This window comes from Kitasatospora brasiliensis, from assembly GCF_032654805.1.
GTDB lineage: Bacteria > Actinomycetota > Actinomycetes > Streptomycetales > Streptomycetaceae > Kitasatospora > Kitasatospora brasiliensis.
In genome coordinates this window covers 281,704-704,007 of record NZ_JAUOOW010000006.1, presented here as the reverse complement: position 1 = coordinate 704,007, position 422,304 = coordinate 281,704, and the positions used below count along the sequence as shown (strand labels likewise).

350 protein-coding genes, 2 tRNA genes, 3 rRNA genes, 2 pseudogenes and 1 riboswitch (1 of these 358 only partly in view) are annotated in these 422,304 nt (G+C 72.9%); of the genes and pseudogenes, 197 read left to right on the top strand and 160 right to left on the bottom strand.

The genetic code is table 11. The features are described 5' to 3' along the window. Positions 1 to 51 precede the first annotated feature (51 nt). Positions 52 to 897 (top strand): phosphatase PAP2 family protein, encoded by an 846-nt coding sequence (locus QWJ13_RS25875; protein ID WP_316527365.1) that lies wholly within the window; start codon positions 52 to 54, stop codon positions 895 to 897. Between the two features lie 17 nt (positions 898 to 914). On the opposite strand, the gene QWJ13_RS25870 is transcribed toward QWJ13_RS25875, so the two are convergent. Both QWJ13_RS25870 and QWJ13_RS25865 read right to left on the bottom strand, forming a co-directional pair. Continuing rightward, the gene (locus QWJ13_RS25870) at positions 915 to 1,478 is read right to left on the bottom strand and encodes a GPR1/FUN34/YaaH family transporter (protein ID WP_316527364.1); all 564 of its coding nucleotides are present in this window, start codon (positions 1,476 to 1,478) and stop codon (positions 915 to 917) included. Between the two features lie 326 nt (positions 1,479 to 1,804). Continuing rightward, a complete protein-coding gene (locus tag QWJ13_RS25865) occupies positions 1,805 to 4,366 on the bottom strand; it encodes a SpoIIE family protein phosphatase (RefSeq protein WP_316527363.1) in 2,562 nt (853 codons plus the stop codon). Positions 4,367 to 4,941: 575 nt separating this feature from the next. Here QWJ13_RS25865 and QWJ13_RS25860 point away from each other — a divergent pair. From QWJ13_RS25860 to QWJ13_RS25820, 9 genes are all read left to right on the top strand, one after another. Then, positions 4,942 to 9,453 (top strand): HAMP domain-containing protein, encoded by a 4,512-nt coding sequence (locus QWJ13_RS25860; protein WP_432277607.1) that lies wholly within the window; start codon positions 4,942 to 4,944, stop codon positions 9,451 to 9,453. Positions 9,454 to 9,747: 294 nt separating this feature from the next. Beyond that, positions 9,748 to 10,386 (top strand): response regulator, encoded by a 639-nt coding sequence (locus tag QWJ13_RS25855; RefSeq protein ID WP_316527419.1) that lies wholly within the window; start codon positions 9,748 to 9,750, stop codon positions 10,384 to 10,386. A 144-nt stretch (positions 10,387 to 10,530) separates the two neighbouring features. After that, positions 10,531 to 13,206 (top strand): FtsK/SpoIIIE family DNA translocase, encoded by a 2,676-nt coding sequence (locus QWJ13_RS25850; RefSeq protein ID WP_316527361.1) that lies wholly within the window; start codon positions 10,531 to 10,533, stop codon positions 13,204 to 13,206. 282 nt (positions 13,207 to 13,488) lie between these two features. Next, positions 13,489 to 14,352, top strand: a complete 864-nt coding sequence (locus tag QWJ13_RS25845; RefSeq protein ID WP_316527360.1) for a helix-turn-helix domain-containing protein — start codon at positions 13,489 to 13,491, stop codon at positions 14,350 to 14,352. A 96-nt stretch (positions 14,353 to 14,448) separates the two neighbouring features. After that, a complete protein-coding gene (gene rimO / locus QWJ13_RS25840; protein WP_316527359.1) occupies positions 14,449 to 15,954 on the top strand; it encodes a 30S ribosomal protein S12 methylthiotransferase RimO in 1,506 nt (501 codons plus the stop codon). Then, positions 15,951 to 16,589 (top strand): CDP-diacylglycerol--glycerol-3-phosphate 3-phosphatidyltransferase, encoded by a 639-nt coding sequence (gene pgsA, locus QWJ13_RS25835; protein ID WP_316527358.1) that lies wholly within the window; start codon positions 15,951 to 15,953, stop codon positions 16,587 to 16,589. Before rimO ends, pgsA begins: the two co-directional genes overlap by 4 nt. A gap of 16 nt (positions 16,590 to 16,605) precedes the next feature. Next, on the top strand, positions 16,606 to 17,088 hold the full coding sequence (locus QWJ13_RS25830) for a CinA family protein (RefSeq protein WP_432277601.1): 483 nt from the start codon (positions 16,606 to 16,608) through the stop codon (positions 17,086 to 17,088). Positions 17,089 to 17,427: 339 nt separating this feature from the next. Beyond that, the gene (locus QWJ13_RS25825; RefSeq protein ID WP_316527357.1) at positions 17,428 to 17,796 is read left to right on the top strand and encodes a helix-turn-helix domain-containing protein; all 369 of its coding nucleotides are present in this window, start codon (positions 17,428 to 17,430) and stop codon (positions 17,794 to 17,796) included. A 55-nt stretch (positions 17,797 to 17,851) separates the two neighbouring features. Continuing rightward, positions 17,852 to 18,151 carry a hypothetical protein gene (locus tag QWJ13_RS25820; RefSeq protein WP_316527356.1) on the top strand — a complete coding sequence of 100 codons (300 nt, stop codon included), beginning with the start codon at positions 17,852 to 17,854 and terminating at the stop codon, positions 18,149 to 18,151. 71 nt (positions 18,152 to 18,222) lie between these two features. Here QWJ13_RS25820 and QWJ13_RS25815 read toward each other — a convergent pair whose 3' ends face one another. Continuing rightward, positions 18,223 to 22,908, bottom strand: coding sequence for an ATP-dependent helicase (locus QWJ13_RS25815; RefSeq protein WP_316527355.1), 4,686 nt, complete (start codon positions 22,906 to 22,908; stop codon positions 18,223 to 18,225). 185 nt (positions 22,909 to 23,093) lie between these two features. Between QWJ13_RS25815 and QWJ13_RS25810 the strand changes: the two genes are divergently transcribed. The 6 genes from QWJ13_RS25810 (at position 23,094) to rny (ending at position 30,182) form a co-directional block, all read left to right on the top strand. After that, complete coding sequence (locus QWJ13_RS25810; protein ID WP_316527354.1) at positions 23,094 to 24,650, top strand: S8 family serine peptidase; 1,557 nt, start codon at positions 23,094 to 23,096, stop codon at positions 24,648 to 24,650. Between the two features lie 39 nt (positions 24,651 to 24,689). Continuing rightward, a complete protein-coding gene (locus QWJ13_RS25805; RefSeq protein WP_316527353.1) occupies positions 24,690 to 24,884 on the top strand; it encodes a DUF3046 domain-containing protein in 195 nt (64 codons plus the stop codon). Between the two features lie 29 nt (positions 24,885 to 24,913). After that, positions 24,914 to 26,137, top strand: a complete 1,224-nt coding sequence (locus tag QWJ13_RS25800; RefSeq protein WP_432277600.1) for an AI-2E family transporter — start codon at positions 24,914 to 24,916, stop codon at positions 26,135 to 26,137. A 273-nt stretch (positions 26,138 to 26,410) separates the two neighbouring features. Continuing rightward, positions 26,411 to 27,523, top strand: a complete 1,113-nt coding sequence (gene recA, locus QWJ13_RS25795; RefSeq protein WP_316527351.1) for a recombinase RecA — start codon at positions 26,411 to 26,413, stop codon at positions 27,521 to 27,523. A 4-nt stretch (positions 27,524 to 27,527) separates the two neighbouring features. Further along, positions 27,528 to 28,568: a regulatory protein RecX gene (locus QWJ13_RS25790; protein ID WP_432277599.1), complete on the top strand. Its 1,041-nt coding sequence runs from the start codon at positions 27,528 to 27,530 to the stop codon at positions 28,566 to 28,568. A 135-nt stretch (positions 28,569 to 28,703) separates the two neighbouring features. Beyond that, a complete protein-coding gene (gene rny / locus QWJ13_RS25785; RefSeq protein ID WP_316527350.1) occupies positions 28,704 to 30,182 on the top strand; it encodes a ribonuclease Y in 1,479 nt (492 codons plus the stop codon). Positions 30,183 to 30,189: 7 nt separating this feature from the next. Here rny and QWJ13_RS25780 read toward each other — a convergent pair whose 3' ends face one another. The 5 genes from QWJ13_RS25780 to QWJ13_RS25760 all read right to left on the bottom strand — a co-directional run bounded on the left by QWJ13_RS25780 (position 30,190) and on the right by QWJ13_RS25760 (position 35,462). Then, complete coding sequence (locus QWJ13_RS25780) at positions 30,190 to 31,890, bottom strand: FAD-dependent monooxygenase (protein ID WP_316527349.1); 1,701 nt, start codon at positions 31,888 to 31,890, stop codon at positions 30,190 to 30,192. Between the two features lie 122 nt (positions 31,891 to 32,012). Further along, positions 32,013 to 32,861 (bottom strand): amino acid ABC transporter permease, encoded by an 849-nt coding sequence (locus QWJ13_RS25775; RefSeq protein WP_316527348.1) that lies wholly within the window; start codon positions 32,859 to 32,861, stop codon positions 32,013 to 32,015. 73 nt (positions 32,862 to 32,934) lie between these two features. Next, a complete protein-coding gene (locus QWJ13_RS25770; protein ID WP_316527346.1) occupies positions 32,935 to 33,585 on the bottom strand; it encodes an amino acid ABC transporter permease in 651 nt (216 codons plus the stop codon). 76 nt (positions 33,586 to 33,661) lie between these two features. Beyond that, entirely contained in the window at positions 33,662 to 34,570 is a 909-nt protein-coding gene (locus QWJ13_RS25765; RefSeq protein WP_316527345.1) for a glutamate ABC transporter substrate-binding protein, read from the bottom strand. Positions 34,571 to 34,688: 118 nt separating this feature from the next. Continuing rightward, the gene (locus tag QWJ13_RS25760; protein ID WP_316527343.1) at positions 34,689 to 35,462 is read right to left on the bottom strand and encodes an amino acid ABC transporter ATP-binding protein; all 774 of its coding nucleotides are present in this window, start codon (positions 35,460 to 35,462) and stop codon (positions 34,689 to 34,691) included. Positions 35,463 to 35,854: 392 nt separating this feature from the next. Between QWJ13_RS25760 and QWJ13_RS25755 the strand changes: the two genes are divergently transcribed. After that, positions 35,855 to 36,586 carry a response regulator transcription factor gene (locus QWJ13_RS25755; protein WP_316527341.1) on the top strand — a complete coding sequence of 244 codons (732 nt, stop codon included), beginning with the start codon at positions 35,855 to 35,857 and terminating at the stop codon, positions 36,584 to 36,586. A gap of 6 nt (positions 36,587 to 36,592) precedes the next feature. Next, positions 36,593 to 38,017, top strand: a complete 1,425-nt coding sequence (locus QWJ13_RS25750) for a sensor histidine kinase (protein ID WP_316527339.1) — start codon at positions 36,593 to 36,595, stop codon at positions 38,015 to 38,017. Positions 38,018 to 38,068: 51 nt separating this feature from the next. Here QWJ13_RS25750 and QWJ13_RS25745 read toward each other — a convergent pair whose 3' ends face one another. Further along, positions 38,069 to 39,088, bottom strand: coding sequence for a TAXI family TRAP transporter solute-binding subunit (locus tag QWJ13_RS25745; RefSeq protein ID WP_316527338.1), 1,020 nt, complete (start codon positions 39,086 to 39,088; stop codon positions 38,069 to 38,071). Between the two features lie 118 nt (positions 39,089 to 39,206). Here QWJ13_RS25745 and miaB point away from each other — a divergent pair, with 118 nt between their 5' ends. After that, positions 39,207 to 40,709 carry a tRNA (N6-isopentenyl adenosine(37)-C2)-methylthiotransferase MiaB gene (gene miaB / locus QWJ13_RS25740; protein WP_316527336.1) on the top strand — a complete coding sequence of 501 codons (1,503 nt, stop codon included), beginning with the start codon at positions 39,207 to 39,209 and terminating at the stop codon, positions 40,707 to 40,709. Between the two features lie 74 nt (positions 40,710 to 40,783). Further along, positions 40,784 to 41,482, top strand: coding sequence for a class III extradiol ring-cleavage dioxygenase family protein (locus QWJ13_RS25735; RefSeq protein WP_316527335.1), 699 nt, complete (start codon positions 40,784 to 40,786; stop codon positions 41,480 to 41,482). Positions 41,483 to 41,523: 41 nt separating this feature from the next. Here the strand turns inward: QWJ13_RS25735 and QWJ13_RS25730 are convergent, their stop codons facing one another. Next, entirely contained in the window at positions 41,524 to 41,778 is a 255-nt protein-coding gene (locus QWJ13_RS25730; protein WP_316527334.1) for an antitoxin, read from the bottom strand. Between the two features lie 195 nt (positions 41,779 to 41,973). Between QWJ13_RS25730 and miaA the strand changes: the two genes are divergently transcribed. The 5 genes from miaA to hflX all read left to right on the top strand — a co-directional run bounded on the left by miaA (position 41,974) and on the right by hflX (position 48,767). Continuing rightward, entirely contained in the window at positions 41,974 to 42,918 is a 945-nt protein-coding gene (gene miaA, locus QWJ13_RS25725) for a tRNA (adenosine(37)-N6)-dimethylallyltransferase MiaA (protein ID WP_316527333.1), read from the top strand. A 228-nt stretch (positions 42,919 to 43,146) separates the two neighbouring features. Then, the gene (locus QWJ13_RS25720; RefSeq protein WP_316527332.1) at positions 43,147 to 43,659 is read left to right on the top strand and encodes a hypothetical protein; all 513 of its coding nucleotides are present in this window, start codon (positions 43,147 to 43,149) and stop codon (positions 43,657 to 43,659) included. 99 nt (positions 43,660 to 43,758) lie between these two features. Next, positions 43,759 to 44,664 carry a diaminopimelate epimerase gene (gene dapF, locus QWJ13_RS25715; RefSeq protein WP_316527331.1) on the top strand — a complete coding sequence of 302 codons (906 nt, stop codon included), beginning with the start codon at positions 43,759 to 43,761 and terminating at the stop codon, positions 44,662 to 44,664. A 183-nt stretch (positions 44,665 to 44,847) separates the two neighbouring features. Further along, on the top strand, positions 44,848 to 47,028 hold the full coding sequence (locus QWJ13_RS25710; RefSeq protein WP_316527330.1) for a RelA/SpoT family protein: 2,181 nt from the start codon (positions 44,848 to 44,850) through the stop codon (positions 47,026 to 47,028). Between the two features lie 236 nt (positions 47,029 to 47,264). Next, positions 47,265 to 48,767: a GTPase HflX gene (gene hflX / locus QWJ13_RS25705; protein ID WP_316527329.1), complete on the top strand. Its 1,503-nt coding sequence runs from the start codon at positions 47,265 to 47,267 to the stop codon at positions 48,765 to 48,767. A gap of 83 nt (positions 48,768 to 48,850) precedes the next feature. Here the strand turns inward: hflX and QWJ13_RS25700 are convergent, their stop codons facing one another. Together QWJ13_RS25700 and QWJ13_RS25695 are read right to left on the bottom strand one after the other, a co-directional pair. After that, positions 48,851 to 49,972, bottom strand: coding sequence for a trypsin-like serine peptidase (locus QWJ13_RS25700; protein WP_316527327.1), 1,122 nt, complete (start codon positions 49,970 to 49,972; stop codon positions 48,851 to 48,853). Between the two features lie 55 nt (positions 49,973 to 50,027). Further along, positions 50,028 to 51,227, bottom strand: coding sequence for a trypsin-like serine peptidase (locus QWJ13_RS25695; RefSeq protein ID WP_316527326.1), 1,200 nt, complete (start codon positions 51,225 to 51,227; stop codon positions 50,028 to 50,030). A 334-nt stretch (positions 51,228 to 51,561) separates the two neighbouring features. Between QWJ13_RS25695 and QWJ13_RS25690 the strand changes: the two genes are divergently transcribed. From QWJ13_RS25690 to QWJ13_RS25670, 5 genes are read left to right on the top strand one after another with little or no spacing between them, the layout of a single operon-like run. Further along, positions 51,562 to 53,361 (top strand): IucA/IucC family protein, encoded by a 1,800-nt coding sequence (locus QWJ13_RS25690; RefSeq protein WP_316527325.1) that lies wholly within the window; start codon positions 51,562 to 51,564, stop codon positions 53,359 to 53,361. Next, positions 53,253 to 53,948, top strand: a complete 696-nt coding sequence (locus tag QWJ13_RS25685) for a GNAT family N-acetyltransferase (RefSeq protein WP_432277606.1) — start codon at positions 53,253 to 53,255, stop codon at positions 53,946 to 53,948. Before QWJ13_RS25690 ends, QWJ13_RS25685 begins: the two co-directional genes overlap by 109 nt. 9 nt (positions 53,949 to 53,957) lie before the next feature. Next, entirely contained in the window at positions 53,958 to 55,346 is a 1,389-nt protein-coding gene (locus QWJ13_RS25680; RefSeq protein WP_316527324.1) for a lysine N(6)-hydroxylase/L-ornithine N(5)-oxygenase family protein, read from the top strand. Beyond that, entirely contained in the window at positions 55,324 to 57,147 is a 1,824-nt protein-coding gene (locus tag QWJ13_RS25675; protein WP_316527322.1) for an IucA/IucC family protein, read from the top strand. Before QWJ13_RS25680 ends, QWJ13_RS25675 begins: the two co-directional genes overlap by 23 nt. A gap of 12 nt (positions 57,148 to 57,159) precedes the next feature. Next, positions 57,160 to 59,283: an ATP-dependent DNA helicase gene (locus QWJ13_RS25670; RefSeq protein ID WP_316527321.1), complete on the top strand. Its 2,124-nt coding sequence runs from the start codon at positions 57,160 to 57,162 to the stop codon at positions 59,281 to 59,283. A gap of 81 nt (positions 59,284 to 59,364) precedes the next feature. On the opposite strand, the gene lexA is transcribed toward QWJ13_RS25670, so the two are convergent. Beyond that, a complete protein-coding gene (gene lexA, locus QWJ13_RS25665) occupies positions 59,365 to 60,060 on the bottom strand; it encodes a transcriptional repressor LexA (RefSeq protein ID WP_316527413.1) in 696 nt (231 codons plus the stop codon). A 528-nt stretch (positions 60,061 to 60,588) separates the two neighbouring features. On the opposite strand from lexA, the gene nrdR reads away from it, so the two are divergent. The 13 genes from nrdR (at position 60,589) to QWJ13_RS25600 (ending at position 76,083) form a co-directional block, all read left to right on the top strand. Further along, the gene (gene nrdR, locus QWJ13_RS25660; protein WP_316527320.1) at positions 60,589 to 61,089 is read left to right on the top strand and encodes a transcriptional regulator NrdR; all 501 of its coding nucleotides are present in this window, start codon (positions 60,589 to 60,591) and stop codon (positions 61,087 to 61,089) included. Positions 61,090 to 61,292: 203 nt separating this feature from the next. Continuing rightward, positions 61,293 to 64,184: a vitamin B12-dependent ribonucleotide reductase gene (locus QWJ13_RS25655; protein WP_316527319.1), complete on the top strand. Its 2,892-nt coding sequence runs from the start codon at positions 61,293 to 61,295 to the stop codon at positions 64,182 to 64,184. A 170-nt stretch (positions 64,185 to 64,354) separates the two neighbouring features. Then, positions 64,355 to 65,119, top strand: a complete 765-nt coding sequence (locus QWJ13_RS25650) for an SDR family oxidoreductase (protein WP_316527318.1) — start codon at positions 64,355 to 64,357, stop codon at positions 65,117 to 65,119. Positions 65,120 to 65,192: 73 nt separating this feature from the next. Further along, positions 65,193 to 65,483 (top strand): hypothetical protein, encoded by a 291-nt coding sequence (locus QWJ13_RS25645; protein ID WP_316527317.1) that lies wholly within the window; start codon positions 65,193 to 65,195, stop codon positions 65,481 to 65,483. 243 nt (positions 65,484 to 65,726) lie between these two features. Then, entirely contained in the window at positions 65,727 to 67,454 is a 1,728-nt protein-coding gene (locus QWJ13_RS25640; protein WP_316527316.1) for a sensor histidine kinase, read from the top strand. A 9-nt stretch (positions 67,455 to 67,463) separates the two neighbouring features. Continuing rightward, a complete protein-coding gene (locus QWJ13_RS25635; RefSeq protein ID WP_316527315.1) occupies positions 67,464 to 67,898 on the top strand; it encodes a roadblock/LC7 domain-containing protein in 435 nt (144 codons plus the stop codon). Next, entirely contained in the window at positions 67,895 to 68,263 is a 369-nt protein-coding gene (locus tag QWJ13_RS25630; RefSeq protein WP_316527314.1) for a DUF742 domain-containing protein, read from the top strand. Before QWJ13_RS25635 ends, QWJ13_RS25630 begins: the two co-directional genes overlap by 4 nt. After that, entirely contained in the window at positions 68,244 to 69,068 is an 825-nt protein-coding gene (locus QWJ13_RS25625) for a GTP-binding protein (protein ID WP_316527313.1), read from the top strand. The genes QWJ13_RS25630 and QWJ13_RS25625 overlap by 20 nt, the downstream gene beginning before the upstream one ends. Then, positions 69,065 to 70,309, top strand: a complete 1,245-nt coding sequence (locus QWJ13_RS25620) for a cytochrome P450 (RefSeq protein WP_316527312.1) — start codon at positions 69,065 to 69,067, stop codon at positions 70,307 to 70,309. Before QWJ13_RS25625 ends, QWJ13_RS25620 begins: the two co-directional genes overlap by 4 nt. 221 nt (positions 70,310 to 70,530) lie before the next feature. Next, on the top strand, positions 70,531 to 71,919 hold the full coding sequence (locus tag QWJ13_RS25615) for an ABC transporter substrate-binding protein (RefSeq protein WP_316527311.1): 1,389 nt from the start codon (positions 70,531 to 70,533) through the stop codon (positions 71,917 to 71,919). Positions 71,920 to 72,104: 185 nt separating this feature from the next. Further along, positions 72,105 to 73,202: a carbohydrate ABC transporter permease gene (locus tag QWJ13_RS25610; RefSeq protein ID WP_316527310.1), complete on the top strand. Its 1,098-nt coding sequence runs from the start codon at positions 72,105 to 72,107 to the stop codon at positions 73,200 to 73,202. Between the two features lie 98 nt (positions 73,203 to 73,300). Next, positions 73,301 to 74,191 carry a carbohydrate ABC transporter permease gene (locus tag QWJ13_RS25605; protein WP_316527309.1) on the top strand — a complete coding sequence of 297 codons (891 nt, stop codon included), beginning with the start codon at positions 73,301 to 73,303 and terminating at the stop codon, positions 74,189 to 74,191. Between the two features lie 311 nt (positions 74,192 to 74,502). After that, the gene (locus tag QWJ13_RS25600) at positions 74,503 to 76,083 is read left to right on the top strand and encodes a DUF4153 domain-containing protein (protein WP_316527308.1); all 1,581 of its coding nucleotides are present in this window, start codon (positions 74,503 to 74,505) and stop codon (positions 76,081 to 76,083) included. A gap of 164 nt (positions 76,084 to 76,247) precedes the next feature. Here QWJ13_RS25600 and QWJ13_RS25595 read toward each other — a convergent pair whose 3' ends face one another. Then, positions 76,248 to 77,795 carry an MFS transporter gene (locus QWJ13_RS25595; RefSeq protein ID WP_432277597.1) on the bottom strand — a complete coding sequence of 516 codons (1,548 nt, stop codon included), beginning with the start codon at positions 77,793 to 77,795 and terminating at the stop codon, positions 76,248 to 76,250. A gap of 300 nt (positions 77,796 to 78,095) precedes the next feature. On the opposite strand from QWJ13_RS25595, the gene QWJ13_RS25590 reads away from it, so the two are divergent. The 3 genes from QWJ13_RS25590 to QWJ13_RS25580 all read left to right on the top strand — a co-directional run bounded on the left by QWJ13_RS25590 (position 78,096) and on the right by QWJ13_RS25580 (position 80,346). Further along, positions 78,096 to 78,752, top strand: coding sequence for a TetR/AcrR family transcriptional regulator (locus tag QWJ13_RS25590; protein WP_316527307.1), 657 nt, complete (start codon positions 78,096 to 78,098; stop codon positions 78,750 to 78,752). 152 nt (positions 78,753 to 78,904) lie between these two features. Further along, on the top strand, positions 78,905 to 79,603 hold the full coding sequence (gene rnhB / locus QWJ13_RS25585; RefSeq protein WP_316527306.1) for a ribonuclease HII: 699 nt from the start codon (positions 78,905 to 78,907) through the stop codon (positions 79,601 to 79,603). Between the two features lie 101 nt (positions 79,604 to 79,704). Further along, entirely contained in the window at positions 79,705 to 80,346 is a 642-nt protein-coding gene (locus QWJ13_RS25580) for a hypothetical protein (protein ID WP_316527305.1), read from the top strand. A 150-nt stretch (positions 80,347 to 80,496) separates the two neighbouring features. Here QWJ13_RS25580 and QWJ13_RS25575 read toward each other — a convergent pair whose 3' ends face one another. Both QWJ13_RS25575 and QWJ13_RS25570 read right to left on the bottom strand, forming a co-directional pair. Further along, positions 80,497 to 81,213, bottom strand: a complete 717-nt coding sequence (locus tag QWJ13_RS25575) for a hypothetical protein (protein ID WP_316527304.1) — start codon at positions 81,211 to 81,213, stop codon at positions 80,497 to 80,499. Positions 81,214 to 81,579: 366 nt separating this feature from the next. Next, entirely contained in the window at positions 81,580 to 83,775 is a 2,196-nt protein-coding gene (locus QWJ13_RS25570) for a RecQ family ATP-dependent DNA helicase (RefSeq protein WP_316527411.1), read from the bottom strand. Between the two features lie 228 nt (positions 83,776 to 84,003). Here QWJ13_RS25570 and QWJ13_RS25565 point away from each other — a divergent pair, with 228 nt between their 5' ends. Beyond that, entirely contained in the window at positions 84,004 to 85,545 is a 1,542-nt protein-coding gene (locus tag QWJ13_RS25565) for a DUF4192 domain-containing protein (protein WP_316527303.1), read from the top strand. A gap of 34 nt (positions 85,546 to 85,579) precedes the next feature. Here QWJ13_RS25565 and QWJ13_RS25560 read toward each other — a convergent pair whose 3' ends face one another. Continuing rightward, positions 85,580 to 86,893 carry an alpha/beta fold hydrolase gene (locus QWJ13_RS25560; RefSeq protein ID WP_316527302.1) on the bottom strand — a complete coding sequence of 438 codons (1,314 nt, stop codon included), beginning with the start codon at positions 86,891 to 86,893 and terminating at the stop codon, positions 85,580 to 85,582. A 753-nt stretch (positions 86,894 to 87,646) separates the two neighbouring features. On the opposite strand from QWJ13_RS25560, the gene QWJ13_RS25555 reads away from it, so the two are divergent. The 8 genes from QWJ13_RS25555 (at position 87,647) to QWJ13_RS25520 (ending at position 98,233) form a co-directional block, all read left to right on the top strand. Continuing rightward, complete coding sequence (locus QWJ13_RS25555) at positions 87,647 to 89,770, top strand: amylo-alpha-1,6-glucosidase (protein WP_316527410.1); 2,124 nt, start codon at positions 87,647 to 87,649, stop codon at positions 89,768 to 89,770. A 182-nt stretch (positions 89,771 to 89,952) separates the two neighbouring features. Further along, entirely contained in the window at positions 89,953 to 90,711 is a 759-nt protein-coding gene (locus QWJ13_RS25550; RefSeq protein WP_316527301.1) for an NUDIX hydrolase, read from the top strand. A 202-nt stretch (positions 90,712 to 90,913) separates the two neighbouring features. Then, the gene (locus QWJ13_RS25545) at positions 90,914 to 91,192 is read left to right on the top strand and encodes a hypothetical protein (protein WP_316527300.1); all 279 of its coding nucleotides are present in this window, start codon (positions 90,914 to 90,916) and stop codon (positions 91,190 to 91,192) included. Positions 91,193 to 91,434: 242 nt separating this feature from the next. Beyond that, positions 91,435 to 92,979, top strand: a complete 1,545-nt coding sequence (locus QWJ13_RS25540) for a DUF8746 domain-containing protein (RefSeq protein ID WP_316527299.1) — start codon at positions 91,435 to 91,437, stop codon at positions 92,977 to 92,979. Positions 92,980 to 92,982: 3 nt separating this feature from the next. Then, positions 92,983 to 93,891, top strand: coding sequence for a hypothetical protein (locus QWJ13_RS25535; RefSeq protein ID WP_316527297.1), 909 nt, complete (start codon positions 92,983 to 92,985; stop codon positions 93,889 to 93,891). A gap of 171 nt (positions 93,892 to 94,062) precedes the next feature. After that, positions 94,063 to 94,995: a FadR/GntR family transcriptional regulator gene (locus QWJ13_RS25530; RefSeq protein WP_316527296.1), complete on the top strand. Its 933-nt coding sequence runs from the start codon at positions 94,063 to 94,065 to the stop codon at positions 94,993 to 94,995. A gap of 486 nt (positions 94,996 to 95,481) precedes the next feature. Continuing rightward, the gene (locus QWJ13_RS25525) at positions 95,482 to 97,104 is read left to right on the top strand and encodes an RNA polymerase sigma factor (protein WP_316527295.1); all 1,623 of its coding nucleotides are present in this window, start codon (positions 95,482 to 95,484) and stop codon (positions 97,102 to 97,104) included. A gap of 196 nt (positions 97,105 to 97,300) precedes the next feature. Beyond that, positions 97,301 to 98,233, top strand: a complete 933-nt coding sequence (locus QWJ13_RS25520) for a S1 family peptidase (RefSeq protein WP_316527294.1) — start codon at positions 97,301 to 97,303, stop codon at positions 98,231 to 98,233. A gap of 222 nt (positions 98,234 to 98,455) precedes the next feature. On the opposite strand, the gene QWJ13_RS25515 is transcribed toward QWJ13_RS25520, so the two are convergent. Next, complete coding sequence (locus tag QWJ13_RS25515; protein ID WP_316527293.1) at positions 98,456 to 98,689, bottom strand: DUF7455 domain-containing protein; 234 nt, start codon at positions 98,687 to 98,689, stop codon at positions 98,456 to 98,458. A 538-nt stretch (positions 98,690 to 99,227) separates the two neighbouring features. Between QWJ13_RS25515 and QWJ13_RS25510 the strand changes: the two genes are divergently transcribed. The 6 genes from QWJ13_RS25510 to QWJ13_RS25485 all read left to right on the top strand — a co-directional run bounded on the left by QWJ13_RS25510 (position 99,228) and on the right by QWJ13_RS25485 (position 106,440). Beyond that, complete coding sequence (locus QWJ13_RS25510; RefSeq protein ID WP_316527291.1) at positions 99,228 to 101,339, top strand: DNA gyrase/topoisomerase IV subunit B; 2,112 nt, start codon at positions 99,228 to 99,230, stop codon at positions 101,337 to 101,339. A gap of 156 nt (positions 101,340 to 101,495) precedes the next feature. Beyond that, positions 101,496 to 101,981, top strand: a complete 486-nt coding sequence (locus QWJ13_RS25505; RefSeq protein WP_316527290.1) for a CcdC protein domain-containing protein — start codon at positions 101,496 to 101,498, stop codon at positions 101,979 to 101,981. A 53-nt stretch (positions 101,982 to 102,034) separates the two neighbouring features. Then, complete coding sequence (locus QWJ13_RS25500) at positions 102,035 to 103,195, top strand: sensor histidine kinase (protein ID WP_316527289.1); 1,161 nt, start codon at positions 102,035 to 102,037, stop codon at positions 103,193 to 103,195. After that, a complete protein-coding gene (locus tag QWJ13_RS25495) occupies positions 103,192 to 103,887 on the top strand; it encodes a response regulator transcription factor (protein ID WP_316527287.1) in 696 nt (231 codons plus the stop codon). Before QWJ13_RS25500 ends, QWJ13_RS25495 begins: the two co-directional genes overlap by 4 nt. Positions 103,888 to 104,011: 124 nt before the next feature. After that, entirely contained in the window at positions 104,012 to 104,662 is a 651-nt protein-coding gene (locus tag QWJ13_RS25490; protein WP_316527286.1) for a DUF485 domain-containing protein, read from the top strand. Further along, positions 104,659 to 106,440 (top strand): solute symporter family protein, encoded by a 1,782-nt coding sequence (locus QWJ13_RS25485; RefSeq protein ID WP_316527284.1) that lies wholly within the window; start codon positions 104,659 to 104,661, stop codon positions 106,438 to 106,440. Before QWJ13_RS25490 ends, QWJ13_RS25485 begins: the two co-directional genes overlap by 4 nt. Before the next feature lie 80 nt (positions 106,441 to 106,520). Here QWJ13_RS25485 and QWJ13_RS25480 read toward each other — a convergent pair whose 3' ends face one another. Both QWJ13_RS25480 and QWJ13_RS25475 read right to left on the bottom strand, forming a co-directional pair. Further along, positions 106,521 to 107,207, bottom strand: coding sequence for a response regulator (locus QWJ13_RS25480; RefSeq protein ID WP_316527283.1), 687 nt, complete (start codon positions 107,205 to 107,207; stop codon positions 106,521 to 106,523). After that, positions 107,207 to 108,802 (bottom strand): ATP-binding protein, encoded by a 1,596-nt coding sequence (locus tag QWJ13_RS25475; protein WP_316527282.1) that lies wholly within the window; start codon positions 108,800 to 108,802, stop codon positions 107,207 to 107,209. Before QWJ13_RS25475 ends, QWJ13_RS25480 begins: the two co-directional genes overlap by 1 nt. A 199-nt stretch (positions 108,803 to 109,001) precedes the next feature. On the opposite strand from QWJ13_RS25475, the gene QWJ13_RS25470 reads away from it, so the two are divergent. From QWJ13_RS25470 to QWJ13_RS25460, 3 genes are read left to right on the top strand one after another with little or no spacing between them, the layout of a single operon-like run. Continuing rightward, the gene (locus QWJ13_RS25470; RefSeq protein ID WP_049650781.1) at positions 109,002 to 109,811 is read left to right on the top strand and encodes an ABC transporter ATP-binding protein; all 810 of its coding nucleotides are present in this window, start codon (positions 109,002 to 109,004) and stop codon (positions 109,809 to 109,811) included. After that, entirely contained in the window at positions 109,801 to 110,694 is an 894-nt protein-coding gene (locus QWJ13_RS25465) for an ABC transporter permease (protein WP_316527281.1), read from the top strand. The genes QWJ13_RS25470 and QWJ13_RS25465 overlap by 11 nt, the downstream gene beginning before the upstream one ends. 40 nt (positions 110,695 to 110,734) lie before the next feature. Next, positions 110,735 to 111,796 carry an ABC transporter substrate-binding protein gene (locus QWJ13_RS25460; protein WP_316527280.1) on the top strand — a complete coding sequence of 354 codons (1,062 nt, stop codon included), beginning with the start codon at positions 110,735 to 110,737 and terminating at the stop codon, positions 111,794 to 111,796. A 60-nt stretch (positions 111,797 to 111,856) separates the two neighbouring features. Here the strand turns inward: QWJ13_RS25460 and QWJ13_RS25455 are convergent, their stop codons facing one another. The 3 genes from QWJ13_RS25455 to QWJ13_RS25445 all read right to left on the bottom strand — a co-directional run bounded on the left by QWJ13_RS25455 (position 111,857) and on the right by QWJ13_RS25445 (position 115,529). Continuing rightward, complete coding sequence (locus QWJ13_RS25455; RefSeq protein WP_316527279.1) at positions 111,857 to 112,759, bottom strand: ferredoxin family protein; 903 nt, start codon at positions 112,757 to 112,759, stop codon at positions 111,857 to 111,859. A gap of 38 nt (positions 112,760 to 112,797) precedes the next feature. Continuing rightward, on the bottom strand, positions 112,798 to 113,007 hold the full coding sequence (locus QWJ13_RS25450; RefSeq protein WP_316527278.1) for a hypothetical protein: 210 nt from the start codon (positions 113,005 to 113,007) through the stop codon (positions 112,798 to 112,800). Between the two features lie 71 nt (positions 113,008 to 113,078). Further along, entirely contained in the window at positions 113,079 to 115,529 is a 2,451-nt protein-coding gene (locus QWJ13_RS25445; protein ID WP_316527277.1) for a DNA gyrase/topoisomerase IV subunit A, read from the bottom strand. Between the two features lie 308 nt (positions 115,530 to 115,837). Here QWJ13_RS25445 and QWJ13_RS25440 point away from each other — a divergent pair, with 308 nt between their 5' ends. From QWJ13_RS25440 to QWJ13_RS25430, 3 genes are all read left to right on the top strand, one after another. Continuing rightward, positions 115,838 to 117,184 carry a M16 family metallopeptidase gene (locus QWJ13_RS25440; protein WP_316527276.1) on the top strand — a complete coding sequence of 449 codons (1,347 nt, stop codon included), beginning with the start codon at positions 115,838 to 115,840 and terminating at the stop codon, positions 117,182 to 117,184. A gap of 20 nt (positions 117,185 to 117,204) precedes the next feature. Continuing rightward, positions 117,205 to 118,569 carry a M16 family metallopeptidase gene (locus tag QWJ13_RS25435; protein ID WP_316527409.1) on the top strand — a complete coding sequence of 455 codons (1,365 nt, stop codon included), beginning with the start codon at positions 117,205 to 117,207 and terminating at the stop codon, positions 118,567 to 118,569. A 321-nt stretch (positions 118,570 to 118,890) separates the two neighbouring features. Next, positions 118,891 to 120,084, top strand: coding sequence for an RtcB family protein (locus tag QWJ13_RS25430; RefSeq protein ID WP_316527275.1), 1,194 nt, complete (start codon positions 118,891 to 118,893; stop codon positions 120,082 to 120,084). A 61-nt stretch (positions 120,085 to 120,145) separates the two neighbouring features. Here the strand turns inward: QWJ13_RS25430 and QWJ13_RS25425 are convergent, their stop codons facing one another. Beyond that, complete coding sequence (locus tag QWJ13_RS25425) at positions 120,146 to 120,424, bottom strand: HPr family phosphocarrier protein (RefSeq protein ID WP_316527274.1); 279 nt, start codon at positions 120,422 to 120,424, stop codon at positions 120,146 to 120,148. 227 nt (positions 120,425 to 120,651) lie between these two features. Between QWJ13_RS25425 and QWJ13_RS25420 the strand changes: the two genes are divergently transcribed. The 4 genes from QWJ13_RS25420 (at position 120,652) to QWJ13_RS25405 (ending at position 126,126) form a co-directional block, all read left to right on the top strand. Further along, positions 120,652 to 123,486: a bifunctional acetate--CoA ligase family protein/GNAT family N-acetyltransferase gene (locus QWJ13_RS25420; RefSeq protein WP_316527273.1), complete on the top strand. Its 2,835-nt coding sequence runs from the start codon at positions 120,652 to 120,654 to the stop codon at positions 123,484 to 123,486. Positions 123,487 to 123,577: 91 nt separating this feature from the next. Beyond that, positions 123,578 to 124,177, top strand: coding sequence for a DUF5998 family protein (locus QWJ13_RS25415; RefSeq protein ID WP_316527272.1), 600 nt, complete (start codon positions 123,578 to 123,580; stop codon positions 124,175 to 124,177). Positions 124,178 to 124,220: 43 nt separating this feature from the next. Beyond that, positions 124,221 to 125,408 carry an alkaline phosphatase family protein gene (locus QWJ13_RS25410; RefSeq protein ID WP_316527271.1) on the top strand — a complete coding sequence of 396 codons (1,188 nt, stop codon included), beginning with the start codon at positions 124,221 to 124,223 and terminating at the stop codon, positions 125,406 to 125,408. A 61-nt stretch (positions 125,409 to 125,469) separates the two neighbouring features. Next, positions 125,470 to 126,126 (top strand): thymidine kinase, encoded by a 657-nt coding sequence (locus QWJ13_RS25405; RefSeq protein ID WP_316527270.1) that lies wholly within the window; start codon positions 125,470 to 125,472, stop codon positions 126,124 to 126,126. Positions 126,127 to 126,148: 22 nt separating this feature from the next. Here the strand turns inward: QWJ13_RS25405 and QWJ13_RS25400 are convergent, their stop codons facing one another. Next, positions 126,149 to 126,892, bottom strand: coding sequence for a VOC family protein (locus QWJ13_RS25400; protein ID WP_316527408.1), 744 nt, complete (start codon positions 126,890 to 126,892; stop codon positions 126,149 to 126,151). Between the two features lie 214 nt (positions 126,893 to 127,106). Between QWJ13_RS25400 and QWJ13_RS25395 the strand changes: the two genes are divergently transcribed. Beyond that, positions 127,107 to 127,985: a sulfurtransferase gene (locus tag QWJ13_RS25395; protein ID WP_316527269.1), complete on the top strand. Its 879-nt coding sequence runs from the start codon at positions 127,107 to 127,109 to the stop codon at positions 127,983 to 127,985. An 81-nt stretch (positions 127,986 to 128,066) separates the two neighbouring features. Here the strand turns inward: QWJ13_RS25395 and sepH are convergent, their stop codons facing one another. Then, positions 128,067 to 129,149, bottom strand: a complete 1,083-nt coding sequence (gene sepH / locus QWJ13_RS25390; RefSeq protein WP_316527268.1) for a septation protein SepH — start codon at positions 129,147 to 129,149, stop codon at positions 128,067 to 128,069. A gap of 520 nt (positions 129,150 to 129,669) precedes the next feature. On the opposite strand from sepH, the gene QWJ13_RS25385 reads away from it, so the two are divergent. Continuing rightward, entirely contained in the window at positions 129,670 to 130,530 is an 861-nt protein-coding gene (locus QWJ13_RS25385; protein ID WP_316527267.1) for a hypothetical protein, read from the top strand. 168 nt (positions 130,531 to 130,698) lie between these two features. Here QWJ13_RS25385 and QWJ13_RS25380 read toward each other — a convergent pair whose 3' ends face one another. Next, entirely contained in the window at positions 130,699 to 132,021 is a 1,323-nt protein-coding gene (locus QWJ13_RS25380; RefSeq protein WP_316527266.1) for a D-arabinono-1,4-lactone oxidase, read from the bottom strand. Positions 132,022 to 132,125: 104 nt separating this feature from the next. Beyond that, complete coding sequence (locus QWJ13_RS25375) at positions 132,126 to 133,394, bottom strand: MFS transporter (protein ID WP_316527265.1); 1,269 nt, start codon at positions 133,392 to 133,394, stop codon at positions 132,126 to 132,128. 134 nt (positions 133,395 to 133,528) lie between these two features. Between QWJ13_RS25375 and QWJ13_RS25370 the strand changes: the two genes are divergently transcribed. After that, positions 133,529 to 134,671, top strand: a complete 1,143-nt coding sequence (locus QWJ13_RS25370) for a ferrochelatase (RefSeq protein ID WP_316527264.1) — start codon at positions 133,529 to 133,531, stop codon at positions 134,669 to 134,671. A gap of 46 nt (positions 134,672 to 134,717) precedes the next feature. Further along, positions 134,718 to 135,536 carry an inositol monophosphatase family protein gene (locus QWJ13_RS25365; RefSeq protein ID WP_316527263.1) on the top strand — a complete coding sequence of 273 codons (819 nt, stop codon included), beginning with the start codon at positions 134,718 to 134,720 and terminating at the stop codon, positions 135,534 to 135,536. Positions 135,537 to 135,700: 164 nt separating this feature from the next. Here QWJ13_RS25365 and QWJ13_RS25360 read toward each other — a convergent pair whose 3' ends face one another. Continuing rightward, positions 135,701 to 135,886: a hypothetical protein gene (locus tag QWJ13_RS25360; protein WP_316527262.1), complete on the bottom strand. Its 186-nt coding sequence runs from the start codon at positions 135,884 to 135,886 to the stop codon at positions 135,701 to 135,703. A gap of 454 nt (positions 135,887 to 136,340) precedes the next feature. Here QWJ13_RS25360 and QWJ13_RS25355 point away from each other — a divergent pair, with 454 nt between their 5' ends. The 4 genes from QWJ13_RS25355 to QWJ13_RS25340 all read left to right on the top strand — a co-directional run bounded on the left by QWJ13_RS25355 (position 136,341) and on the right by QWJ13_RS25340 (position 140,402). After that, positions 136,341 to 136,994, top strand: coding sequence for a response regulator transcription factor (locus tag QWJ13_RS25355; RefSeq protein ID WP_030057689.1), 654 nt, complete (start codon positions 136,341 to 136,343; stop codon positions 136,992 to 136,994). Positions 136,995 to 137,098: 104 nt separating this feature from the next. Beyond that, on the top strand, positions 137,099 to 138,412 hold the full coding sequence (locus QWJ13_RS25350; RefSeq protein WP_316527261.1) for a sensor histidine kinase: 1,314 nt from the start codon (positions 137,099 to 137,101) through the stop codon (positions 138,410 to 138,412). A gap of 233 nt (positions 138,413 to 138,645) precedes the next feature. Next, complete coding sequence (locus QWJ13_RS25345) at positions 138,646 to 139,629, top strand: acyl-ACP desaturase (RefSeq protein ID WP_316527260.1); 984 nt, start codon at positions 138,646 to 138,648, stop codon at positions 139,627 to 139,629. Between the two features lie 473 nt (positions 139,630 to 140,102). Continuing rightward, the gene (locus QWJ13_RS25340) at positions 140,103 to 140,402 is read left to right on the top strand and encodes a DUF4193 domain-containing protein (RefSeq protein WP_030285479.1); all 300 of its coding nucleotides are present in this window, start codon (positions 140,103 to 140,105) and stop codon (positions 140,400 to 140,402) included. A 270-nt stretch (positions 140,403 to 140,672) separates the two neighbouring features. Here QWJ13_RS25340 and QWJ13_RS25335 read toward each other — a convergent pair whose 3' ends face one another. Further along, positions 140,673 to 141,122: a DUF3093 domain-containing protein gene (locus tag QWJ13_RS25335; RefSeq protein WP_316527258.1), complete on the bottom strand. Its 450-nt coding sequence runs from the start codon at positions 141,120 to 141,122 to the stop codon at positions 140,673 to 140,675. A 134-nt stretch (positions 141,123 to 141,256) separates the two neighbouring features. Here QWJ13_RS25335 and QWJ13_RS25330 point away from each other — a divergent pair, with 134 nt between their 5' ends. The 6 genes from QWJ13_RS25330 (at position 141,257) to rrf (ending at position 148,709) form a co-directional block, all read left to right on the top strand. Next, complete coding sequence (locus tag QWJ13_RS25330) at positions 141,257 to 141,835, top strand: PaaI family thioesterase (protein WP_316527407.1); 579 nt, start codon at positions 141,257 to 141,259, stop codon at positions 141,833 to 141,835. Next, positions 141,832 to 142,299 (top strand): dUTP diphosphatase, encoded by a 468-nt coding sequence (gene dut / locus QWJ13_RS25325; protein ID WP_316527257.1) that lies wholly within the window; start codon positions 141,832 to 141,834, stop codon positions 142,297 to 142,299. Before QWJ13_RS25330 ends, dut begins: the two co-directional genes overlap by 4 nt. A 69-nt stretch (positions 142,300 to 142,368) precedes the next feature. After that, complete coding sequence (locus QWJ13_RS25320; RefSeq protein ID WP_316527256.1) at positions 142,369 to 143,172, top strand: DUF3710 domain-containing protein; 804 nt, start codon at positions 142,369 to 142,371, stop codon at positions 143,170 to 143,172. A gap of 426 nt (positions 143,173 to 143,598) precedes the next feature. Continuing rightward, positions 143,599 to 145,122 (top strand): 16S ribosomal RNA (locus QWJ13_RS25315). A gap of 270 nt (positions 145,123 to 145,392) precedes the next feature. Then, positions 145,393 to 148,514, top strand: a 23S ribosomal RNA gene (locus tag QWJ13_RS25310). Positions 148,515 to 148,592: 78 nt separating this feature from the next. Then, positions 148,593 to 148,709 (top strand): 5S ribosomal RNA (rrf, locus tag QWJ13_RS25305). Together the 16S, 23S and 5S rRNA genes form the textbook arrangement of a ribosomal RNA operon. Before the next feature lie 63 nt (positions 148,710 to 148,772). Here the strand turns inward: rrf and QWJ13_RS25300 are convergent. Both QWJ13_RS25300 and QWJ13_RS25295 read right to left on the bottom strand, forming a co-directional pair. Beyond that, positions 148,773 to 149,234, bottom strand: a complete 462-nt coding sequence (locus QWJ13_RS25300; RefSeq protein ID WP_316527255.1) for a GNAT family N-acetyltransferase — start codon at positions 149,232 to 149,234, stop codon at positions 148,773 to 148,775. Between the two features lie 98 nt (positions 149,235 to 149,332). Then, the gene (locus tag QWJ13_RS25295) at positions 149,333 to 150,124 is read right to left on the bottom strand and encodes a VOC family protein (RefSeq protein ID WP_316527254.1); all 792 of its coding nucleotides are present in this window, start codon (positions 150,122 to 150,124) and stop codon (positions 149,333 to 149,335) included. A gap of 194 nt (positions 150,125 to 150,318) precedes the next feature. Between QWJ13_RS25295 and recD2 the strand changes: the two genes are divergently transcribed. From recD2 to QWJ13_RS25280, 3 genes are all read left to right on the top strand, one after another. Continuing rightward, entirely contained in the window at positions 150,319 to 152,556 is a 2,238-nt protein-coding gene (recD2, locus tag QWJ13_RS25290; protein ID WP_316527253.1) for an SF1B family DNA helicase RecD2, read from the top strand. Positions 152,557 to 152,782: 226 nt separating this feature from the next. Continuing rightward, entirely contained in the window at positions 152,783 to 154,072 is a 1,290-nt protein-coding gene (locus tag QWJ13_RS25285; RefSeq protein WP_316527252.1) for a citrate synthase, read from the top strand. A gap of 559 nt (positions 154,073 to 154,631) precedes the next feature. Further along, positions 154,632 to 155,351 (top strand): SDR family NAD(P)-dependent oxidoreductase, encoded by a 720-nt coding sequence (locus tag QWJ13_RS25280; RefSeq protein ID WP_316527251.1) that lies wholly within the window; start codon positions 154,632 to 154,634, stop codon positions 155,349 to 155,351. A 64-nt stretch (positions 155,352 to 155,415) separates the two neighbouring features. On the opposite strand, the gene QWJ13_RS25275 is transcribed toward QWJ13_RS25280, so the two are convergent. Continuing rightward, the gene (locus QWJ13_RS25275) at positions 155,416 to 157,659 is read right to left on the bottom strand and encodes a heavy metal translocating P-type ATPase (RefSeq protein ID WP_316527250.1); all 2,244 of its coding nucleotides are present in this window, start codon (positions 157,657 to 157,659) and stop codon (positions 155,416 to 155,418) included. A 67-nt stretch (positions 157,660 to 157,726) separates the two neighbouring features. After that, positions 157,727 to 157,945: a heavy-metal-associated domain-containing protein gene (locus QWJ13_RS25270; protein WP_316527249.1), complete on the bottom strand. Its 219-nt coding sequence runs from the start codon at positions 157,943 to 157,945 to the stop codon at positions 157,727 to 157,729. A 195-nt stretch (positions 157,946 to 158,140) separates the two neighbouring features. On the opposite strand from QWJ13_RS25270, the gene QWJ13_RS25265 reads away from it, so the two are divergent. Further along, entirely contained in the window at positions 158,141 to 159,313 is a 1,173-nt protein-coding gene (locus tag QWJ13_RS25265; protein WP_316527248.1) for a PP2C family protein-serine/threonine phosphatase, read from the top strand. Between the two features lie 126 nt (positions 159,314 to 159,439). Here QWJ13_RS25265 and dhaL read toward each other — a convergent pair whose 3' ends face one another. Both dhaL and dhaK read right to left on the bottom strand, forming a co-directional pair. Further along, the gene (gene dhaL, locus QWJ13_RS25260) at positions 159,440 to 160,066 is read right to left on the bottom strand and encodes a dihydroxyacetone kinase subunit DhaL (RefSeq protein WP_316527247.1); all 627 of its coding nucleotides are present in this window, start codon (positions 160,064 to 160,066) and stop codon (positions 159,440 to 159,442) included. Positions 160,067 to 160,078: 12 nt separating this feature from the next. After that, positions 160,079 to 161,074 (bottom strand): dihydroxyacetone kinase subunit DhaK, encoded by a 996-nt coding sequence (gene dhaK, locus QWJ13_RS25255; protein WP_316527246.1) that lies wholly within the window; start codon positions 161,072 to 161,074, stop codon positions 160,079 to 160,081. Between the two features lie 136 nt (positions 161,075 to 161,210). Here dhaK and dhaM point away from each other — a divergent pair, with 136 nt between their 5' ends. Then, complete coding sequence (gene dhaM, locus QWJ13_RS25250) at positions 161,211 to 161,603, top strand: dihydroxyacetone kinase phosphoryl donor subunit DhaM (RefSeq protein WP_316527245.1); 393 nt, start codon at positions 161,211 to 161,213, stop codon at positions 161,601 to 161,603. Positions 161,604 to 161,676: 73 nt separating this feature from the next. On the opposite strand, the gene QWJ13_RS25245 is transcribed toward dhaM, so the two are convergent. Beyond that, positions 161,677 to 163,389 carry a bifunctional 3'-5' exonuclease/DNA polymerase gene (locus QWJ13_RS25245; protein WP_316527244.1) on the bottom strand — a complete coding sequence of 571 codons (1,713 nt, stop codon included), beginning with the start codon at positions 163,387 to 163,389 and terminating at the stop codon, positions 161,677 to 161,679. Between the two features lie 207 nt (positions 163,390 to 163,596). Here QWJ13_RS25245 and QWJ13_RS25240 point away from each other — a divergent pair, with 207 nt between their 5' ends. Further along, the gene (locus QWJ13_RS25240; protein ID WP_316527243.1) at positions 163,597 to 165,621 is read left to right on the top strand and encodes a M3 family metallopeptidase; all 2,025 of its coding nucleotides are present in this window, start codon (positions 163,597 to 163,599) and stop codon (positions 165,619 to 165,621) included. Here QWJ13_RS25240 and QWJ13_RS25235 read toward each other — a convergent pair whose 3' ends face one another. Both QWJ13_RS25235 and QWJ13_RS25230 read right to left on the bottom strand, forming a co-directional pair. Then, positions 165,622 to 167,094: a cellulase family glycosylhydrolase gene (locus tag QWJ13_RS25235; protein ID WP_316527242.1), complete on the bottom strand. Its 1,473-nt coding sequence runs from the start codon at positions 167,092 to 167,094 to the stop codon at positions 165,622 to 165,624. A gap of 159 nt (positions 167,095 to 167,253) precedes the next feature. Further along, on the bottom strand, positions 167,254 to 167,877 hold the full coding sequence (locus QWJ13_RS25230; protein ID WP_316527240.1) for a TetR/AcrR family transcriptional regulator: 624 nt from the start codon (positions 167,875 to 167,877) through the stop codon (positions 167,254 to 167,256). A gap of 181 nt (positions 167,878 to 168,058) precedes the next feature. Here QWJ13_RS25230 and QWJ13_RS25225 point away from each other — a divergent pair, with 181 nt between their 5' ends. Continuing rightward, a complete protein-coding gene (locus QWJ13_RS25225; RefSeq protein ID WP_316527239.1) occupies positions 168,059 to 169,285 on the top strand; it encodes an acyl-CoA dehydrogenase family protein in 1,227 nt (408 codons plus the stop codon). A 264-nt stretch (positions 169,286 to 169,549) separates the two neighbouring features. Here the strand turns inward: QWJ13_RS25225 and QWJ13_RS25220 are convergent, their stop codons facing one another. Together QWJ13_RS25220 and QWJ13_RS25215 are read right to left on the bottom strand one after the other, a co-directional pair. Continuing rightward, positions 169,550 to 170,359: an enoyl-CoA hydratase/isomerase family protein gene (locus QWJ13_RS25220; RefSeq protein WP_316527238.1), complete on the bottom strand. Its 810-nt coding sequence runs from the start codon at positions 170,357 to 170,359 to the stop codon at positions 169,550 to 169,552. Positions 170,360 to 170,394: 35 nt separating this feature from the next. Then, positions 170,395 to 171,084: a TetR family transcriptional regulator gene (locus tag QWJ13_RS25215; RefSeq protein WP_316527236.1), complete on the bottom strand. Its 690-nt coding sequence runs from the start codon at positions 171,082 to 171,084 to the stop codon at positions 170,395 to 170,397. A gap of 233 nt (positions 171,085 to 171,317) precedes the next feature. Between QWJ13_RS25215 and QWJ13_RS25210 the strand changes: the two genes are divergently transcribed. After that, a complete protein-coding gene (locus tag QWJ13_RS25210; RefSeq protein WP_432277605.1) occupies positions 171,318 to 172,772 on the top strand; it encodes an MFS transporter in 1,455 nt (484 codons plus the stop codon). A 137-nt stretch (positions 172,773 to 172,909) separates the two neighbouring features. On the opposite strand, the gene QWJ13_RS25205 is transcribed toward QWJ13_RS25210, so the two are convergent. After that, complete coding sequence (locus tag QWJ13_RS25205) at positions 172,910 to 173,464, bottom strand: GNAT family N-acetyltransferase (protein WP_316527233.1); 555 nt, start codon at positions 173,462 to 173,464, stop codon at positions 172,910 to 172,912. Between the two features lie 102 nt (positions 173,465 to 173,566). Between QWJ13_RS25205 and QWJ13_RS25200 the strand changes: the two genes are divergently transcribed. Next, entirely contained in the window at positions 173,567 to 174,175 is a 609-nt protein-coding gene (locus QWJ13_RS25200) for a TetR/AcrR family transcriptional regulator (RefSeq protein WP_316527232.1), read from the top strand. A 269-nt stretch (positions 174,176 to 174,444) separates the two neighbouring features. Here the strand turns inward: QWJ13_RS25200 and QWJ13_RS25195 are convergent. Continuing rightward, positions 174,445 to 174,520 (bottom strand) — tRNA-Arg (locus QWJ13_RS25195). Between the two features lie 675 nt (positions 174,521 to 175,195). Here QWJ13_RS25195 and QWJ13_RS25190 point away from each other — a divergent pair. From QWJ13_RS25190 to QWJ13_RS25170, 5 genes are all read left to right on the top strand, one after another. After that, the gene (locus tag QWJ13_RS25190) at positions 175,196 to 175,783 is read left to right on the top strand and encodes a single-stranded DNA-binding protein (protein ID WP_316527406.1); all 588 of its coding nucleotides are present in this window, start codon (positions 175,196 to 175,198) and stop codon (positions 175,781 to 175,783) included. A gap of 354 nt (positions 175,784 to 176,137) precedes the next feature. Continuing rightward, positions 176,138 to 177,562, top strand: a complete 1,425-nt coding sequence (locus QWJ13_RS25185; protein WP_316527230.1) for a Cys-Gln thioester bond-forming surface protein — start codon at positions 176,138 to 176,140, stop codon at positions 177,560 to 177,562. Between the two features lie 220 nt (positions 177,563 to 177,782). Beyond that, entirely contained in the window at positions 177,783 to 179,447 is a 1,665-nt protein-coding gene (ettA, locus tag QWJ13_RS25180) for an energy-dependent translational throttle protein EttA (protein WP_316527228.1), read from the top strand. A gap of 130 nt (positions 179,448 to 179,577) precedes the next feature. After that, a complete protein-coding gene (locus QWJ13_RS25175; protein ID WP_316527226.1) occupies positions 179,578 to 180,021 on the top strand; it encodes an acyl-CoA thioesterase in 444 nt (147 codons plus the stop codon). Between the two features lie 95 nt (positions 180,022 to 180,116). Next, on the top strand, positions 180,117 to 180,803 hold the full coding sequence (locus tag QWJ13_RS25170; RefSeq protein WP_316527225.1) for a DUF8010 domain-containing protein: 687 nt from the start codon (positions 180,117 to 180,119) through the stop codon (positions 180,801 to 180,803). Positions 180,804 to 180,816: 13 nt separating this feature from the next. Here the strand turns inward: QWJ13_RS25170 and QWJ13_RS25165 are convergent, their stop codons facing one another. The 10 genes from QWJ13_RS25165 to QWJ13_RS25120 all read right to left on the bottom strand — a co-directional run bounded on the left by QWJ13_RS25165 (position 180,817) and on the right by QWJ13_RS25120 (position 194,077). Next, a complete protein-coding gene (locus QWJ13_RS25165) occupies positions 180,817 to 181,221 on the bottom strand; it encodes a globin (protein WP_316527224.1) in 405 nt (134 codons plus the stop codon). 87 nt (positions 181,222 to 181,308) lie between these two features. Next, on the bottom strand, positions 181,309 to 182,403 hold the full coding sequence (locus QWJ13_RS25160; protein ID WP_316527223.1) for an ABC transporter permease: 1,095 nt from the start codon (positions 182,401 to 182,403) through the stop codon (positions 181,309 to 181,311). Continuing rightward, complete coding sequence (locus tag QWJ13_RS25155) at positions 182,400 to 183,317, bottom strand: ABC transporter ATP-binding protein (RefSeq protein ID WP_316527222.1); 918 nt, start codon at positions 183,315 to 183,317, stop codon at positions 182,400 to 182,402. The genes QWJ13_RS25160 and QWJ13_RS25155 overlap by 4 nt, the downstream gene beginning before the upstream one ends. Positions 183,318 to 183,503: 186 nt before the next feature. After that, entirely contained in the window at positions 183,504 to 184,709 is a 1,206-nt protein-coding gene (locus QWJ13_RS25150; protein ID WP_316527221.1) for an FHA domain-containing protein, read from the bottom strand. Positions 184,710 to 184,782: 73 nt separating this feature from the next. Beyond that, positions 184,783 to 186,138 (bottom strand): vWA domain-containing protein, encoded by a 1,356-nt coding sequence (locus QWJ13_RS25145; RefSeq protein WP_316527220.1) that lies wholly within the window; start codon positions 186,136 to 186,138, stop codon positions 184,783 to 184,785. A gap of 108 nt (positions 186,139 to 186,246) precedes the next feature. After that, positions 186,247 to 187,551 (bottom strand): protein phosphatase 2C domain-containing protein, encoded by a 1,305-nt coding sequence (locus QWJ13_RS25140; RefSeq protein ID WP_316527219.1) that lies wholly within the window; start codon positions 187,549 to 187,551, stop codon positions 186,247 to 186,249. Positions 187,552 to 187,554: 3 nt separating this feature from the next. Beyond that, on the bottom strand, positions 187,555 to 190,107 hold the full coding sequence (locus QWJ13_RS25135; RefSeq protein ID WP_316527405.1) for a serine/threonine-protein kinase: 2,553 nt from the start codon (positions 190,105 to 190,107) through the stop codon (positions 187,555 to 187,557). After that, positions 190,107 to 191,492: a hypothetical protein gene (locus QWJ13_RS25130; protein ID WP_316527218.1), complete on the bottom strand. Its 1,386-nt coding sequence runs from the start codon at positions 191,490 to 191,492 to the stop codon at positions 190,107 to 190,109. Before QWJ13_RS25130 ends, QWJ13_RS25135 begins: the two co-directional genes overlap by 1 nt. Positions 191,493 to 191,753: 261 nt before the next feature. After that, positions 191,754 to 192,719 (bottom strand): glutamate ABC transporter substrate-binding protein, encoded by a 966-nt coding sequence (locus tag QWJ13_RS25125; protein ID WP_316527217.1) that lies wholly within the window; start codon positions 192,717 to 192,719, stop codon positions 191,754 to 191,756. Positions 192,720 to 192,745: 26 nt separating this feature from the next. Beyond that, the gene (locus QWJ13_RS25120; RefSeq protein ID WP_316527216.1) at positions 192,746 to 194,077 is read right to left on the bottom strand and encodes a GlnX family signal transduction membrane protein; all 1,332 of its coding nucleotides are present in this window, start codon (positions 194,075 to 194,077) and stop codon (positions 192,746 to 192,748) included. A gap of 446 nt (positions 194,078 to 194,523) precedes the next feature. Between QWJ13_RS25120 and QWJ13_RS25115 the strand changes: the two genes are divergently transcribed. Both QWJ13_RS25115 and QWJ13_RS25110 read left to right on the top strand, forming a co-directional pair. Further along, complete coding sequence (locus QWJ13_RS25115; RefSeq protein ID WP_316527215.1) at positions 194,524 to 195,099, top strand: nucleosidase; 576 nt, start codon at positions 194,524 to 194,526, stop codon at positions 195,097 to 195,099. A 31-nt stretch (positions 195,100 to 195,130) separates the two neighbouring features. Continuing rightward, entirely contained in the window at positions 195,131 to 195,640 is a 510-nt protein-coding gene (locus tag QWJ13_RS25110) for a DinB family protein (RefSeq protein ID WP_316527214.1), read from the top strand. Between the two features lie 52 nt (positions 195,641 to 195,692). On the opposite strand, the gene QWJ13_RS25105 is transcribed toward QWJ13_RS25110, so the two are convergent. Next, positions 195,693 to 196,289, bottom strand: coding sequence for a cysteine hydrolase family protein (locus tag QWJ13_RS25105; RefSeq protein ID WP_316527213.1), 597 nt, complete (start codon positions 196,287 to 196,289; stop codon positions 195,693 to 195,695). A 72-nt stretch (positions 196,290 to 196,361) separates the two neighbouring features. Here QWJ13_RS25105 and QWJ13_RS25100 point away from each other — a divergent pair, with 72 nt between their 5' ends. After that, positions 196,362 to 197,402 carry a GlxA family transcriptional regulator gene (locus QWJ13_RS25100; RefSeq protein ID WP_316527212.1) on the top strand — a complete coding sequence of 347 codons (1,041 nt, stop codon included), beginning with the start codon at positions 196,362 to 196,364 and terminating at the stop codon, positions 197,400 to 197,402. Here the strand turns inward: QWJ13_RS25100 and QWJ13_RS25095 are convergent. From QWJ13_RS25095 to QWJ13_RS25080, 4 genes are all read right to left on the bottom strand, one after another. Next, entirely contained in the window at positions 197,324 to 197,803 is a 480-nt protein-coding gene (locus tag QWJ13_RS25095; protein WP_316527211.1) for a GNAT family N-acetyltransferase, read from the bottom strand. The genes QWJ13_RS25100 and QWJ13_RS25095 overlap by 79 nt on opposite strands. Positions 197,804 to 198,016: 213 nt before the next feature. Next, positions 198,017 to 199,573: an AMP-binding protein gene (locus tag QWJ13_RS25090; RefSeq protein ID WP_316527209.1), complete on the bottom strand. Its 1,557-nt coding sequence runs from the start codon at positions 199,571 to 199,573 to the stop codon at positions 198,017 to 198,019. A 125-nt stretch (positions 199,574 to 199,698) separates the two neighbouring features. Then, a complete protein-coding gene (locus tag QWJ13_RS25085) occupies positions 199,699 to 200,265 on the bottom strand; it encodes a hypothetical protein (protein WP_316527208.1) in 567 nt (188 codons plus the stop codon). A 269-nt stretch (positions 200,266 to 200,534) separates the two neighbouring features. Further along, complete coding sequence (locus QWJ13_RS25080) at positions 200,535 to 201,338, bottom strand: hypothetical protein (RefSeq protein WP_316527206.1); 804 nt, start codon at positions 201,336 to 201,338, stop codon at positions 200,535 to 200,537. A 68-nt stretch (positions 201,339 to 201,406) separates the two neighbouring features. On the opposite strand from QWJ13_RS25080, the gene QWJ13_RS25075 reads away from it, so the two are divergent. Together QWJ13_RS25075 and QWJ13_RS25070 are read left to right on the top strand one after the other, a co-directional pair. Continuing rightward, the gene (locus QWJ13_RS25075) at positions 201,407 to 201,799 is read left to right on the top strand and encodes an NUDIX hydrolase (protein WP_316527205.1); all 393 of its coding nucleotides are present in this window, start codon (positions 201,407 to 201,409) and stop codon (positions 201,797 to 201,799) included. A gap of 68 nt (positions 201,800 to 201,867) precedes the next feature. Then, positions 201,868 to 201,951, top strand: a tRNA-Leu gene (locus tag QWJ13_RS25070). Positions 201,952 to 202,016: 65 nt separating this feature from the next. On the opposite strand, the gene QWJ13_RS25065 is transcribed toward QWJ13_RS25070, so the two are convergent. The 3 genes from QWJ13_RS25065 to QWJ13_RS25055 form a co-directional block, all read right to left on the bottom strand. After that, positions 202,017 to 202,424, bottom strand: a complete 408-nt coding sequence (locus tag QWJ13_RS25065) for a hypothetical protein (protein ID WP_316527204.1) — start codon at positions 202,422 to 202,424, stop codon at positions 202,017 to 202,019. Positions 202,425 to 202,682: 258 nt separating this feature from the next. After that, positions 202,683 to 202,952, bottom strand: a complete 270-nt coding sequence (locus tag QWJ13_RS25060; RefSeq protein WP_316527203.1) for a hypothetical protein — start codon at positions 202,950 to 202,952, stop codon at positions 202,683 to 202,685. A 238-nt stretch (positions 202,953 to 203,190) separates the two neighbouring features. Then, positions 203,191 to 203,604, bottom strand: a complete 414-nt coding sequence (locus tag QWJ13_RS25055; RefSeq protein WP_316527202.1) for a hypothetical protein — start codon at positions 203,602 to 203,604, stop codon at positions 203,191 to 203,193. Between the two features lie 168 nt (positions 203,605 to 203,772). Here QWJ13_RS25055 and QWJ13_RS25050 point away from each other — a divergent pair, with 168 nt between their 5' ends. The 3 genes from QWJ13_RS25050 (at position 203,773) to QWJ13_RS25040 (ending at position 206,023) form a co-directional block, all read left to right on the top strand. Next, entirely contained in the window at positions 203,773 to 204,981 is a 1,209-nt protein-coding gene (locus QWJ13_RS25050) for a sensor histidine kinase (RefSeq protein ID WP_316527200.1), read from the top strand. A gap of 86 nt (positions 204,982 to 205,067) precedes the next feature. Then, on the top strand, positions 205,068 to 205,715 hold the full coding sequence (locus QWJ13_RS25045) for a response regulator transcription factor (protein ID WP_316527199.1): 648 nt from the start codon (positions 205,068 to 205,070) through the stop codon (positions 205,713 to 205,715). 65 nt (positions 205,716 to 205,780) lie between these two features. Further along, the gene (locus tag QWJ13_RS25040) at positions 205,781 to 206,023 is read left to right on the top strand and encodes a hypothetical protein (protein ID WP_316527198.1); all 243 of its coding nucleotides are present in this window, start codon (positions 205,781 to 205,783) and stop codon (positions 206,021 to 206,023) included. 99 nt (positions 206,024 to 206,122) lie between these two features. Here QWJ13_RS25040 and QWJ13_RS25035 read toward each other — a convergent pair whose 3' ends face one another. Continuing rightward, a complete protein-coding gene (locus tag QWJ13_RS25035) occupies positions 206,123 to 207,538 on the bottom strand; it encodes an amidase (RefSeq protein WP_316527197.1) in 1,416 nt (471 codons plus the stop codon). 389 nt (positions 207,539 to 207,927) lie between these two features. On the opposite strand from QWJ13_RS25035, the gene QWJ13_RS25030 reads away from it, so the two are divergent. The 7 genes from QWJ13_RS25030 to QWJ13_RS25000 all read left to right on the top strand — a co-directional run bounded on the left by QWJ13_RS25030 (position 207,928) and on the right by QWJ13_RS25000 (position 216,085). Continuing rightward, a complete protein-coding gene (locus QWJ13_RS25030; RefSeq protein ID WP_316527195.1) occupies positions 207,928 to 208,557 on the top strand; it encodes a TetR/AcrR family transcriptional regulator in 630 nt (209 codons plus the stop codon). A gap of 249 nt (positions 208,558 to 208,806) precedes the next feature. After that, complete coding sequence (locus QWJ13_RS25025; RefSeq protein ID WP_316527193.1) at positions 208,807 to 209,313, top strand: hypothetical protein; 507 nt, start codon at positions 208,807 to 208,809, stop codon at positions 209,311 to 209,313. A 191-nt stretch (positions 209,314 to 209,504) separates the two neighbouring features. Beyond that, positions 209,505 to 210,752, top strand: coding sequence for a 3-phosphoshikimate 1-carboxyvinyltransferase (gene aroA / locus QWJ13_RS25020; RefSeq protein ID WP_316527191.1), 1,248 nt, complete (start codon positions 209,505 to 209,507; stop codon positions 210,750 to 210,752). A gap of 48 nt (positions 210,753 to 210,800) precedes the next feature. Beyond that, positions 210,801 to 211,925: an RNA ligase family protein gene (locus tag QWJ13_RS25015; protein ID WP_316527190.1), complete on the top strand. Its 1,125-nt coding sequence runs from the start codon at positions 210,801 to 210,803 to the stop codon at positions 211,923 to 211,925. A gap of 147 nt (positions 211,926 to 212,072) precedes the next feature. Then, a complete protein-coding gene (locus QWJ13_RS25010; protein ID WP_316527189.1) occupies positions 212,073 to 213,125 on the top strand; it encodes an alpha/beta hydrolase in 1,053 nt (350 codons plus the stop codon). Between the two features lie 327 nt (positions 213,126 to 213,452). Next, positions 213,453 to 214,364: an AurF N-oxygenase family protein gene (locus tag QWJ13_RS25005; protein WP_316527188.1), complete on the top strand. Its 912-nt coding sequence runs from the start codon at positions 213,453 to 213,455 to the stop codon at positions 214,362 to 214,364. Positions 214,365 to 214,426: 62 nt separating this feature from the next. Continuing rightward, on the top strand, positions 214,427 to 216,085 hold the full coding sequence (locus tag QWJ13_RS25000; RefSeq protein WP_316527187.1) for a 4Fe-4S binding protein: 1,659 nt from the start codon (positions 214,427 to 214,429) through the stop codon (positions 216,083 to 216,085). Positions 216,086 to 216,486: 401 nt separating this feature from the next. Here QWJ13_RS25000 and QWJ13_RS24995 read toward each other — a convergent pair whose 3' ends face one another. After that, positions 216,487 to 217,497, bottom strand: a complete 1,011-nt coding sequence (locus QWJ13_RS24995; protein ID WP_316527186.1) for an aromatic ring-hydroxylating oxygenase subunit alpha — start codon at positions 217,495 to 217,497, stop codon at positions 216,487 to 216,489. A 7-nt stretch (positions 217,498 to 217,504) separates the two neighbouring features. Further along, positions 217,505 to 218,368 carry a methyltransferase domain-containing protein gene (locus tag QWJ13_RS24990; protein WP_316527185.1) on the bottom strand — a complete coding sequence of 288 codons (864 nt, stop codon included), beginning with the start codon at positions 218,366 to 218,368 and terminating at the stop codon, positions 217,505 to 217,507. A gap of 256 nt (positions 218,369 to 218,624) precedes the next feature. Here QWJ13_RS24990 and QWJ13_RS24985 point away from each other — a divergent pair, with 256 nt between their 5' ends. After that, entirely contained in the window at positions 218,625 to 219,113 is a 489-nt protein-coding gene (locus tag QWJ13_RS24985; protein WP_316527184.1) for a hypothetical protein, read from the top strand. On the opposite strand, the gene QWJ13_RS24980 is transcribed toward QWJ13_RS24985, so the two are convergent. The 4 genes from QWJ13_RS24980 to QWJ13_RS24965 form a co-directional block, all read right to left on the bottom strand. Continuing rightward, the gene (locus QWJ13_RS24980) at positions 219,091 to 223,797 is read right to left on the bottom strand and encodes a DNA repair ATPase (RefSeq protein ID WP_316527182.1); all 4,707 of its coding nucleotides are present in this window, start codon (positions 223,795 to 223,797) and stop codon (positions 219,091 to 219,093) included. The genes QWJ13_RS24985 and QWJ13_RS24980 overlap by 23 nt on opposite strands. Before the next feature lie 46 nt (positions 223,798 to 223,843). After that, complete coding sequence (locus QWJ13_RS24975) at positions 223,844 to 225,868, bottom strand: flotillin family protein (protein ID WP_316527181.1); 2,025 nt, start codon at positions 225,866 to 225,868, stop codon at positions 223,844 to 223,846. Between the two features lie 98 nt (positions 225,869 to 225,966). Then, positions 225,967 to 226,677, bottom strand: a complete 711-nt coding sequence (locus tag QWJ13_RS24970) for an OB-fold-containig protein (RefSeq protein WP_316527179.1) — start codon at positions 226,675 to 226,677, stop codon at positions 225,967 to 225,969. A gap of 415 nt (positions 226,678 to 227,092) precedes the next feature. Next, on the bottom strand, positions 227,093 to 228,208 hold the full coding sequence (locus QWJ13_RS24965) for a PucR family transcriptional regulator (RefSeq protein ID WP_316527178.1): 1,116 nt from the start codon (positions 228,206 to 228,208) through the stop codon (positions 227,093 to 227,095). Between the two features lie 391 nt (positions 228,209 to 228,599). Between QWJ13_RS24965 and QWJ13_RS24960 the strand changes: the two genes are divergently transcribed. Next, a complete protein-coding gene (locus QWJ13_RS24960; RefSeq protein ID WP_316527177.1) occupies positions 228,600 to 229,361 on the top strand; it encodes a tyrosine-protein phosphatase in 762 nt (253 codons plus the stop codon). A gap of 28 nt (positions 229,362 to 229,389) precedes the next feature. Here QWJ13_RS24960 and QWJ13_RS24955 read toward each other — a convergent pair whose 3' ends face one another. Beyond that, positions 229,390 to 230,256 carry an ABC transporter permease gene (locus QWJ13_RS24955; protein WP_316527175.1) on the bottom strand — a complete coding sequence of 289 codons (867 nt, stop codon included), beginning with the start codon at positions 230,254 to 230,256 and terminating at the stop codon, positions 229,390 to 229,392. Next, on the bottom strand, positions 230,253 to 231,164 hold the full coding sequence (locus QWJ13_RS24950) for an ABC transporter ATP-binding protein (protein ID WP_316527174.1): 912 nt from the start codon (positions 231,162 to 231,164) through the stop codon (positions 230,253 to 230,255). The genes QWJ13_RS24955 and QWJ13_RS24950 overlap by 4 nt, the downstream gene beginning before the upstream one ends. A gap of 133 nt (positions 231,165 to 231,297) precedes the next feature. Between QWJ13_RS24950 and QWJ13_RS24945 the strand changes: the two genes are divergently transcribed. Both QWJ13_RS24945 and QWJ13_RS24940 read left to right on the top strand, forming a co-directional pair. Beyond that, complete coding sequence (locus tag QWJ13_RS24945) at positions 231,298 to 232,500, top strand: sensor histidine kinase (protein ID WP_316527173.1); 1,203 nt, start codon at positions 231,298 to 231,300, stop codon at positions 232,498 to 232,500. Beyond that, entirely contained in the window at positions 232,497 to 233,159 is a 663-nt protein-coding gene (locus tag QWJ13_RS24940; protein WP_316527172.1) for a response regulator, read from the top strand. The genes QWJ13_RS24945 and QWJ13_RS24940 overlap by 4 nt, the downstream gene beginning before the upstream one ends. Before the next feature lie 57 nt (positions 233,160 to 233,216). On the opposite strand, the gene QWJ13_RS24935 is transcribed toward QWJ13_RS24940, so the two are convergent. The 9 genes from QWJ13_RS24935 to QWJ13_RS24895 form a co-directional block, all read right to left on the bottom strand. Further along, the gene (locus QWJ13_RS24935; RefSeq protein WP_316527171.1) at positions 233,217 to 234,320 is read right to left on the bottom strand and encodes a hypothetical protein; all 1,104 of its coding nucleotides are present in this window, start codon (positions 234,318 to 234,320) and stop codon (positions 233,217 to 233,219) included. A 367-nt stretch (positions 234,321 to 234,687) separates the two neighbouring features. Then, positions 234,688 to 235,239 (bottom strand): hypothetical protein, encoded by a 552-nt coding sequence (locus QWJ13_RS24930; RefSeq protein WP_316527170.1) that lies wholly within the window; start codon positions 235,237 to 235,239, stop codon positions 234,688 to 234,690. Between the two features lie 114 nt (positions 235,240 to 235,353). Then, positions 235,354 to 236,373, bottom strand: a complete 1,020-nt coding sequence (locus tag QWJ13_RS24925) for an N-acetylglucosamine kinase (RefSeq protein ID WP_316527169.1) — start codon at positions 236,371 to 236,373, stop codon at positions 235,354 to 235,356. Positions 236,374 to 236,545: 172 nt separating this feature from the next. After that, positions 236,546 to 237,820, bottom strand: coding sequence for a 6-phospho-beta-glucosidase (locus QWJ13_RS24920; RefSeq protein ID WP_316527404.1), 1,275 nt, complete (start codon positions 237,818 to 237,820; stop codon positions 236,546 to 236,548). 8 nt (positions 237,821 to 237,828) lie between these two features. Further along, positions 237,829 to 238,737 (bottom strand): carbohydrate ABC transporter permease, encoded by a 909-nt coding sequence (locus QWJ13_RS24915; RefSeq protein WP_316527168.1) that lies wholly within the window; start codon positions 238,735 to 238,737, stop codon positions 237,829 to 237,831. Between the two features lie 20 nt (positions 238,738 to 238,757). Next, positions 238,758 to 239,774 (bottom strand): carbohydrate ABC transporter permease, encoded by a 1,017-nt coding sequence (locus tag QWJ13_RS24910; RefSeq protein ID WP_316527167.1) that lies wholly within the window; start codon positions 239,772 to 239,774, stop codon positions 238,758 to 238,760. 24 nt (positions 239,775 to 239,798) lie between these two features. Next, complete coding sequence (locus QWJ13_RS24905; RefSeq protein ID WP_316527166.1) at positions 239,799 to 241,154, bottom strand: ABC transporter substrate-binding protein; 1,356 nt, start codon at positions 241,152 to 241,154, stop codon at positions 239,799 to 239,801. A gap of 135 nt (positions 241,155 to 241,289) precedes the next feature. Beyond that, complete coding sequence (locus QWJ13_RS24900) at positions 241,290 to 242,480, bottom strand: ROK family transcriptional regulator (RefSeq protein ID WP_316527165.1); 1,191 nt, start codon at positions 242,478 to 242,480, stop codon at positions 241,290 to 241,292. Positions 242,481 to 242,700: 220 nt separating this feature from the next. Next, positions 242,701 to 243,867, bottom strand: coding sequence for a mechanosensitive ion channel family protein (locus QWJ13_RS24895; protein WP_432277596.1), 1,167 nt, complete (start codon positions 243,865 to 243,867; stop codon positions 242,701 to 242,703). Positions 243,868 to 244,362: 495 nt separating this feature from the next. Between QWJ13_RS24895 and QWJ13_RS24890 the strand changes: the two genes are divergently transcribed. Next, the gene (locus QWJ13_RS24890; protein WP_316527164.1) at positions 244,363 to 244,992 is read left to right on the top strand and encodes an HNH endonuclease; all 630 of its coding nucleotides are present in this window, start codon (positions 244,363 to 244,365) and stop codon (positions 244,990 to 244,992) included. A 364-nt stretch (positions 244,993 to 245,356) separates the two neighbouring features. On the opposite strand, the gene QWJ13_RS24885 is transcribed toward QWJ13_RS24890, so the two are convergent. Beyond that, positions 245,357 to 249,292, bottom strand: a complete 3,936-nt coding sequence (locus tag QWJ13_RS24885; RefSeq protein ID WP_316527162.1) for a glycoside hydrolase family 84 protein — start codon at positions 249,290 to 249,292, stop codon at positions 245,357 to 245,359. Between the two features lie 373 nt (positions 249,293 to 249,665). On the opposite strand from QWJ13_RS24885, the gene malQ reads away from it, so the two are divergent. Then, the gene (malQ, locus tag QWJ13_RS24880) at positions 249,666 to 251,741 is read left to right on the top strand and encodes a 4-alpha-glucanotransferase (RefSeq protein WP_316527402.1); all 2,076 of its coding nucleotides are present in this window, start codon (positions 249,666 to 249,668) and stop codon (positions 251,739 to 251,741) included. Positions 251,742 to 251,878: 137 nt separating this feature from the next. Beyond that, a complete protein-coding gene (locus tag QWJ13_RS24875) occupies positions 251,879 to 252,106 on the top strand; it encodes a hypothetical protein (protein WP_316527161.1) in 228 nt (75 codons plus the stop codon). A 78-nt stretch (positions 252,107 to 252,184) separates the two neighbouring features. Here QWJ13_RS24875 and pepN read toward each other — a convergent pair whose 3' ends face one another. Together pepN and QWJ13_RS24865 are read right to left on the bottom strand one after the other, a co-directional pair. Further along, positions 252,185 to 254,764 (bottom strand): aminopeptidase N, encoded by a 2,580-nt coding sequence (gene pepN, locus QWJ13_RS24870; protein WP_316527160.1) that lies wholly within the window; start codon positions 254,762 to 254,764, stop codon positions 252,185 to 252,187. A gap of 152 nt (positions 254,765 to 254,916) precedes the next feature. Then, a complete protein-coding gene (locus QWJ13_RS24865; protein ID WP_316527159.1) occupies positions 254,917 to 256,713 on the bottom strand; it encodes an outer membrane protein assembly factor BamB family protein in 1,797 nt (598 codons plus the stop codon). 357 nt (positions 256,714 to 257,070) lie between these two features. Between QWJ13_RS24865 and QWJ13_RS24860 the strand changes: the two genes are divergently transcribed. From QWJ13_RS24860 to QWJ13_RS24850, 3 genes are all read left to right on the top strand, one after another. Further along, entirely contained in the window at positions 257,071 to 258,249 is a 1,179-nt protein-coding gene (locus QWJ13_RS24860; protein WP_316527158.1) for an ROK family transcriptional regulator, read from the top strand. Positions 258,250 to 258,551: 302 nt separating this feature from the next. Continuing rightward, complete coding sequence (gene dxs, locus QWJ13_RS24855) at positions 258,552 to 260,459, top strand: 1-deoxy-D-xylulose-5-phosphate synthase (protein WP_316527157.1); 1,908 nt, start codon at positions 258,552 to 258,554, stop codon at positions 260,457 to 260,459. A 149-nt stretch (positions 260,460 to 260,608) separates the two neighbouring features. Beyond that, positions 260,609 to 262,135 carry an ArnT family glycosyltransferase gene (locus QWJ13_RS24850; protein WP_316527156.1) on the top strand — a complete coding sequence of 509 codons (1,527 nt, stop codon included), beginning with the start codon at positions 260,609 to 260,611 and terminating at the stop codon, positions 262,133 to 262,135. Between the two features lie 121 nt (positions 262,136 to 262,256). Here the strand turns inward: QWJ13_RS24850 and QWJ13_RS24845 are convergent, their stop codons facing one another. Next, a complete protein-coding gene (locus QWJ13_RS24845) occupies positions 262,257 to 264,404 on the bottom strand; it encodes a 3-hydroxyacyl-CoA dehydrogenase NAD-binding domain-containing protein (RefSeq protein ID WP_316527155.1) in 2,148 nt (715 codons plus the stop codon). Between the two features lie 2 nt (positions 264,405 to 264,406). After that, positions 264,407 to 265,624, bottom strand: coding sequence for a thiolase family protein (locus QWJ13_RS24840; RefSeq protein ID WP_316527154.1), 1,218 nt, complete (start codon positions 265,622 to 265,624; stop codon positions 264,407 to 264,409). Positions 265,625 to 265,757: 133 nt separating this feature from the next. On the opposite strand from QWJ13_RS24840, the gene QWJ13_RS24835 reads away from it, so the two are divergent. Then, positions 265,758 to 265,880, top strand: a complete 123-nt coding sequence (locus tag QWJ13_RS24835; protein ID WP_316527153.1) for a hypothetical protein — start codon at positions 265,758 to 265,760, stop codon at positions 265,878 to 265,880. Here QWJ13_RS24835 and QWJ13_RS24830 read toward each other — a convergent pair whose 3' ends face one another. From QWJ13_RS24830 to QWJ13_RS24820, 3 genes are all read right to left on the bottom strand, one after another. Next, positions 265,881 to 267,125 (bottom strand): HRDC domain-containing protein, encoded by a 1,245-nt coding sequence (locus QWJ13_RS24830; RefSeq protein WP_316527152.1) that lies wholly within the window; start codon positions 267,123 to 267,125, stop codon positions 265,881 to 265,883. Between the two features lie 217 nt (positions 267,126 to 267,342). Beyond that, a complete protein-coding gene (locus QWJ13_RS24825) occupies positions 267,343 to 268,059 on the bottom strand; it encodes a LuxR C-terminal-related transcriptional regulator (protein WP_316527151.1) in 717 nt (238 codons plus the stop codon). Positions 268,060 to 268,401: 342 nt separating this feature from the next. After that, positions 268,402 to 269,064, bottom strand: coding sequence for a DUF3000 domain-containing protein (locus tag QWJ13_RS24820; protein ID WP_316527150.1), 663 nt, complete (start codon positions 269,062 to 269,064; stop codon positions 268,402 to 268,404). 236 nt (positions 269,065 to 269,300) lie between these two features. Here QWJ13_RS24820 and hemE point away from each other — a divergent pair, with 236 nt between their 5' ends. After that, positions 269,301 to 270,314 carry a uroporphyrinogen decarboxylase gene (gene hemE / locus QWJ13_RS24815; RefSeq protein ID WP_316527401.1) on the top strand — a complete coding sequence of 338 codons (1,014 nt, stop codon included), beginning with the start codon at positions 269,301 to 269,303 and terminating at the stop codon, positions 270,312 to 270,314. Between the two features lie 38 nt (positions 270,315 to 270,352). Here hemE and QWJ13_RS24810 read toward each other — a convergent pair whose 3' ends face one another. After that, entirely contained in the window at positions 270,353 to 270,793 is a 441-nt protein-coding gene (locus QWJ13_RS24810; protein WP_432277595.1) for a 2-thiouracil desulfurase family protein, read from the bottom strand. Positions 270,794 to 271,080: 287 nt separating this feature from the next. On the opposite strand from QWJ13_RS24810, the gene hemG reads away from it, so the two are divergent. Together hemG and hemQ are read left to right on the top strand one after the other, a co-directional pair. Beyond that, the gene (gene hemG / locus QWJ13_RS24800; RefSeq protein ID WP_316527149.1) at positions 271,081 to 272,511 is read left to right on the top strand and encodes a protoporphyrinogen oxidase; all 1,431 of its coding nucleotides are present in this window, start codon (positions 271,081 to 271,083) and stop codon (positions 272,509 to 272,511) included. Beyond that, positions 272,508 to 273,233, top strand: a complete 726-nt coding sequence (gene hemQ, locus QWJ13_RS24795; protein ID WP_316527147.1) for a hydrogen peroxide-dependent heme synthase — start codon at positions 272,508 to 272,510, stop codon at positions 273,231 to 273,233. Before hemG ends, hemQ begins: the two co-directional genes overlap by 4 nt. A gap of 74 nt (positions 273,234 to 273,307) precedes the next feature. Here hemQ and QWJ13_RS24790 read toward each other — a convergent pair whose 3' ends face one another. The 4 genes and pseudogenes from QWJ13_RS24790 to QWJ13_RS34395 form a co-directional block, all read right to left on the bottom strand. Continuing rightward, positions 273,308 to 273,862, bottom strand: coding sequence for a hypothetical protein (locus QWJ13_RS24790; RefSeq protein ID WP_316527146.1), 555 nt, complete (start codon positions 273,860 to 273,862; stop codon positions 273,308 to 273,310). 43 nt (positions 273,863 to 273,905) lie between these two features. Continuing rightward, a complete protein-coding gene (locus QWJ13_RS24785; RefSeq protein ID WP_316527144.1) occupies positions 273,906 to 274,688 on the bottom strand; it encodes a TIGR04222 domain-containing membrane protein in 783 nt (260 codons plus the stop codon). 86 nt (positions 274,689 to 274,774) lie between these two features. Further along, the gene (locus tag QWJ13_RS24780; RefSeq protein WP_316527143.1) at positions 274,775 to 275,824 is read right to left on the bottom strand and encodes a TIGR04222 domain-containing membrane protein; all 1,050 of its coding nucleotides are present in this window, start codon (positions 275,822 to 275,824) and stop codon (positions 274,775 to 274,777) included. A 30-nt stretch (positions 275,825 to 275,854) separates the two neighbouring features. Beyond that, positions 275,855 to 277,173, bottom strand: a pseudogene (locus QWJ13_RS34395) (MbnB/TglH/ChrH family RiPP precursor modification enzyme). Between the two features lie 281 nt (positions 277,174 to 277,454). On the opposite strand from QWJ13_RS34395, the gene QWJ13_RS24765 reads away from it, so the two are divergent. From QWJ13_RS24765 to QWJ13_RS24735, 7 genes are all read left to right on the top strand, one after another. Beyond that, a complete protein-coding gene (locus QWJ13_RS24765; protein ID WP_316527139.1) occupies positions 277,455 to 278,405 on the top strand; it encodes a GNAT family N-acetyltransferase in 951 nt (316 codons plus the stop codon). Between the two features lie 162 nt (positions 278,406 to 278,567). Next, the gene (locus QWJ13_RS24760; protein WP_316527138.1) at positions 278,568 to 279,578 is read left to right on the top strand and encodes an MBL fold metallo-hydrolase; all 1,011 of its coding nucleotides are present in this window, start codon (positions 278,568 to 278,570) and stop codon (positions 279,576 to 279,578) included. A gap of 49 nt (positions 279,579 to 279,627) precedes the next feature. Beyond that, positions 279,628 to 281,382, top strand: a complete 1,755-nt coding sequence (locus QWJ13_RS24755; RefSeq protein WP_316527137.1) for an ATP-binding protein — start codon at positions 279,628 to 279,630, stop codon at positions 281,380 to 281,382. Then, positions 281,379 to 281,810, top strand: a complete 432-nt coding sequence (locus QWJ13_RS24750) for a roadblock/LC7 domain-containing protein (RefSeq protein ID WP_316527136.1) — start codon at positions 281,379 to 281,381, stop codon at positions 281,808 to 281,810. The genes QWJ13_RS24755 and QWJ13_RS24750 overlap by 4 nt, the downstream gene beginning before the upstream one ends. Beyond that, the gene (locus tag QWJ13_RS24745) at positions 281,807 to 282,157 is read left to right on the top strand and encodes a DUF742 domain-containing protein (protein ID WP_316527135.1); all 351 of its coding nucleotides are present in this window, start codon (positions 281,807 to 281,809) and stop codon (positions 282,155 to 282,157) included. The genes QWJ13_RS24750 and QWJ13_RS24745 overlap by 4 nt, the downstream gene beginning before the upstream one ends. An 82-nt stretch (positions 282,158 to 282,239) precedes the next feature. Next, positions 282,240 to 282,788 (top strand): GTP-binding protein, encoded by a 549-nt coding sequence (locus QWJ13_RS24740; RefSeq protein ID WP_316527398.1) that lies wholly within the window; start codon positions 282,240 to 282,242, stop codon positions 282,786 to 282,788. After that, positions 282,785 to 283,978, top strand: coding sequence for a cytochrome P450 (locus QWJ13_RS24735; protein WP_316527134.1), 1,194 nt, complete (start codon positions 282,785 to 282,787; stop codon positions 283,976 to 283,978). Before QWJ13_RS24740 ends, QWJ13_RS24735 begins: the two co-directional genes overlap by 4 nt. A gap of 47 nt (positions 283,979 to 284,025) precedes the next feature. On the opposite strand, the gene msrB is transcribed toward QWJ13_RS24735, so the two are convergent. The 4 genes from msrB to QWJ13_RS24715 form a co-directional block, all read right to left on the bottom strand. Beyond that, positions 284,026 to 284,430: a peptide-methionine (R)-S-oxide reductase MsrB gene (msrB, locus tag QWJ13_RS24730; RefSeq protein WP_316527133.1), complete on the bottom strand. Its 405-nt coding sequence runs from the start codon at positions 284,428 to 284,430 to the stop codon at positions 284,026 to 284,028. Between the two features lie 40 nt (positions 284,431 to 284,470). Further along, on the bottom strand, positions 284,471 to 285,859 hold the full coding sequence (murC, locus tag QWJ13_RS24725) for a UDP-N-acetylmuramate--L-alanine ligase (RefSeq protein ID WP_316527397.1): 1,389 nt from the start codon (positions 285,857 to 285,859) through the stop codon (positions 284,471 to 284,473). Between the two features lie 132 nt (positions 285,860 to 285,991). Beyond that, the gene (locus tag QWJ13_RS24720) at positions 285,992 to 286,453 is read right to left on the bottom strand and encodes an indole-3-glycerol phosphate synthase (RefSeq protein ID WP_316527132.1); all 462 of its coding nucleotides are present in this window, start codon (positions 286,451 to 286,453) and stop codon (positions 285,992 to 285,994) included. A 57-nt stretch (positions 286,454 to 286,510) separates the two neighbouring features. Then, entirely contained in the window at positions 286,511 to 287,296 is a 786-nt protein-coding gene (locus QWJ13_RS24715; protein WP_316527131.1) for a pyrimidine reductase family protein, read from the bottom strand. Between the two features lie 85 nt (positions 287,297 to 287,381). On the opposite strand from QWJ13_RS24715, the gene zapE reads away from it, so the two are divergent. The 4 genes from zapE to QWJ13_RS24695 all read left to right on the top strand — a co-directional run bounded on the left by zapE (position 287,382) and on the right by QWJ13_RS24695 (position 292,631). Next, a complete protein-coding gene (gene zapE, locus QWJ13_RS24710; RefSeq protein WP_432277594.1) occupies positions 287,382 to 288,473 on the top strand; it encodes a cell division protein ZapE in 1,092 nt (363 codons plus the stop codon). Between the two features lie 36 nt (positions 288,474 to 288,509). Next, positions 288,510 to 290,609, top strand: a complete 2,100-nt coding sequence (gene uvrB / locus QWJ13_RS24705; protein WP_316527130.1) for an excinuclease ABC subunit UvrB — start codon at positions 288,510 to 288,512, stop codon at positions 290,607 to 290,609. A gap of 255 nt (positions 290,610 to 290,864) precedes the next feature. After that, positions 290,865 to 291,443: a TerD family protein gene (locus QWJ13_RS24700; RefSeq protein ID WP_316527128.1), complete on the top strand. Its 579-nt coding sequence runs from the start codon at positions 290,865 to 290,867 to the stop codon at positions 291,441 to 291,443. Positions 291,444 to 291,659: 216 nt separating this feature from the next. After that, positions 291,660 to 292,631 (top strand): TerC family protein, encoded by a 972-nt coding sequence (locus QWJ13_RS24695; protein ID WP_316527127.1) that lies wholly within the window; start codon positions 291,660 to 291,662, stop codon positions 292,629 to 292,631. 73 nt (positions 292,632 to 292,704) lie between these two features. Here the strand turns inward: QWJ13_RS24695 and QWJ13_RS24690 are convergent, their stop codons facing one another. Both QWJ13_RS24690 and QWJ13_RS24685 read right to left on the bottom strand, forming a co-directional pair. Then, entirely contained in the window at positions 292,705 to 293,358 is a 654-nt protein-coding gene (locus QWJ13_RS24690; RefSeq protein ID WP_316527126.1) for an MBL fold metallo-hydrolase, read from the bottom strand. 45 nt (positions 293,359 to 293,403) lie between these two features. Beyond that, on the bottom strand, positions 293,404 to 294,150 hold the full coding sequence (locus QWJ13_RS24685; protein ID WP_316527125.1) for a maleylpyruvate isomerase family mycothiol-dependent enzyme: 747 nt from the start codon (positions 294,148 to 294,150) through the stop codon (positions 293,404 to 293,406). Positions 294,151 to 294,416: 266 nt separating this feature from the next. Here QWJ13_RS24685 and uvrA point away from each other — a divergent pair, with 266 nt between their 5' ends. The 11 genes from uvrA (at position 294,417) to QWJ13_RS24630 (ending at position 307,453) form a co-directional block, all read left to right on the top strand. Beyond that, a complete protein-coding gene (gene uvrA, locus QWJ13_RS24680; RefSeq protein ID WP_316527123.1) occupies positions 294,417 to 297,329 on the top strand; it encodes an excinuclease ABC subunit UvrA in 2,913 nt (970 codons plus the stop codon). A 126-nt stretch (positions 297,330 to 297,455) separates the two neighbouring features. Further along, on the top strand, positions 297,456 to 297,899 hold the full coding sequence (locus tag QWJ13_RS24675) for a Rieske (2Fe-2S) protein (RefSeq protein ID WP_316527122.1): 444 nt from the start codon (positions 297,456 to 297,458) through the stop codon (positions 297,897 to 297,899). 84 nt (positions 297,900 to 297,983) lie between these two features. Further along, on the top strand, positions 297,984 to 300,020 hold the full coding sequence (gene uvrC, locus QWJ13_RS24670) for an excinuclease ABC subunit UvrC (RefSeq protein WP_316527121.1): 2,037 nt from the start codon (positions 297,984 to 297,986) through the stop codon (positions 300,018 to 300,020). Positions 300,021 to 300,135: 115 nt separating this feature from the next. Further along, entirely contained in the window at positions 300,136 to 301,020 is an 885-nt protein-coding gene (rapZ, locus tag QWJ13_RS24665) for an RNase adapter RapZ (protein WP_316527120.1), read from the top strand. A 64-nt stretch (positions 301,021 to 301,084) separates the two neighbouring features. Then, positions 301,085 to 302,182 (top strand): gluconeogenesis factor YvcK family protein, encoded by a 1,098-nt coding sequence (locus QWJ13_RS24660; RefSeq protein ID WP_432277593.1) that lies wholly within the window; start codon positions 301,085 to 301,087, stop codon positions 302,180 to 302,182. Then, positions 302,173 to 303,153, top strand: coding sequence for a DNA-binding protein WhiA (whiA, locus tag QWJ13_RS24655; RefSeq protein ID WP_316527119.1), 981 nt, complete (start codon positions 302,173 to 302,175; stop codon positions 303,151 to 303,153). Before QWJ13_RS24660 ends, whiA begins: the two co-directional genes overlap by 10 nt. 320 nt (positions 303,154 to 303,473) lie before the next feature. Continuing rightward, on the top strand, positions 303,474 to 304,481 hold the full coding sequence (gene gap / locus QWJ13_RS24650; protein WP_316527118.1) for a type I glyceraldehyde-3-phosphate dehydrogenase: 1,008 nt from the start codon (positions 303,474 to 303,476) through the stop codon (positions 304,479 to 304,481). Between the two features lie 152 nt (positions 304,482 to 304,633). Next, positions 304,634 to 305,845, top strand: a complete 1,212-nt coding sequence (locus QWJ13_RS24645; protein WP_316527117.1) for a phosphoglycerate kinase — start codon at positions 304,634 to 304,636, stop codon at positions 305,843 to 305,845. 5 nt (positions 305,846 to 305,850) lie between these two features. After that, positions 305,851 to 306,636 (top strand): triose-phosphate isomerase, encoded by a 786-nt coding sequence (gene tpiA / locus QWJ13_RS24640; RefSeq protein ID WP_316527115.1) that lies wholly within the window; start codon positions 305,851 to 305,853, stop codon positions 306,634 to 306,636. 87 nt (positions 306,637 to 306,723) lie between these two features. Further along, positions 306,724 to 306,960, top strand: a complete 237-nt coding sequence (gene secG / locus QWJ13_RS24635; protein WP_316527114.1) for a preprotein translocase subunit SecG — start codon at positions 306,724 to 306,726, stop codon at positions 306,958 to 306,960. Between the two features lie 205 nt (positions 306,961 to 307,165). Further along, positions 307,166 to 307,453 carry an RNA polymerase-binding protein RbpA gene (locus QWJ13_RS24630; protein ID WP_223245297.1) on the top strand — a complete coding sequence of 96 codons (288 nt, stop codon included), beginning with the start codon at positions 307,166 to 307,168 and terminating at the stop codon, positions 307,451 to 307,453. A gap of 64 nt (positions 307,454 to 307,517) precedes the next feature. Here the strand turns inward: QWJ13_RS24630 and pgl are convergent, their stop codons facing one another. The 5 genes from pgl to tkt form a co-directional block, all read right to left on the bottom strand. Beyond that, positions 307,518 to 308,306 (bottom strand): 6-phosphogluconolactonase, encoded by a 789-nt coding sequence (pgl, locus tag QWJ13_RS24625; protein ID WP_316527113.1) that lies wholly within the window; start codon positions 308,304 to 308,306, stop codon positions 307,518 to 307,520. Next, positions 308,303 to 309,403: a glucose-6-phosphate dehydrogenase assembly protein OpcA gene (gene opcA / locus QWJ13_RS24620; protein ID WP_316527112.1), complete on the bottom strand. Its 1,101-nt coding sequence runs from the start codon at positions 309,401 to 309,403 to the stop codon at positions 308,303 to 308,305. The genes pgl and opcA overlap by 4 nt, the downstream gene beginning before the upstream one ends. Further along, positions 309,400 to 310,938: a glucose-6-phosphate dehydrogenase gene (gene zwf, locus QWJ13_RS24615; RefSeq protein WP_316527394.1), complete on the bottom strand. Its 1,539-nt coding sequence runs from the start codon at positions 310,936 to 310,938 to the stop codon at positions 309,400 to 309,402. The genes opcA and zwf overlap by 4 nt, the downstream gene beginning before the upstream one ends. Positions 310,939 to 311,017: 79 nt before the next feature. Continuing rightward, positions 311,018 to 312,160: a transaldolase gene (gene tal, locus QWJ13_RS24610; protein ID WP_316527111.1), complete on the bottom strand. Its 1,143-nt coding sequence runs from the start codon at positions 312,158 to 312,160 to the stop codon at positions 311,018 to 311,020. A gap of 93 nt (positions 312,161 to 312,253) precedes the next feature. After that, entirely contained in the window at positions 312,254 to 314,353 is a 2,100-nt protein-coding gene (tkt, locus tag QWJ13_RS24605; protein ID WP_316527109.1) for a transketolase, read from the bottom strand. Between the two features lie 462 nt (positions 314,354 to 314,815). On the opposite strand from tkt, the gene QWJ13_RS24600 reads away from it, so the two are divergent. Both QWJ13_RS24600 and QWJ13_RS24595 read left to right on the top strand, forming a co-directional pair. Continuing rightward, positions 314,816 to 315,763: a heme o synthase gene (locus tag QWJ13_RS24600; RefSeq protein WP_316527108.1), complete on the top strand. Its 948-nt coding sequence runs from the start codon at positions 314,816 to 314,818 to the stop codon at positions 315,761 to 315,763. Between the two features lie 129 nt (positions 315,764 to 315,892). After that, positions 315,893 to 316,225, top strand: a complete 333-nt coding sequence (locus tag QWJ13_RS24595) for a hypothetical protein (protein ID WP_316527107.1) — start codon at positions 315,893 to 315,895, stop codon at positions 316,223 to 316,225. Between the two features lie 85 nt (positions 316,226 to 316,310). Here the strand turns inward: QWJ13_RS24595 and QWJ13_RS24590 are convergent, their stop codons facing one another. Continuing rightward, positions 316,311 to 317,231 (bottom strand): COX15/CtaA family protein, encoded by a 921-nt coding sequence (locus QWJ13_RS24590; protein ID WP_316527393.1) that lies wholly within the window; start codon positions 317,229 to 317,231, stop codon positions 316,311 to 316,313. A 326-nt stretch (positions 317,232 to 317,557) separates the two neighbouring features. Between QWJ13_RS24590 and QWJ13_RS24585 the strand changes: the two genes are divergently transcribed. Next, positions 317,558 to 318,898, top strand: coding sequence for a choice-of-anchor A family protein (locus tag QWJ13_RS24585; protein ID WP_316527106.1), 1,341 nt, complete (start codon positions 317,558 to 317,560; stop codon positions 318,896 to 318,898). Between the two features lie 321 nt (positions 318,899 to 319,219). Continuing rightward, on the top strand, positions 319,220 to 319,903 hold the full coding sequence (locus tag QWJ13_RS24580; protein ID WP_316527105.1) for an LAETG motif-containing sortase-dependent surface protein: 684 nt from the start codon (positions 319,220 to 319,222) through the stop codon (positions 319,901 to 319,903). Positions 319,904 to 319,976: 73 nt separating this feature from the next. Here the strand turns inward: QWJ13_RS24580 and QWJ13_RS24575 are convergent, their stop codons facing one another. After that, positions 319,977 to 320,747, bottom strand: a complete 771-nt coding sequence (locus tag QWJ13_RS24575; RefSeq protein ID WP_316527104.1) for an ABC transporter permease — start codon at positions 320,745 to 320,747, stop codon at positions 319,977 to 319,979. A 73-nt stretch (positions 320,748 to 320,820) separates the two neighbouring features. Then, a complete protein-coding gene (locus QWJ13_RS24570) occupies positions 320,821 to 321,747 on the bottom strand; it encodes an ABC transporter ATP-binding protein (protein ID WP_316527103.1) in 927 nt (308 codons plus the stop codon). A gap of 163 nt (positions 321,748 to 321,910) precedes the next feature. Here QWJ13_RS24570 and QWJ13_RS24565 point away from each other — a divergent pair, with 163 nt between their 5' ends. The 9 genes from QWJ13_RS24565 (at position 321,911) to QWJ13_RS24525 (ending at position 329,467) form a co-directional block, all read left to right on the top strand. Then, positions 321,911 to 322,753: a helix-turn-helix transcriptional regulator gene (locus QWJ13_RS24565; RefSeq protein WP_316527392.1), complete on the top strand. Its 843-nt coding sequence runs from the start codon at positions 321,911 to 321,913 to the stop codon at positions 322,751 to 322,753. 9 nt (positions 322,754 to 322,762) lie between these two features. After that, on the top strand, positions 322,763 to 324,178 hold the full coding sequence (gene sufB, locus QWJ13_RS24560) for a Fe-S cluster assembly protein SufB (protein ID WP_316527102.1): 1,416 nt from the start codon (positions 322,763 to 322,765) through the stop codon (positions 324,176 to 324,178). Positions 324,179 to 324,241: 63 nt separating this feature from the next. After that, positions 324,242 to 325,486 (top strand): Fe-S cluster assembly protein SufD, encoded by a 1,245-nt coding sequence (sufD, locus tag QWJ13_RS24555; RefSeq protein WP_316527101.1) that lies wholly within the window; start codon positions 324,242 to 324,244, stop codon positions 325,484 to 325,486. Positions 325,487 to 325,491: 5 nt separating this feature from the next. Then, a complete protein-coding gene (locus QWJ13_RS24550; RefSeq protein WP_063349526.1) occupies positions 325,492 to 325,809 on the top strand; it encodes a bifunctional 3-phenylpropionate/cinnamic acid dioxygenase ferredoxin subunit in 318 nt (105 codons plus the stop codon). Positions 325,810 to 325,815: 6 nt separating this feature from the next. Then, complete coding sequence (gene sufC / locus QWJ13_RS24545; RefSeq protein ID WP_316527098.1) at positions 325,816 to 326,580, top strand: Fe-S cluster assembly ATPase SufC; 765 nt, start codon at positions 325,816 to 325,818, stop codon at positions 326,578 to 326,580. Next, a complete protein-coding gene (locus QWJ13_RS24540; protein WP_316527097.1) occupies positions 326,577 to 327,836 on the top strand; it encodes a cysteine desulfurase in 1,260 nt (419 codons plus the stop codon). The genes sufC and QWJ13_RS24540 overlap by 4 nt, the downstream gene beginning before the upstream one ends. 13 nt (positions 327,837 to 327,849) lie before the next feature. After that, the gene (sufU, locus tag QWJ13_RS24535; RefSeq protein ID WP_316527096.1) at positions 327,850 to 328,302 is read left to right on the top strand and encodes a Fe-S cluster assembly sulfur transfer protein SufU; all 453 of its coding nucleotides are present in this window, start codon (positions 327,850 to 327,852) and stop codon (positions 328,300 to 328,302) included. Between the two features lie 22 nt (positions 328,303 to 328,324). Then, on the top strand, positions 328,325 to 328,732 hold the full coding sequence (locus QWJ13_RS24530; RefSeq protein ID WP_316527095.1) for a metal-sulfur cluster assembly factor: 408 nt from the start codon (positions 328,325 to 328,327) through the stop codon (positions 328,730 to 328,732). Positions 328,733 to 328,960: 228 nt separating this feature from the next. Then, positions 328,961 to 329,467, top strand: coding sequence for a SigE family RNA polymerase sigma factor (locus QWJ13_RS24525; RefSeq protein ID WP_316527094.1), 507 nt, complete (start codon positions 328,961 to 328,963; stop codon positions 329,465 to 329,467). 1,257 nt (positions 329,468 to 330,724) lie between these two features. Here QWJ13_RS24525 and QWJ13_RS24520 read toward each other — a convergent pair. From QWJ13_RS24520 to QWJ13_RS24465, 12 genes and pseudogenes are all read right to left on the bottom strand, one after another. Further along, entirely contained in the window at positions 330,725 to 331,078 is a 354-nt protein-coding gene (locus QWJ13_RS24520) for a hypothetical protein (RefSeq protein WP_316527093.1), read from the bottom strand. A gap of 148 nt (positions 331,079 to 331,226) precedes the next feature. Then, positions 331,227 to 331,913 (bottom strand): pentapeptide repeat-containing protein, encoded by a 687-nt coding sequence (locus tag QWJ13_RS24515; protein ID WP_316527092.1) that lies wholly within the window; start codon positions 331,911 to 331,913, stop codon positions 331,227 to 331,229. A 75-nt stretch (positions 331,914 to 331,988) separates the two neighbouring features. Further along, the gene (locus QWJ13_RS24510; protein ID WP_316527090.1) at positions 331,989 to 332,456 is read right to left on the bottom strand and encodes an NUDIX hydrolase; all 468 of its coding nucleotides are present in this window, start codon (positions 332,454 to 332,456) and stop codon (positions 331,989 to 331,991) included. A gap of 198 nt (positions 332,457 to 332,654) precedes the next feature. Further along, positions 332,655 to 333,269, bottom strand: coding sequence for a GNAT family N-acetyltransferase (locus tag QWJ13_RS24505; RefSeq protein WP_316527089.1), 615 nt, complete (start codon positions 333,267 to 333,269; stop codon positions 332,655 to 332,657). A gap of 23 nt (positions 333,270 to 333,292) precedes the next feature. Then, positions 333,293 to 333,424 carry a hypothetical protein gene (locus QWJ13_RS24500; protein ID WP_316527088.1) on the bottom strand — a complete coding sequence of 44 codons (132 nt, stop codon included), beginning with the start codon at positions 333,422 to 333,424 and terminating at the stop codon, positions 333,293 to 333,295. 12 nt (positions 333,425 to 333,436) lie between these two features. Next, the gene (locus QWJ13_RS24495) at positions 333,437 to 334,171 is read right to left on the bottom strand and encodes a class I SAM-dependent methyltransferase (protein ID WP_316527087.1); all 735 of its coding nucleotides are present in this window, start codon (positions 334,169 to 334,171) and stop codon (positions 333,437 to 333,439) included. A gap of 34 nt (positions 334,172 to 334,205) precedes the next feature. After that, positions 334,206 to 334,889 carry a class I SAM-dependent methyltransferase gene (locus tag QWJ13_RS24490; RefSeq protein WP_316527086.1) on the bottom strand — a complete coding sequence of 228 codons (684 nt, stop codon included), beginning with the start codon at positions 334,887 to 334,889 and terminating at the stop codon, positions 334,206 to 334,208. A 43-nt stretch (positions 334,890 to 334,932) separates the two neighbouring features. Then, positions 334,933 to 336,300, bottom strand: a pseudogene (locus QWJ13_RS24485) (hypothetical protein). Positions 336,301 to 336,302: 2 nt separating this feature from the next. Continuing rightward, positions 336,303 to 337,067, bottom strand: a complete 765-nt coding sequence (locus QWJ13_RS24480; RefSeq protein ID WP_316527085.1) for a hypothetical protein — start codon at positions 337,065 to 337,067, stop codon at positions 336,303 to 336,305. 43 nt (positions 337,068 to 337,110) lie between these two features. Beyond that, a complete protein-coding gene (locus tag QWJ13_RS24475) occupies positions 337,111 to 337,695 on the bottom strand; it encodes a CYTH domain-containing protein (RefSeq protein WP_316527084.1) in 585 nt (194 codons plus the stop codon). Between the two features lie 144 nt (positions 337,696 to 337,839). After that, positions 337,840 to 338,139 carry a hypothetical protein gene (locus QWJ13_RS24470; RefSeq protein WP_316527083.1) on the bottom strand — a complete coding sequence of 100 codons (300 nt, stop codon included), beginning with the start codon at positions 338,137 to 338,139 and terminating at the stop codon, positions 337,840 to 337,842. 80 nt (positions 338,140 to 338,219) lie between these two features. Then, positions 338,220 to 338,729, bottom strand: a complete 510-nt coding sequence (locus QWJ13_RS24465) for a nucleoside-diphosphate kinase (RefSeq protein WP_316527082.1) — start codon at positions 338,727 to 338,729, stop codon at positions 338,220 to 338,222. Between the two features lie 426 nt (positions 338,730 to 339,155). On the opposite strand from QWJ13_RS24465, the gene QWJ13_RS24460 reads away from it, so the two are divergent. Both QWJ13_RS24460 and QWJ13_RS24455 read left to right on the top strand, forming a co-directional pair. Further along, positions 339,156 to 339,821, top strand: a complete 666-nt coding sequence (locus QWJ13_RS24460) for an NUDIX hydrolase (protein ID WP_316527081.1) — start codon at positions 339,156 to 339,158, stop codon at positions 339,819 to 339,821. Next, positions 339,818 to 340,231, top strand: coding sequence for an NUDIX hydrolase (locus tag QWJ13_RS24455; protein WP_316527080.1), 414 nt, complete (start codon positions 339,818 to 339,820; stop codon positions 340,229 to 340,231). Before QWJ13_RS24460 ends, QWJ13_RS24455 begins: the two co-directional genes overlap by 4 nt. Before the next feature lie 566 nt (positions 340,232 to 340,797). Here the strand turns inward: QWJ13_RS24455 and QWJ13_RS24450 are convergent. Continuing rightward, positions 340,798 to 342,132, bottom strand: a complete 1,335-nt coding sequence (locus QWJ13_RS24450; protein ID WP_316527078.1) for an MFS transporter — start codon at positions 342,130 to 342,132, stop codon at positions 340,798 to 340,800. A gap of 359 nt (positions 342,133 to 342,491) precedes the next feature. Between QWJ13_RS24450 and QWJ13_RS24445 the strand changes: the two genes are divergently transcribed. Continuing rightward, positions 342,492 to 344,123, top strand: a complete 1,632-nt coding sequence (locus tag QWJ13_RS24445) for a hypothetical protein (protein WP_316527076.1) — start codon at positions 342,492 to 342,494, stop codon at positions 344,121 to 344,123. 21 nt (positions 344,124 to 344,144) lie between these two features. On the opposite strand, the gene QWJ13_RS24440 is transcribed toward QWJ13_RS24445, so the two are convergent. After that, positions 344,145 to 344,618, bottom strand: a complete 474-nt coding sequence (locus tag QWJ13_RS24440) for a VOC family protein (protein WP_316527075.1) — start codon at positions 344,616 to 344,618, stop codon at positions 344,145 to 344,147. 134 nt (positions 344,619 to 344,752) lie between these two features. On the opposite strand from QWJ13_RS24440, the gene QWJ13_RS24435 reads away from it, so the two are divergent. Next, positions 344,753 to 345,979, top strand: a complete 1,227-nt coding sequence (locus QWJ13_RS24435) for a hypothetical protein (protein WP_316527073.1) — start codon at positions 344,753 to 344,755, stop codon at positions 345,977 to 345,979. A gap of 161 nt (positions 345,980 to 346,140) precedes the next feature. Continuing rightward, entirely contained in the window at positions 346,141 to 347,631 is a 1,491-nt protein-coding gene (locus tag QWJ13_RS24430; RefSeq protein ID WP_316527072.1) for an alkaline phosphatase PhoX, read from the top strand. A 25-nt stretch (positions 347,632 to 347,656) separates the two neighbouring features. Here QWJ13_RS24430 and QWJ13_RS24425 read toward each other — a convergent pair whose 3' ends face one another. Continuing rightward, a complete protein-coding gene (locus tag QWJ13_RS24425; RefSeq protein ID WP_316527070.1) occupies positions 347,657 to 349,258 on the bottom strand; it encodes a PucR family transcriptional regulator in 1,602 nt (533 codons plus the stop codon). A 72-nt stretch (positions 349,259 to 349,330) separates the two neighbouring features. On the opposite strand from QWJ13_RS24425, the gene QWJ13_RS24420 reads away from it, so the two are divergent. The 4 genes from QWJ13_RS24420 to QWJ13_RS24405 all read left to right on the top strand — a co-directional run bounded on the left by QWJ13_RS24420 (position 349,331) and on the right by QWJ13_RS24405 (position 353,402). Further along, on the top strand, positions 349,331 to 349,501 hold the full coding sequence (locus QWJ13_RS24420; protein ID WP_316527069.1) for a hypothetical protein: 171 nt from the start codon (positions 349,331 to 349,333) through the stop codon (positions 349,499 to 349,501). 362 nt (positions 349,502 to 349,863) lie between these two features. Next, positions 349,864 to 351,492 carry an L-glutamate gamma-semialdehyde dehydrogenase gene (gene pruA / locus QWJ13_RS24415; protein WP_316527068.1) on the top strand — a complete coding sequence of 543 codons (1,629 nt, stop codon included), beginning with the start codon at positions 349,864 to 349,866 and terminating at the stop codon, positions 351,490 to 351,492. Between the two features lie 153 nt (positions 351,493 to 351,645). Beyond that, on the top strand, positions 351,646 to 352,575 hold the full coding sequence (locus QWJ13_RS24410) for a proline dehydrogenase family protein (RefSeq protein ID WP_316527067.1): 930 nt from the start codon (positions 351,646 to 351,648) through the stop codon (positions 352,573 to 352,575). A gap of 134 nt (positions 352,576 to 352,709) precedes the next feature. Continuing rightward, on the top strand, positions 352,710 to 353,402 hold the full coding sequence (locus tag QWJ13_RS24405) for an RraA family protein (protein WP_316527065.1): 693 nt from the start codon (positions 352,710 to 352,712) through the stop codon (positions 353,400 to 353,402). Between the two features lie 63 nt (positions 353,403 to 353,465). Here QWJ13_RS24405 and QWJ13_RS24400 read toward each other — a convergent pair whose 3' ends face one another. From QWJ13_RS24400 to QWJ13_RS24390, 3 genes are all read right to left on the bottom strand, one after another. After that, positions 353,466 to 354,431, bottom strand: a complete 966-nt coding sequence (locus QWJ13_RS24400) for an SGNH/GDSL hydrolase family protein (RefSeq protein ID WP_316527063.1) — start codon at positions 354,429 to 354,431, stop codon at positions 353,466 to 353,468. Between the two features lie 125 nt (positions 354,432 to 354,556). Further along, a complete protein-coding gene (locus QWJ13_RS24395; protein WP_316527391.1) occupies positions 354,557 to 355,861 on the bottom strand; it encodes a TerD family protein in 1,305 nt (434 codons plus the stop codon). A gap of 170 nt (positions 355,862 to 356,031) precedes the next feature. Further along, positions 356,032 to 357,303, bottom strand: coding sequence for a hypothetical protein (locus tag QWJ13_RS24390; protein WP_316527062.1), 1,272 nt, complete (start codon positions 357,301 to 357,303; stop codon positions 356,032 to 356,034). Positions 357,304 to 357,632: 329 nt separating this feature from the next. Here QWJ13_RS24390 and QWJ13_RS24385 point away from each other — a divergent pair, with 329 nt between their 5' ends. After that, positions 357,633 to 358,139, top strand: a complete 507-nt coding sequence (locus tag QWJ13_RS24385; protein ID WP_316527061.1) for an SsgA family sporulation/cell division regulator — start codon at positions 357,633 to 357,635, stop codon at positions 358,137 to 358,139. A 10-nt stretch (positions 358,140 to 358,149) separates the two neighbouring features. Here the strand turns inward: QWJ13_RS24385 and QWJ13_RS24380 are convergent, their stop codons facing one another. The 3 genes from QWJ13_RS24380 to QWJ13_RS24370 form a co-directional block, all read right to left on the bottom strand. Further along, positions 358,150 to 359,577 carry a GAF domain-containing protein gene (locus QWJ13_RS24380; RefSeq protein ID WP_316527059.1) on the bottom strand — a complete coding sequence of 476 codons (1,428 nt, stop codon included), beginning with the start codon at positions 359,575 to 359,577 and terminating at the stop codon, positions 358,150 to 358,152. A 194-nt stretch (positions 359,578 to 359,771) separates the two neighbouring features. After that, on the bottom strand, positions 359,772 to 360,809 hold the full coding sequence (locus QWJ13_RS24375; RefSeq protein WP_316527058.1) for a M56 family metallopeptidase: 1,038 nt from the start codon (positions 360,807 to 360,809) through the stop codon (positions 359,772 to 359,774). After that, entirely contained in the window at positions 360,806 to 361,270 is a 465-nt protein-coding gene (locus QWJ13_RS24370) for a BlaI/MecI/CopY family transcriptional regulator (RefSeq protein ID WP_316527057.1), read from the bottom strand. Before QWJ13_RS24370 ends, QWJ13_RS24375 begins: the two co-directional genes overlap by 4 nt. A gap of 115 nt (positions 361,271 to 361,385) precedes the next feature. On the opposite strand from QWJ13_RS24370, the gene QWJ13_RS24365 reads away from it, so the two are divergent. The 5 genes from QWJ13_RS24365 to QWJ13_RS24345 all read left to right on the top strand — a co-directional run bounded on the left by QWJ13_RS24365 (position 361,386) and on the right by QWJ13_RS24345 (position 365,332). Continuing rightward, positions 361,386 to 362,054: a DedA family protein gene (locus tag QWJ13_RS24365; RefSeq protein WP_316527056.1), complete on the top strand. Its 669-nt coding sequence runs from the start codon at positions 361,386 to 361,388 to the stop codon at positions 362,052 to 362,054. Further along, positions 362,054 to 362,719 (top strand): phosphatase PAP2 family protein, encoded by a 666-nt coding sequence (locus tag QWJ13_RS24360; RefSeq protein ID WP_316527055.1) that lies wholly within the window; start codon positions 362,054 to 362,056, stop codon positions 362,717 to 362,719. Before QWJ13_RS24365 ends, QWJ13_RS24360 begins: the two co-directional genes overlap by 1 nt. Before the next feature lie 195 nt (positions 362,720 to 362,914). Beyond that, positions 362,915 to 363,430, top strand: coding sequence for a pyridoxamine 5'-phosphate oxidase family protein (locus QWJ13_RS24355; RefSeq protein ID WP_316527054.1), 516 nt, complete (start codon positions 362,915 to 362,917; stop codon positions 363,428 to 363,430). Between the two features lie 94 nt (positions 363,431 to 363,524). Continuing rightward, complete coding sequence (locus tag QWJ13_RS24350) at positions 363,525 to 364,646, top strand: TIGR03364 family FAD-dependent oxidoreductase (RefSeq protein WP_316527053.1); 1,122 nt, start codon at positions 363,525 to 363,527, stop codon at positions 364,644 to 364,646. Positions 364,647 to 364,657: 11 nt separating this feature from the next. Then, entirely contained in the window at positions 364,658 to 365,332 is a 675-nt protein-coding gene (locus QWJ13_RS24345) for a phosphonatase-like hydrolase (protein WP_316527052.1), read from the top strand. A 55-nt stretch (positions 365,333 to 365,387) separates the two neighbouring features. Here QWJ13_RS24345 and QWJ13_RS24340 read toward each other — a convergent pair whose 3' ends face one another. The 12 genes from QWJ13_RS24340 to QWJ13_RS24285 form a co-directional block, all read right to left on the bottom strand. Continuing rightward, positions 365,388 to 365,618, bottom strand: a complete 231-nt coding sequence (locus QWJ13_RS24340) for a hypothetical protein (RefSeq protein WP_316527051.1) — start codon at positions 365,616 to 365,618, stop codon at positions 365,388 to 365,390. Positions 365,619 to 365,622: 4 nt separating this feature from the next. Continuing rightward, positions 365,623 to 366,516, bottom strand: a complete 894-nt coding sequence (locus tag QWJ13_RS24335) for a hypothetical protein (protein WP_316527050.1) — start codon at positions 366,514 to 366,516, stop codon at positions 365,623 to 365,625. Continuing rightward, on the bottom strand, positions 366,513 to 367,199 hold the full coding sequence (locus QWJ13_RS24330) for a hypothetical protein (protein ID WP_316527049.1): 687 nt from the start codon (positions 367,197 to 367,199) through the stop codon (positions 366,513 to 366,515). The genes QWJ13_RS24335 and QWJ13_RS24330 overlap by 4 nt, the downstream gene beginning before the upstream one ends. Continuing rightward, positions 367,189 to 368,517 (bottom strand): ATP synthase subunit B family protein, encoded by a 1,329-nt coding sequence (locus tag QWJ13_RS24325; RefSeq protein ID WP_316527048.1) that lies wholly within the window; start codon positions 368,515 to 368,517, stop codon positions 367,189 to 367,191. The genes QWJ13_RS24330 and QWJ13_RS24325 overlap by 11 nt, the downstream gene beginning before the upstream one ends. Further along, the gene (locus QWJ13_RS24320; RefSeq protein WP_316527047.1) at positions 368,514 to 368,810 is read right to left on the bottom strand and encodes a hypothetical protein; all 297 of its coding nucleotides are present in this window, start codon (positions 368,808 to 368,810) and stop codon (positions 368,514 to 368,516) included. The genes QWJ13_RS24325 and QWJ13_RS24320 overlap by 4 nt, the downstream gene beginning before the upstream one ends. 207 nt (positions 368,811 to 369,017) lie before the next feature. Beyond that, positions 369,018 to 369,509: a hypothetical protein gene (locus QWJ13_RS24315; protein ID WP_316527046.1), complete on the bottom strand. Its 492-nt coding sequence runs from the start codon at positions 369,507 to 369,509 to the stop codon at positions 369,018 to 369,020. 88 nt (positions 369,510 to 369,597) lie between these two features. Continuing rightward, positions 369,598 to 369,921, bottom strand: a complete 324-nt coding sequence (locus QWJ13_RS24310) for a DMT family transporter (RefSeq protein WP_316527045.1) — start codon at positions 369,919 to 369,921, stop codon at positions 369,598 to 369,600. Between the two features lies 1 nt (position 369,922). Further along, positions 369,923 to 370,615, bottom strand: coding sequence for an HAD family hydrolase (locus QWJ13_RS24305; RefSeq protein ID WP_316527044.1), 693 nt, complete (start codon positions 370,613 to 370,615; stop codon positions 369,923 to 369,925). Positions 370,616 to 370,699: 84 nt separating this feature from the next. Continuing rightward, complete coding sequence (locus QWJ13_RS24300) at positions 370,700 to 371,785, bottom strand: ABC transporter ATP-binding protein (protein ID WP_316527043.1); 1,086 nt, start codon at positions 371,783 to 371,785, stop codon at positions 370,700 to 370,702. A gap of 31 nt (positions 371,786 to 371,816) precedes the next feature. Continuing rightward, a complete protein-coding gene (locus QWJ13_RS24295) occupies positions 371,817 to 372,626 on the bottom strand; it encodes an ABC transporter permease (protein ID WP_432277604.1) in 810 nt (269 codons plus the stop codon). Continuing rightward, the gene (locus tag QWJ13_RS24290; protein WP_316527042.1) at positions 372,626 to 373,615 is read right to left on the bottom strand and encodes an ABC transporter permease; all 990 of its coding nucleotides are present in this window, start codon (positions 373,613 to 373,615) and stop codon (positions 372,626 to 372,628) included. Before QWJ13_RS24290 ends, QWJ13_RS24295 begins: the two co-directional genes overlap by 1 nt. A gap of 6 nt (positions 373,616 to 373,621) precedes the next feature. After that, complete coding sequence (locus QWJ13_RS24285; RefSeq protein WP_316527040.1) at positions 373,622 to 374,785, bottom strand: ABC transporter substrate-binding protein; 1,164 nt, start codon at positions 374,783 to 374,785, stop codon at positions 373,622 to 373,624. A gap of 331 nt (positions 374,786 to 375,116) precedes the next feature. On the opposite strand from QWJ13_RS24285, the gene QWJ13_RS24280 reads away from it, so the two are divergent. Beyond that, positions 375,117 to 375,959 carry a GntR family transcriptional regulator gene (locus QWJ13_RS24280; RefSeq protein ID WP_316527039.1) on the top strand — a complete coding sequence of 281 codons (843 nt, stop codon included), beginning with the start codon at positions 375,117 to 375,119 and terminating at the stop codon, positions 375,957 to 375,959. An 82-nt stretch (positions 375,960 to 376,041) separates the two neighbouring features. Here the strand turns inward: QWJ13_RS24280 and tmpA are convergent, their stop codons facing one another. Continuing rightward, positions 376,042 to 377,616: a 2-trimethylaminoethylphosphonate dioxygenase gene (tmpA, locus tag QWJ13_RS24275; protein WP_316527038.1), complete on the bottom strand. Its 1,575-nt coding sequence runs from the start codon at positions 377,614 to 377,616 to the stop codon at positions 376,042 to 376,044. 259 nt (positions 377,617 to 377,875) lie between these two features. Between tmpA and QWJ13_RS24270 the strand changes: the two genes are divergently transcribed. Beyond that, complete coding sequence (locus QWJ13_RS24270; protein WP_316527037.1) at positions 377,876 to 379,513, top strand: APC family permease; 1,638 nt, start codon at positions 377,876 to 377,878, stop codon at positions 379,511 to 379,513. Between the two features lie 78 nt (positions 379,514 to 379,591). Here the strand turns inward: QWJ13_RS24270 and QWJ13_RS24265 are convergent, their stop codons facing one another. Continuing rightward, entirely contained in the window at positions 379,592 to 380,677 is a 1,086-nt protein-coding gene (locus tag QWJ13_RS24265; RefSeq protein ID WP_316527036.1) for a pyridoxal-phosphate-dependent aminotransferase family protein, read from the bottom strand. 124 nt (positions 380,678 to 380,801) lie between these two features. On the opposite strand from QWJ13_RS24265, the gene QWJ13_RS24260 reads away from it, so the two are divergent. The 6 genes from QWJ13_RS24260 (at position 380,802) to QWJ13_RS24235 (ending at position 386,600) form a co-directional block, all read left to right on the top strand. Beyond that, a complete protein-coding gene (locus QWJ13_RS24260) occupies positions 380,802 to 381,893 on the top strand; it encodes an amidohydrolase family protein (RefSeq protein ID WP_316527035.1) in 1,092 nt (363 codons plus the stop codon). Positions 381,894 to 381,987: 94 nt separating this feature from the next. Further along, on the top strand, positions 381,988 to 382,665 hold the full coding sequence (locus QWJ13_RS24255; RefSeq protein WP_316527034.1) for a uracil-DNA glycosylase: 678 nt from the start codon (positions 381,988 to 381,990) through the stop codon (positions 382,663 to 382,665). A gap of 126 nt (positions 382,666 to 382,791) precedes the next feature. Further along, positions 382,792 to 383,805, top strand: coding sequence for an SCO1860 family LAETG-anchored protein (locus tag QWJ13_RS24250; RefSeq protein ID WP_316527033.1), 1,014 nt, complete (start codon positions 382,792 to 382,794; stop codon positions 383,803 to 383,805). A 186-nt stretch (positions 383,806 to 383,991) separates the two neighbouring features. Beyond that, on the top strand, positions 383,992 to 385,014 hold the full coding sequence (glnII, locus tag QWJ13_RS24245) for a glutamine synthetase GlnII (RefSeq protein WP_316527032.1): 1,023 nt from the start codon (positions 383,992 to 383,994) through the stop codon (positions 385,012 to 385,014). Between the two features lie 204 nt (positions 385,015 to 385,218). Continuing rightward, entirely contained in the window at positions 385,219 to 385,797 is a 579-nt protein-coding gene (locus QWJ13_RS24240) for an HAD domain-containing protein (RefSeq protein WP_316527031.1), read from the top strand. After that, complete coding sequence (locus QWJ13_RS24235) at positions 385,779 to 386,600, top strand: MOSC domain-containing protein (protein WP_316527030.1); 822 nt, start codon at positions 385,779 to 385,781, stop codon at positions 386,598 to 386,600. The genes QWJ13_RS24240 and QWJ13_RS24235 overlap by 19 nt, the downstream gene beginning before the upstream one ends. 95 nt (positions 386,601 to 386,695) lie before the next feature. On the opposite strand, the gene cobC is transcribed toward QWJ13_RS24235, so the two are convergent. Beyond that, a complete protein-coding gene (cobC, locus tag QWJ13_RS24230; RefSeq protein ID WP_316527029.1) occupies positions 386,696 to 387,742 on the bottom strand; it encodes an Rv2231c family histidinol phosphate aminotransferase CobC in 1,047 nt (348 codons plus the stop codon). Next, a complete protein-coding gene (locus QWJ13_RS24225; protein WP_316527028.1) occupies positions 387,739 to 388,218 on the bottom strand; it encodes a cobalamin biosynthesis protein in 480 nt (159 codons plus the stop codon). The genes cobC and QWJ13_RS24225 overlap by 4 nt, the downstream gene beginning before the upstream one ends. Before the next feature lie 240 nt (positions 388,219 to 388,458). On the opposite strand from QWJ13_RS24225, the gene QWJ13_RS24220 reads away from it, so the two are divergent. The 4 genes from QWJ13_RS24220 to QWJ13_RS24205 all read left to right on the top strand — a co-directional run bounded on the left by QWJ13_RS24220 (position 388,459) and on the right by QWJ13_RS24205 (position 392,316). Then, on the top strand, positions 388,459 to 389,805 hold the full coding sequence (locus QWJ13_RS24220) for an MFS transporter (protein WP_316527026.1): 1,347 nt from the start codon (positions 388,459 to 388,461) through the stop codon (positions 389,803 to 389,805). After that, positions 389,802 to 390,833: a TolB family protein gene (locus tag QWJ13_RS24215; RefSeq protein ID WP_432277592.1), complete on the top strand. Its 1,032-nt coding sequence runs from the start codon at positions 389,802 to 389,804 to the stop codon at positions 390,831 to 390,833. The genes QWJ13_RS24220 and QWJ13_RS24215 overlap by 4 nt, the downstream gene beginning before the upstream one ends. A gap of 120 nt (positions 390,834 to 390,953) precedes the next feature. Then, positions 390,954 to 391,700, top strand: a complete 747-nt coding sequence (locus QWJ13_RS24210) for a hypothetical protein (RefSeq protein WP_316527025.1) — start codon at positions 390,954 to 390,956, stop codon at positions 391,698 to 391,700. Positions 391,701 to 391,860: 160 nt separating this feature from the next. Then, entirely contained in the window at positions 391,861 to 392,316 is a 456-nt protein-coding gene (locus QWJ13_RS24205; RefSeq protein ID WP_316527422.1) for a hypothetical protein, read from the top strand. On the opposite strand, the gene QWJ13_RS24200 is transcribed toward QWJ13_RS24205, so the two are convergent. Next, the gene (locus QWJ13_RS24200) at positions 392,285 to 392,608 is read right to left on the bottom strand and encodes a hypothetical protein (protein WP_316527420.1); all 324 of its coding nucleotides are present in this window, start codon (positions 392,606 to 392,608) and stop codon (positions 392,285 to 392,287) included. The genes QWJ13_RS24205 and QWJ13_RS24200 overlap by 32 nt on opposite strands. Before the next feature lie 92 nt (positions 392,609 to 392,700). On the opposite strand from QWJ13_RS24200, the gene QWJ13_RS24195 reads away from it, so the two are divergent. Further along, a complete protein-coding gene (locus QWJ13_RS24195; protein WP_316527024.1) occupies positions 392,701 to 393,162 on the top strand; it encodes a prevent-host-death family protein in 462 nt (153 codons plus the stop codon). Positions 393,163 to 393,202: 40 nt separating this feature from the next. After that, positions 393,203 to 393,559 (top strand): hypothetical protein, encoded by a 357-nt coding sequence (locus QWJ13_RS24190; protein WP_316527023.1) that lies wholly within the window; start codon positions 393,203 to 393,205, stop codon positions 393,557 to 393,559. 21 nt (positions 393,560 to 393,580) lie between these two features. Here the strand turns inward: QWJ13_RS24190 and QWJ13_RS24185 are convergent, their stop codons facing one another. Further along, the gene (locus tag QWJ13_RS24185; RefSeq protein WP_316527021.1) at positions 393,581 to 394,825 is read right to left on the bottom strand and encodes an FAD-dependent monooxygenase; all 1,245 of its coding nucleotides are present in this window, start codon (positions 394,823 to 394,825) and stop codon (positions 393,581 to 393,583) included. Between the two features lie 130 nt (positions 394,826 to 394,955). Between QWJ13_RS24185 and QWJ13_RS24180 the strand changes: the two genes are divergently transcribed. Further along, entirely contained in the window at positions 394,956 to 395,591 is a 636-nt protein-coding gene (locus tag QWJ13_RS24180) for a TetR/AcrR family transcriptional regulator (RefSeq protein ID WP_316527020.1), read from the top strand. 13 nt (positions 395,592 to 395,604) lie between these two features. Here QWJ13_RS24180 and cpt read toward each other — a convergent pair whose 3' ends face one another. From cpt to QWJ13_RS24150, 6 genes are all read right to left on the bottom strand, one after another. Further along, positions 395,605 to 396,150 carry a chloramphenicol phosphotransferase CPT gene (cpt, locus tag QWJ13_RS24175; protein ID WP_316527019.1) on the bottom strand — a complete coding sequence of 182 codons (546 nt, stop codon included), beginning with the start codon at positions 396,148 to 396,150 and terminating at the stop codon, positions 395,605 to 395,607. Positions 396,151 to 396,210: 60 nt separating this feature from the next. After that, on the bottom strand, positions 396,211 to 397,584 hold the full coding sequence (locus QWJ13_RS24170; protein ID WP_316527018.1) for a cobyrinic acid a,c-diamide synthase CobB: 1,374 nt from the start codon (positions 397,582 to 397,584) through the stop codon (positions 396,211 to 396,213). 91 nt (positions 397,585 to 397,675) lie between these two features. After that, the gene (gene cobO, locus QWJ13_RS24165; RefSeq protein WP_316527017.1) at positions 397,676 to 398,281 is read right to left on the bottom strand and encodes a cob(I)yrinic acid a,c-diamide adenosyltransferase; all 606 of its coding nucleotides are present in this window, start codon (positions 398,279 to 398,281) and stop codon (positions 397,676 to 397,678) included. A 6-nt stretch (positions 398,282 to 398,287) separates the two neighbouring features. Next, positions 398,288 to 400,417, bottom strand: coding sequence for a putative cobaltochelatase (locus tag QWJ13_RS24160; protein WP_316527015.1), 2,130 nt, complete (start codon positions 400,415 to 400,417; stop codon positions 398,288 to 398,290). Positions 400,418 to 400,445: 28 nt separating this feature from the next. Then, complete coding sequence (locus QWJ13_RS24155; RefSeq protein ID WP_316527014.1) at positions 400,446 to 401,960, bottom strand: cobyric acid synthase; 1,515 nt, start codon at positions 401,958 to 401,960, stop codon at positions 400,446 to 400,448. Further along, positions 401,957 to 402,952 (bottom strand): cobalamin biosynthesis protein, encoded by a 996-nt coding sequence (locus tag QWJ13_RS24150; protein ID WP_316527012.1) that lies wholly within the window; start codon positions 402,950 to 402,952, stop codon positions 401,957 to 401,959. Before QWJ13_RS24150 ends, QWJ13_RS24155 begins: the two co-directional genes overlap by 4 nt. A gap of 140 nt (positions 402,953 to 403,092) precedes the next feature. Beyond that, positions 403,093 to 403,224: riboswitch (cobalamin riboswitch) on the bottom strand. A gap of 378 nt (positions 403,225 to 403,602) precedes the next feature. On the opposite strand from QWJ13_RS24150, the gene QWJ13_RS24145 reads away from it, so the two are divergent. Together QWJ13_RS24145 and QWJ13_RS24140 are read left to right on the top strand one after the other, a co-directional pair. Next, positions 403,603 to 404,709 (top strand): alpha/beta hydrolase family protein, encoded by a 1,107-nt coding sequence (locus tag QWJ13_RS24145; protein WP_316527011.1) that lies wholly within the window; start codon positions 403,603 to 403,605, stop codon positions 404,707 to 404,709. Between the two features lie 687 nt (positions 404,710 to 405,396). After that, a complete protein-coding gene (locus QWJ13_RS24140) occupies positions 405,397 to 406,722 on the top strand; it encodes a hypothetical protein (protein WP_316527010.1) in 1,326 nt (441 codons plus the stop codon). Positions 406,723 to 406,808: 86 nt separating this feature from the next. On the opposite strand, the gene QWJ13_RS24135 is transcribed toward QWJ13_RS24140, so the two are convergent. The 9 genes from QWJ13_RS24135 to QWJ13_RS24095 form a co-directional block, all read right to left on the bottom strand. Then, complete coding sequence (locus QWJ13_RS24135) at positions 406,809 to 407,687, bottom strand: CDP-alcohol phosphatidyltransferase family protein (protein ID WP_432277591.1); 879 nt, start codon at positions 407,685 to 407,687, stop codon at positions 406,809 to 406,811. Continuing rightward, positions 407,674 to 408,366: a phosphatidylserine decarboxylase gene (locus tag QWJ13_RS24130; RefSeq protein ID WP_316527008.1), complete on the bottom strand. Its 693-nt coding sequence runs from the start codon at positions 408,364 to 408,366 to the stop codon at positions 407,674 to 407,676. Before QWJ13_RS24130 ends, QWJ13_RS24135 begins: the two co-directional genes overlap by 14 nt. Positions 408,367 to 408,854: 488 nt before the next feature. Beyond that, positions 408,855 to 410,057 (bottom strand): acyl-CoA dehydrogenase family protein, encoded by a 1,203-nt coding sequence (locus tag QWJ13_RS24125; protein WP_316527007.1) that lies wholly within the window; start codon positions 410,055 to 410,057, stop codon positions 408,855 to 408,857. Positions 410,058 to 410,206: 149 nt separating this feature from the next. Then, positions 410,207 to 410,710, bottom strand: a complete 504-nt coding sequence (locus QWJ13_RS24120) for a MaoC family dehydratase (RefSeq protein WP_316527006.1) — start codon at positions 410,708 to 410,710, stop codon at positions 410,207 to 410,209. A gap of 4 nt (positions 410,711 to 410,714) precedes the next feature. After that, the gene (locus tag QWJ13_RS24115) at positions 410,715 to 411,677 is read right to left on the bottom strand and encodes an HpcH/HpaI aldolase/citrate lyase family protein (RefSeq protein WP_316527005.1); all 963 of its coding nucleotides are present in this window, start codon (positions 411,675 to 411,677) and stop codon (positions 410,715 to 410,717) included. A gap of 42 nt (positions 411,678 to 411,719) precedes the next feature. Then, positions 411,720 to 413,750, bottom strand: a complete 2,031-nt coding sequence (locus QWJ13_RS24110) for a protein meaA (RefSeq protein WP_316527003.1) — start codon at positions 413,748 to 413,750, stop codon at positions 411,720 to 411,722. 10 nt (positions 413,751 to 413,760) lie between these two features. Then, positions 413,761 to 415,131 carry a crotonyl-CoA carboxylase/reductase gene (gene ccrA / locus QWJ13_RS24105; RefSeq protein ID WP_316527002.1) on the bottom strand — a complete coding sequence of 457 codons (1,371 nt, stop codon included), beginning with the start codon at positions 415,129 to 415,131 and terminating at the stop codon, positions 413,761 to 413,763. A gap of 367 nt (positions 415,132 to 415,498) precedes the next feature. After that, positions 415,499 to 416,422 (bottom strand): TetR family transcriptional regulator, encoded by a 924-nt coding sequence (locus QWJ13_RS24100; RefSeq protein ID WP_316527001.1) that lies wholly within the window; start codon positions 416,420 to 416,422, stop codon positions 415,499 to 415,501. 218 nt (positions 416,423 to 416,640) lie between these two features. Then, positions 416,641 to 418,416, bottom strand: a complete 1,776-nt coding sequence (locus QWJ13_RS24095; protein ID WP_316527000.1) for a 3-hydroxyacyl-CoA dehydrogenase family protein — start codon at positions 418,414 to 418,416, stop codon at positions 416,641 to 416,643. 554 nt (positions 418,417 to 418,970) lie between these two features. Between QWJ13_RS24095 and QWJ13_RS24090 the strand changes: the two genes are divergently transcribed. Continuing rightward, positions 418,971 to 421,676 carry an MXAN_6230/SCO0854 family RING domain-containing protein gene (locus tag QWJ13_RS24090; protein WP_316526998.1) on the top strand — a complete coding sequence of 902 codons (2,706 nt, stop codon included), beginning with the start codon at positions 418,971 to 418,973 and terminating at the stop codon, positions 421,674 to 421,676. 77 nt (positions 421,677 to 421,753) lie between these two features. After that, positions 421,754 to 422,304 carry the 5' end (the start) of a type I glutamate--ammonia ligase gene (locus QWJ13_RS24085; protein ID WP_316526997.1) on the top strand. Its footprint extends 901 nt past the window's final position, so the window shows 551 of its 1,452 coding nt (coding positions 1–551); it begins with the start codon at positions 421,754 to 421,756; its stop codon lies beyond the right edge, outside the window.

Below are 422,304 nucleotides of genomic sequence, written 5' to 3'. Positions count from 1 at the left end.
CGAAAAGCCCCTTCCCATCCGGGAAGGGGCTTTTTGCGTTACCCTCTGCCAATGCAGAATCTGACCCTGACCTGGCATTCCGCCGGGGCCGCCGGCATCGGCCTCTATGCGGGCGCGTACGCCGCGTCGAAGGGCCGGAAGCCGGGGCTGACGGCACTGCTGCGGGAGGCCGGCACGCTGCTGGCGCTGTTCGCGCTCTGGCAGTTGGTCGGGCACCTCTCGGTGATGAGCACGGACCACGCGCTGGACCGTGCGAGCTGGATCCATCACACCGAGCAGGTGGTCGGACTACCCGACGAGGCCTCCTGGCAGAAGGCGGTCACGCCGTACCCGGTGCTGGTGAGGCTGGCGAACTACTACTACGCGGTCATGCACTTCGCCGTCATGCTCGGGGTGCTGCTCTGGGTGTTCCTGCGGCACCGCGAGCGGTACGCGTGGGTGCGCAACACGGTGGTGATCACGACCGCGGTCTGTCTGCTGGTGCAGTTCATCCCGGTGGCGCCGCCGCGGATGCTGCCGCAGAACGGTTTCGTCGACGTGGCCGCCCAGTACGGGCAGTCGGTGTACGGCGGCGCGGTCGGGGGTGTCGTGGTGGCCGACCAGCTGTCAGCGATGCCCTCGGTGCACGTCGCCTGGTGCGTGCTGGCGGCGGTGGCGGTGATCCGGGTGTCACGCAGTTCGCTGCGATGGGTGATGGTGCTGCATCCGGTGTTGACGGTCGCCGTGGTGGTGGTGACGGCCAACCACTTCTGGTTGGACGGCATCGTGGCGGTGGCGATCCTGCTCCTCGCGTACGCCGTCCTGGCGCTGGTGGCACGCCGACGGGGCCGGGCCTCCGCCGAGACGGAGAGCCGGCCCCACGGCGCCGCTGACGCGCCGCTGAAGCAGCTCGGCTGAGGCACGGCCCCTGCCGGTCACTTCACCGGCAGGGAGACCTTCCCCCAGGAGCCGTTGCTCAGCGCGGAGGTGGCCCAGTACCAGGCGGCGAGCCCGGAGAGGGCCGCGATCCAGCCGGCCGCCTTGGCCAGCCCGCCGTAGCCGCCGAACATGGCGACGGCGGCCAGCACCAGGGAGAGCGTCAGCAGGCCGTAGACGGCCCGGCTGAGCAGGCCCGCGCCCCAGCTCGCCGCGGTGAGGGTGAGGGCGAGCAGCGCCCACAGCAGCAGGAACAGGCCGGCGGCGTTCTTGTGGGCACCGCCGGCCACCGACCAGGTCATCCAGAAGGCGGCGAGGCTGGTGAAGGCGGTTCCGCTGAAGCCCTCGCCGCCGCGGAGCTGCCAGATGCCGGCGAAGAAGAGGGTGATGCCGCCGAGTACGTGGACGAGACGGGTCGCGTCCCCGACTCCGGCGCCGTGCAGGATGCCGGTGGAGAGCAGGCCGTAGGCGAGCAGGGTGAGACCGAGCGCGAGGTGGCCGAGGTTTCTCGCGTCGGCGCCGGTGGAACGGGCGTTCGTTGCCCCGGTAGCGTCGTTGCTCACCGGAGGCTCCTTTCACTCTGGGCGCGCGCAGGGCGCAGTGACGCTGTGGTGTCGTCTTTGAGGAAGGAAGGAAGGAAGAGGAACCGGGATGCGCGGAGTCGAACGGACGCGCGCGACCGCGCCGAGGGCGCACGGCTGAGAGCGTGCGCGGGCCGCGGTCCTGAGGTGATGGGCCATCGGACGTGAGGAGCCGGCGCGAAGAGCCGCCGGTCACGTCCCCGCCGGGGGACTCCCCGGTGGGATCGGTCTACCCGGTCCGATGCGCTTGTACCGTTGTGAATATAACAATTGGTGACGGCGTCAGTACGGTCTGAGCCGGGACGTGCTCACCCCTGGCGCTGGGTGGGCACCCGCAGGGTCAGGATCGCCATGTCGTCCGACGGCGGCTCCGGGGCGAAGCGTTCGACCGCGCGCTGCACCCGTGCCGCGACCGCACCGGCGGTCAGGCCCGTGCAGCCGGTGAGCACCTCGGCGAGGCCGTCGTCGCCCAGCATCCGCCGGCCCTCGCGGCGTTCGGTGACGCCGTCGGTGACGCAGAGCAGGACCTCGCCGGGGGCGAGCACCAGGGTCTCGGCGGTGAGGTCGAGGTCGTCCATGACACCGAGCAGCGGCTGCGGGGTGGCGGCGCGGTCGACCTGGCCGTCGGTGCGCAGGCGCAGTGGCAGCGGGTGGCCGGCGCAGACCAGGGAGAGTTCGGTGCTGCCGTCGGGGCGGGGCGTCAGCTCGCCGTAGAGCAGGGTCAGGAAGCGGCTGCGCGAGCCTTCGTCCAGGATGGCCGCGTTGAGCCGGCGCAGCACCTGAGGGGCGTCCAGGCCCTCGCGGGCGAGCAGCCGCAGTGAGTGCCGGGCCAGGCCGGTGACCGAGGCGGCCTCGGGGCCGGTGCCGCAGACGTCGCCGATGGCGAAGCCGTAGGTGCCCTCGCGGATGGGGAACAGATCGTAGAAGTCGCCGCCGACCTCGTTGCCCTCGCCGGCCGCCTGGTAGTAGACGTCCACCTCGACGCCGGGGATCTCCGGCAGGTCCGGCGGGAGCAGGCTGCGCTGGAGGGCCTGGCTGGTGGCGGTGCGCTCGGAGTAGAGGCGGGAGTTGTCCAGGGCGAGCGCGGCCCGGCGGGCCAGGTCCTCGGCGAGTTCGAGGATCTCCTGGCGGAACCGGACGCCGGCCGGGACGCCGAGCACCAGCAGGCCGATGACCCGGTTGCGGGCGGTCAGCGCGAGCACGACGGTCTCGCCGAGCAGGCCGGCGAGTTCGGGGCCGTCGGTGAGGCCGCCGGCCTCGGCGGTCTCGGTGGGCGCCGTCCAGAATCGGACGCCTTGGCTGGGTCCGGCCTCCGGGGCGGGGGTCTTGTCGAGCAGGTCGCGCAGCGGGTCGATGCGGTCCTCGTCCTCGTGCAGGACGAAGGCGAGCCGGCCCGGTGAGGTGTGGTCGGCGGTGGTGTAGACGGCACACCAGGAGGCGAGGGTCGGGACGGCCATCTGGGCCATCAGCGCGAGGGTCTGCTCGTGCTGGAGCGTTCCGGCCAGCAGGTCGGAGGCCTCGACCAGGAAGGAGAGCGAGCCTCGGCGCAGCTGTTCGAGCTCGGTCAGCCGGGTGCTCTCCACCGCGAGGGCGACCCGGTCGGCGGCGGACTGGAGGCGCAGCGCGTCCTCGTTGTCGTAGCGGCCGGGCACCGAGGCGGCGATGCCGAGCGAGCCGATCAGCCGGCCCTCGACCTTGAGCGGGACGGTGACCAGGGAGCGCATGCCGCTGTCGGAGAGCAGGGGCAGGCCGGTGGGCCGGGTGGCGAGGTCCTCGTGGACGGAGGGCAGCCGGGCCGAGTCGTAGCGGTTGCCGGTCTCGACCGGGAATCGGGCGTGCCGGCGGTGTCCGGCGGTGAGGCCGGTGGCGGCGCGGACCTCGAACTCGGCCTCGTCGTCGGTGGTGAGCAGCAGGTACGCGGCGTCGCCGTCGAGCAGGTCGCGGGCGCGTTCGACGGTGCGCTGGAGCAGGGTGTCGAGGTCGTCACCGGCGACCGGGCCGGCCAGCAGGTCGAGCCGGGGGCCGGCCTGGTCGGGCCGCTCGCCGGGCAGGGCGCGGGCGGGGGAGCGCAGCACCGCGCGCTCGGGTTCGAGGACGAGCAGACAGAGGGTGGAGGGGACGCCCTCGGTGTCGCGCAGCCGGACCTGGACGCCGTACACCTCGACCTCGCGGCCGTCCCGGCGGCGGATGCCGTAGCCGCCCTCCCAGCGGGCCATCCGCAGGGTGTCGGCGAGTCCGAGGCCGCGGGCGGGGGACTTGGGCCAGACCGCGAGGTCCGCCCAGGGGCGGCCGAGGACGGTGGCGGCGGGGTACTGGAAGAGCGCCTCGGCGTCCGGGTTCCAGGCCAGCACCCGGCCGTCCTCGTCGAGTTGGACGACGGCGACGTGCACCGGGCCGGGGCCGCTGGGCAGGTCGCTGCCGGGAGTGGCGGGAACGGCGTAGCGGGTGCCGAGCACGTGTGCGGGCAGGGTGAGGCGGAACCAGACGGTCTTCCGGCCGGCCGCGTACTCGACGCCCCACCGTTCGGCGAGGGCGGAGCACATCAGCAGGCCGCGGCCGCCTTCGCCGTCCGGGTCGGCGTAGCGGTCGGAGGCGGTGACCGGGACGTCGCCGAGGGAGGGCAGGCCGCGCTCGGGATGGTGGTCGGTGACCTCGATCCGGACGGTCTGCTCCTCGCGCAGACAGCAGACCTCGGCGTCGGTGCCGGCGTGCACGACGGCGTTGGTGACGAGCTCGCTGACCAGCACGACCGCGTCGTCGACGACCTCGGGCAACCCCCAGCCGAGCAGAGCGTCCCGGATGAAGCCCCGGGCGGCGGCCGCGGACCGGCCGTCGGGTCCGAAGGTGGCGGCTGCGCGCGCGGTGACCACGTTGCCACTTCTCCTCTGCTGCTCTTGCCCTGGCTGTCCGGGGGTGCGGCGCCGCCTCCCCGTGCGCGCCGTCGGGGTGAGCGGCGGCGCTGGGTCGGGTCGTGGCCCGGTGCAGCGCTCCACCCTACTTTCCGGTTGGTTCCCCGTGGGGGCGGGGAGTCGAAACAGGCACCAGAGGGTGATTCTGCCCACCTGTTTCGGACGGGTGCGGTACGAACCGGGCGCAACCGGCCGTACACCCGGCGCAGGTGCTGCCAGACTGGGGGGTCCGCGACGGCCGGTGGGAGCAGTACGGTCGTGTGGGTGCCGGCATGCCCGCAGGCCGTCGGTACGCAGCCCAGCCGGGCCGGTGCCCGGGCGCGTGCCGCACCGGCACGAACGGTCACCGGACAGTTCACGATCGTGGGAGGGGTCCGTTGAGTTCGGCCACCAAGGACGCAACCGGTACGACGCCGCCCGCCCCGCGCGGTGGGCGCCCCGGGGCCGTGCCGCGGAACGCGGCCGGCCGGCGGGTGAGCCACAGCCGTGGCGCGGAGCCCGCCGAACTGCGCAAGCTGCTGTCGGCGCTGACCGCGATGCGGGACGGCAACTTCCGCCGCCGGCTGACCGTCCCGGGGGACGGGCCGCTGGCCGAGATCGCCGCGGTGTTCAACGAGGTCGCCGAGCGCAACCAGCACCTGACGGGTGAACTGGCGCGGGTTCGTCGGGCGGTGGGCCGCGAGGGCCGGCTGAACGAGCGGCTGGAGACCGGTGCGGGCGAGGGCGCCTGGATGGCGGCGGTCGACAACTGCAACGCGCTGATCGACGACCTGGCCCGCCCGATGGCCGAGGTGGGCCGGGTGCTCACCTCGATCGCCGAGGGCGACCTGGACCAGAAGATGGAGCTGCGCTCGTTGCACAGCAACGGGGTGAGTCACCCGCTGCGCGGCGAGTACCTGAAGATCGGGCGGACCGTCAACGGGCTGGTGGACCAGCTCTCCGAGTTCACCGACGAGGTGACCCGGGTGGCCCTTGAGGTCGGCACCGAGGGCAAGCTCGGCGGTCAGGCGAAGGTCCGCAGCGTGTCCGGCAGCTGGAAGGACCTGGCGGACTCGGTCAACACCATGGCGGGCCGGCTGACCGCCCAGGTGCGCAACATCGCCCAGGTGACCACGGCGGTGGCCAAGGGCGACCTGTCCCGGAAGGTCACCGTCGAGGTGGCCGGCGAGATGCTGGAGCTGAAGAACACCGTCAACACGATGGTGGACCAGCTGAACGGCTTCGCCGCCCAGGTGACGGCGGTGGCCAGGGACGTGGGGACGGAGGGGCGGCTCGGCGGGCAGGCCCGGGTGCCGGGGGTGGCCGGGGTCTGGCGGGACCTGACCGACTCGGTGAACTTCATGGCCGACAACCTGACCGGCCAGGTGCGCAACATCGCCCAGGTGACCACGGCGGTGGCGCGCGGGGACCTCTCGCAGAAGATCGAGGTGGACGCGCGCGGCGAGATGCTGGAGCTGAAGAACACCATCAACACGATGGTCGACCAGCTCTCCGGCTTCGCCGAGCAGGTGACCCGGGTGGCCCGTCAGGTGGGTACCGAAGGACGGCTCGGCGGCCAGGCGCAGGTGCCCTGGGCGGGCGGGGTCTGGCGGGACCTCACCGACAACGTCAACTTCATGGCGAACAACCTCACCGATCAGGTGAGGAACATCGCCCAGGTGACGACCGCGGTCGCCAAGGGCGACCTGTCGCAGAAGATCCAGGTGGACGCGCGCGGGGAGATCCTGGAGCTGAAGAACACCATCAACACGATGGTGGACCAGCTGGGCGCCTTCGCGGACGAGGTCACCCGGGTCGCCCGGGACGTCGGCACCGAGGGCATCCTCGGCGGCCAGGCCAGCGTGCCCGGCGTGGCCGGCATCTGGAAGGACCTGACCAACTCCGTCAACCTGATGGCCAACAATCTGACCAGCCAGGTCCGCAACATCGCCGAGGTGACCACGGCGGTGGCGCGCGGCGACGTCTCCAAGAAGATCACCGTCGACGCCCGGGGCGAGATCCTGGAGCTGGTGACGACCGTCAACACCATGGTCGACCAGCTCTCGGCGTTCGCCGACGAGGTGACCCGGGTGGCCCGCGAGGTGGGCACCGAGGGCATCCTGGGCGGCCAGGCCCGGGTGCGCGGGGTGTCGGGCATCTGGAAGGACCTGACCGACAACGTCAACTTCATGGCGTCGAACCTGACCGGACAGGTGCGCAACATCGCCGAGGTCGCCTCCGCGGTGGCCCGCGGCGACCTGTCCAAGAAGATCTCCATCGACGCCCAGGGCGAGGTGGCGGCGCTCGCCGGGACGCTCAACACGATGGTCGACCAGCTGTCCGCCTTCGCGGTCGAGGTGACCCGGGTGGCCCGCGAGGTGGGCACCGACGGGACGCTGGGCGGCCAGGCGAGCGTGCCGGGCGTGGCCGGCATCTGGAAGGACCTGACCGACAACGTCAACCAGATGGCCAACAACCTCACCGGTCAGGTGCGGAACATCGCCCTGGTGATCACCGCGGTCGCCCGCGGCGACCTCTCGCAGAAGATCGACGTCGACGCGCGCGGCGAGATCCTCCAGCTCAAGACCAACATCAACACCATGGTCGACCAGCTCTCGGCGTTCGCCGACGAGGTCACCCGGGTCGCCCGCGAGGTGGGCACCGACGGTCGGCTCGGCGGCCAGGCCCGGGTGCCCGGCGTGGACGGCACCTGGCAGGACCTCACCGAGTCGGTGAACGAGCTGGCCAACAACCTGACCCGGCAGGTGCGCGCGATCGCCCAGGTCGCCACCGCCGTCACCAGGGGCGACCTGAGCCTGCGGATCGACGTGGACGCCGCGGGAGAGCTCGACGAGCTCAAGGACAACATCAACCAGATGATCGCCAACCTGCGCGAGACCACCCGTACCAACCAGGAGCAGGACTGGCTCAAGACCAACCTGGCCCGGATCTCCGGCCTGCTCCAGGGCCGCCGGGACCTGGAGGCCGTCGCCTCGCTGATCATGACCGAGCTGACCCCGGTGGTCTCCGCCCAGCACGGCGCCTTCTTCCTCGCCCAGCCGGCCGGCCGCACCGCCGAACTGATCACCGAGGACGACGACGAGAACGACACCGTGCTGCGCCTGATCGGCAGCTACGGCTACCAGCGGCGGGCGATGCCGACCACCTTCCGCCCCGGCGAGTCGCTGATCGGCCAGTCCGCGGTGGAGAAGCGGGCGATCATCCTCAAGGAGGCGCCGCCCGGCTACCTGAAGATCGCCTCCGGGCTCGGCGAGGCCTCCCCGGCCCACATCGTGGTGCTGCCGGTGCTGTTCGAGGGCCGACTGCTGGGCGTGATCGAACTGGCGACCTTCAGCTCCTTCACCACCGTCGCGCTGGACTTCCTGAACCAGATCGCCGACCTGATCGGCGTCACCGTCAACACCATCAGCGTCAACACCAAGACCGAGGGACTGCTGCTGGAGTCCCAGCGGCTGACCGCCGAACTCTCCATGCGCTCCGCCGAGTTGGAAGCCCGCCAGGAGGAACTGGAGCGCACCAACGAGGAGTTGCAGGAGAAGGCCGAGCAACTCGCCCAGCAGAACCGCGACATCGAGATCAAGAACGGCGAGATCGAGGAGGCCCGGCAGGTCCTGGAGGAGCGCGCCGAACAGCTCGCCCTGGCCTCCCGGTACAAGAGCGAGTTCCTCGCCAACATGTCGCACGAGCTGCGCACCCCGCTCAACTCGCTGCTGATCCTGGCCAAACTGCTCTCCGACAACAACGAGGGCAACCTCTCGCCCAAGCAGGTCGAGTTCGCCGACACCATCCACGGCGCCGGCTCCGACCTGCTCCAGCTGATCAACGACATCCTCGACCTGTCCAAGGTCGAGGCCGGCAAGATGGACGTCCGCCCGGCCCGGATCGCCCTGGTCCAGCTGGTCGACTACGTGGAGGCCACCTTCCAGCCGGTCGCGCTGGACAAGAACCTGGACTTCGCCGTCCGGGTCTCGCCCGCCCTGCCGGTCACCTTGCACACCGACGAGCAGCGGCTCCAGCAGGTGCTGCGCAACCTGATCTCCAACGCGGTGAAGTTCACCGACGCCGGAGCCGTCGACTTCTCGATCCGCCCGGCCGGCCCGGAGACCCCGCAGTACGTGCGCGAGCGGCTGCTGGAGTCCGGCTCGATCCAGGCCCCGGACGACGCCCTGATCGCCTTCGCGGTCTCCGACACCGGCATCGGCATCCCCGACAACAAGCTCCGGGAGATCTTCGAGGCGTTCAAGCAGGCCGACGGCACCACCAGCCGCAAGTACGGCGGCACCGGCCTCGGCCTGTCCATCAGCCGCGAGATCGCCCGGCTGCTCGGCGGCGAGATCCACGCCGAGAGCGAGCTGGGCAGGGGCTCCACCTTCACGCTCTACCTGCCGCTGCGCTCCGAGGCCCCGGAGACCGCCGGGGAGCCGCGCCAGGCCGCGCCGAACGGCCTGGCGCCGCGCGCCACGGTCGGGGTGACCCCGGTGGGCCTGCCGGTGCCGGTCGGCGAGAACCCGGCCGACCACTGGGCCCAGGAGGTCCGCGAACTGGCCGAGGAGCGCCGCCGCGGCGCGGTGGAGCGCCGGCGCAGCGCCGCCGCCCTGGAGAGTGCCGCCGGGCCGCGGACGGCGGAGCCCGCCCCGCCCCGCCCGGTCAACGGCGGCCGGCGCTTCGACGGCCAGCAGGTGCTGATCGTGGACGACGACGTCCGCAACGTGTTCGCCCTCACCAGCGTGCTGGAGCAGCACGGCCTGACCGTCCTGTACGCGGAGAACGGCCGCGAGGGCATCGAGATGCTGGAGCAGCACGAGAACGTGGCGCTGGTCCTGATGGACATCATGATGCCGGAGATGGACGGTTACGCGACCACCGAGGCGATCCGCCGGATGCCCCAGTTCGCCGGCCTGCCGATCATCGCGCTGACCGCCAAGGCGATGAAGGGCGACCGGGAGAAGTCGCTGGAGGCGGGCGCCACCGACCACATCACCAAGCCGGTGGAGACCGACCACCTGCTGTCCGTGATGAACGAGTGGTTGAACGGCGACCGCGCGTGAGAGCGAGCGCGGGCGCGGGCCCCGGACCGGGCCCCGGGGTTCACCCCAGCCGGGCGGCCGGTTTGCTGGCGGAGGGCCCCGGGAACCCGGTAGGGTCACCGATCGTTGCGAACAGTGACCGGACGGCGACGCGCTGGTGAGCGCGCGCCGGAGCACTGACCGCACACCGCTCCGGATCGGGTCACGACGGAGCGATGTGCCGGGCGAGGGGGTGCGGCTAGCATGACCGGGGTAGCGGTGGGCAGTACGCGGTTGCCGGTACCGAGCGGCAGGCAGGCGACAGGAGGGCGAGCCCTGATGCAGAAGGCCAAGATCCTCCTGGTCGACGACCGGCCGGAGAACTTGCTGGCGCTGGAGGCCATCCTCTCGGCCCTGGACCAGACGCTGGTGCGCGCGGCCTCCGGTGAGGAGGCGCTCAAGGCGCTGCTCACCGACGACTTCGCGGTGATCCTGCTGGACGTCCAGATGCCGGGGATGGACGGATTCGAGACCGCCGCGCACATCAAGCGGCGCGAGCGCACCCGGGACATCCCGATCATCTTCCTGACCGCGATCAACCACGGGCCGCACCACACCTTCCGCGGTTACGCGGCCGGCGCGGTGGACTACATCTCCAAGCCCTTCGACCCGTGGGTGCTGCGCGCCAAGGTCTCCGTCTTCGTCGACCTGTACGTGAAGAACTGCCAGCTGAAGGAGCAGGCCGCGCTGCTGCGCCTGCAGCTGGAGGAGGGCGGCGGCGAGCCGACCATCGGCGGGGCGCTGCTGGGCGAGCTGTCCGCGCGGCTGGCGGCGGTCGAGGAGCAGGCGGAGGCGCTCGGCAAGCAGCTCGACGGCGGCGAGGACGCCGGGGTGGCCGCCACCGTCGGGCATCTGGAGCGCAAGCTCGCGGGGCTGCGCCGGGCCCTGGACGCGATGCGTCCGGGCAGCTCCTGATCCTCGTCGGCTCACTCGTCCGGGTAGTTTCCGTGTGGCGACCGGGTGAAACCCGGTCAGTGTGACGGTGTGTCTGCGACACGTCCGGGCGCCCGGCCTCGGGCACATGTGCACTGGTCGTCCGCCCCGGTAGGCTGCTGACCCATGGCCACTCGCACGCCCGGGAACGCAGCACGTAAGACGAGTCCGGGACCGTCCAAGAAGGCGGCGGCGAAGGCCCCGGGCAAGCCGCCCGCGAAGAAGGCGGCGGCGAAGAAGGCGGCCCCCGCGAAGCGGACGGCGTCGAAGTCGGCCCCCCCGCCCCCGAAGCCGTCCAGGTCGGTGCTGATGGGCGCGCTCAACGCCCTGGCCAGCCCGATCGCCGCGATCTTCCGGGGCTTCGGCGACGGCGCCAAGAACCTCCACCCGGACCACCGCAAGGACGGCGTCGGCCTGCTGCTGTTCGCGCTCGCGCTGGTCACCGCGGCCGGCACCTGGTTCAGCCCGCAGGGCTGGCTGGGCGAGGGGGCCACCGCCGTGGTGTCCGGGATGTTCGGCCGGCTCGACGTGCTGGTCCCGTTCCTGCTGGCCGCGATCGCGATCCGGCTCTGGCGCCACCCGGAGCTGCCGGAGGCCAACGGCCGGATCGTGATCGGGCTGAGCGCGCTGCTGGTCGGCGTCCTCGGCCTGGTCCACATCGGCTGCGGCGCTCCCATGATGGGCAGCGGCGCCTCCCGGATACGGGCGGCCGGCGGGATCATCGGCTGGGCGGTGTCCACCCCGATGATGGCCGCCGCCGGACCGGCCCTCGCGGTGCCGCTGCTCCTGCTGCTGGCCTTCTTCGGCCTGCTGGTGGTCACCGCCACCCCGATCAACCGGATCGGCGAGCGGGTGCGCGGGGTCGGGATACGGCTCGGCGTGGTCGAGCCCGGTCCCGAGGACGAGGAGCGGTGGGGGCGCACGCCGGAGCGCGAGCTGTCCACCGACCCGCCGGAGGACGCCGACCCCGACGCGCTGCCGTTCACGGTGGGCACCGACGGTGACGACCCGACGGACGAGGTGGCCGCCCGCCGGCGCCGCCGTCGGCGCCGGCCGACCGAGGAGCCGGAGGACGCCGAGCGGATCTCCCTGGACAAGGAGCCGCTGGACCCGTACGCCACCCGCGACCTCGCCGCCGGCGCGGCCGCCGACCTGGACGGCGCGCTGGTCTACGGCGTGCCCGCCTCCTCCGCGGTGGCGGACATGATGCACCAGGTGCAGGACCGCACCGCCCCGCCGGAGGAGCCGGTCGTCCCGGCCGCCCGCAGCGGCGGCCCGGGCGCGCCCGAGGAGCACGGCGAGGCGCCGGTGCGGATGGAGCAGCTCCAGCTCGGCGAGGGCGTCACCTACGCGCTGCCCTCGCTGGACCTGCTGGAGCGCGGCGGCCCGGCCAAGGCCCGCAGCGCCCTCAACGACGAGGTGGTCGCCCAGCTCACCGGCACCTTCGCCGAGTTCAAGGTGGACGCCAAGGTCACCGGCTTCACCCGGGGCCCGACGGTCACCCGCTACGAGGTCGAGCTCGGCCCGGCCGTCAAGGTGGAGCGGATCACCGCGCTCGCCAAGAACATCGCGTACGCGGTGGCCAGCCCGGACGTGCGGATCATCAGCCCGATCCCGGGCAAGTCCGCGGTCGGCATCGAGATCCCCAACCGGGACCGCGAGATGGTCAACCTCGGCGACCTGCTGCGCTCGCGCACGGCCGCCGAGGACACCCACCCGATGGTCGTCGGCATGGGAAAGGACGTCGAGGGCCACACCGTGATGGCCAACCTCGCCAAGATGCCGCACATCCTGGTGGCCGGCGCGACCGGTGCGGGCAAGTCGTCCTGCATCAACTGCCTGATCACCTCGATCCTCGCCCGGGCCACCCCGGACGAGGTGCGGATGGTGCTGGTCGACCCCAAGCGGGTCGAGCTGACCGCGTACGAGGGCATCCCGCACCTGATCACGCCGATCATCACCAACCCCAAGAAGGCCGCCGAGGCGCTCCAGTGGGTGGTGCGCGAGATGGACATGCGCTACGACGACCTCGCGGCGTTCGGCTTCCGGCACGTGGACGACTTCAACGCGGCGGTGCGGGCCGGCAAGGTCACCCCGCCGCTGGGCAGCGAGCGCGAGCTGACGCCGTACCCGTACCTGCTGGTGATCGTCGACGAGCTGGCCGACCTGATGATGGTCGCGCCGCGCGACGTCGAGGACTCGGTGGTCCGGATCACCCAGCTGGCCCGCGCGGCCGGCATCCACCTGGTGCTCGCCACCCAGCGGCCCTCGGTGGACGTGGTCACCGGCCTGATCAAGGCCAACGTGCCGTCCCGGCTCGCCTTCGCGACCTCCGCGATGGCCGACTCCCGGGTCATCCTGGACCAGCCCGGCGCGGAGAAGCTGATCGGCAAGGGCGACGCGCTGTTCCTGCCGATGGGCGCGAGCAAGCCGGTCCGGATGCAGGGCGCGTTCGTCACCGAGGCGGAGATCGCCAAGGTGGTGCAGCACTGCAAGGACCAGCTGACCGCCGTCTACCGGGACGACGTGATGGTCGGGGGCGGGCCGAAGAAGGAGATCGACGAGGAGATCGGCGACGACCTGGACCTGCTGATCCAGGCGGCCGAGCTGGTGGTCTCCACCCAGTTCGGCTCCACCTCGATGCTCCAGCGCAAGCTCCGGGTCGGCTTCGCCAAGGCGGGCCGGCTGATGGACCTGATGGAGTCGCGCGGGATCGTCGGCCCGAGCGAGGGTTCGAAGGCCCGTGACGTGCTGGTGAAGCCGGACGAGCTGGACGGGGTGCTGGTCACCCTGCGGGGTTGACGCGGGGGGCCGTGCGGGGCCCGGGCCGTGTCCTGATCGAGGTGTCACTCGTTCGGAGGAGGGTAGGCGGCGTGTGGGGAACCGAACGTCCGTACGTCGCGTCCCAGGGCGGAAAGGGAACCCAGGGTTCCCCTCGCGGCCCCGCTGGCGGCGCGTCAGTGGGGCGCCGGACTCCGGCCGGAACAGGCGCGCGCATTCGGGCCCGTTCCGCTTGAGAAACGATCCGCCCACGCCCCTAGACTGTTCCCCAGCAGGTGGCCATCCGCTCGAAAGGCGTGCCCCGTGACCATCGGCAAGTCCCCCGACCACGAGAACGCCCCGTCGTCCGTCGAGCCGACCGACGACGCGGTGCAGGAGGCCGATGCCCCGAGCATCGGCCGGGTGCTGTCCACCGCCCGGATCGACGCGGGGCTCACGGTGGATCAGGTGAGTACCGCCACCCGGGTACGGGTGCCGATCGTCCATGCCATCGAAGCGGACGACTTCGCCCGCTGCGGGGGCGACTTCTACGCCCGCGGGCACATCCGCCTGATCGCCCGGGTGGTCGGCCTGGACGCCGAGGCGCTGGTCGCCCGGTACGACGCCGCGCACGGCGGCTCCCCCGCCGCCCGCCGCGTGGCGGCTCCGCTGGTCGACAGCGGCCCGATCAAGGTGCCCAGCCGCGGTCGGCCGAACTGGGCGGCCGCCATGGTCGCCGCGATCGTCGCCGTGGTCGCACTGATCGGCTTCAACCTGGTCAGCGGCAAGGGCGGGCACGGCGGCACCGGCTCGGCCAGCGCGCCGCTGCCCAGCGGCTCCGGGACGGGCTCCACGGCCCCCGTCGCCTCGCCCGCCGTCCAGCCTCCGGCGCCCGCGCCGAGCGCCGCCGCGATCGCCGCCGTCCCGGCCGACAAGGTCACCGTGAAACTGGTCGCCGAGGGCACCAGCTGGGTCTCGGCGATGGACGGCAGCGGCAAGTCGCTGTTCCAGAACAACATCAGCGACGGCCAGGACCAGACCTTCACCGACCCCAAGCAGATCAAGTTGGTGCTGGGCAACGGCGGTGCCGTGCACGCGTACGTCAACGGGAAGGACCTCGGCCTCCTCGGCAAGGACGGCCAGGTGGTGCACGTCACGTACACCCCCGGAGACCCGCAGGCGGGCTGACCACAGGGGCCGCCCGGCCCGTTGATGATCAGTTGATCCGAGGCGCGCGGCCTCCGGGGCGAACGGCACCGGAGCCCGCGCGTTAATCTTGGCCCTATGCCTGAACGTCGTACTGTCGCCCTTGTCACGCTCGGATGCGCCCGCAACGAGGTGGACTCCGAGGAACTCGCCGGGCGACTGGAAGCCGACGGCTGGTCTCTCGTCGACGACGCCGCCGAGGCGGACGTCGCCGTGGTCAACACCTGCGGGTTCGTCGAAGCCGCCAAGAAGGACTCGGTGGACGCCCTGCTGGAGGCCAACGACCTCAAGGGGCACGGCCGCACCCAGGCCGTCGTCGCGGTCGGCTGCATGGCCGAGCGGTACGGCAAGGAGCTTGCCGACGCGCTGCCCGAGGCTGACGGCGTGCTCGGCTTCGACGACTACGCGGACATCTCCGACCGCTTGCAGACCATCCTCTCCGGCGGCCACCACGCCCCGCACATCCCCCGCGACCGCCGCAAGCTGCTGCCGATCAGCCCGGCCGAGCGGCAGACCGCCGCCGAGGCCGTCGCGCTGCCCGGCCACGGCGCCGAAGCCGCCGCCGAGCCGATCGCCGACCTGCCCGAGGGCCTCGCCCCCGCCTCCGGCCCGCGCACCCTGCGCAAGCGGCTGGACGACAACCCGGTCGCCTCGGTCAAGCTCGCCTCCGGCTGCGACCGGCGCTGCTCCTTCTGCGCCATCCCGGCCTTCCGCGGCTCCTTCATCTCCCGCCGTCCCTCCGACGTGCTGCACGAGGCCCAGTGGCTGGCCGGGCAGGGCGTCCGCGAGATCGTCCTGGTCAGCGAGAACAACACCTCGTACGGCAAGGACCTCGGCGACATCCGGCTGCTGGAGACGCTGCTCGGCGAGATCGCCTCGATCGAGGGCGTCGAGCGGGTCCGGGTCTCCTACCTCCAGCCGGCCGAGATGCGTCCGGGCCTGATCGACTCGATGACCGGCACCGCCGACGTGGTCCCGTACTTCGACCTGTCCTTCCAGCACTCGGCGCCCGCCGTGCTGCGCCGGATGCGCCGCTTCGGCTCCACCGACCAGTTCCTGGAGCTGCTGGGGACCATCCGCGGCAAGGCCCCGCAGGCCGGCGCCCGGTCCAACTTCATCGTCGGCTTCCCCGGCGAGACCGAGGAGGACTTCGCCGAGCTGGAGCGCTTCGTCACGCACGCCGGCCTGGACGCGATCGGCGTCTTCGGCTACTCGGACGAGGATGGCACCGAGGCCGCGACCTACGACGGCAAGCTCGCCGAGGACGTGATCGCCGACCGGCTGGACCGGCTGAGCCGGCTGGCCGAGGAGATGACCGCCCAGCGGGCCGAGCAGCGGATCGGCACCGAGGTCGAGGTGCTGATCGAGTCGGTCGAGGACGGTGTGATCGAGGGCCGCGCCGCCCACCAGGCCCCCGAGACCGACGGCCTGACCACCCTGCACGGCGTCGAGGACCCGAAGGTCGGCCAGTTCTGGCGGGCCAAGGTCGTGGCCAGCGAGGGCGTCGACCTGATCGCCGAGGCGATGGAGCGGACCCGGGTCCGTCAGAGCGCGGGAGCCGAGACCTCGGGGGTCGGGGAATGACCCAGGGGCCTGGCGCCCCGGCCGCGGCCCACCCGGGCAGACCGGTGGCCGCGGCGCCGTCCGCCCCGGGGGTCTGGAACATCGCCAACGTGCTCACCATGGTCCGGGTGCTGCTGGTGCCCGTCTTCGTGGTGCTGCTGTTCGCCGACGGCGGGCACGACCCCAAGTGGCGCTCGGTCGCCTGGGCCTCGTTCGCGATCGCGATGATCACCGACCTGTTCGACGGCGAGCTGGCCCGGCGCAAGGGCCTGGTCACCGACTTCGGGAAGATCGCCGACCCGATCGCCGACAAGGCGATCATGGGTTCGGCGCTGATCGGCCTCTCGCTGCTCGGCGACCTGCCCTGGTGGGTCACCGTGGTGATCCTGGCCCGCGAGCTCGGCATCACGCTGATGCGCTTCTGGGTGATCCGCTACGGGGTCATCCCGGCCAGCCGCGGCGGCAAGCTGAAGACGCTGACCCAGGGCACCGCGGTCGGCATGTACGTCCTGCACCTGACCGGCTGGCTGGCCACCGGACGGGCCGTACTGATGGGGCTGGCGGTACTGCTGACCGTCGGCACCGCGCTGGACTACATCGGACAGGCGCTGCGACTGCGCCGCGAGGGACAGGCCGCGGCGCACGCGGACCACTGAGCGACGGGGGAGCCGGGTGGCGGAGCGGGACTACGAACTGGCCGAGCGGGCGCACGCCGCGCTGCGGGCCGAGGGCGGCACGCTGGCCGTCGCGGAGTCGCTGACCGGGGGCCTGCTGGCCGCCGCCCTGGTGGACGTCCCCGGGGCGTCCGCGACCTTCCGCGGCTCGGTCACCGCCTACGCGACCGAGCTGAAGGCGTCGGTGCTCGGGGTGGACGAGGGCCTGCTGGACGTGTACGGCCCGGTCCACCCGGTGGTGGCCCGGCAGATGGCCGAGGGTGTGCGCGCACTGCTCGGGGCGACGTACGGACTGGCGACGACCGGGGTGGCGGGGCCGGACCCGCAGGACGGCCGGCCGGTGGGCACGGTACACCTGGCGGTCGCGGGCCCGGGGGGAAGTCTGGTCAGTTCGCCCCTGCTGTCCGGCGGTCGTGCCACAATCCGTCACGGGGCGGTGACCGCCGCGCTGGAGCTGCTGGTCGGTCGGATCGCCCACTAGGGTCCGGCACGACGGACCCTGAGGGCCCGTGAGGAGGGGATCTCCGCCGGGCCGGATCCGCAGATCCGGTGCGCGGGGATGGGACGGCTGGAGGATCGTGTTACATCCAACACCCTGGTTGGGCAGAAACCAGGTGGCGAACGAGTTGCGTGACGGTGGCCGGGTGGGCCGCGTCGGGTACCACGGAGGGCCCGCGAACCCGGGCAGGACACCGGAACGAGGAGGGGGACGGCCTTGCAGCCCAGAGTGAACACGAGCAGGGTCCCCGCACGCGAAGCGGGCAAGGCGGTACGGTGGGGTCGTGACATCTCGATCCGCAGTCCGAGGAGGGAGGCACCGATGATCCTGCTCCGTCGCCTACTGGGCGATGTACTGCGTCGGCAGCGCCAGCGCCAGGGCCGCACACTCCGCGAGGTGTCGGCGGCCGCCAGGGTTTCGCTCGGATACCTCTCCGAGGTCGAGCGGGGACAGAAGGAGGCCTCCTCGGAGCTGCTCTCCGCCATCTGCGACGCACTCGACGTCCGGATGTCCGAGGTCATGCGCGAGGTCAGCGATGAACTGTCGCTCGCCGAACTTGCGGCGATGGCCACCCTCTCCGAAGGTGATCTGCTGAGGCCGGTACTCGAACCGGTTCCGCTTCCCGCCCCCGGTGCCGACCGGGCGAACATGTCGCCCAAGACCGCCGCGATGGACGTGGTCGCCGCCTGATCCCGGCCTCGACTCCCGGGCGCCCCTGCCCGGGGCGAGCGAAGGGAGGGCGGTCGTGCCGACAGACGCGCAGACGCGCCCGATGGCCCGAATACGGGCCCGGGCGCGGCTGTTCCTCCGGACCCGCAGTCCGCTGTGGTGGGCCTTGGCGGTCCCGGTGGCCGGGTTCGCCTGGTGGCTCCTGGTGGTTCGCGGCCAGCTGGCCGACGGCGCGGCGCTGGGGCTGCTCGCGGCCGGCGGCTGGGGGCTCGGTCTCATTCCGGTGCACGCGGACCGGAACGCGACCGGACCGGCCCGGCGCCCGCGCGCGGAGCCGGTGGGGCCGGTGGAGGTACAGCCGCCGCCGATCGGGTGAATGGACGTGGCCGGAGGCCGCGGGGTTCTCGACCCCGCGGCCTCCGGTGTCTCCCGGCGGGCTTCCGCCGCTCAGGGGCGCAGGCGCAGGCCGCGCGGGGTGGCGTGGAAACCGGCCTCCTCCAGGGCACGGCCCAGGTCCGAGCCGAGCGCGGGCTCGCCGTTGGCCCGTTCGACCGTGACGCTGCCGAGCGCGCCCTCCCGGACGGCGGCCGCGAGCGCCCCCGCCGCCAGCGCCCGGGTGCCCTCGTCCTGGGGCCAGGCCAGCAGGGACTTGCCGCCGCGCTCGACATACAGCGCCAGTTCGCCGTCCACCAGGACCACCAGGGCGCCCGCCTTGCGGCCCGGGCGGTGGGCGGTGGACTCCTTGCCGCCGGGGGCGGTGGGCGGCTCCGGCCAGGGCAGTGCGGCGCCGTAGGCGTTGGCCGGATCGGCGGCGGCCAGCACCAGGGCCTGCGGCGGCTCGCCGGTCGGGGCGGCCGGCCACTCGGCGGACCGGACCCGCTCCAGCCGGCCGTTGACCGAGCGCAGCCGGTCGGCCGCGCCCTCCATGGCGAACTGGGCGCCGCCCAGGCCCTCGACGAAGTAGCCCCGGCGGGCCCGGCCGCGCTCCTCCATCGCGGCCAGCACCCGGTACACCCCGGCGAAGCCGCCGGGCACCCGTTCGGCCGCCACCGTGCCCCGGGTGAGCAGGCCGTGCCGGTCCAGCAGGCTCTGCGCCTGGGCGGTGGCCCGGACCGTCGGGTCGGCGGCGAAGGCGGGCAGCAGCGACCAGCGCCCGGCCACCGTCGCCGGGCCGCCGCGCAGAGCGCCACCCACTCGGCCGAACGGGCGCCCGGCGCCGCCGTAGCGGCCGCGCGGGGTGGACCGGGGCGCGCGGTGGGCGGTGGCGCCCGCCGTCCGGCCGGAGCCGAGCAGGGCGCGCAGCGGGGCGAGGGTGTCGTTGGTGACGTAACCGGCCCAGACCAGGTCCCAGAGGGCCTCGACGATCTGCGGCTCCGGCGTCTCCTCCGGGAGCTGCTGGACGAGTTGGCGGAAGAACAGGCCGTAGCCGCCGGCCAGCGCGGACATCAGGGCGCTGTGCACCGGGGTGAGCGCGGGCGGGACGGGCTCGGGCCGCAGCAGATGGGCGTTCTCGGCGAGGTGCAGGCTGAGCCAGCCGTCCTTGCCGGGCAGTGCCCCGGCCCCGCACCAGCCGATCTCGCCGGCCGCCGTCAACTCGTCCAACAGGCCGGGGGAGTAGTCGGCGAGCCGGGCCGGGAGGATCAGCTTCTCCAGCGCGGAAGCGGGCAGCGCGGTGCCCTGGAGCTGCTCGACCACCCGGAGCAGGCCGTCCGGGCCGCGCAACCTGTGGCCGCCCAGGTGCTGCCACTGCGGCAGGAAGGCGGCCAGGGCGCGCGGTGGGACGGGCTCGATCTCCTGGCGCAGGGCGGCCAGCGAGCGGCGGCGCAGCCGGCGCAGCACCTCGGCGTCGCACCACTCGGGGGCGGTATGGGCCTCGGCCGGCCTGAACTGGCCCTGGACCAGGCGGCCGGTGGCGGTCAGCCGGTGCAGGGTGCCGGTGACCACGGCGGTGCCCAGGCCGTAGCGGGCGGCGGCCTCGGCGGCGGTGAACGGGCCGTGGGTACGGGCGTGGCGGGCGATCAGGTCGCCCAGCGGGTCCTTGACCGGCTCGGTGAAGGCCTCCGGGACGCCGACCGGCAGCGGGGTGCCGAGTGCGTCGCGCAGCCGCCCGGCGTCCTCGATCGCGGCCCAGCGCTGCTCGCCGGCGATCCGGACCTGGATCACCCGGCGGGTGGCCTCCAGCTCCAGGGCCCAGAGCGGTTCGGCGCCGCGGAGCGTCAACTCGGCCTCGCTGAGCGGGCCGAGCAGGCGCAGCGCGTCGGCGACACCCTCGGCGTCCTTGATCCGGCGCTCGGGGGTGAGGCGTTGGAGCTCGGCCTCCAGCTCGGTGAGCACCTGCGGGTCGAGCAGTTCGCTCAGCTCGGCTTGGCCGAGGAGTTCCGACAGTAGCCGGGAGTCGAGCGCGAGGGCGGCGGCGCGGCGCTCGGCGAGCGGGGAGTCGCCCTCGTAGAGGAACTGGGCGACGTAGCCGAACAGCAGCGAGCGGGCGAAGGGCGAGGGCTCGGGAGTGGTGACCTCGACCAGGCGGACGGCGCGGGACTCCAGATCGCCCATCAGCTCGACCAGGCCGGGCACGTCGAAGACGTCCTGGAGGCACTCCCGGACGGCCTCCAGGACGATCGGGAACGAGCCGTACTCGGAGGCGACTTCGAGCAGTTGGGCGGCGCGCTGGCGCTGCTGCCAGAGCGGGGTGCGGCGGCCGGGGTTGCGGCGCGGGAGTAGCAGGGCGCGGCTGGCGCACTCGCGGAAGCGGGAGGCGAACAGGGCGGAGCCGCCGACCTGGTCGGTGACCAGCTGCTCGATCTCGCCGGGGTCGAACAGGGCGGCGTCGGCGCCGACCGGGGCCTCGTCCGGGCCCGACCGCTCGGCGGGGGCGGCGAAGTCGAAGTCGAGGGAGAGCAGGTCGGCGTCGGGCAGGCGGAGCACGATGCCGTCGTCGGCGTGCATCACCTGAGGATCCAGGCCGTGCTTCTCGCGCAGCCGGGCGCCGAGGGCGAGCGCCCAGGGGGCGTGCACCTGGGCGCCGAACGGGGAGTGGATGACGATCCGCCAGTCGCCGAGCTCGTCCCGGAAGCGCTCGACCACGATGGTGCGGTCGTCCGGGAGGTGGCCGCAGGCGGTGCGCTGCTCGGCCAGGTAGTCCAGCAGGTTGGCGGCGGCCCAGTCGTCCAGACCGGCCCGCTGGAGCCGCGCGGTGGCCTCCGCGGGCTGGAGGGCGCTCAGCTCGCGGGTGAACGCGCCGAGGGCGCGGCCGAGTTCGAGCGGGCGGCCGAGGGTGTCGCCCTTCCAGAACGGGAGCCGGCCGGGGATGCCGGGAGCGGGGGTGACCAGCACCTTGTCGTGGGTGATCTCCTCGATCCGCCAGGAGGTGGTGCCGAGGGTGAACACGTCGCCGACGCGGGACTCGTAGACCATCTCCTCGTCGAGCTCTCCGACCCGTCCGCCGCCCTTCTTGGGATCGGCGCCGGCGATGAAGACGCCGAACAGGCCGCGGTCGGGGATGGTGCCGCCGGAGGTGACGGCCAGGCGCTGGGCGCCGGGGCGGCCGGCCACCGTGCCGGCCACCCGGTCCCACACCAGGCGGGGGCGCAACTCGGCGAAGGCGTCCGAGGGGTAGCGGCCGGCCAGCATGTCGAGCACCGCGTCGAAGGCGGACTGCGGGAGGGTGGCGAAGGGCGCGGCGCGGCGGACCACGGCGAGCAGCTCGTCCACCGGCCAGCTGTCCAGGGCCGTCATCGCGACCAGCTGCTGGGCGAGCACGTCCAGCGGGTTGCGCGGGATGCGCAGCGCCTCGATCCGGCCCGTCCGCATCCGCTCGGTGACCACGGCGGACTGGACGAGGTCGCCCCGGTACTTGGGGAAGAAGACGCCGGTGGAGACGGCGCCGACCTGGTGGCCGGCCCGGCCGACCCGCTGGAGGCCGGAGGCGACCGAGGGCGGGGACTCGACCTGGACGACCAGGTCGACGGCGCCCATGTCGATGCCCAGCTCCAGGCTGGAGGTGGCGACCACGGCGGGCAGCCGGCCGGCCTTCAACTCCTCCTCGACGAGCGAGCGCTGCTCCTTGGAGACGGAGCCGTGGTGGGCCCGGGCGATGACCGCGGGCGCGCCCTTGGCGGCGCCCGAGCCGCCCATCAGCTGGGCCGGGGCGTGGGCTTCGGGGATCGCGGTGCCGGTGGCGCGCTCGTGGGCGATCTCGTTCAGCCGGTTGCACAGCCGCTCGGCCAGACGGCGGGAGTTGGCGAAGACGATGGTCGAGCGGTGCGCCTCGACCAGGTCGACGATCCGCTCCTCGACGTGCGGCCAGATCGACACCTGGCGCTGCGGGTCGGTGCCGGCGGCGCCGCCGGTGGCCGGGGCGGCGGGCAGGTCGTCCAGGTCGGGGACGGGGACGACCACCGAGAGGTCGAAGTCCTTGGCGGCGGCGGGCTGGACCACGGCGGCGCCGCGCTGCGGGCTCAGGAAGCGGGCCACCTCCTCGACCGGGCGGACCGTCGCGGACAGGCCGATCCGGCGGGCCGGACGGTCCAGTAGCTCGTCCAGCCGCTCCAGGCTGAGCGCGAGGTGGGCGCCGCGCTTGGTGCCGGCGACGGCGTGCACCTCGTCCAGGATCACCGTGTCCACGCCGCGCAGCGCCTCCCGGGAGGCGGAGGTGAGCAGCAGGAACAGCGACTCGGGGGTGGTGATCAGGATGTCCGGCGGGTGGGTGGCGAAGCGGCGGCGGTCGGCGGCCGGGGTGTCGCCGGAGCGGAGGGCGACCTGGACCTCCGGCTCCGGCAGGCCGAGCCGGACGGCGGCCTGGCGCAGGCCGGCCAGCGGGGCGCGCAGGTTCCGCTCGACGTCCACCGCGAGGGCCTTGAGCGGTGACACGTAGAGGACCCGGCAGCGGCGCCTGGGCTCGGCCGGGGGCGGGGTGCTGCTGAGCCGGTCGAGGGCGGAGAGGAAGGCGGCGAGCGTCTTGCCGGAGCCGGTGGGGGCGACCACCAGGACGTCCGTGTCCTGCCGGATGGCGTGCCAGGCCTCGGCCTGGGCGGTGGTGGGGGAGGCGAAGGCGCCGGTGAACCAGGCCCGGGTGGCCGGGGCGAAGCCGGCCAGCGGGTCGTCGGCGGGTGGGGTCGGGTGCACGGGCGCCATGACCCCATGGTGCCGGGTGGCACTGACAGGCGGGGTGGCCGAGGCAGGGGTGCAAGCCGGGAAGCAGGATCGACATTCCGCTCATATCGTGAGGAACCGGGGGGTTGATCCACCGGGGAGCCGGCCGATCCACCCGGAATCGGCGGCCGCCCGTACCCATCGGAGCGACGAGCGGAGACCGGACGATGGCGCAGGGGCACCCGTTCGGCAGGCCCGCCCGGCGCCGCCGGGTCCGCGGGCCCGTACGGGTGCTGCTCGCGATGCTGCTCACGTCGCTGGTGGTGGGCGGCGCCGTGCCGTACGTGTCCGGGCCCGGGCGGGCCTACCTGAGCTACCTGGTGCTGGCCGGGGCACAGGACGCCGCGGGCGCGGCCAGGGCCGGGGCGGAGAGCCGGGCGGTGGGCGGGCAGGTGGTCCAGGAGTACCCGCAGATCGGGGCCGTCCTGGTGTACGCGACCGGCTCGTTCGCGGAACGGGTGCGGGCCCGGCCCGGGATCGCCGCGGCCGGGGCGACCAGGACCGCGCCGGTGGTCGCGCCGCCGCGGGCGGTGGCGGGCGCGGGGGACTTCACGGCGGGCGCCAGGGGCTCCGTGGCGGGTGCGGGGGACTCCACGGCGGGCGCGGGGGACTCCACGGCGGGCGCCAGGGGTGCGGCCCGTGGCGACCGGGCGGACGGCGGGACGGTGATGGTGCCGGACCCGGGGGAGGGCGGTGCCTGGAACCTCGCGATGGTCGGGGGCGGCACGGCCCGTGCCGGTGACGCCGCGGCCGCCGTGCCGGGCGCCGAGGCGCTGCGCCGGGTGCTGGTCGCCGTGCTGGACTCCGGCGTCGACGACACCCATCCGGACCTGCGCGCCGCCGTCGACCCCAAGGCCTCCGCCTCCTGCGCCGACGGCCGGCCCGACGCCCGCACCGGCGCCTGGCGGCCCGACCCCGGGGTGAGCGAGAGCGGGCACGGCACCCACGTCGCCGGGATCGTCGGCGCCGCCCGGGACGGTCACGGCGTCACCGGGGTCGCGCCGGGCGTGCGGATCGCCGCCGTCCGGCTGCTGGGGCCGCTCGGGCAGTACTACGCGGAGAACATCGTCTGCGGTCTGCTCTGGGCCGCCGACCACGGGGCCAGGGCGATCAACAACAGCTACTTCGCCGACCCGTGGAAGTACAACTGCCCCGAGGACCGGGACCAGGCCGCGCTGATCGCCGCCGTCGGCCGGGCCAGCGGGTACGCCCAGCGCAAGGGCGCGGTGGTGGTCGCCTCGGCGGGCAACGACGGGCAGGACCTCGGCGCCCCGCGGACCGACGAGCGCAGCCCCAACGACCGGGTCTCGGGGCCGGCCCCCGCGCGCTACCTGGGCACCGAGTGCGTACGTCTTCCGGGCGAGCTGCCCGGGGTGGTCACCGTCACCGCGGTGAACCGGGACGGGCGCCCGGCCGGCTACTCCAACCACGGGCGCGGGCGGGTCTCGCTGGCCGCGCCCGGGGGCGACCCGGACGGCGGGGCGCAGGGGGCGATCGTCTCCGACTGGCCGCAGGGGCAGTACGCGGCGCTGGCCGGGACCTCGATGGCGGCCGCGCACGTGACCGGGGCGGTGGCGGTGGCGGCGGCGCTGCACCCGGAGCTGGGGTCGGGCGACCTGGCGGCCCTGCTGGCCGGGACGGCGGCGGCGGGGTGCCCGCCGGGGCCGCACGGGTGCGGGGACCGGCAGTACTTCGGGGCGGGGCTGCTGGTGCTGCCCCGGTGAGCGGGCGTGGTGGCGCCGGGCCCGGGGATACTGGGGGGCATGAGGCTGACGGAGTTCTGGCGGCGGATGTACGCGCACTTCGGGGAGGCGTACGCGGAGTCCTTCGCGACCGACCACGTGATGAGCGAGCTGGGCGGGCGGACGGTGCGCCAGGCACTGGAGGCGGGCTGGGAGGCCAAGGACGTCTGGCGGGTGGTGTGTGACACCCAGGGGGTCTCCGGAATCCTGCGCTGAGCGCGGGTGGCATGCGACAGACTGTTCGGGTGACAAGTAGCGCAGAACAGAAGAATTCGGACAGAGCGGAGCCGGATGCCGACAGCGCCGCGGCGGGCGGGGGCCTGTGGGGCGGCGGGATGCCGCGCTGGCTGCCGCGGGCGATGGTGCTGTTCCTGGTGCTGGTCGGCATGTTCCAGCTGGCGGACTGGGCCTTCCGGCAGCTGATCGACCTCTTCGTGATGCTGCTGGTGTCCTTCTTCCTCTCCTTGGCGCTGGAGCCGGCCGTCGACCGGATGGCGGCGCGCGGGGTGCGGCGCGGGGTCGGCACCTTCCTGGTGTTCGTCGCGGTCGGGGTCGCGGTGATCGGGTTCCTGACCGCGCTCGGCACACTGCTGGTCGACCAGGTGGCGAAGATCGCCGGGGACCTGCCGCACCTGGTGGACAACCTGATCGGCTGGATCAACCGGACCTTCCACCAGGAGCTCTCGCTCGGGGAGTTGCAGAACAAGCTGCTCAAGGACTCCGGCACCATCGAGAACTACGCCCAGCAGGCGGCCGACAACATCTGGGGCGTCTCCTCGACCCTGATCGGCGGGCTGTTCCAGGCCTTCACGGTCGGACTGTTCACCTTCTACTTCACCGCCGAGGGCCCGCGGGTGCGCCGGACGGTCTGTTCGATGCTGCCGCCCGCCAAGCAGGCCGAGGTGCTGCGGGCCTGGGAGATCGCGCTCGCCAAGACCGGCGGCTACCTGTACTCCCGGGCGGTGCTCGCGGTGGTGTCGGCGGCCGGGCACTGGGTGATGTTCGCGCTGCTGGACCTGCCGTACTCGGTGGCGCTGGCGATCTGGGTGGGCGTCATGTCGCAGTTCGTGCCGACCATCGGGACGTACCTGGCGGGGGCGCTGCCGGTGCTGGTGGCGCTGACCGTGGAGCCGGTGGACGCGCTCTGGGTGCTGGTCTTCGTGGTCGTCTACCAGCAGATCGAGAACTACCTGCTGCACCCGCGGATCACCGCGCGGACGGTGGACGTGCACCCGGCGGTGGCGTTCGGTTCGGTGATCGCCGGGGCGGCGCTGCTCGGCGCGGTGGGCGCGCTGATCGCGATCCCGGCGGCGGCGACGATCCAGGGCTTCGTGGGGACGTACGTGCGGCGGTACGAGGTGGCCACCGATCCGCGGATCGACCGGGGCGAGCAGCGGCGGGCCCGGCGGGAACTGCGCCGGGAGGCGGCCCGGCGGCTGCGCCGGATGGTCGGCGGGGACGGGGGGTGACCCCGGGCCGCGCCGCCCCGGGGTGTCCCCGGGGCGGCGCGGGCGTACGGGGGTGGTGCGGCGGGGCGGCGCGGCCGTGCGGGGGCGGGTGTCCGGGGATGGCGCGGCTCGGGTAGGGCGCGGACGTGCGAGGCTTGAATCGAACAGATGTTCTTTTGTACGCTCCGGCGAAGAGTTTTCCACAGGCGGAGCCGGGTCGGGCACGTTTGTCAGTGGGACGCGCTAGCGTCGAGGACGATGAAGCGCACAGCACAGAACCCGAGGGAAAAAGCCATGGCAGGTACGGACCGCGAGAAGGCTCTGGAGACCGCTCTCGCCCAGATCGAGCGGCAGTTCGGCAAGGGCTCGGTGATGCGCCTCGGCGAGAAGGCCAACGAGCCGGTCGAGGTGATCTCCACCGGATCCACCGCCCTGGACGTCGCCCTCGGGGTCGGCGGCATCCCGCGCGGCCGGGTGGTCGAGATCTACGGCCCCGAGTCCTCCGGCAAGACCACCCTGACCCTGCACCTGGCCGCCAACGCCCAGAAGGCGGGCGGCACGGTCGCCTTCGTCGACGCGGAGCACGCGCTCGACCCGGAGTACGCCAAGAAGCTCGGCGTGGACACCGACGCCCTGCTGGTCAGCCAGCCGGACACCGGTGAGCAGGCGCTGGAGATCACCGACATGCTGATCCGCTCCGGCGCGATCGACCTGGTGATCATCGACTCGGTCGCGGCGCTCGTCCCGCGCGCCGAGATCGAGGGCGAGATGGGCGACTCGCACGTCGGCCTCCAGGCCCGACTGATGAGCCAGGCGCTGCGCAAGATCGCCGGTGCGCTGAACCAGTCGAACACCACCGCGATCTTCATCAACCAGCTGCGCGAGAAGATCGGCGTGATGTTCGGCTCGCCGGAGACCACGACCGGTGGCCGGGCGCTGAAGTTCTACGCCTCGGTCCGCCTCGACATCCGCCGGATCGAGACGCTGAAGGACGGCACCGAGGCGGTCGGCAACCGCACCCGCGTCAAGGTGGTCAAGAACAAGGTCGCCGCGCCGTTCAAGCAGGCCGAGTTCGACATCCTCTACGGCGTGGGCATCAGCCGCGAGGGCGGTCTGATCGACATGGGCGTGGAGCACGGCTTCATCCGCAAGTCGGGCGCCTGGTACACCTACGAGGGCGACCAGCTCGGCCAGGGCAAGGAGAACGCCCGCAACTTCCTGAAGGACAACCCGCAGCTCGCCGACGAGATCGAGCGGAAGATCAAGGGCAAGCTCGGCATCGGCCCCAAGCTGGAGGAGCCGGCCGAGGGCGCCGCGGAGGCCGCCGACCCGACTGCCGCCAAGCCGATCACCGCGACCGCCACCAAGACGGCCGCGGCGAAGAAGACGGCGGCTGCCAAGGCCTGAGCCGTTGACGCAGTACGACATGGTGGGTGGCGGCCCGGCGGGCCCGGAGGACGACGACTACGGGCCGCCGGACTGGTTCGCCGCGGTCGCGGAGGAGCCGGAGGCCGCGCCCGAGCCGATGGCCGAGACGCCTCGGGGAGCGCGCTCCCGACGCGGCCGCCGGTCCACCACGCAGTGGGCATCCGGCTCCGAGCCGGAGTTCGACCGGGCTCCGGCCCGGGCGGTGCGCGGCGCGGCGCCCGGCCCGGAGCCGGCGGAGGCCTCCGTCGAGGCGCTCGGCCTGGTCTCCGCCTCCGTGCTGCCCACCGGCCGTCGCCGGCGGCGCTCGGCCCTGGCGGCCGAGGAGGCCGAGGAGGTCGAAGCGGCCGGGCTCGCCCCGGTATCGGCATCCGAGGAGAGCTGGGGCGAGGGCGAGGCGGCCGGTCACGGGGGTGCGGCCGCCTCGGACTCCCGCCGCGGTACGCGCCGCGGCCGTGCCCGGAGCGGGCGGTCCGCCGAGGGCTCGCCGCAGGAGGAAGACGCCGGCCGTGCCTCCCGCAGGCAGGCCGCGGAGTCGGTCGATCCGCAGACCCGCGCCCGGGACATCTGCCTGCGGCTGCTGACCGGCGCCGCCAAGACCCGCAAGCAACTCGCCGACGCCCTGTGCAAGCGGGAGATCCCGGAGGAGGTCGCCGACGAGGTGCTCACCCGGCTGGAAGAGGTCGGGCTGATCGACGACGCGGCCTTCGCCGCGGCCTGGGTCGAGTCCCGGCATGCCGTCCGGGGCCTGTCCCGGCGGGCGCTGGCCCAGGAGCTGCGCACCAAGGGTGTCGCCGCCGACCTGGTCGAGCAGGCCGTCGCCCAGCTCGACCACGACGACGAGACGGATGTGGCCCGGGCCCTGGTGGAGCGCAAGCTGCGGTCCACCCGGGGGCTGGACTCCCAGGTACGCACCCGGCGGCTGGTCGGGATGCTCGCCCGGCGCGGCTACTCCGAGGGGCTGGCGTTCCGGGTGGTGCGCAGCGCGCTGGAGGAGGAGGCGAGTGAACTGTCGGGTGGGGAGTAGTGGCAGTTCGGTAGGCGTCTTGGAGTGAACCAGGTCAACTCTTGACCGTTTCGTGACCCCCACCTAGCCTCACCTTCAGTGCCCGGGGCGCCTGTGTACGGCGGCCCGTGCGGCAACGGGGGAGTGGGGCGGCACATGGGGATTGCGGCGGGCGCCGGACCGAGCGGCTTGCTGGTCGCCGGATCGGCCGGACTGCTCCTGCTGGTACTCGCCGGGTTGGTCGGCTTGCTGGTCGCCGGACGGCTCCGGGCGGCTGGGCGCGGCGCCCTGGCCGAGGCCGAGCGGGCCCGGCGGCAGGCCGAGGAACACACTGCGGAGCAGGCCGCCCGGCAGCGCGCCGAACTCGCCCGCCGCGAACAGGACATGGCCGAGGAGCTGCGCCGGCTTCGCCGCCGTGAGGACGAACTCGCCGAGCGCTCCGCCGAGTTGGAGCAATCCCGGAGCGAGGCCGAGGCGCTGGTCGCCCGCCGGGTGGCGGTGCTGGAGCGGGCCGCCGGGCTCTCCGCCGAGCAGGCCCGCGCCGAACTCCGGCGGGAGGCCGAGGAGTCGGCCCGTCGGGAGGCCGCCGTCACCGTCCGGGAGATCGAACGCGAGGCCAGGGCGGAGGGCGAGCGCCGGGCCCGGGACATCGTCGCCGGGGCGATCCAGCGGCTGGCCACGGAGCAGACCGCGGAGAGCGCGGTGACCGTCCTGCGGCTGCCGAGCGAGGACATGAAGGGCCGGATCATCGGCCGCGAGGGCCGCAACATCCGCGCCTTCGAGGCGGTCACCGGCGTGAACCTGATCGTCGACGACACCCCCGAGTCGGTGCAGCTGTCCTGCTTCGACCCGGTCCGCCGGGAGACCGCCCGGCTCACCCTGGAGCAGCTGGTCGAGGACGGTCGGATCCACCCGACCCGGATCGAGCACCTGCACGAGCGCAGCCGCGAGGAGGTCGAGCAGCGCTGCGTCCGGGCGGGCGAGGACGCCCTGCTGGACGCCCGGGTCGGCCCGCTGCACCCCGAACTCGTCCGCACCCTGGGCTCCTTGCGCTTCCGCTCCTCGTACGGGCAGAACGTGCTCGGGCACCTGCTGGAGTCCGCGCACCTGGCCGGGATGATGGCCGCCGAGCTCGGGGTGGACCCGGAACCGGTGCGGCGGGCGGCGCTGCTGCACGACATCGGCAAGGCGCTCACCCACGAGGCCGAGGGCAGCCACGCGGCGGTCGGCGCGGAGCTGGCCCGGCGGTACGGCGAGTCCCCGGAGGTGGTGCACGCGATCGCCGCCCACCACAACGAGGTCGATCCCCGGACCGTGACGGCCGTGCTGACCCAGGCCGCGGACGGCTGTTCGGGAGGCCGGCCGGGCGCGCGCAAGGAGTCGCTGGAGCTGTACGTCCGGCGGTTGGCGCGGCTGGAGGAGATCGCGCGCTCGCACGACGGCGTGGCCGAGGTGTACGCGATGCAGGCCGGCCGCGAGGTCCGGGTGATGGTCCGGCCGGACGCGGTGGACGACCTCGGCGCGGAGCTGATCGCCCGTGAGGTCGCCCGTCAGGTCTCCACCGAGCTGACCTACCCGGGGCAGATCCGGGTGACGGTGGTCCGGGAGAGCCGCGCCACGGCGGTGGCGGGGTAGCGGGGACCTAGTTCGGGGACTCCACGTGGTCGGCCGGGTCGGGGGCCGGGGTGAGGGTGGCCTGGCCGCCGCGGGCGCGGTCGGCGAGGGCGACCAGGTCCTCGGCGACGGCGCCCTGGGTGACGCCGACCAGGTGGCCGTCCGGGCGGATCAGCAGGACGGTGTGCGGTCCGGCGCCCGGGTAGTCCTCGGTGACCAGGACCTCGGCGGGGACGGGCAGGGCGGCGGCGACCTCGGCGAGGCGGGGCATCAGGCCGGCGCCGAGCCAGTGCTCGGAGGACCAGACCGCGGTGCCGGGGGCGACCAGCAGCAGCAGGAAAGCGGTGCCGAGCCGGGCGTGGAGGTGGTCGGGGGTGCCGTCGTCGGCGAGCACCGGAAGGTCCGGGACGAGCACGCCGGGCGCGGTGGCGGGCAGCAGTTCGCTGAGCGAGGTGGCGCCGCGGGTGCCGCGCTGCACCGGGACCCGGCCGGGGACGCCGGCGGGCGCCGCCGGGTAGGCGGGCGCGCCGCCGAAGCGGCCGGTGCCGAGCTGGCCGTCGGCGAGCAGCGGGGCGTGCTTGCGGAAGCCGCCGACCAGCAGCGAGCGCCGGGTCTGCTGCCAGCCGCGCAGCGGGCGCAGCAGCGGCATGGACTGGTCGACCGCGCGCAGCCGGGCGCCGACCGCCCCGCGCCGCTCGGCCTCGTAGCCGTCCAGCAGCGAGCCGCCGGGCTGCGGGCCGCCGGAGTGGAGGTGCCAGGTGAGGGCGAGGCGCCAGGCGAGGTTGTCGGCGTCGCGCAGCCCGTCCGGGAGGTTCTGCATGCCGAGCGCGCCGTGCAGGTGGGCGGCGTCGCCGGCCAGGAAGCAGCGGCCGACCCGGAAGCGGGCGGCGAGGCGCTGCTGGGCGGTGTGGTCGGCGGCGGCCAGCAGCTCGAAGCGGGGCAGTTCACCGCACCAGCCGGCGAGGGTGGAGGTGACCCGGGTGAGCAGGGTGTCGCCGGTGACGATGCCGGGCCAGGTGGCGTGCGGGTCGACCGTCTCGGTGGGGGCGGGCCGGCCGGGGGGCAGCCGCCAGTCGAGCCGCCAGACGCCGTCCGGCAGCGGACGGGCGGAGGCCTCGCGGTCGCCCCGCCACGGGGGTTCGCGGTGCAGCCTGGCGCCGTCGAAGGGCAGGTCGACCCGGACGGTGGCGATGGCGTTGCGGTCGACCGCGGGGCGGCCGGGGAAACGGATCTTCAGGAGTTTGCGGACGGTGGATCTCGCGCCGTCGCAGCCCACCAGGTGGCTGCCGCGCCACCAGGTGGTGGTGCCGTCCTGGGTGCCCGTGGTGCGGACGCTGACGCCGTCCCGGTCCTGTTCGAGCTCGACGACCCGGTTGAGCGGGACCAGTCTGATCAGCGGGGTGCCGCTGAGGGCGTCGCGCAGTCCGCGCTGGAGGCGGTGCTGGGGCAGGTGGTAGGTGGGCGAGTCGGTGAGGTCGATCCGCAGCATCTCCTGGCGGCGGCGCCAGACGGAGAAGGAATCCCACAGCGCGGAGTCCGAGACGGCCCGCGGGTAGCCGATCCGGGTCAGGAAGGCGGCGGTGTCGGCACCGAGGACGAGGCTGCGGGGCCCCTCGGGGCAGAGTCCGGAGCCTTCGTCCAGCACCACGGTCGGCACCTCGTGCCGCGCCAGGGCGAGGGCCAGGGCCAGACCGACCGGTCCGGCCCCGACCACGATCACCGGGTCCATGAGGGAACCTCCGGGCACGAACCGGCCGATCGGCCGGCGTCAGTTACGGCTGCCGCATATGCCGCGTGGATGCTCCCGGGAGGTGTCACGAAGAGCAATGCAACAGTTCACCTGCGTGTCCGTCAAGCAGAAGCCGAAGTGCGCCGGTTCGCGCCGCGACGGCCGCGTGCTTCGATCCAGCGTGCGAGCGCGGTCAACACCAGGCACATCGCGATGTAGATCGGACCGATCACCAGCACCACGGGGATGTAGGGGAAGCCCGCGGCGTTGATCGGCTGGCTGGCGATCGCCTTGCCGATGAACAGCAGCTCGTGGAAGGTGATGATGAAGCCGAGCGAGGTGTCCTTGAGGGTGACGACCAGCTGGCCGATCATCGTGGGCAGCATCGAGCGGACGGCCTGCGGCACCAGGATCGACATCAGCACCTGGGTCTTGCGCATGCCCAGGCCGTACGCCGCCTCGGCCTGGCCGCGGGGGACGGCGTTGACGCCGCTGCGGATGATCTCGGCCTGGACCGCCCCGTTGTAGAGGGTGAGGCCGAGCACCAGCGCCCACATCGGCTGCTGGGCGAAGAAGGCGTAGTAGAGGCCGACGATCAGGATCAGCAGCGGCATCGCCCGGAAGAACTGGGTGAAGGCGGTGCAGAACCAGCGGACCGGCCGGTGGTCGGAGAGCTGGCCGGACGCCAGCAGGGCGCCCAGGGTGAGCGAGAACAGGGCGGCCAGCCCGAAGGCCTCCAGGGTGGACAGCAGGCCGTCGATGATCTGCTGCTGGACGAAGGTGTACTGGAAGGCGTCCCAGAGGCCGGGGTCGAACTGCCCGTTGTCGTTCAGGGCGCTGAAGGTGTACCAGAGGAGGCCGGCGATCGCGAGCACCGCGAGGACGCCGAAGGCGCGGTACCGGGCGCGGGCCTTGGGGCCGGGGGCGTCGTAGAGGACGCTCGCCGAAGCCTGACGGTTCAACACGCTCATGCGCCCACCTCGCTGCGCTCGGCGGGGGCGTGCGCCCACGCGCGCCGCTTGATTGTTCGCTCGCTGCGCTCGCTCATCGGGCCACCGCCAGTCGGGATTCCAGGAAGCGGAAGAACGTGGCGATCGTCGCGCTGATCAGCAGGTAGGCGCAGGCCACCCAGAAGAAGATGGCGAAGATCGAGTAGCCGCGCTCGGAGAAGGTCTGCTGGGCGCTGTAGAGCTCGGTGACGCTGAACGCGCCGGCGATCGCCGAGTTCCTCGGCAGCGCGATGAACACGCTGCTCATCGGGCCCAGGACGGTCCGGCCGGCCTGCGGCAGGACGACCAGGGTGAGGGTCTGGCCGAAGGTCATGCCGAGGCTGCGGGCGGCCTCCGCCTGGCCGAGCGGCACGGTGTTGATGCCGGAGCGGATCACCTCGCAGACGAACGAGGCGGTGTACCCGCCGAGCGCCAGCACCGCGAACACCAGGTGGCTGAAGTGCACGCCCAGCGGCGGCAGTCCGAAGGTGACGGCGAAGAACAGCAGGGTCAGCGGGGTGTTGCGGAACAGCGTCACCCAGCCGGTGCCGAAGGCGCGCAGCACCGGCACCGGGGAGACCCGGAAGGCCGCCAGCAGGGTGCCCAGCAGCAGGGCGAGCAGAGCGCTGAGCGCGCTCACCTCGATCGTCTGTAGGAAGCCGTCGCGGAACAACGCGAAGTTGTCGTCCTCGAACAGGAACCCCATCCGGCGGCCCTCCTCTCAAGTCATGGTCGGGAAAACGGCGTACGGCGGATCGGCGTACGGCGGATCGACGTACGGATCAGTAGCGGTCGAGGGCCGGGACGTCCGGGGCCGGGGAGCCGGAGGCGCCCAGGGTCGCGTCGTAGGCCTTCTTCCAGTCGCCGTTGTCCTCGTGGGCCTTGAGGGCGTCGCTGATCGCGTCCCGCAGCGCCTTGTCGTCCTTGTTGAGGCCGACGCCGTAGTTCTCCTTGGTGAACGGCTTGCCGACCACCTTGAGCTTGGGGGCGTACTTGGAGGCGTAGCCCTTGAGGATCGCGTCGTCGGTGGTGACCGCGTCGACCTCGCCGGACATCAGCTTCTCGACGCAGGCCGAGTAGGTGTCGAACTGCGTGATCTTCGGGTTGTACTGCTGGATGTTCTTGATCGAGGTCGAGCCGGTGGCGGTGCAGATGTTCTTGCCGCCGGTGCTCTCCGCGCCGGTGATCGAGGTGTTGTCGGCCTTCACCAGCAGGTCCTGGCCGGCGATGTAGTACGGGCCGGCGAAGGAGACGGACTTCTTGCGCTCGTCGTTGATGCTGTAGGTGCCGACGTAGAAGTCGATCTGGCCCTTGGAGATGGCCGGCTCGCGCTGCGAGGAGACCAGGGTCTGCCACTTGATCTGCTGCGGGGAGAAGCCGAGGTCGGCGGCGATCATCTTGGCGATCTCGATGTCGAAGCCGCTGCGGTCGCCGCTGGCGACGTCCTCCCAGCCGAGGTTCGGCTGGTCGGCCTTGGCGCCGATGATCAGCTGGCCGCGCTTCTTGGCCTCGGCGAGGACCGCGGAGTCGATCTTGACGTCGGTCTTGACGGTGTAGCTCGGCAGCGCCGGGGCGGCGGCGCCGCCGCTGCTGGCGGCGGTGGCTCCGGGCTTGCCGTCCTTGCCACAGGCGGCGGTGGCGGTGAGCGCGAGGGCGCAGAGCGCGACGGCGAGGGTGCGGGAAGTCCTCATGAGGGCTGTTCTCCTGGGGGTGGGCTCGGCGTCAACCGGGCTCTGGAGGCTGGAGGAAATGCACGGGAAGGGGCCGGCCGGCGCCGTTGTCGGCGGCGGCCCCGCTGGTCTCGAAGCGTCAGTGGTGGAGGATCTTCGAGAGGAAGTCCTTGGCGCGGTCGGAGCGCGGCGCGGTGAAGAAGGCGTCCGGGGTGTTCTGCTCGACGATCTTGCCGTCGGCCATGAACAGCACGCGGTTGGCGGCGGAGCGGGCGAAGCCCATCTCATGGGTGACCACGACCATCGTCATGCCGTCCGCGGCCAGCTGGCGCATGACCTCCAGCACCTCGTTGACCATCTCCGGGTCCAGCGCCGAGGTGGGCTCGTCGAAGAGCATCACCTTGGGCTTCATCGCCAGCGCCCGGGCGATCGCCACGCGCTGCTGCTGGCCGCCGGAGAGCTGGGCCGGGTACTTGTCCGCCTGCGCGCCGACGCCGACCCGCTCCAGCAGTCCCCGGGCGGTCTTCTCGGCCTCCGGGCGGGGCACCTTGCGCACCTTCACCTGGCCGATGACCACGTTCTCCAGCACGGTCTTGTGCGCGAACAGGTTGAAACTCTGGAACACCATGCCGACCTCGGCGCGCAGCCGGGCCAGCTCCTTGCCCTCGGCGGGCAGCGGCCGGCCGTCGATGGTGATCGTGCCGGAGTCGATCGTCTCCAGCCGGTTGATCGTCCGGCAGAGCGTCGACTTGCCCGAGCCGGACGGGCCGATCAACACGACCACCTCGCCCTGGGCGATCGAAAGATCGATGTCCTGCAACACGTGCAGCGCGCCGTAGTGCTTGTTGACGTTGCTCAGCACGACCAGCGGGGCGGCTGCGGGGGTGGAGTCCTCGACGGGGCTCTCGGTCATCGCGCCTGCTCCCTCTGTCGTCGAATAGTGCCTGCCTCGGAAGTCCCAACTCCCTTGGGAGGCAACGATGCTGCGAAATCCGGGGGCCGCGGCCGGCGGAGCCGCAGCCCCCGGTGGGCCGACCATAGGAGCCGTGAAGGTTCGCCGTCAGCCGATCTGAGCGGAACTTGAGGATCACGAAACGGCCACACGGTGCAAAGCGCCGTTCACTCGGGCGCCGACGGGGCATGTCACAGCGGGATACCGCTCCGGTGCTCCCCGTCCCCCACGGGCCCGGTACGCGGTCGAACCTGGCGCCGGGCCGTTCGCTGGCCCATACTGCGCAGGACCGGCACCCGGCCCATCGGCCGGGTGACCACCGGTGATCACGTGGGGGGAGGGAGGAGAACGGGATGCGACTGCTGCTCGTCGAGGACGACGAACGCGTGGCCGCCGCGCTGGTCGCGGTGCTGGGCCGGCACGGCTTCCAGGTCCGGCACGCCCGCAGCGGGCACGAGGCGTTGGACGCCCTCGTACCGGACGGCAACGAGCCGTACCGCGTGGTGCTGCTCGACCTCGGGCTGCCCGACCGCGACGGCTTCGAGGTGTGCAGCCGGATCAGGGCGGGCAGCGGCGTGCCGGTGATCATGGTCACCGCCCGCGCCGACGTCCGCTCCCGGATCCACGGCCTCAACCTGGGCGCCGACGACTACGTCACCAAGCCGTACGACATGGGCGAACTGCTCGCCCGCATCCACGCCGTGGCCCGCCGCGGCGCCGCCCCCTCCTCGGTGCCGGCGCCCGCGCCGGACACGGTGCCGCAGCAGCGCGGCCCGCTGGAGTCCCGCGGCATCCGGATCGACCGGGAGCGCCGCCGGGTCAGCGTGGACGGCCGCGACGTGCCGCTCACCCGCAAGGAGTTCGACCTGCTCGCGCTGCTCTCGCAGAGCCCCGGCGTGGTCTACCGGCGCGAGCAGATCTTCAGCGAGGTCTGGCGCAGCGGCTGGGAGGGCAACGGGCGCACCCTGGAGGTGCACATCGGCTCGCTGCGCAACAAGCTGGCACTGCCCGGCCTGGTCGAGGCCGTGCGCGGCGTCGGCTACCGGCTGATCCCCGACGGCCCGTCCGCGCCCGCGGAGCACTGACCGCACGTGCGCACCCGCCTGCTCGGCATCCTGATCGCCCTCATGCTCTGCGTCCTGGCCGCCCTGGGGCTGCCGCTCGCGGCGGCGGTCGCGGCGGCCGAGCAGAGCCGGGTGGTTGTCGACCGGCTCGACGACGCCGCCCGCTTCACCCAGGACCTGCCCACCTCCGGCGCCGGCGACTCGGCGCGCAAGGGCGACCCGGGCCCCGCCCCCGGCGACCTCAGCCGGCAGCACGCGATCAACGCCGAAGTCCGCCGCTACCACGACCTGTACGGCGTGCGGCTGGGCATCTTCCAACGCGACGGCCAGCCGATCGCCGCCGCCCCCGACGACTGGCGGGTGCCCGCCGAGGGCTGGGGCGCCCAGGCCTTCCAGGAGGCGCTGGACGGGCGGCGCAGCCACAACCCGCCGCAGGTCTGGCCGTGGACGCCGGACCGGACGATCACGGTCGCCGCCCCGGTGGTGCGCGACGGCGACGTGGTCGCGGTGGTGCTGAGCGAGTCCCCGACCGGGGCGCTGCGCACCCGGGTGCTGCACCAGTGGCTGGTGATCGGCGCGGGCGAGGCCGCCGCGATGATCGTCGCCGTGCTGCTCGCCGTCCGGCTCACCGAGTGGGTGCTGCGCCCGGTGCGCACCCTGGACCGGGCCACCCACGACATCGCCACCGGGCGGATGGCCGCACGGGTCGCCCCCGGCGGCGGACCGCCCGAGCTCCAGCGGCTGGCCCGCTCGTTCAACGAGATGGCGGACCACGTGGTGCTCGCCATGGACCAGCAGAAGGCCTTCGTCGCGGACGCCTCGCACCAGCTGCGCAATCCGCTGTCGGCCCTGCTGCTACGGGTCGAGGTGCTCGGCCTGGAACTGCCCGAGGGCCACGAGGAGGAGCTCAGCGGCGTACGGGAGGAGGGCGTCCGGCTGGCCCGGGTGCTGGACGACCTGCTCGGACTGGCCACCGCCGAGCACGCCCGCCCCGAACCGGAGCGCACCGACCTCGCCGAGCTGACCCTGGCCCGGGTGGACGCCTGGCGGCCGGTGGCCGAGCAGCGCGGGATCCGGCTGCGCTGGGACGGCCCGGCGCTGGCGGTCGGGATGGCCGACCCGATCGGCTTCGGCTCGGCCCTGGACGCCGTGCTGGACAACGCGCTCAAGTTCAGCCCGGCCGGCAGCGAGGTGCGGCTGCGGGTCGCGGTGCGCCACGACGAGGTCTCGGTGACCGTCAGCGACGCCGGGCCCGGCCTCACCGAGGACGAGCTGTCCCGGGCCGGGGACCGGTTCTGGCGCAGCGCGCGGCACCAGAACGTGGACGGTTCCGGGCTCGGGCTGTCCATCGCCCGCACCCTGCTGGCGGCGGGCGGCGGCTCGCTCGGCTTCGCGCCGGTCCGGCCGACCGGGCTGGCGGTGACGCTGGCGGTGCCGCGGCCGGGGACGTAGCGGCCGGGGAAGTGGCGGCGGGGGAGGGGCCGGGGAAGTGGCGGCAGGGCCCTACGGCTTCACCGAGCGGTAGTAGCGCGCCGCGCCGGTGTGCAGCGGGAGCGGGTCGGTGTAGACGGCGGTGCGCAGGTCGACCAGCTGGGCGGCGTGCACCTGGGCGCCGATCTGGTCCCGGCTGTCGATCACCGCGCGGGTCATACCCTCGACCAGGCCCGGGTCCGCGTCGTCCCGGGTGATCAGCAGGTTGGGCACGGCCACCGTGGCGACGGCGTCCTTGGGCTCGGCGCTCGGGTAGGTGCCCTTGGGCATGGTGGCCGCCCGGTAGGCGTCGGTGCCGCCGCCCTCGGCCCTGTGCAGGGCCTCGGCGAGGTCGCTCAGCGGCACGATCCGGATCGGGACGTGCTCGGAGAGGTCGGTGAGCGCGCTGGTCGGCAGGCCGCCGGACCAGAAGAAGGCGTCCAGCTCGCCCGCGCGCAGCTCGTCCGCGGCGTCGCCGACGCCGGTCGGGACGGGCACGATGTCGTGGTCCGGGTTCAGCCCGGCCGCGGCCAGCAGCCGCTTGGTCACCAGGTTCACCCCGGACTGCGGCAGGCCCACGCCGACCCGCAGGCCCTTGAGGTCGGCGGTGCGGCGCACCGGGGAGGAGGCCGGGACGACCAGTTGCAGGTAGTCGTCGTACAGCCGGGCGATCGCCCGCAGCCGGTCCTTGCCGGCGCCCTGGAAGTCGGCGACCGCGTCGGCGGTGGCGATCGCGAAGGTGTCCTGCCCGTTGAGCACCCGGGAGAGGTTGTCGACCGAGCCCTCGGAGTTGTCCAGGGCCAGCCGCACCCCCGGCATCGTCCGGGAGACGTGGGCCTGGAGCAGCTGCCCGTACCGGTCGTAGACGCCGCGCTGCACCCCGGTGGCGAAGCGGACCTCGCCGCGCGGGTACCCGGGCGAGCGGCCCGCCGACAGCCACCAGCCGCCCAGCCCGGCGACCAGCAGGACCAGGACCAGCACCGTCCGCCACAGCGGGCTGCGGGCCGCGGTGCGGACGGCGGCGCCGAGACGGGACGGGGTGGTGGGGGCCATGAAGGGATAGTGCCAGGCGCTCCGGCCGAACGGGAGTGGCAACGGGGTGGGGAAGCGGCCGGGGAGGTCGGGGATGCCACGGGGAAAACCGCTTCGCGGCTGCCCGTACCCTGGTCTGGTGAGCGGTGAGAGCGGATTGAAGAGCTACAAGGTCGTCACGCACGGCTGTCAGATGAACGTCCACGACTCCGAGCGGCTGTCCGGCCTGCTGGAAGACGCGGGCTACGTCAAGGCCGGGCCGGAGGGCGACCCGGACCTGGTGGTGTTCAACACCTGCGCGGTGCGCGAGAACGCCGACAACAAGCTGTACGGCAACCTCGGCCAGCTCGCGCCGGTCAAGACCCGCCACCAGGGCATGCAGATCGCCGTCGGCGGCTGCCTGGCCCAGAAGGACCGCGAGACCATCGTCAAGCGCGCCCCCTGGGTCGACGTGGTCTTCGGCACCCACAACATCGGCCACCTGCCGGCGCTGCTGGAGCGGGCCGCGGTCGAACGCAAGGCCCAGGTCGAGATCCTGGAGTCGCTGGAGACCTTCCCCTCCACCCTGCCCACCCGCCGCGAGTCCGCGTACGCCGCCTGGGTCGCCATCTCGGTCGGCTGCAACAACACCTGCACCTTCTGCATCGTCCCCGCGCTGCGCGGCAAGGAGGAGGACCGCCGCCCCGGCGACGTCCTCGCCGAGATCGAGGCGCTGGTGGACGAGGGCGTCATCGAGGTGACCCTACTCGGCCAGAACGTCAACGCGTACGGCTCCGACCTGGGCGACCGCGAGGCCTTCTCCAAGCTGCTGCGCGCCGCCGGCCAGATCGAGGGCCTGGAGCGGATCCGCTTCACCTCGCCGCACCCGCGCGACTTCACCGACGACGTGATCGCCGCGATGGCCGAGACCCCGAACGTGATGCACCAGCTGCACATGCCGCTCCAGTCCGGCTCGGACCGGGTGCTCAAGGCGATGCGCCGTTCCTACCGGCAGGAGCGTTTCCTCGGGATCATCCGCAAGGTCCGCGAGGCGATGCCGGACGCGGCCATCTCCACCGACATCATCGTGGGCTTCCCCGGTGAGACCGAGGAGGACTTCGAGGAGACGATGCACGTCGTCCGCGAGGCCCGCTTCACCAACGCCTTCACCTTCCAGTACTCCAAGCGCCCCGGCACCCCGGCGGCCGAGATGGAGGACCAGGTGCCGAAGGAGGTCGTGCAGGCCCGCTACGACCGGCTGATCGCCCTCCAGGAGGAGATCTCCTGGGACGAGAACAAGAAGCAGGTCGGCCGCACCCTGGAGATCCTCGTCGCCGAGGGCGAGGGCAAGAAGGACGACCAGACCCAGCGGCTGTCCGGGCGCGCCCCCGACAACCGCCTGGTCCACTTCACCAAGCCCGAGGAGCCGGTGCGCCCCGGCGACACGGTGACCGTCGAGATCACCTACGCCGCCCCGCACCACCTGCTGGCCGAGGGCCCGACGCTCTCGGTGCGCCGCACCCGGGCCGGCGACGCCTGGGAGAAGCGCCAGGCCAAGCCCGCCGACAAGCCGGCCGGCGTGATGCTCGGCCTGCCGAAGATCGGCGCCCCGGCCGAGCTGCCGCTCGCCGCGCCGGCCGGCGGGGCCTGCTGCGGCGACTGACCCGCACACGTCCGCCGACGGCCCGGCGGGAGCTCCGGAGCTCCCGCCGGGCCGTCTTGGTTAGAGTTCTCCCCATGCTGGTAGCCGCCGCCGTGTGCCCCTGTCCGCCGCTGCTCGTCCCCGAGGTCGCCGCCGGGGCGGCGGCCGAGCTGGACGGGCTGCGCGCCGCCTGTGACGAGGCCCTGGCGGCGCTGGTCGCGGCCGCACCGGAGCTGGTCGTCGTGGTCGGCACCGGGCCGACGGCCGAGGTGTGGACCGAGGGCGGGGCCGGCTCCTTCCACCGCTACGGGGTGCCGCTGGTCGCCAAGCTGCCCGGCGAGCGGGTCGAGGGGCCGGAGCTGGCCCCCTCGCTGACCGTCGGCGCCTGGCTGCTGGAGCGCGCCGGGGTGACCCTGCCGACGCACGCCTGCGCGGTGCCCGCCGACGCCCCCGCCGACCGGATGCTCGGCCTCGGCCAGGGCCTGGCCGGCCTCGCCGACCGGGTCGCCCTGCTGGTGGTCGGCGGTGGCAGCGCCTGCCGCTCGGTGAAGGCGCCCGGCTACCTGGACGAGCGGGCCGAGGGCTTCGACGCCGCGCTGGCCGCCGCCCTGGGCACGGCCGACCTGCCCGCGCTGGCCGCCCTGGACCCGGCGCTCGCCGCCGAGCTCAAGGCCGACGGGCGGGCTCCCTGGCAGGTGCTGGCCGGCGCCGCCGAGGGCGCCGGCCTCACCGGGCGGCTGGGCTACCAGGACGCGCCGTACGGGGTCGGGTACTTCGTGGCGTCCTGGTCCTAGAAGGGTCCCCGCGGGTCAGGCCTGCGGGTCAGGCCTGCGGGTCAGGCCTGCGGGCCCTGGCCCTCCGGGCCCTCGTCCTCCGGCTTCGGCTTGTGGGCGAAGTCGCCGACCGCGCCCTTGGCCTTGCCGGTGCCCTGCTCGATCTTGTCGCTGTACTTGCCCTTGGTCGCCTTGTCGATCGCGCCGCCGGCCTTGTCCACGGCCTTCTCGATCTGGTCGCTGTGCTTGCCGGCGAACTCGCTGGCCTTGTCCTTGAGCTCCTCGGCCTTGCCCTTGAGGTTGTCCATCAGACCCATGGCGGTCTCACCCTTCCCTGTCGTCCGTCCATCCCCGTCTCCTGCACAACGTCCCTGGCCGGCAAAGCGTTCGCAAACCGGGCTCAACTGGGGAAACAGCCGGAAACGGTCCCGGAGACAGTCATATCGTCGCGCAGACCGGGGCGAGTGGCAGCCCGGTCTCCGGTGCCGTGAGGGTTTTGCGAGACTGGAGCGGTGAGCAGCTCCCGTACCCCGCGTGTCATCTCGATCGTCGGCGCGACCGCCGCCGGCAAGTCCGACCTGGCCGTCGCCATCGCCCGCCGCCTCGACGGCGAGGTGATCAACACCGACTCGATGCAGCTGTACCGGGGCATGGACATCGGCACCGCCAAGCTCACCATGGCCGAGCGCGGCGGAGTGCCGCACCACCTGCTGGACATCTGGGACGTCACCGAGGCCGCCAGCGTCGCCGAGTACCAGCGGCTGGCCCGGGCCGAGATCGACCGGCTGCTCGCCGCCGGGCGCACCCCCGTCCTGGTCGGCGGCTCCGGGCTGTACGTCCGGGCGGCGATCGACGAGATGGAGTTCCCGGGCACCGACCCGGCGGTGCGGGCCCGACTGGAGGCCGAACTGGAGCAGGCCGGCTCGTACGCGCTGCACCGGCGGCTGGCCGAGCTGGACCCGGCGGCCGCCGAGGCGATCCTGACCGGCAACGGGCGGCGGATCGTCCGCGCCCTGGAGGTCATCGAGATCACCGGGCAGCCGTTCACCGCCAACCTGCCGAGCAACACCGCCGTGTACGACGCGGTGCAGATCGGCGTCGCGGTGCCGCGCCCCGAGCTGGACGAGCGGATCACCCTGCGGGTCGACCGGATGTGGGAGGCCGGACTGCTGGACGAGGTGCGGGCGCTGGAGGAGGTCGGGCTGCGGGAGGGCCGCACGGCCTCCCGGGCGCTCGGCTACCAGCAGGTGCTCGACCACTTCGCCGGCGAGTGCACCGAGGACGAGGCCCGGGCCGAGACGGTCCGCGCGACCAAGCGCTTCGCCCGCCGCCAGGAGTCCTGGTTCCGCCGCGACGACCGGATCGAGTGGCTCTCCCGACCGGCCGGCACCGACCCCGTCGAGCTGCTGGAGCGGTCCCTGGAACTGATCGGGCGTCAGGGAGTTCCGGCCGCGTAGCAAGGGTTTTTGGCCAATCGGGCGGTGCACCTGCGCGCGCAGGTGGTCGTGCAGGACCAACCGGCGGTCACGGCCCGATCACGTGATGGCCACGGATCACCCGTCGACCCCGGTCAGGCCCGGAACGCCCCTCTGGACATGCCATCATCGATGCCGTAGGGGTCGGCCGGACGGGCCGGCCGTGCCCGGCCGCGAGTCCGCTCGTGTCGAACTGTCAGGGGAGGCCGCGTGTCGACGGGTACCGGCCCCGAGCCCGGTCAGAGCGGAAGCGTCACCGCCCCGGCCGAGGAGTTCGACGAGTCGACGATGGGCGACCTCCCGGTGCTGACCGGGCTGGCCGCGCCGACCTCGTACGCGGCCGCGGTGCCCGCCCTGGACACCCGCACCCCGCCCGACGCCCCGGTGCACGAGCGGGAGATCCGCCCGCTGCGCCGACTGCGCTGGTGGCAGACGCTGCCGATCGCGCTGGTGGGCACCCTCGGCTCGCTGATGTTCGCCTTCCCGCTCGCCTTCGGCTCGGCCGGGGCGCGCGCCACCATGGTCGGGATGCTCGGGCTGCTGCTCACCGCCGCCTCGATGGGCTGGGGCGCGATGGCCGCCCGGCACGCCGGCTACAAGTGGCCCGGGCTGCCCCGCCGGGGCTCCGGGCAGCGGGCCGGTTGGAAGGCGATCGTGGTCTACACCCTGATCGCGGTGGTGGCCTGCGGGCTCGCGGTCTGGCGGGTCGCCTACCTGCGCTGAGGCCGGCGGGGGCCCCGCCCCTTCGGCTCGGAGGCGGGCGGCGAACCCCCGCCCCTTCCGCCCGGAGGCGAGTGGGCGAACATCAGTAACATCGGAGGGGTGAACGCTTCCTCTTCCCCGCAGGGCGGCATCCCCTTCTTCAAGGGGCACGGCACCCAGAACGACTTCGTCATCGTCCCGGACCCGGACGGCGCGCTGGAGATCGGTCCCGAGACCGTCGCCGCGCTGTGCGACCGGCGGGCCGGCATCGGCGGGGACGGGCTGCTGCGCGTGGTGCGGGCCGCCGCCGACCCGGCCGCCGCGGGGATGGCCGACCGGGCCGAGTGGTTCATGGACTACCGCAACTCGGACGGCAGCATCGCCGAGATGTGCGGCAACGGCCTGCGGGTCTTCGCCCGCTTCCTGGTCGAGGCCGGCCTGGCCAAGCCCGGTGAGCTGGCCGTCGCCACCCGCTCCGGGGTGCTCACCGCGAAGGTCGCCGAGGCCGCCGAGGACGGCACGCCCGGCGACGTCACCATCGACATGGGCCGGGCCCGGCTGCCCGGACCGGACGGCATCGAGGTCGCGGTCGGCGAGCGGCACTGGCCCGCCCTGAACGTCAACATGGGCAACCCGCACGCGGTGGCCTTCGTGGAGAGCCTGGAGCACGCCGGGGACCTGTTCACCGCGCCGCTCACCACCCCTGCGGGTGCCTACCCGGAGGGCGTCAACGTCGAGTTCGTGGTGGACCGCGGGCCGCGGCACGTCGCGATGCGGGTGCACGAGCGCGGCTCGGGCGAGACCCGCTCCTGCGGCACCGGCGCCTGCGCCGTCGCGGTGGCGGCCATCCGCCGGGACGGCGCCGACCCGGCCGTCACCGGCGAGGCGGTCGCGTACACCGTCGACGTGCTGGGCGGCCGACTGGTCATCACCGAGCACCCGGACGGCCGGGTCGAGATGACCGGGCCGGCGGTGATCGTGGCCGAGGGGCGGTTGGACGGCCGCTGGTGGGAGTCGGTCCGCTAGCCGACGGTCCGCCGGTCGACGGTCCGCCGGCCGCCCTCGGGGGCGGACGGCCCGGTTTGCCCATTTCGTGCGGTGGCGAATCCCCCTGATCGGGTGATGCCGCCCGCGAAGGGGGCGCAAATCGCCGTGGAACGTGGTGTGCTCTATGGCATGGACCAGCGGGTTGATAGTCCCTTGGAGGGGATGCAACAAGCCGGGCAGTCCCTGACGGGGCAGCCGACGACCGTACGGCAGGCCGGGGCCAGGCGGCCCCTCGGGGAACTCGGCCGGGCCGCCCTCGGCCGAGCCGGGCGGGCCGCCCTCCTGGCCACCGGCCGGCCGCCCGTGCCGGACGCCCTGGAGCCGCTCGTCCGGGTCCACCGCCGGCACCACCCGCAGGCGGACCTCGGCCTGCTCGCCCGGGCGTACCGGCTCGCCGAGGCCAGCCACCGCGGCCAGAAGCGCAAGAGCGGCGAGCCGTACATCACCCATCCGCTGGCCGTCACCATGATCCTGGCCCAACTCGGCGCCGGGACAACGACCTTGGTTGCCTCGCTCCTCCACGACACCGTGGAGGACACGGAGTTGACGCTGAGTCAGGTGAGTGAGGGCTTCGGTCCCGAAGTCGCCTACCTGGTCGACGGGGTGACGAAACTGGAGAAGGTCGACTTCGGCGCCGCCGCCGAGGCCGAGACCTTCCGCAAGATGCTGGTCGCCACCGGGGACGACGTCCGGGTGATGGTGATCAAGCTGGCCGACCGGCTGCACAACATGCGCACCATCCGGCACATGAAGCCGGCCAGCCAGGTGCGGATCGCCAAGGTCACCCGGGACGTGCTGATCCCGCTGGCCGAGCGGCTCGGCATCCAGGTGCTCAAGGCGGAGCTGGAGGACATCGTCTTCGCCACCCTGCACCCCGAGGAGCACGCCCGCACCCGCGCCCTGATGGCCGGTCACGAGGCCGAGCCGGACACCCTGCTGGAGCCCTTCGCCCGGCAGCTGGCCCGCCAGCTGGCCGAGACCGGGGTGGCCGCCGAGGTGACCGTACGGCCCCGGCACTGCGTCTCGCTGCACCGGGTGCTGCTCCGGCGGGCCGCAGTGCCCGGGCCGGACGGGCTGCCGCAGGAGCCGAGGCCGGCCGACTACGGGCGGCTGCTGGTGGTGGTCGAGGAGAACGCCGACTGCTACGCCGTGCTCGGCGAGCTGCACACCTGCTGGACGCCGCTGCCCGGGGAGTTCAAGGACTTCGTGGCCGCGCCCAAGTTCAACCTCTACCAGTCGCTGCACACCGCGGTGGCGCTCAGCGGCGGCGCGGTGGTCGAGGTGCTGGTCCGCACCCGGCGGATGCACGAGGTGGCCGAGACCGGGGTGGTCGCGCTCGGCGACCCGTCCCCGGCCGGCCCCGTCCAGGACACCGACGAGCTGGACCGCACCGACCCGGCCCGGCCCGGCTGGCTCAGCCGGCTGCTGGAGTGGCAGCAGGAGACGCCCGACCCGGACGCCTTCTGGTCCGCGCTCACCGCCGACCTGTCCGGGGACCGCGAGATCACCGTGGTGACGGAGGGCGGTGAAACGCTTCAGCTGAGGGCCGGCGCCACCTGCGTGGACGCGGCCTACCTGCTCGGCGAGGAGACCGGCCACCGGTGCATCGGCGCCCGGGTCAACGGGCGGCTCACCGCGCTGTCCACCGTGCTGGAGGACGGCGACCTGATCGCGGTGCTCACCGAGTCCCTCCCGGCCGGCGGCGGACCGCCCTCCGGCCCCGCCCCCGAGTGGCTGGCGCACGCCCGCACCCCCGCCGCCCGGCTGGCCATCGAACGCTGGCTGGCCGACCACCCCGACCGGCAGCCGGCCGTCCGCACCGGCCCGGCCGGCGGCCAGCCCGCCCCGCCCGGACGCCCGGCCGCCGAGCGGCGGATCGCCCCGGTCGCGGTGGCCGGGCGGCCCGGTGCCCCGGTCCGGCTGGCGCGCTGCTGCACCCCGGTGCCGCCGGACGAGCTGGCCGGCTACCCGATCCGCGGCGGCGCGGCGGTCGCGGTGCACCGCGCCGGTTGCCCGGCGGGGGAGCGGATGCGCGCCGACGGGCGGGCCGCGCTGGAGGTCCGCTGGCAGCCGGGGGGCGTCCCGGCGGCCGGGTACCGGGCCACCCTGCGGGCCGAGGCGCTGAACCGGCCGAGGCTGCTCGCCGACCTCACCGCGGCGATCTCCGGCGCGGGCGTCGGCATCGTCTCGGCCGAGGTCGAGCCGCCGCAGGAGTCCCGGGTCCGGCACACCTACACCGTCGAACTGCCCGAGCCGGCCGTGCTGCCGACGCTGATGCGGGCGATGCTCAAGGTCTCCGGGGTGTACGACGTGAGCCGCCCGCAGGCCCCGGAAGGGGCGTAGCGGCGGCGCTCCGGGGGAAATGGGATGACCGGCCCGCGCCGGGCGTGCGACCATCATGGGGAATTCACGGCCGGTCCACGGCGTTCTCCGGGCACAGGAGCCCGGTCGGCAGCCGGGGACCTGAGGGGTAGCTCACCCCCGCCCGGCGGTAACCGGGGCGGCAGCTGGGCAGACTCCCTACGGGACCGCCACCGCGGTCCCCGAAGGCCACCCGTACCAGCGAGCCAAAGGACAGAATGACCTCCACGTTCGACACCCGCGACCACGCCGACGCTCCGCGCCGCCTCGACGGTCTGCGGGCGGAAGCCCTCATGGACGAGGACCTCGCGGCCATCGACGAGGACCTCGGCCACCACTACGACGGCGACCAGTACGACCGCAGCGAGCGCGCCGCCCTGCGCCGGGTCGCCGGCCTCTCCACCGAGCTCGAAGACGTCACCGAGGTCGAGTACCGCCAGCTCCGCCTGGAGCGCGTGGTGCTCGTCGGCGTCTGGACGGACGGCACGCTGGAGGAGGCGGAGAACTCGATGGCCGAGCTCGCCGCACTCGCCGAGACGGCCGGCTCCCAGGTGCTGGACGGCGTCATCCAGCGCCGCGACAAGCCCGACGCGGCCACCTACATCGGCTCCGGCAAGGCGAAGGAGCTGCGCGACATCGTCGCCTCCACCGGCGCCGACACCGTGGTCTGCGACGGTGAGCTCACCCCGGGCCAGCTGATCCACCTGGAGGACGTGGTCAAGGTCAAGGTCGTCGACCGGACGGCCCTGATCCTGGACATCTTCGCCCAGCACGCCAAGTCCCGGGAGGGCAAGGCGCAGGTCTCGCTCGCCCAGATGCAGTACATGCTGCCGCGGCTGCGCGGCTGGGGTCAGTCGCTGTCCCGGCAGATGGGTGGCGGTGGCTCCGGCACCTCGGGCGGCGGCATGGCGACCCGTGGTCCCGGTGAGACCAAGATCGAGACCGACCGGCGACGGATCCGCGAGAAGATGGCGAAGCTCCGCAGGGAGATCGCCGACATGAAGAAGGGCCGCGACACCAAGCGCCAGGAGCGTCGGCGCCACCAGGTGCCGTCGGTGGCCATCGCCGGGTACACCAACGCCGGCAAGTCCTCCCTGCTCAACCGGCTCACCGGCGCGGGCGTGCTGGTGGAGAACGCGCTGTTCGCCACCCTCGACCCGACCGTGCGCCGGGCCGAGACCCCGAGCGGGCGGCTCTACACCCTGGCCGACACCGTCGGCTTCGTCCGGCACCTGCCGCACCACCTGGTCGAGGCCTTCCGCTCGACCATGGAGGAGGTCGCCGACGCCGACCTCATCCTGCACGTGGTGGACGGCTCGCACCCCGAGCCGGAGACGCAGCTGGCCGCCGTCCGCGAGGTCATCGTCTCGGTCGACGCGCAGAACGTGCCGGAGATCGTGGTGATCAACAAGGCGGACGCCGCCGATCCCCACGTGCTCCAGCGCCTGCTGCGCCGCGAGCCGCACGCCATCGTGGTGTCGGCCCGCAGCGGCGCGGGCATCGACGAGCTGCTGACGCTCATCGACGACGAGCTGCCGCGTCCGGCGGTCGAGGTACGGGCCCTGGTGCCCTACACCCAGGGCGCGCTGGTCTCCCGGGTGCACGCCGAGGGAGAGCTGATCTCCGCCGAGCACACCGGCGAGGGCACCCTGCTGCACGCCAAGGTGCAGGCCGAGCTGGCCGCCGAGCTGGAGTACTTCGCGGTGGCCCTCCAGGGCTGAGGCGCCGAAGCGTACGAAGGGGCCCCGGGACGCGTTCCCGGGGCCCCTTCCGTCGTTCCTGCCGTCGTTCCTGCCGGAAGCCCCTACCGGACGTTCTTGGCGAAGTAGTCGAAGGCCTGCTTCGCCTGGTCCTGGAGCGAGGGGCCAGCCTGGTATCCGGCCGGGTTGCGATTGCCGAGCGCGCCGACGCTGATCAGATTGGGCTTGCCGTCCCGGACGACGAACCAGCCGCCGCCGGCGGAGCCCGCCGTCATGGTGCAGCCGAGCACGTACAGCGGCGGGCGGGTCCGGTCGAAGGAGAGCCGCCCCGGCGGCGTCGTGGAGTCGCAGTGTTCGAGCTCCAGGCCGTCGAACGGCCGCTCGGCCGGGTAGCCGTAGGCGGCGACGGCGGTGATCCGATCGCGTGGGGCGTTGAACCAGATCGGGACCGAGCCGCCGACCGCCTCCTCCAGGGACGGGCCGGAGCCGTCCTCGCCGCGCACCCGCAGGATGCCGTAGTCGTACTGGTTGTGGGCGCCGACGCCGCTCTCCTGGAGCCAGGTCGGCGAGACCAGCGCGCGCACCGCCGTCCACCGGCCGTACGGGGCGGCCTGCTGGTCGGGGTACGGCTTGCCGTGGGCGGCCCGACCGTCCCGGTTGAAGCCCGGCACGAAGACCAGGTTCCTCAGCCAGCCGCCGCCCTTGCCGTCGTGCAGGCAGTGCGCGGCGGTGTAGACGAGGTTGCTGCGGCCCGGGTTGGCCGGGTCGGAGACCACCGTCGCGGAGCAGGAGGCGTCGCCCTGCGGGGTGGTCATGAAGAGCCGGCCGACCACCGCGCCGGCCGGGCCGTACGGGTGCGCCAGCGGCTGGGCTGGGACGGCGGCGGGCGGGGCGTCCCGCTCGACGCCGTCCGCGGCGGGGGCGGTCAGTGAGTACTCCGGGGTGGCCCGGGGCTTGGCTGCGTCCATCCGGGCCGCCGACCAGGTGCCGGACGCCGCGTCGCCCGGGAAGCCGCTGTCGGCGACGTAGCGGGCCCAGTCCTCCACCTTCCAGCCGGTCAGGTCGCCCAGGCTGGTGGGCGCGGACGTGGGCAGGGCCGGGGGAGGGGCGGAGGGCCGGGCGGGGCCGTCCGGGCCGCAGCCGGCCGCGCCCAGGGTGAGCGCGGCGAGCAGCGCCCCGCCCGCCCGGAGTACGGCCGCCGCGGCCCGGCTGGTGGTTCTCGGCATGCTGGATCGTCCCCCGTGCTGTGCTGGTGGTTCCGTACCGCTCCCGTGGCGGCCGCTACTTCTTGGAGATCCAGTCCAGCGCCTGCCGGGCGACCGTCTCCAGGTACGGGCCGCTCAGCGAGGTGTGCTCCTGGGTGCCGATCGAGGTGTTGCTGACCAGGGCCGTCCGCCCGTCCGGCATGGTGGCGAACCAGCCGCCGCCGCTGGCGCCCTGGGTCATGTTGCAGCCGATGGTCAGCATGGTCGGGCGCTTGGCGTCGAAGGAGAGCCGGGTGGGCTTTCCGCCGTCGCACTTGTACAGCTCCTGGCCGTCGAACGGCTTGGCGAGCGGGTAGCCGGTGGCCGTGACCTTGAGCTGGTCGCGCGGCGCGTCGAACCAGACCGGGACGGCCGAACCGACCGTCTCCTCCAGGGACTTGCCGGTGTCGTTCTGGTTGTGCACGCGCATGATCGCGAAGTCGTACTGGTTGGCCGCGTCACCGGTGGCGCTGCCCTCGACCATCCACTGCGGCGAGGTGGTGACCTGGTCGGCCCACCAGGTGCCGAGCGGGGCCAGCTCGGACAGCGGGGCCCGCTTGCCGCCGCTGGAGGCGCCCGAGTTGTTGTAGGCGGGCACGAAGACCAGGTCCTTGTAGAAGTTCCCGCCCTTGCCCTCGTGCACGCAGTGGCCGGCCGTCCAGACCAGGTTGCTCTTGCCCGGGTGCTGGGGATCGGCGATCACCGTCGCCGAGCAGTTGCCGCGCCCGCCCTGGGCGGAGAAGAACACCTTGCCGGAGGGCTGCTTGGTGTACGGACGGGGCACCGTCACCGCCTTGACCACCGCGGGCTCGGGGTCGGTCACGCCGTCGTCGGTGGCCGGCTTGGGGGTGGCGGGCGCCGGCTTGGCGGCGGGCGGGGCCGGATCGGCGGGCTTGGAGTCACCCATCTTGTCCGGGTCCCAGAAGTCCTTCACCACCGGGTTGTTGAAGACGTGCTTGGACGCCCACTTGTCCCAGTCCTCGAACTTCCACTTCTTCAGGTCGTCCCAGCTCTTGGGCAGACCCTCCAACAGGCTGGTCGGGATCCCGGACGGGAGGGTGATCCCGCCGATCACGCCGCCCGAGCCCGAGCCGGCGGCCTGGGCGGGCGCCGAGGAGGGCGGCGGCGCGGGGCTGTTCGTGTCGCCCGGCGGGCCGTCCGGCCCGCAAGCGCTCACGGCGAGCAGGGTGCCGGCGGCCAGGGCGGCGGCCAGGGCTGACCGGTGGATCGTTGGCATCTGTGCGTTTCCCCCTGTGTTCGGTCGGTTCGTGGTGCGACGGTCCGCCGCCTTGGAGTCTTCCATCGGGGACGAGGACGGCGGCGCCCGCCCCCCGGGTTCCGGCGCCGCCGGGAGGTCACCGATCCGTGACCCGGGGACGGCCCGTCCGAGGGTGCAGCAGGGCATTCGGCCTCGGAGGCGCACAATCCGAGATCTTCACCCGGACGAGTGAGCGGTCCTTGTGATCACCCATCACGGATAGGTAACCCTTACCTGACGCGACGGTGCGAGTGCCCGCCAACCCCTCCACCACGGTGCGCGTCAGCACCCCCACGCGCCCCAAGGAGCAGCCTTGAGCACCGCCGCCCTCACCGGAGCCCCGCCCGTACCGTCGCCCACCGCGGGGCGGTCCGCCGGACACGACCTGCTGCTGGACCCCGATCCGGCCGTCGCCGCCGAGCAGGCCGGACTGGAGGCCCTGCTGCGCTGCTGGACACGGGAGACCGGAGCCCGCCCCGGGCCGGACAACCGGCTGCGGGTCGCCGTCCTCGGCGGCGCCGCCCGGCTCACCGTCCCGGTCCGCTACTGGTCGCCCGGCGGCTGGCACCGCTTCGGACCGGCCACCCTCTCGGCCGGCGAGGGCACCGCCGACGCCCCGGTCGACACCGTCACCACCGCCGCGCTGCTCGCCGCCGCGGCCGCCGAACGGCCCGACCCCGGACAGGTCGCCGACCTCGCCGCCCGGGTCGCCGACTCGGTCGTGCGCACCGCCGAGATCCTCGCCCACCGCCGCACCGCCGCCGTCCCCGGCGGGCCGGAGCGCTCGCACTTCCTCGCCGCCGAACAGTCCCTGCTGCTCGGCCACCCGCTGCACCCCACCCCGAAGAGCCGCGACGGCCTCGGCCCGGCCCAGAGCGCCGCCTACTCGCCCGAACTCCACGGCTCCTTCCAGCTGCACTGGTTCGCGGTGGACCGGGCGCTGCTCGCGGCCGGCTCCGCCGTCACCGAGAGCGCCGAGCAGCTCGTCGCCGGCCTGTTCGACGGAGGCCCGGCGCTGCCGCCCGGCACCGTCGCCCTGCCGCTGCACCCCTGGCAGGCCCGCGAACTCGCCCACCGCCCGGCCGCCGCCGCCCTGCTCGCCGACGGGCTGCTGCACGACCTCGGCCCGGCCGGCGAGCCCTGGTACCCCACCTCCTCGGTGCGCACCGTCTACCGGCCCGGCACCCCGTGGATGCTCAAGCTCTCGCTCGGCCTGCGGATCACCAACTCCCGCCGGGAGAACCTGCGCAAGGAACTGCACCGCGGCCTGGAGATGCACCGGCTGCTGGAGAACGGGCTGGCCGCCGAGTGGCGGGCCGCCCACCCCGGCTTCGACATCGTCCGCGACCCGGCCTGGATCGGCGTCGACCATCCCGACCTCGGCGACCCGTGCGGCCTGGACACCGTGCTGCGCGCCCAGCCCTTCGCGCCCGCCGAACGCACGCTGTGCGTCGCCGGGTTGGTCGCCGAACAGCCGCTGGGCACCGGGGACACCGTGCCCTCCCGGCTCGGCGACCTGCTGCGGGCGCTGGCCGTCCGCTGCGGCCGCCCGGTGCGGACCGTGGCCGCCGAATGGTTCCTGCGCTACCTGGACGCGGTCGTCCTGCCCATCCTCTGGCTGGACGGCCAAGGCGGCATCGCCCTGGAGGCGCACCAGCAGAACAGCCTCGTCCAGCTGGACGCCGAGGGCTGGCCGTGCGGCGGCCGCTACCGCGACAACCAGGGCTACTACTACCGGGAGAGCGCCGCCGACCGGCTCACCGCCCGGCTGCCCGGACTCGGCGCGGACAGCGACACCTTCCTGCCGGACGACGTGATCGACCACCACTTCGCCTACTACCTCGGCATCAACCACGTGCTCGGCCTGATCGGCGCCTTCGGCTCCCAGCGGCTCGCCGACGAGACCGTCCTGCTGGCCGCGCTGCGCCGCTTCCTGACCGGCCCGCGGGCCACCGCCACCCGCTCGGCGCTGCCCGCGCTGCTGCTGGACGCGCCCACCCTGCCCTGCAAGGCCAACCTGCTGACCAGGATCAACGGCATGGACGAACTGGTCGGCCCGGTCGCCAGCCAGTCGGTGTACGTGGACATCCCCAATCCGGTGGCGGGCGCCTGATGTTCCACGACCTGCCCGGGTGGGGCGCCGTCCCCACCCCGGCCGGCGAGTTCCGGCTCGGCCCGGTCCGGCTGCCCGCCGACCTGGAGCTGGTCGCCGGGTGGATGAACGACCCCGAGGTCGACGCCTTCTGGGCGCTCGCCGGCCCGCCGGAGGTCACCGAACGGCACGTCCGGGCCCAACTGGACGGCGACGGCCGCAGCACCCCGTGCCTCGGCCTGCTCGACGGCGAGCCGATGAGCTACTGGGAGGTCTACCGGGCCGACCTCGACCCGCTCGCCGCGTACTACCCGGCCCGGCCGCACGACACCGGCGTGCACCTGCTGCTCGGCCCCGCCGCCAGCCGCGGCCGGGGCCTCGGAGCCCTGCTGCTGGCCGCGCTCGCAGAATTGATTCTCCGCCGGAATCCGTGCTGCGAACGGGTGGTGGCCGAGCCGGACGTCCGCAACCTGCGGTCCGTCCGGGCCTTCGAACGGGCCGGCTTCCGGGCCGCCGCCGAACTCGACCTGCCCGACAAGCGCGCCGCCCTGATGGTCCGCGACCGAGCCCCGGGGCCTGTCGTGCGACAGCCCCAACTCCCCGCCTAGGAAACCCCTGTGGACACCTCGACACCCCCCGCGTACGACCTGCTCGGCGTCGGCATCGGCCCGTTCAACCTCTCGCTCGCCGCACTCGCCGAACCGGTGCCCGGCCTGCGCACGCTCTTCTGCGACCAGCGCCCCGAGTTCCGCTGGCACCCCGGGATGCTGGTGGACGGGGCCCGGATGCAGGTGCCCTTCCTCGCCGACCTGGTCTCCCTGGTCGACCCGACCAACCCCTGGTCCTTCCTCAACTACCTGCGCGCGCAGGACCGGCTGTTCCCGTTCTACTTCGCCGAGCGCTTCCAACTGCCCCGCCGCGAGTACGACCACTACTGCCGTTGGGCCGCCGAACGCCTGCCCAACTGCCGCTTCGGCACCGAGGTCACCGCCCTCCACTGGGACGCGCCCTGGTACCGGGCCGAGCTGACCGACACCGTGACCGGGCGGCGCTCCACCGTACGGGCCCGCAACCTCGCCCTCGGCGTCGGCACCCGGCCGGTGCTGCCCGAGGCCTTCACCGCGCCGGCCGGCCACCCTCGGGCCTTCCACTCCGCCGAGTACCTGGACCGCCGCGCCGACCTGGCCGGCGCCCGGGACATCACCGTGATCGGCAGCGGGCAGTCCGGCGCCGAGGTCTTCCTCGACCTGCTGCGGCGCCACGAGAGCGACCGGGTCCGGCTGCGCTGGCTCACCCGCAGCAGGGCACTCGCCCCCATGGAGTACTCCAAGCTCGGCCTGGAGCACTTCACCCCCGACTACACCCGCTACTTCCACGGCCTGCCCGGCCCCGTCCGGGACACCCTGGTCGCCGCCCAGTGGCAGCTGCACAAGGCCGCCAGCGCCGAGACCCTCGCCGAGATCCACGACCACCTGTACGAGCGCACCATCGGCCGCCCGATCGACACCGCCCCGGTCGAGATCAGCCCCGGCACCACCGTCACCGACGCCCGACCGGGCCCCTGCGGCGGCCTCGAACTGCACTGCCGGCACACCGACTCCGGCGCCGAACACGTGCTGCGCACCGACGCCGTGGTGCTCGCCACCGGCTACCGGGCGGCCCGCCCGGCCGCGCTCGAACCGCTCGCCGAACTGATCGACTGGGACGAGGCCGGGCGCTACCGGGTCGACCTGGACCACCGGGTCGCCACCCGGCCCGAACTCACCGGCGGGCTGTACGTCCAGAACGCCGAACTGCACACCCACGGCGTCGGCACCCCCGACCTCGGGCTCGGCGCCCACCGGGCCGCCGTGATCCTCAACGCCGTCACCGGTCGCACCGTCCACCGGCTGCCCAGCCGCACCGCCTGGACCGGCTTCGCGCCGCCCGTCCCCGCGACCCCGCCACCGACCACCGTCGTCCCCCGCCCCCAGGAGTTGACCCGTGCCGCAACCGTCGGCCGCTGAACCGCCGCTCCACCTGCCCCCGCACCTCACCGCCGGGCACTGGCAGCGGGCCGGCCGCGCCCTGCTGGCCAAGATGCTCGGCGAGTTCGCCTACGAGGAGCTGCTCCGGCCCGTCCCCGGCGACGCGCCCGGGGAGTACCGGCTGGAGCTGCCCGAGGCGGAGTACCGCTTCACCGCGCGGCGCGGCGCCTACGACAGCTGGCAGGTCGACCCTGAGTCCGTCCGCTGCACCCGCCCGGACGGCCTGGACCCGCTGCGCTTCCTCCCGTACGCCCGGCAGACCCTCGGCATGCGCGGCGAGACCACCGGCCACCTGATCCGCGAGCTCTCCGCCACCCTGATCGCCGACGCCCGCCAGCTCGCCACCGCGCTCACCGCCGCCGAACTGGCCGAGCTCGGCCACGCCGAACTGGAGGGCCGGCAGACCGGTCACCCCTGGATCGTCCCCAACAAGGGCCGGATCGGCTTCTCCGGCATCGACGCCGCCCGCTGGGCCCCCGAGGCCCGCAGCCCGCGCCCGCTGCCCTGGATCGCGGTGCACCGCCGGCTGGCCGAGTACCGCGGCGTGCCCGGCCTGGAGCGGCCCGAGCAGCTGTACGCCCGCGAGCTGGACGACGTGGACGCGCTGCGCGCCGCGCTCGGCCCGGACGCCGACGACTACCTGCTGCTGCCCGTCCACCCCTGGCAGTGGGAAGAGACGATTCTGCCGCTGTTCGCGCCCTGGATCGCCTCCGGGGAGATCGTCCCGCTGCCCTCGGACGGGGACCCACGGCTGCCCCAGCAGTCCATCCGCTCCTTCTTCAACACCGCCCACCCCGAGCGCTGCACCGTCAAGCTGCCGCTGTCCATCCTCAACACCCTGGTCTGGCGCGGCCTGCCGGTCGAACGCACGCTGGCCGCGCCCACCGTCACCGCCTGGCTGCTCGGACTGCGCGACGCCGACCCCTACCTGCGCGACGAGTGCCGGGTGATCCTGCTCGGCGAGATCGCCTCCGTCACCGTCGACCACCCGCTCTACCGGGAGCTGCCCGAGGCGCCGTACCAGTACAAGGAACTGCTCGGCGCGATCTGGCGCCAGCCGCTCGGGCCCTACCTGGACGGCGGCGAACGCGCCCGCACCCTGGCCGCGCTGCTCCAGACCGGCTCCGACGGGCGGGCGCTCGTCGCCGAGCTGATCGCCCGCTCCGGCCTCGCCCCCGCCGACTGGACCGCCCGGCTGTTCGCCTCGATGATGCCGCCGCTGCTGCACTTCCTCTACCGCTACGGGCTGGTCTTCTCCCCCCACGGGGAGAACGCGATCGTGGTCTTCGACTCCTCCGACGTGCCGGTCCGCCTCGCGGTCAAGGACTTCGTGGACGACGTCAACCTCAGCGCCCAGAGCCTGCCCGAACTGCACGGACTGCCGATGGAGGTGGCCGAGACGCTGCTGCGGGAGAGCCCCCAGGGGCTCTGCCAGTTCATCCACTCCGGGCTGTTCATCGGTGTCTTCCGCTACCTCGCCCCGCTCCTGGAGGCGCAGACCGGGCTGCCCGAGACGGAGTTCTGGGCCCTGCTGCGCGCCGAGGTGCTCCGCTACCAGGACCGCTTCCCCGAGCTGGGCGAGCGCTTCGAGCTGTTCGACCTGTTCCGCCCCCGGATCGACCGGCTCTGCCTCAACCGCAACCGGCTGCTGCTGGACGGCTACCAGGACCGTCCGCACCGCCCGCACGCCGCCCGGTACGGGACGGTGCCGAACGCGCTGGTCGCCGTGGATGTGCGAATGCCCGCGCAGCGGGACCGGATTGTCACCCCCGCCCCGTAGGCTGGGAACGTCATGACGAACGACTCCGAATCCCACGACTCCGAATCCCGGCAGGCGGCGGACCTCGACAACGAGGCCGAGGAAGCCGTAGCCGTCCCGCGCTCGCGGATCCCCGAACTGCTGCACGCCGCGGTGGCGGCCGTCGGCGGCGTGGAGCGCCCCGGCCAGCTCCGGATGGCCGAGGCCGTCGCGGACGCCGTCGACCATGCCGAGCACCTGCTCGTCCAGGCCGGCACCGGCACCGGGAAGTCCCTGGCCTACCTGGTGCCCGCGCTCGCCCACGGGGACCGCGTGGTGGTCGCCACCGCCACCCTGGCGCTCCAACGCCAGCTGGTGGAACGCGACTTGCCGCGCACCGTCGACGCCCTGCACCCGGTGCTGCGGCGCCGCCCGCTGTTCGCGATGCTCAAGGGCCGCTCCAACTACCTGTGCCTGCACCGGGCCAACGAGGGCACCCCGAGTGACGAGGGCGAGGGCCTGTTCGACCCGGTGGAGGCGCTCGGCGGGCCCACCGGGAAGCTCGGCCAGGACGTGCTGCGGCTGCGCGACTGGGCCGACGAGACGGAGACCGGGGACCGCGACGACCTCAGCCCCGGCGTCTCCGACAAGGCCTGGGCCCAGCTGGCGGTCACCTCCAAGGAGTGCCTGGGCGCCACCCGCTGCGCGTACGGGCAGGAGTGCTTCGCGGAGAAGGCCCGGGAGCGGGCCAAGCTGGCGGACGTCGTGGTCACCAACCACGCGATGCTCGCGATCGACGCGATCGAGGGCGCGCCGGTGCTGCCCGAGCACGGGCTGCTGATCGTGGACGAGGCGCACGAGCTGGTCAACCGGGTCACCGGCGCGGCCACCGCCGAGCTGACGGTCGGCGCGGTCAACCGGGCGGTCAAGCGGGCCGCGCGGCTGGCCAACGAGAAGGCGGTGGACGCGCTCCAGGCCGCGGCCGAGAACTACCACGGCCTGATGGAGACCGCTCAGCCCGGCCGGGTCGAGGAGCTGCCCGAGTACCTGGCGTACGCGGTCACCGCGATCCGGGACGCCTCCCGCCAGGTGATCACCTCGCTCGGCGAGACCAGGGACAAGGGGCTCAGCGACGAGGACGCCGTCCGCAAGCAGGCGATGGCCGCGGCCGAGTCGCTGCACGAGACGGCCGACCGGCTGCTGCAGGACTCCGAGTACGACGTGGTCTGGATCGAGCGCAGCGACCGCTACGGGCTGGGCACCGCCTCGCTGCGGGTCGCCCCGCTGAGCGTCTCCGGGCTGCTGCGCGAGGGGCTGTACAAGGAGCGCTCGGTCGTCCTGACCTCGGCCACGCTCAAGCTCGGCGGGGACTTCAACGGCGTCGCAGCCTCGGTCGGCCTGCCCTCCGAGGCGCGGCTGCCGGACGTCCGCGCCGCCGGGGACAACCCCGAGCCGGGCTTCGGCGAGGACGCCGTCCCGCACTGGCGCGGGATCGATGTCGGCTCGCCGTTCAAGTACCCCAAGCAGGGCATCCTGTACGTCGCCAGGCACCTGGCCGACCCCGGGCGCGATCCCGAACGGCCGGACATGCTGGACGAGTTGGCCGAGCTGATCGGCGCGGCCGGCGGGCGGACCCTGGGCCTGTTCTCCTCGATGCGCGGCGCCCAGACGGCCGCCGAGGCGATGCGCGAGCGGCTGGACCAGCGCATCCTGCTCCAAGGCGAGGACACCCTGGGCGAGTTGATCCGGGAGTTCGCCTCCGACGCGGAGACCTGCCTGTTCGGCACGCTCTCGCTCTGGCAGGGCGTGGACGTGCCCGGCTCGGCCTGTCAGCTGGTCGTGATGGACCGGATCCCGTTCCCCCGGCCGGACGATCCGCTGATGAGCGCCCGCCAGAAGGACGTCGAACAGCGCGGCGGGAACGGCTTCATGGCCGTCGCGGCGACGCACGCGGCGCTGCTGATGGCCCAGGGCGCGGGCCGACTGGTGCGCGCGGCCGACGACCGGGGCGTGGTCGCGGTGCTGGACCCGCGGGTGGAGACCAAGCGGTACGGGAGCTTCTTCCGCTCCTCGATGCCGGAGTTCTGGTACACCACGGACCGCAACCAGGTGCGCCGCTCGCTGGCGGCGATCGACGCCTCGGCGGCGCCGGTGCGCCCGGTGGTGAAGCGGGGCTGAGGCCCCGCCGAGATACCTCATGCCGGAGGGGCTCCCCGCGGTCGCGGTGGAGCCCCTCTCCGGTGTGCGGCCGTGCCCTGGTCAGAGCCGGCGCAGGACCGCGACGACCTTGCCCAGGATGGTCGCGTTGTCGCCGTTGATCGGCTCGTACGCCGGGTTGTGCGGCATCAGCCAGATCCGGCCGTCCTCGCGCTTGAGCCGCTTGACCGTGGCCTCGCCGTCGATCATCGCGGCCACGATGTCGCCGTTCTCCGCGACCGGCTGGCGGCGCACGGTGACCCAGTCGCCGTCGCAGATGGCCGCCTCGACCATCGAGTCGCCGCGGACGGTGAGCGCGAACAGCTCGCCCTCGCCGACCAGCTGGCGGGGCAGCGGGAAGACGTCCTCCACCGTCTGCTCGGCCAGGATCGGCCCGCCGGCGGCGATCCGGCCGACCAGCGGGACGTAGGAGGTGGACGGGCGGCCGGCCGTCTCGGCGGTGTTCGGGCGGGCCACCTCGACGCCGCGGACCTCGTAGGCGCGCGGGCGGTGCGGATCCCGGCGCAGGAAGCCCTTGCGCTCCAGGGCCATCAGCTGGTGGGCGACCGAGGAGGTGCTGGACAGGCCGACGGCCTGGCCGATCTCGCGCATGGACGGCGGGTAGCCGCGACGCTGGACGGAATCCCGGATGACCTCGATCACCCGGCGTTGGCGCTCGGTGAGGCCGGCCTCGTCGGTCCGGATGCCGGGGGGGCGGCCGGGCATCGCGCGGGCGGGCGAGGGGTGGGTGTCGTCCATCGCGGGGGAGTGTTCGATCGCCTGGTCGGGAACGCGGGGCGCCCCGGAAAGGGCCGCGCCGGGGAGACGATGGTCTTCGCTACGGTCCATGCTGATGTCCAGACCCTGCTGATTCGTGGTGCGCTGCCCCACCTTGAACTGGGAGTGTTCCTGCACCGGGATGGTGTTGCTTTCGATCGTGTTCACGGCGGCCCCTCTCGACGGCTGTCCTCTCCCTTTTCCAGCCCAACGCGCCTCCTATCGAAAGGTTGCGCCAAACACACGTTCGAGTGAATTATTCGGGAGTTGACTGACTCGATCAAGGCTTTGTTGTACATCGAGTAAATGTTCGACCGAAACCTGACCCGGGCAGTCTAATCGGGGTCGACACGCCAAGGCGCTCGCATCCCCCAGAGGCCTAGATGTAGTGGCTACAGTCCTCTCCGTGCCCAGTACTAGTGGTCGCCCCGCATGATCAGCTTGCCGGGGACCCGGGCGCATCGCATAGACTCGACTAGTCCGAACGTTCTGCCAGGGAGGGATCCCGAGGTGCACTGCCCCTTCTGCCGGCACTCCGACAGCCGTGTTGTCGACAGCCGGACCACCGAGGACGGCAGCTGCATCCGCCGTCGGCGGCAGTGCCCGGACTGCGGCCGCCGCTTCACCACGGTGGAGACGGCCGCGCTGATGGTCATCAAGCGCAGCGGCGTCACCGAGCCGTTCTCCCGGCAGAAGGTCATCACCGGCGTCCGCAAGGCCTGCCAGGGCCGCCCGGTCACCGAGGACGCGCTCGCCCAGCTCGGCCAGCGGGTCGAGGAGTGCGTGCGCGCCAGCGGCAACGCCGAGCTGACCACCCACGACGTGGGCCTGGCCATACTCGGCCCGCTCAAGGAACTCGACGTGGTCGCCTACCTGCGCTTCGCCAGCGTGTACCAGGCCTACGACGGACTGGAAGACTTCGAGGCCGCCATCGCGGAGCTCCGCGCCGAGCGGCCCTTCACCCCGGAGACGGACGACACCTGCGTGTCCGTCTCCGCCGCCGCGCCCTAGTAGCCGGCGCCGGGCCCCCAGCGGGCCCTGCCACCGCACCACCACGGCCCCGCGGGGCCCACGCGTGCCCGAAAACGGGGCACAGAACCATACAAACCGTGCGCAAGCAGGCGAGGTCTCCGCCTGCCCGCACACCGGAAGAACGAACCAGCAGTGCCCGGACTTTTCAGGGCACTTCGGGCGTTTGCCCAGGAGGAGGAAAAGTGACAGACACCACGAGCGGTTCCGCGCGCGGGTCGAAGTCCGAGAAGGCCGCGGCCAAGGGCGCCAAGGCTCCGAAGGGCGGTCTCCGGATGGAGCGCATCTACACCACTCCTGGCGTGCACCCGTACGACGAGGTCCGCTGGGAGCGGCGCGACGTCGTGATGACCAACTGGCGTGACGGCTCGATCAACTTCGAGCAGCGCGGCGTCGAGTTCCCCGATTTCTGGTCGGTGAACGCTGTCAACATCGTCACGTCCAAGTACTTCCGCGGCGCCGTCGGCACCCCCCAGCGCGAGTGGAGCCTCAAGCAGATCATCGACCGCGTGGTGCTCACCTACCGCGCCGCCGGCGAGAAGCACGGCTACTTCGCCACCAAGGACGACGCCGAGATCTTCGAGCACGAGCTGAGCCACGCCCTCCTCCACCAGGTGTTCAGCTTCAACTCGCCGGTCTGGTTCAACGTCGGCACCAAGCAGCCCCAGCAGGTCAGCGCCTGCTTCATCCTGTCCGTCGACGACTCCATGGAGTCGATCCTCGACTGGTACAAGGAAGAGGGCATGATCTTCAAGGGCGGCTCCGGCGCCGGCCTCAACCTCTCCCGGATCCGCTCCTCCAAGGAGCTGCTCTCCTCCGGCGGCAACGCCTCCGGCCCGGTCTCCTTCATGCGTGGCGCCGACGCCTCGGCCGGCACCATCAAGTCCGGTGGCGCCACCCGCCGCGCGGCCAAGATGGTCGTGCTCGACGTGGACCACCCGGACATCGAAGCCTTCATCGAGACCAAGGTGAAGGAGGAGGAGAAGATCCGCGCCCTGCGCGACGCGGGCTTCGACATGGACCTCGGCGGGGACGACATCACCTCCGTCCAGTACCAGAACGCCAACAACTCGGTCCGGGTCAACGACGAATTCATGACCGCCGTCGAGAACGGCAGCGAATTCGGCCTGCGCGCCCGGATGACCGGCGAGGTCATCGAGACCGTCGACGCCAAGAAGCTGTTCCGCAAGATGGCCGAGGCCGCCTGGGCCTGCGCCGACCCGGGCATCCAGTACGACACCACCATCAACCACTGGCACACCTGCCCGGAGTCCGGCCGCATCAACGCGTCCAACCCCTGCTCCGAGTACATGCACCTGGACAACTCCAGCTGCAACCTCGCCTCGCTGAACCTGATGAAGTTCCTGCGCGACGACGACTCCTTCGACGCCGCCTCCTTCGCCAAGGTCGTCGAGCTGGTCATCACCGCGATGGACATCTCCATCTGCTTCGCCGACTTCCCGACCGAGAAGATCGGCGAGACCACCCGCGCCTACCGCCAGCTCGGCATCGGCTACGCCAACCTCGGCGCCCTGCTGATGGCCACCGGCCACGCCTACGACAGCGAGGGCGGCCGCGCCCTGGCCGGCGCCATCACCTCGCTGATGACCGGCACCGCCTACCGTCGCGGCGCCGAACTCGCCGGTGTGGTAGGCCCGTACGACGGCTACGCCCGCAACGCGACGGCGCACCGCCAGGTCATGAAGCAGCACGCGGACGCCTCGCTGGACGCCGTCTCGGTGGACGACCTGGACGCCCCGGTCTGGCTCGCCGCGAACAAGACCTGGCAGGACGTGCTGCGCCTCGGCGCGCAGAACGGTTTCCGCAACGCCCAGGCCTCGGTGCTCGCCCCGACCGGCACCATCGGCCTGATGATGGACTGCGACACCACCGGCGTCGAGCCCGACCTGGCCCTGGTCAAGTTCAAGAAGCTCGTCGGCGGCGGCTCGATGCAGATCGTCAACGGCACCGTCCCGCGCGCCCTCAAGCGCCTGGGCTACCAGGACGAGCAGATCGAGGCGGTCGTCGCCCACATCGCCGAGCAGGGCAACGTGGTGGACGCGCCGGGCCTGAAGTCCGAGCACTACGAGGTGTTCGACTGCGCGATGGGCGAGCGGGTCATCTCGGCCATGGGCCACGTGCGGATGATGGCCGCGATCCAGCCGTGGATCTCCGGTGCCATCTCCAAGACCGTGAACATGCCCGAGAGCGCCACCGTGGAAGAGGTCGAGGAGATCTACTTCCAGGCCTGGAAGCTCGGGGTGAAGGCACTCGCGATCTATCGCGACAACTGCAAGGTCGGTCAGCCGCTCTCGGCGAAGACCAAGGCCACCGAGGAGAAGGCCGAGGAGGCCCCGGCCGCCGCGGTCGAGAAGGTGGTCGAGTACCGCCCGGTCCGCAAGCGCCTGCCCAAGGGCCGTCCGGGCATCACCACCTCCTTCACGGTCGGTGGCGCCGAGGGCTACATGACCGCCAACTCCTACCCGGACGACGGTCTGGGCGAGGTCTTCCTGAAGATGTCCAAGCAGGGTTCGACCCTCGCGGGCATGATGGACGCCTTCTCCATCGCCGTCTCGGTCGGCCTCCAGTACGGCGTGCCGCTGGAGACCTACGTCGCGAAGTTCACCAACATGCGCTTCGAGCCGGCCGGTCTGACCGACGACCCGGACGTGCGGATGGCGCAGTCGATCGTCGACTACATCTTCCGCCGCCTGGCGCTCGACTTCCTGCCGTTCGAGACCCGCTCGGCGCTCGGCATCCACTCCGTCGAGGAGCGCCAGCGCCACCTGGAGACGGGCTCGTACGAGCCGCTGGACGCCGAGGAGCTCGACACCGAATCGCTCGCCCAGTCCGCCCCGGTGACGGCCGCCAAGCCGGCCGCGATCCCGGCCCCGGCGCCGGCCGTCGAGGCGCCCAAGGCGACCCCGAAGCAGGCCCACAACTCCACGGAGCTGATGGAGATCCAGCTCGGGCTCAACGCCGACGCCCCGCTCTGCTTCTCCTGCGGCACCAAGATGCGCCGCGCCGGCAGCTGCTACCTCTGCGAGGGCTGCGGCTCCACCAGCGGTTGCAGCTGACCGCGCCCGACCCCCGGTGGTCGCCCCTGAGGTGACCCCCTGAAGCGGGGCGAGGACCTTCCCGGTCCTCGCCCCGCTTCTTCGTTTCCCGGGGGCTGCCGATGTCACGTACGGGGGCGGTGTTCGGTCTGGAGGGGGTGACGGTTCCTGACGGGAGGAGTGGTGCGGTGATGGGCACAGTGCTGGTGACGGGGGCGACGGGGACGCTGGGGCGGGAGGTGGTGCGGCTGCTGGTGGAGCGAGGGGTGGCGGTGCGGGGGTTGAGCCGGCGGGCGCGCGGTGGCGGCGACGGGGTCGAGTGGGTGGTCGGGGACCTGGTGAGCGGGGCCGGGACGGCGGCGGCGATGGCCGGGGTCGAGGTGGTGGTGGACTGCGCGACCACGCAGAAGAAGGCGGACGTGGCCGGGGTCCGGACGCTGGTGGCGCAGGCGCGCGAGGCCGGGGTGCGGCACCTGGTGTACGTGTCGATCGTCGGGATCGACCGGGTGCCGCTCGCCTACTACCGGACGAAGCTGGCCTGCGAGCGGGTGGTGCGGGAGTCCGGGCTGGGCTGGACGGTGCTGCGGGCGACGCAGTTCCACGACCTGGTGCTGAAGTTCTTCGACGCCTCGGTGAAGCTGCCGGTGTTCCCGGTGCTGAGCGGGGCGGCGTTCCAGCCGGTGGACGTGCGGGAGGTGGCCGAGGCGGTCGCGGACCTGGTGTGGGAGGGGCCGGCCGGCTTCGCGCCGGAGGTGGGCGGCCCGCAGGTGCGCTCGTACCGGGAGCTGGCCGAGGCCTATCTGCGGGCGGCGGGCAAGCGCCGGCCGCTGCTGCCGCTGCGGCTGCCGGGGGCGGCCGCCCGGGGCCTGCGGGCGGGCGGGAACCTGGCGCCGGAGCGGGCGGTGGGCCGGGGGGCCTTCGAGGAGGCGCTGGAGCGGCATTTCGCCGACCGCTGAGGCCCCCAAGCGTCAACCAGGGTTGACATCATCGAAGGCGTCAGCCGGAGGTGACGGGGAGCCCGCCGTCGCCGTGCCGGTCGACACCGTGCTGGTCGACACCGGGCTGGACCGGGAGGCGGCGCGCCGGGCCGTGCGGCGCCGGCGGGGTGGCGGGGACCAGGCGCAGGCGCCGGCCTCGATCGGGGTCGACCCGGGCGCGGTGCGCGAGGCGGTCGAGTCGGTCTTCGGCAAGGGGGTGCTGGACACCCCGGCCGAGGAGGAGCCGACACGCCGGGGCTGGTTCCGTTCCGGCGGCAGGAACGGGCACCTCCCGTTCACGGCCGCGGCGAAGAAGGCGCTGGAGCGGGCGCCCGGAGTGTGAACCGCAGGCGGTGGCGGGGGCTCAGGGGCGCGTGTCTGACGCGAAAGGAGAGAATTGGCCGTCAACTGGTGGTTTGAGTGCAATGTCTGAATCGATATGATCGATCGTATGAACCGATGAGCCGCCCGGAACGTCTCGCGACGTCGCCGGGCGGTCTCGTATGCGCCCGAACAGCTGTCGGCGGCGACCGTCGCCGGACCACAGCCGCGCCGCCGCCCGCCGACGTTGCCGAGGACCGCACCGATGAGAGAAGCCACCAGCCCCGACGGCCGATCCCGCCGACGGCCCGCACCGCGCACTGCCGCCCTGACCGGGGCCGCCGTCCTGCTGGCGCTGGTCGCCGCGCCGGTCGGCATCACCCGGGCGCTCGGCGCGGACCAGCCGCTCACCGCCTTCGCGGTCGGCGCCGTCACGGTGCTCTGGCTGGTCGCCGTCGGCCTCGCGGCGGTCGGTGCCGAACGCACCCGCCGCCTCACCGAGGAGCTGGCCGCGCAGCACGAGGAGACCCGGGCCGCCCTGGTCGTCGCGGGCAAGGCCCGGCGGGCCGAGACGGCCGCCGTCGACCACGCCGCCGCCGCGTTCGCCGACCGGGACCTCGCCCGCGCCGAGCGGACCCGGGCCGAGGCGGACGTCGCCGCCGCCCACGCCGAACTGACCCGGCTGCGGGGCGAACTCGACGCCGAACACGCCGAGCTGGACCGGATCACCGAGGACCTGCTGCCCGAGCTGGTGCGGAAGCTGCGGGCCGGCGCGGCCGTGGACCGGGTGCTGGCCGACCACCGCGAGCACCCCAGGTACGCGCTGCTGCGGGTGGTCGGCGAGGAGGTCGGCCACGGCGAGCGGATGCGGGCCGCCGCGCTCGCGGTCTGCGCGACCGCCGCCGGGCGGGTGCAGGCGCTGGCCACGAGCATGCACGCCGAGCTGCGCGAGATGCAGCACCGGCACGACGAGGAGGTGCTCGGCGACCTGCTGAGCCTGGACCACTCGACCGCCCAGGCGGGCCGGATGGCCGACAGCATCTCGGTGCTCACCGGCGCCCGCTCGGGCCGCCGCTGGGCCAAGCCGATCGCGGTGGAGTCGGTGCTGCGCGGCGCCCTCGGCCGGATCGGCGCCTACCAGCGGGTGCGGCTGCACAACGCCAGCACCGCCGCCGTCGCCGGGTACGCCGCCGAGGGCGTGATGCACGCGCTGGCCGAACTGCTGGACAACGCCACCAACTTCTCCGCCCCGCCGGCCGAGGTGCACGTCTACGTCGAGGAAGTGACCGCCGGGCTGGCGATCACCGTGGAGGACAGCGGGCTGGGCCTGAACGACAGCTGGCTGAGCCGGGCCGAACGGGCCGTCTCCGCCGAGCCGCTGGACCTCAGCACGCTCTCCGCCGGTACCCGGCTGGGGCTCGCGGTGGTCGGCGTGCTGGCGCGCAAGCACGGGTTGCGGATCTCCTTCCGGCCGTCGGCGCGCGGCGGCACCGGGGTGGTGATGCTGATCCCGCAGGAGCTGGTCACACACCCGGCTCCGACTGCCGCCTCGGCGCCCGTGCAGGCGTCCGGTCCGGCTCCGGCGCCGCGTACGGAGGCCGTGCGCCCCGCGCTCACCCCGGCGCGTCCTGCCCCCGCCTCCCTGTCCCCGGCGCCCTCCGCGCAGCGGGCGCCCTCCGGTGCGTCGAACGCTGCCGCGCCCGCCCTGCCGACCCGGCCCGCCCTGCCCGCCCGGCCCGCCCGGGTGACCGACAGCGGCCTGCCGCAGCGCCGTCGCGGGCAGACCCTGGCCACCACCGCCCCCGCGGCGGCCCGCTCGGCGAAGCCCGTACGGGCCGACGCGAGTGCGGCCGGCCGGTTCGGCGCGTTCCGCAACGCGACCGCCGCCCGTCCCTCGACCGCCGCCCGTCCCTCGGCCGCCGAGCCGACCCGGGCCGAGCCCTCGCCGACCGGGCAGCCCACCACGACCGACGCTTCCCCCGTCACCGAGTAAGGACACACGATGAACAGTGCCACCGACCGTGACCTCGACTGGCTGTTGGAGAACCTGCTGGCGGCGACCCCCGGCACCCGGCACGCGCTGGTCCTCTCCGCCGACGGCCTCAAGCTCTGCCACACCGCCGGGCTGAGCACCGACCAGGCCGACCAGCTGGCCGCCATCGCCTCCGGCCTGCAGAGCCTGGCGTACGGCGCCTCGATCGAGTTCGGCGACGGCAGCGGCGGTGTGCGGCAGTCGATGACCGACTTCCACGGCGGCATCCTGTGCATCGTGGCGGCCGGCGAGGGCGCCCACCTGGCGGTGGTCACGGACGACGACGCGGACGTCGGCGTGGTCGGCCACAACATGCACGGCCTGATCGAGCAGATCGGGGCCCGCCTCAGCGCGCCCGCCCGGGGTGCGGAAGGCGAGGCCGCTCAAGAGAGCGCGGGCATATGAACGGCAGGGCGGCGCTGCCGGGCCGCGACGACGACCCGGACCGCCTCTACACCATCACCCAGGGGCGCAGCCGGGCGCCGGAGAACGCCTTCGACCTGGTCACCCTGATCGTCGCCGAGCGGCCGCCGGTGCCCGGGATGCAGTCGGAGCACGCCCGGATCCTGCGGATGTGCCAGGCGCCGACCGCCGTGGTGGAGGTGGCGGCGGAGCTGGCGCTGCCGATCGCGGTGGTGAAGATCCTGCTCGGCGACCTGCTGGAGTCCGGGGCGGTCACCGCCCGGCACCCCCGGTTCGCGCCGAACAGGCCCCGGCTGCCCGACCTCGACACGCTGAAGCAGGTGCTGCATGGCCTCCAACGGCTCTGACGCCCGGCCCGCCGCCGATGCCGGGCCCGCCGCCGATGCCGGGCTCGCCGCCGATGCCCTGCCCGCTGCCGACGCCTGGTCCGACGCCGACGCCGACGCCGACGCCGACGCTGGCGCCTGGGCCGCCGGTTCGCGCGTCCCGCTGCCGGCGACCGCCGACGACGCGCTGAAGATCGTCGTGGTCGGCGGCTTCGGCGTGGGCAAGACCACGCTGGTCGGCTCGGTCAGCGAGATCCGCCCGCTGAGCACCGAAGAGGTGATGACCAAGGCGGGCGAGGGCATCGACCCGGCCGGCGCCTGGGGCAAGCGCTCCACCACGGTCGCCTTCGACTTCGGCCGGATCACCCTCTCCGAGCGCCAGGTGTTGTACCTGTTCGGCGCGCCCGGGCAGGAGCGCTTCTGGTTCCTCTGGGACCGCCTGTTCAGCGGCGCGCTGGGCGCGGTCGTCCTGGTGGACACCCGGCGGCTGGAGGACTCCTGGTACGCGATCGACCGGCTGGAGGCCCACGGGACGCCGTTCGTCGTGGCCCGCAACAACTTCGGCGAGCCGAGCCACACCCTGGAGCAGGTCCGCGAAGCCCTGGACCTGCCGGCGGGGGTGCCGCTGGTGGACTGCGACGCGCGCGACCGCGAGTCCGGCAAGCGGGTGTTGATCGCCCTGGTCCACCACCTGGCCGCCCTGGCCGGTTCGGCTGCGGTGTCCGACATGGCCGCCCCGGCCGGCGCGGCCCGTGCGGCCGTCCTGCCCGACGGGTTCGCCCCGGCCGGGTCCCGTACCGCGATCTACGAGGGGAGCACTCCGTGACCGAGCCCGCCGCCACCCCGCCCCCGGTCTGCCCGGCACACGTCGGCGCCACGCCGCTGTACGGGCCGCGCTTCCAGACCGACCCGGCCCAGCTCTATCGCGAGCTGCGCGCCGCGCACGGCCCGGTCGCCCCGGTCGAGCTGGTCGGCGGCGTACCGGCCTGGCTGGTCATCGGCTACCGCGAGCTCCAGCAGGTGACGGGCCGGCCGGAGCTGTTCGGCCGGGACTCCAGTCGCTGGCACGCCTGGGAGGCGCTGCCCGCCGACTGGCCGCTGAGGCCGATGGTGGCGCCCGCCCCCTCGATCCTCCACACCGAGGGCGAGGAGCACGGCCGGCGCTCGCGCGCGTTCGCCGACGCGCTGGCCGGGACCGACCCGTACGAGCTGCGCAAGCACGCCGAGGAGGTCGCCGACCGGCTGGTCGACGAGTTCGCCGGGCGCGGCGAGGCCGATCTGGTCGTCGAGTACGCGCACCGGATGCCGCTGCTGGTGCTGTGCCGGGCGCTCGGCCTGGACGAGGAACGGGAGCCGCAGCTGATCGCGGCGCTGCTGGCGATGCTGGACGGCGGCCCGGACGCGCCGGACGGCGCCCAGCGGCTGCTGGCGCTGATGCGCGCGCTGGTGGAGGGGAAGGCCGAGCGCCTGGGGGCCGACATCGCCTCGCGGATGCTGGCCCACCCGGCCGGGCTGACCCACGAGGAGGTGGCGCACGACCTGCGGGTGCTGCTGGTCGCCGGCCACCAGCCGACCTCGTACTGGATCTCCAACGCGCTGCGGCTGATGCTCACCGACGAGCGGTTCGCGGCCTCGCTGGCCGGCGGTCGGCGCAGCATCGGCCAGGCGCTGAACGAGGCGCTTTGGGAGGACACCCCGACCCAGATCGGCGTCGGCCGCTGGGCGGTCCGTGACACCCGGCTGGGCGGCCGGCGGATCGCCGAGGGGGACATGGTCCTGCTCGGGCTCGCCGGGGCCAACGAGGACCCGTCGGTCCGGCAGGCCGACGGCCGCCCGGCCGAGGGGAACCGGGCGCACCTGAGCTACTCGTACGGCGAGCACGGCTGCCCGTTCCCGGCCCAGGAGGCGGCCGAGGTGATCGCCGGCGCCGCGATCGAGGTGCTGCTGGACCGGCTGCCGGACCTGCGGCTGGCGGTGGCCGAGCACGCGCTGGTGTGGCGGCCGTCGGTCTGGGTACGCGGGTTGGTGGCGCTGCCGGTCTCGTTCACCCCGGGCGACCCGGTCTGATCCGTCTGTGCTCCCCAGGCCAAGGCCCTTCATGTGAAGGAGAGTTGTCGGTGACCTTGGCGGGGGCCTACGGCTGCGTTAACGTCTTCGATCAGTCGCGATCCCGTCCCCGCGATTTTGTCCCGCGACCCCGTTCCGTCAGCCCTTGCGGGCCCATCTCCGGTACAGCGCAATGTCGTTCAGCCCACCGTCGGCAGCACGCCCTGGCGAGGAGAGCCGCATTGACCCTCAATCCGACCACGCCGCATCCCAGTTACCGCCGGCGCATGGTCGCCGTGCCCGCCCTGTTGGCGGCGCTGGCGCTGACGGCGGCCTGCTCCAACAGTTCCGGCGGTTCGGGTGGCGGCGGAGGCGGATCGGCCGAGTCGCTGTCCGGTGACTGCGCCAAGTACCAGCCGTACGCCGGTCATTCGGGCACCACCGTGACGATGTTCGCCTCGATCCTGAGCCCGGAGTCGGACAACCTGGAGAAGTCCTGGGCCGAGTTCGGCAAGTGCACCGGGATCAAGATCAGCTACGAGGGGTCGAACGACTTCGAGTCCCAACTGCCGGTCCGGGTCTCCGGCGGCAACGCCCCGGACTTCGCGATCATCCCGCAACCGGGCCTGCTGGCGCAGATGGTGAAGAGCGGCAAGGTGGTGAAGCCGCCCGCCCAGACCGTCGCCAACCAGGACAAGTGGAGCCCGATCTGGAAGACCTACGGCTCGGTCAACGGCACCTTCTACGCGGCCCCGATGAGCGCCAACATGAAGTCCCTGGTCTGGTACTCGCCGAAGGCCTTCAAGGCGGCCGGCTACGAGGTGCCCAAGACCTGGTCCGACCTGATGGCGCTCAGCGACCGGATCGCCAAGGCCGGCGGCGCCAAGCCGTGGTGCGGCGGCATCGCCTCCGGGACGGCCACCGGCTGGCCGGCCACCGACTGGCTGGAGGAGGTGGTGCTGGGCTCGTTCGGCGGCGAGGTCTACGACCAGTGGGTCGGCCACCAGGTGAAGTTCTCCGATGAGAAGATCACCACCGCGATGAAGACGGTCGCCGACTGGATGCAGAACCCGGCCTGGACCAACGCGGGCTTCGGTGACGTGAAGTCGATCGCCACCACCACCTTCCAGGACGCGGGCACGCCCATCCTGAGCGGCAAGTGCCAGATGCTCCAGCAGGCGTCGTTCTACGAGGCGCAGTGGCCCAAGGGCACCAAGATCGGCCCGGACGGCGACGTGTTCGCCTTCCACCTGCCCGCGGTGAACCCGTCCGTCGCCAACCCGGTCGAGGGCGGCGGCGAGTTCCTGGCGGCCTTCTCCGGACGGCCCGAGGTGCAGGCGGTGCAGAACTACCTGTCCAGCTCGGACTGGGCGAGCAGCCGGGTGAAGACCGCGACCGGCTGGGTCTCGGCCAACCAGGGCGTGGACAAGAGCCTCTACACCGACCCGATCGACAAGCTGTCCGCCGAGGCGCTGACCGACCCGGCGGCCACCTTCCGCTTCGACGGCTCCGACCTGATGCCGGCCGCCGTGGGTGCCGGGCAGGAGTGGAAGTCGCTGACCGCGTGGTTCGCCGAGGGGCAGTCGATCCAGAAGACCGCCGCCGACATCGACGCCGCCTGGCCGCAGTAGCCGACGCGCCGGGGCCGCTTCCGGCGTCCGTGGCGGCGTCGGTGGCGGCATCGGGTGGCGGCGCCGGGTGGCGGCGCCGGTTTCGCGGCCGGCCCCGGCGAGGGCCGCCCGTCGAGGGCGGTGCGGGGCCACCCACCCGCACCGCCCGCCCCCTTCCCCCTCCACATCCGAAGGGACGCGCAGCCATGTCCGTACCCGGATTCCCGACGCCCGTCGCCGAGTTGCCCGTGGCCGACGTGGGCCACGTGGTTGATGCGGCCCACGTGGCCCACGTGGCCCACATGGCCGACGGAAGGTTGGCGGCCGGCGCCTGGAGCGACGCGGCGGTCAAGTTCGGCAACACCTTCGGGGCCGTCGCGGGCTTCCTCGGCATCCTGCTGGTGATCTTCCTGGTCGCCGGCCGGGCCCGGGGCCGGCTGGCCCGACCGCTGGCGGTCGCGGTGTTCCTCGGCCCGGCGGTGCTGCTGCTGGCCGTCGGCCTGGTCGTACCGCTGCTCCGCACGGTCTACCTCAGCCTCCGGAGTGACGACGGCAGCCGGTTCGTCGGCGGTGAGAACTTCGGCTGGGCCTTCACCTCCGACTCGGTGCAGAAGGTGCTGGTCAACACGCTGCTCTGGCTGGTGTCGGTGCCGCTGGCGGCGACCGGTCTGGGCCTGGTGCTGGCGCTGCTGGTGGACCGGATGCGCGGCCAGTCGGTGTACAAGTCGCTGATCTTCATGCCGATGGCGATCTCGCTGGTCGGCGCCTCGATCATCTTCAAGTTCGTCTACGAGTCGCGCGGGGCGGGCCAGCCGCAGATCGGATTGCTCAGCCAGCTCGCCGTCGCGGTGGGCTGGGACGATCCGCCGAACTGGCTGCTCTCGCAGCCGCTGAACACCTTCCTGCTGATGGCGGTGATGGTCTGGGTGCAGACCGGCTTCGCGATGGTGGTGCTGTCGGCGGCGATCAAGGCGATTCCGGACGAGGTCGTGGAGGCGGCCCGACTGGACGGCGCGAGCGGGGTGCGGCTGTTCTGGTACGTCACCGTGCCGATGATCCGCACCACGGTGATGGTCGTGCTGACCACCGTCATGCTCATCACCCTGAAGGCCTTCGACATCGTCCGCACCATGACCGGCGGCAACTTCGGCACCCAGGTGCTGGCCAACGAGATGTACTCGCAGTCCTTCGTGCAGTTCAACGACGGGCGGGGCAGTGCGCTGGCGGTGCTGCTCTTCCTCGCGGTGCTGCCGCTGGTGGCCTACAACATCGTCCAGCTGCGGAAGGAGCGTGAGGTCCGGTGACCGGGACGGTGGGTTCGGGGAGTTCGGGGAGTTCGGGGGGTTCGGGGAGTTCGGGGAGTTCGGGGCGTCCGGGGGGTTCGGGGAGTTCGGGGCGTCCGGTGCGGAAGGCCTTCAGCAGTCCGCTGGCCTCGGTGTTCGTGATCGCGATGACGGTGCTCTGGACGGTCCCGACGCTGGGCCTGCTGGTGACCTCGCTGCGGCCCAAGCAGGACGTGACCGCCAACGGCTGGTGGAACGCCTTCCTCCACCCGGACTTCGGCCTCGGCAACTACCACTCGGTGCTGTTCGAGGGCGGTCCCGGGGTCTCCACCGGCCTGATGCCGTTCCTGGTCAACTCGCTGGCGATCAGCATCCCGGCGACGGTCTTCCCGCTGGCGCTCGCGGCGATGGCGGCGTACGCGCTGGCCTGGGTGCGCTTCCGGGGGAGCGACGCGGTGTTCTTCACGGTGTTCGCGCTCCAGGTGGTGCCGCTCCAGATGGCGCTGATCCCGCTGCTGCGGCTGTTCTCCGGTGGTGCCCACCTGGGCCCGCTGACGCTGATCCCGGCGGTTGACCTGAAGGGCAGCTACGCCACCGTCTGGCTGGCGCACACCATGTTCGCGCTGCCGCTGGCGGTGTTCCTGCTGCACAACTTCATCGCCCAGCTGCCGCGCGACCTGATGGAGGCCGCGGTGGTGGACGGGGCCTCCCACTTCAAGATCTTCCGGTCGATCGTGCTGCCGCTGTGCACCCCGGCGCTGGCCTCGTTCGCGATCTTCCAGTTCCTGTGGGTCTGGAACGACCTGCTGGTGGCGCTGACCTTCGCGGGTGGCACCCCGGAGGTGGCGCCGATGACGGTACGGCTGGCGCAGCTGTCCGGTTCGCTCGGCGGGCGGTGGGAGCTGCTCACGGCGGGGGCGTTCCTGTCGATCGTGGTGCCGCTGATCGTCTTCTTCAGCCTCCAGCGGTACTTCGTCCGGGGGCTGCTGGCCGGGTCGGTGAAGGGGTAGCCGGGGAGTCCTGGGTGGGAGGGGCGTGGTCGAAGCCGATCGAGGCCGATCGGGGCCGATCGGGGTCGGCCGGCCGGTCCGGACGGCCGGACCGGTCAGAACATTCTGAACGTGTTCAGTATCAACTTTTGAACCTGTTCAGAATGGTCTACAGTCGGCAGCGGCCGCGGCGCCGAGCGCGCCCGCCGGCGGACCGCCCCATGGGCGGCTTCCGCCTGCCCGCCGATCACTGAGGGGGACTCATGTCAGGCCTGTCCATGCCTGCCGCGCCCGATTCGCCAGGTTCGTCCGGTCCGTCCAGCCCGAACCGCTTGGCGGGCCCCGGGCCGCAGGGTGGGGCCACCCCGCGCCGCACCCCCGGCACGCCGGTGCCCTCGGCCACCGACTGGCTGCGCCGCAGCGACCCCGAGCGCCGGGCGGCGGCCACCCCGCGGGTCCTCCTGGCGGCCCTGGCCACCGGCCTGCTGACGGCCTGGCTGCTGTGCGACGGCATGGGCCCCAACCTGCTGCTGCTCGGCGGCACCGCCGCGGTCGGGGCCGGGATCGCCGCCAGGTCAGCCGGTCGGCGGATCCGGCCCTGGACGGTGGTGTGGAGCCTGCTCGCCCTCGCCCTGCTCGCCGTTCCGGCGCTGTGGGACGCCGGCTGGCCCGCCGCGCTGGCCGTCGGCGGCGCGCTGGCACTGGCCTCGCTGGCCCTGCACGGTGGCCGCCGCTGGCCGGGCGTGCTGCTCGCGTTGCCCGGCATCCTGTGGCAGCTGCTGTCCTCGGCGGTCTGGGCCTGGGAGACCATGGAGCGGCGGGCCGTGCCCGGCCGCGGCCGGATCGTCCCGGTGCTCAAGGCGCTTGCCGTCGCCGCCGCGCTGCTGACCGTCTTCGGCCTGCTGTTCGCCAGTGCCGACGCCGCCATGGCGGACCTGCTGGCGAACCTCAGCCCGAGCCTCGATCTCGACCGACTCCCGGCGCGCCTCCTGCTGTTCGTGCTCGGGACGCTCACCGCGCTGGGCTTCGCGCACATCGCGGCCGGCCCGCGCCGCTGGGACCGTACGGTGGTCCGGCCGGGCCGGGAGCGGCGCCGGCTGGAGTGGGCGCTGCCGCTGGTCGCGCTCGTTCTGATGTTCGGCGCCTTCGCGGTGATCCAGGCCGTCGTGGTGCTCGGCGGCGCGGACGCCGTGCTGGGCAACACCGGGATGAGCCGCTCCGAGTACGCCCGGCAGGGCTTCTGGCAGCTGAGCGTGATCACCGTGCTGACCCTGGTCGTGGTGGCGGTCGCCAAGCGCTGGGCCCCGCGCACCACGCCGACCGACCGCCGGGTGGCCCGGCTCCTGCTCGGGCTGCTCTGCCTGCTGGCGCTCGTCGTGGTCGCCTCGGCGCTCGGCCGGATGTGGTTCTACGTGGACGCCTCCGGGCTCACCCGGCTGCGGCTGTGGGTGCTGGTGGTCGAGGTCTGGCTGGGCGTGGTCTTCCTGCTGCTGATCGCCGCCGGGCTGACCCGTGGCGCCGACTGGCTGCCCCGCGTCGTCGTGCTCAGCGGCATGCTCACCGTCGCGGCGTACGGGCTGATGGGCCCGGACGCGATCGTCGCCGAGCAGAACGTCGCCCGGTACGAGCGGGCCCTGCGAGCCGACCCGCACACCGCGACCATCGACCTGCGCAACGTCCGCTCGCTCTCGGCGGACGCGGTGTCCGCGCTGGACCGGCTCCCCGACCCGCAGCGCACCTGCGCGCTCCTGCCGATCCGGCAAGGCCTGGAGCAGGGGGAGACGCCCTGGTACGCGGCCGGGGCCTCGGCCGCCCGGGCGCGGCAGATCCTGGCCGAGCGGCCGCTCAAGGAGCACGTGGTGGGCGGGCGCGGCGCGTGCGAGCAGGCGGGGCTGGCGCGCGACCGCTGGTGACGGATGCGGCCGGGCCGGTCGGGAGCTGTGCGCTCCCGACCGGCCCGGTGGCTGTTCGGCCAGTGTCCGCTTTTGATCGGTGTTCGCGTTTCGGCCGTATCCGAGTCCGGCCGTGTCCGAGTCCGGTCGCGTCCGCGTTTCCGTCGCGTCCGTGTTCGGCCGCGTCAGTGCATCGCGATGGCGGAGGAGTCGCTCGGCAGGTCGCTGGCCTTGGCCTTGATCACGAAGACCGCGACCAGCAGGGCGACCGCCGCGAGCGCCGCGCCCACGATGAAGCCGTGCGAAATGCCCTCGGTGAGCACGGTGTTGGCGGCGTCCGTACCCGGCGGGAACTCGTGGTGCTGCTGGAGGTAGGCCAGCTGCTCCGGCTTCGCGGTCTCCATGAACTTCGGCAGCTGCACGGCGCCTTCGGCCGTGGCGAAGTGCGCGAAGACCGTGGTCAGGATCGACAGGCCGAGCGAACCGCCGATCTGCTGCATCGAGTTGAGCAGACCGGAGGCCGCGCCGGTCTCCTCGCCCGGGACGCCCGCGACGGAGAGCAGCATCACCGGGACGAAGATCAGGCCCATGCCGAGGCCGAACACCACCGTGGGACCGAGCACCCCGTCCAGGTAGCCGCTGTCCTTGCCCATCTGGGTCAGCCAGGTGAGACCGATGGTGACCAGCAGCGCGCCGCCCGCCATGAACGGCTTCGGACCGTACTTGGTCTGGAGGTTGGAGGCGATCTGCGCGGCGATGATGATCGCGACACTGATCGGGAGGAAGGAGAAGCCGGCTTTCAACGGGCTGTAGCCGAGCGGACCCTGCACGAACAGCACGACGTAGAAGAAGATGCCGAACATGGCCGCGGCCAGGCAGAGCATCATCACCAGGCCGCCGGTGCGGTTGCGGTCGGCGAACAGGTGCATCGGGGTGATCGGCTGGGCGGTGCGCCTCTCGACCACGAGGAAGGCGGCGAGCAGGATCGCGCCGGCCGCGAAGGAGCCGAGCGTGATGCCGTCCGACCAGCCGTCCGAGGCGGCCCGGATGAACCCGTAGACCAGGCCGACCAGGCCGAGCGTGGAGGTGAACGCGCCGGGCAGGTCGAAGCGGCCCGCGTGGCGCTCGGACTCGGCGATGTAGCGCGGCGCGGCGATCGCGATCAGGATCGCGATCGGCACGTTGACGAAGAACACCCAGCGCCAGTTCAGGTACTCGGTGAGCAGGCCGCCGGCCAGCAGGCCGATCGCGGCGCCCGAGCCTGCCACCGCCGAGAACACGCCGAACGCCCGGTTGCGTTCCGGGCCTTCCTCGAAGTTTGTGGCGATCAGGGCGAACGCCGTCGGGGAACAGATCGCGCCGCCGATGCCCTGGAGCGCGCGGGCGGCCAGCAGCAGGCCGCTGTCCTGGGCGAAGCCACCGAGCAGCGAGGCCAGGCCGAACAGCAGGGTGCCGAAGACGAACACCCGCCGGCGGCCGAGGATGTCACCCGCGCGACCGCCGAGCAGCAGCAGTCCGCCGAAGGTCAGCGTGTAGGCGTTGATGACCCACGACAGGTCGGTGGTCGAGAAGTTCAGGGCGTCCCTGATGTGCGGCAGCGCGATGTTCACGATGGTGGCGTCGAGGACCACCATGAGCTGGCTGGCCGCGATGACGGTCAGGGTGATGCCCTTGCCCTGCCCCTGGCCTGCCCCCGGTGGCGAGTTCTTGCTGAGCGTGTCGGAGATAGCCACGAATGTGCCCCCCTGTTGGCTATGTGCTCGGTGGTGCGGGGCCGGCGTCGTTGCCGGTCCGGGCGTGGCGCTGCGCCCTTGCGCAGGCCTGGAAGGAACGGGATCGTTCACTAATTCGGACGATATCCTGGCCGTGATTGTGAACGCAAGCGTTCCTTAAGGGTGGTGGCGATGGAGCGGTTGATACGGCGCCTGGTGGCGGACCGGCCCGGTCGGCCGCCAGGCGGTTCGGTGGATGCCGGGTCGATGGGCGGCGGTTCGGCGGCTGCGCGGCCTGCGAGGGTGGGTGCGGAGGTGGGGGTGAGTGCCGAGGCCGGGGCTGATGCCGGGGTTGAGCCCGCCTTCTGCCCGGTGCGGTCCGCCCATGAAGCCCTGGTGCGCCCGGTGCGGCGCCGGGGGAAGGAGCTGGAGGCCGCGATCTTCGCGGCCGCGCTCGACCAGCTGACCTCCGGCGGATACGCGCGGCTGACCATGGAAGGGGTCGCCGGCGCGGCTCGGACCGGGAAGGCCGCGCTCTACCGGCGCTGGGCGTCCAAGGACGAACTCGTCATCGACGCCCTGGACGCCGCTCTCCCGCGCCCTTACGACACCCCCGATCTCGGGTCCGCACGCGATGAACTCCTCCAGCTCGTCATGGGGTTCACGGAGGCGATGACCTCCCGGGTGGGCTCGGCCCTCAACGCACTCATGGGCGAGATCGACCACGAGCGGGCCGAGGTCTTCAAGGGCTTCATCGCCGACCGGGTGATCGAGCCGACCGCGCGGACCATCCTGGAGATCCTGCGGCGCGGCGCCGAGCGCGGCGACGTCCGACCCGGTGCGGCCACCCCGCTGGTGGCGGACGTCATCCCGGCGATGCTGCTCTACCAGGTCAAGATCCGCGGGCTGGAGAACCTGGGGCCGGGCTTCGCCGACAGGCTCGTCGACGAGGTGCTGGAGCCGATGATCCGGGCGTGAGGGGCGGCGGGGGTGGCGGGGGTGGCGGGGTGCGCGGGCGGCCCAGGTGTGTGGGGGGCGAGGTGCGAGGGGTCGCGGTGCGAGGGGACGCGGATCCGGTGGCCGTGGGGCGGGCTTAGGCTGGAAGCTGTCCAGCGGAACGGAAACACGCCATGCCCATCGTCCCTCCGACGCACTCCGTCGAGCGCTCGCTCCGCCGGGCCGGCGCCAAGATCGTCGTCGGTCTCGACGAGGTCGGGCGCGGCGCCTGGGCCGGGCCGGTCACCGTGGGCGCGGCCGTCACCGGCCTGCGCAAGGCGCCGGAGGGGCTGACCGACTCCAAGCTGCTCACCGAACTGCGCCGCCGCGCGCTCGCCCCGGTCCTCGCCGACTGGGTCGCCGCGTACGCGCTCGGACAGGCCTCGGCGCAGGAGTGCGACAAGCTCGGCATGACGGCGGCGCTGCGGCTGGCCGCGGTCCGCGCGCTGGAGGCGCTGCCGGTCGAACCCGACGCGGTCATCCTGGACGGCAAGCACGACTACCTCGGCGGCCCCTGGCGGGTGCGCACGGTGATCAAGGGCGACCAGTCCTGCATCTGCGTCTCCGCCGCCTCGGTGCTCGCCAAGGTCCACCGTGACGGTCTGATGGCCGAACTGGGCGAGGGGTGCCCGGAGTACGGCTTCGCCGACAACGCCGGCTATCCGTCCCCGGTGCACCGCGCCGCGCTGGAGGAGTTCGGCCCCACCGGGCACCACCGGATCTCCTGGGCGTACATGGACGGCCTGTCGAAGTGGCGCCATCTCAAGCGCGTCCGGGAGGGCGCGGGCGACACCCAGGGGTCCGCCGACGAACAGTTGACGCTCGGTTTCTGACGGTCCGTCTGGAATTGCCCCGGGAGGGGGCGGCGAGGGGTCAGTGCCCAATGGGTGGGGTGCCGGTGCGCGCCCCACCGGCATTTGATAGATATCCGGGTATGCCTGTCATCCCCGAGGAGCCGGAGATTCACGAGAGCCTTCCGGGCCCCGGCGTTCCCTTCCCTCGCGAGTCGGACGCACAAGCCCCCGCCACCGCACCCACAGCCACCGTCGCCGCCCCGGCCCCGGTGCCCGGCCCCCGCTCGGCGTCCCCGCGCCCGGCCCCGCCGCGCCCCGCCCCGCCGCGACTGATCCCCAAGCCCGGGCCGGCGCCGCGCCGCCCGGCCTCCGCCGCGCCGCAGGTGGAGGTCCAGCGGATCGCCGCCACCCCGGCGCAGGCGGTGGAGCGCGCCGACGACGCGCTCGACCTGCTGCTGGAGTCCGGCCGCAACCCGGGCGACATCCTGGTGCTGACGGTCGGCGAGACGCACCCCTGGCAGCAGCACGAACTCTCCTTCGGCGAGGAGCACTACTGGGCGCAGCTCGCCGAGGGCGGGGACGTGTTCTACGCGGACGCCGCGCTGACCCGTCCGGTCAGTCGCGAGGTGGTCGTCCTGGTGGTCAACGGCGGACCGTCCGCCCGGGCCGCCGAGGCGTACACCAAGGCGCTCGGCCACGCGAGCTCGCTGCTGCTGGTCTGCGGCGACGCCGGCCCGGCTGCCGCGGCCGGATCCACGACGGGCCGCCCGGTCAACGCCTGATCGCAACCGTCCAGTTCGGGCCCGGTGCCGCCGTACGGTGCCGGGCCCGAGGTCGGTACCGCGGCGGGCGGCGGGCGGTGGTCGGTGGCGGATGCCGTCGCGGTTCGGCTGGGCGCCCGGTGGGCCGGCGAGGCCGCCGGGCCCGCGGGCTCAGCGGGTGCCGGTGCGGCGGGTCGGCTCGGGCGTGGCGACCCGCGCCGGGCCCCACGGGGGCTCGGACTGCGGGGAGCGCTCCGCTTCCTCGCCGCGCTGGGCCTGTTCGGGCGCCAGTCGGCGGGTGCGCCGGCCGCGTGGCGCGTCGAGTGTCGGGCGCGGCGGCAGCTCCGTCACGGTGTGCACCGGCCCGTCGGCCCAGGAGCCCGCGTGCGGCTTGCGCCCGTTCCGACCGTCCCCGAGGACCTGCCAGCCCGCCGGGGTGAGTCCGATGTACGCGCCGCAGCGCAGCCCGTGCAGTACGGACGCGTCCCGTAGCGCCCACATCCAGGCGCCGTCCTGCTCCGTCCAGCCGGGCGCGCCGTCGCGACAGCGCAGCAGCACGGCCGTCCGGGTCGGCTCGGGCAGTCGCAGGTCGTGCGGGATGATCCGGCGCAGGTGCGTCAGCAGGGCGTTGCGGTGCTGCCATCCGTCGGTGTCGTGCGGCCAGGGGGTGAACGAGGCCGAGGCGGCGAGGTGGTGGAGCGCGTCCAGGACGCCGACCACGATGGTGCCCTGCTGGGGCAGGTGTCGCTGGTGCAGCTCCAGGACGAACTCGCGGGGGTCGCGCAGCAACGGGATCCCCGAGGCGGCCCAGGTCTCCAGGTCCAGCACCCGTCTGGGTTCGGGACTCCCGGAGAAGGGATTCTGACCTCGGTCGATGCCGTTGATCACGATCCTCCTTCCTGGCCCGTGGGCAGGCGGGTGCCTGGGTACGCCGAAGGGCGGGTCCAGCGGACCGGGTTTCGGGTACCTCCCGATTCTCGGGGCATCGGGGGTGGAGCGGCAACGATGAAATTATGAACGCCATCCGATAGCCCATGGTCTGTCGGATATGTTCCACCGCGGTGCGAACGTCGGCGAGGCGCCTCCGGGCCTTGATCCACAACGTCCGGAGGGCGGGGCGAACCGTCATCGGCATGGGGACCGCTCCTTTCTCGGGCCGTTCGACCGGTGTGATCGAAATCGCTTCGTCCGATCCTTTCTGTTAGGCCGTTCGGGTGAGGCGAACGGCTTCTGCGGCGGCTTTTTGCCGCCCTGTCACCCCTGCACGGCCAGCACCAGCGGCAGCACCGCGCTCGCCCCCGCCCGGCGCAGCAGCCGGGCGGCCACGGTGACCGTCCACCCGGAGTCGACGAGGTCGTCCACCAGCAGCACCGGCCCGCCGGCGGCCGCGACCGCCTGCTCCACCTCCGGAGGCAGCACCAACGCGCCGGCCAGCGAGTGCAGCCGCTGGGCGCTGTTGCTGCGCGCGCCGTGCGGCGGCAGGCCGCCGGCGTACTCGATCCGGCCGAGCAGCGGCAGCCGCCCGACCTCGGCGATTCGAGCGCCGAGGCTGCCGACCAGCTGGGGCCTGGTCGAGGAGGCCATGGTCACCACGCCGACCGGCCGCTCCAGCCGGGCCCCCTCCGCCGTCGCGGGTCCGGCCCAGCCGCCCGGACCGCGGGCCCAATCGGCGAGCACCGCCACCAGCGCGTCCACCGCCTCGCCGGGCACCGGTACGTCCGGAGCCTGCTCGGCGAGCAGGGTACGCAGCCGGTTGCCCCAGCCGATGTCGGACAGTCGGCCGAGCGCCCGGCCGGTCTCCGCCTGCTCGCCCGCCGGGATCCGCCCCTTGAGCGGCACCCCGAGCGCGTCCATCCCGGTCGGCCAGAGGCGGCGCGGCTCGAAGCTCACGCCCGGGCGGCCGAGCGCGGCCCGGGCGGCGGCCAGGGTCTCGGCGGAGACGTCCGGAGTGTGCAGCGGCCCCGCGCAGTTGTCGCACCGCCCGCACGGCGCGGCCTCCTCGTCGTCCAGCTGCCGGCGCAGGAACTCCATCCGGCAGGCGCTGGTCGCCGCATACTCGCGCATCGCCCGCTGCTCCGCCTCCCGGGAGGCGGCGACCTTGGCGTAGCGGGCGGTGTCGTACTCCCAGCTCTGCCCGGTGGCCGTCCATCCGCCCTTGACCCGGCGGACGGCGCCGTCCACGTCGAGCACCTTGAGCATGGTCTCCAGCCGGGCCCGGCGCAGGTCCACCCGGGGCTCCAGGGCGGCGGTGGAGAGCGTGCGGCCGGCCTCGGCCAGCGCGTCGATGGTGCGGCGCACCTGCTCCTCCGGCGGGAAGGCCAGGGACGCGAAGTAGCGCCAGATCGCCTCGTCCTCGCGCCCGGGCAGCAGCAGCACCTCGGCCCGGTCCACGCCACGGCCGGCCCGGCCGACCTGCTGGTAGTAGGCGATCGGCGAGCTGGGCGAGCCGAGGTGCACCACGAAGCCGAGGTCGGGCTTGTCGAAGCCCATGCCGAGCGCGGAGGTGGCGACCAGCGCCTTGACCTGGTTGGCCAGCAGATCGGCCTCGGCGGTGCGGCGCTCGGCGTCCTCGGTGCGGCCTGAATAGGAGGCCACCGGGAAGCCGCGTTCGCGCAGGAAGGCCGTCACCTCCTCGGCCGCGGCCACCGTCAGGGTGTAGACGATGCCCGAACCGGGGAGCCGGTCGAGGTGGTCGGCCAGCCAGGCGAGGCGGTGCGCCGGGTCGGCCAGGGAGAGCACGCCCAGGGTGAGGCTCTCCCGGTCGAGCGGCCCGCGCAGCACCAGGGCGTGCTCGTCGGTGGCGCCGGTGCCGAGCTGCTCGGCGACGTCCGCGGTGACCCGGGCGTTGGCGGTGGCGGTGGTGGCCAGCACCGGGACGCCGGGCGGCAGGTCCGCGAGCATGGTGCGCAGCCGGCGGTAGTCGGGGCGGAAGTCGTGCCCCCAGTCCGAGATGCAGTGGGCCTCGTCGACCACCAGCAGGCCGGTGGATGCGGCGAGCTCGGGCAGCACCTGGTCGCGGAAGTCCGGGTTGTTCAGCCGCTCCGGGCTGACCAGCAGGATGTCGACCTTCCCGGCGGCGACCTCCTCCTGGATCCCGGCCCACTCGTCGGTGTTGGCCGAGTTGATGGTGCGGGCGTGGATGCCGGCCCGGCCGGCCGACTCGACCTGGTTGCGCATCAGGGCGAGCAGCGGCGAGACGATCACCGTCGGCCCGGCGCCGCGGGCCCGGAGCAGGGCGGTGGCGATGAAGTAGACCGCGGACTTCCCCCAGCCGGTGCGCTGGACGACGAGGGCGCGGCGGCGGTCGACCACGAGGGCCTCGATGGCCGTCCACTGGTCCTCACGCAGGGTGGCTCCAGGGCCGGCGAGCTCGCGCAGGACGGCTTCGGCCCGCGCCCGGACCTCAGCGCGGTCGGCGGTGGCGGTGGTGTGGATGTCGGGCTGCTGCATGGCGTCCATGTAACCCCGTACCTCCGACAAGCGGCGAATTCGGGGGAGCGGAGGCAGGGGAAGGCCGGGTGTATTTCATCCGCTGGTCCGCTGAACGGGAGTCAAATTCCACTCGCGAGAGCGAGTTTCGCCTGCTCCGAATGAGTGAAGGGAAATTCGAGGGCGGAGTTATCCACAGGAAAAGAGGAGTTTCGGTGGTTTTCGCGGATCGCGTCCACTCTTGCGGCCATGAACGCGATGAACAACGAACACGTCATTCTGTCCCTCGGCCCGGCCTCCGATCACCGGCCGGTCGTCATGCGCGGTCCGGCCGACATGGCCGAGCTGCTCCCGTATTTCCTGGGCTTCTATCCCGACGACAGCATCGTCGCGGTGGGGCTGCACGGTCCCGGCCTGCATCAGGGCGGGGTGATCCGGGCGGACTTGCCGCAGGCGCCCGAGCAGTGGCCGGCCGCGGCTGAGGAGACGGCCGCCCTGCTGGTCGCCCTCTCCGAGCGGCACGGCGCCCGGCCGCTCCAGGTGCTCCTCTACCTCTGCCGGGATTCCGGCGCGGCCCGCACCCCGCCGGTGGTGGACGGGCTGCAACCGCTGGCGGAGGCCCTTCGGGCGGCCTTCGGGCGCCGGGGAGTGGCCGTCAAGGAGTCGCTGTGCGTCTCCGACGGCCGCTGGTGGTCCTTCCTGTGCCGCGGCGACGGCTGCTGCGATCCGGCGGGCAATCCGGTGCGGCGCAGTCCCGGTCCCGGTCCGGCGGCCGCCGCCGCGACGGTGGCTGGTCTGGTGCCGCGCGGCAGCCGGAAGGCGATCATCGGCGGGCTGAATCCGGTCGGCCCGCCCCAGGACACCGTCCAGCGCGAGGCGTTCGCCCGGGCCGAGGCCGTGGACGCCCTTGCCCGGGAGCAGCGCATCGGCCTGCTCGACCAGGCCGTCGCCGAGTTCCAGGCCGGAGCGAAGGAGCTCGACGCGGACCGGACGGCCCTGCTGCTGCTCGCCCTGCGGGACCGCCTGGTGCGGGACCGCGGCGTCGAGTACGCCCGGCCCTCGGAGCTGGCGTCGGCCGAGCGGCTCTGGCGCTTCCTCGCCCGGCGGGCGGTGCCGCCGTACGAGGGCTGCGCGGTCGCCCCGCTCACCCTGCTGGCCTGGACGTCCTGGGTCGCCGGGGACACGGCGACGGCCCGGGTGGTGCTCGGCCACGTCCTGAGGCTCGCCCCGGGGTACCTGCTGGCCGAGCTGCTCTTCGAGTCGCTCAACGACGGTATGACGCCCCAGGGCTTGCTGGCCGCCGTCGAGGCCCAGCGCCGGCGGCGCGAGGGGGCCGCAGTCATGCCGGCCCCCATCGGCGGGCCCACGGGGGTGGCGCCCGTCGCCGAGGGGCCGCCGCCCGCCGTAGATGCGCCGTCCGCGGGCGAAGCGGGTCCCGGGCCCGCCGTCCCGGCTACGGACGGGGCCGCGGGGGAGCGATCCGGGCGGCGGCACCGGCGGGGTGGCCGCCGTAAGGGCTCGCCCACCACGGCGGCGCCGACCGAGCACGGTCCGGGCGCCCCTGGCGGCTCCGAAGGCCCGGAACCGCAGGGCGGCGCAGGGCCGGTCGCCCTGCTGCCGGCGCCCGGGCGGGCCGTGACGCCCGAGCACTCCCGGGCGACCGGGGAGCGGCCCGCACGGGGCCTGCGGCTCGGCCGGACGGCGTCGGGCGCGCACGCCGCCGCCCGCACCGGACTCCACCGCTGCCGGGGCGTCCGCCGGGCGACGAGAGGCGGCCACCGTGCGCACTGAACCGCTCCCCGCCGCCACGCCGGGCCGTTGGTCGCTACGCCTCGCCGTGCGCCATCTTGATCAGGCGGTCCAACACCTTGCCGCCGCTCACCCGAAGGCCGTCGTGCTCCCACTCGTTGGTGATCCAGGTCCGCAGGCCGCGCACCGCACGGGCGGTCTCCAGCGAGTCGGCGGTGTCCACGTACATGTCGTCGTGGTACACCGCCGCGACGACGGGCACGGTGTTGGCGGCCAGCCGTGCCCGGTCGTACAGGTCGGGCCAGTCGGTGCGGGCGGCGAGCAGCTCCGCCGTCTCCTTCAGCGGGCGCAGCGCCGGGTCGGTGTCGAACATCCAGGGGTAGATCATCTCCCCGGTGAACAGCACCGGCGCGTCGGACCCGAGCGCGGCCCGGGCGTCGAACTGGGGGAACTCCTTGCGGACCCGCTCGGCAGCCCAGGCGGTGCCGCCCTGGTCCACCGATCGCTGGCCGTAGATCGACTCGTGCAGTACCGCGTAGAGCGGACCGCCCGCGAAGGAGAGCTGGGCCTGGGCGCCGGCCAGGAAGGTGTCGGAGAGCTCGGGCCCGGCCACACCCTCCACCCAGGCCTCCTCCAGCAGGTAGTGCAGTGTGCCGGAGCCGCTGCCGCCGCCGAGCATCAGTCCGAGGGCCTGGAACGCCTCGACGGTGAGCCGCCCGCCGTCCGGCAGGGTCGCGGGGGAGTCGGCGAGGTGGGCGGCGATCCGGCGCACAGCCTCGACGTCCTGCGGGAACCGGGCGTAGTGGCCCTCGTTCTTGCCGACCACGCGCGGGTAGGCGGCGCGGTAGACGTCGTCGGCCGAGCTGCCCAGCCCGGCGAGGCCGCCGGTGATGAAGGCCTCGGTCAGGCCCTCGGGTGCGATGGAGAGGTAGGTGAGGGTGCAGAAGCCGCCGAAGCTCTGGCCGAGCACGCTCCAGCGTCGGTCGGCGCCGAGCAGCCGCTCGCGGATCAGCTCGGCGTCCCGGACGATCGAGTCCGCGCGGAAGTGGGCGAGGTAGTCCGCCTGTGCCTGCGGGCCACCGCGCCGGGCGAGGCTCTGCCGGGTGGCGGGAGTGGACCGCCCGGTGCCGCGCTGGTCGAGCAGGAGCACCCGGTAGTCGTCCAGGGCGCGATCCAGCCAGGCGTCCCGGCCGAGCGGCCGGGCGGCCTTGCCGCCCGGCCCGCCCTGGAGGAAGACCAGCCAGGGCAGGTCGTCCCGCTCGCGGCCTGCGGCCACCACCTCGCGGGCGTACACCTCGATCTGCTCGCCCTGCGGGGCCGCGTGGTCGAGCGGCAGCTGGAAGACGTGGTCGGTCGTCACAATCCCGGGCAGCCGGCTGATGGTGGACATGCAACTCCTCGGTCTCTGCTGGTCACAGCGGTGGCGTCGCGGTTCACGGGGTCACCGGGTGCGGGGGCCGCGACCCCCGCACCGTATCCTGGCGGCGGTCGAGCACCGGTTCGACCGCACAGCCCGCCCCGATCGGACGGCCGACACGGGCCGACGACCGGCCCGAGCCGGTCCCGTGACGGCCCGGACGGCAGGGTGTCGACCTCGGACCGGGGCGGTGACGCGTCTGTGGCGAGGCCCCGGTGACGTTCCGACGAAAGCGGTACGACCGCCGGGCGGAGCCGCCCGACCAGCGGCGCAGTGGCGGGGCGTGACCTGGTGGCGGTGCGCGGCGTTGACTCCGGGGGTCTTGGCTCGGGCGGGCCGAACTCCGGGCGGTGCGAACCGGGCCGCCCGGGCAGCGGCAGCGGCCGGCCGTCGGTACGGCACCGCATCCGGTCGCCCCACGGGGCCGGACGGTCCGGCGAGTGCACGGGCCAGGGGGAAGGGCGCCACCGGCAGGCCGGGGCGCCGGACCTGACGGCGTACCGGGCACGGTCGCGGGCCCCGGAGCGAAGGCGCGGCGCGTCGGTACCGATCCGGTACCGGGCACCGCATGGCACGATCCGTCACCGGGTACGGCCAGACACGGCACACCCGCCGACGGGACACCCCGCCGGCCCGGCACCATCAGCACGCGATCGAGCATGCTCGCGGCCCACCGGCCTGACCCGGCCACCGGACCGCCGAGGGGAGGAGAGTCCGGTGACCGCCATGAGGCCACCACAGGCCATGCCGGCCGAGAGCGTGGTCGGCGCGCCGCCCAGGCTGGTGGGCCGTCCCGACCAGGTCCCGGCGACAGGTCCAGCGGGCGCACCCGCCGGACCGGGCCGCCCACCGGCCCCGCCACGCCCGCAGCCGCCCGCCGTCCACCACGCGGTCATCTGCGTCAACGCCCCGGCGATGGCCGCCTCCGGCCCCGACGGCCAGCTGCGCGGCCACGGCCTGCACGGCTTCTACCGCAACGGCGTCCGGGTGCTCGCCCGGATGGAGCTGCGCCTGGGCGGCATGGAACCGCTGCCGCTCCAGGGCACCCTGACCAGCACCGCCCAGGCCCGCTTCCTCGGCGCCGTGCGCCTCCCCGGCGACCTCGATCCGGATCCGGCGCTCACCGTCGAGCGGCTGCGCCATGCGGACGGCGTGGAGACGGTGGTGGTGCGCAACACCGGTGCGCGGCCCGCCCGACTGCCACTGGAGATAGCCCTCGGCACCGACCTCGGCCCGGTCGCCGAGATCGCCGCCGGGCACCGCCAGCCCGACCTGCCGGGCCAGGTGCAGTCCGCCGGGCTGCGCTGGACGGGGCCGGTGCACAGCGCCGTGGTCAGCGCCCAGCCCTCCCCGCACGCCGTGCTGGCCGGTGCCGGAGTGCTCCGCTGGGACTTGGAGGTCCAGCCCGGAGCCCGCTGGTCCGTCGAGCTGCACACCGAGCTGGAGAGCGCCGCCGCCGGCCCGCGCCCGCCAGGCGGACGCGGCACCGGGGTCCCGCTGCCCTGGTCCGAGCCGGAGGTCCGCAGCGACGACGCCCGGGCCGCCGTGCTGGTCTCCCGCTCGCTGGACGCCCTCGGCGGGCTGCTGTTCGCCGATCCGGACCGCCCGACCGACCTCTACCCGGCCTCCGGCGTGCCCTGGCGCTTCGGCCTCGCCCCGGCCGACGCGCTCTGGGCCGCCCGGCTGACCCTGCCGCTCGGCACCCGGCTGGCGGCCGGCACCCTCCGGGCGCTGGCCCGCCGCCAGCAGCCCGCCGCCCCGGGCCGCACCGAGGGCCTGCTGCCCGGCGCCCTGCGCCACGGCGGCCCCGAGCTGCCGCCCACCTGCACCGCCACCGAGGCGACACTGCTGTTCGTCACGGTGCTGGCCGAGGCCTGGCGCTGGGGCTTGCCTCGTGCGGAGGTCATCGAACTGCTCCCGGCCGCCGAGCGGGCGCTGGCCGCCCTGCGCGAGGGCCTGGTCGACGGCTTCGTCACCGACCTGAGCCGTCCGGCCGAGGAGCGCTCGGCCCACCCGGTCGCCGCCCGGGCCGAGGTCCAGGCGCAGGCCCACCGCGCCGCCCTGCACGGGGCCGAGCTGCTGGAGGCCTTCGGCCGACCGGGGGCCGAGGAGTGGCGCGGCTGGGCCGCCGCGTTGCGCGGGCGCTTCCGCGAGCGGTTCTGGATCGACGACCTGTCCGGCGGCCGCCCCGCGGCCGGGCTGGCGCCGGGTGGCCAGCCGCTGCCCGCCGTCGCCGCCTCCCTGGTGCACCTGCTGGACACCGGGCTCGCCGTCGACGGCGGTCGGCACGAGAGCCTGCTGGAGCGCGAGCAGACCAGGCTGCTCGCCCAGCGTCTGGTCGCGCCGGAGCTGGACAGCGGCTGGGGCCTGCGGACCCTGAGCGCCAAGTCCCCCCGCTTCAACCCGCTCGGCCACCGCGGCGGTGCGGTGCGGGTCCACGAGACGGCGCTGGCGGTCGCCGGGCTGGCCGAGGCCGGCCATGAGAACGAGGCCGGCACCCTGCTGGAGGGGTTGCTCGCCGCGGGCGCCTACTTCGAGGGACGGCTGCCGGAGATGTACGCGGGGGAGCAGCGCGTCCCCGGCTGCCCGCCGGTGCCGCACCCGGCTGCCTGCCGCCCGGCGGCGGTCTCCGCGGCCGGTGCCGTGCATGCGGTGTTCGCCCTCGCCGGGGTCCGGCCCGATGTCCCGGGCAGGCGGGTGCTGGTCCGCCCGGCCAGCACCGCACCACTCGGCGAGTTGGAGCTGACCGGTCTGCGGGTGGCGGGCGAGCCCTTCTCCGTCCGGGTCAGCCGGATCGGCGTGGCGATGGTGGAGGAGGCGTCGACGGACCTGCAACTCGTCGCCCGCTGAGCCCGCCGCCGCGGGTTCGCGTCCAGGCGCCGGTGACACCGGGTCACCGGCGTCGGGCCACCGGCCCCGCGCCCACCCGCGCGCGAACCGTGCCCGAGCCGGGGCCGGGCGGGGGCACCGACCTTGGGCGGTCCGCCTATGGGCCTGTGCTTATCGTCAGAGAGACGACTATGATCGTGACCATGTCGCGTTACGATCCGTCGGCCTTCCCCCCGTTCGCTGTCACGGTTGACCTGGTGGTGCTGACGGTGCGCGACCACTCGCTCTGCGCCCTGCTGGTCAGACGAGGAGAGCCGCCGTTCCAGGGGTACTGGGCACTGCCCGGCGGCTTCGTCCGCCCGGACGAGGGCCTGGCCGAGGCCGCCTCCCGCGAGCTGGCCGAGGAGACCGGCCTGCGCGCCCACACGGCCCCCGGCCACGACGCGGTCGGCCCCGGCGCGGCCGGCGCCCACCTGGAGCAGCTCGCCACCTACGGCCACCCGCAGCGCGACCCCCGGATGCGCGTGGTCAGCGTCGCCTACCTGGTGCTAGCCCCCGACCTGCCGACGCCCCGGGCCGGCGGCGACGCCAGCGGCGCGCGCTGGGCCCCGGTCGGCGAACTCCTCGGGGAGAACCCGGCAGACGGCGTCCCGCTCGCCTTCGACCACGGCCTGATCCTCGCCGACGGTGTGGAGCGCGCCCGCTCCAAGATCGAGTACTCCTCCCTCGCCACCGCCTTCTGCCCGACCGAGTTCACCGTCGGTGAGCTGCGCCGGGTCTACGAGGCGGTCTGGGGTGTGGTGCTGGACCCGCGGAACTTCCACCGCAAGGTCACCGGCACCCCCGGCTTCCTGTTGCCCTCCGGCGGTACGACGACCCGTCAGGGCGGACGCCCGGCCCAGCTGTTCACCGCCGGCGGCGCGACGGTCCTCAACCCGCCCATGCTCCGCCCGGAGTCCTGACCCGCACCGGATACCGCCCGCCCTCGAAGCCGCCCAGCGTCGCCCCGCCCGGCCCCGCCCGGCCCCGCCCGGCCCCGCCACACCCCCGTCGCGGGCAGCCGAATGGCCGGGCCTGGCTGCGAAGCCGGGGACGGCGGCGCAGAGTTTCGGTGGACGCTCCGGCCGCAGGGCCGGGGACCTTCCGGACCGAGGGAGCCCCGCGATGCCCATCGATGACTGCGAGAACCAGCGAGCCCTCGTCGAGGGCCTGGCGGCGGACTACCGGAGCCTTGAGAAGACCACCGCCGACACGGAGCAGGAGCTGGCTCGGTTGCAGGCCGAGCAGGCGCCGCCCGAGACCATCGCCGCCGTCCAGGGGCGACTGGCCGCCGAACAGGAGCAACTGGGCGAGCTCACCGTCGAGGGTCAGGCCGCCGTCGACGAGTTCCACGCGGTGTGCGGCGGCAGGCCACTTCCGACGCCGCCCTGGCCGGCTCGGTGACAGCCGCCCGCCAGGCTCGGCCGAAACCCGGGAGCGGACCGGCTGCCCGTGAATCGCAGGATCGGATTTTCCCCTGATCGGGTGAGGCGGGCAGCCGGCGGGCCCGTGCCGTTCCCGTAATGCCCGGAATAGCCGTCACCGCCCCCTAATGTGCTGGCGCGGAGCCGCGCGGGTGCACGCCCGTCCACCCGGGGGCGCTCCGCGTCGAGCAAGGTCGGCCGAGGGCATGGGAGCAGCCAGCGATGATCCAGATCACCGGACTGACCAAGGTCTATCGCAAGGGTGCTCCGCCCGCGCTGCTCGATCTGACCTTCGACGCCCGGCCCGGCATGGTGACCGCACTGCTCGGAGCCGAGGGGGCGGGGAAGTCCACCGCGCTGCGGCTGATGCTCGAACTCGAACGCGGCCAGGGCGTCACCCTCTTCGGTGGCCGCCCCTATCGCAGGCTCCGCCACCCCGAGCACGAGGTCGGCGTGCTGCTGCCCCGCCCGGCGGAGGGCACCGCCGCGGTGGCCGGGCACCCGGGCCGCACGGCGCGCAGCCATCTGCGCATGCTCGCCGCGGCCGTCGGCGTCCCGGCCCAGCGGGCCGACGAACTGCTGGAACTGACCCGGCTGGCCGCCGTCGCCGGGCAGCGGCTGCGCACCTTCTCGCCGGGCATGAACCGCCGCCTGGCGCTGGCCGCCGCGCTGCTCGGGGACCCCGGCACGCTGCTGCTGGACGGCCCCGCCGAGGGCCTGTCGCCGCGCAACGTCGAGTGGTTCCACTCTTTCCTGCGCTCCTTCGGCGCCGCCGGCGGGACTGTCCTGGTGACCACCGGCACCCCGCAGGAGGCCTCACAGCTCGCCGACCGGGTGGTCACCCTGGACCGTGGCCGCCTGGTGGCAGACCAGCCGGTCGCGGAGTTCCGGCGGACCAGGCTCAGCCCCGAAGTGGCCGTCCGGGGGCCGCAGATGGCGCGGCTGGCGGACCTGCTGGTCAGTCAGGGCGCCGAGGTCCGCCGGGACGGCAGCGCGGGGCTCGCGGTGGCCGGCATCGACCGCACCGAGATCGGTGAACTCGCCTACCGCCACGGGATCCTCCTGCACGAGCTGGCCGACCGGATGGTCGAGCAGCCGGCCCCGCGGGTGGTCCTGCCTGTCGGCTCGGACCGCTCCGGCCGCCTCCATCCGGGGCCCGAGGCCGACCCTGTCCCGGAACTGGCCGCCGGGCCCGTCCCGGTCCAGGCCGTGACGACCCCGGCCGAGCCTCCGACGGTCCCCGCCCCGGCCGAACCGGCCACCCCCGTCACCTCCACCACCGAGGCCACCACACCGAATCGCCAGGTGCCCCGCCGCCTCCAGGAGGACGGCTCCCCGCCCACCCGCGCCCTGCCCGTCGTGGCCCTCACCGACTCCCTCGACACGGCCTCCCTCCACGCTGCCGGGCTGCCGGTCCTCGGCGCGCCCGTCCGCCGGCCTGCGCCCGCACCCGCCGCCCGCCGCCCCGAGCCGAGCGTGCAGACCGGCCTCGGCTCCGGCACCGGTCCCGGCACCGCCGAACCCGTTCCCGTCGTGGCCGTCGACCGGCTCTTCCGCGACGAACCGGCCCCGGCCGAGGCACCGGTCCGGGGCCGCCCCCCGGGCAGCCGGACCAGCGCCGACACCCTGCCCACCGACGACACCGTCCACCTCCGCCGTCCCGCCCCGGGCCTGCCCGCTGCCCAGCGCCCTGCCACCCAGCGCCCCGTCACCCAGATCCCCGCCATCCAGACCCCCGCCCACCCCGACGACCACCGGAGCGAGTGAACCGTGCGCGTCCTGGCCTACGAGCTGCGCCGCCTGTGCGGCCTGCGTTCCACCTGGCTGCTGCTCGCCGCCGTGCTGCTCGGCGACGCCGCCCTGGCCGCCGTCCTGGCGAACCGGACATCCCCGGACGGCCCGCTGGCCGCCGCAGCCGGGGTGCGGCTGCTGACCGCCACCGTCCCGCTGATCCCGCTGCCCTTCGCCGCGCTCGGCGCCGGGCTGCTGGGCGCGCTCTCGTACGGGCACGAGGTACGTCACCCGGGGCTGTCGGCCTCGCAGGTGTCGTACCCGCGCCGGGTGCGGCTGCTGCTGGCCAAACTGCTGGTGATCGGCCCGGCGGCGGCGCTGCTGGCGCTGGCCACCCTGCTGCTCGACACGGTGGCCGTGTATCTCGCGCTGCCGGGTGGGGTCACCGTGGCGGCCTGGGCGGACCCGGCCGCGCTGTCGGACCGGGTCGCCGGGGCGCTGACCGGCACCGGGCTGTCCGGGCTGTCCGACCTGCCGGGCGCGTTCGCCCCGCTGGGGCTGGTGGCCGGCCACGGGGTGCCCGCCGCGCTGCTGGCCTTCGTCCTGCTGACCGTGGCGGCGGGCTGGACCGGCGTGCTGACCGCCTCGTTGACCCGCAGCGCCGCGGCCGGGGCCCTGCTGCTGTGCGCGCTGCCGCCGCTGCTGGAGTCCGGCGTGGCCCTGCTGCTGCGTCATACCGGCAGGCCGTGGCCGGGCCGGGCGGCCGAACTGCTGCCGTTCCAGTCCGGGATCGAGTGGTCCCACGGCTGGGTGTACGGCGGGGCGCGTGAGGCGGCGGCCGAGAGCCTGACGCTGAGCGACCCGGTCCTGCTGGCCGCGGTCGCGGCCCCCGGGGCGGTCCTGCTGCTCGCGGCCCTGCTCGTCCAGGCCCGCCGCCGCACCCTGTAGGGCATCCCGCAGGGCTCGCTACGGGATGCCCTACGGGCCCGCGGCGCCCTCAGCGACGCGCCTCGGACAGGCCCCCGTCGCGGTGCGCCAAGATCGACCGACAGTGACCGCAATGCGCGTTTCTTCCTGATAAGAAGTCAATTATCCAGTCACGGCCGATCACCCTTTCGTGTGCTTTTCACGAGAATTCTCAAGCCACGCCTGCCGATCGCCGACAAAGGAGGCGTGAGTACCCTTGCGCACCCCACCATGACCCCCGCCCGTTCCGCCGAAGGGCCCATCCACGGCCCCGGCGACCTGGACCGCTTCTCGTACGCCGACCGGCCGACGCCGCCGGCGCCCCGCTGGGAGGGCGCCGAATCCGACATCGCCCGGGTCGGCCGCAAGACCACCAGCAGCCGCGGCCGCGGCCTGCACGGCCAGCTGGTCCAGCAGCTGGGCCAGATGATCGTCTCCGGCGACCTCGGGGCCGACCGCCCGCTGGTGCCCGAGGAGATCGGCCAGCGGTTCGAGGTCTCCCGGACCGTCGTCCGCGAGTCGCTGCGGGTGCTGGAGGCCAAGGGGCTGGTCAGCGCCCGGCCGAACGTCGGCACCCGGGTCCGTCCGGTCGGCGACTGGAACCTGCTCGACCCGGACATCATCGAGTGGCGCGCCTTCGGCCCGCAGCGGGACGAGCAGCGCCGGGAGCTGTTCGAGCTCCGCTGGGCGATCGACCCGCTGGCCGCCAGGCTCGCCGCCGGCCACGGCCGGGAGGACGTCCAGCAGCGGCTGGTCGAGCTGGTCGAGATCATGGGCCACGCGGCCTCCCAGGCCGATCTCTCGACCTACACCCGGGCCGACGCCGAGCTGCACGGCCTGGTGCTCCAGATGGCCGGCAACCGGATGCTGGAGCACCTGTCCGGGATCGTCGCCTGCGCCCTCCAGGTCTCGGGCGGTCCGGCGATCTCCTGCGAGCGGCCCTCCGAAGCCTCGGTCGGCCTGCACGCCCGGCTGGTGGAGGCGCTGGGCGCCGGCGACGGCACCGCGGGCGAGGCCGCGATGCGGGCGCTGCTCACCGTCCATCCCGAGATCGAGCCGTCCGTTCCCGCGCCCCGGGAGCACTGATCGGGCTGTTTCGACGAGCGGAGGCGCCGGACCGCGGCGGCCCGCTCCGCCAGGGCCCTCCGGCCGCACCGCGCGGCGCAGCCGGAGGGCCTCCGCATGCCGTCGCGGCGTCGCCCCCGGGCGGCCGGGTCGGTCGAGGCGGGCCGGGTCCGGCCAGGTCCAGTCGGGTCCATGACAAATGATTCGTCCGCGAGTGCGCGATGATGGAAGCGGCCCCGGGTCGCGGGCGCCGAGTGATGTGACCCGCGACACGAAGGCCATGCGTAACACTTGACGAGTAGCAGCGATGTGTCCTGAGCGGAAGCAGCTCCGGAATACTCCAACATGTCAGAATGCTGTGTTGGTCCGCGGCGCTGCTGCCGTCCTGCAAACCCAGTCCTCAAGCCCGAGTCGGTCGGAATCGACACCGCGCGCCTGACGCGCGATCTCCTTCCCCGCCCGCTCGGGCGGCCGGTACGGGTTCGAGTCCACTCATCGTCCGAGAGGTTGTTCGTGTCGGCCAGCACATCCCGTTCGCTTCCCCCCGAGATCGCCGAGTCCGCGGCTCTGCTGGCGCTCATCGAGCGGGGCAAGGCCCAGGGGCAGATCGCCGGTGACGACGTGCGCCAGGCGTTCGAGGCGGACCAGATCCCGGTCACCAAGTGGAAGAACGTCATGCGCAGCCTCAATCAGGTGCTGATTGAGGAGGGCGTGGACCTCATGGTCAGCGCGGCCGAACCGGCCGCTGCCAAGCGCAAGAGCGTCGCTGCCAAGAGCCCCACCAAGCGCACCGCCACCAAGGCTGTCACCACCCGGACCCCGTCGGCCCCGACCAAGCCGCCCGTGCGGATCGCCCCCGGCGCTCCCGTCGCGGCCGCCGCGGCCTCGGCCCCCACCGTCTCCGCCGAGATCACCGTCGAGACGACGGGCACCGTCGTCTCCGAGCTGAAGGCGGCTCCCGCCAAGAAGGCCGTGGCCAAGAAGGCCGCTGCCAAGAAGACCGCCGCGCCGGCCAAGAAGGCCGCCGCCAAGAAGACCACCGCCAAGGGCGCCAAGGGCGACGAGGAGCTGCTCGGCGAGGACGAGCTGCTTGAGGACGTCGCGCTGCCCGGCGACAAGACCGAGGCCGAGGGCACCGGTCCGGAGGAGGAGTCGGAGGGCTTCGTCCTCTCCGACGACGACGAGGACGACGCGCCGGCCCAGCAGGTCGCCGTCGCCGGTGCCACCGCCGACCCGGTCAAGGACTACCTGAAGCAGATCGGCAAGGTCCCGCTGCTCAACGCCGAGCAGGAGGTCGAGCTCGCCAAGCGCATCGAGGCCGGCCTGTTCGCCGAGGACAAGCTCTCGGCCGCCGACAAGCTGGCCCCGAAGCTCAAGCGCGAGCTGGAGATCATCGCCGAGGACGGCCGCCGGGCCAAGAACCACCTGCTGGAGGCCAACCTCCGCCTGGTGGTCTCGCTGGCCAAGCGCTACACCGGTCGCGGCATGCTCTTCCTGGACCTGATCCAGGAGGGCAACCTCGGTCTGATCCGTGCGGTCGAGAAGTTCGACTACACCAAGGGCTACAAGTTCTCGACCTACGCCACCTGGTGGATCCGCCAGGCGATCACCCGCGCCATGGCCGACCAGGCCCGCACCATCCGCATCCCGGTGCACATGGTCGAGGTCATCAACAAGCTGGCCCGCGTCCAGCGCCAGATGCTCCAGGACCTGGGCCGCGAGCCCACCCCGGAGGAGCTGGCCAAGGAACTCGACATGACCCCCGAGAAGGTCATCGAGGTCCAGAAGTACGGCCGCGAGCCGATCTCGCTGCACACCCCGCTGGGCGAGGACGGCGACAGCGAGTTCGGTGACCTGATCGAGGACTCCGAGGCGGTCGTCCCGGCCGACGCGGTCTCCTTCACCCTGCTCCAGGAGCAGCTGCACTCGGTGCTGGACACCCTGTCCGAGCGCGAGGCGGGCGTGGTCTCGATGCGCTTCGGTCTGACCGACGGGCAGCCGAAGACCCTCGACGAGATCGGCAAGGTGTACGGGGTCACCCGTGAGCGCATCCGCCAGATCGAGTCGAAGACCATGTCGAAGCTGCGCCACCCGTCGCGCTCCCAGGTGCTGCGCGACTACCTGGACTGATCGACGGCAGTCGTTCCACGCGAAGGCCCGGAGCCGCACGGCTCCGGGCCTTCGCGGCTTCCGGGGCCCGGGCGTGTCAGCGTCCGGGTGGTGGTTGTCCCTCGTCCGGGTGGCGGCACGGCGGGAAGCGGTCGCACCGTGTAGCCGGTCACCTACGCTGTGGCGGTTGCCTGCTTCCGAGCCTCCTGGAGTCACGGTGCCGACCGAGCCGGACCGCACTGACCTGCCGACGCCCACCCCGTTCCCAGCAGACCTCGCCGACCTCGCGGACCTCGTGGACCCGGCCGACCCGGCCGTCGCCCGGTCGGGCCGCCGTCGGAGGGTCGCCGCCCTGGCGCTGCTCGCCGCCGTGCCCGTCCCGCTGGTCGCGCTCGGCGGCGCGGCGCCGGCCGAGGCGCAGCGCCGGGTGGTCGGCGGCACCGCGGCGAGCACCACGGACCACCCGTGGATCGTGGCGCTGTCCAGCCGCCAGCAGTTCGGCAGCGGCCGTTCCGGCCAGTTCTGCGGAGGTGCGCTGGTCACCCCGACCAAGGTGGTGACGGCCGCGCACTGCTTCTACGACGAGACCAGGGGCCGGGTCGACCGGCCGGGCCTCCGGGTGATCGTCGGCCGGGACGACATGCGCGGCACGGCCGGACGGGAGGTGGCGGTGCGGTCGGTCTGGATCCACCCCGACTACTCCTTCGCCGCCAACATGAACGACGTGGCGGTGCTCACCCTCGCCGACTCCCAGGGCGCCAGGCCGGTGGTCGCGCTGGTCGGCCAGGGCGAGACCGCGCCGTACGTGGCCGGCACCACGGCGCACGTCTTCGGCTGGGGTGACACCACCGGACGGGGCGACTACTCGCCGACACTGCGCGGGGTGGACGTGCCGATCGTGCCGGACCGGACCTGTGCGCAGGCGTACCCGGGCGGGCAGGACGGCAAGTTCGACGCCCGGGGCATGGTCTGCGCGGGCGAGCAGCGGGGCGGCAAGGACGCCTGCCAGGGCGACAGCGGCGGCCCGATGATCGTCGATGGCCGACTGGTCGGCCTGGTGTCCTGGGGGACGGGCTGCGCCGAGGCGGCCCACCCGGGCGTCTACACCAGGGTGTCCTCGGTCGCGGACGCGGTGCGCTCGGCGCTGTGAGCATCGCGACGGGTGAGCGGCCGGTCACATGCTGACGCCGTGCGCTGACATGGCGTCAGATCGAGGCGGGCGGGCCGTGGAAGGCCTCCCGGAGCGCAGCAGAGCCGGGCGACCGGCCCCCGAAGGGGCTGGCCGCCCGGCTCACCGGTCGCGCGCGGTGCGCGGCCGGACACAGCTCGACGCCGACTGCTGGGTGGTGGAACCCGGGATCAGTGCCCGGGATCAGCGCTCGTCGTCTGTGGCCGTAGCGCTGGTGGTGGTGGTGAGACGGCCGCTCTCGTCCTGTATCTCCACGGCGATCTTCTTGAGCTCGGGCTCGAACTTCCGGCCGTGGTGGGCACAGAAGAGCAGCTCTCCGCCGCTCGCGAGTACGACGCGCAGGTAGGCCTGGGCGCCGCAGCGGTCGCAGCGGTCAGCCGCGGTGAGCGGGCTCGCAGGGGTCAGAACAGTAGTCACGTCGCCTCTTCTCTAGCTCGACGAGCTGTCGTACCAGGGTCAACATCCAACCAGGCCGAAAACGTTCCCGCTCGTGGCTTTTCTTCTTTGAGGATTCTGCTGTGTTGATGAGGACGTGCCCCGGGCGCCGGTGGTTCATGCGTGCCGGATTCCGGGATCCGCCCATCGCTCGAACGCCCGATCGGGATCGGGTGCGAGGTCCGCGTAGCATAATCCTCTGCCGGGTTGGAGCATAAGCCCCGCCCCGGGCCCCGGTAGCCTGCATAACGGCAGTTCCGGAGCCTGCGCCGGGTCCCACGATCCGCCAGGACCGGTGGTACCGGGAGGAGATGGCGCCCCCGGGGACCGCACCCGGGTGCGGTGCTTGTTCGCGCAGCGCGTACAAGCTGCGCGGGGCCCGCCCGTCGTGCTGTGCACCCGGCGCAGGGGCTCGGGCACGCAGGGCGACGGATGTCGGTGCGGCGTGCTGCACTGGCGTTTGGTCCGGATGCGTACGGATGTGACCGATGAGACAGAACTTCACCGAGGAGAGTGCCGCGTGAGTGCCGAAACGACCGTGCCGTCCGCGCTGCTGGCCGGCGACGACGGTTCCAACTACACCGCGCGGCACCTGCTCGTCCTGGAGGGCCTGGAGGCGGTCCGCAAGCGCCCCGGCATGTACATCGGCTCGACCGACAGCCGCGGTCTGATGCACTGCCTCTGGGAGATCATCGACAACTCCGTCGACGAGGCGCTGGGCGGCTACTGCGACCGTATCGACGTCGTGCTGCACCCCGACTCCTCGGTCGAGGTCCGGGACAACGGGCGCGGCATCCCGGTCGACGTCGAGCCCAAGACCGGGCTGTCCGGCGTCGAGGTCGTGATGACCAAGCTGCACGCCGGCGGCAAGTTCGGCGGTGGCTCCTACGCGGCCTCCGGCGGTCTGCACGGCGTCGGCGCCTCGGTCGTCAACGCGCTCTCCGCCCGCCTGGACGTCGAGGTGGACCGCAGTGGGCACACCCACGCGATCAGCTTCCGCCGCGGCACCCCCGGCATCTTCACCGAGACCAGCCCGGACGCCCCCTTCGAGCCCGGCAACGGCCTGACCAGGACCCGCAAGGTGCCGAAGACCCGCACCGGCACCCGGATCCGCTACTGGGCGGACCGGCAGATCTTCCTCAAGGACGCCAAGCTCTCCCTGGAGACGCTGCACAGCCGCGCCCGGCAGACGGCCTTCCTCGTCCCCGGCCTGACCATCGTGGTCCGTGACGAGCGGCTCACCGAGAGCGAGCAGATCGAGGAGTCGGTCTTCCACTACGACGGCGGCATCGCCGAGTTCTGCGAGTTCCTGGCCCCCGACAAGCCGGTCTGCGACGTGCTGCGACTGCACGGCGAGGGCACCTTCAAGGAGACCGTGCCGGTCCTGGACGACCTCGGCCACATGACGCCCACCGAGGTCACCCGCCACCTCGGCGTGGACATCGCGCTGCGCTGGGGCACCGGCTACGACACCACCCTGCGCTCCTTCGTCAACATCATCGCCACCCCCAAGGGCGGCACCCACGTCACCGGTTTCGAGCGCTCGCTGGCCAAGACGGTCAACGAGGCGCTGCGCGCGAGCAAGATGCTGCGGGTCGCCGAGGACGACATCACCAAGGACGATGCCACCGAGGGCCTCACCGCGGTGGTCACCGTCCGGCTCGCCGAGCCGCAGTTCGAGGGCCAGACCAAGGAGGTGCTCGGCACCTCGGCGGCCAACCGGATCGTCGCCGCCGTCGTCGCCAAGGAGCTCAAGGCCTTCCTCACCTCGGCCAAGAAGGACCAGAAGCTCCAGGCCCGCGCCGTGCTGGAGAAGGTCGTCGCGGCCGCCCGCACCCGGGTCGCCGCCCGCCAGCACAAGGAGGCCCAGCGCCGCAAGACGGCGCTGGAGACCAGCTCGCTGCCCGCCAAGCTGGCCGACTGCCGCAGCGACGACGTCGAGCGCAGCGAACTGTTCATCGTCGAGGGCGACTCCGCGCTCGGCACCGCCAAGCTCGCCCGCAACTCCGAGTTCCAGGCGCTGCTGCCGATCCGCGGCAAGATCCTCAACGTGCAGAAGGCCTCGGTGAGCGACATGCTCAAGAACGCCGAGTGCGCCGCGATCATCCAGGTGATAGGGGCCGGCTCGGGCCGCACCTTCGACATCGACCAGGCCCGCTACGGCCGGGTCATCTTCATGGCCGACGCCGACGTCGACGGCTCGCACATCCGCACCCTGCTGCTGACCCTCTTCCACCGCTACATGCGGCCGATGGTCGAGCAGGGCCGGGTCTTCGCCGCCGTGCCGCCGCTGCACCGGATCGAGCTCACCAACCCCAAGCGCGGCCAGGAGAAGTACCACTACACCTACTCCGACGCCGAACTGCGTTCCACGCTGCTGGAGTTCCAGCGCAAGGGGCTGCGCTGGAAGGACCCGGTGCAGCGCTACAAGGGCCTGGGCGAGATGGACGCCGACCAGCTGGCCGAGACGACCATGGACCCGCGCCACCGCACCCTGCGCCGGATCAACCTGGGCGACCTGGAGCAGGCCGAGCGGATCTTCGACCTGCTGATGGGCAACGACGTCGCCCCGCGCAAGGAGTTCATCGTGGACTCGGCGGCCACCTTGGACCGCTCGCGCATCGACGCCTGACGCGCGCCGTCCGGCCGGGCCCTCCACCCACGGGTGGAGGGCCCCGCGCGTTGGGGATCCACCCGCGGTCCACCCCGGCTCCGATCAGCGGGAACCGCCGCCTCCGTAGCGTCGGAGAGGTCAGCAACAAGCCTCTCCTCGGGACGGAGAAGTCCGATGACCACCCTCACCAACCTCCTCGTGATCGCCGCGGCGGTCGTCCTGGTGGTCCAGCGCCAGATGCGGGCCCAGCGCCTGGACACCGAGCGCCGCTTCTGGCTGCTTCCGCTGATCCTGGGCGCGCTCGCACTGCGGGACCCGCAGATCATCGATCACCAGCACACCGCCCTCTCGGCGGTCCTGTTGGTCGCCGGACTGGTCGCGGTGCTCGCGATGGGCTCGGTCTGGGGCTGGACCGTACGGCTCTGGCGGGCCGCGGACGGCTCGGTCATGGCCAAGGGCACCAAGGCCACCGTGGCCGCCTGGATCGGGATGATCGCCATCCGGATCGGCCTGTACGGGATCGGCGAGGCCCTGCACGTCCACCAGTCCGGCAGCTCCCTGATGCTCGGCATGGCGGTCCTGCTGCTGGTCCGCTCGCTCGTGGTGAACTGGAGGGCCCGGACGCTGGAGCCCGCGCCGCCGACCGCCGTCCTGCACTGAGCCCGCCGTCGCACCGCACCGATCCGTCGCCCCGAGCAGCCGAGGAGGAACCCGTGTCCGGGTCGTACTGGACCCGCTGGCCGTCCCGCGAGGGGATGGAACGCGAGGCCGAGAGCCGGCCGCGGCGGGTCCTCACCGTGCTCGGCCGCATCGTGCTGGTGACCACCGTCACCTGGGGGACCTTCGCCGATGCCAGGTTCGCCGGCTGGTCGGCGGTGGCCGCGACGGCCGGACTGGTCGCCGCGTTCGGGCTCTGCGCGGCCTTCCTGGACGCCACCCGGAAGCAGCGCCCGCTGCCCTCGTACCTGCTGACCGGCGCGGTGTTCGGCGCCGCCTGGCTGGCCAACGCCGGCCGGGCCACCCTGCTCGCCGACGTGCTCTGGTACGGCCTGGCGGTGATGGCCCTGGTCCGGATGCCGCTCGCCCTCGGGCTGGCCGCGGCGGCGGCCTCGCTGGCCTCGTACGCGGCGGTCACCACGTCGAGCGGGCTCAGCATCGCCGCCACCGTCGGCGGGATCACCCTGCTCGGCTACCTGCTGCGGATGGACGTCGAGGCGCGCGGCACCTCCCGCCGGCTGCTCGCCCAGGAGCGGGCCGCCAGGGCCGCCGAGGCGGAGAGCGCGGCGCTCGCCGAACGGGCCAGGATCGCCCGGGAGATCCACGACGTGCTCGCCCACAGCCTCTCCGCGCAGCTCGTCCACCTGGAGGCGGCCCGGCTGATGCTGGACGCCGGGACGGACCGCGAGCAGATCCGCGAACGGGTCGTCGCCGCCCGACGGATGGCGCAGGACGGGCTGGCCGAGACCCGGCAGGCGCTGTCCGCGCTGCGCGGGGAGCTCACCCCGGTCGGGGAGTTCCTGGTCGAGCTGGCCGAGCGGGAGCGCGCCGCCCTCGTCGTCACCGGCCCGCCCCGCCCGATCGCCGCCGAGGCGGCCCTCGCGGTGCGGCGCACCGCGCAGGAGGCGGTGACCAACGTCCGCAAACACGCGCCCGGAGCCCGTTGCGCCGTCGAACTGCGCTACCTGGAGGGGGCGGTGGAGCTGGAGGTGCGCAACCCCAGGACGCCGCGCGGGGATTCGCCGGGAGAGCTGGCCGACAGCGGCAGCGGGTACGGTCTGCTGGGAATGCGCGAACGCGCGGAACTGCTCGGCGGCACCCTGCTGGCGGGCCCGGAGGACGGAGGGTGGCGCGTGCTGCTGCGGGTGCCGGCATGACGGTTTCGGGGGTCACCAGGGTTCTGGTGGCGGACGACCAGGCGGTGGTGCGCGAGGGCATCGTGATGCTGTTGGGGCTGCTGCCCGGCATCGAGGTGGTCGGCGCGGCGGGCGACGGGGAGGAGGCCGTCACCCTGACGGAGCGTCATCACCCGGACGTGGTCCTGATGGATTTGCGGATGCCGCGCTGCGACGGCGTCGAGGCGACCAGGCGGATCCGCGCGGCACACCCGGAGACCGAGGTCGTGGTGCTCACCACCTACGCCGATGACGAGTCGCTGTTCCCGGCGCTCCAGGCCGGGGCGCGCGGCTACCTCACCAAGGACGCCGGCGCCGAGGAGATCGCCAAGGCCGTCGCGGACGTCCGCTCGGGCGCGGCCGGACTCTCCCCGAAGGTCCAACTCCGTTTGCTGGAAAGACTTTCGGAGCAGCACGGCCGTCCCGCTCCGGCCGCCGAGCGGCCCCCCGCCCGGCCGGTGGAACTGCCCGACGGGCTGACCGCCCGGGAGGCCGAGGTGCTGGCGCTGATCGCCGAGGGGCTGTCCAACGCCGAGATCGCCGGGCGGCTGTTCGTCAGCCAGGCCACGGTGAAGACCCACATCAACAACCTGTTCGCCAAGACCGCGGTGCGGGACCGGGCGCAGGCGGTCGCCTATGCCTTCCGACACGGAATCACCGGTACGCAGCAGTAGTCGGATGAGTGTCTGTCGGATGATCGATCACCTCATCGAGTGAACGTATCTGCGATGGTCAGGGGCGGTTCCCGGGGGCCGCCATCATGGTTCGGGTCAGGAACATCCGGCCCCAGGAGCAGCAGTGCCACAGCAGCAGACGAGCAGTCCCGGATCGGGACAGCAATTCGACTGGTGGGCCGCTCCGGCCGCCGGCAGCCCCGTTGAGTCCGCCGAGCCATCGGCTGCGCACCGCCGTACGGCGGTACCGGCGCAGTCGGGCCCCGACCGTACGGACCACGTCCGTACGGTCCAGTCGGCAGAGGCGGTCGTCGAGCCCGTGGCCGTCGGCGCGCCGGTCCACGGGCCCGCCGACGAGCCGTTCGCCCAGAGCGCCCCAGTCGATCCCGCGGCCCCGGCCGCACCGCACGCGGCCCTGGTGCCGCTCGCCGACGCGCCCCTCGACGAGGAGCCGTTCGCCGACAGCACCGAGGTGTACCGGGCGGTCCAGGCCAGCGAGACGTTCCGTCAGATCCGGCGCAGCTACCGGACGTTCGTCTTCCCGATCACCGGCGGCTTCCTCGCCTGGTACCTGCTGTACGTCGCCGCCCAGGCCGGGGCCCCCGACCTGATGCGCCGCGAGGTGGCCGGTCCGCTCAACGTGGCCTGGCTGCTCGGTCTTTCGCAGTTCGCCTCGACCTTCCTGCTCGCCTGGCTCTACGCCCGCAACGCCCGGACCAAGCGCGACCGCGCCGCCCTGGGCCTGCGCTGGGACACCCAGGACCAACTTCGATGACGACCCTGATGCCCGCCATGCTCACCATGCCCACCGACCTGGCGAAGGCGGCGGTGCGGACCGCGGTCTCGACCGCCACCCCGCCGCCCGTCGCCCCCACCGGCGACCACCACTCGCTCGCCATCGCGCTGTTCGCCGTCGTCGTCCTGGTCACCCTGGGGGTCACCCTCTGGGTCGGCCGCCAGGGCAACGCCGCCGAGGACTTCTTCGCCGGTGGCCGCGACTTCACCCCGCTCCAGAACGGCTTCGCGCTCTCCGGGGACTACCTCTCCGCCGCCTCCTTCCTGGGCGTCGCCGGCCTGATCGCGCTGTACGGCTACGACGGCGTGCTGTACAGCATCGGCTTCCTGGTCGCCTGGCTCGTGGTGCTGATGCTGGTCGCCGAACTCGTCCGCAACGCCGGCCGGTACACCCTCGCCGACGTGCTCGCGCTGCGGCTGCGCCGCCGCAAGGTGCGCGCCGCGGCCGGCGGGGCCAGCGTCGTGGTCACCCTGCTCTACCTGGTCGCCCAGATGGTCGGCGCCGGTTCGCTGGTCGCCCTGCTGCTCGGCACCGGCAGCCCGCACGCCCGCACCTGGACGATCATCGCGGTCGGCGCCCTGATGATCGTCTACGTCACCATCGGCGGGATGCGGGCCACCACCTGGATCCAGATCATCAAGGCCTTCCTGCTGACCGGCGGTTCGGTGCTGCTGACCGTGCTGCTGGTGGTCCGCTTCCACGGCGACCTCGGCGAGCTGATGCGCCAGGCCGCCGCGCACAGCGGCGCCGGGCACCGCTACCTGGAGCCCGGGCTCAAGTACGGCGGCAGTCTCACCAGCCGGCTGGACTTCGTCAGCCTCGGCCTCGGCCTGGTGCTCGGCACCGCGGGCCTGCCGCACATCCTGTCCCGCTTCTACACCGTGCCCACCGCGCGGGCCGCCCGCCGCTCCACGATGTGGGCGATCGGGCTGGTCGGCAGCTTCTACCTGATGGCCATCGTGCTCGGCCTCGGCGCCACCGCGCTGATCGGCTCGGCCGAGGTGCACCGCGCCAACTCGGCCGGCAACACCGCCGTTCCGCTGCTCGCGCTGGTGCTCGGCGGCGGCAACGGCAGCACCGGCGGGGTGGTGCTGTTCGCGCTGATCTCGGCGATCGCCTTCGCCACCATCCTCGCCGTGGTCGCCGGGCTGACCCTGGCCTCCTCGGCGGCCTTCGCCCACGACATCTGGGCCGGCGCCTGGCGCGCCCGGCCGTCGCGCGAGCTGGAGAAGCAGGGTCGCGGTCGGCGCCGTCGGGGCGAGGCCGTCCCGGCCTCCCGGTCCGCGAAGGAGTCGGTGTCCGAGGTCAGCGAGCAGCAGGAGGTGATGGTCGCCCGGATCGCCGCCGCCGGGATCGGGGCCGCGGCGATCGTGATCAGCCTCTTCGCCCAGCAGCTGAACGTGGCCTTCCTGGTCGGTCTGGCCTTCGCCGTCGCCGCCTCCTCCAACCTGCCGGTGCTGTTGTACAGCTTGTTCTGGTCGCGGTTCACCGCCCGCGGCGCGGTCTGGGCGGTGTACGGCGGGCTGATCCCGGCGATCGCGCTGGTGATCTTCTCGCCGGTGGTCTCCGGTTCCCACGAGGCGCTCTTCCCGGGCCTGGACTTCCACTGGTTCCCGCTGGAGAACCCGGGCATCGTCTCCATCCCGCTCGGCTTCCTGGCCGGGTGGATCGGGACGGTCACCTCGTCCGAGCCCACCGACCCGGACCGGTTCGCCGAGCTGGAGGTGCGTGCACTCACCGGTGCGGGCGCGGCCTGAGCCGCCGTGCCCGGGGAACCCCGGCGGGCCTGGGGCCGCCGGGGTTCCCCCCTGTCGTTCTCCGGCCGTCCGGAGCACCGCTACGAGCGGGCCGCCAGCCCGTAGCGGTGCTCCGGGCGGCCGGTGTCGCCGTACCGCAGGGTCAGCCGCAGCCGGCTGTCCCGTTCCAGCTGCTTGAGGTAGCGCTGGGCGGTGGAGCGGCTCAGGCCGGTGGCGTCGGCGACCTCCTGGGCGGACAGCGGCCGGCCGGCCCGGCGCAGCACCCCCAGCACCAGGTCGGTGGTGGGCGCCGAGTGGCCCTTGGGCAGCGCCCCGGCCGGGGTGGCGGCGCTGCGCAGGGTGGCGAACAGCCGGTCCACCTCGTCCTGGCCGGCCTCCCTGGCCGGTGCGGCGAGCGCGTGCCGCAGCTGCGCGTACGCCACCAGCTTCTCCCGCAGCCCGGCGAAGGTGAACGGCTTGACCAGGTACTGGAGCGCGCCGTGCTGCATCGCGGCGTGCACCGTCGACACGTCCCGGGCGGCCGTCACCATCATCACGTCGCAGGCCACCTGGCGGTCCCGCAGCCGGCGCACCAGGGCCAGGCCGGTCTCGTCGGGCAGGTGGTGGTCGAGCAGCAGCAGGTCCACCGGGCGGCGCTCCAGGGCGGCCAGCGCCTCCCCTGCCGAGTGCGCGGTGCCGGTCACCCGGAAGCCCGGGACCTTCGCCACGTACGCGGCGTGCACATCCGCCACCCGGAAGTCGTCGTCCACCACGAGTACGTCGATCATCACGCCTCCACGAGTCGGGTGTCGAGCAGGGCCTCGGGCAGCTCGACGGTGAACCGGGCGCCGCCGAGCGGGCCGGTGTCGAGCACGATCCGGCCGCCGGTGCGCTCGACCAGCCGGCGCACCATCGCCAGGCCGAGCCCGCGCGGACGGTGCGCGGGCGCGTCCTTGCTGGTCCACCCCTCCTCGAAGACCTGCTCGCGCAGCTCCTCCGGTACGCCCGGACCGCTGTCCGCGACCTGGAGCAGCAGCGTGGAGCCGGCCGCCGCCAGGCTCACCACCACCCGGCCCCCGCCGCCCGCGGTCAGCGCGTCCACCGCGTTGTCGACCAGGTTGCCGAGCACCGTCACCAGCGCCCGGGCGTCCACCACCGTGTCCGGTAGGTGCGCCGCCGGGGCCAGCGTCAGCCGAACCCCGCGCTCGCCCGCCACCGAGGTCTTGCCCGCCAGCAGTGCCGCGACGTGCGGGTCCCGCACCTGCTCGGCGATCCGCGCGGCGACCACGGCGTGCGAGCCGGACTGCTCCGAGATGAACGCCACCGCCTGCTCGTGTCGGCCCAGTTCCAGCAGGCCCAGCAGGGTGTGCATCCGGTTGGCGTGCTCGTGGTCCTGGGCCCGCAGCGCCTCGGTGAGGCTGCGGGTGGTGTCCAGCTCGCGGACCAGCGACTCCAGCTCGGTGCGGTCGCGCAGGGTCACCACCGCGCCGCCCTCGGGCGTGGCCGTCCGGTTCACCACCAGCACCCGGTCGTCCCGGACGGCCGGCAGGTCGGCGCCGGTGATCCGCCCGGCGAGCACGTCCGCGAGCCGGCCCGGCGGCAGCACCGCGCCGATCGGGCGGCCGGTGCAGTCCTCGGGCAGGCCGAGCAGCCGGAAGGCCTCGTCGTTGGCCAGCCGGATCCGGCCGCGTTCGTCCAGCGCCACCATGCCCTCGCGGATGCCGTGCAGCATCGCCTCCCGCTCCACCAGCAGCGCGGAGATGTCGGCCAGCGCGATGTTGTGGGTGCGGCGCTTGAGACGGCGGGCCAGGACGAGGGTGGCGAGCGTCCCGGCGGCCAGGCCGGCGCCCGCGCACAGCAGGATGCCGGTGAGCATCGTCAGCAGCCGGCGGCGGATCGAGTCGTCACTGATGCCGACCGACACCTCGCCGACGATCCGGCCGTCCGCCATCCGCAGCGGCACCTTGCCGCGGGCGGTGCGGCCCAGGGTGCCCTCCTGGATGGCGGTGACGCTGCGTCCGCTGAGGGCGGGCTCCGGATCGGTGCTGACCCGCTGGCCGATCCGGCCCGGGTCGGTGTGCGAGAGCCGGATCCCGTCCAGGTCGGTGACCACCACGAAGCTGGCGCCGGTGGCCAGCCGGATCTGCTCGGCGTTGCGCTGCGCGGCCACCACGTCGCGGGTGGCGGCCGCCCGGGCGATGCTCTCGTCGGCGGCGGTGGCCTGGGCGATCGACAGCGCCCGCTGCATCGCGTCGTGGTCCAGCTCGCTGCTGACCGGGGCCAGGAACAGTCCGGCGGTCACGGCGGTGACGCCGACGGTGACGAGGGTCTGGCTCAGCAGCAGCTGGGCGAAGACCCGGCGGGGCCAGCGAGGGAGCTTCATCCGGGCCTCCGTTTCCTGGGTGTCTCCGTGTCGGGGTGCTTCGGGGTGTTCCGGTCAGCGCGTCCCCGCAGTTGTAGCGGAAGCAAAACGAGCAGAACACCCCTCTATGCGGAGAAGTCGCACTACGCGAAGAAGGCTCCCGCCGGGGCCGGGCCCGCTCCTACCGTTCCGGGGCAAGCACAGACCCGGGAGGAAGAGCATGACCGAGACCCCGGCGATCGAGCTGACCGGCGCGACCAAACGGTTCCGCACCCCCTCCGGGGCGCTGCACACCGCCGTCCGCGATCTCGATCTGACCGTCGCCCAGGGCGAGTTCGTCGCCGTCGTCGGCCCCACCGGCTGCGGCAAGTCCACCACGCTGACCCTGGTCAGCGGCCTGGAGGAGCCCACCGAGGGCGAGGTCCGGGTGTACGGCGAGCCCGTGCGCGGGATCGACCCCAAGGTCGGGTTCGTCTTCCAGCAGGACGCCGTCTTCCCCTGGCGCACCGTCCTGTCCAACGTGATGGCCGGCCCGCGCTTCCGCGGCGTGCCCGCCGCCGAGGCCAGGGAGCGGGCCCGGGACTGGCTCGGCCGGGTGGGCCTGGCGGCCTTCGAGGACCGCTACCCGCACCAGCTCTCCGGCGGCATGCGCAAGCGCGTCGCGCTCGCCCAGACCTTCGTCAACGACCCGGCGATCCTGCTGATGGACGAGCCGTTCTCGGCACTGGACGTGCAGACCAGGGCCCTGATGTCGGACCAGCTGCTGGAGCTGTGGGCGGGGACCGGCTCGTCGGTCGTCTTCGTCACCCACGACCTGGACGAGGCCATCGCGCTCGCCGACCGGGTCGTCGTGATGACGGCCGGACCGGCCACCGTCAAGGAGGTCTTCACCGTCGACCTGCCGCGCCCGCGCACGGTGGAGGCCGTCCGGCTGGAGCCGAGATTCGTCGAGCTGTACCGCGAGATCTGGGCCTCGCTCGGCGAAGAGGTCCGCATCACCCGGGAGAGAGGAGCGGGTCGTGCCGCTTGAGACCACGTCCGCGTCCGCCGCTGCGGGGAAGTCCTCCGCCGAGGGGAAGTCCGCGGCCGTCACGACGAGGACCGAGGCCCGCGAACGGGCCGCCCGCAACCGGAAGTTGCGCGTCTACGCGGCCCGGGTCGCGGTGCTGCTCGCCTTCCTCGGCCTGTGGGAGCTGTGCGCCCGGACCGAGGTGATCGACCCGTTCAACTTCTCCCAGCCGTCGAGGATCTGGGAGCAGATCCGGCAGTGGGTCACCCACGGCACCGCCCAGGGCTCCCTCGGCGAACAGATCGGCTACACCCTGTACGAGGCGCTCACCGGCTGGGTGATCGGCGTCGTCGGCGGCGTGCTGTTGGGCATCGCGCTCGGCCGGATCCGCTTCCTGGCCGACGTGTTCGGGCCGTACATCAAGGTGCTCAACGCCATCCCGCGGATCGTGCTCGCGCCGATCTTCCTGATCTGGTTCGGCCTGGGCCCGGCCTCCAAGGTCGCCTCCGCGGTGGTGCTGGTGTTCTTCCCGGTGTTCTTCAACGCCTTCCAGGGCGCCCGCGAGGTGGACCGCAACCTCGTCGCCAACGCCCGCATCCTGGGCGCCGACAACCGCAAGGTCACCCTCCAGGTGGTCATCCCCGCCGCCACCACCTGGATCTTCACCAGCCTGCACGTCAGCTTCGGCTTCGCGCTGATCGGCGCCATCGTCGGCGAGTACATCGGCGCCACCAAGGGCCTGGGCCTGCTCGTCGCCGCCGCCCAGGGCACCTTCAACGCCGCCGGGGTGTACGCCGCCATGACCATCCTCGCCGTCGTCGCGCTGCTCACCGAGGGGCTGCTGACCTTCGCCGAGAAGAAGCTGTTCCGCTGGAAGCCCGCCGACGCGGGCGACGGCCGCTGAACTCCCCCCCGCCGGTACCACGAGAGAGGCACCCCCACTCATGCGCAGATCCGTCGCGTCCGTCCTCGCCGCCGCCCTGCTCCTGCCGCTCGCCGCCTGCGCCAACGACGCCGCCACCACCGGCCACGGCGCGGTGGCCGCCCCCGCCGGGCAGAAGGTCGACGGACCCAAGGTCAAGATCATGGTCGGTGGCCTGGACAAGGTCATCTACCTGCCCGCGATGCTCACCCAGCGGCTCGGCTACTTCGCCGAAGCCGGCGTCAACGTCGAGCTGATGACCGAGCCCGCCGGCGTCAACGCCACCACCGCGCTGCTCGCCGGGGACGTCCAGGGCGCGGTCGGCTTCTACGACCACACCATCGACCTCCAGGCCAAGGGCAAGAAGGTCGAGTCCGTGGTGCAGTTCGCCCAGGCGCCCGGAGAGGTCGAGGTGGTCTCCACCAAGCAGGCCGACGCCATCAGGTCCGGCGCCGACTTCAAGGGCAAGAAGCTCGGCGTCACCAGCATCGGCTCCTCGACCGACTTCCTCACCAAGTACCTCGCGGTCAAGAACGGCACCGCCGTCAGCGAGTTCAGCCCGATCGCGGTCGGCGCCGGCCAGACCTTCATCGCCGCACTCCAGCAGGGCAGCATCGACGCCGGGATGACCACCGACCCGACCGTCGCCAACCTCCTGGACAAGGGCCTCGGCAAGGTCCTGTACGACATGCGCACCCCCGAGGGCTCGCGCGAGGCGCTCGGCGGGCTGTACCCGTCGTCCTCCCTGTACATGAACACCGACTGGGTGGAGAAGAACAAGGACACCACCCAGAAGCTCGCCGACGCCTTCGTGAAGACCCTCAAGTGGATGTCCACCCACAGTCCCGAGGAGATCGCCGCGAAGATGCCCGCCGACTACGCGCAGGGCGGCGCCGAGCAGTACGCGGCGGCGATCAAGGCGACGCTGCCGATGTTCACCACGGACGGCGTGATGCCGGCCGACGGGCCGAAGACGGTGCTCTCGGTGCTCGCCGCGTTCCACCCGGACGTGCAAGGCAAGGAGGGGGCGATCGACCTGGCGAAGACGTACACCACGGAGTTCGTCGCCAAGGCCGCCGGCTGAGTCCTCGGCGGCGGCCCCGTGCCCGGTCGCGGGCGCGGGGCCGCCGCTCGCACGTCCTGGCTACACGCCCCGGACGGACAGCACGTCCATCCGCGAGGGCGTCCCCGCCGCCTTGCCGCAGCTCTCCGGACGCGCCGGCTCGCTCACCGTCTCGATCACGTCCACCTCCCAGGACCGGCCGTCCCGGTGCAGCACCGTCACCAGCCAGCGGCCCTCGCCGTCCGGCCGCTGGGTGAGCGTCAGCACGTCCGCCCCGGTCTCGCCGGTGGCCAGCCGCACCGCGTGCTCGGCCGCCTGGCCCGGACGCTCCCAGCCCGAGCAGCCCCGCGACCACTGCGGCACCGTGTGCCCGGCGGCCGTCGCCGCCAGCACCTCCTTGGCGGTCTCCGGCGTCAGCCGCCCGTACGCGTAGCCGTACGGCAGCACCAGCATCGTAGGGGAGAAGCGGTGCCCGCCCAGGTGGGTGACCTCCCACACCTCGCTGTGCCCGGCCGCCGCCAGCTCCGCCGCGAGCGGACGGCCCAGCAGCGCGCAGCAGCGGTCCCGCCGCCCGTTGGTGCACACCAGGGCCACCGGGCCGCCGACGTGCTCCGCCCCGAACCCGGCGTGGTCACCGGCGCCCAGGGCCGCGAAGTCCAGCTCCAGCAGCTCCGCCGGATCCGCCACCTCCGCCCGGCGCACCCAGCCCCGGCCCGGTACCGTGTGGGCCACGAGCACCTCGTGGCGCGCGGTCGGCAGGCAGTCGGCGTGCCGACCGGGCCGCCGGATCAGCGCCACCCGCACACCCGTCCCGGCCGTGGCCGCCTCCAGCGCCCGCCCGACCGCCGCGTCCAGATGGCTCTCACCCAGCGCCTTCGCGCCCCACGGCCCGTTCTGCTCCACCAACAGCCAGGTGCTCGCCACCGCCGCTGTCGCGGCCAGGGGCTCCGAAAGTTCACGCGACACGGTCGCACAGGTGCTCACCTGGGCAAGGCTACCCTCACCCGATCGCCCCCACGCGGTCACTCGAACGCGGCCTTCACCCGCTGCGCGACCGCCTCGTCCAGGGTGTCGTACAGCGGCGCGGAGACGGTCGGGAGGTCGGCGAACTCCAGTTGGACGCTGCGGACGACGCCGGCGAACAGTTCCGAATGGAGCTCCCAGTCCTCCGGGCACGGGGTGCTCGGTCCCAGCGAGAGCAGCCGGGACTCGTTCGGCAGCGGCAGGCACACCCGAAAGAGCGGAGGGGTACCGGACGAACCGGTACCCCTCCGCTCAGGCGAGGGCCAGGGACGCGAGGGCGTTACGCCGGGCCGGCGACCACCGCGATCGGGGTGGTGACCGGGGTACCGGAGCCGTCGCGGCGCGGGTCGCGCTCGGGGAGGTCGACCGGGGCGCCCTTGGCGGTGGCGGCGCGGGCCGGGGCCGCGCCGGCCCAGGCGAAGACCAGGCCGTCCTCGCCGCGCAGGAAGCGCTGGCAGCGCACGCCGCCGGTGGCGCGCCCCTTGCGCGGGTACTGCTCGAACGGGGTGACCTTCCAGGTCGTCTGCTCGCCGGCGGACAGCGTGTCCGAGGCCGTGGCCACCGAGACCACCACCGCGTCAGCCGCCGGGTCCACCGCGGTGAAGGACAGCACCCGGGCGCCGTCCGACAGCTTGATGCCCGCCATGCCACCCGCCGGGCGGCCCTGCGGACGCACCTGGCCCGCCGGGTAGCGCAGCAGCTGGGCGTCCGAGGCGATGAAGACCAAGTCCTCCTCGCCGGTGCGCAGTTCGACCGCGCCCACCAGCTCGTCACCCTCCTTGAGGGCGATCACCTCGAACTCGTCCTTGTTCGTCGGCCACTCCGGCACCACGCGCTTCACCACGCCCTGCGCCGTACCCAGCGCCAGCCCCGGCGAGGACTCGTCCAGCGTGGTCAGCGCCAGCACCCGCTCCCCGGCCTCCAGCCGCAGGAACTCGCCCACCGCGGCCCCGCCCGCCAGCGTCGGCGAGGGGGTCGGCGGCAGCGCCGGCAGGTCGATCACCGGCAGCCGCAGCACCCGGCCCGCGGACGTCACCACACCCACGTCCGCCCGCGCCGTCGCGTGCACCGCCGACACGATCACATCGTGCTTCGCCCGCTTCTCCGACACCTCGAACGGCTCGCCGTCCGCCGTGCGCGCCAGCAGGCCCGTCGACGACAGCAGCACCCGGCACGGATCGTCGGCCACCTCCAGCGGCACCGACAGCGCCGCCGACGGCACCGAGCCCGCCTCCAGCAGCACGGTGCGCCGCTCCGTCCCGAACTGCTTCGCCACCGCGCCCAGTTCGGAGGAGACCACGCTGCGCAGCTTGGTGTCCGACTCCAGGATCTCGGTCAGCTCGGCGATCTCGCGGTTCAGCTTCTCCTGCTCCTGCTCCAGCTCCACCCGGTCGAAGCGGGTCAGCCGCCGCAGCGGGGTGTCCAGGATGTACGCCGTCTGCGTGTCCGACAGCGAGAAGCGCTCCATCAGGCGTTCCTTCGCCTGCTGCGCGTTGTCACTCGACCGGATGATCGCGATGACCTCGTCGATGTCGAGCAGGGCCACCAGCAGGCCCTCGACCAGGTGCAGCCGCTCCTGGCGCTTGCGGCGGCGGAAGTCGCTGCGCCGGCGCACCACGCTGAAGCGGTGGTCGACGTAGACCTCCAGCAGCTCCTTCAGCCCCAGCGTCAGCGGCTGCCCGTCCACCAGCGCCACGTTGTTGATGCCGAAGGTCTCCTCCATCGGCGTCAGCTTGTACAGCTGCTCCAGCAGCGCCTCCGGCACGAAGCCGTTCTTCACCTCGATGACCAGCCGCAGCCCGTGCTCGCGGTCGGTCAGGTCCTTGACGTCCGCGATGCCCTGGAGCTTCTTCGCGTTGACCAGGTCCTTGATCTTCGAGATGACCTTCTCCGGGCCGACGTTGTACGGCAGCTCGGTGACCACGATGCCCTTGCGGCGGGCCGTCACCGCCTCCACCGTCGTCGTCGCCCGGATCTTGAACGTGCCGCGGCCCGACTCGTACGCGTCCCGGATGCCCGACAGGCCCACGATCCGCCCGCCCGTCGGCAGGTCAGGACCGGGCACGAACCGCATCAGCGTTTCCAGGTCCGCGCTCGGGTGCTTGATCAGGTGCCGGGCCGCCGCCACCACCTCGGACAGGTTGTGCGGCGGCATGTTCGTCGCCATGCCCACCGCGATGCCCGTCGCGCCGTTCACCAGCAGGTTCGGGAACGCGGCCGGCAGCGCCAGCGGCTCCTGCTCGCTGCCGTCGTAGTTCGGGCCGAAGTCGACGGTGTCCTCGTGGATCGACTCCACCATCGCCATCGAGGCGGCCGTCAGCCGCGACTCGGTGTACCGCATCGCGGCCGGCGGGTCGTCGTTGCCGAGCGAGCCGAAGTTGCCGTGCCCGTCGATCAGCGGCAGCCGCATCGAGAACGGCTGCGCCATGCGCACCACCGAGTCGTAGATCGACGAGTCGCCGTGCGGGTGCAGCCGACCCATCACCTCGCCGACCAGGCGGGCGCACTTCACGTGCCCGCGCTCCGGGCGCAGGCCCATCTCGTTGGCCTGGTGCAGGATCCGGCGGTGCACCGGCTTCAGGCCGTCCCGCGCGTCGGGCAGCGCACGCGAGTAGATCACCGAGTAGGCGTACTCCAGGAAGGAGCCCTGCATCTCGTCCACGACGTCGACGTCGAGGATCCGCTCCTCGAAGTCTCCGGGCGGCGGGGTCTGCGAACTGCGGCGGGCCATCGCGGCGGGGCTCCCTTACGTGTCGCTGGCTGTGTCTCGGTAGGTCAGTCGTCGGTCGGTCGCCGAACGCCGGGGTCGGTCGTCCGTCGCTCCGTGCCGCGCCGTCGACGCACCCGTCAACCGGGCGCCGCCGACAGGGCGCGGCGCCCCCATTGTGGACCCTCGCGCCGACACTCCCGGTCAGCGGCCCTCTTCCGCCCCTGGCGAACGCCCCCTCCGCGCGGACACGAACACGGCGCCCGGACGTTGCACCACAATGGGGGACGCCACACGAACCCCGACATCGACGACGGGAAGGACCCGAGCGCATGGCCAACCCGGCCCCCGCCTCCAGCCGAGGCATCGCCATCACCGAGCACCGCCTGGCCAACGGCCTGCGCGTCGTCCTCTCCGAGGACCACCTCACCCCGGTCGCCGCCGTCTGCCTCTGGTACGACGTGGGCTCCCGCCACGAGGTCAAGGGCCGCACCGGCCTCGCGCACCTCTTCGAGCACCTGATGTTCCAGGGCTCCGCCAACGTCTCCAACAACGGGCACTTCGAGCTCGTCCAGGGCGCCGGCGGCTCGCTCAACGGCACCACCAGCTTCGAGCGCACCAACTACTTCGAGACCATGCCCGCCCACCAGCTGGAGCTCGCCCTCTGGCTGGAGGCCGACCGGATGGGCTCGCTGCTCGCCGCGCTCGACGAGACGTCCATGGAGAACCAGCGCGACGTCGTCAAGAACGAGCGCCGCCAGCGCTACGACAACGTCCCGTACGGCACCGCCTTCGAGAAGCTCACCGCGCTCTCGTTCCCCGACGGCCACCCGTACCACCACACCCCGATCGGCTCCATGGCCGACCTGGACGCGGCCACGCTGGAGGACGCCCGCACGTTCTTCCGCACCTACTACGCGCCCAACAACGCCGTCCTCTCGGTCGTCGGCGACATCGACCCGGAGCAGACCATCGCCTGGGTCGAGAAGTACTTCGGCTCCATCCCCGCGCACGACGGCAAGCAGCCGCCGCGCTCCGGCGAGCTCCCGGAGACGATCGGCCGGGAGATCCGCGAGGAGATCCACGAGGACGTCCCCTCCCGCGCCCTGATGGCCGCCTACCGCCTCCCGCACGACGGCACCCGCGAGGCCGACGCCGCCGACCTCGCCCTCACCATCCTCGGCAGTGGCGAGTCCAGCCGCCTCTACAACCGGCTGGTCCGCCGCGACCGCACCGCCGTCGCGGCCGGCTTCGGCCTGCTGCGCCTGGCCGGCGCCCCCAGCCTCGGCTGGCTCGACGTCAAGACCTCCGGCGACGCCACCCTGGAGCAGATCGGCACCGCCGTCGACGAGGAGCTCGCCCGCTTCGCCGCCGAGGGCCCCACGCCCGAGGAGCTCGAACGCGCCCAGGCCCAGATCGAGCGCGAGTGGCTCGACCGGCTCACCACGGTGGCCGGCCGCGCCGACGAACTGTGCCGCTACGCCGTCCTGTTCGGCGACCCCAAGCTGCTCAACGACGCCCTCCCCAAGGTCCTCGACGTCACCGCCGAGGAGGTCCAGGCCGTCGCCAAGGCCCGGATCCACCCCGACAACCGGGCCGTCCTCGTCTACGAGCCGACCGCCGCCGCCGAGACCGACGCCGACACCGACGCTTCCGAAGAGGAGGGTGCCGCCGTATGAGCACCGACTACGTCCCCGCCATGACCTTCCACCCGCAGCCCCAGCCGGGCACGCCCAGCCCCTGGGACTTCCCCGCCCCCGAGCGGGCCGCCCTCGGCAACGGCATCACCGTGCTGCACTGCCACCGGCCCGGCCAGCAGCTGGTCGCCGTCGAGGTCCTCGTCGACGCCCCGCTCGCCGCCGAGCCCGAGGGCCTGGACGGCATCGCCGGCATCCTCGCCCGCGCCTTCAGCGAGGGCACCGACACCCTCACCGCCGAGGAGTACGCCGCCGAGCTGGAGCGGGCCGGCGCCACCCTCGACGCGCACGCCGACCACCCGTGCATCCGGATCTCCCTGGAGGTCCCCGCCTCCCGGCTCCAGCGCGGCCTGTCCCTGCTCGCCGACGCCCTGCGCGCGCCCGCCCTCCCCGAGGCCGAGATCGAGCGCCTGGTCGCCAACCGCCTGGACGAGATCGTCCACGAGCAGGCCAACCCCGCCCGGCGGGCCGCCAAGGCCCTGTACGCCGAGCTCTTCGACGGCGCCGACCGGCTCTCCCGGCCGCGCGCCGGCACCGCCGACACCGTCAAGTCGATCGACCGCGCCGCCGTCAAGGCCTTCTACGACGCCCATGTGCGCCCGGCGACCAGCACCGTCGTGGTGGTCGGCGACCTCACCGGCGTCGACCTGCCCGCGCTGCTGGAGAGCACCCTGGGCACCTGGACCGGCAGCGCCGCCGCGCCGTCCGTCCACGCCCCGGTCGCCGGCGACGACCGCGGCCGCGTCGTCATCGTGGACCGGCCCGGCTCCGTCCAGACCCAGCTGCTCATCGGCCGGATCGGGCCCGACCGCCACGACCCGGTCTGGGCCGCCCAGACCCTCGGCACCTACTGCCTCGGCGGCACCCTCACCTCCCGCCTGGACCGGGTCCTGCGCGAGGAGAAGGGCTACACCTACGGTGTCCGCTCCTTCGCCCAGCCGCTGCGCTCCGCCGCCGACGGCAGCGGGCGCTCGCTGCTCGCCATCAGCGGCTCGGTGGACACCGCCTCCACCGCCCCGGCGCTGGCCGACACCTGGACCATCCTGCGCACCCTCGCGGCCGAGGGCCTCACCGACGCCGAGCGTGACGAGGCCGTGCAGTTCCTGGTCGGCGTCGCCCCGCTGAAGTACGAGACGGCGGGCTCGGTGGCCGGCACCCTGGCCGACCAGGTCGAGCAGTACCTGCCGGACGACTACCAGGCCGAGGTCTACCGGAAGCTCGCCGAACTGCCGACCTCGGCCGCCACCGAGGCGGTCGTCGCGGCCTTCCCGCCGGACCGCCTGGTCACCGTCCTGGTCGGCGACGCCTCGGTGATCGCCGACGACGTGCGGGCGCTCGGCATCGGCGAGGTCACCGTCGTCAGCTGATCGGTTCGTCGGATCACCGTCCGGCCCGGTGGAGCACCCGCTCCGCCGGGCCGGACGTGCTTTTAAATCCGTTGCGGGCCCGGCCTGTTCCGTGGATAGATGTTCCCCGACGCACAGCACGTGCGAACTGCGACGAAGGAAGGGAGGCGGTCACCATGCGGGTCGAGCAAGCCATACGACGCTCCCCGAGGCCGTATTCCCCCTGCACCGTCGCCCCGGGCGCCTGAGCCCCACCCCCTGAACTTCCCCGAGCCGCGCCGGGATTCCTCGCGCGGCGGTTTCCCCCTTCTGAACTCCCCGACCTCTGGAGGTCGTTCAACCATGACGTACACCGAGGTGCCCGGCGTCCGGGTGCCGATCCGGATGTGGGCCGACCCGGCCACGGTCGAGGGCCAGGCCATGCAGCAGCTGCGCAACATCAGCTCGCTGCCCTGGCTGCACGGCCTCGCCGTGATGCCCGACGTCCACCTGGGCAAGGGGGCGACGGTCGGCTCCGTCATAGCGATGAACGGCGCGGTCTGCCCGGCGGCGGTCGGCGTCGACATCGGCTGCGGGATGAGCGCGGTGAAGACCTCGCTGACCGCCAAGGACCTCCCGGACGACCTGTCCCGGCTGCGCCGCGAGATCGAGCGGGCGATCCCGGTCGGCCGCGGCCTGCACGGCGAGCCGGTCGACCCGACCAAGCTGCACGGCTTCCGTACGGCGGGCTGGGACGACTTCTGGCGGCGCTTCGACGGGGTGGCGGAGGACGTCAAGTGGCGCCGCGGCCGGGCGATGCAGCAAATGGCGACGCTCGGTGGGGGAAACCACTTCATCGAAGTGTGCGTCGACACGACCGGCACGGTCTGGCTGATGCTGCACTCCGGCTCCCGCAACATCGGCAAGGAGCTGGCGGAGCACCACATGGACGTCGCCCGCTCGCTGCCGCACAACCAGGGCCTGATCGACCGGGACCTCGCGGTGTTCATCGCGGACACCCCGCAGATGAACGCCTACCGCCAGGACCTCTTCTGGGCGCAGGAGTACGCGAAGCACAACCGGGCCCTGATGATGGCGCTCCTCCAGGGCGTCGTCCGCCGGGAGTTCGCCAAGGCCACGGTCGCTTTCGACGAGGTGATCAGCTGCCACCACAACTACGTCTCGGAGGAGTCGTACGACGGTGTCGACCTGCTGGTCACCCGCAAGGGGGCGATCAAGGCGGGCACCGGCGACTTCGGGATCATCCCGGGCTCGATGGGCACCGGCTCCTACATCGTCCGGGGCCTGGGCAACGAGGCGGCGTTCAACTCCGCCTCGCACGGCGCCGGCCGCAAGATGAGCCGCAGCGCCGCGAAGAGGCGGTTCACCGAGGCGGACCTGGCCGAGCAGACCAAGGGCGTCGAGTGCCGCAAGGACGGCGGCGTGGTGGACGAGATCCCGGGCGCCTACAAGAACATCGAGAAGGTCATCGAGCAGCAGCAGGACCTGGTCGAGGTGGTCGCGCACCTCAAGCAGGTGGTCTGCGTGAAGGGCTGACCACAGCAGATCGGGGTGCCGCCGGAATCCGGCGACACCCCGATCGGGCAGTGGCGAGGGCTCAGACGGCGGGGAGCTCGTCGAGGCCCTCGGAGACGAGCTTGGCGAGGCGGTCGAGGGCCTCGTCGGCGTTCTCGGCGTCGGAGGCGAGGATGACCTCGTCGCCGCCCTGGGCGCCCAGGCCGAGGAGGCCGAGCATGGAGGCGGCGTTGACCGGGTTGCCGCCCGGCTTGGCGATGGTGATCGGCACGCCGGTGGCCGTGACGGCCCGGACGAAGACGGAGGCGGGACGGGCGTGCAGGCCCTCGGCCCAACCGATGGTGACGCGGCGCTCAGCCATGAGACGTGCCTTTCCGGTGAAGCTGGTCACGGCCGTGCTCGGGGAGCGGGGGGAAGCGGCCATGTTGTCTAGACCAGTGTTACACGCAGGCGGCCTCTGGAAACCGCAGCGTTCAGGACTTGTGATTGTTTCTTTTCGGGGCATAAAACCCGGCCGACAACCCTGTCCACCCTGCCGTGGACACTCGGCCCACGCCATTCGGCCCGCCGCCGGATAACCTGACGAATGTGGAAGACCCCGCGGTGGCGAACCCCGACCAGCACGACTATCCGCAGCACCCCGACTACCCGCAACACTGGGAAGCGGACATCCTGCTGCGCGACGGAGGCACGGCCCGGATCAGGCCGATCACGCCCGCCGACGCCGGACGGCTCGTGGACTTCTACGAGCAGGTCTCGGACCAGTCCAAGTACTTCCGGTTCTTCGCCCCCTATCCGCGGCTCTCCGACAAGGACGTCCGCCGCTTCACCCACCACGACTTCGTGAACCGGGTGGGCCTCGCGGTGGTGGTCCGGGACCGCTTCATCGCCACCGTCCGGTACGACCGGATCGACGCCGACGGCCGTCCCTGCGAAACCGGCACCGACGCCGAGGTGGCCTTCCTGGTGCAGGACGCCCACCAGGGCCGCGGCGTGGCCTCCGCCCTGCTGGAGCACATCGCGGCGGTGGCGCAGGAACGCGGCATCCGCCGCTTCCAGGCCGAGGTGCTGCCGGAGAACCGCAAGATGGTGAAGGTCTTCACCGACGCCGGCTACACCCAGCGCCGCAGCTTCGCCGACGGCGTGGTGCACCTGGAGTTCGACCTCGAACAGACCGACCGCTCGCTCGCCGTGATGCGCGCCCGCGAGCACCGCGCCGAGGCACGCTCCGTACAACGGCTGCTCACCCCGCGCTCGGTGGCGGTGATCGGGGTCTCCCGCACCCCGCAGACCGTCGGCCGCGCCATCCTGCGCGACCTGCTCGGCGAGGCCCCCGCCGACCGCCCCGTCCACGCGGTGAACCGCAACGCCGAGCCCGGCACCGAACTGGACGGCGTCCCGGTCCACCGCTCGATCCTGGACATCCCCGGACCGGTGGACCTCGCGGTGATCGCCGTCCCCGAGGGCGCCGTCCCGGCCGCCGTCGCCGAGTGCGGCGCCCACGGCGTGCAGGGCCTGGTCGTGGTCACCGCCGGCTACGCCGAGACCGGCCCCGAGGGCCGGGACCGGCAGCGCGCACTGGTCCGCCAGGCCCGCGCGGCCGGCATGCGGGTGATCGGCCCGAACGCCTTCGGCCTGATCAACACCGACCCGCAGCGCCCGCTGAACGCCTCGCTCGCCCCCCGCCTGCCCGCCCGCGGCGGCTTCGGCATCTTCTGCCAGTCCGGCGCGATCGGCGTGGCCCTGCTGGAGGCCGCCCACAAGCGCGGCCTCGGCGTCTCCTCCTTCGCCTCGGTCGGCAACCGCTCCGACGTCTCCGGCAACGACTTCCTCCAGTACTGGGCCGAGGACGAGGCCACCCAGGTGGTGCTGCTGTACCTGGAGTCCTTCGGCAACCCGCGCAAGTTCACCCGGATCGCCCGCCGACTGGCCGCCGTCAAGCCGGTCGTGGTGGTCAAGGGCGCCCGGCACACCGGCAGCCTGCCGCCCGGCCACGCCGTCCCCGCCACCGCCACCGGGCTGCGCGACGCGACGGTCGACGCGCTGTTCGAGCAGGCGGGCGTCACCCGGGTGGGCACCATCACCGAGCTGTACGACACCGGCGAACTGCTGGACCAGCAGCCGCTGCCGCCGGGCGACCGGGTCGCGGTGGTCGGCAACTCCGACTCGCTCGGCCTGCTCACCTACGACGCCCTGCTCAGCGCCGGCCTGCGCCCGTGCACACCCGTCGACCTCACCACCGCCGCGACCGGCGAGAACTTCCGGATCGCCCTGGACGTCGCCCTCGCCGACCCCGCCGTGGACGCGGTGATCGCCGTCGCGATCCCCCCGATCGGCACCTCCGCGCACGCCTTCATGGGCGGCCGGCTGGCCGCCGAGGACGACGACCCCGCGATGGGCTCGGACGACCCGGAGATCGCCGCCGCCCTGCTCGAAGCCGGGCAGCGCGCCCGCGAGCTGGGCAAGCCGCTGCTGCTCACCCACCTGGCCCTGACCGACCTCCCGGCCCGGCTGCGCCCCGGCGGCATCCCCGCGTACGCGGCGCCCGAGCGGGCCGTGCACGCCCTCGCCCACGCCGTCCACTACGCGCAGTGGCGCCGCCGTACGGCCGAGGCCGAGGAGACGGCCCGGGTCCCCGAGCTGGATCGGATCGACGAGCCCGGCGCCCGCCGACTGGTGGAGGCGGCCCTGAGCACCCGGGCCGCGGTTGCCGCGCGCACCCAGCCCGGAGGCGCCCGGATCACCCTGCCCGAAGCCGACGCCCAGGAGCTGCTGGCCCGCTACGGCATCGACGTCTCGCCGACGATGCCCGCCCCGGACGAGGAGACCGCTGTCCGGGCGGCCGAGACGCTCGGCTACCCGGTGGCCCTCAAGGCGACCGCCCCGCACCTGCGCCACCGCCCCGACCTGGGCAGCGTCCGGCTGGACCTGACCGGCGAGGCGGGCCTGCGCCGCGCCCACCGCGAGCTGGACGCGCTGCTCGGCGGCGCCGCGCAGGCCGAGCTGGTGGTCCAGCGGATGGCCCCGCGCGGCGTGGACACGGTGATCGGCGCCACGGTCGACCCGGCGGTCGGCGCGATCCTCTCCTTCGGCCTGGCCGGCGCGCCGGCCGAACTCCTGGGCGACCTGGCGCACCGGTTGGTTCCGGCCACCGACCAGGACGTCGCCGGCCTGGTCCGCGAGGTACGGGCGGCTCCGCTGCTGTTCGGCTGGCGCGGCGCCGAGGCGGTGGACACCGGAGCCCTGGAGGAACTGCTGCTGCGGGTGTCGCAGCTGGTGGACGACGTGCCGGAGATCGCCTCGGTGGATCTCGAACCGGTGGTCGTGGCCCCGCACGGACTGGCGATCCTGGGGGCGCGGGTGCGGGTGGCGCCCCTGCCGGTCCGCAGTGATCTGGGCCCACGCGCCATGAGCACGCTGTAACCTTCCTTGGTTGCGCCCTGCCCGGGCGCTGCTGTCCGAAGCTCGGCGCCGTGCCGCCCGCTTCGTCGGCGGACCATGCCAGGATGGAGATATGGCGAAGACCGGTACCACCACCACTCAGGACCTGCGCTCGGCGATCGAGCGCAGCGGCTACTACCCGGCCCTCGTGTCCGAGGCGGTCGAGTCCGCGGTGGGTCCGGAGCCGATCAGCTCCTACCTGGTGCACCAGGAGACGACCTTCGACGCCAACGAGGTGCGCCGGCACGTGACGGTGCTGGTGCTCACCCCGACCCGGTTCGTGGTGAGCCACACCGACGAGCAGTCCGGGGCCGAGGGCAGCCCGGCGGTGCCGTTCGCGACGACCTCGACGGAGAGCGTCCGGCTGGACCGGATCGGCTCGGTCGTGGTGAGCCGGATGGTGGCGAACCCGGAGACGTACACCCCGGGCACCCTGCCGCGCGAGGTGGTCCTGACGATCGGCTGGGGCGCGGTGCAGCGCCTGGACCTGGAGCCGGCCGGCTGCTCGGACCCGAACTGCGAGGCGGACCACGGCTACACCGGTTCGGCCACGGCCGACGACCTCTCGCTGCGCGTGAGCGAGGCCGGGGACGGCCCGGAGACGGTGGCCCAGGCGCTGCTGTTCGCCCGGGCGCTGTCCGACGCGACGATCAGCAACGGTCCGCGAGTCTGATCGTCTGACCGCCGCCGTTTCCGCCCGCTACGAATCCGGTTCCATGTCCTTCGTTCCTGCCGACGGCTACGACGCCTTCGAGATCCTTGACCCGGCCACGGCTCCCGCGCCCCCGTACGGCAGCGGTTCGCTGTCCGACCTGCTGCCCTCGGTGGCGGCGGGGCTCGGCGTCCCCGGCTTCACCGCGACGCTCCCGATCGCTCCGGCGGACCGGGTGGTGGTGTTCCTGGTGGACGGCCTGGGCTGGGAGCTGCTGCTGCGCCACCCCGAGTACGCGCCGTTCCTGTCCTCGCTCGTCGGGAGCTCGATGGGCGGCAGCGGCCGCCCGCTGACCTCGGGCTTCCCGTCCACCACGGCGACCTCGCTGGCCTCGGTCGGCACCGGCACGCCGCCGGGCCTGCACGGCCTGGCCGGGTACACGGTGGCGGTGCCTGGCGCCGGCTACCTGATGAACCAGCTGCGCTGGCAGCCGCCGACCGAGCCGCACGCCTGGCAGCCGTACCCGACGGTCTTCGAGCGCGTCCACCAGGCCGGGGTGGCGACCGCGCAGGTCTCCTCCCCGCTGTTCGCCCAGACCCCGCTGACCAAGGTGGCGCTGTCCGGCGGCACCTTCATGGGCCGCACCACGGGCGAGGAGCGGATGGACCTGGCGGCCTCCTGGCTGGCCGAGCACGACCGGGCGCTGGTGTACACCTACGTCAGCGAGCTGGACGGCGCCGGCCACCGGTTCGGAGTGGACTCGGACGAGTGGCGGATGACGCTGGACGCGGTGGACCGGCTGGCCCGCCGACTGGCCCAGCAGCTGCCGCCGCGCTCGGCGATGTACGTGACGGCCGACCACGGCATGATCGACATCGCGCCGGAGGACCGGATCGACTTCGACGAGGACTGGGAGCTGGGCGCCGGCGTCGCGCTGCTCGGCGGCGAGGGCCGGGCCCGGCACGTGTACGCCGTACCGGGGGCCGCGGCCGACGTGCACGCGGTCTGGAGCGAGGTGCTGGGCGACCGGATGTGGGTGGCCACCCGGGACCAGGCGATCGCGGCGGGCTGGTTCGGCCCGGCCGTGGACGAGCGGGTGTACGCCCGGATCGGCGACGTGGTCGCCGCGGCGCGCGACGACATCGCGATCGTCGCCTCCCGCAACGAGCCCGGCGAGTCGGCGATGATCGGCCTGCACGGTTCGATGACCCCGGTCGAGCAGTTCGTACCGCTGCTCGAAGTCCGCGGCTGATCCGGCCACTTGGCACGTCCGTGCCCGAACTCCCCTGATGTGAAAGGCCCTTGCTCCACCCATGGCTGAACTGGTGTTCTTCTCGGGCACGATGGACTGCGGTAAGTCGACGCTGGCGCTGCAAATGGACCACAACCACAACGCGCGCGGCCGGCGGGGCGTGATCCTCACCCGCAACGACCGGGCGGGCGCGGCGACGATCTCCAGCCGACTGGGCCTGCGCGCCGAAGCGGTCGAGGTGACGGACGACTTCGACTTCCACGCGCACGTGGTGCAGCGCCTCTCGGCCGGTGGCCGGGTGGACTACCTGATCTGCGACGAGGCGCAGTTCTTCGCCGCCGAGCAGGTCGACCAGCTGGCCAGGGTGGTGGACGAACTGGACATCGACGTCTACACCTTCGGCATCACCACCGACTTCCGCACCCGGCTGTTCCCGGGCTCGCAGCGGCTGATCGAGCTGGCCGACCGGGTGGAGGTGCTCCAGGTCGAGGCGCTCTGCTGGTGCGGCGCGCGGGCCACCCACAACGCCCGTACGGTCGGCGGGGTGATGGTGGTGGAGGGCGCCCAGGTGGTGATCGGCGACATCTCGGTGGCCCAGGACGAGGTCGGCTACGAGGTGCTGTGCCGCCGTCACCACCGCCGCCGGCTGACCGCCGCGACGGCCCGCGCCTCGGTGCTCTCCCCGGACGTGCTGCCCTTCGAGGAACAGCAGGCCTGAGGCTCGGGGCGTGTCCCGGCCGCTACGGCAGCACCTCCAGCACGGAGAAGTGCCCGCCCTGCGGGTCGGCCAGCCGGACGGCGCGGCCACGGGCGGTGGCATGCGGTTCGACCAGGACCCGGCCGCCCAGCTCGACGGCCTGATGGGCCGTCAACTCCGCGTCGCGGACGGCGAAGTGGGTGCGCCAGCGCGGCTGGTGGCCGCGCAGCTCGGCATGGTGCCGAATGCCGGCGACCGGACGCCCGTGCACCAGCAGGGCCGTCTCGTTCTCGGTGGAGCGCACCGGCCGGGCGAGCACGGCGGCGTAGAAGACGGCGGCGCCCTCCGCGTCGGGGGTGAGGAGTTCGACCCAGGCCGGGCTGCCGGGTTCGCGTCCGGCCTCCCGGCCGAGGTGCTCCTCGCCCTGCCAGAGGCCGAAGACCGCGCCGGAGACGTCGGAGACGATGGCCATCCGCCCGGCGCGCTCGGCCTGGAGCGGCCCGACGGCGACGGTTCCGCCGCACTCGCGGACCAGCTGGGCGGTGCGGTCGGCGTCGTCCACGGCGAAGTAGGTGGTCCACTGCACCGGGAAGCCGGTGGCGGTGGAGACGCCGAGGCCGGCCACCGGCGACCCGTCGAGCTCGGCCCGGACGTAGTCGCCGAGCTGGCCGGGCCCAGGCGTGTACGTCCAGCCGAGCAGTGCGCCGTAGAAGGCGCGGGCACCGGGCAGGTCGTCGGTCAGCAGGCTGACCCAGCAGGGCGTGCCCTGGGCCAGTCGGAGTTCCACCGCGGGCAATGCGGGCCTCCTCGTGGGTGGTTGGCGCACGGGAATCCTCGCGCGCGAGGGTGATGCTTCCACCCTGACGGGCGCCCAACCCTCGGGCCGCGCGGAAAGTCCGGCAAAAGACCCCACAAAAGAGCGGCGGCCCGGGCGTGTCGGTGGGCTTCGAGGTCGGCCGGGACCGGCCCCCCGCTCGCCGCGCTGCGCGACAATGGCCGCCATGACCACCTACAACGAGGGTTCCCCGCTGATCTCCGCGGCCGAGCTGCGGGAGGCGCTCGCCTCCGCGCTGCCGCCGGTGCTGTTGGACGTGCGTTACCAGCTGGTCGGTGCCGTGCCGGGCGGCCCGACCGCGGCCGAGGAGTACCGGGCCGGGCACCTGCCCGGCGCCCACTTCGTCGAGCTGGACCGGGATCTGGCCGCCCCGCCCGGCGCCCCCGGCTGGGGCGGGCGCCACCCGCTGCCGGACCCGGAGGAGTTCGGGGCGGCCATGCGCCGCTTCGGGGTGAGCGCCGGGCGCCCGGTCGTGGTGTACGACGGCGCGGCCTCGATGGCGGCGGCCCGGGCGTGGTGGCTGCTGCGCTGGGCCGGGCACCGGGACGTACGGGTGCTGGACGGCGGCTTCGCGGCCTGGCAGGCGGCGGGCCTGCCGGTGACGGCCGAGCTGCCGGAGCCGGTGGAGGGTGACTTCAAGCCGGCGCCGGGGCAGTTGCCGACGGTGGACGGGGACGGCGCCGCGGCCTGGGCGGCGCGCGGCGGCCTGCTGCTGGACGCCCGGTCCGGGGAGCGCTACCGGGGCGAGAGCGAGCCGGTGGACCCGAAGGCCGGGCACATCCCGGGCGCGGTGTCGGCGCCGACGGCCGGGAACGTGGGCCCGGACGGCCGGTTCCGCCCGGCCGCCGAGCTGGCGGCCCGGTTCCGGGAGCTGGGCGCGGGGGAGCGGGAGACGGCGGTGTACTGCGGCTCGGGCGTGACGGCGGCGCACCAGATCCTGGCGCTGGAGGTGGCGGGCCTGTCGGCCACGCTGTACCCGGGCTCGTGGAGCGAGTGGTCGAGTGACGAGTCGCGCCCGGTGGCGGTCACCGAGCAGCCGGGCTGATTGCCGGGGAAAGCCGAAGGGGCGGGAGGCCCGGCCTCCCGCCCCTTCGACGTCCTACGACGACAAGTCCTACGAGCCCTGCTAGTCCTGCTTCTTGCGCCGACTGCCGAAGACGATCTCGTCCCAGCTGGGCACGGTGGCCCGGCGTCCGGGCCGGACGCCGTCCGCCTCGGCCTGCCGGTCGGTGGTGCCGACCAGCCGCTCGCGGTGCGGGGCCACGGCGCGCGGCATCAGGATGTCGGCGTAGGCCGAGCCCGCGCCGACCGCCGGGGCGGCGGCTGCCGCGGCCGGCTCCTCGCCCTCCTCGGCGACCTCGGCGGGCACCGGCTCGATCGCGGTGGGGCCGCCGACGGCGAGGTCGCCGCGGAACGCGGGGACCACGTCGAGCAGGCTGGTCAGCGAGTCCCGGGACTCGGCGGTGGCCTCCCGCGACTCGCGGACCTCGCGGGCCGACATGATGCGGTCGGCCGAGGGCCGGTCGATCATCGGGCGGGGCGGCCGGTCCTGGGGGAGCCGGGCGATCCGCGGGATGAACGGGAAGATCGACTCCTCCTCGCGCTCGACGTTCTCGCCGATCAGCGCGCGGGCCTCGTCGTCGTTGGGCTGGACCAGGCGCCGGGGCGGGTCGTACGTCCAGGAGGCGCTGCGGCCCTCGCCGTCGGCCCGGTAGGAGAGGATGACCTCCCAGGTGCCGTCGTCGCGCCGCCAGGAGTCCCAGCGCTCGGTGTCCTTCTCGGCGCCGCGCAGCGCGAGCCGCTCGGCCACGGCCTCGCCGAGCTGCGGGCCGGGGGACTCGCCGTTGCGGCGGATGGCGGTCTTGCGGGCGCGCTCGGCCATGAAGGCGCGCTCGGCGAGCACCGGCCCTTCGAAGCGGCGGACGCGGTCGACGGAGATCCCGGCGGCCTGGGCGACCTCCTCGGCGGAGGCACCGGCTCGTATCCGCGCCTGGATGTCCCGCGGGCGCAGATGGCTCTCGACCTCGATCTCGATCTGGCCGAGGCGCGGCCGGTCGCCGCGGATGGCGGCGCGCAGCCGCTCGTCGATGGGAAGGGTGTACTCCGTGCTGTCGGCAGCCTTGAGCACCAGCCGTGTGCCGTCGTTGCTGACGGCCACAACCCGCAGTTCGGGCACGGTTACCTCCCGGGTGGTGCCTGCCGACGTCACCTGCGTCGCTGCTCCCGTACTGAGTGTGGCCTGCCCACTCGCGACTGGCCACAACCTTGCTGAGTTCCCCGGCGTGTCGGGCTTACGCCCGCGCACGCCGTTGTGGCACGGTTGCCTTTTTGCCACGCCATCCGTCGACGTCGCGCCTGGGTGTCCCGGCCGTTCCTCGCACATGGAGTCGTTCGCGACGATCCGGGACCGGCGTCGCCGTGCGTGCCCGTTCCGTGGCTCCTCGTCAGGCTGCCGGTGGTGGCGCAGTCGACAAGTCGACCCAAGGCTCGGGCTTTACGAACAGTACTCCATTCGTGGCATCCAACGGGGCGGCTCGCCGCTCAAGTCTCCCGCGATTCACGGGAATCTCAAGAGCGCGCTCCCCCAATGGCGGACCACCGTCGGATGAACGGTGATCATCTTCACACAATCCGGGCCCGAAGAACCGCATTTTCGTCCCTTGTGTCCTTCTTTGGGCAAGATGGAGTGTCTTGTTCGAAGAACAGCCGTACGAAACCAAGGGATGTCGATGCCGGAGCGGAGCGCCGTCGAGGAGGGCGGCAAGGCCAAAGAGGGGCGCAAGCGGATCGATCTGAGTGTGGCTCAGGTCGCGGCGAGTGCGCTGGCCACAGTGGTGGGCGCGCTGCTGGCGTCCGAACTGGGGGTGTACGGCACGATCCTGGGCGCGGCGGTGGTGAGCATCGGGGCCACCACCGGCGGCGCGGTGTTCCAGCACATCTTCAAGCGGACCGGCGAGCAGCTGCGCGGGGCGGTGGACCGGGGGCCGAACCAGAAGGTCAACTCCCTGCGCCAGGTGCCGGTGGAGCCCGAGCAGCCGCGGACGCGGGTGCAGCCGGTGATCACTCCGGAGTGGAACGAGCCGCAGGTGGTGCGGGCGCGCCGGCGGTGGAGCTGGAAGACGTACGCGGCGGTGTCCGGGCTGGTCTTCGTGCTGGCGATGGTGCCGATCCTGGCGTTCGAACTGGCCACCGGGCAGCCGGTGTCGGCGACGGTCAAGGGCGAGTCGGGCAACGGCACCTCCTTCGGCGGCTCGGTGACGCCCAAGTCCTCCCAGCCGCAGGACACCACGCCGACCAGGCAGCCGGGACGGGAGCAGGGCGCCACGCCGTCCGACGCCGCCTCGGCCCCGGCGACCACCCGGCCGAGCCGGGAGCCGGAGGCCACGCCGAGCGCGGGCACGGCCTCGCCCTCGGCGCGCCCGAGCGCGACCCCGTCGACCGGCGTCTCCCCGTCGGCGGGCGGCCAGAAGCCCACCGGTGAGGCGCCCCCGGAGCCCGCCGCGCCGGGCGGCGGTTCGGTGAAGGAGCCGGCGAAGGAGCCGGCGAAGGCGCCGGTCGCCCCGCCGCCGGCCGCCGACGGGACGCCGTAACGGAGCTAGGGCGTGTCTTGCGGATCTTTGCCGGGTGCGCGACGCCGGGGCACGCACCTCGCCGCGTTGTCGTCGGTCGCCAATGCTCCGCAGTGGCTCCCTCCTCCGCCTTGCGATGCACGCACCCCAACGCCGCGCCCTGATCCGACAAGATCCACAAGACACGCCCTAGGCGCCGAGCACCCGGCGCAGGTAGTCGTTGCCGAACAGCCGCTGAGGGTCGACCTCGTCGCGCAGCGCGGTGAAGTCGCCGAAGTGCGGGTAGACGCCGGCCAGGTACTCCGCGTCACGGGTGTGCAGTTTGCCCCAGTGCGGCCGTCCCTGATGGGCGGTCATCAGCTGTTCGACGCCGGTGAAGTAGCCCTGGTCGGCGGTGCCCCGGTAGAGGTGGACGGCGATGTAGGCGCTGTCCCGGCCGGAGGCGGTGGAGAGCCAGAGGTCGTCGGCGGGGGCGAAGCGGACCTCGACCGGGAAGCTGACCTTCCAGTCGGACCGTTCGATCAGGGCCCTGAGTTCGCGCAGCACCTCGCCGACGGCCGCGCGCGGCACCGCGTACTCCATCTCCAGGAAGCGGACCTTGCGCGGGCTGGTGAACACCTTGTACGCGGTGTCGGTGAAGCTGCGCTCGGACCAGACCCGGCTGGCCAGCGAGGCGATCGAGGGGATCGAGCCGGGGAAGCGACGGCCGACCCGGCAGGCGCCCTCCCAGACGGTGTTGGAGAGGAAGTCGTCCTCCAGCCACTCCTTGAACCGGGGCAGCGGGGCGGCCGGGCCCTGGCTGCGGTTGTTGCGCTTGGTGGAGCAGCGGTCGGTGTGCGGGAACCAGTAGAACTCGAAGTGCTCGTTGACGGCGGTGAGGTCGTCCAGGCGCTCCAGCACCTCGTCGAAGCCCATCGGCTGCTCGTGCGCGGTGAGCAGGAAGATCGGCTCGACACCGAAGGTGAGCGCGGTGATCACGCCGAGGGCGCCGAGGCCGAGCCGGGCGCCCTGGAAGAGCCGGGGGTTCTCGGTGGGGGAGCAGTGCCGGACGGTGCCGTCGGCGAGGACGATCTCCAGCGCGCGGATCTGGGCGGCCAGTGAGCCGGAGTCGCGGCCGGTGCCGTGGGTGCCGGTGCTGGTGGCGCCGGCCACGGTCTGGACCTCGATGTCGCCCATGTTGGTCAGCGAGAGGCCCTCGGCGGCGAGGATCCGGTTGAGCCGGTGCAGCGGGAGGCCGGACTCGACGGTGATGGTGCCGGCCTCGCGGTCGATGGCGCGGACGGCGGTGAGCGCCTGCGGGCGGATCTGGACGCCGTCGCCGGCGGAGGCGATCGAGGTGAAGGAGTGGCCGGAGCCGACGGCCTTGACGGTGCGGCCCTGTTCGGCGGCCCGCAGGATCTCCTTGGCCAGTTCCTCGACGGTGCCGGGGGCGGCGGCCCGGGCGGGCCGGGCGCTCTGGTTGCCGGACCAGTTGGTCCACCGGATGGGGGTCGCGGTACTGGCCTGGGGCATTGCGCTGCCTCCTGCTCCGTGGCCGAACCGGTCGGCGCGATCCGGGGCGGCGCGGCCGCCCTACCCGCGGGTAGGCCCACGGGTAGGGCGAGAGACTAGTCAGTTCACCGTTCGGCGTCTACGGGCTGTTCGACCCCGTGGTCGGCCGCGGCGGCGGGCGTGTCGGCGGCCAGTCCGGCGCGCAGTCGGCCGAGCCCGGCGAGGGCGGCGACCACCCCGAGCAGGCCGGCGGCCAGCGGCACCCAGTAGCCGGCGGCGGCGCCGGAGGCGTCGACCACCCAGCCGCCGGCCGAGGAGCCGGCCGCGACGCCGAGGGCCAGGCCGGTGGTGGTCCAGGTCATGCCCTCGGTCAGCTGGGCGGCCGGGACGAGCCGCTCGACCAGCGCCATCGCGGTGATCAGGGTGGGGGAGATGGCGACGCCGGCGACCAGCAGCGCGGCGCCGACGGCGATCAGCCCGCCGATGCCGTGCACCCCGTGGGCGACCAGCAGCAGCGGCACCATGCTGACCGCCATGAACAGCACGCCGCCGAGGAAGCGCACCGCCATCGAGCCGGTGAGCTTGAGGGTCCCGAAGACCACCCCGGCCAGGCAGGAGCCGAGCGCCCACAGCGCCAGGATGTAGCTGGAGACGGACTTGTGGCCCTGGGCGTCGGCGAAGGCGACGGTGACCACCTCGACCGAGCCGAAGATCGCCCCGGTGGCGACGAAGGTCACCATCAGCGTCTGGAGGCCGCGGTTGAGGATGACCGAGCCGCCCTCGTGCCGGGCGGCCGGGAGGACCGGCGGCTCGGTGGAGCGCTGCCCGGCGAACAGCAGGACGCCGACGGCGAGGAAGATCCCGCCGAGCAGCAGGCCGGCCTCGGGGAAGACGGCGGTGGCCAGGTTGATGGAGAGGATCGGGCCGACGATGAAGCAGACCTCGTCGACCACGGCCTCGAAGGAATACGCGGTGTGCAGCCTGCCGGGGCTCTCGCGGTAGACGTGGGCCCAGCGGGCGCGGACCATCGCACCGGTGCTCGGCATCACGCCCATCCCGGCGGCGAACACGAACAGCGTCCAGTCCGGGGCCTCCAGCCGGGCGCAGAGCAGCAGGCCGGTGGCGGCGGCGATGGTGATCGCCATGGCGGGGAGGACGATCCGGCGCTGGCCGTGCAGGTCCACCAGCCGGGAGACCTGCGGGCCGAGGATCGCGGCGGAGATCGCCAGCGTCGCCGAGACCAGGCCGCCCAGCCCGTAGGAGTCTCTGAGCTGGGACAGCATGACCACGATGCCGATCCCGGTCATGGAGATCGGCAGGCGCGAGACGAAGCCGGTGGAGGAGAAGGCCAGAGTGCCGGGGGAGGCGAATATCTGGCGGTAGCTGGACAGCACGGGAGCTCCGGGCAGGGGGGAGGTAAGGAATGAGGCTGGCAAACACAGCTTACGTACGTTGGCAAACGGTATTTTCCGGACACCCGCGCGGCCCCGGCGACGGTGCCCGGCCCCTCAGTGGCAGGATCGGTGCCATGTCCGACGCGCGCAAACCCTCCCCCTCCGGCGCCGCCCCGTACGACGCCCTGCTGCTCCTGTCCTTCGGTGGGCCCGAGGGCCCCGAGGAGGTCGTCCCGTTCCTGGAGAACGTCACCCGCGGCCGCGGTATCCCCAAGGAGCGGCTGAAGGAGGTGGGCAAGCACTACTTCATGTTCGGCGGGATCAGTCCGATCAACGGACAGAACCGGGAGCTGCTCGCCGCGCTGCGCAAGGACTTCGCCGAGCACGGACTGAACCTGCCGGTCTACTGGGGCAACCGGAACTGGGCGCCCTACCTGGTCGACACCCTGCGGGAGTTGGCCGCGGACGGCCACCGCCGGATCGCCGTGCTCGCCACCAGCGCCTACGCCGGCTACTCGGGCTGCCGCCAGTACCGGGAGAACCTGGCCGACGCGCTGGCCACCCTCGCCGAGGAGGGGGTGCCGGCCCTGCGGGTCGACAAGCTGCGGCACTTCTACAACCACCCGGGCTTCGTCCAGCCGATGATCGACGCCACCCTGGCCGCCCTGGCGAAGCTGCCCGAGGCCGTCCGCCCCGGCGCCCGGCTGGCGTTCACCACCCACTCCATCCCGGACACCATGGCCGAAACGTCCGGCGCCCCGGACGACCCGGCCCGCGGCCGCCCCGGCGGCGCGTACGTCGCCCAGCACCTGGACGTGGCCCGGCTGGTCGCCGCCGCCGTGGCCGAGCGCACCGGCGTGGCCGACCGGCCCTGGGAGCTCGTCTACCAGAGCCGCAGCGGCGCCCCGCACATCCCGTGGCTGGAACCCGACATCTGCGACCACCTGGAGGCCCAGCACGCCGACGGCGCGCCGGCCGTGGTGATGGTCCCGATCGGCTTCGTCTCCGACCACATGGAGGTCAAGTACGACCTCGACACCGAGGCCGTCGCCAAGGCCGCCGAGCTCGGCCTGCCAGTGGCCCGCGCCGCCACCGTCGGCGCCGACCCCCGGTTCGCCGCCGCGGTGCGCGAACTCGTCCTGGAGCGGGCCGCCACCGAGTGCGGCGAGCGCGTGGTCCGCTGCGCCCTCGGCACCCTCGGCCCCAGCCACGACGTGTGCGCGGTGGCCTGCTGCCCCAACCCGCGCGCCCCGCGCCCGGCCGTCGCCGAGCGCTGACCGGCCCTTCGACCGTCCGTCCCGTCGCTTCCGGAGGAGAACCCCCGTGCCCACCCCCGCCCTGCCCGACGACCGGCTCCTCGACGACCTGCTGGAGGTCGCCCTGGACGCGGCCCGGCAGGCCGGCGCCCTGCTGCGCGACGGCCGCCCCGCCGACCTCGGCGTGGCCGGCACCAAGAGCAGCCCGGTCGACGTGGTCACCGAGATGGACCTCGCCTCCGAGAAGCTCGTCCTGGAGCTGATCACCGACCGCCGCCCGGAGGACGGCTACCTCGGCGAGGAGGGCGCCGAGCGGCCCGGCACCAGCGGGGTGCGCTGGGTCGTGGACCCGCTCGACGGCACGGTCAACTACCTTTACGGGCTGCCCTCCTGGGCGGTCAGCGTGGCCGCCGAGGTGGACGGCCGGGCGGTCGTCGGCGTGGTGTACGCGCCGGCCCGCGGCGAGCTGTTCCACGCCGTCCTGGGCCGCGGCGCCCGCCTCGACGGGCGCCCGATCTCGGCCCGCCCGGCCCCGCCCTGGGGCCAGGCGCTGATCGCCACCGGCTTCAACTACGTCCAGCCGGTGCGGGTGCGGCAGGCCGAGGTGCTGCTGGCGCTGATGCCGCAGGTGCGGGACATCCGCCGGGGCGGGGCGGCCGCGGTGGACCTGTGCGACGTCGCCGCCGGGCGGCTGGACGGCTACTACGAGCGCGGCCTCGCCCCCTGGGACCGGGCGGCCGGCTGCCTGATCGCCGCCGAGGCCGGCGCCCTGACCGGCGGCCGCCCCGGGCACGGGCCGGACGGCGAGCTGACCGTCGCCGCCGCCCCCGGGGTGTACGAGCCGCTCCAGGAGCGGCTGGCCGAGCTGCGCGCCTGGGCGGACTGACCGGTTCCGGCCGTCCCGCCTCCTCGGCGTCCGAGGGAGGCGGGGCGGCCCCGGGCATGCGAAGAGCCCTGACACACGGGGGATGCCAGGGCCTGGGTTTCGCACGGCCCCCGCAGGGCCGCTGGTGCCGGAGATCCGGCGACGGGTCGGATGTGCCGGACGGGTCAGGCAGCGGTGCGGTGGCGCTCCAGCATCGTGTCCACGCCGTGCTCGGCGGCGAGCCGACGAAGATCGTCCAGTTCGGACTGCTCCACCTCGGCGAGGAACTCGTCCCCGGCCTCGATCGCGCGGTGCAGATCCTGCTCGGCGTTGGCTATGCGCTGGAGGATTCCGGCCTTGAAGGCGTCCATGCGGGCCCCCTTACTGTGTCGGACGTGCACGGTCGTGCGCTCTCCGCCCCGAGGAGGTCCAGCCGGTGAAAGCACGCCGACCGGCAGGTGGTGGATCGCCGGACGAGTGCGGAGACGGCTTGCCGCCGCTCCCGGTGATGTCCCAGCCCCAGGGCCGGCGCGGATGAACGCACGGCGGGTGGGTGCGATCGGCCATCGGCCAGATCGCGGGTGTGCAGCTGTCCTCCCCGCCCCGGCGGCCGGGAAACCTTCCGGCGGGAGAAAGTTGCCTGTGTCACAGTCCAAGCGGACTGATGCGGGTGCGAACAGCTACCGCCGCCGACCCGGAGCGGAGTCCCGAGGCCGTGCCCGGGAGGCAGCTTATCGCTGCTTTACCGCCGGACCAGGCAGGATGGAGGCACCGTCGGAGCCGTGCGTCCGCTTCCGGGGCCGGCCTGGAGAAGGGACAACGACCGTGCGGGTTCTCGTCGTCGAGGACGAGCAGCTGCTTGCCGAGGCCGTCGCGACCGGCCTGCGCCGCGAGGCGATGGCCGTCGACGTGGTGTACGACGGGGAGGCCGCGCTCCAGCGCATCGCGGTCAACGACTACGACGTCGTCGTCCTGGACCGCGACCTTCCGCTGGTGCACGGGGACGACGTCTGCCGCAAGGTGGTCGAGCAGGGCCTGGCGACCCGGGTGATCATGCTGACCGCCTCCGGCGACATCAGCGACCGGGTCGAGGGCCTGGAGATCGGCGCGGACGACTACCTTCCGAAGCCGTTCGCCTTCAGTGAACTCGTCGCCCGCGTAAGGGCGCTGGGCCGCCGCGCGACCATCCCGCTGCCCCCGGTGCTGGAGCGGGCCGGCATCTCGCTCGACCCCGGCCGCCGCGAGGTGATCCGCGACGGACGCACCGTCCAGCTCGCCCCCAAGGAGTTCGCCGTCCTGGAGGTGCTGATGCGGGCCGGCGGCGCCGTCGTCTCCGCCGAGCAGCTCCTGGAGAAGGCCTGGGACGAGCACACCGACCCGTTCACCAACGTCGTGCGCGTCACCGTGATGACGCTGCGCCGCAAGCTCGGCGACCCGCCGGTGATCGTCACCGTGCCGGGCTCCGGCTACCGGATCTGACCACCGGAGTCCGCCCCGGCGGAACTCCCCTCCGACGAGGGACCCGCCCCCGAGGACTCCCCGCTGTACGCGCCCGCCCCGGCGGACGCCCCGAGAGGACCATCATGACCACCCCGCCCCCGGTCGGCGGGGCCTCCGGCGCGCCCGCCGGCGGTCCGCGTGCCGTTCCCCCCAGACCCGAGCACCCCCCGCGCCCGCCGCGCCTCCAGCCGCACCGCCCGGACACCTACGTCCCCGGCGACGGCATGCTCGCCTGGCTGCCCTTCCGCCCCACCATCCGGATGCGCCTCACCCTGCTCTACGGCGGGATGTTCCTGATGGCCGGCGTGGTGCTGCTGCTGCTGATGTACGTGTTCTTCCAGGACGCCGTCTCCTACCTGGCCCCGCGCAAGTTCTACTTCGACGGCGACATCATCGTCACCGGCCCCAACGGCACCGGCGTGTCGATGGACAGCGGCCAGTTCAACGGCTCGCAGTCGGCCTACTACCTGGCGCGCTCCGACTCCGCGCTCAACACGCTGCTGCGCAAGTCGCTCACCATGCTGGTCTGCCTCGCGATCATCGCCTTCGCCGCCGGGTACGCCCTGGCCGGCCGGGTGCTGCGCCCGCTCGGCCGGATCACCCGCACCGCCCGCGACGTCGCCTCCTCCGACCTGCACCGCCGGATCGAGCTGGACGGCCCGGACGACGAGCTCAAGGAGCTCGCCGACACCTTCGACGACATGCTGGACCGGCTGGACCGGTCCTTCGACTCCCAGCGCCGCTTCGTCGCCAACGCCTCGCACGAGCTGCGCACCCCGCTGGCGATCAACCGCACCCTGCTGGAGGTCCAGCTCTCCGACCCGGCGGCCTCGGCCGACCTCCAGCAGCTCGGAAAGACCCTGCTGGCCACCAACGAGCGCAGCGAGCAGCTGGTCGAGGGCCTGCTGCTGCTCGCCCGCAGCGAGAACGAGCTGACCGACCGGCGCCCGGTGGAGCTGTCCGAGGTGGCCACCCGGGCGCTGGAGCAGACCCGCAGCGAGGCCGCCAAGCGCGAGGTCGAGCTGCGCTCCAAGCTCGATCCGGCGGTGGCCTCCGGCAACGGCGTGCTGCTGGAGCGGCTCGCGCTCAACCTGCTCCAGAACGCCGTCCGCTACAACACCCCGGGCGGCTGGGTCGAGCTGGCCACCAACGCCGTGCCCGGCGGTGGCGAGCTGGTGGTCTCCAACACCGGCCCGGTGGTGCCCGGGTACGAACTGGAGCACATCTTCGAGCCGTTCCGCCGGATCAAGGGCGCCGACCGCACCCGCAGCGACAAGGGGGTCGGGCTCGGCCTGTCCATCGTCCGCTCGGTGGTGCGCGCCCACGGCGGCACCATCGAGGCCACGTCGCGCGCCGGCGGCGGACTCACCATGAGGGTCCGGATCCCCTCGCCGTAAAGGGTCCAACGCCCCTTCCGCGGGCGACCGCCTCCAGCCGCCCCCGCCAGGCCCGTCAAGACGACATCAGGCCTGGCGGGGGCGGCTTGTCATTTCCGGCCCGAGCAACTTACGGTGTCGTAACCTACGCAACCGTAGGTGAATCCGCCGGCGGTCCGCCGACGGGTCCGAACGACGTTGATCCAGTGCAGCGCGCCCGTCCCAGCGCGTGCCGTCCCCTCAGGAGCCAGACCGTGACCATCGCCCCTGTGCAGAGCAGCTCCTCGCTCGTATCGAGCGGCTGGACCGACGCGCGGCTGATCCTCGCCCTCGAAGAGGTCGTGGAGCAGGAGCTGAACCGCCACCTGGGCATCGCCAAGGAATGGATGCCCCACGAGTTCGTCCCGTGGAGCCAGGGCCGCGACTTCGACGGCGTGCTGGGCGGCGAGGCCTGGTCCCTGGAGCAGTCCCAGGTGACCGCGGTGGGCCGGGTGTCGCTGGTGGTGAACCTGCTGACCGAGGACAACCTGCCCAGCTACCACCACGAGATCGCGACCATGTTCGGCCGCGAGGGCGCCTGGGGCACCTGGGTGCACCGCTGGACGGCCGAGGAGGGCCGGCACGGGATAGCCATCCGCGACTACCTGCTCGCCACCCGGGCGGTCGACCCGGTGGAGCTGGAGCGGGCCCGGATGAGCCACATGTCGGAGGGCTTCGAGTCCGACAACGCGCACAGCATGCTGCACTCGGTCGCCTACGTGGCCTTCCAGGAGCTCGCCACCCGCATCGCGCACCGCAACACCGGCAAGTACGCCGGCGACCCGATCTGCGAGCAGCTGCTGGCGAAGATCGCCAACGACGAGAACCTGCACATGGTCTTCTACCGGAACCTGCTGAAGGCCGCCCTGGAGATCGCCCCCGACCAGGCCATGCGGGCCATCGCCGACGTGGTCACCGACTTCCGGATGCCCGGCCACGGAATCCCCGGCTTCGAGCGCGCCGCCGCGCAGATCGCCCTCGGTGGGGTGTACAACCTGCGCATCCACCACGACGACGTGCTCCAGCCGGTGCTGCGCCACCTCAAGGTGATGGAGATCGGAGGCCTCGGCCCGGAGGGCCTGCTGGCGCAGAACGAGCTCGGCGTCTTCCTGGACGGCCTGGACGGTCAGGCCCGGAAGTTCGAGGAGCGCCAGGCCGCCCTGCTGGCGCGTCGCGCGGCCCGGCGGAACGCCGGCTGAGTCGACGCACCGAACGGTCGGCCTGGGTGGATTTTCCGTGCTTTGCCCCGGAAGATTCTTAACGTGACCAAGCTCACACCGTGTCGCTCCACGATTTCGGGCAACCCCGGAGAGTGACAGCCTGCTCGGTGTCGCCGATTGCCGTCCGTGACCGGATTCCACCCCCGGCCCGGTCCGCGGAATCCTTCGGCGGCCCCGGCGGGCAAGGGATTCGGCAGGTGTCCGCACCCGCCGTGCTCACTGTGCGTGTCCGGTTTACCGGGGCTGTGGAGGGTCGACGATGGCCCAGCGTGAGGCCTTCCACAGCCCCGGGGATCACCCCGATGGAGCCCGGGCTGAGTGTCGATTGAGTAACAGGGCTTGAAGTAAGGCAAAATCTCCGCCTCGGGTCGGGCACAAGACCGACCCCCCATGCGTTACGTGCGCTGGAGATACCGCACACACCGCACAAACCCGGAGGGGGAGAGCGACAAATGGCAACCGACTACGACACCCCACGCAAGACCGACGACGAGCTCAACGAGGACAGCATCGAGGAGCTCAAGGCCCGTCGGAACGACAAGGGCGGCAGCTCTGTCGACGTCGACGAGTTCGACGCCGCCGAGGGCATGGAGCTGCCCGGCGCCGACCTCTCGAACGAGGAACTCGCCGTCCGCGTGCTGCCGAAGCAGGCCGACGAGTTCACCTGCATGAGCTGCTTCCTGGTGCACCACCGCAGCCAGCTCTACAGCGAGAAGAACGGCAACCCGATCTGCCGGGACTGCGGCGCCTGAGCACCGCGGCGGACAGGGCCCGGTGCCCGCGGCTGCGCCCGCGGGACCGGCACACCGCTCCTTCCGGCCCCGGGCAGCGGGGCCGGACGGCAGATCCGGGTGCCGTCCTACTGGACGGACCCGGCAGGACGGAGTCGGCCGGTGAACCGGTCAGGACAAAGTCGTAGGGACGGTCCCGCAGCAGCGGAACCGTCCCTCTCCGTTTGTCCGGACCCGGTCGGTCCGGCGTGTCCTGCGGTCCGGCGGGCGCGCGGCCGGCCGGACCGGCGCTCAGGTGCGGGCGCCGCGCCGGGCTTCCTCCAGCGCCTCCGCCAGCTTCATCGGCGAGCGGGTCGACAGGTAGAGGTACGGTGTCGGGTCGGCCGGATCGGTCACCTCGATCCGCAACGCCGTCGGGACGTAGCTGCGCAGCAGCATGAAGGCGCGCGGATCGGCCTTCGGGCCGCGCCAGGCCGCAGCCTCCGAAGGGCTCAGCGCCTGGGCCGCGCCGAGCGCGTCCACCGGGATCCGGGCCGGCCCGGCCACCAGCGAGCCCTGGACCACCCGGATGCGGACCGAGCCGTAACTGCTGATCGCGACCGCGCCGGCGGCGATGCCGACCACCAGGCCGATCAGCGCGGCCGGACCGCTGACCCGGATCAGGATCAGCGCGAGCGTGAGACCCATCGCGATCGGCAGCAGCCACCAGGAACGCGGCACCGTGAGGCGTTCGTCGTACATGCCCCCATTGTGGGCGCCCTGACGTCCGGCCCCGGACGCCACCCCCACCGCAGGCCCACTACCCCTGGGTAGGCTGGGGCCCCGTGACCGGTACGACAGCCCCCAGCACCCCCACCAACCGGCCGGCGCCCACGATGCCGGTGACCCCCACCACCCCGCCGCCGGACGCCGTCCTGCCGGAGCGCCACCCCCAGGCGCCCGCCCCCGGCACCCGGCTCGGCTCCCACTACGAGCACTGCTTCGGCTGCGGCCCGCAGCACCCCGGCGGCCTGCGGATCGACGCGGTCGCCGGAGAGGGACTCGACGTCACCGCCGAGTTCGCCGTCCGCGACGCCCACCAGGGCGGCCCCGGACTGGCCCACGGCGGCCTGCTGACGACGGCGATGGACGAGACCCTCGGAACGCTCAACTGGCTGCTGCACGCCCCCGCGGTGACCGGCCGGCTGGAGACCGACTTCCTCAGCCCGGTGCCCGTGGACTCGGTGCTGCACCTGCGCGCCTGGATCACCGGCGTGGCCGGCCGCAAGATCTACAGCGCCGCCGAGGCACGGATCGGCGGCCCGGACGGACCGGTGGCCGTGCGTGCTCACGCCCTCTTCATCCAGGTGAAACTGGAACACTTCACCACGCACGGTCGTCCCGAGGACATCGAGAAGGTCCTCGACGACCCGGATCTGATGAAGCGCGCACGAGCCTTTGAGGTGAACCCTTGAGCCACACCCCCCGCCCGCAGCTGGACGTCCTGATCAAGCGCATCGACCCCGAGCTGCCGCTGCCCGCCTACGCGCAGCCCGGGGACGCCGGCGCCGACCTGCGCACCACCGTCGACGCCGAGCTGGCTCCCGGTGAGCGGGCCGTCCTGCCCACCGGCATCGCCATCGCCCTGCCGGACGGCTACGCGGCCTTCGTCCACCCCCGTTCCGGGCTGGCAGCTCGTTGCGGAGTTGCTCTCGTGAACGCCCCGGGGACGGTCGATGCCGGGTACCGTGGAGAGATCAAGGTGATCGTCGTCAATCTGGACCCGCGCGAGGGGGTCAGCTTCCGCCGAGGGGACCGAATCGCCCAGCTGGTGATCCAGCAGGTCGAGAAGGCCCGCTTCCACGAGGTGGAGGAGCTGCCTGGGTCGGCACGCGCCGAGGGCGGGTTCGGGTCGACCGGCGGCCACGCCGGGGTCTAGCATGCCCGCGGCCTCGCAGGAAGCCGAGCAGGTATACGCATCGGTCTTGGACCGGGAAGGACAGTGACCGTGTTCCGTCGTCGCCAGAAGAGCGAGGACGCTGTCGAGCAGCTCGCCGACGACGCCATCAGCGCCGACGAGACGGCCGATGACGTCGAAGGTTCCGCCGAGAGCGAGAACGTGACCGAGCTGGACCCGGCCGACAGGGTCGGCCTGCCGCCGGCTCCCCGGCCGGACGGCCCGTGGGACCACTCCGAGCTGGAGAACCCCGAGGAGGGGCGAGTCGACCTCGGGGGTCTGCTGGTCCCCGGTGTCGAGGGCATGGAGCTTCGCGTCGAGGTCGCCGGTGACGCGATCGTGGCCGCGACCCTCGTGCTCGGCAACAGCGCCATCCAGCTCCAGGCCTTCGCGGCCCCGAAGTCGGAGGGCATCTGGGGGGAGGTCCGGGAGGAGATCGCCGGCGGCATCACCTCGCAGGGCGGCCTCATCGAGGAGGAGGAGGGCCCGCTGGGCTGGCACCTCCGCGCCCAGGTCCCGGTGCAGCTTCCGGACGGTACCCAGGGCGTGCAGCTGGTGCGCTTCGTCGGCTGCGACGGCCCGCGCTGGTTCCTGCGCGGTGTGATCTCCGGCCAGGCCGCGGTGCAGCCGGAGATGGCCGGAATCCTGGAGCAGGTCTTCCGGCAGACGGTCGTCGTGCGTGGCGAGTCCCCTATGGCTCCCCGCGACCCGATCGTGCTGAAGCTTCCCGAGGACGCCCAGATGGTCGCCGACGGCGGCGGGGCGACCGCGGCCGCCGGTGAGGGCGACAGCCGCTTCGGCGGTACCTCGCTCGACCCGTTCGCGCGCGGCCCGGAGATCACCGAGGTCCGCTGACCCGGTTCTGATCGGCCTGATCGCCCCTGCCCGGACTCCCGGGCGGGGGCGATTTGCATGTGGCGGGCCGGTGCCCGTACAGTTCCGGAGTCGCCGCGGGAGACCGGGGCGACAAAGCGGAAAGCGAATCCGATGAATGAAACTCCGGAAAACGGAGCGGAAAACATCTGATAAGCTGGGAACACGAAAGAACGAAGCCCGGAGGGCCTGCTGGAAGGCAGTCCGAAGGAAGCGTCCGTTCCTTGAGAACTCAACAGCGTGCCAAAAGTCAACGCCAGATATGTTGACATCCCCGGCCTCAGGTTTCCTGGGGTTGGAGATTCCTTTTGAAGTAAAACACTAGCGAGGACGCAGTGCGCGGGGCCGCCCTATTCCGGTGGTTGCCGTGCCGCTCAACGCGGGTGTCGACCCGATTACGGGTAAACATTCACGGAGAGTTTGATCCTGGCTCAGGACGAACGCTGGCGGCGTGCTTAACACATGCAAGTCGAACGGTGAAGCCCTTCGGGGTGGATCAGTGGCGAACGGGTGAGTAACACGTGGGCAATCTGCCCTGCACTCTGGGACAAGCCCTGGAAACGGGGTCTAATACCGGATATGACCTTCCTCCGCATGGGGGTTGGTGTAAAGCTCCGGCGGTGCAGGATGAGCCCGCGGCCTATCAGCTTGTTGGTGGGGTAATGGCCTACCAAGGCGACGACGGGTAGCCGGCCTGAGAGGGCGACCGGCCACACTGGGACTGAGACACGGCCCAGACTCCTACGGGAGGCAGCAGTGGGGAATATTGCACAATGGGCGAAAGCCTGATGCAGCGACGCCGCGTGAGGGATGACGGCCTTCGGGTTGTAAACCTCTTTCAGTAGGGAAGAAGCGCAAGTGACGGTACCTACAGAAGAAGCACCGGCTAACTACGTGCCAGCAGCCGCGGTAATACGTAGGGTGCGAGCGTTGTCCGGAATTATTGGGCGTAAAGAGCTCGTAGGCGGCCTGTCGCGTCGGATGTGAAAGCCCGGGGCTTAACCCCGGGTCTGCATTCGATACGGGCAGGCTAGAGTGTGGTAGGGGAGATCGGAATTCCTGGTGTAGCGGTGAAATGCGCAGATATCAGGAGGAACACCGGTGGCGAAGGCGGATCTCTGGGCCATTACTGACGCTGAGGAGCGAAAGCGTGGGGAGCGAACAGGATTAGATACCCTGGTAGTCCACGCCGTAAACGTTGGGAACTAGGTGTTGGCGACATTCCACGTCGTCGGTGCCGCAGCTAACGCATTAAGTTCCCCGCCTGGGGAGTACGGCCGCAAGGCTAAAACTCAAAGGAATTGACGGGGGCCCGCACAAGCAGCGGAGCATGTGGCTTAATTCGACGCAACGCGAAGAACCTTACCAAGGCTTGACATATGCCGGAAACACCTGGAGACAGGTGCCCCCTTGTGGTCGGTATACAGGTGGTGCATGGTTGTCGTCAGCTCGTGTCGTGAGATGTTGGGTTAAGTCCCGCAACGAGCGCAACCCTTGTTCTGTGTTGCCAGCATGCCTTTCGGGGTGATGGGGACTCACAGGAGACTGCCGGGGTCAACTCGGAGGAAGGTGGGGACGACGTCAAATCATCATGCCCCTTATGTCTTGGGCTGCACACGTGCTACAATGGTCGGTACAAAGGGCTGCGATGCCGTGAGGCGGAGCGAATCCCAAAAAGCCGGCCTCAGTTCGGATTGGGGTCTGCAACTCGACCCCATGAAGTTGGAGTTGCTAGTAATCGCAGATCAGCATGCTGCGGTGAATACGTTCCCGGGCCTTGTACACACCGCCCGTCACGTCACGAAAGTCGGTAACACCCGAAGCCGGTGGCCTAACCCGTAAGGGGAGGAGCCGTCGAAGGTGGGACCAGCGATTGGGACGAAGTCGTAACAAGGTAGCCGTACCGGAAGGTGCGGCTGGATCACCTCCTTTCTAAGGAGCACATAGCCGCTTGCAGGCGAATGTCCTGCACGGTTGCTCATGGGTGGAACGTTGACTATTCGGCACATTCGGTAAGGCCTGTCAGTACTGCTTCGGCGTGGAACACAGGGTCTTGGTGGGTGTGTCGGGCACGTTGTTGGGTCCTGAGGGAACGGGTTGACCGTTGTCTCAGTGCCGGCCTCACTTGAGGTGGTCTTCGGATCATCGAGGGTGTGTGACTGGTCGTTGTTTGAGAACTGCACAGTGGACGCGAGCATCTGTGGCCAAGTTTTTAAGGGCGCACGGTGGATGCCTTGGCACTAGGAACCGATGAAGGACGTGGGAGGCCGCGATAGGCCCCGGGGAGCTGTCAACCGAGCTTTGATCCGGGGGTGTCCGAATGGGGAAACCCGGCAGTCGTCATGGGCTGTCACCCGCTGCTGAACACATAGGCAGTGTGGAGGGAACGCGGGGAAGTGAAACATCTCAGTACCCGCAGGAAGAGAAAACAACCGTGATTCCGGGAGTAGTGGCGAGCGAAACCGGATGAGGCTAAACCGGAATGGTGTGAGACCCGGCAGGGGTTGCCGTTTCGGGGTCGTGGGATTCTTCTTGATCGGTCTGCCGGCCGGTCGGCGAGTCAGAAACCGTATGGGTAGTCGAAGGACATGCGAAAGGTCCGGCGTAGAGGGTAAGACCCCCGTAGACGAAATCTGTACGGCTCGCTTGGAGAACACCCAAGTAGCACGGGGCCCGAGAAATCCCGTGTGAATCTGGCGGGACCACCCGCTAAGCCTAAATATTCCCTAGTGACCGATAGCGGATAGTACCGTGAGGGAATGGTGAAAAGTACCGCGGGAGCGGAGTGAAATAGTACCTGAAACCGTGTGCCTACAAGCCGTGGGAGCGTCGTTCATCAGCTTTGCTGGTGGGCCGTGACTGCGTGCCTTTTGAAGAATGAGCCTGCGAGTTTGCGGTGTGTAGCGAGGTTAACCCGTGTGGGGTAGCCGTAGCGAAAGCGAGTCCGAATAGGGCGGTTGAGTTGCATGCCCAAGACCCGAAGCGGAGTGATCTAGCCATGGGCAGGTTGAAGCGCGGGTAAGACCGTGTGGAGGACCGAACCCACCAGGGTTGAAAACCTGGGGGATGACCTGTGGTTAGGGGTGAAAGGCCAATCAAACTCCGTGATAGCTGGTTCTCCCCGAAATGCATTTAGGTGCAGCGTCACGTGTTTCTTGCCGGAGGTAGAGCACTGGATAGGCGATGGGCCTTACCGGGTTACTGACCTTAGCCAAACTCCGAATGCCGGTAAGTGAGAGCGTGGCAGTGAGACTGTGGGGGATAAGCTCCATGGTCGAGAGGGAAACAGCCCAGAACACCGACTAAGGTCCCTAAGCGTGTGCTAAGTGGGAAAGGATGTGGAGTCGCAGAGACAACCAGGAGGTTGGCTTAGAAGCAGCCACCCTTGAAAGAGTGCGTAATAGCTCACTGGTCAAGTGATTCCGCGCCGACAATGTAGCGGGGCTCAAGCACATCACCGAAGTCGTGTCATTGCAGCATATAGGGCCAACGCCTGCTGTGATGGGTAGGGGAGCGTCGTGTGCCGGGTGAAGCGGCGGTGGAAACCAGTCGTGGACGGTATACGAGTGAGAATGCAGGCATGAGTAGCGATACAAGAGTGGGAAACTCTTGCGCCGATTGACCAAGGGTTCCTGGGTCAAGCTGATCTGCCCAGGGTAAGTCGGGACCTAAGGCGAGGCCGACAGGCGTAGTCGATGGACAACGGGTTGATATTCCCGTACCCGCTTTGAAGCGCCAACGCTGAACCTCTTGATGCTAAGCCCGTGAAGCCGTCCTGGAGCCTTCGGGCAAAGGGAAGTGGTGGAGCCGGTGACCCAACGGGGTAGTAGGTGAGCGATGGGGTGACGCAGGAAGGTAGTCCAGCCCGGGCGGTGGTTGTCCCGGGGTAAGGGTGTAGGCCGAGTGATAGGCAAATCCGTCACTCATTGAGGCTGAGACCTGATGCCGAGCCGATTGTGGTGAAGTGGATGATCCTATGCTGTCGAGAAAAGCCTCTAGCGAGTTTCATGGCGGCCCGTACCCCAAACCGACTCAGGTGGTCAGGTAGAGAATACCGAGGCGTTCGGGTGAACTATGGTTAAGGAACTCGGCAAAATGCCCCCGTAACTTCGGGAGAAGGGGGGCCATTCCTGGTGACGAGTCTTGCACTCTGAGCTGGGGGTGGCCGCAGAGACCAGCGAGAAGCGACTGTTTACTAAAAACACAGGTCCGTGCGAAGCCGTAAGGCGATGTATACGGACTGACGCCTGCCCGGTGCTGGAACGTTAAGGGGACCGGTTAGCTCTGATTCGTCAGGGCGAAGCTGAGAACTTAAGCGCCAGTAAACGGCGGTGGTAACTATAACCATCCTAAGGTAGCGAAATTCCTTGTCGGGTAAGTTCCGACCTGCACGAATGGCGTAACGACTTCTCGACTGTCTCAACCATAGGCCCGGTGAAATTGCATTACGAGTAAAGATGCTCGTTTCGCGCAGCAGGACGGAAAGACCCCGGGACCTTTACTATAGCTTGATATTGGTGTTCGGTTCGGCTTGTGTAGGATAGGTGGGAGACTGTGAAGCAGCAACGCCAGTTGTTGTGGAGTCGCCGTTGAAATACCACTCTGGTCGTGCTGGATGTCTAACCTGGGTCCGTGATCCGGATCAGGGACAGTGTCTGGTGGGTAGTTTAACTGGGGCGGTTGCCTCCTAAAGGGTAACGGAGGCGCCCAAAGGTTCCCTCAGCCTGGTTGGCAATCAGGTGTTGAGTGTAAGTGCACAAGGGAGCTTGACTGTGAGACTGACGGGTCGAGCAGGTACGAAAGTAGGGACTAGTGATCCGGCGGTGGCTTGTGGAAGCGCCGTCGCTCAACGGATAAAAGGTACCCCGGGGATAACAGGCTGATCTTCCCCAAGAGTCCATATCGACGGGATGGTTTGGCACCTCGATGTCGGCTCGTCGCATCCTGGGGCTGGAGTAGGTCCCAAGGGTTGGGCTGTTCGCCCATTAAAGCGGTACGCGAGCTGGGTTTAGAACGTCGTGAGACAGTTCGGTCCCTATCCGCTGTGCGCGTAGGAGTGTTGAGAAGGGCTGTCCCTAGTACGAGAGGACCGGGACGGACGAACCTCTGGTGTGCCAGTTGTCCTGCCAAGGGCATGGCTGGTTGGCTACGTTCGGGAGGGATAACCGCTGAAAGCATCTAAGCGGGAAGCCTGCTTCGAGATGAGCACTCCCACCTCCTTGAGAGGGTAAGGCTCCCAGTAGACGACTGGGTTGATAGGCCGGATATGGAAGCCCTGTGAGGGGTGGAGTTGACCGGTACTAATAGGCCGAGGGCTTGTCCTCAGTTGCTCGCGTCCACTGTGTTGTTCTGAAACAACGACCCGCCCGAATCCGGGTGTGCGGTGCACAGTTTCATAGTGTTTCGGTGGTCATAGCGTGAGGGAAACGCCCGGTTACATTCCGAACCCGGAAGCTAAGCCTCATAGCGCCGATGGTACTGCAAGGGGGACCTTGTGGGAGAGTAGGACGCTGCCGAACAATTCTTCTGAAGAACCCCCATCCGGGATCCGGATGGGGGTTCTTCGCATTTTCGGGCCTCGATCAGAGTTTGAGCTTGAATCCGACATGTGAGGCCGTGAAGCCGAGCCGCTCGTAGAAGCGGTGGGCGTCGGTGCGCGTCGCGTCGGAGGTGAGCTGGACGAGGGCGGCGCCGAGTTCCCGGGAGCGTTCGACGGCCCACTGGATCAATTCGGTGCCCAGTCCGCTGCCGCGTTCGTCGGCGTGGACGCGGACGCCCTCGATGATCGTGCGGGTGGCACCGGCCCGGGAGAGGCCCGGGACGAGGGTGAGTTGCAGGGTGCCGACGGTGCGGCCGGCCCGGTCGGCGACGACCAGGTGCTGGTGCGGGTCGCCGTCGATGCGGGCGAAGGCGGTGCGGTAGGGGGTGAGGTCGTCGGGGCTCTCGCGGGTGGCGCCCAGCGGGTCGTCGGCGAGCATGGCCACGATCGCCGGCAGATCCTCCGGCACGGCCCGTCGGATCGTCAGAACAGCCGTTTCAGTCATGATCAGAGACTAGAAGCACGCGATGTGCCCACCAACCCCTGTCTACGCCCGTAGCACCCCTTCACGGCCCTCCTGAAGGGCCGTGAGACCCCATTCCGTCACTCCCCGGGCTTCGCGCTGGTGATGACGGCGAAGACGGCGCCGTGCGGGTCGACGAGCTGGGCCAGCCGGCCGACTCCGTGGACGTCCATCGCAGGGATGCGCACGGTCGCGCCGAGGGTGGCGGCGATGGCGAGGCTGGCGTCGGCGTTGGGGACCTCGAAGTAGGGCAGCCAGTGCGAGGTGGTGCCGCGCGCGGTGTGCTCGGGGCCGAGCTGCATGATGCCGCCGTGGGCGTCGTCGGTGCCGCCGCCGGCGGGGGTGAGGACGGTGTACATCACCTCGCCGAGCGGGACGTCCTGTTCCTGCCAGTCGAAGACGGCGCGGTAGAAGGCCTTGGCGCGTTCGGCGTCGACGCTGTAGCACTCGGTCCAGCAGAGGCTGCCCTCCTCGGTGACGAGGTCCAGGCCGCGGGTGTCGTGCGGCTGCCAGACCGCGAAGTCGGCACCGGCCGGGTCGGTGTAGCCGGCCATCCGGCCCGCGGTGAAGACGTCGAAGGGGGCGAAGCGGACGCGGCCGCCGGACTGTTCGACCAGGGCCGTGGTGCGGTCGGCGTCCTCGGTGGCGAAGTAGAGCGTCCAGCCGGGTGAGGAGCCGTTCTCGGCGAGCGGGCCCAGGGCGGCGACGGTCCGGCCGTCGAGCTGGAAGAAGCCGTAGCCGCCGGCCTCGGGACCGGCCGAGTCGAAGGTCCAGCCGAACAGCGCGGTGTAGAAGTCGACGGACGCCCTGGGGTCCGGGCTGCTCAGGTCGAGCCAGTCCGGGGAACCGGGGCGGAAGTCGGTGTTGAGCATGGCGGCACTGCTCCTCGGACGGGGCCCGGGCGGGCGCGCGGTCGACGGCGGTCCCCCTCGGTGCCTCCCAGCCTGGCACCTCGGCCGGGGCGGTGCACGGCAGGGGCCGTGGCCGCGGGGCGGTCGGGCCTGTCGGGGCCGGGCGGTACGGTGCGTAGCGGAATGTTCCACCCGTACCGGTCGAAGGGGGTCCGGTGAGCAAGCAGACGGCGCAGTCCGGGCAGCAGGTGCCGCGCCAGCCGGCGCAGGTCGAGGGCGTGCTGGAGCGGATCACCTACGCCAACGAGGAGACCGGCTACACGGTGGCCCGGGTGGACACCGGCCGGGGCGCGAACGACCTGCTGACGGTGGTGGGCGCGCTGCTGGGGGCGCAGGTCGGGGAGTCGCTGCGGCTGCACGGGCGCTGGGGCTCGCACCCGCAGTACGGGCGGCAGTTCACGGTGGAGAACTACACGACGGTGCTGCCGGCCACCGTCCAGGGCATCCAGCGGTACCTGGGCTCGGGGCTGATCAAGGGGATCGGGCCGCGGTTCGCCGAGCGGATCGTGGAGCGCTTCGGGGTGGACACCCTGGAGGTGATCGAGAACGAGCCGGGTCGGCTGATCGAGGTGCCGGGGCTGGGGCCGAAGCGGACGAAGAAGATCGCGGCGGCCTGGGAGGAGCAGAAGGCCATCAAGGAGGTGATGGTCTTCCTGCAAGGGGTCGGGGTGTCCACCTCGCTGGCTGTGCGAATCTACAAACAGTACGGCGACGGCTCGATCGGGGTGGTGCGGAACGAGCCGTACCGGCTGGCCTCGGACGTCTGGGGCATCGGCTTCCTGACGGCGGACCGGATCGCCCAGGCGGTGGGCATCCCGCACGACAGCCCGGAGCGGGTGAAGGCCGGCCTCCAGTACGCGCTGTCGCAGAGCACCGACCAGGGGCACTGCTTCCTGCCGGAGGAGCGGCTGATCGCGGACGGGGTGAAGCTGCTCCAGGTGGACGTCGGGCTGGTGATCGACTGTCTGGCGGAGCTGGTGGCGGCCGAGGGGGTGGTGCGCGAGGCGGTCCCGGGGCAGGGCGGCGAGCCGGTCACCGCGGTCTACCTGGTGCCCTTCCACCGCGCGGAGATCTCGCTCGCCAACCAGCTGCTGCGGCTGCTGCGTTCGGACGAGGACCGGATGCCGTGGTTCGGGAACGTGGACTGGCCGGTCGCGCTGGACTGGCTGGCGAAGCGGACCGGGGCCGAGCTGGCGCCGGAGCAGGAGCAGTCGGTACGGCTCGCACTGACGGAGAAGGTCGGGGTGCTGACGGGCGGTCCGGGCTGCGGCAAGTCCTTCACGGTGAAGTCGATCGTGACACTGGCGCTGGCGAAGCGGGCCAAGGTGGTGCTGGCGGCGCCGACCGGCCGGGCGGCGAAGCGGCTGGCGGAGCTGACCGGGGTGGAGGCCTCGACGGTGCACCGGCTGCTGGAGCTGAAGCCGGGCGGGGATGCCGCGTACGACCGGGACCGGCCGCTGGACGCGGACCTGGTGGTGGTCGACGAGGCCTCGATGCTGGACCTGATCCTGGCCAACAAGCTGGTCAAGGCGGTGCCGATGGGCGCCCACCTGCTCTTCGTGGGGGACGTGGACCAGCTGCCCTCGGTGGGGGCCGGGGAGGTGCTGCGGGACCTGCTGGCCGAGGGCGGGCCGGTCCCCTCGGTGCGGCTGACCAGGATCTTCCGGCAGGCGCAGCAGTCCGGCGTGGTGACCAACGCGCACCGGATCAACGAGGGCAGGCCGCCGCTGACGGACGGTCTGGCGGACTTCTTCCTGTTCGCCGAGGACGACGCCGAGCGGGCGGCCGGGCTGACGGTGGACGTGGTGGCGCGCCGGATCCCGCAGAAGTTCGGCTTCGACCCGCGCCGGGACGTGCAGGTGCTGGCGCCGATGCACCGGGGCCCGGCGGGGGCGGGGAACCTGAACACCCTGCTCCAGGGGGCGGTGACGCCGGCCCGGGAGGGACTGGCCGAACGCCGCTTCGGCGGCCGTACGTTCCGGGTGGGGGACAAGGTCACCCAGATCCGCAACAACTACGACAAGGGGCGGAACGGCGTCTTCAACGGCACAGTGGGAGTGGTGACCGCCCTCAGCGTGGACGACCAGCGGCTGACGGTGCTCACCGACGAGGACGAGGAGGTGGCGTACGACTTCGACGAACTGGACGAGCTGGCCCACGCGTACGCGGTGACGATCCACCGCTCGCAGGGCAGTGAGTACCCGGTCGTGGTGATTCCGGTCACCATGTCCGCTTGGACGATGCTCCAGCGGAACCTGCTGTACACCGCCGTGACCAGGGCTCGGAAACTCGTGGTGCTGGTGGGGTCACGCAAGGCGATCGGACAGGCGGTCCGGGCCGTCAGCGCAGGTCGGAGGCATACCGCACTCGACCACCGGCTGACAGCTGGATGATTATCCAACGCGATGGTTGCCTCTAATGTTCTCTTGACGTGAAGAGATTTACGGCAGAGCCTAGGGTGGGTGCCGATCTTGTCCGGTTCGTACCGGCTGCGGCGGCAGGTTTTGTAGGGGAGGGCCCTATCGGGCCACCCCGGGTGCGCGACTGTCCTCCGGATGGGGGATGGTAGAGGCAGTCAGGGCACCTTGGAAGAGGATTCATTTCGTCGGTGAGGAAGACGTGAGCGACAACTCGGTAGTACTGCGGTACCAGGACGGCGAGTACGAGTACCCCGTCGTCGAGAGCACTGCGGGCAACTCCGGCTTCGACATCTCGAAGCTGCTCCCGCAGACCGGCCTGGTCACCCTGGACAACGGCTTCGGTAACACCGCCGCGTACAAGTCCGCGATCACCTTCGTGGACGGTGACAACGGCATCCTGCGGTACCGCGGCTACCCGATCGAGCAGCTTGCCTCCGATGGCGGCTTCATCGAGACCGCGTACCTCCTGATCAACGGCGAGCTGCCCAACGCGGACCAGCTGGCGGAGTTCAACCGCGAGATCACCCAGCACACCCTGCTGCACGAGGACGTCAAGCGCTTCTTCCAGGGCTTCCCGCGGGACGCCCACCCGATGGCCATGCTGTCCTCGGTGGTCGGCGCGCTGTCGACGTTCTACCCGGAGAGCCACAACCCGTTCGACGCGGACCAGCGCCACCTGTCGACCGTCCGCCTGCTGGCCAAGCTGCCGACGATCGCCGCGTACGCGTACAAGAAGGCGATGGGCCAGCCCTTCGTCTACCCGCGCAACGACCTGAGCTACGTCGAGAACTTCCTGCGGATGACCTTCGCGGTCCCCGCGGAGGACTACGAGCTCAACCCGGTCATCGTCAACGCGCTGGACAAGCTGCTCATCCTGCACGCGGACCACGAGCAGAACTGCTCGACCTCCACCGTGCGCCTGGTCGGCTCCAGCCACGCCAACCTGTTCGCCTCGATCTCGGCCGGCATCTCGGCCCTGTGGGGCCCGCTGCACGGCGGCGCCAACCAGGCCGTGCTGGAGATGCTGGAAGGCATCCAGAAGGACGGCGGCGACGTCGACGCCTTCATCGCGAAGGTGAAGAACAAGGAAGCCGGCGTCAAGCTGATGGGCTTCGGCCACCGGGTCTACAAGGCGTTCGACCCGCGCGCCGCCCAGGTCAAGCTGCTCGCGCACGAGGTGCTCGGCCAGCTCGGCAAGAGCGACGAGCTGCTCGACATCGCGCTCAAGCTGGAGGAGCACGCCCTCAAGGACGACTTCTTCATCTCGCGCAAGCTGTACCCGAACGTGGACTTCTACACCGGCCTGATCTACCGCGCCATGGGCTTCCCGACCAGCATGTTCACCGTGCTGTTCGCCCTCGGCCGGCTGCCGGGCTGGATCGCCCACTGGCACGAGATGATCAACGACCCGACCAGCCGGATCGGCCGTCCGCGCCAGATCTACACCGGCACCGCGATCCGCGACTACGTTCCGCTGGACGCCCGCTGACCGTAGCGGAGCCGACCACCGGCCCGCGCGGAAGCTGAGAGGGGCCCGGCCGCTTCGAGCGGCCGGGCCCCTTCGCGTCCCGGTGACGTGCCCCGAGGGGCCCGCGCGGGGACGGAACCGAACGGCGCACGACTCCGGGGTCGGCCGCAGCCCGAGACGGCCGCTCAAAGCGTCCCTGGCCCGCCAGAACCCCGGCGTCGTGCGCGAAGGCCGTCGAGGTCGACGACCATTCCCGGGGCCCGCCGGAGCCCCGTCGGCGACAGCCGTCGGAAGCGCGGGGACACGTTGCCGTTCAGCGTGTCCCCGCCCGTCGGAAAAACTGCCGCACTACCAACCTAAGACGTATCAGGGTGCGAGAAGTTACGCCCGGGGGGTGTGAGCTGCCTCTCGCCACGCTCCGTGTGCGCGTCGTACCACGCCCATATCACACGTTCACACCGGCCGGACGTCACCCTCCCCGCAGTCACGGCAACCGAGCGTGATAGGAATCGTGGCATTCCGGTACGGACCGTCGCGCACATTCGCCGTGCGACGGCGGAACTGGGGAGGGAGTGGGCAGATGGCCAGGAACGTCGTCGTCACCGGCGGTGGCACGGGAATCGGGTACGAAGTCACGCGGCGGTTCGTCGAGGCCGGCGACCACGTGGTGATCGTGGGCCGACGCCGAGAGGTCCTGGAGAAGGCCGCGGCCGACCTCGGGCCGAACGTCACCCCGCTGGTGTGCGACCTCGCCGATCCGGACGCCGTCGAGGCCGCGCTCCCCCGACTGCCCGAGCGGATCGACGTCCTGGTCAACAACGCCGGCAGCCGGGAGACGGTGGTCGGTGGCGGGCCGCACGCCCTGCTGGCGCGCTGGCGGGGGGACTTCGAGCGCAACGTGTTGACCGTGGTGCTGCTCACCGAGTCGGTCCGCGACCGGTTCACCCCGGGCTCCGGCCGGGTCGTCACAGTCAGCTCGATCGCCGCCCTGCGCGGGGCCGGCTCGTACGGTGCGGCGAAGGCCTCGCTGCACGCCTGGAACCACTTCCTGGCCGCCCAGTTGGGCACCTCGGGGATCACCGCCAACATCGTCGCGCCGGGCACCGTCGCGGGCACCGAGTTCTTCGGGCCGCGGCTGGACGAGGCCGAGGTCTCCCGCCGGGCGGCCCGCACGCTGCTCGGGCGGATCGGCGAGTCTGGGGAGGTCGCGGCCGCGGTGCACTTCCTGGCCTCGCCCGAGGCCGGGTTCATCACCGGCGAGATCCTGCACTGCAACGGCGGGGAGCTGCTGGGGCGTTGAGGCGTCGAGCGTAGGCGCGAGGGCCCGGACCGGGGAGTCGGTCCGGGCCCTCGCGCTTACGGGCTCAGGCGGGCTGGAAGCGGCGCAGCCGCAGGCTGTTGGTGACCACGAAGACCGAGGAGAAGGCCATCGCGGCCCCCGCGATCATCGGGTTGAGCAGGCCGGCGGCGGCCAGCGGGATCGCCGCCACGTTGTAGCCGAACGCCCAGAACAGGTTGCCCTTGATGGTGCCCAGGGTGCGGCGGGAGAGCCGGATGGCGTCGGCCGCCGAGCGCAGGTCGCCGCGGACCAGGGTCAGGTCGCCGGCCTCGATCGCGGCGTCGGTGCCGGTGCCCATCGCCAGGCCCAGGTCGGCCTGGGCGAGCGCGGCCGCGTCGTTGACGCCGTCGCCGACCATCGCCACGGCCCGGCCCTCGGCCTGGAGCCGCCTGATCGTGGCCACCTTGTCCTGCGGCATGACCTCGGCGATCACGTGCTCCGGATCGATGCCGACCTCGGCCGCCACCGCCTCGGCGACCAGCTTGTTGTCACCGGTCAGCAGCACCGGGGTCAAGCCCAGCTCACGCAGCCTGCGGACGGCCTCGGCGCTGGTCGGCTTGACCGCGTCGGCGACCTCCAGCACGGCCCGCGCCTCGCCGTCCCAGCCGACCACGACCGCGGTGCGGCCGGCCGCCTCGGCGGCGGCCTTGGCGCGGGCCAGGGGCGGCGGCAGGTGCCGCGCGCGGTCGACGGGCAGGGTCTCGCGCCCGGCGACCACCGTGTGGCCCGCCACGACCCCCTGAACGCCCCGTCCGGGGATGCCGCGGAACTCCGTGACGGCCGGCAGTTCGCCCGCCGCGGCGGCCGCTTCGGCGATCGCCCGGGCGATCGGATGCTCGGAGGCGTGCTCGACGGCGCCGGCCAGCCGCAGCGCCTCGGCCTCGGTGGTGCCGGCCGTGGTGTGGACGGCGAGCAGGGTCATCCGTCCGGTGGTGACGGTGCCGGTCTTGTCGAGGACGACGGTGTCCACCGTACGGGTGGTTTCCAGCACCTCGGGGCCCTTGATCAGGATGCCCAGCTGGGCGCCGCGGCCGGTGCCGACCATGAGCGCCGTCGGGGTGGCCAGGCCCAGCGCGCACGGGCAGGCGATGATCAGCACGGCGACGGCGGCCGTGAACGCCTCGGCGGGGTTGTCGGTGGCCGGCAGCCAGACCACCAGGGTGGCCAGGGCGATCAGGATGACCACCGGGACGAAGACGGCGGAGATCCGGTCCGCCAGCCGCTGGGCGGCGGCCTTGCCGTTCTGGGCCTCCTCGACCAGCCTGGCCATCCGGGCGAGCCGGGTGTCCGCGCCGACCCGGGTGGCCTCGACCACCAGGCGCCCGCCCGCGTTGACGGTGGCACCGGTGACCTCGTCGCCGACGGCGACCTCGACCGGGACGGACTCGCCGGTGAGCATCGAGACGTCCACGGCGGAGCTGCCCTCGACCACCGTGCCGTCGGTGGCGATCTTCTCGCCGGGGCGGACGACGAAGCGGGTGCCGACGGCGAGCCGGTCCACCGGCAGCCGTACCTCCCGGCCGCCCTGGAGGACCGCGACGTCCTTGGCGCCGAGGTCGAGCAGGGCGCGCAGCGCGGCGCCGGCCCGGCGCTTGGAGCGGGCCTCCAGGTGGCGGCCGAGCAGGATCAGCACGGTGACGGCGGCGGCGGTCTCCAGGTAGAGCGCGGCGGAGGCGTCGGTGGCGCCGACGGACAGGGTGAAGTCGTGGTGCGTCCCGAGCCGGCCGGCGTGGCCCCCGAACAGCGCCCAGCAGGACCAGCCGAAGGCGGCCAGGGTGCCGAGCGAGACCAGGGTGTCCATGGTCGCGGCGCCGTGCCGCAGGTTGGTCCAGGCGGCGCGGTGGAAGGGCAGGCCGCCGTACCCGACGACCGGGACGGTGAGGGCGAAGGCCGGCCACTGCCAGCCGGTGAACTGGAGGGCCGGGACCATCGACAACAGGACCACCGGGACGCTGAGGACGGCGCTGATCAGCAGCCGGTCGCGCAGTGGATCGGCACGCGCGGAGCGCTCGGGGGCGGCGGGGGCCGGGGGTGGCGGGAGCTCCGCCGAGTAGCCGGTGCGCTCGACCGTGGCGATCAGGTCCTCGACCGTCGTCCCGGGGCCGAAGTCGACCCGGGCCTTCTCGGTGGCGAAGTTGACGGTCGCCTCGACGCCGTCCAGCCGGTTGAGCTTCTTCTCGATCCGGGCCGCGCAGGAGGCGCAGGTCATCCCGCCGATGGCCAGCTCGACCCGGTCCCGGGCCCTGACGTCCGGGGCGGACGTGCTCATGCGGATCAGCTCCTCGGTGCGGGTGGACGGCGGGGCGCCCCGCGGAGGCCCCCGCCGTGCCGGGTGGTCAGGCGCTGCGGCCGACCAGCTCGTAGCCGGCCTCGTCGATCGCGGCGCGCACCTGCTCGTCGTCCAACGGGGCGGCGGAGGAGATCGTCACGGTACCGGCCGAGGCGTCGGCGGAGACGTCGGTGACCCCGGCCAGGGCCGAGACCTCCTCGCTGATCGCCTTCTCGCAGTGGCCGCAGCTCATGCCGGACACGGTGTAGGTGATGGTGCTGGACATCGGGAGGCCTCCGGGAGGTCCGGGCGGTCCGGGACGGTTTCGTCCCGGGGCGCGGCGCTGGCAACGACTTTTCCTGACACCATACCCCCTCGGGGTATCCCGGGATTCGGTGGGGTTGGGATGACCGGCATCGTTCGTGTCGTGGGAACCCGGGTCGGTCGGGCCGTCGCGGTGATCGTCCCTTATGTTCGGTATGTGTTTCCGCTCCGCCGCGCCCAGTCTCCCTCGGCTCCCACGGCAGCCGGGCTGCCGCCGGACCGGCAGCGCGGCGCCCTGCTCGCCGCCGACCTCCAGGACGTCCCGTTCTGGCGCCGGGCGAGTCCGGCGCTGGTCGCCGTCCTGCTGGTCGCGCTCGCGGACTTCCTCTCCGGCAAGGACCGCTACCTCGCCCCGCTGATGACCGTGGTGCCGACCGTCGCGGCGCTGACCCTCAAGCCCGGCGAACTGATCCTGGTCTGCTCGCTCGGGCTGTTCGCGGTGTTCGGGCTCAGCTACCACGACCAGACCTACAACATCAACGATGCCCGATTCCTGTACGGGGCGATGGTCAGCTACGTCGTGCTGACGGTCTTCTCGGCCTGGGTCGCCAAGATCCGGATGCGGCGCGCGGCGGCCTTCGCGGCCGTCAGCTCCGTCGCCGAGGCCGCCCAGCGGGCCCTGCTGCAACTGCCGGGGCCGACGGTCGGACCGCTGCGGCTCGCGGTGCGGTACGTGTCGGCGGCGGACGCCTCACGGATCGGCGGGGACCTGTACTCGGTGCTTGAGACCCCGCACGGGACCCGGGTCGCCGTCGGGGACGTCCGGGGCAAGGGCCTGGCGGCGGTGCAGACCGCGGCGGTGGTGCTGGGCGCGTTCCGCGAGGCGGCGTACGACGAGGCCGGGCTGCGGGGCGTCGCGGCGCGGATCGAGGCCAGCGTCGAACGGCACGTACCGGACGGGGAGTTCACCACGGCGCTGTTCGCGGAGTTCCGTACGCCGGGGACGATGGAGCTGTTGCAGTACGGGCACGTGCCGCCGATCCGGGTGGACGGGGAGGGCCGGGCCCACGTCCTGGACGCGCCGGACCCGTGGGTGCCGCTGGGGCTCGGCCGGCTGGCGGCGGGGGAACCGACCACCTGGGGGCAGCCGTTCGGGGCCGAGGACGTGCTGGTGCTCTGCACGGACGGGGTGATCGAGGCACGGCACCGGGAGAGCGGGGAGTTCTATCCGCTGGCGGAGCGGGTGGGAGCCCTGGTGCGGGGCGCCGCGCGCTCGGCGGGGGAGCTGGAGGCGGCGGTGGGGCGGGTGTACGCGGATCTGCTGGCGCACACGGGCGGGGAGCTGCGGGACGACGCGCTGCTGTTGCTGATCGCGCGGACGGACGGGTGAGGGGCACGCCGAGGGCGCTTCGGGGACCGGGGGAGTCGGGGCTCGGAGCGCGGGCCCGGAGCCTTCCGCTTCGCGCGGTTCCCCAGCGCCCCTGTCGGGGTGCCGGGGAACCGTGGGGGACGGGCCTCAAGCGGTGGTGACGTCGGCGAGGGCGCGGAAGACGAGGGCGGTGGAGGTGGCGCCCGGGTCCTGGTGGCCGATGCTGCGTTCGCCGAGGTAGGAGGCGCGGCCCTTGCGGGCCTGGAGCGGGATGGTGTCGCGGGCGCCCTGTTCGGCGGCGTCGGCGGCCGCGGCGGCGGCCCGGGGCAGGCCGGCTCCGGTGGCGGCCGCGGCGCGGAAGGCGGCGACGGCCGGCGTCCAGGCGTCCACGATGGTCTTGTCGCCGACCTCGGCCTTGCCGAGGAGGCGGACGGCGTCCAGGCCGGCCGACAGGGCCTCGGCGACGGCGGTCGGGTCGGCCGGTTCGGGCAGGGCGGCGCCGATGGCGCGGAAGGCCTTGCCGTAGAGCGGGCCGGAGGCGCCGCCGACCTTGGAGATGAGCGTGGTGCCGGTCTTGGTGAGGACCGCGCCGGGGCCGTCCGGCCGGAGGGCGTTCAGGGCGGTCAGCGCGGCGGTGAAGCCGCGTTGGAGGTTGCTGCCGTGGTCGCCGTCGCCGATCGCGGAGTCCAGCTCGGTGAGCCGGGACTGCTCCTTCTCGACGGCCGCCGCGATCGCGCGGATCCAGGCCTCGGCCAGCGGGGTGTCGAAGTCCATCGGGTCCTCCTCTCAGGCCCGCTTGAGGGCGGGGGTGTCGACCGGGGCGTCCCAGAGCTCCAGCAGCTGGGCGTCGGCCTTGGTGAGGGTGAGCGAGAAGCCCGCCATGTCGAGGCTGGTGACGTAGTTGCCGACCAGGCTGCGGGCCACCGTGATGCCGCGCTCGGCGAGCCTGGCGGCGACCTCGCCGTAGACCACGTACAGCTCCAGCAGCGGGGTCGCGCCGAGGCCGCCCAGCAGGGCGATCACCTCGTCGCCCGGGGTCAGGTGGTGGTCGGTCAGGATGGTCTCGACCACCTCGGCGGCCAGCTCGCGGGCCGGGCGGAGCTTCTCGCGGCGGCGGCCCGGCTCGCCGTGGATGCCGACGCCGACCTCGATCTCGTCCTCGGGCAGGTCGAAGCCGGGCTTGCCGGCGGCCGGGGCGGTGGCGGCGGTGAGCGCGATCGCGAAGGAGCGGGAGGCGGCGTTGACCCGCTCGCCCAGGGCGGCGACCTCGTCCAGCGGGGCGCCGCGCTCGGCCAGCGCGCCGGCCGTCTTCTCGACCAGGACGGTCGCGCCGGTGCCCCGGCGCCCCGCCGTCCAGGTGGAGTCCTCGACGGCGACGTCGTCGTTGACCAGGACGGTGCGGACCTCCAGGCCCTCCTCGGCGGCGAGTTCGGCGGCGAGCTCGAAGTTCATCACGTCGCCGGTGTAGTTCTTCACGATGAAGACGACCCCGGCGCCGCTCTCCACGGCCTTGGCGGCGGCCAGCATCTGGTCCGGGACGGGCGAGGTGAACACCTCGCCGGGGCAGGCGGCGTCGAGCATGCCGGGGCCGACGAAGCCGCCGTGCAGCGGCTCGTGGCCGGAGCCGCCGCCGGAGATCAGCGCGACCTTGGGCGCGGCCGGGCGGGCGGCCCGGGTGATCACCCGGTTGGGGATGTCCACCGTCAGCTCCGGATGGGCGGCGGCGACGCCGGCCAGCGCGTCCTCCAGGACGCTCTCCGGGGTGTTGATCAGCTTCTTCAACGCGATTCGCTCCCTCTTCGGCGGCGGACGCTGCTGACCCGACGCTACGCCAGACGGGGGTGCCGGGCACGGGGTGCGACACGCGCGATTCCGATCACCCTCCCGGAGCAGCGGCTGCGGTCGTAGGGTCGCGGACATGAGCGAAAACGTGGGCATTGTTCTGGTCTCGCACAGCGCCCGGCTCGCGGAGGGGCTGCGGGAGCTGCTCGGCGAACTCGCCTCGGACGGGGTGCGGGTGGTGGTCGCGGGCGGTACCGAGGACGGCGGGCTCGGCACCAGCTACGACCTGATCGCCGGGGCGATCGCGCGAGCCGACGCCGGGGCGGGCGTGGTCGTGCTGCCGGACCTCGGCAGCTCGGTGCTCACCGCCGTGACGGTGCTGGAGGACGAGCCCCGTCCGGGCGTGAAGCTGGTGGACGCGCCGTTCGTGGAAGGCGCGGTGGCCGCCGCCGTCACCGCCTCGACCGGGGCGGGGCTGGCCGAGGTCGTCGCGGCGGCCGAGGACGCGCGGGGCTTCCGGAAGCTCTGATCCGCAAGACACGCCTGAACCCGGGGGTCACTTGGCGTCCGGGTGTCCCTTGGCGTCCCCTGGCGTCCGGGCGTCACTTGGCGTCCGCGTAGCAGTCCACCACCGCCGTGCTGAGCGGGAACTGCACCGGGGTGTCGCCGAACACCAGCCGGCGGGCCTCGGCGGCCGCCTCGGTGACGGTGGCGGCCACCGCGTCGGCGAGATTGGCCGGGGTGTGCACGATCACCTCGTCGTGCTGGAAGAACACCAGATGCGGACGGTCCGCCGAGCCCGCCGCGGGCAGGTCGTTGAGCCGCCGGCGCAGCGCCGCGAGCAGGGCCAGGGCCCAGTCGGCGGCGCTGGCCTGGATGACGTAGTTGCGGGTGAAGCGGCCGCGGGCGCGGGCGGTGCGGCCGCCGTCCTCGCCCGCGCTGTCGGCCTCGGTGAGGTCGAGGAAGGCGGCGGAGGCCGGCGGGCAGACCCGGCCGAGCCGGGAGGCGACCACGCCGCCGTCCTCGCCGGTGCGGGCGGCGGCCTCGACATAGCCCATCGCGGCCGGGTAGCGGCGGCGCAGGGTGTTCAGCAGCGGGCCGATGTCGCCGCTGGTCTGCCCGTACATGGCGCCGAGCAGGCCGAGCTTGGCCTTGTCCCGGTCGCCCTGGAAGGCGTTGGCGGCGAGCGCCTCGTACAGGTCGCCGCCGGCCGCCGTCCGGGCCAGCCCGGCGTCCCCGGAGAGCGCGGCGAGCACCCGGGGCTCCAGCTGGGCGGCGTCGGCGACCACCAGCAGCCAGCCCGGGTCGGCGACCACGGCCCGGCGCAGGATGCGCGGGATCTGGAGGGCGCCGCCGCCGCGGCTGGCCCAGCGGCCGGAGACCACGCCGCCGACCACGTACTCGGGCCGGAACCGGCCGCCGCGGGCCCAGGCGTCCTGCCAGGCCCAGCCGTGCGCGACGTGGATCCGGGACAGCTCCTTGTAGCGGATCAGCAGCTGCGCCGCCGGGTGGTCGACGCCCTTGAGCTCCCAGGAGCGGGTGGAGCCGAGCTGGACGCCCGCCTCGGCGAAGGCGCGCAGCACCTGGGTGTGCGAGTCGGGGTTGAACGGCTTGGCGCCGAGCGCCCGTTGGAGCTCGACGCCGAGTTCGGCGAGGACCTTCGGCTGGGTGCCGGGGACGGTCGGGCGGGGGCCGAGCAGCTCGGTCAGCAGCCGGTCGTGGACGTCGGCCCGCCAGGGCAGGCCGTCGTGGGCCATCTCGGCGGCCACCAGGGCGCCGGCCGACTCGGCGGCGACCAGCAGCCGGAAGCGCTGCCGGGCGGCCGGGTCGGCGATGGCGGCGATCCGGCGCTGCTGCTCGGCGTGGACGGCGACCACGGCCGCCAACGGATCGGCGCCGGGCGGCAGTTGCAGCCGGTCGGGGGCGAAGAGGGTGTCCTGGCCGCCGTCCGCCTCGGCCAGGCCGGGCTCGGGCAGGTCCTCCGGGACGGGCAGGCCGCGCAGCCGGGACCAGGCGGCGCCGAGGGAGCGCGGCGCGCCGAACCGGCCCTCGTGCGCCAGCAGCAGCGCCTCGACCAGCCGCAGGTCGTGGCAGCGGGCGAGCCGGTCGGGCAGGCGCGGCAGCAGCGGGGCGTACCCGGAGTCGGCGGCGGCCCAGACCCAGCGGGGATGCTCGGCGGCCTCCCGGGCGGCGACGGCGGCGGCGAGGTCGCGGACGGCCTCCGGCGGGCCGAGCGGGGCGCCCGCGTCGTCCAGCGGCTGGAGCCGGCCGCCGGGGCCGTGTGGATCGGGCGCGACGGCGGTCCTGGGTGCCACGGGGCTGCTCCTCTCGGCATGCGGTCGGGTGTGCGGGACGGGGACACGGGTGCGGGCCCGCGACCGCCGGCCCCGCGGCGTCGACGTTAACGGGTGGGTACGACAACGGGCCGCAGGCGGGTCCCCGTGCCGGATGGCAGGGTGGTGCCCGCGCATGGGTGGAAAAGCACATGGGCAGCGTGAGTGACACGGCGTAGGGTTCGCGGAGTGACCGAGAACCCGTTCTTCCAGCCGAGCACGCTGGTCTACGAACTCCCGCCGTTCGCCGAGATCCGCGAGGAGCACTACCTGCCCGCGTACGAGCGCGGCATGGCCGAGCAGCTGGCCGAGATCGCGGCGATCACCGCCGACCGGAGCCGGCCGACCTTCGAGAACACCTTGGTGGCCCTGGAGCGCTCCGGGGAGCTGCTGGGCCGGGTGGACGCGGTGTTCCGCAACCAGTCCTCCTCCGACACCACCGACGTGCTGGACGAGGTGGAGGCGAAGGTGAGCCCGCTGCTCGCCGCCCACCACGACGCGATCCACCTGGACCTCGCGCTGTTCGCCCGGATCGAGGCGCTGTACGAGGAGCGCGCCGCGCTCGGCCTGGACCCGGAGTCGCTGCGCCTGCTGGAGCGCCGCTACACCGCCTTCGTGCGCTCCGGAGCCCGGCTGGGCGAGGCCGAGCAGGCCCGGCTGCGCGAGCTGAACGCCGAACTCGCCGCGCTCGGCACCACGTTCCAGCAGAACGTGAACGCCGAGAGCCGGGCCGCCGCGCTGGTGCTGGACTCCGCCGAGGAGCTGGCCGGGCTGTCCGAGGGCGCGGTCGCCGGGGCGGCGGAGAACGCCAGGGTGCTCGGCCACCCGGGCAGCTACGTGCTGAGCGTGCGGAACACCTCCGGCCAGGCCGAGCTGGACCAGCTCGCCGACCGCTCGGTGCGCGAGCGGCTGCTGGCCGCCTCGATCGGCCGGGGCATCGAGGTGAACGGCCCGCTGGCGATCCGGATGGCGGCGCTGCGCGCAGAGCGGGCCGCGCTGCTGGGCCACCCGAGCCACGCCGCGTACGTGGTGGCGGACGAGACGGCCGGCACCGTCGAGGCGGTCTCCGGGCTGCTGTCCCGGCTGGTCGGCCCGGCCGTGGCGATGGCCCGGCGGGAGGCCGAGGAGCTGGCCCGGGTGGCGGCCGCGGACGGGATCGACGAGATCGCGGCGCACGACTGGGCGTACTACTCGGAGAAGGTCCGCCAGACCTCCTACCAGGTGGACGCGGCGGCGCTGCGCCCCTACTTCGAGCTGGAGCGGGTGCTGCGGGACGGCGTGTTCTTCGCCGCGAACCTGGCGTACGGGCTCAGCTTCACCGAGCGGCCGGACCTGACGGCCCACCACCCGGACGCGCGGGTCTTCGAGGTGTTCGAGGAGGACGGCAGCCCGCTGGGCCTGTTCATCGGCGACTTCCACGCCCGGGCGTCCAAGCGCGGCGGCGCCTGGATGGACGCGATGGTGGAGCAGTCCGGGCTGACCGGCAAGCGGCCGGTGGTGCTGAACAACCTCAACATCCCGCGCCCGGCGCCCGGCGAGCCGGCGCTGATGGGCTGGGACGAGGTGCGCACGCTCTTCCACGAGTTCGGGCACGCGCTGCACGGGCTGTTCTCGGACGTGCGCTACCCGCTGTTCTCGGGCACCTCGGTGCCCCGGGACTTCGTGGAGTTCCCCTCGCAGGTCAACGAGATGTGGATGACCCACCCGGAGGTGCTGGCCAACTACGCCCGCCACCACGAGAGCGGGGAGCCGCTGCCGGCCGAGCTGGTCGAGCGGATGACGGCGGCCGAGGGCTTCGGGCAGGGCTTCCGGACGGTGGAGTACCTGGCGGCCACCCTGCTGGACTGGGCTTGGCACACCGTGCCGCATGGCGAGGAGATCGCCGACGCCGAGGAGTTCGAGGCACGGGCGCTCGCCGCGGCCGGGATCGCGGTGGACGCGATCCCGCCGCGCTACCGGACGGGGTACTTCCAGCACATCTTCTCCAGCGGCTACAGCGCGGCGTACTACGCGTACATCTGGTCGGAGGTGCTGGACGCCGACACCGTGCAGTGGTTCGAGGGCAACGGGCGGTCGGTGCGGGAGAGCGGCGAGCTGTTCCGGCGCGAGCTGCTGGCGCGCGGGTTCAGCCGGGACCCGCTGGAGTCCTTCCGCGCGGTGGTCGGCCGGGCGCCGGAGACCGGGCCGCTGCTGGCCCGCCGGGGGCTGGCCTGATCAGCGCAGGGTGACCGTCACGGTCGTGCCCGGGTGGGCGTGCGGGAGCCGGACGCGTACGGTTCCCGCGTGCCCGCCGGTCGACTGTCCGCCCGTCGGCTGTTCGACCTCGACCCGGGCGTCGGCGGGGGAGACGGTGACGTGGGCGCCGTTCGGGAACGCGCCCGGCGGGAGCAGGAGTTCGCTCTCGCGGCCGGTGCCGTCGGCGCTCCAGCGCACGGTGGTGCCGTCGCTGCGGACGCCGGTGCGGACGTCGGTGCCGGCGACGGCCACCGGGTAGGGGCCGAAGGCGGGTTCGTCGCCGGGGGCGGGGCGCCCGGCCGGGTCGAGCGCGCAGTAGCCGCCGTCGCCCCGGCACCAGTACCACATCGTCCAGCCCTCGGCGAAGCCGTCCATCGCGGTGACCTGGCGGCGGACCAGTTCGGAGTTGCCCGGCGTCCGGGAGTTCGGCGGGCCCCACTCGCCGACCAGGACGGGCAGCCGGTGGGCGGCCGGGTAGCCGGAGATCGCCGCGGTGTACTGCTCCACGAAGCCGTCGGCCGGGTCCCAGTCGGCGCCGTTCTCGACCGCGGTGTCGTAGAAGTGCGGCGCGTAGCCGAGCCGGGGCGCGCCCGGGCGCGGGTCGGCGAAGCCGGGCAGGTGGGTGGGTACGCCCTGGCCGACCAGCACCGTCGGCTCGACGAACAGCCAGGCGCGGGAGTCGACTTGGCGCACGGCGGCGATCAGACGGCGGTACATGCCGGCGAGCGGGCCCCGCTCCAGGGCGGCGGAGGCGGCGGCCAGCACGGCCGGATCGCTCGGGTCGCCGTCCACCGGGCCGAACGGCTCGTTGAACAGGTCGTAGCCCAACAGCGAGCGGTGGCCGCGCAGTTCACGGGCGAAGCGGGTGTAGAAGTCGGCCTGCCAGGCGCGCAGGTCGGGGTCGTCGTAGAGGTGGCGGAAGGCGGCCTGGACGGCGGGCTGGAAGTAGCCGGCGAACCAGTCGTCCGGGTCCGGGGTGAAGGGCAGGCCGTCGTCCCGGGTGGCCCAGGCGGGGATGCCGTTGGTGCCGCCGAGGAACTTCGGCCCGTAGACGTCCTGGTGGAAGTCGACCAGGACCAGCAGGCCCAGCCGGTCGGCCCGGTCGAGGAGCCGCTGGACGCGGTGCAGCTCGGCGGGGTCGAGACGGCCGCGCGTGGGCTCCAGCCTGGTCCAGGAGACCGGCAGCCGGACCAGTGTGAAGCCCTGGGCGGCGACGGAGTCGAGGTCGGCCGGGGTGGCCTCGGCGTACTTGTCGAGGTTGAAGCCGCGCAGCTGGAGCCGGCGGCCCTGGGCGTCGGTGAGGGCGGTGCGGCCGTCGGCGGCGGTGGCGGTGCCGGTGGGGAAGCGGTCCGGTGGCCCGCTGTGCGCCGAGGCCGGGGTGGCGGCCGGGGTGAGCGCGGCGGTGGCGGCGAGCAGCAGGGCGGCGGCGGTACGGCGCAGGCGCAGGCGCATCGGGGACCTCGCACGGCGGGGGTGGGGGTGGTGGCCGATGATGCCCGGACTGCCGTGTACGGCACAAGAGTCGTGCACGGCACGGTAGTTCTGCGCGGCAAGAATCCGGCGCGGCACAAGGGGGCCGCGCGGCACAAGGAGCCTGCGCGGCGCGGGAGTTCAGTCGGCGGACGGTTCGGGTGCGGGCGGCAGGACGGCGGTCGGCAGGTCGGCGGCGGCGGCCAGCCGGCCCCAGAGCAGGTCGGCCAGCGCCTGCACCATCCGGGTGCGCGAGCAGGGTTTGGACTCCAGCCACCAGTCCCCGGCGGCCAGCACCATGCCGGTGATGCCCCGGCCCCAGGCCTCGGCGAGCAGGTCGCGTTCGGCGCCGAGGTCGACCTGGCTCTGCACGGCCCGGGTGATCTCCTCGGCGATCTGCCTGAGCGCGGGGGCGAGCGCGTTGCCGGCGCCGCTGGGGTCGCCCGGCTCGGGGTGGGTGAGCAGCCGGTAGACCTGGGGGCGGGCCTCGATCCCGGCGAGGTAGGTGTCCAGGACGTGCTCGACCCGGTCGCGGCGCTCCAGCGGTTCGGCGAGGGCGGCCCGGACGGCGGCCAGCAGGCCGCTGGTGTGGCGCTCGGTCAGGGCGCCGATCAGGCCGTTCCGGTCGCCGAAGTGGCGGTAGAGGATCGGCTTGGTGATGCCGGCCTCGGCGGCGATGGCGTTCATGCTGGCGCCCGGCCCCTCGCGCTGGATGACCCGGTCGGCGGCGTTGAGCAGCTGCTCGCGGCGGGGCTCTCGGGACATGCGCTGCTCCTCGGGGTTGGGGGTCCGCCCGGTCCGGCTGTGGTGGTCCGTCGCGTCCGTCCGGTCCGGTGCGTCCGGCCTGTTCGGGCGTTGACACCGGTTACCAATCAGTAGCAGACTCCGACGATGTTACCTGCGGTAACACCCCGGTCGGCCGCACAAGTCTTCGGAGGAAAGCACCATGAGCAGCACGTTCTCGCTGGACCCGGGCGCGGACCAGCTCGCCGTACGCGACTGGCTGCACGGCTTCGCCGCCGACGTGATGCGACCGGCCGCGGCCGAGTGGGACGAGCGCGAGGAGACCCCCTGGCCGATCATCCAGGAGGCCGCCAAGTTGGGCATCTACTCGCTGGACTTCTACGCCCAGCAGTACTTCGACCCCTCCGGCGTCGGCATCCCGATCGCCATGGAGGAACTCTTCTGGGGCGACGCCGGCCTCGGGCTGTCCATCGTCGGCACCACCCTGGCCGCCGTCGCGGTGCTGGCCAACGGCACCGACGAGCAGATCGGCACCTGGACCCCGCAGATGTTCGGCACCCCGGACGACCTCAAGGTGGCCGCCTTCTGCTCCTCCGAGCCGGACGCCGGCTCCGACGTCTCGGCGCTGCGCACCCGGGCGGTCTACGACGAGGCCAAGGACGAGTGGGTGCTGAACGGCACCAAGACCTGGGCCACCAACGGCGGGATCGCCGCCGTCCACGTGGTGGTCGCCACCGTCGACCCGGCGCTCGGCGCCAAGGGCCAGGCCTCCTTCGTCGTCCCGCCGGGCACCCCGGGACTGAGCCAGGGCCAGAAGTTCAAGAAGCACGGCATCCGCGCCTCGCACACCGCCGAGGTGGTGCTGGACGGCGTCCGGGTGCCCGGCAGCTGCCTGCTCGGCGGCAAGGAGAAGCTGGACGAGCGGCTCGCCCGGGCCCGCGAGGGCGTCAAGCGTCCGGGCGGCAAGGGCAACGCGGCGATGGCCACCTTCGAGGCCTCCCGCCCGGCGGTCGGCGCGCAGGCGATCGGCATCGCCAGGGCCGCGTACGAGGTGGCGCTGGACTACGCGAAGACCCGCGAGCAGTTCGGCCGGCCGATCATCGACAACCAGGGCGTGGCCTTCCAGCTCGCCGACATGAAGACCCGGATCGACGCGGCCCGGCTGCTGGTGTGGCGGGCCTCCTGGATGGCGGTCAACAACCAGCCGTTCACCGCCGCCGAGGGCTCGATGTCCAAGCTCTACGCGGGCGAGACCGCCAAGTACGTGACCGCGCAGGCGATGCAGATCCTCGGCGGCAACGGGTTCACCCGGGAGTACCCGGTGGAGCGGATGCACCGGGACAGCGCGATCTACTCGATCTTCGAGGGGACCAGCGAGATCCAGCGGCTGGTGATCGCCCGGGCGATCTCGGGAATGCCGATCCGCTGAGGCGGTCGGCCCGCCCGGGTCGGCGGGCCGGCCGGAAGGTGAGCCCGGCGGTGAGGGTGCCCACCACCGCGCCGACGACCGCGGCGCCACGCGGGACCACCCGGTCGCCGGGGCCGGCGGGGCGAGCAGCAGCCGGAGCGGGCCGAGCGCGATGGCCAGGCAGGCCACCGCGCCACTGGCCACGGCGGTGTGCGCGGAGACCTTCCACCAGTCGGTGATCACCAGGATCGGGCCGATTCTGTGCCCGGTCCGACTGGACTCGGCTCAGAACCGGGCCGGGCGGCCCTCCAGGAACGCGGCCAGGCCCTCATGGACGTCCGAGCCCTCCCGGGAGCGGAGCAGCCAGGGGGCCAGGACCTCGGCGGCCCGCTCGGGCGGGGCGTCCAGCACGGCCTTGGCGGCGCCGATGGTGTGGGTCGAGCGCCGGGTCAGCAGCCGCGCGAAGTCCAGGGCGACGGCGTCCAGTTCGGCGTCCGGCAGGACGCGTTCGGCCAGGCCCAGCGGCAGGGCGTCCCGGCCGCTCACCAACTCGCCGGAGAACAGCAGGTACTTGGCCCTGGCCGGGCCGATCAGCCGGGACAGCCGTACGGTCGGCACCGCCGAGTAGACCACGCCGAGCTTGGCCGGGGTGATCCCCAGCCGGGCGTCCTCGGCGACGAACCGCAGGTCGCAGGCGACGGCCAGTTGGCAGCCGCCGCCGACGCAGGCGCCGTGCACCACGGCGAGGGTCGGGTGCGGGAAGGCCGCCAGTGCCTCCTCGGCGGCGACGTTGGTCGCGTGGTAGGCCTCCGCGCGGTCCGGATCGCCGTACAGCTCGGAGAGTTCGGCGATGTCGCCGCCCGCGCTGAAGGTGTTGCCGGCGCCGGTGAGCAGCAGGACGCGGACGCCCTCGTGATCGGCCAGCTGCTCCAGCACCTCGGGCAGCGCCTGCCAGATCGCCAGGGTCACCGCGTTGCGGCGGTGCGGGCGGGCGAACTCCAGGACCGCGACGCCGTCCTCGCCGACGTAGGCGGTGAGGCCCTCGGCCTGTGCGGGCAGGGCGGAGCGGTCCCGCGTGAGCAGCGGCTGGTCCATGCGCACCTCCGGTCGGTCGTGGTGCGCCAACTCTCTCAGGCGGGGTTCGCGCAGTAGTCGCCGAGGCCGTGTTCGACCAGGGCGAAGGCGCGCCGGGCCCGGTCGAGGGCGTCGGGCAGCGCCTTCGCGGCGCACTCCCCGGCCAGCATCCGGCGCTGGTTCTCGCCGGTCAGGGTCAGTTGGGTGGCCAGCAGTTGGGCGGCGGCGACCCTGGCGGTGAACTCGTCGTGGGCCGGGTCCTGGGCGAGGAGTTCGGCCATCAGCAGGGACTGCGCGCGATGGTCGAAGCCGGCGGTGGCGCGCTGGAGCAGGGTGGGCGTGTGGTGGATCAGCCGGATCACGTCGAGCACCAGCGGCTGGTCGCACAGGCCGGTGGCGGGGTCGAACGCGGAGAGCGCCATCAGGTACTGCTCGCGCAGCGCCGCCACCGCGGAGGCGCCCGGGGGGCGCACCCGTACGACCTCGGCCGGCTCGTCGAGATGCCGCTCCAGCGGGCCCATGACCAGGTCTTCCTTGGTGGGGAAGTAGTTGAAGACGGTCATCTTGGACACCTCGGCGGCGGCCGCGATCTCGGCCACCGAGACCTGGTCGAAGCCGCGCTCGGCGAACAGCCCGATGGCGGTCTGCCAGATCCGGATGCCGGTCTGGAACTTCTTGCGCTCGCGCAGCGGGAGCGCATCGATGTCGATGTCGCGTCCGAGGTCGAAGCCGGGTCGGGTCGCCATGGGGGGAACTGTACCAGGATCAAAGGTAGACCTGGACTAATAATGTGCCCGGCTGAATAGTTGGTCGAGATGAAGAATTGACCTGGTCCAAAACCTCTGCCATGGTGGTGCCGGGCCCGCCGGGGCGCATCGCTCCGGGCTCGACTCCACTGACTCCGGGGGGACTTCCGATGTCATCCGACACGCTGGGCGCACCCGCGCCGACCACAGCCGACTCCACCGCACCCGCCCTGATGACCCCGGCCCAGCGCCGGCTCGGCATGCTGCTCTGCCTGGTCACGATCGTGCTGGCGGTGCTCGACATGAACATCGTCTCGGCGGCCACCGTGCCGATCGTCCGGGACCTCGACCCCGTCCACGGTGTCGACCGACTGCCCTGGCTGGTCAGCGGGTTCGCCCTCGCCGCCACCGCGCTGCTGCCGCTGTACGGCAGGCTCTGCGACGTGTACGGCGCCAAGCGGGTGCTGCTCGGGGCCGTCGGCACCTTCCTGCTCGGCTCGGCGCTCTGCGGGGCGGCGCAGTCGATGGACCAGCTGATCGCCTTCCGGGCGGTGCAGGGCATCGGCGGCGGCGGGCTGATGAGCGTCACCATGGTGGTCATCGCCCAGTTCAAGGAGCCGGACGAGCCCGGTGGCGGCGGCAAGGGCGGCGCGGCGGGCGGGGTCGTCGCGGGCCTCGGCATGGCGATCGGGCCGCTGGTCGGCGCGCTGCTCACCGACCACCTCGGCTGGCGCTGGGTCTTCTACGTCAACCTGCCGCTCGGCCTGCTGGTCATGGTCGGTGTCGCCCTGGTGGTCAAGCTGCCGTCGACCGGCGGCCGCCGGGGCCTGGACTTCGTCGGCTCGGCCCTCGCGGCGGCCTTCGCGGTCGGGCTGCTGCTGGTCACCGAGTGGGGCGGCAAGGACTACGCCTGGACGTCCCCGGTGATCCTCGGGCTCGCCGCCGCCACCCTGGGCGCGTTCGGCCTCTTCCTGTGGCGCCAGGCGACCGCCGCCGATCCGGTGCTGCCGCTGTCGCTGTTCCGGATCCGCGCGGTACGGCTCGGCTTCGCCATCCAGGGCCTGGTCGGGATGGGCATGATCGGTTCGATCGTCTACGTGATGCTCTACCTCCAGGTCGCGCGGGGCGTCGCCCCGACCTCGGCCAGCCTCTACCTGATCCCGATGGCGGCCGGGATGACCGGCTCCGGCCTGCTGTCCGGCCGGCTGATCGGGCGCGGCCACCCGGTCCGGACCTTCCTGGTGTTCGGTGCGGGCTGTGCGACGCTCGCCCTGGCCCTGCTCGGCCTCAGCGGGCCGGACACCGGGCTGTGGGCGGTGCTGGCCGAACTCGCCCTGCTGGGCTGCGGCCTGGGCCAGCTGATCGGCCAGCTGGTCACGGTGGTGCAGGAGGCCGCGCCCCGGCACCAGTTGGGGGTGGCGACCACCGGCATCCGCTTCTTCCAGAGCCTCGGCAACGCGCTCGGCGTGGCGCTGTTCGGCACCGTGCTGGCCCGGGTGTTCGAGGCGGGCGAGCCGGGGCGGCCGCTCGGCGCGATCCGGACGCTGACCGGCGAGGCGTACGAGCACGCGGTGCGCAGCTTCACCGAGGCGGTGGACGTGGTGTTCCTGTCGGCGGGCGGGGTGCTGGCGCTGGCGCTCGTGTGCGTGCTGCGGCTGCGGTCGGCCGAGAAGGCGCCGACGGCCTGAGGCGCCGACGGTCCGACGGGCGGTGAGCGAGGCGGCGGCCGACGGAGGTGTGCGGGGCCCGGTGGACCACGGGGGTGTCCACCGGGCCCCGCCGTCTCGGTGGGTGGGCTCGGCGCGGGCGGCTCGGCGGGGGTGGCTCAGCCCTGGGCGGAGGCCTTCCACTCCGAGGCCAGGATGGACCAGATCTCCTTGTCGTAGCGGACCCCCTGGTGGGGGAACCACTCGCGCAGCACGCCGTCGCGGGTCATGCCGAGCCGCTCGGCGACCGCCCGGCTGCGGGTGTTGACGGAGGTGCACCACCACTCGGCGCGGTGCAGGCCGCGGGTGGCGAAGGCGTAGTCGAGCAGCTTCCCGGCGGCGGCGGTGACCAGCCCGTGCCCCTCGCCGGCCGGCTCGGTCCAGGCGCCGATCTCGCAGATGCCGGACTGGGTGTCGAAGCTCACGAACATCACGCCGCCGACCAGGGTGCCGTCCAGCCAGATGCCGTAGATCCGCTTCTGGTCGGTGGCCAGGCCGTCGGCGTAGCGCTGGAGGGTGGTGCGGGCGGAGTCCAGGTCGACCGAGAAGGTGGCCCAGGGGATCCACGGGTCGGTGTGGGCGCGGGCGCGGTCGAGGTGGGCCAGGAACTCGGGGGCCTGCCAGGGCTCCAGCGGGCGCAGTTCGGCGTTCTCGGAGAGCGGTACGGCAAACACGGGCGGGCCTTTCACGGGGTGGTGCGGGGGGTGGCCGCTCAGGTGGGTGCTGAGGCGGGCTGGATCATTCATAACAAACGTTTGGTATGTACGATAGCCCCCATGACACCGGCCCGTGGAGACCATGACGCCCGACGCTCGGAAGTCTCCGAGGGGGTGTGGCGAGTGCTCTCCACCCGGGGTTTCGAGGGGCTGACCCTGCGTGCCGTGGCCGCCGAACTGGGCGCCTCCACCGGGATGTTGACGCACTACTTCCCGAACAAGCGGGCGCTGCTCAGCCATGCGCTGGAGGAGTTGGACCGGCGCTCGCTGGCCCGGCCGCGGCGCACCGCCCCCGCCGACGGCGGCGCGGCGCCGGCCGGGCTGGCCCGGGTGCGGGCCTCACTGCTGGACGTCCTGCCGCTGGACGGCGAGTCCGCGGCCGACAACCGGATCTGGGTCGGTTCCTGGGACCACGCGCTGGCCGACCCGGAGCTGACGGCCGCCCACGCGGGCCGCTACGCGCGCTCGCGCACCGCGCTCACGGAGCACGTCGCGGACGCCCAGCGGCTGGGGGAGCTCCCGGCGCAGGCCGACCCGGCCGCGCTCGCGGCGGGGGCCCAGGCCTTCACGCTGGGCCTGGTGGTGCAGGTGCTGTTCGCCCCGGAGGAGTTTCCGGCGCGGCGACAGGTGGAGCTGCTGGACGCCTATCTGGCCGGGCTGGCGGAGTAGGGCCCGGGAGATCCGGAGGCCCGCACGGGCCGGGGGTTCGGCGGCGGAGAGTTGTTCGCGGTGATTCGCCGGGAATGCCGAAATGTGCCGATCGGCCCGTTGTCGCGGCGGCCGGGGCACGCATTGTCACGAGTTCTGCGCGGTGAGTATTCGGCGAGTGCGCGACGGGGTGGCGAGAGCGCGGCGGGTGTTCGGCGAAGGGATTACCGTGTGGTCCGGAGCGGGCACGGAAAGTGCCCGTCGGCTCGATGGCCTGCGGAATTGCAGGGTGGTGCCCCCAGCAGGATTCGAACCTGCGACCTACCGCTTAGAAGGCGGGTGCTCTATCCGCTGAGCTATGGGGGCGGGACGGGCGGTGCCCTGGCGGGCGCGACCGTGGCCGGGATCGGGCTGACGAGCGCCGGGGCGCGCGCTGTCCGGCCCCGTACCTGAGGGTGGGGTGGGGGTGGAGGGCCCTCGCCCTGTCGGGGACAGGATAAGGGTGTCCAGTTCCCGGGCCGGGTGCGACGACACCGCCGTTGGTGTGTCGGTTCGGTGGAGCGGTCCGATAATCGCAGGTGAAGACCGTGAGTGCAGCGGTCTGGCAGTGTTCCGCGCCGGACGTTGTGCAGTCGTTACGGGGCTGCCGCCTCACCCGTTATGGATTCGGCACGGAGAATGTCGCCGCCGGCGGTGCGGGTGGGGGCCTTATTCGTGGTTGCGTCGGTCGGATGACGTGCGTGGACGTCCGTCGGCGCGCCTTCCGCAGTGGGTTCCGGAGCGTGTTCCCGGGTCGGTTCCGGGGCGCTCGTCGGCGCGGCGAGCAGCGGGTTTGTTGTCATGGCCGCGAAGAGCAGGGGGCGAAGCGGTGGCGGAAGGCTGAAATTCACCCCTGCGAGTGACAGCAGTTCCAGAGGCCCGAGTTATCCACAGGATTTCGGAAGTCAGTGGCCGGGATTTCTTTCCGAGTGCACGCTTCGAGGCGCACCGATCGATTCCGTACGGTGCATCGGCGAGAACGGAGGGCACGCGGTGAGCGAGATGCAGGTGACGGTGATCGGCAATGTCGCGACGGAGGTGAGCTACGGCGAGACCGGCGGCGGGGTGCCGATGGCCAACTTCCGGCTCGGCTGCACCGAGCGGCGGTACGACCGGCAGCGCGAGTGCTGGGTGGACGGCGACACCCACTGGATGACGGTGACGGCCTGGCGGGCGCTGGCGGTCAATCTGATCGGCTCGCTGAACAAGGGCGATCCGGTGCTGGTGAGCGGCCGGATGCGGGTGCGCGAGTGGGGGGAAGGGGAGGCGAAGCGCGCCCGCGTCGAGATCGACGCCCGATCGGTCGGACACGACCTCACCCGTGGTACCACGGCCTTTCGTTGGGCGACGGGGGTGCGCGGGCAGTCGCCGGGCGGTGCCGGGCCGGCCGGGTCGGAGGCCGGGGGAGAGGCGGTGCCGGAGTGGATCGTCGGCGTGCTGGAGGCGCGCAAGGTCCCCGCGGCACCCTCTCCGGCCGCCCTCCCGATGGCCTCCGGCGCGGCCCCGGCGGCGATCGAGGCGGCGTCGGCCGGGCCCGCCGAGGTGGCCGAGAAGGGGCGGGGAGGTGGCGCCGAGGGTGTGCTGATCTGACCGGTCGACGGCCTTCCCTGTCGACAAATATGTTGATCGAGAAGGCCGTTGTGCCCGCACCGGCAATCCGACGGGATAACAGGAAACTGTCGTCAGGATTCTGGTCGGCCGTCAGCTTGTGTGGGACTTGCGGGGGTTGATAACGATCCAGATACGGAATCGTCCTGATTTCGCATGGGGGTTTCGGGGCCTCGGAGGCTCAATAGGATTCGGTTGGTTCATACCCGCAGCAGTGCCACAGGGGGCACGCGCGGAACGGAAAGTCGGCGGGCCTCCCACTGGGTGCGGCCCGGCCCGGAGGGATCCCAGATGTTCCAGAGGCAGGGGCGGAGTCTGTCCCGGATAACCACTGTCATGCTCACGACCAGTCTGGCGCTGGGCGGAGGCCTGTTCGCGGCCGGTGCGGCGGTCGCGGCCGGCTCCCCGACCTCGGGCGTGACGGCGGAAGTCCAGAACGAGATGCTCGGCGAGAAGATCGACGTCGGGGGCCGGACCGTCGACGGCGGCCTGTTCACCCTCAAGACGAGCGCCGGCGAGAAGCTCCGGACGTACTGCATCGACTTCGACAACCCCGTCTACCTGGACAGCGGCGCCAAGTACCACGAGGCGGACTGGTCGCAGAGCTCCCTCAACAGCAACGCCAACGCCCCCAAGATCCGCTGGATCCTGGACAACTCCTACCCGCAGGCGAGCCTGACCTCGCTGGCCGCGGCCATCCACGTCGACGACCTGAGCGAGGCGGACGCCGCCGCCGGCACCCAGGCCGCGATCTGGAAGTTCTCGGACAACAAGAACGCCGTCCCGCGCAACGACAAGGCCAAGAAGCTGCGCGAGTACCTGGTCGGCGACGCCAACAAGGGCGTCGCGGCCGAGCCGAAGCCCTCGCTGACCCTCTCCCCGGACTCCGTCTCCGGGAAGTCGGGCGGCAAGCTCGGCCCGTTCCTGCTGAACTCCAGCGCCAACGAGGTCAAGCTGGCCGTCACCGGCGACGCCGCGGACAAGATCAAGCTCCTGGACAAGGACAGCAAGCCGCTCAACGGCAGCCTGGCCGGTCCCATCGCCAAGGACACCCCGCTGTTCCTGGACGTGCCGGCCGGCACCCCGGACGGCAAGGCCGCGATCAGCGCCACCGCCGAGGCCAACGTGCTCAGCGGCCGGGTCTTCATGAGCAAGGTGGACTCCCAGGGCCGCCACAGCCAGACCATGATCCTGGCCGGCTCCACCAAGGTGAACGTCGCGGCCGGCGCCAAGGCCACCTGGAAGCAGGGCAAGGGCGCGCTGATCGACAGCACCGCCAAGGAGGAGTGCGCCAACGGCGGCGTGCGGGTGTCCGTCACCAACACCGGTGACGAGGCCGCCACCGTCACGGTCGGCAAGCAGCAGGTCGCCGTCCAGCCGGGCAAGACCGAGAGCGTGCTCGTCAAGGTCGAGGAGAAGTCCAGCTACGACTTCACCGTGACCGGCCCGAACGGCTACTCCAAGCAGTTCACCGGCTTCCTGGACTGCAAGACCGGCGTGACCCCGACCCCGGCCCCGACCACCCCGGCCGCGACCACCCCGGCCGCGACCGCCACCCCGTCGGGCACCCCGAGCACCGGCGCCGGCCAGCCGACCCCGGCGACCACCAGCGCCGCCCCGGGCGCCGGCGGCCTGGCCCAGACCGGTGCCAATGACTCGACCCCGATCATCGCCGCCGTCGCCGGTGGCCTGGTCGTGGCCGGTGGCGCCGCCGTCTTCGTCCTGCGCCGCCGCGGCCGCCACGGCCGCAGCACCGCCTGAACCACCGGAACGCCCTGACCGTCGCCACCACCGGACGGTCCGAACCGCCGGAACCGGCCCGGCTCCCCGCACCCGCTGCGGGGAGCCGGGCCGTCGGCGTTCCGGGGCGGGCGGGGATACCCCGGTGGGGTCACCTGGGCGATTCGGGGCTCCGGGTCCGGTGCGGCACAATGGAAGGCTGCAAGCCGAATTACTCCCGACGACGCCGGAGCGATCTCACGTGGCGGAATACATCTACACGATGCGCAAGGTGCGCAAGGCTCACGGAGACAAGGTCATCCTTGACGACGTGACGCTCAGCTTCCTCCCCGGAGCGAAGATCGGCGTCGTGGGCCCCAACGGCGCCGGTAAGTCCACCGTGCTGAAGATGATGGCCGGCCTGGAGCACCCCTCCAACGGCGATGCCTTCCTCTCGCCGGGCTTCACCGTCGGCATGCTCCTCCAGGAGCCGCCGCTGGACGAGACCAAGACGGTCCTGGAGAACGTCCAGGACGGCGTCAAGGAGATCAAGGGGAAGCTCGACCGCTTCAACGAGATCGCCGAGCTGATGGCGACCGACTACTCGGACGCCCTGCTGGAAGAGATGGGCAAGCTCCAGGAGGAGCTGGACCACGCCGAGGCCTGGGACCTGGACGCCCAGCTGGAGCAGGCCATGGACGCCCTGGGCTGCCCGCCCGGCGACTGGGCGGTCACCAAGCTCTCCGGTGGCGAGAAGCGCCGCGTCGCGCTCTGCAAGCTGCTGCTGGAGGCCCCCGACCTGCTGCTGCTCGACGAGCCCACCAACCACCTGGACGCCGAGTCGGTGAACTGGCTGGAGCAGCACCTGGCCAAGTACAAGGGCACCGTCGTGGCCGTCACCCACGACCGGTACTTCCTGGACAACGTGGCCGGCTGGATCCTGGAGCTCGACCGCGGCCGCGCGATCGGCTACGAGGGCAACTACTCCACGTACCTGGAGACCAAGCAGTCCCGTCTCAAGGTCGAGGGCCAGAAGGACGCGAAGCGCGCCAAGCGCCTCAAGGAAGAGCTGGAGTGGGTCCGCTCCAACGCCAAGGGTCGCCAGGCGAAGTCCAAGGCCCGTCTGGCCCGCTACGAGGAGATGGCGGCCGAGGCCGACAAGATGCGGAAGCTGGACTTCGAGGAGATCCAGATCCCGCCGGGCCCGCGCCTGGGCAACGTCGTCATCGAGGTCGAGAACCTCAACAAGGCCTTCGGTGAGAAGGTCCTGATCGACGACCTGAGCTTCACCCTGCCGCGCAACGGCATCGTCGGCATCATCGGCCCGAACGGCGCCGGCAAGACCACCCTGTTCAAGATGCTCCAGGACCTGGAGACCCCGGACAGCGGCACCGTCAAGGTCGGCGACACCGTCAAGATCAGCTACGTCGACCAGACCCGCTCCAACATCGACCCGAAGAAGACCCTCTGGGAGGTCGTCTCCGACGGTCTGGACTGGATCAACGTCGGCCAGGTCGAGATGCCGTCCCGCGCCTACGTGTCGGCCTTCGGCTTCAAGGGCCCGGACCAGCAGAAGCCGGCCGGTGTGCTCTCCGGCGGTGAGCGCAACCGCCTGAACCTCGCGCTCACCCTCAAGCAGGGCGGCAACCTGCTGCTCCTCGACGAGCCCACCAACGACCTCGACGTCGAGACGCTCTCCTCGCTGGAGAACGCCCTGCTGGAGTTCCCCGGCTGCGCCGTGGTCATCTCCCACGACCGCTGGTTCCTGGACCGAGTGGCCACCCACATCCTCGCCTACGAGGGCGACAGTAAGTGGTTCTGGTTCGAGGGCAACTTCGAGTCCTACGAGAAGAACAAGATCGAGCGGCTCGGCGCCGACGCCGCCCGCCCGCACCGGGCCACCTACAAGAAGCTGACCCGAGGCTGACACCCAGCCGTCACAACGGCCCGGCAGACTGCCCTCCGGGGCGGCCTGCCGGGCCGCGGCCCGTCGCCACCCCGCCGCCCGCGTCACCAACGGACGCGGGCGGCGGGCGACCGGACACCGAGGAGAACCCGTGGCTCGCCACATCTACGCCTGCCCGCTGCGCTGGTCCGACATGGACGCCTTCGGGCACGTCAACAACGTGGTCTTCCTGCGCTACCTGGAGGAGGCCCGGATCGACTTCATGTTCACCCAGGCCGCCGCGGCCGGCGCCGGGGAGTTCGCGGGCGGCTCGGTGGTGGCCCGCCACGAGATCGACTACAAGCGGCCGCTGGTGCACCGGCCCGAGCCCGTCACCATCGAGACCCGGGTGACGAAGATCGGCGGCGCCTCGCTGACCGTCTCGTACGAGATCAAGGACGTCGACGAGAACGGGCAGGACATCGTCTACGTCCGGGCGACCACCGTGGTCGTCCCCTACGACCTGGCCGAGGGCCGGCCGCGCCGGATCTCGCCGGTGGAGCGGGAGTTCCTGAGCCGCTTCATGGACGAAGAGCCCGTCCCCGCGGCCGTCTGACCGCACCCGCGGCCGTCTGACCGCACCCGCCGCCGGCCGACCGCACCCGCCGCCGTCCGACCGCCCCCGACGATTCGAGCTGAGCCGCGTTGACCATGACCGCCCGCCTCGCCCTGACCGACACCGGTGAGGCAGCCGACCTCTCCGCCTTCCTGCTGCGCCTGCTGCGCTTCGACCGGGCGGCGGCCGTCCGGCTCCAGGCGGTGGGCCCGGGCGACGGGGACGGCGTGCTGGCGGTCTTCGGCCGGCTGCCGCTGGGCGGCTCGGGCGCGCTGGCGGTCCGCACCGTGCGGCTGGACGGCCTGGACGAGCCGGTGGATCTGACCGTCTCGGCCGGGCAGCTGCTGGACGGCGTGGACACCGAGGCGGGCGCCGTCGCGATGCCCGCGCCGGTGACCGGCCCGGCCTGGGCCGGGCTGCTGCCGCCGCGCACCGGCTGGCGGCCGGTCGGCGCCCCGTCGGCGGCCGAGGTGTACCCCGAACTGATGGCCGGGGTGGGGGAGTTCCGCGAGCGCAGCGAGGCCGTCCCGGCGCACCACCGCACCCGCGCGGTGCTGGACGCGCTGGCCGACGAGATCTGGTCCCGCCCGGTCACCGCGCTGCCCGAGCTGCCGCTGCGCGCGGTGCACGCCGCGTACGTGATCGGCTTCCTGAAGCCCGGCGCCCCGCTGACCGTGCACCGGGCGGGCGGCTGGCTGCGGCTGAGCGCCCCGGCGGGCTCGGTGGCGGTGCGCACCGTGGCCGCGCCGGGCGCCGGGCTGGGGCTCAGCCCGGTCCGCTAGGCCGTGGGCCCGCTCAGCCCGGGGTGTTGATCATCGAGGCGGCGGCGTACGTCAGGTAGTCCAGCATCTGCCGCTCGTGCTCGGCTGACAGCTCCAGGCTCGCCACGGCCGCCCGCATGTGGGTGAGCCAGGCGTCGTGCGCGGCCTTGTCGACCTTGAACGGCGCGTGCCGCATCCGCAGCCGCGGGTGCCCGCGGTGCTCGCTGTAGGTGCGCGGGCCGCCCCAGTACTGCATCAGGAAGAGCGCCATCCGCTCCTCGGCCGGCCCGAGGTCCTCCTCGGGGTACATCGGCCGCAGCAACTCGTCCTCGGCGATGCCTTCGTAGAACCGGTGGGCCAGCCGCCGGAAGGTCGGTTCACCGCCGACCTGGTCGTAGAAGGTCTCCTCGCTCAACGTGCCTCGCCGGATCTCTCTCACCCGACCATGGTCGCAGACGCCGACGGGGTCGTACACCGGGACGAAGGGCGTACGACCCCGTCGGGACGGGTCAGGCGGAGCGGACGGTCAGTCCTCCCAGCGGAACAACTTCCAGGAGATGCCGGTCAGCACGGCCGCGAAGAGCAGCAGGCCGCCCATGGTGGGCAGGGCGTCCATGACGCCGCCGCCGCGGGTGAGCACCGACTGGGCGGAGCTGACCAGGTAGTGCAGCGGCATGATCTCGGAGATGGTCTTCAGCCAGTCCGGGGCGTTGTCCAGCGGGAAGAACGAGCCGGACAGGAAGGACATCGGCAGGACGATGATCTGCGAGATGCCGTTGGCCGCCTCCTCGGTCTTGGCGACCGAGCCGGCCAGCAGGCCGATCGACATGAAGGCGAGCGTCGCGCAGGCCACCAGGGGGATGACCAGCCACCAGTTGCCGGTGAGCTTGAGCCCGAAGAAGCTCGTCGCGACGACGAGGAAGACGGCGGTCTGGAGGAAGGCGGTCACCAGCGAGACCAGGACGCGGGAGCTGACCACGGTGCCGGCGCTGATCGGGGCCAGCCGCAGCCGGCGCAGCACCTTGGACTTGCGCCAGTTGACCAGCGTCAGCGCCGCACCGAAGACCGCGCCGGTGGCGACGGCCCAGCCGAGCAGGCCGGGGGTGAGGAACTGGATCGACTTGAGCGACTTGTCCTCGACCTGCTGGGCGTCCAGCACGAAGGCCGGCTTCTGACCGGTGGCCGCCTGGTTGGCGCTCTGGACCACCGAGTTGACGATGCCCTGGAGCGCGCCGGAGCGGACCTGGTCGGCGGCGGTGTAGCGCAGCTCCACCGTGCCGTCCGGGCCCTGCTTGATCAGCGCGTCGTAGTCGCCCTTGCGGACCTTCTCCAGGGTGGCGGCCTCGTCGTCGGTCCTGGTGATGGTGAGGACCTTGTCCAGCCCGGCCCGCTCCTCGCCTTGGATCGAGTCGAACAGCTTCACCGCGCCGACCTGCGCCACCTTGGCGTGCGGGCTGCCGGAGCTCTGGGTCACGGTGCCGAAGAACACCAGGAACACCAGCGGGAACAGCAGGATGAAGAACGTGGCCGTGCGGTCGCGCTTCATCCCGAGCAGCATCGCCCGGGACAGGCTCCAGAACGCGCTGACCCGCTCCCGCTCGGTGGGGTTGTCGGTGGTCATGCGCGGAACTCCCGTCCGGTGAGCTGGAGGAAGACGTCCTCCAGGGTGGCGCCGCGCACTTCCAGGCCGCGCAGCGCGTTGTGCTCGGCCAGGACGCTGAGCACCGGGGCGGGAAGGCGGGTGGAGACGGAGAGCGAGACGGTGTCGTCCTCCAGGGTGGCGATGTCCGCGCCGGCCGCGGTCAGCAGCTCGCGGGCCCGGTCGACCGGGAGCTGGCCGGAGGCGACGCTGATCCGGACGGTGTCGTCGATCTCGCGGATCAGCGCCGCCGGGGCGCCGGTGTGCAGGATCTTGCCGTGGTCCATGATCGAGACCCGGTCGCAGAGCACCTCGGCCTCGTCCAGGTAGTGGGTGGTCAGCACGACCGTACGGCCCTCGGCGTTGATGTCCCGCAGCAGGTCCCACAGGTTGCGCCGGGCCTGGGGGTCCAGGCCGGTGGTGGGCTCGTCCAGGAAGACGAGCTCCGGGTCGTGGGCCAGCGCGCAGGCGATCGACAGGCGCTGGGCCTGGCCGCCGGACATCTGGTCGGTCAGGGTCTCGGCCTTGTCCCCGAGGCCGACCCGCTCCAGCATCGCGTCGGCCCGCTTGGGGCCCACCCCGTAGAAGGACGCGAAGGTGCGGATGGTCTCCCGGGCCGTCAGCTTCCGGAAGAATGCGGACGCCTGGAACTGCACGCCGATTCGTGGCAGAAGTTTCGGATTGCGCGGCCAGGGCGCCATGCCCAGCAGCTCGATGCGACCCTCGTCCGGTTTCCGGACACCCTCCAGGATCTCCATCGTGGTGGTCTTCCCGGCCCCGTTGGGGCCCAGGATCCCGTAGAACTCGCCGGCCTCGACGGTGAAGGACACCCCGTCGACAGCCTGCACATCCCCGTACCGCTGGCGGATGCCGTCAGCGGATATAGCAGCAGTCATGTGCCCTGAGCCTAGGGGTTGTGAACGCTCTTGTGCACATCCGCGACAGCGAATTTGCGGAGTTTTGAGGGGGCGGGGCAAACAAAACCGGGCCGGGCGGATGTCGAATTCCGCCCGGCCCGGCCGGAGTTGTGACTGACTGTCGTTCAGGAATTCCCCTGAATGGTCATCAGCGGGTGGACGCCGTCAGCCGCGGTGCACGGTGATGGTGGTCCAGGCGCCGATGTGGATCCGGTCGCCGTCGTTCAGCGGCACCGCGGTGTGCGGGGCCACCGGCTCCGCGCCGCCGTTCATGGTGGTGCCGTTGGTCGAGTCCTGGTCCACCAACACCCAGCTGCCGTCGGCCTGTTCGGCGAGCAGCGCGTGCTGGTGCGAGGCGCCCGGATCCTCCGGCGGGACGGACAGGTCGATCTCCGGCACGGTGCCGCGGTGCTGGCTGCGCCGCCCGATCCGCAGCTGGCCGCGGCCGGTCAGCGGGATCCGGCGCTCGGGGCAGTACGGCGGGAAGAACAGGCCGGCCGCCTCGGGGCCGCTGCGGGCCATCATGTCGGTGAAGTAGTCCCGGTCGGCGGAGACCACGGCGATCCAGGTGGTCCGCACCGGCTCGGCCGGGGCGGGTTCCTGGGGCTGCTGGGGCTGCTGCGGGACGGGCGGGGCGAGGGTGAAGGAGGTGCCGAAGTCGCCGCCGCGGTTGTTCGGGCCGGGGGCGGCCGGGTGGGCGTACACCGGGCCGGAGTCCTCGCGCACCGAGGCGTCGGGGAAGGCGGCCTCCGGCGGAGGGTAGCCGTAGGTGTGGGGGTGCGCCGGGGGCTGCGGCTGCTGGGGGACGGCCGGGGCGACGGCCTGCGGGGCGGCCGGGGGCTGCCCGAACGGGGCCTGCGGCTGTGCCGGGGCACCGCCGTAGGCCGCCGGGATGTTCAGCGGCGGCTGCTGCCGGTCCGGGCCGGGCTGGGGTGTGCCGGCGGCGGGCACCTGGCGGCGCGAGGGCGTGGAGAGCTCGTAGTCGTAGCCGCACTCCTCGCAGAACCGTCCGGTCTGCGGGCTGCGGCAGATCGGGCAGACCTCCAGGCCCGCGGTGAGGCCCTGCGGCGCCGGCGGCGGGAAGGCCCCGGGCGGCGGGAGCGGAGAGCCGGGCGGCGGGAAGGCGCCAGGCGGGACGGCCCCGGGCGGGCGGCTGCCCGGGGGCATCGGCGGCGGAGGCGGCGGCGCTCCGAAGGTCGCGCCGGCGTGCCCCGGGTGTCCGGTGGGTGCGCCGGGCGCGTGGTCGTTCCCGGGCGCCCCCGGGTAGCCTCCGTGCGCCCCCGGCATGGGGGCCGGCGGAGTCATCGGGAAGCCGCAGAAGTCGCACCAGTCCTCGGCCTGCGACTCGTGGCCCCTCGGGCAGATCGGCATCAGGTCCCCCTCGTTTCGGGCCGGCTGTGTGCGGCGTCGCGCCGGGGTGCCGACCCGGTCACGTCTTCAGCGGTCACTTCTTCACACGTACCGTCTTGGTCGACCGGGTCTCAAGCGTCATCGAGTCGGCCTCGCTCACGTTCTTACGGAACCGAACCGTACCCTCCTTCGGGTCCACCACGTCCACCACCTTCTGGAGCAACTGGTAGGTGCCCTCGTTCCCGGTCTCGTGGGCGATCCGGACGGCGGCGCCCAGCTTGGCGGTCGCGCGGTCGACGTCCCCGGCCCGGTGGGCCTCCAGGCCCTCCTGGATGGAGGAGGCGAGCTCGGCCTGCCCGGTGTAGTGGGCGACCTGCGGGCTGATCCGGGTGGAGTTGACCAGGTCGTCGGTCCACACCGCCTTGACCAGGCCCTGGGTGAGCACCTCGGGGGTGCCGCCGGCGACCTGGACGGGCAGCACCAGGCTGATCCGGGCGGCCAGCATCTCGTTGCCGACCGAGGCGGGCGGCACCTCGACGCAGACGTGGTAGTCGCGGCTCTCGTCGCCCCAGGAGCCGGTGGGGTAGTCGCCGGCCCGCGGGCCGGCCTCGGTGCGGCGGGCGGTCAGGTCCTCGACGGAGGGGGCGACCTGCTTGACGAACCGGACGGTGGCGTTGGCCGGGGTCCAGATCCGCAGCGCGACGTCGGCGACCTGCTTGCCCATCGCGCCGGCCATCATCGAGCGGAAGTCCTCGGCCAGGCCGGAGGGTTCGGCGACGATGTCGGTGGTGCCGAGCAGCGCCGAGGAGATCTTGCGCAGCTCGTCGATCCGCCAGTCGGTGCCGACACCGCGGCAGTCGGCGGTGAAGTGGCCGGTCACCCGTTCCACGGCGCGGGCCAGGTCCTCGGCCGACTCGTGCTCGTTGTTGCCGTCGGTGAGCAGGATCGCGTGCCGCAGGTCGATGTCACGGCGGGTCAGGAAGAGCCGGTCGGCCTTGGCCAGCCAGGTGCCCATCGCGGTGCCGCCGGCCGCGGTGAGCCGGCGCAGCGACTCCTTGGCCTGGGCGCGGGTGGCGGCGGAGGCGGTGGCGAGGGTGCCGTCGCCGGGGTAGATGTCGCGGGCCTCGTGGGTGCCGGCGACCACGGAGAAGGCGGTGCCGTCGCGCAGCGCGTCGATGGCGGCGGCGGTGGCCTCGCGGGCGCCGTGGATCTTGCTCTTGGGGTAGTCCATCGAGCCCGAGCAGTCCACCAGGATGACCACGGCCGCCGCCGTGCCCGCGCTCGCGGAGCCGGAGTCGGCGATGCCGAGCGGACGGCCGCCGGAGGTGCCGCCGCCGGTCGCCGTGACGGTGACGATGGCGTTGACCTCGCGGGCCCCGTTGGCCAGGTACTCGTTCTGGAAGATCTCCACGTTGAACCTGGGCAGGTTCGGCTTCGCCAGTGTTGCCATGGGGCGGTCGGCTCCCGTCGGGTGAGGGGGTGGACGTGCTCAGGACGGTGGGGCGGCCCGCCGGACGGGCCGGCGGGCCGTGCCGCCGGGCGCCCGGCGGGTGGTCGGTCAGGCCGTCGGGGGGTGCGGCGGCTGCGGCGGGACGGGAGGGGCGGTCGGCGGGACGGGCGGCGCCGGGGGGACGGCCGGGGGCGCGGGCGGGGCCGGGGGCAGCGGGGCGGCGGGGGAGCCGATCACCGGAAGGTCCGGCAGGGTCGGCTCGTAGTCCTCGTCGCCCTCCGGGGCCGCCGGGACGGCCGCCTTCGCGGTGACGATCGGCAGGTCCAGCGCGGTGGGGGTCTCCTCGGCCTCCTCCAGGGCGGCGGCCGGCGGGTCGATCGGCAGCACCGCGACGGTGATGTTGTCGTGGCCGCCGGCAGCGACCGCGAACTTCACCAGGGTCTGCGCCGTGGCGAGCGGCTCGGTGCGGGCGTCCGGGCGCACGTAGTACGCCAGGTCGGTGGCCGCCTCGGCGTAGTTCCACAGCCCGTCGGTGCAGATCAGCACCACCCCGGGGACGTGCGGGGTGAAGTCGAGGGTGTGCGGCACGACCTCCTCCGCGTCGGCGCCGAGCCAGCCGGTGATCGCGTGCGCGCGCGGGTCGGCGTAGGCCTCGGCCTCGCTCATCAGCCCGGCCTCGACCATCCGGGCCGCCCACGAGTCGTCCTGGGTGAGCCGGAACGGCTCGGCGGCGGCGCGGTCGTCCGGGATCCAGTACGCGCGGGTGTCGCCGACCCACCCGATGGTGACCCGTCCGCCAGCGGCTATCGCGCTGACGTAGGTGCAGGCGGGCGCGTTGAGGTCGGGCCGGGCGGGGCCGGCGCCGTCGGTGGCGAGGTCGGCGACGGCCTGGGCGGCGTCGGCGATGGCCTGTCGCATCGCCTGGTTCGGGTCCCGGCCAGCCTCCAGGGCGGTCAGCAGCGACTCGGAGGCGGCGTCCACGGCCGTCTCCGAGGCCTCGTCCGGGCGGTCGGAGGAGGAGACGCCGTCGCACACCACGGCGACCACGACCGGCTCGCCTCCGGGCAGCGAGGTCGCGGCGACGGTGAAGGAGTCCTCGTTGCGGTGGTGGCGCACGCCGCGGTCGCTGACCCCGGCGACGCCCCCGAGGGACTTCTCCATGTGGTCGCGCGGGCGCGGCTGGGCGCCGCCGCAGCCCTCGCAGTAGCCGTCCGCGGTGACCTGCGGCTGACCGCAGTGCACGCAGACCGGCCCGCGGGGCGCGGGTACGGCCTCGCCGCGGGCGGCGGCCCAGGTCGCCGGCATCGCGCCGGGGGCCGCCCGGCCGTCCCGGCCGGTCCCGCAGGAGCCGCAGTAGGCGTCCTCCGGGTCCATCGGCTCCGAACAGCTCGGGCACTCGGTCTGCTGCGGCATCTGCTACACCCACGTCCTGGGGCGGGCACGGTTGGCCCGCTCCACCATCTCGATCCTCTTCTCCGCCCGGTCGGCCAACCGGGCGAGTACCCGGTAAGACTGCTCCAAGGCGAAGCGCAGTTCCCGCTCCTGTGCGGGATGTCCCAGTACCACCAGATCGACGGGCTGCCGGGCGCCCGCCGCTCCGGCGGTGAGCCAGCCGAGGGCGGCGCCGAGCACCTCGACGGAGAGCTCCTCGCGGCGGCGGTCGTCCAGCCGCAGCGCGGTCAGCTGCGCGGAGCTCGCGCCGAGGTCGGCGGCCAGCTCGTCGGTGGGCGGGCGCTCACGCAGCCGGGCCCGGACGGCGGCGATCCGGGCGGCGGTGTACTGGTTGGAGGCGGCCGGGACGGACTCCAGGACGCGCACCGCGCCGGTCCGGTCCTCCTCGGTCAGCCGGACCCGGGCCAGCCCGAAGGCGGCGCTCAGGTAGGCGTGGTCGGTGGCCCAGACGAGGCGGTAGAACTCGGCCGCGTCGCCGAGGTCGCCGAGCAGCTCGGCGCAGATCGCGAGGGCCAGCTTGGGAGCGGCTTCGCCGGGGAACGCGTCGTAGACGGCGTCGAAGGCCTCCGCGGCAGCTTGCGGGTGGGAGGTGCCGCCGCCGCCCACCAGCGCCGTCAGGCCGCGGTACCAGACCACCCGCCAGTCGTCCGGCTGGTCCCGCTCCAGCTCGGCCATCGCCTGGACGGCCTCGCCGTGGCGGCCGAGTTCGAGCAGGGCGCGCAGTTCGCGCAGCCGGCTCTCGACCGAGGCGACGGGCACGGCGGCCAGCGCGGCGAGCGTCTCCTCGGGGTCGGGGGTGACCAGGACGGCGAGGAAGCCCGCGTTGGGGTCGCCGGGGTCGACCCGGGGGACGGGCAGCGCGAGGGCGGCGGCGGCCGGGTCCAGCGGGGCCACCCGCAGTCGGCCTTCCTGCTCGGTGGGCAGCACCAACTCGGTGTCCACGACGCGCAGTTCGGGGCCGAACAGGGTGGACGGCGCGGGCCGGGGCCGGTCGTCCTGGAGGGCCAGCACCTCGCGCAGCACGCCGGTCAGCTGATCGGCCATCTCCTCGGCGGAGGCGAAGCGGCGGGCCGGGTCCGGGTCGGTGGCGCGGACCAGGAAGCGGTAGTACGACTCGTACCGGGCGAAGACCTCGACCTGCTCGGGGCCGGGCAACGAGTCGCGGTAGGTGGTGCTGTAGCCCTGGAAGTCGAAGGTGAGCACCGCGAGGGTGCGGGCCACCGTGTACAGGTCGGAGGCGACGGACGGGCCGTCGGTGGCGATCTCCGGGGCCTGGTAGCCGATGGTGCCGTAGATCGGGCCGTCGTCGTCGAACCGGCGGACCGCGCCCATGTCTATGATCTTGAGCGCGTCGCCGCTCTGGATCACGTTGTCGATCTTGAAGTCGCAGTAGACCAGCCCCCGCCCGTGCAGGTAGCCCAGGGCCGGCAGCGCCTCCAGGGCGTACGCGATGCCCTGCTCGACCGGCAGCGGGGCGCGCCGGCCGTCCGGGGTGCGGCGCTCGTTGGCGATGTCCTTGAGCGACTTGCCGCCGACGTACTCCATCACGATGTAGCCGTCGGTCGAGCCGGTGCGCAGGTCCGGGTGCTCGGCGAAGTTGATGATCCGGACGATGTTCGGGTGGTCCACCTCGGCCAGGAAGCGCCGCTCGGCCACGGCGGCCGCGAGCGCGTCCTCGTCCCCGGTGTCCAGCAGGCCCTTGAGCACCACCCATTTGTCGTTGACCCGTCGGTCCACCGCCAGGTAGATCCAGCCGAGCCCGCCGTGCGCCAGGCAGCCCACCACCTCGTACTGCCCGCCGACCAGGTCGCCGCGGTGCAGCTTGGGCGTGAACGAGTACGGCGTGCCGCACTTGGTGCAGAAGCCGTCCGGTCGGCCCGGGCGGCCGTGCTTCTCCCGGCCGACCTGGGCGTCGCACTTGGAGCAGAACCGCTTGCGCTCGGGCACCTCCGGGTCGGCCAGCACCGCCCGGGCCGGGTCGGCCGCCTCGACGGTCGGCACGGTGACCAGGCCGGCGCCCAGCCGGTTGCGGGTGCCCGCGGTGGCGGTGCCCCGGGTGGAGCGCACCGAGAGCGAGCGGCCGCTGCCGGTACGGGCCGAGCGGGAGCGGCCGGACAGCGAGCGGGCCGAGCCGGTACGGGCGGAGCCGCTGTGCCGGGAGCCGCTGTGGCCGCCGGCGGAGGAGACCCGGGCGGAGGGGACGTAGGGCTGGGTGGCGCCGGTGACACCGGTAGCTCCGGTGACGCCGGTGTCCCCGGTGGGCGCGGTCAGCCCGCACTCGTCGCAGTAGCCGTCCGGGTCGATGGTGCCGGAGCAGTCGCGCGGGCAGGGCGAGCCCGGTCCGGCGGCCTCGGCCGCCCCCGTGCTCCCGGGAGCCGCGGGGGCCTCGGAGGCCTCGGAGGCCTCGGAGGTCGCGGTGATCCGGCCCGCCGGGGCCAGCCCGCACTCGTCGCAGTAGCCGTCGTCGTCGATCCTGCCGCCGCCGGAGCACTCCGGCCGTTCGCACCGCTCGCCCATCACCCTCGGCCCCCCTCGACCTGTCCTTCGACCTGTCCGTCGGCCGACGCCCGGCCGGCCGCCTCCTGAGCCTGCCCGCCCTCGGCCTCCGCCTGGGCCGGGCGCAGCGACTGCTGGAACCGGGCCACCGCGGCGGCCGCCGCCCGCAGGTCGCAGGGCGCGCTCCACAGCAGCCAGCGCGCCTTCTCGTACCGCTCGATCACTTCCGGGTCCTCGGCGACCCGCAGCCGGGCCGCCATCGCCTTGTAGGCGTCCAGCCGGCCGCGCAGCTCGGCCCGGACGGCCAGCGGCTGGGTCACCTCGGTGAGCGACTCCCGGGCCCGGACCAGCTCCTTGGCGGCGGCGTCCTCCAGCGCGTCCAGCAGCGGCGCCAGCCGGCCCCACTGCCCGGCCTGGCGCAGGTCCAGCGCGGCGACGATCCGCTCGCGCAGCGCCGAGGCGGGGCCGGGCACCGCCGGGACGTCGCTGGCCGCTATCTTCGCCAGCACCTCGCCGCGCGCCCGGCGGGCCTCGGCCAGGGTGGCGTCGGCCCGCTGGAGCAGGTCGCCGACGCTGCGGAGCCGCTCCTCGGCCTCCTCGCGCAGCCGCAGCAGGTCCTCCAGCTCCAGTCGGACGCCGTCCAGCGCCCGCCCGGCCCGGTCGAACCGCTCGGTGTCCACCACCCCGGCCGGGCCGGCGAAGGCCGAGCCCTCCGGGACGGTGCCGCGCTGGGCGGGCACCCTGGCCGGGCGCCACAGTGCCAGCGGGTCCTCGCGCACCTCGGTGCGCAGCTCGGTGAGGTCCTTCTCGATCCCGGTCAGGTCGTCGGCCAGCGGGTGGCTGCCGGCCCGGACGCCGAGCGAGGAGCCCAGGGTGCGCACCCGCTGGAGCTCGGCCAGCAGCAGGTCGATCCGGGCGGGCAGCGCCGACCAGACCGCGTCGGCGGCGCTGACCACCTCCAGCACGGTGGCGTACCAGGAGTTCATCCGGGCCATCAGCGCGTCCAGGCTGACCCGCTCGACCAGCCGGGCGGGCGCGCCGAGCAGCTGCGGGGCGTCCGGCACCGCGCTGCCCGGGACGGTCACCGCGTCGCCGGTCAGCAGTTCGCTCAGCTCGGCGAGCTCCGGCGCGCCGGGCTTGGCCTTGCGGGCCCGGACCGCGCGCGCCGAGGCCAGTGCCTCGGAGTAGCGGTCGAACAGCGCCCACAGGTGCGGCAGGCCCCGGCCGGCGACGGACCAGCGCTCCAGGGTGCGCCCGGACAGCTCGGCGCCGTCCAGCAGCCGCAGGCCCTGGTGGTCCTGGAGGGCGAGCAGCGCCGACTCGACCGCGTCCCGCTCCGCGCCGAGGCGGGCGAGCGCGCGGTCGACCTCCTCCCGGTTCAGTACCGGGCCAGCCGATGCCGCCACCGCCGTGTCCTTCCTTCTTCGCGTGCGATCCCGACGTGCCGGGTGTGCCGGGCCCGCCGGATGTGTGGCCTGACGTGCCGGACGTGCCTGACGTGCGGTCCCACGGCAACCCCCGAGTTCACCACCGGTCTCCCCGTGGTGATCGTCCCGAACCCTAACCGGTGGCCGTTGGGGCGGAGCGGGCGCGGGGCGTCAAACCACCGTCAACGCCCCGCTGACGGGCCGTGCGCTACCTCTCCCGCGCCCCTCCCCGATGCCGTTTCAGCGCGCGACCGGCCAGTACCGGTCGGCCTCGTTGAGCATGTACGGCTTGAGCCAGCGATCGTACGAACGGGCCCAATCGCCGCGCGCGTAGTAGTCGGCCAGCACTTGGTTGACCCGGGCGGTCAGATCGGTGCTGTCCTTCAGCATCGCGACGCCGACCACCTCCGGCTGGGCCTCGCCGTCCACGATCCGTACGGTCTGGTCCTGCGCCGCCTGACCGGCCGCCAGTCCGTTGTCGGTCATGGTGGCGTCGACCTTGCCGAGCTGCATCAGCACCAGGCAGTCCAGCTGGTTCCCCACCGTGACGACCTGTCGGCTCTTCTTGTCCTTGACCACGTTCTGGGCGGTGGAGCCGTCGGCGACGCAGACCGACTTGTCCTTGATCGCGTCGTCGACGTCCTTCGCCGGGGACGCCTTCGGCACCAGGACGCGCTGGGTGATGTTGAAATACGGCTTGGAGAAGGCGACGTCCTCCATCCGCTGGCAGTTGATCGTCATGGTGCGGACGACCAGGTCGACCCGGCCCTTCTTGATGGCGTCGATCCGGTCGGCGGTGGCCACCGGCTTGAGCACGACCTTGTCCGGGTCGCCCATGACGGCCGCGCCGATCGCCCGGGCGAGGTCGATGTCGAAGCCCTCGATCTGGCCGGTGTTCGGGTTGCGGGCGCCCCAGCGGTAGCTGTTCTGGTCCACGCCGATCACCAGGCCGCGCTTGGCCTTGATGGCCTTCACGGCCGGGCCGTCCTCGGTGCTCGGCGGCACGCTCTTGTAGACGTCGCAGCCGTCGGTGGGGCCCTGCTCCTGCTGTACGGCCAGGGGCGCGGCTTGTACGGCCGGGGGCGCGGTGGCTCCCGTGGGCGCGGCGCCGACCGGGCCGCCCCCGGCGAGCACGGCCGCGCCGGCCGCCAGCAGGGCCAGCGCGGCGGCGGGCCTGGTCCTCGTGGTGAATCGTCTGTCGCGCATCGGTCCGTCTCTCCCCCTTCGCCCGTCTACCGGTACTCGGCCAGTCGCCGGCCCAGGCCGCGCAGCGCGGCGGCCGCGGCCACCAGGCCGAGCAGGGCGGCGGCGACGGCGGCGGTGCGCAGGCTGCCGCCGGTGCCCTCGGCGGCCCGCTCGAAGCGGTCCTGTTCGATGTCGGCGGCCCGCGCGAGCGCCTTGTCGGTGGCGTTGAAGGCGGCGTCGGCGGTGGCCGCGTCGCCCTTGGCCGTCACGGTGAGGTCCAGGGCGCCCTGGTAGTCGGCGGCGCCGACCTCCAGGTTGCGGGCGTCGTCGTGGCGCCCGCTCCAGGTGCCGTACTGCGTCATCGCGTTCGCGATGGTCGGGGCGGCCTGCGCGGGGGCGAGTTCGAGGGCTTGCCCGAGCGTGCCGCCGCCCCGACCGATCGTCTCGTTCGGCTTCGGGGCGTGCCCCAGCTCGCCGGTGATCTTCGCCCACTGGTCGGCGTACTTGGTCGTCGAGCCGCGGGCGACGAAGTGCAGGTTCTCCGCCAGCCGGGCGCTCAGCACGTCCGCCCGGGCCGAGTTGAGCGCCTTCAGCGGGGCCGCGCCCTCGTGGTTGCTGCGGTGCAGCGCCGATTCGGTGACCAGCCCGGTGACGGTCAGCCACAGGGCGCCGGCCAGCACGGCGGCGGTGGCGCCCAGCAGCCCGATGTTGAACACCCGGTTGGTGCGGCGGAACAGCGTCAGCTGCACCCAGGCCAGCGCCGCCAGGGCGACCAGCGCCAGCCCGTACGCGGCCCAGGGCACCGCCTCGGCCTCGGCGTAGTCGTCGGCCAGCTCCTGGTTCTCGGCGGCGGCCAGCTCGGCGGCGGCCGGCAGCAGGACGTTCTGCATCTGCTCGGAGGCGTACCGCAGGTAGGCGCCGCCGAGCGGGATGCCCTGCCGGTTGTCGGCCCGGGCGGTCTCCACCAGCCCGGCGTACACCGGGAGTTGCTGGTTCAGCCGGGCGAGCGAGCCCTGCGCCGGGGAGGTCGCGGTGGTGCGGGCGGCGGCCTGGGCGATCAGCTTGGCGGCGGTGGAGACGTCCTGCTCGTAGCGGTTGCGGACCTCTTCGGGCTCGGAGCCGGCCAGCAGGAAGCCGCTCGCCGCGGTGGTGGCGGCGTCGGCCAGGCTGCGGTGGATCTCGGCGGCGTCCCGGCTGAGCGGCTGGCTGTACGAGACCACCCGGTCGGCGGCCTGCGCCCTGGTCTCCAACTGCCAGGCGGTGAGACCGCCGAAGGCCACGGTGAGCACCGCGAGCACCACCCCGGCCAGCCTCAGCCGACCGGGCGGCGTGCGGGTGGCCTGCGCGAGCCGGGCGCGCGCGCCGGAGGCCACGGCCATCGGGGGGCGCTTCGCGGGCGCCCCGCCGGGTCTGGGCGCCGGGGGAGCGCCGCCGGGCCGCACCAGTGGCGCCGCCGCCGTGGTGGCCGGCGTGCCAGGTGCTGCGCCCGATGCTCCCGGCGGCTGGTTCGGCCGTACCGGGAACGCGGCGCCGGACGCGCCGCCGCCTACTGGTGTTGCCACCCGCCTCATCCTCCCCTGGAGCCGGGCCCGTCCCCGGGGCCCGACCGATGGCAGCAGTATGGCCGTGACTCCCCCCGACCACACCTGACTTGCGCCGATCTTGAGCATGTCGTACACGCTCCCCCGACGGCTCCCCGCCAAGTGGTGAAGCGTCCGACGCGGGCGGCACCCTACGCGGTTCCCCCGGCCGGGCGGAGCGCGAGGGTCCGGTCGCGGGTGTGCGTTCCCGCGTGCGGCGCCCCCTCGCTCCGTACGATGGAGGTATGCGCTTGCTTGGAACGATCTCGCCCGACCGTCCGCTGCTCGTCGTCGCCGTGCGCGAGGAGGCCGCCCACCTGGACGGCCGGCTGCCCGTGCTGCTCACCGGGATCGGCAAGGTCAACGCCGCCGTCGCCCTGGCCACCGTCCTCGCCCAGGGCGAGAAGCCCTCCGAGGTGATCAACCTCGGCACGGCCGGCGCGCTGCGCCCCGGCTTCGAGGGCACCCATCACGTGGTCCAGGTGATCCAGCACGACCTCGACACCGCCACCCTGCACGCGCTCACCGGGCGTGAGTACGGCGCGCCGCTGGTGATCGGCAAGGGCGACGGCCCGGTGCTGGCCACCGGCGACCTGTTCGTCTCCGACGCGGCCGCCCGCGACCGGCTGGCCGAGCACGCCGACCTGGTGGACATGGAGGGCTACGCCGTCGCCACCGTCGCCCACCGGGCCGGGGTGCCGGTGCGGCTGGTCAAGCACGTCAGCGACGAGGCGGGCGACGGCGCCGGTCACACCTGGAAGGAGTCGGTCGACGACTGCGCCCGGCACCTCGCGGACTGGGTGGCCGCACAAGGCTGGTGACGCTCGTTCAGGTCCTGGCTAGGGTGACGCGGTGACCGAGACGAGCAAGATCTCCGACGTGCGCCCGCCGAGCCTGAACGCGGACGAGCCGACCACCCTGCTGTCCTTCCTGGACTACCTGCGCGCGGCGGTGATCGCCAAGCTCGACGGGATCGGCGACGAGGACGCCCGGCGCCCCGGCGTCGCCTCCGGCACCAGCCTGCTGTGGCTGGTGCGGCACCTGGCCGTGACCGAGGACAACTGGTTCGGCTGGGCCTACCAGGGCCTGGGCGAGGAGCCGCTGGAGTCGGACGAGGAACCGCTGGACGGCGCGACCGTGGCCGCCGAGCTGGCCGCCTACCGGGAGGTGGTCAGGCGCTCCAACGCGGTGGCCGCGGCCGCCCCGGACCTCGACCGGCCCGGCGTGCGCTCGCTGCGCCCGGACGACACCGAGGGGCCGTCGCTGCGGTGGGTGCTGGTCCACATGATCGAGGAGACCGCCCGGCACGCCGGGCACGCGGACATCATCCGCGAACAGCTGGACGGCGCGGTCGGGCGCTGAGGAAACCGGAGGGGCGGGAGGGCCGCAGCCCTCCCACCCCTCTCGGCTCTGTTCAGCCCTTCGCGGCCGTGAGCACCTGCTCCGTCGTCACCACCTTGGCGAAGCGGTTGGCGTGCAGGGTCGTCACCGTGGCGCGGACCAGGTCGGCGGCCGGGACGGTGGTGCCGTCGGGGCCGGTCATGTCGAAGGTGTGGGTGGCGTCGGTGGGGAAGACCGCGTCGTAGCCGAGATTGCCGGCCATCCGGGCGGTGGTCTCGCAGCACACGTTGGTCATGATCCCGGTGATCACCACCTGCCGGGCGCCGCGCTCCTGGAGCCAGGCGTGCAGGTCGGGGGTGCCGTAGAAGGCGCTGTTGACGGTCTTGGTGATGTGCAGCGCCGGGGCGGCTCCGAGGAGGAAGTCCTTCAGTGCGAAGCCCGGGGCGCCCTCGGCCAGCGGCCCGGCCTTGGAGGCGTGCTGCACCACGACGATCGGGCGGTCGGTGTCCTGCCAGGCGGCGACCAGCTCGGCCATCCGCTGCTCGGCCTGCGGGTTGTCGCGCACGCCCCAGAAGGCGCTGTCCTCGAAGCCCCGCTGGACGTCGACGAGCAGCAGGACGGCGTCGGGGTCGAGGGTGAGCGGGGCGTCGAAGGCGTCGGTGTTCGTCATGCCGTCCATGGTGGTCGGCGCCGCCGGGGAGGCGTGATGGGCAGGGATGCCACCCATCGATAGATTCCCGCCATGCGAACTGTGGGTTGCCTGATCTTCGACGGCGTCCGGGCCTTCGACTACGCGGTGATCGGCGAGGTGTGGGCGAACCGGGTCTCCCGGCCCGGCCTGCCCGTCTTCGACCTGCGGGTCTGCGGGCCGCAGGGCGCCCGGGTGCGGCTCGGCGGCGGGCTGGAACGGGTGCCCGACCACGGTCTGGCGGCGCTGGCCGACTGCGACCTGGTGGTGGTGCCCGGCATCGAGGACCCCGACGTCCGGCGCGACCCGGAGGTCCTGGACGCCCTGCGGGCCGTCGCCGCCGCCGACGTGCCTCTCGCCTCGCTCTGCGCGGGTGCCTTCGTCCTCGCCGAGGCCGGCCTGCTCGACGGCCGGGAGGCCACCACCCACTGGGCGCTGGCCCCCGAACTCGCCCGCCGCTTCCCGGCGGTGACGGTCCGGCCCGACGTGCTCTTCACCGGCGGCCAGGGCCGGTGGACCTCGGCCGGCGTCGCGGCCGGCATCGACCTCTGCCTCCACCTCGTCCGCACCGCCCACGGCCAGCAGGCCGCCGCGACCATCGCCCGGGCCATGGTCACCGCGCCCTTCCGGGCGGGCGGCCAGGCCCAGTTCATCCCGTCCCCGGTCCCGGAGGCCGCCGCCGACGACCCGCTGGCCTGCCTGCGCGCCGAGGTGCTGGCCGCCCTCGACCTGCCCTGGACGGTGCGCCGGATGGCCGGCGCCGCCCTGATGTCCGAACGCACCTTCGCCCGCCGGTTCACCGCCGCCACCGGAGCCACCCCGATGCGCTGGCTCCTGGACCAGCGCGTCCTGGCCGCCCAGCGGCTGCTGGAGGAGAGCGACCTGCCCGTCGACACCGTCGCCACCCGCAGCGGCTTCGCCTCGGCGGTCTCGCTGCGGCCGGTCTTCACGGACCGGGTGGGCGTCGCCCCGAGGGAGTACCGGCGGGCGTTCCGGGGGCGCTTTCCGGGGGAAGGTCAGACGCCGACCGGCAGCGCCACCACGATCTCCTCGTCCTCGAAGTCCCCGGTCGGCCGGAAGCCGATCGAGGTGTAGAGGCGACCGGCGGAGGCGTTGTCCGGGTGGTACGAGAGCCGGATCTCCCGGCACTCCGGCAGCGCCGACAGCCGCTCGATCACGGCGGCCATGGTGGCGCGGCCCACGCCCCGGCCCTGCTCGGCCTCGCTCACCACCATGCCGCCGACCCAGTGGGTGCCGTCCTCGTCGTCGTACGCCCACATCACGTGGCCCACGATGTCCTCACCGGCACGGACTCCGAGGGACGTCCAGACCCCGCCGCGCTGGGAGAGCAGGAGGTAGCGCGCCGCGAGCGCGGCCACCCACCGGCGCTGGTCGTCGGCGGGTGCCACATCGGCGACATCGCGCCAGTTGTCCTCCGTGATCTCTTCGAGCGCGACGGCTCGTCCCTGGCGGTCGGTGATCCGCTGCCGCTCCATGCGTTCCCCATGTCCGTGCTGGTCAGAGCGGTGACCATAAGCGGGAGAACGGGCGTTCGGACAGCGATTTTCCGCGCGCCCGGGGAAGGGGGAAGGGGGAAGGGGTGGCGGCCCTCAGCGCCGCCACCCCGTTGGCTTCTCGGCACGGGGGTCGGGGTTCGTTGAGTCAAACCCCACCTTGGGGTGAAGTCCTCAGGTCCCCGGTGGCCGGGGTCAGCCGGTGGCGAGCTCGCGCAGGAGCTTCTTGTTCGGCTTGCCGACGGGCGTCAGCGGGATCTCGTCCACGAGGTGCAGCACCTCGGGGGCGAAGATCCGACCCTTGCGCCCGGTGACGAACGCCCGGAGTTCGTCCAGGGTCGGCCGCTGCCCCGGGACGGGGACGACGGCGACGTGGACGTGCTCGGCCTCCTGGTCGTCGCGGACCCCGAAGACCGCGCAGCGGGCGACGGCGGGGTGGGTGAGCAGGAGGTCCTCCACCTCGGAGGGGTAGACGTGCCCGCCGACCACGATGATCAGGTCCTTGACCCGGTCGGCGAGGTAGAGGTAGCCGTCCTCGTCGAAGTAGCCGACGTCGCCGGTGTTCAGCCAGCCGTCGTGCAGCACCGCCGCGGTGAGGTCGGGCCGCTTCCAGTACCCGGCCATGACGTTGGCCGAGCGCAGGTGGATCTCGCCCTGCTCGCCGGTCGGCAGGTCGGTGCCCTCGGGGGAGCGGATCTCCACCTCGACGTCCGGGACGGGCCGGCCGACCGACACCTGGCCGCCCTGGCCGATCCGGCCGTGCTCCTGCGGGGTGAGGACGGAGATCAGCTGCGCCTCCGACATCCCGTAGATCCCGTACAGGACGGGCCCGATGACCTTGAGCGCCTCGCGGATCCGGGTCGGCGAGGAGGCGCTGCCCCCGTACGCGATGTGCCGGAGGCTGGACAGGTCGGTGCGGCTGATCGCGGGGTGGTCGAGCAGCTGGTGCAGCAGCGGCGGCAGGGCCCAGAGGTCGGTGATGCGTTCGCGCTCGATCGCGGCCAGGACCGCGCCCGGCTCGAAGGAGCGCTGGAGGACCACCGTGCCGCCGCGGTGGAGGGTCATGTCGGAGAAGATGCCGGCCATGTGGGCGAGCGGGGTGGCGGCGAGGAGGCGGGGCGTGCCCTCGTCGGGGTCGCTGCCGACCGGGGCGGAGAAGATGCGGCTGTACGGGCCGTGCAGGCTGAGGATGCCCTTGGGGATGCCGGTGGTGCCGCCGGTGTGGCGGATGCCGAGGTCGTCGTCCGGGCCGATCCGGACGTCCGGCGGCTCGGCGGGGCGGTGGGCGGAGGCGGCGATGACGTCCTCGCCGACGGGCTCCGCGGTGCCGCCGGCTTCGGGGGCCGGGCCGAGGGTGAGGACCGTCGGCACGTCGATCAGCGGGAGCAACTCGTGGGCCTGGGCGTACCGTTCGGCGTCCACGAGCAGCACGGTGGTGTCGACGCTGGCCGTGATCTCGGCCAGCACCGGGGTGCTCATGCCGTCGTACAGGCTCACCACCCGCGCACCCGCGAGGTTCGCCGCGTGCCGGGCGCTCAGGGCTTCGGGGGTGTTGCCGGTCAGCAGGGTCACGGTGGTGCCGCGGGTGACGCCCCGGGCGATCAGCTCGTGGGAGAGGCGGTAGGTGGCGGTGGCGAAGTCGCCGGCGGTGATCGAGGCGCCGTCGGCGGTGACGATGGCCTGCCGGTCGGGGTCGGATGCGAGGGACCGGAGGATCATCTCCGGGCCGCTGACGAACTCCGCTTCCCGCATGGCTACTTCTTCCTTGTAGTTTGCAACCATGGCCACAGACTAACTCCGCGCCCGTCGCGGTGCCGGGTGGGTTCGGCGGGCCATTGGCGTGAACGGATCGCCGACGGCGCGTATGTGACGGTGATTCAGGACACGCGCCCCGCATCGCTTGTGCGCCCCCCGTGTGTCACCCCCGCTCGGAACGCCGACGGGGGCCGGAGGGCGAGGTCGGTGGCGGTGGCCCAGTGCTCGGCGGAGGCGGTGACGATCACATAGCCCGACCGGGAGGGGGGCAGGGGGATCAGCGCGCTGCGGCAGCCGTGGCTGTGGTGGACCTCGACGGGGACGGGGACGCCGTGCAGCAGGACCCGCCCCGGGGTGGGCGGGCCGTCGAGCGGGGCGAGCCGGGTGTGCGGGTCGAGGCGGTCCGAATGGGCCAAAAAGGTGGAGAGTTGGGACTGCGGGGTGGTGAGCGAGCCCACCCGGTGGCCGGTCGGGACGGGGCGGGAGGTCTGGACGACGGCGACGAGCTCGCCGTCCAGGTGGTAGTTGAGGTCGAGGTGGCAGAGGTAGCCGTCGGAGGCCAGCCGCCCCATCAGGAACAACCACCCGCGCGGGCTCTCGCGGAGTGCGGCGATCTGCTCGCCCCACTGCTCGGCGGTCTCGCGGTGGGTCGGTATGTGGATGTCGCGCGGGCGGGTGTCGCGGAACAAGGGCATTCCCAACGGGCGGTTGACGGGTGGTCGTTGGGATGAGTATGCGGTTCCGTGCGGCGGTTCGGGGGTGGATCGGTCGGTGGGCGCGGACGCGGTGCGGGAGTGACCGATTTCGGAGGGGGCTGATCACGGCGACGTACGTTCCGACCACGCCGAGGCCGTCGATGCCTGGTGCGGGGCCGCGCTGTGACCGGAGGCCGCTGTGCTGCCGGGGTGCGCAGGAAGTCGGCCGGTCCGACTTCCCGCGCACCCCGGGGGAATCCGGCTCAGGGGGCCGTCCAGGACAGTCGTATCGTCTCCAGCTCGGGGTCGTCCAACAGCGCCTCGATCAGGGCCGGCGGCCCGGCGACCTTGGTGCCCCACAGGTCGTAGTCGGTGCCCAGGAGCCAGGAACGGTCCTCGGCGCAGAGGTTGGACGGGCTGCAGTCGGCCACCGGATTGTCGTAGAGGAGCTCGGCGTCGCCGAGGCGGCCGGCCTGGAGGTGGAGGTTGTCGAAGTCGGCGCCGCTGAGCATCAGCGGGTTGTAGTAGGCCAGACAGCGGGTGTCCGGGCCGGCGGGGCTGAACGCGGTGAGGACGGCGATCAGCCGGTTCCAGGTCTCCCGGTCCAGGCTCCCCTCGGCGGGCGGGATGATGCCGAGCGGCCAGCTGCCCTTCTTCGTGGCGGAGGGGAAGCAGTGGTGGCAGGGCGGCATCCCGTCGGGCACGACCGGGTCGCCGGTCCTGCGGGCGAGCTCCGCCCAGCGCAGCCGCCGCCACTGGGGGCCGGGGTGCTCGGCGCGGCCCACACTGCCTCCCGTGGTGACGCCGGCGGCGTCGAAGTCGATGCCCGCGAACACGGTCCGCTGGATGCTCCCGTCCGCCAGCCCCGCCTGGCGGTACTCGTGGTGCGACACCTCGCCCGGCCCCCGCTCGTGCTCGTACATGGCGTTGAGCACCCAGACCGCGTCGGGCATCGGCGGCGGCATGAACCCGAGGGTCCCGTCACCGCACAGCTCCCGCAGCCAGTCGCCCTCTTCCGACGGCACGCGCGGCCACAGGTCCGACAGCAGATTCGATTCTTCTGACATGCGCGGCATTGTCCCAGCGGCCCCTCCTGCCTCACCCGCAAGGGGGCGCCGACAGGGGCGGGCGGGCGATGGACGACGGGATACAGCTGATCAGCGACGGCGAGGGGCTCGCGGTCATCGGGAAGCAGGCGGATGCCACCGGGATCGTCGGCACCTACACCGACCCGGGCCACGTCTTCGCCTACGACGACGGCGAGGTCCGCCAGGAGTTCTCCATCCGCCTCCTCGGACGCCCGCTCGGCGGGGAACTGCGGGTGTCCGACGAGTCCCACGAGGTGGCGTGGTTCACCTCGGCGGAGACGGATGAGCTGCCGGTGGTCCCGAGCATCCGCAAGCGGCTGGCCGGCCGGTGCTCCGGGGCGATCCCGGTGGTGCGCTGGCTGGTGGCCGTTCGCGCAGCAGTTCAAGGGGGCGGGGCACCCATCGGTGCCCCGCCCCCTGCGCGTCTCGCGCCTGTGTAGAGGGACCGCCCCGGGGGTGGTCAGAAGCACCGCTCGGGATGGTCTATAGTTTTCCTCATCACCCAGATGCGCGGGTGGCGGAATAGGCAGACGCGCTGGATTCAGGTTCCAGTGCCCGAAAGGGCGTGGGGGTTCAACTCCCCCCTCGCGCACAAACCGGGACGGCCGGTCGATCTTCGGATCGACCGGCCGTTTCGTTTTCCGCAGGCGTCGAGGGTCAGTTGGCGACGACGGTGGCGGTGGCCCTGGTGCGGTTGAGTTCGGCGTCGGCGATGTACAGGGAGAGGTTCACCGAGGACCTGGTCCACGTGTCACCGGACGTGGCGACGCTCACCGGAACGGTCGCGGTCTCCGTCGTGTCGGTGCAGGTGACATAGGTCGAACCACTGCCCGACACACCGGATTGCGTGGCCTGGACGGTGATGGCGGCCGACTGGAAGACCGAGAGGCACCGGTAGGTGACGGAGACGTTCAGCGTCTGTCCGGCATTCGCGACGGTGGCGCTGTTGGCGCCGATCATGAGGGTCGCGGCGCTCGCGGGCGCGGCCGCGAGGATCGCGCTCGCCGTGGCGAGGGCGGGGACGGCCAGGAAGCGGGCGAACTTGGTGCGAATGGGTGTGCTCATGACAATCTTCTCCATGGGTGGTGTCGGGCGAAACGCGGTGATCGCGGGGAGCGTCCGAGCCCATGTTGCTGTCCGCTGCCGATTCCAGGGCCACAGGAGTCGGTGGACGTCTGAAATGGCACTGCGATGTGGCGTGGAGTTGCCATCGGCGGCCGGGAATCGAGAAGGGCCGGTCGACCTGGTGGTCGACCGGCCCTTCTGCTGCCGGGAGTTGCGGATCGGTCCGAGGGCTTCAGGCCTCCGGCGGGGCGGGGTTCGTCAGCCGTTCTGCCAGGTGGCGCCCGCGCCGGTGAAGGCGCCGGTGACGCCGGTGTCGTCGGACCAGATGAAGAAGTTGGTGTGCTGGACTCCGTCGCTGGTGACGACGGAGTTGGTGTCGGCGACGCCGGCGCCGTTCTGGTCGGCGACGAACTGGCCGGCGCCGTAGTTCGCGTCCAGGCCTTCCTGGGCCGAGGCCAGGCCGGCGCAGCCGATCACGAGCGGGGCGGCGAGGGCACTGACGGCCAGGACACGCTGGAAAGCGCGCATGATGATCTCCTCCGGGGAGTTCGAGCTCAGGAGCGGCGGTGCCGATCGGCCCGCCTGAACCAGGGAGCCATGCGCCGACAGCCCCCGCAAGCAGCGACGCCATCCGAACGGAGCTGATGGTACGTCAGGCTCGCCGCGCTGACCTGCGGAGATGCCGATTGAGTGATCATATGGTGAGTTCCTTCGGGTGGCGGAGCGGGGGCTGCTCGGCAGCTCACCGCGCGGAGGTCCACCAGGGTCAGCAGTCCCACCAGTGCTTTGCGGTCGCGCACCGTCCGGCGATCCTTGCGGCGTCGTCCGACCTCCGGGCTTTGACCAGGTCCTGCAAGGTCTGAGCGTTGGCCCGGAGTTCGGCGGAGAAGCACGAGGGGTTCTGGAGGATGAAGTTGGTTGTGGTCAGAGACCAGGCGTCAGCCTTGTCGCTGTCGGCCGGAGGGGCGGTGCCGTGCCGGTCCATATCGCGCATGACCTGATCGCATGTCGATGAACTGTTGTACTCGCTGGTTGGTTCAGATGGCTGGCCGCCGATGAGGGCGACTGCGACTATGGCAACAGCGGCAGTCATGGCAGCGGCAATGCCCAGGCCTGAGGCATTGCGCTTCTTGGGCTCGGTGTCCTGTGAGCCGGGGGGATCTGGGTTCGGAGCTGTCACATGCAGATCGTCATGGCGCTCCGCCCGGGTCGTCCACCGTGTCGATGAGGTGTGACTCAAGTGCAACTTTGGTGGCGTGATTGCCTGGCGGTGGTCGGGCGAGGGCGCTCAAGGTGCTCCCTCGATCGGGGGAGGGCTGTTGCGGGACGGGCCGTGATACTGGCGAACATGATCAAGGGATTGCAGCCGCTGCTGCGCAGGTCGACGTACACGGGTGTGCTGTTCGCGGTGTTCGGGGCGCTGGCCGGGCTGCCGGTGGCGATGGTGGCGCTCGGGGTGACGCTGGGGCTGGACGGGCGGCCGGAGTCGGCCTATGTGGCGCTGCCGGTGTGGGCGGTGCTGCTCGGGGTGGTCGGGCTGTCGCACGTGGTGCGCCGGGTGCTGGTGGCCGGTGCCCGGCGGATGCTGGGCGTCGTGCTGCCCGGCCCGGTGAAGGGGGCCACGGGAGAGCGGTGGCGGACGCCCGCGTTCGTGGTGGCGCACGTGGCGCTGGGGTGGATCGTGCTGATCGGCGGCGGAACGCTGCTGGTGATGGGGATGGCGCTGCCGGGGCGGTCGGCCGTGGGCGCGGCACGGGTGAGCCTGTTCGGCTGGTCCACGGCGCTGACGGGTGCCTGGGCCTGGATCGTGGCCGCGCTCTGCCTCTTCCTCGCCGCGGCGCTGTTCGTCGCCGTGTCGGAAGTGCTGCGGTGGCTGGCGCCCCGACTGCTCGGGCCCTCGCCGGCCGAGCGGCTCGCCATGGCCGCCGAGCGGGAACGGCAGCTGGCCGAACGCAACCGGCTGGCACACGAGTTGCACGACTCGATCGGACACACCCTGACCGCCGCCACCATCCAGGCGGCCGTCGCGGGCGAGGTACTGGCCGCCGACCCGGTGGCGGCACGGGCCGCCATGCGCAGCATCGAGGAATCGACCCGGGCCGCGCTGGAGGACCTCGACTACGTGCTGGGCATGCTGCGGGAGGAAGAGGCGGGCGCGGCTCCGGTCCGTACCCTTGCTGACCTGCCCGAGCTGATCGACCGCTTGCGGCACGCGGGCGCGGTCGTGGTGCCGCAGACCTCCGGGGACCTGGCGCAGGTGCGGGGCACGCTCTCGCGGGCCGCGTACCGGATCGTCCAGGAGGGGCTCACCAACGCACTGCGGCACGGCGCGGGCGGGCCGATCGAGCTGCGGGTGGCGGCGGGGGCGGAGGAGTTGGAGCTGAGTGTGGTGAACGGGGTGAGCCGGGGCGGTTCTGCCGGCTTCCCGACCTCCGGGCACGGTCTGCCCGGACTGGCCGAGCGGGTGCGGCTGTTGCACGGCGAGTTCGAGGCCGGTCCGTACGGTGAGGGGCAGTGGCGGCTGGGCGTGCGGCTGTCGATGCGGCGATCGGTGTGAGCGGGTGGGGTGTGAGCGGGTTGGGTGTCGGTGGCTCGGGTGTGAGCGGGTCGGGTGTCGGTGGCTCGGGTGTCGGTGATGTCACTGTGCTGATCGCCGATGACGACCCGATCACCCGCAGTGGGCTGGGCACCCTGCTCGGCGCCCAGCCCGGCATCACGGTGGTCGGGCGGGCCGCCGACGGGGTCGAGGCGGTCGTGCAGGCCCGGCTCTTGCGGCCGGACGTGGTGCTGATGGACGTACGGATGCCGCGCCGCAACGGCATCGAGGCGACACGCGAACTGCTGCGAGAACACGGCGACTTGTTCAAGGTCGTGGTGATCACCACCTTCGAGAACGACGGCTACGTCACCGCCGCGCTCAGCGCCGGCGCCAGCGGCTTCGTGCTCAAGCGGCTGCCCGTCCCGCAGATCGCCGAGGCGGTGCGGGTGGTGGCGGCCGGGGAGGCGGTGCTGTTCCCCGCCGCGCTGCGCCGGATGGTCGCGGCCCGGCCGCTGGACTCGGCCGAGGCGCTGCCCCGGGCGGGGCTGACCGGGAGGGAGGAGGGGGTGCTGCGGCTGATGGCGACCGGGCTGTCCAACCCGGAGATCGCGCAGGCGCTCGCGGTGAGCCTGGAGACGGTCAAGACGCACGTGGGGAACGTGCTGGCCAAGTTGGGGGCGCAGAACCGGACGCATGCGGTGGTGATCGCGTACGAGAGCGGGCTGGTGGTGCCGGGGGTGCCCGGGGTGTAGGGGGAGGAGTGCGGTAGTTTCTGGGCGCACGGCCGGAGGGGCTGTTGACGGGTGGGGAGGCAGCCATGACCGGTGACGCTCGTGGGGTTCGTGAGGCTCGGGTGGGGCGCGGGGGAGGCGTCGGGCGGGCCGTACTGGCCACGTTGGGGCTCCTGTTGGTCGCGGTGGTGGTGTTCGTGCTGCTGGGGATGGTGCCGGCGGACTCCGACCTCGGATCGGTGCTTCGTGCGGCGGGCGGCAGCCTGCTGGCCGGCCTCACGCTCGCGTGGGCGGGCTACCTGAGGCGGAGTCTGCGCCGGCGGGGGTAGTTGTCGTCGCTCGGTCGGGGGCGCTATTCCTTGGGGGTGCTACGCCTGGGGGCGTTATGCCCTGAGGTGTTGCGCCTCGGGGTGTTGCGCCTCGGGGTGTTACGCCCTGGGGTCGATCGGGGTGAGGGTGCCGAAGCGGTCCTCGACGGCCTGGGCGGCGGCCAGGCAGAGGTCCTCGCGGAAGGCCCGGCCGACGAGTTGGACGCCGGTGGGCAGGCCGTCCGCGTCCAGGCCGGTGGGGATGGCGACGCCCGGGACACCGACGAAGCTGCTCACCGAGCAGAGCCGCCTGCCGAAGGCGACCCGGTCGCGGCCCTCCTGGTCCCGGGACTCCAGCCGGGGCTCGACCGGCGGCTCGGTGAACACCGGGCCCAGCAGCAGCGGGTACTCGTGCAGGAACTCCGCCCAGGCGCGGCGGACACTCATCCAGGTGCTCATCAGGCGGATCAGGCCGGCGGCGTCGGCGCTCGGCGGGGCGCTGCGCATCGTCAGCTCGATGAAGCGGTCGCCGCCCTCGCCCAGCAGCTGCCGCACGGCTGGCCAGTTCGGCGCGAACTCGGTGGCGCAGAGCCGATGATAGGTGTCGTAGGCCTCGTCCATCCGTGGGACGTCGGGGACCTCCCGGACGTCGTAGCCGGCGTCGTGCAGCGCGTCGGCGGCGTCGGCGATGGCGCGGCGGACGGTGGGATGGACGCCGTGGCCGCCGGGGTCGGCGACGACGGCGACCTTGATCGGGGCAGTGAGCGGCTCTCCGTACAGCGGGGCGGGCACGGCGCGCGGGTCGCGGGGGTCGGTGCCGGCCAGCGTCTCGTAGGCGAGCCGCAGGTCGGCGACCGTACGGGCCAACGGGCCGTCGGTGACCAGGACTTGGGAGGCCGGTCCGGGGTCGTCCGGGCCGATCAGGCGCTGGTCGGCGGGGAATCGGCCGAAGGTCGGATTGAGCGCGGCGATCCCGCAGAAGGAGGCGGGTATGCGGACCGAGCCGCCGGAGTCGTTGCCGAGCCCGAGCGGGGCCATCCCGGCGGCGACGGCCACGCCGTCCCCGCCGCTGGTGCCGCCGGGGGTGCGGCGCGGGTCCCAGGGGTTGCGGGTGTCGCCGTACAGCACGCTGCGGGGGTGCATCCCGGCGAGGATCATGGTCGGCATGTTGCTGTGACCGATGGGGATCGCCCCGGCCGCGCGCAGCCGGCCCACCGGGACGGCGTCGGCGGCGGCGACGTGGTCGCGGAAGTGCGGAGTACCGAAAGTGGTAGGCACACCGGCGATCGGGGTGGACTCCTTTACGGTGAACGGCACGCCGGCGAGCGGGCCCAACTCCTCGCCCGCGGCCCGGCGGCGGTCGATGTCCTGGGCGTCCGCACGGGCGCGGTCGGCGAGGAGCTGGGTGACGGCGTTCAGGTGGGGGTTGACCTCGGCGATCCGGGCCAGGTGGCTGTCCATCACGTCGAGGGCGGACACCTCTCCGGCGCGTACGGCGGCGGCGATTTCGGTGGCGGGCTTGCTCCAGAGGGGCATGGGGTTTCCTTGGTCGGGTTTCGGGTGGGGGTGCGATGCGGGTGCATCGGTGTGGGTGAATCGGTGCTGTTGCTTCGTTGCGGGTGGGGCGGGTGCGATCGCATTGCCGTGGGTGAGTCGAGTGCATCGCATCGGTTCGGGCGTATCGATGCAGGTGAACCGACTCGGTTGCGTCGAGTCGGCTGCACCGACGCGGGCGCGCCGATTCGGATGTCCGGTTCGGGTGGGCCGGTTCAGCCGTATCGGTGCGGCGGTATCGGTACGGGCGTGCCGGTTCTGGCGCATCGATGCAACCGCATCGATGCGTTCGCATCGGAACTCACCATAGCGACGCATCGATACGCTTGCATCGAATAATCCGGGATTGAACGGATCGGAGGAGGCCGAAGATGCCGAAGCAGGTCGACCACGCGGGCCGGCGCCAGCAGATCGCCGAGGCCGTCTGCCAGTTGGTGGACGAGTGCGGGCTGGAGGGCGTCACGCTGCGGGACGTCGCCGCGCGGGCGGAGGTCTCGATGGGGGCCGTCCAGCGCTGCTTCCGCACCAAGGAGGAGATGGTCCAGTGCGCGCTCGTGTACGTAGGCGACCGGGTCACCGAGCGGGTGCGGCATCGGCTCAAGGCTGGTCCGGCGCAGTCGGCGGCCAGTGAACTCGGGCTGGTGGCAGGCGAGGTGGCGCTGCTGCGGGAGGAGCACCGGGCCGAGGCCAGGATCTGGCTCGCCTTCCTCGCCGGAGCCGCCGTCAACCCGGGGCTGGCGGAGACCCTGCGGAGCAGTTACGCGTCGCTGGAGGAGCTGATGGTGCGGCTGATCATGGAGGCCGCCGGGGGATCGGTAGTCGGTGGGTCGGCACTGGGCGGGGTGTTCACCGACGGGGCGGCCTCGGCGCGGACCGAGGCCCACGCGCTGCTCGCCCTCGCCGACGGGCTCACCGCGCACGTCCTGATCGGGCACCGGACGGTGGCGGAGGCCGAGGACGTCCTGCACGCGCACCTGGCCGGTCTCTGGGCGCGCTGCTGAGCCCCGCTCGCTGAGCCCGCCCTCAACCCTGCCTGCCGGACCGTGGCCCCGTTTGCCTGCCCAGTCCCTTCGCGTCGGTACCGCCGCATCGGTACTTCCGCGCCGATACCGACGCATCGGTGCTGTCGCATCGGTATCCCCGCATCGGTATTCCCGCACCGGTACGGGGGTACCGGTGCGGCGGTATCGGTACTCCCGCACCGGTGGGAGGATCGCCACCGAGCACAGCCGACACCAGGGAGGGGCAGGATGACGGGCGCGGCGGGTGGCGTACAGGAGCATCGATTCACCGACCCCGGCGTCACTCTGCGCCAGTTGGCCGACGAGGTGCTCGTCCGCTGCCCGGAGTGCGGTGGCCGCGCCCTCGTTCTGGCGCGGCCGGGCGGGGAGTGCGAGCACCGGTGGATCGGCGGGCGGGAGCACACCCGTCGGCTGCTGAGTTGCGGTTGCGGGCGCGTCGTGGACGGGTTCCTGGTCGGGCGGAGGTTCGCCCCGGGCTGCGACCCGTACTTCGGCCTGCCGCTCTGGCTGGACGCGGAGTGCCGCGGTCGGCGGCTGTGGGCGTACAACCTCGCGCACCTCGATGTGCTGGAGGGCTACGTCGGGGCCGGGCTGCGCGAGCGCGGCACGGTGCCCGGCCCGATGAGCCTGGTCGAGCGGCTGCCCGCCTGGGTGAAGTCGGCCAGGCACCGGGACGCGGTGCTGCGGACGATCCGGAAGCTGCGCGCCACCGTCCCGCCGCCTCCGCCGTCATAGCTCCTGCCGCAGCTCCCGTCATAGCTCCCGCCATAGCTTCCGCCACAGCTCCCGCCACAGCCCCTGCCGTAGCCCCCGCAGCCGACGTCCAGTCCGTGGATGCCGGGGTACGGCAGTGGTCGGGTGGGGCAGGATCGGAGCCGAGTCCGCTGGAGAGACCTGTCGGGCACTCGTATGGGGGAGAGGCTGTTGTGACCGCTGTGGAGATCCCGGGATCGAAGTCCATCACCGCCCGGGCGCTGTTCCTGGCCGCCGCCGCCGAGGGCGTGACCACGCTGCGCCGCCCGCTGTCCTCGGACGACACCGAGGGCTTCGCGCAGGGGCTGGACACCCTCGGGTACCGGGTCGAGCGAACGGGCGGGGCCTGGCGGGTGGAGGGTCGCCCGGAGGGGCCCGCCGTGCCGAGCGCCGAGGTGTACTGCCGGGACGGCGCCACCACCGCGCGCTTCCTGCCCACCCTCGCCGCCGCCGGCCACGGCACCTACCGCTTCGACGCCTCCGCCCAGATGCGCCGCCGCCCGGTCGCCCCGCTCACCCGGGCGCTGCGCGAGCTGGGCGTGGAGCTGCGGCACGAGGAGGCGGAGGGGCACCACCCGCTGACGGTCCTCGCCGACGGCGTCCGCGGCGGTGAACTCACCCTGGACGCCGGGGAGTCCTCGCAGTACCTGACCGCGTTGCTGCTGCTCGGCCCGCTCACCCGGGACGGCCTGCGGATCACCGTCACCCGGCTGGTCTCGGCCCCGTACATCGGCATCACGCTGGCGATGATGCGCTCCTTCGGGGTCGAGGTGAAGCGCGAGCAGACTCCGGTCGGCGAGGTGTTCGACGTGCCCTCCGGCGGCTACCGGGCCGCCGACTACCCGATCGAGCCGGACGCCTCCACCGCCAGCTACTTCTTCGCCGCGGCCGCCTTGGCCGGCCGGGAGGTCACCGTCCCGGGCCTCGGCCGGGACGCGCTCCAGGGCGATCTGCGCTTCGTCGACGTGCTGCGGCGGATGGGCGCCCGGGTGGAGATCGGGGCCGACCGCACGACAGTGGCCGGCGACGGTCCGCTCGGCGGGATCACCGTCAACATGCGGGACATCTCCGACACGATGCCCACGCTCGCGGCGATCGCGCCCTTCGCCAGCGGGCCGGTGCGGATCGAGGACGTCCACAACACCCGGGTCAAGGAGTGCGACCGGCTGGAGGCCTGCGCCGAGAACCTGCGCGCGATGGGCATCACGGTGGCCACCGGGGACGACTGGATCGAGATCCTGCCCGGCACGCCGCGCCCGGTCGAGATCGCCACCCACTCCGACCATCGGATCGTCATGTCCTTCGCCGTCACCTCGCTGCGCACGCCCGGCATCACCTTCGACGACCCGGGCTGCGTGCGGAAGACCTTCCCGGGGTTCCACGAGGCGTTCGCGGAGCTGCGGGGAACCTGGGGGGTCTGACGGAATCCCGGTTGCCAGGCGGCGGGCGGGGCGGGGAGGATGCCGTTCGTGTCCGAGACGAGGTCCGAGACGGTGTCCACGGCGGTGTCCACGGCGGGGGTCGAGCCGGTGTTCGAGACGAGGCCCGAGCTGCGGCCCTATCCCAAGATCCCCGCCCGCACCCGCTCCGGCGGACCCGGCAGCCGAGAGTGGACGGCGGCGGAGAAGGTGCACGGGGCGCACTTCGCGGTGGTCTGCGAGGGCGGCTCGGTGCGGGCCGCGAAGCGGCGTGAGCTGCTGGACGACGAAGGGCTGGACGGCTTCTTCGGCGTCAGCCGGATCTGGCCCGAACTGTCCGTCGCCGCTGCCCGGTTCGCGGCCCTGCTGGGTGAGACCCTGCGTGAGACTCCGCGTGAGACCTCGGGTGAGGCCCCGCGCGAGACGTCACGCGAGACCTGGGGCTCCGACGCCACGGTGACGATCTACGGCGAACTGGCCGGCGGCCGCTACCCGCACCCCGAGGTGCCCGCCTCCCCGGGAGTCGAGCCGGTGCAGACCGGCGTCTGGTACGCCCCCGGTCTGCGCTGGCTGCCCTTCGACGCCACCGTCGAGACGCCCGAAGGTCGTTGGTGGATCGCCGACCGCACGCTGCGCACCGTCGCGCGGGCGGCAGGGCTCACCTGCGTGCCCCTGCTCGGGCGCGGCCCGTTGACCGTCCTGCACGACCTGCCGGTCCGCTACCCGAGCCGGGTTCCCACCCTGTTCGGTCTGCCCGAGCTGCCGGGCAACCTCGCCGAGGGGTACGTCCTCAAGCCGGCCGGCGAGTGGCGCGAGTCGGCGGCGGCCCGTCCGCTGGTGAAGGTGAAGCAGCAGGCCTTCGCCGAGGACGACCGCTACGACGGCGCCCGCCCGTACCTGCCCCCGCCCGAGGGTGCGGCGGGCGTCCCGGCCTGGCTGCTCGTCCAGGCCTCGGCCCTGCTCACCCCGGCCCGGGCGGCGGCGGCCGTCAGCAAGCTCGGGCCGCGCACCCCGGCGGAGGCGGTGGCGGCCGAGATCGCGCAGGACGTGGCGGAGGAACTCGCCGAGGCGCTGGGCGGGTTGGAGGCGTCCGTGCTGGCCGCGTTGCACAGCGCGCTGGAGCCGGGGGCGCTGGCGTTGGCGGCCTTCGACACGGAGGACCGGCGCTCCACCTGACCGGCGCGACACCTGGGTGACACGGCGCTGAGGGAGCGGGGGAGGGGGGCTTCCCAGGCCGCCGGGCGGGCCGCATCATGGGCTCCCCCGGTTCGGGCAGCACCGCCATGACCCCCGGGCCAGGGCCACTCCCAGGAGGCAGAAGAGATGACGATCCCACCCCCCGTTCGGATTCAGGCCGCTGTCGTCCGCGCCGCGTACGCCCTACCGGAGGGCCTGCGGCGGGCCATCGCGGGCAGGCCGGTGGTCCGGGACGGCCAGACGCTATCGCTGGACGCGCAGTTGATACTCAAGCTCCAACAGCTCTCCAAGGCGTCCCTGGTGATGCCGGGCGGGATCGGGCCGTCGCGGGCCGCGATGGAGCACGCCCGGCACCTGGTCGGCGGCCCGACGGACCGTACGGTGACCGCGCGGGCCATCGGAATCCCGCAGGAGCACGGCGAGTTGGCCGCGACGCTGTACACCCCGGCCGGGCTGGCGCCGGGCTCCGGCCTGCTGGTCTTCCTGCACGGCGGCGGCTGGGTGGTCGGCAGCCGGGCCAGCCACGACCACGTCTCCCGCTTCCTGGCCCGCCGGGCGGGGGTGCGGGTGCTGTCGGTGGAGTACCGACTGGCGCCCGAGCACGTGTTCCCGGCGGCGGCCGAGGACGCGCTGGCCGCGTTCGAGCACGCCTACGCCAAGGCAGCCGACCTGGGCGCCGACCCGGACCGGATCGCGATCGGCGGGGACAGTGCGGGCGGCAACCTGGCCGCCGTCGCCACCCAGCAGGCCGTCCGGCGGGGCGGGCCGGCTCCGGCGTTCCAGCTGCTGGTGTACCCGGCGGCCGACGCCACGACCCGGCGCCGCTCGCGCGAGCTGTTCGGCGAGGGGTTCTTCCTGACCGACGGGGACATGGACTGGGCCGCCGACCGGTACGCGCCCGCGCCCATCGACCGGGCCGACCCGCGGCTGTCGCCGCTGCTCGCCGAGGACCTGACCGGCCTGCCGCCCGCGTACATCGCCACCGCGGGCTTCGACCCGCTGCGCGACGAGGGTGAGGCGTACGCGCGGGCGCTGGAGGAGGCCGGTGTGGCGGTGCGGCTGAGCCGGCAGGCGGACCTGATCCACGGGTACGTCAACTACCTGGGGCTCGGCGGCCGGTTCCGGGAGGCGACGGCCGAGGCGGCGGAGGCGCTGCGGCAGGCGATCGGGTCGGCGTAGCGGACGGCGAAGGGTGGGACCCCGCACGGGGGCCCGCCCTTCCGCGCGCCAAGAGCAAGCCGATCAAGCCGAGTGCAAGCCGATCAAGCCGAGCAAAGCCGAGCAAGCCGAGTGCAAGCCGATCAGGCCGACCGAGTGCGAGCCGAGCGCAGTCCGAGCGCAGTCCGAGCGCAGTCCGCGTGCCATCCGAACGCAGGGGGCGCGAGCCCAACGGCCGTGCGCCGGATCGTTGCTGCACAGGGGGTTCTCCGCGACCGGCTCTTATTGTACTGTCCGTCTAATAAGCGGGTGAGCGGGAACCCGCGGAGCAGGAACCTGGAGGCAGCCATGGCTCTCACCTGGCAGGCGGGACACGGCCACACCAAGGCCGACGACGACGTCTCGAAGCGGCTGCTGGAGTCGGCCGCCACCCTCTCCTACGACCCCTCGGCCGAGATCGACTGGGACGCCCCCCTGCCGGACGACCACTTCGGCCTCAACCCTGAGTGGAGCACCCTCTACGGCACCAGGCTGTGGGACGGGATGACCGAGCGGCAGCGGGTCACGCTCACCCGGCACGAGGTCTGCTCGATCATGTACACCGGCATCTGGTTCGAGACGATCCTCCAGCAGATGGTGCTGCGCGACCAGTACCTCAAGAACCCCGCCAGCGCCGAGTTCCAGTTCGCGCTCACCGAGATCGCCGACGAGTGCCGCCACTCGATCATGTTCGCCCGGGCCTGCGCCAAGATGGGCGTCCCCGCCTACCGGCCGAACAAGCTGATCGCCCAGGCCGGTCGCGCGTTCAAGGCGGTCGCCAGGGGTGAACTCGCCTACGGCGGCATCCTGGTGGCGGAAGAGGTGCTCGACGTCATGCAGCGCGACTGGATGCGCGGCGAGAACGTGCTGGAGATCGTCCGCGGCACCTCCCGGATCCACGTGCTGGAGGAGTCGCGGCACATGAAGTTCGCCCGGCAGGAGATCCGCGAGCGGATGCGTCACGCGAGCCCGGCCCGTCGGCGCGCCTCGGCCACCGGCATCGCCATGGGCGCGTACATCATCGTCACCAGCATGATCCACCCGGGCGTGTACCAGGCCGCCGGGCTCGATGTGCAGCGCGCGCTCGACGAGGCGCGGGCCAGCGAGCACCGCAAGACGATGATGCGCACCAGCTCCCGGCACCTGATGGCCTTCCTCGCCGAGACCGGGCTGCTCACCAGCCGCTCGGCGGCCGTCTACCGCAAGGTGAACATGCTCTGACCGGCAGCCGGTCACCCGTCTCCATCCCCCCCCCCACGCGCAGCGAGGACCTCACCCCGGCCATGGCGTACGCGATCACCCAGACCTGCTGCAACGACGCTTCGTGCGTGTCCGTCTGCCCGGTCAACTGCATCCACCCGACCCCGGACGAGCCGGAGTTCGGCACCACCGACATGCTGTACATCGACCCGCAGGCGTGCATCGACTGCGGCGCCTGCGCCGACGCCTGCCCGGTGGACGCGGTGTTCCCGGTCGACCGGCTGCGCGGACCGGACACCGTGTTCGGCGACCTCAACCGCGATTGGTTCCGCGACCACCCCAGCGACCACGCCTGGGGCGCCCCCAGCTTCCCGCGCAGCCTGCCCGGCGACCTCGGCGCGCTGCGGATCGCGGTCGTCGGCACCGGGCCGTCCGCCGGGTACACCGCGCAGGAACTGCTGCGCGGCACCAGCGCCGAGATCACCATGATCGACCGGCTGCCGGTCACCGGCGGCCTGCTGCGGCACGGCGTCGCCCCCGACCACCAGTCCACCAAGCGGATCGCGGAGAGCTTCGCGAGCGTCTTCCACGACCCGAGGCTGCGGATGAACCTCAACGTGGAGGTCGGCACGGACGTCACCCACCAGGAGCTGGCCGCGCACCACCACGCGGTGGTCTACGCGGTCGGCGCGGCCGCCGACCGCCGGCTCGGCATCCCCGGCGAGGACCTGCCGGGCAGCCTGCCCGCGACCGCCTTCGTCGGCTGGTACAACGCCGAACCGACCGTGCCGGCCGACGCGGTGGAGCTGTCGGCGGCGCGGCGGGCGGTGGTGGTCGGCAACGGCAACGTCGCGGTGGACATCGCCCGCATCCTGCTCACCGACCCCGACCGGCTCGCCGTCACCGACATCGCCGACCACGCCCTCGCCGCGCTGCGCGGCAGCTCGGTGCGCGAGGTGGTGCTGCTCGCCCGGCGCGGGCCGGAGCAGGCGGCCTGGACCAGGGCGGAGTTCCTGGCGCTGCGGCAACTGCCGGGCGTCGAGGTGGTGGTGGCGGACGACCCGGAGGTGCGGGCGGCGATCGAGGGCGCGGCGGCCGGGTCCCAGGCGGCGCAGCTGGCCGGGCTGCCGTTGGTCCCGTACGACGGGTGCGCGGAGCCGGGGCCGGAGCGGCGGATCGTGCTGCGGTTCCTGTCGGCGCCGGTCGGCCTCTCCGGGGACGGGAAGGTCGAGGCCCTGGCCGTCGAGCGGACGGTGGTGGCGGCGGACGGCGAGGTCGAGGGCACCGGGGCCGAGGACGTGCTGCGGACCGGGCTGGTGGTGCGCTCGATCGGCCACCGGGGCGTGCCGCTGCCCGGGTTGCCGTTCGACGAGCGGACCGGGACGGTCGCGCATCGGGAGGGGCGGGTCGTCGACCCGGCGACCGGCCGGGTACTGCCGGGGACGTACGTGGTGGGGTGGGCCAAGCGCGGCCCGTCCGGCGGGATCGGCGCCAATCGGGCCTGTGCGCGGGAGACCGTGGACGCGCTGATGGACGACGCGGCCGCCCGCGCGCTGCCCGTACCGGTGGCGGGCCGCAAGGAGTTCGACCTGCTGGTGCGGCAACGGCGGCCGGACGCGGTCGGGCTGCGCGAGCTGCGGGCGGTGGACCGCGCGGAGCGTGAGCGCGGCGAGGCCGAGGGGCGGCCCCGGGTGAAGCTCGCCACCGTGTCCGAGCTGCTGGCGGCGGGGCGTCGCCGGTAGTCGGGCCGGCGGTGGTGGCCGGGGGGAAGACGTGCGCAGGAAGTCGGGTGGGCCGACTTCCTGCGCACTCGGCTGTCTTCCGGCACCCGGCTGTCTTCCCGCGCACCCGGCTGTCTTCCGGCACCCGGCCGTCTTCCCGCGCACCCGGCCGCGCGGCGGGCGGCCCGCGCGTGGGGTGACACGCGGAGCGCCGGGTTGACGCGGCCGTGTCCCGGGGCGGGCGGGGCGCGTTGGGTGGGCGTGAGTGGTGTTCGGGCGAGGCCGGAGCGAGAACCGGTTGAGGAAACGATCCTGCGCGGCCTCCCGGACAGGCCGGAACAGGTCCCCATCTACGCCGAACTGGCCCGGCGCTGGCTGGCCGAAGGACGCTCCGTACCCGGGCTGCCCGATCCGGCCGAGGCTCAGTCCATGACGCCCGACTCGGGGCTCGCCTCGAACCGGAACCCGGGAACGGCCTCGGAGTGGAACCCGGGGTAGAACTGCCCGGCCCAGCGGCGGAACAGCCCGATCGAACGCTCCCCGGGGACCAGCCGGGGCTGCGCCAGGTACCGCTTGTGGGCCAGCACCACCCGGTCCTGCCCGATGATCCGCACCGTGGCCCGCAACGCCGCCCAGGAAGCCGCCCGATCGACGGCCCGCACCGAGCGGCCCCCCGGCACCGGCACCGTGGCGGCGGCCGCCACGCACACCCTGGTCCGCCAGGGCGCGAGCGGCGTCGGCAGCACCCACAGCCACAAGGTGCCGCCCACCTGGGGCAGTTCGACCTCCAGGTGCATCAGGCCGAGCCCCGCCAGCGTCACCGGCTGCTCCAGGCTCACCGGGCCCAGCCCCGGGAACCGGGCGGTGGTGCGCTGGTGGACGGTGAACAGTGGTCCGGCCACCTCCGGCGGGGCGGCCTCCCGGGTGTCCAGGCCGTGCAGGACGCGCACGTGCCGGAAGTCGACGATGTTCTCCATCACCTCCTGCGGGTGGGTGGGCTCCTCCCCGCTCCACCAGGCCAGCGGCCGCACCCCGACCGCCGGCGGCAGCTCCCAGGAGGGATCACCGCCATCAGGGGCACCCGCCCAGACGAACAGCATGCCGTCCCGCTCGCGCAGATGGCGCCCGGCCAGCCCGCCCCGGAAGCGGACACCGTCCGGGGAGCCGGTGCAGGAACCGTCCAGGCCGAAGGCGAAGCCGTGGAATGGGCAGACCAGCTCCTCGCCCCGGACCGTCCCGCCCGCCCCGAAGTGGGCACCCAGGTGCGGGCAGTGCGGCCCGACCGCGCGCACCGCTCCCCGGCGCGTCCGGTACAGCACCACGTCCTCGCCCATCAGCCGGACCGTCCGCAACCGCCCGGGCGCCAGCTCCCGCAGCCGGCCGACGCAGAACCAACCACTGGGGTACGGCAACGGGGCGGAACGCTCGACCACGGCGGGATCACCTCGACGGCGCGACGGGCTTGACGGCCGTGTGAACGTACCAGGCGACGTGCTCGCGCACCGCGTACATCTCCACCGTGGACCGGAGATTGAGCCACTTGGCCGGATCGCCGAGGCGCCGCAGCACCGCCCACGGCAACCGGAAGTACGAGTACACCGCCTCGGAGGTCGGCAGGTAGTACGGTGTCGCGTCCAGCGCCTCCTCGACCTCGAACCCGGCCTCGGTGAGCAGCCGCGGGAGATTGCCGGCGTGGTAGACCCGGGCACCCACCATGGTCATCGCGTCCAGGTACGGTTCGAGCAACGCCCGTGCCCGCGCGGGGAGTTCCTCCAGCGGGCCGGTGCTCATCGGGCCGAGCAGCACCAACCGCCCGCCGGGGCGCAGCACCCGGTGGAACTCGGCCAGGGCGGCGGCCGGATCGTAGGAGTGGACCAGCGTCTCCATTGAGTACGCGCCGTCGAACTCCCCGTCGCCGAACGGGAGCCGGTGGAAGTCGCTGTAGCGGAACACCGTCCGCGCGCCCATCCGCGCCCGGGCGCTGAGCCGACGGGCCTCGGCGAGGTGGAAGTCCAGTACGTCGACCCCCGTCACCAGCAGCCCGAACCGCACCGCCATCGCTCGCGCCACCACCCCCGCCCCGCACCCGACATCCAGCACCCGGGCCCGCGCGGGCAGCGCCAACTTCCGCCCCAGCACGTCCTCCAACTGCCGTTGCGCCCGCCACAGCCGCCACTTCGACTGCCCCGGCTCCGTCCACCCCCAGTGCCGTGCGTTGCGCGCCACCCGCGCGTAGAACCACTTGCTCCCCGCCCGCCCGTACACCCTGCGCAACCCGGCCAGATCGAGTCCCTCAGCGCCCATACCACCGGGCTACCCGCCGAGTGGGGAGGGCTATCCGGCGACACGCGAAGATGCCTCGAAGGGGGGAATCGTGTGGTGGTAGGGCAAGCGGACCGGAGGTCAGGCGGCTCACAACGTCAATCCCCTGGTGCCGCAGGACAACCTTGCGCGCTGCCCTCATCTCCTCCGAGTCCGGATCGAATTCCAGCTGGAGGGGAGCTACTTCGATCCCCGGCGGGGAATCGTGTCCGGCCCGCACCGGTTCACGCCTGCGGACGTGTTCCGTTCGCCGGCCGCGCTCTCGCCACCGCCGAGCCCGCAGCTGAGCAACCAGCTCCAGACGGACGAGGGCCTGGACGTGCTGTGGTCGGACACCACCGGCCCGGCCTGCCGCGGCCTGGTGCACGAGGGTTTGCACGCCATCGGCATCCAGCGCGCTGTGGAGGCCCGGCGGGAGACCGGAAAGGTGATCTCCCGCATCCTCAAGCAGCACGACAAGGGGTGCTTCAAGCTCCTGGAGTACGCGCCGGAGCCGGTGACCTGGGCGGCCTGCCGGTCACTTCCGCTGGAGACGCTCCACGACGGGAGCAGGACCTCGCCGAAGTGGAGGGAGCTGATCGCCGGCATGCTCCCGGCGGAGACCGAGCGGGTGGCGCACCTGCTGGTTGCCTCCTACGAGCGACTGCGTGGCTCCGACCACATGTTCAAGTTCGCGGCACCCACGCTCGATCTGTGGTTGGAGCTCATTGACGACGTCCGGCCTTGAGCTCGGCCCAGCGGGCGGCCTGTTCCTCCGTGAGCATCCCCCGCAGCTCCGCCAGCTTCAGCAGCTGGGCCTCGGCGTCCGCGCCCAAGGGCTGGGCCTCGGCGCGGTAGTGGTCGGTGAGGAGGGCGTCGAGTTCGGGGCGGGTGAGGGCCGGGTCGAGGCGTTGGGCGAGTTTGGCCATGTTGCGGTAGGAGCCCTGGAGGAGGAACGGGGGCTCGGTGCGGGTGCGGTCGTCCTGGGCGGCGGAGGCGAGGTAGGCGCGGTTGACGGCCAGGACGGTGGAGCGCAGGTGGAGCAGGCCGGCGAGGACGGCGGTCATCCGCTCGACCTCGGCGGCGGGCCAGGCGCCGGCCAGGGTGCCACCGGGCTGTCCGGCGGCGCGGGCGAGCAGGGTGTCGAGGTCGGCGCGTTCGGCGGTGGCGAGCGGGGCCAGGTGGGGGTTGGCGGGAAGGGCGTTCTCGACGAAGCTGAGGGCGAAGAGGTCCTCGCGCCCGGCGACGGCGTCGCCGAGGTTCCAGACGTCGGCGCGGTTGGCGAGCATGTCGGGCAGCCGGAAGTGGCGGCCGGACTCGGTGTACGGGTTGGCGGCCATGACGACGGCGAAGCGCTTGCCGCGCAGGTCCCATTCGCGGGCCTCGCCGTCCCAGACGCCGTCGATCCGGCGCTGGGCGTCGCAGAGCGGGATGAACCGCTGGAGGAACTCGGGCGAGGTGTGCTGGACGTCGTCCAGGTAGAGCAGCACGTTGTCGCCCGCGTGCAGGGCGAAGTTGAGCTTCTCGACCTCGCGCCGGGAGGTGGCGTCGGGGGCCTCGGCCGGGTCCAGCGAGGTGACCCGGTGGCCGAGGGCGGGGCCGCTGACGGAGACCAGCAGCAGGCCGAGCCGCTCGGCGAGGTATTCGACCAGGGTGGTCTTGCCGTAGCCGGGCGGGGAGACCAGCAGCAGCAGGCCGCTGCGGTCGACCGGTCCGCCGGACTGCGCGGTGCCGAGCTGCTTGGCGAGGTTGTCGCCGACCAGCGGCAGGTACACCTGGTCGATGAGCCGGTTGCGGACGAAGCCGTTGAGCGGGGCGGGCCGGTACTGGTCGAGCCGCAGCCGGGCGTGCTCGGCGGCCAGCAGTTCGCCGCGCAGCCGCTGGTAGGACCGGTAGCCGGGTACTTCGACCCGCTCGAACTCGCCGACCCGGGCGAGCAGGTCGTCCAGCCGTAGGTCCAGTGCGCCGCCGTGGATCCGGGGGTGGTCGCCGAGCAGTCCGGTGATCCGGGCGGCCACCGCCCCCTCGGCCAGGCGGCGCGGCAGGGACGGGCAGAGCAGGACGGCGGCGGCCTCGGTGAGGTCGCCCCGGTCGGCGTCGCGGGCGCCGGACTCCAGCCAGGAGGCGGCCAGTTGGCGCCGTACGGGCAGCAGCGAGGGGTCCTCGGGCAGGGCGGCCAGCGCCTCGGTGAGGCCGGCCGACTCGGGGGCGGCGTGGAACTTGTCGAGCAGTGCGGCGGCGCCCGCCGAGTGGGCGAAGCTGGGGGTCGCGGCGGCCAGTTCGGCCGCCAGGTAGGCGCCGGCGGGCTCCGCGCCGGGGGCGAAGTCGTCGACAGCGGCGCTGAGTTCGTCGGCGAGGGCGTCCAGCGCCGGGACCGGCCCGTATGCCTCCCGGGCGAGGCTCAGCGAGCGGGCGCGGGTGTGCCAGAGCAGCCGTTGCCGTTCGTCGGTGCCGTGCGCCCAGTACAGCTGGGCGGCGGCCCGGGCGCCCGCCGGGTGGCGCAACAGTCCGGCCTCGGCGCCGAGTTCGAGCAGGGCGCGGAGCAGTAGCGCCGCGTCGTGGTCGTGTACGCCGCGCTGGTAGCCCTCGTCGGGCCGCTGTTCGGCCGCTCGCCGGACGTACTCCAGCAGGTCGCTGTCGGGGGAGAGCGAGCCCGGGTCGGCGGCCGGCAGCAGGCTCGCGGCGAGGTATTCGGCGCGGTAGAGCCGCGGGGTCTCCGAGGGCAGCGGCTGGTCCCAGTAGCGCTCGGTGGCGGCGAAGGCCGGGTCGGTGACGGGGGAGCGGTAGTCGGTGCCGGTGAGGGTGAAGGCGGGGCGTCCGCGCCAGGGGACCAGGGCGAGTTCGGGTCGCTGGGTGGTGACGGCGAACAGGTGCCGGCCCAGGCGCAGGGTGCCGGGGCCGTCTCCGGCGAGGTCGGTGCGGTCGCGCAGCGCTCGCAGGGCGAGGCCGCGGGCGGCGCGCAGTCGTCCGGTGAGTTCCTCGGCCCGGACCCGGTCGCCGAGCGCGGTCAACTGCCCGGCGAGGTCGCGGAGTTTGACGGAGGTCGGGTCGGCCGCGAGGGCCGCCTCGATCTCCTCTTGGCTGCCGAGGGCGGCGAGCCGGCGGTGCAGGGTGTCGAGGATGCGCTCGGCGGAGGCGGCCAGCCGGTCGGCGCGCCGGGCCCGTTCCTCCAGCAGGTGCTGGCGGCGGGCGGTGAGCGCGTCGTGGATCTCGGTGCGCCGGCCGGCGAGCTGCTCGCCGAGGGCCGGGTCGGCGTCGGCGAAGCGGGTCTCCAACTGCTCGATCCGCAGCAGCAGTCGGCCGAGCTGCTCGTCGCAGTTCTCGGGGGTGTCGGCGGCGGCGAGCGCGGCGGTGGTGGCCTGGCCGAGCAGGGCGGTCTCGGCGGCGAACTCGGCGGAGGCCTCGTGGGTGCGCAGTTCCCGGCGGCGTACGGTCAGGGTGGAGCGGGCCCGGTTGAGCAGCCCGAGGACGTCGGCGAGCCGGTCGAGGATCGCGGTGCGGGTGGTGGCGTCGGCCAGGTCGAGGGTGCCGACCAGCTCCGAGACGGTCTGCAAGGCCTCGCTCTGGGTGGCGAGTTCGAGGCCCAGCGGCTCGGCCTCGGCGGCGGTGGCGATGGCGGCGCAGCGCTCGGCCAGCTCGCCGGCCCGGTGTCGGTGCGGTTCGAAGGCGGTCGGTTCGGCGAGTTGGCCGATGGCGCGGTCGGCGGCCTCGGCGAGGCCTTCGGCGAGGTGGGCGGCGAGCGCGTCGATCCGCTGCGGATCGACGCGCGGCAGGTCGCGCAGCGCCTCGACGCGGCCCTGGGCGCGGCGCAGTCCGGCCAGCCGGTCGACCCACTCGGCGGCGTCGGCCAGGGTCTCGCCGCGGGCGGTGCGCAGCAGTCCTTCGACGTGCTCGGCGGTCTCGTCGCTCTGCCGGGCGGCGTGCGCGGTGAGCTGGGCGACGGCCTCGTACTCGGCGATGACCTGCCGGGCGGTGTCGCGGATCTCGGTGAGCGGCGCGGCGAGGTCGCCGAGGCCGCCTTGGCCGAGCCAGTGGTGCCGGTCGGCGGTGCGGGTGCAGGCGGAGAGGACGGCTTGATGGCCGGCCGGGGTGTCGGCGCCGGCCGCGGCGAGCCGGGCCAGGGCCAGGCAGTCGGCCAGGCCGCGGACCAGGTCGGCGTTGCCGATCCGGGCCAACGGGCCGGTGCCGGGCGGCTGTTCGGCGGCGAAGCGCTCGCTGGTGAACGGGGTCTGCCAGAGCTGGACGGGGTGCAGCCGGGTCGGACCGTCCTCGGCCGGGCGCAGAGCGATGAGGGTGCCGTCGGCGAGCAGCGCGTAGCCCTGGCAGGGCAGCGGGGCGGCGGCCTCCTGGCGGACGCTGTTGTACGGCTGGAGCAGGGCGCGGCCGTCGGCGGGGGAGCGGAACTCGTACAGCACGTCCTCGCCGTTGGGCGAGACCACGGTGCGCTCGTACAGCAGGCCGTCGACGGGCTGGTCGAAGGTGCGCACGGTGCCGTCCACCAGGTGGCAGCCGCCGGGGAAGGCGACGCCCTGGTCGGCGGGCAGCCGCAGGCAGGCCTGGCCGAGCGCGTCGATCCGGGTGACCGTGCCGGTGGGCAGGTGGACGACCAGGTGCCGTTCGGTCTCCTCCTGGTACGGGCGCACCCGCACCAGCAGCAGGGTGCCGAGCCGGGCGTGGGCGATCCGGGCGTCGGCGAGGGTCTGGAGGGCCTCGGCCAGTGGTTCGTGGTGCAGCTCCCGGCCGTCCGGGGCGGCGATGGTCAGCCGGCCGCCGTCGACGCCGACCAGCAGTTCGCCGGCCAGGTCGGCGCGGGGCGGGCGGCCGGGGCCGGCGGGCAGCTGGTCGTCCCGGGTGAGGCTGGTCCAGGGCAGCTGTTGGCCGGCGGCGGGGGTGTGGTCGCGTTCGCCGCGCCCGTCCAGGTACGAGGCCTGGGCCTCGTCGTCCAGGCGCCAGCGCAGCACCCGGACGTCGGTGGCGGCCGGGCCGGTGCGGAAGACGGCGAGCAGCCGGCCGTCCACCGGGCGCAGCCGTTCCAGCCGGGCGTCGCGGAAGTAGCGGCGCAGGTCGGCGAGGTCCTGGCGGAGCCGGGGGTCGTCCAGCAGGGTGCCCTCGGCGGGCGCGGGGGTGAGGTCGGGGTGGTGCAGGCCGAGGAGGTCGGTGAAGTCGCCTTCGCCGTCGGCGGGTTCGGCGCCGCGGGTGGCGAGCAGCAGCAGTCCGCCGACGGCGGTGAGGTCCTGCGGCAGGCAGGCCCGGGCGGTGGTGAGCCGTCCGGTGCCGGCCAGTCGCAGCTCCCCGCCGCCGAACTCGGCGACCCGGCGGGCGTTCAACGCCTGGGCCCGGTCGGCGAGTTCGGCGGCGGCTCGGGCGAGCCGGTCGCGCAGGACCTCGTAGGTGCCGGTGTCGAGCCGGGCGTCGAGGGCGTCCACGGTCACGGTTGCTTCCTCAGGTGCTCAGCGGATCGTTACGGACGGCCGGATGCTACTTGGAGCCGTTGACCGAAGCGCCGGCCAGCGTCCCGATCGGGGTCTCCGCGATGCCCAGCTGTCGTGCCGACTCCAGGAGTTGGCGCAGCTGGCCGGCCTGGCCGCCGGTGCCCGAGCCGATCAGCTTCATCAGCAGCGCGGACACCGTCAGGTTCTGCACGTCCGCGGTGGAGACCGAGGAGAGCACCTTGGTGAGGTCGTCGGTGAAGCTGGCCCGGCCGTCCAGCCAGGGGCCGGCGAGGGTCTGGGCGGTCTGCGAGTGTCCGACGAAGGCGTCCACGCTCTTGCCGGCCGTCACCGACTGGACCAGCCGGTCGAAGAACACCGAGTCCCCGCCGACGATGTCGATCTTCGCCTTCTCCAGCCCGGTCGCGACCAGGGCGGCCTGGGCCTCGGCGATCTGCCGCTGGGCGTCCAGCCCTGCCAGTCGGACGTCCTTCTCGGCGGCCAGCCGCAGCCGGTACTCCTCGTGCTCGCGCGAGGCGTCGTCCAGTTTGGCCATCGCCGCGGCCTTCTCGGTCAGGCCCTCGGCCTCGGCCTTCAGCTTGGCGCCGACCTCCAGCGCGGCGGCCTTGGCCTTCTCGGCCTGGACGACGGCCTCGGCGAGGCCGACCTTCTCCACCGCCGCGGCCTCCTGCTCCCGCACCTGGACCTTGGCCAGGCCCTCGGCGGCGGCCTCCGCCCGGATGCCCTCGGCCATCCGGATCTTGGCGGCCGCGTCCAGCTCGGCGGCCTGCTGCCGGGCCTCGGCCAGCACCAGCGCCTCGCGGGCCTTGTGCGTGGCGGCCTGCTCGGCGGCTTCCGCGGCCTTGATGTCCTTGACGAGCTTCTCCTGCGCCTCGGCCTCGGCCTGGATGACCACGGCCTTGCGGACGCGCTCGGCCTCCTCGGTGGCGCGCAGGGTCTTGACGGCCTCCTCCTGCTCGGCGACGGTGCGGTCCACCGCGACCCGCTCGCGGACCACGTCGGCGACCTCGCGCTTGGCGGACTCGACTTCCTTCGACTTGGCGATCACGGCGAGTTCGGTCTCCCGCTCGCGGCCGACGACCTCCAGCAGGCGGTCCTTCTCGATCCGCTCGTTCTCCACCGCGATGACCCGCTCGCGGTTCTTCTGCGCCACCGCGACCTCGCGGGCCTGGTTCTCCCGCTGCACCCCGAGCAGTTCCTCGGTGCGCAGGAAGGCGGTCTGGGCGGTGAGCCGCTCCTCCTCCTGCACTCGGGCGATCACCGCGTCCTCCTTGGCCCGCAGCGTCTCGATCTCGCGGCGCTGGCGGATCTCGGCGTCGGCCTGGCGGCGCTCCAGCTCCAGGACGGCCTCCCGGGCGTCCACGTTCTGCCGGGTGATCTCCTTCTGCTCGTTGCGCTGGTACTCGTTGGTGCGCACGTGCTCGATCGCGGTCAGCTCGGTGATCTTGCGGATGCCCTGGGCGTCGAGGATGTTGTCGGCGTCCAGCTGGTTCATCGGGGTCTGTTCCAGGTGGTCGATGGCCGCGTCCTCAAGGGTGTAGCCGTTGAGGTCGGTGCCGATGACCGCGATGATCTGGTCCCGGAACTCGTGCCGGTGGGTGTACAGGTCGGTGAAGTCCAGCTGCTTGCCGACGGTCTTGAGCGCCTCGGCGAACTTGACGGCGAAGAACTCCTGGATCGCCTGCGGGTCGCTGGCCCGGGCGGTGCCGATCGACTGGGCGACCTTGATGACGTCCTCGACGGTCTTGTTGACCCGGACGAAGAACGAGATCCGGATGTCGGCGCGGATGTTGTCGCGGCAGATCAGACCGTCCCGGCCGGCCCGGTGGATCTCCACCGTCTTCGCGGTGATGTCCATCAACTCGGCCTTGTGGAGCACCGGGAGGACGACCGCGCCGGTGAAGGTCACGTCCACCTTCTTCGTCCGGGAGACGATCAGTGCCTTGCCCTGCTCGACCTTCTGGAACAGGCGGCCCACGAACAACAGCATGGCGAGCACGATGAGCAGCACGACGGCGACGAGCACGCCGAAACCCACGGCGATGGTGTCCATCACGGAGTCCTTTGACGAGATGGCGAGTTGGTGCGAAAGAGATGCGGTGAAGAGCGGCGTAGCGAAAGGAGATGCAGCGAAAGAGATGTGACGAGATGTCAGATGAGCTGGGACGGCGGGTCGAAGGGCGCCACCAGGAAGTGCTCGCCCTCGGCGTCGTAGTCGAAGATCAGGGCGGTCCGGCCGGCCGTCAGGCCGGGTTCGGGCTCCGCCGTGCGGACCTGGACGATCGCGGTGGAGCCGTCCTCCGCGGTGACCTCGGCCTGGCCGAAGCCGGCCGTCACCCGTCCGGTCCGGATCACGCAGACCCGGCCGACGAAATCCCCCCTGGTGACCGGCCGGTCCTGCGGGAAGAGCCGCGACAGCGGCCTGACGAGCACCCGGGTGCCCGCCCAGGAGGCGACCAGCGCGACGACGAACACGCCGCCGCGCGCCGGTGCCCCCGAGGTGAGGACGGTGCCGGACAGGCTGACGAACCAGGCGAGCGCGACCAGCAGCGACACCGCCACCGTCACGGGAACCCCGCCCAGCCCCAGCGCGTCCAGCACGCCTCCATGGTGGCCGGTGCCGTGCCGGTCGGACCCCCCGTCGGCATCGTGCCCCCCGGCACCGTGCCCCACGTGTCCGACGTCTCCGGCGTGCCCCGCGTGTCCGACGTCCGCATGGTGCCCGCCGCCGTGCCCCCCGTGCACGGCGCCGGGGACCAGGCCGCCGAACAGCATCAGCAACCAGTAACCGACCACCACCACCAGCGCGAAGCTGAACACCGCCGTCGGAAAGGCCAGCGCGGCCGTGAGGAAACCTCCCATTCCGGCCACGCACCCCCTGCCTTTCCTCCGGCGCCGCACCTCGGCGCCGGGAAGATCATGGCAGCCGGGACGGCCACCGCACATTGCCAGGATCCGGCAATCTTTACGCCGCTTTGACACCCTGGTACGTGCGGCCCCCGTGACAGTGCAACAACCGGGCAACAGGACGGTCGCCGCTGTGCCGCGACGGGTTTGGGCGACGGCGCCGACGTGCAGGAACCGGCAACGGCCGGTCGTGGACGGACGGTTCGGACGGGGGCGACTGCCGCGGGTTCCGTAGCGGGTGGCCGGCGGTCGCGCCAGAGGGAGGTTCCGGCCAGTGCCGGACGGCCGCCGACCCCGGTTGGACCGGCTGCTCCGGCCGGGTCGGAGACCCCGGTTGGATCGCCGGCCCCGGCTGGACCGGCGGCCCCGGCTAGATCGGCTGCTCCGGCCAGTCCAGCAGCCGCGCCCCCATGGCCGCCGTCTCCAGGGTGAAGCGCTGGAGCGCGTCCGCCGGGTCGTACCCGGTGAGCGCCTTGATCCGCTCCAGCCGGTAGCTCAACGTCCGTACGCTCAGCCCCAGTCGGCGCGCCGCCTCGGCGTTCACGTACGCCGCCTCCGCCTGCACCGCGATGGTGTCCAGCAGCGGGCGGGCGCCGCCGCGCGCCTCGGTCAGCGGGCCGAGCACACTGCGGACCAGATCGGCCATGGCCGCCCGGTCGCGCATCAGCACCGGGAAGACCAGCAGCTCCTCGGCCTTCAGCCGCTCGGCGGGCAGGTCCAGGCGGAACGCGTAGTCCAGGGCGTCCAGCGCCTCCTCGTAGCTGCGCAGCACCCCGCTCGGCCCCGAGTGCCGGCGGCCGGTGGCCACCCTCCGCACCGGGCGGTAGCCCGTGCCGGGCCGCAGCGTCAGGTCGGCGAAGGCGTCCAGCACCGCCCGCTCGGAGTCCGGGGCGATGCACACCAGCCGGCCGTCCTTGCTGGCCAGCAGCACGTCCCGCTCGCCGAACCGCCCGGCCAGCTCCCGCTCCACCCGGTGCACCAGCGGATGCACGTCCGCGAACGGCTCGTCGCCGACCGCGACCGCCACCGTGTACGCGCCGGCCAGCCGCAGCCCGAACCGCTCCGCGCGCTCGGCGAGCAGCCCGAGGTCGCTGCGGCCGAACAGCAGGTCGTCGATGAACTCCCGCCGCGCCGCCTCTTCCTGACGGACCGCCAGGCGTTGGGCCCGTTCGTGGCCCTCGCCCAGCGCGGCCAGGGCGGCATCGGTGGCGGCGAGCACCGCGTCGCCCATCCGGCGCAGCTCGTTGACGCTGGTCGCGGCGGTCGTCCCGGGTAGCGTCTGCCAGGCCCGCCGGGCCGCCGCCAGGCAGTGCGACACCACCTCGCGCAGCCCGTAGCCGGCCTCGGCGCAGTGCTCGCCGAGCTTGCGCAGGCGCTCCAGCTCGTCGCGGCGCAGCAGCCGGCCGGTGCGGGAGACGTCGGCGAGCAGGACGAGGTAGGCCTCGGCCAGCTCGGTGGGTATGTCGAAGTCGATCCCGTCGGTCACCGTGTCCTGCCAACCCCCGTGCGGCCTGGTATTTCGGCGCCGAATCTACCAAGGCGCGTTCGGCCGGCTCACGCGGAGCCGGGCCCGTTCGGCCTCGCCCGGCTCACGCGGAGCCGGGCCCGTTCGGCCTCGCCCGGCTCACGCCGAGCCGGGCCCGTTCGGCCTCGCCCGGCTCACGCCGAGCCGGGCCCGTTCGGCCTCGCCCGGCTCGCGCCGACCCGGGCCGGCCCGGGTGGCCCGAGCTCGCCGGCAGGGGTGGGATGGAAGGGGTGCGCCGATCGAGGCTTGCCGGGCGCCGTCGGCAGGGGTTACACATCTGGACGTCCCAGAACGCCCCGCCCTCCGGGCGCCCTGCTCGTCCCGGGTGCGGCTCCACCGAAAGGCCTCCCGCATGTCCCTGGTCAACTTCCGCGACGCCGCCGCCCTCGGCGACCCCGAAGGCCGTCGGGTCCGCCCCGGTGTGCTGTACCGCTCCGCGCAGCCGTTTCCGGCCGCCGACCAGGCCACCGTCGCCCAGCTGCGCGGCTGCGGCATCCGCACCGTCGTGGACCTGCGCGACCCGCGCGAGACCGACCCCGGGGACTGGGCCGCGGCCGAGGCCGCCGGGATATCCGTCGTCGCCGCCCCGGTGAACCCCGCCACCGACGCCCTCACCGCGCGGATGAGCACCATGGCCACGGCCGCCGACCTGGGCGACTTCTACGTCCTGCTCGCCGAGTCCGCGCCCGAGGCGGTGGCCGCGGCCGTCGACGCGGCCGTCCGGCCCGGCGCCGTCCTGCTGCACTGCGCCGCCGGAAAGGACCGCACCGGCCTGCTGACCGCGCTCCTGCTGGACCTCCTCGACGTCCCCGCCGAGCGGATCGTCGCCGACTACACCCGCACCGCCGACGCCCTCCCGCAGATCTTCGAGGGCCTCGCCGAACGCCACCGCACCGCCCTCAACGACCACCGCTCCACCTCGCGGGTCACCGACTCCCAGGGCCGCAACCTCACCATCCCCGCGCCCCTCCTCCAGGCCCCGGCGGAGGCCATGTCGGTCTTCCTCGACCGCGTCCACGCGCACCACGGCGGCGCGGCCGCCTTCCTCCCGGCCTGCGGCATCCCGGCGGCGACCCTGGGGGCGTTCCGCGCCAAGGCGGGCGCGGCGGTCTGACCCTCCCGACGGCGGCGGCGCGGGCGTCTCACACGTCGCGCCGCCGGACCAGGAGCGCCGTCACCGCGACCGCGGCCGCCGCCCAGAGGCCCATGGTGATCCAGGAGTCCAGCACGCTCGGCGCGTACTTCCCCATCGTGGTCGCGGACCTGGGGTTGATGGTGAGCCGCTGGACGGTGGCCAGCGGCAGGTGGGTGCCGATCTCCTTCAGCCAGCGGTAGCGGTCGCCGCCGAACATCATCGGCAGGATGAGCATCAGCAGCACCAGGGAGACGATCGAGGCGGTGGCGTGCCGCAGCAGGGCGCCCAGCGCCATCCCGATCAGCGCGCAGACCGGCACGATCGCCGCGTAGGCGAGCACCGCCCGCAGGCAGCCCTCGTCGGCGAGGGAGAGGCCGAGGTGCCGGGAGGCCAGCATCGCGTTGACAGCGAAGAAGGAGACCGCCGAGACCACGATCCCGGCGAGCGCGGTGATCCCGCCGATCAGCAGCACCTTGGCCGCGATCACGCCCCGCCGGTCCGGGACGGCGGCGAAGGTGGTGCGGATCAGGCCGGTGGTGTACTCGCCGAACACGGTGATCGCCCCGAGGCTGCCCGCCGCGACGGCCATCAGGTCGCTCGCGATGTTGCCGAGGCCGTGGAACAGTGGGTCGTACGTGTACGGCGGCTGTCCGGGCAGCCGCGGCGGCGGGTGGTCGATGTACGTCAGGTCGGTGTGGACGGCGTTCACGTTGACGGCGATCGCCACCAGCGAGGCCAGCGCCAGCACCCAGTAGGTGGAGCGCAGCGAGCGCAGTTTGATCCACTCGGCGGCGAGCAGGTCGAGGAACCGCGGGGCCGGTTCCTCGAGGCGGGCTTCGAGGCGGGCTTCGGCGCGGGCTTCGCGGGTGCTCATCGGGTCTCTCCAGCCGGGTACTCGACACTGTCGGCGGTCAGGGACATGAACGCCGACTCCAGCGACGACGTCCGGGTGGCCAGCTCGTGCAGCACCACGCCGTGCCGCGCGGCGAGTTCACCGATCCGCGCGGCGGGCAGCCCGGTGACGATCCCGAAGTCCGGCCCAGCGCGCCGAAGTTCGGCGCCCTCGGCCAGCAACAACGGCTCCAGGGCGTCGAGTTCAGGGGCGCGTACGGCCACCGAGGAGACCGCGTCGCGCGCGGAGAACTCGGCGAGGCTCTCGTCCGCGATCAGCCGGCCGCGGCCGATCACCACCAGCCGGTCCGCGGTGTGCTCCATCTCCGCCATCATGTGGCTGGAGACGAACACCGTCCGCCCCTCGTCCGCGAGCCGCCGGAACAGCCCGCGCACCCAGAGCACGCCCTCCGGATCCAGCCCGTTCAGCGGCTCGTCGAACAGCAGCACCGGCGGGTCGCCGAGCAGCGCGCCCGCGATGCCCAGGCGCTGCTTCATGCCCAGCGAGTAGCCGCCGATCCGCCGCCCGGCGGCCTTGCCGAGGCCGACCTCCGCCAGCACCTCGTCCACCCGCCCGAGCGGGATCCGGTTGCCGCGGGCCAGCGCCGACAGGTGCGCCCGGGCGCTGCGCCCGCCGTGCACGTCGCCCGCGTCCAGCAGCGCGCCGACGTGCCGCAGGCCGCGCGGCCGGTCCGCGAAGGGCCGGCCGGCCACGGTGACGCTGCCCTCGGTGGGGGTGTTGAGGCCCAGGATCATCCGCAGCGTGGTGGACTTGCCCGCGCCGTTGGGGCCGAGGAAGCCGGTCACGGCGCCGGGGCGCACGGTGAAGGTCAGCCCGTCGACGGCCGTGGTGGCGCCGTACCGCTTGGTCAGTCGTTCGATCTCGATCACGGGGACAACGCTGCCGCCCGGGCCCCCGCCACGGCATCGGGCGGCGGGACACAGCGGGGGCCGCCGGACCCGCCCCCGGGATTACGCCCCCGGGCCAATGCGCCGCCGTACGGGCCGCGGCTAGCATCGCGTCATGATCACCGAACCCCGGCCGCCGCTGCTCAGGCGCCTGCCCGCGGGCGTGTGGGTGGGGGCGCTCTGGACCGGCCTGGTCGTCTTCCGCTTCTTCACCCGCGAGGACGAGCTGCGCCACCTGTTCGACTACCACGGCAATCCCGAGGACATGCCGCTGGTGGTCACCGCCGTGGTCAGCACCCTCGTCGCGACGCTGCTGGTGCGGCTGCCGCTGCTCGCCATCGCGGTGGCGCTCGCGGGCAGCATCTTCGCCCTCGGGATGTGGGGCGTCCCGGAGACCACGGGGCTCCAGTTCCTGATCGCCGACGGCGTGGTCGGCTACTGCGCCGCCACCCGCTCCCGGTGGCTCTCGCTGAGCGCCCTGGCGCTGCCGCTCGCCACCCTCGCGGGGCTGCTGCTCTGGGGCGTCGTCAACGACTTCCCCGTCAACCCGTTCGCCTACGCGGGTTTCGCCGCCACCGTGCTGATCGCCTGGCTGGTCGGCAACACCGTGCACCAGGGCCGCGCCCACGCCGAGGCGCTGCGCGACCGGGCCTCCGAGCAGGCGATCACCGCCGAACGGCTGCGGATCGCCCGGGAGTTGCACGACATGGTGGCCCACAACATCGGCATCATCGCGATCCAGGCCGGCATGGGCAGCCGGGTCATGGACACCCAGCCCGCCGAGACCCGGGGCGCCCTGGAGGCGATCGAGGCCACCAGCCGGGAGACCCTGGCCGGGCTGCGCCGGATGCTCGGCGCGCTGCGGCAGGGCGAGGGGGAGCCAGCGCCGCTCGAAGTGGTGCCCGGCGTCGGCGAGTTGGAGCGGCTGGCGGCGAAGGCGGCGGGCGCCGGGGTGCGGGTGGCGCTCACCCGGCGCGGCCCGGCCCGTCCGCTGCCGCCCGAGGTGGACCTCGCCGCCTACCGGATCGTCCAGGAGGCCGTCACCAACGTGGTCAAGCACTCCGGCACCCGCGACTGCCACGTCACCGTCGAGTACGGGACACGGGAGATCGACGTCACCGTGGCCGACCTGGGCGCCGGAGCGGAAACCGGCACGCCCGGCACCGGCTACGGCCTGGTCGGCATGCGCGAGCGCGTCGCCCTGCTGCACGGCGAGTTCAGCGCCGGACCGCGCCCCGGCGGCGGCTTCCTGGTCGCCGCCCGACTGCCGCTGCCGGCCGAGGAAGCCGAACCGAACCCCGTGGAGGTGGGCCCGTGATCCGCGTCGTCCTGGTCGACGACCAGCCGCTCATCCGCACCGGCCTGCGCGTGCTGATCGCCGACGCCCCCGACCTGGAGGTGGTCGGCGAGGCCGGCGACGGCGCCGAGGCCGTCGAACTGGTCGCCCGGCTGCGCCCCGACGTCGCCGTGATGGACATCCGGATGCCAGGGGTGGACGGCATCGAGGCCACCCGCCGGATCACCGCCGACCCGGACCTGCCCACCCACGTCCTCGTCCTCACCACCTTCGACGACGACGACTACGTGTACGGCGCGCTGCGGGCCGGGGCGAGCGGCTTCCTGGTCAAGGACCTCGCCCTGGAGACCATCCTGGACGGCATCAGGGTGGTCGCCGCCGGGGACGCCCTGCTGGCCCCCGGCATCACCCGCCGACTGATCGGCGAGTTCGCCGCCCGCCCGGAGGGGGCGGGCAAGGCCCAGCCCCGCAGGCCGGTCGCCGAGGCCGTCACCGAGCGCGAACGGGAGGTGCTCACCCTGGTCGGCCGGGGTCTGTCCAACGCGGAGATCGCCGCGGAGCTCACCATCAGCGTGGCCACCGCCAAGGCCCATGTCGCCCGGCTGTTCACCAAGCTCGACGCCCGCGACCGGGTCCATCTGGTCATCCAGGCCTACGAGTTCGGGCTGGTCACGCCGTAGGAGCGCATGGCGAAGCGCCGGGGCGGGCCCACCCCGGCGCTTCGGTGGATCAGATCGTCAGTGGACGATCGCGTGCGAGATCTGGCATCCGCTGACGCCGTTCGACCAGGTGCCCTGCATCGCGAAGGTGCCGGTCGCGAACGCCACGTTCTGCGAGCCCCCGGTGCCGCCGACGCCGTTCCAGGAGCACTTGTCGGCGTTCTCGTAGCCGGTCGAGTCCGTCCAGCCGCCCGCCGGGTTCTGGTCGGTGATGGTCTCCGAGTACTCGTGGCCGTACACCATGGTCACGCCGTCCAGGGTGCCCGCGCTGCCGCTGTTGACGTAGTTCTGGCCGCAGGAGGAGCCCATGTCGGTCACGTACGGGTCGTTGGTGAACGCCACGTCACCGTACGGGGAGGGGGCGGCGCCGCCGGTCAGGGTGGTGTCGCCGTTGTAGTCGTGCCAGGCGCAGAAGCCGCCGTTCGGGGTGTTGAAGCCGTCCGGGTGGGTGCCGGTCGGGGACAGCACCACGTACTGCGCGTTGCGGTTGGACGCGGCGGTGGTGTTGCCGAAGTGACCGGCGGCCTTCACGGCCTCGGAGGCCAGCTGGTAGCCGCTGGCCTGGCTCGGCGCGGCGGCGGACTCGTCGACCCAGACACCGGCCAGCGCGCCGCCGGTCGGGTAGCCGACGTGGGTGGAGCCGGTCGGGCAGCTGGTCGAGCCGGTGGCGACGCCCTCGCAGTACTGGGTCATGACGCCGGACCAGGTCTCGCTGTTGGTGCCGAGGCCCTTGAACAGCTGCTGCGCCCGGACCGCCTCGCCCTTCGGGTCGCCGGAGAGCGTGGTGTACCCGGCCGAGTTGGTGCCCTGGGTGCCCCACTGGGTGCCCCAGAAGATCAGGTAGACCTTCGGGGCGCCGGTGGTGACACCGATGCCGTCCACGCCGCCGCCGTAGCTCAGGTTGTTGGTCGCCGCCTTGGCCGACTGGCCGGCGTTCTCCTTGGTCGGGTGCACGCCATGCCGGTACGGGTGGGACTGCCCGGCGAACTCACCGGACGGCTTGTCGGCCTGCGTGGCCTGGGCGGCCGGAGCGGCGGCGAAGCCGGCGGCGGCCAGCGCCAGGGCGCTGAGCCCGGTCAGGGCCCGCAGCCGCATCCGACGGGAGGTGGGGGAGATGCCCATCGTGAGGGTTCCTCTCTGCTGCCGACCGCGCCCGGGTTCGGGAGCGGTGGCACGGTGGGGACGAAGGGGGGAAGTGCGACGGCGGCAACACGGAGGAACTGACGGCCCGTGATGAACGGTCAGTGACGTGGGGATGGGGCGCCGGTTTCCGCCGACGGCCGGAAGCAAAGCAGAATTGTCGAAACAGGGTCAACGACGGAAAAGGTAAGACCAGCCCCAACGAAGGCCCCAGCGCGCGTAGCGAACGTCAAAAACCCCCAGCTGAGGGGTGGTCGACGCGTGTAGCGCAGCCGAATGCCAACAGTTGAGAGGCGCTTCTACACCGTATGCACCGGGACGAGTCGGCGGGCTTCGGTGAAACCGCAGGTCAGGGGCCCGGGACTTCGGCGATGCGCATGATGCGGCCGTGGGAGTCCAGGACGACGTCATAGGTGTTGCCGTGGCAGGCGGTGGGGCCGGCCGGGGCGCGCTCGGCGAGGCAGTCGTCGAGGTGGGCGATCAGGTCGTCGAGGGGGACGTCGTGCGGGTCGTCGGCCAGGGTGGCGGTGACGCCCGCCGCCGTGAAGCCGTAGTGGACCGGGCTGCCGGTGGGCTCGTAGCGGGCGGGGGCGCAGTCGAACCGGGCCGGCTGGGCGGTGAGTTCGGCCGGGGTGGCGGTGACGACGACGAGGATCTGGTGACCGGGGCCCACGGTGGGTACGGCGCAGGCGGGTGCGGCGACGGCGGAGTACGGCACCTCCTCCTCGGCGAACAACTCGTCGTCGTCGTCCAGCAGGTCGTCGGCGCCCTCGTCGGCCTGGGCGGCGGCGGAGGCGGCGGACACCGTCGGGCCGTCGTCGGAGGGGGTGCAGCCGGTGAGGGTGGTCGCGCCGGCGCAGGCCAGCAGGGCGGCGGCGAACAGGAGTCGGGGGGTGGCCATGGCGCGGGTCTCTTCGGCAAGCGGCGGACAACGGTCTCCGCTTGACACGACGAGGGCCAGGGCCGCGGTTCCCATCCCCCGCCGGACGCACCCGTTCGGCGGGGGAAGCGGCCGTCAGGCGGCCAGCGGCCGGGCCGCCCCGTACGCCTCGCGCAGCCGCGCCTGGGCCCCGGCGCCCGCCGCCAGGTGGTCGAGCCCGAGCAGCGCCGCGCCCAGCACCGGCGGGGCGACGACGACGCGCGGCTCGGCCAGCGGCGCGGCCTCGGCGAGCCGGGCCGTCACGTTGTCCAGCAGCAGCGGCTGCCGGGCGGCGAGCACCCCGCCGCCCAGCACCACCGGGGTGGGGACGTCCAGCAGGTCCAGGCGTCTGAGCGCCACCACGGCGAGCCGGACGATCTCGTCGGCCTGGCGGTCGATCAGCTCCAGCGCCACCGGGTCGCCCTCGTTCGCGACCGCGAACAGCACCCGGGCTATCTCGTGCAGCCGCGCGCCCGGCAGGTGCCCGAGGTGGACGGCCTCGGCGACGGCGCCGGCGCTGGGCAGGCCGAAGTGCTCGGCGATGGCCCGGGCGAGAGCGGTCGGCCCGCCGCGCCCGTCCTCCGCCCGGACGGCGTGCCACATGCTGTTGGTGGCCAGGCCCGAGCCGCCGCCCCAGTCTCCGGTGAGCTCGCCGAGGGCGGGGAAGCGGGCGGTGCGGCCGTCCGGCAGCAGACCGACGCAGTTGATCCCGGCGCCGCAGACCACCGCGACCCCGCGCGGGCCGTCGGTGCCGGCCCGCAGCAGGCCGAAGGTGTCGTTGGCCACGGTGGTGCCGAGCCCCCAGGGGTGGGACTCCAGGGCCTCGCGCAGCGCCTCCTCCTCGACCGGCAGGTCGGCGTTGGCCAGGCAGGCGCTCACGTGGCTGGTGAGCACCCCGCTCCAGGCGGGGTGGCCGGCCGCGGCGGCGGCCTGCTCGACCAGCGGGGCGAGGCCGGCGACCGCGGCCGCGCCGCCGATCTTCTGCGGTTCGAAGCCGCCGCCGCGGGCGGTGCCGAGGACGCTGCCGTCGGCGCCGATCAGGGCGACGTCGGTCTTGGAGTTTCCCGCGTCGATGGCGAGGACGCCGGGCAGGAGTGGTTCGCTCTGGTGGGTCATCAGGTCCCCGCGGCTCGTACGTGGCCCGGGCCGTGGTCGTCGGCCGGGTGCCCGGCCGCGAAAACGGCCGGGGAGCCCGGCCGAAGGGTCCCCGGCCGGGGTGGACGGTCTCCTCGCGCCGCCCGCCGCCGACCTCTTCGGAGGCGACGGCGGGCGGCCGGAGCGGGCCGGGTCAGGCCCAGGCGAGGTGCTCGCGGTTGTGGGCGAGCAGCCGGTCCGTGAGCTGGTCGGCGAGCTCGATCTGGCCGACCAGCGGGTGGGCGAGCAGGGCGTCGAAGACCCGGTCGCGGCCGCCGTGCAGGGCGGCGTCGAGGGCGAGGTGCTCGTACGAGGTGACGGCGGCGATCAGCCCCGCGTACAGCGGTTCGACGGGCCGCTGCGGCAGCGGGCGCACGCCCCGGGCGTCCACCTCGGCCGGGACCTCGATCACGGCGTCGTCCGGCAGGAAGGGCAGCACCCCGTCGTTGCGGGTGTTGACCACCTGCACCGAGGTGCCGCCGCCGGTGCCGAGCAGCGCGCCGATCAGCTGGACGGCCGCCTCCGAGTAGAAGGCGCCGCCGCGCTTGCCGAGCAGCTCGGGCTTGGTGTCCAGGGTGGGGTCGGCGTACAGCTCCAGCAGCTGCCGTTCGATCTCGGCCACCTGCGCGGCCCGCGAGCCCTGCTCCTTCAGCTCGGCGACCACCGCGTCGTGCTGGTAGAAGTACCGCAGGTAGTAGGACGGGACGACGCCGAGGCGCTGGATGACGGCCTGCGGCAGGTGCAGGTCCTCGGCGATCTCCTTGCCGAAGTCGCGCAGCAGCTCCGGAAGCACCTCCCGGCCGCCGGCGGAGCCGTCCAGCAGGGTCACCCCGCGCTCCCAGGTCAGGTGGTTGAGCCCGACGTGGTCGAGCCGGACGAGCTCCGGCTCGACGTTCAGGTGCGCGGCGAACTTGCGCTGGAAGCCGATCGCGACATTGCACAGCCCGACGGCCTTGTGGCCGGCGCTCTGGAGGGCCCGGGTGACGATGCCGACCGGGTTGGTGAAGTCCACGATCCAGGCGTCCGGGTTGGTCCGGCGCACCTGCTCGGCGATGTCCAGCACCACCGGGACGGTGCGCAGCGCCTTGGCGAGCCCGCCGGCGCCGGTGGTCTCCTGCCCGACGCAGCCGCACTCCAGCGGCCAGGTCTCGTCCTGGTTGCGGGCCGCCTGCCCGCCGACGCGCAGCTGGAGCAGCACCGCGTCGGCGTCCGCGACACCAGCCACCAGGTCGGTGGTCACCGTGACGATCGCGGAGTGGCCCTGCTTGGCGAAGATCCGCCGGGCGAGGCCGCCGATCAGTTCCAGTCGCTCGGCGGCCGGGTCGATCAGCACCAGCTCGCCGATCGGCAGGGTGTCGCGCAGCCGGGCGAAGCCGTCGATCAGCTCCGGGGTGTACGTCGAACCCCCGCCGACGATTGCCAACTTCAGTGCGGACATCAGCCCTTGACCCCTGTCAGTGTCACGCCTTCGATGAAGGCCTTCTGAGCGAAGAAGAAGAGGACGATCACCGGGGCCATCACCAGCAGGGTGGCGGCCATGGTGAGGTTCCAGTTGGTGTGGTGGGCGGCCTTGAAGGACTCCAGGCCGTAACTGAGCGTCCAGGCCTCGTGGTTGTTGCTGGCGTAGATCTGCGGGCCGAAGTAGTCGTTCCAGCAGTAGAAGAACTGGAACAGCGCGACCGCCGCGATGGCCGGCTTGGCCATCGGCAGGACCACCCGCAGCAGGGTGCGCAGGTCGCCGCAGCCGTCGATCCGGGCGGCTTCGAGGTACTCCTTGGGGATGGTCATCAGGAACTGGCGCAGCAGGAAGATGGAGAACGCGTCGCCGAAGGCCATCGGGATGATCAGCGGCCAGAGCGAGCCGTCCATGCCCATCTGCTTGGACCAGAACAGGAACATCGGGATGACGGTGACCTGCGGGGGCAGCATCATCATCGCGATGACCCCCATCAGCGCCAGATTGCGGCCGCGGAAGCGGAACTTGGCGAGCGCGTAGGCCACCGGCAGGCTGGAGACCACGGTCAGCAGGGTGCCGAACCCGGCGTACAGCAGGGTGTTGCGCCACCAGGTGAGGAAGCCGGGGGTGTCCCAGACCTTGCCGTAGTTGCCCCAGTTCCAACTGTTCGGCCAGTAGTCGGTGGTGAGCGCCTGCCCGTCCGACATCACCGAGGTGAGGAAGACGAAGACGAAGGGCAGCAGGAAGAACAGCGCGGCGGCGATCGCCACCGTGTGCACGGCCACCCAGTGGAGGAACGCGCGGCGCCGGGCGGCCCGGGCGGCGGGGCCGCCGGACCGGGAGGGGACGGCCGTGGCCGGCCCCTTGGTGAGTGTGGTGCCAAGGGTCATGATCGGGTCCTCCCGGGCCGCTAGTCGTCGCTCGCCATGAAGCCGGAGCGGCGGCGGAGCAGGATCGAGGTGACGGCCATCGAGATGGCGAACAGCACCACGGCGACGACGCAGGCCGCGCCGTAGTTGTAGGTCTGGAAGCCGAGCTTGTAGACCATCTGCGGCAGGGTCCAGGTGGAGCCGCCGGGGTAGCCGGGCTCGAACTGCTGCCCGGAGTTGCCCGCGATGCCGCTGGCGACCTTCCCGGCGACGATCGCCTGGGTGTAGTACTGCATGGTCTGGATCACCCCGGTGACCACCGCGAACATGATGATCGGCGAGATGTTCGGCAGGGTGACGTACCGGAACCGCTGGAAGGGTCCGGCGCCGTCCAGCTCGGCCGCCTCGTACTGCTCCCGGGGGACGTCCAGCAGCGAGGCCATGAAGATGACCATCAGATCGCCGATGCCCCACATGGCGAGCAGGGTGAGCGCGGGCTTGGACCAGTCCTCGGAGGCGAACCAGCCGGGCTGCGGCAGGCCGAGCTCGCCGAGCAGGTGGTTGACCGGGCCGGTGCCGGGGTTGAACAGGAAGGCGAAGGCGACGGTCGCGGCCACCGGCGGCGCCAGGTACGGCAGGTAGAACGCGGTGCGGAAGAAGCCCGCGCCGGTCTTCACCTTGGTGATGAGCATCCCGATGCCCAGGCCGAAGGCGACCCGCAGGCTCACCATCACGACGACCAGCCACAGGGTGTTGCGCAGGCCCTGCCAGAAGGTCGGCAGGTGGTTGAAGACGTAGTCCCAGTTCTTCAGACCGCTGAAGGTCGGGGTGCCGAAGCCGTTGTAGGAGGTGAAGGAGAAGTAGACGGTGGAGATCAGCGGGTAGGCGAAGAAGACGCTGAACCCGATCAGCCAGGGGGAGAGGAAGGCGAGGGTGCGGGCCGCCTCCCGGCGGCGCTTCCGGCGCAGCAGGTGCTGCGTGGAGGGCGCCGCCGAGTCGGTCGGTCCCGCGCCGGCCCGGTCGCCGTTGCCCTTGCGGGTGCCGAACGCGAGTGACATGGGAGCTCCGTGGACCGTTCCCGGCTACTTGGCCTGGGCGATGTCGGTGTCGATCTGCTTGGCCGTGGCGGCCAGGCCCGCGGCGAGGTCGCCCTGCTTGCCGGACTCGTAGTCGTAGCCGAGGTTCTGCAGGGTGGTGATGTAGGAGCCGCCGTTGACGGCCGGCGGGGTGGTGCTGGAGTGGGTGTTCTTGGCGACGTCCAGGAAGGTCTTGAAGTTCGCGTCGCTGACCAGCTTCGGCGAGTCGAGCGCGGCGAAGGTGCTGGGCACGTTGTGGATCGCGTTGGCGAAGTTGACCACCGCGTCGGTGTCCGTGGTCAGGTACTTGACGAACTCCCAGGCGGCGGCCTGCTTCTTGCTGGTGCTGGCGATGCCGACGATGGTGCCGGTCTGGTAGCCGCGGCCGTAGGTGTCGGCCTGGTCGTCCGGGACGGGGAAGGGCGCGGTGGCCCAGTCGAGGTCGGGCTTGTCCTTGGCGAGCGAGGCGGTGCGCCACTCGCCGTCCAGGATCATCGCGACCTGACCGGTGTTGAAGGGGTTCTTGGCGCTGAACTCCTCGCCGAAGGTGGCGCGGTACTTCTCCAGCTTGGCGTAGCCGCCGAGCTGGTCGACCAGGCCCTTCTGCCACGTGAGCATCGCGGCGACCTTCGGGTCGGTGGCGAGGTTCGATTTGCCGTCGGGGCCGAAGTAGCTCGCGCCGTACTGGCCGAGGTAGTGCTCGGTGGTGGACTCGTAGCCGTGGTACAGCGGCATGAAGCCGAGCTGCTTGTACGAGTCGCCGTCGGCGACCGTCAGCTTGGCGGCCGCGTCGGCGAACTCGCTGAAGGTCTTCGGCGGGTTGGCGATGCCGGCGGCGGCGAAGGCCTTCTTGTTGTAGAACAGGCCGTAGGCGTCGCCGAGCAGCGGCAGCGAGCACTGGTTGCCCTGGAACTGGGTGTAGTCGAGCATCGTCGCCGGGAAGGTCTTGGCCGGGTCGATGCCGCTCTTCTGGAGCTGCGGCTTGAGGTCGACGAAGGCCTTGGTCGAGCAGAACATGCCGACGTTGTTGGTGGTGAAGGAGGACACCACGTCCGGCGCGTCCGCCCCGCCCGCCCGCAGGGCCTGGTTGATCTTGTCGTCCGCGAGGCCGTCCACCGCCTTGACGTGGATGTTCGGGTGGGCCTTCTCGAACGCGGCGATGTTGTCGTTGATCGCCTTGACCTCGTTCTCCTGGTTCCAGCCGTGCCAGAAGGTGATGGTCACGTCCTTGCCGCTGGCCGAGTCGTCGTTGCCGCCCGAGTCGCTGGAACCGGTGCAGGCGGAGGCGAGCAGGGCCAGGACGGCGCTGCCGGCGAGGGCGGCGATGGTGCGGCGGCCTCTGCGGGAGGTGGTGGCGTGCACTTCGGGGTCCTCCTGGGGGTGCGCGGGCAGGCCTCATTGCCTCGGATCCCGCGTTCGGGGTTGGGAGAGGTGGGTGCAGGTGGAGCCAGGTGACAGGGGGAGCGTCGGTGGGGGCGGCAGTGGTCGTGGACGGCGTCAGTGGGTGGAGAAGACCGCCTCGCGGGCGTCGGACAGGGCACGTTGCAGGGCGCCGAGCAGCACCGGCGAGCCGGGCAGGGCGCTGCTGCGGACCTCCGGCCGGGCGATCGAGACCCGCGCCAACTCGTCTTCGACCAGGGCGCGCAGGCGCTCGCCGCCCGCGCTCGGCACCACGCCGGAGAGGACGACCAGCTGGGGGTCGACCACGGCGACGATCACCGCCAGCCCGACGGCCAGCCGCCCGGCCAGCTCGGCGAGGAAGGCGTCGCCGGCGCCCGGGGTGGCCAGCGCCTTGGCGATGGACTCCTGCGCGGTGGCCGCGCCGAGCCCGTGCTCCCGGGCCAGGACCCGCACGGCGGGTGCGCCGACCAGGGCCTGGAAACCGCCGAACTTGCGGCGACGGGCGTCCCAATCGACCGGGGAGTCCGGCAGCGGCATGTAGCCGACCTCCCCGGCGCCGCCGGTGAAGCCGCGGTGCAGCCGCCCGGCGATCACGATCGCCGCGCCGACCCCCGCCCCGGCCCAGAGCAGGACGAAGTCCTCGAAGCCCGCCGCGGCGCCCGAGGAGCGCTCGGCGACGGCGGCCAGGTTCACGTCGTTCTCGATCGACACCGGCGCGCCGATCGCCTCGGTCAACTCCTCGACCAGCCGCGGCGAGTGCCAGCCCGGCAGGTGGGAGGCGTAGCGCAGCTTGCCGGTGACCGGGTCGGGGGCGCCGCCGACCCCGATCGCCGCAGTGCGCAGGCCACCCTCGGGGACCCCAGCGGCCCGGACCGCCTCGGCCACCGCGGCGGCGACGGTCGGGACGGTCCCGGCGGCCGGCACGCCCTTGGTCGGCACGGTGTGCTCGGCCAGCGTGGTGCCGGTGATGTCGGCGACGGCGACCCGGATCTCGCTGTTGGTGACGTCCAGTCCGGCGACGTACCCGGCGGCCGGATTCACCTGGTACAGCTGGGCGTTGGGCCCTGGACCGCCCGCCGTGGTGCCGACCGGCAGGACCAACCCGGCCGCCTCCAGCCGGGCCAGCAGCTGGGAGGCGGTGGGCTTGGACAGCCCGGTGAGGGCGCCGATCTGGGTGCGCGACAACGGCCCGTTCTCCAGCAGCAGTTCGAGGGCGGCACGGTCGTTGATGGCGCGCAGCAGGCTGGGGGTGCCGGCGAGGGGGGCCTTGGCGGTGCTCTTGGTCATGCCCGGAATCCTCCTCTTTCGGCTGGTCGACGGGTGCGGAGGGTTTTTGAAGAACTGTTAGGAAACTTTCCAGTCGCTCGGAGAGGACCGTACGGGCCGTCTCGGCGGAGTGTCAATGGCCGGTACCGCGTCGGATGCCGAAGCGTTACCGGGCAGCACGAAGCCCCGCCCCCGCCGAAGCGGGAGCGGGGCTCTCGTCCCGTTCCAGGGGCCGCGGGGCCTACGGCTTGGCGTCCTCCGGGGCCTTCGCGGCCGGGATGGGCTCGGTCGCCCGGTAGCGGGGGGAGCCCGGGTCGGCCAGGGCGGACGGGGCGCCCTGCTCGGCGATCGGGACCGGCGAGGGGGCGATCACCAGGTTGGTCGCACCGACCGCCGGGGCCTCCTCCTTGACCTTGATCCCGGCCTCGTCGAAGGCGGCCTTCAGCCGCTGGCGCAGCGCCCGCGACACCGAGGCCGCCTTGCCCGGGGCCGTCCTGGCCTCGACCCGCAGCACCACCGACTCCGGGGCGACCGACTCCACGCCCAGGATCGACACCGGCGCCCAGATCAGCTCGTCGTACGGAGCCTCCTTGGCCATCACCTCGGCCGTCGCCAGGATCAGGTCCTCGACCCGGGTCAGGTCCTCCTTGTAGCCGACCTGCACGTCCACCGAGGCCGTCGCCCAGCCCTGGCTCATGTTGGCGATCCGCTTCACCTCGCCGTTGCGGATGTACCAGATCTCACCGTTCGAGCCGCGCAGCTTGGTCACCCGCAGGCCGACCTCCAGCACCGTGCCGCTGGCCACCCCGGTGTCGATCTCGTCGCCGACGCCGTACTGGTCCTCCATGATCATGAAGACTCCGGAGAGGAAGTCGGTGACCAGGTTGCGGGCGCCGAAACCGATCGCCACACCGGCCACACCGGCACTCGCCAACAGCGGCGCCAGGTTCACCCCCAGGGCGCCGAGCACCATCAGCGCCGCCGTGCCCAGGATGGTGAACGAGGCCACGCTGCGCAGCACGGAGCCGATCGCCTCCGAGCGCTGTTGGCGCCGCTCGGTGTTCACCACCCCGGTGTTGGCCAGCAGCCCGCCGAACCGGCTCTCCTCCTGGGATTCGTGGGTGCGCGCCATCCGCGCCACGAGCTGGGTGATGAGCTTGCGCACCACGGCCCGCAGCACCAGGGCCAGCGCGATGATGAAGACTATCCGCAGCCCGCCGGTCAGCCAGCCCTGCCAGTGGGTGTCGAACCAGCTGGCGGCCTGCCGGGTGGTGTCCGAGACCTCCTGCGCGCTGGTCGGTATCCGCAGGTCGAGCTCCGGCAGCTGCGCGGTCGGGCTCGGAGCCGGCGTCGGGTTGGCGAGCGTCGAGGACGCGTCGGACGGGCCGATGGCACCGAAGCTGAACACGTGCGGACCTTCCTTGCTGGGTGCGTGTCTGGCCCGGGGTCCGCCGGCAAGCGGCCCGCGGACCGTGCGGGCAAGCCTAACCGCCCCGCCTGCCCCGGCGGACCGGTCGAAAACCTCGCACGAGAGTGCCCGAGAGCGCACGGAGAGTTCCGAACGCCCCGTCAACGCTCCCGCGCGCTCCCCCCGGACCCGGGCGCCGGAGCCGCCCCGGCCGGTCAGGGCACTGCTCCGGACGGCCGAACCGCGCCCCCGGGAACGCCACCCGGCGGGGCCACCGCGGCCGGCCGCACCGCCACCCGGGTGCAACCCAACCTCGCCCCGGGCATATCGGCTATGACAGAGACCACACCGGAGTTCAGGTCAGGTCCGTTACACAGGAGTGGTGGCGCCGTACAAAGTGGTAAGGCGACACTGGGGGAGATCGCGCACGCGTGGCGCGATCCAACCGCTCGTCCCGGCGCGAGCCACGCGCCGCAGGCGTCCAAGGAGGCATCCGTGCCGCATGTCCTGGTCCTCAACGCGTCCTACGAGCCACTCGGCGTCGTATCGATGCGCCGCGCACTCATCCTGGTCCTCAACCACAAGGCGGTCAGCCTGGAGGACTCGGAAGTCACTCTGCACAGCGCCACCAGCGCCCTTCCGGCGCCGTCCGTCGTCCGTCTGACCCGCTTCGTGAGGGTCCCGTTCTGCGGGCCCGTCCCGCTCACCCGCCGGGCGCTGTTCGCCCGCGACCACGGCCGCTGCGTCTACTGCGGGGCCGCCGCCACCAGCGTCGACCACGTGATTCCGCGCAGCCGCGGTGGCCAGCACCGGTGGGACAACGTGGTGGCGGCCTGCCGCCGCTGCAACCACACCAAGGCCGACCGCCACCTCACCGAACTCGGCTGGCGGATGAAACGACCACCCGCGCCGCCCAGCGGCCTGGCCTGGCGCATCATCGGCACCGGGATCAAGGACCCTCGCTGGCGGCCCTACCTGGAACCCTACGGCGGCGCGGACCAGCTGCGTGCCCCGCAATGGGGGGAGTACGACCACACCGAGCAACCGGTGCACCCCGTCCCGCTCGGCCGGACGCACCCCGCCCCCGTCCGCCGCGGTGAGCAGCCCGAACCGCTCTCCGCCTGACCACAGCTCCACAAGGGCCCGCCCGTCATATCCGTCGGTACGCGCCTCATGGGCCGCCAGCCCCCCCGCACCGGGGAGCTGGCGGCCCGCCGCTGTGCCCCCCTTTTTTGGGCCCGGCTCGCCTCCGGGGCGCTCTTGCCCCGGCGCCGACGGTCGGCGCTTCCTCGCTCCTTCGTCACTCCCTTTCGGCACCGGCGCGCCCCTTCGGCTCGCCGGGCCCCCCTTTTCGTGCCCGGCTCGCCTCCGGGGCGCTCTGGACCCGGCGCCGACGGTCGGCGCTCCCTCGCTCGTGCCTCGCTCCCTCGCTTCTCCCTTTCGGCACCGGCGCGCCCCTTCGGCTCACCGGGCGGTGCCGTCGGGAGTGCTACGGCTTGGGCGCCGCCGGGTTGGCCGGGGTGACGGGCTGCTTGGGGTTCGGCCCGGCCGGGGGTTGCGGGGCGGGCGGCGCGGCCGGGGCGGGCGGCGTGGTCACGGCGTACAGCTCGACGCCCCACAGCGAGTAGCCGTACTTGGTGGCCCGCGCCACGCCCTGCACCCGGACGTAGCGGACGCCGGGGGCGTCGAAGCGCACCGTCTCGTCGCCGCCCTTGCCGTTGTCCACCGTCGCCGCGTCCGTCCAGGTGTTCCCGTCCGCCGAGACCTGGATCTTGTACGAGGAGGCGTACGCGGCCTGCCAGTGCAGCACCGCCGAGCCCAGCCTGGTCGCCTGCGGCAGCTCCAGCCGCACCCAGGCGTCGTCCTTGGCCGGCGAGGACCAGCGGGTCTTCGGATTGCCGTCGGTGACCGCCGAGGCCGGGAAGTCCGCCGTCTCGTCGCCCGAGGAGGTGGCCTTGGCGCCGACCGCGAGGTCGGGACCGCCGGTGGGCGGCACCACGTGCACCTGGAGCACCTGCCGGACGGAGGTGCCGCCGGCCACGAACTGCACCGGCACCCGGTACGTCCCGGACGGCGTGTCCGGGGCGGCCGCGACCAGCAGCGGCACGCCCACCCGGCCGCCGCGCGGCACGCTGAGCGGGCCGGCCGGGGTGACGGTCAGGCCCTTGGCGGCGGCCGGCACCTCGGTGCGCAGCTCGCCGGTGGTGCCCTCGGGGCGGCCGGCCTCCACGGTGGCCCGGGTCTGGACGGGCGCGGCCGCGCCGGTGACCACGTCCAGGGCCGGGTCGGCGAGGTTGAGCCGGGCCGCGGGGGCGTCCGCGTACCAGGGGATCACCTGGTTGACCACCGGCGGGTCGCCGCCGGGCTTCCAGGTCAGCCGGAACGCGTCGGCGGGCTGCCCGCCGGCCGGCAGCTCGTTGTAGCCGGGCTGCACGGCGCCGATGTCGGCCCAGGTGCCGTCGGCCCGCCGCACCGCGATGGTGGCGGTGGCGTGCACGGCGGGGTCGGTCAGCACGGTGAGCCGGTCCAGCGGACGGGCCGCGCCGAGCTCGACGGTGAGCGGCTCGTCCTGCGCGGTCGGCGGCTTGGCGGCCCGGTACGCGGTGTCCGGGTTGCCGTCCAGCACGGCGTCGGCGGAGGAGCCGGGCACCGCGTCGGGACCGCCGCTGACGCTGGCCGGGGAGTCGTCCGGGGCGGTGACGGTGAACTCGCGCACCGCGACGGCGGTCTTCTGCGCGGTGGTGGCCCGCAGCCGCACCGCCCGGACCACGGTGCCGGGCGGCAGCTGGGCGCTGACCGTCTTCTGGTTCTTCACGGTGGTCAGCTGCTTCCAGCCGCCCTCGCCGGTGGAGTACTCCAGCACGCCGTCGCGGATGTAGTCGTCCGCGGCGCTGCGGGCGTCCGGGCCGTTGCCCCAGCCGCCCATCAGCACGGTCACGCCGCTGACGGGGCGGCCCGCGCCGAGGTCCAGGCCGACCGAGTCGCCGGGCTGCGGGGGAGCGGAGCTCCAGTAGAAGGTGTCGGCCGCGCCGTCGGTCATCAGCGCGGGCAGGTGGTCCTGGGCGGTGCCCATGGTGGTGGTCGGGGTGAGGGCGCCGCCGCCCACGCCGGCCCAGTTGTCGGCGGCGCGCACCGCGCGCTCCAGGAACGGGCCGAGCACCCCGGCGCCGACGGTGGCCGGGGCCCGGTCCAGCTGCTCGCGCAGCCGGTTGAGCTCGACCCGGGCCTTCCAGGCCGCGGCGCCGTCGCCGCCGTGCTGCGCCAGCAGCATGTCCAGGGCGGCCTGCCCGGCGAGCCCGTAGTCGCGCAGCGGGCCCAGCCAGGGCGCGGCCTCGCCGGCCAGCTGGGCGGTGGCCGGGGTGCCGGCCAGGGTCTGCTGGGCGGTGGCCATGGTGGTGAAGGCCTCCCGCAGCGGGGCGGCGGCCTCGATCAGCTTGGCGAGGTCGGGGGCGGTGCCGGAGGTGGGCTCGGCGGCCGCCCAGAACCGGTCCAGCAGCGGCGTCAGGTAGGCGGACTCCTGCTTGGACAGCGGGGAGGAGGTGCTGTTCCCGGCCAGCGCGGTGACCGCGGACAGCGTCGTCCCGGCGGGCGTCGCGGCGGCGCCGGTCGGCCCGGCCAGCGCGCGCACGGCGGCCCGCCAGGATTCCTCGGGCTGGTAGCCGGTGGGGTTCCAGGCGAAGTCGCCGGCCGTGGCGATGGCGATCCGGGAGGCCACCGGCTGGCGCATCGCGCCGGTCAGCAGCACCGCCGAGCGGGTGGCCACCTCCGCGTCGCGCCCGCCGTAGGCGCCGAGGAAGAGCCGGTCCGGGCTGGCGTCGTTGACCGGGTAGTTGTCCATGGTGAGCAGCGGGTGCCCGTACAGCCCGGCGGTGTCGGAGGCCTGGGCGCCGGTGATCTTCTCCGGAATCACCCCGACCCCGCTCCAGGCCACCTGCACGCCCTCCGGCAGCGCCGCGGCCAGCGCCTTGCGGTACGGGGTGGAGCCCTGCTGGTGGGACTCGGTCGGGACGATCGACAGCGGTGCCAGGCCCGGGTTCTTGGCGATCAGCCGGTCCTGCACCTTGCGCACCAGCTCGGCCTGCGCCTTGGCGGCCGCGGCCGGCCCGGTGCCGTACTTGTCGCGGTCGCCGCCGCAGTGCCACTCGTCGTAGCTGACGTCCAGGAACTGGAGCTGGAAGGCGGTGAAGCCGAGCCCGCGCAGCGCGTCCAGCTTGTTCACCAGCGCGTCGGCGTCCTTGCCGGAGCTGAAGCAGAAGGACTGCCCCGGGTCGATCGCGTAGCCGAGGGTGACGTGGTTCTGCCGCGCCCGGGCGCCCAGTTCGCGCAGTTCCTCGGCCTGGGCGGCCGGGTAGGCGGTGCGCCAGCGGGCGAGCCGGTACGGGTCGTCACCGGGGGCGTAGAGGTAGAAGTTCTGCTTGGAACGGCCGAGGAAGTCGATCTGCTCCAGTCGCTGCTGGGCCGTCCACGGGGTGCCGTAGAAGGCCTCGGCGGTGCCGCGCACGGGCGCGCCGGTCGGCCAGTCCCGCAGGGTGACCCCGGGCAGGCCGAGCCCGGCCGCCCCGGGCGCCTGCCCCTGTCCGGCCGGTACGGCGGCGAGCAGCTGACGCAGGCTCTGGGCGGCGTAGAAGGTGCCGGTGGTGTCCACGCCGGCCAGCACCACGGCGCCGTACGTCCCGCCGCCCTGGGCGGGCAGCTGACCGGCCGACAGCACGTACCCGCCGGCCGGCAGGCCCGCGAGGGAGGGCACGGCGGCGTCCTTGCCACCGGTCGCGGTGGCCAACTGGCGCAGTGTCCGGCCCGGTTCGCCGTCGGCGCCCTGGCCGACGTACACCACCAGGGAGCCGGCGGCCGGCGTCCCTGCGTCCGGCTGCGGCGTCACCTCGCTCGCCCCGGCGATCTCCAGCACCTCGCGGACGGCCCCGATCGCGGCGAAGTCCGCCTTGTCCCCGGTCACCAGGGTCACGGCGGACGGCACCGCGACGGGCTTGCCCGCCACCGTCTGCTGCTGCGGCTTGGGGAACACCTTGGGGTCGGTCACGCTGCCCAGCGGGGTCTGCGGCGCGGAGCTCACCACGGCCGGTGCCGCGCCGGCCGCGTACGCCGTCGAGGGCGTCGCCCCGGCCAGCAGGCCGCCGACCACCGCGGCGGCCGCGACCCCGGCCGCGATCTGCAGCGCCCGCCGGCCCGGCCGCCTCGCGGCCCGTTCCGCCCGTTCCTCGCGCACCGACGACAACAGTGGCTCCGTTCCCTTGAGGTCGGCGATCAGCCGGTCCGCCGTCCGCGGCGCGACCTGACGACACGTCCGCGCGGTGACCTGCCGCGCCGCCACCGCCGCGGGGTGGTGCACGACCTCCCGCAGCGCCGGGCTCTGCTCCAATTGCGACCGCAGCCGCCGCCCGGCCGCAACGGACACACGGGCTTGCACAGGAGCCTCCTCGCCAGGCCGGAACCACATCCTCGGCAACCCCACCAGTCGGCCGACCCGGTGTCAACGCCGTCGACGGCTATGCCCGTTATGCCGGAATAGATCGCATGTCGGACCGGCCCGGAATCGGCGGGCGCCGTCGCCGGGAGGGTACCGGACGGCAGTGTCCGGCCGGCGATCGGCGCTGGTCAGTGCGGCTTCGCGGCGGCCCGCGCGGAAGGTCCCCGGCCCGGCGATCGCCCGCTGACGCCGTGTCGCGCAGCGTCGTCGGGCGGTTACCCGGGTAGGACTGTGGTCGTCCTGACCGGGCGTAGCCGAGACATCGCAGGAGCCGCGAGTGGCCGCTTACCACGACAGTGACGGAGCCGAGCAGGTGCCGGCGCAGGACGCTCCGCCGCCGCCCGCCGAACTGGTGGCGCTGGCCCGGGCGTACGGGGTGGACAGCAGCTACCCGGGGCCGGGCGGGCAGGCGGTGGGAGCGCGGACGCTGGTCGCGGTGCTGGCGGCGATGGGGGTGGCGGCCGGCACGCCCGAGGAGGCGCGGGAGTCGCTGGAGCGTCACCGGGCCGAGCAGCGGGCCCGGTTGCTGCCGCCCTGCGTGGTGGTCCGGCAGGGCCGGCGCACCGCCCTGGACGTGCCGGCGGACGCCCGGCTGCGGGTGGAGCTGGAGGACGGCGGCAGCTGGGAGCTGCCCCGGGGGCACTCGCACTGGGTGCCGGGGGACCTGCCGCTGGGGCGGCACACCCTCGTCGCGGAGAGCAACGGCACCGGGGCGAAGGCCGTGCTGATCGTCGCCCCCGAGCGGCTGCCCCGGCTCCCCGGCCGCAGCTGGGGCTTCCTCACCCAGCTGTACTCGGTGCTGTCCGACCGCTCCTGGGGCATGGGCGACCTCGGCGACCTCGCCGAGCTGGCGCAGTGGGCGGGCGCCGGCCTCGGCGCGGGCTTCGTCCAGCTCAACCCGCTGCACGCGGGCCTGCCCACCAGCCCCTCCGACCCCTCCCCGTACCGCCCCTCCTCCCGCCGCTTCGCCGACCCGGTGCACCTGCGGATCGAGGCCGTCCCCGAGTACGCGTACCTCACGGGAGACCGGCGCGACCAGGCCGAGGAGCTGAGCCGCCGCGCGGCCCGGCTGCGCGAGGAGGTGCTCGGCCACGACGCGCTGATCGACCGCGACGCCGTCTGGCGGCTCAAGCGCGAGGCCCTGGAACTGCTGCACGAGGTGCCGCGCGGCCCCGGTCGGCAGGCCGGGTACGAGGCGTACCGACGCGGCGAGGGCGAGTGGCTGCGCCGGCACGCCCTGTGGAACGCCCTGGCCGAGGAGCACGGCTCCGACTGGCACCACTGGCCCAAGGGCCTGCGTCACCCGGACGGCCCACAGATCGCGCAGGCGGAGAAGGAACTCGCGGACCGGGTCGAGTTCCACCGCTGGCTCGCCTGGCAGGTCGACCAGCAGCTCGTCGCCGCCCAGCGCGCCGCCCGCGAGGCCGGCATGCCGGTCGGCCTGATCCACGACCTCGCCGTCGGCGTCCACCCCGACGGCGCGGACGCCTGGGCCCTCCAGGACGTCCTGGCCGGCGGCATCGCGGTCGGCGCCCCGCCGGACGCCTTCAACGCCCACGGCCAGGACTGGGGCCTGCCGCCCTGGCGCCCGGACGCCCTCGCCGAGGCCGGCTACGCCCCGTACGCCGAGCTGCTGCGGGCCGTCGCCCGACACGCCGGGGCGCTGCGCATCGACCACGTGATGGGCCTGTTCCGCCTCTGGTGGGTACCGGCCGGGCACCCGCCCACCGAAGGCGTGTACGTCCGGTACGACGCGGAGGCGATGCTCGGAGTGCTGGCGCTGGAGGCGCACCGGGCCGGGACGGCGGTGATCGGCGAGGACCTCGGCACGGTCGAGCCGGGCGTGCGGGAGGAGCTGGCGGCGCGCGGCGTGCTCGGCACCTCCGTCCTCTGGTTCGAGCGGGACTGGCAGGGCGACGGCGCCGTGCTGCCCCCGGACCGCTGGCGGCCGGGCTGCCTGGCCACCCTCACCACCCACGACCTGCCCAGCACCGCCGCCCGGCTCTCGGGTGAGCACGTCGAGCTGCGGCACCGGCTCGGCCTGCTGGCCCGGCCGCTGGGCGAGGAGCAGGAGCGGGCGGCGGCGGAGCTGGCGGACTGGCGGGCCGAACTGGCCGCGCGGGGGCTGCTGCGGCCGGGCGAGCCGCTGACGATGCCCGCGCTGTACGGCTTCCTGCGGGCGACCCCGGCGGAGCTGGTCGGCGTCTGGCTGCCGGACCTGGTCGGCGACCCGCGGCCGCAGAACCTGCCCGGCACCTGGGACCAGTACCCGAACTGGCGCCTTCCGGTCGCCGACGGCGCCGGCACCCCGGTCACCCTGGACGGCCTCGCCGCCACCCCGGCCGCCTCCCTCCTCGCCCACCTCCTCGCCACGCCGGGGCCGCACTGATCCCCCCGGCCCCCACCCGACCCCCGACGCGCGCGCCGCGTCCCTCACTTCCGCCACCCCGGCCCGCCGCAGGCGCCCCCGGCCCCCACCCGACCCCCGACGCGCGCGCCCCCGTAAGCGGCGGGTAAGTTGGAAACGTGGACAAGAGGAACGCTTTGCGAGCCGGCGCGGTTTGCGCAACGGTCACGCTGATGATGCTGCTGTCGTCGCCCGCCATGGCCTTCACCAGGGACGACGGCGATGACCCCGGTGCCGGCCTGAGCGTCGGCCAGACCCTCGGCCTGTACGTGTTTCTCCCGCTCGTCGCCTTCGCGGTGATCGCCGGTCTGGCCGGTCTGCCGTACGGCAAGGGCAAGAAGAAGTAACCACCCAGATCCCCCGCACCAACCCGAAGGGGCGCCGGACGATCCCGTCCGGCGCCCCTTCGGGCTATGCGGCCACCGTCAGCGGGCCCCCGCCGCACGGTCGACCGCCTGCGCCTTGAGCGCGCGCTCGATGCCCGCCCGGGACTCGACGACCTGGCGCCGCAGGGCCGGCGCCGGCTCGGCCGAGGCCAGCCACGCGTCGGTGGCCTCCAGGGTGCCGGCCGTCACCTGGAGCGACGGGTACAGCCCGACGATGATCTGCTGCGAGATCTCGTGGCTGCGGGTCTCCCAGATGCCCTTCACCGCCGCGAAGTACTTCTCCGCGTACGGCGCGATCAGCTCGCGCTGGTCGGACTGCTGGAAGCCGGCGATGACGGCGTCCTGCACATAGTTCGTCAGCTTGTCCGACTCGATCACCGACGCCCAGGCCTCCGCCTTGGCCTCGGAGGTCGGCCGGGCGGCGCGGCAGGTGGCCGCGTGCTCCTGGCCGGCCGCGGTGTTGTCCCGCTCCAGCTCGGCCGCGATGGCGGCCTCGTCCGCCCGGCCGGTGGCGGCCAGTCGGCCGAGCAGGGTCCAGCGCAGCTCGGTGTCCACCGCGAGGCCCTTGATCTCGACCGAGCCGTCCAGCAGGCCGGCGAGCAGCGCGAGCTGACCGTCCGTACGGGCGACCGAGGCGAGGGCGCGGGCCCAGGCCAGCTGGTGGTCGCTGCCGGGGTCGGCGGCGCGCAGGTGCTCCTCCGCGGCGGCGGCCCAGCGGGCCAGGCCCTGCTCGCGCCACTCCGGGTCGGCGTAGGCGTCCAGGGCGAGCTTGACCTGGCGCTGCACCGACTGCACCACGCCGATGTCGCTCTCGCGCCCGATGCCGGACAGCGCCAGCGACAGGTAGTCACGGGCGGCGAGCTCGCCGTCGCGGGTCATGTCCCAGGCGGAGGCCCAGCACAGCGCGCGGGGGAGCGAGTCGGTGAAGCCGCCGAGGTTCTCGGTGACGACGGCCAGCGAGTCCTCGTCCAGCCGGATCTTGGCGTACGAGAGGTCGTCGTCGTTGAGCAGCACGACGGCCGGGCGGTGGCGGCCGACCAGCTCGGGCACCTCGGTGCGCGGGCCGTCGACGTCCAGCTCGATCCGGTCGGTGCGCACCAGGGTGTCACCGTTCAGCTCGTACAGGCCGATCGCGATGCGGTGCGGGCGCAGCACGGCCTCGCCCTTGGCGCCGGCGGGCAGCGCGGGGGCCTCCTGGAGCACCGCGAAGGACTCGATCTCGCCGTCGGTGTTGACGGTGATGGCGGGCCGCAGCACGTTGATGCCGGCGGTCTCCAGCCAGGACTTGGACCAGGCCTTGAGGTCGCGGCCGCTGGCCTCCTCCAGGGCGCCGAGCAGGTCGCTGAGCCGGGTGTTGCCCCAGGCGTGGCGCTTGAAGTAGGCCTGCACGCCCTGGAAGAAGGCGTCCTGGCCGACGTACGCCACCAGCTGCTTGAGCACCGAGGCGCCCTTGGCGTAGGTGATGCCGTCGAAGTTGACCTGGACGTCCTCCAGGTCGTTGATGTCCGCCATGATCGGGTGGGTGGACGGCAGCTGGTCCTGCCGGTACGCCCAGGTCTTCATCTGGTTGGCGAAGGTGGTCCAGGAGTGCGGCCAGCGGGAGCCGGGGGCCTCGGCCTGGCAGACCGCCTCGGCGAAGGTCGCGAAGGACTCGTTCAGCCAGAGGTCGTTCCACCACTCCATGGTGACGAGGTCGCCGAACCACATGTGGGCGAGCTCGTGCAGGATCGTCGCGGCGCGGGCCTCGTACGCGGCGTCGGTGACCTTGGAGCGGAACACGTACTGGTCGCGCAGGGTCACGGCGCCCGCGTTCTCCATCGCGCCGGCGTTGAACTCCGGGACGAACAGCTGGTCGTACTTCGCGAACGGGTACGGGAAGTCGAACTTCTCCTGGAAGTAGTCGAAGCCCTGCTTGGTGACCTCGAAGACGGCCTCCGGGTCCAGGAACTCGCGCAGCGAGGGCCGGCAGTAGATGCCCAGCGGCACCCGCTGCTCGCCGTTCTCGTAGGTGTCGAAGACCCCGACGTAGGGGCCGGCGACGAGCGCGGTGATGTAGCTGGAGATCCGGGCGGTGGGCTCGAACGTCCAGACCTGGGTGTCCCCTTCGCCGGTCGGCTGCGGAGTGGGCGAGTTGGAGACCACGACCCAGCCCTGGGGCGCGGTCACGGTGAACGCGAACGTGGCCTTCAGGTCGGGCTGTTCGAAGTTGGCGAAGACCCGGCGGGCGTCCGGCACCTCGAACTGGCTGTACAGGTAGGTCTCGCCGTCGACCGGGTCGACGAACCGGTGCAGGCCCTCACCGGTGTTGGTGTACTCGCAGGTGGCGACGACCCGCAGCTCGTTCTCGGCCGCCAGGCCCGGCAGCGGGATGCGGCTGTCGACGAAGCTCGCCGGGTCGAGCCGCTCGCCGTTGAGGGTGATCTCCTCGACGCTCGGGGCGACGAGGTCGATGAAGGTCTCCGCGCCGGGGGTGGTGGCGGTGAACCGGACCACGGTGGTGGACCGGAAGGTGCCGCCTTCGCGGGCCGAACCGAGGTCGAGCTCGATGTCGTACGCGTCCACGTGGAGGAGGTCGGCCCGGGTGCGGGCCTCCTCACGGGTCAGGTTTGTGCCGGGCACTCGCTGCACTCCTTCGTCAGGCTGATGGTCCGAATCCTCGCACGTCCAACGTACGGGGCAGCCGAAAAATCACAGGCGGGGCGGGCCCGGGCCATCGCCCGGTGCCCGCCCCGCCGTGGCGGTCGCGACGGGGGGTCAGTCCCCCCGCGGCGTCACTTCTTCCACTTGGTCAGCGGACCCTCGCTGGCGCTGTAGCGGCGGAACGCGTAGACGGCGGCGCCGTCGTCCGAGATCAGGTACTCGGAGGTGCTGCTGCCGATGCTCATGCCGCTGGTCATCGCCATGGTGCCGATGTCGGACAGCGAGCCGTCGGTCGGCGAGAGCGTCACCAGCCGGGCCGGCTTGTTGTAGCCCTGGTCGACGACAGCGCGGACCTTGCCGTTCTTGTCGGTCCCGGCCACCAGGCGGATGTCGTTGCTGTCCGAGCCGGAGTTGGCGGACCACAGGCGCTTGCCGGTGTTCAGGTCGTAGGCGTTGATGCCCGACTTGCCGCCGCCGACCTGCACGTACAGCGTGGTGCCGCTGACCACGTTGCGGGTTTCGGCCTGGTCCTGGCCGGTGAGCCGCAGGCTGTCCGAACCGGGCTCCTTGACGGACATCTGGTTGCCCGGCTTGTTGTCCTTGTCGAACGGCAGGACGTAGTCGCCCTGCGGGCCGTTGGTCATCAACAGCACCAGCGGCTTGTCCGAGAGGACCGAGTCGACCTCCTCGATGTTGCCGGTGAGGGTGATCGCGTTGCTGGCGCTCTTGCCGGTGTCGGCGTTGACGATGACCAGCTGCGACTTCGGGCCGCTGGTGCCGTAGCAGCGGTCGCTGACCGCGATCTGGCCGCCGGCCGCCTTGGCGCGCAGCGTGCAGTCCTTGTCGCGCGGCTGGTACTGCCAGGCCGGCTGGCCGGTGGCGATGTTCAGGGCGCCGACCGCGTTGCCGCCGACGGCGACCACGTTGTCGGTGACGCTGAGGGTCGGCGAGGACATCCGGTCGGTCGAGACCTTGACGCTCCAGAGCATCTTGCCCTGGGTCAGGTCGACGGCGCCGACGGTGGAGCAGTCGCTGTCACCGGTGTTGAAGGAGACGGCGGCGACGCCCTTGGAGTTGGCGCCGTACGAGGCGGTGCACAGCTCCTTGCTGCCGGACGGGGCCGGGATGTTCCAGGCCTCCTTGCCGTCGGCCAGGTTGTAGGCCCGGATACCGGAGCTGTCCACGCGCACGGCGAGCTTGTCGGTGCCCCAGATGCCGAGCAGCTGGTTCGAGCTGTCCGAGCCGGCGGCCTTGGCGGCCGTCCAGGCGATGCTGAAGGTGGCGCCCTTGGTGGCCGGGCCCGGGGTGGGGTTGCCGGGGCCGCTGTTCGTGCCGCCGTTGTCGCCGCCCGCGATCGGGGTCGGGTCCGGCGCGGGGTCCGGCTTGGGGTCCTTGAGCAGGACGACCAGGGCGGCCACGATCGAGATCGCCAGCACGCCGCCGATGATCCCGCCCCAGAGCATCACCGGGTTGCGCTGCTTGGTCGCCGCCGGCGCCACGGGCGCGCCCGGGTAGGTGTACCCGTTCTGCGGCGGGTAGTTGTAGCCGCCGGTGTTGTAGGCCTGCCCGGCGTCGGGGGCCGCGAACGGGCCGCCGGGGACGGGGTCGTACGGGCCGACCGGCGCACCCGGGGGCGGCGGGGCCTGGGCGGGGAACCCGGCCGCGGTCGGTGCGTACGCCGCGTACTCCGGGCTGCCGACGGGCGGCTGCGGCGGCTGTGCGGGCGGTGCCGGCGGCTGGGCGGGCGGCGGGCCCGCGGGGGCGCTCTGGCCCGGGACGGCCGCGCCGTCCAGCTGCGTCATCTGGTCCGCGACGGCGGCCGGATCCACACCGCCGCCGGGCGGGCGCCCGAAGGAGACGCCCCGGTTGTCCTGCGGACCGCTGCCGGGCGTTTCGCCTGCCCCCGGCGTAGGGTGATCCCCTGCCATCTGATTCCCCGTCATGTCTGGAAGCGTCCCCTGCCCGGTACCGTCCGTGGTTCCGGTGGGACGGGTGAGAAGTGGGCACCATGCTAGTGGTGTGCGCATTTCGGCTGCCGCCAGGACCGTTGAACCCCGGCTCTCCTGCTCCAGGACGTGCAACACCTTCACTCCCCGATCACCGCGGCCCCACGCCCGCCGCGCACCACCCCGCCTCCCGTCTCCGTCCGCGCCCGCTCCCGCCGTGCGCCCGTCCGCACTCCTGTCCGCGTCCGCCCGGCACCCCCGTGCGGGCCCCCGGGCCGTACCCTTCAGGAGTTGAAGGGGACGCCCGGCGGAGGGGTCCCCGCCCTGGGAGGGTGGATCATGTCGACGGACACACCGGGCTCGCAGTCCTCGCTGCACCGGGCGAACCTGGAACGAGTGCTCCGCGCGGTGCGGATGGCCGGCTCGCTGACCCAGGCCGAGATCGCCCGCGGTACCGGTCTGTCCGCGGCCACCGTGTCCAACATCGTGCGGGAGTTGAAGGAGAGCGGCACCGTCGTGGTCGCCGACACCTCCTCCGGCGGCCGCCGCGCCCGCAGCGTCTCGCTCAGCGGCGACGCCGGCATCGTGGTCGGCATCGACTTCGGCCACACCCACCTGCGGGTCGCGGTCGGCAACCTGGCCCACCGGGTGCTGGCCGAGGAGAGCGCCCCGATCGACGTCGACGTCTCCGCGCAGCAGGGCTTCGACCGCGCGGAGGCGATGGTCGAGCGGCTGCTGGCGCAGGCCGGGTTCCAGCCCGACAAGGTGATCGGCGTCGGCCTGGGCGTGCCCGGCCCGATCGACGTGGAGACCGGCGCGCTGGGCTCCACCGCGATCCTGCCCGGCTGGACGGGCATCGCCCCGGGCAAGGAGCTGGCCGAGCGGCTCGGCATGCCGGTGCACGTGGACAACGACGCCAACCTGGGCGCGCTCGGCGAGCTGGTCTGGGGCGCCGGCCGCGGTCTGAACGACCTCGCGTACATCAAGGTCGCCAGCGGGGTCGGCGCCGGGCTGGTGGTGAACGGCCAGATCTACCGCGGTCCGGGCGGCACCGCGGGCGAGATCGGTCACATCACCTTGGACGAGGCGGGGCCGGTCTGCCGCTGCGGCAATCGCGGCTGCCTGGAGACCTTCGTCGGCTCCCGCTACCTGCTCTCGCTGCTCGCCCCCACTCTCGGCCCGGACCTCAGCCTGCCCCGGGTGGTCGAGCTGGCCCAGCGGGGCGACCTCGGCTGCCGCCGGGTGATCGCGGACGCGGGCCGGCAGATCGGCACCGGCGTCGCCACCCTGTGCAACCTGCTGAACCCCCGCCGGGTGATCCTCGGCGGTGACCTCGCCGAGGCCGGCGAGCTGGTGCTCGCCCCGATCCGGGACTCGGTGGCCCGCTACGCGATCCCCAGCGCCGCCCGGCAGCTGTCGGTCGTCCCGGGCACCCTCGGCGGCCGGGCCGAGGTGCTCGGCGCGCTGGCCCTGGTGATGAGCGAGATGGGGGAGTCCGGAGCCCTCGGCCGGGCCTGAGGCGCGGCCTCGGAGCCCGGTGTCCGGGCGCTGCGGGGTGGGCCTCCGGACGCCGGGTCGTGAACAATCCATCACGAAAGATCGATTTCTCTTGCGTCAACGCAGGGTGACCGGCATTCTGGCTCGGCCTCCCGAAATGGCGGGAACCGAACGGCGGCACCGGGCGCGCCGCTCGGCGTCCGGCAACCGGACATTAGACTCGACCGGTCGGCGCCGGCCGGTGCCGTCGGCCTGCCGCCGGGCCGGGAAGCGACGCCCGCCGGACCGCTCGCGGTCCGCGAACACTTAACGAGGAGGAACGGGTGGCCCTGCTGACCCGCATTCGGGGACCGCGCGATCTCGACCGGCTCACGCCCGGACAGCTGGCCGCACTGGCCCAGGAGATCCGGACCTTCCTGGTGACCGAGGTCTCCAAGACCGGCGGGCACCTCGGCCCCAACCTCGGCGTGGTGGAGCTCACCATCGCGCTGCACCGGGTCTTCGACTCGCCGCGCGACCGCATCCTCTTCGACACCGGCCACCAGAGCTACGTCCACAAGGTGCTCACCGGCCGCCAGGACTTCTCCCGGCTGCGCGCCAAGGGTGGCCTGTCCGGCTACCCGTCGCGCGCCGAGTCCGAGCACGACGTGATCGAGAACTCGCACGCCTCCACCGTCCTCTCCTACGCCGACGGCCTGGCCAAGGCCAACCAGCTGCAGGGCAAGAACGACCCGGTCGTCGCGGTGATCGGCGACGGCGCGCTCACCGGCGGCATGGCCTGGGAGGCGCTCAACAACATCGCGGACGCCAAGGACCGCCCGGTCGTCATCGTCGTCAACGACAACGAGCGCTCGTACTCGCCGACCATCGGAGGCCTGGCCAACCACCTCGCCACCCTGCGCACCACCCAGGGCTACGAGCGGTTCCTGTCCTGGGGCAAGGACGCGCTCCAGCGCACCCCGGTGGTCGGCCAGCAGCTGTTCGAGACGCTGCACGGCGCCAAGAAGGGCCTCAAGGACTTCATCGCCCCGCAGGGCATGTTCGAGGACCTCGGCCTCAAGTACATCGGCCCGATCGACGGCCACGACCTGACCGCCCTGGAGTCCGCGCTGACCAAGGCGCGCGGCTTCGGCGGCCCGGTGATCGTGCACTGCCTCACCGAGAAGGGCCGCGGCTACCACGCCGCCGAGAACAACGACGAGGACCGCTTCCACGCCGTCGGCAAGATCCACCCGGAGACCGGCCTGCCGGTCCAGAGCGGCGGCGGCCGGAGCTGGACCTCCGTCTTCGCCGACGAGATGGTCCTGCTCGGCCACGAGCGCGAGGACATCGTCGGCATCACCGCCGCGATGCTCCACCCGGTCGGCCTGGCCCCGTTCGCCAAGGCCTTCCCGGACCGCATCTTCGACGTCGGCATCGCCGAGCAGCACGCCGTCACCAGCGCCGCCGGCCTGGCCACCAACGGGCTGCACCCGGTGTTCGCGGTCTACGCGACCTTCCTCAACCGGGCCTTCGACCAGGTCCTGATGGACGTCGCCCTGCACAAGCTGGGCGTCACCTTCGTGCTGGACCGGGCCGGTGTCACCGGCGACGACGGCGCCTCCCACAACGGCATGTGGGACATGTCGATGCTCCAGCTCGTCCCGACCCTGCGGCTGGCCGCCCCGCGCGACGCCGACCAGGTCCGGGCCCAGCTGCGCGAGGCCGTCGAGGTCAAGGACGCCCCGACCGTGGTCCGCTACTCCAAGGGAACGGTCGGCCCGGCCGTCCCCGCGGTCGGCAAGGTCGGCGGCATGGACGTGCTGCGCGCCGCCGAGGAGCCCTCCGGCGCCCACCGCGCCGATGTGCTGATCGTCTCGGTCGGCGCGATGGCCGGCACCAGCCTGGAGGTCGCCGACCTGCTGGCCGCCCAGGGCATCACCGCCACCGTGGTGGACCCGCGCTGGGTCAAGCCGGTGGACCCGGCCCTGCCGGGCCTGGCCGCCGAGCACCGGGTGGTCGTCACGATCGAGGACAACGGCCGGGTCGGCGGCGTCGGCGCGGCCGTGGCGCAGGCGCTGCGGGACGCCGAGGTGGATCTGCCGGTGCGGGACTTCGGCATCCCCCAGGAGTTCCTGGACCACGCCAGCCGGGCCGAGATCCTGGCCGAGATCGGGCTGAACGCCCCCGACATCGCCCGCAAGGTGACGGCGCTGGTCGCCAAGCTGGACGCGGCGCCGGTCAAGGCCTGACCGGGGAGGGCGTTCCCCGCGCCCGCCCCGTTTCGTCGACGACCGTTCGCCATGACTCCGTAACAGTTCGTCACGAAACAAGCCGATAATCGCACGGAAAGACGGGACCGGCGCCACCGGCGCCGGTCCCGCCCGGTAGGTTGTCAACCGTGCCGACCCCCACCCACCCCAGCCTCGCCGGACTGGCCGAGCGCCTGCCCGAGCGCGTCCGTACCCGTGTCCTGACGGGGTACTGGACCAGGCTGGTGCCGGTGCTCGCGCTGGTCGCGCTGCTCACCCACATCCCCTCCTTCGCCCGGCCCGTCTGGAGCCCGGACGAGGGCTTCCTGGCCACCCAGGCCCGGATGCTGGCGGACGGCGGGGTGCTGTACGACACCGTGGTCGACCGCAAGCCGCCGCTGCTGCCCTGGCTCTACCAGGCCTGCTTCGCCGTCTTCGGCTCCGCCTCGCTCTGGCCGCTGCGCACCCTGGCGGTGGTGGCCCACCTGGTCACCGCGATCCTGCTGGCCTCGATCGCCCGCGGCCGCTGGGGCAACCGGGCAGGGGCCGGCGCCGGACTGCTCTACCTGCTGGTCTCCATCGGGCTCTCCCCGGAGGACACCCAGGCGGCGACCTTCGAGGTCTTCATGCTGCCCGCCATGGTGGCCGCCTTCCGGTACGCCGAACGGCGCCGCTGGCTGGCCGCGGGCATCGCGGTCGCCCTGTGCTCACTGACCAAGCAGACCGGCGGCGCTGTGCTGCTCCCGGTGCTCTGGATGCTCCTCCAGGACGCCCGCCGGCGCGGGGTGCGCTGGCCGCCCGCACTGTTCAAGATCGGGTTCGGCTTCACCCTGCCGATAGCGCTGGTCGCGGTGATCCTCACCAAGCCCAAGGGCTTCCTCTTCTGGGTGGTCACCGGCAGCGGCGACTACGCCTCCTTCGGCGGCGCCTGGCTCCAGATGCTCGGCCGGGCGCTCGGCAACTCGGCCATCCTGGCCGCGGCCGGCCTGGGCTTCCTGCTCCCGGTCGGGCGCCGGCTCTGGCTCAAGCACCGCCACCGCCCGCTGCCGGCGGCCGGCGAGGAGCACGGCTCGACCGCCGACCTGTGGGTCTGGCTGCTCTCCTCGGTCGCCGCCGTCAGCGTGGGCTTCCACTTCTTCGGCCACTACTACCTCCAGCTGATGCCGCCGCTGGTGCTGCTGGGCACCGGGGCGGTCGCCACCTCGGCGATCCGCTGGAAGCCCGTCCTGGCGTACACGGCGGTCGCCGCCACGGTGTTCTGGGGCCTGGCGATGGCCTGGCCGGGGGAGCGGCTCAACCGCACCACCGAGGTCGCCACCGTCGTCGCCGCCCAGACCACCCCCAAGGACCGGGTGCTGGTCTGGGGCATGCACCCCGAGCTGTACTGGCTGGCCGACCGCAAGCCCGCCACCCGCTACCTGACCGCCGGCTTCCTGACCAACTACAGCGGCGGCAAGGACGGCAACCAGAACGTCGGCGAGCAGTTCAGCGTCTCCAACGCCTGGCAGACCTTCGACAAGGAGCTGGCCGATGGCCTGCCCGAGGTCGTGGTCGACGACTCCGGCATCGCCCCGTACCAGCCGGTCATGGTCCCCCGGATCGAGAACCTGCTGGACACCCACTACGAGATGGTCGGCGTCTTCGCCGACACCGTGGTCTACCGCCTCAAGCACTGAGAGCGCCGCGTGGCGCCGAGGGCCTTGAGGCGTCCGTACACGGACCGCGGTGCCGTGCACCCCGTACACAGCCAGGAGCCCCGGCGACCGAGCGGTCACCGGGGCTCCTGCGGTACAGCCGTTACGCGGGCACCGAGGCCACGCCCGGGGCGAGGAACGGCTTGCCGTTCACCCGCTCCGAGACGCCCTCACGGTCCAGGTACGGGGTGATCCCGCCCAGGTGGAAGGGCCAGCCGGCACCGGTGATCATGCAGAGGTCGATGTCCTGCGCCTCGGCGACGACACCCTCCTCCAGCATCAGGCCGATCTCCTGCGCCACGGCCTCCAGGGCGCGGGCGCGGACCTGCTCCTCGGTGAGCACCGTGTCGCCGAAGGACAGCAGCGCCAGCACCTCGGGGTCGAGGACCTGCTGGCCGTCCACCCAGGTGTAGAAGCCGCGCTTGCCGGCCTTGACCACCTTGGCGAGGTTCTCGGAGACGGTGAACCGCTCCGGGAAGGCGCCGGCCAGGGTCTCCGAGACGTGCAGCGCGATGGCCGGGCCGACCAGCTCCAGCAGCACGATCGGGGACATCGGCAGGCCGAGCGGCGCGACGGCCTTCTCGACGTCGGCGATCGGGGTGCCCTCGTCGATGATGTTCTGGATCTCGCCCATGAAGCGGGTAAGGATCCGGTTCACCACGAACGCCGGGCGGTCCTTGCACAGGACCGAGGTCTTCTTCAGCTTCTTCGACACCGCGAAGGCGGTGGCCAGCGAGGCGTCGTCGGTCTTGTCGCCGCGGACGATCTCCAGCAGCGGCAGGATCGCGACCGGGTTGAAGAAGTGGAAGCCGACGACCCGCTCGGGGTGCTCCAGCTTCGAGGCCATCTCGGTGACCGACAGCGAGGAGGTGTTGGTCGCCAGCACGCAGGTCGGCGAGACCACCTTCTCCAGGTCCGCGAAGACGGCCTGCTTGACGCCCATCTCCTCGAACACGGCCTCGATGACGAAGTCCGCGTCACCGAAGGCGGCGGCCTTGTCCAGCGAACCGGTGACCAGGCCCTTGAGGCGGTTGGACTTGTCCGGGCTGATCCGGCCCTTGCCGAGCAGCTTGTCGATCTCGGCGTGGACGTAGCCGACGCCCTTGTCGACGCGCTCCTGGTCGATGTCGGTGAGGACCACCGGCACCTCCAGACGGCGGGCGAACAGCAGCGCCAGCTGCGAGGCCATCAGACCGGCGCCGACGACGCCGACCTTGGTGACCGGGCGGGCCAGCGACTTGTCCGGCGCGCCGACCGGGCGCTTGGCCCGGCGCTGCACCAGGTTGAAGGCGTAGATGCCGCTGCGCAGCTCGCCGCTCATGATGAGGTCGGCCAGGGCCGCGTCCTCGGCGTCGAAGCCGGCCTGGAGGCTCGCCTTGTCGGCCAGGTCGAAGCCCTTGGCGGCCTCGATGATGTCCAGCGCCCTGTAGGCGGCCGGGGCGGCGCCGTGCACCTTGGCGTCGGCGACCATGCGGCCCCAGAGGACGGCGTCGTCCCAGGCCTTGCCGCGGTCGATCGCCTCGCGCTCGACGACGACGTCGCCCTTGACGACCTTGGCGGCCCACAGCAGCGACTGCTCCAGGAAGTCGGCCGGCTCGAAGATCGCGTCGGCGATCCCCAGCTCGAACACGTCCTTGCCCTTGAGCTGCTTGTTCTGGTTCATCGAGTTCTCGACGATGACCTTGACGGCCTTACCGGCACCGATCAGGTTCGGCAGGATGGTGCAGCCGCCCCAGCCGGGGACGAGGCCGAGGAAGACCTCGGGCAGCGAGAAGGCCGGGACGCCCGCCGAGACCGTACGGTAGTCGCAGTGCAGGCCGACCTCGACGCCGCCGCCCATCGCCGCGCCGTTGTAGAAGGCGAAGGTGGGGACGGGCAGCGAGGCGATCCGCTTGAAGACGTCGTGGCCGCCCTCGCCGATGGCCAGCGCGTCCGCGTGCTGCTGGAGCAGCTCGACGCCCTTGAGGTCGGCGCCGACCGCGAAGATGAACGGCTTGCCGGTGATCGCGGCACCGACGATCTTGCCCTCGGCGGCCTCGGCCTCGACCTGGTCCAGCGCCGCGTTCAGCTTGAGCAGCGAGCCCGGGCCGAAGGTGGTCGGCTTGGTGTGGTCGAAGCCGTTGTCCAGGGTGATCAGCGCCAGCTTGCCGGCCTGGAACGGCAGGTCGAGGTGGCGCACGTGCGCGGTCGTGACGACCTCGCCGGGGAAGAGCTCGGCGCCGCGGGTCAGCAGCTCAGTGGTGTCGGCCATGGTCACTTACCACCCTCGAAGTGCGGGTTCTCCCAGATGATGGTGCCGCCCATGCCGAAGCCGATGCACATCGTGGTGAGGCCGTAGCGGACGTCCGGGCGCTGCTCGAAGCGGCGCGCCAGCTGGTTCATCAGGCGCACGCCGGAGGAGGCCAGCGGGTGGCCGAAGGCGATCGCGCCGCCGTACGGGTTGACCCGCTCGTCGTCGTCCGCGAGGCCGAAGTGGTCCAGGAAGGCCAGCACCTGGACGGCGAAGGCCTCGTTGATCTCGAAGGCCTGGATGTCGTCGATGGTCAGACCGGCCTTGGCCAGCGCCTTCTCGGTGGCCGGCACCGGGCCGACACCCATGACCTCGGGCTCGACGCCCGCGAAGGCGAACGAGACCAGGCGCATCTTGACCGGGAGGCCGAGCTCCTCGGCGACGTCCTCGGCGGCCAGCAGCGAGGCGGTGGCACCGTCGTTCAGACCGGCCGAGTTGCCCGCGGTGATGTTGCCGTGCGGGCGGAACGGGGTCTTGAGGCCGGCCAGGTTCTCCATCGTGGTGCCCGGGCGCATCGGCTCGTCCACGGTGGCCAGGCCCCAGCCGGTCTCGCCGACCTCGGGGTTGGTGTTGCGGATCGAGATCGGCACCAGGTCGGGCTGGATGTCGCCGTTGGCGTACGCCTTGGCGGCCTTCTCCTGGGAGCGCACGGCGTAGGCGTCGCAGCGCTCCTTGGTCAGGTGCGGGAAGCGGTCGTGCAGGTTCTCCGCGGTCATGCCCATGAACAGGGCGGACTCGTCGACCAGCTTCTCGGAGACGAAGCGCGGGTTCGGGTCGACGCCCTCGCCCATCGGGTGGCGGCCCATGTGCTCGACACCGCCGGCCACGACCACGTCGTACGCGCCGAAGGCGATGCCGCCGGCGGTGGTGGTCACGGCGGTCAGCGCGCCGGCGCACATGCGGTCGATCGCGTAGCCGGGGACGGACTTCGGCAGGCCGGACAGCAGGGCGGCGGTGCGCCCGATGGTCAGACCCTGGTCGCCGATCTGCGTGGTGGCCGCGACGGCGACCTCGTCGATGCGCTCGACGGGCAGGTTCGGGTTACGGCGCACGAGCTCCCGGATGCACTTGACGACCAGGTCGTCGGCGCGCGTCTCGTGGTAGATGCCCTTCGGGCCGGCCTTGCCGAACGGGGTGCGGACGCCATCGACGAAGACGACGTCCCTCGCGGTACGAGGCACGGGGGCTCTCCTCCCAGGGACCAACAATGAGGTGGGCGGGCTGCCGCCGGCGAAGATCCGAGCGGCGCCGCGTCACAGTCATGCTACCCGCCAGTAACCAGCCTGCCCAGGCCCTGCGGAGGGATCGGACCGTGTGTCCCGCGACACGTTCCCGACCGCCGCGACCAGGAACGCCGCTCCCGGGCACGACGAAGGGGATGTCGCCCGTACGGACGACATCCCCTTCGATCTGTCGCTGGATCAGCCCTGCGGGTGATCAGCCCTGGGCCGTGGCGGCGGCGGCGAACGCGGCGGCCATCGCCGGGGCCACCAGGTCCACCTGCCACTGCCGGGCGCCGAGCCCGCGCAGCGCGGCGGCCACGGCCTGGGGGCCCTGGTCGGACGGCGGCTGCCAGGACACCCGCCGGACCACGTCCGGCGTCATCAGGTTCTCGGCCGGCAGGTGGTACGTCTCGGCCAGCTCGGCGATCGCGGCGCGCGCGCCGGAGAGCCGGGCGGCGGCCACCGGGTCCTTCTCGGCCCAGGCCCGCGGCGGGGGCGGCCCGTCGTGCGGCGCGGCGGCCGTCGGCAGCTGGTTCTCCGGGATCTCCCGGCCGCGCTGCACGGCCGCCAGCCACTGCTCCAGCTGGCGCCGGTGCACCCGCGGCCCGAAGCCCTGGACGGCCTGGAGGGCGGCGATGTTCAGCGGCATGGCCAGCGCGGCGTTGACGATCGCGGCGTCCGCCAGCACCCGGCCGGGGGAGACGTCGCGGTCCTGCGCGATCCGGTCGCGGACCAGCCACATCTCACGCACCACGGCCAGCTGGCGGCGCCGACGGATCTTGTGCAGCTGCGAGGTGCGGCGCCACGGGTCGGTGCGCGGGGCCGGGCGGGGCGCGGCGGCGATCGCGGCGAACTCCTCCATCGCCCAGCCGAGCTTGCCCTGGCCGTCCAGCTCCTGTTCGAGTGCGTTGCGCAGCTCGACCAGCACCTCGACGTCCAGAGCGGCGTAGCGCAGCCACGGCTCGGGCAGCGGGCGGGTGGACCAGTCGACGGCGGAATGCTCCTTGGCCAGGCTCAGCCCGAGCACGTTCTCGGTCATCGGCCCGAGGCCGACCCGGGGGAACCCGGCGATCCGTCCGGCCAGCTCGGTGTCGAACAGCCGCTGGGGTCTCATGCCGACCTCGGAGAGGCAGGGCAGGTCCTGGGAGGCCGCGTGGACCACCCACTCGGCGTCCTCGACGGCCTTGCCGAGCGCGCTGAGGTCAGGGCAGGCGATCGGGTCGATCAGGGCGGAGCCGGAACCCGCGCGGCGCAGCTGGATGAGGTAGGCGCGCTGGCCGTAGCGGTAGCCGGAGGCCCGTTCGGCGTCGATGGCCACCGGTCCGGTGCCCGCGGCGAACGCGGCGACGGCGGCGGCGAGCGCCTGCTCGTCCTGAACCACGGCCGGGATTCCGTCCCGCGGCTCTAGGAGCGGGACCGGGGCTGCTTCTTCTGGGATGGCTGCTACGGCGTCGGTCACCCACCAAGGGTACGACGGTCCTCGCGACCGGGAGTGTTGTCGGACTGGTCAGACTGTTGATCGACCGGGCGGCGGCCGCGGCCGGGGCGCCCTTGGCCGGGCCCGGCGCGGAACGGCCCGCGGGGCCCGGCCGGCCGGCCGAGCCCCCGGACAGCGTCGCGGCGGCCGAGGAGGAAACGTTCCTCCTCGGCCGCCGCAGCGGTCCGGAGTGCCCGGCTCAGTGGATGATGCCGGTGCGCAGCGCGACCGCGACCATTCCGGCACGGTCACCGGTGCCCAGCTTGCGGGCGATCCGGGCGAGGTGGCTCTTCACGGTGAGCGCCGACAGGCCCATCGCCACGCCGATCGCCTTGTTGGACTGTCCCTCGGCGACCAGTCGCAGTACCTCGACCTCGCGCCCGGAGAGTTCGCGGTACGCGGCCTGCTGCGCGCCCGGCGCACCGGGTGCTCCGGGGGCGCCCGGGGCACCGGCGGCGCCCGGCATGCCCGGCATCCCGGGGCGGCGCATCCGCCCGGCCAGCCCGGCGGCGCCGAGCGGCAGGCCGGGGCGGCCCGGCATCGCGACGTTCGTCCGGGTACCGGTCACCACGTAGCCCTTGACGCCGCCGGCCAGCGCGCTGCGGACCGCGCCGATGTCGTCGGCCGCGGACAGCGCCAGGCCGTTGGGCCAGCCCGCGGCGCGGGTCTCGGCGAGGATGGTCAGCCCGGATCCGTCCGGCAGGTGCACATCGGCGACGCAGATGTCGCGCGGGGTGGAGACCCGGGGACGGGCCTCGGCGATCGAGGACACTTCGATCACGTCCCGGACACCGAGTGCCCACAGGTGGCGGGTGACGGTGTTTCGGACACGGGGATCGGCGATGACCACCATGGCGGTGGGCTTGGTCGGCCGGTAGGCGACCACGTTTGCGGGGTGCTCAAGAAGGACCGACACCAGGTCTCCTGCGGGGAGTGGCGGACGGAACCCCGATGGGGGCGGTCGGAGTGTTCCGCGTTCGGAAAGGGTCACAGTGTGCTTCGGCAGCAACCGTGCCCGGCTTTAGCGAAAGATCACGATCTAGTGAGTAACAATACGGACAAATCGCGCAAATGATTGACGCGACATGCCTGGTATTCGCACAGAATCGATCGGATTCGATGCCGATCGGTCGGTATCGACCGGTGAATTGACGCAGAGCGGGGTCCGAAGTCACACTCCGTCAGCACGGAGGGGCGTCCGTCAGCCCTGGGGGTGGCGTACCGGCCCTCGGGTGTCGTCGGGGCCGGACACCACCCGTCAGTGCGACCTGGGGCGTCGCCGGGCCGGCATCGGGACCACTCCACCGAGTGAAGGAACCTCGGTGGGCCCCTGCGCCGCCGGGGCGGCCGGCGGCAGGCCGGCGCTGATGCACAGCAGGTCCGCCCAAGCCGCCAGGTGCCGCTCGAAGCGGCCGTCGGCCGGGGTCCAGGAGGCCCGGATCTCGACCTCGGTCGAGGACGGGCGGTCCGCCAGGCCGCCGAAGTACTGGGAGGAGGCCAGGGTCACCGTGCCGGACGGCTCCTCGAACCCGGCGCCGTGCGCCTGGAGGGCGTCCAGCAGCCAGGCCCAGCCGACCTCGGAGACCATCGGGTCGGCGGCCATCTCCGGCTCCAGCTCGGCCCGGGTCATCGTGACCACCCGGAACTCCCCGTTCCAGGCCTCCTGCCCGGCCGGGTCGTACAGCAGCACCAGCCGGCCGTCCGCCAGCTCCTCGCCGTCCACCTCGACCGAGGCGGTCACCGCGAACGAGTACGGGGCGAGCCGGCGCGGCGCCGGCGCGGGGGAGAGCTGCACCTCGGGCCGCAGCCGGGCCCCGTCCAAGGCCGCCACCGCCGCCCGGAACTCGCTCGGCGCCCCCTCGCGACCCACTCCGCCACCTGCTCCGCCACCCTGCGCGGGGTGCCCTCCGACCGCTGCCATGACCCGAAGACTAGGTCGAAGAACGGGGTTATCGCCGCAACTTCTCTCCCAGCGGCGTGCCGGAACGGCAAACCCGGACAGATCTTGGAGGAACCCACGAGACCGGTCGGGAACCCGCGCCCGGCACGCGTGCGAAGATTTGACGCGTGAGCGAGACAACGGCAGACAGCACGGCGGCCGCCAACGACGGCCCGACCACCCCCGCGCGCCGCGGCGCCGCGTACGACTCCGCGTTCCTGCGCGCGTGCCGGCACGAGCCGGTGCCGCACACGCCGGTGTGGTTCATGCGCCAGGCGGGCCGCTCGCTGCCCGAGTACCTGAAGGTCCGCGAGGGCATCCCCATGCTGGAGTCCTGCATGCGGCCCGAGCTGGTCAAGGAGATCACCCTCCAGCCGGTGCGCCGGCACAAGGTCGACGCGGCGATCTTCTTCAGCGACATCGTGGTGCCGCTCAAGGCGGTCGGCATCGACGTCGACATCAAGCCCGGCATCGGCCCGGTGATCGCCGACCCGATCCGCACCGCCGAGGACCTCAAGCGGCTGCGCCCGCTGGAGCCCGACGACGTCCCCTACATCACCGAGGCCGTCGGCCTGCTGGTGGACGAGCTCGGCGAGACCCCGCTGATCGGCTTCGCCGGCGCGCCGTACACGCTGGCCAGCTACCTGGTCGAGGGCGGCCCGTCCAAGAACCACGAGAACACCAAGGCCATGATGTACGGGCAGCCCGAGCTGTGGGCCGCCCTGGTGGACCGGCTCGCGGACATCACCTCGGCCTTCCTCAAGGTGCAGATCGAGGCCGGGGCCTCGGCCGTCCAGCTGTTCGACTCCTGGGTCGGCTCGCTGGCGCCGGACGACTACCGCCGCTCGGTGATGCCGTCCAGCACCAAGGTGTTCGACTCGGTCGCCTCGTACGGGGTGCCGCGGATCCACTTCGGCGTCGGCACCGGCGAGCTGCTCGGGCTGATGGGCCAGGCCGGCGCGGACATCGTCGGGGTGGACTGGCGGGTGCCGCTGAACGTCGCCGCCGAGCGGGTCGGCCCGGGCAAGGGCCTCCAGGGCAACCTCGACCCGGCGGTGCTGTTCGCGCCCACCAAGGTGGTGGAGACCAAGGCCCGCGAGGTGCTGCACGCCGCCCAGGCGCTCGGCACCAGCGGCCACATCTTCAACCTCGGCCACGGCGTGCTGCCGTCCATGGACCCGGACGCGCTCAGCCGCCTGGTCGCCTTCGTCCACGAGGCCAGCGCGCGCTGACCCCCCCTGTACTGGGCCTCCGGCGCTCCGGAGGCCCACTACAAGGCCGTGACCTCGATCCCGGCCCGGCGCAGCAGCGCCGCCGTCACCCCGTCGCCGGGGCGCAGCTCCCCGGTGAACGTCCCGTCGTACACCTGCCCGCAGCCGCAGGACGGGCTGCGCGCCATCAGCACCGCCCGCCGGGCCCCCGCCTCCTCGGCGGCCGCGAGCGCCGCCCGGGCACCGGCCAGGAACTCCCCGGTGCAGTCCGCCCCGGTCGCGTCCACCACCCGGGCCCGCCCGTCCAGCACGTCGGCGCCGTCGCCGCCCACGATCTCGGCCGCCGGCCGCGGCGTCGGCAGCCCGCCCGCCCCCTCCGGGCACACCACCACGGCCCGGCCCTCCTCGACCAGCCGCACCGCCGCGTCCGAGGTCTTCGCCCGTCCGTCGTACCGGCAGGGAATCCCGGCCAGACACGCACTCACCACAATCGGTTCCACAGCACACAGAGTAAGCGGGGGGTCGGCGAGCACTCGAACTCGCGACCGTACGGTCAAGGTCCGCAAGTGCGCCGAGGCAGGCATCGGGCACTACTGGATCGCCGAGGAGGAAGAGGACGGCCGGGCCGCTGTGCACGTCTTCGAGCCGGAGACCGCGACCTCCTCCTACGCCCCGGCCGGGATCTTCCGGCCATCACCGGAGCGTCCGGTGCCGTTCCCGATCTCGATCGACCTCACATGTGCAGTGGATTGAGGGTTCGGCGTAAGGACCTGCGAGACTGCGAGGCATGTCGGATGCACAGGTCGTCGTCGTCGGTGGTGGGATCGCGGGGCTGGCCGCGGCCGCGTTCCTGAGTGGGGCGGCCGGGGGGCCGGCGCGGGCGCGGGTGACGGTGCTGGAGGCGTCCGGACGGGTCGGCGGGAAGCTGTGGGGCGGCGAGGTCGGCGGGGTCCGGGTGGACCTCGGGGCCGAGTCGGTGCTCGCCCGGCGGCCGGAGGCGGTGGAGCTGGCCCGTGCGGTCGGGCTGGGGGAGGAGCTGGAGCCGCCGACCACCGCGAAGGCGGCGATCTGGACCCGGGGCGCGCTGCGGCCGCTGCCCGGCGGCCAGGTGATGGGCGTCCCCGGTGACCTGGAGGCGCTGGCCGCCTCCGGGGTGCTGACCGCCGAGGGGCTGGAGCGGGCCCGGCACGAGGAGCCGACCGAGGTCGGCGAGGACGTCGCGATCGGCCACTACGTCGCCGACCGGCTGGGCCGGGAGGTGGTGGACCGGCTGGTCGAGCCGCTGCTCGGCGGCGTCTACGCCGGCCGCGCCGACGAGATCTCGCTGCGCGCCGCCGTGCCGCAGCTGCTGCCGATCGCGCGCGGCGGCGGCTCGTTGGTCGCGGGGGTGCACGAGCTGGCCTCCCGTCCGAAGGTGGTCGGCACCCCGGTGTTCCAGGGCCTGCGCGGGGGCCTGGGCACCCTGCCCGGGGCGGTCGCCGAGGCCTGCGTCAAGGCGGGGGTGGACCTGCGCACCGACGCCCCGGTGGACGAGCTGCGCCGCACCCCCGACGGCTGGCGGGTGGTGACCGGAGGCGAGGTGCTGCACGCGGACGCCGTGGTGCTGGCCGTCCCGGCCCCCGCCGCGGCCCGGCTGCTGCGCGAGGACGCCCCGGCGGCCGCCGCCGAGCTGGACACCGTCGAGTACGCGGGCATGGCCCTGGTGACCCTGGCCTTCCGCCGCTCCGACCTGGCCGAGCCGCCGAGCGGCAGCGGCTTCCTGGTGCCGCCGGTGGACGGCCGGCGGATCAAGGCCTCGACCTTCTCCTCCAACAAGTGGGGCTGGCTGGCGCGCTCCGCGCCGGACGCGTTCCTGCTGCGCACCTCGCTGGGGCGCCACCGCGAGGAGGAGGCGCTGGGCCTGCCGGACGAGGAGCTGGTGGCGCGGTCGCTGGCGGACCTGAAGGAGGCGATCGGGCTGACCGCCCGGCCGTACGACACCTTCGTCTCCCGCTTCGAGGCCGGTCTGCCGCAGTATCCGGTGGGGCACCTGGACCGGGTGGCCCGGGTGCGGGCGGCGGCCGGGCGGGTGGGAGCCCTGGCGCTGTGCGGCGCCGCGTACGACGGGGTGGGCATTCCGGCGTGCATCGGTTCGGCCGCCGCCGCCGCGGCGGCCATCGACAAACTGTTGACCCCGGCGACCGGGGAAGCTTCCACGGAGAGGACAATGGACGCATGACTGAGAGCGTTGAGCGGGAGCCGGAGCAGCAGCCCGAGAAGAAGAAGGCGCGCGACCTGAACCAGGTCATCCGCTACACCATGTGGTCGGTGTTCAAGCTCAAGGGCGCCCTGCCGGAGGACCGCACCGCCCTGGCCACCGAGGTGGAGGAGCTGTTCGAGCAGCTCGCCGCCAAGGACGTCACCGTGCGCGGTACGTACGACGTCTCGGGTCTGCGGGCGGACGCCGACATCCTGGTCTGGTGGCACGCCGCCGACTCGGACGACCTCCAGGAGGCGTACAACCGCTTCCGCCGCACCGGCCTGGGCCGGCTGCTGGAGCCGGTCTGGTCGAACATGGCGCTGCACCGCCCGGCCGAGTTCAACAAGTCGCACATCCCGGCGTTCCTGGCCGACGAGCGTCCGCGTGACTACGTCTGCGTGTACCCGTTCGTCCGCTCGTACGAGTGGTACCTGCTGCCGGACGCCGAGCGGCGCGCGATGCTCGCCGAGCACGGCCAGATGGCCCGCGGCTACCCGGACGTGCGGGCCAACACGGTGGCCTCGTTCGCGCTCGGCGACTACGAGTGGCTGCTCGCCTTCGAGGCGGACGAGCTGCACCGGATCGTCGACCTGATGCGCGACCTGCGCCCCTCCCGGGCCCGGCTGCACGTCCGCGAGGAGGTGCCGTTCTTCACCGGGCGCCGCAAGCCGATCAGCGAGCTGCTGGGCGGCCTGGTCTGAGCGACCGCCGACCTCTCGGAGGCCGGTTCCCCGCGTACGGGGAGCCGGCCTCCGGGCTTTGCGCGGGCCGGTCGTTACGGCCGCGGCCCGGCGAACTCGCGCAGGACGTCCGTGTAGTGGCCGCCGAGGTCGACCCGGGTGATGTCGCGGAGCCGGTACTTGGTCGGCTTCGGGTACCACCGGGCCTCCGGGTCGACCTCGTGCAGCCGCAGCGAGCGGGGGCGCAGCTCGGTGACCGTACCGACCCGGCAGACGTCCGGATCGATGAACTCGGCGTGCAGGGCGATCAGGCCGTACGCGGCGGAGGCGGCGGCGATCAGGCCGGAGTGCTCGTCCAGCGGCAGCTCGGCGCGGGGCGGCGGGACCGGCCACAGGCCGCGGCCGCGCAGCGACCGTACGGTCAGGCTCTCCTCGCCGCCCCGGTCGCGGATCTTGTGCAGCGAACAGGTGTGGACGGCCGTCCAGCCGTCGAGGCGGTGGTCGACGCAGTTGGCGAGCAGGGTCCAGACCGGGCCGGTGCCGAGGACGAAGCCCTCCAGCCGGTCCGCGCCGGGGAGCGTGCGGCGCAGCCGGACCAGCCGCCCTTCGGCCTGGGCGCGGTCGAGTACGGTGTGGTCCCGGGTGTCCATGGGGGAAGTCTGCCCTGGTCACAGGGGTGCGCGCAGCCGGCTTTCAGCTCCGGCGCGGGCGCAGCGCGGCGCGCAGCCGGGCGTCGGGGAGGACGGCCGGGCCGTTCATGGCGACGGCGGTGAGCAGCTCGCGCTCCTCGTCGTCGGTGAGGCCGCGCTGGCGGGCCGGGCGGACCTCGCGCAGCACCTCCTGGCCGACCGGGGAAGCCCAGCGGGTGTACGGGTAGACGTCGATCCGGGCCATCAGCAGGGTGCCGGAGGTGAGCACCAGCGGCAGCGAGAACCAGGCGAACAGGGTGACGGTGTCACCGCCGGTGAAGCCGCTGACGGCCAGTGAGGCGGCCAGCAGGACCAGCGACAGCAGCAGCGCGTGCCGGACCTGTCGGACCACCACCACGGTGTTGCGCTGCACCAGGACCGGGGTGGCCAGGCCGGCCAGGGCGAGCCGGGCGCCGATCTCCAGCACGGTGGGGTGCTCGGCCATCGCCAGCCGCAGCTCGACGGTGCGGCACTGCCCTTCGGGGCCGACGGTGGCGATGACCGCCCGCTCCAGGCGGCTGCGGCCCCTGGGGTCGACCACGGTGGTCCAGCCGGTGTGGGCCAGGTGCAGCCGTCCTCGGCCGGCCATCAGGACGAGGGTGAGTTCGACCACCCGGTCGGGGCCGCCGGCCAGGTAGGCGGTCTCGTACAGGCCGATGCCGACGGCTTCGGGCGGCCGCAGGCCGTTCCGGTCGGCCAGGGCGTCGGCGGTGGCGGTCATCCGGATCAGTCGGAGGCAGGACAGCACCGCCGCGACACAGGCCGGTATGAGGAACAGCAACCACATGGGCTTGTTGTATGCCCGCGCCGACGCCGCGCGTCAGGGGTTCCCGGTTCGCGATACCGAACTGTGACGTCCGGCGGCGGCCGTGCTCAGCCGCCACCACAGCCGCCGCCGCAGCTGGATCCGCAGCTGGAGGAGGACGACGAGCCGCAGCTGGATGAGCTGGACCCGCAGCTGGAGGAGGACGAGCTACAGCTGGACGAGCTGGACCCGCAGCTGGACGAACCGCAGCCGGAGGAGACGGTGGAAGCGGAGGAGCACGACGAAGAAGACGACGAGGACGACGAGGAGGACGAGGACGAGGAGGACGACCCGGACCAGGACGACGCGGCCGCCTGCCGCATGGCCTCGTCCCCGGCCGAGGCGGCCAGCATCGCGGCCTCCAGCTCCGGGTTGTCCAGCCCGACGGCGGCCAGTCCGCCGAGCGCGAGCGCGCCGAGCAGCGCGCCGCCGGCCAGCTTGGGCGACACCCCGTCCTTGGGGGTCCACGGCGTGCCGCCCTTCATCAGGGAGAGCTGGCGCTGCCCGGCCGGGGTGATCGGGCCCTTGACCGGCCGGGTGGCGAGCAGCGAGACGAAGCCGACGAACAGCAGCATGCCCGGGATCCAGAGGTTCGGGCGGTCGTGACCGGCGGCGCCGTCGTCGAGCAGCTCGGCGACCACCGTGGAGGCCGCCACGACGAGCAGCGCGAGCCAGAGCAGCCGGTGGGCGGTGGCGGCCCGCCGCTGCCGCTCGGGGCGGCGCACCAGGCCGCGGTCGGCGAGCCGGTCGCCGATCTCCCGGACGGCGGGGGAGCGGGTCACCTCGCGGCGCAGCGGGCCGAGTTCGCGGCTTCCGGTCGGGCCGACGGCGTCCTGGATCGCCTTGTCGACGGCGTCGTACGGCTTGGAGCCGGTGAGCGTGACCAGGCCGGAGCGGCTGACCACGGCCTGCTCGCTCAGGTGCATCCGGACCAGGGCGGTGTCGAACACCCGCCCGCTCCCGCCGGACAGGTACGCCGTGTCGAGCAGCGACAGTCCGCGGCCGGGCAGGCCCTTGGCGTACCGGACCCGGAAGACGCGCTGCCTGGCCTGGTAGGCGTACAGGACGGCGGCCACCAGCAGGACGGCCGGGACGATGAAGTAGCTGTTGTGCCACATGGATGGTTCCCCCGAGGTGGTGATCGTGCGTCAGGGCGTTGCGGAGGTCGTCGGCGGGCGGCGGCGCAGCGCCCGGCGCAGCCGTGCGAGCGGGCCGGGCGGCCGTACGGGTGCCGGGTGGAGCCACTGCTCCAGGGCCCGGCGGTGGTCGGCGGCGAGCGGGCCGCCGTCGGTGAGCACCCACCGGGCGAAGGCCCGGGCGTCGGCGCGGTAGCCGCCGGTCTGCGGGTGGGAGCGGGCGTAGTCGAGGAAGAGCGGCCGGTACCGCTCCCCGAGGATGCGGGGCAGCTCCGGGGCCACCTTGGCGGCGGTGCCACGCCGTTTGACGGCCAGTCCGGTGGACTGGGCGCGGACCTGGCGCTCGTCGAAGCCGGGTGGGACGGGGCCGCCGGCCACCAGGGCGGTCAGCAGCTCCTCCTGGCGCCGGGCCAGGCGCCGCCGGGCGGCGGCGAGGCCCTGGTCGGCGGCCTCGGCGGCCTCGGTGTCGGGATGCGCGGTGATCGGGTCGGTCATCGCCGGGTGCTCCCCTCCAGCACCCGGCGGATGGCGTCCAGTTCACCGGCCAGTTCGCTGGGCGGCGGGAAGTCGGCGTCCCGTTCCAGCAGGACGCCGGGCGGGTCGGTGCGCGCGCGGAGCTCGGCCAGCACCTCCAGCACCGGTTCGGTGACGGGGTGGGCGTGGGTGTCGTGCCAGATGCCGTCGACCAGGGTGCCGCCCGCGACGTGGACGTAGGCGAGCGCCTCCAGCGGCAGCCGGTCGAGTTCCGCGGCCGGGTCGATGCCGAGGTTGACCCGGTTGGTGTGCAGGTTGGCGACGTCGATCAGGAGCCGGACGCCGGTGCGCTCGACCAGCTCGGCGAGGAACTGGCCCTCGGTGAACTCGTCGTCCGGCCAGGCGAGCTGGGCGGCGACGTTCTCCAGGGCGAGCGGCACCGGCAGCTGCTCCTGGGCGATCCGGACGTTCTCGGCGATCACCCGCAGCGAGTCCCGGGTGCGGGGGACGGGCAGCAGGTGGCCGGCCTCCAGGCCGCCGGCCCGGACGAACGCCAGGTGCTCGGAGACCAGTGGGGAGCCGAGCGCCAGCGCGACGTCGGCGAGCCGGGCGAGGCGGCCGGGGTCGGGCAGGTCGGCGCCGCCGAGGCCGAGGCCGACGCCGTGCGGGACGACGGTGACGCCGCGTTCGCGCAGCACGGTCAGGGAGGTGGGCAGGTGGTCGGGGCAGACGTTCTCGGCGACCACCTCGACCCAGTCCAGGCCGGGTTGGCGCTCGACCACGGTGTCGATCTCGCTGCGCCAGCCGAGGCCGACGCCCAGGCGGGTGGCGGCTGCCCGGGGCGTGGTTCGGTCCATGGCAGGGGAAGTCATCGGTTCGCCCCCTTCGGAGGGCCGGGTGGGAGGGCCGTGGGCCGGTGGGGGCGTCGTCGCCCGGGCCGCGTGGCCGTGTTGCTGAGGATGTCCCCGGGAGGGGTGGCTGCCAAGCCTCACCTGGTCATCTCAGAGCATTATTTGAGCTTGCCACCCCGGCGATCAGAGGCCTTGGTCCCGAACCCGGACACCCCCGCCGCGGCGGTGCCCGGCGGCCCCGAAAACCGGAGGCGCCGTACGGAAGGGTCCGGTTAGCGTGGGAATCCATGACTACTCAGACAGCTTTGACGGTCCGTCAGTTTCACCCCGGTGACGCCGAGGCCGTGGTCGTGGCCCACCGGGCCGGGCGCGAGCACCTGGTGCTCTCCGCCGAGGCCCTGGCCTGGCAGAACGCCCAGCCCAGCCCCGAGGAGCACTTCCGCACCTTCGTCGCCGAGCTGGACGGCCGGGTGGTCGGCGCGGTGCGCTGCGGGGTGGTGCTCGGGACGACGACCGAGGGCGTGGGCTACGCCAATGGCAGCGTGCTGCCCGAGTTCCGGCGGCGCGGCGCGGCCACCGCGCTGCTGGCCGAGGCCGACCGCCACCTGTCCGGGCACGGGGTGACGGAGCTGCACACCTGGGTGGACGACGAGCCCGCCTCGCTGGCCTTCGCCACCGCCCGGGGCTACGCGCTCGGGCGCACGATGCGCTTCGCCGGGCGCGACCTGGCGCTCCCGCTGCCGCCGGCGCCGGTGCGCCCGCCCGGTGTCGAGCTGCGCCCGGCCGCCGACTGGGCGGACGACCCGCACCCGCTGTTCCTGGTCGAGGAGGACGCCGTCCAGGACGAGCCCGGCAGCGAGGTGCCGATGGACGCCTACACGTACCAGGACTGGCTGCGCTGCGACTGGACCCGGCCGGACCGGGACCGGGCGTTGAGCGTCGTCGCCGTGGTGGACGGCGTGCCGGCCGCGTTCAGCATGGTGCAGACCGACGGGGTGGACCGCTACTGGTCCGCGTTCTCCGCCTGCCGCCGGGAGTTCCGCGGCCGGGGGCTGACCAAGCTGGCCAAGCGGGAGTCGCTGCGGCTCGCGGTGGCGGCGGGCTACCGGTACGCGTACACCAGCAACGACACCACCAACGCTCCGATGCTGGCGGTCAACGCGTGGCTGGGCTACGAGCCCTGCGCGGGGGAGCGCAAGGGAATCCGGCAGGTGGGAGGGCCTGCCGCCGGTTCCTGACGCCTGTTCCGGACACCCGTTCCCGAAGCGGGGGACTTCGGCCAGATGTGGTCCAGACCACGTGGGACGAATCGGGGCAGTCCGGTGCCCATCGGACGCGAAGTGGCTGGAACCGTAACAGTTTTGCTCCGCCACTGACACGGCATGGGCATAATCGCGCACATGACGATCAGCCGTGCGAACGTGAGCGCGATTGCCGAGGACCTGTACGTGTGGCTCCCGCCGAAGCGTGGGTGGGGCCTGGCCAACTGCGGCCTGTTGGCCTCGGAGACCACCGCGCTCTGGATCGACACGCCCTACGACCCCTCGATGGCCGGGGAGTTCCTGGCCGCGAGCCGCCGGCTGCTGCCGGACGGGGTCGAGGTCGACCGGGTGGTCGTCACCCACGCCAACGGGGACCACCTGTGGGGCGCCGGGGTGCTCCCGGACGCCGAGGTGATCGCCACCCGTGAGGCGCTGGAGCACATCCACTGGGAGCCCACCCCGAAGCAGCAGCACGCCCTGGTCGCCAACAGCGACCCGGACTCGCCGCTCGGCGGCTACCTCCGGGAGCACTTCGGCCAGTTCGACTGGTCCGGCACCGAACCGGTGCGCCCGGACACCGTCTTCACCGGCGAGCTGGAGCTGACGGTCGGCCGCTACCCGGTGCGGATCAGCAGCCTGCCCGCCGCCCACACCGGCGGCGACCTGATGGTCCACCTCCCGCACCAGCGCGCGGTGTTCACCGGCGACGTGATCTTCTCCTCGACGCCCGAGCAGCCCGGCGACCACCCCTCGCACTGGGCCGGACCGCTGGAGAACGTCATCGGCGCCTGCGAACAGGCCCTGGCCACCGGCGCGGAGATCTTCGTGCCCGGCCACGGCCCGGTGCTCGACCGCGCCGGCGTCCGGGAGCACATCGCCTACCTGGCCTACGTCCGCGAGCGAGCCCACGCCCTGCACGCCGCCGGGATACCCGCGCTGGACGCCGCCCGCCGGGTGATCGCCGAGCAGCGCCACCCCGAACTCGGCCTGCCCGAGCGGCTGGTGCTGACCATCGCGGCCGAGTACCGGAACCTGGACGGCTCGGCGGCCCCGGGCGCCCTGGAGGCCCTGAGCCAGGTCGCCCTGGTGGCCCGGGAGCTGGCCGAGGACGCCGCCCACGGGCCGCGCCCGCGCACCGTCCGGAACTGACCCGCACCGGCCCGCCCGCTCCAACCCGCAAGCACCCCCGAGGACTTCGATGACGCTGATCGCGCTGATCGTCCTGGCGCTGGTCGCCGCCGTGGCCGCGGCCGTGCTCGCCCGCGGCCGGGCCGCCGCCCTCGCCCGGGCGGCGGCCGCCGAGACCGCGCTGGGCCTCGGCGAGGAGCGGGCCCGGGCCGCCGAGGGCAGGCTCGCCCGCGCCGAGCAGCAGCAGCGCGAGGCCCAGGAGTCCGCCCGGCGGTCCGCCGAGCAGGCCCAGCGGGCCGAGGAGCGCACCCGCGCCGCCGAGGACAGCGTCCGCGAGGCGCAGGAGACGGCCCGCCAGGCCCAGGACACCGTCCGCGACACCATGCGGCAGTGCGCCGCCGCCACCGCCCGGGCCGAGGAAGCCGACCGCGCCCTCGCCGAAGCCGAGGCGAAGGGCGCCGCGCTGCTCGCCGAGATCGGCCACCTCGCCCAGGAGCGGGTCGCCGCCACCGCCGTACGGCTCACCCACGCCAACGCGCCGCTGGTCGGCCCGCTGGACGCCAGGGCCGTCGGCCCCGAGGCCGTCCGGGCGCTCCAGGCCGTCCTGGACGCCGCCCAGGCCGCCCTCGCCGACGAACGCGAGCGGGTGGACGCCGCCGCCCGCGCCGCCATGCGCGGCGCCACCTCCCGGATCCAGACCCTGCTGTACCAGATCCAGAGCCTCGTCCAGCAGCTCCAGCACGAGAACGACGACCCCCGGCTGCTGGAGGTCGACTTCCGCAACGAGGTCGCGCTGCGCCGGATCCAGACCATCGCGGTGCTCTGCGAGGCCTGGCCGGGCCTGGCCCGCACCGACTCGCCGCTCGCCGAGGTCGTCGTCGGCGCGCTCTCGCGGGTGCCCGGCTACGCCCGGATCAAGGTCGCCAACCACCTGCGGGAGCAGCGCCTGGCCGTGGTGGCCCGGGCCGCCGAGCCGATCGCCGTCACCATCGCCGAACTGCTCGCCAACGCCACCGCCTACTCCCACCCGGAGACCGACGTCCCGGTCAGCGTCCAGCAGGGCGGCCGCGGCGCGCTGGTGATCATCGACGACAGCGGCATCGGCATGGACGAGGACCAGCTGCGCCGCGCCCGCCGACTGCTGGCCGGCCCGCCGGACATGCTGCTCACCGAGCTCGGCAACCCGCCCAAGACCGGCTTCGCGGTGATCGGCAAGCTGGCCCGCCAGTACGGCTTCACCTGCCACATCGAGCCCTCGCCGTACGGCGGCATGCGGACCATCCTGCGCATCCCGGCCACGCTGGTGACCGTCGTCGCCGACGAGCAGCAGCTGTCGGTGCTCACCCCGCTGCCGCTGCGGGCCGGCGCCGGCCCGGCCCCGGCGCCCACCGTCGCGGCCGTCCCGCCGATGCACGACGCCGACGAGCGGGACGGCCCGCGGCTCGCCGACCGCCACCACCAGCCGGGCCCGCACCCGGCGGCGGCCATCCGGGTGGTGCCCGACCCGGTCACGCCGCAGCCGGCCACCGGCGAAGCCCCGGCGGAGGCCGTCGTGGCGGACGACGGCACCGGCCTGCCCACCCGGCGGCGCCGCCGTCCGCTGGCCGCCGCCGCGCCGGCCCCCACACGGCCCGCCCCCGCCCGTACCGCCGGACGCACCCCCGAGCAGGCCGCCGCCCACTGGCAGGCGCTCCAGCAGGGCACCGACTCCGGCCGGGCCGCCGTGGCCGGAGCCGTCCGCGCGGACGCCGCCGACGCCGCACCCGAGAGCAGCGACAGCACCACCCGTACCCCCGCCGACCAGCCAGAAGGAGCCGAGCAGTGAGCAGCACGCCCAGCCCGACCACCACCGACGAGATCTCGTGGGTGCTGACCCCGCTGCTGGAGCTGCCAGGGGTGCTGCACGCCGTCGTCGCCACCGGGGACGGCCTGGTCGAGGGCGCCTCGGACAGCCTGGAGCGGGCCGGCGCCGAGCGGGTCGCCGCGATGACCGCCACCGTGCACGCCGCCGCCCGGGCGTTCACCAGCGCGTTCACCGACGCCGAGCGGCCCAGGCTGGCCCAGACCGTGGTGGAGTCCGACCTCGGCTACGCCATCGTGGTGCCCGCCGGGGAGAACACCTCGCTCGCCGTCTTCACCTCGCCGGACGCCCAACTCGGCAACGTGGCCTACCAGATGCAGGTCCAGGTCGCCGCCCTCGGTCGCGCACTCGCGACCCCGAGGCGGCGGCAGGACGACGACGGCCGGTCATGACCGCCCCCCGCAGGCGGATGGTCCCCGCCTACCTGGCCACCGGCGGCCGGAGCCGCCCCGGTGCCAAGGGCTTCGAACGGCTGACCGTCCTGTTCGCCGACCGCGAGGACCCGCCGGAGGCGCTCGAACCCGAACACCGCCGGCTCTGGGAGCTGCTGCGCCCCGGCGCGCTGACCGTGGTCGAGGCCGCCGCACACCTGCGGCTGCCGGTCAGCGCCACCGTCTTCCTCGCCGCCGACCTGGTCGAGGCGGGCTGCTTACACGCCCGCGCGCCGATCCCGCGCGCCCAGCAGACCGACCGCTCCATCGTCGAGAGGCTCCTCGTTGGACTCCGTGCGCTCCGATGACCCGGCCGGCCGGCCGGACCCGGAAGACCAGGCCGGCGGGCCGAGCCGGGTGGGCTACCTGCCCGGCCGGGACCAGACGCTGATGAAACTGGTGGTGGCCGGCCCGTTCGGGGTCGGCAAGACCACCCTCATCCGCACCCTCTCCGAGATCGCCACCCTGCACACCGAGGAGGCGATGACCGAGACCGGACGGCCGGTGGACGACCTGGCCGGCGTGCCCGAGAAGTCCACCACCACCGTCGCGGTCGACTTCGGCCGGCTCACCCTGCCCGGCAACATCGTGCTCTACATGTTCGGCACCCCCGGCCAGCGCCGCTTCTTCCCGCTCTGGCAGGACATCGCGCGCGGCGCCCTGGGCGCCCTGGTGCTCGCCGACACCCGCCGGCTGGCCGACTCCTTCGAGATCATGGACATGGTCGAGGAGCAGGGCCTGCCCTACGCCGTCGCCGTCAACCGCTTCCCGGACGCGCCGGAGCACCCGGCCGAGGTGCTGCGCACCCACCTGGACCTGCACGCCAGCACCCCGCTGCTGCTCTGCGACGCCCGCGACCGGGACAGCAGCCTGGACGCCCTGATCGCGCTGGTCGAGCACATCCTGGACGCCCTCCCCGCCACCCCGGAGCAGCCGTGACCGTCGAGTCCCGCCCGATCCCGATCCACGGCCCGGTCTTCGCCGCCGACCCCCAGCTGGTGTACGAGCGGCTGCGCCGCCACGGCGCCACCGCCCCGGTGGAGATCGGGCCCGGCGTCGAGGCCCTGCTGGTCACCGACTACCAGGCCGCGCTGGACCTGCTGCGCGACACCGACACCTTCTCCAAGGACTCCCGGCTCTGGCGGCACGAACTCCCGCCGGACTCCCCGCTGATGCCGATGCTCGGCTACCGCCCGACCGCGCTGTTCAGCGACGGCGAGACCCACGCCCGCTACCGGGCGGTGATCACCGACGCCCTCGCGCTGTTCGAACCGCACCGGCTCCAGCGCCAGGTCGCCGAGACCGCGCACCGGCTGATCGACCGCTTCGCCGCCGTCGGACAGGCCGACCTGATCGCCGAGTACGCCCGCCAGCTGCCCGCCTTCGCGCTCACCACCTGGTTCGGCGTGCCCGAGGAACAGCACGCCGAGATGGTGGCCGCGATCACCGGGCTGATCGAGTCCACCGAACGGGCCGGCGCCGCGTACGCCAAGCTCCTCGCCGTGGTCACCGCGATGGTCGCCGAGCGCCGCGAGCGCCCCCGGCACGACCTCACCTCCTGGTACGTCACCCACCCGGTCGGGCTGGACGACGACGAGGTGATCCGGCAGATCACCCTGACCCTGATCGCCGGACACGAGCCGACCACCAACCTGATCGGCAACGCCCTGCTGCGCCTGCTCACCGACGCCCGCTACGCCGGCTCGCTGTTCGGCGGCGCGATGACCGCCCACCAGGCGATCGACGAGGTGCTCTGGCACGCGCCGCCGATGGCCAACTTCTCGGCCCACTACCCGCGGTACGACATCACCTTCCACGGCCGCGAGATCGAGGCCGGCACGCTGATGCTGGTCTCGTACGCGGCCGCCAACTCCCAGGCCGCGCCGCCCGCCGAGGACAACGCGGTGCGCAGCGGCGAGAGCGCCCACCTGGCCTGGTCGGCGGGCCCGCACGTCTGCCCGGCCCGGGACCCGGCCCTGCTGATCGCGATCACCGCCATCGAGCAGTTGGGCAGCCGTCTCAGTGACCTCGAACTGGCCGTCTCCGCCGAGGAGTTGCTCTGGCGTCCGGGCCCGTTCCACCGGGCGCTGCTGCGTCTGCCGGTCCGCTTCCAGCCGGTCGGGGGGTAGCGCGAGGGCCCGGACACCCTGGGGTGCCCGGGCCCTTCCGCGCGCGGTTACCCGGCCGGCTTCAGCGTCAGCGAGACGCTGTTGATGCAGTAGCGCTGGTCCGTCGGCGTGCCGTAGCCCTCGCCCTCGAAGACGTGCCCCAGGTGCCCGCCGCAGCGGGCGCAGCGCACCTCGACCCGGCGCATGCCGAGCGAGGTGTCCTCGATGTACTGGACCCGGTCCCCGGCCAGCGGCGCGTAGTAGGACGGCCAGCCGCAGTGGCTGTCGAACTTGGTCTCGGAGCTGAACAGCTCGGCCCCGCACGCCCGGCAGCCGTAGACGCCGACCGTCTTGGTGTCGGTGTACTCGCCGGTGAACGGGCGCTCGGTGCCCGCCTCGCGGAGCACGTGGTACTCCTCGGGGCTGAGCTGGGCGCGCCACTCGGCCTCGGTCTTCTCGATCTCGTAGCTCATCACGGGCTCCCGGTCGCGGTTGGCGTCGGACGGACGTACGTCAGACGTTGGAGGCAACGTTCGCGAGGTGGCTGAGGATTTCCGGGCCCAGGTTGGTGACGTCGCCCGCGCCCATGGTGAGCAGCAGGTCGCCCGGGCGGGCCAGGCCGGCCAGCAGGGCGGGGGCGGCGGCGAAGGAGTGCTCGGCGGTGACCTCGGCGCCGGCCCGGCGGGCGGCGTCGATGATCAGCTCGCTGGTCACGCCCGGGATCGGGTCCTCGCGGGCCGGGTAGATGTCCAGCACCACCGAGGCGTCGGCCAGCGCCAGCGCCGCGCCCATCTCCTCGCCGAGCTGCTGGGTGCGGCTGAACAGGTGCGGCTGGAACACCACCAGCACCCGGCCGCCGCCGGTCAGGCCCTCGCGGATCGCCTCCAGGTCGGCGGTCATCTCGGTGGGGTGGTGGGCGTAGGAGTCGATCACCTGGACCCCGCCGGCCTCGCCCTTGAGCTGGAGGCGGCGGCGCACGCCGGTGTAGGCGCCGAGCGCCTTGGCCAGGTCCGCGGCCGGGACACCCAGCGCGATGCCGGCGGCCAGCGCGGACACCGCGTTGTGGGCGTAGTGGCGGCCGGGCACCGAGACGGTGAAGGACAGCTCGGCGCCGTCCAGCAGCACGGTGACCTCGCTGGTCATGCCGTGGGCGACCACCGAGAGCACCCGCAGGTCGGCGTCCTCGGCGGCGCCGACCGTCACCACGTTCAGGCCGTCGCGGCCGGCCACCCGGGCGGTCAGCTCGCGGGCGCCGTCGTGGTCGGCGGAGACCACCAGGGTGCCGCCGGGCGCGATCCGGCCGACGAAGGTCTCGAAGGACTCGTAGATCTCGTCGATCGAGGCGTAGTTGGCGTGGTGGTCCAGCTCCACGTTGAGCACGATCGCCACCTCGGGCGCGTACTTGTGGAAGCTGCGGTCGCTCTCGTCCGCCTCGGCGACGAAGATCTCTCCGGTGCCGTGGTGGGCGTTGGAGCCGGGGGCGTCGAGGTCGCCGCCGATCGCGTAGGACGGGTCCAGGCCCAGCTCGCCGAGGGCGACGGCGAGCATGCTGGTGGTGGTGGTCTTGCCGTGGGTGCCGGCCACCGCCAGCGCCCGGCGGCCGCCCATCAGCGCGGCCAGCGCGTCGGAGCGGTGCACCACCGGGATGCCGCGCTCCCGGGCGGCGACCAGCTCCGGGTTGTCGGCGCGGATCGCGCTGGAGACGACCACGCTGCTGGTGCCGGCCGGCACGTGCTCGGCGGCGTGGCCGATGTGCACGGTGGCGCCCAGCGCGCGCAGCGCGAGGACGGTCTCGGACTCCTTGGAGTCGCTGCCGGAGACGCTGGCCCCGCGCACGGCGAGGATCTTCGCCAGGCCGGACATCCCGGCGCCGCCGATGCCGATGAAGTGCGGGGCGTGCAGGTCGTGCGCGGCGTCGTTCAAGGCGTGGCTCCGTACGGGCGGGGACAGACAGGTCGGGCGGACGGGTCGGGAGGACGGAATCGTCCTCGCGGGCGGACCGCAAGGACGATTCTGCACCACCGACGGGCGGGGTCAGGAGTCGCTGGCGAACAGCCTGAGCACCGGGACCCCCACCTTGTGCCGGGCCTGGGAGGCCCAGTCGCGGTGGAAGAACTCCTCCACGAAGTGCGGTGAGGTGAGCACCACCACCTCGTCCGCCCGCTGGTCCTGGACGACGGCGCGCAGCCGGTCCAGCGGCTTGTCCTCGACCAGTTCGCCCACCGCCTCGGCGCCGGCCTCGCGCAGGTGGCGCAGGCTGTGCTCCAGCGACTCGGTGGCCACGGTCGGACCGCTCTCGGACTCGTCGTGCTCGTGGACCACCTTGTCGAGGTGGCCGAGGGCGACGTCGTCGAGCGCCCGCAGCAGTTCGTCCTGCTTGCCGCGCGGCTGCATCAGGACGACGAAGGACACCTCCTCCTCGCCGTGGAGCGTGGTGACGAGTTCCACGTCCGCGTCCGAGAGAGCCTTTTCGATCATCAGTACCGTCTTGAACACGTGAGTCCCTTCCAGTGGCCGGCCCCCGGGCCCCGGCATCGCATAACGGGATGGCGATCAGGGGGTCACGGGGTCATCCGAACCGAGGTGACGCAGGTAGCGGGTGAAGAGGAATCCTTTCTGCTCGATCAATGAGACCAGTCGCATCCGCTGCACGTCCGGCATTTGCGCGCCGTTCAGGATGCGCGGCGCGTCGCCGCCGGTGAGCAGCGGGGCCAGTGACAGGCACAGCTCGTCCAGCAGGCCGTCCGCCGCGAGCTGCCCCAGCAGGCGCGGGCCGCCCTCGGTCAGCTGCCGGGTCCAGCCCCGCTCGGCCAGCGCCGCCACGGCCGCCTTCAGGTCCACCGCGCCGGTGCCGGCGAGCACCAGGTCGGCCACCTCCGCGACCGCCCGGCGGCGCTCCTCGGAGGCGTCCTCGGTGGTGACCACCACCGTCCTGACCAGCGGCTCGGTGAACAGCGGCGCGGTCAGGTCCAGCTGGAGCGAGCGGCTCACCACGGCGATCACCGGGGCCGGGGCCTGACCGGCCGCCACCCGGGCCGCCGCGAACTCCTTGCGGGCCCTGGCCGGCCGGTAGCCCTCGGCGCGGACGGTCTCCGCGCCCACCAGTACCACGTCCGACAGTGCCCGCAGCACCCCGAAGATCCGCTTGTCGGCGTCGCCGGAGAGGCCGTCGGAGAGCCCGTCGAGCCTGGCCGCGCCGTCCAGGCCGGACACCATGTTGGCGCGCAGCCAGGGGCGTCCCCGATTCACCTGTTCGGGGTACGCGTAGACGGCGGCGAGCGATTCCAGGGCGGCCGGATCGGCGACTCGCTCACCCAGCGGGCTGATCAACTGTTGCATGGCCCCAGTCTTCCACTGCGGCGCCCGCCACCGCGGCCCGTGCGGGGTTCGGACGGCGAACCGGGCAGGCGTACCCTCTACTGATGTGCCCGCAGCCTCCCGCCCCGCGACCGACCAGCCCGCGACCGAGCCGATAGCCGCCGCGAGCGCCTCCGGCTCCCCGATCGCGCTCACCGACCGCCGCCCCGTCGTGCCCGCCGAGCGGCTGGTCGCCGAGATGGTCCCGCCGCCCCGGTTCGCCGAGGTGAGCTTCGGGACGTACATCCCGGACCCGAACCAGCCGAGCCAGTACGAGGCCGTCCAGGTCCTGGAGCAGTTCGCGGCCACGCTCGCCCAGGGAAACGGTTCCGCACCCAAGCGCAGCTGGTTCCGCCGCTCCGCCCCCGCGCCCACCGGCCCGGCCGGCGTCTACCTCGACGGCGGCTACGGCGTCGGCAAGACCCACCTGCTCGCCTCGCTCTGGCACGCCGCCCCCGGCCCCAAGGCCTTCGGCACCTTCGTCGAGCTGACCAACCTGGTCGGCGCGCTCGGCTTCCAGCAGGCCGTCCAGACCCTCTCCGGGCACCGGCTGCTCTGCATCGACGAGTTCGAGCTGGACGACCCGGGCGACACCGTGCTGGTCTCCACCCTGCTCGGCCGGCTGGTCGACAACGGCGTCAAGCTGTGCGCCACCTCGAACACCCTGCCGGAGAAGCTCGGCGAGGGCCGCTTCGCCGCCGCCGACTTCCTGCGCGAGATCCAGGGCCTGTCCGCGCACTTCCGCCCGATGCGGATCGACGGCCAGGACTACCGCCACCGCGGCCTGCCCGACGCCCCGCCGCCGTACACCGACCAGGCCGTCGAGGCCGCCGCCGCCCGCACCCCGGGCGCCTCGCTGGACGACTTCGACGCCCTGCTCGCCCACCTCTCCGCCGTCCACCCCAGCCGCTACGGCGCGCTCCTGGACGACGTCACCGCGGTCTGCCTGCGCGGCGTCAAGCAGGTCGACGACCAGTCCACCGCCCTGCGCCTCGTCGTGCTGGCCGACCGGATGTACGACCGCGAGCTGCCGATCACCGCCTCCGGCCTCCCCTTCGACCAGGTCTTCCCCGAGGACATGCTCCGCGGCGGCTACCGCAAGAAGTACCTGCGCGCCATCTCCCGCCTCGTCGCCCTCGCCCGCGACAGCGCCAAGTAGCACCCGCTTGTCGGTGGTGGGTCGTACGGTGGAGGCGTGCGTCCCATCACGAGTATTGAGCGGTCCGTGGCGCCCTTCGAGGTCGTCAGCCCCTTCCAGCCGAGCGGTGACCAGCCGGCGGCGATCGCCGAGCTGGAGCGGCGGATCAGGGGAGGGGAGAAGGACGTCGTGCTGCTCGGTGCCACCGGCACCGGCAAGTCGGCCACCACGGCCTGGATGATCGAGAAGTTGCAGCGGCCCACCCTGGTGATGGCGCCGAACAAGACGCTGGCCGCGCAGCTGGCGAACGAGTTCCGCGAGCTGCTGCCGAACAACGCGGTCGAGTACTTCGTCTCGTACTACGACTACTACCAGCCGGAGGCGTACGTCCCGCAGACGGACACCTACATCGAGAAGGACTCCTCGATCAACGAGGAGGTCGAGCGGCTGCGCCACTCGGCGACCAACTCGCTGCTCACCCGCCGGGACGTGGTCGTGGTCGCCTCGGTGTCCTGCATCTACGGCCTCGGCACCCCGCAGGAGTACGTGGACCGGATGGTGCCGCTCAAGGTCGGCCAGGAGATCGACCGGGACGACCTGCTGCGCCGCTTCGTCGACATCCAGTACGCCCGCAACGACGTGGCCTTCACCCGCGGCACCTTCCGGGTCCGCGGCGACACCATCGAGATCTTCCCGGTCTACGAGGAGCTCGCCGTCCGGATCGAGATGTTCGGCGACGAGATCGAGGCGCTCTACACCCTCCACCCGCTCACCGGCGAGATCATCAGCCGGGACGACTCCGTCTACGTCTTCCCCGCCTCGCACTACGTGGCCGGCCCCGAGCGCATGGAGCGCGCGATCTCCGGCATCGAGAAGGAGCTGGAGGTGACGCTCGCCCGGCTGGAGAAGCAGGGCAAGCTGCTGGAGGCCCAGCGGCTGCGGATGCGCACCACTTACGACATCGAGATGCTGCGCCAGATCGGCACCTGCTCGGGCGTCGAGAACTACTCGATGCACTTCGACGGCCGCGAGCCCGGCTCCGCGCCGAACACCCTGCTCGACTACTTCCCGGAGGACTTCCTCCTGGTCATCGACGAGTCGCACGTCACCGTCCCGCAGATCGGCGCGATGTACGAGGGGGACGCCTCGCGCAAGCGCACCCTGGTCGAGCACGGCTTCCGGCTGCCGTCCGCGATGGACAACCGCCCGCTGAAGTGGGAGGAGTTCCTGGGCCGGATCGGTCAGACGGTCTACCTGTCGGCGACGCCCGGCCCGTACGAGCTGTCGCGCGGCGACGGCCAGGTCGAGCAGATCATCCGCCCGACCGGCCTGATCGACCCCGAGGTGATCGTCAAGCCGACCGAGGGCCAGATCGACGACCTGGTGCACGAGGTCCGCACCCGGGTCGAGCGGGACGAGCGCGTGCTGGTCACCACGCTGACCAAGAAGATGGCCGAGGACCTCACCGACTACATGCTCGGCCTGGACATCCGGGTCCGGTATCTGCACAGCGACGTGGACACCCTGCGCCGGGTGGAGCTGCTGCGCGAGCTGCGGGCGGGCCGGTACGACGTGCTGGTCGGCATCAACCTGCTGCGCGAGGGCCTGGACCTGCCCGAGGTCTCGCTGGTGGCGATCCTGGACGCGGACAAGGAGGGCTTCCTGCGCTCCGGCACCTCGCTGATCCAGACGATCGGCCGCGCGGCCCGCAACGTCTCCGGCCAGGTCCACATGTACGCGGACAGGATCACCCCGTCGATGGAGAAGGCCATCGACGAGACCAACCGCCGCCGGGCCGTGCAGCAGGCCTACAACAAGAAGCACGGGATCGACCCGCAGCCGCTGCGCAAGAAGATCGGCGACATCCTGGACACCCTCGCCCGCGAGGACGTGGACACCGACGAGCTGCTCGCCACCGGCTACCGCAACCAGGGCAAGGGCGGCAAGGGCAAGGCCGCGGTGCCGGCGCTGGGCGCGGACCGCAAGCAGGGCAAGTCCCTGCCGGCCGCCGAACTGGCGGACCTGATCCAGGAGATGACCGACCGGATGCACACCGCCGCGGCGGACCTCCAGTTCGAGGTCGCGGCCCGACTGCGCGACGAGGTCAAGGAGTTGAAGAAGGAGCTGCGGCAGATGCGCGAGGCCGGTGTGGCGTAGCCGCACGCGCGGGGAAACCGCGGGCTTGGCCGGAATGACACCGGTCAAGCCCGGCGGTGTCTCAGGCTTGCCACAAACGGGGAAACCCCGGGGAGCCGGGGGTGCAGCAGGCCCTAGGCTTGCCTGCGGCACCGAGCCCTCGGGACGGGGTGGCGGGCCGTACGCAGAGGGGGCCTCAGCCGGGGGACGGCGACGGGGTGTTCCACCGTGGAGCCGCGCGGGTGTGACCGCGCGGCCGGCAGAGAGGACAACGTCGTGTCGGTGAACCTGGCCAAGGGGCAGAAGGTCAGCCTCCAGAAGGGGCCGGGCAGCGCCCTGTCGGTGGTTCGGATGGGCCTCGGCTGGCAGGCCGCCCCCAAGCGCGGGCTGTTCGGCAGCCGCACCCGGAAGGTCGACCTGGACGCCTCGGCGCTGCTGTACGCCGAGCGGACCCCGTCCGACGTGGTGTTCTTCTCGCACCTGGAGAGCAGTGACGGCTCCGTGCGGCACACCGGCGACAACCTGGAGGGCGGCGCCGGGGCCGAGGACGACGAGGCGATCCTGGTCGACCTGGTGCACGTGCCGGTCAACATCACCCAGGTGGTGTTCACGGTGAGCTCGTACACCGGCCAGACCTTCGCCGAGGTGCAGCGGGCGCACTGCCGGCTGGTGGACGAGGCCACCGGGCTGGAGCTGGCCCGCTACGAGCTGACCGGCGGCGGGCCGCACACCGGGCAGATCATGGCCAAGGTGGTCCGGGACGGCAGCGGCGGCTGGGAGATGCAGGCGATCGGCGCGCCGGCCAAGGGGCGCACCTTCCAGGACCTGCTGCCGGCGATCGAGCCGTACCTCTAGCCGCCGAGAGCCTCCGGGATTCCCCGGGGTCTTTACCTTCTTTACCTTCTCTTGGGTCGGCTGTTACTCTCGCTGGCAGCGGAGGGGAGTATTCCTCGACAGTCGACCCCGTCATCACGGGTGCCCGTCGCGGCACCCCGGGGCGCTGGCCCGACGGGCGGAAGAGACCTCCGGCAGTGACGATGACTGTCTCGCCTACCTGCCGGAGGAGCAGTAGTGGACGTTTCCATGACCATGTGGGTCTCCACGATCCTGGTGCTGATCGCACTGATCGTGGCGGACTTCTTCATCGGAGGGCGCAAACCGCACGAGGTCTCGATCAAGGAGGCCGGGATCTGGACGGCCGTCTGGGTCGCCCTGGCGGTGCTCTTCGGCGGATTCCTCTGGTGGCACTCCGGTGGGCAGCCGGCGGGCGAGTTCTTCGCCGGCTACATCACCGAGAAGTCGCTCAGTGTCGACAACCTCTTCGTGTTCATCCTGATCATGGGCAAGTTCGCGGTGCCCAGGATCTACCAGCAGCGCGTGCTGATGTTCGGTGTGATCATCGCGCTGGTGCTCCGGGCGGTGTTCATCGCCGGCGGCGCGGCACTGGTCTCCGAGTTCTCCTGGGTGTTCTTCATCTTCGGCGCCTTCCTGGTCTGGACGGCCTGGAAGCTGATCAAGGAGGCCCGCGCCGAGGACGAGGGGGAGGAGCACTTCGAGGAGAACCGCGCCCTCAAGGCGATCACCCGCCGCTTCCCGGCCACCGAGGACTACCGCGGTACCAAGCTGTTCGTCCGGGAGAACGGCCGCCGGCTGATCACCCCGATGCTGATCGTCATGCTGGCCATCGGCACCACGGACGTGCTGTTCGCCCTCGACTCGATCCCGGCCATCTTCGGCCTCACCCAGGACGCGTACATCGTCTTCACCGCCAACGCCTTCGCCCTGATGGGCCTGCGCCAGCTGTACTTCCTGATCGGCGGCCTGCTGACGAAGCTGGTCCACCTCTCGTACGGCCTGTCGGTGATCCTCGGCTTCATCGGCGTGAAGCTGGTGCTGCACGCCGCCCACGAGTCGGGCGCGACCTGGGCCCCGGAGATCGGCATCCCGTTCGCCCTGGGCTTCATCGTGCTCGTGCTGGCGGTCACCACCTTCACCAGCCTCCGGGCCACGAAGAAGGCCGACCGCGAGAAGCTCGACGCCTGATCCGCCGAGAGCGTGCCGAGGCCCCCGCGACCACTGCCGGTCGCGGGGGCCTCGGCCGTTGGGCGGGGCGGGCCTACCAGCCGCGCTCGCGCCACTCGTCGAGGTGGGGGCGTTCGGCGCCGAGGGTGGTGTCGTTGCCGTGGCCGGGGTAGACCCAGGCCTCGTCGGGGAGGGCGTCGAAGATCTTCTCGGTGACGTCCCGGTAGAGGGTCCGGAAGGCCTCCGGGTCGCCCCAGGTGTTGCCGACGCCGCCGGGGAAGAGGCAGTCGCCGGTGAAGACGTGGGGGTGGCCCTGGGGGTCGTCGTAGACCAGCACGATGGCGCCCGGGGTGTGGCCGACCAGGTGGCGGACGGTGAGCTCGACCTCGCCGACCCGCAGGGTGTCGCCGTCCGCGAGCAGCAGCTCGGTGGGGACCTCGATGCCCTCCGCGTCGTGCTCGCCGGCGGCGGTGCGGGCGCCGGTGGTGGCGACCACCTCGGCCAGCGCGCCCCAGTGGTCGTGGTGGCGGTGGGTGGTGACCACGGTGCCCAGCTCGTCGCCCACGGTCTCCAGCAGCGCCGGGGCGTCCGCGGCGGCGTCGATCAGCAGCTGCTCGTCGGTGGCCCGGCAGCGCAGCAGGTAGGCGTTGTTGTCGTACGGGCCGACGGCCACCTTGGTGATCATCAGGTGGGCCAGTTCCCGCACGTCCGGCGGTCCGCCGACCTTGACCGCTCCGTGGTACGTCATCCGTTCGCTCCCTCTCCGATGGCTCTTGGGATCATCCTCGCCCCGTCAGCCCATCGGGGGAAGCTGGGGGAGGGCGGTGTCGGGGGTGCGGCGCAGGTCGGCGCCGTCGGAGCGGCCGGAGAGCCAGGCGGTGAGGGCGCGGACCGGGCCCTCGACGGTCAGCGCGGGGGCGCCGGTGCCGATCACGGCGCGGTCCCCGGTGTCCTCGGCGGCGAGGGAGACGGCGGGCAGGTCGGCGTTCCCGGCCAGCGCGGCCGCGATCCGGCCGAACTGGGCGACGGCGAAGGACTCCGGCCACCGCGCCGGGGTGTAGTCGTCGGCGGCCAGGTCGACGTGGTGGAACTCCAGTTCCACCAGGCGCTTGGCCGGGATCTGGTGGGCCGGGAAGACGTAGCCGAAGCGGTGCCTGACCGTCGCCGCCCAGTCCTCGGGGCCCATCAGCGCCGCGGCCTCGGCGAAGCGGGCGTGGGAGTCGCGCAGGTCGGCGAGCTGGACCTCCAGCGGGCGGGGCGCGTCGTCCTCGATGCCCTGGTCGCGGGCCTCGTCGCTGGCGTACTGCGGGATGTCGGTGCCGGTGCGGGCACCGGTCAGCAGGTTGACCAGGGAGTCGGCGTTGCGGGAGAGGTGGGCCAGCACGTGGCCGCGGGTCCAGCCGGGCAGCCCGGAGGGTTCGGCGAGGGCCTCGGGCTTCAGCGCGGCGACGGTGGTCAGCAGGCGCTCGGTGCTCTCCTCGACCTGGCTCAGCCAGGAGGCGGCGGCGGACTGCGAGTCGGTCGGCTGCGAGTCGGTCATCGGATCTGCCTTCTGTGTGCGACGGGGCGTTGCCCGTGGGGGCTTCGCTCGTTGACCCTGCGACGCTATCGCCGAATCCGGCCTCTGAGCAGGGGTTTTTCGGTACGGGTACGGACGGTCCCGAGGCGGGCTTCACTCGTTCGGGTGGTCCCGGCTGGACAAGGTCGATATTCGAACGTCTGAGCTATAGGCTGGCTGCCGCATCCTGGAAGAAGCAGCACATCCCGACGCAAGCCCTCTCGCACCGGAGAAAGGCGCCAGAAGCAGTGGCCGACCGCCTCATCGTCCGCGGTGCTCGCGAGCACAACCTCAAGAACGTCTCGCTCGACCTGCCCCGCGACTCCCTCATCGTCTTCACGGGCCTCTCCGGCTCCGGCAAGTCCTCGCTCGCCTTCGACACGATCTTCGCCGAGGGCCAGCGCCGCTACGTCGAGTCGCTGTCCTCCTACGCCCGCCAGTTCCTGGGCCAGATGGACAAGCCCGACGTGGACTTCATCGAAGGCCTCTCCCCGGCCGTCTCGATCGACCAGAAGTCCACCAACCGCAACCCCCGATCGACCGTCGGCACCATCACCGAGGTCTACGACTACCTGCGCCTGCTGTTCGCCCGGATCGGCAAGCCGCACTGTCCGCACTGCGGGCGCCCGATCGCCAAGCAGTCGCCGCAGGCGATCGTGGACAAGGTGCTGGAGCTCACCGAGGGCACCCGCTTCCAGGTGCTGAGCCCGGTGGTGCGCGAGCGCAAGGGCGAGTTCGTCGACCTCTTCGCCGACCTCCAGTCCAAGGGCTACTCCCGCGCCCGCGTCGACGGCGAGACGATCCAGCTCGCCGAGCCGCCGAAGCTCAAGAAGCAGGAGAAGCACACCATCGAGGTGGTGATCGACCGCCTCACCGTCAAGGACAGCGCCAAGCGCCGGCTCACCGACTCGGTGGAGACGGCCCTGCGGCTGGCCGGCGGCATGGTCGTGCTCGACTTCGTCGACCTCCCCGAGGACGACCCCGAGCGCGAGCGGATGTACTCCGAGCACCTCTACTGCCCGTACGACGACGTTTCGTTCGAGGAGCTGGAGCCGCGCTCGTTCTCCTTCAACTCGCCGTTCGGCGCCTGCCCGGACTGCTCGGGCCTGGGCAACCGGATGGAGGTCGACCCGGAGCTGGTCGTCCCCGACCCGGAGCGCTCGCTGGACGAGGGCGCGATCCACCCGTGGTCGGCCGGGCACGCCAAGGAGTACTTCCAGCGGCTGATCGACGCGCTCGCCGAGGAGCTCGGCTTCCGCACCGACATCCCCTGGGCCGGGCTGCCCGCCCGCGCCAGGAAGGCGCTGCTGCACGGGCACAAGCACCAGGTGGAGGTCCGCTACCGCAACCGCTTCGGCCGCGAGCGCTCGTACAGCACCGGCTTCGAGGGCGCGATCCCGTTCATCCAGCGCCGGCACACCGAGGCGGAGAGCGACAGCAGCCGCGAGCGCTTCGAGGGCTACATGCGCGAGGTGCCCTGCCCGACGTGCCAGGGCACCCGGCTCAAGCCGGTGGTGCTCGCCGTCACCGTCCAGGACAAGTCGATCGCCGACGTCTCCTCGATGTCGATCAGCGACTGCTCCGAGTTCCTGGGCGCGATGAAGCTCAACGCCCGGGACAAGCGGATCGCCGAGCGGGTCCTCAAGGAGGTCAACGAGCGGCTGCGCTTCCTGGTCGACGTCGGCCTGGACTACCTCTCGCTCGACCGCGCGGCCGGCACCCTGTCCGGCGGCGAGGCCCAGCGCATCCGGCTGGCCACCCAGATCGGCTCCGGCCTGGTCGGCGTGCTGTACGTGCTGGACGAGCCGTCCATCGGCCTGCACCAGCGGGACAACCACCGGCTGATCGAGACGCTGGTGCGGCTGCGCGACATCGGCAACACCCTGATCGTGGTCGAGCACGACGAGGACACCATCAAGACCGCGGACTGGGTGGTCGACATCGGCCCGGGGGCCGGCGAGCACGGCGGCAAGGTGGTGCACTCCGGCTCGCTGAAGGAGCTGCTCGGCAACAAGGAGTCGCTGACCGGCCAGTACCTCTCCGGCAAGCGGTCCATCCCGATCCCGGCCACCCGCCGCGAGCGGGACAAGAAGCGCCAGCTGACCGTCCACGGCGCCCGCGAGCACAACCTCAAGGACGTCACGGTCGGCTTCCCGCTCGGCACCCTCACCGCGATCACCGGTGTCTCCGGCTCCGGCAAGTCGACGCTGGTCAACGACATCCTGTACACCCACCTCGCCCGGGAGCTGAACGGCGCCCGCAGCGTGCCCGGCCGGCACACCCGGATCACCGGCACCGACCAGGTGGACAAGGTGGTGCACGTCGACCAGTCGCCGATCGGCCGCACCCCGCGCTCCAACCCGGCCACCTACACCGGGGTGTTCGACCACGTCCGCCGGCTCTTCGCGGAGACGCAGGAGGCCAAGGTCCGCGGCTACCTGCCCGGCCGGTTCTCCTTCAACGTCAAGGGCGGCCGCTGCGAGAACTGCTCGGGCGACGGCACCATCAAGATCGAGATGAACTTCCTGCCGGACGTCTACGTGCCGTGCGAGGTCTGCCACGGCGCCCGGTACAACCGGGAGACGCTGGAGGTCCACTACAAGGGCAAGTCCATCGCCGAGGTGCTGGACATGCCGATCGAGGAGGCGCTGGCCTTCTTCGAGGCCGTCCCGGCGATCGCCCGCCACCTGCGGACGCTCAACGACGTCGGCCTCGGCTACGTCCGGCTCGGCCAGTCCGCGCCGACCCTCTCCGGCGGCGAGGCGCAGCGCGTCAAGCTCGCCTCGGAGCTCCAGAAGCGCTCCACCGGGCGGACGGTCTACGTCCTGGACGAGCCCACCACCGGTCTGCACTTCGAGGACATCAGCAAGCTGATCAAGGTGCTCAGCGGGCTGGTCGAGAAGGGCAACACGGTGATCGTCATCGAGCACAACCTCGATGTGATCAAGACGGCCGACTGGATCGTCGACATGGGCCCCGAGGGCGGCTCCGGCGGCGGCATGGTCGTCGCCGAGGGCACCCCGGAGCAGATCGCGGCCGCCCCGGAGAGCCACACCGGCAAGTTCCTGCGGGACATCCTGCCGGGCGAGTTCGCGGACGCCCCGGTCGCCGCCCCGGCGAAGAGGGCACCGCGCAAGCGCGCGGCCGCCGCCAAGAAGTAGTCCCGCCCGTTCACCCCGCCGCTCCCGGACCCCCTGACAGCCAGGGACGTCCCGGGAGCGGCGGGGTGTGCGCGGCATAGACTTCCGTGGTTCCCCACCGCAGCAGAAGACCGTAGGAGCGCACCGATGTCCGAGGCCCCCGAGACCAGCCCCACCGCCTCCCGCCGCACCCTGCTCTGCGGTGCCGCGGCCCTGGCGGCCGGCGGCACCGTGGCGGTCACCGGGTGCGCCTCCTCCGCCGGCGAGAAGGGCCCCGCCAAGGGCTCCCTCAAGGGCCCGGTCGACCTCGGGCCGGCCTCGGAGGTGCCGGAGGGCGGCGGCAAGGTCTACCGCGAGCAGAAGGTCGTGGTCACCCAGCCCACCGCCGGCGAGTACAAGGCCTTCGACGCCCGCTGCACCCACGCCGGCTGCCTGGTGGACCAGGTGAAGAACGACCAGATCCTCTGCCCCTGCCACGGCAGCCGGTTCGCCGCCGCCGACGGCACCGTGAAGGAAGGCCCGGCCAAGACCGCGCTGCCCGCCTACACCGTCACGGTCGAGGCCGGCAACCTCAAGGTGACCCCGAGCTGACGCAGTTGACCGCCGCCCGACCTCCCCGGTCCCACCTGACGATCTCCGCCCCGCGGCCCCGTCCCCACTCGGTACGGTGGACCCATGGCTGACCCGAGCACCTACCGCCCCGCGCCCGGTGCGATCCCGACCTCCCCCGGCGTCTACAGGTTCCGTGACGCCCACGGCCGGGTCATCTACGTCGGCAAGGCCAAGAGCCTGCGCCCGCGCCTGTCCTCCTACTTCCAGGACCTGGCGGGCCTGCACCCGCGCACCGCGACCATGGTGACCACCGCCGCCTCGGTCGAGTGGACGGTGGTCGGCACCGAGGTCGAGGCGCTCCAGCTGGAGTACTCCTGGATCAAGGAGTACGACCCGCGGTTCAACGTCAAGTACCGCGACGACAAGAGCTATCCGGAACTCGCCGTCACCCTCGACGAGGAGTACCCGCGGGTCCAGGTGATGCGAGGGGCGCACAAGAAGGGCGTGCGCTACTTCGGCCCCTACGGGCACGCCTGGGCGATCCGCGAGACGGTCGACCTGCTGCTGCGCGTCTTCCCCGTCCGCACCTGCTCCAACGGCGTCTTCAAGCGCGCCCGCCAGGTCGGCCGGCCCTGCCTGCTCGGCTACATCGGCAAGTGCGCCGCGCCCTGCGTCGGCAAGGTCACGGCGGACGAACACCGCGCGCTGGCCGAGGACTTCTGCGACTTCATGGCCGGGCGCACCGGCAACTACCTGCGCCGGCTGGAACAGCAGATGCAGGAGGCCGCGGCCGACATGGAGTACGAGAAGGCGGCCCGGCTGCGGGACGACATCGGCGCCCTCAAGCGCGCGATGGAGAAGAACGCCGTCGTGCTCGCCGACGCCACCGACGCCGACCTGCTGGCCGTCGCCGAGGACGAGCTCGAAGCCGCCGTGCAGATCTTCCACGTCCGCGGCGGCCGGGTGCGCGGCCAGCGCGGCTGGGTCACCGACAAGGTCGAGGACGTCGACACCGCCGGCCTCGTCGAGCACGCCCTCCAGCAGCTCTACGGCGGCGGCGAGTCCGTCCCGCGCGAGGTCCTCGTCCCCGCCCTGCCCGAGCCGTCGGAGCCGGTCCGCGAGTGGCTGAGCGGCCTGCGCGGCAGCCAGGTCGACCTGCGCACCCCCCAGCGCGGCGACAAGAAGGACCTGATGGCCACCGTGCAGCGCAACGCCCAGCAGGCGCTCGCGCTGCACAAGACCAAGCGCGCCTCCGACCTCACCACCCGCAGCCGCGCCCTCCAGGAGATCGCCGACGCGCTGGAGCTGGACTCCGTCCCGCTGCGCATCGAGTGCTACGACATCTCCCACCTCCAGGGCGAGGACGTGGTCGCCTCCATGGTCGTCTTCGAGGACGGCCTGGCCCGCAAGAGCGAGTACCGGCGCTTCCAGATCAAGGGCTTCGAGGGCCAGGACGACGTCCGCTCGATGCACGAGGTGATCGGCCGGCGCTTCCGCCGCTACCTCCAGGAACGCGAGCAGACCGGCGAGTGGGCCGTCCCCGAGGAGGACGAGCCCGAGAGCGCCGCCGGCACCCGGGACGACGAGGGCCGCCCCAAGCGCTTCGCCTACCCGCCCCAGCTGCTGGTCGTCGACGGCGGCCAGCCGCAGGTCGCCGCCGCCAAGCGCGCCCTGGACGAACTCGGCATCGACGACGTCGCGCTGTGCGGCCTGGCCAAGCGCCTGGAGGAGGTCTGGCTGCCCGGCGAGGACGACCCGGTCGTGCTGCCCCGCTCCAGCGAGGGCCTCTACCTGCTCCAGCGGGTGCGCGACGAGGCCCACCGCTTCGCGATCAGCTATCAGCGCAACAAGCGTTCCAAGCGACTCACCGCCGGGGAACTGGACTCCGTCCCGGGCCTCGGAGAGACTCGCCGCCGGGCGCTGCTCAAGCACTTCGGCTCGCTGAAGAAGCTCCGGGCCGCCACCGTGGACGAGCTCTGCGAGGTACCCGGCATCGGACGCCGCACCGCGCAGACTGTTGCGGAGGCGTTGTCGTCCCGTACACCCGCCGCACCCGCGGTCAACACCGCGACCGGCGAGATCATCGAGGACGGGGCCGAGCGGGCCGCCGAGCCGGTGGCCGCAGCACCCCAGACCGCACCATCCCAGGAGACGCCATGACGGCCGACGCCCGTCAGCCGGTGCGCCCCGGCCCCGCCCGCCTGCCCGGGCCGGGGAAGGGCGGCCGTGCCGTGCGCGTTCTCCCCAGCAGAAAGACCGAGAGCGGGGAACCGAAGTGACCGTGTCAGACGTGGCCGAGAACGCGCCGGAGCTGGTGATCATCTCCGGCATGTCCGGAGCCGGCCGCTCCACCGCCGCCAAGTGCCTGGAGGACCTCGGCTGGTTCGTGGTGGACAACCTGCCGCCGGCCCTGATCCCGACCATGGTCGACCTGGGCGCCCGTTCCCAGGGCAACGTCGCCCGGATCGGCGTGGTCGTGGACGTCCGCGGGCGACAGTTCTTCGACGACCTGCTCACCTCGCTGGACGAGCTGGAGAAGCGCGGCGTACGGCTGCGGGTCGTCTTCCTGGACTCCTCCGACGAGGCGCTGGTGCGCCGCTTCGAGAGCGTCCGCCGCCCGCACCCGCTCCAGGCCGACGGCCGGATCGTGGACGGCATCGCCCGCGAGCGCGACCTGCTGCGCGACCTGCGCGGCGAGGCCGACCTGGTGATCGACACCTCCAACCTCAACGTGCACCAGCTGCGCGCCAAGCTGGACGCCCAGTTCGCCGACCACGACGAGCCCGAACTGCGCGCCACCGTGATGTCCTTCGGCTTCAAGTACGGCCTGCCGGTCGACGCCGACCTCGTGGTGGACTGCCGCTTCCTGCCCAACCCCCACTGGGTGCCCGAACTGCGGGCCCGCACCGGCACCGACGCGGACGTCGCCGACTACGTGTTCCAGCAGCCCGGAGCCAACGAGTTCCTGGACGGCTACGCCCAGCTGCTGCGCATCATCACCGAGGGGTACCGCCGCGAGGGGAAGCGCTACATGACGCTTGCCGTAGGCTGCACCGGTGGCAAGCACCGCAGCGTCGCCATGTCCGAGCGTCTGACCAAGCGTCTCATCGCCGACGGAGTCGAGACGGTGCTCGTCCACCGTGACATGGGACGGGAGTAACCGCCGCCTCCCTGCCGGGCCCGCCGGCGGAGTGGTCGGCGGGCCGAGGAACGTGAGGTGATGTGTGGCGGGATACGTGCCCGGGCGGCAGCCGCAGAGCAGGACCGGTGACCGGGCGGGCAGCCCGGCCCGGGCCACGGCGCCGAGTCGTCCGCGCAGCAGTCCCGCCCGCGCCAATCCGGCGCCCAGGATCACCGCGCTCGGCGGCGGGCAGGGCCTGTCCGCTTCGCTGTCCGCGCTGCGCCGGCTCACCAGCGACCTCACCGCCGTGGTCACCGTCGCCGACGACGGCGGCTCCAGCGGGCGGCTGCGCGAGGAACTCGGCGTGCTGCCCCCCGGCGACCTGCGCAAGGCGCTGGCCGCGCTGTGCGGGGACGACGACTGGGGCCGCACCTGGTCCGAGGTGATCCAGCAGCGCTTCACCGGCAACGGCGAGCTCGGCGGCCACGCCGTCGGCAACCTGCTGATCGTCGCGCTCTGGGAGAAGCTGGGCGACCCGGTGGCCGCGCTGGAGTGGGTCGGCCGGCTGCTCAACGTCCAGGGCCGGGTGCTGCCGATGTCGGCGGTGCCGCTGGACATCGAGGCGACCGTCCGCGGCCACGACCCGCTGCGCCCCACCGAGGTGACGGCCGTCCGCGGCCAGGCCGACGTCGCGGCCACCCCCGGCACCGTGCAGTCGATCCGGCTGCTGCCGGACGGCCCGCCGGCCGTCCCGGAGGCGGTCACCGCCGTACGGGAGGCGGACTGGGTGGTGCTCGGCCCCGGCTCCTGGTTCACCAGCGTGCTGCCGCACCTGCTGGTGCCCGAGCTGGCCAAGGCGCTCACCGAGACCCGCGCCCGCCGCCTGCTCACCCTCAACCTGGCCCCCCAGCCCGGCGAGACCGAGGGCTTCACCCCCCAGCGCCACCTGGAGGTCATCGCCGACCACGCTCCGGAGCTCGCGGTGGATGCGATCCTGGTGGACGAGCGCGCCGTCACCGGCGGGGCCTTCGGCCAGGCCGACCTGGACGGACTGGAGAAGGCCGCCGAACGGATGGGCGCCGCTCTGGTGCTCGGCTCGGTGGCCCGCACCGACGGGACGCCGCGACACGACCCCGAGCTGTTGGCGGCAGCGTACGACCGGATTTTCCGGACACATGGAAGGATCGGGCCATGGCGATGACTCCAGCGGTGAAGGACGAGATCAGCCGGCTCCCGGTCACCCGGGCCTGCTGTCGCAAGGCGGAGGTGTCGGCGATCCTGCGGTTCGCGGGCGGGCTGCACATCGTGAGCGGCCGCATCGTGATCGAGGCGGAGCTGGACACCGGAGCGGCGGCACGGCGGCTGCGCAAGGACCTGCTGGAGATCTTCGGGCACTCCTCGGACCTCGTGGTGATGGCCCCCGGCGGGCTGCGCCGCGGCAGCCGCTTCGTGGTCCGGGTGGTCAAGGACGGCGAACTGCTCGCACGCCAGACCGGTCTCGTGGACGGCCGCGGCCGCCCGATCCGGGGCCTGCCCCCGGCGGTCGTCTCCGGCGCCACCTGCGACGCCGAGGCGGCCTGGCGCGGGGCCTTCCTGGCGCACGGCTCGCTCACCGAGCCGGGCCGCTCCTCCTCGCTGGAGATCACCTGCCCCGGCTCCGAGGCCGCCCTCGCCCTGGTCGGCGCCGCCCGCCGGCTCGGCATCCCGGCCAAGGCCCGCGAGGTGCGCGGCGTGGACCGGGTGGTCATCCGCGACGGCGACGCGATCGGCGCGCTGCTCACCCGGCTCGGCGCGCACGAGTCGGTGCTGGCCTGGGAGGAGCGCCGGATGCGGCGCGAGGTGCGCGCCACCGCCAATCGGCTGGCCAACTTCGACGACGCCAACCTGCGCCGCTCGGCCCGCGCCGCGGTGGCGGCCGGCGCCCGGGTCGCCCGCGCGCTGGAGATCCTCGGCGACGAGGTGCCCGAGCACCTGGCGGCGGCCGGCCAGCTGCGGATGCAGCACAAGCAGGCCTCGCTGGAGGAGCTGGGCGCGCTCGCCGACCCGCCGCTGACCAAGGACGCGGTGGCCGGCCGGATCCGCCGACTGCTGGCGATGGCCGACAAGCGCGCCTCCGAGCTCGGCCTGCCGAGCACCGAGGCCAGCATCACCGACGAGATGGCGATGAACTGAGGTTCCCGCTCACGCTGCGTGACGACCACACGGCCGACGCCCCGCTCGGGGGGCGCCGGCCGTCGGCGTTCACGGGCACCCGCGCGGACTTGTCGACACTCCGAAATTGGTAGAGACCACTGGCCCGAGACCAACTGCCCGGCGGATCAAGGCCGGACGGCCGGAAACCGGGTTTCGGCCGCGCCACGCCCAGTCTCACGAGGCGGCGCGATGTGCCGTCCCAGGCCCCGGAGGGGTAGGGTCGTAGGCGGTCGGGGACTTCCCAAATCTCACCCCCGCCGGGGCTGCGCCCCCGGCGTACCTAACGAGGAGATCGGTTCGTGACGATCCGGGTAGGCATCAACGGCTTCGGCCGCATCGGCCGCAACTTCTTCCGCGCGGTCAAGGCTCAGGGCGCGGACATCGAGGTCGTCGGTGTCAACGACCTCACCGACACGAAGACCCTGGCTCACCTGCTCAAGTACGACACCACCCTGGGTACCTTCCCGGGCGAGGTCTCGCACACCGAGGACAGCATCACCGTCGACGGCCACACCTTCAAGGTGACCGCCGAGCGTGACCCCGCCAACCTCCCGTGGGCCGCCCTGGGCGCCGACATCGTCGTCGAGTCCACCGGCATCTTCACCAAGGCCGAGGCCGCGAAGAAGCACCTCGCCGCCGGCGCGAAGAAGGTCATCATCTCGGCGCCCGCGAGTGACGAGGACGTCACCATCGTGCTGGGCGTCAACGACGACAAGTACGACGCCGCCAACCACCACATCATCTCCAACGCCTCCTGCACCACCAACTGCGTGGCGCCGATGGCCAAGGTGCTGAACGAGAGCTTCGGCATCGTCAAGGGTCTGATGACCACCGTCCACGCGTTCACCAACGACCAGGTGACCCTGGACTTCCCGCACAAGGACCTGCGCCGTGCTCGTGCGGCCTCGCAGAACATCATCCCGACCTCGACCGGTGCCGCCAAGGCGACCGCCCTGGTCCTGCCGGAGCTGAAGGGCAAGCTGGACGGCACCTCGCTGCGCGTCCCGGTCCCGACCGGCTCCATCACGGACCTGGTCGTCACCCTGGAGCGCGAGGTGACCAAGGACGAGGTCAACGCGGCCTTCCAGAAGGCCGCTCAGGAAGGCCCGCTCAAGGGCATCCTGGCCTACACCGAGGACCCGATCGTCTCCTCCGACATCGTGAACGACCCGGCCTCCTGCATCTTCGACTCCAGCCTGACCATGGTCCAGGGCAACCAGGTCAAGGTGCTCGGCTGGTACGACAACGAGTGGGGCTACTCGAACCGGGTCGTCGACCTGGTCACCCTCGTCGGCGGGCAGCTCTGACCTTGCGGGAGCTGACGTGATGTAGGGGCGAGGGCCCGGACGGCGTGCGGTGCCGACCGGGCCCTCGTTCCGCGCTCAAGGACTTCTCAGGCGGCCCCTGCGCCGTGCCGCCTCTGCGCATCAACCATCTCCCCAGGAGAAACCGAATCCCCGTGAAGACCATCGAAGAGCTCATCGAAGCCGGTGTCGAAGGCAAGCGCGTCTTCGTGCGCGCCGACCTGAACGTGCCGCTGGACGGCGACACGATCACCGACGACGGCCGGATCCGCGCCGTCGCGCCGACCATCGCCAAGCTGGCGGCGGCCGGTGCGCGGGTCGTCGTCGCCTCGCACCTCGGCCGCCCCAAGGGCGCGCCGGACCCGAAGTTCTCGCTCGCCCCGGCGGCCAAGCGCCTCGGCGAGATCCTCGGCCAGGACGTCGCCTTCGCCACCGACACCGTCGGCGACAGCGCCGAGGCCGTGGTGGCCGCGCTGGCGAACGGCGAGGTCGCGCTGCTGGAGAACCTGCGCTTCAACGCCGGCGAGACCAGCAAGGACGACGCCGAGCGCAAGGCCTTCGCCGAGCAGCTGGCCGCGCTGGCCGACCTGTACGTGGGCGACGGCTTCGGCGCCGTGCACCGCAAGCACGCCTCGGTGTTCGACCTGCCCGCGCTGCTGCCGCACGCCGCCGGCGACCTGATCGCCACCGAGGTCGGCGTGCTGAAGAAGCTCACCGAGGACGTCGCCCGCCCGTATGTGGTGGTGCTCGGCGGTGCCAAGGTCTCCGACAAGCTCGGTGTCATCGACAACCTGCTGGAGAAGGCCGACCGGATCCTGATCGGCGGCGGCATGGCGTACACCTTCCTCAAGGCCAAGGGCCACGAGGTCGGCATCTCGCTGCTCCAGGAGGACCAGATCCCGACCGTCCTCGGCTACCTGGCCGAGGCCGAGCGTCGCGGCGTCGAGTTCGTGCTGCCGGTGGACGTCCTGGTCTCCGCCGACTTCCCGGACCTCAAGACCAAGGCTCCGGCGAACCCGTCGACCGTCTCCTCGGACGCCATCCCGGCCGACCAGGAAGGCCTGGACATCGGCCCGAAGACCCGCGAGCTCTACGCGGCCAAGCTGGCCGACGCGGGCACGGTGTTCTGGAACGGCCCGATGGGCGTCTTCGAGCACCCGGACTACGCGGGCGGCACCAAGGCCGTCGCGCAGGGCCTGCTCGACAGCGACGCGTTCACCGTGGTCGGCGGCGGCGACTCCGCCGCGGCCGTCCGCACCCTGGGCTTCGACGAGAACGCCTTCGGACACATCTCGACCGGCGGCGGCGCCAGCCTTGAGTACCTGGAGGGCAAGACCCTCCCCGGTCTCGCCGCTCTGGAGGACTGAAACACATGACCGACCGTCTCCCGCTGATGGCGGGCAACTGGAAGATGAACCTCAACCACCTTGAGGCCATCCAGCACACCCAGAAGCTGGCCTTCGCGCTGGCCGACAAGGACTACGAGGCCGTCGAGGTCGCCGTCCTGGTGCCGTTCACCGACCTGCGCTCGGTGCAGACCCTGGTCTTCGGCGACAAGCTGAAGATCAAGTACGGCTCGCAGGACATCTCGCAGCACGACGGCGGGGCCTACACCGGCGAGGTCTCCGGACCGATGCTGGCCAAGCTCCAGTGCACCTACGCGGTGATCGGCCACTCCGAGCGCCGCCAGTACCACGGCGAGAACGAGGAGATCGTCAACGCCAAGGTGAAGGCCGCCTACCGCGCCGGGGTCACCCCGATCCTGTGCGTCGGCGAGCCGCTGGAGATCCGCAAGGCCGGCACCCACGTCGAGTACACCCTGGCCCAGCTGGACGGCGGCCTGGCCGACGTCCCGGCGCACCAGGCCGAGTCGATCGTGGTCGCGTACGAGCCCGTCTGGGCGATCGGCACCGGCGAGGTGGCCACCCCGGAGGACGCCCAGGAGGTCTGCGCGGCGATCCGCCAGCGGATCGCCGAGCTGTACGACGCCGAGCTGGCCGGCAAGGTCCGGGTGCTGTACGGCGGCTCGGTGAAGTCGTCGAGCGTGGCCGGTCTGATGGCCAAGCCCGACATCGACGGCGGTCTGGTCGGCGGCGCCTCGCTGGACGCCGAGGAGTTCGTCAAGATCGTGCGCTACCGTGAGCAGGCAGTAGGCTAACGCCGCCGCAGCAACGTAGGCTTTGGGGCCGGACCGCCGTACGCGGCCCGGCCCCTTCGCCGAAGATACGAGAGAGTTGGTCCCGTCGTGGTTCTCGGGTTCTCGATTGCCCTGATCATCTTCAGTCTGCTGATGATCCTTCTGGTGCTGCTGCACAAGGGGAAGGGCGGCGGCCTGTCGGACATGTTCGGCGGTGGCGCGATGTCCACCGGCGGTGGCTCGGCGGTGGCCGAGCGCAACCTGGACCGCATCACCGTCGTGGTCGGCCTGGGCTGGTTCGCCAGCATCATCGTCCTCGGCCTGCTGATGAAGACCTCGGTCTGACGTATTCCTGACGCCCCGTCTCCCGAGCGCCTATCCTGGAGCGGTCGGGTGCGGAGGCGATGGTGGCGGATGCTTAACTCCTGCTTACACTAGGACGACTTTCGCCACCGACGCGCACCGCGGCGGGTCGGCGCACCAGTACGCAGGGAGTCAGACCGTGGCAAGTGGCAATGCCATCCGTGGCAGCAGGGTCGGGGCCGGCCCGATGGGCGAGGCGGAGCGCGGCGAGTCCGCCCCGCGCAACCGGATCTCCTTCTGGTGCGCGAACAAGCACGAGACCCGGCCCAGCTTCGCGGCCGAAGCGGCCATCCCGGAGACCTGGGACTGCCCGCGCTGCGGCTTCCCGGCCGGGCAGGACCAGCACAACCCGCCGGCACCCTCGCGCAACGAGCCGTACAAGACCCACCTCGCGTACGTCCGCGAGCGGCGCACCGACGCCGACGGCGAGGCGATCCTGGCCGAGGCGCTGGCGAAGCTGCGCGGCGAGATCTGAGTCCGAATACCGCGAAGGGCGCCACCGTCGAACGACGGTGGCGCCCTTCGGCGTTGCCGCTCCGTCAGGCGGAGGCCGGCGGGTAGAGCTGCGGCGGGATCTTCTCCGCGGCGGCGCGGTCCAGCAGCCACAGGGTGCGGCTGCGGCCGTACGCGCCGGAGGCGGGCGCCTGGAGCTCGCCGGGGCCGGACAGGGCCAGCGCGACCGCGCCCGCCTTGTCCTCGCCGGCCGCCAGCAGCCAGACCTCACGGGCGGAGCGGATCGCCGGGAGGGTGAGCGAGACCCGGGTCGGCGGGGGCTTGGGGGCCCCGCGCACGCCGACCACGGTCAGCTCGGTCTCCCGCACACCCGGGTGCTCGGGGAAGAGCGAGGCGACGTGGGTGTCCGGGCCGACGCCGAGCAGCAGCACGTCGAAGGCCGGGACGCCGGACCGGTCGCCCGGCTCGGCCGCCTCGGCCAGCTCCGCGGCGTAGCGGGCCGCGGCGGCCTCCACGTCCGAGCCGTCCTCCCCGTCCGAGGCGGGCATCTCGTGCACCCGCGCCGGGTCGAGCGGGACGGCGTCCAGCAGCTCGGCGCGGGCCTGGACGGCGTTGCGGTCCGGATCGGCGGCGGGCACGAAGCGCTCGTCGCCCCACCACAGGTCCAGCCGGCCCCAGTCGACCGCGTCGCGGGCCGGGGAGGCGGCGATCGCGGCCAGCAGGGCGTTGCCGTTGCGGCCGCCGGTGAGCACCACCGACGCGCTGCCGCGGGCGGCCTGGGCGTCCACGATCCGGGTGATCAGCCGGGCCGCGGCCGCCTGGGCCATCAGCTCCTTGTCCCGGTGGACGACCAGCTGCGGGGTCGCGTTGGTCATTCGGCTTCCTTGGCGGTGCGCTTGCCGGCGGCCTTGCGGCCGGGCTTGCGGTCCGCCGAGCCGGCGGTCACCCGCTCCGGGTTGGCCACGGCCGCCTCGGCGGCCTCCTCGACGGCCTCCTCCGCGACCTCCCGGGCGACCTTCTCGGCCGCCTCGATCTCGGCGTTCTCCGGCTCGTGCAGCTGCTCGACGGGCGTGCGCACGGCCGTCGCGTAGATGTCGTCCGGGTCCAGCCGGCGCAGCTCCTCGGCGATCAGCTCCGAGGTCTCGCGCCGCTTGAGGGCCACCTGGCGGTCCGGCGAACCGGGCATGGACAGCGTGGCCAGCAGGCCGTCCGGGCGGTCCAGGGTGATGTCCCCGTCCTTGGTGCGCAGGTGCACCGCGGTGATGCCGGGGCCGTTGGTGACGACCCGCTCGACCGGCACCTGGAGCCGGTTGTTCAGCCAGAGGCCGAGCAGCTCGACGCTGGGGTTGTAGGACTCGCCCTCGACGACCGCGGAGACGATCGTGGACGGCCGCTGGTCCAGCGCGGCGGCCAGCATCGAGCGCCAGCCGGTGATCCGGGTCCAGGCCAGGTCGGTGTCGCCCGGGGTGTAGGCCTGCGAGCGCTGGGCGAGCTGGCCGACCGGGGACTCGGCGGTGACGGCGTCGGTGATCCGGCGCTGGGCGAGCGCGCCCAGCGGGTCCTGGGCCGGGTGCAGCGGAGCGTTGTCCGGCCACCAGACGACGGTCGGGGCGTCCGGCAGCAGCAGCGGCAGGACGACCGACTGGGCGTGCGAGGCGAGTTCGCCGTGCATCCGCAGGACGACCGTCTCGCCGGAGCCGGCGTCGGAGCCGACCAGGATCTCGGCGTCCAGCCGGGTCTCGGCGCGGGCCCGGGGCGAGCGCCCGGCGCGCTTGATCACCGCGAGGGTGCGCATCGGGTGCTCGCGGGAGGCGTCGTTGGCGGCCTTGAGGGCGTCGTAGGCGCTGCCCTCGTCGGTCACGATCACCAGGGTGAGCACCATGCCGGCGGCGCCGGAGCCACGGGCCCGGCGCGCCTCCATCAGCGCGGCGTTGATCTTGCTGGACGTCGTGTTGGTGAGGTCGATCTTCATGGCCGGCGCCAGCTCCTGCCGTCTCGTGCGAGCATCTCGTCCGCTTCGACGGGGCCCCAGGTCCCCGCCGCGTACTGGGCGGGCTTGCCGTGGGTGTCCCAGTACTCCTCGATCGGGTCGAGGATCTGCCAGGAGAGCTCGACCTCCTGGTGGCGCGGGAACAGGTTGGCGTCGCCGAGCAGCACGTCGAGGATGAGCCGCTCGTACGCCTCCGGGCTGGACTCGGTGAAGGACTCGCCGTAGGCGAAGTCCATCGTGACGTCCCGGACCTCGAAGGAGGTGCCCGGCACCTTGGAGCCGAACCGCACCGTCACGCCCTCGTCCGGCTGGACCCGGATGACCAGGGCGTTCTGCCCCAGCTCCTCGGTCGCGTAGGAGTCGAAGGGCAGGTACGGGGCGCGCTGGAAGACGACCGCGATCTCGGTGACCCGGCGGCCCAGGCGCTTGCCGGTGCGCAGGTAGAACGGGACGCCCGCCCAGCGGCGGTTGTTGATCTCCAGCTTGATGGCCGCGTAGGTGTCGGTCTTGGACTCGGGGTCGATGCCGTCCTCGTCCAGGTAGCCGGCCACCTCCTCGCCGCCCTGCCAGCCGGCCGCGTACTGGCCGCGCACGGTGTGCCGGCCGAGGTCGGCCGGGAGCTTGACGGCGCTGAGCACCTTGAGCTTCTCGGCCACCAGCGCCTTCGGGTGGAAGGAGGCCGGCTCCTCGATGGCGGTGAGCGCCATCAGCTGGAGCAGGTGGTTCTGGATGACGTCACGGGCGGAGCCGATGCCGTCGTAGTAGCCGGCCCGGCCGCCGATGCCGATGTCCTCGGCCATGGTGATCTGCACGTGGTCGACGTACGACCGGTTCCAGATCGGTTCGAACATCTGGTTGGCGAAGCGCAGCGCCAGGATGTTCTGGACCGTCTCCTTGCCCAGGTAGTGGTCGATCCGGAAGACCTCGTCCCGGGGGAAGACCTCGTGGACGACCTTGTTGAGCTCCTGGGCGCTCTTCAGGTCGTGGCCGAAGGGCTTCTCGATGACGGCGCGGCGCCAGGAGCCCTGCGGCGGGTCGGCCAGACCGTGCTTCTTCAGCTGCTGGACGACCGTCGGGAAGAACTTCGGCGGGACGGACAGGTAGAAGGCGAAGTTGCCGCCGGTGCCCTGGGCCTTGTCCAGCTCCTGGATGGTCTCGCGCAGCTTGTCGAAGGCCTCGTCGTCGTCGAAGGTCCCGTGGACGAACCGCATGCCCTTGGCGAGCTGCTGCCAGACCTCCTCCCGGAACGGGGTGCGGGCGTGGTCCTTGACCGCGTCGTGGACCTCCTTGGCGAAGTCCTCGTCGTCCCACTCGCGGCGGGCGAAGCCGACGAGGGAGAAGCCCGGCGGCAGCAGACCGCGGTTGGCCAGGTCGTAGATGGCCGGCATCAGCTTCTTGCGGGACAGGTCGCCGGTGACCCCGAAGATGACCAGACCGGACGGCCCCGCGATGCGCGGGAGCCGTCGGTCGGAGGGGTCGCGAAGCGGGTTGACGGGGGCGGACGGGAGGTCGTCCACGTCCGATACCGGCGTCAACTCCGGGAAATCAGTGCTCACGTGATGGGCTCCGCTTTCGTGCGCTGGCTGTGAGCAGGGGTCACTTCTCGTCGGCGAAGGCGGCGAGCGAGGCGGTGACGGTGTCGAGCAGCTCCTTCCAGGACTGCTCGAACTTCTCCACGCCCTCGTCCTCCAGGAGCTGGACGACGTCGTCGTAGTCCACGCCCGCGGCGGCGATCGCGTCCAGGACGGCCTTCGCGTCCGCGTAGTTGGGGACGATGGTGTTGCCGGTGACCACGCCGTGGTCGGCGGTGGCGTCCAGGGTGGCCTCGGGCATGGTGTTGACGGTGCCGGGGGCGACCAGCTCGGTCACGTACAGGGTGTCCGGCAGGGCCGGGTCCTTGACACCGGTGGAGGCCCACAGCGGGCGCTGCGGCTTGGCGCCGGCGGCCTCAAGAGCCTTCCAGCGGGCGCTGCCGGCGGTCTTGCCGTCGACGCTGCCGAAGACCTCCTCGTACGCCTGGTAGGCGAGGCGGGCGTTGGCCAGGGCGGCCTTGGAGCGCAGGTTCTTGGCCTCGCCGCCGACCTTGTCCAGGCGCTTGTCGATCTCGGTGTCGACGCGGGAGACGAAGAAGGAGGCGACCGACTCGATCTGGGAGAGGTCCAGGCCCTTGGCCTTGGCGGACTCCAGGCCGGTCAGGTAGGCGTCGATGACGGCCTTGTAGCGCTCCAGCGAGAAGATCAGCGTGACGTTGACGCTGATGCCCTTGCCGATGACCTCGGCGATCGCGGGCAGGCCGGCCTTGGTGGCGGGGATCTTGATGAAGACGTTCGGGCGGTCGACCAGCCACCACAGCTGCTTGGCCTCGGCGACGGTGGCCGCGGTCTCGTGGGCCAGGCGCGGGTCGACCTCGATGGAGACCCGGCCGTCGCGGCCGTTGGAGGCGTCGTAGACCGGGCGCAGCACGTCGGCCGCGTCGCGCACGTCCGAGGTGGTGATCATGCGGATCGCCTCGTCGGTGGTGACCTTGCGGACGGCGAGATCGCGCAGCTGGCCGTCGTAGGAGTCGTCGCCGGCGCCGGCGATGGCCTTCTGGAAGATGGTCGGGTTGGTGGTGACGCCCACCACGTGCTTGTTCTGCACCAGTTCGGCCAGGTTGCCGGAGTTCAGCCGCTTGCGGCTGAGGTCGTCCAGCCAGATCGCAACGCCTTCGTCGCTGAGGCGCTTCAGTGCGTCAGTCATGGTGCTTCAGTCCCTTGTTTCTTCTGCTTCGTGGTGGTGGTCAATGGGGCCGGGCCTTCGACGTGCGGGTCTCGGGCCCGGCCGGGGGTGCCGCTAGCGGTTGACGGCTTCGAGCGAGCGCAGGGCGTTGTGGGCCTCGGCCACCACGCGCTCGGCCGTGATGCCGAACTCCTCGAAGAGCACCTTGTAGTCGGCGGAGGCGCCGAAGTGCTCCAGCGAGACGATCCGGCCGTGGTCGCCGACCAGCTCGCGCCAGCCCTGGGCGATGCCGGCCTCGACCGAGACGCGGGCCTTGACCGACGGCGGCAGCACGCTGTCGCGGTACGCCTGGTCCTGCTCCTGGAACCACTCGAAGGACGGGAGCGAGACCACGCGGGTGGCGATGCCCTCGGCCTCCAGCACCTCGCGGGCCTGGACGGCCAGCTGGACCTCGGAGCCGGTGCCGATCAGGATCACCTGCGGGGCGCCGGTGGAGGCCTCGGCCAGGATGTAGCCGCCCTTCGCGGTGCCCTCGGCGGAGCCGAAGACCTCGCGGTCGTAGGTCGGGACGCCCTGGCGGGTCAGGGCCAGGCCGACCGGGCCGGGGTGGCTGGTCTGGCGCTCGATGACGGTGCGCCAGGCGACGGCGGTCTCGTTGGCGTCGGCCGGGCGGACCATGGCCAGGCCCGGGATGGCGCGCAGCGAGGCCAGGTGCTCGACCGGCTGGTGGGTCGGGCCGTCCTCGCCGAGGCCGATCGAGTCGTGCGTCCAGACGTAGGTCACCGGCAGCTTCATCAGGGCGGCCAGGCGGACGGCCGGGCGCATGTAGTCGGCGAAGACCAGGAAGGTGCCGCCGTACACGCGGGTCCTGCCGTGCAGGGCGATGCCGTTCATGGTCGAGCCCATGGCGTGCTCGCGGATGCCGAAGTGGATCGTCCGGCCGTACGGGCTGGCCGACTTCAGCGGGTTGCCCTCGGGCAGGAAGGAGCTGTCCTCGTCGATGGTGGTGAGGTTGGACTCCGCGAGGTCGGCCGAGCCGCCCCACAGCTCCGGGATCACCGCGCCGAGAGCCTTGAGGGTGTCGCCGGAGGCCTTGCGGGTGGCGACGTCCTTGCCGGCCGGGAAGGTGGGGACGCTCTTCTTCCAGCCCTCGGGCAGCTCGCCCGCCTGGATGCGGTCGAACTCGGCGGCGCGCTGGGCGTCGGCGGCGCGCCAGGCGTCGAAGGACTGCTGCCACTGGTCACGGGCGGCCTTGCCGCGCTTGATGACCAGCCGGGCGTGCTCGATGACCTCGTCGCTGACCTCGAAGGTCTTCTCCGGGTCGAAGCCCAGGACCTTCTTGGTGGCGGCGATCTCGGCGGCGCCGAGCGCGGAGCCGTGCGCCTTGGCCGTGTTCTGGGCGTCCGGGGCCGGCCAGGCGATGATCGTGCGCATCGCGATGATCGACGGACGGGAGGTCTCGGCCTTGGCCGCGGCCAGCGCGTCGGCCAGGACGGCCACGTCGATGTCGCCGTTGGACTTCGGGGACACCCGCTGGACGTGCCAGCCGTACGCCTCGTAGCGCTTGAGGACGTCCTCGGAGAAGGCGGTCTCGGTGTCGCCCTCGATCGAGATGTGGTTGTCGTCGTAGAGGGCGACCAGGTTGCCCAGCTTCTGGTGGCCGGCCAGCGAGGAGGCCTCGGCGGAGATGCCCTCCTCCAGGTCGCCGTCGGAGACGATCGCCCAGATGGTGTGGTCGAAGGGGGACTCGCCGGCCGGGGCCTGCGCGTCGAACAGGCCGCGCTCGTAACGGGCGGCCATCGCCATGCCGACCGCGTTGGCGATGCCCTGGCCGAGCGGGCCGGTGGTGGTCTCCACGCCGGCCGTGTGGCCGTGCTCGGGGTGGCCCGGGGTGCGGCTGCCCGCGACGCGGAAGGCCTTGAGGTCGTCCAGCTCCAGGCCGTAGCCCGACAGGTAGAGCTGGGTGTAGAGGGTCAGGCTGGTGTGCCCGGGGGAGAGGACGAAACGGTCGCGCCCGACCCAGGACGGGTCGGTCGGGTCGTGGCGCAGGAAACGCTGGAAGATCAGGTATGCGGCCGGGGCCAGCGACATCGCCGTCCCGGGGTGTCCGTTGCCGACCTTCTGGACGGCGTCCATCGCCAGTACCCGCGCGGTGTCAACCGTGCGCTCGTCCAGGTCGGTCCACTCGAATGCGTTCGTCGGCGCAGTGCTCACCCTGTCTCAGGGCTCCTTCCATTGTGAAGAGTGACCCCGTGAATAGGGGACCGGGTCGGCCACGACGCTGTGGTCCCGACGTTGGGTGGTGCCGGTCACGGAGGGTAGATCCCGCTTCTGCGTGCGAGCCTACCGTCCGGGCCGAGCCTCACCCTCCGTGCTGGGAGAACCGGTAATTACCCAGTCAGATTCCCGCTGAGGTCCGACTGGTTTTATCCCAGACTCTCCCGATTCTCGAACCGGCGCCGCTCCGATGGTCAGGAAGGGCTAGCGGGGCCCCTCCGGGGGCGCCCGACGGCCCCGCCCGGCGGGTTCACCCGGGGGTGTGCGATCCGCCTCGCCGGGGGACCCCGGAGCGGGATGGGTTATATGGAGCGTCTATGGTGTCGTGGTACGCGCAGAGCGGACGATTCGGGACCCTTCGTTCCTGTGGACGCCTGCGAAGATTCATCTTCAGTTGGGGTGTTAGTGACCGCCGTCGAAACCCGTCCCGCCGGGGTCACCGGGGCGACTCCTGCGCACCGGCCCTTCGGGGCCCGTGTCGGCGCGTTCGTCGCACTGACCAAGCCGCGGATCATCGAGCTGCTGCTGATGAGCACCGTGCCGGTGATGTTCCTGGCCCAGCAGGGCGTGCCGAACCTGTGGCTGGTGCTGAAGGTCGTCGTCGGCGGCTACCTCTCGGCAGGCGGCGCCAACGCCCTCAACATGTACATCGACCGGGACATCGACGCGGTCATGTCGCGCACCGAGCGGCGGCCGATCGTCACCGGGATGGTGTCGCCGCGCGAGGCGCTGGTGTTCGGCATCGCGCTGGCGATCGTGTCGACCCTGCTGCTGGGCGTCGGGGTCAACTGGCTGTCCGCCTGGCTGGCCCTGGGCGCGCTGCTGTTCTACGTGTTCGTCTACACGCTGGGGCTCAAGCGGCGCACCTCGCAGAACATCGTCTGGGGCGGCATCGCCGGCTGCATGCCGGTGCTGGTCGGCTGGTCCTCGGTGACCAACTCGGTCTCCTGGGCCGCGGTGGCGCTGTTCCTGGTGGTGTTCTTCTGGACGCCGCCGCACACCTGGGTGCTGTCGATGAAGGTCCGCGAGGACTACGAGCGGGCCGGCGTGCCGATGCTGCCGGTGGTCAAGGGCAACGTGGCGGTCGGCAAGCAGGTCGTCGTCTACTCCTGGGTGATGGTGGCGACCTCGCTGGCGCTCTGGCCGCTGGGGCACATGAGCTGGCTGTACCCGGTCGCCGCGGTGCTGCTGGGCGGGGCGTGGCTGCGCGAGGCGCACGCGCTGTACGGGCGGGCCAAGGCCGGGATCGTGGGCGCGAAGCTCAAGGAGATGCGGCTGTTCCACTGGTCGATCACCTACCTGTCGCTGCTGATGGTGGTCTGCGCGGTCGACCCGTTCGTGAAGTAGGACTTCTTCGACGAGAGCCCCGGTCCGATGGACCGGGGCTCTCGTGTGTTCAGGGGTGCTTTCGCGATGTGGCCCGGTGCACAGGGTGGTCCCGTCGCCAGCTCCGCTACCGGTGGGTAGCATGCGGGCATGAGTCCTGCTGAGACCGCCGCCGCGGCGGACGCCCGTACCGAGCGCCGCGCCAAGCGGATCGCCAAGAACCTGACCAGCTTCGCCCGGCAGCACGGGGGCAGCGCCGACGCGGTCGTCGAGTACGTCGGCGCCGTGGCCACCCGGATCGTGGTGGTGGGCGCGGACGGCGCCTGGGGCGACCAGGTGGCCCCCAGCTACGCCGTCGGGCGCCGGGCCGCGGAGCTGGCCGGGCTGACCCTGCACGACGACTTCGAGGGCGAGCTGGGCCTCAAGGTGAAGACCGGCCCGTACGAGTGGAAGCGGATGGCCGGCATCCAGCTCGGCGGCTGAGCTCTCCGGACACGGCGACGGCCCGGCTTCCCCCGTGTGGGGGAGGCCGGGCCGTCGTGGTGTGTGGCGGGCGGTTCCCGGACCGCTAGACCGCGGCCGGCTGCGGGGCCCGGGCGGGCAGCCGGTCGGCCGGTGCCAGGTCGTCGCGGGTGCGCAGGGCGAGCGGGATGCGCAGCGCGGCGATCCAGGTCAGCGTGGCGAGGAACATGTGCAGGCCGACCATCAGCTCGGGGGCGTCCGTGAAGTACTGGACGAAGCCGAGCACGCCCTGGAGCAGCAGGACGGCGAGCAGCTCCTTGGCCCGGGCGCGGGCCGGCTGCGGGGCCTTCACGGCGGCGAAGACGAAGATCACCGCGATCGCCAGGCCGACCGAGACGAACGCGAAGTCGGCGTGGAACTGGGCGAGCCGGTCGTAGTCGATCGGGATGCGCGGGACGATCTTGTTGTCCTTGGGCGTGCCGGGGTGGTGGCCGGCGCCGGTCACCAGGGTGCCGGCCGCGACCAGCAGGCCGACCACGGTGACCAGGACGTACGAGAGCTGGTGGATCGGCCGGGCCACCGAGAGCTTCGCCGGGCCGTCGCCCTCCTTGGACCGCTCCCACATCAGCAGCGCGACCCAGACCAGGGCCATCGCGGCGATCATGTGCAGCGCCACGGTGTACGGGTTGAGACCGGTCAGCACGGTGATGCCGCCGAGCACGGCGTTGCTCATCACCAGCCAGAACTGCGCCCAGCCGAGCTTGGTCATGCCGCGCCGCCAGGGGCGGTGGCAGCGGGCGGCCAGGATCGCCCAGCCGACGGCGGCGCTCAGCACGTAGGTGAGCATCCGGTTGGTGAACTCGACGACGCCGTGGAAGCCCATCTCGGCCGTGGGCGTCAGGCTCTCGTCGGTGCAGCGGGGCCAGGTCGTACAGCCGAGGCCGGAGGCTGTGAGCCGGACGGCGCCGCCGGTGACGACGATCACCACGCTCATCGCCAGAGCGGCGAACGCGGCGCGTCGGACCATCGCGGCGGAGGGCTGCCAGCGCTCGGCGAGGAGGGAGAAGGGGTTAGGCACGGGGTCAATCGTAGGCGGCCTTACAGGCGATCTTGGGGCGGGGCGCGGGCGGCACGGCGGGGCGGCGCGGGGGTGCGGCGGGGCCGGCGGCGGGACGGCGCGGGGTCGGCGGTGGGCGACACGCGGAGGGGCGACACGCGGACAAAACAGGGTGGTTCGGTCAAGGAATGAATTGGTCTTGACCATTCACTCATTTGGCCGAAAGAGTGCGGGTTGGTCCATACCTTTTCGGACCGCTCCCCCCACCCTTCCCGCACGTAAGCGGAGATCTGCACATGCGCATATCCACTTCCGCCGCCGCGCTCGCCGTCGGTTGCTCGCTCGCCCTGGCCGGCCTGATCACCCCCGTCGCCCACGCCGCCGACCCCGGCCAGGAGTGCCGCGGCCTCGGGGTCGCCAACCTCTACGGAGAGTTCATCGAGGGCGACGACACCCACACCCCCGACGCCGAGGGCGCGGTCGCGGTCGGCGGCAACGCCGACTTCACCGGCGGCTTCTCGGTCGGCCAGGAGCTGACCGCGGCCGAGGTCGACGCCCTGCCCGGCAAGAACGCCCTGGTGGTGGCCGGCAAGATCACCGGCCACAACACCCAGGTGATGAAGGGCAACGGCGTCTACGGCTCGAAGGCCGACGGCGCGGTCGTCCAGGCCCACGCGGGCACCATCGCCCAGGGCGCCTCGCCGATCGACTTCAAGGCCGAGTTCGCCAAGCTGCGCGCCGCCTCGGTCTCGCTGGCCGCCGTGCCGCAGACCGCCGGTGCCACCGTCCAGGCCGAGGGCGGCAAGCTGACGTTCACCGGCGGGGACGCGAAGTACAACAGCTTCACCGTGGACGCGGCGAAGCTCCAGGGCGCCAAGGAGGTGTACATCAAGGTTCCGGTCGGGTCGGTGACCGTGGTCAACGTGACCGGCGGCTCGTACGACATGGCGGCGGCCGGGACGAGCGGCTTCTTCCTCTGGGACGCGGGCACGTCGGCCTTCGTCCTGGACGACAAGAGCCAGAGCGCGTCGGGCGGGGCGATCCGCTCCAAGCTGCTGTGGAACTTCCCGACCGCGACCAAGGTGACCAAGAAGAACGACGCCGCCTGGGCCGGGACGGTGCTGGCGCCCAACGCCGCCGTATGGCTGAACACCCCGGATGCCAACGGCAAGCCGCCGACGAGCGGTGCGCCGATCAACGGCTCGGTGATCGCCGCGTCGCTGACCGGTACCGCCGGCGCGGAGACCCACCACTACCCGTTCACCGGCTGCCTGCCGGGCACCGTCCCGACCCCGTCCGGCCCGGCGACGGTGCCGCCGACCGGGCCGAGCGGGTCGCCGTCGGCCACGCCGAGCGGGCCGACCTCCCCGAGCGGTTCGGCGAGCCCCTCGGGCAGCCCGTCCGCCTCCACGAGCGGCGCGCCCAGCGCGAGCGGCTCGGCCAGTCCGTCGGCCGGTGGCTCGACGAACGCTCCGACGGCGTCGGGCAGCCCGTCGGCGCGGCCCGACGCGGGCGGCGACCTGGCGCACACCGGCTCCGGCCCGGTGGTGCCGCTGGCGATCGGCGGCGCGGTCGTGGCGGCGGCCGGCGGTGCGATCGTGGTGGCCGCACGGCGCAAGGCGGCCAAGAAGGCCTGAACCACGCCTGGTTGATCGACGGGAGTTCGTCGACTGACCGAAATGGCGCCCCTGGTGACTGAAGCCGATCACCGGGGGCGCCATTCTGTCTTGAAAGCGACCAAGTTCATTCGGCTTCACCGAATCCACGTTCTGCGAGGTGACGGCTGTGATGGGCTGGGCATGCACATCGGAAGACGGACGGACAGTCGAAATCCGGTCGTACGGCGGGGTGTAGCGGGATGCGGGAGTGCCGGTAGAGTCCCCCGGACAGTCGTAGCGGGCCACCGCGAACCACTCAACACGCCTGCTGCACAAGAGCGTTCGGAGGGGAACAAGGTAATGGTGCGACAGCAGCGGCACTTCGCGATCGGCGCTACGGCACTCGCCGGAACGGCCGCGGCCGGTTTTCTACTGCCCATGGTGCTGGCCGGCAGCGCCTCGGCGCACGTGCCGACCTGGACGGTGACCTGCGACAAGGTCGTGGTCGACCTGATCAACTACAGCCCCAAGGCCGACGTGAAGAACACCGTCAGCCTGACCATCGACGGTGAGAAGGTCCTGGACGCCAAGGCCTTCCCCGCGGAGTTCCACGGCACCTTCCCGGTGAAGGACCACAACGCCCCGATCAAGGCGCACCTGGTGGTCGCCACCACGCAGACCCCGGCCGAGAAGGGGTGGAACATCGACGAGACCCAGACCATCGAGCCGTGCCACACCCCGACTCCGACCCCCACTCCCACCCCGACCCCCACTCCGACCCCCACGCCGACGCCCACGCCGACGCCCACCCCGACCCCGCCGGTGACTCCGCCGGTCACCCCTCCGGCCACCCCGACCCCGTCGGCCACGCCCACCCCGAGCAAGACCCCTGCCCCGGTGCCGACTTCCAGCGCGCCGGCGCTCGCCCAGACCGGTAGCAGCGACGCGACCCCGATGATCGCGGCGGCCGGTGGCGGCGTACTGCTGGTCGGCGGCGCGCTGGTGCTGCTCGCCCGCAAGCGCCGTGGCGGCAGCGAGAGCTGACGCCCAGTGAGCTGAACGCGCGACGCCCCTCGGCCTTCAACAGGCCGAGGGGCGTCGCGCGTTGGTCCTGCGGCTACTCCCAGCGGAAGAAGCGGGCCGCCGCGGCCAGGCCGAGCACCGACCAGCCGGCCAGGATGCCGAGGTCCGCCCAGGGCACCCCGGCGCCGGCTTGGAGCACCGACCGCAGGCCGTCCGAGAGCGCCGAGATCGGCAGCAGCTCCAGCACCGACCGTACGGCGTCCGGGAACTTGCCCAGCGGCACGATCACCCCGCCGGCGAGCAGCAGCAGGATGAACACCAGGTTGGCGCCGGCCAGGGTGGCCTCGGCCTTCAGGGTGCCGGCCATCAGCAGGCCGAGCCCGGAGAAGGCGGCGGTGCCGAGCACCAGCAGCGCGGCGACGGTCAGCAGGTTCCCCTGCGGGGACCAGCCGAGGGCCAGCGCGATCACCGACAGCAGCGCGACCTGCAGCGCCTCCGTCACCAGGACGCAGCCGGTCTTGGCGGTCAGCAGCGCCCAGCGCGGCAGCGGGCTGGCGCCGAGCCGCTTCAGCACGCCGTAGCGGCGCTCGAAGCCGGTGGCGATGGCCTGGCCGGTGAAGGCGGTGGACATCACGGCCAGCGCGAGCAGGCCGGGGGCCAGGAAGTCGACCCGCTTGCCGGGGCCCTCGACCGCGACGATGTCCACGGCGGAGAACAGCACCAGCAGCACGGTCGGGATGACCACGGTGAGCAGCAGCTGCTCACCGTTGCGCAGCAGCATCCGGGTCTCGAACGCGGTCTGGGCGAGCAGCATCCGGCCGACGGGCGCGGCGCCGGGCTTGGGGGAGTAGTCCGTGGCACTCATGCGTCCACCTCGCTCCGCTCGGCAGGCGCTTCGCACCGTGCGCACCTCTTGATGGTTCGCTCGCTTCGCTCACTCACGAACGCAGCTCCCGTCCGGTCAGGTCGAGGAAGACGTCCTCCAGGCTGCGGCGCTGGACGGACAGCCGTTCGGGCAGGATGCCGGAGGCCGCGCACCAGCCGGTGACGGTGGCCACCAGCCGGGGGTCGACGGGCGCCTCGACGCGGTAGCTGCCGGGGGCGGTCTCGGTGGCGGTGGCGCCCTCGGGCAGCTCCTTGAGCAGCGGGCCGAGGTCGAGGCCGGCCGGGCCGTCGAAGCGCAGCGCGCTCTCGGCGCCGTCGCGGCAGAGCTCCTCCGTGGTGCCGTCGGCGATCACCTTGCCGCGGTCGACGATGGCGACCCGGTCGGCGAGCTGCTCGGCCTCGTCCATGTGGTGGGTGGTGACGACCACGGTGACGCCGTCCCGGCGCAGATCGCGGACCAGCTCCCAGGTGGCCCGGCGGGCCTGCGGGTCGAGGCCCGCGGTGGGCTCGTCCAGGAAGACCAGCTCGGGGCGGCCGACCACGGCCATCGCCAGGGCGAGCCGCTGCTGCTGGCCGCCGGACAGCCGGCGGTAGGTGGTGCGGCCGCAGGAGCCGAGGCCGAGGCGCTCGACCAGGGCGTCCACGTCCAGCGGGTGGGCGTGCAGCTTGGCGGTGTGCCGGAGCATCTCGACGGCGCGCGCGCCCGCGTACACGCCCCCGGATTGCAGCATGACGCCGATCCGGGGCCGCAGCGCGGAGCTCTGGGCGACCGGGTCCAGGCCGAGGACGCGAACGGTGCCGGCGTCGGGGCGGCGGTAGCCCTCGCAGGTCTCGATGGTGGTGGTCTTGCCGGCGCCGTTGGGGCCGAGGACGGCGGTGATCGCGCCGGCCGGGATGGTGAGGTCGAGGCCGTCCACCGCGACTTTGTCGCCGTAGCGTTTGACCAGCCCGGCGATCTGGACCGCGGGTTCGGAGTGCATACCGGCGAGTGTAAGAGGGCCTGACGCACGGGCCGGACGGCGGCTCGATGATCGTTTCCGCAGGCCAGGTAAGGCTTGCCTGCGTGACAGATGACACCGATGAGGCATGGATCACGGCTTGTCCCGGCGGAAGTAATTACGCAACACTGGTGTTGTGAAAAACATGCGCGAGCACGCCCAGCAGCAGGAGGCCGAGTCGGCCTCCTCCTGCGACGTGCCCGTGACGGCGGCCGAGGTGCTGCTGGAGGGCCACCGGGCCACCCGGGACCGGGTCGCCCGGTCGATCCTGGACCACGGCCCCTCCTCCGCCGCCGACCTGGCGAGCCGGCTCGGCCTCACCGCCGCCGCCGTGCGCCGCCACCTCGACGGGCTGACCGCCACCGGCCTGGTCGAGTCCCGCGAGCAGCGGGTCTACGGCACCCGGGGCCGGGGCCGTCCGGCCAAGGTCTTCGCCCTCACCGACGCGGGCCGGGACGCCTTCTACCAGGCGTACGACCAGCTCGCGGCCGACGCCCTGCGCTGGATCGCGGACTCGGTGGGCGGCGGCAAGGCCGGCGAGGAGGCGGTCGCCGCCTTCGCCCGCGCCCGGTTCGGCAAGCAGGCCGAGAGGTACCTGGAAGCGCTGCGCCTGGCGGCCGCCGGAGAGCGCACCGAGGCGCTCGCCCAGGCGCTGAGCGCGGACGGGTACGCTGCCACGGTGCGGCGTGTCCCGCCGGCCGCGGCCAAGGCCCCGGCGGGGGCCCAGCTCTGTCAGCACCACTGCCCGGTCGCGCACATCGCCGAGCAGTTCCCTCAGCTCTGCGAGGCGGAGACCGAGGTCTTCTCCCAGATCCTGGGCACCCATGTGCAACGGCTGGCCACCATCGCCCACGGCGACGGGGTCTGCACCACCTATGTGCCGGCATCCGGTGCCGCATCGTCGTCCGCCCGGCGCCCTTCGGGCCGCGGCTCCGATGCGGTGCCGACTGCCGGTACGTCCACCGAAGATTCTGCGTCCGCGCGTTAGGAAGCTCGCATGACTGACACCGTTTCGCACCCGGAGCTTGAGGGCCTGGGCACTTACGAGTACGGCTGGGCCGACCCGGACACCGCCGGTGCCGCGGCCAAGCGCGGGCTCAGCGAGGAGGTCGTCCGCGACATCTCCGCGAAGAAGAACGAGTCCCAGTGGATGCTGAACCTCCGGCTCAAGGGCCTGAAGCTGTTCGGCAAGAAGCCCATGCCGACCTGGGGCTCCGACCTCACCGGCATCGACTTCGACAACATCAAGTACTTCGTCCGCTCCACCGAGAAGCAGGCCGAGTCCTGGGAGGACCTGCCGGCGGACATCAAGGCCACCTACGACAAGCTCGGCATCCCGGAGGCGGAGAAGCAGCGCCTGGTCGCCGGTGTCGCCGCCCAGTACGAGTCCGAGGTCGTCTACCACCAGATCCGCGAGGACCTGGAGGAGCAGGGCGTCCTCTTCCTGGACACCGACACCGCGCTGAAGGAGCACCCGGAGCTCTTCAAGGAGTACTTCGGCACCGTGATCCCGGCCGGCGACAACAAGTTCGCCGCGCTGAACACGGCCGTGTGGTCCGGCGGATCGTTCATCTACGTGCCGAAGGGCGTGCACGTGGACATCCCGCTCCAGGCCTACTTCCGGATCAACACCGAGAACATGGGCCAGTTCGAGCGGACGCTGATCATCGTCGACGAGGACGCGTACGTCCACTACGTCGAGGGCTGCACCGCGCCGATCTACTCCTCCGACTCGCTGCACTCCGCGGTCGTGGAGATCATCGTCAAGAAGGGCGGCCGCTGCCGCTACACGACCATCCAGAACTGGTCGAACAACGTCTACAACCTGGTCACCAAGCGCGCCGTGGCGTACGAGGGCGCGACCATGGAGTGGGTCGACGGCAACATCGGCTCCAAGGTCACCATGAAGTACCCGGCCGTCTACCTGATGGGCGAGCACGCCAAGGGCGAGACCCTGTCGATCGCCTTCGCGGGCGAGGGCCAGCACCAGGACGCCGGCGCCAAGATGGTGCACATGGCGCCGAACACCTCCTCGCACATCGTCTCCAAGTCGGTGGCGCGCGGCGGCGGCCGGACCTCCTACCGCGGTCTGATCGAGATCGGCGAGGGCTCGCACGGCGCCAAGTCCAACGTGCTGTGCGACGCGCTGCTCGTCGACACCATCTCCCGCTCGGACACCTACCCGTACGTGGACGTCCGCGAGGACGACGTGTCCATGGGCCACGAGGCGACCGTCTCGAAGGTCAGCGAGGACCAGCTGTTCTACCTGATGAGCCGCGGCCTGACCGAGACCGAGGCGATGGCGATGATCGTCCGCGGCTTCGTCGAGCCGATCGCGCGTGAGCTGCCGATGGAGTACGCGCTGGAGCTCAACCGGCTGATCGAGCTCCAGATGGAGGGCGCGGTCGGCTGACGTCCGGCCGTAGACCGCCCACCTACTTTTCGAGTTTTCGAGGAAGAGAGCACCACGACAGCCATGGCTGACGTCAACACCCCCACCGGCTCCACCACCGCCGGTTCGATCGAGGTCGGCACCGCCGGCGCGGGCGCGCAGCTCGCCGGCCCCGGCACCGGCCGTACCGCGGTCCAGCAGCCGATCGACGCGCGCGTCGCGGTCAAGCCGTCCTTCGACGTGAACGACTTCCCGGTGCCCACCGGCCGCGAGGAGGACTGGCGGTTCACCCCGCTGCACCGCCTCGGCGGGCTGCACGACGGCACCGCCGCCGACCAGGTCGGGCGCGACGGCGAAGGCACCGACAAGGTCGAGCTCGCGCTGCCGGACGGCGTCACCGCCGAGACCGTCGGCCGTGACGACGCCCGTCTGGGCAAGACCGGCACGCCGGTCGACCGGGTCGCCGCGCAGGCGTTCAGCGCCTTCGATCAGGCCCTGGTGGTCACCGTTCCCAAGGGCGCGGTGCTGACCGAGCCGGTCAAGATCGACGTGCGCGGCGAGGGCGGGGTCCGCTTCGCCCACGTGGTGATCGACGTCAAGCCGTTCGCCGAGGCCGTCGTGGTGCTGAACCACTCGGGCGCCGGCACCCGGGCCGCCAACGTCGAGCTGCTCGTCGGCGACGGCGCCAAGCTCACCTTCGTCTCCGTCCAGGACTGGGACCGCGACGCCGTGCACGTCGCCCAGCACAACGCGCTGGTCGGCCGCGACGCCTCGTACAAGTCCGTGGTCGTCACCTTCGGCGGCGACCTCGTCCGCCTGCACCCGCGCGTCAACTACGCGGGCCCCGGCGGCGAGGCCGAGCTGTTCGGCCTGTACTTCGCCGACGCCGGCCAGCACCTCGAACACCGCCTGATCATCGACCACGACACGCCGCACTGCCGGTCCAACGTGGCGTACAAGGGCGCGCTCCAGGGCCAGGACGCGCACGCCGTCTGGGTCGGCGACGTGCTGATCCGCGCCGCCGCGCTCGGCACCGACACCTACGAGCTCAACCGCAACCTGGTGCTCACCGACGGCGCCCGGGTCGACTCGATCCCCAACCTGGAGATCGAGACCGGCGAGATCGTCGGCGCCGGCCACGCCTCGGCGACCGGCCGCTTCGACGACGAGCAGCTGTTCTACCTGCAGGCCCGCGGCATCCCGGCCGACGAGGCCCGCCGCCTGGTGGTGCGCGGCTTCTTCGCCGAGCTGCTCCAGCAGATCGGCGTGGCCGAGGTCCAGGACCAGCTCATGGAGAAGATCGACGCCGAGCTGGAATCGGCGGTCTGAGCGCGATGACCTTTCTCCGTGCCTGCGCGCTGAGCGACCTCCAGGAGGACGTTCCCAAGCGCGTCGACCTCAACGGCGTGCCGGTCTCCGTCGTCCGCACCGACGAGGGGGTGTTCGCGATCAACGACACCTGCTCGCACGCGAACGTCTCGCTCTCCGAGGGTGAGGTCGAGGACTGCATGATCGAGTGCTGGCTGCACGGCTCCAGCTTCGACCTGCGCACCGGCAAGCCCTCCGGCCTGCCCGCCACCAAGCCGGTCGCTGTCTACCCCGTAAAGATCGAAGGGGACGATGTGCTCGTCTCCGTCAACCAGGAGTCCTGAGTACACATGGCAACCCTTGAAATCCGCGACCTGCACGTCTCCGTGGAAGCCGAGAACGGCCCGCGCGAGATCCTGAAGGGCGTGGACCTGACCGTCAAGCAGGGCGAGACCCACGCCATCATGGGCCCGAACGGCTCCGGCAAGTCCACCCTGGCCTACTCGCTGGCCGGCCACCCCAAGTACACCGTCACCGGTGGCTCGGTGCTGCTGGACGGCGAGGACGTCCTGGAGATGTCCGTCGACGAGCGCGCCAAGGCCGGCGTCTTCCTGGCCATGCAGTACCCGGTCGAGGTCCCGGGCGTCTCGGTCAGCAACTTCCTGCGCACCGCCGCCACCGCCGTCCGCGGCGAGGCCCCCAAGCTGCGGCTGTGGGTGAAGGAGGTCAAGGAGGCGATGGCCGCCCTCCAGATGGACCCGGCCTTCGCCGAGCGCAACGTCAACGAGGGCTTCTCCGGCGGTGAGAAGAAGCGCCACGAGATCCTCCAGCTGGAGCTGCTCAAGCCGAAGATCGCGATCCTCGACGAGACCGACTCCGGCCTGGACGTCGACGCGCTGCGGATCGTCTCCGAGGGCATCAACCGGGTCCGCTCGACCGGCGAGGTCGGCACCCTGCTGGTCACCCACTACACCCGCATCCTGCGGTACATCAAGCCCGACTACGTCCACGTCTTCGCGGGTGGCCGCATCGTCGAGTCCGGCGGTGCCGAGCTGGCCGACAAGCTGGAGGAAGAGGGCTACGAGGCGTATGTGAAGGGGGGCGCGTCCGAGTGACGCATCCGTTCACGGGACTGCTCGACACCGACGCCATCCGCAAGGACTTCCCGGTCCTCCAGCGGGTGCTGCACGACGAGAAGCCCCTGGTCTACCTGGACAACGCGGCCACCTCGCAGAAGCCGCGCCAGGTGCTGGAGGCCCTCAACGCCTACTACGAGCGGCACAACGCCAACGTCCACCGCGGCGTGCACGTGCTCGCCGAGGAGGCCACGGCGCTGTACGAGGGTGCCCGGGACAAGGTCGCGGCCTTCGTCAACGCGCCGAGCCGCAACGAGGTGATCTTCACCAAGAACGCCTCGGAGTCGCTCAACCTCGTTGCCAACATGCTGGGTTGGGCCGACGAGCCGTACCGGGTGGACGCCGACTCCGAGATCGTCATCACGGAGATGGAGCACCACTCGAACATCGTCCCGTGGCAGCTGCTGTCGCAGCGCACCGGTGCGAAGCTCAAGTGGTTCGGGCTGACCGACGAGGGCCGGCTCGACCTGTCGAACATCGACGAGCTGATCACCGAGAAGACCAAGGTGGTCTCCTTCACCCTGGTCTCCAACCTGCTGGGCACGGTCAACCCGGTCGAGACGATCGTCCGCAAGGCCCAGTCGGTCGGCGCGCTGGTCGTCATCGACGCCTCGCAGGCCGCGCCGCACATGGTGCTGGACGTCCAGGCGCTGGAGGCCGACTTCGTCGCCTTCACCGGCCACAAGATGCTGGCCCCGACCGGCATCGGCGTGCTCTGGGGCCGCCACGAGCTGCTGGAGGACCTCCCGCCGTTCCTCGGCGGCGGCGAGATGATCGAGACCGTCACCATGGGCTCGTCCACCTACGCCCCGGCGCCGCACAAGTTCGAGGCCGGCACCCCGCCGATCGCCCAGGCGGTCGGGCTCGGCGCGGCCATCGACTACCTCCAGGGCATCGGCATGGAGAAGATCGCGGCGCACGAGCACGCGATCACCGAGTACGCGGTCGAGCGGCTGCTGGAGGTCCCGGACCTGCGGATCATCGGTCCGCGCACGGCCGTGGACCGCGGCGCCGCGATCTCCTTCACCCTCGGCGACATCCACCCGCACGACGTGGGCCAGGTGCTGGACGAGCAGGGCATCGCCGTGCGCGTCGGCCACCACTGCGCGCGGCCGGTCTGCCTGCGGTACGGAATTCCGGCGACCACGCGGGCGTCGTTCTACCTGTACTCGACGCCGGGCGAGGTCGACGCGCTGATCGACGGCCTGCACCACGTCCGGAACTTCTTCGGCTGACGGGCAGGATGAGATGAAGCTCGACTCGATGTACCAGGAGATCATCCTGGACCACTACCGCAACCCGCACGGCAAGGGGCTGCGGGACGGCGACGCCGAGGTGCACCACGTCAACCCGACGTGCGGCGACGAGATCACCCTGCGGGTGAAGCTCGACGGCTCGACCGTCACCGACGTCTCGTACGAGTCGCAGGGCTGCTCGATCAGCCAGGCGAGCGCCTCGGTGCTCAACGACCTGGTGGTCGGCAAGACGGTGGGCGAAGCGCAGGCGGTCCAGGAGGCCTTCCTGGAGCTGATGCAGAGCAAGGGCCAGGGCGAGGGCGACGAGGAGGTGCTGGAGGACGCGGTCGCGTTCGCCGGCGTCTCCAAGTACCCGGCCCGGGTCAAGTGCGCCCTGCTCAGCTGGATGGCCTGGAAGGACGCCACCGCCCAGGCACTCGCCCAGAACCCCGCCGCGAACGACTGAACCCGCAGAGGAGGACAAGACCATGAGTGACGAGAGCACCACCACCACCGACGCCACCGCCGCCGAGGCCCCCGCTGCGCAGGAGCAGCAGCCCGGCATCATCGTCGGCACCACCGCCGGCACGGTCTCGGTCGAGGACCTGACCGAGGCCCTGATGGACGTCGTCGACCCCGAACTGGGCATCGACGTCGTCAACCTGGGCCTGATCTACGGCATCCACATCGACGAGTCCGACGTGGCCACCATCGACATGACGCTCACCTCGGCGGCCTGCCCGCTGACCGACGTCATCGAGGACCAGGCCAAGACCGCCACCGACGGCCTGGTCCAGGACCTGCGCATCAACTGGGTCTGGATGCCGCCGTGGGGCCCCGACAAGATCACCGACGACGGCCGCGACCAGCTCCGCGCGCTCGGCTTCAACGTCTGAGGTCTTCGACCGTCAGCCCGCTGCCCGGGACCACTTCGGTGGTCCCGGGCAGCGGCGTTTCCGCGCGTGAGCGGCGCGGGACGTGCGGACGTGCGGACGTGCGGACGTCGGGACATTCGGGATGTGCGGGACATGTGACCCAACCCACAGGGCGGAGGTGCATAGCGGGCCGGTGGCCAGTGCCTTTCAAGAGGTGCAGGCGTTCGGAGGACGGAAAGGCGGTGCTGGATGAGGCAGTCGCGAGCAGACGGTTTCGATGAGTTCGTCGAGGCCCGCTGGTCGGCGCTGTTCCACCTCGCGCGCCTGCTCACCGGAGGAGACCGGCACCGGGCCGAGGACCTGCTCCAAGAGGGGCTGCTCAAGCTGTGGTCCGCCTGGCCGAGGGTCGCCGACGAGGCTCCCGAGGCGTATCTGCGTCAGATCCTGGTGCGCGCGGCGGCCCGCTCGGCCCGTCGGCGCTGGTGGGGCGAACGCCCGACCGGGGAACTGCCCGAGACGGCCGGCAGCCAGGACCTGGCCGCCGTCGTGGAGGAACGCACCCGCCTGGAGAGCGCACTCGCCCTCCTGCCGGCCCGGCAGCGCGCCGCGGTCGTCCTGCGCTACTACCAGGACCTCCCGGAGGCGCAGGTCGCCAAGGTGATGGGCTGCCCGGTGGGCACCGCCCGCTCCCTGACGGCGCGCGGGGTGGCGAGACTGCGGGAAGCTCTGACCGAGGTCGACGAGCCGGTGAGGTGAGGGAGGAAACCCATGGATGAATTCGAACAGGAGCTGGCACGCATGATGCGCGACACCCAGGTGCACATCCCTTTCGGACCCGAGCACCACGCGCGCCTGCAGTCCCTTCTGCGGGCCCGGCGCCGGACCCGGGCGGCCCTCATGGCCGGCGGCTCCCTCCTGCTGATCGCGGGGGTCTGCGTGGGGCTGCCCGTCGCCTTCTCCCAGGGGCACCACAGCACCGGCCCGGCCTCCACCTCCACGTCCACCCCGACGTCGGATCCCACCGCCGATCCCACGTCGAACCCGACGTCGGACCCGACGTCGGACCCCACGGCCGGTGCGACGGCCGACCCCACCGGAATCCGGACGGGGACGCTGCCGCCCGGCGGCACCCCCGGCGCCCCGGCGGGCACGTCGGGCGCCCACGGCGGATCGGCGCCCACGGGGACGACGGGGCCCACGTCGTCGACGACGTCCGACGGCAACCACGTTCAGGGGACGGCGCCGACGTACGTTCCGACGACCTCGCCGAGCTGGATCCCCGCGGCGGACCCGACGCACGTCCCGACGACCACACCGACCTGGATCCCCACGGCGACCCCGACTCCTCTTCGGACTCCATAGGAGAAGGCCGCCCCGGACCGGCCCACCCGCCTGCCGGCGGGTGCCCGCCCCCGTCCTCACCGCGCACCGCCCGGCCAGGCGGTGCGCGGCGCTGGTGGAGTAGGGCGACGTACCCGCAGGACCCCCTCGGACCGGTGGGACCGCGTGTCTCAGGCGGCGAGGCTGCAGGTCGACTCCCGGGCATCGCGGAGCGCAGGGCGGTTCGGACTCGGGCGGCACCCGCGGCTGCCACGTCCGCCCCCTGGCCGACCGTGAGGGTTCGGGTTGTCAGGCCGGCGCACGGGCGGCAGATGCCAGGCCGGGGCACGGGGTCGTGGCACTTGGCGCACTCGGCGTACCGGGCCGGTGGCCGTGCGATGGGCTGGGCGGGCGGCATCTTGTGTTCCAGGCGGTAGCGGAGCACGGCGGCCGCCGAGTGCATCGGGGTGGGCAGGCCCGGCAGCAGGGCGTGGGCGAGGTCGGCATGGCTCGCGCCGGCCACCGCTGCGCGGACCTCTTCGGAATCCGGAGGCGGCGGGAGGGTGGGTTCGGACGCGGCGTGAGGCGTTCGCGACATTCAGCGCATGGCCAGCGCGGGTCGCCCGGCTGGGTCGGCCCCGAGACCCGATCCCGCCGCCTCCATCACGGCCCGCTCGCGCCGGCAGGTCGCGGTCAGGCGGCTTCGGTCCGATCCACCGCTGCCGCACTCGGCTGCGCCAGCCAGACCAGCCGTGCGGTGATCCCCGGTCGCCCGGCGAAGTGGCGCAAGGCCCGATCGGGAGACGTGAGGGTCATCCGCGCCCGCCCGTCGATGCTGAACACGTGCGCCTGCCCGCTGTGGTCGGCGACTCCCCAGGCCGCGATCCACCCGTCGGCGCCCGGGAGGCTTTCGCCACACACCTGGACAACGGCGAACAGGCGAGGTGCGGTGTCGAGCACGAGCCCGCACAGCTCCTGGTCGAAGGTCGGCCCGGTCGGCAGCCGAGACGTGGCCGGACGGGGGCTTTGCGGCGGCGCAGCAGCCATGGAAGTCTCCTACGTGAATGGGGATCGGGGGCGGCGCTGCCACCGCCATGGACAGTGGAGCGGCTTGCGCGGGTCGGTGTCAGATCAGCGAGGCCAGGGCGCCGCGCGGCCAGTGGCCGAGCCAGAACGCGGCGGTGGACGGTTGGGGCTACTGGTCGTCAAGGTTGTCGGCGAAGGTCACGTCCAGCTCGGCGACCAGGGCTTCGGCGAGCTCGGCCTGCTGGGTACGGTCGATGAGGACCTTGCCGAGGTTGGCGATGCCCCGCAGCCTGGTGAGCTCGTTGCCCCTCAGATCGAGGCCCTGGTACTTGCCCCGGCCGAACTCGGTCAGCCGCAGGTCGCAGGCGTCGAGGACCGCATCGCCGAGGTCGCAACCCGTGAACGACGCCTCGGTGAGCGCGCACTTGGAGAAGACGACCGCCCCGGTGGCGCGGATCTGCTCGAAGGTCGCGTAGCCGAGCTTGCAGTTGTCGAAGAGGACGTTGTCCAGGGCCATGTCGATGAGCCCGGCGCCCATGATCTTGCAGTTGCGGAAGACGACCCGGGAGAGCTTGCTGTCGGTGATGCGGGTGGCGGCGAGGTCACAGGTGTCGAACTCGACGGAGTCGAGGCGGACTTGGTCGAGCCGCATGCGGTCGACCCGCAGGTTGGAGACGCGGCCGGTGACGAGACGGGTCTCGGCGAGATCCAGGTCCCGCAGGTCGGCGTCACCGTACTGGAAGTCCTGGACGATGCCCCGGGCGGAGTCGAGGGCGGTGACGTTGGACAGGTACAGGCCGGGCTCGTCCAGGTGGGGCAGGGTCACGGTGACACGGCCGAAGGTGATGCTGTCCATGAGGGGCTTCGTTCTTTCGAGGGTCGGGCCGGGCCCGCACGGCTGGCGCGGGCCCGGGGTGGTTCGGGGGTGGCGCTACTTGCCCTGCTCCGGGCAGCAGGCCGGTGCACTGATGAACCCACCGGTCAGATCCCCGCGTCCGATCGCCTCGCGGAGGACCGCATTGATCTCCTTGGGTAGGAGGTTGATCGCGTCGAGGGACCCGGCAGTGAGGGGGATCTCTTCGAGGACGTATTCGCCGCGGCCTTCTTGGCTGAACTCGGGGCCGGTGCGGTCCTCGAAGCTCCACTTCTCGATGGTGGTGAGGTAGAAGTCCTGACGCTCGTCGTCCGTCTCGATGGTGTGGAGGAGGCTGATGATCTCCGCCTCGCCAGCGATTTCCTCGCGGACCTCCCGCAGCAGGGCCTCCTCGGGGCCGGCGTCGGTCGGCTCGATCTTGCCGCCGACGATCACCCAGTACGGGGCGATGCCGGGGCGGATGCGCTTGATCAGCAGCGTGGTGTTGTTCGGGGTGAGGAGGACGGCGCGGACTCGGTGCTGCATGGTGGTCTCTTCCTGGCGCGACGGTCTCGGTGGTGGGGCGGGAGCCTGTCGAAGCCTAGGAAGGGTGTCCTGGTTCGGCGACGACGAAGACGTCCAGGTCGGACCACCCATGCTGGTACTTGCCGCGTACGCCGCTGCCGGCCCCGCACAAACTCGGTGATCACCATGTTCGGCACGGCCAGCTTGGTCACCCCGGATTCACCTCCCCGGTACGGTCTCGCCGCCGGGCGGGGCGGCGGAGCGGTCGAGCGCGCTCATCGTGTCAAGCCCGTCGATCGGTGCCCATTCGTGTTCCAGGATCGAGTAGGTGATCGAGTCGCGCCAGGCGTCGTGGACGAAGACGTGGTCGCGGATGCGGCCGTCCTCGGTCATTCCGGCGCGCAGGAGGGTCCGTGCGGAGGCTTCGTTGAGTGGGGAGCGGGCGGCCCAGATGCGGTGCAGGCCGAGGACGTTGAAACCGAGCGCGCACAGCAGGTGGACGGTCTCGGTGCCGTGGCCCTTGCCCCACGCCGCCGGGTGGAGGGCGAAGCCGATGGTGGCGGCCTGCTGCGGTTCGGTGGCCAGGCGCGCGTAGCCGATCAGCCGGTGTTCGCCGAGGCGGGTGACGGCGAGGCAGAACTCGGTCCTCGGGGTGGCGTGCGCGGAGTCGATGGACCGGGCGGTGATCGCCTCGACCTGCTTACGGGTGCGGGGTTCGAAACTGAGGTGCCGGGTGGCCTCGGGGTCGCCGTAGATGGCCAGGAGGTCGTCGGTGTCCTCGGCTTCGACCTCGCGCAGTGCCAGGGTGGGGCCGGTCAGGTGAACTGGGGTCATGGCTGCGGAGCCTATCCGTGGAGTCACCGGACGAGGACCGAGGTCGGGGTGGCGGTGAAGGCCTCGATCTCCTCGCGCAGACCAGCTACTGCGCCGCTGCCGCTGCGGCGGCCGTCGCCGTGCAGGGCGGCGTGGACGCGCTGGGCGCTGCTCACGATGTCCGAAGGCTACTTCGTGGCGATCACGTAGACGCTGGCCCACTGGCGCTTCGGGTTGGCCATGGTTGGGTCGAAGGTCCACGGCTTGACGGTCTTGAAGCCGGCCTCGGTGAAGAATTGGGCGAGCTTCTCGTGGTCGTACGCCCAGTAGTGGGGGTTGTAGATCGGGTCGTCGTCCTGGTCGCGGAAGACGTAGTTGATGAGGTCGAGGTAGGTGTTGATGTCGCCTCGGCACTGCCGCCTGGCGTACCACCGCTCGATCATCTCGGCGGCCTGGTTCGGCGGTGCCGGGTACTGGTTCAGGACGAAGGCGGCGTCGGGGACGCCGGTGATGAGCTGTCCGCCATGGGCGAGGATGCGGTGAGCCTCGTGGGCGTAGTGCTTGGCGGAGCGCGGGTAGTCGATGTGCTCCAGGAAGTGCTCGGAGAAGATCGTCTCGGTGCTGGCGTCGGCGAGTGGGATGCCCTCGCGCACGTCCCACAGGAGGTCGGCCGGCGGGACGATGTCGATGTTGAAGAAGCCGTCGATGCGGTGTCCGCCGCCGCCGATCTGGACCCTGGTGGGGCCAGGCTTGAGGACGCCGTCGGGCAGGGTGGCGACGCTGGCTCGGTGGTGGCGGTGCAGTTCGACTTCCTTGATGGCCGCCCGGAGGGTGCGGGCGAGGCCGTGCGTGGTCGCCGGTGAGTTGAGCGCCTGGTCGAGCTCGGCACGCAGAGCGATTACCTGCTGATCATGCGGAGTCATCGTTTCTCGCTTCCTGGGTTGCCTGGGGTGAGGGTCAGGTGGTGCGGGAGCTGAGCTGGCCGATCGTCCACAGGCTCAGCCCGTTGCCAGGGTGGTGTCGGCCGTCGTCCGTGAAGTCGGTGTCGAAGTGCTCGACGGGTTCGGGGAGGTGGAACGGGGCCGCCTGGAGGTTGAGCGGGCGCCAGTGGGTGTCGGTGGTGTCGCGGTTCTCGGCGAGGCCGACGTAGGTGGTGGCGAGCAGGTACGTCGAGCTGCTGGTGGCCACGCGGTCGAGGAACGTGAGCACCTCGTGGTGTGTGAGGTGGACGAGGCAGTCCCGTGCGATGACGAGGTCCGCTCCCGGGATGTCGTCCCTGCCCAGGTCGGCCTGGCGGAAGGAAACGCGCTCGCTGCCGTGTCGTTCCTGGTTGAGCTGGACGAGGTCGGGGACGACGTCGAGACCGAGGTAGGCGTCCAGCCGGTCGAATCCGTCGACGTGGCGGATCCAGTTGACGTCGCCGCATCCGGCGTCCGTGACGGTGCGGATCGGGTAGTGCGCGAGCACCGCGGCGAGGGCGGCCCGGACGGCCTGGGTTTGGCGCATCTCGGAGCCGGGCCCGGAGACCGACTCGGGAGATCCCCAGTGATTGGTGCGGTAGATCTCGGTGAAGAGCGCCTCGGCGGGTTGGATGGGCGCCGGCCAGGCGGCGATGGATGAGGTGGGGCCGGGGGTGGGCATGCGTCTCCTCTGCGATCGGTCGTCGAGGGGTGTGGGGCAGCGGTCAGCGGCTGCTGTTGCGCATGAGCGTGTACTTGATGTCGACCAGGCGCGGCGCGATGCTGAGTGCCAGCTGCTCGGTCGGGTGAAGGTGTCCGGCGTCGTCCGGCTCGGCACGCCAGACGCGGTAGTCCAGGTTCGGGTAGGCCGGGTTGATGCCGATCTCGCCCTTGGGCATCGTGCCGTTGAACGGCACGACGATGTCCATGTGGTTCCAGTAGTTCCAGGCTTGTAGGGCCTTGTGCTGGTCGAAGTAGAAGTAGAAGTCGGGGTAGCGGCCGAAGCTGCGGAGTTCGCGGTGGATGAGGTGGCCGAGCAGCGGGCCGAGCTGGGTGGCGAGGCTGTCGAACTCCCAGCGTGTGCGGTGCCAGGCTTCGGGCACCTGGCCGCTGGTGAAGAGCCGGGCGGCGACGAGGTAGCTGATCCTCTCGACCATGTAGGCGCGGGCGTGGTCAGCGTCGATGGTGGGGTCCACCCGCTACAGGAGTGCCGCCAGCTGCTGTGGGCGGGGGCGGAACCTGGCGAGGTTGAACTTGCCGGCCATGTCCGGGAAGGAGGCGAACAGCATCTCCTTGTAGAGCCAGTTGTTGAACTCCCCAAGGTCGGCCAGCTGCCGGGTCCGTACGGAGGTGGAGTGCAGCATCAGGTACTCGGCGAGGGCCTCGAAGTAGAGGTAGCCGAGGATCGGCAGCCGGGGGATGGCCGCATCCAGCAACTGCAGGAAGCCCTCCGTGGCCACGGTCGAGCCCTGGTAAACGATGCTGGCGGCCAGAGCCAGGAACGCGGCCGAGTTCTTGATCCGGCCAACGACGGTCTCGCGCAGGTGGTGCCGCTCGGTCTTGCTGAGCAGGTACTCCAGGTCGGTGTAGATCTGCAGGTGGATCGAGCCCAGCCGCAGGTAGTCCACGCCCGCCAATCCGCGGTACGCCTGGGGCGGCGCGGTGATCTCGAAGATCAGCGGCGTGGGCGTGCGCCCGCTCGGGCCGACCTTGGCGAGGGAGGCCGGGGCCTCCTTGGTGAGGACATAGGCGGCCAGGTTGTGCATGCGGAAGCCGTGCTCGGTCAGTGTGAGCGGCGCGCAGTAGATGCTGCCGACGAGGCATCCGCCGGAGGGGTAGAGCACGCCCTCCTCGCTGATCTCCTCCAGAGCGTGGGTGACGTGGAGCAGGTGCAGCTTGCAGTCGCTGCTCAGGCTGTCGAAGAGTGCGTTCTTGCGGAGCAGGCTGCCGTTCGGCGTCTCGTCGGTCAGGCGCTTGTGCCAGGCGGCCGTGTGGGCCGTCAGCGGGTCGTTGTGCCCGGTGTCGGACAGCAACGCGGAGTCGAAGAAGGCGTGTGCGTCGGCCCAGAGGTCGTAGGCGTCGCGGAGGTTCACGGCTACACCAGTCCCTTCTCAGAGAGCGCGAACCGGACGGCTTCGGGGCTGCTGGCTCCGGCGAGGTGCGCGGTCTCGGAGATGACGACGAGGTCGAAGGCGACGGCGCGGAGCTGGTCGAAGGCTGGCTCACGAACGTGCCGCGCGTCGGGCCACCAGCTGAGTTTCGGCAGACGGTAACGGTCGAGCGCGTCGGCGGCTTTCACCAGGTCGCAGATGAGTTCGGCGCGGGCGTAGTCAGCTCGATCGTCCGGGCAGAAAGCGTCGTACGGCAGGTCGTGCAGGCGGATGGCGGTCGCTGCTTGGATGATCCGCCGGGGCGTGGCAACCGCGCCGAAGTGAGTCCAGACGGTGTCGGCGTTGGCAGCCAGCCAGATTGCAGCCCGGGCACCGTGGCCCCAGTCGTCCTGGTCGTGCAGGCGTTGGCAGTCGTGGACGGCGGCGGCCAGGACGACTGTGGAGGTGTCGGCGTCGTCCAGCCCGTGGATCTCTGCGAGCAGGGCGGCCAGCGCGGCGGTCCGCATGCTGTGCCGGACACCGTGAAGTGAATCCTGGAGACGAGGCTCCGCCAGCCACGATGCAGGAAGCGCGGACCGGCCCAGGAACTGCTTCGAGACCGGTCGCAGGGTCGGTAGCCAGGCCGTGCCGAGGTCCGGCCGGTTGGCCTTGATCCACTCAACGGTGGCCGGGTCCATGTACTGGTGGTGCGGCAGCTGCCTTCGGGTAGCCAGGTCGACCAGGCTCGTGGTTGCCGGGGTCGTGCTCATCTCTGCCCACCCCTTTCTGGTGGTCTACCGCGGTGAGGGGCTCCTACCGAATCGGCGTGGCCTGTGCCTCGCGCGCCTTGCGCTCCTGCTCGGCGGCCTCGAAGGCGGCGGCGAAGTCGGCCAGCTCCTGCTCGCTCATCAGCGTCACGCCGAGTTCGAAGGCGACGTCGACGATCTGGGCGGACGCCTCGTCGCGGGCGGTATCCGAGGCACCCTCGTCGAGCAGCACCTCGAACTCGGCGTGGTAGCCCCACGCCTCGCTCCACTTGAGCGCGATCTCCACGCCCTCGTAGCGGAAGTTGTGCCGGAAGTTAAACGCCTCGTGCATCGCGGGCTCGAAGCCGAGCGCGTTGAACACCTTCACGGCAGCCGGGACATCCTCTCGGGCGATGGCGAACTCGGTCTCGGGGAAGGCCGCGCCCTGACCGATCTTGCCGCCCTTGAGGGTGATCTTGGCGGTGCCGGCGGCGGTGTTGTCCGTGACCTTCAGCAACTGTTCGGGCAGCACGTAGAAGTAGATGTGTTTGGCGTCGTCGCCCAGGTCTTCGCCGTCCTGCCTCAGGCGGTCCATGAGTTGGTCATGGGTCTCCTTGTCGAAGCGGGCGCGCATCTCGATCTCGACAGCCACGGTCGTGTCTCCTCGTTTCAGGCATGGCGGATCCAGCCGAACCAAGGTGGGGCGGCCCCTGGCTGGTTCGGATGGGGCGGTATGGAGTTGGTGCCGGGTGGTGCGGCCGACCGTCATCTCACCAGCCGCACCACCCGAGATGGATCAGCCCAGGTCGCCGAAGCGCTCGCAGATCACACCGGCGTGCAGGTAGTTCGGCAGCGGAACACCGCCGACCGCCACGCGGGTGGTCGCCGCCTGGTCCTCGGTCTCGCTCGGGAAACCCTCCAGTAGCTGGAGGCACTGCTGCACCCACTCGCGGGACTTGGGCCAGTCGCCGGCGTCCCGGAGGCGGACCGCCAGCGCATAGGCGGTCTCGGTGGCCGCCCAGCGGTCGGTCGCCAGCTCGCGCTGGAAGATCGACTCCAGCTCCTCGGCGGAGGCCAGGCGGGTCTGGTTGGTCATGGTGCCCTCTCAGATCAGATGGTGGTGCCCCGGTGGCGGTCAACGCAGCGGCGCCTCAGGCGTGACGCCGCGACCTGCCGTCAGTTGGTGAAGATCTCAGCCAGCGTGCGGTACTCGTGCAGTTCGTCCTTGTCGAACCACAGCTCGACCTCCTGCGCGGCTTCCTCCTTGTTGCCGGAGGCGTGGACCAGATTGGCCACGGCCTTACCGACTGCCACGCTGCCCGCGGAGCTCATGTGCGAGAGGTCACCGCGGATCGTGCCAGCCGGAGCCTGGTTCGGGTAGGTGCTGCCCACGATCTTCCGAACGGTGGCGATGGCGTCGTAGCCTTCCAGCACCAGGGCGATGACCGGCCCCTGCTGCATGAAGGTGGCCATGAGGTTGTAGACCTCGGCCCCGAGCCGCTCTTCGAGGTCGAAGTAGTGCTTGCGGGTGAACTCCTCGTCCATCCACTTCATCTTGACGCCGACGATCTTCAACGCGGCGTCCTCGAAGCGCGAGATGATCCTCCCGCCGAGGCCGCGTACCAGCGCGTCGGGCTTGAGCAGGACGAGCGTGCGCTCGACCGTGTGGACCTGGTCCTCGGCCATCAGTTCCCTTTCAGCTTTCTGGCATCCATACATGACGAACAGTCAGCCCGTCATGAACTGAGGTTACCGGCGTCGGCGAACCACTTTCGGCACTCCGGGCTACCCCCCGAACGGGTGAACCCTGCGAGGGTTCGATGGCGTTCGATCCGCCGCCCTGTCGGCACGGCGATCGCGCGGGCGCAATCGCCCAATTCGCTGTCCTGCTTCTGGTCCTCACCTAGAATCTCCGGCGGGTCGGCGTGTGTGTCCTGCTATCCCCGGGCGCTTCCCAGAACTCAAGTTTCCTAGGTGAGCCTGGCCTTGGGGTGTCGACTGCAAGTCTTCCGGCATCCTGGCCGCGCAGCGATGAAGCGCCAGTGCAGTCGATGTGCATCTTCGACGCGCGCCTTCTGCACTGCCAGCGACCACGACGGAGAGGGAACGGCGTTGGACGTCATCGAGGTCTGGAGCGGTCGTTACGCCTGTCTGCTCCAGTCCGCCCTCCGCCTCACCAACGAGGCTTTCGCCAATCAGCTCGGGATCGCGGTGAGAACGGTGGCCACATGGCACGCTGACTCCTCCGTTGTACCGCGAGCCGAGATGCAGCAGCTCCTCGACGTCGCGCATGAAAGAGCTTCCGACGCGGCTCGTCAGCGCTTCGCCCTCCTGGCAGCGAAAGAACGCGGCGACGGAGCCTCCGAATCCGGCACGCCAGCTGCACAGGCCCTGCGGGTGGCCATCGCGGTTGTCCTTCGACAGGGTGACGTGCTGCTGGTCTGTCGGCGCGACGGCGACGCGTCCGGGATTACCTGGCAGTTCCCTGCTGGGGTGATCAAGCCCGGCGCGAAGCCGGAGACCGCGACCGTTCGGGAGACGCTGGACGAGACCGGGGTTCACTGTGCCGTCCGCAGGAGCCTCGGCAGTCGTGTCCACCCCGTGACGGGCGTGCTGTGCGAGTACTTTCTGTGCGAGTACCTGGCTGGTGAGGCAACCAACAGCGACGCTGTCGAGAACGTCGACGTGATGTGGGTTCCTCGAAACTCAGTGACCCGCTTCATCGACGCGGATACGATCTTCCCACCCATCCTGGCCGCCGTGGAGGAGCAGACGTGACGCAGCAGACTGCGGAGGAACGCCCGGGTATTGCCGCCGCGATCGTGGTCCATGAAGGCCGCGTCCTGATGGTGAGGCGGCGGGTGAGCGAGGGCCAACTCTCTTGGCAGTTCCCGGCCGGCGAGATCGAGGCTGGCGAGTCGCCCGAGGACGCCGCCGTCCGCGAGACGGCGGAGGAGACCGGACTGAGTGTGGCTGTCGTCAAGCTCCTGGGCGAGCGGGTGCATCCGAAGACCGGTCGGTTGATGTCGTACACGGCCTGCGAGGCCGTCAGTGGCACTGCCGAGGTGGTCGACACGGAGGAGCTGGACCAGCTCGCGTGGGTGGCCCTCGCCGAAATCCCCGAGTTCGTGCCGTACGGGCTCTTCGAGCCGGTGCAGGCGTACCTGGACATCATGCTCACTGCCTGACCGACAGCTCTACGGGTGGCTCACCGATACGCCCTTGTCCGTACCTTCCACCTGGCGGCGCTCCGCCCCGCTGGATCACATCCAGCGGGGCGGAGATCAGGACCCACCTTTTGCCAACCGTGTCCGGCAGCATCGCCCCTGGTCGCCAGGCGGAGGAGCCGGGATTCGGGATGAGTCGCCAACCTGCTGCCGCATATGCGTATCTGCGACCGGTGGTTGGGCTGCCGCCGCGATGCTGGGCGAGTGGAAGTTCGGGGAGCCGGTCTTGCTGCCGGAGCCCTTTGGCGTCGAGATCAGCACTGACAGACGGAAGACTTGGGAGCAGGGGCGCCTTGCGGACCGCCCGGGCGTCCAGTAGCCGCGTGCCGCCCGGCGGGGCGGCACGCGGCGAGGCTCGGGGCGGGCACCCGCCGGGAGGCGGGTGGGGGGTGGATGGTGGGGAACGGCGGCGGACTTTCTCAACTCAGCAAGATGGCGCGCGGGTGTTCACCTGGAGGCGGGCGAAGCACCGCTGCCCGGGACTACGGAAGTAGTCCCGGGCAGCGGCGTTCGTCGTACAGCGGGCGTCAGGCCGTCGGCTTGGGTTTGCGGGCGACGGCGATGGCGAGGGCGGCGCAGAGGAGGGCGGCCAGGGCGGTGAAGCCGCTGACGGCGGGGAGGAGGCCGTAGCGCTGGACGAGGGCGCCGAGGGCGATGATGGGGCCGGAGCTGCCGAGGTAGACGATGATCCACAGGGAGCTCAGTTCGGAGCCGCGGCGTTCCGGGTTCATGGCGGCGACGGCGCTGGTGAACAGGGAGCGGTAGGCGATGCCCTGGGAGATGCCGCCGAGGACGCTGCCGATGAAGAGCAGCGCGGGGGTGCCGGTGTAGCCGGCGGCGACGACCAGGCCGAGGCCGGTGGCCAGGCCGGTCATGCCGAGGGCGGTGACGACGCGGTCGGAGGTCGGCGGGACGATCAGCTGGGTGGCCGCCGAGGTGCCGAGCAGGAGGGCGGCGACGATCGCGCCGACCAGCTTGGAGTCGGTGTGCAGCAGGGTGGCGGCGAAGGCCGGGGCCAGGCTGAGGTAGACGCCGAACACCGCGTAGGAGATGAATCCGGCGATCGCGGCGTGCAGGAATTCGCGGCGGCCGGTGCGCGGCAGGCGCAGGCGCTGCGGGCGCAGGTGGGTCGGGGTGGTGATCCGGGGCGGCGCGGCCGGCGGGCGGTTCTGGCCGGGCATCCGGGGGTGGAGCAGGGCCAGTGGCACGCAGAGCGCCAGCAGGGCGATGGCGTGCAGCAGGAAGGGTGTCACCAGCGGGTCGGAGCCGCCGGCCAGCAGGGCGCCGACGATCGGGCCGAGTGCGACGCCGCCCGCCGAGCAGGCCAGGGTGATCTTGGCGGCGAGGGTGGGGCGGTCGGGCAGCAGGTCGCCGAGGGCGGCCCCGGCGGCGCCGGTGGCCAGGCCGACGGCGATGCCCTGGACGGCGCGCCCGGCGGCGAGCTGCCAGAAGCCGTCGGCGGTGGCGAACACGACGTCGCCCAGGGCGGACAGTGCCACCGCGGGCAGGATCAGGGCGCGGCGGCCGAGGTGGTCGGACCAGTGCCCGACGATGGCCAGCACCGGGAGCAGTGCGAGCACGTAGACCGCGAAGAGGATGGTGGTGTCGAGCGGGGTGAAGGCCATCCGCTGCTGGAGGAGCGAGTAGATCGGTGTCGCGAGGTTGGCGCCGATCAGCATCAGCAGCAGGGCGGCGGCCACCAGGCCGACGCGGACACCGCGCAGCGCGTTCCAGCGGCTGATCGCGGCGAGCTGGAGCTGGGCGCGTGGCGCGAGCTCCAGGGGAAGCAGGGCCTCCGACAGTCGGCGTCCGTCGAGCTGCGCGGTGCGCAGGCCGGAGCCGGCGGGGGAGAGGTCCGCCATGGCAGGGGTCTCCTGTGGCCGGGCTCCACCGGGGTCGGCGGGATGTGCCGGCGCGCCCGTCCGGAGGCGCTGTGGTGGTGGCCGCGGTTCGGGCTCCCTGGTGGGGCGAGGTGAGCTGAAGAGGGCCCCTCCGGCCCGGGGTCGGGTGGAGGGTGGTTGGGCTTCGTTGCCCCGGTGGTCCGCGCGGGGTGTGCGCGGTACCAGAGCGAAGGATAAGGGGTGGGCGTACGCCCACGGCGCGCGCCCCTGTATGCGCCCCGTACGGCCGGGCGCCGGGGGTGCCCGACCGATACGCTGAGGCGATGGATCGGTACGCGGCGCTGTTGGGCTGACCGCTGGCTGAGGGAGAGCGCAGGGATATGGCCGGACGACGTCGGAAGAACACCGGGACTTCGGCCGGTGACGGTGCGGCCGAGGCGGTGCTGCCCGCCGACCTGGAGCTCCAGGACCTCTACGGGGCGTTCGCCGCGCACGGGCTGGACGACGAGGACATGGACGACGCGGCCGTGCTCGTCCCGCCGGTGAAGCTGCCCGCCGAGCCCGAGCTGGCCGAGCAGGCGAAGGCCGTGCCGATGTTCGGGTACGCGCTGGCGCTGGCCCGCTGGGCCGCCCCGCACCGGGTGGTGGACGAGTTCGGCGACCTCGTCGAGGCGGACCGGGCGCCCGCGGCCCGGCTGCTGGGCCTGGCCCCGGCCGAGGGCGAGGTGCCGGAGGAGGCCGAGATCGAGGCGCTGCGGGCCTGGTCGCTGGCCTGCGACCTGGACCTGGTGGAGCTCGGCACGACCGCGCAGGGCGAGCACGTCGCCGTCCCCGGCCCGGACCTGGAGCCCGCCGAGCAGGGGGACCCGGAGACCGTCCTGGAGCTGTGGCTGACCGCCGCCGGGATCGTCCGGGAGCTGGCCGTCGAGGCGGACTCCTTCCCGGAGGAGACCGAGCCGGAGGCCGATGGCGAGGCCGAGCCCGCCGGGGACGTCGAGGAGGACGAGGACGGGCTCTCCGAGGTCGAGGAGGCCCGCGACGAGGCCGCCGAGCTGCTGGACGAGGCCCTCCAGGTGCTCTACGAGACCACCGCCTTCGCTGAGCCGGGCAACGAGACCGTGCCGCTGGGCGTGCTGGCCGCGCTGCTGGTGGTCCCGGAGGGCGAGGAGCCCAGCGAGGAGCTGCTCGGCGACATCACGGACGTGATGGTGGCGCTGGACCCGATGCTGGGCGACCTCGCCGAGCTCGGCCTGCTGGAGTACCGCCCGATCGACCCCGAGCTGTTCGACGAGGAGGACGGCGAGGAGCCCGCCGTGGTCGGCGAGGAGCCGCTGGACGAGGAGGAGTCGGCCCGCTTCGGGCTGGTCCGGCTCACCCCGCTCGGCCAGTACGGCATCCGGCAGTGGCTGCTGGAGGACGGCTACGACGCGCCGCTGGTCGGCGACCTGGCCCAGGGTGACGCGGCCGAGTTGCTGCGCGCGGTGTGCGAGTCGGCCAACGTGCTGCCGGAGGAGGAGCTGCGGGTGTGGGTCGCCGGTCGGGAGCCGGTGGCCGCGGCGCGCGAGCTGCTCGCGGCGTCGCGCGGCGCCGACGGCTTCGGCCCGCTGCGGCGGATGCTCTGCGTCTCGGCGCTCAACCTGCTCGGGTCGCCGGCGGAGCCGGCCGTCCGGGAGGTCCTGGACGACCGGGAGCTGGGCGGCGCGGCGCGGGCCTGGCTGACGGCGCAGGGGGCGACGGACGTGCCGGTGCCGGACCGGGCGATGGCGCTGTGGACGGTGGTCGACACCTTCGCCGCCCAGCTGCTGGACAGCGGCGGCGACGCGGCGATGCTGCGCGACCTGATCACCGATCTGCCGGTGAAGGGCGATCCGGCCGCGTGGTTCGGCGAGCTGTGGCGGGTCGACCACCCGTACGCGGCGGACGTCCTGGAGGCGATCGGGGAGCTGCACCCGGACCGGGCGCTGGCCAAGGAGGCGCGCAAGGCGGCCTTCAAGGCGCGTTCCAAGGGCTAGCGCGCGTTCCGAGAGCCGGCGTCAGGGCAGGTCCAGCGAGCCGTCCTCGGTGAAGGGGAAGAACGGGTTGTGGGCCAGCTCCCAGAGGTGGCCGTCCGGGTCCTCGAAGTAGCCGGAGTAGCCGCCCCAGTCGGTCGGGACCGGCGGCTTGACCACCACGGCGCCGGCCTCGACCGCCGTCCGCAGCGCGGCGTCCACCAGCGCGGGGGACTCCAGGTTCACCGCGAGGGTGACGCCGCGGAAGGACGGCTCGCCGGTGGCGGGCACGCCCGCGTCGGCGGCCAGCTCCTCGGTGGGGAAGAGGCCGAGTGCCGAGTCGGCGGTGCGGAACCAGACGATCTCCGGGCTGGAGGCGGCGGAGCGCTTCCAGCCGAGGGCCTCGTAGAAGCGGGCACTGCGGTCGAGGTCGGTTACCCCGAGGGTGACGATGCTGATCCGGGCGGGGAAGGCGCCCTGCTCGGTGCGGTCCTGGGCTGCGTCGTTCTGTGCTGTCATGCCGCCAGGTTAGGGAGGGCGGCTGACAACCGGGCCGCCTGACACGGCCCGGCCGCCGTCCGGAGGTGGAGCTGATGACCCGGCAGCTGCGGGCACGTAAGGTGGCGTAAGCGTGCGGGTGCGAGGAGTCGGGGGTGCGGCACAGGATGATGCGGGAGAGCGGCGGCAGGCACCAGAAGCCCAGGGAGCGGCTCGCGGACCGTCCGGCGGGCCGGGTCGAGGGCCGGTCGGCGGACCAGTGCGACGGTCAGCGCGACGGCCAGATCGCCGGACAGCTCGCCGTCCAGGAGGAGTTCTCCCGCCGGACCCTGGCGGCGGCCGACTTCCCGGTCTACGGTGTGGCCGCCGGACCGGCTCCCGCCGGTGCGGCGCTGGCCGCCTTCGAGACCTCCGCCGGTGAGCTGCGCTGGGTCGAGGTCCAGTGCGGCGACTGGCGCTCGGCGGCCGGCCCGTACGTGACCGTGCGCACCTACCGGCCGGGAGCCGAGCGGTGCGACCGGCTGCCCGAGCTGGAGGACCTGGTCGAGGACGAACGGGACCGCCTCTACGAGCAGTTGGGCATCGACGAGGGCGACGGGCCGGGCCGGGTGCGGGCGTTGCGCGAGTGGATCACCGTGGACGGCGAGCCCCGCGCGGTGGAGGTGCACGAGGACCGGCCGGTACTGGAGCTCGGCTTCGTGGTGGCGGCCGAACCGGCGCCGGTGTGGGCCGGGCGGCTGCGGGTCGGCGGATCGACCGTCACGGTGTGCGGGCGCGGCGTCGCCCCCGGGGCGGTGGAGCTCGGCTCGATCGGCGACTTCGAGCACTACCTGCGCGGACGGACCGAGCTGCTGCGCGACCTGGCCGCCCGGCGGGCCCGGCACGTCCCGGTCGAGGAGCGCGAACTGCCGCCCGCCGCCGGACTGGAGGCGCACCGGGAACTGATCGCGCAGACCGTCGCCGAGTCCGCGGCGATCGAGGCGCAGGTGCGGGTCGGGCGCACGCCGAGGCTGCCGCGCGGGCTGCGCGGCGAGGTCGGCGCGGTGCGCTGGGAGGCGGCGGTGCGCCAGCAGATGCGGCTGGCCACCGAGACCCGGGAGGAGGCGGTGGCGGCGGTGACCTCGATGGTGAACCACCTCGACCGGCTCTCCCAGCACACGCACTGGCTGGTCGGCACGGCGGAGGGCGCGGCGGCCGTCGAGGAGGTCGTCCGGTACACGGTGTTCGCGAGCGAGGTGGCGAGCCTGCCGGCGCAGCAGGCCTGGGAGCGGCTGCGCCGGGAGCGGCCGGTCGGCGGCGGGGCGGGCGTCTGGGAGGAGCAGCGGCTGGCCGAGCAGCTGTGGCTGTCGGCCTGGGAGCAGTGGCGGGCGGCGCGGAGCTGACCACCGGGTGAGTAAAGCCGAGGTCATGTGAAGGTCATCGGTCGGCAAATGGCCGCCCGGGCGTGGGCGGGGCGTCACGCCCGGTTCACCCCACCGGCGGAGCCTGCTGGGCGTCGGCATCCCGCACCGACGCCCCCGCTCATCCGTCAGGAGTTGCTGCCATGTCGCTGTCCCGCCGGGACTTCGTCAACCGTTCCACCCTCGTCGGGGCCGGCGTGCTGATCGCCGGCGGCGCCGAAGCGCTGGCCAGCGCCCCGGGCGCGATCGCCGCCCCGGCCGGCGGCGAGGCCCCGGCCGCCGCGGCCGCCGGGACCAACTCGGCCGCCGGCACCGCCGTCGGCTACGGCCCGCTCGTCCAGGACCCGGCCGGGCTGCTGTCCCTGCCGAAGGGCTTCACGTACAAGGTCCTCAACCGGGCCGGCGTCACCAAGCTGCGCACCGGCGAGTTCACCCCGAGCAACCACGACGGCACCTCCGCCTTCGAGGACGAGCGCGGCGGCAACCTGATGGTCGTCAACCACGAGCTGGCCGGCGCCCGCGCCAACTGGCCGCACCCGGTGCCGCTGATCGAGGGCCACGTCTACGACCCAGGCGCGGCCGGCGGCTGCACCATCGTGCACGCCAAGCGGGACGGCTCGGTCGAGCAGTGGGTCGGCATCGCCGGCACCGCCACCAACTGCGCCGGCGGCGTGACCCCGTGGGGCACCTGGCTGTCCGGCGAGGAGACCGAGGACAAGGCCGGCAAGAACGGCTTCACCAAGGACCACGGCTACGTCTTCGAGGTCGACCCGTTCGACGACGACTACAACCGCGACCCGCAGCCGATCAAGGCCTTCGGCCGCTACGCCCACGAGGCCGTCGTGGTGGACCCGAAGAAGGGTCACGTCTACCTGACCGAGGACGCCTCGAACCCGAACGGCCTGCTGTTCCGCTGGACCCCGCCGGCCGGCTTCAAGCACGGCCGCTTCAAGCTGCGGGGGCTCGCCGAGGACGCCGGCCTGCTGGAGGCCTTCAAGGTCTTCGACGCGCAGGGCAAGTTCGTCGACGACCTCTCCCGCGCCACCAAGGTCGGCACCATCTACGGCGTGGACTGGGTCAAGGTCCAGGACCGCGACGCCAAGAGCGTCTCGGTGCGCAAGCAGTTCAAGGACGGCGAGGTCACCCGCGCCCGCAAGCTGGAGGGCATGTGGTGGGGTGACGGCGGCTTCTACTTCGTCTCCAGCTTCGCCCGCTCGGAGAGCCCGGTCCAGCACGACGGCCAGGTCTGGTTCTACAACCCGAACCGCCGCACCATCACCCTGAAGGTCCTGCTGGGCGTCAACAGCGACGTCTGGGGCGACCACGACAACTTCGACGGCCCGGACAACATCACCGTCTCGCCGTACGGCGGCATCGTGATCTGCGAGGACGGCGAGGGCGTCTCGCACCTGTTCGGCGCCACCGAGGACGGGCTGGTCTATCCGATCGCCCGCAACGAGCTGAACATCGGCACCGCCGAGAAGCCCGAGTTCAGCGAGTTCACCGGGGTGACCTTCTCGGACGACGGCAAGACGCTGTTCGCCAACATCCAGACCCCGGGCATCCAGCTGGCCATCAGCGGCCCGTGGCGCCGGCTGAACGAGCACAAGCGCGGCCAGGGCTACGGCAACTGACGGGCCGTCAAGCGCTGCCCGCGGACTACTCGTCCGCGGGCAGCCGCAGTTGCAGCATCGCCAGCAGGCGCTGCTGCGGCTGGGCCAGGTCGATGCCGGTCAACTGCTCGGCCCGGCGCACCCGGTAGCGCAGGGTGTTGGGGTGGATGTGCAGCGCGTCCGCGGCGACCCGGACCTCGCCGAGCGCGTCCAGCCAGGCCAGCACCGACTCGGCCAGCCGGGTGCCGTGCCGGCGGTCGTACTCGGTGAGCGCGGTCAGCCTCGGGTCGCGCAGGCCGGAGCGCTCCTGGAGCAGCGCGAGCATCTCGCTGACCAGCACCTCCGCCTGGACGTCGATCAGCGCCGCGACGTCCAGGTCCACCCCGCCGCGGCCCATCGCGTCCAGGATGCGGTCCGCCTGCGCGCGGGAGTCCGGCACCTGCGCCAGGCCGTCGACGGTCGAGCCGATCGCGGCGCGCAGCGGGACGCCCAGGTGCTCCCGGGCGGCCGACACCACTCCGGAGGCCCAGTCGCGCACGGTGGACATCGGCAGACCGGGCGGCAGCTCGGGCAGCAGCACGTACACCCGGGACTCGATCGGGGCCAGCAGCGCGGTGCGGTGCCGGGCGGCGGTGTGCACCGAGATCAGGCCGGTGACGTCGGCGCGGTGCAGCGCGTCGGTGGTGTGGGCGCTGTAGGCCAGCACGGTGGCCGGGCGGCGCAGGTCCAGGCCGAGGTGGGTGGCGAGCGACTGGGGGCCGGTGGAGCCCTCCAGCAGGCCGGTGAGCAGGGTCTGGGTGAGCCGGACGTCCGCGGACAGCTCCCGGCGGCGGCGCACCAGCTGGGCGGCCGCGACCCGGGCCGCGCCGACCAGGGCCTGCTCGGACAGCGGGGCCAGCGGCTGCGCGCCCTCCTGCACCCAGATGGTGCCCAGCGGCTGCGCCCCGGCCCGGATGCCGACCGCCAGGCGGCGGCGCAGGCCCAGCTCGGGGTGCGGCTCGACCGCGATCGGGGCGTCCGAGCTGCGCAGGTGCTGGAAGATGCCCCACTCGCGGAGCTTGGACAGGTACGGCTCCGGGCCCTGCCAGCCGAGGATGGACAGCCGGCGCAGGTCGTCGACCTCGTCGGAGTCGGAGGAGCGGGAGTAGGCCAGCACCCGGCTGGAGGTGTCCTCGATCGAGACGATGCCGTTGGTGAGCACGGCGACGGTCTGGGCGAGGGAGAAGAGGTCGCCCGCGTTGGGTTCCGGGGCGCCGGGGGCGTCCGGGGCGTCCGGGCCGGCGATGATTGCCCGGGCCAGCGAGTCGAGGTGCTCCCAGCGGGTCTCGCGGCGCACCGAGAGCAGGGCGACGCCCGCGTCGGTGGCGGCCTCGCGCAGCGCGTCGGCCTGTCCGGGCCCGTCCAGCTTGACCGCGACGGCGGCGGCACCGGCCCGGCCGGCCGCGCGCAGGGCGGGCAGGGCGGCGCGGCCGCGGGCGCCGATCGCGAGCACCAGCTCGCCGGGGGCGGCGGTCGGCGGGTCCTCCGGATCGAGGATCGCGACGTCGCGCACCGGCACGTCCAGGCCCTGCGGGGCGGCCTGCAGCTCGACCAGCGGTTCGCCCAGGGACATCAGGAGTTGACGGAGCGGTAGGCCGGGGGTGGTCACGCCGGTCCTCCTTCATCCGCTCGGACAACGGTGTGTGGTCGATTTTAGCCGGACGGACAGAGTTCGGGGGTCGTGGAGCAGCTGCGGGAGGCCGGGTTCGTCGCCGAACGGGAGACCGTCCGCGACATCCGGCGGCCGGAGCGCACCGTCTGCGCCCTCACGGCGGAGGGCAGGGCGGAGCTCGACGACTGGATGCGCGAACCGAGCCCCGGGGCGAGTACCCGGTGTCCGGGGTGGCCCTGAGCCTGCCGGCGGCCCTGCCGGTCGCGGAGTCGACGGATCTGCTCGCCCGCCGGCCGGAGGCACCCGAGGAGGCCGGCGTGAACGGCCGGAAGGCGAGCGCCGGGGCGTGAGCCCGTGCCGCGAGCCGGGGGCGTGAGCCGGTGGTGCGAGGAGGTGCCGGGAGGTGTGAACGATGGGGTGCCCGGGGATGGTTCGTGACCCGGGCGTGACCCTGTTCGTCGGGCCGGACAACGCCGTACGGGGGAATTTAGCCGCCCGGCCAATCATGTGGCCCGCCGGCCAGGAATAGCGTTCGTGCTGTGGCCGGTGTGAGACCCGCTCCGGCAATCCCCCCGCATTGAACGAAGGAGAGCGTGCGCTCTATGGACGCTGTGACCCAGGTCCCCGCGCCGGTGAACGAGCCGGTCCACAGCTACGCCCCCGGGAGCCCGGAACGGGCCCGTCTGGAGGCCAAGCTGAAGGAGCTGGGCGGCCAGGAGCCGGTCCAGCTGACCATGACGATCAACGGTGAGCGCCGCATGGGCGCCGGCACCGAGATCCACGTCGTCCAGCCGCACAACCACGCGGCTCGGCTCGGCACCCTGCGCAACGCCACCCAGGCCGACGCGCAGGACGCCATCGACGCTGCCCTGGCCGCGGCCCCGGCCTGGCAGGCGCTCTCCTTCGACTCGCGCGCCGCGATCTTCCTCAAGGCCGCCGACCTGCTGGCCGGCCCCTGGCGCGAGACCCTGGCCGCCGCCACCATGCTCGGCCAGTCCAAGACCGCGCAGCAGGCCGAGATCGACACCCCCTGCGAGCTGGTCGACTTCCTGCGCTTCAACGTGCACTTCGCCCGCCAGATCATGGCCGAGCAGCCGATCTCCTCGGACGGCGTGTGGAACCGCAGCGACCACCGCCCGCTGGAGGGCTTCGTCTACGCGATCACCCCGTTCAACTTCACCGCGATCGCCGGCAACCTGCCGACCGCGCCCGCGCTGATGGGCAACGTGGTGCTGTGGAAGCCGTCCCCGACCCAGCAGTTCTCCGCGCACCTGCTGATGCAGCTGCTGGAGGAGGCCGGCCTGCCCAAGGGCGTCATCAACATGGTGACCGGCGATGGCCTGGCCGTCTCCGAGGTCGCGCTCAAGCACCCCGCGCTGGCCGGCATCCACTTCACCGGCTCCACCGCCACCTTCCAGCACCTGTGGCGCGAGGTCGGCAACAACATCTCCGGCTACCGCACCTACCCGCGGATCGTCGGCGAGACCGGCGGCAAGGACTTCCTGGTCGCCCACCCGTCCGCCGACCCGAAGGTCCTGAAGACCGCGATGACCCGCGGCGCCTTCGAGTTCCAGGGCCAGAAGTGCTCGGCGCTGTCCCGCGCCTACGTCCCGGCCTCGATCTGGGCCGGCCTGAAGGACGAGTTCGCCGCCGAGGTGGACGGCCTCACCATGGGCGACGTCACCGACCTGTCGAACTTCATGTCGGCCGTCATCGACGAGCGCTCCTTCGCCAAGAACAAGGGCGCCATCGACCGCGCCCACGCCGACGAGACCGTCGAGGTCCTGGCCGGCGGCACCTACGACGACTCGGTGGGCTACTTCGTCCGCCCGACCGTCCTGGTCTGCAAGGACCCGTCGAGCGAGTACTTCAAGGACGAGTACTTCGGCCCGATCCTCGCCGTGTACGTCTACGAGGACGAGAAGTACGACGAGATGCTGGCCCAGATGGAGTCCGTGTCGTCCTACGGCCTGACCGGCTCGATCATCTCCCAGGACCGCGCCGCGGCCCAGGACGCGATGCACAAGCTGCGCTTCGCGGCCGGCAACTTCTACATCAACGACAAGCCGACCGGCGCCGTCGTCGGCCAGCAGCCCTTCGGTGGCGGCCGGGCCTCGGGCACCAACGACAAGGCCGGCGCCAAGCAGAACCTGGCGCGCTGGACCTCCACCCGTTCGGTCAAGGAGACCTTCGTCCCGCCGACCGACTACCGCTACCCGCACATGGGCTGACCTGCCCTTCCGACCAGCCGGCTCGTCCAGTAGCCATCGGTCACCCGCGACGCCCGGTCCCGCAACCGGGCGTCGCCCGCCGGGGCGGCGGCCCACCCACCCGTCGCCCCGGCCCCTCTGCCATCCTTGGAAACACCAGCTCCAGGAGTCACGATGCTCCGTTCCGCCCTTCTCGCGGCCTCCCGGTCCCCGCAGGTCCGTACCGTGGTCGAGAAGTTCCCGCCGACCCACGCGATAGTCGAGCGCTTCGTCGCCGGCGACGTCCTCGACGACGCCGTGACGGCCACCGACGACCTGATCGCCACCGGCCGCAAGGTCACCCTGGACCACCTCGGCGAGGACACCCAGGACGCCACCCAGGCCGCCGGCACCGCCGAGGCCTACGAGCACCTGCTCAAGGCGCTCAAGGAGACCGGCCTCGCGGCCGGCGCCGAGGTCTCGGTCAAGCTGTCGGCCGTCGGCCAGTTCCTCCCGGTGGACGGCGAGAAGATCGCGCTGGAGAACGCCCGCCGCATCTGCGAGTTCGCCGCCGACGCGGGCACCACGGTGACCCTCGACATGGAGGACCACACCACCACCGACTCCACCCTGTCCATCGCGCGTGAGCTGCGGGCGGACTTCCCCTGGGTGGGCGTCGTGCTCCAGGCCTACCTGCGCCGCACCGAGGCCGACTGCCGCGACTTCTCCGGCCCCGGCTCCCGGGTGCGCCTGTGCAAGGGCGCCTACAAGGAGCCCGAGTCGGTCGCCTTCCAGGGCAAGCACGAGGTCGACCTCGCGTACGTCCGGGCCCTGAAGGTCCTGATGGCGGGCGAGGGCTACCCGATGATCGCCTCGCACGACCCCAACATGATCAAGATCGCCGGCCAGCTGGCCCAGTGGAACGGCCGCAAGCGGGACTCCTTCGAGTACCAGATGCTGTTCGGCATCCGCCCGGAGGAGCAGCTGCGCCTCGCCGGCGAGGGCAACACCATGCGCGTGTACCTCCCGTACGGCCAGGAGTGGTACGGCTACTTCATGCGCCGCCTCGCCGAGCGCCCGGCCAACCTGACCTTCTTCCTGCGCGCCATGGCCACCCGCGGCTGACGCGGGCGCCCGCGGCGAACGGCCCGCACCCCTGACGGGGGGTGCGGGCCGTCGTGCGTTTCCAGGTCGCCGGGGGCTTCGGCGCATAGGATCGGTGCCGCTGTGAACTGGCTTTTCGGATGGAGGAGTTGGGGATGCTGAAGGCTTTCGCGGAGCTGTCCACGCCGCTGGTGGCGGATGCGTGTGTGCGGCTCGGGGTGGAGGTGCGGGTCGCGCCGGTGGGGATCGCGTCGGTGGCGGGCGGCGGCCGGGTGGCGGGGCGGGTGCTGCCGGTGCGGCACTACGGCAGCGTGGACGTGTTCCTGGAGGCGTACACGGCGGCCCGGGACGGGGACGTGCTGGTGGTCGACAACAGCGGGCGGACCGACGAGGCCTGCATCGGGGACCTCGCGGTGCTGGAGGCGCGGGCCGCCGGGGTGGCCGGCATCGTGGTGTGGGGGCTGCACCGGGACACCCCGGAACTGGTGGAGATCGGGCTGCCGGTGTTCAGCTACGGTGCGCTGCCGCTCGGCCCGCTGCGGTTGGACGGCCGGGAGCCGGAGGCGCTGCTGTCCGCGAAGTTCGGGCCGCACCCGGTGAGCGCCGAGGACGTGGTGTTCGCCGACGCGGACGGGGTGCTGTTCGTCCCCGCCGACCGGGTCGCCGAGGTGCTGGAGACGGCCGGCGCGATCGCGCGGACCGAGCGCGCCCAGGCCGAGCGGATCTCCTCCGGGGACACGCTGCGCCGGCAGACCGCCTTCGACGAGTACCTGGAGCGACGCGCCGCCGACCCGTCATACAGCTTCCGGAAGCATCTGCGGCGGGTCGGCGGGGCGATCGAGGAGTAGCAACTCCCTTATAGGTAGCGGTGCATGACGTGCGGTCCGATGTAGCCCCCGGTCGGGTGGCGGTCAGCCGGCGAGGACGGCGTCCTCGACCAGGGCGGCGGTGTGGGCCTGGCCGTCGGCGTTGGGGTGCACCACGGCGTACTTGAGGGGGATGATGCTGGTCAGCACGCCGTCCAGCCAGTGGTCGGCGTCGCAGACGCTGTGGCCGGCGCTCGCGGGGTAGAGGTCGACGAAGCGCGCGCCGTGGGCGGCGGTGACCTGGGCGATGAGCGCGTTGAGCGGCTCCACGACCGCGGTGCGGGCCCAGTCGACGTCGCCGGTGGTGAAGGTGCCGAACTGCAGGAGGTTGCCGTACTGGCAGAGGCCGGCGTTCTCCGGGAAGAGGTGCGGGTAGCCGACGGTGAGGACCCGGGCGGACGGGGCCTTGGCGTGCAGCGCGGTGAGCATCGAGTCGTATCCGGCGCGCAGACCGGCGAAGCGGCCGGGCAGGCTCGCGTCGTACTTGTCCTTGCAGGGCGTGCCCTGGCCGAGCTGGGTGGCGCCGAGTTCGATGCAGCCCTTGAGGATCTCGACGAAGCCGAGGTCGTTGCCGCCGATCCCGACGGTGACCACGTCGGCGGCCGGGTCGACGGCGTCGATCTGCGGCGGGACGGGCGGGTAGGGGGCGTCCGGGTCGCTGCCGAGAGGCGGGAGCGGGCGGCCGAGCGGGGACTGCGCGTTCGCGTAGACGCTGTCGGTGGTGGCGCCGCTGCAACTGACGTTGCGCAGGTCGACCAGGGAGCCGAGGTCGTGGCGGATGATCTCGGGGTAGGACTTGACCGTCCGGGCGCAGCCGTCCAGTGGCGCGGTCTCGTCGCCGGTGGCCTCGATGACGCCGGCGGTGTAGGAGTCGCCGAGGGCCGCCCAGCGCAGCGTGCCGGCGCGGTCGTCCGGCCGGGCGGCGGCCTGGGCGGTGGTCGGGGTGATCAGCCCGGCGGCGAGCGCGGCGGCGGTGCCGGTGACGGCGAGGCGGGACAGGAAGGATGGCACGGCTCTCCTCCTCGGGTGGGGGGAGAGTGCGGATTCACCCTCCTGAGAGTCAATCGAGTCGCCGTGTGGACGGCTTGATGCCTCGGGAGGGTGAATCCATGGTGCCTGGCGTTGACTTTGTGGGCTTACAGCATCGCGGCGGCGGGCTCGATCATCGCCCGCGCGGTCTTGCCGTCGACGTACTCGCCGAGCGCCGTCATCTCCCACTCGCCGCTCGGGCGGCGGACCAGACTGCACATCATCACGCCGGTGTACGGCGCGGAGTTGGTGAGGTCGAAGCGGACCAGCTCCTCCTCCGTCCGGGCGTCCAGCAGCCGGCAGTAGGCGTCGCGCACATCGGTGAACTTCTGGCCGGAGAAGGAGTTCACCACGAAGACCAGCCCGTGGACCTCGGCCGGCAGGCCCTCCAGGTGGACGGTGATCACCTCGTCGTCGCCGCCCTCGCCGCCGACCAGGTTGTCGCCGGAGTGGGAGATCGCGCCGTTGAAGATGTTCAGCTTCATGAACCAGGCCGTCTCCAGCCGCTTGCGCCCGGCGTCGAAGGCGAGACAGGAGGCGTCCAGGTCGATGTCACGGCCGCGGGCGGCGGACTTCCAGCCGAGGGCCATCCGGACCGAGGAGAGGAACGGGCGGCCGTTCTTGACCAGGGAGACCGAGCTGCCCTTGACCAGGCTGACCCGGCCCTTGTCCAGGGTGACCTTGGCGGGCGCGGGCGGCGCGGCCGGGGGAGCGGCGGGCGCCGGGGGGACCGGGGGAGTCGGGGGAGCCGCGGGCGGGGCCGGGATGGTGGTCTGGCCGGTGGCGAGGGCGATCCGCGGGTCGACGGCGGTGGTCGCTGCGGCCGGTACCGGCGGGGTGGCCGGGGCCGGCGGGGCGGTCGGCGGGGCGGTCGGGGCCGGCGGAGTGACCGGGGCGGCCGCCGGAGCCGGGGCCGGGGAGTCCTCGACGGTGACGCCGAAGTCGGTGGCGATGCCCGCGAGGCCGTTGGCGTAGCCCTGGCCGACCGCGCGCACCTTCCAGACGCCGCCGCGCAGATAGACCTCGACCACGATCAGCGCGGTCTCCAGGCCCAGCCGGGGCGGGGTGAAGGTGGCCAGGACCTCGCCGGTGTCGGCGTCGCGGACGGTGGCGGTGGGCTCCGTCCCGGCGAAGGTGGAGACCTGGTCGGCGGGGCTCGCGGTGACCACGATCTTGTTGATCCCGGCCGGGACGGCCCGGGTGTCGACGGTGATCGCGTCGGGGGCGCCGGCGGTGGCCGGGCGGTGGCTGACGCCGGGGCCGTTCGGGGCGTTGAAGAAGACGAAGTCGTCGTCCGAGCGGACCTTGCCGGCGTCGGTCAGCAGCAGGCCGGACACGTCCAGCGCCTTGGGCGCGCTGACCTCGACGGTCACTCGCGCGGCGGTCAGCGGTGTGTTGCCGCCTTGGGTCAGGACGGTGGACACGGACTCCTCCTCGGGTGTGGAACGACGGCCAGGCCGGGGCCGTGAGGGGGCGCCGGGCCGGGTGCTGTCACAGTAACGAACAGGGGTGCGGCGATGCGCCCGTCCGAACGGCCGACTGTCGGATCGTCGGATGACCGTGACATCCGGCCCTCGGCCGGTCAGCGCGCCGAGGACATCCGAGGGGCGGCGGACGGCGAGGAGGCCGTCGGCTCGCCGGTCGGCGCCGCCGCGTGGCTGAAGGCGCCGAGCGCGGCCACCGCCCGGGGGCGGTCCAGGGCGAAGGCGGAGACGCTCCAGCTCTCCGCCGGAGCCGCCTTGCGCGCCCCGGTGGACGGGTCGGCGCTCTGCCGGGCGCCGCGGACACCGAAGGTGTAGCGGCCGGGCTGGACGTCGGTGCCGGGCGGGGCGGTGAAGCGGTAGACGAGGGTGCCGCGCTCCTGCTGGGCCGTCACCACGGCGCCCGGCAGGTCGGTCCAGGCGGTGCCGGTGCCCGGGGCCAACTCGCCCGGGGCGAGCCGGAATTCGGCCTGGAACACGGTGACCCGCTCGGTCACGTCGAGGGTCAGCTGGTGCCGCAGGCCGGCCCGGCCGAGCGGGGAGGCCGCGGCGGTGCCGGACAGCGCGTGGTCGGCGCCCTGGCCGCCCCCGGGGGTGAGCGAGTCGGGCAGCGCGTCCGGGCCGGGCAGTGAATCCGGGCCGGGGAGGGAGCCCGGGTCCGGCGCGGAGTCCGGGTCGGGCAGTGAGTAAGGCGTCGGGAGTTTCGCGTTGCCGGTGGAGTCCGGGCTGGGCCCGGCGGGTACCGGTACCGGTGCCGGCCCCGGGTGGACGGGCTCGGCGGGCCTCGGCCCGGCCGGGTGCGGCGTCGGGTCGGAGGGGGAGGTGGCGACCGGATCGGGAGCGTCCGTCTCGGCCCCGGTGAGCTGGGTGCCGGAGAGCGGCGCCCCCTGCCCGGCCGAGGCCTGACCGCCGGTCTGGCCATGGGGCCGGCCACCGGCTTGGCCGCCGGTCTGGGGCGCGGCGGGCGCGGCGGGTGCGGCGGGCGCGGCCGTACGGGGCGCGGCCGGGGTGGCCGCGACCGTCGCGGGGGCCGTGGGGCGCGTCGAGGGGCGGCCCGCGACCTGGCGCGAGGGCGGTGACGCGCCGTCGGTCGGGGTCTGCGCCGAGGCCGCCTCGGTCTGGTCATCGGTGCCCGGCGTGGGCGGCGGGGTGGTGCCGACCCGCAGGACGTCCCGGCCGACACCCTGCTGCTGGTTGAGCAGCAGGGTGGTGGCGACGCTGATGCCGACCACGGTGGACATCGCCATCGCGGCGCCGGAGAAGCGCAGGGTGGGCAGCCGGAACAGGCCGCCGAACGGGCGTGGCCGACCGTGTCGCCCCTGTTGTGCGGGTTCGTGCCGCACGTCTCGCGCGGTGTCTTCGCGCCCAGCCACCGGACCCCTCCTCCCCGAAGCCGCCGTCGCGGTCGCCGTATTCTCCCACGTGCCGCCGCCGGGCCCCGCTCCGCCCGTCGAAGGCGGGCTCCGCCGCGGGCCCGCGCGGGGAAGGGGGAGAGCGTACCAGCGGGCGACCGCATGGTGGTCAGCCGCCATCCACTTCGTGGACACCCCTTTGACGTACGGAAGTTGACGTTCCGTCTGACAAGAGTGGTAAGGGGTGGCTGCCCCGGACGGGGGTTATTGCAACCCCCTTGCAACCCTTGCCCGGTCCGCCGGGCGTGGCGCAGGCTGAAGGCATCCCACGCCGTCCCGGAGAGACCGTCATGTCGCCCGACCCGCTGTCCGCAGCCTCCAGTGCACCCCTCGCCGCCACCCCCACGGGCGGCGATGGGGACGGCTCCACCGCCGCTCCGGCGGCGGTGGAGGAGGTGCTGACGCTGCGCATCTCGCTGGGCGAGGAGGTGGTCGGCGATGTGCGCACGCGGTTCCGGTTCGACGCCGCGCGCCCGTACGAGGTGCTGCTGACCTTCCATCTGGGGCGGCCGGACGAGGCCGACTGGGTGTTCTCGCGCGAACTGCTGCGCGACGGCCTGCGCACGCTGAGCGGCCACGGCGACGTCAAGCTGTGGCCGGCGTACTGCCCGTGCCACGGCTCGACGCTGCACCTGGCGTTGGAGTCCCCGCACGGCAGCGCGCTGCTGGAGGCGTCCAAGCCCCGGGTGCAGGACTGGCTGGACCGCACCTACGCGCTGGTCTCCGAGGACCGGGAGCGCAGCTGCGGCCCCACCGACGACGAGCTGGCCGCGCTGCTGGCGGGCGGCCAGGGCTGACGACCGGCCGTCAGCGGCGCTCCCCGCGCAGCGGCGGCAGCGGCGAGCCGGGCAGTCGGGCCGTCCCCGCGGCCAGCGCGACCCGCAGCCGCCGGACGGCCGGGGCCGAGGAGGCGGGCAGCAGGTCGTACGGGTCGTCCGGCCCGTCCACCGTGACCAGCACCGACTCGGTTATCCGGTACGGCCGGTGGGCCAGCAGTCCGCCCAGATAGCGGCGCAGCCGGGACAGCTCGGCGCGGACCGTCACCGTCCGGCCCGCGTCGCCGAACAGCGCCTCGGCGAGCTGGGCGGCGGTGCTGCCCTCGCGCCCGGTGGCGAGCAGCAGCAGCAGTTCGGCGTGGCGCGGGCTGAGCGGGTGCGACCAGCTGTCAGCGGCGCCCCGGACGGACAGCTCGGGGCGGTCCGGGCGGCGCAGGTCGAGCCGGAGCCGGGCCCCCTCGGCCTGTTCGGCGGTCACCGTGCCGGAGTCGTCCTCCACCGGGGAGCGGAGCGGGCGCACCAGCCAGCCGTCGGCGAGCGGCTCCAGCGCGCACTCGCCGAGGCCGGGCACCCAGTGCACGGCGGCCGGGGTCCAGCCCTCGCTGGGCACCCGCAGCCGACTGGGCGGCGGGAGCCCGGCCGCGGCGGCGGTCCAGCCGGCCGCGTCCACCACCAGGGCCGGGCCGCCGACCCGGGCGAGCAGCGGGGCGGCCAGGGTGCGCAGCTGGTGCAGCGCCTCCAGCCGGTGGGCGCGCAGCTCGGTCTCGGCGAGCCGGGCGGCGGTGGCGGTGAGCTGGAGCAGGTGCGGGCGGACGGTGTGCGCCGGGCCGCTCAGGTTGATCGCGCCGACCAGTCGGCCGGTGCCCGGGTCGCGGATCGGTGCGGCGAGGCAGGTCCAGGAGTGGTGGCTGCGCAGGTAGTGCTCGGCGGAGTGGACGTGCATCGGGCGCCGGGCGCGCAGGGCGACCGCGATGCCGTTGGTGCCGACGCTCTCCTCGATCCAGCGGGCGCCGGTGATGAAGCCGATCCGGTCGGCGCTGCGGCGCAGGCCGCGCTCGCCCTCCTGCCAGAGCACATGGCCCTCGGCGTCGGCGACGGCCAGCAGCAGCGGGGCCGCGCCGGCCACGTCGATCAGGGTCTCGCGGAGCACCGGCAGGACGGGGTCGAGCCCGCTGGTGCGGCGCCGCTGTTCGATTTCTCCGGGGCCCAGCAGGACGGCGGCGGCGCCGGTGTCCGGGTCCAGGCCGAGGCGGCGCAGCCGGGCCCAGGAGTCGCCTATCTCGGGGCGGGGGTCGAGCGGGCCGGGGGCGCCGTCTTCCTCGCCGAGGGCGGGGGCGGGGGCGGCCAGTTCCCGGGCGGCGGCGTCGGCGAGGGTGCGGTCGTGGACCTTGGCCAGTTCCGCCGCGGTCGGCGGGGTGCGGCGCTCTGGTCGTCGGGACTGCCGTCCGGTCTGCCGCACGCGCGTTGCTCCTCGCCACCGTTCGAGGACGCGCCGGGGCCGACGCGCTGACGAAAGCGTACGGGTGTGATGGGTCGTTGGGGACGGGGTCGGGAAAGTCCGCATACCGGGCGGTATGGAGACGCGGGCCCGGTCGTGGGCGCAGGAGTGGAACCGTGGTCCGGGCGGCCTCCGCCGCCCGGACCGGGGGCGGGTCAGCGCTGGGTGTCCGGGCTCTGTTGGGCGGCCTCCACGGCGTGGTGCAGGTCGGCGGTGGCCTCCAGGGCGGCGCCGGTGCTCAGGGCCAGGCAGGCGGCCAGGGCGACGGCGGCGGCCCGCAGCCAGGTGCCGGGGCTGGTGGCCGGGCGGGGCCGGAGCAGGGCGGCGACCCGGCGCGGGACGGGGCCGGAGTGGGCGGCGGCGACCAGCCGGGGGCGGGCCGGCCAGGGGGAGCGGCTGGCGGCCAGGGCGGCTCGGCCGACCGCGCGGGCGGTCACGGCGCGGTCGCCGACCCGGGCGGCCGCCACTTCGTCGGCCCAGCGTTCCAGGTGGTAGCCGAGCGGGGCGCGCAGCGGGCGCAGCGCCGGGTGGATGTCGGCGGCGTGCTCGGCGAGGGCGAGGAAGACGTGGTGCCGGGCGGTCAGGTGGGCCCGTTCGTGGGCGAGCAGCGCGGCGCGCTCGGGGCCGTCGAGGGCGCGCAGCATGCCGGAGGTGACCACGATCCGGCCGGGCTCGCCCAGTCGGCCGGGCAGCGCGAAGGCGTCGGCGCACTCGTCGTCCAGGACGGTGAGCGGGTGGTCGGCGGGCCGCAGCAGGGCGGCCAGCCGAGCCTGGGGGCGCATCCAGCGCACGGAGGCGCGCGGGGGGCGCACGTCCGGATGCCGGTCGGCGGTGACCGGGAGCGCGGCCCGGGCGGTGCGCAGCTCCCGGACCCGCCGGCGGGCGGTGCGCACGCCCAGTGCGGCGAGCGCGAGGAGCGCCAGGGCGGCCAGGGCGGCCGCGAACGGTGCGTCGGGCGCGGCCGCGGTGAGCCAGGGCAGCGAGAGGTGGCCGAGGGTGGCGACCGGCGGGAGCTGGAGCAGCCCGGCGGCGGCCAGCAGGCCGAGCGAGCAGAGGGTGCCGCCGGCCAGCACGGCGGCGCTGCCGGCCAGCATCCAGGCGGCGGCCCGCGGCGGCAGCGCCTCGGCGAGGCGGCGGGCCAGCGGGGCGGCCAGGAAGGGCAGCAGCAGCGGGACCCAGACGGAGAGCATCATCGGTCGTCCGCCCCCGAAGAGCCGGCCCCCGAAGAGCCGGCCCCCGAAGAGCCTGCCCCCGAGGTGCCCGCCCCCGCCGGGCCGGCCTCCGGTGCGCCGTCGCCGAGCAGGTCGCGCAGCAGCTGCTCGTCCTCGGCGGAGAGGTCGGAGACGAAGCGGGCCAGTACGGTGGAGCGGTCGGCCTCGCGGCCGAGCTCGGTGTGCATCCGGCGGGCGGCGAGCCCGGCGGTGTCCTGGACGGTCGGGGTGTAGGCGTAGGCGCGGCCGGCCCGGGTGCGTTCGACCGTCCCCTTGTCGAAGAGCCGGGCCAGGATCGTCGCGATGGTGGTGCGGGCGAGATCCCCGCCGAGCGCGGCCTGGACGTCCTGCGGCGTCATCGGCTGCCGGGCCGACCAGAGGGCGGCCAGTACCTCGGCCTCCAGCTCCCCGGCGGGCCGGCGGGCGGACGGTACGTCGGGCATGGCGGCGCTTCCTCCAAGTTTCGTCTACAGTCATGTAGACCGTCTACGCAACTGTAGACGGTCCGGGCGGGTTCCGATGCGAACCGCCCTCCAACGTACGGGAGGTCCGTCGGCCTTGCTCCAGTTCCTCGCCGATCCGGCCGTTCACCTCGCGGTGAACCCGCTGGACGCGTCCTCACTGCTCGCCGCGTTCGGCGCGCTCGGCATCGCCGTGGTGCTGTTCGCCGAGACCGGCCTGCTGGTGGGCTTCTTCCTGCCCGGGGATTCGCTGCTGTTCACCGCCGGCCTGCTCTGCGTGCCCGGCGCCACCAAGGGCCCACAGCTGGAGCTGTGGCAGGTGCTGCCGGCCGCCCTGGTCGGCGCGCTCGGCGGGGCCCAGGTCGGCTATCTGATCGGCCGGCGCGGCGGCCGGGCGCTGCTCGGCCGGACCAGGCGCCGCAGCCTGCTGGAGGGCGTCGCCCGGGCCGAGGAGCTGCTCGCCAAGTACGGCCACGGCAAGGCGATCGTGCTCGCCCGCTTCATCCCGGTGGTCCGCACGGTGCTCAACCCGCTCTGCGGCGTCCTGGACGTGCCGGTCCGCACGTTCACGTTCTGGCAGGTCACCGGGGGTGCGCTCTGGACGGTCGGCGTGGTGCTCGCCGGGTACGGGCTCGGGTCGTCGATCCCCGGCATCGACCAGTACCTACTGCCGATCATCGGTCTGGTAGTAGTTGTCTCCGTGCTCCCCATTGTTCTCGAACTGTTCCGCGCCCGTAAGGCGCGGCGTCACGGAGGTGACGTGTGATGTCCTCCCGGGCGCTCGCCGTGTACGACGGCAGCGGCATCGACGGCAGCCTGTACACCCGGGTCAACGGCTGGGCGCAGTCCGCCCCGCACTGGCTGGACGAGCTGATCAAGCTGTGGTCCGCGATCGGCCTCGGGCTGTTCGCGGTCTTCATGCTCTACGCCTGGTGGCGGGCGCGCGGCGCGGACTCGGCCGTGATGGCCAAGGTGCTCGCCTCGCCGGTGATCGTGGTCGTCGCGTACGCCGTCAACTCGGTCTTCAAGGGCTCCGTCGAGGAGCTCCGTCCGTGCGCGCAGATCCCCGGCAGCCTCGCGCTGGAGACCTGCCCGGCCGCCGGTGACTGGTCCTTCCCGAGCAACCACTCGACGATCGCCTTCGCCGCCGCGGCCTCGCTCTGGTTCGTCGACCGCCGGCTCGGCTGGGTGGCCGGCCTGTTCGCGGTGCTGATGGCCGCCTCCCGGGTCTGGGTCGGCGTGCACTACCCGCACGACGTGGCGGTGGGCGCGCTGGTCGGGATCCTGGCCGCCGTGGTGCTGACGCCGCTCGCCGGCCGCTGCGGGCCGCTGGTGGACCGGATGCGGGCGAGCGCGCTGCGGCCGCTGCTCGGGCCGGGCGAGCTGCCGGTGGTGGCCCGCGCGTACCCGTCGCACCGCGCGTCGCGGTAACGACAGCCGTAGTCGGCGTAACGACAGCCGTAGTCGGCCCGCCCCTTGTCCGGTCTCGGACGGCGGGTGGAGCATGTGAGCCGGGCGTGGAGCCTCCTGCGGGAGGCGCCCGCCCGGCTCAGTCGTGCTCAGTCGTGCTCGGACGCGCTCGGACGCGCGCGGACGCCGTGGCGTGCCAGCGGAGGGGAGTGCCGAATGCCGTACCGACTCGACATCACGCAGGGGGACTGGCCGGGCGGCTCACCGCACCAGGGCGTCGAGGGGCTGCTGGCCGAGGCCATGGTGCTCACCCTCGCCACCGCGGGTCACGAGCGGGGCCCGCACGCCAACCTGGCCTTCTTCGCGTACGACGACGACCTCGTCCTCTACTTCGTCAGTGAGCGCTCCACCCGGCACAGCCACCACCTGGCCGAGGAGGCCAGGGCCGCCGCCACCGTCTTCCTGCCGCCGCCGGTCTTCGGCGAGCAGCTGCGCGGCCTCCAGCTGACCGGCAGTGCGGGCGAGGCCTGGGGGCGGCAGGCCGAGGCGGCGCTGGCCGCGTACCAGGGCCGGTACCCGTCCTTCGCGCCGGACGAGGAGACCCGGAAGCAGTACCTCGCCGGGGGCGGGGCGGCGGCGCTGTACCGGTTCCAGGTGGAGGAGCTGACGGCGGTGGACGAGCCGAACCACGGGCGGCGCAACTACCTGCGGGCGCGGGTGGTCCGGCCCTAGAAGTCATGGGTTGTCTGTACAACTTCCCGGGTGGTTCATCTGCGGGACGACATCCCGACGTCCCTCGGACACCTGGGCGCATCAGCCTGGACGCATGAGAGTCATCGTCGTAGGAGCGGGCGTGCTGGGCACCATGCACGCCTGGCAGGCAGTCCGGCGCGGCCACGAGGTCGTCCACCTGGAGCGCGAGAGCGAGGCGCGCGGCGCCTCGGTGCGCAACTTCGGCCTGGTCTGGGTCAGCGGCCGGGCGCAGGGCGAGGAACTGGACACCGCGCTGCGGGCCCGCGAACTGTGGGAGTCCATCGGCTCCCGCGTCCCGGACCTCGGCTTCCGGGCCAACGGATCGCTCACCGCGATCCGCACCGAGGCCGAACTCGCCGTCGCTGAGCAGGCGTTGACCCTGCCCGACGCCGCCTCCCGCGGCTACAAGCTGCTCGGCGCGGACGAGACCAGGGCCGCCAACCCGGCCCTGCGCGGCAAGCTGCTCGGCGCCCTGTGGTGCGAGCGCGACGCCGCCGTCGAGCCCCGCACCGCCCAGCCCGCGCTGCGCCGCTACCTGGAGTCCACCGGCCGGTACACCTTCCTGCCCGGCCGCGAGGTGCGCGAGGTGATCGGCGAGAACGCCGTCCGCGACGACCACGGCGACGTCCACACCGGCGACCTGGTGGTCCTGTGCACCGGCGCCTGGCTCGGCGGCCTGGTCCGCGAGCTCGCCCCCGAACTGCCGGTGCGCCGGGTGCGGCTCCAGATGATGCAGACCGACCCGCTCGGCGAGACCCTGACCACCTCCGTCGCCGACGGCGACAGCTTCCGCTACTACCCCGCCTTCGCCGGCACCGCCCTGGACCGGCTGCGCGAGACCCAGCCGCAGCCGCCGGTCGCCGCCGAGCACAAGATGCAGCTGCTGATGGTCCAGCGCCGCGACGGCGGCCTCACCATCGGCGACACCCACGAGTACGACCAGCCGTTCGGCTTCGACGTCGTCGAGGACCCGTACGACCACCTGGTCGGCGTGGTCGAGGACCTGCTCGGCCGCCCGCTGCCGCGGATCCGCCGCCGCTGGGCCGGGGTGTACGCGCAGTGCGTCGACTCCACCCGGGTCGTCCACCGCGAGCGCGTGCGCGACGGCGTCTGGCTGGTCACCGGCCCCGGCGGCCGGGGCATGACCTGCTCGCCCGCCATCGCCGAGACCACCGCCGAACTCGCCAACCTGTAAGGAGCGTTGCCGTGACCACCGACATCCGCCTGGTCGTCCTCGACATGGCCGGCACCACCGTCGCCGACGACGGCCTGGTCGAGCAGGCCTTCACCGCGGCCGCCGCCAAGCTCGGCGTCGAGACCGGAAGCCCGGAGTTCGACCCGATGCTGGCCCACGTGCGGGCCACCATGGGCGAATCCAAGATCTCCGTCTTCCGGCACCTGTTCGGCGAGGAGGAGAAGGCCCAGCTGGCCAACGCCGCCTTCGAGGCCGCCTACGACGACCTGGTCGACGCCGGCCACTGCGCCCCCCTGCCCGGCGCCGCCGAGGCCATCGCCGAACTGCGCGGCCAGGGCCGGAAGGTGGTGCTCACCACCGGCTTCTCCCGCACCACCCAGGACCGCATCCTGGACGCCCTCGGCTGGCAGTCCATCGCCGACCTCACCCTCTGCCCCGCCGACGCCGGCCGCGGCCGCCCGTACCCCGACATGGTGCTCACCGCGCTGCTGCGCACCGGCACCGACTCGGTCCGTCAGATCGCCGTCGCCGGGGACACCGGCTACGACATGCTGACCGGCACCCGGGCCGGCGCCTCGGTGGTGGCCGGTGTGCTCACCGGTGCCCACGACGAGGCCCGGCTGCGGGCCGACGGCGCGACCCACGTGCTCGGCTCGATCGCCGAACTGCCCGCGCTGCTGGGCTGATCGGGCGGACCCGCGGTGGGGCGGGCGTCGGTGTGCGACGCCTGCCCGCCGCGGGTCAGTCGTTTCCGGCCAAGGCGTGGAACGCGGCCCAGCCGCGCTCGTCCAGGGCGTCCAGGACGGCGGTGCCGAGGCCGGTGACGGGCTCCGGGGAGAGATGGGTGCGCCGGTTGCCGCGCCGGACCATCAGCATGCCGAAGTCGAGGAAGCCGTTGGCGTACGAGAAGCCGGCGCCGCCGAGGCGGCGCGGGCCGCCGCGAGGGCCCTGGTCGGACCGGGTGGCGGCCATCCGATCAGAGGAACAGCGCCAGCAGGAGGAACCCGGTGCCGGTGCCGAGGAGGGCCGCGGCGGGCTTGGCCGTCGGCTTCTCCAGGAGGGGAGCGGCGCAGGTGACGAGGGCGAGGAAGTGGAGGAGGAAGAGCGCGAGGGGAAGCGGGCCGCCGACGGTGTGCCGGGCGAGCAGGAGGAGCGCGAGCCAGCCGGCGGACAGCGCGCCCCAGACCAGGGCGGTGCGGACGGCGCCCAGGCGGGAGGCACGGACGCGAGCGGCCCGGGCGAGGGCGGTGAGGCGCTCGCGCAGCGGGCCGGCGGGCCGGGCGCGGACGCCGACGGCGACCACCGCGAGGGCGGCGCCGAGCAGCACGGCGCCGGCCCAGAAGAGGTCGGTGCCCAGGTCGATCTGCTCGGGGCGCTTGGGGCGGGCGGTGCCGTCGGGGGCGTAGCGGACGGTGACCTGGTCGCCGATCCGGAGGTCCTGGTCGCGCTGGTTGAGCCGGCCGCCGGGGACGGGGGTGCCGTCGGGGGCCGCCAGGGCGTAGTCCCAGGACTGGGCGCGGGTCCCGGTGGTGCGTTCCTTGTCGGTGACGTGGGCGGTGACCGTGGAGCCGGTGTTCAGCGTCAGGTCGTCGCGGACGTTCTTGGTCGCCGCCGCCCCGATGAACAGCAGGAACGGGACGATCAGGACCGCGAGGCAGCCGCGCCAGCGGCCGGCCAGCCGGCCGAGGCCCGCCGACAGGGCGGCGGTGGCGACCACCAGGACGCCCAGGCCGGCCGGCCAGCCGTACGAGCCGTAGGCGGCGGTGAGGCCGACGAGCGACAGCGGCGCGGCGAGCGCGAGGGCGGTCGTCAGCGGGACGGAACCCCGGCGGGGCTCCGTCCTCGGCCGCGGGGCTTCGGTGCCGCTCACCCGAAGGCCTTCCGGATCTTGTCCCACTGCTCGGGCGGCAGTTCGTCGCTGCTTTCGTCCCGGGGCGGGTGGAAGGAGATGCCCCGGTAGGCGGTGGCGATCAGTGGCAGCCACTCGTCCCAGTGGTCGATGTCCTCGGTGGTGAAGACGGCCGCGACCACGTAGGGGCTCCACGGGTGCGGGATCAGCAGTTCGAGCTGGCGCACCGTGCTGACGGTCGGTTCGGGCACGCCCCAGACCGCGCCGGGCGTCGGGACGGTCAGTTCGCGGGCGGCCAGGGCGGCGCGGCCGAGCGGCAGGTCCACCACGCCGACGTCGGCGTCCGGCCAGGCCTCGGCCAGTTCCGCGGCGACCCGGGAGGGGTAGCTGCCCGGCTCGCCGAGGTCCTGCGGGCGGAGGAAGACGGCGAACATGCCGTGGATCGGCTCGCCGTCCTCGGCCCGGACCAGGCAACTGGACACGTGGACGACGCCCTCGCGCAGCTGGGCCTGGAGCGCGGTCTCGGAGGCGATCACGGCGGCGAGCTTCTGCTCGGCCCCGGTGTCGGGGAAGAGCGCGTCGATCTGCTCCGCCGCGCGGGCCATCCGGTCGCCGAGGTCCTCGTCCAGGTCGATCGCGGTGAAGCCGGCCGGCAGGTCGAGCCAGAGCGGCGGGGCGGCGGCCCCGGTGGTCTCAGCGGCCATAGCCGGCCGCCCATCCGGTCATGCCGAGCAGGTTGCCGACGGTGGACACGCTGCCGATGATGACGTTGGCCTTGCCGCCGCCGGCGATCATGCCGGCCGAGCCGAGGACGCTGTTGCCGCCGGTGGTGTAGTTGACGGCGCCGGCGAGGTTGTCGCTCGGGTTGTCTTGGGTGAGCGCGTAGGCGGTCGGGGCGTTGAGCCCGACGGTGGTGGCGGCCTGGACACCGTCGGCGATGTCCATCGCGGCGGACTTGGAGACGCCGAAGTACATGGCGGGTTTCTCGATCCCCTGGGTGAAGAGCGGGTTGGCCGGGTCGATCGCCCGGGAGGCGGCCCGGACCTCGGTGGATCCGGCGGCGACCACGCCGCGCACGCCCTCGCCGGCGGCGACGGCCTCCCGGGCGGCGGTCACGCCCTTGGCCGCGACGCCCACCCCGGGGATCGCGCCGAGGACGTCGCCGCCGAGGGTCAGCCAGTTGCCGATGTTGTTCTGTGGCGGCCACAGCTGGCCCTTGGCGGCGTACTGGGCGCCGTGCGCGAGCGCGGCGGAGGCGCTGAAGAGGATCGCCGGCAGCGCGAAGGCGGGGAAGAAGATCGCCGCGACGCCGCAGACGCCGGCCGCCACCGTCAGCAGGTCGGCGCCGTGGTTCTTGAACCAGTTGCCGATCTTGCTGAGCATGCCCGGCTCCGGCGGGGCCTTGCTGTCGGCGGCCTTGCGGACGGCCTCGGCGGTCTTCTTGGCGTCCGCCCGGTGGGTGCCGGCGAGTTCGTGGGCCTGCGTCCGGAGGCCTGCCAGCTCGGTGGTGGCGCTGTTGAGCAGTTCGGCGGCCGCGTCCAGGTGGCTCTTGGCGGCGGTGTAGCGCTTCTCGGCGGCGGCCAGGCCGGCGTCGTCGGGGAAGTAGCGGCCGGCCAGCTGGAGGTCGGGGTTGGCGGCGGCTGCGCCGTGGGCCCGGTCGGCCTCGTCCTTCTTCTTCTTGGCGGCGACCGCGGCGGCGGCCAACTCGGCTGCCTTGGGCTGGTGTTCGGTCAGCGCCTTGTACCAGACGTCGAGCGCCGTGTAGGCGTCGGTGATCGAGTCGGCGGCGTCCTGGAGGTAGCCGGGGAGCTTCTGGAACTGCTTGGAGAACTGCTGGGCCGCGTCGCCCGTCCACGCGCCCTCGTTGGCGGTGATCTGGGCGAGCGTGGTGTGCACGCCGGTCAGGTGCTGGCCCACCCGGCGCAGGCCGTTGCTGAGCGCGGTGACGGCGGCGGAGTCGCCGGGGGTGGGGTCGAAGCCGAGGCCGGACCAGTCGGGCGCCGCGGGCGCCGGGGTGCTCACGACTGCCCCGCCGGGGTGAGGGCCTTGACGATGCTCTGCTCGGTGCCGTCGTAGTTCTTCTGCACCTGTTCCAGGCCCTCGTCCAGGACCTTGACGCACTCGCGGACCTTCTTCAGACCGAACTGCCACTTGTCCTTGAAGTGTCCGCAGGCCTCGTCCAGGAAGTCGAAGCCGGTGCCGGTGTGGCCGGCCGCCTCGAAGGCCTTGAGCCCCTGTTCGAGCTCGTCGCCACACCCCTTGAGGTCCTGGGCCAGCTTGGCGAGGAATTCGGTACTGACCTTGAAGTCGGCCACTTTCGCCCCCCGATGCGTCGATTGTCGGACCGGGCGAGCATAGCCCTCGCCGACCCGGGGTGATCACCGGAGCCGGGGCCGGGGGGCGCCCCTCACGGGACCTTTACGGGCCGTCGACGCCTTCTTGACGTCGGCGGCCCGGTCCGGAGGTGTACCCGTACGGGGGTCTCGTGCGGAGGTCTCGTGGGGGTCTGGCCCGGAGGCCGTTCAGCGGCGCCAGAAGCCGCGCTTCCTCGGGGTGACGAGCTGGACGACGGCGGCGACGAACAGTTCGGCGACGGGGGAGGGCCCCGGGCCGTGGTTGAGGTGGCTGTCGGCGGTCCACTCGCCGAGGACGGTGCCGGGGCTGCCGTCGAAGGGGCTGAGGGCGTGCTCCAGGGTCACATAGCGCACCGCCCTGGCGCCCTTCGGGTGGACGGCGGCGGCGAAGTGGGCCTCGGTGGCGCCGACCGGGGCGGGCAGGGCGACCAGCAGCATGTGGTGGCCGTCGACCGACAGATGGCGGCAGTCGAGGCCGTGGGCGGGCAGCCGGTCCTCGGGCGGCAGGGTGGTGCCGAGGTCCTCCCAGATCTGGGCGACGACCGGCAGCAGGCTGCCGCCGTCCGGGGTCGGGGTGGCCACGCGCGGTCCGAACTCCAGTACCTGGCGGGCGAGTTCGCGGTGGACGAAGCGGTAGTGATGGGGTCGGGGGTCCGTCATGGGGGACACCGTAGCGAACGCGGCCGGGGCGGGCGGTCGGTGTGCCCGACTTCCCGCCCCGGCAGGCGAGTTGATGGCTGCCGCTACGTCAGGAATGGCCGCCCTTGAGGTTGAGCACGACCACCCCGACGATCACCAGCGCGATCCCCAGCCACTGCAGCCGCCCGAGCGACTCGCCGAAGGCGACCACGCCTATCCCGGCGACCGCCGCCGTGCCGGCCCCGGACCAGACGGCGTAGGCGACCGAGACCGGTATGTGCTTGAGCGCGCGGCCGAGCAGCAGGAAGGAGAGCACGTAGCCGACGCCGACGCCGAGGCTCGGCCAAAGCCGGGTGAACCCCTCGGTGAGCTTGAGGCAGCTGGTGGCGCAGACCTCGCTGATGATGGCCAGGGCGAGCAGGAGATAGGGCATGTCAGGGTCGAACCGCGTCGGCCCCGGCGAGCTTCCCGAGCAGGGCGAGGTCGGCCAGCTCCAGGCTGGCGAGCAGGGTGATCCGCTCGCCCCGCGGCATCGGCGTCGGGGTGGACGGCACGGCGAGCACGGCGCAGCCGGCCGCGCCGGCGGAGGCGACCCCGGTCGGGGTGTCCTCGACGGCGAGGCAGACGGCCGGGTCCAGGCCCAGGCGTTCGGCGGCGGCGAGGTAGGGGTCGGGCGCGGGCTTGGTGCGCGCGGTGTCCTCGGCGGCCAGGGTGACGGCGAACCAGTCCCGGCCGATGGCGGACAGCACCAGGTCGACCACCCGGCGCGGGGAGGCGGAGACCAGCGCGGTGGGCACCCCGGCGTCGCGCAGCGAGGCCAGCAGGGCGAGCGCGCCGGGGCGCGGCACCGTCTCGGCGGCGACCTTGGCGGCGAAGGACTCGCCGAGCCGGGCGGCGAGTTCGGCCTCGCCGAGGGCCGTGCCGCTGACCCGGTGCAGGTGGGCGGCGGTGTGCTCGACGGCCTGGCCGAGCACCTCGGGGGCGTCCTGGTCGGTGAGCGGGTGGTGGAGCTCCTCGGCGAGTTCGGCGGCGCTCTGCCACCACAGCTGTTCGGTGTCGACCAGGGTGCCGTCCATGTCGAAGAGGACGGCGGCGGGCAGGGGGGTGGATACGGGGGTTTCAGGCATGGCGGTACCTTCGGTGGTTCTGCGAGCGGTTCTTCAGGCGCTTCTTCGGCGCTCCGGCGGGCGGAGCGAGGAGGTACGAGGCTCTCAGGCCGTACGGCGGTCCACCAGTACCGGGCGCTCCGGCAGGGTGAGCGCGGCCCGGGCGCCGGCCGGCAGCGCGGCGGCGGCCTCGGTGGGCAGGTCGGCCTTGACCTCGGTGCCGTCGTCCAGGCGGACGGTGAGCCGGGTGACGGCGCCGAGGAAGGATGCGGTGACCACCAGGGCCGGGCCGTCCTCGGCCGGGGTCAGGACGACGTTCTCCGGGCGGACCAGCACCTGGAGTTCACCGCCGGCCGGGATGTCGCCGTCCACCGCGTGCCGGCGGCCGAGCACCTCGACGCCGTCCGAGGTGCGGGTGCACGGGATGCGGCTCATGGTGCCGACGAACTCGGCGACGAACGCGGTGGCCGGCCGGCCGTACAGCTCGGACGGGGTGGCGCACTGCTCCAGCTTGCCGGCGCGCAGCACCGCGACCCGGTCGGCCATCGACAGCGCCTCCTCCTGGTCGTGGGTGACGAACAGGGTGGTGATGCCCAACTCCTGTTGGAGGCGCCGAATCTCCTCGCGCAGCTGGAGGCGGACCTTGGCGTCCAGCGCGGACAGCGGCTCGTCCAGCAGCAGCACCCGCGGCTGGAGGGCGAGCGCCCGGGCGAGCGCGATGCGCTGCTGCTGGCCGCCGGACATCTGGTGCGGGTAGTGCTCGGCGCGGTGCGGCAGGCCGACCAGCTCCAGCAACTCGTGGGCGCGGGAACGGCGTTCGGCCTTGCCGGTGCCGCGCATCCGCAGCCCGAAGGCGACGTTGTCCAGCGCGGTCAGGTGCGGGAAGAGGCTGTACGACTGGAACACCATGCCCGCGTCGCGCTTGTGCGCCGGGATCGTGGTGATGTCCTGGCCGTCGACCAGCACCTCGCCGGAGTCGTGCTGCTCGAAGCCGGCCAGGATGCGCAGCGCGGTGGTCTTGCCGCAGCCGGACGGGCCGAGCAGGGCGAGCAGTTCGCCCGGGTGGACGGTCAGGTCCAGGCCGTCCAGGGCGGTCGTGGCGCCGAACGCCCGGCGCAGGGAACGGAATTCGACGGTGGCACTGCCGGGGGAGAGCGAGACGCCGTCGGCGAGGGCGGTGGCCGTGGTCATGGCTGGTAACTCCTGGAAACGGGGGTGTGGTTCAGGACCGGGCGCTCTTGCGGCCGCGGCCGACGGCGGACATCAGCAGCAGGACGAGCCAGACGATCAGCAGGCTGAGCATCGAGACCGCGACGGACATCTGGCCGTCGCTCTTGCCGTTGGAGTTGATCCACACCGAGAAGGGGGTGAAGCCGAGGATGGAGGCGGTGGTGAACTCGCCGAGCACCAGGGCGACGGTGAGCACGGCGGCGTTCAGCAGCGCGCTGCGCAGGTTCGGCAGGACGACGGTGAACACCGCGCGCAGCCAGCCCGCCCCGCAGTTGCGGGCGGCCTCCACCAGGGTGGCCACGTTCACGCCGCGCAGCCCGGAGTCGATCGCCCGGTAGGCGAACGGCAGCGCCATCAGCACGTACGCGATGACCAGGACGATCGGGAACTTCGGGTCCTGGATGGCCACGACGGTCTGGAACAGCGGGGTGTCCTGGAGGTAGTCCGGGCCCCAGCGCAGCACGCCGATGATGCCGGTGGTGAGCGCGACGACCGGGACGACCAGCGGCATCGAGCACATGATCTCGATCACCGGACGCAGCTTCGGCGCGCCGAGCCGGGCGGCGAGCACCGCCGGGACGAGCAGGAGCAGCAGCACCACCACGGTGACGGCGGCCAGTTCGAGGCTGAGCACCAGGCTGTCGGTGAAGCCGGGGGCGTTCAGCAGCTCGGTGTAGGCGCGGAAGGTGGTGCCGCCCTTGTTGTCGTCGACGCTGAACCAGAGCGAGGCGGCCATCGGCACCGCGAAGTAGATCCCGCAGAGCAGCAGGACCAGGCCGCGGCCGAAACGGATGCGATTGATCAGGCGAGCCACTTGGCACTCCGGCGCTGAAGGGGCAGGTACACGGCCATCACCAGGCAGGCGACCACGATCATGTCGAGGCCGAGGGCGAGGGCGAGGTTGCCCTGGCCGACCAGGACGTTGCCGGACAGCGCGTCGCCGATCTGCATGGAGATCAGCGGGACCGAACTGCCCACCATGGCCTCGGCGGTGGCGTACGCGGCGAAGGAGGCGCCGAACAGCAGCACGAAGCCGCCGAGCAGCGAGGGCAGCAGGACGGGCAGCGCCACGTGCCGCCAGTACTGGACGCCGGTGGCGCCGTTGTTGGCGGCGGCCTCGCGCCACTGGACCTTGAGGCCCTCCAGCGCCGGCGTGATGGTGATGACCATCAGCGGGACAAGGAAGTAGAGGTAGACCACCGACAGGCCGGAGAAGGAGTAGAGGTTCCAGCCGTGCTCGGTCAGGCCGAGCTTCTTGGTGACCTCGCCGGAGTTGCCGAGGGTGGCGACGAACATGAAGGCCAGCGGGACGCCGCCGAAGTTGGCGAGCACGCCGGAGGCGGACATCACGGCCTCGCGGAAGACCCGGAGACGGGAGGTCGCCACGGCCTGGGCCAGCGGCAGGCCGACCACGGTGGCGATCAGCGCGGTCAGCAGCGAGAGCTTCACGCTGCCCCAAAGGGCCGTCCAGTAGGCGCCCTGGAGGGAGTGGGTCAGGTTGTCGGTGGTGAAGGTGCCGCCGCCGTCCGGGGCGTCCGAGGAGGTGGTGAACGCGCCGATGGCGATGGCCACGGCCGGCAGGCCGAAACCGATCAGGAAGAAGAGCAGCAGGGGGAGGGCGGCGAGCCAGGCGCGGCTGCCGCTGCCGCGGCGCTTGCCGGGGCGGGGGGCCTTGTCGGCCGCGGTGGCCTGGTGGGCCGTGATGCCGGGGGTGACGGAGCCGGCCGGGGCACCTCCGCCGCTGTGGGCGGCGGAGGCGGTGGCCGGCACCGGGGTGGGTGCCGTGGTCATCTCAGGTCAGCCCGCGATCGCCTTGGCCCAGTTCTCGGTCACGGTCTTCTTGGCCGCGTCCGTCTGCTCCTGGGTCGGGAAGGTGGTGAAGGGCTTCTCGACGGTGGGCAGCTTGGCGGCGGCGGCCGTGTCCAGGGTGCCGGCGGCCTTCATGGAGTCGAACAGCGCCGGGGTGGCGTAGCCGCCGAGGAAGCCGTTCTGGCCCTCGGTGCTGAACAGGTACTCCTGCCACAGGCGGGCGGCCGCCGGGTGCGGGGCGTCCTTGTTGATGGCCTGGTTGTAGTACTGGGCGTAGGAGCCGTCCGAGGGGATGGCCACCTGCCAGTCGATGCCCTTGTCCCGGAACTTGTCGGCGTAGCCGGCGCTCAGGTACGACCAGTCGATCGTGATCGGGGTCTCGCCCTTCTCGATGGTCGCCGGGGTGACCTCGACCGGGTTGAAGTTGCCGGCCTGCTTGACCTTGCCGAAGAAGTCGATGCCGGGCTGGATGTTGTCCAGCGAACCGCCGTTGGCGAGCGCGGCCGCGTAGACGGCGCCGAAGGCGGCACCGGCCTTCGTCGGGTTGCCGTTGAGGGCGACCATGCCCTTGTACTCGGGCTTCAGCAGGTCGGCGAAGGTCTTCGGGCAGACCGAGACCTTCTTGGCGTCGCAGCCGATCGCCATGTAGCCGCCGTAGTCGTTGTAGTGCATGCCGTCGGCGTTCTTCATGGTGGCCGGGATCTTGTCGAAGTCGGTCACCTTGTACGGGGCCAGCAGGCCCTGCTTGGCGGCGCTGAGCGCGAAGGCGGAACCCAGGTCGAGGACGTCGGGGGCGCGGTCCTGGCCCTTGCGGGAGGTGACCGCGTTGATCTCGTCCTGGCTGGTGCCGTCCGGGTTCTCGTCCTCGATCTCGATGCCGTACTTCGCCTTGAAGTCGTCCATCAGCTTGCCGTAGTTCGCCCAGGTCCGGGGCAGGGTGATGACGTGCAGCTTGCCCTCCTTCTTGGCGGCGGCGACCAGGCCGTCCATGCCGCCGAAGTCGGCGACGGAGGTGGCGGTCCTGGCGCTCTTGCCGCCCGCGGTGTCGCCGGACTTGGCGCTCGACCCGGCAGAGCCGCAGGCGGTGAGGGAGAGTGCGGCGGCGGTCAGTACAGCCGCGAAGGCGGCGGTGCGGGCGCGGTGCACGGTCACGGGGAAGTCTCCTGATGAGGGGGCGTACTGCGCGGGGGGTTCCGCGGGCTTGGGTCTCGCGAAGAGCGGCGGGCTGGCCGGAGTGAGAGACCGATCGTCATCGTCCGAGTTGACTAGCCAACTTCGCTGACAGAGGTAAGTACGCCGGAGCCCGGTGACGGGAAGGTGAACGGACGGCCCAGAACCGGGGTCGGCTGCGGGAACGGTGGAATCAGGCCATCGGAGCGTGATCCGTTCGGTGCGATGCTTCGAAGGCGCAGCGGGATAAGGTCGGGCAGTCCGCGCCAGTACGGCTGCGCAGGACACCGCCCCAGGAGGGACATTGACTGACGTGGCAACCGATCCCCAGCGCTCCCAGGCCGTGGGGCACCCGGCCGTCGGAGACCACTCGGCCGCCGGAGAACGCCCGGCCGCGAACCCGGCCGAACGCCCCGGCGCGCTGTACCGGAAGGTCGCCGCCGACCTGCGCGAGGCGATCACCACCGGCGCGTACGGCGAGGCCGGCCGGCTGCCCGCCGAGGGGGCGCTGGCCGAGCAGTACGGCGTCTCCCGCGGCACCGTCCGCCAGGCCCTCGCGGTGCTGCGCTCCGACGGACTGGTCACCTCCCGCCGCGGCACCCGCCGGGTGGTGCTGGGCGGCGCCCGGGTACAGAGCTTCTCCGAACTGCTCAGCTTCACGCACTGGGCGTACTCGATGGGCGAGGAGCCCGGCGGCATCCTGGACTCGCTGGTGCGCCGCCCGGCCGACGCCGCCGAGCGCGAGCAACTGCGCCTGGAGCCGGGCGCCGAGGTGTACGTCATCGTCCGGCTGCGGACGCTGTCCGGCACGCCGGTGATGGTCGAGCGCACCGTCTACCCGCCGAGGGTCGGCGAGATCGTCGCCGAGCTGCCGCCGGACGTGGTCTCGCACACCGAAGTGCTGCGCGAGCACGGCATCCTGTTCACCGACGCCGACCACACCATCGACGTGGTCGCGGCCAACGCCGAGGACGCCCGGCTGCTGGGCTGCCGCCGGGGCGGTCCGCTGCTGCGCGAGCGGCGGCGCACGACCGACCCGACGGGCACGCCGGTGGAGTGGTCCCAGGACCGCTACCTGCCCGGGACGGTGGCGTTCAGCGTGCACAACTCCCTTGCCACCTCGGCGCTTTCGCGGCACGCGCGGGAGCTGGACTGAGCCTGCCGCGTGAGCCCGCCGCTCACCGCATGGGCGCGTCGCTCACCGCGTGGGCCCGCCGCTGACCGCATGGGCGCGTCGCTCACCGCATGAGCGCGGCGAGCAGCGGGCGGTAGTGGGCGAAGTCCGGGGTCGGGGCGCCGGCCGCCTTGGCCTGCTCGTCCCACCGCCGGACGGCCACCGCGTCCCGCGCGCCCGGGAGTTCGGCGAAGGCGGCGGCCTGGCGCTCGTCCATCGGGCCGCCCTGGACGCTCAGCGTGTACTCGGAGGCCGCGGAGAGCCGCTCCCGGTAGCCGGGCTCGACCGCGCACAGGTAGCGCTTGGCGGCCACGTGCAGCCGGACCGGCTCGGTGACCTCCGGGCCGAACCAGCGGGCCAGCCAGTCGGCGCCGGTGTCGCCGTGCCGGTTGTCCTGACCCTCCATCAGATCCCGTCCGTGCAGGGCTCCGTGGAAGTGTCCGACGTCGTGCAGCAGCGCGGCGGCGACCAAGTGCGCGGGTGCCCCGGCGGCCTCGGCGGCAGCGGCGGCCTGGAGCATGTGCTCGGCCATGGTGACCTCCTCGCCCAGGTACTCCCCGGCGCCCTCGCCCGCGAACAGGGTGGCGATCGCGTCCAGGGCGGCGGCGCGGCGGTGCAGTACGGCGAGGGTGCTGCTCAGCCCGTCCAGGTCGGCGTAGCAGCCCTGGAGGTGCCGGTGGCCGTCCTGTCGGAACGCCGTCCGGGCGTGGAGCAGGCGGGTGTTGTCGAAGACCAGGCAGTCGCCGGGGCCGAGGCGGAAGGTGAGCCGGAGCTCGGGGCGCAGGGTGATCGCGGCGAAGCGGCGGTACGCGGCGTAGAAGGCGCCCAGGTCGCCTCCGCGCAGCGTGCCGATCGAGCGGTTGTTGAAGCGCACCTCGCGGATCCGGCCGAGCGGGTCCACGTCGATCAGTGGGCGGTCGGCGCGCAGTTCGGTGCGGCGGTCGCGGAAGACGAACGGGACGGGCGTGCGGGTGAGGACGTCGAACGCCTCCGGCGCCTCCTCCCGGAGGACCGCCGCGGCGCGGAACCCGTCCACCAGCCCGGAGTCGCCGCCGGTCGCGGAGTTCTCCAGGCAGTGCAGCAGCTGGAGGGTCGGCACCGGGTCCCGGTACGGGTTGTCGGTGTGCGGGGTGATGGCGGCGCTGGTGAAGGCGAGGTTGTTGGGGGCCGGCTCGACCCGGACGTCGAACAGCTCCCCGTAGTTGGTGACCCGGACGTGGCCGAAGCTCTCCGCCACCCGCAGCACCTGCCGCTCCACGGCCGGCACCCCGCGCAGCACGGCGAAGCCCTCGCTCCGTACGGCGGTCAGCACCGCGGCCTGCCGGGCCGGGTCGGCCAGGTACGCCTCCCAGGGCGCCTCCGGGATCCCGTCGGCGAAGTCCGCCGCCGCCCAGAGCCGCTTGCCCCGCTCGGTGCGCCCATCGCCCTCGTCCGCCCCGTCGAGCCACTCCAGCGGGTAGCGGGAGCGGTGTCCGTCCGACCAGAGCACCTCCAGGTGGCCGTCGGTCTCGCCGCTCCCGGCGACCGCCAGATCCTCGGGCAGGTCGGCGATCTGGAACAGCTTCTGCCCGTTGCGCGGGTCCCGGCACTCGGCGCACGGACAGTTGTCGCGCAGCCAATACGCTGGCAGTTCGGTCATCGGTCTTCTCCTCGGCGGCACTACGGCTGTCGTGTTGGGTGAAGTTGTATAGCCAACTTCTATCCCGATCGGGAGCCTGCCTGCCCCCGGTGAGTTCCACGTGCCCGACAGGTGAACGCCGCGGGAACTGTGCTGTCCAGGCCGCACCCGGCGGGCTGTTCGGGTGAGGGGCGCGGGGTGCGGGGCGTTTCGGGGTCGGCGGGAGGCGGGGCTGCGGCACTGTCGGAGGAATTCCTCCTGCTTCGAGAGGCGATCGGCCATGGCCCATTCCTCCTCCAATCCGCCCGCCTCCGGGCACACCGGGCTGCGGCGCGAGGTCGGCGTCATCGGACTGCTCTGGGCCTCGGTCGGGGCGATCATCGGCTCCGGCTGGCTGTTCGGGGCGCAGAAGGCGGCGGTGGCGGCCGGGCCCGCCGCGCTGCTGTCCTGGGGCATCGGCGCGGTGGCGATCGTGCTGTTGGCGCTGGTCCACGCCGAACTGGGCGGGCTGTTCCCGGTGGCGGGCGGCACGGCGCGCTACCCCCACTACGCCTTCGGCGGGTTCGCCGGGATGTCCTTCGGCTGGTTCACCTGGCTCCAGGCCGCGACCATCGCGCCGATCGAGGTGCAGGCGATGATCAACTACGCCCAGCACTGGAGCTGGGCGGACGGACTGCTGCACAAGAACCTGACGCTGACCAGCTGGGGGTTCGTCGTCGCCGCCGTCCTGCTCGGGGTGTTCGTCGCGGTCAACTTCCTCGGCGTACGGCTGCTCGCCCACACCAACAGCGCGGCCACCGTCTGGAAGGTCGCCATCCCGGTGCTGACCATCTTCGCGCTGGGCATCACCCAGTTCCACGGCTCCAACTTCTCCGTGCACGGCTTCGCGCCGGACGGCGCCAAGGGCGTGCTCGCGGCGATCAGCAGCAGCGGGGTGATCTTCGCGCTGCTCGGCTTCGAGCAGGCCATCCAGTGGGCAGGGGAGAGCCGCAACCCGCGCCGGGACATCCCGCGCGCGGTGCTCGGCTCGGTGGTCATCGGCACGGTCGTCTACGTGATGCTCCAGGTGGTGTTCATCGGCGCGCTGCCGCCGGAGACCTTCGCCCAGGGCTGGAGCACCCTCGAATACCCCGGGATCAGCGGGCCGTTCGCCGGCCTCGCGACCCTGATCGGCCTGGGCTGGCTGGCCACCGTGCTGTTCATCGACGCGGTGATCTCGCCGGCCGGCACCGGGCTGGTCTACATCACCTCCAGCTCCCGGGTCACCTACGGCCTGAGCCGCAACGGCTACGCGCCGCGGGCGCTCCAGTCCACCGACAGCCGCGCGGTGCCCTGGCTCGGCCTGCTGATCGCCTGGGCGGCCGGGGTGATCTGCTTCCTGCCCTTCCCGAGCTGGCAGCGGCTGGTCGGCTTCATCACCTCGGCGGTGGTGCTGATGTACGCGGGCGCCCCGCTGGCCTTCGGGGTGCTGCGCAAGCGGCTGCCGGGGATGGAGCGCTCCTACCACCTGCCCGGCGGCTCGGTGGTCTCGCCGCTGGCCTTCGTGGTGGCCAGCCTGGTCATCTACTGGTCCGGCTGGGACACCCTGTGGCGGCTCGGCCTGGCGATCGTGATCGGCTACCTGCTGCTCGGCGGGTACTCCTGGTACGCGCGCTCGAAGAGGGTGCCGAACGCGCCCCGGATGGACTTCCGGGCCGGGCAGTGGCTGCCGGTCTACCTGGTCGGGATGGGCCTGATCTCCTGGCAGGGCACCTTCGGGGTGGGCGCGCGGGGGAATCTGCCGCTGTGGTGGGACATCGCCGTGGTGGTGGTGTTCTCGCTGGTCGTCTACTACTGGGCGCTGGCGATCGCGCTGTCGGCGGAGGAGATCGAGCGGAACATCCGGGGCGTCGAGGTGGTGGACGTCAACGGGCACTGAACGAGCGCGGCCCCCGGAGGATCTCTCCTCCGGGGGCCGCGTCGTGTGGTCGTGCGATCGGGCCCGGCTCGGCCTTCGTCAGGCCTGGACGGCCGCGGCCCAGGCGGCCTCGGCGGCGGCCAGGGCGGGCGCCGGGTCGGCGCCGGTCGCGCCGGCCAGGGCCGACAGGCAGGCCAGGACGGTGTCCAGCGCGGCCGCCTGCCCGTAGTGGTTGACCCGCAGCATCGAGCCGGCCAGCGCGCCGCCGCCCGGCTGGACGGGAAGCGCCGGGTCGAGGCGGGCGGCGAGGGCGGTCGCGTCGACGCCCTCCGGGGTGCGCAGGGTGGTGGCGACCGGGGCCGCGTGGGCGTCCTCGACGACGTACGGGGCCAGGGTGCCGAGCGCGCGGACGCCGGCCCGGGTGGCGGCGGAGGCGGCGCGGTGGCGGGCGATCACGGTGGGCAGGCCGTCGGCGGCGATCCGGTCCAGGCAGGCGCCGAGCGCCAGCATCTCCAACTGGGCCGGGGCGTGCGGCAGGACGGCGCGGCCGGCGTCGGTCCAGCGCTCCTTCCAGTCCAGCAGCGACAGGTAGGAGCGACGCGGGGCGGCCGGGTTGGCGGCGATCCGCTCCCAGGCGCGCTCGGAGACCGAGACGGCGGAGACCCCGGCCGGGCCGCCCATCGCCTTCTGGCCGCCGATGACGCACAGGTCGACGCCCCACTCGTCGGTGAGCAGCGGCTCGGCGGCGACGGAGGCGACCGCGTCGAGCATCAGCAGCGCGCCGTGCTCACGGACCACGGCGCCGATCTCGGCGACCGGGTTGGTGTTGCCGGTGGCGGCCTCGGCGTGCACCAGGGAGACGAAGTCGATCTCCGGGTTGGCGGCCAGCGCCTCGGCCACCTGCGCGGCGCTCACCGCGCTGTCGAAGGGCACGGCCAGGTCGACGACCTTGGTGCCGCAGGAGCGCAGCCAGTTGCCGAAGGTCTGCCCGTACGGGCCGGTGACGATGTTGAGCGCGGTGGACCCGGGGTGCGCGGCGCCGCGGATCGCGGCCTCCAGGGGGAGGAGCGCCTCGCCCTGGGTGACGATCACATCGGCCTCGGTGTGCAGCAGGGCGGCCACCTTGTCCTCGATCGCCGCGAACTCGGCGGCGCTGAGCGGGGGGAGGTCGAGGAAGGGACTCACGTCTTCGGGGGCCTTTCGGACGGGGGTGGCCGGTCGGAGGTGGCGGACCGGGGGCGGGGTGCGGAAACGAGTCTGCCGCATCGTGACTGCTCACACGGAACCCGCCCGTCGGTAGAGTGCGGCCATGAGCGATGGAGCGGTGCTGCACGTGCGGGGTCGGGTGCTGGTCGGTCCGCAGGACGTCCGGGACGAACTCTGGGTGGTGGACGGCCGGGTGAGCTTCACCCGCCCGCCGACCGCCGAGGACGTCCGGACGGTGACCGGCTGGGTGCTGCCCGGTCTGGTGGACGCGCACTGCCACGTCGGCCTGGACGAGCACGGCGCGGTGGACGCCGAGACCAGCGAGAAGCAGGCGCTCACCGACCGGGACGCCGGCACCCTGCTGATCCGCGACGCCGGCTCGGCCGCCGACACGCGCTGGATCGACGAGCGTGAGGACCTGCCCCGGATCATCCGCGCCGGCCGGCACATCGCCCGCACCCGCCGCTACATCCGCAACTACGCGCACGAGATCGAGCCCGGCGACCTGGCCGCCTATGTCCGGGCCGAGGCCCGGCGCGGGGACGGCTGGGTGAAGCTGGTCGGCGACTGGATCGACCGCGAGCGCGGCGACCTCGCCGCCTGCTGGCCCGGTGACGCGCTCGCCGAGGCGATCGCGGCGGCCCACGAGGAGGGTGCCCGGGTCACCGCGCACTGTTTCGCCGCCGAGTCGCTGCCCGACCTGCTGGCGGCCGGCATCGACTGCGTCGAGCACGCCACCGGGCTGACCGAGGAGCTGATCCCGCAGTTCGCCGAGCGCGGGGTGGCGATCGTGCCGACCCTGGTCAACATCGCCACCTTCCCGGACCTCGCGGCCGGCGGCGAGGCCAAGTTCCCGGCCTGGGCGGCCCACATGCGGCGGCTGCACGAGCGCCGGTACGCCACCGTGGGCGCCGCGCACGACGCCGGCATCCCGGTGTTCGTCGGTACCGATGCGGGTGGCTCGCTGGCCCACGGGCTGGTCGCGGACGAGGTGGCGGAGCTGGTCAGGGCGGGGCTGAGCCCGGCCGAGGCGCTGTCGGCGGCGAGCTGGGGAGCGCGCGAGTGGCTGGGCCGCCCCGGGTTGGAGGAGGGCGCGCCGGCGGACTTCGTGGTGTACGCGCAGGACCCGCGGGCGGACGTCCGGGTGCTCGCGGACCCGCTGCTGGTGGTGCTGCGGGGGCGGCCGGTCGGGTAGTCCCGTCGGCCCCGTCCGGGCCTGGTCGGAGGGGCCGCGATCACATGATCATCCGCTGAACGTCCTGTCGGTGTAGGCCGATAGGGTGGCGCCCATGGCACCGCGTCCACTGAACGAGATTGTCGAGCCCGGCTGGGCCGCCGCCCTGGAACCCGTCGCCGGACGGGTCGCCGAGATGGGCGACTTCCTGCGCGCCGAACTGGCCGCAGGCCGTACCTACCTGCCCTCCGGGCCGAACGTGCTGCGCGCGTTCCAGCAGCCCCTGGCGGACGTGCGGGTGCTGATCGTCGGACAGGACCCGTACCCGACGCCCGGCCACGCCGTCGGGCTGAGCTTCTCGGTGGCGCCGGAGGTCCGCCCGATCCCGGCGAGCCTGATCAACATCTACCAGGAGTACGGCAACGACCTCGGCCTGCCGCAGCCGTCCAACGGTGACCTCACCCCGTGGACGAAGCAGGGCGTCCTGCTGCTCAACCGGGCGCTGACCACCGCGCCGCGCAAGCCGGCCGCGCACCGGGGCAAGGGCTGGGAGGAGGTCACCGAGCAGGCGATCCGGGCGCTGGTGGCGCGCGGCGGGCCGCTGGTGGCGATCCTGTGGGGGCGTGACGCCCGCAACCTGCGGCCGCTGCTGGGGGACGTCCCGGCGATCGAGTCGGCGCACCCGAGCCCGTACTCGGCGAACAGCGGCTTCTTCGGCTCGCGGCCGTTCAGCCGGGCCAACGAGCTGCTGGTGCGGCAGGGGGCGCAGCCGGTGGACTGGCGGCTGCCGTAGCAGAGTTGAGTCAGTGCGGAACGCCAATCTCACCCCAACGAGTGAAATAACGTTCTGTGTTACTCATGTGACAGATTGTTTGAGAAGACTGGCGGCTCATCGTTCCATCCGTGTGGGGGTACCGCCATGTCTTCTCGACGCATCGTTTCCATAGCCGCTGCCACCGCCGTGGTGGCGAGCACGCTGCTCACCGCCGCGCCCGTCCAGGCCGCCGAGCCGGCCGCGTCGTCCGCTCCGTCGTCTGCTCCGTCGTCCGCCCCGTCGCCCGGCAAGGCGCGCGCCGTCACGGCCGAAGTCGACCTGGACGTCAGCCTGTTGAACAAGGCGGTGGACATCCCGGTGAACATCGCGCTGAACAAGGTGGAGTCGCCCGCGCAGCGCGACGGTTCGATGCTGACCGCCACGGTGGCCGGCGTCGACCAGACCGGCCCGGTCGAACTGGTCAAGGCGGACGTCGGCAGGTCCGTCACCCGCGTCGACGCCAAGGGCGCCACCGCCTCCGTCAAGCTGGTCAACGCGAACGTGCACGCCCCCGGGCTGCCCGCCACCGCGCTGCTCGGCCTGGAGGCGATGAGCGCCGAGGCGACCTGCCCGGTGGACGGGCAGCCGACCGCGGACGTGGTCGCACCGGTCAAGCTCAGCGTGCTCGGCAAGCCGGTCACCGTCGGCCTGTACGGCCCGACCAAGGTGGACGTGCCGCTGATCGGCAGTGTCTCGGTGGAGTTCTCCAAGAAGACCGTCACCACGACCACCGCCGCCGCCTCGGCCCTGGAGGTGCAGGTGGAGGTGAACCCGCTGAACCTGAACGTCGCCAAGGTCACCGGGAAGGTCACCGTCGCCTCGGTGAGCTGCGAGAAGCCCGGCGGGCCGACCGCCGCCCCGTCCGCCCCGAGTGCCGTGGCCACCCCGGCCCCCGGTGCGTCCACCGGCGCGCCCGCGGCCCAATCGGTCGCCGACACCACCGTCTCGCGCAGCGCCGTCCCGGCGGCCGCGGTGGAGAAGCCGGAGCGGCTGGCGACCACCGGCGGCAGCAGCGCCACCGGACCGCTCGCCGCCGGGGCCGGCGCCCTGGTCGCGGGCGGCGCGGCCGCGCTCTGGGCCACCCGGCGCCGCCGCGCCGCGCACGCCCGCCGTCACTGACCTGCGAAGCCGTCGTTACCGACGGCACCCGAAGGGGCGGGAGTGCCACTCCCGGCACTCCCGCTCCGTGACGGTGCCAATGCGGACGGTTGGTTCACATGCGCGTTACATGAGAGGAACAACCGGGAAACGGCGGCTTGCGACTCTTCACGGGCACCCACCAGCCAGCAATGCGAGGGACACGCCGTGGCAATCAAGGCCGAGTACATCTGGATCGACGGCACCAAGCCGACCGCGAAGCTCCGCTCCAAGACTCGCGTCCTTCCCAACGCCGACAAGATCCCCACCTGGGGCTTCGACGGTTCCTCGACCAGCCAGGCGGAGGGCCACGCCTCGGACCGCGTGCTGGACCCGGTGCGTGTCATCCCGGACCCGATCCGCGGCGGCGACCACATCCTGGTCCTCTGCGAGGTCCTGGAGACGGACGGCACCCCGCACGTGTCCAACACCCGCGCCCTGCTGCGCGAGGTCGCCGAGAAGTACGCCGCCCAGGAGTCGATCTTCGGCATCGAGCAGGAGTACACCTTCTTCAAGGGCTCCCGCCCGCTCGGCTTCCCGGAGGGCGGCTACCCGGCCCCGCAGGGCGGCTACTACTGCGGTGTCGGCGCCGAGGAGGTCTTCGGCCGCGAGATCGTCGAGCTGCACATGGACCGCTGCATCGACGCCGGCCTGGCCCTCTGCGGCATCAACGCCGAGGTCATGCCCGGCCAGTGGGAGTTCCAGATCGGCCCGGTCGACGCGCTGACCGCCTCGGACGACATGTGGGTCGCCCGTTACCTGCTGTACCGCACCGCCGAGGAGTTCGGCATCGACGCCACCCTCGACGCCAAGCCCGTCCGCGGCGACTGGAACGGGGCCGGCGCCCACACCAACTTCTCCACCAAGGCGATGCGCGAGGGCTACGACGCCATCATCACCGCCTGCGAGGCGCTCGGCGCCTCCCAGGAGAAGGTGCTGGAGCACGTCAACCAGTACGGCCACGACATCCAGTCCCGCCTGACCGGCAAGCACGAGACCGCCCCGTGGAACGTCTACAGCTACGGCGTCTCCGACCGCGGCGCCTCGGTGCGCATCCCGTGGCAGGTCGAGGTGGAGAAGAAGGGCTACATCGAGGACCGTCGCCCGAACGCCAACGTCGACCCGTACGTCGTCACCCGCCTCCTGATCAACACCTGCTGCGAGGCCCTGGAGAAGGCCGGCCAGGTCTGATCCGCCGCCCCTGAGGCACCCGTACGACACCCGTAGTCCCCCTCCCGCACGGGAGGGGGACTACGGGCGTCGTGGGCGTCGGGCGTTGTCGGATTCGAGGTGACCACGGGCGTCGTGAGCGGGCGCGGACTACGGGCGTCGTGGGCGGGATCGTGACCTGCAAATCGCTGGTCAAGCACCCGCGCCCGGACCGAGAATTCGTGCATGACCCAGCAGCCCCTGCTCCTGCTCGACGTGGACGGACCGCTCAACCCCTACGCCGCGCCGAAACGGAAGCCCGAGGGCTACGACACCCACCGGCTGCGCCCCGCCTGGTGGGTGGCCAAACAGGAGCACCTGGCGGCCGTCCAGGCCCGGCAGGCGACCCGCGCCCGCCACGCCAAGCCTCCCGCCGCCCGGGTCAAGCCGCTGCGGGTCTGGCTCAACCCGTCGCACGGCGAGGAGCTGCTCGCGCTGCCGTACGAACTGGTGTGGGCCACCGGATGGATGGGCGAGGCGAACACCCACATAGGCCCGCACATCGGCCTGCCCGAACTCCCGTACATCCGATGGTCCGACCTGTTCGGCGAGAATGCGGACGGCCTGCACTGGAAGACCAGGGACGTGGTCGCCTGGGCCGCCGGGCGACCGTTCGTCTGGGTGGACGACGAACTCGGCCCGCAGGACGCCGAGTTCATCGCCACCCACCACCCCGGGCCGGCGCTCGCCCTGCACGTCAACCCCCGGATCGGCCTGCTGGCCGAGGACTTCGCGAAACTGCGGGAATGGGCGGCCGCCGCGTGACCGGGCACCCGACGGCCGGCACGGTCGAGCGGCTGCGGCGCTACCCGGTGAAGGGCCTGCTGGGTGAGGAGCTGGACCGGGCCGAGGTGACCGGCCGAGGCCTGACCGGCGACCGTGAACGGGCACTGCTCGACCTGGCCACCGGCCGGGTGGCCAGCGCCAAGCACCCCCGGCTCTGGGCCGCCCTGCTCGGGTACACGGCCCGCACCACGGCCGGCGGCGGCGCGGCGATCACCGGCCCGGACGGGCGCGGCACAGACGAGCGGGAGCTCTCCGAAGCGCTCGGCCGCGAGGTCGCGCTGATCGCCGAACGCCCGCCCGGCGCGACCGTCGAGCGGGCCGTACCGGAGGAGGTGCTGGCCCGCGGCATCGCGGCCGAAACCGACTTCACCGTCAACGAGCTGGGCCGCGCCGCACCGGACGGCGGCTTCTTCGACTTCGCCCCGCTGCACCTGATCACCACCTCGACGCTGCACGCCACCGGCAGCGAGCCCGAGCGCTACCGGCCGAACCTGGTGATCCGCACCGAGGGCGAGGGGTACGTCGAGAACGCCTGGGTGGGGCGGGAGTTGACGATCGGGCCGACGCTGCGGCTGCGGGTCCTCGCACCCACCCCGCGCTGCGCCGTCCCCACCCTGCGGCACGGACCGCTGCCCCGCCGCGCCGAGGCGCTGCGCATCCCGGCCGAGCGGAACCGGGTGGTGCCGCTGGCGGGCATGCCGGCGCTGCCCTGCGCGGGGGTGTACGCCCAGGTGCTGGTGCCGGGCACGATCCGGACCGGGGACCGGCTCGCGCTGGACTGAGCGCGGCTTCGCGCTGGGGCTCGGTTCGGTGCCGGGCCGCGGTTCGGTGTCGGGCCGGACCGGGCGCGGCGGCTAGGCCGAACCGGGCGCGGCGGCTAGGCCGAACCGAGCACGGCCTCAAGGGCGTCGAGGAAGCGGTCGGTGGTCGCCTCGTCCCGGACGGCGATCCGCAGCCACTCCTCGCCCAGCCCCGGGAAGGTGTCCCCGCGCCGGACGGCGAAGCCGTGCGCGCGCAGCCGCTGTCGGACGGCGGCCGCGTCCGGCAGCCGTACCAGGACGAAGGAGGCGGCCGGTTCGCCGTACAGTCGCACCGAGGGGAACGCGGCCAGGCCCTTCACCAAGTGTTCGCGCCAGAGGGCGAGTTCGGCCGCCGCCCGGTCCGCCTCGGCGAGCGCCGCCGGGCCGCTGCACAGCTCGGCGGCGGCCAGCGCCGGGGTGGAGACCGGCCAGAGCGGCTGGGCGGCCCCGAGGTCGGCGATCAGCGGCGCCGGCCCGAGCACATAGCCGATCCGCAGCCCGGCCAGGCCCCAGGTCTTGGTGAGGCTGCGCAGCACCACGACCCGGCCGGGCAGGTCGCGGACGGAGGCCAGTGACTCCCGCTCGCCCGGCACGGTGTCCATGAAGGCTTCGTCCACCACCAGGGTGCGCCCCGGCCGGGCCAGCGCGGCGACGGCCTCGGCGGGGTGGAGGACGGAGGTCGGGTTGGTCGGGTTGCCGAGGACGACCAGATCCGCCTCCTCGGGCACGGCGCCCAGCCGGAAGCCGTCCTCGGGGGAGAGCAGCACCCGGTGCACCCGGTGCCCGGCGTCCCGGAGTGCCGCCTCCGGCTCGGTGAACTGTGGGTGCACGACGGCGATGTGACGTGGCGTCAAGACCCGGGCCAGCAGGACGAAGGCCTCCGCTGCCCCCGAGGTGAGCAGCACCTCCTCGACCGGGCGGGCGTGCCGGGCGGCCACCGCGGCGCGTGCGGCGCTCTGGTCGGGGTAGGCGGCGAGGTCGCCGAGGGTGGCCGCGAGGTGCTCGCGCAGCCAGGTCGGGGGCGTACCGGTGCGAACGTTGACGGCGAGGTCGACCAGGCCGAGCCCGTCGGCGCGCACCTCGGCGTCGCCGTGGTGGCGCAGGTCGGGTTCGGGGGCGGTCACGCGGGGTCTCCTTGCGGGGGTTCGGGCTCGGGTTCGGGTTCGGTCGGGCGGGTGGGGTGCGGCGGGTACGGGCTGGGCGCGGTCCGGGCGATCGCGACCGTCGCCGCCGCCGACTTCCGCTTGGCGATCACCAGCCGGCCGCCCGGCGCGCTCGCCAGCGCCGCCGCCTCGGCCACGCTCGCGGTGCCGACGGCCGTACCGACCAGGGCGGAGGGGTTCGGCACCGGCACGCCCGCCAGGGCCTCGGCCGGGTGCTCGTCCACCGGCACCCCGGGGAGGTGCGCGGCCGCCCAGCGCACCGCCGGATGGTCCGCCTTGCCCGCCACGGTGGCCAGCCGGGCCACGGCGGAGCGGTCCAGGCCCGCCTCCCGGAGGGTGTCGGCCAACAGTCGCAGCACCTCGGTCCGTTCGGCGCGGCTGCTCGCGCCGATCCCGACCACCAGGGTGCGCGGGGCGGTGGCGACCCGTCCGCTCACGTCTGCACCCTTTCGTCCCGAGCTCCGGCGATCCCACCACGGCCGGGCGGAACGGGTCAATCGCGGCAGCTGTTCGCCTGTTCTTCACTTGTCTTGTGCGGTACACGACACTGTGGTGCTCCTACTGTTTTCGGCGCTCCCGCCACCCAGGAAACCCCGACACCCGGAGGACCCGATGGCCTTCGCACGACCGCGCACCCTCGGCAGCTCCGGCAGTTTCCGCATCGGGAGCTGACGCCCGTGTACGTCGCCGACTCCCGCACCTCGAAGGCGTCCGCCGCACCGGCGTCCGCCGAACCGGCGTCCGGTGCGGCGCGGCGGGGCGCCGTGCCCGGCGCGGTCCTCGCCCTCGGCACCGTCAGCCTGGTCACCGACATCTCCTCCGAGATGGTCACCGCCGTCCTGCCCCTCTACCTGCTCACCGGGCTCGGCCTCTCGCCGCTCGGCTTCGGCCTGCTCGACGGCATCCAGAACGGCTTCAGCGCCCTGGTCCGGCTGGTCGGCGGCCATCTCTCCGACCGCCGCGGCCGCGACGGCGCCGCCCGCCACAAGGCCGTCGCGGCCGTCGGCTACGGGCTGTCCGCGCTGTGCCGGCCGCTGCTGCTGCTCGTCCACACCGTCCCGCTGATCGGCGCCGTGATCGCCGTCGACCGCACCGGCAAGGGCCTGCGCACCGCGCCCCGGGACGCGATGATCTCGCTCGCCACCGAACCCGCCCACCGCGGCCGGGCGTTCGGCGTGCACCGGGCGATGGACACGGCGGGCGCCCTGCTCGGCCCGCTCACCGCCTTCCTGGTGCTGCGGCTGACCGGCGGCCCGCTGCTCGCCGACGGCGGCGAACGGCACGGCTACGACGCGGTGTTCACGGTCAGCTCGTGCGTCGCGGCGCTCGGGGTGCTGATCCTGCTGCTGTTCGTGCCGAACCGGCAGCAGGGCGACGACGTGCCGACCGGGCCGCCCACGCTGCGCGCCGGCCTCGCCCTGCTGAGGCTGCCGGGGCTGCGCCGGCTGACGCTCTGCGCCGTCCTGCTCGGCCTCACCACCGTCAGCGACTCCTTCCTCTACCTGCTCGTCCAGCGCCGGCTGGACCTGGACGTCGGCCTGTTCCCGCTGCTGCCGCTGGGCACCGCCGCCGCCTTCCTGCTGCTCGCCGTCCCGCTCGGGGCGCTCGCCGACCGGATCGGCCGCCACCGGCTCTTCCTCGCCGGGCACGGGGTGCTGCTGCTGGCGTACGGACTGCTGCTCTCGCCGCTGCGCGGGGTGCCGGTGGCGCTCTGCGTGCTGGTGCTGCACGGCACCTTCTACGCGGCCACCGACGGCGTGCTCGCCGCCGCGGCCGCCGACGCCGTACCCGCCGAGCAGCGCGGCGCCGGGCTCGCCCTGGTCGGCACCGGGCAGGCGTTGGCCCGGTTCGCCTGCTCGCTGCTGTTCGGCGCGCTGTGGGGCGCGGTCGGCGGCCCGGCGGCGCTGGGCTGGTCGGCGGGGGCGCTGGCGCTGTGCGTGCTCGGCGCGGCGGTGGTGCTGCGCCGGCCCGGCGCTGAGAACGCCCGGAAGGCCCTGGAGGAGACCGCGGAGGAGACCCGATGAACCTGCCGAACCGGACCAGGATGATCATCCTGCTGGTCGCCGTCGTGCTGCTCGGCGCGGTCGGCACCGGAGCCGTCCTGCACGCCGCCGACCGTACCGCCCGTCGGGACCGGGCGCAGCCCGGCGGGCCTTCCGTCGAACCCGGCCCGGTGTCACTACAGGTGCAGTCCGGCGAACGACAGCTGTTGTTCCGCAACATGGCCTGGGGTCCGCACCGGGACGAGATCACCACCGTCCCCGCCGACCGCCCCGACGGTCCGCGCACCGCCTCCGGCGTCCAGTGCCTGCGCTTCCACGCCGCCGCCGGCACCGGCATCTGCCTCCAGGCCCAGCGCGGCACGCTGGAGGACACCTACCGCGCCGTGGTCCTGGACGGCCACCTGCGCGAACTGCGCTCCTTCCCGGCGGCCGGCATCCCCACCCGCTCCCGGGTCTCGCCGTCCGGGCACCTCGCCGCCTGGACGGTCTTCGTCAGCGGCGACTCGTACGCGGGCAGCGACTTCTCCACCCGCACCTCGATCGTGGACGTCAGGGACTGGAACCTGCGGGAGAACCTGGAGGACTTCGCGGTCCTCCTGGACGGCCACCCGTACCAGGCGCACGACATCAACATCTGGGGCGTCACCTTCGCCGACGACACCACCTTCTACGCCACCCTCGCCAGCGCCGGGAAGACCCACCTGGTCCGCGGCGACCTCACCGCCCGCACCCTCACCGCCCTGCACGACAACGTCGAATGCCCCTCGCTCTCCCCGGACGGCACCCGCGTCGCGTACAAGAAGCGGGTCCCCGGCCTGCCCGCCGACTCCCCGTGGCGGCTGTACGTGCTCGACCTCGCCACCATGGCCGAGACCGCCACCGCCGAGCAGCGCAACATCGACGACCAGGCGCTGTGGTCCGCCGAGGGCGCCCTGGTCTACGCCCTGCCCGGCGACTACGGTGCTGACCTGTGGACCGTCCCGGCGGACGGCTCGGGCAGCGCGCGGCCGGTCACCAGGGCCGCGGTCGCCCCCGCCTACCTCGGCTGAGGAACTCTCGGCTACGGTCCCACGTCGAGCAGAGTGTGGCGTCATGATCAGGCGTTTCGAACGAACGTCCTGATCAGATGCCCTGATCGAGCGTTCTGATCGAACGGGGAACAGACAACCGTGGACGGCATCCCACCCGAGCGCATGGTGACCGACTCCTGGCCCGCCCTGCACGGCCGACCGGTCCTGCGGCGCACCGTCGCCGTCGGGCTGGTCCTCTGCGTGTCCGTCGGCGCCGCCCTCGTGGTGCGCGGCGTCAACGCGCTCACCGTCGGCCGCACCGGCCGCGAGACCGACCGCGACCGCGCCGAACGCCTGGCCGGCCTCCACCCCTCCCAGCACCCCGGGGCCGGCCGCTTCTACGTCCCGGTCGGCGCCGTCTACACCCACACCTCCGACGGTGCCCCGGTCGCCTACCTCCACTACCGCCTCGGCGGCGGCAAGGCCCCGGGCCTCGGCGACTTCCTCAGCGCCTACGACCTCCCCTCGCCCGGCGCCGTCGCCCCCCTCCCGGCCGACCTGCTCGCCGCCCTCGGCGGCGACGAGCCGGCCGAGGCCCCGGAACTCCCCGACGCCCCGCCGCCACCCACGCCCACCCCGTCGGCCACCCCCGCCCCCACCCCCACCGACCTCCCCTCCCCGGACGCCGACCCGGACCCCTCGGACCCCTCGGACCCCGCCCCCGAGCTGTCCCCTGCCCCCGAAGAGCCCACCCCCGACGACCCCACCCCCACCCCCACCGGGACCCCCACCCCACCCCCCACCACCCTCCCCACCCACGCCCCCACCGCCCGCCGCATCTACGTCGCCACCATCCCCGGCGGCCTCGCCGGCGCCGCCGACATCTACATCCGCGCCACCGGCTGACCCGCCGGCCCGGTCCGCAGGCTCCTCATCGCAGACGGGGGCGCCGGGCCGATCCTCTGAGCCGGAGGACGCCCCGCAAGGCGGGTTCCGCGTGTCCGGGGGTGTCCCGGCCGCGTTGTCTCCGGTGGAAGCCCACCGGAGGAGAGGACCGCGATCCGCGATGAAAGAGAAGACGCCCAGGGACATCGCCGTCGACGACCAGTTGCGCGCCGCCGGGGTGGAGGGCGCCCGGTGGCTCGCCGCCGCCGGGTGGGGGCCGCCGGTGAAGGTGCCGGTGCAGAAGGCGGCGAAGTGGCAGCAGGAGACCCGGGCCCGGATGCTGGCCTCGCAGGCGGACGAGTCCTGCACGTGGTGCGACCACCTGCTGTACGGCGGGCCGCAGCCCGTCGTCGTCCACGCCGAGCACCCGACCCACCTGATCTGCCGCGACTGCTCCGTCGCCGCCCGGCCCCGGCGCCCCTGCCTGGACTGCGGGAAGCCGGCCGCCTCCGAGTCCCCGGCCGACGGGCGCGAGGACGTCTTCATGGGCGCGGTGTCGATCTACACCCGGTTGCGCTGTGTCGCCTGCTGCCGGGCCGATCCGTTCAGCGCCGTCTTCGGCGGGCGGCGCCCGTGAGGCGTATCCCCTGAGGGCCGCGCAGTGGCGCGCCACCAGCGCGTACCGCTCGTCGTCCACCGGGCCGCCCCACAGCTCGGCCGCCCCACAGCTCGGCCTCCCCGCCGAGCGGTTCGACCCGCAGCTCGGACACCAACGGCCGGACGGCCGCCGCCAGTTGCTCGGCCCCGGCCCGCCGCGGCCAGGCGGCCCGCGCCGCCTCCTTCCGCAACCCGTGGCCGGCCTCCCCGTCGAAGGCCGGCGCGGCCGCGTCCCAGTACTCGGCGATGACCGGAGGGGCGGCGTCACTCATGGCGCGCATTGTCGCGACACCCGCTGACATCGGCTGCGCTGTGGGCTCGATGGCGATTGACTTCGGAATGTATTCCGAACCATGGTCGAGTCATGTCGATCCCCACCGTGTCGTTCTCAGAACTTTCCAAGAACTCCAAGCGCGTTGCGGACACCGTGGAGCGGGCCCAGCGCGTGCGCGTCACGCGGCGCGACGGCGAGGACCTGTACCTCACCACCGAGCGCCACGACCGTCAGCGCGAGGAGACGGCGGACGTCACCACGCGCCTGTTCGCCGCGCTGATCGCCAGCGACGAGGGGGCGCGGACCGTGTTGCTGGCGCTTCCCGTGGTCTTCCCCTGGGTGAGGCACCTGTCGGCCGGGGAGGTCCGTGAGTTCGTCGTCGACCTCGTCGATGCGACGCGTGACGTGGTCGAGCTGGACGTGCACGCCGGTCTGCACCGCGTGATAGCGGAATGGCGTGCCACGGCCAGAGTCCTCGCCGATCCGGAACTGGCTGCCGAACTCGCCAGGCCCCTTCCCGGCGACGATCACGGCGAGGTGGTCGAGCCGTGAGCCCCAAGCGCGGCGACGATCACGGCGAGGTGGTCGAGCCGTGAGCCCCAAGCGCGGCGACGACGTCCCGCCGCCACCCGTCGCCGGTGAGTGGCGGCTCCGGTTCGGCACCAGCGAGGCCGCCAAGGGCTGGAGCGAGCTGTGTGCCGAAGCGCCCGGGAACGCCCGCCGCTGCTTCGAGTCGCTGCGGGCGGATCCGCTCTCGACGCGGGACCCTGACCGGCAGCACCGGCTGCGGGGGCGCCTGGCGGCCAGAGTCTTCGGCGGTGTCGAGCTGCCGCAGCGGGAGTACGAGGTGACCGCCGGTGGTCGGGTGCGGTACCTGGTGGACGAGCCGGCCCGAACCGTCCGCTTCGTCTACGCCTCGCCGAGGCACCCGAAGGACACCGACGGGTAGCTCACCGCATGCCGACCGCTCTCACGCCGCGTCGCCCAGGGCCGGGGGCTGCCAGCTGTACGTCGGGGCCGAGCGGCTGAGGAGGACGCGGGCGGGGAGGAGGCCGGCCAGGGTGAGGGCGGTGGTGCGCAGGAGGGTGGCGGCGGGGGAGCGGAGGGCGGCGAGGTCGCCGATGCGGCGGGAGGCGGCGGTGACGGCGGTGGTGCGGGGGAGGCGGGCCGCGGTGTAGCCGGGCAGGGCGGCTGCCGGGTCGGTGGCGGGGGTGAGCGGGGAGGCGAGGACGACGGCGTCCTCGATGGCCTGGCAGGCGCCTTGGCCGAGGAAGGGGCACATCGCGTGGGCGGCGTCGCCGAGGAGAGCGACCCGGCCGCGGTGGTGGGCGGGCAGCGGATCGGCGAGGTCCCAGACGTCGTGGCGCAGCACGCGGTCGGGCTCGGCCAGGGCGAACAGCTGCGGTACGGGGGCGCACCAGGCGCCGAAGCGGCGTAGGAGTTCGGCCCGCTCGTCCCCGTCGGCGGCCCGTTCGCCGGCCGGGGCGAGGGCGGCGCCGTAGACGTAGACCCGGCCGTCGGCGAGCGGGACGATGCCGGCGAGCTGCCCGCGGCCCCACACCTCGCCCGCGGCGTCCGGGCGGCGGCCGGGGGTGACGATGGCGCGCCAGGTGGTGAAGCCGCTGTAGCGGGTGCCGGGGTGCCGGGGGAAGAGCCGGTCGCGGGTCGCGGAGCGGAGGCCGTCGGCGGCGACGACCAGGTCGGCCTCCTGCTCCCCGTCGCTGGTGCGCACGACGGCGGGTTCGGTGGCGCTGCCGGGGGTGACGAGGATGGCGGGGGAGCCGGTGCGGACGGTGTCCGCCGGGAGGGCTTCCACCAGGGCGGTGATGACGTCGGCGCGGGCGACGGCGGCGATCGTGTCGCCGAAGTAGGCCTCGAACGCCGAGGTGCTGGTGCGGGCCAGCCAGCGGCCGGAGGGGTGGCGCAGGCCGATGGCGGGGTGCGGGGTGGCGAGGGCGCGCAGTCGCTCGCCGACGCCGAGCCGGTCGAGGGAGCGCAGGGCGTTGGGGGCGAGGGCGAGCCCTGCGCCGACGGGTTCGAGGGAGTCGGCGCGCTCGTGGACGCGCACCGGGATGCCCTGGCGGTGGAGGGCGAGGGCGGCGGTGAGCCCGCCGATTCCGCCGCCGATGACGACCGCCTGCCGGGTCGTGCCCTGGCTGCCGTCCGGTCGACCGTCCTGCTGCCTGTTCTGCTGCCCGTTCTGCTGTCGGCCCATGGGAGGGCTCCTCTCCTCTGACTACATCCGTAGTGAGCACCCGCCAGCACCGTACTACGGATGTAGTCTGCGTGGCACTACCGCTGTAGTGAATTGGGAACGCCCGAGGAGAGAGGCCATGATCGGACCCATGACGTCTCCGCGCCTGACGCCCCCGCGCCCGACCCTGGTCGCCGACACCGCCATCGCCCTGATCGCCGAGCGCGGCCTGCGCGGGCTGACCCACCGTGCCGTGGACGAGGAGGCGGGTCTGCCCGCCGGCTCGACCTCGAACCTCGCCCGCACCAGGGCCGCGCTGCTCGAACTCGCGCTCACCCGGATCGTCGAGCGGGAGACCGAGGACTACCCGGTCCTCACCGAAGGTTCCCCAGCCGCCGCGATGCCCGCCCCGGAAGTCGCGGCGCCCGCCCCGGCCGCCGCGCGGGAGCTGCTCGTCCAGGTCGGCGCCGACCTGCTCCACCAGGCGTTGACCAGCGGACGCCGGCTCACCCTGGCGCGTCTGGAACTCGCCCTGGAGGCCACCCGGCGGCCCGAACTGCGCGCCGTCTACGACCGGTTGGGTGGGCGTTTCGCCGACATCGCGGCCACGCTGCTCGCCCGGTGCGGCTCGGCCGACCCGACGGCGGACGCCCGCCGTCTGATCCGCTGGTGCGACGGGGTGCTGTTCAACGCGACGGCGGGCAGCGGGCACTGGCACATCCCGTCGCCGGAGGAGCTGCGCGACGAGGTGGCCTGCTACCTGGCCGCACTGCTCGACTGGGAGTAGTCCCCAGCCGGACCTACGAACGGTCGGCCGTCACCCGCTCGGCCACCGCCCGGGCGCAGTCCGCCGCGGAGGCCCGCGAGCTGTCCACCACCAGGTCGTAGACGACCCCCTGGTGCACCGCCTCCGCCTGCGCGGCGGCCATCCCCGTCACCCGGTCGCCGCGCGCGGCTTCCCGGGTCGCGGCCACCGCCGGATCGCAGCGCACGCCGACCCAGAGCACGTCCAGGCCCTCCAGTGCCGTCCGCCAGCGGGCCTGCGAGGCGGTGGTGCCGAGGAACACCTCGTCCACCACGATCCGGGCCCCGGCCCGGGCCATCGCCGCCACCCCGACCGACCAGGCGACGTCCAGCGCGGCGAACACCGGACCGACCTCGACCGCGCCGTCCCCGTCCTCCACGCCGCCGATGCCCTCACCGCCTTCGCGCAGCGAGGGCGGCAGCGCGTCGACCAGGGTGTCCGTTCCGAGGTGCAGCCACGGCTGCGGCAGCAGCTCCTGGAGGCACCGGGCGATGCTCGACTTGCCGGAGCTGGACCCGCCGTTGAGAACGATCACATGCATGCGCGCGGCCTAGAGCCGCCCACCCCGCGATGTCGCCGGGTTGCGTGCCGAAGCCGTGGCCTACGCCGCCCCCGCCGCGAAGGTCGCCGCCGCGGCCGCGAAGGAGGACGCCAGCGCGGGGGCGCCCGCCCAGTGCAGGTGCAGGTAGGAGGCGTGCACGTTGCCGCCTGCGAAGCCCTCCGTGCGCGGGCCGGTCGGCAGGCGCCAGCCCCAGGCGGGGAGTTCGCCCGCGCCCGGGTCGCAGACCGTGCGGTGGAACTCGTGGCCGCGCAGCCTCGTCCCGGCCGGGGCCAGCGGCGAGTCGTGCAGGGCGACCGCCTCCCGGTAGCCGAGGGTGAGCCGTTCGGTCATCCGGGCGTCGACGGGCAGCACCCCGCACATCGGCAGGCCGTCCAACTCCCGCCCCAGGTAAAGCAGTCCCGCGCACTCGGCGGCGATCGGCCCACCCGCGGCCGCGAAGGCGGAGATGGCCGTGCGCAGCGGGGCGTTGCCGCTCAGCTCGCGCACGTACAGCTCCGGGAAGCCGCCGCCGATCACCAGGCCCGCCGTCCCCTCGGGCAGCGCCGAGGCGTGCAGCGGGTCGAACGGGACCACCTCGGCCCCCGCCGCGCCGAGCAGTTCGGTGTTCTCGGCGTACGAGAAGGAGAACGCGGCGCCGCCCGCCACCGCGATCCGCGGCCGCCCGGCCACCGGGGTGACCTCGGCCGGCGCGCTCCACGGCTCGGTGTCCAACTCCGGTGCCGTCCTGGCCAGTTCGAGCAGGGCGTCCAAGTCGACCGAGGAGGCCACCAGTTCGCCCATGTCGGCGACCGCCTTGAGGGCCTCCGCCGAGCGCTCCACCGCCGGGATCAGCCCGAGGTGGCGGGACGGTGTGGCGACCGCCGTCGAGCGGCGCAGCGCGCCCAGCACCGGCACGCCGGAGCCCTCCTCCAGGGCCTCGCGCAGGAGTTGCTCGTGCCGGTCGGAGGCGACCCGGTTGAGGATCACCCCGGCGAGGCGCACCTGCGGATCCCAGGAGGCGAAGCCGTGCACCAGAGCGGCCACCGAGCGGGACTGCGAGGAGCCGTCCACCACCAGCACCACCGGCGCCCGCAGCAGCTTGGCGACGTGCGCCGTGGAGGCCAACTCCCCCCGCCCGGAAGCCCCGTCGAACAGGCCCATGACCCCCTCGACCACCGCGACGTCCGCCCCCGCCGCGCCGTGCAGGAACAGCGGCGCGACCCGCTCCGGCCCGCACATGAAGGCGTCCAGGTTGCGACCCGGACGGCCCGCGGCCAGCGCGTGGTAGCCCGGGTCGATGTAGTCGGGGCCGACCTTGTGCGGCGACACCGCCAGCCCGCGCGCGGCGAGTGCCGCGATCAGGCCGGTGGCGACGGTGGTCTTGCCGGCGCCCGAGGAGGGCGCGGCGACGACGAGGCGGGGGATGTTGCTCAATGCTCTACCACTCTCAAACGCTCCGCCACTCTGAAACGCTCCGCCACTCTCAACGCACTACCGCTCTCAGCGCACTACCGCTCGCGACGGTCTACCACTCGATGCCGCGCTGGCCCTTGCGGCCCGCGTCCATGGGGTGCTTGACCTTGGTCATCTCGGTGACCAGGTCGGCGAATCCGGTCAGCGCCTCGGGCGCGTACCGCCCGGTGATGACCACGTGCTGGCTGCCCGGGCGGTCCCGGAGCACGGCCACCACCTCGTCCGGGTCGACCCACCCCCAGTGCATCGGGTAGGTGAACTCGTCGAGCACGTAGAAGCGGTAGGTCTCGGCCGCGAGGTCCCGCTTGACCTGCTCCCAACCCTCCTTGGCGGCCTCCTCGCTGGACATCTCCTGCTCGGCGGAGCGCTGGATCCAGGACCAACCGGAACCCATCTTGTGCCAGTCGACGGTGCCGCCCTCGCCGGAGGCGCCGAGCACGCGCAGCGCGTTCTCCTCGCCCACCTTCCACTTGGCGGACTTCACGAACTGGAACACCCCGACCGGCCAGCCCTGGTTCCAGGCCCGCAACGCCATGCCGAACGCGGCCGTGGACTTGCCCTTGCCCGGACCGGTGTGCACGGCGGTGATCGGCAGCGTACGGCGCTGACGTGTCGTCAGGCCGTCGTCGGGAACGCTCTCAGGGACACCCTTGGGCATGTCGGCTCAGGCCGCCTTTCGCATCGACGTGGCAATACGGTTCGTGGAACGGTCCTCGGCACGGCTCTCGCGGACGAGCGAGGCGACGCCCTCGGCGCGCAGCTCGTCCAGGCTGACGGCGGTGCCGCCGAGCAGTCCGGCCAGCGTACGGGCCAGACCCAGGCGGACCGGTCCGGACTCGCAGTCCAGCACCACACTCGCCGTGCCCTGCGCCGCGAACAGCGCGGCGGCGCGGCGCGATCGGGCGAGCGCGTCCCGCCCTCCGGTGGCCCGGCCGTCGGTCACCACGACCAGCAGCGGGCGCCGGTTCGGGTCGCGCAGCCGCTCGACCCGCAGCACCTCGTGCGCCCGCAGCAGGCCCTCGGCCAGCGGGGTCCGCCCACCGGTGGGCAGCGACTCCAGCCGGGCCGCGCCGACCTCCACCGAGGAGGTGGGCGGCAGCGCCAACTCGGCGCCCGCGCCCCGGAAGGTGATCATGCCGATCTTGTCGCGGCGCTGGTAGGCGTCCATCAGCAGCGACAGCACCGCGCCCTTGACGGCGGCCATCCGCTGCCGGGCGGCCATCGAACCGGAGGCGTCCACCACGAACAGCACCAGGTTGGACTCCCGCCCCTGGCGCACCTGTTCGCGGAAGTCGTCCTTGTGCAGCACCAGCGCCCGACCGCTGCGCCCGCGCGCCGCCTGGTGCGGTGCGGCGGCCTGGAGGGTCGCGGTCAGGTGCAGCCGGCCGAGCGCGCCCTGCGGGCGGCGGGCGCGGATGGTGTGCCCGCCGTTGGTCTCGGCGGGGGAGCGGCGGCCCTGGGCGCCGTGCCCGGTGCCCCGCACGGTGAACAGCCGGGTGCGGTACGGGTCCGAGGCCGCGACCGGCGCCGACTCCCGTGCGGGGGCCGGGTGTTGGGCCGGCACGGGCTGCTGCGCGGGCTCCTCGGCGGCGTCCGGGGACGCCTCCGGGGCCGTCGCCTGCTGCCCGCCGTCGGACGGCTCGGGGACGCCACCACCGTCGGGCCCGCCACCGGGACCGCCGTCGTCCGGACCACCCTCCGGCCCACCGTCGCTGCCGCCATCGCCGCCGCCGTCACCGTCCGGGCCGGGCCCGTCACCCTCGGGCTCCGGGTCGTCCTGCTGGGCGTGCTCCTCCAGCGTCCGGTCCAGCTGCTCCTCGTCCAGCCCGGGCGCGTCGAAGGGGTTGCGGCGGCGGCGGTGCGGCAGTGCCAGCTGGGCGGCCTTGCGGACGTCCTCCTCCAGCACCTCGGTGCGCCCGTCCCAGGCGGCCAGCGCGACGGCGGTGCGGGCCATCACGATGTCCGCGCGCAGCCCGTCCACCTCGAACGCGGCGCACACAGCGGTGATCTGACGCAGTGCCACCTCGGTCAGCTCGACCTTGGGCAGCAACTCCCGTGCGGCGGTGATGCGTTCGGCGAGATCCCGCTCCTCCTGGGCGAACCGGGCCGCGAACGAGGCCGGGTCCGCGTCGTACGCGAGCCGGCGCCGGACCACCTCGGCGCGCTCGACCGGGTCCCGGGTGGCGGCGATCTCGACGGTCAGGCCGAACCGGTCGAGCAGCTGCGGCCGCAGCTCGCCCTCCTCCGGGTTCATCGTGCCGACCAGCAGGAACCGGGCCGCGTGCCGCACCGACACGCCCTCGCGCTCGACGTAGGAGCGGCCCATCGCGGCGGCGTCCAGCAGCAGGTCCACCACGTGGTCCTGGAGCAGGTTCACCTCGTCGATGTAGAGCACTCCGCGGTGCGCCTTGGCGAGCAGTCCGGGCTCGTAGGCCTTGACGCCCTCGGCCAGCGCCCGCTCCAGGTCGAGCGAGCCGACGATCCGGTCCTCGGCCACGCCGACCGGCAACTCGACGAGCTGGGACGGCCGTTCGTGCGCCCCGGCGGAGTCGTGCGGGCCGTCCGGGCACTGCGGGTCGGGCGTGGCCGGGTCGCAGGCGAACCGGCAGCCGTCCACGGCGGCGATGGCCGGCAGCAGCCCGGCCAGCGCGCGCACCATGGTCGACTTCGCGGTGCCCTTCTCGCCGCGCACCAGCACGCCGCCCACGGCCGGGGAGACCGCGTTCAGCAGCAGTCCGAGCCGCAGGTCGGCCATGCCGACGATCGCGGTGAACGGATAGCGGACGTCACTCATGCCGTACCCCATTCCTGTCGTACCCGGTTCATGCGTCACTCCCAGGGGCCCCGGGCGGGAGGAACGGCAGTGATCCGGCCGCCGGCACCCCGCCCTCGATCAGCTTCCACAGCGCGTCGGTGTCGGCGTGCTCCTCGATCAGATCGCCCAGCCGGTCCAGCCGGGCCTCGCGGGCGGCGGCGAAGGAGGTGTCCGGCGCCGGGACGAACGCCCGGCCGGCCGACTTGGCGACCTCGCGCAGGAACGCGCGGCGGAACCCGTCGTTCTCCAGCGCGCCGTGCCAGGTGGTGCCCCACACCGAGCCCATCCGGCAGCCGTCCAGGAAGGTCTCCCCGCCCTCGACCGCCACCACCCCGTGGTGGATCTCATAACCCTCGACCCGCTGCCCGAACGCCTCGCCGACCGGCCGGGCCAGCACCTTCTCCACGCCGAAGCGCACCCGCGTCGGCAGCAGCGCGAGCCCCTCGACCGCGCCCGCCTTCGACTCGACCTCGTCCACGATCGAGTGCGCCAGCATCTGGTAGCCGCCGCAGACGCCGAGGATCGGCAGTCCGTCCTCCGCCCGCGCCCGCAGGGCCGACTCCAGGCCCCGCTCGCGCAGCCAGGCGAGGTCCGCGACGGTGGCTCGGGTGCCGGGCAGCACCACCAGGTCGGCGTCGGCCAGCTCCTCCGGCCTGGTCGCCCAGCGCACCAGCACGCCGGGCTCCTGGGCGAGCGCGTCCAGGTCGGTGAAGTTGGACAGCCGGGGGAAGCGCACCACCGTCACCCGCAGCACGTCCGCGCCGAGCGGCCCGCGTCCGTCCGTCCGTTCCACCACGGTGGACAGGTCCAGCGAGTCCTCGGCGTCCAGCCAGAGTCCGGGCAGCATCGGCAGGGTGCCCAGCACCGGACGGCCGGTCAGCTCGCGCAGCATCTCCAGGCCGGGCGCGAGCAGCCGCGCGTCGCCGCGGAACTTGTTGACGAACCAGCCCGCCACGTGCCGCTGGTCCTCCGCGGACAGCAGCGCCAGCGTCCCGTACATCGCCGCGAAGACCCCGCCGCGGTCGATGTCCCCGACCACCACCACCGGCAGGTCGGCGGCCGTGGCCAGGCCCATGTTGGCGATGTCGCGGTCACGCAGGTTGATCTCGGCGGGCGAGCCCGCGCCCTCGCAGACCACCACGTCGTAGCGGCGGCGCAGATCGGCCAGGCACTCCAGGGAGCGCTCCAGCAGGACGGGCTTGCGCTCGCGGTAGTCCAGCGCGCCCACCTCGGCGACCGGCCGGCCCAGCAGCACCACCTGGCTGCGACCGTCCGCGCCGGGCTTGAGCAGCACCGGGTTCATCGCGGCCTCCGGCTCCACCCGGGCGGCCTGCGCCTGCATCGCCTGGGCGCGGCCGATCTCCGCGCCGTCGGCGGTGACGAAGGAGTTGAGCGACATGTTCTGCGCCTTGAACGGCGCGACCCGGGCGCCCTGGCGGGCGAGCCAACGGCAGATCCCGGCCGTCACCACGCTCTTGCCCGCGTCCGAGGTCGTCCCAGCGACCAGCAGCGCGTTCGTCATACCCGTCCCCTCTTCTTCAGGAGCGTGCGCAGCAGCACGTGCCCGGCGACCGCGGTGCCCAGCGCCAGCGCGCCCACCCGCCGGGAGAGCGCGCAGGCCCGCTCGATGTCGTCCACCGTCACCGGCCGCAGCTCCGCGCCCAGGACCGGCCGGTCCTCCACCCGCTCTCCGTACCGGAGCGTCCCGCCCAGCCGGACGCCCACCGCGCCGGCGAACGCCGCCTCCGCCTGGCCCGCGTTCGGGCTCGGGTGCGCGGAGCCGTCCCGGCGCCAGACCCGCCAGGCGGTCCGGGGCTCGGGCGCGGCGGCCACCGTCAGCAGCGCCGTCAGCCGGGCGCCGGGCCAGCCCGCCAGGTCGTCCAGCCGGGCCGAGGCCCAGCCGAAGCGGGCGTAGCGCGGCGAACGGTGGCCCACCATCGCGTCCAGGGTGTTGACGGCGCGGAAGGCCAGCAGGCCGGGGGTGCCGGCCAGGGCGCCCCAGGTCAGCGCGTTCACCACGGCGTCGGCGGTGTTCTCGGCGACCGACTCGACCACCGCCCGGGCGATCTGCTGCCCGTCCAGCGCGCTCGGGTCCCGTCCGCACAAGTGCGGCAGCCGCTCCCGGGCGGCCGCGAGGTCGTCGGCGGCCAGCGAACGGCCGATGGTGCGCGCCTCCCTGGTCAGCGAGGTGCCGCCGAGCACCGTCCAGGTCGCGGCCGCCGCCAGCGCCGCCCGGCCCAGCGGGCGTCGGCCGACCGTACGGTCCATGGCGAGCGCGCCCGCCGCGACCGCGCCCACGCACAGCGCCGTGTACCCGGCGCCGGTGGCCCGGTCGTCGCGCCACAGCCGTCGCTCCAGCCGGGTCGCGGCGCTGCCGAAGACGGCCACCGGGTGGCCCCGGCGGGGGTCGGCGAAGCGGGCGTCGGCGGCGTAACCCGCGACGGCGCCGAGTGCGAAGGCGACGGCGCGGGTCAGCGGGCGCGGAGCAGGCGCCAGTGGGCGGGGAGCAGGCACCAGCGGGCGTGGAGACGGCGTCAGCGGGGTCATCGGCCGCACGGCGGAAGGCAGCTCGGCGTCCGGCAGGGCGGGGCAGCCTGCATCGCGTGCGTGTCCTCACTCAGGGTCCGCGCCCTGGATCGACGTGACGGGGGCGAGAGTCTCCTGGCTTCCGGGTCGAACGCACTCCCGGAGCCTTCCAGCGGCCTTCGACGGCCGCCGTGGCGTTGTTCCGAGCGTGCTTCCCGGTGACAGTGGCGGGACCGCGCCGGAATTCCACCGGCTTCCTCTCCATGCCTCCGTTTGGCCTCAGGATCCCATCACGGGCTCGAAGCGGGAGTCAACCGAGGTCACGGAGGGGTTGGTCACACGCGGGCGGGGCTGACGGCCGGTGGGATCGTCACCGACGCACCGTTCGTTTCCGACGCCTCCTCAGCACCTTTCCGGCACCTCCCCGGTGCCTCTTCCCATGTCGTCGGGCCGCCCCCGGTGACCCGAACGGCCCAGTCCGGTGGCCGGGCGGGCGGTATGCCGGTGAACTGGTGCACGAACACCGTCCGGTCCGTGAGCAGCGGGCACGTGAGCAGCGGAGCACGTGAAGAGCGGGGCACGTGAGCAACAGGCCACGTGAACAGCGGAGCACGTGAACAACAGAGCAGGGGAGCGAGATGCGTTGGGGAACCGCCGCCGTCGTGGCGGCCGCCGCGGTCGGGGCAGCCGTGCTGGTGGTCGGTCGTCGGGCCTCCGAGCGGCTGGTCCGTCCGGCGACCGCCGCCCGGGAGTCCGGGCCGGTCCTGGTCCGGGACCTGGCTCCCGGCCGGGTCACCTTCACCCGCGGCCCGGCGAGCCTGCGCCCGGGCCGCTGGGCGGTCGAGTGGGGGGACGGCGGGCACGCGGTCGTGGAGGAGATCCTGCACAGCGACGAGCGGGGCGTCACCCGACGGCTGGTCCGCGCCGAGCGCGGCACCCTCACCCCCGGGACCGAGGTCCGCTTCACACCCCGTGTTCTGCTCGGCGACCCCGCCGAGGCGCTCGGCCTCGCCTTCACCGACACCGCCGCCGAAGGCGAGCTCGGCTCCCTGCCCGCCTGGCGGCTCGACGGCAAACGCGGCACCTGGGTGATCCTGGTGCACGGTCCCGAGGCCGACCGCGGGCAGACCCTCCCGGTGCTCCCCCTCCTCCACCGGCTCGGCCTGCCCGTCCTCTCCGTCACCTACCGCGGCGACCAGGGCGCCCCCGCCTCCCCGGACGGGCTGAGCCACTTCGGCGAGACCGAGTGGCGGGACATCGAGTCGGCGGTACGGCTGGCGCTGGACGGCGGCGCGGGCAAGGTGATCCTGTACGGCTGGTCCCTGGGCGCCACCATGGTCCTCCAGACGGCGGCCCGTTCGGCCTGGTCGCACGCCATCCGCGGCCTGGTCCTCGACTCGCCGGTGCTCGATCTCCCGGCCTCGGCCCGCCGGGACGCCGCCCGGGCCGGCTACCGGGGCGTCGCCGCGGAGCTGGGCGCGCTCGCCGCCGAGGGCCGCACCGGCGTCGACCTCGCCGACTTCGGCCGCCTCGCCGACGGCACCGACCTGCGCGTCCCCACCCTCCTGCTGCACAGCCCCGAGGACCGGATCGCTCCCTTCCGCACCGCCGAGAAGCTGGCCGCCGTCCGCCACGACGTGGTCAGCCTTCGGCCCTTTCCCGGTGCCGACCACGCCACCCTCTGGAACACCGCCCCCGACCACTACACCGAACTCCTCCGCCGCTGGCTCACGCCGCTCCTTTAGCGCCCGTTCCGCCCCCCGCTCGGGTTCTCGTTCCGCCCCCCGGTCGAACGGGCGGTTTCGGCTGGGTCCCGTCGGCTATTCCGGCGCACTTCCCCCCGCCCGTGCGTGAACGTTTCTCCATTCCATCGGGCGGCCGCGAGAAGTCGGATCCGCCGACTTCTCGTGCAGTACGCCTCCCCTTGTCCGCCCGGTTTCCGTCCGGATTCGGGCTGGACAGCCCTGGCGGGAGTCGATGGAGCGGATTTCCCGCGCGTAAACCATCCCGTTGCCAGGGGCAAAAATGTGCCCGACACCCCGGCCCCCACCCCTACGCACGGTGACCGATCGAACATTCCGGGCGACCGGACTGCCCGATGTGGCATGACCAGACCACACGTTTCCAGCCAGGCGGTTTGCCGCTGTTGCCCGATCTTGCGGAGGTGCCACCGCCGGTCGCCCGGTCGTACGGACAACCGGATGTGACAGAAGGCCGGTGCAAGGGGAAGACTGCTCGACGTGACGTCTCGGAACCCGCGCGACCGTGATGCCCCGCTCCCGCCGACGATCGGTACCGGTGCGACGGTGACCCGTCTCCCCGGAACGGCCCAACGGCCCGCCGGTGGCAGGCCGGGCGGGGCGGGTGTCCCCCGTAACGGAGTACCCCGGCGACGAGGGCCCGCTCCGGCTCCCGGGCGAGGCCGGGTTCCCGTGCCGGAGGGCTTCCCGGCACCCGCCGAGCTGGCTCCGCTGGCCCGCCGGATGCTGGTGGACGCCGTCCGGATCGCCCGCTGGGCCGGCGAACTGGCCGAGGTCGACAAGCGCGGCGAACTGCTCCCGGACGACGCCCGCGCGGCCGGCCGGGCACTGGCCATGACGGTCGGCGCCGCCGCCAAGTCATGGGGGCAGGCACTGCTGGTCGGCCTGGTGGAGGCCCGCGACGGCGGAGCCGGCCCCGGCTGGCGCCTGCACGCCTGGGAGCACGACGACGAGGCCGTGATCCGCGGCTGGTCGGCGCTGTTCGACGCCTGGACCCTGCTCGCCCCGGTGCCGCCCGCCGCGCTGCGCGGCGTGTTCGCGATGCTGGCCGGACAGGCCGTGGACCAGGCGCCGCAGCTGCTCTCCTTCCTCCACCTGGTGGACGGCCCGGTCCCCGAGAGCGAGCTGCTGGAACTGCTGCGCCGCGGCCTGGACGAGCGCCGGGTCGGCACCGGCCTCGGCGGCCCCGGACTGTCCCCGGTGCCGCACGCCGCCTCGGCCGTCTCCGCCGTCCGCGGCACCTGCCGCGAGCCGCAGATCGACACCCCGGCCGCGCCCTCGGACGTGGCCGCCGTCCTGGACTGGATGCTGGACGGCCTGGCCGCCGTCGGCGCCCTGACCCGCAGGAACGATGCCGCTGAGCTCTCACCGCTCGGCCACTGGGCGGTGCGGGCGAAGCTGGAGGAGATCTGCACGGTCGCCCAGACCGCGGCCGGGCACATCGAGCAGAGCGCCTTCGAACTGCTGAACGCCTGTGCGGACTACTCGCCGGGCCCGGCCCGGGCCGAGTTCCGCGCCTGGGTCGCGGCCCGGCCGGCCGACCGGGCGGTGGCCGAGCTGCTGGAGGCCGCCCAGGGCGACGACGCCCTGGTGCGCGGACTGGCGTTCGAGGCGCTGCGGGTGGCCGGCGGACCGGCCGAGCAGGCGGTGCGCGCGGCGGTGGACGAGCCGGTGCTGCGCCCCTACGCGCTGCTGTGGCTGGCGGAGCGCGCGGACGAGGGCGTCGCCCCGGCGGACGTGCTGGGCGCGGTGGACGCGGCCTGGCTCTGGGTGGACACCGCGGCCGCGGTGCTCGACCACGGTGAGACGGAGCTCCTGGTGGGCCACGTCGAGGGCGCCTCGGCGGGAGACCCGGTCCGGCTGTTCGCCCGGGCCCGGCAGTCCGGGCATCCGCGGGCGGCCTCGGTGCTGACGGCGGTCTCGGGCGTGCACCCGGACCCGGGCGTGGCCCGGGCGGCCCGCCGCTCGGCGTTCAGCGTGCACACCGGCGGCGCCTGAGTCCTACGACGAATGAGTCAGGGCCCGGAACCAAGAGGTTCCGGGCCCTGACTTTTATGACTGCGTTCTTGTGACTGCGTCGGGACTCAGCCGAGCCGCGACTCCGCCCGCCGGGCGCGGACGTCGCCGACCTTCTGCCCCACCTTGCGCCGGATGACCAGCAGCGGCGCCATCGCGGCGAGAGTGATCTGGGCGAACGCGCCGATGTGCATCAGCGTGTCACCACCCGGCAGCCCGGTCGCCCAGGCGGCCAGGCAACCGATCGCGACGACGACCCAGCACAGCGTGGCGGTGGCCAGCAGCCCCTGGGGCTTCGGGTACTCGATCCGGCTGACCATCAGGTAGGCGGCGCCGAAGATGGCGAGCAGACCGGGCAGGAACGGCGGGTCGAGCAGCACGATGGCGATCACCGTCATCGCGCCCATCGGACAAGGCATGCCCTGGAACACCCCGGGCCGCATCTTGACGGCCGAGAAGCGGGCCAGCCGCAGGACCACCGCCAGCAGCACCGTGATGGCGATGAGCGCCGACAGCTTGCTGTTGGAGCCCTGGGAGACCATGCCCCAGACCGCGACGAAGTAGGCCGGCGCGATGCCGAAGCTGATCAGGTCCGCCAGGTTGTCCAGTTCCGCTCCGAGCGCGGAGGAGCGCAGCTTGCGCGCCACCAGGCCGTCGAAGAGGTCGCACATCGAGCCGATCAGCAGCAGCGTGACCGCGGTGGCGGCGCTGTGCCGGTCCGGAGCGGCGTCCGGGTTGGTGATGTGCGGGACCAGGACCCCGGTGGTGATCGAGTAGATCGCCAGGAAGCCGCAGACGGCGTTCCCCAGGGTCAGGAAGTCGGCGGTGGACAGGTGCTGAGGAGAGCGCGGGGCGCGCAGCTCGCGGTCGCGCGCCCAGCGGCGGCGGCGCAGGGCCGTCTCCTCGTCGTCCAGGCCGACGATTGTCTCAGGATCAGTCACGGTCAAGGCGCGTCACCCCGGCTGTGGTCTTCTGGCCGACCTCGACGCCGACCTCGACGCCGGCCGGCAGGTAGGTGTCGACCCGGGACCCGAACCGGATCAGGCCGATCCGGTCGCCCTGCTCGACCTTGGTTCCGGCGTCCACGTACGGCACGATGCGGCGGGCCACGGCCCCCGCGATCTGGACCATCTCGATGTCGCCGAGCTCGGTGTCGAAGTGCCAGACGACCCGCTCGTTCTGGTCGCTGTCCTTGTTGAACGCGGGGACGAAGCCGCCCGCGACGTGCTCGACCGACGTCACCGTACCCGGCAGGGGCGCGCGGTTGACGTGGACGTTCAGCGGGCTCATGAAGATCGCGACCCGGGTGCGGCCGTCCGGCCACGCGTCGATGCTCTGCACCACGCCGTCGGCCGGGGAGATCACTCTGCCCGTGCCGATCTCACGCTCGGGGTCGCGGAAGAACCACAGCATGCCCGCGCCGAGCGCACAGGCGGGTACCGCAGCCAGGGCCCACTTGCCGCTGCGCCGGGTGAGGGCGGTGGTCACGGCGGCCGTGGCCAGGGTGGGGACGAACCAGGGGGTGGCTCCGCGCGCGATGGTCACGCGGGGTCGCCGACCGGCCGCCGGGGCTGCGAGGGCATCGCGGTCCGTGACGGAGGTGTGAGGGGACGGGCTGATGGGCATCGAAGACCTTTGTCGCGGGGGATCATGGCCGCTGGACGGGGGCCACCGCGGGATCGGTAATAGAGGGACGGCTTGCTGTCCCGGTGGATGCTATCGGGAGCACACGGTGGGTGGGCAACCCGCCTGCTCGTTCATGTGTCCGGTGGCGGCGCGTGCGCGCGTCCACCTCTACGACCGTAGCTCGACCCGGTCCGGTTCCCAAGGGACCGGACAAGGCTGGTGACTCTTGTCTCAACGGGCGCGCCGACGGAACCCGGAAGGCGAAACGGGCGTGGCGGCCGGAAGCGGGTGTGCGGAAGCGGCCGCAGGGCGCGTCGTTGCAGCTGTACGCCCTGCGGCCGCTTCGGGAGGGCCGTGCCGGACCCAGGCGGACCAGGCCGGGCCCATGACGGGGCACGGCGCTCCGCCGGGACGGGCCCGCACGCCCGTCGACCGGCGGTTCGAGGGGGCCGCCCGGCCTGGTGGACCGTCGGCGGGCGGCCCGGAGGTCAGTCGGCGATCCGGTACTCCTCCAGCAGCCGGCGCCCGACGATCATCTTCTGGATCTCCGCAGTACCTTCACCGATGAGCAGCATCGGGGCCTCGCGGTAGAGGCGCTCGATCTCGTACTCCTTGGAGAAGCCGTAGCCGCCGTGGATGCGGAAGGCGTCCTCGACCACCTCCTTGCAGTACTCGGAGGCGAGGTACTTGGCCATGCCGGCTTCGAGGTCGTTGCGCTCGCCGCTGTCCTTCTTGCGGGCGGCCATGACCATCATCTGGTGGGCGGCCTCGACCTTGGTGGCCATCTCGGCGAGCTTGAACTGGATCGCCTGGTGCTCGGCGATCTTCTTGCCGAAGGTGGTGCGCTGCTGGGCGTAGGAGATGCCGAGCTCGAAGGCGCGGCGGGCGACGCCGCAGCCGCGGGCGGCGACGTTGACGCGGCCGACCTCGACGCCGTCCATCATCTGGTAGAAGCCGCGGCCCGGGACGCCGCCGAGGACGCGGTCGGCCGGGACGCGGACGTCCTGGAGGACCAGCTCGGTGGTGTCGACGCCCTTGTAGCCCATCTTCTCGATCTTGCCGGGCACGGTCAGGCCGGGAACCTTGGGGTTCGGGCCGAAGCCGGCCTCCTTCTCGATCAGGAAGGTGGTCATGTTCTTGTACGGGGTGCTGCCGCCCTCGTCGGTCTTGCACAGGACCGCGACCAGGGTGGAGGTGCCGCCGTTGGTGAGCCACATCTTCTGGCCGTTGAGGACGTAGAACTCCCCGTCCTTGACGCCCTTGGTGGAGATGGCCGAAACGTCGGAGCCCAGGCCCGGCTCGGACATCGAGAAGGCGCCGCGGATCTCGCCGGCCGCCATCCGGGGCAGGAAGTGGTCCTTCTGCTCCTGGGTGCCGTGGGCGTTGATCATGTGCGCCACGATGAAGTGGGTGTTCACGATGCCGGAGACCGACATCCAGCCGCGGGCGATCTCCTCGACCACCAGGGCGTAGGTGAGCAGCGACTCGCCGAGGCCGCCGTACTCCTCGGGGATGGTGAGGCCGAACAGGCCGAGCTGCTTCATGCCCTCGACGATGGCGGCCGGGTACTCATCCTTGTGCTCCAGCTCGGTCGCGACCGGAATGATCTCCTTGTCGACGAAATCCCGCACGGTGGCGAGGATGTCCCGCTGGATCTCGGTGAGGCCGTCGGTCTGTGCGAGGCGTCCCATCGTGCGGCTCCGGAATGTCTGAAGAGGGCGGGGGGGGGGGATTTCCGGGGGCCCTGCCGGCGTGGCTGCGGCAGCAGGGCCCCCGACCGGGTGGGGGTCGGCCGATGACGGCGGCCTCCCCGTCCGGGGTCTCTATATAGGGGAGAGGATCAGGTCAGCGGGGTCGGACGGCCGGGCTGCTCGCCGCCGCGCTCCTTGGTGTAGGTCTCGGTCGGCACCATCACCTTGCGGCGGAAGACGCAGACGACCGTGCCGTCCTGCTTGTACCCCTTGGTCTCGACGTACACGATGCCCCGGTCGTCCTTGGACTTGGACGGCCACTTGTCGAGCACGGTGGTCTCGCCGTAGATCGTGTCGCCGTGGAAGGTCGGCGCGATGTGCCGCAGCGACTCGATCTCCAGGTTGGCGATCGCCTTGCCGGAGACGTCCGGGACGGACATGCCGAGCAGCAGCGAGTAGATGTAGTTGCCCACCACGACGTTCTTGCCGAAGTCCGTCGTCTTCTCGGCGTAGTTGGTGTCCATGTGGAGCGGGTGGTGGTTCATGGTGAGCAGGCAGAAGAGGTGGTCGTCGTACTCGGTGACCGTCTTGCCGGGCCAGTGCTTGTAGACCGCGCCGACCTCGAACTCCTCGTAGGTGCGTCCGAACTGCATGGCCTCAGGCCTCCGGGATCTCGAACTTGGTGGTGCGCTGCATGCCCGCGGCCCGGCCCTTGCCGGCGACGACCAGCGCCATCTTGCGGCTGGCCTCGTCGATCATCTCGTCGCCGAGCATCGCGGAGCCCTTGGCGCCGCCCGCCTCGGAGGTGCAGTAGTCGTACGCGTCGAGGATCAGCTCGGCGTGGTCGTAGTCCTCCTGCGCGGGCGAGTAGATCTCGTTCGCGGCGGCGACCTGGTCCGGGTGCAGCACCCACTTGCCGTCGAAGCCGAGGGCGGCCGAGCGGCGGGCGACCTCGCGGTAGCCCTCCTGGTTGCGGATCTGGAGGTACGGGCCGTCGATCGCCTGGAGGTCGTTGGCGCGGGCGGCCATCAGGATGCGCATCAGGATGTAGTGGTACGCGTCGGCGCCGTAGCCGGGCGGCTGCTCGCCGACGACCAGGGACTTCATGTTGATGGAGGCCATGAAGTCGGCGGGGCCGAAGATGATGGTCTCCAGCCGGGGCGAGGCCTCGGCGATGGCGTCGACGTTGATCAGGCCCTTGGCGTTCTCGATCTGCGCCTCGATGCCGATCTTGCCGACCTCGAAGCCCATGGTCTTCTCGATCTGGGTGAGCAGCAGGTCGAGCGCCTTGACCTGCTCGGCGTCCTGGACCTTGGGCAGCATGATGCAGTCGAGGTTGGGGCCGGCGCCCTCGACCACGGTGATCACGTCGCGGTAGGTCCAGTGCGTCGTCCAGTCGTTGACCCGGACGACCCGGGTCTTGCCGCCCCAGTCGCCGTTGTTCAGCGCGTCGACGATGTTGTGGCGGGCGCTCTCCTTGACCAGCGGGGCGCAGGCGTCCTCCAGGTCGAGGAAGACCTGGTCGGCCGGCAGGCCCTGGGCCTTCTCCAGGAAGCGCGGGTTGCTGCCGGGCACCGCGAGGCAGGAGCGGCGCGGGCGCAGACGGTTGACTGCAGTCATAAGAATCGAGGGTTCCTTCCCAGTGGTCAGCTGGTCAGCTGGTCAGTTCGTAGCCGCGGTCGGTGCGGGCGTCCACGGCTGGAGCTTGTTGGCCAGCCGGATCTCGTCCACGATCCGGCCGATGATGGTCGTGATGCCGAAGTCCTTCGGGGTGAACACGGCGGCGACGCCGGCGGCCTTGAGGGCCTCGCCGTCCGCTGCCGGGATGATGCCACCAACGATCACCGGGACATCCTCCACCCCGGCGCGGCGCAGCCGCTTCAGGACGTCGGGCACCAGCTCGCTGTGCGCGCCGGAGAGGATGGACAGGCCCACGCAGTGCACGTCCTCCGCGACGGCGGCCGAGACGATCTGCTCCGGGGTCAGCCGGATGCCCTGGTAGACCACCTCGAACCCGGCGTCGCGTGCCCGTACGGCGATCTGCTCGGCACCGTTGGAGTGCCCGTCCAGGCCGGGCTTGCCGACCAGCAGGCGCAGCTTGCCGGCGCCCAGCTCCTCGGCGGTCGCGGCGACCGCGGCGCGCACCTGCTCCAGCTCGCCGCCGGGCTCGGCGGCGACCGCGACGGGCGCGCCGCCGACGCCGGTGGGCGCCCGGTACTCGCCGAAGACCTCGCGCAGGGCGAAGGCCCACTCGCCGGTGGTGACGCCGGCCCGGGCACAGGCGAGCGTGGCCGGCATCAGGTTGGCGTCGGTGGCGGCGACGAGCTTGAGCTCGGCCAGCGACTCCTGGGCGGCGGCCTCGTCGCGCTCGGCGCGCCAGGCCTCCAGGGCGGCGAGCACGGACTGCTCGGAGGCCGGGTCGACGACCATGATCGCGGTGTCGAGGTCGGCGGTGAGCGGGCTCGGCTCGGTGGTGTCGAAGCAGTTCACTCCGATGATCTTGTCCTCGCCGGACTCGATCCGGGCCCGCCGGGCGGCGTGCGAGGCGACCAGGTTGGACTTGAGGTAGCCGGACTCGACGGCCGGGATCACCCCGCCCATCTCCAGCACCTTGGCGATCTCCGCCTCGGCGCCGGCCAGCAGCTCGGCGGTCTTCGCCTCGACGACCTCGGAGCCGTTGAAGATGTCGCCGTACTCCAGCAGGTCCGACTCGTAGGCCAGCACCTGCTGGATGCGCAGCGACCACTGCTGGTCCCAGGGCCTGGGCAGGCCGAGCGCCTCGTTCCAGGCGGGCAGCTGGACGGCCCGCGCGCGGGCGTCCTTGGAGAGGGTGACGGCCAGCATCTCCAGGACGATCCGCTGGACGTTGTTCTCCGGCTGGGCCTCGGTCAGCCCGAGCGAGTTGACCTGGACGCCGTAGCGGAAGCGGCGCTGCTTGGGGTCGGTGACGCCGTAGCGCTCCAGGGTGACCTTCTCCCACAGCCGGGCGAAGGCGCGCATCTTGCACATCTCCTCGACGAAGCGCACGCCGGCGTTCACGAAGAAGGAGATCCGGGCGACCACGTCGCCCATCCGCTCGGCCGGCACCTGGCCGGAGTCGCGCACGGCGTCGAGCACCGAGATGGCGGTGCACATCGCGTAGGCGATCTCCTGGACGGGCGTGGCCCCGGCCTCCTGGAGGTGGTAGCTACAGATGTTGATCGGGTTCCACTTGGGGATGTTGCCGACCGTGTAGGCGATCATGTCGGTGATCAGCCGCACCGACGGGCCGGGCGGGAAGACGTGCGTCCCGCGCGAGAGGTACTCCTTGACGATGTCGTTCTGGGTGGTGCCGGTGAGCGTGGCGATGTCCGCGCCCTGCTCCTCGGCGACCACCTGGTAGAGCGCCAGCAGCCACATCGCGGTGGCGTTGATCGTCATGGAGGTGTTGGTCCGTTCGAGCGGGATGCCGTCGAACAGGGTGCGCATGTCGCCGACGTGGCCGACCGGTACGCCGACCCGGCCCACCTCGCCGCGGGCGAGGACGTGGTCGGAGTCGTAGCCGGTCTGGGTCGGCAGGTCGAAGGCGACGGACAGGCCGGTCTGGCCCTTCGCCAGGTTCCGCCGGTAGAGCGCGTTGGAGTCGCTCGCGGTGGAGTGGCCCGCGTAGGTGCGCATCAACCAGGGGCGGTCGCGCTTCTGGGGATCGGTCATCGCAGCGGTCTCACACGTTCCTGTTCGGTCGGATGCTCCGCTCGTCGAGCTCGCGGAACAGGTTGATGGCAGGAAGGTGCTTCTCGCGCAGCTCGTGGTCGGTCACGCCCAGGCCCTCCTGCGGGGCCAGGCAGAGCACGCCGACCTTGCCCTGGTGCTTGTTGTGGTGCACGTCCAGGGCGGCCTGGCCGGTCTGCTCCAGGGAGTAGACCTTGGACAGGGTCGGGTGGATCTTCCCCTTGGCGATCAGACGGTTGGCTTCGAAGGCCTCGCGGTAGTTGGCGAAGTGCGAGCCGACGATCCGCTTGAGCGACATCCACAGGTACCGGTTGTCGTACTGGTGCATGTAGCCGGAGGTGGAGGCGCAGGTGACGATGGTGCCGCCCTTGCGGGTGACGTACACCGAGGCGCCGAAGGTCTCCCGGCCGGGGTGCTCGAAGACGATGTCCACGTCCTCGCCGCCGGTGAACTCGCGGATCTTGGAGCCGAAGCGCTTCCACTCGCGCGGGTCCTGGGTGTTCTCGTCCTTCCAGAACCGGTAGCCCTCGGCGGAGCGGTCGATGATCGCCTCGGCGCCCATGGCCCGGCAGATCCGCGCCTTCTCCTCGTTGGAGACCACGCAGATCGGGGTGGCACCGCCGGCCAGCGCGTACTGGGTGGCGTACGAGCCGAGGCCGCCGCTGGCGCCCCAGATCAGCACGTTGTCGCCCTGCTTCATGCCGGCGCCGTTGCGCGAGACCAGCTGGCGGTAGGCGGTGGAGTTGACCAGGCCGGGGGAGGCGGCCTCCTCCCAGGTGAGGTGCTTGGGCTTGGGCAGCAGCTGGTTGGTCTTCACCAGGGCCAGCTGGGCCAGGCCGCCGAAGTTGGTCTCGAAGCCCCAGATGCGCTGCTCCGGGTCCATCATCGTGTCGTTGTGGCCGTCCGCGGACTCCAGCTCGACCGACAGGCAGTGCGCGACGACCTCGTCGCCCGGCTTCCAGGCGTTAACCCCGGCGCCGGTGCGCAGCACCACGCCGGCGAGGTCGGAGCCGACCACGTGGTACGGCAGGTCGTGGCGCTTGGTCAGCGGCGACAGCCGGCCGTAGCGCTCCAGGAAGGCGAAGGTGGAGACCGGTTCGAAGATCGAGCTCCACACGGTGTTGTAGTTCACCGCGCTGGCCATGACGGCGACCAGGGCCTCGCCGGGGCCCAGTTCGGGCAGGGCCACCTCGTCGAGGTGAAGGGACTTGCGGGGGTCCTTGTCGCGGTTGTCGAGGCCCGCGAACATCTGCTCCTCGTCCTTGTGGAGCGTCACCGCTCGGTAGGACTCGGGGAGCTTGATTGCCGCGAAGTCCGCCGACGTGGTGCCGGGGTTGAGGATCGCGTCGAGGATTTCCTGCATGGCTGCCTCCGAAGGCGTACCTGTGTGAGGGGCACAGGGCGTCTGGGGGAGCCGGGAGCGGACACCGGCTTCGCTGAGGTGGGTGGTGGGCGGGTCAGGCTGGGCCCGGGGTGGACCGGGCGGGTCTGGCTCTGCTCCCGGGGTGTGGGAACGCCGGACGACGGCGCGCCGTGGTGGGGAGCCGCGGCGCCGCGACTGGTGAGTAACAAGGTAGTGGCACCCTGTGCCAGCCGTAAAGACGCCGGGTGCCAGGAATTCCCGCAGCCTTGGAAGCCGCTCGACGCGCGTTGCGCGGGCATGCGAAGGGCCCGCGCCGACGATTCGGCGCGGGCCCTCGATACTGCTCTGACCTGCGTAAACGCCGCGGCTAGGCGCCGCGGGCGCCGCTCAGTGCGGCCCGGATGCTGTCCACCACGACGTCCAGGGGGGCGTCCGTCCTGGCGACTGTGATGAGTACCTCACCTCCGGGGCTGGCACTCAGTGCGCTCTCCGCCCCGCCGTCACCCGGGGTCCCATTGGCACCCGGTGCCACCAGCGATCCGCGGCGCCTGGCACCCGGTGCGCTGGCGGCCCAGAAGGTCCGCCGGATCACCTCGAAGGAGTGGTCCAGCTGTGCCTCCACGTCACCCCGGCCGCCGGCCCGCAGCCAGCGCCGCAGCACGTGGTTGTGGGCCGCGACCACCGCCGCCGCCGAGACCTCGGCCAGCATCGAGTCGTCCTCGCCGCCGCGCTGCCAGCCGGACGGGATGGACTCGCTCGTGTCGAAGCGCCCCAGCAGGTAACGGGTGAACAGCCGCTCGTAGCGGGCCACCACGGCGATCTCCCGCTCGCGCAGCGCCGGGACCTGACGGATCAGCTGGTACCGCGCGACCGACACCCCCGGGGTGGAGGCGTACATCCGCAGCACCTCCTTGATGCCCCGGCAGACCACGTCCAGCGGGTGCTCCTCCGGCTCGGCGCTGGCCAGCAGGTCGGCCACCCGCACCAGGGTGTCGTCGTGGTCCGGGAAGATCGCCTCCTCCTTGGACCGGAAGTACCGGAAGAAGGTGCGCCGGGCCACCCCGGCGGCGGCCGCGATCTGGTCGACCGTGGTCTCCTCGTAGCCCTGCGAGGCGAACAGCTCCATCGCGGCCGTGGCCAGGTCCTGGCGCATCTGCTGGCGCTGCGCCGCCGCCCGGCGGCTGCCCGGCCCGGCTTCCGGCCCGGTGCCCCCGGTCGAGGGGGCGGTCCGGTCGGCGCCGCCGTGCGGCCCGGCGGGGTGCTGCGGGGAGGTTGACTGAACCCGATCCATGTCCGGAACGCTACACGGCCCGGACGGCGCGGCCACGGCCCTTCCCCGGTGCACCGGCGCGACCGGGCCGGTCACCGTCGGCCGGGGCCAGCGGGAGGACACCGTCCCGGGGCTCCAGCCGGGGCGCGTGGAGGACGCGGAGGGCGCGGCGGAGGGCGCGGAGCCGTACGGCGGGGCGCCGTTCCCGGCCGCCGCGCCGCCGCGCGCCTGGGGCGTGGTCACCGGCGCGCGTGGTCGCGGAAGCCGCGGCCGGTCTTGCGGCCCAGGCAGCCCGCCGCGACCAGGTGCTCCAGCAGCGGCGCGGCGGCCAGGCCGGGCTCGCGGAACTCCTGGTGCAGCACCTGCTCGATCGTCAGCGAGACGTCCAGACCGACCACGTCCAGCAGCTCGAAGGGGCCCATCGGGTAGCCGCAGCCGAGCTTCATCGCGGTGTCGATGTCGTCCACCGTCGCGTAGTGCTCCTGGAGCATCCGCACCGCGTCGTTCAGGTAGGGGAAGAGCAGCGCGTTGACGATGAAGCCGGCCCGGTCACCGCACTCCACCGGGTGCTTGCCGACCCCGGCGGTCAGCTCCAGCACGGTCGCGGTGACGTCCGGCGCGGTCAGCACGGTGGAGACCACCTCGACCAGCTTCATGGCCGGGGCCGGGTTGAAGAAGTGCATGCCGACCACGTCCTGCGGCCGCGAGGTGGCGGTCGCGCAGCTGATCACCGGCAGCGAGGACGTGGTGGTGGCGAGCACCGCGCCGGGCCTGACGACCTTGTCCAGGGCGGCGAACAGCTCCCGCTTGACGGCCAGGTCCTCGGCGACCGCCTCGACCACCAGGTCCACCTCGGCCAGCGCCTCGTACCGGCCGACCGGGGTGACCAGCCCCAGCGCCGCGTCCCGCGCCTCGGGAGTGATCCGGCCCCGGTCCACCGAGCGGGCCAGCGACTTCGCCAGCCGCGCCTTGGCCGCCTCGGCCTTCTCCTGGCTGCGGGCGGCCAGCAGCACCGGGTACCCGGCCTTGGCGAACACCTCGACGATGCCGGTGGCCATCGTCCCCGAGCCGCACACGGCGACGCTGCGCACCTCGCGGCCCGGCCCCTTCGGCAGGGCCGGCCCGGTGGCCGCGTCCACCGCCCGGGACGAGCCCGGCGCCTCGTAGGTGTAGAAGCCGCGGCCGCTCTTGCGGCCCAGCAGCCCGGCCGCGACCAGCTGGCCGAGGATCGGGGCGGGCGCGTGCAGGCGGTCCCTGGACTGCTCGTACATCGCCCCCAGCACGGTGCGCGCGGTGTCGACGCCGATCAGGTCGAGCAGCGCCAGCGGGCCCATCGGCAGGCCGCAGCCGAGCCGCATCGCGGCGTCGATGTCCTCCCGCGAGGCGTACTTGGACTCGAACATCGCGGCGGCCTGGTTGAGGTACGCGAACAGCAGGCCGTTCACCACGAAGCCGGCCCGGTCGCCGGCCGCCACCGGCTCCTTGCCGAGGTCGCGGGCGAAGGCGGTGGCGTCCTCGGCGGTCCGCGGGGAGGTCAGCACGGTGCGGACCACCTCGACCAGCTTCATGCTGTGCACCGGGTTGAAGAAGTGCAGGCCGAGCACCCGGTCCGGACGGGCGGTCGCGGCGGCGATCCGGGTCACCGACAGGGCGGTGGTGCCGGTGGCCAGCACGGTGGTCTCCGGGCAGATCCGGTCCAGCTCGGCGAAGACCTCCCGCTTCAGCTCCAGCTGCTCGGGCACCTCCTCGATCACCAGGTCGGCCCCGGCGGCCGCCGCCAGCTCGTGGCCGATCGAGATCCGGGCCAGCAGCCCGGTGCGCTCCTCCTCGGTCAGCCGCTCGCGGTCCACCGCGCGCGCGGTGGCCTCCTCGATCCGGGCCAGCGCCCGGGCGGCCGAGTCCTCGCCCGCCTCGATGCCGATCACCCGGCGGCCGCTCTTGGCGACCGCCACCGCGACGCCGGCACCCATCGTGCCGAGGCCGACGACGGCGACGGTGGGGAAGGGACGCTCCATGTCCTGACTCCTAGTCATGAAGGGCCCGCGCGTGCTCCGGCGGGCATGCCGCCGCGCCCGGACGCCCGGGGGCGGCCGCCGCCGGAGGAGGGTTCACGCGCGGGGGCTGGGGAGATGACGGGGTGCCGACGCATCCGGACGGCGGCCGGTCCGCTCCGGCCGAACTGTGGATGTGCCGTGGTGCTCAGGCGCTCGGAAGTGAAGGAAGCGGCTCTGACGCGAGGAGGAACCCGGCCCGCCGCGGTCCGCGGCCCCGGCCGGTGAAAGCGCGCCGCGCGAGCGCCGGAGGAAACGGCGGTCGCTGCCTGCCGCCGGTGCGGCTCCCGAAGCCCGGCGGTGGTGCGCGTCCGGCCACTGTAACGAAGCTACTCGCCAGTAGGAAGGGGGCGGAGAAGGAAAACGCGCGGAAAACCGTTCGAGGCCCGCCGAAGGCGTTCGCTAGGGTGATCGACGCGGGGGCGGCTCCGCGGCGTGCTTCCTTCTCTCATCTGCGAAATGAACCGAGTGCGCCCACTCTCCGCCCCCGCTTTGTCATACCCACCGGGGGAAGAGCAGTGAAGAAGCAGAAGCCCGCCGCGCCGGCCGAGACCGGCCTGGACACCTACCTGCTGCGCCGCCACGGCGCCGTACGGGTCGACCCGGGCGCCGGCCCCGGGGAACCACAGCCCCGGACGGCCGAGGGCCTGGTCGTCCTGGAGACCGACCTCGCCCAGCGCGGCTACGCCCCGACCCGCGACCTGCGCACCGCCCTCGCCCGACTGCGCCCCGGCGACCTCGCCGACACCGGCACCCGCCTGCTCGAACAGCTCGACGACATGCTCGGCGCCGACCGCCGCCACAAGCCGCTCTTCCGCGGCTTCCCCAAGGGCGTGCCCCGCCACGCCCACGCCACCTACTCCGCCACGATCCGCGGCTACCTGCTCTGCCAGAACAGCCAGATCTGCTTCGTCTGCGACCGCAGCAGCCTGGACGCCGGCATCGGCGCCCTCGCCCCCTGCGCCCACCTGCTCTGCGGCGACTGCTACGACGAACTCGTCGCGGTCGGCCAGGGCCGCACCTGCCCGTACTGCCACGCCCCGCTCGGCGACGATGAACGCTACCTCTCCCTCGACACCAGGTCCGCCCGCAACGTCGCCCGCGACCTCGCCCCCGGCAGCCTGATCAAACCGCTGCGCCTGGCCGGCACGGGCGCCGCCGCCGCGGTCGCCGGCGCCGAACTCGCCACCCTGCTCGCCCGCCAGACCCCGCTCAACCCGCAGGAGCGCGAAGACCTCGCCCTGCTGCTCGACCACGCCACCGCCGACCCGGCCGACTGGCTGCCCGCCGAGATCCCCGTCCGGGAGACCCGCGCCACCGTCCTGGCCACCCTGCTGCGCCGCGACCGGCAGGCCACCCGCCCCCTGCTCGCCACCCACCTCACCACCGCCACCGACGTGCTGCGGCTGATCTGGGCGTGGTCCGGCGCCGAACCCGACCTGCTGCCCGAGACCGCCCGCACCCTGCGCCTGCGGGGCCTGCCCCGCCCGCTGCGCCGCGAACTGCTCGCCGTCCTGGACGCGTTCCCGGCCGGCACCCTCGCCGAGGACCTGCGCCGCCACCGCCAGCCCTGGCTGCGCGCCGGAGAGCTGCTGCACCCGTACGAGCACCAGGCCCGCTTCCCGTACGCCGCGGCCGCCTTCGCCGTCCTGCGCCAGAGCGATCTCGACCTGCACGGCCTCGGCCCGAAGCTGCGCGAGGCCCCCGCCCCGCTACGGGTGCGCCGGACGCCCGGCGGCCACACCCGGCTCACCGTCGAGACCTTCGCCTCCCGGGTCGAGCACGCCCTCGAACAGGGCGATCTGCCCGCCGCCGTCCGGCTGCTGGCCACCCGCCCCGGCGAACTGGCGCGCCGACTGCACCACCTGCTGCGGGTGCACGCCACCTGGCTCCCCGGCGAACCGCTGCCCGTCGAACTCGCCGAGGCCCTGCCCGGCGCCCTGCGCGCCGTCGCCCCCGGCCCACTGCTCGGCGCGTACGGGCGGCTGCGCGCCCCGCGCGAGGCCGGCGAGCGCCGGCTGTACTTCCCGCGCGGCCGGGTCGCCTCCGCGCACGCCCGCCCCGACTGGGGGGTCCCCGTCCCCGCCGCGCTCAGCGCGCCCGTCTGCACCCTGATCGAAGCCGAACTGCTGCGCCGCGCCGGGCGGTCCGAGCGCCACGAGGTGGCCGTGCTCGACGCCGGCCTCGCCGACCTGGTGGTGCCCTTCGCCGAACGCGCCAGCGCCAAGACCCTGGTCGCGGTGCCGCGCGGCAGCGTGCAGCCGCTCCCGGACGGGGACCACCTGCGGCTGTTCGTGCACTGGATGCAGCGCCGGAACCAGCGCGTCGATCTCGACCTGTCCGTCGCCTTCTACGACGAGGACTGGCGGTTCGTCGACCTCTGCGACTACACCCGCCTGGTCGTCGGCCCGCGCGCCGCCGTCCACTCCGGCGACTTCACCACCGCCCCGCCGCCCCACGGCGCCACCGAGTTCGTCGACCTCGACCTGCCCGTCCTCGGCGAGTCCGGCGCCCGCTACGCCGTGGTCGTCGTGTTCAGCTACAACGACGTCCCCTTCGAGGACCTCACCGACGCCTTCGCCGGCTTCATGTCCCTCAGCGCCGCCGACGCGGCCCGCGGCCACAAGGGAGCCTTCCGCCCCAAGGAGCTGCGCCAGCGGCTCGACCTCGCCGGGGACGCCCGGATCTGCGTGCCGATGATCGTCGACCTCCGGCGGCGCACCCAGACCTGGACCGACCTCAACGTCGGCGCCGACCCCGGGTTCCACAACGTCCTGCGCCACCGGGAGCGGATCGGCTCCCTCGCCTCCGACGTCCTGCGGCACTTCGCCGCCGGCACCCGCGCCACCCTCTGGGACCTCGCCTGCGCCACCGCCGCGGCCGGCAGCCCCGAAGTGCTGGTGCGCGACCGCGCGGGCCGCACGCTCGACCACTACCGCCGGGGCGCCGGCGAGTCGGTGGCCGACTTCGCCGAGCGGCTGCGCGGCCCGCACGCGAGCGACCACCGCACCGAACAGGCCCCGGACGACACCGCCCGGCTGATCGCCGAACGCCTCGACGGCGCCCGGGCGTTCGCCGCCCTGGTGCACGCCGACGTGCCCGCCCCGGCCGACGCGCACGGGACGCTGTACCGGCTCTACCCCGGCCCGACCGACGCCGCCCCGGACACCCTGGAGCGGATCACTGCGGGGGAGTTGACCGCCAGGTTCGCCCCGAACGGGTGAACGGATGAACGGCGGCGCCAAGATGACCACCCGATAGGGGAGTTACCGGACCCCGGTCGGCGGGGCAGCATGAGGGCATGACCCCCGGAACCGCCACCGGCCCCAGCACGCCCGGAACCGACGGACCGCCCGGCACCGCCGCCGCGGCGCCCATCGCGGCCGTCGCGCTGCCACCGCGCGCCGAACGGGCCGAGCGCGCCGAGGAAGTCGCCGACCGGCTGCGCACCGGGGCCGTCGAGGCGATCGCCGTCACCTGGGTGGACAACGCCGGCATCACCCGGGTCAAGGCCGTGCCGCTCGGCGGTCTGACGCACGCCGCGCAGTGGGGCATCGGCACCGCGCCCTGCTTCGACGTCTTCCTCGCCGACGACGCGATCACCACCAGCCCGATCATCGGCGGCCCCACCGGAGACCTCAGGCTCTACCCGGACCTCGAACGGACCGTCCCGCTGGCCGCCCAGCCCGGCTGGGCCTGGGCCCCGGGGAACAGGTACACCCAGGCGGGCACCCCGCACCCGGGCTGCCAACGGCTGTTCGCCCGCCGGATGGAGGCCGCGGCAGCCGAGCGCGGCCTGAGCCTCAAGGCTGGCATCGAGGTCGAGTGGACGGTCGCCCTGGCCGGCTCCCC

Coding starts and splice junctions, on each gene's coding strand:
- QWJ13_RS25875 (WP_316527365.1), top strand. CDS start 52: ATGCAGAATCTGACCCTGACCTGGCATTCCGCCGGGGCCGCCGGCATC.
- QWJ13_RS25860 (WP_432277607.1), top strand. CDS start 4,942: ATGCGGGACGGCAACTTCCGCCGCCGGCTGACCGTCCCGGGGGACGGG.
- QWJ13_RS25850 (WP_316527361.1), top strand. CDS start 10,531: ATGGCCACTCGCACGCCCGGGAACGCAGCACGTAAGACGAGTCCGGGA.
- rimO (WP_316527359.1), top strand. CDS start 14,449: ATGCCTGAACGTCGTACTGTCGCCCTTGTCACGCTCGGATGCGCCCGC.
- pgsA (WP_316527358.1), top strand. CDS start 15,951: ATGACCCAGGGGCCTGGCGCCCCGGCCGCGGCCCACCCGGGCAGACCG.
- QWJ13_RS25825 (WP_316527357.1), top strand. CDS start 17,428: ATGATCCTGCTCCGTCGCCTACTGGGCGATGTACTGCGTCGGCAGCGC.
- QWJ13_RS25815 (WP_316527355.1), bottom strand. CDS start 22,908: ATGGCGCCCGTGCACCCGACCCCACCCGCCGACGACCCGCTGGCCGGC.
- QWJ13_RS25810 (WP_316527354.1), top strand. CDS start 23,094: ATGGCGCAGGGGCACCCGTTCGGCAGGCCCGCCCGGCGCCGCCGGGTC.
- QWJ13_RS25805 (WP_316527353.1), top strand. CDS start 24,690: ATGAGGCTGACGGAGTTCTGGCGGCGGATGTACGCGCACTTCGGGGAG.
- recA (WP_316527351.1), top strand. CDS start 26,411: ATGGCAGGTACGGACCGCGAGAAGGCTCTGGAGACCGCTCTCGCCCAG.
- rny (WP_316527350.1), top strand. CDS start 28,704: ATGGGGATTGCGGCGGGCGCCGGACCGAGCGGCTTGCTGGTCGCCGGA.
- QWJ13_RS25780 (WP_316527349.1), bottom strand. CDS start 31,890: ATGGACCCGGTGATCGTGGTCGGGGCCGGACCGGTCGGTCTGGCCCTG.
- QWJ13_RS25775 (WP_316527348.1), bottom strand. CDS start 32,861: ATGAGCGTGTTGAACCGTCAGGCTTCGGCGAGCGTCCTCTACGACGCC.
- QWJ13_RS25770 (WP_316527346.1), bottom strand. CDS start 33,585: ATGGGGTTCCTGTTCGAGGACGACAACTTCGCGTTGTTCCGCGACGGC.
- QWJ13_RS25765 (WP_316527345.1), bottom strand. CDS start 34,570: ATGAGGACTTCCCGCACCCTCGCCGTCGCGCTCTGCGCCCTCGCGCTC.
- QWJ13_RS25760 (WP_316527343.1), bottom strand. CDS start 35,462: ATGACCGAGAGCCCCGTCGAGGACTCCACCCCCGCAGCCGCCCCGCTG.
- QWJ13_RS25755 (WP_316527341.1), top strand. CDS start 35,855: ATGCGACTGCTGCTCGTCGAGGACGACGAACGCGTGGCCGCCGCGCTG.
- QWJ13_RS25745 (WP_316527338.1), bottom strand. CDS start 39,088: ATGGCCCCCACCACCCCGTCCCGTCTCGGCGCCGCCGTCCGCACCGCG.
- QWJ13_RS25735 (WP_316527335.1), top strand. CDS start 40,784: ATGCTGGTAGCCGCCGCCGTGTGCCCCTGTCCGCCGCTGCTCGTCCCC.
- QWJ13_RS25730 (WP_316527334.1), bottom strand. CDS start 41,778: ATGGGTCTGATGGACAACCTCAAGGGCAAGGCCGAGGAGCTCAAGGAC.
- QWJ13_RS25710 (WP_316527330.1), top strand. CDS start 44,848: ATGCAACAAGCCGGGCAGTCCCTGACGGGGCAGCCGACGACCGTACGG.
- hflX (WP_316527329.1), top strand. CDS start 47,265: ATGACCTCCACGTTCGACACCCGCGACCACGCCGACGCTCCGCGCCGC.
- QWJ13_RS25700 (WP_316527327.1), bottom strand. CDS start 49,972: ATGCCGAGAACCACCAGCCGGGCCGCGGCGGCCGTACTCCGGGCGGGC.
- QWJ13_RS25695 (WP_316527326.1), bottom strand. CDS start 51,227: ATGCCAACGATCCACCGGTCAGCCCTGGCCGCCGCCCTGGCCGCCGGC.
- QWJ13_RS25670 (WP_316527321.1), top strand. CDS start 57,160: ATGACGAACGACTCCGAATCCCACGACTCCGAATCCCGGCAGGCGGCG.
- lexA (WP_316527413.1), bottom strand. CDS start 60,060: ATGGACGACACCCACCCCTCGCCCGCCCGCGCGATGCCCGGCCGCCCC.
- QWJ13_RS25650 (WP_316527318.1), top strand. CDS start 64,355: ATGGGCACAGTGCTGGTGACGGGGGCGACGGGGACGCTGGGGCGGGAG.
- QWJ13_RS25640 (WP_316527316.1), top strand. CDS start 65,727: ATGAGAGAAGCCACCAGCCCCGACGGCCGATCCCGCCGACGGCCCGCA.
- QWJ13_RS25635 (WP_316527315.1), top strand. CDS start 67,464: ATGAACAGTGCCACCGACCGTGACCTCGACTGGCTGTTGGAGAACCTG.
- QWJ13_RS25630 (WP_316527314.1), top strand. CDS start 67,895: ATGAACGGCAGGGCGGCGCTGCCGGGCCGCGACGACGACCCGGACCGC.
- QWJ13_RS25625 (WP_316527313.1), top strand. CDS start 68,244: ATGGCCTCCAACGGCTCTGACGCCCGGCCCGCCGCCGATGCCGGGCCC.
- QWJ13_RS25610 (WP_316527310.1), top strand. CDS start 72,105: ATGTCCGTACCCGGATTCCCGACGCCCGTCGCCGAGTTGCCCGTGGCC.
- rnhB (WP_316527306.1), top strand. CDS start 78,905: ATGCCCATCGTCCCTCCGACGCACTCCGTCGAGCGCTCGCTCCGCCGG.
- QWJ13_RS25580 (WP_316527305.1), top strand. CDS start 79,705: ATGCCTGTCATCCCCGAGGAGCCGGAGATTCACGAGAGCCTTCCGGGC.
- QWJ13_RS25570 (WP_316527411.1), bottom strand. CDS start 83,775: ATGCAGCAGCCCGACATCCACACCACCGCCACCGCCGACCGCGCTGAG.
- QWJ13_RS25565 (WP_316527303.1), top strand. CDS start 84,004: ATGAACGCGATGAACAACGAACACGTCATTCTGTCCCTCGGCCCGGCC.
- QWJ13_RS25560 (WP_316527302.1), bottom strand. CDS start 86,893: ATGTCCACCATCAGCCGGCTGCCCGGGATTGTGACGACCGACCACGTC.
- QWJ13_RS25555 (WP_316527410.1), top strand. CDS start 87,647: ATGAGGCCACCACAGGCCATGCCGGCCGAGAGCGTGGTCGGCGCGCCG.
- QWJ13_RS25550 (WP_316527301.1), top strand. CDS start 89,953: ATGTCGCGTTACGATCCGTCGGCCTTCCCCCCGTTCGCTGTCACGGTT.
- QWJ13_RS25545 (WP_316527300.1), top strand. CDS start 90,914: ATGCCCATCGATGACTGCGAGAACCAGCGAGCCCTCGTCGAGGGCCTG.
- QWJ13_RS25540 (WP_316527299.1), top strand. CDS start 91,435: ATGATCCAGATCACCGGACTGACCAAGGTCTATCGCAAGGGTGCTCCG.
- QWJ13_RS25505 (WP_316527290.1), top strand. CDS start 101,496: ATGACCACCCTCACCAACCTCCTCGTGATCGCCGCGGCGGTCGTCCTG.
- QWJ13_RS25495 (WP_316527287.1), top strand. CDS start 103,192: ATGACGGTTTCGGGGGTCACCAGGGTTCTGGTGGCGGACGACCAGGCG.
- QWJ13_RS25485 (WP_316527284.1), top strand. CDS start 104,659: ATGACGACCCTGATGCCCGCCATGCTCACCATGCCCACCGACCTGGCG.
- QWJ13_RS25480 (WP_316527283.1), bottom strand. CDS start 107,207: ATGATCGACGTACTCGTGGTGGACGACGACTTCCGGGTGGCGGATGTG.
- QWJ13_RS25475 (WP_316527282.1), bottom strand. CDS start 108,802: ATGAAGCTCCCTCGCTGGCCCCGCCGGGTCTTCGCCCAGCTGCTGCTG.
- QWJ13_RS25470 (WP_049650781.1), top strand. CDS start 109,002: ATGACCGAGACCCCGGCGATCGAGCTGACCGGCGCGACCAAACGGTTC.
- QWJ13_RS25460 (WP_316527280.1), top strand. CDS start 110,735: ATGCGCAGATCCGTCGCGTCCGTCCTCGCCGCCGCCCTGCTCCTGCCG.
- QWJ13_RS25445 (WP_316527277.1), bottom strand. CDS start 115,529: ATGGCCCGCCGCAGTTCGCAGACCCCGCCGCCCGGAGACTTCGAGGAG.
- QWJ13_RS25440 (WP_316527276.1), top strand. CDS start 115,838: ATGGCCAACCCGGCCCCCGCCTCCAGCCGAGGCATCGCCATCACCGAG.
- QWJ13_RS25435 (WP_316527409.1), top strand. CDS start 117,205: ATGACCTTCCACCCGCAGCCCCAGCCGGGCACGCCCAGCCCCTGGGAC.
- QWJ13_RS25430 (WP_316527275.1), top strand. CDS start 118,891: ATGACGTACACCGAGGTGCCCGGCGTCCGGGTGCCGATCCGGATGTGG.
- QWJ13_RS25425 (WP_316527274.1), bottom strand. CDS start 120,424: ATGGCTGAGCGCCGCGTCACCATCGGTTGGGCCGAGGGCCTGCACGCC.
- QWJ13_RS25415 (WP_316527272.1), top strand. CDS start 123,578: ATGGCGAAGACCGGTACCACCACCACTCAGGACCTGCGCTCGGCGATC.
- QWJ13_RS25410 (WP_316527271.1), top strand. CDS start 124,221: ATGTCCTTCGTTCCTGCCGACGGCTACGACGCCTTCGAGATCCTTGAC.
- QWJ13_RS25405 (WP_316527270.1), top strand. CDS start 125,470: ATGGCTGAACTGGTGTTCTTCTCGGGCACGATGGACTGCGGTAAGTCG.
- QWJ13_RS25395 (WP_316527269.1), top strand. CDS start 127,107: ATGACCACCTACAACGAGGGTTCCCCGCTGATCTCCGCGGCCGAGCTG.
- QWJ13_RS25385 (WP_316527267.1), top strand. CDS start 129,670: ATGCCGGAGCGGAGCGCCGTCGAGGAGGGCGGCAAGGCCAAAGAGGGG.
- QWJ13_RS25380 (WP_316527266.1), bottom strand. CDS start 132,021: ATGCCCCAGGCCAGTACCGCGACCCCCATCCGGTGGACCAACTGGTCC.
- QWJ13_RS25370 (WP_316527264.1), top strand. CDS start 133,529: ATGTCCGACGCGCGCAAACCCTCCCCCTCCGGCGCCGCCCCGTACGAC.
- QWJ13_RS25360 (WP_316527262.1), bottom strand. CDS start 135,886: ATGGACGCCTTCAAGGCCGGAATCCTCCAGCGCATAGCCAACGCCGAG.
- QWJ13_RS25350 (WP_316527261.1), top strand. CDS start 137,099: ATGACCACCCCGCCCCCGGTCGGCGGGGCCTCCGGCGCGCCCGCCGGC.
- QWJ13_RS25340 (WP_030285479.1), top strand. CDS start 140,103: ATGGCAACCGACTACGACACCCCACGCAAGACCGACGACGAGCTCAAC.
- QWJ13_RS25335 (WP_316527258.1), bottom strand. CDS start 141,122: ATGTACGACGAACGCCTCACGGTGCCGCGTTCCTGGTGGCTGCTGCCG.
- QWJ13_RS25330 (WP_316527407.1), top strand. CDS start 141,257: ATGCCGGTGACCCCCACCACCCCGCCGCCGGACGCCGTCCTGCCGGAG.
- QWJ13_RS25300 (WP_316527255.1), bottom strand. CDS start 149,234: ATGACTGAAACGGCTGTTCTGACGATCCGACGGGCCGTGCCGGAGGAT.
- QWJ13_RS25295 (WP_316527254.1), bottom strand. CDS start 150,124: ATGCTCAACACCGACTTCCGCCCCGGTTCCCCGGACTGGCTCGACCTG.
- QWJ13_RS25280 (WP_316527251.1), top strand. CDS start 154,632: ATGGCCAGGAACGTCGTCGTCACCGGCGGTGGCACGGGAATCGGGTAC.
- QWJ13_RS25275 (WP_316527250.1), bottom strand. CDS start 157,659: ATGAGCACGTCCGCCCCGGACGTCAGGGCCCGGGACCGGGTCGAGCTG.
- QWJ13_RS25270 (WP_316527249.1), bottom strand. CDS start 157,945: ATGTCCAGCACCATCACCTACACCGTGTCCGGCATGAGCTGCGGCCAC.
- dhaL (WP_316527247.1), bottom strand. CDS start 160,066: ATGGACTTCGACACCCCGCTGGCCGAGGCCTGGATCCGCGCGATCGCG.
- dhaM (WP_316527245.1), top strand. CDS start 161,211: ATGAGCGAAAACGTGGGCATTGTTCTGGTCTCGCACAGCGCCCGGCTC.
- QWJ13_RS25235 (WP_316527242.1), bottom strand. CDS start 167,094: ATGCGCCTGCGCCTGCGCCGTACCGCCGCCGCCCTGCTGCTCGCCGCC.
- QWJ13_RS25230 (WP_316527240.1), bottom strand. CDS start 167,877: ATGTCCCGAGAGCCCCGCCGCGAGCAGCTGCTCAACGCCGCCGACCGG.
- QWJ13_RS25225 (WP_316527239.1), top strand. CDS start 168,059: ATGAGCAGCACGTTCTCGCTGGACCCGGGCGCGGACCAGCTCGCCGTA.
- QWJ13_RS25220 (WP_316527238.1), bottom strand. CDS start 170,359: ATGGACCAGCCGCTGCTCACGCGGGACCGCTCCGCCCTGCCCGCACAG.
- QWJ13_RS25215 (WP_316527236.1), bottom strand. CDS start 171,084: ATGGCGACCCGACCCGGCTTCGACCTCGGACGCGACATCGACATCGAT.
- QWJ13_RS25210 (WP_432277605.1), top strand. CDS start 171,318: ATGACCCCGGCCCAGCGCCGGCTCGGCATGCTGCTCTGCCTGGTCACG.
- QWJ13_RS25200 (WP_316527232.1), top strand. CDS start 173,567: ATGACACCGGCCCGTGGAGACCATGACGCCCGACGCTCGGAAGTCTCC.
- QWJ13_RS25190 (WP_316527406.1), top strand. CDS start 175,196: ATGCAGGTGACGGTGATCGGCAATGTCGCGACGGAGGTGAGCTACGGC.
- QWJ13_RS25185 (WP_316527230.1), top strand. CDS start 176,138: ATGCTCACGACCAGTCTGGCGCTGGGCGGAGGCCTGTTCGCGGCCGGT.
- QWJ13_RS25170 (WP_316527225.1), top strand. CDS start 180,117: ATGACCGCCCGCCTCGCCCTGACCGACACCGGTGAGGCAGCCGACCTC.
- QWJ13_RS25160 (WP_316527223.1), bottom strand. CDS start 182,403: ATGACCACCGACAACCCCACCGAGCGGGAGCGGGTCAGCGCGTTCTGG.
- QWJ13_RS25155 (WP_316527222.1), bottom strand. CDS start 183,317: ATGACTGCTGCTATATCCGCTGACGGCATCCGCCAGCGGTACGGGGAT.
- QWJ13_RS25150 (WP_316527221.1), bottom strand. CDS start 184,709: ATGCCGATCTGCCCGAGGGGCCACGAGTCGCAGGCCGAGGACTGGTGC.
- QWJ13_RS25145 (WP_316527220.1), bottom strand. CDS start 186,138: ATGGCAACACTGGCGAAGCCGAACCTGCCCAGGTTCAACGTGGAGATC.
- QWJ13_RS25140 (WP_316527219.1), bottom strand. CDS start 187,551: ATGCCGCAGCAGACCGAGTGCCCGAGCTGTTCGGAGCCGATGGACCCG.
- QWJ13_RS25135 (WP_316527405.1), bottom strand. CDS start 190,107: ATGGGCGAGCGGTGCGAACGGCCGGAGTGCTCCGGCGGCGGCAGGATC.
- QWJ13_RS25125 (WP_316527217.1), bottom strand. CDS start 192,719: ATGCGCGACAGACGATTCACCACGAGGACCAGGCCCGCCGCCGCGCTG.
- QWJ13_RS25120 (WP_316527216.1), bottom strand. CDS start 194,077: ATGGCCGTGGCCTCCGGCGCGCGCGCCCGGCTCGCGCAGGCCACCCGC.
- QWJ13_RS25115 (WP_316527215.1), top strand. CDS start 194,524: ATGCGCTTGCTTGGAACGATCTCGCCCGACCGTCCGCTGCTCGTCGTC.
- QWJ13_RS25105 (WP_316527213.1), bottom strand. CDS start 196,289: ATGACGAACACCGACGCCTTCGACGCCCCGCTCACCCTCGACCCCGAC.
- QWJ13_RS25100 (WP_316527212.1), top strand. CDS start 196,362: ATGCGAACTGTGGGTTGCCTGATCTTCGACGGCGTCCGGGCCTTCGAC.
- QWJ13_RS25095 (WP_316527211.1), bottom strand. CDS start 197,803: ATGGAGCGGCAGCGGATCACCGACCGCCAGGGACGAGCCGTCGCGCTC.
- QWJ13_RS25090 (WP_316527209.1), bottom strand. CDS start 199,573: ATGCGGGAAGCGGAGTTCGTCAGCGGCCCGGAGATGATCCTCCGGTCC.
- QWJ13_RS25080 (WP_316527206.1), bottom strand. CDS start 201,338: ATGTCAGAAGAATCGAATCTGCTGTCGGACCTGTGGCCGCGCGTGCCG.
- QWJ13_RS25075 (WP_316527205.1), top strand. CDS start 201,407: ATGGACGACGGGATACAGCTGATCAGCGACGGCGAGGGGCTCGCGGTC.
- QWJ13_RS25065 (WP_316527204.1), bottom strand. CDS start 202,424: ATGAGCACACCCATTCGCACCAAGTTCGCCCGCTTCCTGGCCGTCCCC.
- QWJ13_RS25060 (WP_316527203.1), bottom strand. CDS start 202,952: ATGCGCGCTTTCCAGCGTGTCCTGGCCGTCAGTGCCCTCGCCGCCCCG.
- QWJ13_RS25050 (WP_316527200.1), top strand. CDS start 203,773: ATGATCAAGGGATTGCAGCCGCTGCTGCGCAGGTCGACGTACACGGGT.
- QWJ13_RS25040 (WP_316527198.1), top strand. CDS start 205,781: ATGACCGGTGACGCTCGTGGGGTTCGTGAGGCTCGGGTGGGGCGCGGG.
- QWJ13_RS25035 (WP_316527197.1), bottom strand. CDS start 207,538: ATGCCCCTCTGGAGCAAGCCCGCCACCGAAATCGCCGCCGCCGTACGC.
- QWJ13_RS25030 (WP_316527195.1), top strand. CDS start 207,928: ATGCCGAAGCAGGTCGACCACGCGGGCCGGCGCCAGCAGATCGCCGAG.
- QWJ13_RS25025 (WP_316527193.1), top strand. CDS start 208,807: ATGACGGGCGCGGCGGGTGGCGTACAGGAGCATCGATTCACCGACCCC.
- QWJ13_RS25010 (WP_316527189.1), top strand. CDS start 212,073: ATGACGATCCCACCCCCCGTTCGGATTCAGGCCGCTGTCGTCCGCGCC.
- QWJ13_RS25005 (WP_316527188.1), top strand. CDS start 213,453: ATGGCTCTCACCTGGCAGGCGGGACACGGCCACACCAAGGCCGACGAC.
- QWJ13_RS25000 (WP_316527187.1), top strand. CDS start 214,427: ATGGCGTACGCGATCACCCAGACCTGCTGCAACGACGCTTCGTGCGTG.
- QWJ13_RS24990 (WP_316527185.1), bottom strand. CDS start 218,368: ATGGGCGCTGAGGGACTCGATCTGGCCGGGTTGCGCAGGGTGTACGGG.
- QWJ13_RS24975 (WP_316527181.1), bottom strand. CDS start 225,868: ATGGACACCATCGCCGTGGGTTTCGGCGTGCTCGTCGCCGTCGTGCTG.
- QWJ13_RS24970 (WP_316527179.1), bottom strand. CDS start 226,677: ATGGGAGGTTTCCTCACGGCCGCGCTGGCCTTTCCGACGGCGGTGTTC.
- QWJ13_RS24960 (WP_316527177.1), top strand. CDS start 228,600: ATGTCCCTGGTCAACTTCCGCGACGCCGCCGCCCTCGGCGACCCCGAA.
- QWJ13_RS24955 (WP_316527175.1), bottom strand. CDS start 230,256: ATGAGCACCCGCGAAGCCCGCGCCGAAGCCCGCCTCGAAGCCCGCCTC.
- QWJ13_RS24945 (WP_316527173.1), top strand. CDS start 231,298: ATGATCACCGAACCCCGGCCGCCGCTGCTCAGGCGCCTGCCCGCGGGC.
- QWJ13_RS24935 (WP_316527171.1), bottom strand. CDS start 234,320: ATGGGCATCTCCCCCACCTCCCGTCGGATGCGGCTGCGGGCCCTGACC.
- QWJ13_RS24930 (WP_316527170.1), bottom strand. CDS start 235,239: ATGGCCACCCCCCGACTCCTGTTCGCCGCCGCCCTGCTGGCCTGCGCC.
- QWJ13_RS24925 (WP_316527169.1), bottom strand. CDS start 236,373: ATGACCCACCAGAGCGAACCACTCCTGCCCGGCGTCCTCGCCATCGAC.
- QWJ13_RS24915 (WP_316527168.1), bottom strand. CDS start 238,737: ATGACCCTTGGCACCACACTCACCAAGGGGCCGGCCACGGCCGTCCCC.
- QWJ13_RS24910 (WP_316527167.1), bottom strand. CDS start 239,774: ATGTCACTCGCGTTCGGCACCCGCAAGGGCAACGGCGACCGGGCCGGC.
- QWJ13_RS24900 (WP_316527165.1), bottom strand. CDS start 242,480: ATGACCAAGAGCACCGCCAAGGCCCCCCTCGCCGGCACCCCCAGCCTG.
- QWJ13_RS24865 (WP_316527159.1), bottom strand. CDS start 256,713: ATGGCAGGGGATCACCCTACGCCGGGGGCAGGCGAAACGCCCGGCAGC.
- QWJ13_RS24860 (WP_316527158.1), top strand. CDS start 257,071: ATGTCGACGGACACACCGGGCTCGCAGTCCTCGCTGCACCGGGCGAAC.
- QWJ13_RS24845 (WP_316527155.1), bottom strand. CDS start 264,404: ATGGCCGACACCACTGAGCTGCTGACCCGCGGCGCCGAGCTCTTCCCC.
- QWJ13_RS24820 (WP_316527150.1), bottom strand. CDS start 269,064: ATGGCAGCGGTCGGAGGGCACCCCGCGCAGGGTGGCGGAGCAGGTGGC.
- hemG (WP_316527149.1), top strand. CDS start 271,081: ATGTCGGATGCACAGGTCGTCGTCGTCGGTGGTGGGATCGCGGGGCTG.
- hemQ (WP_316527147.1), top strand. CDS start 272,508: ATGACTGAGAGCGTTGAGCGGGAGCCGGAGCAGCAGCCCGAGAAGAAG.
- QWJ13_RS24790 (WP_316527146.1), bottom strand. CDS start 273,862: ATGGACACCCGGGACCACACCGTACTCGACCGCGCCCAGGCCGAAGGG.
- QWJ13_RS24785 (WP_316527144.1), bottom strand. CDS start 274,688: ATGTGGTTGCTGTTCCTCATACCGGCCTGTGTCGCGGCGGTGCTGTCC.
- QWJ13_RS24780 (WP_316527143.1), bottom strand. CDS start 275,824: ATGTGGCACAACAGCTACTTCATCGTCCCGGCCGTCCTGCTGGTGGCC.
- QWJ13_RS24765 (WP_316527139.1), top strand. CDS start 277,455: ATGACTACTCAGACAGCTTTGACGGTCCGTCAGTTTCACCCCGGTGAC.
- QWJ13_RS24760 (WP_316527138.1), top strand. CDS start 278,568: ATGACGATCAGCCGTGCGAACGTGAGCGCGATTGCCGAGGACCTGTAC.
- QWJ13_RS24755 (WP_316527137.1), top strand. CDS start 279,628: ATGACGCTGATCGCGCTGATCGTCCTGGCGCTGGTCGCCGCCGTGGCC.
- QWJ13_RS24745 (WP_316527135.1), top strand. CDS start 281,807: ATGACCGCCCCCCGCAGGCGGATGGTCCCCGCCTACCTGGCCACCGGC.
- QWJ13_RS24740 (WP_316527398.1), top strand. CDS start 282,240: ATGAAACTGGTGGTGGCCGGCCCGTTCGGGGTCGGCAAGACCACCCTC.
- msrB (WP_316527133.1), bottom strand. CDS start 284,430: ATGAGCTACGAGATCGAGAAGACCGAGGCCGAGTGGCGCGCCCAGCTC.
- QWJ13_RS24715 (WP_316527131.1), bottom strand. CDS start 287,296: ATGCAACAGTTGATCAGCCCGCTGGGTGAGCGAGTCGCCGATCCGGCC.
- QWJ13_RS24690 (WP_316527126.1), bottom strand. CDS start 293,358: ATGACGTACCACGGAGCGGTCAAGGTCGGCGGACCGCCGGACGTGCGG.
- QWJ13_RS24685 (WP_316527125.1), bottom strand. CDS start 294,150: ATGACCGACTCGCAGCCGACCGACTCGCAGTCCGCCGCCGCCTCCTGG.
- QWJ13_RS24675 (WP_316527122.1), top strand. CDS start 297,456: ATGTCCGAGGCCCCCGAGACCAGCCCCACCGCCTCCCGCCGCACCCTG.
- uvrC (WP_316527121.1), top strand. CDS start 297,984: ATGGCTGACCCGAGCACCTACCGCCCCGCGCCCGGTGCGATCCCGACC.
- whiA (WP_316527119.1), top strand. CDS start 302,173: ATGGCGATGACTCCAGCGGTGAAGGACGAGATCAGCCGGCTCCCGGTC.
- tpiA (WP_316527115.1), top strand. CDS start 305,851: ATGACCGACCGTCTCCCGCTGATGGCGGGCAACTGGAAGATGAACCTC.
- QWJ13_RS24630 (WP_223245297.1), top strand. CDS start 307,166: ATGGGCGAGGCGGAGCGCGGCGAGTCCGCCCCGCGCAACCGGATCTCC.
- pgl (WP_316527113.1), bottom strand. CDS start 308,306: ATGACCAACGCGACCCCGCAGCTGGTCGTCCACCGGGACAAGGAGCTG.
- opcA (WP_316527112.1), bottom strand. CDS start 309,403: ATGAAGATCGACCTCACCAACACGACGTCCAGCAAGATCAACGCCGCG.
- tal (WP_316527111.1), bottom strand. CDS start 312,160: ATGACTGACGCACTGAAGCGCCTCAGCGACGAAGGCGTTGCGATCTGG.
- QWJ13_RS24595 (WP_316527107.1), top strand. CDS start 315,893: ATGAGTCCTGCTGAGACCGCCGCCGCGGCGGACGCCCGTACCGAGCGC.
- QWJ13_RS24590 (WP_316527393.1), bottom strand. CDS start 317,231: ATGGTCCGACGCGCCGCGTTCGCCGCTCTGGCGATGAGCGTGGTGATC.
- QWJ13_RS24585 (WP_316527106.1), top strand. CDS start 317,558: ATGCGCATATCCACTTCCGCCGCCGCGCTCGCCGTCGGTTGCTCGCTC.
- QWJ13_RS24580 (WP_316527105.1), top strand. CDS start 319,220: ATGGTGCGACAGCAGCGGCACTTCGCGATCGGCGCTACGGCACTCGCC.
- QWJ13_RS24575 (WP_316527104.1), bottom strand. CDS start 320,747: ATGAGTGCCACGGACTACTCCCCCAAGCCCGGCGCCGCGCCCGTCGGC.
- QWJ13_RS24570 (WP_316527103.1), bottom strand. CDS start 321,747: ATGCACTCCGAACCCGCGGTCCAGATCGCCGGGCTGGTCAAACGCTAC.
- QWJ13_RS24565 (WP_316527392.1), top strand. CDS start 321,911: ATGCGCGAGCACGCCCAGCAGCAGGAGGCCGAGTCGGCCTCCTCCTGC.
- sufB (WP_316527102.1), top strand. CDS start 322,763: ATGACTGACACCGTTTCGCACCCGGAGCTTGAGGGCCTGGGCACTTAC.
- sufD (WP_316527101.1), top strand. CDS start 324,242: ATGGCTGACGTCAACACCCCCACCGGCTCCACCACCGCCGGTTCGATC.
- QWJ13_RS24550 (WP_063349526.1), top strand. CDS start 325,492: ATGACCTTTCTCCGTGCCTGCGCGCTGAGCGACCTCCAGGAGGACGTT.
- sufC (WP_316527098.1), top strand. CDS start 325,816: ATGGCAACCCTTGAAATCCGCGACCTGCACGTCTCCGTGGAAGCCGAG.
- sufU (WP_316527096.1), top strand. CDS start 327,850: ATGAAGCTCGACTCGATGTACCAGGAGATCATCCTGGACCACTACCGC.
- QWJ13_RS24530 (WP_316527095.1), top strand. CDS start 328,325: ATGAGTGACGAGAGCACCACCACCACCGACGCCACCGCCGCCGAGGCC.
- QWJ13_RS24525 (WP_316527094.1), top strand. CDS start 328,961: ATGAGGCAGTCGCGAGCAGACGGTTTCGATGAGTTCGTCGAGGCCCGC.
- QWJ13_RS24520 (WP_316527093.1), bottom strand. CDS start 331,078: ATGGCTGCTGCGCCGCCGCAAAGCCCCCGTCCGGCCACGTCTCGGCTG.
- QWJ13_RS24515 (WP_316527092.1), bottom strand. CDS start 331,913: ATGGACAGCATCACCTTCGGCCGTGTCACCGTGACCCTGCCCCACCTG.
- QWJ13_RS24510 (WP_316527090.1), bottom strand. CDS start 332,456: ATGCAGCACCGAGTCCGCGCCGTCCTCCTCACCCCGAACAACACCACG.
- QWJ13_RS24505 (WP_316527089.1), bottom strand. CDS start 333,269: ATGACCCCAGTTCACCTGACCGGCCCCACCCTGGCACTGCGCGAGGTC.
- QWJ13_RS24495 (WP_316527087.1), bottom strand. CDS start 334,171: ATGACTCCGCATGATCAGCAGGTAATCGCTCTGCGTGCCGAGCTCGAC.
- QWJ13_RS24490 (WP_316527086.1), bottom strand. CDS start 334,889: ATGCCCACCCCCGGCCCCACCTCATCCATCGCCGCCTGGCCGGCGCCC.
- QWJ13_RS24480 (WP_316527085.1), bottom strand. CDS start 337,067: ATGAGCACGACCCCGGCAACCACGAGCCTGGTCGACCTGGCTACCCGA.
- QWJ13_RS24470 (WP_316527083.1), bottom strand. CDS start 338,139: ATGACCAACCAGACCCGCCTGGCCTCCGCCGAGGAGCTGGAGTCGATC.
- QWJ13_RS24465 (WP_316527082.1), bottom strand. CDS start 338,729: ATGGCCGAGGACCAGGTCCACACGGTCGAGCGCACGCTCGTCCTGCTC.
- QWJ13_RS24450 (WP_316527078.1), bottom strand. CDS start 342,132: ATGGCGGACCTCTCCCCCGCCGGCTCCGGCCTGCGCACCGCGCAGCTC.
- QWJ13_RS24445 (WP_316527076.1), top strand. CDS start 342,492: ATGGCCGGACGACGTCGGAAGAACACCGGGACTTCGGCCGGTGACGGT.
- QWJ13_RS24440 (WP_316527075.1), bottom strand. CDS start 344,618: ATGACAGCACAGAACGACGCAGCCCAGGACCGCACCGAGCAGGGCGCC.
- QWJ13_RS24430 (WP_316527072.1), top strand. CDS start 346,141: ATGTCGCTGTCCCGCCGGGACTTCGTCAACCGTTCCACCCTCGTCGGG.
- pruA (WP_316527068.1), top strand. CDS start 349,864: ATGGACGCTGTGACCCAGGTCCCCGCGCCGGTGAACGAGCCGGTCCAC.
- QWJ13_RS24410 (WP_316527067.1), top strand. CDS start 351,646: ATGCTCCGTTCCGCCCTTCTCGCGGCCTCCCGGTCCCCGCAGGTCCGT.
- QWJ13_RS24405 (WP_316527065.1), top strand. CDS start 352,710: ATGCTGAAGGCTTTCGCGGAGCTGTCCACGCCGCTGGTGGCGGATGCG.
- QWJ13_RS24385 (WP_316527061.1), top strand. CDS start 357,633: ATGTCGCCCGACCCGCTGTCCGCAGCCTCCAGTGCACCCCTCGCCGCC.
- QWJ13_RS24375 (WP_316527058.1), bottom strand. CDS start 360,809: ATGATGCTCTCCGTCTGGGTCCCGCTGCTGCTGCCCTTCCTGGCCGCC.
- QWJ13_RS24370 (WP_316527057.1), bottom strand. CDS start 361,270: ATGCCCGACGTACCGTCCGCCCGCCGGCCCGCCGGGGAGCTGGAGGCC.
- QWJ13_RS24360 (WP_316527055.1), top strand. CDS start 362,054: ATGTCCTCCCGGGCGCTCGCCGTGTACGACGGCAGCGGCATCGACGGC.
- QWJ13_RS24355 (WP_316527054.1), top strand. CDS start 362,915: ATGCCGTACCGACTCGACATCACGCAGGGGGACTGGCCGGGCGGCTCA.
- QWJ13_RS24350 (WP_316527053.1), top strand. CDS start 363,525: ATGAGAGTCATCGTCGTAGGAGCGGGCGTGCTGGGCACCATGCACGCC.
- QWJ13_RS24340 (WP_316527051.1), bottom strand. CDS start 365,618: ATGGCCGCCACCCGGTCCGACCAGGGCCCTCGCGGCGGCCCGCGCCGC.
- QWJ13_RS24330 (WP_316527049.1), bottom strand. CDS start 367,199: ATGGCCGCTGAGACCACCGGGGCCGCCGCCCCGCCGCTCTGGCTCGAC.
- QWJ13_RS24315 (WP_316527046.1), bottom strand. CDS start 369,509: ATGACGGACCCCCGACCCCATCACTACCGCTTCGTCCACCGCGAACTC.
- QWJ13_RS24310 (WP_316527045.1), bottom strand. CDS start 369,921: ATGCCCTATCTCCTGCTCGCCCTGGCCATCATCAGCGAGGTCTGCGCC.
- QWJ13_RS24305 (WP_316527044.1), bottom strand. CDS start 370,615: ATGCCTGAAACCCCCGTATCCACCCCCCTGCCCGCCGCCGTCCTCTTC.
- QWJ13_RS24300 (WP_316527043.1), bottom strand. CDS start 371,785: ATGACCACGGCCACCGCCCTCGCCGACGGCGTCTCGCTCTCCCCCGGC.
- QWJ13_RS24290 (WP_316527042.1), bottom strand. CDS start 373,615: ATGACCACGGCACCCACCCCGGTGCCGGCCACCGCCTCCGCCGCCCAC.
- tmpA (WP_316527038.1), bottom strand. CDS start 377,616: ATGACCGAACTGCCAGCGTATTGGCTGCGCGACAACTGTCCGTGCGCC.
- QWJ13_RS24270 (WP_316527037.1), top strand. CDS start 377,876: ATGGCCCATTCCTCCTCCAATCCGCCCGCCTCCGGGCACACCGGGCTG.
- QWJ13_RS24260 (WP_316527035.1), top strand. CDS start 380,802: ATGAGCGATGGAGCGGTGCTGCACGTGCGGGGTCGGGTGCTGGTCGGT.
- QWJ13_RS24255 (WP_316527034.1), top strand. CDS start 381,988: ATGGCACCGCGTCCACTGAACGAGATTGTCGAGCCCGGCTGGGCCGCC.
- QWJ13_RS24250 (WP_316527033.1), top strand. CDS start 382,792: ATGTCTTCTCGACGCATCGTTTCCATAGCCGCTGCCACCGCCGTGGTG.
- QWJ13_RS24240 (WP_316527031.1), top strand. CDS start 385,219: ATGACCCAGCAGCCCCTGCTCCTGCTCGACGTGGACGGACCGCTCAAC.
- QWJ13_RS24235 (WP_316527030.1), top strand. CDS start 385,779: ATGGGCGGCCGCCGCGTGACCGGGCACCCGACGGCCGGCACGGTCGAG.
- QWJ13_RS24215 (WP_432277592.1), top strand. CDS start 389,802: ATGAACCTGCCGAACCGGACCAGGATGATCATCCTGCTGGTCGCCGTC.
- QWJ13_RS24205 (WP_316527422.1), top strand. CDS start 391,861: ATGAAAGAGAAGACGCCCAGGGACATCGCCGTCGACGACCAGTTGCGC.
- QWJ13_RS24200 (WP_316527420.1), bottom strand. CDS start 392,608: ATGAGTGACGCCGCCCCTCCGGTCATCGCCGAGTACTGGGACGCGGCC.
- QWJ13_RS24195 (WP_316527024.1), top strand. CDS start 392,701: ATGTCGATCCCCACCGTGTCGTTCTCAGAACTTTCCAAGAACTCCAAG.
- QWJ13_RS24185 (WP_316527021.1), bottom strand. CDS start 394,825: ATGGGCCGACAGCAGAACGGGCAGCAGAACAGGCAGCAGGACGGTCGA.
- QWJ13_RS24180 (WP_316527020.1), top strand. CDS start 394,956: ATGACGTCTCCGCGCCTGACGCCCCCGCGCCCGACCCTGGTCGCCGAC.
- cpt (WP_316527019.1), bottom strand. CDS start 396,150: ATGCATGTGATCGTTCTCAACGGCGGGTCCAGCTCCGGCAAGTCGAGC.
- cobO (WP_316527017.1), bottom strand. CDS start 398,281: ATGCCCAAGGGTGTCCCTGAGAGCGTTCCCGACGACGGCCTGACGACA.
- QWJ13_RS24160 (WP_316527015.1), bottom strand. CDS start 400,417: ATGAGTGACGTCCGCTATCCGTTCACCGCGATCGTCGGCATGGCCGAC.
- QWJ13_RS24155 (WP_316527014.1), bottom strand. CDS start 401,960: ATGACGAACGCGCTGCTGGTCGCTGGGACGACCTCGGACGCGGGCAAG.
- QWJ13_RS24145 (WP_316527011.1), top strand. CDS start 403,603: ATGCGTTGGGGAACCGCCGCCGTCGTGGCGGCCGCCGCGGTCGGGGCA.
- QWJ13_RS24130 (WP_316527008.1), bottom strand. CDS start 408,366: ATGCCCATCAGCCCGTCCCCTCACACCTCCGTCACGGACCGCGATGCC.
- QWJ13_RS24125 (WP_316527007.1), bottom strand. CDS start 410,057: ATGGGACGCCTCGCACAGACCGACGGCCTCACCGAGATCCAGCGGGAC.
- QWJ13_RS24120 (WP_316527006.1), bottom strand. CDS start 410,710: ATGCAGTTCGGACGCACCTACGAGGAGTTCGAGGTCGGCGCGGTCTAC.
- QWJ13_RS24115 (WP_316527005.1), bottom strand. CDS start 411,677: ATGACTGCAGTCAACCGTCTGCGCCCGCGCCGCTCCTGCCTCGCGGTG.
- QWJ13_RS24110 (WP_316527003.1), bottom strand. CDS start 413,750: ATGACCGATCCCCAGAAGCGCGACCGCCCCTGGTTGATGCGCACCTAC.
- ccrA (WP_316527002.1), bottom strand. CDS start 415,131: ATGCAGGAAATCCTCGACGCGATCCTCAACCCCGGCACCACGTCGGCG.
- QWJ13_RS24100 (WP_316527001.1), bottom strand. CDS start 416,422: ATGGATCGGGTTCAGTCAACCTCCCCGCAGCACCCCGCCGGGCCGCAC.
- QWJ13_RS24095 (WP_316527000.1), bottom strand. CDS start 418,416: ATGGAGCGTCCCTTCCCCACCGTCGCCGTCGTCGGCCTCGGCACGATG.